General features: G+C 68.0%; 425 protein-coding genes and 6 pseudogenes (2 of these 431 cut by a window edge). 208 read left to right on the top strand and 223 right to left on the bottom strand.

Annotation, left to right across the window (positions count from 1 at the left end; genetic code table 11):
- On the bottom strand, window positions 1–400 hold the 5' portion of the coding sequence (locus NKI68_RS20930) for a halocyanin domain-containing protein (protein ID WP_254546684.1). The gene continues 116 nt to the left of window position 1, outside the view; 400 of the gene's 516 nt are visible here — the first part of the coding sequence; the start codon lies at window positions 398–400; the stop codon falls past the left edge of the window.
- Window positions 401–854: 454 nt separating this feature from the next.
- Between NKI68_RS20930 and NKI68_RS20925 the strand changes: the two genes are divergently transcribed.
- Window positions 855–1,019 carry a hypothetical protein gene (locus tag NKI68_RS20925; protein ID WP_254546683.1) on the top strand — a complete coding sequence of 55 codons (165 nt, stop codon included), beginning with the start codon at window positions 855–857 and terminating at the stop codon, window positions 1,017–1,019.
- 231 nt (window positions 1,020–1,250) lie between these two features.
- The gene (locus NKI68_RS20920) at window positions 1,251–2,621 is read left to right on the top strand and encodes a hypothetical protein (RefSeq protein WP_254546682.1); all 1,371 of its coding nucleotides are present in this window, start codon (window positions 1,251–1,253) and stop codon (window positions 2,619–2,621) included.
- A gap of 444 nt (window positions 2,622–3,065) precedes the next feature.
- Here the strand turns inward: NKI68_RS20920 and NKI68_RS20915 are convergent, their stop codons facing one another.
- Window positions 3,066–4,295, bottom strand: coding sequence for a tyrosine-type recombinase/integrase (locus NKI68_RS20915; RefSeq protein WP_254546681.1), 1,230 nt, complete (start codon window positions 4,293–4,295; stop codon window positions 3,066–3,068).
- A gap of 502 nt (window positions 4,296–4,797) precedes the next feature.
- Between NKI68_RS20915 and NKI68_RS20910 the strand changes: the two genes are divergently transcribed.
- Window positions 4,798–5,976, top strand: a complete 1,179-nt coding sequence (locus NKI68_RS20910; protein WP_254546680.1) for a M24 family metallopeptidase — start codon at window positions 4,798–4,800, stop codon at window positions 5,974–5,976.
- A gap of 42 nt (window positions 5,977–6,018) precedes the next feature.
- On the opposite strand, the gene NKI68_RS20905 is transcribed toward NKI68_RS20910, so the two are convergent.
- Complete coding sequence (locus NKI68_RS20905) at window positions 6,019–6,990, bottom strand: D-2-hydroxyacid dehydrogenase (RefSeq protein WP_254546679.1); 972 nt, start codon at window positions 6,988–6,990, stop codon at window positions 6,019–6,021.
- Between the two features lie 112 nt (window positions 6,991–7,102).
- On the opposite strand from NKI68_RS20905, the gene NKI68_RS20900 reads away from it, so the two are divergent.
- Together NKI68_RS20900 and ilvA are read left to right on the top strand one after the other, a co-directional pair.
- A complete protein-coding gene (locus NKI68_RS20900; protein WP_254546678.1) occupies window positions 7,103–8,383 on the top strand; it encodes an amidohydrolase in 1,281 nt (426 codons plus the stop codon).
- Complete coding sequence (gene ilvA / locus NKI68_RS20895) at window positions 8,380–9,660, top strand: threonine ammonia-lyase (RefSeq protein WP_254546677.1); 1,281 nt, start codon at window positions 8,380–8,382, stop codon at window positions 9,658–9,660. Before NKI68_RS20900 ends, ilvA begins: the two co-directional genes overlap by 4 nt.
- Here the strand turns inward: ilvA and NKI68_RS20890 are convergent.
- From NKI68_RS20890 to NKI68_RS20875, 4 genes are all read right to left on the bottom strand, one after another.
- Window positions 9,653–11,005, bottom strand: a complete 1,353-nt coding sequence (locus tag NKI68_RS20890) for an aminotransferase class III-fold pyridoxal phosphate-dependent enzyme (protein ID WP_254546676.1) — start codon at window positions 11,003–11,005, stop codon at window positions 9,653–9,655. The genes ilvA and NKI68_RS20890 overlap by 8 nt on opposite strands.
- An 88-nt stretch (window positions 11,006–11,093) precedes the next feature.
- Window positions 11,094–12,713: a BCCT family transporter gene (locus NKI68_RS20885; RefSeq protein ID WP_254546675.1), complete on the bottom strand. Its 1,620-nt coding sequence runs from the start codon at window positions 12,711–12,713 to the stop codon at window positions 11,094–11,096.
- Window positions 12,714–13,028: 315 nt separating this feature from the next.
- Window positions 13,029–13,415 (bottom strand): Rid family detoxifying hydrolase, encoded by a 387-nt coding sequence (locus NKI68_RS20880; RefSeq protein WP_254546674.1) that lies wholly within the window; start codon window positions 13,413–13,415, stop codon window positions 13,029–13,031.
- 72 nt (window positions 13,416–13,487) lie between these two features.
- Window positions 13,488–14,867: an aspartate aminotransferase family protein gene (locus NKI68_RS20875; protein WP_254546673.1), complete on the bottom strand. Its 1,380-nt coding sequence runs from the start codon at window positions 14,865–14,867 to the stop codon at window positions 13,488–13,490.
- Window positions 14,868–15,086: 219 nt separating this feature from the next.
- On the opposite strand from NKI68_RS20875, the gene NKI68_RS20870 reads away from it, so the two are divergent.
- Window positions 15,087–16,748, top strand: a complete 1,662-nt coding sequence (locus tag NKI68_RS20870) for an aldehyde ferredoxin oxidoreductase family protein (protein ID WP_254546672.1) — start codon at window positions 15,087–15,089, stop codon at window positions 16,746–16,748.
- A 46-nt stretch (window positions 16,749–16,794) separates the two neighbouring features.
- On the opposite strand, the gene NKI68_RS20865 is transcribed toward NKI68_RS20870, so the two are convergent.
- Together NKI68_RS20865 and NKI68_RS20860 are read right to left on the bottom strand one after the other, a co-directional pair.
- Window positions 16,795–17,592 carry an IclR family transcriptional regulator gene (locus tag NKI68_RS20865; RefSeq protein ID WP_254546671.1) on the bottom strand — a complete coding sequence of 266 codons (798 nt, stop codon included), beginning with the start codon at window positions 17,590–17,592 and terminating at the stop codon, window positions 16,795–16,797.
- 85 nt (window positions 17,593–17,677) lie between these two features.
- Window positions 17,678–18,859, bottom strand: a complete 1,182-nt coding sequence (locus tag NKI68_RS20860; RefSeq protein WP_254546670.1) for a M24 family metallopeptidase — start codon at window positions 18,857–18,859, stop codon at window positions 17,678–17,680.
- A 540-nt stretch (window positions 18,860–19,399) separates the two neighbouring features.
- Between NKI68_RS20860 and rdfA (NKI68_RS20855) the strand changes: the two genes are divergently transcribed.
- The 3 genes from rdfA (NKI68_RS20855) (at window position 19,400) to NKI68_RS20845 (ending at window position 22,729) form a co-directional block, all read left to right on the top strand.
- Complete coding sequence (gene rdfA / locus NKI68_RS20855; RefSeq protein WP_254546669.1) at window positions 19,400–20,014, top strand: rod-determining factor RdfA; 615 nt, start codon at window positions 19,400–19,402, stop codon at window positions 20,012–20,014.
- A gap of 131 nt (window positions 20,015–20,145) precedes the next feature.
- Window positions 20,146–22,092: an archaea-specific SMC-related protein gene (locus NKI68_RS20850; protein WP_254546668.1), complete on the top strand. Its 1,947-nt coding sequence runs from the start codon at window positions 20,146–20,148 to the stop codon at window positions 22,090–22,092.
- Between the two features lie 166 nt (window positions 22,093–22,258).
- Entirely contained in the window at window positions 22,259–22,729 is a 471-nt protein-coding gene (locus NKI68_RS20845) for a helix-turn-helix domain-containing protein (RefSeq protein ID WP_254546667.1), read from the top strand.
- 560 nt (window positions 22,730–23,289) lie between these two features.
- Here the strand turns inward: NKI68_RS20845 and NKI68_RS20840 are convergent.
- Window positions 23,290–24,393: a TrmB family transcriptional regulator gene (locus NKI68_RS20840; protein ID WP_254546666.1), complete on the bottom strand. Its 1,104-nt coding sequence runs from the start codon at window positions 24,391–24,393 to the stop codon at window positions 23,290–23,292.
- Between the two features lie 155 nt (window positions 24,394–24,548).
- On the opposite strand from NKI68_RS20840, the gene NKI68_RS20835 reads away from it, so the two are divergent.
- From NKI68_RS20835 to NKI68_RS20800, 8 genes are all read left to right on the top strand, one after another.
- The gene (locus NKI68_RS20835) at window positions 24,549–25,934 is read left to right on the top strand and encodes an ABC transporter substrate-binding protein (RefSeq protein WP_254546665.1); all 1,386 of its coding nucleotides are present in this window, start codon (window positions 24,549–24,551) and stop codon (window positions 25,932–25,934) included.
- A gap of 35 nt (window positions 25,935–25,969) precedes the next feature.
- The gene (locus tag NKI68_RS20830) at window positions 25,970–26,878 is read left to right on the top strand and encodes a carbohydrate ABC transporter permease (protein WP_254546664.1); all 909 of its coding nucleotides are present in this window, start codon (window positions 25,970–25,972) and stop codon (window positions 26,876–26,878) included.
- Window positions 26,879–26,881: 3 nt separating this feature from the next.
- Window positions 26,882–27,781, top strand: coding sequence for a carbohydrate ABC transporter permease (locus NKI68_RS20825; protein ID WP_254546663.1), 900 nt, complete (start codon window positions 26,882–26,884; stop codon window positions 27,779–27,781).
- A gap of 1 nt (window position 27,782) precedes the next feature.
- Complete coding sequence (locus tag NKI68_RS20820; RefSeq protein WP_303657490.1) at window positions 27,783–28,910, top strand: ABC transporter ATP-binding protein; 1,128 nt, start codon at window positions 27,783–27,785, stop codon at window positions 28,908–28,910.
- 64 nt (window positions 28,911–28,974) lie between these two features.
- Window positions 28,975–30,126 carry an ABC transporter ATP-binding protein gene (locus NKI68_RS20815; RefSeq protein ID WP_254546662.1) on the top strand — a complete coding sequence of 384 codons (1,152 nt, stop codon included), beginning with the start codon at window positions 28,975–28,977 and terminating at the stop codon, window positions 30,124–30,126.
- A 15-nt stretch (window positions 30,127–30,141) separates the two neighbouring features.
- Complete coding sequence (locus NKI68_RS20810; protein WP_254546661.1) at window positions 30,142–31,479, top strand: glucoamylase; 1,338 nt, start codon at window positions 30,142–30,144, stop codon at window positions 31,477–31,479.
- Complete coding sequence (locus NKI68_RS20805; protein ID WP_254546660.1) at window positions 31,476–32,300, top strand: sugar phosphate isomerase/epimerase family protein; 825 nt, start codon at window positions 31,476–31,478, stop codon at window positions 32,298–32,300. Before NKI68_RS20810 ends, NKI68_RS20805 begins: the two co-directional genes overlap by 4 nt.
- Window positions 32,297–33,319 (top strand): NAD(P)-dependent oxidoreductase, encoded by a 1,023-nt coding sequence (locus tag NKI68_RS20800; protein ID WP_254546659.1) that lies wholly within the window; start codon window positions 32,297–32,299, stop codon window positions 33,317–33,319. The genes NKI68_RS20805 and NKI68_RS20800 overlap by 4 nt, the downstream gene beginning before the upstream one ends.
- An 81-nt stretch (window positions 33,320–33,400) precedes the next feature.
- On the opposite strand, the gene NKI68_RS20795 is transcribed toward NKI68_RS20800, so the two are convergent.
- Both NKI68_RS20795 and NKI68_RS20790 read right to left on the bottom strand, forming a co-directional pair.
- Window positions 33,401–34,927, bottom strand: coding sequence for a class I adenylate-forming enzyme family protein (locus tag NKI68_RS20795; protein ID WP_254546658.1), 1,527 nt, complete (start codon window positions 34,925–34,927; stop codon window positions 33,401–33,403).
- A gap of 159 nt (window positions 34,928–35,086) precedes the next feature.
- Entirely contained in the window at window positions 35,087–35,872 is a 786-nt protein-coding gene (locus NKI68_RS20790; protein WP_254546657.1) for an IclR family transcriptional regulator, read from the bottom strand.
- A gap of 418 nt (window positions 35,873–36,290) precedes the next feature.
- Here NKI68_RS20790 and NKI68_RS20785 point away from each other — a divergent pair, with 418 nt between their 5' ends.
- Window positions 36,291–37,424 carry a hypothetical protein gene (locus NKI68_RS20785; protein WP_254546656.1) on the top strand — a complete coding sequence of 378 codons (1,134 nt, stop codon included), beginning with the start codon at window positions 36,291–36,293 and terminating at the stop codon, window positions 37,422–37,424.
- Window positions 37,424–39,178, top strand: coding sequence for a GMC family oxidoreductase N-terminal domain-containing protein (locus NKI68_RS20780; RefSeq protein ID WP_254546655.1), 1,755 nt, complete (start codon window positions 37,424–37,426; stop codon window positions 39,176–39,178). Before NKI68_RS20785 ends, NKI68_RS20780 begins: the two co-directional genes overlap by 1 nt.
- 114 nt (window positions 39,179–39,292) lie before the next feature.
- On the opposite strand, the gene NKI68_RS20775 is transcribed toward NKI68_RS20780, so the two are convergent.
- Entirely contained in the window at window positions 39,293–41,224 is a 1,932-nt protein-coding gene (locus NKI68_RS20775) for a glycogen debranching N-terminal domain-containing protein (protein WP_254546654.1), read from the bottom strand.
- A 109-nt stretch (window positions 41,225–41,333) separates the two neighbouring features.
- Between NKI68_RS20775 and NKI68_RS20770 the strand changes: the two genes are divergently transcribed.
- The 3 genes from NKI68_RS20770 to NKI68_RS20760 are packed head-to-tail and all read left to right on the top strand — an operon-like array spanning window position 41,334 to window position 44,528.
- Window positions 41,334–42,662 (top strand): ABC transporter substrate-binding protein, encoded by a 1,329-nt coding sequence (locus NKI68_RS20770; RefSeq protein WP_254546653.1) that lies wholly within the window; start codon window positions 41,334–41,336, stop codon window positions 42,660–42,662.
- 10 nt (window positions 42,663–42,672) lie between these two features.
- Window positions 42,673–43,662 carry a carbohydrate ABC transporter permease gene (locus NKI68_RS20765; protein ID WP_254546652.1) on the top strand — a complete coding sequence of 330 codons (990 nt, stop codon included), beginning with the start codon at window positions 42,673–42,675 and terminating at the stop codon, window positions 43,660–43,662.
- Window positions 43,662–44,528, top strand: coding sequence for a carbohydrate ABC transporter permease (locus NKI68_RS20760; RefSeq protein ID WP_254546651.1), 867 nt, complete (start codon window positions 43,662–43,664; stop codon window positions 44,526–44,528). Before NKI68_RS20765 ends, NKI68_RS20760 begins: the two co-directional genes overlap by 1 nt.
- Before the next feature lie 45 nt (window positions 44,529–44,573).
- Here the strand turns inward: NKI68_RS20760 and NKI68_RS20755 are convergent, their stop codons facing one another.
- Together NKI68_RS20755 and NKI68_RS20750 are read right to left on the bottom strand one after the other, a co-directional pair.
- Window positions 44,574–45,641 (bottom strand): TrmB family transcriptional regulator, encoded by a 1,068-nt coding sequence (locus tag NKI68_RS20755; protein ID WP_254546650.1) that lies wholly within the window; start codon window positions 45,639–45,641, stop codon window positions 44,574–44,576.
- Window positions 45,642–45,678: 37 nt separating this feature from the next.
- Window positions 45,679–46,824 (bottom strand): ABC transporter ATP-binding protein, encoded by a 1,146-nt coding sequence (locus tag NKI68_RS20750; RefSeq protein ID WP_254546649.1) that lies wholly within the window; start codon window positions 46,822–46,824, stop codon window positions 45,679–45,681.
- 702 nt (window positions 46,825–47,526) lie between these two features.
- On the opposite strand from NKI68_RS20750, the gene NKI68_RS20745 reads away from it, so the two are divergent.
- Both NKI68_RS20745 and NKI68_RS20740 read left to right on the top strand, forming a co-directional pair.
- Window positions 47,527–48,207 (top strand): nucleotidyltransferase domain-containing protein, encoded by a 681-nt coding sequence (locus NKI68_RS20745; protein ID WP_254547079.1) that lies wholly within the window; start codon window positions 47,527–47,529, stop codon window positions 48,205–48,207.
- Window positions 48,200–48,697 carry a DUF8154 family protein gene (locus NKI68_RS20740; protein WP_254547078.1) on the top strand — a complete coding sequence of 166 codons (498 nt, stop codon included), beginning with the start codon at window positions 48,200–48,202 and terminating at the stop codon, window positions 48,695–48,697. The genes NKI68_RS20745 and NKI68_RS20740 overlap by 8 nt, the downstream gene beginning before the upstream one ends.
- A gap of 87 nt (window positions 48,698–48,784) precedes the next feature.
- On the opposite strand, the gene NKI68_RS20735 is transcribed toward NKI68_RS20740, so the two are convergent.
- Both NKI68_RS20735 and NKI68_RS20730 read right to left on the bottom strand, forming a co-directional pair.
- Window positions 48,785–49,234: a hypothetical protein gene (locus tag NKI68_RS20735; RefSeq protein ID WP_254546648.1), complete on the bottom strand. Its 450-nt coding sequence runs from the start codon at window positions 49,232–49,234 to the stop codon at window positions 48,785–48,787.
- Window positions 49,231–49,923, bottom strand: coding sequence for a YesL family protein (locus tag NKI68_RS20730; RefSeq protein ID WP_254546647.1), 693 nt, complete (start codon window positions 49,921–49,923; stop codon window positions 49,231–49,233). Before NKI68_RS20730 ends, NKI68_RS20735 begins: the two co-directional genes overlap by 4 nt.
- A 152-nt stretch (window positions 49,924–50,075) precedes the next feature.
- Here NKI68_RS20730 and trpB point away from each other — a divergent pair, with 152 nt between their 5' ends.
- The 5 genes from trpB to NKI68_RS20705 all read left to right on the top strand — a co-directional run bounded on the left by trpB (window position 50,076) and on the right by NKI68_RS20705 (window position 60,484).
- Complete coding sequence (gene trpB / locus NKI68_RS20725; protein WP_254546646.1) at window positions 50,076–51,227, top strand: tryptophan synthase subunit beta; 1,152 nt, start codon at window positions 50,076–50,078, stop codon at window positions 51,225–51,227.
- 252 nt (window positions 51,228–51,479) lie between these two features.
- Window positions 51,480–51,785 (top strand): PadR family transcriptional regulator, encoded by a 306-nt coding sequence (locus NKI68_RS20720; RefSeq protein WP_254546645.1) that lies wholly within the window; start codon window positions 51,480–51,482, stop codon window positions 51,783–51,785.
- Between the two features lie 1,060 nt (window positions 51,786–52,845).
- On the top strand, window positions 52,846–53,304 hold the full coding sequence (locus NKI68_RS20715; protein WP_254546644.1) for a ferritin-like domain-containing protein: 459 nt from the start codon (window positions 52,846–52,848) through the stop codon (window positions 53,302–53,304).
- A gap of 455 nt (window positions 53,305–53,759) precedes the next feature.
- A complete protein-coding gene (locus NKI68_RS20710; protein ID WP_254546643.1) occupies window positions 53,760–54,989 on the top strand; it encodes a polysaccharide deacetylase family protein in 1,230 nt (409 codons plus the stop codon).
- 389 nt (window positions 54,990–55,378) lie between these two features.
- Window positions 55,379–60,484, top strand: coding sequence for a multicopper oxidase domain-containing protein (locus tag NKI68_RS20705; protein WP_254546642.1), 5,106 nt, complete (start codon window positions 55,379–55,381; stop codon window positions 60,482–60,484).
- A gap of 102 nt (window positions 60,485–60,586) precedes the next feature.
- On the opposite strand, the gene NKI68_RS20700 is transcribed toward NKI68_RS20705, so the two are convergent.
- From NKI68_RS20700 to NKI68_RS20690, 3 genes are all read right to left on the bottom strand, one after another.
- The gene (locus NKI68_RS20700) at window positions 60,587–60,907 is read right to left on the bottom strand and encodes a winged helix-turn-helix domain-containing protein (RefSeq protein ID WP_254546641.1); all 321 of its coding nucleotides are present in this window, start codon (window positions 60,905–60,907) and stop codon (window positions 60,587–60,589) included.
- Window positions 60,908–60,912: 5 nt separating this feature from the next.
- Complete coding sequence (locus NKI68_RS20695) at window positions 60,913–61,308, bottom strand: hypothetical protein (RefSeq protein ID WP_254546640.1); 396 nt, start codon at window positions 61,306–61,308, stop codon at window positions 60,913–60,915.
- 170 nt (window positions 61,309–61,478) lie between these two features.
- A complete protein-coding gene (locus NKI68_RS20690) occupies window positions 61,479–61,625 on the bottom strand; it encodes a YheV family putative metal-binding protein (RefSeq protein ID WP_254546639.1) in 147 nt (48 codons plus the stop codon).
- A gap of 119 nt (window positions 61,626–61,744) precedes the next feature.
- On the opposite strand from NKI68_RS20690, the gene NKI68_RS20685 reads away from it, so the two are divergent.
- On the top strand, window positions 61,745–63,220 hold the full coding sequence (locus NKI68_RS20685) for a metallopeptidase TldD-related protein (RefSeq protein WP_254546638.1): 1,476 nt from the start codon (window positions 61,745–61,747) through the stop codon (window positions 63,218–63,220).
- A 4-nt stretch (window positions 63,221–63,224) separates the two neighbouring features.
- Here the strand turns inward: NKI68_RS20685 and NKI68_RS20680 are convergent, their stop codons facing one another.
- Window positions 63,225–64,574, bottom strand: a complete 1,350-nt coding sequence (locus NKI68_RS20680; protein ID WP_254546637.1) for an ABC transporter ATP-binding protein — start codon at window positions 64,572–64,574, stop codon at window positions 63,225–63,227.
- A 1-nt stretch (window position 64,575) separates the two neighbouring features.
- Window positions 64,576–65,622 (bottom strand): ABC transporter ATP-binding protein, encoded by a 1,047-nt coding sequence (locus NKI68_RS20675; RefSeq protein WP_254546636.1) that lies wholly within the window; start codon window positions 65,620–65,622, stop codon window positions 64,576–64,578.
- Between the two features lie 263 nt (window positions 65,623–65,885).
- Here NKI68_RS20675 and NKI68_RS20670 point away from each other — a divergent pair, with 263 nt between their 5' ends.
- A complete protein-coding gene (locus NKI68_RS20670; RefSeq protein ID WP_254546635.1) occupies window positions 65,886–67,163 on the top strand; it encodes an RNA-guided endonuclease TnpB family protein in 1,278 nt (425 codons plus the stop codon).
- A 14-nt stretch (window positions 67,164–67,177) separates the two neighbouring features.
- Here the strand turns inward: NKI68_RS20670 and NKI68_RS20665 are convergent, their stop codons facing one another.
- The 5 genes from NKI68_RS20665 to NKI68_RS20645 form a co-directional block, all read right to left on the bottom strand.
- Window positions 67,178–68,224 carry an ABC transporter permease gene (locus tag NKI68_RS20665; protein WP_254546634.1) on the bottom strand — a complete coding sequence of 349 codons (1,047 nt, stop codon included), beginning with the start codon at window positions 68,222–68,224 and terminating at the stop codon, window positions 67,178–67,180.
- A gap of 2 nt (window positions 68,225–68,226) precedes the next feature.
- Window positions 68,227–69,204, bottom strand: a complete 978-nt coding sequence (locus NKI68_RS20660) for an ABC transporter permease (RefSeq protein ID WP_254546633.1) — start codon at window positions 69,202–69,204, stop codon at window positions 68,227–68,229.
- Window positions 69,205–69,245: 41 nt separating this feature from the next.
- A complete protein-coding gene (locus NKI68_RS20655) occupies window positions 69,246–70,871 on the bottom strand; it encodes an ABC transporter substrate-binding protein (RefSeq protein WP_254546632.1) in 1,626 nt (541 codons plus the stop codon).
- A gap of 201 nt (window positions 70,872–71,072) precedes the next feature.
- Entirely contained in the window at window positions 71,073–71,282 is a 210-nt protein-coding gene (locus tag NKI68_RS20650) for a hypothetical protein (RefSeq protein ID WP_254546631.1), read from the bottom strand.
- Between the two features lie 7 nt (window positions 71,283–71,289).
- The gene (locus tag NKI68_RS20645; protein WP_254546630.1) at window positions 71,290–72,660 is read right to left on the bottom strand and encodes a M28 family peptidase; all 1,371 of its coding nucleotides are present in this window, start codon (window positions 72,658–72,660) and stop codon (window positions 71,290–71,292) included.
- 332 nt (window positions 72,661–72,992) lie between these two features.
- Here NKI68_RS20645 and NKI68_RS20640 point away from each other — a divergent pair, with 332 nt between their 5' ends.
- Window positions 72,993–73,286 carry a hypothetical protein gene (locus tag NKI68_RS20640; RefSeq protein WP_254546629.1) on the top strand — a complete coding sequence of 98 codons (294 nt, stop codon included), beginning with the start codon at window positions 72,993–72,995 and terminating at the stop codon, window positions 73,284–73,286.
- A gap of 58 nt (window positions 73,287–73,344) precedes the next feature.
- Here NKI68_RS20640 and NKI68_RS20635 read toward each other — a convergent pair whose 3' ends face one another.
- Together NKI68_RS20635 and NKI68_RS20630 are read right to left on the bottom strand one after the other, a co-directional pair.
- The gene (locus tag NKI68_RS20635; RefSeq protein WP_254546628.1) at window positions 73,345–73,758 is read right to left on the bottom strand and encodes a universal stress protein; all 414 of its coding nucleotides are present in this window, start codon (window positions 73,756–73,758) and stop codon (window positions 73,345–73,347) included.
- Window positions 73,759–73,899: 141 nt separating this feature from the next.
- Window positions 73,900–74,209: pseudogene (locus NKI68_RS20630) on the bottom strand (transposase domain-containing protein); the annotation flags it as partial.
- 242 nt (window positions 74,210–74,451) lie between these two features.
- On the opposite strand from NKI68_RS20630, the pseudogene NKI68_RS20625 reads away from it, so the two are divergent.
- The 4 genes and pseudogenes from NKI68_RS20625 to NKI68_RS20610 all read left to right on the top strand — a co-directional run.
- A pseudogene (locus tag NKI68_RS20625) lies at window positions 74,452–74,580 on the top strand (IS1595 family transposase); the annotation flags it as partial.
- 270 nt (window positions 74,581–74,850) lie between these two features.
- On the top strand, window positions 74,851–75,735 hold the full coding sequence (locus NKI68_RS20620; protein ID WP_254545389.1) for an IS1595 family transposase: 885 nt from the start codon (window positions 74,851–74,853) through the stop codon (window positions 75,733–75,735).
- A 19-nt stretch (window positions 75,736–75,754) separates the two neighbouring features.
- Window positions 75,755–76,549, top strand: a complete 795-nt coding sequence (locus NKI68_RS20615) for a hypothetical protein (protein ID WP_254546627.1) — start codon at window positions 75,755–75,757, stop codon at window positions 76,547–76,549.
- A gap of 307 nt (window positions 76,550–76,856) precedes the next feature.
- Window positions 76,857–77,032 (top strand): annotated as a pseudogene (locus NKI68_RS20610) (IS5/IS1182 family transposase); the annotation flags it as partial.
- Here NKI68_RS20610 and NKI68_RS20605 read toward each other — a convergent pair.
- Together NKI68_RS20605 and NKI68_RS20600 are read right to left on the bottom strand one after the other, a co-directional pair.
- A pseudogene (locus tag NKI68_RS20605) lies at window positions 77,030–77,703 on the bottom strand (IS6 family transposase). The pseudogenes NKI68_RS20610 and NKI68_RS20605 sit on opposite strands and share 3 nt — an antisense overlap.
- A 206-nt stretch (window positions 77,704–77,909) precedes the next feature.
- A complete protein-coding gene (locus NKI68_RS20600) occupies window positions 77,910–78,833 on the bottom strand; it encodes a hypothetical protein (RefSeq protein ID WP_254546626.1) in 924 nt (307 codons plus the stop codon).
- Window positions 78,834–79,031: 198 nt separating this feature from the next.
- Between NKI68_RS20600 and NKI68_RS20595 the strand changes: the two genes are divergently transcribed.
- Window positions 79,032–80,195 (top strand): glycosyltransferase family 4 protein, encoded by a 1,164-nt coding sequence (locus NKI68_RS20595; protein WP_254546625.1) that lies wholly within the window; start codon window positions 79,032–79,034, stop codon window positions 80,193–80,195.
- Between the two features lie 358 nt (window positions 80,196–80,553).
- Here the strand turns inward: NKI68_RS20595 and NKI68_RS20590 are convergent, their stop codons facing one another.
- Window positions 80,554–81,894 (bottom strand): hypothetical protein, encoded by a 1,341-nt coding sequence (locus tag NKI68_RS20590; protein WP_254546624.1) that lies wholly within the window; start codon window positions 81,892–81,894, stop codon window positions 80,554–80,556.
- Window positions 81,895–82,431: 537 nt separating this feature from the next.
- Window positions 82,432–84,003 (bottom strand): flippase, encoded by a 1,572-nt coding sequence (locus tag NKI68_RS20585; RefSeq protein ID WP_254546623.1) that lies wholly within the window; start codon window positions 84,001–84,003, stop codon window positions 82,432–82,434.
- A gap of 229 nt (window positions 84,004–84,232) precedes the next feature.
- On the opposite strand from NKI68_RS20585, the gene NKI68_RS20580 reads away from it, so the two are divergent.
- From NKI68_RS20580 to NKI68_RS20545, 8 genes are all read left to right on the top strand, one after another.
- Window positions 84,233–85,396: a glycosyltransferase family 4 protein gene (locus NKI68_RS20580; RefSeq protein ID WP_254546622.1), complete on the top strand. Its 1,164-nt coding sequence runs from the start codon at window positions 84,233–84,235 to the stop codon at window positions 85,394–85,396.
- Window positions 85,397–85,485: 89 nt separating this feature from the next.
- The gene (locus tag NKI68_RS20575; protein ID WP_254546621.1) at window positions 85,486–86,403 is read left to right on the top strand and encodes an NAD-dependent epimerase/dehydratase family protein; all 918 of its coding nucleotides are present in this window, start codon (window positions 85,486–85,488) and stop codon (window positions 86,401–86,403) included.
- A complete protein-coding gene (locus NKI68_RS20570) occupies window positions 86,390–87,673 on the top strand; it encodes a nucleotide sugar dehydrogenase (RefSeq protein ID WP_254546620.1) in 1,284 nt (427 codons plus the stop codon). Before NKI68_RS20575 ends, NKI68_RS20570 begins: the two co-directional genes overlap by 14 nt.
- The gene (locus NKI68_RS20565; protein ID WP_254546619.1) at window positions 87,670–88,935 is read left to right on the top strand and encodes a glycosyltransferase family 4 protein; all 1,266 of its coding nucleotides are present in this window, start codon (window positions 87,670–87,672) and stop codon (window positions 88,933–88,935) included. The genes NKI68_RS20570 and NKI68_RS20565 overlap by 4 nt, the downstream gene beginning before the upstream one ends.
- Before the next feature lie 309 nt (window positions 88,936–89,244).
- Window positions 89,245–90,501: an RNA-guided endonuclease InsQ/TnpB family protein gene (locus tag NKI68_RS20560; protein ID WP_254546618.1), complete on the top strand. Its 1,257-nt coding sequence runs from the start codon at window positions 89,245–89,247 to the stop codon at window positions 90,499–90,501.
- A gap of 150 nt (window positions 90,502–90,651) precedes the next feature.
- Window positions 90,652–91,011 (top strand): DUF2243 domain-containing protein, encoded by a 360-nt coding sequence (locus NKI68_RS20555; protein ID WP_368410987.1) that lies wholly within the window; start codon window positions 90,652–90,654, stop codon window positions 91,009–91,011.
- A complete protein-coding gene (locus NKI68_RS20550; protein ID WP_254546617.1) occupies window positions 91,008–91,184 on the top strand; it encodes a hypothetical protein in 177 nt (58 codons plus the stop codon). The genes NKI68_RS20555 and NKI68_RS20550 overlap by 4 nt, the downstream gene beginning before the upstream one ends.
- A gap of 202 nt (window positions 91,185–91,386) precedes the next feature.
- Complete coding sequence (locus NKI68_RS20545) at window positions 91,387–91,536, top strand: DUF7503 family protein (protein WP_254546616.1); 150 nt, start codon at window positions 91,387–91,389, stop codon at window positions 91,534–91,536.
- 29 nt (window positions 91,537–91,565) lie between these two features.
- Here NKI68_RS20545 and NKI68_RS20540 read toward each other — a convergent pair whose 3' ends face one another.
- The 7 genes from NKI68_RS20540 to dhaK form a co-directional block, all read right to left on the bottom strand.
- Window positions 91,566–93,695: a caspase family protein gene (locus NKI68_RS20540; RefSeq protein ID WP_254546615.1), complete on the bottom strand. Its 2,130-nt coding sequence runs from the start codon at window positions 93,693–93,695 to the stop codon at window positions 91,566–91,568.
- Between the two features lie 12 nt (window positions 93,696–93,707).
- On the bottom strand, window positions 93,708–94,436 hold the full coding sequence (locus NKI68_RS20535) for a DUF7504 family protein (protein ID WP_254546614.1): 729 nt from the start codon (window positions 94,434–94,436) through the stop codon (window positions 93,708–93,710).
- 536 nt (window positions 94,437–94,972) lie between these two features.
- Window positions 94,973–95,788, bottom strand: coding sequence for an SDR family NAD(P)-dependent oxidoreductase (locus NKI68_RS20530; protein ID WP_254546613.1), 816 nt, complete (start codon window positions 95,786–95,788; stop codon window positions 94,973–94,975).
- 104 nt (window positions 95,789–95,892) lie between these two features.
- Window positions 95,893–96,543 carry an HAD family hydrolase gene (locus NKI68_RS20525; RefSeq protein ID WP_254546612.1) on the bottom strand — a complete coding sequence of 217 codons (651 nt, stop codon included), beginning with the start codon at window positions 96,541–96,543 and terminating at the stop codon, window positions 95,893–95,895.
- 335 nt (window positions 96,544–96,878) lie between these two features.
- Window positions 96,879–97,256 (bottom strand): dihydroxyacetone kinase phosphoryl donor subunit DhaM, encoded by a 378-nt coding sequence (gene dhaM / locus NKI68_RS20520; protein ID WP_254546611.1) that lies wholly within the window; start codon window positions 97,254–97,256, stop codon window positions 96,879–96,881.
- Window positions 97,257–97,961, bottom strand: a complete 705-nt coding sequence (gene dhaL, locus NKI68_RS20515; protein WP_254546610.1) for a dihydroxyacetone kinase subunit DhaL — start codon at window positions 97,959–97,961, stop codon at window positions 97,257–97,259. It abuts the gene before it with no gap.
- A 52-nt stretch (window positions 97,962–98,013) separates the two neighbouring features.
- Window positions 98,014–99,000, bottom strand: coding sequence for a dihydroxyacetone kinase subunit DhaK (gene dhaK, locus NKI68_RS20510; RefSeq protein WP_254546609.1), 987 nt, complete (start codon window positions 98,998–99,000; stop codon window positions 98,014–98,016).
- 207 nt (window positions 99,001–99,207) lie between these two features.
- Here dhaK and NKI68_RS20505 point away from each other — a divergent pair, with 207 nt between their 5' ends.
- Window positions 99,208–100,107, top strand: a complete 900-nt coding sequence (locus tag NKI68_RS20505) for a hypothetical protein (protein ID WP_254546608.1) — start codon at window positions 99,208–99,210, stop codon at window positions 100,105–100,107.
- Window positions 100,108–100,142: 35 nt separating this feature from the next.
- On the opposite strand, the gene NKI68_RS20500 is transcribed toward NKI68_RS20505, so the two are convergent.
- The 15 genes from NKI68_RS20500 to NKI68_RS20430 form a co-directional block, all read right to left on the bottom strand.
- Complete coding sequence (locus tag NKI68_RS20500; protein ID WP_254546607.1) at window positions 100,143–102,557, bottom strand: amino acid permease; 2,415 nt, start codon at window positions 102,555–102,557, stop codon at window positions 100,143–100,145.
- 174 nt (window positions 102,558–102,731) lie between these two features.
- The gene (locus NKI68_RS20495; RefSeq protein ID WP_254546606.1) at window positions 102,732–102,908 is read right to left on the bottom strand and encodes a hypothetical protein; all 177 of its coding nucleotides are present in this window, start codon (window positions 102,906–102,908) and stop codon (window positions 102,732–102,734) included.
- Window positions 102,909–103,035: 127 nt separating this feature from the next.
- Window positions 103,036–104,349: an AI-2E family transporter gene (locus tag NKI68_RS20490; RefSeq protein ID WP_254546605.1), complete on the bottom strand. Its 1,314-nt coding sequence runs from the start codon at window positions 104,347–104,349 to the stop codon at window positions 103,036–103,038.
- 206 nt (window positions 104,350–104,555) lie between these two features.
- Window positions 104,556–105,641, bottom strand: a complete 1,086-nt coding sequence (locus NKI68_RS20485; RefSeq protein ID WP_254547077.1) for a pyridoxal phosphate-dependent aminotransferase — start codon at window positions 105,639–105,641, stop codon at window positions 104,556–104,558.
- Window positions 105,642–105,801: 160 nt separating this feature from the next.
- On the bottom strand, window positions 105,802–106,632 hold the full coding sequence (locus tag NKI68_RS20480) for an ABC transporter permease (RefSeq protein ID WP_254546604.1): 831 nt from the start codon (window positions 106,630–106,632) through the stop codon (window positions 105,802–105,804).
- Entirely contained in the window at window positions 106,629–107,549 is a 921-nt protein-coding gene (locus tag NKI68_RS20475; RefSeq protein WP_254546603.1) for an ABC transporter permease, read from the bottom strand. Before NKI68_RS20475 ends, NKI68_RS20480 begins: the two co-directional genes overlap by 4 nt.
- Entirely contained in the window at window positions 107,549–108,622 is a 1,074-nt protein-coding gene (locus tag NKI68_RS20470; RefSeq protein WP_254546602.1) for an ABC transporter ATP-binding protein, read from the bottom strand. Before NKI68_RS20470 ends, NKI68_RS20475 begins: the two co-directional genes overlap by 1 nt.
- Before the next feature lie 6 nt (window positions 108,623–108,628).
- Entirely contained in the window at window positions 108,629–109,738 is a 1,110-nt protein-coding gene (locus tag NKI68_RS20465; protein WP_254546601.1) for an ABC transporter substrate-binding protein, read from the bottom strand.
- Between the two features lie 125 nt (window positions 109,739–109,863).
- A complete protein-coding gene (locus NKI68_RS20460; protein WP_254546600.1) occupies window positions 109,864–111,243 on the bottom strand; it encodes an FAD-binding oxidoreductase in 1,380 nt (459 codons plus the stop codon).
- Between the two features lie 143 nt (window positions 111,244–111,386).
- A complete protein-coding gene (locus tag NKI68_RS20455) occupies window positions 111,387–111,782 on the bottom strand; it encodes an acyl-CoA thioesterase (protein WP_254546599.1) in 396 nt (131 codons plus the stop codon).
- Window positions 111,783–112,073: 291 nt separating this feature from the next.
- On the bottom strand, window positions 112,074–112,412 hold the full coding sequence (locus NKI68_RS20450; protein WP_254546598.1) for a glycerol dehydratase reactivase beta/small subunit family protein: 339 nt from the start codon (window positions 112,410–112,412) through the stop codon (window positions 112,074–112,076).
- Complete coding sequence (locus NKI68_RS20445) at window positions 112,409–114,289, bottom strand: diol dehydratase reactivase subunit alpha (protein ID WP_254546597.1); 1,881 nt, start codon at window positions 114,287–114,289, stop codon at window positions 112,409–112,411. Before NKI68_RS20445 ends, NKI68_RS20450 begins: the two co-directional genes overlap by 4 nt.
- A gap of 61 nt (window positions 114,290–114,350) precedes the next feature.
- Window positions 114,351–114,764, bottom strand: a complete 414-nt coding sequence (locus tag NKI68_RS20440) for a diol dehydratase small subunit (RefSeq protein ID WP_254546596.1) — start codon at window positions 114,762–114,764, stop codon at window positions 114,351–114,353.
- Window positions 114,761–115,348 (bottom strand): propanediol/glycerol family dehydratase medium subunit, encoded by a 588-nt coding sequence (locus tag NKI68_RS20435; RefSeq protein ID WP_254546595.1) that lies wholly within the window; start codon window positions 115,346–115,348, stop codon window positions 114,761–114,763. The genes NKI68_RS20440 and NKI68_RS20435 overlap by 4 nt, the downstream gene beginning before the upstream one ends.
- Before the next feature lies 1 nt (window position 115,349).
- On the bottom strand, window positions 115,350–117,068 hold the full coding sequence (locus NKI68_RS20430) for a propanediol/glycerol family dehydratase large subunit (protein WP_254546594.1): 1,719 nt from the start codon (window positions 117,066–117,068) through the stop codon (window positions 115,350–115,352).
- Between the two features lie 297 nt (window positions 117,069–117,365).
- On the opposite strand from NKI68_RS20430, the gene NKI68_RS20425 reads away from it, so the two are divergent.
- Entirely contained in the window at window positions 117,366–117,764 is a 399-nt protein-coding gene (locus NKI68_RS20425) for a GlcG/HbpS family heme-binding protein (RefSeq protein ID WP_254546593.1), read from the top strand.
- Window positions 117,765–117,796: 32 nt separating this feature from the next.
- On the opposite strand, the gene NKI68_RS20420 is transcribed toward NKI68_RS20425, so the two are convergent.
- From NKI68_RS20420 to NKI68_RS20405, 4 genes are all read right to left on the bottom strand, one after another.
- Window positions 117,797–118,840 (bottom strand): Cdc6/Cdc18 family protein, encoded by a 1,044-nt coding sequence (locus tag NKI68_RS20420; RefSeq protein WP_254546592.1) that lies wholly within the window; start codon window positions 118,838–118,840, stop codon window positions 117,797–117,799.
- 669 nt (window positions 118,841–119,509) lie between these two features.
- Window positions 119,510–120,241 (bottom strand): YqcI/YcgG family protein, encoded by a 732-nt coding sequence (locus NKI68_RS20415; RefSeq protein WP_254546591.1) that lies wholly within the window; start codon window positions 120,239–120,241, stop codon window positions 119,510–119,512.
- 108 nt (window positions 120,242–120,349) lie between these two features.
- Window positions 120,350–121,006 carry a DUF1989 domain-containing protein gene (locus NKI68_RS20410; protein WP_254546590.1) on the bottom strand — a complete coding sequence of 219 codons (657 nt, stop codon included), beginning with the start codon at window positions 121,004–121,006 and terminating at the stop codon, window positions 120,350–120,352.
- A 61-nt stretch (window positions 121,007–121,067) separates the two neighbouring features.
- Window positions 121,068–122,918 (bottom strand): asparagine synthase-related protein, encoded by a 1,851-nt coding sequence (locus NKI68_RS20405; protein ID WP_254546589.1) that lies wholly within the window; start codon window positions 122,916–122,918, stop codon window positions 121,068–121,070.
- 604 nt (window positions 122,919–123,522) lie between these two features.
- On the opposite strand from NKI68_RS20405, the gene NKI68_RS20400 reads away from it, so the two are divergent.
- Entirely contained in the window at window positions 123,523–124,587 is a 1,065-nt protein-coding gene (locus tag NKI68_RS20400) for a GNAT family N-acetyltransferase (RefSeq protein ID WP_254546588.1), read from the top strand.
- Between the two features lie 197 nt (window positions 124,588–124,784).
- On the opposite strand, the gene NKI68_RS20395 is transcribed toward NKI68_RS20400, so the two are convergent.
- On the bottom strand, window positions 124,785–125,078 hold the full coding sequence (locus NKI68_RS20395) for a PadR family transcriptional regulator (RefSeq protein ID WP_254547076.1): 294 nt from the start codon (window positions 125,076–125,078) through the stop codon (window positions 124,785–124,787).
- 558 nt (window positions 125,079–125,636) lie between these two features.
- Between NKI68_RS20395 and NKI68_RS20390 the strand changes: the two genes are divergently transcribed.
- The 4 genes from NKI68_RS20390 (at window position 125,637) to gfo6 (ending at window position 129,468) form a co-directional block, all read left to right on the top strand.
- Entirely contained in the window at window positions 125,637–126,857 is a 1,221-nt protein-coding gene (locus NKI68_RS20390) for an MFS transporter (protein ID WP_254546587.1), read from the top strand.
- Between the two features lie 117 nt (window positions 126,858–126,974).
- Window positions 126,975–127,424 carry a GNAT family N-acetyltransferase gene (locus NKI68_RS20385; protein ID WP_254546586.1) on the top strand — a complete coding sequence of 150 codons (450 nt, stop codon included), beginning with the start codon at window positions 126,975–126,977 and terminating at the stop codon, window positions 127,422–127,424.
- 187 nt (window positions 127,425–127,611) lie between these two features.
- Window positions 127,612–128,331, top strand: a complete 720-nt coding sequence (locus tag NKI68_RS20380) for a haloacid dehalogenase type II (protein ID WP_254546585.1) — start codon at window positions 127,612–127,614, stop codon at window positions 128,329–128,331.
- 60 nt (window positions 128,332–128,391) lie between these two features.
- On the top strand, window positions 128,392–129,468 hold the full coding sequence (gene gfo6 / locus NKI68_RS20375; protein WP_254546584.1) for a D-xylose 1-dehydrogenase Gfo6: 1,077 nt from the start codon (window positions 128,392–128,394) through the stop codon (window positions 129,466–129,468).
- 242 nt (window positions 129,469–129,710) lie between these two features.
- On the opposite strand, the gene NKI68_RS20370 is transcribed toward gfo6, so the two are convergent.
- On the bottom strand, window positions 129,711–130,850 hold the full coding sequence (locus tag NKI68_RS20370) for a cupin domain-containing protein (protein WP_254546583.1): 1,140 nt from the start codon (window positions 130,848–130,850) through the stop codon (window positions 129,711–129,713).
- A gap of 730 nt (window positions 130,851–131,580) precedes the next feature.
- Between NKI68_RS20370 and NKI68_RS20365 the strand changes: the two genes are divergently transcribed.
- Window positions 131,581–131,727, top strand: coding sequence for a DUF7563 family protein (locus NKI68_RS20365; RefSeq protein ID WP_254546582.1), 147 nt, complete (start codon window positions 131,581–131,583; stop codon window positions 131,725–131,727).
- A gap of 83 nt (window positions 131,728–131,810) precedes the next feature.
- A complete protein-coding gene (locus NKI68_RS20360) occupies window positions 131,811–132,014 on the top strand; it encodes a hypothetical protein (RefSeq protein ID WP_254546581.1) in 204 nt (67 codons plus the stop codon).
- A gap of 132 nt (window positions 132,015–132,146) precedes the next feature.
- Here the strand turns inward: NKI68_RS20360 and NKI68_RS20355 are convergent, their stop codons facing one another.
- The 3 genes from NKI68_RS20355 to NKI68_RS20345 all read right to left on the bottom strand — a co-directional run bounded on the left by NKI68_RS20355 (window position 132,147) and on the right by NKI68_RS20345 (window position 134,204).
- Window positions 132,147–132,473, bottom strand: a complete 327-nt coding sequence (locus NKI68_RS20355) for a DUF7130 family rubredoxin-like protein (RefSeq protein ID WP_254546580.1) — start codon at window positions 132,471–132,473, stop codon at window positions 132,147–132,149.
- 157 nt (window positions 132,474–132,630) lie between these two features.
- Window positions 132,631–133,218: a hypothetical protein gene (locus NKI68_RS20350; protein ID WP_254546579.1), complete on the bottom strand. Its 588-nt coding sequence runs from the start codon at window positions 133,216–133,218 to the stop codon at window positions 132,631–132,633.
- Window positions 133,219–133,391: 173 nt separating this feature from the next.
- Window positions 133,392–134,204, bottom strand: coding sequence for a mycofactocin-coupled SDR family oxidoreductase (locus tag NKI68_RS20345; protein WP_254546578.1), 813 nt, complete (start codon window positions 134,202–134,204; stop codon window positions 133,392–133,394).
- A gap of 313 nt (window positions 134,205–134,517) precedes the next feature.
- On the opposite strand from NKI68_RS20345, the gene NKI68_RS20340 reads away from it, so the two are divergent.
- Complete coding sequence (locus NKI68_RS20340; RefSeq protein WP_254546577.1) at window positions 134,518–136,053, top strand: FAD-dependent oxidoreductase; 1,536 nt, start codon at window positions 134,518–134,520, stop codon at window positions 136,051–136,053.
- Between the two features lie 73 nt (window positions 136,054–136,126).
- On the opposite strand, the gene NKI68_RS23995 is transcribed toward NKI68_RS20340, so the two are convergent.
- Window positions 136,127–136,417, bottom strand: a complete 291-nt coding sequence (locus NKI68_RS23995; RefSeq protein WP_438267816.1) for a hypothetical protein — start codon at window positions 136,415–136,417, stop codon at window positions 136,127–136,129.
- Between NKI68_RS23995 and NKI68_RS20330 the strand changes: the two genes are divergently transcribed.
- Window positions 136,411–136,770 carry a hypothetical protein gene (locus NKI68_RS20330; protein WP_254546575.1) on the top strand — a complete coding sequence of 120 codons (360 nt, stop codon included), beginning with the start codon at window positions 136,411–136,413 and terminating at the stop codon, window positions 136,768–136,770. The genes NKI68_RS23995 and NKI68_RS20330 overlap by 7 nt on opposite strands.
- 82 nt (window positions 136,771–136,852) lie before the next feature.
- On the opposite strand, the gene NKI68_RS20325 is transcribed toward NKI68_RS20330, so the two are convergent.
- Window positions 136,853–138,376: a sulfatase-like hydrolase/transferase gene (locus tag NKI68_RS20325; protein WP_254546574.1), complete on the bottom strand. Its 1,524-nt coding sequence runs from the start codon at window positions 138,374–138,376 to the stop codon at window positions 136,853–136,855.
- Entirely contained in the window at window positions 138,373–139,299 is a 927-nt protein-coding gene (locus tag NKI68_RS20320) for a glycosyltransferase family 2 protein (RefSeq protein ID WP_254546573.1), read from the bottom strand. Before NKI68_RS20320 ends, NKI68_RS20325 begins: the two co-directional genes overlap by 4 nt.
- Window positions 139,300–139,435: 136 nt before the next feature.
- Here NKI68_RS20320 and NKI68_RS20315 point away from each other — a divergent pair, with 136 nt between their 5' ends.
- Window positions 139,436–140,572: a glycosyltransferase family 4 protein gene (locus tag NKI68_RS20315; protein WP_254546572.1), complete on the top strand. Its 1,137-nt coding sequence runs from the start codon at window positions 139,436–139,438 to the stop codon at window positions 140,570–140,572.
- An 87-nt stretch (window positions 140,573–140,659) separates the two neighbouring features.
- Complete coding sequence (locus NKI68_RS20310) at window positions 140,660–140,941, top strand: hypothetical protein (protein WP_254546571.1); 282 nt, start codon at window positions 140,660–140,662, stop codon at window positions 140,939–140,941.
- Between the two features lie 61 nt (window positions 140,942–141,002).
- Here NKI68_RS20310 and NKI68_RS20305 read toward each other — a convergent pair whose 3' ends face one another.
- The 4 genes from NKI68_RS20305 to NKI68_RS20290 form a co-directional block, all read right to left on the bottom strand.
- The gene (locus tag NKI68_RS20305; protein WP_254546570.1) at window positions 141,003–142,328 is read right to left on the bottom strand and encodes a glycosyltransferase; all 1,326 of its coding nucleotides are present in this window, start codon (window positions 142,326–142,328) and stop codon (window positions 141,003–141,005) included.
- A gap of 11 nt (window positions 142,329–142,339) precedes the next feature.
- Window positions 142,340–142,480 carry a rubrerythrin-like domain-containing protein gene (locus NKI68_RS20300; protein ID WP_254546569.1) on the bottom strand — a complete coding sequence of 47 codons (141 nt, stop codon included), beginning with the start codon at window positions 142,478–142,480 and terminating at the stop codon, window positions 142,340–142,342.
- 122 nt (window positions 142,481–142,602) lie between these two features.
- A complete protein-coding gene (locus NKI68_RS20295) occupies window positions 142,603–142,827 on the bottom strand; it encodes a hypothetical protein (protein ID WP_254546568.1) in 225 nt (74 codons plus the stop codon).
- 231 nt (window positions 142,828–143,058) lie between these two features.
- Window positions 143,059–144,723, bottom strand: a complete 1,665-nt coding sequence (locus tag NKI68_RS20290) for an NADH-quinone oxidoreductase subunit D (protein ID WP_254546567.1) — start codon at window positions 144,721–144,723, stop codon at window positions 143,059–143,061.
- A gap of 240 nt (window positions 144,724–144,963) precedes the next feature.
- Here NKI68_RS20290 and NKI68_RS20285 point away from each other — a divergent pair, with 240 nt between their 5' ends.
- From NKI68_RS20285 to NKI68_RS20270, 4 genes are read left to right on the top strand one after another with little or no spacing between them, the layout of a single operon-like run.
- Window positions 144,964–145,200: a hypothetical protein gene (locus tag NKI68_RS20285; protein WP_254546566.1), complete on the top strand. Its 237-nt coding sequence runs from the start codon at window positions 144,964–144,966 to the stop codon at window positions 145,198–145,200.
- 38 nt (window positions 145,201–145,238) lie between these two features.
- Entirely contained in the window at window positions 145,239–145,559 is a 321-nt protein-coding gene (locus NKI68_RS20280) for a hypothetical protein (RefSeq protein WP_254546565.1), read from the top strand.
- Between the two features lie 13 nt (window positions 145,560–145,572).
- Window positions 145,573–147,105: a sulfatase-like hydrolase/transferase gene (locus NKI68_RS20275; RefSeq protein ID WP_254546564.1), complete on the top strand. Its 1,533-nt coding sequence runs from the start codon at window positions 145,573–145,575 to the stop codon at window positions 147,103–147,105.
- Window positions 147,105–148,385 carry a glycosyltransferase family 4 protein gene (locus NKI68_RS20270; protein ID WP_254546563.1) on the top strand — a complete coding sequence of 427 codons (1,281 nt, stop codon included), beginning with the start codon at window positions 147,105–147,107 and terminating at the stop codon, window positions 148,383–148,385. The genes NKI68_RS20275 and NKI68_RS20270 overlap by 1 nt, the downstream gene beginning before the upstream one ends.
- Here NKI68_RS20270 and NKI68_RS20265 read toward each other — a convergent pair.
- On the bottom strand, window positions 148,363–149,214 hold the full coding sequence (locus NKI68_RS20265; protein ID WP_254546562.1) for an SDR family oxidoreductase: 852 nt from the start codon (window positions 149,212–149,214) through the stop codon (window positions 148,363–148,365). The genes NKI68_RS20270 and NKI68_RS20265 overlap by 23 nt on opposite strands.
- A 162-nt stretch (window positions 149,215–149,376) precedes the next feature.
- Between NKI68_RS20265 and NKI68_RS20260 the strand changes: the two genes are divergently transcribed.
- The 3 genes from NKI68_RS20260 (at window position 149,377) to NKI68_RS20250 (ending at window position 151,112) form a co-directional block, all read left to right on the top strand.
- A complete protein-coding gene (locus NKI68_RS20260) occupies window positions 149,377–149,904 on the top strand; it encodes a hypothetical protein (protein ID WP_254546561.1) in 528 nt (175 codons plus the stop codon).
- 84 nt (window positions 149,905–149,988) lie between these two features.
- Window positions 149,989–150,648: a helix-turn-helix domain-containing protein gene (locus NKI68_RS20255; protein ID WP_254546560.1), complete on the top strand. Its 660-nt coding sequence runs from the start codon at window positions 149,989–149,991 to the stop codon at window positions 150,646–150,648.
- Between the two features lie 146 nt (window positions 150,649–150,794).
- On the top strand, window positions 150,795–151,112 hold the full coding sequence (locus NKI68_RS20250; RefSeq protein ID WP_254546559.1) for a DUF7553 family protein: 318 nt from the start codon (window positions 150,795–150,797) through the stop codon (window positions 151,110–151,112).
- A 64-nt stretch (window positions 151,113–151,176) separates the two neighbouring features.
- On the opposite strand, the gene NKI68_RS23860 is transcribed toward NKI68_RS20250, so the two are convergent.
- From NKI68_RS23860 to NKI68_RS20220, 6 genes are all read right to left on the bottom strand, one after another.
- A complete protein-coding gene (locus NKI68_RS23860) occupies window positions 151,177–151,548 on the bottom strand; it encodes a KTSC domain-containing protein (protein ID WP_368410981.1) in 372 nt (123 codons plus the stop codon).
- 183 nt (window positions 151,549–151,731) lie between these two features.
- Complete coding sequence (locus tag NKI68_RS20240; RefSeq protein ID WP_254546558.1) at window positions 151,732–151,953, bottom strand: hypothetical protein; 222 nt, start codon at window positions 151,951–151,953, stop codon at window positions 151,732–151,734.
- 198 nt (window positions 151,954–152,151) lie between these two features.
- On the bottom strand, window positions 152,152–152,580 hold the full coding sequence (locus NKI68_RS20235; protein ID WP_254546557.1) for a CBS domain-containing protein: 429 nt from the start codon (window positions 152,578–152,580) through the stop codon (window positions 152,152–152,154).
- 75 nt (window positions 152,581–152,655) lie between these two features.
- Window positions 152,656–153,036 (bottom strand): hypothetical protein, encoded by a 381-nt coding sequence (locus NKI68_RS20230; protein WP_254546556.1) that lies wholly within the window; start codon window positions 153,034–153,036, stop codon window positions 152,656–152,658.
- 119 nt (window positions 153,037–153,155) lie between these two features.
- Window positions 153,156–153,713: a uracil-DNA glycosylase gene (locus NKI68_RS20225; RefSeq protein WP_254546555.1), complete on the bottom strand. Its 558-nt coding sequence runs from the start codon at window positions 153,711–153,713 to the stop codon at window positions 153,156–153,158.
- A gap of 89 nt (window positions 153,714–153,802) precedes the next feature.
- Window positions 153,803–154,627, bottom strand: coding sequence for a hypothetical protein (locus NKI68_RS20220; RefSeq protein WP_254546554.1), 825 nt, complete (start codon window positions 154,625–154,627; stop codon window positions 153,803–153,805).
- Between the two features lie 115 nt (window positions 154,628–154,742).
- Between NKI68_RS20220 and NKI68_RS20215 the strand changes: the two genes are divergently transcribed.
- Complete coding sequence (locus NKI68_RS20215; protein WP_254546553.1) at window positions 154,743–155,324, top strand: DUF7553 family protein; 582 nt, start codon at window positions 154,743–154,745, stop codon at window positions 155,322–155,324.
- Between the two features lie 87 nt (window positions 155,325–155,411).
- Here the strand turns inward: NKI68_RS20215 and rdfA (NKI68_RS20210) are convergent, their stop codons facing one another.
- Window positions 155,412–156,044: a rod-determining factor RdfA gene (rdfA, locus tag NKI68_RS20210; RefSeq protein ID WP_254546552.1), complete on the bottom strand. Its 633-nt coding sequence runs from the start codon at window positions 156,042–156,044 to the stop codon at window positions 155,412–155,414.
- Window positions 156,045–156,352: 308 nt separating this feature from the next.
- On the opposite strand from rdfA (NKI68_RS20210), the gene NKI68_RS20205 reads away from it, so the two are divergent.
- Together NKI68_RS20205 and NKI68_RS20200 are read left to right on the top strand one after the other, a co-directional pair.
- Window positions 156,353–157,363 carry a glycosyltransferase family 2 protein gene (locus NKI68_RS20205; protein WP_254546551.1) on the top strand — a complete coding sequence of 337 codons (1,011 nt, stop codon included), beginning with the start codon at window positions 156,353–156,355 and terminating at the stop codon, window positions 157,361–157,363.
- 193 nt (window positions 157,364–157,556) lie between these two features.
- Window positions 157,557–158,321 carry a mechanosensitive ion channel family protein gene (locus NKI68_RS20200; protein WP_254546550.1) on the top strand — a complete coding sequence of 255 codons (765 nt, stop codon included), beginning with the start codon at window positions 157,557–157,559 and terminating at the stop codon, window positions 158,319–158,321.
- Window positions 158,322–158,689: 368 nt separating this feature from the next.
- Here NKI68_RS20200 and NKI68_RS20195 read toward each other — a convergent pair whose 3' ends face one another.
- Window positions 158,690–159,769, bottom strand: coding sequence for a DUF8593 domain-containing protein (locus NKI68_RS20195; RefSeq protein ID WP_254546549.1), 1,080 nt, complete (start codon window positions 159,767–159,769; stop codon window positions 158,690–158,692).
- A 328-nt stretch (window positions 159,770–160,097) separates the two neighbouring features.
- Between NKI68_RS20195 and NKI68_RS20190 the strand changes: the two genes are divergently transcribed.
- Both NKI68_RS20190 and NKI68_RS20185 read left to right on the top strand, forming a co-directional pair.
- Window positions 160,098–161,342, top strand: a complete 1,245-nt coding sequence (locus NKI68_RS20190) for an inositol-3-phosphate synthase (protein WP_254546548.1) — start codon at window positions 160,098–160,100, stop codon at window positions 161,340–161,342.
- A gap of 9 nt (window positions 161,343–161,351) precedes the next feature.
- Window positions 161,352–162,563: a glycosyltransferase family 4 protein gene (locus tag NKI68_RS20185; protein ID WP_254546547.1), complete on the top strand. Its 1,212-nt coding sequence runs from the start codon at window positions 161,352–161,354 to the stop codon at window positions 162,561–162,563.
- Window positions 162,564–162,615: 52 nt separating this feature from the next.
- Here NKI68_RS20185 and NKI68_RS20180 read toward each other — a convergent pair whose 3' ends face one another.
- The 5 genes from NKI68_RS20180 to NKI68_RS20160 form a co-directional block, all read right to left on the bottom strand.
- Window positions 162,616–163,707 (bottom strand): Gfo/Idh/MocA family protein, encoded by a 1,092-nt coding sequence (locus NKI68_RS20180; protein ID WP_254546546.1) that lies wholly within the window; start codon window positions 163,705–163,707, stop codon window positions 162,616–162,618.
- A gap of 67 nt (window positions 163,708–163,774) precedes the next feature.
- Entirely contained in the window at window positions 163,775–165,202 is a 1,428-nt protein-coding gene (locus NKI68_RS20175) for a hypothetical protein (RefSeq protein ID WP_254546545.1), read from the bottom strand.
- A gap of 3 nt (window positions 165,203–165,205) precedes the next feature.
- Window positions 165,206–166,408 carry a glycosyltransferase family 4 protein gene (locus NKI68_RS20170; protein WP_254546544.1) on the bottom strand — a complete coding sequence of 401 codons (1,203 nt, stop codon included), beginning with the start codon at window positions 166,406–166,408 and terminating at the stop codon, window positions 165,206–165,208.
- 169 nt (window positions 166,409–166,577) lie between these two features.
- A complete protein-coding gene (locus NKI68_RS20165; RefSeq protein ID WP_254546543.1) occupies window positions 166,578–166,964 on the bottom strand; it encodes a DUF6684 family protein in 387 nt (128 codons plus the stop codon).
- Between the two features lie 255 nt (window positions 166,965–167,219).
- Window positions 167,220–168,452, bottom strand: a complete 1,233-nt coding sequence (locus tag NKI68_RS20160; RefSeq protein ID WP_254546542.1) for a glycosyltransferase family 4 protein — start codon at window positions 168,450–168,452, stop codon at window positions 167,220–167,222.
- A gap of 329 nt (window positions 168,453–168,781) precedes the next feature.
- Here NKI68_RS20160 and NKI68_RS20155 point away from each other — a divergent pair, with 329 nt between their 5' ends.
- Complete coding sequence (locus NKI68_RS20155; RefSeq protein WP_254546541.1) at window positions 168,782–168,925, top strand: hypothetical protein; 144 nt, start codon at window positions 168,782–168,784, stop codon at window positions 168,923–168,925.
- A 9-nt stretch (window positions 168,926–168,934) separates the two neighbouring features.
- Here NKI68_RS20155 and NKI68_RS20150 read toward each other — a convergent pair whose 3' ends face one another.
- The 4 genes from NKI68_RS20150 to NKI68_RS20135 form a co-directional block, all read right to left on the bottom strand.
- Window positions 168,935–169,411, bottom strand: coding sequence for a DUF7970 domain-containing protein (locus NKI68_RS20150; RefSeq protein WP_254546540.1), 477 nt, complete (start codon window positions 169,409–169,411; stop codon window positions 168,935–168,937).
- Complete coding sequence (locus NKI68_RS20145; protein WP_254546539.1) at window positions 169,408–170,292, bottom strand: ParA family protein; 885 nt, start codon at window positions 170,290–170,292, stop codon at window positions 169,408–169,410. The genes NKI68_RS20150 and NKI68_RS20145 overlap by 4 nt, the downstream gene beginning before the upstream one ends.
- A 276-nt stretch (window positions 170,293–170,568) precedes the next feature.
- Window positions 170,569–172,188: an ABC transporter substrate-binding protein gene (locus NKI68_RS20140; protein WP_254546538.1), complete on the bottom strand. Its 1,620-nt coding sequence runs from the start codon at window positions 172,186–172,188 to the stop codon at window positions 170,569–170,571.
- Entirely contained in the window at window positions 172,185–173,501 is a 1,317-nt protein-coding gene (locus NKI68_RS20135; protein WP_254546537.1) for an APC family permease, read from the bottom strand. Before NKI68_RS20135 ends, NKI68_RS20140 begins: the two co-directional genes overlap by 4 nt.
- A gap of 252 nt (window positions 173,502–173,753) precedes the next feature.
- On the opposite strand from NKI68_RS20135, the gene NKI68_RS20130 reads away from it, so the two are divergent.
- Window positions 173,754–174,467 (top strand): helix-turn-helix domain-containing protein, encoded by a 714-nt coding sequence (locus tag NKI68_RS20130; RefSeq protein ID WP_254546536.1) that lies wholly within the window; start codon window positions 173,754–173,756, stop codon window positions 174,465–174,467.
- 155 nt (window positions 174,468–174,622) lie between these two features.
- Here the strand turns inward: NKI68_RS20130 and NKI68_RS20125 are convergent, their stop codons facing one another.
- From NKI68_RS20125 to NKI68_RS20110, 4 genes are all read right to left on the bottom strand, one after another.
- Entirely contained in the window at window positions 174,623–175,294 is a 672-nt protein-coding gene (locus tag NKI68_RS20125; RefSeq protein ID WP_254546535.1) for a helix-turn-helix domain-containing protein, read from the bottom strand.
- Between the two features lie 98 nt (window positions 175,295–175,392).
- On the bottom strand, window positions 175,393–176,505 hold the full coding sequence (locus NKI68_RS20120) for a DUF7972 family membrane protein (protein ID WP_254546534.1): 1,113 nt from the start codon (window positions 176,503–176,505) through the stop codon (window positions 175,393–175,395).
- Window positions 176,506–176,632: 127 nt separating this feature from the next.
- Window positions 176,633–177,034 carry a DUF2267 domain-containing protein gene (locus tag NKI68_RS20115; RefSeq protein WP_254546533.1) on the bottom strand — a complete coding sequence of 134 codons (402 nt, stop codon included), beginning with the start codon at window positions 177,032–177,034 and terminating at the stop codon, window positions 176,633–176,635.
- Window positions 177,035–177,107: 73 nt separating this feature from the next.
- Entirely contained in the window at window positions 177,108–178,082 is a 975-nt protein-coding gene (locus tag NKI68_RS20110) for an alpha/beta fold hydrolase (protein ID WP_254546532.1), read from the bottom strand.
- Between the two features lie 272 nt (window positions 178,083–178,354).
- Between NKI68_RS20110 and NKI68_RS20105 the strand changes: the two genes are divergently transcribed.
- Complete coding sequence (locus tag NKI68_RS20105; RefSeq protein ID WP_254546531.1) at window positions 178,355–179,311, top strand: TIGR03557 family F420-dependent LLM class oxidoreductase; 957 nt, start codon at window positions 178,355–178,357, stop codon at window positions 179,309–179,311.
- Window positions 179,312–179,335: 24 nt separating this feature from the next.
- On the opposite strand, the gene NKI68_RS20100 is transcribed toward NKI68_RS20105, so the two are convergent.
- Entirely contained in the window at window positions 179,336–179,908 is a 573-nt protein-coding gene (locus NKI68_RS20100; protein ID WP_254546530.1) for a class I SAM-dependent methyltransferase, read from the bottom strand.
- Window positions 179,905–180,153, bottom strand: a complete 249-nt coding sequence (locus NKI68_RS20095; protein ID WP_254546529.1) for a hypothetical protein — start codon at window positions 180,151–180,153, stop codon at window positions 179,905–179,907. Before NKI68_RS20095 ends, NKI68_RS20100 begins: the two co-directional genes overlap by 4 nt.
- A gap of 111 nt (window positions 180,154–180,264) precedes the next feature.
- Between NKI68_RS20095 and NKI68_RS20090 the strand changes: the two genes are divergently transcribed.
- The 3 genes from NKI68_RS20090 to NKI68_RS20080 all read left to right on the top strand — a co-directional run bounded on the left by NKI68_RS20090 (window position 180,265) and on the right by NKI68_RS20080 (window position 182,525).
- Window positions 180,265–180,981 carry a helix-turn-helix domain-containing protein gene (locus tag NKI68_RS20090; RefSeq protein ID WP_254546528.1) on the top strand — a complete coding sequence of 239 codons (717 nt, stop codon included), beginning with the start codon at window positions 180,265–180,267 and terminating at the stop codon, window positions 180,979–180,981.
- Between the two features lie 22 nt (window positions 180,982–181,003).
- Window positions 181,004–181,384 carry an erythromycin esterase family protein gene (locus NKI68_RS23990; RefSeq protein ID WP_438267822.1) on the top strand — a complete coding sequence of 127 codons (381 nt, stop codon included), beginning with the start codon at window positions 181,004–181,006 and terminating at the stop codon, window positions 181,382–181,384.
- A 445-nt stretch (window positions 181,385–181,829) separates the two neighbouring features.
- A complete protein-coding gene (locus NKI68_RS20080; protein ID WP_254546527.1) occupies window positions 181,830–182,525 on the top strand; it encodes a CHRD domain-containing protein in 696 nt (231 codons plus the stop codon).
- A 147-nt stretch (window positions 182,526–182,672) separates the two neighbouring features.
- Here the strand turns inward: NKI68_RS20080 and NKI68_RS20075 are convergent, their stop codons facing one another.
- The 4 genes from NKI68_RS20075 to NKI68_RS20060 form a co-directional block, all read right to left on the bottom strand.
- Window positions 182,673–187,838, bottom strand: coding sequence for a multicopper oxidase domain-containing protein (locus NKI68_RS20075; protein WP_303657489.1), 5,166 nt, complete (start codon window positions 187,836–187,838; stop codon window positions 182,673–182,675).
- A 443-nt stretch (window positions 187,839–188,281) separates the two neighbouring features.
- Complete coding sequence (locus tag NKI68_RS20070; protein WP_254546526.1) at window positions 188,282–188,683, bottom strand: DUF302 domain-containing protein; 402 nt, start codon at window positions 188,681–188,683, stop codon at window positions 188,282–188,284.
- Window positions 188,684–188,828: 145 nt separating this feature from the next.
- Window positions 188,829–190,154, bottom strand: a complete 1,326-nt coding sequence (locus NKI68_RS20065; protein ID WP_254546525.1) for a permease — start codon at window positions 190,152–190,154, stop codon at window positions 188,829–188,831.
- Between the two features lie 288 nt (window positions 190,155–190,442).
- Window positions 190,443–191,003, bottom strand: coding sequence for an FAD-dependent oxidoreductase (locus NKI68_RS20060; protein ID WP_254546524.1), 561 nt, complete (start codon window positions 191,001–191,003; stop codon window positions 190,443–190,445).
- A gap of 32 nt (window positions 191,004–191,035) precedes the next feature.
- Here NKI68_RS20060 and rdfA (NKI68_RS23855) point away from each other — a divergent pair, with 32 nt between their 5' ends.
- Complete coding sequence (rdfA, locus tag NKI68_RS23855) at window positions 191,036–191,509, top strand: rod-determining factor RdfA (protein WP_368410980.1); 474 nt, start codon at window positions 191,036–191,038, stop codon at window positions 191,507–191,509.
- Between the two features lie 38 nt (window positions 191,510–191,547).
- Here rdfA (NKI68_RS23855) and NKI68_RS20050 read toward each other — a convergent pair whose 3' ends face one another.
- Complete coding sequence (locus NKI68_RS20050; RefSeq protein ID WP_254546522.1) at window positions 191,548–192,435, bottom strand: succinate dehydrogenase/fumarate reductase iron-sulfur subunit; 888 nt, start codon at window positions 192,433–192,435, stop codon at window positions 191,548–191,550.
- A gap of 177 nt (window positions 192,436–192,612) precedes the next feature.
- On the opposite strand from NKI68_RS20050, the gene NKI68_RS20045 reads away from it, so the two are divergent.
- Complete coding sequence (locus tag NKI68_RS20045) at window positions 192,613–194,550, top strand: archaea-specific SMC-related protein (RefSeq protein WP_254546521.1); 1,938 nt, start codon at window positions 192,613–192,615, stop codon at window positions 194,548–194,550.
- A gap of 426 nt (window positions 194,551–194,976) precedes the next feature.
- On the opposite strand, the gene NKI68_RS20040 is transcribed toward NKI68_RS20045, so the two are convergent.
- The 4 genes from NKI68_RS20040 to NKI68_RS20025 are packed head-to-tail and all read right to left on the bottom strand — an operon-like array spanning window position 194,977 to window position 200,651.
- A complete protein-coding gene (locus NKI68_RS20040) occupies window positions 194,977–197,133 on the bottom strand; it encodes a dipeptide ABC transporter ATP-binding protein (RefSeq protein ID WP_254546520.1) in 2,157 nt (718 codons plus the stop codon).
- Window positions 197,130–198,032, bottom strand: coding sequence for an ABC transporter permease (locus tag NKI68_RS20035; RefSeq protein ID WP_254546519.1), 903 nt, complete (start codon window positions 198,030–198,032; stop codon window positions 197,130–197,132). Before NKI68_RS20035 ends, NKI68_RS20040 begins: the two co-directional genes overlap by 4 nt.
- A complete protein-coding gene (locus NKI68_RS20030; RefSeq protein WP_254546518.1) occupies window positions 198,032–198,991 on the bottom strand; it encodes an ABC transporter permease in 960 nt (319 codons plus the stop codon). The genes NKI68_RS20035 and NKI68_RS20030 overlap by 1 nt, the downstream gene beginning before the upstream one ends.
- Before the next feature lie 13 nt (window positions 198,992–199,004).
- A complete protein-coding gene (locus NKI68_RS20025; RefSeq protein WP_254546517.1) occupies window positions 199,005–200,651 on the bottom strand; it encodes an ABC transporter substrate-binding protein in 1,647 nt (548 codons plus the stop codon).
- A gap of 177 nt (window positions 200,652–200,828) precedes the next feature.
- Here NKI68_RS20025 and NKI68_RS20020 point away from each other — a divergent pair, with 177 nt between their 5' ends.
- The 4 genes from NKI68_RS20020 to NKI68_RS20005 all read left to right on the top strand — a co-directional run bounded on the left by NKI68_RS20020 (window position 200,829) and on the right by NKI68_RS20005 (window position 204,920).
- Window positions 200,829–202,076: a Zn-dependent hydrolase gene (locus NKI68_RS20020; protein WP_254546516.1), complete on the top strand. Its 1,248-nt coding sequence runs from the start codon at window positions 200,829–200,831 to the stop codon at window positions 202,074–202,076.
- A 395-nt stretch (window positions 202,077–202,471) separates the two neighbouring features.
- Window positions 202,472–203,287, top strand: a complete 816-nt coding sequence (locus NKI68_RS20015) for an IclR family transcriptional regulator (protein WP_254546515.1) — start codon at window positions 202,472–202,474, stop codon at window positions 203,285–203,287.
- Window positions 203,288–203,384: 97 nt separating this feature from the next.
- Window positions 203,385–204,020, top strand: a complete 636-nt coding sequence (rdfA, locus tag NKI68_RS20010; RefSeq protein WP_254547066.1) for a rod-determining factor RdfA — start codon at window positions 203,385–203,387, stop codon at window positions 204,018–204,020.
- A gap of 450 nt (window positions 204,021–204,470) precedes the next feature.
- Window positions 204,471–204,920, top strand: coding sequence for a pyridoxamine 5'-phosphate oxidase family protein (locus NKI68_RS20005; protein ID WP_254547065.1), 450 nt, complete (start codon window positions 204,471–204,473; stop codon window positions 204,918–204,920).
- Window positions 204,921–204,969: 49 nt separating this feature from the next.
- Here the strand turns inward: NKI68_RS20005 and NKI68_RS20000 are convergent, their stop codons facing one another.
- The gene (locus tag NKI68_RS20000; protein WP_254547064.1) at window positions 204,970–205,179 is read right to left on the bottom strand and encodes a hypothetical protein; all 210 of its coding nucleotides are present in this window, start codon (window positions 205,177–205,179) and stop codon (window positions 204,970–204,972) included.
- A 46-nt stretch (window positions 205,180–205,225) separates the two neighbouring features.
- Window positions 205,226–205,531 (bottom strand): DUF8075 family protein, encoded by a 306-nt coding sequence (locus NKI68_RS19995; protein WP_254547063.1) that lies wholly within the window; start codon window positions 205,529–205,531, stop codon window positions 205,226–205,228.
- A gap of 153 nt (window positions 205,532–205,684) precedes the next feature.
- Between NKI68_RS19995 and NKI68_RS19990 the strand changes: the two genes are divergently transcribed.
- Entirely contained in the window at window positions 205,685–206,287 is a 603-nt protein-coding gene (locus NKI68_RS19990) for a sulfite oxidase-like oxidoreductase (protein ID WP_254547062.1), read from the top strand.
- Window positions 206,288–206,335: 48 nt separating this feature from the next.
- On the opposite strand, the gene NKI68_RS19985 is transcribed toward NKI68_RS19990, so the two are convergent.
- On the bottom strand, window positions 206,336–207,313 hold the full coding sequence (locus tag NKI68_RS19985) for an aldo/keto reductase (RefSeq protein ID WP_254547061.1): 978 nt from the start codon (window positions 207,311–207,313) through the stop codon (window positions 206,336–206,338).
- A 272-nt stretch (window positions 207,314–207,585) separates the two neighbouring features.
- Between NKI68_RS19985 and NKI68_RS19980 the strand changes: the two genes are divergently transcribed.
- From NKI68_RS19980 to NKI68_RS23645, 4 genes are all read left to right on the top strand, one after another.
- Window positions 207,586–207,864 (top strand): hypothetical protein, encoded by a 279-nt coding sequence (locus tag NKI68_RS19980; RefSeq protein ID WP_254547060.1) that lies wholly within the window; start codon window positions 207,586–207,588, stop codon window positions 207,862–207,864.
- A 296-nt stretch (window positions 207,865–208,160) separates the two neighbouring features.
- On the top strand, window positions 208,161–209,903 hold the full coding sequence (locus NKI68_RS19975) for an alkaline phosphatase D family protein (RefSeq protein ID WP_254547059.1): 1,743 nt from the start codon (window positions 208,161–208,163) through the stop codon (window positions 209,901–209,903).
- A gap of 64 nt (window positions 209,904–209,967) precedes the next feature.
- Window positions 209,968–210,342, top strand: a complete 375-nt coding sequence (locus tag NKI68_RS19970) for a methylglyoxal synthase (RefSeq protein WP_254547058.1) — start codon at window positions 209,968–209,970, stop codon at window positions 210,340–210,342.
- Between the two features lie 155 nt (window positions 210,343–210,497).
- A complete protein-coding gene (locus NKI68_RS23645; protein ID WP_256562714.1) occupies window positions 210,498–210,626 on the top strand; it encodes a hypothetical protein in 129 nt (42 codons plus the stop codon).
- A 38-nt stretch (window positions 210,627–210,664) separates the two neighbouring features.
- Here the strand turns inward: NKI68_RS23645 and NKI68_RS19965 are convergent, their stop codons facing one another.
- A complete protein-coding gene (locus tag NKI68_RS19965) occupies window positions 210,665–211,387 on the bottom strand; it encodes a helix-turn-helix domain-containing protein (RefSeq protein WP_254547057.1) in 723 nt (240 codons plus the stop codon).
- Window positions 211,388–211,531: 144 nt separating this feature from the next.
- Between NKI68_RS19965 and NKI68_RS19960 the strand changes: the two genes are divergently transcribed.
- From NKI68_RS19960 to NKI68_RS19950, 3 genes are all read left to right on the top strand, one after another.
- Window positions 211,532–212,578: a transcription initiation factor IIB gene (locus NKI68_RS19960; protein WP_438267820.1), complete on the top strand. Its 1,047-nt coding sequence runs from the start codon at window positions 211,532–211,534 to the stop codon at window positions 212,576–212,578.
- 3 nt (window positions 212,579–212,581) lie between these two features.
- Window positions 212,582–212,974, top strand: coding sequence for a hypothetical protein (locus NKI68_RS19955; protein ID WP_254547056.1), 393 nt, complete (start codon window positions 212,582–212,584; stop codon window positions 212,972–212,974).
- 101 nt (window positions 212,975–213,075) lie between these two features.
- Window positions 213,076–214,131 (top strand): Gfo/Idh/MocA family protein, encoded by a 1,056-nt coding sequence (locus tag NKI68_RS19950; RefSeq protein ID WP_254547055.1) that lies wholly within the window; start codon window positions 213,076–213,078, stop codon window positions 214,129–214,131.
- A gap of 824 nt (window positions 214,132–214,955) precedes the next feature.
- Here NKI68_RS19950 and NKI68_RS19945 read toward each other — a convergent pair.
- From NKI68_RS19945 to NKI68_RS19920, 6 genes are all read right to left on the bottom strand, one after another.
- Window positions 214,956–215,459, bottom strand: a complete 504-nt coding sequence (locus NKI68_RS19945) for a LeuD/DmdB family oxidoreductase small subunit (protein ID WP_254547054.1) — start codon at window positions 215,457–215,459, stop codon at window positions 214,956–214,958.
- On the bottom strand, window positions 215,456–216,784 hold the full coding sequence (locus tag NKI68_RS19940; protein WP_254547053.1) for a 3-isopropylmalate dehydratase large subunit: 1,329 nt from the start codon (window positions 216,782–216,784) through the stop codon (window positions 215,456–215,458). Before NKI68_RS19940 ends, NKI68_RS19945 begins: the two co-directional genes overlap by 4 nt.
- Window positions 216,785–216,920: 136 nt before the next feature.
- On the bottom strand, window positions 216,921–217,874 hold the full coding sequence (locus NKI68_RS19935; protein WP_254547052.1) for a hydroxymethylglutaryl-CoA lyase: 954 nt from the start codon (window positions 217,872–217,874) through the stop codon (window positions 216,921–216,923).
- The gene (locus NKI68_RS19930; protein WP_254547051.1) at window positions 217,871–219,082 is read right to left on the bottom strand and encodes a CaiB/BaiF CoA transferase family protein; all 1,212 of its coding nucleotides are present in this window, start codon (window positions 219,080–219,082) and stop codon (window positions 217,871–217,873) included. Before NKI68_RS19930 ends, NKI68_RS19935 begins: the two co-directional genes overlap by 4 nt.
- Window positions 219,083–219,299: 217 nt before the next feature.
- Window positions 219,300–219,962: an MBL fold metallo-hydrolase gene (locus NKI68_RS19925; protein WP_254547050.1), complete on the bottom strand. Its 663-nt coding sequence runs from the start codon at window positions 219,960–219,962 to the stop codon at window positions 219,300–219,302.
- 55 nt (window positions 219,963–220,017) lie between these two features.
- Entirely contained in the window at window positions 220,018–221,244 is a 1,227-nt protein-coding gene (locus NKI68_RS19920; RefSeq protein WP_254547049.1) for a CaiB/BaiF CoA transferase family protein, read from the bottom strand.
- 194 nt (window positions 221,245–221,438) lie between these two features.
- Between NKI68_RS19920 and NKI68_RS19915 the strand changes: the two genes are divergently transcribed.
- Together NKI68_RS19915 and NKI68_RS19910 are read left to right on the top strand one after the other, a co-directional pair.
- The gene (locus NKI68_RS19915; RefSeq protein ID WP_254547048.1) at window positions 221,439–221,846 is read left to right on the top strand and encodes a universal stress protein; all 408 of its coding nucleotides are present in this window, start codon (window positions 221,439–221,441) and stop codon (window positions 221,844–221,846) included.
- A 98-nt stretch (window positions 221,847–221,944) separates the two neighbouring features.
- Window positions 221,945–223,306, top strand: a complete 1,362-nt coding sequence (locus tag NKI68_RS19910) for an MmgE/PrpD family protein (protein ID WP_254547047.1) — start codon at window positions 221,945–221,947, stop codon at window positions 223,304–223,306.
- A gap of 15 nt (window positions 223,307–223,321) precedes the next feature.
- On the opposite strand, the gene NKI68_RS19905 is transcribed toward NKI68_RS19910, so the two are convergent.
- Genes NKI68_RS19905 through NKI68_RS19890 form a run of 4 tightly spaced genes read right to left on the bottom strand, consistent with a single transcriptional unit; the run spans window position 223,322 to window position 227,417 of the window.
- On the bottom strand, window positions 223,322–224,089 hold the full coding sequence (locus NKI68_RS19905; protein WP_254547046.1) for an SDR family NAD(P)-dependent oxidoreductase: 768 nt from the start codon (window positions 224,087–224,089) through the stop codon (window positions 223,322–223,324).
- 1 nt (window position 224,090) lies between these two features.
- Window positions 224,091–225,149: a branched-chain amino acid ABC transporter permease gene (locus NKI68_RS19900; protein ID WP_254547045.1), complete on the bottom strand. Its 1,059-nt coding sequence runs from the start codon at window positions 225,147–225,149 to the stop codon at window positions 224,091–224,093.
- 1 nt (window position 225,150) lies between these two features.
- Window positions 225,151–226,083, bottom strand: coding sequence for a branched-chain amino acid ABC transporter permease (locus NKI68_RS19895; protein ID WP_254547044.1), 933 nt, complete (start codon window positions 226,081–226,083; stop codon window positions 225,151–225,153).
- 47 nt (window positions 226,084–226,130) lie between these two features.
- Window positions 226,131–227,417, bottom strand: coding sequence for an ABC transporter substrate-binding protein (locus tag NKI68_RS19890; RefSeq protein WP_254547043.1), 1,287 nt, complete (start codon window positions 227,415–227,417; stop codon window positions 226,131–226,133).
- A 214-nt stretch (window positions 227,418–227,631) separates the two neighbouring features.
- Here NKI68_RS19890 and NKI68_RS19885 point away from each other — a divergent pair, with 214 nt between their 5' ends.
- Window positions 227,632–228,966 carry an MmgE/PrpD family protein gene (locus NKI68_RS19885; protein ID WP_254547042.1) on the top strand — a complete coding sequence of 445 codons (1,335 nt, stop codon included), beginning with the start codon at window positions 227,632–227,634 and terminating at the stop codon, window positions 228,964–228,966.
- A 56-nt stretch (window positions 228,967–229,022) separates the two neighbouring features.
- Here NKI68_RS19885 and NKI68_RS19880 read toward each other — a convergent pair whose 3' ends face one another.
- Window positions 229,023–229,772, bottom strand: a complete 750-nt coding sequence (locus tag NKI68_RS19880) for an ABC transporter ATP-binding protein (protein ID WP_254547041.1) — start codon at window positions 229,770–229,772, stop codon at window positions 229,023–229,025.
- Window positions 229,769–230,518 carry an ABC transporter ATP-binding protein gene (locus NKI68_RS19875; protein ID WP_254547040.1) on the bottom strand — a complete coding sequence of 250 codons (750 nt, stop codon included), beginning with the start codon at window positions 230,516–230,518 and terminating at the stop codon, window positions 229,769–229,771. The genes NKI68_RS19880 and NKI68_RS19875 overlap by 4 nt, the downstream gene beginning before the upstream one ends.
- Before the next feature lie 107 nt (window positions 230,519–230,625).
- Between NKI68_RS19875 and NKI68_RS19870 the strand changes: the two are divergent.
- From NKI68_RS19870 to NKI68_RS19860, 3 genes and pseudogenes are all read left to right on the top strand, one after another.
- Window positions 230,626–230,892: pseudogene (locus NKI68_RS19870) on the top strand (LLM class flavin-dependent oxidoreductase); the annotation flags it as partial.
- A gap of 140 nt (window positions 230,893–231,032) precedes the next feature.
- Window positions 231,033–231,809, top strand: a complete 777-nt coding sequence (locus tag NKI68_RS19865; protein ID WP_254547039.1) for an SDR family oxidoreductase — start codon at window positions 231,033–231,035, stop codon at window positions 231,807–231,809.
- A 62-nt stretch (window positions 231,810–231,871) separates the two neighbouring features.
- Window positions 231,872–232,774, top strand: coding sequence for an isocitrate lyase/PEP mutase family protein (locus NKI68_RS19860; RefSeq protein ID WP_254547038.1), 903 nt, complete (start codon window positions 231,872–231,874; stop codon window positions 232,772–232,774).
- 24 nt (window positions 232,775–232,798) lie between these two features.
- Here the strand turns inward: NKI68_RS19860 and NKI68_RS19855 are convergent, their stop codons facing one another.
- The 10 genes from NKI68_RS19855 to NKI68_RS19810 all read right to left on the bottom strand — a co-directional run bounded on the left by NKI68_RS19855 (window position 232,799) and on the right by NKI68_RS19810 (window position 243,094).
- A complete protein-coding gene (locus NKI68_RS19855) occupies window positions 232,799–233,290 on the bottom strand; it encodes a 3-isopropylmalate dehydratase small subunit (protein WP_254547037.1) in 492 nt (163 codons plus the stop codon).
- Window positions 233,290–234,546, bottom strand: a complete 1,257-nt coding sequence (locus tag NKI68_RS19850; protein WP_254547036.1) for a 3-isopropylmalate dehydratase large subunit — start codon at window positions 234,544–234,546, stop codon at window positions 233,290–233,292. The genes NKI68_RS19855 and NKI68_RS19850 overlap by 1 nt, the downstream gene beginning before the upstream one ends.
- Before the next feature lie 94 nt (window positions 234,547–234,640).
- Window positions 234,641–235,774 carry an acyl-CoA dehydrogenase family protein gene (locus NKI68_RS19845; RefSeq protein ID WP_254547035.1) on the bottom strand — a complete coding sequence of 378 codons (1,134 nt, stop codon included), beginning with the start codon at window positions 235,772–235,774 and terminating at the stop codon, window positions 234,641–234,643.
- A 51-nt stretch (window positions 235,775–235,825) separates the two neighbouring features.
- Entirely contained in the window at window positions 235,826–237,877 is a 2,052-nt protein-coding gene (locus NKI68_RS19840) for an acetate--CoA ligase family protein (protein ID WP_254547034.1), read from the bottom strand.
- Entirely contained in the window at window positions 237,874–238,542 is a 669-nt protein-coding gene (locus tag NKI68_RS19835) for an isochorismatase family protein (RefSeq protein WP_254547033.1), read from the bottom strand. The genes NKI68_RS19840 and NKI68_RS19835 overlap by 4 nt, the downstream gene beginning before the upstream one ends.
- A 64-nt stretch (window positions 238,543–238,606) precedes the next feature.
- A complete protein-coding gene (locus NKI68_RS19830; RefSeq protein ID WP_254547032.1) occupies window positions 238,607–240,001 on the bottom strand; it encodes a dihydroorotase in 1,395 nt (464 codons plus the stop codon).
- Window positions 240,002–240,058: 57 nt separating this feature from the next.
- Window positions 240,059–240,370, bottom strand: coding sequence for a DUF4387 domain-containing protein (locus NKI68_RS19825; protein ID WP_254547031.1), 312 nt, complete (start codon window positions 240,368–240,370; stop codon window positions 240,059–240,061).
- Window positions 240,367–241,743, bottom strand: a complete 1,377-nt coding sequence (locus NKI68_RS19820; RefSeq protein ID WP_254547030.1) for an acyclic terpene utilization AtuA family protein — start codon at window positions 241,741–241,743, stop codon at window positions 240,367–240,369. The genes NKI68_RS19825 and NKI68_RS19820 overlap by 4 nt, the downstream gene beginning before the upstream one ends.
- The gene (locus tag NKI68_RS19815) at window positions 241,740–242,723 is read right to left on the bottom strand and encodes an LLM class flavin-dependent oxidoreductase (RefSeq protein ID WP_254547029.1); all 984 of its coding nucleotides are present in this window, start codon (window positions 242,721–242,723) and stop codon (window positions 241,740–241,742) included. Before NKI68_RS19815 ends, NKI68_RS19820 begins: the two co-directional genes overlap by 4 nt.
- Window positions 242,720–243,094, bottom strand: a complete 375-nt coding sequence (locus NKI68_RS19810) for a nuclear transport factor 2 family protein (RefSeq protein ID WP_254547028.1) — start codon at window positions 243,092–243,094, stop codon at window positions 242,720–242,722. The genes NKI68_RS19815 and NKI68_RS19810 overlap by 4 nt, the downstream gene beginning before the upstream one ends.
- Before the next feature lie 119 nt (window positions 243,095–243,213).
- Between NKI68_RS19810 and NKI68_RS19805 the strand changes: the two genes are divergently transcribed.
- The 5 genes from NKI68_RS19805 to NKI68_RS19785 are packed head-to-tail and all read left to right on the top strand — an operon-like array spanning window position 243,214 to window position 248,601.
- Complete coding sequence (locus tag NKI68_RS19805) at window positions 243,214–244,413, top strand: CaiB/BaiF CoA transferase family protein (protein ID WP_254547027.1); 1,200 nt, start codon at window positions 243,214–243,216, stop codon at window positions 244,411–244,413.
- Window positions 244,406–245,266, top strand: a complete 861-nt coding sequence (locus NKI68_RS19800; protein ID WP_254547026.1) for an HpcH/HpaI aldolase/citrate lyase family protein — start codon at window positions 244,406–244,408, stop codon at window positions 245,264–245,266. The genes NKI68_RS19805 and NKI68_RS19800 overlap by 8 nt, the downstream gene beginning before the upstream one ends.
- 60 nt (window positions 245,267–245,326) lie before the next feature.
- Window positions 245,327–245,983 carry an isochorismatase family protein gene (locus NKI68_RS19795; RefSeq protein WP_254547025.1) on the top strand — a complete coding sequence of 219 codons (657 nt, stop codon included), beginning with the start codon at window positions 245,327–245,329 and terminating at the stop codon, window positions 245,981–245,983.
- Window positions 245,980–247,344: a dihydroorotase gene (locus tag NKI68_RS19790; protein ID WP_254547024.1), complete on the top strand. Its 1,365-nt coding sequence runs from the start codon at window positions 245,980–245,982 to the stop codon at window positions 247,342–247,344. The genes NKI68_RS19795 and NKI68_RS19790 overlap by 4 nt, the downstream gene beginning before the upstream one ends.
- A 45-nt stretch (window positions 247,345–247,389) precedes the next feature.
- On the top strand, window positions 247,390–248,601 hold the full coding sequence (locus NKI68_RS19785) for an MFS transporter (RefSeq protein ID WP_254547023.1): 1,212 nt from the start codon (window positions 247,390–247,392) through the stop codon (window positions 248,599–248,601).
- Between the two features lie 21 nt (window positions 248,602–248,622).
- Here NKI68_RS19785 and NKI68_RS19780 read toward each other — a convergent pair whose 3' ends face one another.
- Window positions 248,623–250,056 (bottom strand): FAD-dependent oxidoreductase, encoded by a 1,434-nt coding sequence (locus NKI68_RS19780; RefSeq protein ID WP_254547022.1) that lies wholly within the window; start codon window positions 250,054–250,056, stop codon window positions 248,623–248,625.
- 188 nt (window positions 250,057–250,244) lie between these two features.
- Between NKI68_RS19780 and NKI68_RS19775 the strand changes: the two genes are divergently transcribed.
- From NKI68_RS19775 to cysK, 9 genes are all read left to right on the top strand, one after another.
- A complete protein-coding gene (locus NKI68_RS19775; protein ID WP_254547021.1) occupies window positions 250,245–250,916 on the top strand; it encodes an isochorismatase family protein in 672 nt (223 codons plus the stop codon).
- On the top strand, window positions 250,913–252,313 hold the full coding sequence (locus NKI68_RS19770) for a dihydroorotase (protein WP_254547020.1): 1,401 nt from the start codon (window positions 250,913–250,915) through the stop codon (window positions 252,311–252,313). Before NKI68_RS19775 ends, NKI68_RS19770 begins: the two co-directional genes overlap by 4 nt.
- A 391-nt stretch (window positions 252,314–252,704) precedes the next feature.
- Window positions 252,705–253,490, top strand: coding sequence for an IclR family transcriptional regulator (locus tag NKI68_RS19765; protein WP_254547019.1), 786 nt, complete (start codon window positions 252,705–252,707; stop codon window positions 253,488–253,490).
- Window positions 253,491–253,578: 88 nt separating this feature from the next.
- The gene (locus NKI68_RS19760; protein ID WP_254547018.1) at window positions 253,579–254,433 is read left to right on the top strand and encodes a DUF3891 family protein; all 855 of its coding nucleotides are present in this window, start codon (window positions 253,579–253,581) and stop codon (window positions 254,431–254,433) included.
- 170 nt (window positions 254,434–254,603) lie between these two features.
- Window positions 254,604–255,392 carry an inositol monophosphatase family protein gene (locus tag NKI68_RS19755; protein ID WP_254547017.1) on the top strand — a complete coding sequence of 263 codons (789 nt, stop codon included), beginning with the start codon at window positions 254,604–254,606 and terminating at the stop codon, window positions 255,390–255,392.
- An 819-nt stretch (window positions 255,393–256,211) separates the two neighbouring features.
- Window positions 256,212–256,556 carry a four-helix bundle copper-binding protein gene (locus NKI68_RS19750; protein WP_254547016.1) on the top strand — a complete coding sequence of 115 codons (345 nt, stop codon included), beginning with the start codon at window positions 256,212–256,214 and terminating at the stop codon, window positions 256,554–256,556.
- 265 nt (window positions 256,557–256,821) lie between these two features.
- The gene (locus NKI68_RS19745; protein ID WP_254547015.1) at window positions 256,822–257,211 is read left to right on the top strand and encodes a cupin domain-containing protein; all 390 of its coding nucleotides are present in this window, start codon (window positions 256,822–256,824) and stop codon (window positions 257,209–257,211) included.
- A gap of 4 nt (window positions 257,212–257,215) precedes the next feature.
- Window positions 257,216–257,611: a cupin domain-containing protein gene (locus NKI68_RS19740; RefSeq protein ID WP_368410985.1), complete on the top strand. Its 396-nt coding sequence runs from the start codon at window positions 257,216–257,218 to the stop codon at window positions 257,609–257,611.
- Between the two features lie 89 nt (window positions 257,612–257,700).
- A complete protein-coding gene (gene cysK, locus NKI68_RS19735; protein ID WP_254547014.1) occupies window positions 257,701–258,675 on the top strand; it encodes a cysteine synthase A in 975 nt (324 codons plus the stop codon).
- A 6-nt stretch (window positions 258,676–258,681) separates the two neighbouring features.
- Here the strand turns inward: cysK and NKI68_RS19730 are convergent, their stop codons facing one another.
- Window positions 258,682–259,323: a helix-turn-helix domain-containing protein gene (locus tag NKI68_RS19730; RefSeq protein ID WP_254547013.1), complete on the bottom strand. Its 642-nt coding sequence runs from the start codon at window positions 259,321–259,323 to the stop codon at window positions 258,682–258,684.
- 168 nt (window positions 259,324–259,491) lie between these two features.
- Here NKI68_RS19730 and NKI68_RS19725 point away from each other — a divergent pair, with 168 nt between their 5' ends.
- A complete protein-coding gene (locus tag NKI68_RS19725; protein ID WP_254547012.1) occupies window positions 259,492–260,700 on the top strand; it encodes an acyl-CoA dehydrogenase family protein in 1,209 nt (402 codons plus the stop codon).
- A 39-nt stretch (window positions 260,701–260,739) separates the two neighbouring features.
- On the opposite strand, the gene NKI68_RS19720 is transcribed toward NKI68_RS19725, so the two are convergent.
- The 6 genes from NKI68_RS19720 to nirK form a co-directional block, all read right to left on the bottom strand.
- A complete protein-coding gene (locus tag NKI68_RS19720) occupies window positions 260,740–263,034 on the bottom strand; it encodes a nitric-oxide reductase large subunit (protein ID WP_254547011.1) in 2,295 nt (764 codons plus the stop codon).
- A gap of 196 nt (window positions 263,035–263,230) precedes the next feature.
- Window positions 263,231–263,509, bottom strand: a complete 279-nt coding sequence (locus tag NKI68_RS19715; protein ID WP_254547010.1) for a DUF7521 family protein — start codon at window positions 263,507–263,509, stop codon at window positions 263,231–263,233.
- On the bottom strand, window positions 263,506–263,880 hold the full coding sequence (locus NKI68_RS19710) for a winged helix-turn-helix domain-containing protein (RefSeq protein WP_254547009.1): 375 nt from the start codon (window positions 263,878–263,880) through the stop codon (window positions 263,506–263,508). Before NKI68_RS19710 ends, NKI68_RS19715 begins: the two co-directional genes overlap by 4 nt.
- 60 nt (window positions 263,881–263,940) lie before the next feature.
- Window positions 263,941–264,597, bottom strand: coding sequence for a helix-turn-helix domain-containing protein (locus tag NKI68_RS19705; protein WP_254547008.1), 657 nt, complete (start codon window positions 264,595–264,597; stop codon window positions 263,941–263,943).
- A 97-nt stretch (window positions 264,598–264,694) separates the two neighbouring features.
- Window positions 264,695–264,958, bottom strand: a complete 264-nt coding sequence (locus NKI68_RS19700; RefSeq protein ID WP_254547007.1) for a DUF2249 domain-containing protein — start codon at window positions 264,956–264,958, stop codon at window positions 264,695–264,697.
- 153 nt (window positions 264,959–265,111) lie between these two features.
- Window positions 265,112–266,188 carry a copper-containing nitrite reductase gene (gene nirK, locus NKI68_RS19695; protein WP_254547006.1) on the bottom strand — a complete coding sequence of 359 codons (1,077 nt, stop codon included), beginning with the start codon at window positions 266,186–266,188 and terminating at the stop codon, window positions 265,112–265,114.
- 131 nt (window positions 266,189–266,319) lie between these two features.
- Between nirK and NKI68_RS19690 the strand changes: the two genes are divergently transcribed.
- Window positions 266,320–267,021 carry a halocyanin domain-containing protein gene (locus NKI68_RS19690; protein WP_254547005.1) on the top strand — a complete coding sequence of 234 codons (702 nt, stop codon included), beginning with the start codon at window positions 266,320–266,322 and terminating at the stop codon, window positions 267,019–267,021.
- Window positions 267,022–267,060: 39 nt separating this feature from the next.
- Here the strand turns inward: NKI68_RS19690 and NKI68_RS19685 are convergent, their stop codons facing one another.
- From NKI68_RS19685 to NKI68_RS19670, 4 genes are all read right to left on the bottom strand, one after another.
- Complete coding sequence (locus tag NKI68_RS19685) at window positions 267,061–268,842, bottom strand: cbb3-type cytochrome c oxidase subunit I (protein WP_254547004.1); 1,782 nt, start codon at window positions 268,840–268,842, stop codon at window positions 267,061–267,063.
- A 75-nt stretch (window positions 268,843–268,917) separates the two neighbouring features.
- Window positions 268,918–270,129: a hypothetical protein gene (locus NKI68_RS19680; RefSeq protein WP_254547003.1), complete on the bottom strand. Its 1,212-nt coding sequence runs from the start codon at window positions 270,127–270,129 to the stop codon at window positions 268,918–268,920.
- Window positions 270,130–270,225: 96 nt separating this feature from the next.
- Window positions 270,226–270,855, bottom strand: a complete 630-nt coding sequence (locus NKI68_RS19675; RefSeq protein WP_254547002.1) for a DUF7998 family protein — start codon at window positions 270,853–270,855, stop codon at window positions 270,226–270,228.
- Window positions 270,856–271,012: 157 nt separating this feature from the next.
- Entirely contained in the window at window positions 271,013–271,255 is a 243-nt protein-coding gene (locus NKI68_RS19670; RefSeq protein ID WP_254547001.1) for a DUF2249 domain-containing protein, read from the bottom strand.
- 203 nt (window positions 271,256–271,458) lie between these two features.
- On the opposite strand from NKI68_RS19670, the gene NKI68_RS19665 reads away from it, so the two are divergent.
- The 3 genes from NKI68_RS19665 to NKI68_RS19655 all read left to right on the top strand — a co-directional run bounded on the left by NKI68_RS19665 (window position 271,459) and on the right by NKI68_RS19655 (window position 274,453).
- Window positions 271,459–271,758, top strand: a complete 300-nt coding sequence (locus NKI68_RS19665; RefSeq protein ID WP_254547000.1) for an Htur_1727 family rSAM-partnered candidate RiPP — start codon at window positions 271,459–271,461, stop codon at window positions 271,756–271,758.
- Window positions 271,755–272,960, top strand: coding sequence for a TIGR04347 family pseudo-SAM/SPASM protein (locus tag NKI68_RS19660; RefSeq protein WP_254546999.1), 1,206 nt, complete (start codon window positions 271,755–271,757; stop codon window positions 272,958–272,960). Before NKI68_RS19665 ends, NKI68_RS19660 begins: the two co-directional genes overlap by 4 nt.
- 188 nt (window positions 272,961–273,148) lie before the next feature.
- Complete coding sequence (locus NKI68_RS19655) at window positions 273,149–274,453, top strand: O-acetylhomoserine aminocarboxypropyltransferase/cysteine synthase family protein (RefSeq protein ID WP_254546998.1); 1,305 nt, start codon at window positions 273,149–273,151, stop codon at window positions 274,451–274,453.
- A 22-nt stretch (window positions 274,454–274,475) separates the two neighbouring features.
- Here NKI68_RS19655 and NKI68_RS19650 read toward each other — a convergent pair whose 3' ends face one another.
- The 4 genes from NKI68_RS19650 to NKI68_RS19635 all read right to left on the bottom strand — a co-directional run bounded on the left by NKI68_RS19650 (window position 274,476) and on the right by NKI68_RS19635 (window position 276,822).
- Window positions 274,476–274,985, bottom strand: coding sequence for a hypothetical protein (locus tag NKI68_RS19650; protein ID WP_254546997.1), 510 nt, complete (start codon window positions 274,983–274,985; stop codon window positions 274,476–274,478).
- Between the two features lie 10 nt (window positions 274,986–274,995).
- Window positions 274,996–276,174, bottom strand: coding sequence for a TIGR04053 family radical SAM/SPASM domain-containing protein (locus NKI68_RS19645; RefSeq protein ID WP_254546996.1), 1,179 nt, complete (start codon window positions 276,172–276,174; stop codon window positions 274,996–274,998).
- A 9-nt stretch (window positions 276,175–276,183) separates the two neighbouring features.
- The gene (locus NKI68_RS19640; protein ID WP_254546995.1) at window positions 276,184–276,486 is read right to left on the bottom strand and encodes a CGCGG family putative rSAM-modified RiPP protein; all 303 of its coding nucleotides are present in this window, start codon (window positions 276,484–276,486) and stop codon (window positions 276,184–276,186) included.
- Window positions 276,487–276,567: 81 nt separating this feature from the next.
- Window positions 276,568–276,822, bottom strand: coding sequence for a DUF2249 domain-containing protein (locus NKI68_RS19635; protein WP_254546994.1), 255 nt, complete (start codon window positions 276,820–276,822; stop codon window positions 276,568–276,570).
- 361 nt (window positions 276,823–277,183) lie between these two features.
- Here NKI68_RS19635 and NKI68_RS19630 point away from each other — a divergent pair, with 361 nt between their 5' ends.
- The 5 genes from NKI68_RS19630 to NKI68_RS19610 all read left to right on the top strand — a co-directional run bounded on the left by NKI68_RS19630 (window position 277,184) and on the right by NKI68_RS19610 (window position 281,452).
- Complete coding sequence (locus NKI68_RS19630; protein ID WP_254546993.1) at window positions 277,184–277,561, top strand: winged helix-turn-helix domain-containing protein; 378 nt, start codon at window positions 277,184–277,186, stop codon at window positions 277,559–277,561.
- A 62-nt stretch (window positions 277,562–277,623) separates the two neighbouring features.
- Entirely contained in the window at window positions 277,624–277,779 is a 156-nt protein-coding gene (locus tag NKI68_RS19625) for a hypothetical protein (protein WP_254546992.1), read from the top strand.
- A 50-nt stretch (window positions 277,780–277,829) separates the two neighbouring features.
- A complete protein-coding gene (locus NKI68_RS19620; protein WP_254546991.1) occupies window positions 277,830–278,975 on the top strand; it encodes a multicopper oxidase domain-containing protein in 1,146 nt (381 codons plus the stop codon).
- Window positions 278,976–278,980: 5 nt separating this feature from the next.
- Window positions 278,981–280,210, top strand: coding sequence for a halocyanin domain-containing protein (locus NKI68_RS19615; RefSeq protein ID WP_254546990.1), 1,230 nt, complete (start codon window positions 278,981–278,983; stop codon window positions 280,208–280,210).
- A 219-nt stretch (window positions 280,211–280,429) separates the two neighbouring features.
- Window positions 280,430–281,452, top strand: a complete 1,023-nt coding sequence (locus tag NKI68_RS19610) for a lysylphosphatidylglycerol synthase transmembrane domain-containing protein (RefSeq protein ID WP_254546989.1) — start codon at window positions 280,430–280,432, stop codon at window positions 281,450–281,452.
- Between the two features lie 187 nt (window positions 281,453–281,639).
- Here the strand turns inward: NKI68_RS19610 and NKI68_RS19605 are convergent, their stop codons facing one another.
- Window positions 281,640–282,734 carry a pyridoxal-phosphate-dependent aminotransferase family protein gene (locus NKI68_RS19605; protein ID WP_254546988.1) on the bottom strand — a complete coding sequence of 365 codons (1,095 nt, stop codon included), beginning with the start codon at window positions 282,732–282,734 and terminating at the stop codon, window positions 281,640–281,642.
- A gap of 1,605 nt (window positions 282,735–284,339) precedes the next feature.
- On the opposite strand from NKI68_RS19605, the gene NKI68_RS19600 reads away from it, so the two are divergent.
- Window positions 284,340–285,602 carry a Cdc6/Cdc18 family protein gene (locus tag NKI68_RS19600; RefSeq protein ID WP_254546987.1) on the top strand — a complete coding sequence of 421 codons (1,263 nt, stop codon included), beginning with the start codon at window positions 284,340–284,342 and terminating at the stop codon, window positions 285,600–285,602.
- Window positions 285,603–285,861: 259 nt separating this feature from the next.
- Here the strand turns inward: NKI68_RS19600 and NKI68_RS19595 are convergent, their stop codons facing one another.
- From NKI68_RS19595 to NKI68_RS19585, 3 genes are read right to left on the bottom strand one after another with little or no spacing between them, the layout of a single operon-like run.
- Window positions 285,862–286,551, bottom strand: coding sequence for a DsrE/DsrF/DrsH-like family protein (locus tag NKI68_RS19595; RefSeq protein ID WP_254546986.1), 690 nt, complete (start codon window positions 286,549–286,551; stop codon window positions 285,862–285,864).
- Window positions 286,552–286,553: 2 nt separating this feature from the next.
- On the bottom strand, window positions 286,554–286,937 hold the full coding sequence (locus NKI68_RS19590; RefSeq protein WP_254546985.1) for a DsrE family protein: 384 nt from the start codon (window positions 286,935–286,937) through the stop codon (window positions 286,554–286,556).
- A gap of 6 nt (window positions 286,938–286,943) precedes the next feature.
- Entirely contained in the window at window positions 286,944–287,186 is a 243-nt protein-coding gene (locus NKI68_RS19585) for a sulfurtransferase TusA family protein (RefSeq protein ID WP_254546984.1), read from the bottom strand.
- Window positions 287,187–287,390: 204 nt separating this feature from the next.
- Between NKI68_RS19585 and NKI68_RS19580 the strand changes: the two genes are divergently transcribed.
- The 5 genes from NKI68_RS19580 (at window position 287,391) to NKI68_RS19560 (ending at window position 290,815) form a co-directional block, all read left to right on the top strand.
- On the top strand, window positions 287,391–288,572 hold the full coding sequence (locus NKI68_RS19580) for an MBL fold metallo-hydrolase (RefSeq protein ID WP_254546983.1): 1,182 nt from the start codon (window positions 287,391–287,393) through the stop codon (window positions 288,570–288,572).
- 1 nt (window position 288,573) lies between these two features.
- Window positions 288,574–289,098, top strand: a complete 525-nt coding sequence (locus NKI68_RS19575; RefSeq protein WP_254546982.1) for a YeeE/YedE family protein — start codon at window positions 288,574–288,576, stop codon at window positions 289,096–289,098.
- Complete coding sequence (locus NKI68_RS19570) at window positions 289,095–289,574, top strand: DUF6691 family protein (protein ID WP_254546981.1); 480 nt, start codon at window positions 289,095–289,097, stop codon at window positions 289,572–289,574. Before NKI68_RS19575 ends, NKI68_RS19570 begins: the two co-directional genes overlap by 4 nt.
- 81 nt (window positions 289,575–289,655) lie before the next feature.
- Window positions 289,656–289,802, top strand: a complete 147-nt coding sequence (locus tag NKI68_RS19565; protein ID WP_254546980.1) for a DUF7512 family protein — start codon at window positions 289,656–289,658, stop codon at window positions 289,800–289,802.
- Window positions 289,803–289,819: 17 nt separating this feature from the next.
- Window positions 289,820–290,815, top strand: coding sequence for a sulfite exporter TauE/SafE family protein (locus NKI68_RS19560; RefSeq protein WP_254546979.1), 996 nt, complete (start codon window positions 289,820–289,822; stop codon window positions 290,813–290,815).
- Window positions 290,816–290,913: 98 nt separating this feature from the next.
- On the opposite strand, the gene NKI68_RS19555 is transcribed toward NKI68_RS19560, so the two are convergent.
- Window positions 290,914–291,915, bottom strand: coding sequence for a potassium channel family protein (locus NKI68_RS19555; RefSeq protein ID WP_254546978.1), 1,002 nt, complete (start codon window positions 291,913–291,915; stop codon window positions 290,914–290,916).
- 831 nt (window positions 291,916–292,746) lie between these two features.
- Here NKI68_RS19555 and NKI68_RS19550 point away from each other — a divergent pair.
- A complete protein-coding gene (locus tag NKI68_RS19550) occupies window positions 292,747–293,490 on the top strand; it encodes a DUF4396 domain-containing protein (RefSeq protein WP_254546977.1) in 744 nt (247 codons plus the stop codon).
- 3 nt (window positions 293,491–293,493) lie between these two features.
- On the opposite strand, the gene NKI68_RS19545 is transcribed toward NKI68_RS19550, so the two are convergent.
- Complete coding sequence (locus NKI68_RS19545; RefSeq protein WP_254546976.1) at window positions 293,494–296,151, bottom strand: heavy metal translocating P-type ATPase; 2,658 nt, start codon at window positions 296,149–296,151, stop codon at window positions 293,494–293,496.
- Between the two features lie 363 nt (window positions 296,152–296,514).
- Here NKI68_RS19545 and NKI68_RS19540 point away from each other — a divergent pair, with 363 nt between their 5' ends.
- From NKI68_RS19540 to NKI68_RS19520, 5 genes are all read left to right on the top strand, one after another.
- Window positions 296,515–296,712 carry a heavy-metal-associated domain-containing protein gene (locus NKI68_RS19540; protein ID WP_254546975.1) on the top strand — a complete coding sequence of 66 codons (198 nt, stop codon included), beginning with the start codon at window positions 296,515–296,517 and terminating at the stop codon, window positions 296,710–296,712.
- A gap of 58 nt (window positions 296,713–296,770) precedes the next feature.
- A complete protein-coding gene (locus NKI68_RS19535) occupies window positions 296,771–297,748 on the top strand; it encodes a sulfite exporter TauE/SafE family protein (RefSeq protein ID WP_254546974.1) in 978 nt (325 codons plus the stop codon).
- Window positions 297,749–297,875: 127 nt separating this feature from the next.
- Window positions 297,876–298,475: a rod-determining factor RdfA gene (gene rdfA, locus NKI68_RS19530; RefSeq protein WP_254546973.1), complete on the top strand. Its 600-nt coding sequence runs from the start codon at window positions 297,876–297,878 to the stop codon at window positions 298,473–298,475.
- Window positions 298,476–298,550: 75 nt separating this feature from the next.
- Entirely contained in the window at window positions 298,551–298,859 is a 309-nt protein-coding gene (locus tag NKI68_RS19525) for a hypothetical protein (protein WP_254546972.1), read from the top strand.
- Window positions 298,856–299,152, top strand: a complete 297-nt coding sequence (locus tag NKI68_RS19520; RefSeq protein WP_254546971.1) for a hypothetical protein — start codon at window positions 298,856–298,858, stop codon at window positions 299,150–299,152. Before NKI68_RS19525 ends, NKI68_RS19520 begins: the two co-directional genes overlap by 4 nt.
- A 261-nt stretch (window positions 299,153–299,413) precedes the next feature.
- Here NKI68_RS19520 and NKI68_RS19515 read toward each other — a convergent pair whose 3' ends face one another.
- Window positions 299,414–300,784 carry a multicopper oxidase family protein gene (locus tag NKI68_RS19515; RefSeq protein ID WP_368410986.1) on the bottom strand — a complete coding sequence of 457 codons (1,371 nt, stop codon included), beginning with the start codon at window positions 300,782–300,784 and terminating at the stop codon, window positions 299,414–299,416.
- Between the two features lie 636 nt (window positions 300,785–301,420).
- Between NKI68_RS19515 and NKI68_RS19510 the strand changes: the two genes are divergently transcribed.
- Window positions 301,421–302,059: a MaoC/PaaZ C-terminal domain-containing protein gene (locus NKI68_RS19510; RefSeq protein WP_254546970.1), complete on the top strand. Its 639-nt coding sequence runs from the start codon at window positions 301,421–301,423 to the stop codon at window positions 302,057–302,059.
- A 215-nt stretch (window positions 302,060–302,274) separates the two neighbouring features.
- Here the strand turns inward: NKI68_RS19510 and NKI68_RS19505 are convergent, their stop codons facing one another.
- The gene (locus tag NKI68_RS19505) at window positions 302,275–304,002 is read right to left on the bottom strand and encodes a SulP family inorganic anion transporter (protein WP_254546969.1); all 1,728 of its coding nucleotides are present in this window, start codon (window positions 304,000–304,002) and stop codon (window positions 302,275–302,277) included.
- Window positions 304,003–304,436: 434 nt separating this feature from the next.
- Between NKI68_RS19505 and NKI68_RS19500 the strand changes: the two genes are divergently transcribed.
- Entirely contained in the window at window positions 304,437–304,904 is a 468-nt protein-coding gene (locus tag NKI68_RS19500) for a hypothetical protein (protein ID WP_254546968.1), read from the top strand.
- A 73-nt stretch (window positions 304,905–304,977) separates the two neighbouring features.
- Here the strand turns inward: NKI68_RS19500 and NKI68_RS19495 are convergent, their stop codons facing one another.
- The 5 genes from NKI68_RS19495 to NKI68_RS19480 all read right to left on the bottom strand — a co-directional run bounded on the left by NKI68_RS19495 (window position 304,978) and on the right by NKI68_RS19480 (window position 307,968).
- Window positions 304,978–305,472: a CBS domain-containing protein gene (locus NKI68_RS19495; RefSeq protein WP_254546967.1), complete on the bottom strand. Its 495-nt coding sequence runs from the start codon at window positions 305,470–305,472 to the stop codon at window positions 304,978–304,980.
- A 130-nt stretch (window positions 305,473–305,602) separates the two neighbouring features.
- Window positions 305,603–306,133, bottom strand: a complete 531-nt coding sequence (locus tag NKI68_RS23985; protein WP_438267819.1) for a Rossmann-fold NAD(P)-binding domain-containing protein — start codon at window positions 306,131–306,133, stop codon at window positions 305,603–305,605.
- 21 nt (window positions 306,134–306,154) lie between these two features.
- The gene (locus NKI68_RS23980) at window positions 306,155–306,526 is read right to left on the bottom strand and encodes an NAD(P)H-binding protein (protein ID WP_438267818.1); all 372 of its coding nucleotides are present in this window, start codon (window positions 306,524–306,526) and stop codon (window positions 306,155–306,157) included.
- Between the two features lie 132 nt (window positions 306,527–306,658).
- Window positions 306,659–307,240, bottom strand: a complete 582-nt coding sequence (locus NKI68_RS19485) for a DUF2238 domain-containing protein (RefSeq protein ID WP_254546966.1) — start codon at window positions 307,238–307,240, stop codon at window positions 306,659–306,661.
- Between the two features lie 194 nt (window positions 307,241–307,434).
- Window positions 307,435–307,968 (bottom strand): SPW repeat domain-containing protein, encoded by a 534-nt coding sequence (locus tag NKI68_RS19480; RefSeq protein WP_254546965.1) that lies wholly within the window; start codon window positions 307,966–307,968, stop codon window positions 307,435–307,437.
- 142 nt (window positions 307,969–308,110) lie between these two features.
- Here NKI68_RS19480 and nucS point away from each other — a divergent pair, with 142 nt between their 5' ends.
- Together nucS and NKI68_RS19470 are read left to right on the top strand one after the other, a co-directional pair.
- Window positions 308,111–308,875 (top strand): endonuclease NucS, encoded by a 765-nt coding sequence (gene nucS / locus NKI68_RS19475; RefSeq protein ID WP_254547070.1) that lies wholly within the window; start codon window positions 308,111–308,113, stop codon window positions 308,873–308,875.
- A gap of 342 nt (window positions 308,876–309,217) precedes the next feature.
- Window positions 309,218–309,580: a lamin tail domain-containing protein gene (locus NKI68_RS19470; RefSeq protein WP_254546964.1), complete on the top strand. Its 363-nt coding sequence runs from the start codon at window positions 309,218–309,220 to the stop codon at window positions 309,578–309,580.
- Between the two features lie 169 nt (window positions 309,581–309,749).
- On the opposite strand, the gene NKI68_RS19465 is transcribed toward NKI68_RS19470, so the two are convergent.
- Together NKI68_RS19465 and NKI68_RS19460 are read right to left on the bottom strand one after the other, a co-directional pair.
- Complete coding sequence (locus tag NKI68_RS19465) at window positions 309,750–310,769, bottom strand: DMT family transporter (protein ID WP_254546963.1); 1,020 nt, start codon at window positions 310,767–310,769, stop codon at window positions 309,750–309,752.
- An 836-nt stretch (window positions 310,770–311,605) separates the two neighbouring features.
- Window positions 311,606–311,890, bottom strand: a complete 285-nt coding sequence (locus tag NKI68_RS19460) for a hypothetical protein (RefSeq protein WP_254546962.1) — start codon at window positions 311,888–311,890, stop codon at window positions 311,606–311,608.
- A gap of 486 nt (window positions 311,891–312,376) precedes the next feature.
- Between NKI68_RS19460 and NKI68_RS19455 the strand changes: the two genes are divergently transcribed.
- Window positions 312,377–312,793 (top strand): hypothetical protein, encoded by a 417-nt coding sequence (locus NKI68_RS19455; protein ID WP_254546961.1) that lies wholly within the window; start codon window positions 312,377–312,379, stop codon window positions 312,791–312,793.
- A gap of 489 nt (window positions 312,794–313,282) precedes the next feature.
- Here NKI68_RS19455 and NKI68_RS19450 read toward each other — a convergent pair whose 3' ends face one another.
- The gene (locus tag NKI68_RS19450) at window positions 313,283–313,486 is read right to left on the bottom strand and encodes a hypothetical protein (RefSeq protein ID WP_254546960.1); all 204 of its coding nucleotides are present in this window, start codon (window positions 313,484–313,486) and stop codon (window positions 313,283–313,285) included.
- Between the two features lie 115 nt (window positions 313,487–313,601).
- On the opposite strand from NKI68_RS19450, the gene NKI68_RS19445 reads away from it, so the two are divergent.
- The gene (locus NKI68_RS19445) at window positions 313,602–314,186 is read left to right on the top strand and encodes a flavodoxin domain-containing protein (protein ID WP_254546959.1); all 585 of its coding nucleotides are present in this window, start codon (window positions 313,602–313,604) and stop codon (window positions 314,184–314,186) included.
- Window positions 314,187–314,281: 95 nt separating this feature from the next.
- On the opposite strand, the gene NKI68_RS19440 is transcribed toward NKI68_RS19445, so the two are convergent.
- Together NKI68_RS19440 and NKI68_RS19435 are read right to left on the bottom strand one after the other, a co-directional pair.
- On the bottom strand, window positions 314,282–314,701 hold the full coding sequence (locus NKI68_RS19440) for a hypothetical protein (protein WP_254546958.1): 420 nt from the start codon (window positions 314,699–314,701) through the stop codon (window positions 314,282–314,284).
- A gap of 173 nt (window positions 314,702–314,874) precedes the next feature.
- A complete protein-coding gene (locus tag NKI68_RS19435; RefSeq protein ID WP_254546957.1) occupies window positions 314,875–315,261 on the bottom strand; it encodes a hypothetical protein in 387 nt (128 codons plus the stop codon).
- Between the two features lie 108 nt (window positions 315,262–315,369).
- On the opposite strand from NKI68_RS19435, the gene NKI68_RS19430 reads away from it, so the two are divergent.
- The 3 genes from NKI68_RS19430 (at window position 315,370) to NKI68_RS19420 (ending at window position 319,137) form a co-directional block, all read left to right on the top strand.
- Window positions 315,370–316,383 carry a DUF7544 domain-containing protein gene (locus NKI68_RS19430; RefSeq protein WP_254546956.1) on the top strand — a complete coding sequence of 338 codons (1,014 nt, stop codon included), beginning with the start codon at window positions 315,370–315,372 and terminating at the stop codon, window positions 316,381–316,383.
- 1,090 nt (window positions 316,384–317,473) lie between these two features.
- Complete coding sequence (locus NKI68_RS19425) at window positions 317,474–318,763, top strand: ArgE/DapE family deacylase (RefSeq protein WP_254546955.1); 1,290 nt, start codon at window positions 317,474–317,476, stop codon at window positions 318,761–318,763.
- 167 nt (window positions 318,764–318,930) lie between these two features.
- Window positions 318,931–319,137, top strand: coding sequence for a PIN domain-containing protein (locus tag NKI68_RS19420; protein WP_254546954.1), 207 nt, complete (start codon window positions 318,931–318,933; stop codon window positions 319,135–319,137).
- Window positions 319,138–319,447: 310 nt separating this feature from the next.
- Here the strand turns inward: NKI68_RS19420 and NKI68_RS19415 are convergent, their stop codons facing one another.
- Complete coding sequence (locus NKI68_RS19415) at window positions 319,448–320,044, bottom strand: DUF8170 family protein (RefSeq protein ID WP_254546953.1); 597 nt, start codon at window positions 320,042–320,044, stop codon at window positions 319,448–319,450.
- Window positions 320,045–320,165: 121 nt separating this feature from the next.
- On the opposite strand from NKI68_RS19415, the gene NKI68_RS19410 reads away from it, so the two are divergent.
- The 4 genes from NKI68_RS19410 (at window position 320,166) to NKI68_RS19395 (ending at window position 321,719) form a co-directional block, all read left to right on the top strand.
- A complete protein-coding gene (locus NKI68_RS19410; protein ID WP_254546952.1) occupies window positions 320,166–320,576 on the top strand; it encodes a helix-turn-helix domain-containing protein in 411 nt (136 codons plus the stop codon).
- Window positions 320,577–320,718: 142 nt separating this feature from the next.
- The gene (locus tag NKI68_RS19405; RefSeq protein ID WP_254546951.1) at window positions 320,719–321,066 is read left to right on the top strand and encodes a hypothetical protein; all 348 of its coding nucleotides are present in this window, start codon (window positions 320,719–320,721) and stop codon (window positions 321,064–321,066) included.
- Between the two features lie 38 nt (window positions 321,067–321,104).
- Window positions 321,105–321,350, top strand: a complete 246-nt coding sequence (locus NKI68_RS19400) for a hypothetical protein (RefSeq protein ID WP_254546950.1) — start codon at window positions 321,105–321,107, stop codon at window positions 321,348–321,350.
- A 153-nt stretch (window positions 321,351–321,503) separates the two neighbouring features.
- Window positions 321,504–321,719, top strand: coding sequence for a hypothetical protein (locus NKI68_RS19395; protein WP_254546949.1), 216 nt, complete (start codon window positions 321,504–321,506; stop codon window positions 321,717–321,719).
- A gap of 25 nt (window positions 321,720–321,744) precedes the next feature.
- Here NKI68_RS19395 and NKI68_RS19390 read toward each other — a convergent pair whose 3' ends face one another.
- The 7 genes from NKI68_RS19390 to NKI68_RS19360 all read right to left on the bottom strand — a co-directional run bounded on the left by NKI68_RS19390 (window position 321,745) and on the right by NKI68_RS19360 (window position 329,375).
- The gene (locus NKI68_RS19390) at window positions 321,745–322,005 is read right to left on the bottom strand and encodes a hypothetical protein (protein ID WP_254546948.1); all 261 of its coding nucleotides are present in this window, start codon (window positions 322,003–322,005) and stop codon (window positions 321,745–321,747) included.
- 44 nt (window positions 322,006–322,049) lie between these two features.
- Entirely contained in the window at window positions 322,050–323,534 is a 1,485-nt protein-coding gene (locus NKI68_RS19385; RefSeq protein WP_254546947.1) for an ABC transporter ATP-binding protein, read from the bottom strand.
- Window positions 323,504–324,673 (bottom strand): ABC transporter ATP-binding protein, encoded by a 1,170-nt coding sequence (locus tag NKI68_RS19380; protein ID WP_254546946.1) that lies wholly within the window; start codon window positions 324,671–324,673, stop codon window positions 323,504–323,506. Before NKI68_RS19380 ends, NKI68_RS19385 begins: the two co-directional genes overlap by 31 nt.
- A complete protein-coding gene (locus tag NKI68_RS19375; RefSeq protein WP_254546945.1) occupies window positions 324,670–325,623 on the bottom strand; it encodes an ABC transporter permease in 954 nt (317 codons plus the stop codon). Before NKI68_RS19375 ends, NKI68_RS19380 begins: the two co-directional genes overlap by 4 nt.
- Complete coding sequence (locus tag NKI68_RS19370; protein ID WP_254546944.1) at window positions 325,623–326,612, bottom strand: ABC transporter permease; 990 nt, start codon at window positions 326,610–326,612, stop codon at window positions 325,623–325,625. Before NKI68_RS19370 ends, NKI68_RS19375 begins: the two co-directional genes overlap by 1 nt.
- Before the next feature lie 268 nt (window positions 326,613–326,880).
- Window positions 326,881–328,890, bottom strand: coding sequence for an ABC transporter substrate-binding protein (locus NKI68_RS19365; protein ID WP_254546943.1), 2,010 nt, complete (start codon window positions 328,888–328,890; stop codon window positions 326,881–326,883).
- A 212-nt stretch (window positions 328,891–329,102) separates the two neighbouring features.
- Window positions 329,103–329,375, bottom strand: coding sequence for a hypothetical protein (locus NKI68_RS19360; protein WP_254546942.1), 273 nt, complete (start codon window positions 329,373–329,375; stop codon window positions 329,103–329,105).
- Window positions 329,376–329,591: 216 nt separating this feature from the next.
- Between NKI68_RS19360 and NKI68_RS19355 the strand changes: the two genes are divergently transcribed.
- The 6 genes from NKI68_RS19355 to NKI68_RS19335 all read left to right on the top strand — a co-directional run bounded on the left by NKI68_RS19355 (window position 329,592) and on the right by NKI68_RS19335 (window position 336,679).
- Window positions 329,592–331,394 carry a M3 family oligoendopeptidase gene (locus NKI68_RS19355; protein WP_254546941.1) on the top strand — a complete coding sequence of 601 codons (1,803 nt, stop codon included), beginning with the start codon at window positions 329,592–329,594 and terminating at the stop codon, window positions 331,392–331,394.
- A gap of 114 nt (window positions 331,395–331,508) precedes the next feature.
- Window positions 331,509–332,957, top strand: a complete 1,449-nt coding sequence (locus tag NKI68_RS19350; protein ID WP_254546940.1) for an RtcB family protein — start codon at window positions 331,509–331,511, stop codon at window positions 332,955–332,957.
- A 158-nt stretch (window positions 332,958–333,115) separates the two neighbouring features.
- Window positions 333,116–334,570, top strand: coding sequence for an APC family permease (locus NKI68_RS19345; RefSeq protein ID WP_254546939.1), 1,455 nt, complete (start codon window positions 333,116–333,118; stop codon window positions 334,568–334,570).
- Window positions 334,567–334,698: a hypothetical protein gene (locus tag NKI68_RS23640; protein ID WP_256562709.1), complete on the top strand. Its 132-nt coding sequence runs from the start codon at window positions 334,567–334,569 to the stop codon at window positions 334,696–334,698. The genes NKI68_RS19345 and NKI68_RS23640 overlap by 4 nt, the downstream gene beginning before the upstream one ends.
- A 29-nt stretch (window positions 334,699–334,727) precedes the next feature.
- Window positions 334,728–334,922 carry an HVO_2922 family protein gene (locus NKI68_RS19340; protein WP_254546938.1) on the top strand — a complete coding sequence of 65 codons (195 nt, stop codon included), beginning with the start codon at window positions 334,728–334,730 and terminating at the stop codon, window positions 334,920–334,922.
- A gap of 386 nt (window positions 334,923–335,308) precedes the next feature.
- Window positions 335,309–336,679: a calcium:cation antiporter family protein gene (locus tag NKI68_RS19335; RefSeq protein WP_254547069.1), complete on the top strand. Its 1,371-nt coding sequence runs from the start codon at window positions 335,309–335,311 to the stop codon at window positions 336,677–336,679.
- 135 nt (window positions 336,680–336,814) lie between these two features.
- Here the strand turns inward: NKI68_RS19335 and NKI68_RS19330 are convergent, their stop codons facing one another.
- Together NKI68_RS19330 and NKI68_RS19325 are read right to left on the bottom strand one after the other, a co-directional pair.
- Complete coding sequence (locus NKI68_RS19330; protein ID WP_254546937.1) at window positions 336,815–337,402, bottom strand: VIT1/CCC1 transporter family protein; 588 nt, start codon at window positions 337,400–337,402, stop codon at window positions 336,815–336,817.
- Window positions 337,402–337,689, bottom strand: coding sequence for a DUF211 domain-containing protein (locus NKI68_RS19325; protein WP_254546936.1), 288 nt, complete (start codon window positions 337,687–337,689; stop codon window positions 337,402–337,404). The genes NKI68_RS19330 and NKI68_RS19325 overlap by 1 nt, the downstream gene beginning before the upstream one ends.
- A gap of 210 nt (window positions 337,690–337,899) precedes the next feature.
- Between NKI68_RS19325 and NKI68_RS19320 the strand changes: the two genes are divergently transcribed.
- Together NKI68_RS19320 and NKI68_RS19315 are read left to right on the top strand one after the other, a co-directional pair.
- Window positions 337,900–339,189: an outer membrane protein assembly factor BamB family protein gene (locus NKI68_RS19320; protein WP_254546935.1), complete on the top strand. Its 1,290-nt coding sequence runs from the start codon at window positions 337,900–337,902 to the stop codon at window positions 339,187–339,189.
- A gap of 290 nt (window positions 339,190–339,479) precedes the next feature.
- Window positions 339,480–339,863, top strand: coding sequence for a hypothetical protein (locus tag NKI68_RS19315; RefSeq protein WP_254546934.1), 384 nt, complete (start codon window positions 339,480–339,482; stop codon window positions 339,861–339,863).
- A 99-nt stretch (window positions 339,864–339,962) separates the two neighbouring features.
- On the opposite strand, the gene NKI68_RS19310 is transcribed toward NKI68_RS19315, so the two are convergent.
- Together NKI68_RS19310 and NKI68_RS19305 are read right to left on the bottom strand one after the other, a co-directional pair.
- Window positions 339,963–340,358: a DUF7475 family protein gene (locus NKI68_RS19310; protein WP_254546933.1), complete on the bottom strand. Its 396-nt coding sequence runs from the start codon at window positions 340,356–340,358 to the stop codon at window positions 339,963–339,965.
- 297 nt (window positions 340,359–340,655) lie between these two features.
- Entirely contained in the window at window positions 340,656–340,874 is a 219-nt protein-coding gene (locus NKI68_RS19305) for a hypothetical protein (protein WP_254546932.1), read from the bottom strand.
- Between the two features lie 256 nt (window positions 340,875–341,130).
- Here NKI68_RS19305 and NKI68_RS19300 point away from each other — a divergent pair, with 256 nt between their 5' ends.
- The 3 genes from NKI68_RS19300 to NKI68_RS19290 all read left to right on the top strand — a co-directional run bounded on the left by NKI68_RS19300 (window position 341,131) and on the right by NKI68_RS19290 (window position 344,237).
- Entirely contained in the window at window positions 341,131–341,337 is a 207-nt protein-coding gene (locus tag NKI68_RS19300) for a homing endonuclease associated repeat-containing protein (RefSeq protein ID WP_254546931.1), read from the top strand.
- Between the two features lie 498 nt (window positions 341,338–341,835).
- On the top strand, window positions 341,836–343,977 hold the full coding sequence (locus NKI68_RS19295) for a beta-glucosidase (protein WP_254546930.1): 2,142 nt from the start codon (window positions 341,836–341,838) through the stop codon (window positions 343,975–343,977).
- A 104-nt stretch (window positions 343,978–344,081) separates the two neighbouring features.
- Window positions 344,082–344,237, top strand: coding sequence for a hypothetical protein (locus tag NKI68_RS19290; protein WP_254546929.1), 156 nt, complete (start codon window positions 344,082–344,084; stop codon window positions 344,235–344,237).
- A 148-nt stretch (window positions 344,238–344,385) separates the two neighbouring features.
- Here NKI68_RS19290 and NKI68_RS19285 read toward each other — a convergent pair whose 3' ends face one another.
- The 5 genes from NKI68_RS19285 to NKI68_RS19265 form a co-directional block, all read right to left on the bottom strand.
- On the bottom strand, window positions 344,386–345,537 hold the full coding sequence (locus NKI68_RS19285; protein ID WP_254546928.1) for an ABC transporter ATP-binding protein: 1,152 nt from the start codon (window positions 345,535–345,537) through the stop codon (window positions 344,386–344,388).
- Complete coding sequence (locus NKI68_RS19280; RefSeq protein WP_254546927.1) at window positions 345,537–346,688, bottom strand: ABC transporter ATP-binding protein; 1,152 nt, start codon at window positions 346,686–346,688, stop codon at window positions 345,537–345,539. The genes NKI68_RS19285 and NKI68_RS19280 overlap by 1 nt, the downstream gene beginning before the upstream one ends.
- Entirely contained in the window at window positions 346,685–347,602 is a 918-nt protein-coding gene (locus NKI68_RS19275) for an ABC transporter permease (protein ID WP_254546926.1), read from the bottom strand. The genes NKI68_RS19280 and NKI68_RS19275 overlap by 4 nt, the downstream gene beginning before the upstream one ends.
- Window positions 347,603–348,559, bottom strand: coding sequence for an ABC transporter permease (locus NKI68_RS19270; RefSeq protein WP_254546925.1), 957 nt, complete (start codon window positions 348,557–348,559; stop codon window positions 347,603–347,605).
- A gap of 66 nt (window positions 348,560–348,625) precedes the next feature.
- Complete coding sequence (locus NKI68_RS19265) at window positions 348,626–350,356, bottom strand: ABC transporter substrate-binding protein (RefSeq protein ID WP_254546924.1); 1,731 nt, start codon at window positions 350,354–350,356, stop codon at window positions 348,626–348,628.
- A 103-nt stretch (window positions 350,357–350,459) separates the two neighbouring features.
- Here NKI68_RS19265 and NKI68_RS19260 point away from each other — a divergent pair, with 103 nt between their 5' ends.
- Together NKI68_RS19260 and NKI68_RS19255 are read left to right on the top strand one after the other, a co-directional pair.
- Complete coding sequence (locus NKI68_RS19260; RefSeq protein ID WP_254546923.1) at window positions 350,460–351,161, top strand: helix-turn-helix domain-containing protein; 702 nt, start codon at window positions 350,460–350,462, stop codon at window positions 351,159–351,161.
- A gap of 195 nt (window positions 351,162–351,356) precedes the next feature.
- Window positions 351,357–352,847 carry an amidase gene (locus NKI68_RS19255; protein WP_254546922.1) on the top strand — a complete coding sequence of 497 codons (1,491 nt, stop codon included), beginning with the start codon at window positions 351,357–351,359 and terminating at the stop codon, window positions 352,845–352,847.
- Window positions 352,848–352,906: 59 nt separating this feature from the next.
- Here the strand turns inward: NKI68_RS19255 and NKI68_RS19250 are convergent, their stop codons facing one another.
- Together NKI68_RS19250 and NKI68_RS19245 are read right to left on the bottom strand one after the other, a co-directional pair.
- Window positions 352,907–354,235: an aspartate aminotransferase family protein gene (locus NKI68_RS19250; protein WP_254546921.1), complete on the bottom strand. Its 1,329-nt coding sequence runs from the start codon at window positions 354,233–354,235 to the stop codon at window positions 352,907–352,909.
- Between the two features lie 124 nt (window positions 354,236–354,359).
- Window positions 354,360–355,721 carry an acetyl-CoA carboxylase biotin carboxylase subunit gene (locus NKI68_RS19245; RefSeq protein WP_254546920.1) on the bottom strand — a complete coding sequence of 454 codons (1,362 nt, stop codon included), beginning with the start codon at window positions 355,719–355,721 and terminating at the stop codon, window positions 354,360–354,362.
- Between the two features lie 257 nt (window positions 355,722–355,978).
- Here NKI68_RS19245 and NKI68_RS19240 point away from each other — a divergent pair, with 257 nt between their 5' ends.
- The 5 genes from NKI68_RS19240 (at window position 355,979) to NKI68_RS19220 (ending at window position 361,300) form a co-directional block, all read left to right on the top strand.
- On the top strand, window positions 355,979–356,884 hold the full coding sequence (locus NKI68_RS19240; protein ID WP_254546919.1) for a 5-oxoprolinase subunit B family protein: 906 nt from the start codon (window positions 355,979–355,981) through the stop codon (window positions 356,882–356,884).
- The gene (locus tag NKI68_RS19235; protein ID WP_254546918.1) at window positions 356,881–357,852 is read left to right on the top strand and encodes a 5-oxoprolinase subunit C family protein; all 972 of its coding nucleotides are present in this window, start codon (window positions 356,881–356,883) and stop codon (window positions 357,850–357,852) included. Before NKI68_RS19240 ends, NKI68_RS19235 begins: the two co-directional genes overlap by 4 nt.
- A gap of 146 nt (window positions 357,853–357,998) precedes the next feature.
- Window positions 357,999–358,247: an acetyl-CoA carboxylase gene (locus NKI68_RS19230; RefSeq protein WP_254546917.1), complete on the top strand. Its 249-nt coding sequence runs from the start codon at window positions 357,999–358,001 to the stop codon at window positions 358,245–358,247.
- Window positions 358,248–358,395: 148 nt separating this feature from the next.
- On the top strand, window positions 358,396–359,160 hold the full coding sequence (locus NKI68_RS19225; RefSeq protein WP_254546916.1) for a LamB/YcsF family protein: 765 nt from the start codon (window positions 358,396–358,398) through the stop codon (window positions 359,158–359,160).
- 1,360 nt (window positions 359,161–360,520) lie between these two features.
- A complete protein-coding gene (locus NKI68_RS19220; RefSeq protein ID WP_254546915.1) occupies window positions 360,521–361,300 on the top strand; it encodes an SDR family NAD(P)-dependent oxidoreductase in 780 nt (259 codons plus the stop codon).
- A 69-nt stretch (window positions 361,301–361,369) separates the two neighbouring features.
- Here the strand turns inward: NKI68_RS19220 and NKI68_RS19215 are convergent, their stop codons facing one another.
- From NKI68_RS19215 to NKI68_RS19185, 7 genes are read right to left on the bottom strand one after another with little or no spacing between them, the layout of a single operon-like run.
- The gene (locus NKI68_RS19215) at window positions 361,370–362,170 is read right to left on the bottom strand and encodes a class I fructose-bisphosphate aldolase (RefSeq protein ID WP_254546914.1); all 801 of its coding nucleotides are present in this window, start codon (window positions 362,168–362,170) and stop codon (window positions 361,370–361,372) included.
- Window positions 362,167–363,198 (bottom strand): alcohol dehydrogenase catalytic domain-containing protein, encoded by a 1,032-nt coding sequence (locus NKI68_RS19210; RefSeq protein WP_254546913.1) that lies wholly within the window; start codon window positions 363,196–363,198, stop codon window positions 362,167–362,169. The genes NKI68_RS19215 and NKI68_RS19210 overlap by 4 nt, the downstream gene beginning before the upstream one ends.
- Window positions 363,199–363,200: 2 nt before the next feature.
- Window positions 363,201–364,358, bottom strand: coding sequence for an ABC transporter ATP-binding protein (locus NKI68_RS19205; protein ID WP_254546912.1), 1,158 nt, complete (start codon window positions 364,356–364,358; stop codon window positions 363,201–363,203).
- Between the two features lie 2 nt (window positions 364,359–364,360).
- The gene (locus NKI68_RS19200; RefSeq protein ID WP_254546911.1) at window positions 364,361–365,644 is read right to left on the bottom strand and encodes a carbohydrate kinase family protein; all 1,284 of its coding nucleotides are present in this window, start codon (window positions 365,642–365,644) and stop codon (window positions 364,361–364,363) included.
- A gap of 1 nt (window position 365,645) precedes the next feature.
- Window positions 365,646–366,518 carry a carbohydrate ABC transporter permease gene (locus NKI68_RS19195; protein WP_254546910.1) on the bottom strand — a complete coding sequence of 291 codons (873 nt, stop codon included), beginning with the start codon at window positions 366,516–366,518 and terminating at the stop codon, window positions 365,646–365,648.
- Window positions 366,511–367,452: a carbohydrate ABC transporter permease gene (locus tag NKI68_RS19190; protein WP_254546909.1), complete on the bottom strand. Its 942-nt coding sequence runs from the start codon at window positions 367,450–367,452 to the stop codon at window positions 366,511–366,513. The genes NKI68_RS19195 and NKI68_RS19190 overlap by 8 nt, the downstream gene beginning before the upstream one ends.
- A gap of 24 nt (window positions 367,453–367,476) precedes the next feature.
- Window positions 367,477–368,913 carry an extracellular solute-binding protein gene (locus NKI68_RS19185; protein WP_254546908.1) on the bottom strand — a complete coding sequence of 479 codons (1,437 nt, stop codon included), beginning with the start codon at window positions 368,911–368,913 and terminating at the stop codon, window positions 367,477–367,479.
- 228 nt (window positions 368,914–369,141) lie between these two features.
- Here NKI68_RS19185 and NKI68_RS19180 point away from each other — a divergent pair, with 228 nt between their 5' ends.
- Window positions 369,142–370,167 carry an NAD(P)-dependent alcohol dehydrogenase gene (locus NKI68_RS19180; RefSeq protein ID WP_254546907.1) on the top strand — a complete coding sequence of 342 codons (1,026 nt, stop codon included), beginning with the start codon at window positions 369,142–369,144 and terminating at the stop codon, window positions 370,165–370,167.
- Window positions 370,168–370,211: 44 nt separating this feature from the next.
- Here NKI68_RS19180 and dgoD read toward each other — a convergent pair whose 3' ends face one another.
- Window positions 370,212–371,363 carry a galactonate dehydratase gene (gene dgoD / locus NKI68_RS19175; RefSeq protein ID WP_254546906.1) on the bottom strand — a complete coding sequence of 384 codons (1,152 nt, stop codon included), beginning with the start codon at window positions 371,361–371,363 and terminating at the stop codon, window positions 370,212–370,214.
- 224 nt (window positions 371,364–371,587) lie between these two features.
- On the opposite strand from dgoD, the gene NKI68_RS19170 reads away from it, so the two are divergent.
- The gene (locus NKI68_RS19170) at window positions 371,588–372,352 is read left to right on the top strand and encodes an IclR family transcriptional regulator (RefSeq protein ID WP_254546905.1); all 765 of its coding nucleotides are present in this window, start codon (window positions 371,588–371,590) and stop codon (window positions 372,350–372,352) included.
- A gap of 315 nt (window positions 372,353–372,667) precedes the next feature.
- Here NKI68_RS19170 and NKI68_RS19165 read toward each other — a convergent pair.
- A pseudogene (locus NKI68_RS19165) lies at window positions 372,668–373,573 on the bottom strand (IS630 family transposase).
- 130 nt (window positions 373,574–373,703) lie between these two features.
- Here NKI68_RS19165 and NKI68_RS19160 point away from each other — a divergent pair.
- Together NKI68_RS19160 and NKI68_RS19155 are read left to right on the top strand one after the other, a co-directional pair.
- Window positions 373,704–374,078 (top strand): hypothetical protein, encoded by a 375-nt coding sequence (locus tag NKI68_RS19160; protein ID WP_254546904.1) that lies wholly within the window; start codon window positions 373,704–373,706, stop codon window positions 374,076–374,078.
- Window positions 374,079–374,300: 222 nt separating this feature from the next.
- Window positions 374,301–375,599, top strand: coding sequence for an amidase (locus NKI68_RS19155; protein ID WP_254546903.1), 1,299 nt, complete (start codon window positions 374,301–374,303; stop codon window positions 375,597–375,599).
- 1,503 nt (window positions 375,600–377,102) lie between these two features.
- Here the strand turns inward: NKI68_RS19155 and NKI68_RS19150 are convergent.
- The 6 genes from NKI68_RS19150 to NKI68_RS19125 all read right to left on the bottom strand — a co-directional run bounded on the left by NKI68_RS19150 (window position 377,103) and on the right by NKI68_RS19125 (window position 383,680).
- A complete protein-coding gene (locus tag NKI68_RS19150) occupies window positions 377,103–377,873 on the bottom strand; it encodes an IclR family transcriptional regulator (RefSeq protein WP_254546902.1) in 771 nt (256 codons plus the stop codon).
- A gap of 175 nt (window positions 377,874–378,048) precedes the next feature.
- On the bottom strand, window positions 378,049–378,912 hold the full coding sequence (locus NKI68_RS19145; RefSeq protein WP_254546901.1) for a fumarylacetoacetate hydrolase family protein: 864 nt from the start codon (window positions 378,910–378,912) through the stop codon (window positions 378,049–378,051).
- 112 nt (window positions 378,913–379,024) lie between these two features.
- Window positions 379,025–380,194, bottom strand: a complete 1,170-nt coding sequence (locus tag NKI68_RS19140) for a mandelate racemase/muconate lactonizing enzyme family protein (RefSeq protein WP_254546900.1) — start codon at window positions 380,192–380,194, stop codon at window positions 379,025–379,027.
- Between the two features lie 141 nt (window positions 380,195–380,335).
- Entirely contained in the window at window positions 380,336–381,511 is a 1,176-nt protein-coding gene (locus tag NKI68_RS19135) for a mandelate racemase family protein (protein WP_254546899.1), read from the bottom strand.
- Window positions 381,512–381,598: 87 nt separating this feature from the next.
- Window positions 381,599–382,603, bottom strand: a complete 1,005-nt coding sequence (gene pdxA / locus NKI68_RS19130; protein ID WP_254546898.1) for a 4-hydroxythreonine-4-phosphate dehydrogenase PdxA — start codon at window positions 382,601–382,603, stop codon at window positions 381,599–381,601.
- Between the two features lie 72 nt (window positions 382,604–382,675).
- Entirely contained in the window at window positions 382,676–383,680 is a 1,005-nt protein-coding gene (locus tag NKI68_RS19125; protein WP_254546897.1) for a C-terminal binding protein, read from the bottom strand.
- Window positions 383,681–383,809: 129 nt separating this feature from the next.
- Between NKI68_RS19125 and NKI68_RS19120 the strand changes: the two genes are divergently transcribed.
- Complete coding sequence (locus NKI68_RS19120; RefSeq protein WP_254546896.1) at window positions 383,810–385,477, top strand: thiamine pyrophosphate-binding protein; 1,668 nt, start codon at window positions 383,810–383,812, stop codon at window positions 385,475–385,477.
- Here NKI68_RS19120 and NKI68_RS19115 read toward each other — a convergent pair.
- Window positions 385,474–386,226, bottom strand: a complete 753-nt coding sequence (locus NKI68_RS19115; RefSeq protein WP_254546895.1) for an SDR family oxidoreductase — start codon at window positions 386,224–386,226, stop codon at window positions 385,474–385,476. The genes NKI68_RS19120 and NKI68_RS19115 overlap by 4 nt on opposite strands.
- 53 nt (window positions 386,227–386,279) lie before the next feature.
- Window positions 386,280–387,200 (bottom strand): dihydrodipicolinate synthase family protein, encoded by a 921-nt coding sequence (locus NKI68_RS19110; protein ID WP_254546894.1) that lies wholly within the window; start codon window positions 387,198–387,200, stop codon window positions 386,280–386,282.
- Window positions 387,201–387,365: 165 nt separating this feature from the next.
- Here NKI68_RS19110 and NKI68_RS19105 point away from each other — a divergent pair, with 165 nt between their 5' ends.
- Window positions 387,366–388,148, top strand: coding sequence for an HpcH/HpaI aldolase family protein (locus tag NKI68_RS19105; RefSeq protein WP_254546893.1), 783 nt, complete (start codon window positions 387,366–387,368; stop codon window positions 388,146–388,148).
- Window positions 388,149–388,200: 52 nt separating this feature from the next.
- Here NKI68_RS19105 and NKI68_RS19100 read toward each other — a convergent pair whose 3' ends face one another.
- The gene (locus tag NKI68_RS19100) at window positions 388,201–389,469 is read right to left on the bottom strand and encodes an MFS transporter (RefSeq protein ID WP_254546892.1); all 1,269 of its coding nucleotides are present in this window, start codon (window positions 389,467–389,469) and stop codon (window positions 388,201–388,203) included.
- A gap of 156 nt (window positions 389,470–389,625) precedes the next feature.
- On the opposite strand from NKI68_RS19100, the gene NKI68_RS19095 reads away from it, so the two are divergent.
- From NKI68_RS19095 to NKI68_RS19080, 4 genes are all read left to right on the top strand, one after another.
- Window positions 389,626–390,792 carry an MFS transporter gene (locus NKI68_RS19095; protein WP_254546891.1) on the top strand — a complete coding sequence of 389 codons (1,167 nt, stop codon included), beginning with the start codon at window positions 389,626–389,628 and terminating at the stop codon, window positions 390,790–390,792.
- 109 nt (window positions 390,793–390,901) lie between these two features.
- Complete coding sequence (locus tag NKI68_RS19090; RefSeq protein ID WP_254546890.1) at window positions 390,902–391,210, top strand: hypothetical protein; 309 nt, start codon at window positions 390,902–390,904, stop codon at window positions 391,208–391,210.
- A gap of 57 nt (window positions 391,211–391,267) precedes the next feature.
- Window positions 391,268–392,347: an amidohydrolase family protein gene (locus NKI68_RS19085; RefSeq protein WP_254546889.1), complete on the top strand. Its 1,080-nt coding sequence runs from the start codon at window positions 391,268–391,270 to the stop codon at window positions 392,345–392,347.
- 2 nt (window positions 392,348–392,349) lie between these two features.
- Window positions 392,350–392,715, top strand: coding sequence for a Rieske (2Fe-2S) protein (locus tag NKI68_RS19080; RefSeq protein WP_254546888.1), 366 nt, complete (start codon window positions 392,350–392,352; stop codon window positions 392,713–392,715).
- 41 nt (window positions 392,716–392,756) lie between these two features.
- Here NKI68_RS19080 and NKI68_RS19075 read toward each other — a convergent pair whose 3' ends face one another.
- Window positions 392,757–393,632, bottom strand: a complete 876-nt coding sequence (locus NKI68_RS19075) for an SMP-30/gluconolactonase/LRE family protein (RefSeq protein ID WP_254546887.1) — start codon at window positions 393,630–393,632, stop codon at window positions 392,757–392,759.
- A gap of 124 nt (window positions 393,633–393,756) precedes the next feature.
- Window positions 393,757–394,692 (bottom strand): 3-hydroxyacyl-CoA dehydrogenase family protein, encoded by a 936-nt coding sequence (locus NKI68_RS19070; protein WP_254546886.1) that lies wholly within the window; start codon window positions 394,690–394,692, stop codon window positions 393,757–393,759.
- A gap of 113 nt (window positions 394,693–394,805) precedes the next feature.
- Here NKI68_RS19070 and NKI68_RS19065 point away from each other — a divergent pair, with 113 nt between their 5' ends.
- Window positions 394,806–396,026, top strand: a complete 1,221-nt coding sequence (locus NKI68_RS19065) for an MFS transporter (RefSeq protein WP_254546885.1) — start codon at window positions 394,806–394,808, stop codon at window positions 396,024–396,026.
- Here NKI68_RS19065 and NKI68_RS19060 read toward each other — a convergent pair.
- The 5 genes from NKI68_RS19060 to NKI68_RS19040 are packed head-to-tail and all read right to left on the bottom strand — an operon-like array spanning window position 396,023 to window position 402,332.
- Window positions 396,023–397,126 carry an Ldh family oxidoreductase gene (locus tag NKI68_RS19060; RefSeq protein ID WP_254546884.1) on the bottom strand — a complete coding sequence of 368 codons (1,104 nt, stop codon included), beginning with the start codon at window positions 397,124–397,126 and terminating at the stop codon, window positions 396,023–396,025. The two genes, NKI68_RS19065 and NKI68_RS19060, sit on opposite strands and share 4 nt — an antisense overlap.
- 34 nt (window positions 397,127–397,160) lie before the next feature.
- Complete coding sequence (locus NKI68_RS19055) at window positions 397,161–398,654, bottom strand: amidase (protein WP_254546883.1); 1,494 nt, start codon at window positions 398,652–398,654, stop codon at window positions 397,161–397,163.
- 39 nt (window positions 398,655–398,693) lie between these two features.
- A complete protein-coding gene (locus NKI68_RS19050) occupies window positions 398,694–400,091 on the bottom strand; it encodes an FAD-binding oxidoreductase (RefSeq protein ID WP_254546882.1) in 1,398 nt (465 codons plus the stop codon).
- Between the two features lie 59 nt (window positions 400,092–400,150).
- Window positions 400,151–401,374 carry an enolase C-terminal domain-like protein gene (locus NKI68_RS19045; protein ID WP_254546881.1) on the bottom strand — a complete coding sequence of 408 codons (1,224 nt, stop codon included), beginning with the start codon at window positions 401,372–401,374 and terminating at the stop codon, window positions 400,151–400,153.
- A 43-nt stretch (window positions 401,375–401,417) separates the two neighbouring features.
- On the bottom strand, window positions 401,418–402,332 hold the full coding sequence (locus NKI68_RS19040) for a dihydrodipicolinate synthase family protein (protein WP_254546880.1): 915 nt from the start codon (window positions 402,330–402,332) through the stop codon (window positions 401,418–401,420).
- A 152-nt stretch (window positions 402,333–402,484) separates the two neighbouring features.
- Between NKI68_RS19040 and NKI68_RS19035 the strand changes: the two genes are divergently transcribed.
- The 4 genes from NKI68_RS19035 to NKI68_RS19020 all read left to right on the top strand — a co-directional run bounded on the left by NKI68_RS19035 (window position 402,485) and on the right by NKI68_RS19020 (window position 407,107).
- Window positions 402,485–403,261, top strand: a complete 777-nt coding sequence (locus NKI68_RS19035) for an HpcH/HpaI aldolase family protein (RefSeq protein WP_254546879.1) — start codon at window positions 402,485–402,487, stop codon at window positions 403,259–403,261.
- A gap of 61 nt (window positions 403,262–403,322) precedes the next feature.
- Complete coding sequence (locus NKI68_RS19030; protein ID WP_254546878.1) at window positions 403,323–404,762, top strand: amidase; 1,440 nt, start codon at window positions 403,323–403,325, stop codon at window positions 404,760–404,762.
- A 37-nt stretch (window positions 404,763–404,799) separates the two neighbouring features.
- The gene (locus tag NKI68_RS19025; RefSeq protein WP_254546877.1) at window positions 404,800–405,888 is read left to right on the top strand and encodes a mandelate racemase/muconate lactonizing enzyme family protein; all 1,089 of its coding nucleotides are present in this window, start codon (window positions 404,800–404,802) and stop codon (window positions 405,886–405,888) included.
- A gap of 46 nt (window positions 405,889–405,934) precedes the next feature.
- Window positions 405,935–407,107 carry an enolase C-terminal domain-like protein gene (locus tag NKI68_RS19020; RefSeq protein ID WP_254546876.1) on the top strand — a complete coding sequence of 391 codons (1,173 nt, stop codon included), beginning with the start codon at window positions 405,935–405,937 and terminating at the stop codon, window positions 407,105–407,107.
- Here NKI68_RS19020 and NKI68_RS19015 read toward each other — a convergent pair.
- Window positions 407,104–408,306 carry an MFS transporter gene (locus NKI68_RS19015; RefSeq protein WP_368410984.1) on the bottom strand — a complete coding sequence of 401 codons (1,203 nt, stop codon included), beginning with the start codon at window positions 408,304–408,306 and terminating at the stop codon, window positions 407,104–407,106. The genes NKI68_RS19020 and NKI68_RS19015 overlap by 4 nt on opposite strands.
- 97 nt (window positions 408,307–408,403) lie before the next feature.
- Here NKI68_RS19015 and NKI68_RS19010 point away from each other — a divergent pair, with 97 nt between their 5' ends.
- From NKI68_RS19010 to NKI68_RS19000, 3 genes are read left to right on the top strand one after another with little or no spacing between them, the layout of a single operon-like run.
- Entirely contained in the window at window positions 408,404–409,534 is a 1,131-nt protein-coding gene (locus tag NKI68_RS19010; protein WP_254546875.1) for a thiamine pyrophosphate-dependent dehydrogenase E1 component subunit alpha, read from the top strand.
- The gene (locus NKI68_RS19005; RefSeq protein WP_254546874.1) at window positions 409,531–410,544 is read left to right on the top strand and encodes an alpha-ketoacid dehydrogenase subunit beta; all 1,014 of its coding nucleotides are present in this window, start codon (window positions 409,531–409,533) and stop codon (window positions 410,542–410,544) included. The genes NKI68_RS19010 and NKI68_RS19005 overlap by 4 nt, the downstream gene beginning before the upstream one ends.
- 54 nt (window positions 410,545–410,598) lie before the next feature.
- On the top strand, window positions 410,599–411,948 hold the full coding sequence (locus tag NKI68_RS19000; protein ID WP_254546873.1) for a dihydrolipoamide acetyltransferase family protein: 1,350 nt from the start codon (window positions 410,599–410,601) through the stop codon (window positions 411,946–411,948).
- Window positions 411,949–412,133: 185 nt separating this feature from the next.
- Here NKI68_RS19000 and NKI68_RS18995 read toward each other — a convergent pair whose 3' ends face one another.
- Complete coding sequence (locus NKI68_RS18995) at window positions 412,134–412,271, bottom strand: hypothetical protein (RefSeq protein WP_254546872.1); 138 nt, start codon at window positions 412,269–412,271, stop codon at window positions 412,134–412,136.
- A 53-nt stretch (window positions 412,272–412,324) separates the two neighbouring features.
- Between NKI68_RS18995 and NKI68_RS18990 the strand changes: the two genes are divergently transcribed.
- From NKI68_RS18990 to NKI68_RS18980, 3 genes are all read left to right on the top strand, one after another.
- Complete coding sequence (locus tag NKI68_RS18990; protein ID WP_254546871.1) at window positions 412,325–413,596, top strand: RNA-guided endonuclease InsQ/TnpB family protein; 1,272 nt, start codon at window positions 412,325–412,327, stop codon at window positions 413,594–413,596.
- A 101-nt stretch (window positions 413,597–413,697) separates the two neighbouring features.
- Window positions 413,698–414,960 carry a mandelate racemase/muconate lactonizing enzyme family protein gene (locus NKI68_RS18985; protein WP_254546870.1) on the top strand — a complete coding sequence of 421 codons (1,263 nt, stop codon included), beginning with the start codon at window positions 413,698–413,700 and terminating at the stop codon, window positions 414,958–414,960.
- Window positions 414,961–415,051: 91 nt separating this feature from the next.
- Window positions 415,052–415,321 (top strand): hypothetical protein, encoded by a 270-nt coding sequence (locus tag NKI68_RS18980; protein WP_254546869.1) that lies wholly within the window; start codon window positions 415,052–415,054, stop codon window positions 415,319–415,321.
- Window positions 415,322–415,457: 136 nt separating this feature from the next.
- Here NKI68_RS18980 and NKI68_RS18975 read toward each other — a convergent pair whose 3' ends face one another.
- Entirely contained in the window at window positions 415,458–416,624 is a 1,167-nt protein-coding gene (locus tag NKI68_RS18975) for an enolase C-terminal domain-like protein (RefSeq protein ID WP_254546868.1), read from the bottom strand.
- Between the two features lie 107 nt (window positions 416,625–416,731).
- Between NKI68_RS18975 and NKI68_RS18970 the strand changes: the two genes are divergently transcribed.
- The 3 genes from NKI68_RS18970 to NKI68_RS18960 all read left to right on the top strand — a co-directional run bounded on the left by NKI68_RS18970 (window position 416,732) and on the right by NKI68_RS18960 (window position 420,264).
- A complete protein-coding gene (locus tag NKI68_RS18970) occupies window positions 416,732–417,490 on the top strand; it encodes an HAD-IIA family hydrolase (protein ID WP_254546867.1) in 759 nt (252 codons plus the stop codon).
- Window positions 417,491–417,556: 66 nt separating this feature from the next.
- Complete coding sequence (locus tag NKI68_RS18965; protein ID WP_254546866.1) at window positions 417,557–418,066, top strand: LUD domain-containing protein; 510 nt, start codon at window positions 417,557–417,559, stop codon at window positions 418,064–418,066.
- The gene (locus tag NKI68_RS18960; RefSeq protein ID WP_254546865.1) at window positions 418,063–420,264 is read left to right on the top strand and encodes an LUD domain-containing protein; all 2,202 of its coding nucleotides are present in this window, start codon (window positions 418,063–418,065) and stop codon (window positions 420,262–420,264) included. Before NKI68_RS18965 ends, NKI68_RS18960 begins: the two co-directional genes overlap by 4 nt.
- Here NKI68_RS18960 and NKI68_RS18955 read toward each other — a convergent pair.
- Both NKI68_RS18955 and NKI68_RS18950 read right to left on the bottom strand, forming a co-directional pair.
- The gene (locus NKI68_RS18955; protein ID WP_254546864.1) at window positions 420,261–420,536 is read right to left on the bottom strand and encodes a MoaD/ThiS family protein; all 276 of its coding nucleotides are present in this window, start codon (window positions 420,534–420,536) and stop codon (window positions 420,261–420,263) included. The genes NKI68_RS18960 and NKI68_RS18955 overlap by 4 nt on opposite strands.
- A 43-nt stretch (window positions 420,537–420,579) precedes the next feature.
- A complete protein-coding gene (locus tag NKI68_RS18950; RefSeq protein WP_254546863.1) occupies window positions 420,580–421,353 on the bottom strand; it encodes an HpcH/HpaI aldolase family protein in 774 nt (257 codons plus the stop codon).
- Window positions 421,354–421,514: 161 nt separating this feature from the next.
- Here NKI68_RS18950 and NKI68_RS18945 point away from each other — a divergent pair, with 161 nt between their 5' ends.
- Window positions 421,515–421,802 (top strand): ubiquitin-like small modifier protein 1, encoded by a 288-nt coding sequence (locus tag NKI68_RS18945; protein WP_254546862.1) that lies wholly within the window; start codon window positions 421,515–421,517, stop codon window positions 421,800–421,802.
- Between the two features lie 25 nt (window positions 421,803–421,827).
- On the opposite strand, the gene NKI68_RS18940 is transcribed toward NKI68_RS18945, so the two are convergent.
- On the bottom strand, window positions 421,828–423,501 hold the full coding sequence (locus tag NKI68_RS18940) for an aldehyde ferredoxin oxidoreductase family protein (RefSeq protein ID WP_254546861.1): 1,674 nt from the start codon (window positions 423,499–423,501) through the stop codon (window positions 421,828–421,830).
- Between the two features lie 166 nt (window positions 423,502–423,667).
- On the opposite strand from NKI68_RS18940, the gene NKI68_RS18935 reads away from it, so the two are divergent.
- From NKI68_RS18935 to NKI68_RS18915, 5 genes are all read left to right on the top strand, one after another.
- Window positions 423,668–424,834 carry a mandelate racemase/muconate lactonizing enzyme family protein gene (locus tag NKI68_RS18935; RefSeq protein WP_254546860.1) on the top strand — a complete coding sequence of 389 codons (1,167 nt, stop codon included), beginning with the start codon at window positions 423,668–423,670 and terminating at the stop codon, window positions 424,832–424,834.
- A gap of 153 nt (window positions 424,835–424,987) precedes the next feature.
- Window positions 424,988–426,208 carry a mandelate racemase/muconate lactonizing enzyme family protein gene (locus NKI68_RS18930; RefSeq protein ID WP_254546859.1) on the top strand — a complete coding sequence of 407 codons (1,221 nt, stop codon included), beginning with the start codon at window positions 424,988–424,990 and terminating at the stop codon, window positions 426,206–426,208.
- Between the two features lie 226 nt (window positions 426,209–426,434).
- Window positions 426,435–427,859: a cyclase family protein gene (locus NKI68_RS18925; protein ID WP_254546858.1), complete on the top strand. Its 1,425-nt coding sequence runs from the start codon at window positions 426,435–426,437 to the stop codon at window positions 427,857–427,859.
- A 205-nt stretch (window positions 427,860–428,064) separates the two neighbouring features.
- Window positions 428,065–428,970, top strand: a complete 906-nt coding sequence (locus tag NKI68_RS18920) for a dihydrodipicolinate synthase family protein (protein WP_254546857.1) — start codon at window positions 428,065–428,067, stop codon at window positions 428,968–428,970.
- 98 nt (window positions 428,971–429,068) lie between these two features.
- Window positions 429,069–430,256, top strand: a complete 1,188-nt coding sequence (locus NKI68_RS18915; protein WP_256562707.1) for a threonine synthase — start codon at window positions 429,069–429,071, stop codon at window positions 430,254–430,256.
- 40 nt (window positions 430,257–430,296) lie between these two features.
- Here NKI68_RS18915 and NKI68_RS18910 read toward each other — a convergent pair whose 3' ends face one another.
- The gene (locus NKI68_RS18910; RefSeq protein ID WP_254546855.1) at window positions 430,297–431,262 is read right to left on the bottom strand and encodes a mannonate dehydratase; all 966 of its coding nucleotides are present in this window, start codon (window positions 431,260–431,262) and stop codon (window positions 430,297–430,299) included.
- A 126-nt stretch (window positions 431,263–431,388) separates the two neighbouring features.
- On the bottom strand, window positions 431,389–432,669 hold the full coding sequence (locus NKI68_RS18905; RefSeq protein ID WP_254546854.1) for a four-carbon acid sugar kinase family protein: 1,281 nt from the start codon (window positions 432,667–432,669) through the stop codon (window positions 431,389–431,391).
- 91 nt (window positions 432,670–432,760) lie between these two features.
- Here NKI68_RS18905 and NKI68_RS18900 point away from each other — a divergent pair, with 91 nt between their 5' ends.
- The 10 genes from NKI68_RS18900 to NKI68_RS18855 all read left to right on the top strand — a co-directional run bounded on the left by NKI68_RS18900 (window position 432,761) and on the right by NKI68_RS18855 (window position 443,563).
- Window positions 432,761–433,957: a UxaA family hydrolase gene (locus NKI68_RS18900; protein ID WP_254546853.1), complete on the top strand. Its 1,197-nt coding sequence runs from the start codon at window positions 432,761–432,763 to the stop codon at window positions 433,955–433,957.
- Window positions 433,954–434,271: a UxaA family hydrolase gene (locus tag NKI68_RS18895; protein ID WP_254546852.1), complete on the top strand. Its 318-nt coding sequence runs from the start codon at window positions 433,954–433,956 to the stop codon at window positions 434,269–434,271. The genes NKI68_RS18900 and NKI68_RS18895 overlap by 4 nt, the downstream gene beginning before the upstream one ends.
- Window positions 434,268–435,401 carry a UxaA family hydrolase gene (locus NKI68_RS18890; protein ID WP_254546851.1) on the top strand — a complete coding sequence of 378 codons (1,134 nt, stop codon included), beginning with the start codon at window positions 434,268–434,270 and terminating at the stop codon, window positions 435,399–435,401. The genes NKI68_RS18895 and NKI68_RS18890 overlap by 4 nt, the downstream gene beginning before the upstream one ends.
- A 62-nt stretch (window positions 435,402–435,463) precedes the next feature.
- The gene (locus tag NKI68_RS18885; RefSeq protein WP_254546850.1) at window positions 435,464–436,558 is read left to right on the top strand and encodes a Gfo/Idh/MocA family protein; all 1,095 of its coding nucleotides are present in this window, start codon (window positions 435,464–435,466) and stop codon (window positions 436,556–436,558) included.
- A gap of 99 nt (window positions 436,559–436,657) precedes the next feature.
- Window positions 436,658–437,386, top strand: coding sequence for a fumarylacetoacetate hydrolase family protein (locus NKI68_RS18880; RefSeq protein WP_254546849.1), 729 nt, complete (start codon window positions 436,658–436,660; stop codon window positions 437,384–437,386).
- A 173-nt stretch (window positions 437,387–437,559) separates the two neighbouring features.
- On the top strand, window positions 437,560–438,672 hold the full coding sequence (locus NKI68_RS18875) for an MFS transporter (protein WP_254546848.1): 1,113 nt from the start codon (window positions 437,560–437,562) through the stop codon (window positions 438,670–438,672).
- Window positions 438,673–438,803: 131 nt separating this feature from the next.
- The gene (locus tag NKI68_RS18870; RefSeq protein WP_254546847.1) at window positions 438,804–440,378 is read left to right on the top strand and encodes an ABC transporter substrate-binding protein; all 1,575 of its coding nucleotides are present in this window, start codon (window positions 438,804–438,806) and stop codon (window positions 440,376–440,378) included.
- A 31-nt stretch (window positions 440,379–440,409) separates the two neighbouring features.
- Window positions 440,410–441,354: a carbohydrate ABC transporter permease gene (locus NKI68_RS18865; RefSeq protein ID WP_254546846.1), complete on the top strand. Its 945-nt coding sequence runs from the start codon at window positions 440,410–440,412 to the stop codon at window positions 441,352–441,354.
- A 39-nt stretch (window positions 441,355–441,393) separates the two neighbouring features.
- Window positions 441,394–442,266, top strand: coding sequence for a carbohydrate ABC transporter permease (locus NKI68_RS18860; RefSeq protein WP_254546845.1), 873 nt, complete (start codon window positions 441,394–441,396; stop codon window positions 442,264–442,266).
- Window positions 442,267–442,351: 85 nt separating this feature from the next.
- Window positions 442,352–443,563: an ABC transporter ATP-binding protein gene (locus tag NKI68_RS18855; RefSeq protein WP_254546844.1), complete on the top strand. Its 1,212-nt coding sequence runs from the start codon at window positions 442,352–442,354 to the stop codon at window positions 443,561–443,563.
- Window positions 443,564–443,609: 46 nt separating this feature from the next.
- Here NKI68_RS18855 and NKI68_RS18850 read toward each other — a convergent pair whose 3' ends face one another.
- The 3 genes from NKI68_RS18850 to NKI68_RS18840 form a co-directional block, all read right to left on the bottom strand.
- Window positions 443,610–444,689 carry a mandelate racemase/muconate lactonizing enzyme family protein gene (locus NKI68_RS18850; protein ID WP_254546843.1) on the bottom strand — a complete coding sequence of 360 codons (1,080 nt, stop codon included), beginning with the start codon at window positions 444,687–444,689 and terminating at the stop codon, window positions 443,610–443,612.
- A gap of 39 nt (window positions 444,690–444,728) precedes the next feature.
- Window positions 444,729–445,862: a mandelate racemase/muconate lactonizing enzyme family protein gene (locus NKI68_RS18845; protein ID WP_254546842.1), complete on the bottom strand. Its 1,134-nt coding sequence runs from the start codon at window positions 445,860–445,862 to the stop codon at window positions 444,729–444,731.
- A gap of 115 nt (window positions 445,863–445,977) precedes the next feature.
- On the bottom strand, window positions 445,978–446,763 hold the full coding sequence (locus NKI68_RS18840; RefSeq protein WP_254546841.1) for an SDR family NAD(P)-dependent oxidoreductase: 786 nt from the start codon (window positions 446,761–446,763) through the stop codon (window positions 445,978–445,980).
- A gap of 99 nt (window positions 446,764–446,862) precedes the next feature.
- Between NKI68_RS18840 and NKI68_RS18835 the strand changes: the two genes are divergently transcribed.
- Together NKI68_RS18835 and NKI68_RS18830 are read left to right on the top strand one after the other, a co-directional pair.
- Window positions 446,863–447,204, top strand: a complete 342-nt coding sequence (locus tag NKI68_RS18835) for a cupin domain-containing protein (protein ID WP_254546840.1) — start codon at window positions 446,863–446,865, stop codon at window positions 447,202–447,204.
- Between the two features lie 46 nt (window positions 447,205–447,250).
- Complete coding sequence (locus NKI68_RS18830) at window positions 447,251–447,910, top strand: RraA family protein (protein WP_254546839.1); 660 nt, start codon at window positions 447,251–447,253, stop codon at window positions 447,908–447,910.
- A 9-nt stretch (window positions 447,911–447,919) separates the two neighbouring features.
- Here the strand turns inward: NKI68_RS18830 and NKI68_RS18825 are convergent, their stop codons facing one another.
- Window positions 447,920–448,696, bottom strand: a complete 777-nt coding sequence (locus NKI68_RS18825) for an SDR family NAD(P)-dependent oxidoreductase (RefSeq protein WP_254546838.1) — start codon at window positions 448,694–448,696, stop codon at window positions 447,920–447,922.
- Window positions 448,697–448,773: 77 nt separating this feature from the next.
- Between NKI68_RS18825 and NKI68_RS18820 the strand changes: the two genes are divergently transcribed.
- Together NKI68_RS18820 and ilvC are read left to right on the top strand one after the other, a co-directional pair.
- On the top strand, window positions 448,774–449,868 hold the full coding sequence (locus NKI68_RS18820) for a mandelate racemase/muconate lactonizing enzyme family protein (RefSeq protein WP_254546837.1): 1,095 nt from the start codon (window positions 448,774–448,776) through the stop codon (window positions 449,866–449,868).
- 56 nt (window positions 449,869–449,924) lie between these two features.
- The gene (gene ilvC, locus NKI68_RS18815; protein WP_254546836.1) at window positions 449,925–450,920 is read left to right on the top strand and encodes a ketol-acid reductoisomerase; all 996 of its coding nucleotides are present in this window, start codon (window positions 449,925–449,927) and stop codon (window positions 450,918–450,920) included.
- Window positions 450,921–451,022: 102 nt separating this feature from the next.
- Here the strand turns inward: ilvC and NKI68_RS18810 are convergent, their stop codons facing one another.
- The 3 genes from NKI68_RS18810 to NKI68_RS18800 all read right to left on the bottom strand — a co-directional run bounded on the left by NKI68_RS18810 (window position 451,023) and on the right by NKI68_RS18800 (window position 454,002).
- Window positions 451,023–451,400 carry a cupin domain-containing protein gene (locus NKI68_RS18810; protein ID WP_254546835.1) on the bottom strand — a complete coding sequence of 126 codons (378 nt, stop codon included), beginning with the start codon at window positions 451,398–451,400 and terminating at the stop codon, window positions 451,023–451,025.
- Between the two features lie 332 nt (window positions 451,401–451,732).
- Window positions 451,733–453,001 carry a phosphopyruvate hydratase gene (gene eno / locus NKI68_RS18805; protein ID WP_254546834.1) on the bottom strand — a complete coding sequence of 423 codons (1,269 nt, stop codon included), beginning with the start codon at window positions 452,999–453,001 and terminating at the stop codon, window positions 451,733–451,735.
- A complete protein-coding gene (locus NKI68_RS18800) occupies window positions 452,998–454,002 on the bottom strand; it encodes a phosphotransferase family protein (RefSeq protein ID WP_254546833.1) in 1,005 nt (334 codons plus the stop codon). Before NKI68_RS18800 ends, eno begins: the two co-directional genes overlap by 4 nt.
- A 137-nt stretch (window positions 454,003–454,139) precedes the next feature.
- Between NKI68_RS18800 and NKI68_RS18795 the strand changes: the two genes are divergently transcribed.
- A protein-coding gene (locus tag NKI68_RS18795) for a TCP-1/cpn60 chaperonin family protein (protein ID WP_254546832.1) crosses the window boundary here: on the top strand, window positions 454,140–455,132 show its 5' portion. It continues 699 nt past the right edge of the window; only the first 993 of its 1,692 coding nucleotides appear in the window; its start codon is at window positions 454,140–454,142; its stop codon lies beyond the right edge, outside the window.

The following is a 455,132-nucleotide window of genomic DNA, read 5'->3' as shown; positions in this document are numbered from 1 at the left end:
GATCGGCGTTCGGCGGGCTGCCCGTGCCCGCACCGCCGACGACGAGCGCCCCCTTCATCCCCATCGCCTCGTGGGGGACGCAGGCGTATTTGACGATCCCCCGGCGCTCGACCGTCCGTTCGAACGTGTGGCCGGCCTCGTCGGTCATCTCGCTCTCGAAGTCCCCGTTCTCGGCGGCGACGTTGTGTGCGCCCCCCTTCCCGGACCACTCCCACACGACAGTCGTTCCGGGATCGATCCGGACCGCCGGCGGATCGAACGCGAAGTGCCCCCCGTTTCCCTTCGCCCCGACGGTGATCCTCACCTCCTCTCGGCCGGTTCCGTCGACGGTGCCGTCGTAGTTCCCGGTGTTTTCGAACCAGCCCCCGTACTCCGGTTCGCCGGATGACTGCGCCGCCACGGGGGACGCGGCACTCGCAGCTAGCCCTACTGTCACGCCGCCAGCGGCCCCTCGCAGAACCGCTCGCCGGGTGACGGTCGGATCGGCGGGTGACGGCGACGCGGTCGTGGGGGTAGCGGTGGATCGAGGTGTACCCTCGACGCTCTCGTTCTGTTTTCCGTCCATGGTACGCGCAGGTATAGGAGGAGTGAGAGATAGCGGTGTGCGTCGGTTCCTATCGATCGAGAACGCGGGCGAACGCGTTCGGCGTCGATCGTATGTACGGCCGATCGACGCCGTCGAAGGCCGACCTTCGGAGGCGGATGTGCGCTCGCCCCACGAGCGCCAGTGACGACACCTCCCCCGGCGAGGACGCGAGACGAGTCCGAAGGTGTTCGCCCGGCTTCTACGCGGCTGGGAATCATCGTGGCGTATCGTGTCGACGGCACGCCACGCATCACGTGAGGGAAACACGATGACCGTAGCCGACCTCGAACGGGAGATGTTCGACGCACCGCTGGAGCCGGGAGAGCGAGCGCTCGGCGGCCTCGTCCTGGCCGTCGGCGTGGCCGGGCACGTCCTGCTCGGCGTCACCGCTGCCCTGTTCCTCTACGTACTGCTCCTGACGCTCGGAGCGTGAAGGACCTCGGGGGCGAGTAGTTCGAGGCGTCTTCGGCGTCTCGTCATCACGGAACTCCTCGATTTCCGTACGACCCCGAGGCGCTCGCCTCGCTCACCTGTAGACGGCCGTCACCGCCACGCGGCCGTCGGACGCGACTCCAGCGATCGATACGGATGGACACGACCGCTACGACCCGCGTACGAACACGTTCGGGGGTAGCGGCAGGGGCACCGGCGACGTGTACCGCGTATGAGCGTCGTTCCAGGAACCCTCGAAACCGATCGGCAGCCGCCGATGACGGTTCCGCTCCGTCACTTCGTCGTCGGCATCGGGTTTCTCCTTCTGGGTACACTCGTCGGTCTCGGCGTCGTCTTCGGCGTCGCTCCGGGGCGCGTCACCCTCGTGCACGTCCACCTCCTCCTCGCCGGCTGGATCTGCATCACGATCATGGGAGCGATGACGCAGTTCGTCCCCGTCTGGTCGGGCGTCCGACTCCACTCCCGGCGGCTCTCGACCGTCCAGTTGTGGCTGGTCGCCGGCGGCTTGCTCGGGTTCGCCGTCAGCCTCCTCGCGGGTCGGTTCACCTGGCTCCCGATATTCGGCGGCGCGATGCTGCTCGGCTTCTGGACGTTCGTGTACAACGTCGGCCGAACTCTCCTGACGCTCCCGTCCTACGACGTCACGGAACGCCACTTCGCGCTCGCGCTGGGGTTCTTCCTCCTCCTGACCACCCTGGGGTTCCTCCTCGCGGTCGATCTCGTCCGCCCCGTCTTCGCGCCGCTCTCCGTGGCTCGCGCGCGCGTCGTCCAGACACACGCGACGCTCGCCGTGTTCGGTGCGGTCGTCACGACGATCCTGGGCGCGCTCTACCAGCTCGGAACGATGTTCACCCAGACCGAACTGCACGGGATCGATCTCCCGTTACGCCGACTCGAGGAGGTTGGATACCCCCTCGGCGTTCTCCTCCTCGCGAGCGCCCGGCTGACCGACTCGGTGCTGCTCGGGCGTCTCGGCGGCGCGCTCGTCGTCGTCGCGCTCCTCGGATTCAGCGCGATACTCGGCCGTCGCCTCTACGAAACGCGGGTCGACCGGACGCCGATGCTCTCCCGGTACGCCGTGGTGGTACCCGCGCTTGCGCTGTGGGCGGTCCTCACCCTCCCGTCGTGGATCGAAAACCCGCTCGCTCGAGAGGCGACGTTCGGCGCACCGGGGACGGTCCACCTGCTCGTCCTCGGGGTCGTCGGCTTCGTCGTCCTCGGGACGCTCTATCACGTCGTCCCGTTCATCGTCTGGGTGCACCGCTACAGCAACCTGCTGGGGTACGAGGCGGTACCGATGATCGACGACCTCTACGACGGGCGCGTCGCTGCCGTCGACTTCGCGTTCTTCGTCACCGGAACGACCCTCCTCGTCGCCGGCGACCTCTCTCTCCTCCCGTCACCGGGTCCGGCGATCGGCGGCGCGTGTGTCCTGGTCGGTGCGGTCCTCTTTCTCGCGAACGTCCTGTGGGTCGTTCGCGAGCACAGCCCCCACTCCCTCGCCGGCGTCCTCTTCGGTACGTTCGCGACGGATCCGGATCGGTCGTCCGGAGACGGGGACGAATCGACCGGCGGTCAGTAACGCCGGAATCGAGATCGGAGAACGCCGATACGTACACAAACCCTTCGAAGATTCATAAATCGTAGATACATTCACGTCCCAGGTTTAGACCTCGATAGCGTTCGGTGCGAGGAAACAGAACGACGCTCCGAGACCCTCACCTCGCACCGCCAGAGATGTCGAACTCTCGGGCGTACGTAGCGCACCGTACACCCGCAGTCCCGCTCGCGGGCAATGATCGGCCCGCGAACGGGACCGTTCGTCACGTTCCTGGGGCGACGAGCGCCCGACTCCGCCGTGACGCGACGCCGATCGAACAAACTCGACGACGTTTACTCAAAATAGTGGATATTTTCCGATATTTTTTGACGTTCGGTCGGTCATTTCGACGAACGCGGAGAGAGGCGTCGCCGTGCTCGAGGGGAGCGCGCGCGAGCGGGGACGGCGATCCGTCGTCGACCGGCGTCAGACCGCGGAGCGACCGTCACCGAGTACGCCGGTCAACGCGTCCTGCATGGCGTCCCGCCGGTGTTTCCTGCGTTCGGCCTCGGAGAGGTAGTTGTCGAGCACGACCCCCGGGTCGGAACTCCCCTGATCGGCGGCGATCGGCGCGTAGCGATCGACGAGTCGCCGGACGGCGTCGCCGTAGAGCGAGTACCAGAACCGACGGCCCATCTTCGGCGTCGGCGTCTCGCCGGCGACGGTCACGTCGGCCCGCTCTGCGAGCGCGGCGAAGCGGCCGCGAACGGTGTCCGTCACGACGTGGCCGCCCGCCGCCGTTGCGGAGGGGAACAGGTATCCCCGCGCCCCCTCGTCGAGCGACGCGACGCGCCGTCGCAGTTCACCGACGCCGACGAGGAGCGCGACCGTCCCCGGACCGTTCTTCCGCTCGCCGTCGCCGAACGCGATGTACGGTCGCCCCTCGGACGGGTCGAGCACGAGCTGGTCGACGCGAAGCGCGCACAGCTCCGAGGGGCGAAGCCCCCACCCCGCGAGACCGACGACGAGCAGACGCTCCTCGAGCGTCTCGCACGCCCCGTACAACGCCCGAACGTCGTCCGCCGAGAGCGCGGGGTTGTCCCACTCCGGGCGATCCCAGCCGAAGCGGTTCTCCATGCGCTCGAGCGGGTTGTAGACGGCGCGACCGGCGTCGACGAGGTAGTCGTAGAACCGCCGGACGTCCTCGAGGTACTTGAACTTCGAGGCGGTCGTCCCGAGGACCTCGTGGAGCACGTCGAAGACGGCGAGCGCCCGGTCGATCTCGTCGGGCCGGTCGCGCTCCTCCAGCAACGCGCCGAGGAGGTTCGACGTCCCGTGGACGTCCGCGTAGAGTCGGACGTACTTCTTCAACCGGGACCGAATCGGCAGGACGGTCGTCCGGGGGTGGCCGCGCCGGTCGCGCAGCTCGTCGACGTAGCCGTCGAGCGTCCGCCGAGTCGGATCGTGATCGATACCCCAGTAGTCTTCGTCCCCCTCGCGTCCCACGTCGAGGCGATCGTAGAACTCCCCCGGCGTGAGCCCGTGATCGCGCCGGAGGGCCTTGATGAACCCCGAGAAGCCGTGCTCGACCATCCACGCGTACGGCGGGCGGTCGCGTTCCGGATCGCGGTCGTCCGCCTCCATCGCCGGCGCGACCTCGGTCCAGTAGAACCGTTCGAGGTCGTCGAGATCCCGGGTGGTCCAGCGATAGGTCATGCGGTCCTCGGAAACGCAGGAGGCGATCGGGTGGTGGTGCGAGTCGCGCCGAACGGGTGAAGGCGGTTCGCCGCGTCCCGACCCGGTGCTGAGAGTGGCATGAACGTCAGGTAGACCGAACGAGTCGGCGTACTTAGTAGTTTGCTTGTTCGGTTGTCTGCGCGAGACAACCGAACAAGCCAATTTTCCGCGGAATAGCACCGCCCACACGTAAATCATATGTTGCTATATAGAATTCCGATCGCCGGGGCCCGTTCGACGAACCGAGTCGGGAGAGTCGTCCGTTTCCGATCGACGGGAGGTGAGAGATTCCGGACGCACCTCGGGCGATGCGCCCTCGCGGGCCGACACCGAGGGGAAGCATCCCACTGATCCGAGCGGCCCGAGGGTCAGACCGTCCGAGACGGGGGTAGCGCCGTCGACGAAGTCCCGCGTTCGTCGGTTCCGAGGTACACGAAACGCTTTTACGAGGTCTCCACGAATCGGTTCACCGGACGTTACCATGTCCCGAGCACCCTTCGACAGCGAGGAGTACGAGCGGCGGATCGCCCGGACGAGAGAGCGGATGGCCGAGGCGGACCTGGACGCGATCGTGGTGAGCGACCCAGCGAACATGAACTACCTCACCGGATACGACGGCTGGTCGTTCTACGTCCACCAGGGCGTCGTCGTCACCCGGAACCGCGACGAACCCGTCTGGATCGGCCGGGAGATGGACGCCAACGGCGCGCGGGCGACGACCCGCCTCGACGAGGAGAGCATCGTCGCGTACAGCGACGACCACGTCCACTCGCCGCACGACCTCCACCCGATGGACGCCTTCGCGACGGTGCTCTCTGATCTCGGCGTGGACGACGGCCGGATCGGACTGGAGATGGACGCGTACTACTTCACCGCGAAGTCGTACACGCGCCTGCGGGAGAACCTGCCGGAGGCGTCGTTCGAGGACGCGACGCTGCTGGTCAACTGGGTGCGCGTGAAGAAATCGGAGCGGGAACTCGAGTACATGCGTCAGGCCGCCCGGATCTCCGAGAACGCGATGCGGGCAGGCCTCGACGCCGTCGAGGAGGGGGTCCCCGAGTACGAGGTCGCCGAGGCCATCTACTCGGCGCTCGTCGACGGGACCGACGAGTACGGCGGCGACTACCCCGCCATCGTCCCGCTCATGCCGTCGGGCGATCACACCGGCACGCCGCACCTGACCTGGACCGACCGCCCGTTCGAGGACGGCGATCCGGTCATCGTCGAACTGTCGGGGTGTCGCCACCGGTATCACTCGCCGCTCGCCCGGACTGCGTTCGTCGGCGATCCCCCGGCGGAGATCGAGGAGACCGCCGAGGTCGTCGTCGAGGGGATGGAGGCGGCGCTGGACGCGGTCGAACCCGGGGTCACCTGCGAGGCGGTCGAGCGCGCCTGGCGGGACACCGTGGCGAAGTACGGCATCGAGAAGGGCGACCGCATCGGCTACTCCATGGGGCTGGGGTACCCGCCGGACTGGGGCGAGCACACCGCGAGCCTCCGCCCCGGCGACGAGACGGTCCTGGAGGAGAACATGACGTTCCACACCATCCCGGGGCTGTGGTTCGACGACTTCGGGGTGGAGCTGAGCGAGACGTTCCGCGTCACGTCGAACGGTGCCGAACCGCTCGCCGACTTCCCCCGGCGGTTGTTCAGCGTCTGACCGCCCCGGGGCTCCCCACGGGTACCGAGGTATCGACGGCCGTCAGCGCGATCCCGGGTCGAGCACCAGATTTTCCAGTTCCGCCCCCGCGTCGAGTCGCTCGACGTTCCGCGCGACGATGTCGGCGAGGCGCTCCCAGTGTCTCGGCGTGTGTCCCCCCGTGTGCGGCGTGACGAGGCAGTTCCCGAGGGTCCAGAGCGGGTGATCCCCGGGGAGCGGTTCGGGGTCGGTCACGTCGAGGGCGGCCCCCCGGATCGCGTTCGAGCGGAGCGCGGCCACGAGCGCGTCGGTGTCGACGATGCCCCCGCGGGCGACGTTGACGAGCACCGCGTCGGGCCGCATCGTCGCGAACTCGGCCTCGCCGATCAGTCCCCGCGTCGCGTCGGTGAGCGGGCAGGCGAGCACGACGTACTCGCTACGCGAGAGTGCGTCGTGGATCGCGTCGTCGTCGAACCCCACGACCTCGTCGGTCGGACCGCCCTTCGAGGGGGTGTAACGGACGCCGATCGTCTCCACCTCGAACCCCCGGAGGCGCTGTACGAGCGCCCGGCCGATCGATCCCAGCCCGACGACCGTGACCGTGCTGCCCGTGAGTTCGCCCGACTGGAAGTGCCGCCACTCCGCGCGCTCCTTGCGACGCCACCCCTCGTGGAGTCGGCGGGCGAACACGAGCATGTTACCGATGGCCTGCTCCGCGATGCCCGGGGCGTGGATGCCGCCGGCGTTGGTGACGGCCACCCCGCGTTCGGCGAGGGCGTCCATCGGGACGTGGTCGGTGCCGGCGAACGTGCAGGCGAACAGTTCGAGGCGCTCGGCGCGGTCGAGCAGGTCGTCGTCGACGGTGATGCCCGTGACGACCCGCGCGCTCGAGACGAGTTCGCGCTCCCGGTTCGGCGTCCGGGCGAGCGCGACCGCCCGGTCGGGAAGGCGCGCTCGCAGTTCCTCAGCGTACGATTCCATCGACAGCCCTTCCGTCCCCTCGCGGAGGACGACGATTTCGGGGTTCTCGGTCATGTGACAGTCTCGCGGTAGTCGGACGATGGCGAGTTCGAACCTTAGTCCTTTGCGTGTTCGGCGGCGGGCGGAGCGGCCACAGTTAAGTGGGCGGTACGTGATAGTGACACGCATGGCAGAGTCGATACGCGGGCGACTGAGCGACCTGCGACGCGACCTCCACCGGTACCCCGAGCCCGGCTGGTGCGAGTTCTACACGACCGCCCGACTGGTCGAGGAGCTAGAGGGGATCGGCGTCGACGAGATCGCCGTCGGCGCGGAGGCGTACGACCCCGACGACCGGATGGCCGTCCCGGCGGCGGACGAACTCGACGAGTGGTTCGACCGCGCGCGGGACCGGGGGGCCGATCCCGCGCTCCTCGAACGGATGGCCGGCGGAAACACCGGTGTCGTGGCCGTCCTCGACCGGGGCGAGGGGCCGACGGTCGGCCTCCGGGTCGACATCGACGGGCTCTACGTCGAGGAGGCGGCCGACGAGGGCCACGTCCCGACCGCCGAGGGGTTCCGCTCGGAGACCGGCGAGACGATGCACGCCTGCGGCCACGACGCCCACATGACCTGGGGGCTCGCCGCGATCGAGGCGATACGGGAGCGGGACTTCGGCGGACGGCTCGTGGTGTTCTTCCAGCCCGCCGAGGAGGTGTCGGGCGGGGGTCACCCGATGGCCGAGAGCGAGTACGCCGCCGACCTCGACTACCTGTTCGCCGTCCACGTCGGTCTCGACCACCCGACCGGCGAGGTCGTCGCCGGCATCGAGCGCCCGCTGGCGATGTGTCACGTCGACGTGACGATCCGCGGCACGTCCGCCCACGCCGGGAAGGCCCCCAACGAGGGCGACAACGCGATCCAGGCGCTCGGCACCGCCATCCAGAACGCCTACGGCATCCCCCGCCACGCGGACGGGATGACGCGCGTCAACGTCGGGCGGGTCGAGGGCGGTACCGCGAGCAACGTCGTCGCCGACCGCGTCGAGGCCGTCGCCGAGGCGCGCGGCGAGACGACGGCGCTGATGGAGTACGCGAAGGATCGCCTCCGTCGGACGTTCGAGACCGCCGCGGAGATGCACGGCTGTGCGGCCGACGTGGAGGTCGTGAGCGAGAGCCCGCGCGCCGACAGCGACCCCGAACTCGTCGAGGTCGTGGCCGACGTCGCCCGCGGCGTGGACGGCGTGGACGCGGTCGTCCCGACCGCGGACTTCGGCGCGAGCGAGGACGCAACCTTCCTCATGCGGCGCGTCCAGGAGGCGGGCGGGCTGGCCGCCTACCTCGTCGTCGGCACCGACCACCCCACGAGCCACCACACGCCGACGTTCGACGTGGACGAGCGCAGCCTGGAGACGGGCCTCGACGTGCTCGTCGGATCGATCCTCGCCGCCGCGGAGGACGGACCGTGAGCCCGTCGTCGGGCTCCGACGGCGCGATCCCGGCGGCGGACGAGGTCGTCACGCTCGCCGACGTCGAAGACGCCCGCGACCGCCTCGCGGACGTCGTCCACCGGACGCCCGTCGACGGGTCGACCACGTTCGCGGAGCGCAGCGGCGCGGCCGAGGTCTGGCTCAAGCTGGAGAACACACAGCGCACCGGCTCGTTCAAGATCCGCGGCGCGTACAACGCGATGGCCCGGCTCCCCCCGGCGGTTCGGGAGCGCGGGGTCGTCACCGCCAGCGCCGGCAACCACGCGCAGGGCGTCGCGCTCGCCGGTCGGCTGCTCGGCGTCGACGCCACCGTCGTCGTCCCCGAGGTGACGCCCGCGGCGAAGATCGAGGCCACGCGGGGCTACGGCGCGAGCGTCGTCGTCGAGGGGGCGGACTACGAGCGGTCCTACGAGCGCGCGCTCGACCTCGCGGAGGGGGAGGACCTGGCGTTCGTCCACCCGTTCGACGACGGGGACGTCATCGCCGGGCAGGGGACGGTCGGCCTCGAACTCGGGGAGCAGGTCCCGGGGCTCGATACCGTCCTCGTCTCGATCGGCGGCGGCGGGTTGATCTCCGGGATCGCGACGGCCCTGAAGGCGCGCGACCCCGACGTGCGCGTCGTCGGCGTCCAGCCCGAGGGGGCCGCCCACGCGAAGCCGTCGCTCGACCGCGGCGAGATCCACGTGCGCTCCGAGGTCGACACCGTCGCCGAGGGGATCGCGGACGCCCGGCTGCTGGAGCGGACGTTCGCCGTGATCCGCGAGCGCGTCGACGACGTCGTGGCGGTGCGCGACGCCGACCTCGCGGTCGCCACGGCCATGCTCGCCGAGCGGGCGAAGACGGTCGCGGAGGCGGCCGGCGCTGCACCGGTCGCCGCGCTCCTCTCGGGCGCGGTCGACGTCGAGGGCGAGCGGGTCGCCGCCGTCGTCTCCGGCGGGAACGCGAACCTCACCGACCACGCCGAACTCGCTCGAATGGGCCTCGCGGAACTCGGTCGCTACGCCGAGGCGCGCCTCGAACTCGCGGGGTGGCCGACCGTCCTCGGCGACGTGACCCGGACGGTCGAGGACCGCGGCGCGGAACTCGACGCCCTCGAACGCGCTCGACCGGGCGCGGGCGACGACCCCAACCGCACGCCGGTCCGGATCGGCGTCGAGGGGAGCGGCCCCGCCCACCTCGGGGACGTGCTCGACGCGCTCGACGACCTCGACGGGTGCGCCGTCGTCGGGCACGGTTCGGACGGCGATCTCAGGTAGCGGGCGTCGCCGCGACCGCCGCCATCGCCTCGCGGAGGATGCCGACGCCCATCTCGATCTCGCGTTCGGTCGCGTCGAGCGGCGGGAGCAGGCGGACCGTCTTCTTCCCGCACCCGAGGGTGAGCAACCCGCGGGCGAGCGCCGCCTCGACGACGGCGTCGCGGCGCTCGGGCGTGTCGAACTCGACGGCGAGCATCAGCCCCAGCCCGCGCACGTCGACGACGCCGTCGGGCGCGCCGTCGCGGAGGAGTTCGGTCGCCTGTCGGCCCCGCTCGGTCGCGTTGTCGAGGAGGTCGTGCTCCTCGATGGCCTCGAGCGTGAGCGCCCCCTGCATCGAGGCGAGGAGGTCGCCGCCGCCGAACGTCGACCCGAGGCGGTTCTTCTCCGAGGGGAATATCTCGGCGCGCGAGATCGTCGCGCCCACGCGCAGCCCCTTGGCGCTGGCGATGACGTCGGGTTCCATCGGGTAGTGGTCGGCGGCCCACATCTCGCCGGTGCGGCCGACGCCCGACTGGATCTCGTCGACGATCAACGGGATGTCGTACGCCGCGCAGACGTCGCCGACCTCGGCCGCGAACTCCCGGTTCGGAAAGCGGTAGCCGCCCACGCCCTGGATCGGTTCGAGGATCACGAACGCGACCTCCTCGGGGTTGACGTGGCCGCCCTCCGGCGCGAACGTGTCGCGGAACAGCGATCCGCCGCCGCGGGCGAACCCGCACTCGCAGGTGTCGGCGTCCGCGCAGTCGCAGAACGGGAGCGTCCTGACGCCGGCGATCTCCGGGTAGTGGCGCGTGTACACCTCCTTCGAGTTGGTGAGAGAGAGGGTGCCGAGGGTGCGGCCGTGGAAGCTCCCCTCGAACGCGAAGGCGTACTTGGCCGCGGGTCTGTGGTCGTGGGCGATCTTCGTCGCGTTCTCGACGGCCTCCGCGCCGGAGTTAGAGAGGAAGACGGTGTCCATCCCGTAGTGGTCCGAGACCTCGACCAGCCGCTCCATCAGGTGGCTGGAGCCGGGGAACGCCGCCGTCTCCGGGTCCGCCCCCGCGCCGAAGTACATGTCCTGCCCGGCGATCTTCATCGGCTCGACGAGGTCGAACTCACGCAGTCTAGAGAGGATCTTCTCGTTGTTGTAGCCGAGCGGCGCGGCACCGATGTGACACGTGAAGTCCAGCAAGACGTTACCGTCGACGTCGGTGACGAACGGCCCGTCCGCCTCGGCGGTGACGTCCCAGACGAACTCGTGTGAGTACTCGCTCGGGGCGGCGTGCTCCGCGTGGAACTCGATCCACTTCCGCGCGTTCGGTCCCGGTAACGCGCCCGTGTCGGGCGCTGCGCTGTGCCGGTCCATGGCGAAGGAATGGAGACACCGTCAATTAAACCTTGGTGTCGGGTACGTGTCTATATCTGACGGACGCTCGATCGTCCGTCGAGCGCCCTCAGTCGTCGTCGGCCGAGCGAGTGGGGCTCACCTGCGTCTCGCCCCTGCTCGTCGACCCGATGAGCGTCGTCCGATCCTGAAGCAGGACGCTCCCGTACTCCTCCCGGAAGGTCTTGACGAGGCCGAGCACCGCGACGAGACAGACGACCGCGAACGGCGCGCCGGTGATGATCGCCGCGGACTGGAGCGCGCGGACGCCGCCGATGACCATCAGGATCGACGCGACCGCCCCCTGGAGCACCGCCCAGAAGACGCGGTTGATCGAGGAGGGGTGCTCCTCCCCGCCGGTCGTCATCATCGAGACCGCGAGCGTCGAGGAGTCGGCCGACGTGACGAAGAACGTCGTCACGAGGATCAGGAAGACGAACAGGAGGGCGTTCCCGACGACCGGGAGCGATCCGAAGAGGACGTAGCCCGAGACCGCCTCGCCGTACTCCGTGACGGGGCCGAGGACGTTCGCGGCTCCGGTGTTCTGCATGATGACGGCCGACCCGCCGACGATCACGAACCACGGGATCGTCGCCATCGAGGTCGCGCCGATGCCGGCGAACGCGACCTCGCGGACGCTCCGGCCGCGCGAGATGCGGGCGATGAACAGGCCGGCGAACGGCGACCACGCGAGCGGCCAGAGCCAGTAGAAGACCGTCCAGGCGTTCGCCCACTCGCCGCCGCCGGTGAAGTGGGTGAACAGGCTCATCTCGAAGAAGTCGCCGACGAACCCGCCCATCGCCTGCGTCCCGAGTTCGAGGATCCGGACCGTGGGACCGAAGAGCAGCGTGGCACCCATCAGCAGGAGGAACACGACCATGTTGAAGTTCGAGAGCCGCCGGATCCCGCGGTCGACGCCCAGGACCAGCGAGACGGTGAAGATGACCGTCATCCCGGTGATGACGAGGATCGTTCCGACGTCGCCGAGCCGGATGCCCCACTGGAACTGGAGCCCGGTGATGAACTGGCTCCCGATGAAGCCGAGCGACGTCGCGACGCCGCCGATCGTCGCGAACACCGCGAGCACGTCGACGACCTTCCCGAGCCAGCCGTCGACGTTCTCCGCGCCGACGATCGGCGTCAGCACCGCCGAGACGCGGAGCGGGGCGTCGTAGTTGTAGACGTAGTACCCGATCCCCAGTCCCATGACGGTGAAGCAGGACCACTGGGTGAGACTCCAGTGGAACAGGGTGTACTGGACCGCGATCGGCATCGCCGCCGCCGTCTTCGCCTGCGCGTCGTACAGCGGCGGGACCGTCGAGTAGTGAAACAGCGCCTCGGCCGGGCCCCAGAAGACGATCCCCGCCGCCAGCCCGGCGGAGTACATCATCGCGAAGTACGACAGGTAGCTGTACTCCGGATCCTCCTCTCCCAGCCGCAGGTTCCCCCAGGGGCCGAAGATGAGAAACCCGAGAAAGAGCACGAACCCGAGCATGACGACGAGGAAGAACCAGTTGAACTGCGCCAGGATCCACACCCGGAGGCCGTCGACGAGCCTGTACGCCGTGTCGGGACTCAGCGCGAAGGCGGCGACGAACAGGAGCGTGATCGCCGCCCCGAAGCCGAACACCGTCGGCTCGATCTCGTCGACGAACTCCGCGACGGGTCCGTCCCCGTCGGAGAGGCTCACGGGCGATCACCCCGCCCCCGGCGCGGGGCGGCCGAACGGATCGACCCGTCCGGACGGCTCCGTCCGCCGTCTGCCCCCCGTGATCGGCTCGCGCGCTGTACCCCCGTCCGTCCGCCTGCGTCGTGATTCGTGTGAGTCATGGACGTACCCTCCGTTACCGTGTCGTTCGGTGCCGTACGTCACGTGCATCGCGAATGAGATGGATAAAGGTTACGGTGAACGGCGTCACGGTCCCGAAGACCGTTCGCTGCTCCGGACGGTCGAGGTCGACGGTCGAGGTCGATGAGCGAGAGGTGACGATCGGGGCGCTCGACGTCAGCCGAGGTGGGCGACGGCGTCCATCTCGACGCGGACGTCGCCGGGCAGTCGCGACACCTCGACGCACGCCCTGGCGGGCGGGTCGCCCGGGAACGCCGCGCCGTAGGCCTCGTTGACGCGGTCGTAGTCGTCCAGGTCGGTGAGATAGACCGTCACCGTGACCACGTCCGCCAGGCCGTCGCCGCCCGCCTCGGAGACGACGGCGGCGACGTTGTCGAGCACCCGCTCGGTCTGGCTCCGAACGTCGCCCTCGACGTCCTCGCCCGTCTCCGGATCGACGGGTCCGAAGCCGGAGACGTACAGCGCGTCGCCGGCTCTGACCCCCTGCGAGTACGGGTTGTCGTTGCGCGGTGCCTCGTCGGTGGTGATTCGCTTCGTCGGCATGTGTTCGGGTGGTTCGGTTGGACGGTTTCAGTTGGATGGTTTCAGTCGGTGCGAGGGGTAGGACCGGCCCGTTCAGACCCGCCGTGTCCCCGCGGTGACGGACTCCACGGCGTCGACCACGACGTCCATCGCTGTCTCGGCCAGGTCCTCCGTGAGCACGAGCGGCGGGAGCAGGCGGAGGACGTTCCCGTGCCGTCCCGCCTTCCAGACGAGGACGCCGCGCTCGAAGCAGTAGTCCTGGACGGCGTCGGCCGCGTCGTCGTCCGGAGCGCCGTCGGCGTCGACGAACTCCGCGCCGACGAACAGGCCCCGCCCGCGCACGTCGACGACGCGCGGGTTGCCGTCGGCGGCCTCTTCGAGGCGCGTCCGGAGGTACGACCCGACCTCGCGGGCGTGCGCCAGCAGGTCGTGCTCGCGGACGTACTCGATCGCGCGGGTGCCGGCGCGCATCGCGACGACGTGGCCGCGGTAGGTGCCGGCGTGGTCGCCGGAACCCCACGTGTCCAGGTCCTCGCGGTAGATCGTCGCCGAGAGGGGGAAGCCGGTCCCGCCCAGCGCCTTCGCGGACGTCATCACGTCGGGCGTGACGCCGTCCCACTCGCAGGCCCACCACTGGCCGGAGCGACCGAGGCCGCTCTGGATCTCGTCGAACACGAGCGGGACGCCGTTGTCGTCCGCGAGGTCGCGCAGCCCCCGGAGGAACCCCTCGGGGGGGACGACGACGCCGCCCTCGCCCTGGATGGGCTCGACGAAGATGCCGGCCGGGTTCGCGAGGCCTCCGTACGGGTCCTCGAGGATGGCCTGCACCTCCTCGAGCGAGTGATCGACCGCCTCCTGGGGGTCCTTGTCCATCTCGATCGAGTTCGGGTAGGGGGCGTGAACCACGTCCGAGAGCAGGGGCGCGTAGCGCCCCTTGAACCCCTTATTGCCGGTGAGGCTCATCGCGCCGCTGGTCGCGCCGTGGTACGCGCCGCGGAAGGCGATGAGACCGGTCCCGCCCGTGTTGTGCTTGGCGAGCTTGATCGACGCCTCGACGGCGTCGCTCCCGGTCGGCCCGCCGAAGACGACCCGGTTGTTCCCCCGGAGGTCGCCGGGGGCGATCCCGTCGAGCGCCTCGATGAGTTCGAGGCGCGCCTCGGTCGGGAAGTCGACCGTGTGGACGAGCTTGTCCGCCTGTTCGTGGACCGCCTCCAGCACGTAGGGGTTCGCGTGGCCGACGTTGAGCACGCCGATGCCGGCGAACATGTCGATGAACGTGTTGCCGTCGACGTCGCGGACCGTCGCGCCCCTCCCCTCCTCGAACGCGATCGGGAGGTCCTCGGGGTACGCGACCGCGCTGCTGTCGATCCGCCGCTGTTTCTCCAGTAGCGCACGGGACTTCGGACCAGGAACCGCGTCCACGCTCGGCGCGTCGTCGTAGTGGAGTTCGTCTATCGGTGGGCCTGCGGCCATGTCCGAGAGCATGAGAAACAGTCGTAAATAGTTTGTCCACGACTCCCGCGGCGGATGGACGCAGGGGCCACACCCGTCGACGCGGGGATGGCGAACCGCGGTCCGTCCCGCGGGTGCGCGAACCGCAGTCGTGAACCGCAGTCGTGAACCGCAGTCGTGAACCGCGATCGGCGCGTGAACCGCAACCGATTTGACGGTTCGCGGACGACGCTCACGCCAATGCTACACACGCAAGGTCGACTGCTCACGGTGGACGTGGGGGCGCGGGAGACGCGGACCGAGGCGATAGACGACGTGCTCGAGTCGTACGTCGGCGGCCGGGGCGTCGCGACGAGGCTCGCCCACGACCGCATCCCGTTCGACGCCGATCCCTTCGGCCCGGAGAACCGCCTCTACTTCGCGACGGGGCCGATGCAGGCGTCGAACATGAGTTTCACGGGGCGGACGAACTGCACCGCAGTCTCGCCGCTGACCGACGGCCTGCTCTCGTCGAACGCCGGCGGGTTCCTCTCGCGGAACTTCGCTGACACCGGGTACGCGGCGGTCGAACTCGTCGGCGCGAGCGACGACCTCGTCGTCGTCCACGTCACCGACGAGGGCGTCGAGTTCGAACCGGTACCCGACCTCGAAGGCGCGACCGTCCCCGAGACCCTCTCCTACCTCGACGCCGAGCACGGTATCGGCGCGGATCAGACGGCCGTCGTCGGTCCGGCCGGCGAGAACCGCGTCCGCTTCGCCTCGATCATGACCAGCGGGGAGCGGGCGTTCGGTCGCGGCGGCCTCGGTGCCGTCCTCGGCGCGAAGAACGTGAAGGCGCTCACCTTCGGCGGCGACTCCGCGCCCGAGATCGAGATCCCGGCGACGCAGATGGAGATCCACCGCGAGGCCGCTACCGACGACCACATCATGAAGCGCCAGGGGACGGTCGCGGTGATGGACCTCGCGAACGAGGTGAACGGTCTACCCTCCTACTACTTCTCCGAACAGCAGTTCGCGGGCGTCGAGGGCATCAACGGCGACGCCGTCGAGGAGAAGAAGTACAAGAAGGGGACGTGTTCGGCCTGCGCGTTCGCGTGCAAGCTTCCGACGCGCGACGAGGCGGCGGGCGTCGAGACCGAGGGCCCGGAGTTCGAGGTCGCGATGGCGTTCGGGTCGAACGCCGGCGTCGACGACGTCGTCGAGGTGATGCGGTCGAACGAACTCTGCGATCGGTACGGGCTCGACGCCATCTCGGCGGGAAACACCATCGCCGCGTACCTCGCGAGCGAGGACGAGTTCGGTAACGCGGACCTGATACACGACCTCGTCGGGAAGATCGCCCGCCGCGAGGGGGTCGGCGACGCGCTCGCCGAGGGGATCGCCCGCGTCCACGACGACCTCGGCGTGGAGAACTGGACCGTGAAGGGACTCGACTTCGCCGCCCACGAGGGGCGCGTCCTCCACGGCCAGGCGCTCTCCTACGCGGTGGCGAACCGGGGGGCGGACCACATGTACGCGGTCTTCTACGCCCAGGAGTACCCGCTCGTCGACGAGTCGGACGCCATGGACCCGGTCGGACTGGAGGGAAAGCCCCGGCGACTGATCGAGAAGGAGAACCTGATGGCGCTCAACGACAGCGGGATCGTCTGTAAGTTCTCCCGGGACTACATGACTCCCGAGCGCTACGAGGCGCTGTTCGGCGCGGACTTCGAGGACCTCCTCGCGGTCGGGAGTCGGGTCGTCACGCTCGAGCGCCACTTCAACAACGAGCGCGGGTTCGATCGCGCGGACGACGTCCTCCCCTACGGGATCGAGGGGCTCGACGCGGCGATCGACGAGTACTACGACATCCGGGGGTGGACGGAGGCGGGCGTGGTCCCGGAGGAGGCCGTGCCGGCCTGATCGACTGATCGACTGATCGACTGATCGACTGATCGACCGAGGTGGCTCACGCCCCCTCGTCGGTCGCCGACGGCGCTCGGTACATCTCCCTGATCTCGCGCTCGAACGACTCGACCGCCCGTTCGAGCAGTTCGACCTGCACCGCCTTCGTCTCCTCGTCGACCGCGTAGGCCGGCCCGCTGAGGTTGAGCGAGCCGTACACCTCCCCGCGGGGCGACGTCACGGCCTTCCCGACGGCCCACAGCCCGCCGATGGCCTCCTCCCGGTTCTCTGCGTACCCCTGTTCCCGGACCCGCTCCAGTTCGGCGAACAGCTCGGCCCGCGTCGTGATCGAGTGCTCGGTCGCGGCCGGCAGGCCCCAGCGGTCGACGATCTCCCGGACGCGCTCCTCGTCGTACTGGGCGACGATCGCCTTCCCGGACGCGGTGGTGTGGACGTGGAATGGGCTCCCGTCGATCAGGAACCGCGGGGAGTTAGCGAAGTCGAGGTTGCCGTACAGCGAGACGACGCGGCCGTGCTCCTCGACGGTGAAGTCGGCGTCCAGGGTCGACTCCGCGGCGAGCCGCGAGACGGCCTCCTCGGCGATGCGGTAGTACTCCTTTCGCGTCCGCACGTAGTCGCCGAGGTGACAGAACTTCGCGCCGAGGTGGTAGCGGTTGTCCTCGTTGACGACGTAGCCGTACGCGGCGAGCGTGGTGAGGTGGCTGTGGACGGTGCTCTTCGCCAGCCCGGAGACCTCCGCGAGTTCGGCCAGGCTGGCACCTTCGAGTTCGAGGATGTGGTCCACTAGCTGGAGCGAGATGGCGGTCGTCCTGAGCCCCGGCGACGGGTCGGTTGCTACCATGCGCCGTATTCGGTTGGCCGACCCTAAAGTAGTATCTCCGAGGCGGCCAGGGCGTCGTCGACCTCGCGCGGCGTTCCCGACCTCACTACTTCACGATGAGTTCGCGCGGGAAGTCGGCGAACGTCTCCGCGCCGTCGCCGGTGACGCGGAACGACTCGCTGATCTCGATGCCGTAGTCGTCGAACCAGACGCCGGGGATCAGGTGGAACACCATGTTCTCCTCCAGGACCGTCTCGTCGCCGGGGCGGATGTTCGCCGTCCGTTCGATCCACGTCGGCGGGTAGCCGATGCCCGTGGAGTAGCCGATGCGCGACTCCTTCTCGACGCGCGTCCCCTCGATCCGCTCGCGCCAGGCCCGCTCGACCGCCTCGCAGGTGACCCCCGGTTCGACCGCGTCCAGCGCCGCCTCCAACCCCTCGACGATGACCGCCGCGGCCTCCCGGGCCTCCGCCGGCGGTTCCCCGAGGAACATCGTGCGCGCGAGCGGCGAGTGGTAGCGGTTCACGACGCCAGCGAGTTCGAGGATGACCGGTTCGCCCGCCTCGTACGCCTCGTCGGTCCACGTGAGGTGCGGCGATCCCGTGCCCCGACCCGAGGGCATGAGCGGGACGATGGCGGGGTAGTCGCCGCCGGTCTCCGCCGTCCCCGAGAGGAGCGCGTCGTACACGGCACCCGCGGCCTCGGACTGTCTGACGCCGACGTCGATGGCCTCGACGCCGACCCGCATCGCCCGCTCGGCGATCTTCCCGGCGTGGCGGTGGTAGTCGACCTCCCGGTCGCTCTTGACGAGGCGGACGCCGTTCACGAGCCCGGTCGCGTCGCGCAGGGTCGCCTCGGGGAGCGCCCGATGGAGCGCGCGGTACGCCCGCGCCGAGAGGTAGTACGCGTCCATCTCGACGCCGACGGTCGTCCCGGCGTCGCCCCGGTCGCGCAGGAGGTCCGCGACGAACTCCATGGGGTGGCGTTCGGCGTCGACGTAGTCGTCCGTGTAGAGGAGGACGTTCTCGTCGTCGAGCCACGTCGTCTCCGTCGCACACCGGTAGTCCTGCTCGCGCCACACGCCGACCGGCTGTGCCGACTCCGCCGTGACGATCAGGATCTGGGGGGTGTAGAAGGAGTAGGCGTCGTACCCCGAGAGGTAGTAGACGTTCGCCGGATCGGTGAGGAGGAGGACGTCGAGGCCGCGTTCTCCCATGCGCAGCTGCGTCTCTCGGAGTCGCTCCCGGTACTCCGCGTCGTCGAACGGTCGCCTGACTAGCTGACCCATACCACTCCCCTCTCGGACGGCCCCCATAAATCCTCCCCGCCCCGCCGGGGTCTGGCCCGGTCGTGCTCCGCGGACGCTCGCCGAGGGCGGCGACTCCCCTCACCGCTTAACGGTTCGCGAGAGCCGGACGGTTATACCATACCTTCACGATTAATCATAGTCGTCGGGGCGGTTCGGCCCCGACGACCCGGATCCTCCTCCTCTCCGGGAGGGCGGAAGAGGGAGGACGTGCGGTTGCGCGTGGTAACCGTTCGGCTGTCCGGAACGGCGTCGTACTGCGGCGTCGTTCATCCCCCGTCTCGACGGTCGACGCTCTCGTTCTCGAACCGTCGGAGACCTCTATTCCGGAAGGCCGAACGGTTAAATGGCGAGTCGATCCCTTCCGCCCCGGCGAACCCGCGTTCTCGGGGCTCGCCGATCCGATCGCGGGCGAGACGAGATAACAGGGATATATTTGTTAGGACCGCGGCGGTCGTCCGAAGGATCGTCGGCGCGGCGCGAGAGCCGAACGGTTTTATCCCATGAACGCGAACGTATCGTATGTCAAATTCAGGAACGAACGCTTCGGGGCTTCGACCGAAGGTCAAACGGACCATCGAGAAGTACGGCCTCGACGGCGTCGGTGCCGAACTCGAGGTCCGGTGGACGCGGGTGGACGACCGGTGGAGCCTCCGGGATCTCGCCGCGTGGTTCAACAAGCGGGCGCTGGAGGCCGCGCTGGCGGACGCCGGGATGGACACCGTCGACGAGGAACTCGACAACCTCTATCGGCTCCTGACCGACGACGAGGTGAGTTCCGCCTCGCGCATCCAGATCGAGCGACGACTGGAGCGCGCCGGGATCGATCCCGAGGAGCTACAGCGGGACTTCGTGTCGTATCAGGCGATCCGGACGTACCTGCTTAAGTATCGCGAGGCGGAGCGCGTCAAAGACGAGCGCAGCCAGCGCGAGAAGGTCAGACAGCGACTCGAAAAGCTCGCCGGGCGAACGTCCACGGTCACAGAGAGCCAGTTGGAACAGCTCCGGTCCGCCGAACAGCTGAATCTCGGCTCGTTTCGGACGATGGTCGACATCCGCATCTACTGCGAGGACTGCAACACGCAGTACACGGTGAACGAGTTGCTCGCGGCGGGGGGGTGTAACTGCGGGGAGTGAGTCTCGGGACGATCCGCATCCGTCCGTCTCCGCCCGGAACGCGCGCTGAGCGTACGCTGGCCGGCCTCGATCGCCGTGAGGGGTTACCCCCTTTCGGTGCACTTAAGTACGTCTCGGCAGTCACGGTACCCATGGAGCAACAGACCGAGGCCGCTGTCGACCTCGATGTTCGAAACATAGGAGGTATCGAAGCGACGTCGGTGTCGCTGACACCGGGCGTGAGCGTTCTCTCGGGGCGAAACGCGACGAATCGAACGTCGCTCCTTCAGGCGATCATGGCCGCGTGCGGCAGCGATCGCGCGTCGCTCAAGGGCGACGCGGAGGAGGGATCGGTCGAGCTGACGATGGGCGACGAGACGTACACGAGACAGCTCTCGCGGACCGGTAGTTCGCTCAGCTTCAGCGGGGACCCGTATCTCGACGACGCCGACGTCGCGGACCTCTTCGCGTTCCTGCTCGAATCCAACGAGGCGCGGCTGGCCGTCGCGCGGCAGGACGACCTGCGCGACATCATCATGCGACCGGTCGACACGGACCAGTTGCAGGCCGAGATCGAGCAACTCGAGGCTGAGAAGCGTCAGCTGTCGCAGGAACTCGACGAACTCGAGGGGCTCGACGAGCGCCTGCCGGAACTCGAGGAGGAGCGGACGCGTCTCGAACAGCGCCTCGAGGACAAGCGCGAGGAACTCGAGGAAACGCAGGCGGAACTCGAGGCGGCGGACCAGGACGTCGAGGAGACGCGAGAGGAGAAATCGGAACTCGAGGCGAAGTTCGACGAGCTTCGGGACACGCGCTCGCGGCTCGAGGACGTCCGCTACGACATCGACACGCAGCAGGAGCGCCTGAAGTCCCTGCGAGCGGACAGGGACGACGCGGAGAGCGATCTCGAGGACCTCTCTGAGACCCCCGCGGGCGACGTGGCCGACATCGAATCCGAGATCCGCACGCTCCGGGAGCGAAAGCAGCGTCTGGAGGCGGACATCAGCGACCTCCAGAACATCATCCAGTTCAACCAGGACCTGCTGGAGGAGGCGAACAGCGAGGTGTTCGAGGCGCTGAACGCCGACGACGGATCGACCGACGGGGCGGTGACGGATCAGCTCCTCGCGGACGAGACGGTCACGTGCTGGACGTGCGGCTCGGAGGTCGACGCCGACCAGATCGAGGGGACGGTCGATCGCCTCCGCGAACTGTCTCAGCGCAAGGTGGGGGACGTCAGGGACGTCGAGTCGGAACTGGACGACCTCACGTCCGAGAAGCGGACGCTCGAGCGCGAGCGACAGCGCCGCGAGCAACTGGAGCGCACGGTCGACAGGCTGGAGTCCGACATCGAGGAGACCGAAGCGCGGATCGAGGAGTTGGAGGCCAAGCGCGACGAGCTACACGAGGAGATCGAGTCCCTCGAGACCGCGGTCGACGAACTCGAGAGCACCGACTACAGCGAGGTGCTCGACCTGCACAAACAGGTGAACCAGCTCGAGTTCGAGATCGACCGCATCGAGAGCGACATCGACGACATCGACGACGAGACCGAGTCGATCGAGGGGCGACTCGACGAGCGCGAACAGATCGAGGCCCAGCGCGAGGAGATCCAGCACGAACTCACGGACCTCCGCACGCGGATCGAGACGATCGAGGAGGGGGCGATCGACGAGTTCAACGACCACATGGAGACGGTGCTCGACATCCTCGAGTACTCGAACCTCGAACGCGTCTGGATCGAGCGGACCGAACGGGACGTCCGCGAGGGCAGGCGAAAGGTGACCAAGGCGTCGTTCGACCTGCACGTTATCCGGGCGTCCGAGTCGGGTGCGGCCTACGAGGACACGATCGACCACCTGAGCGAGTCCGAGCGCGAGGTGACGGGCCTCATCTTCGCGCTGGCGGGCTACCTGGTCCACGAGGTGTACGAGACCTGCCCGTTCATGCTGCTCGACTCCCTCGAGGCGATCGACTCCGACCGCATCGCCACGCTCGTCGAGTACTTCGCCGACTACGCGGACTACCTGGTCGTCGCGCTCCTCGAGGAGGACGCCGCCGCGCTCGACGGCGACTACCACCGCGTGACCGAGATCTGAGGGATTAACACCCGTAGCGCTGTTATCGAATCCCGTAACGGTGGATCCCGGGCGGCCGACGTCGAAACCCGTCCAGGGCCCGGAGATTCGTACGTTATCGAACAATCTGGAAAGTACAGTGATACTAAGGGTTAGAACTATCTTCCCGTACTCACACGTGAAGTGTATGGACCACCTCGACGACGTTTCGACGGCGGCCCTTCGCCAGGCGCTCGACGAACTCGACGACAGTCGCCCGGCTCGCCGGTTGTTCGCGGCGATCGCCTACAAGCACGGCGTCACGCAGACGGAACTCGCCGAGTGGTTCGACGTCGAACGGCGGACGATCTACAGCTGGCTGACGCGGCTGGAGGCCGACGCCGAGTCGCTGGATCGCGTCGTGTACGACGCTCACCGCTCCGGCAGACCGCGCAAGCTCACCGACGACCAGTGTCGCGAGTTGCGACGGACGCTCCGCGAATCGCCGGAGGCCGCCGGCTACGACGCGCCGGCGTGGACGCCGGCGCTCGTTCGCGACCACGTCCGGGACCGGTTCGACGTGGACTACTCGATCCCGAGTTGCCGACGCCTGATGAAGGAGGCGGGGCTCCGATACCGCCGGACGAAACGCGGCGACACCCGGTGGATGCCGCCGTAATCATCGTCCGTGCGGGTCTCGTTCGGACGAGCGCAGAATTCCGCACGCTGGACGGGAGCGTAGGGGACGCGGATCCACACCTCGACGGAATGTCGGGTTGATAAGAGAACGTACATTATCGGTGGCGATCGCCACCCGAACCACGTGAATCCTCGACGTTCGACGGGACCTGGTACGTAAGACGTGTTCGACGTAAACGTCGGTGGACAGGTTCCGATGGCGATCCCAAATAGCGAGCAGTTACTTCTATGCGGCACCGATCGAACATCTCGATGAGCGAGGGCGGTGATCGGATAGCGTTCCGGCTCGACATCCTCCCCGCCCTCACGGGCGAGAAAGCTCACCCATAGTCTTCCGTAAACGCACTCGCGAAGGCGGGGACGCGTTAGCGTGACGCGACGGAACCCTTCGCCGATCGGGGGGGTGTCGAGGTGCCGGTGTCACCTGTAAAAAGGATGTCGGCGACCCCCGGGGTCGACGGGCGGTGCAGGTGGCCGTCCGACGCGATCCGGGAGACGTCGTTCGACGGCGGCCCGAAGCGGGACAGTCCGACTCGTCCGTCAGGTCGCCTCTCGGTCGTCGGGGAACTCGATGGACTCGACGATCACCCGCTGGGCCTCGACGTCTTCGAGGATCGCTCCCCAGCCGCCGATCCCGTACTCCTCGCCGTCGGCTTCGAGAACGAGCGTGGCCTGACCGGCCAGGCTGGACAGCGTCGGCGGTGCCGTCGGGTCGTCGTCCGGCGCGGTCGCGTAGAGGGCGTCGACGATCTCGCCCCGTCGGTCGAAGGGTTCGCGCCGTCGGACCTCCGTGCCCCGAACGCGAGCGGTGACGTGAGCGCCGTCGGCCAACAGGGGGGCGACGTCGCGGATGCACTCGCGGATGTCGACGTACTCGGCCGGGAGACCGTCGTCGCGCGTCGTGTAGAGGATCGGCCACGATTCCCAGAGCGCCGCCTGGAAGTACCAGTGGAAGATGTACGTCAGCGTCTCGTCCTCGAAGACGACGCCGTACTGACCGACGGGACGCACGTGCGGCGCGAAGCAGGTGACGCTCCGATCGACGAGCGCGACGAACGGGGCGGGCAGGTGGCGGTGTCGCGCCTCCGTGACCGCCCCCCGGAGCGCCTCGTCGCCCGGCGGCTCGGTCGGCCGCTCCGGCGACGTGTTGAACGAGACCATGACGAACAGACCGTCGCGCATGGCGTCGCACAGCGCGGGGCGCAGCCGTTCGAACTGCTCGGGCGTGACGGAGAGCTGGACGCGGTTCTCGGCCTCGCGGATCGCCGACTCCGCCCGCTCGAAGGCCGTCTCGGTTCGCTTGAGGACGCTGATGCGGTGTCCCCCGACGCTCGCGCGCTGCCATCGATCCCTGATCTCCTCGGCGGTGTCGTCGAGCACCCGTGCCCGCTCTCGGAGTTCCTCGAAGATCTCGGTCGGCTCGCGAGCGCGTGCCCGCAGCGTGTCCTGTTCGTACGTCTCGACGTAGCCCCGCTCCTCGAGGTCGCGGAGGGTGTCGTAGATACGCGACCGGGGCACGTCGGCTTCCTCGGCGAGCGTCGTCGCCGCGGCCGTCCCCAGTTCCAGGAGCGCGACGTACGCCCTGATCTGGTACTTCGACAGCCCCGCCTCCCTCAACCCGTCGTACAGCTCGTCCTCGTTCATTCGCTTCGAATCCTCCAGGTGCTACGGCCTGGCTCGGCCCGATCCGCCCCCGCTCGAACCCTCCGACGACCGTCGACACTCGTGTTCACAGCAGTACCAACTAACAGAGCAACATTTATATACCTTTACTCTGAACGTGGATGCGAACCTCTGACATGACCCGGGAATCCACGACTCCGGCGGTATCGCGGCGGACCGTCCTCGAGGGGATCGGCGGTGCGGCCGCCGTCACCGCGCTGGCGGGGTGTCTGGACGGCATCTACGGCGGCGGTGGGGGAGGAACGAACGACGGATCGGGATCCGGAAACGGAAACGGGAGCGGAAGCGGCGGGACCTCCCGGATCACGTTCTGGACGACGCAGGTCGAGAACGACCGAAAGCAGGTCATCAGGGAGTTGATCCGGAGCTACGAGTCGGGCCACCCGACGAACGTCGAGATGATCGCGGTGAAGGAGGACGACCTGCCGACGCGCATCGCCTCCGCCCGCGCGTCGGGCACCCTCCCGGCGATCGCGGAGTTCGGCCTCTCGCCCATGCAGAAGCTGGGGAGCGGCGGACTCCTCTCGAAGCAGGCGGCCGCGGACGTGATCGGTGCCGTCGGTGAGGACACGTTCTATCAGGGTGCGCTCGATCTGACAAGAGCGCCCGACGGCGGCCACTACGCGGTGCCGATGCACGGCTGGGTGGAGGGCTTCTGGTACCGAAAGAGCGTGCTTGAGGAGCACGGCCTGGATGGGCCGACGACCTGGGACGACCTGTTGAACGCCGCGAAGACGCTCCACAGACCGGACGAGAACCAGTTCGGGACCGTCGTGGGGACGAAGAAGACGTCGTTCGCCCGGCAGTGTTTCACCCCGTTCGCCCGCTCGAACGGCGCGCGGGTGTTCGACGAGGCGGGCGAGATCGTCTTCGACAGCCGGGAGATGATCGAGGCCCTCAAGTTCTACGGGAAGCTGGCGCAGTACACGCCACCGGGTAAGGACACGTGGAAGACGGCGAACCACACCTACCTCAACGGACAGTGTCACCTCATCGAGTACTCGACGTACATCATGGGTGACGTCGCCGGGAAGGGGACCGAGATGGTCGAGGACACCGGATTCTCGCCCTACGTCGAGCGGAAGCGCAGGAGTTCCTTCGGCCAGATCGTCGCGCTCAACCTCTTCAGCTCCGCGTCGAAGGAAGCGCTCGACGCCGCGAAGACGTACGCCGAGTTCCTCCTGACCGGGAAGCAGTACGTCAAGTGGCTCCACATGGCACCGGGGGGGATGAACCCGGTGCTCAAGCCGACGGCCCGGAGCGAGGCGTTCAAGGACAACGAGACGCTGAAGGCGTGGGGTGCGACCGTTGAGGACGTCTCGGACGCGTTCGAGAACATCGAACGGTTCGGCTACGTCGAGGGGAAAGCGTTCCCCGAACTCGGAAAGATCACGAACGAGTACCTCATCGCCGAGGCGGTTTCCCGCGTCGCCGGGGGCGAAGACGCGGCGACGGTCGCGAGAGAACAGGCGGAGGAGATGCGTCGGGTGGTGGGGCAGTAGCTCCCTCGTGGAGCGCGTCAGCGAACGAGACATCCATGGCTACACAGACACGGACCAAGACGGGCCTGCTGTCGGGCGACTACACGATCGAGCAGAAGGAGGCCATCCTCGGATACCTGCTGGTCGCGCCGGCGGTCCTCCTCGTCGGGGCGGTCATCCTGTACCCGGTCGCGTACAACGTCTACCTGAGCTTCACGCAGGTGCCGATCTCGCCCGAGCAGTCGCCGACCTGGGTGGGATTGCGCCACTACCGGACGCTCCTGTCGAGCGGCGCGTTCTGGGACGCGCTGACGAACACGATCGTGTTCACGTTCTTCAGCGACACGCTCGCCACCGCGGGCGGACTCGGCGCCGCGCTGCTGTTCAACCGACGGTTTCGCGGTCGGCGGATCGCCCGGGGGCTGATGTTGCTCCCCTACGTCGCGCCGCTGATCGCGGTCGCGTACATCTGGCAGTGGTTGCTGGATCCGCTGTACGGACTCGTCCCGTACGTCCTGGGCGACCTGCTCGGCCTCGGGATCGGTCAGCTCGACGTGCTCAACAACGCCGGAACGGCGCTGTGGGCGGTCGTCGCCTTCGACGCCTGGCGGTACTTCCCGTTCGCCTTCCTGATGATCATCGCGCGTCTGCAGGCGATCCCAGCGGACATGTACGAGGCGGCGAAGATCGACGGCGCGAGTCGGTTCGCGCAGTTCAAGGACATCACGCTCCCCGAACTCAAGTACGTCCTCGGGACGGTGTTCCTCCTGCGGTGGATCTGGAACTTCAACAAGTTCGCCGACATCTGGCTCCTGACGCGCCAGGTCCAGACGCTGCCGATCTACGCCTACCAGACGGCGTTCGCGAACTACAACCAGGGGCAGGCGGCCGCCATCGCGATGGTGCTGTTCCTCGCGCTCATGGGCTTCGTCCTGCTCTACGTCACCTGGATTCTGGAGTGGTAACCCATGCTGAAGACGATACTCACTACGACGGTCGACGGGTTCAGGGCCGCATTCGGACGCGGGCGGATCGAGACGAGCCCCCTGGAGCGGGCGGTGTTCCTCCTCGCGGTCGGCACCGTCCTGCTCGTCTCGCTGTTCCCGTTCTACTGGATGGTCGTGACGAGTTTCATGCCGGAGAGCGCGATCTACTCGCTCCCGCCGACGCTCGTCCCAACGGAGTTCACGCTCGACCACTACGAGAGCGTGTTCAGCCCCGAGACGTTCCCCTTCGTCACCTACTTCAAGAACAGCCTCATCATCTCGCTGCTCACGGGCGGGCTGTCGGTGCTCGTGGCCACGTTCGGCGCGTACAGCTTCGCCCGCCTCGAGTACCGCGGCCGGGGGCTGTTCTCGCGGGGCGTGCTCCTCGTGTACATGTTCTCGGGCATCCTGCTCGTCGTCCCGCTGTTCCAGATCGTCGTCTGGCTGGGGCTGGTCGACAAACCGTCGAGCCTCGTGATCACGTACCTCGTCCAGACGCTTCCCGTCTCGCTGTACATGCTCGGGAACTACTTCCGCAGCGTGCCCCCGGAGATCGAGGAGGCGGCGATCATGGACGGCTACTCCCGGATCGAGGTCGTCTTCCGGATCACGCTCCCGCTCTCCGCCCCGGCGATCGTGGCCGTGTTCATCTACACGTTCATGATCGCCTGGAACGAGTACCTCTTCGCCAGCATCTTCCTGCGCACGCAGAGCAACTTCACGCTGCCGATCGGTCTCGACGCCCTCTCCTCGGGGTTCCACCAGGTGTGGGGGCAGATCATGGCCGCGTCGCTGATGACCAGCATCCCGATCGTCGTCATGTTCGTCTACTTAGAGAAGTACATGGTCGAGGGACTGACCTTCGGGTCGGTGGAGGGGTAGCGTGGCGGTAGAGACCCACCGGGAGGCGGCGGTCGAATCGGACGAGGACGACGCGGGCATCGTCCTCGACGGCCTCCGGAAGGAGTACGGTGAGCTGGTCGCCGTCGACGGGCTCACACTCGAGGTCGAGTCGGGCGAGTTCCTCGTCCTGCTCGGGCCCTCGGGTTGCGGGAAGTCGACCACGCTCCGGATGATCGCGGGGCTGGAGACGCCGACCGACGGGACGATCGAACTCGGCGGCGAGGACGTCACGCGGACGCTCCCGCAGAAGCGCGACCTCTCGATGGTGTTCCAGAGCTACGCGCTCTACCCCCACAAGACCGTCCGGGAGAACCTCGCGTTCCCGCTGGGGAAGATGGATCTCTCCGCCGAGGAGCGCGAGCGGAAGATCGCGGACGTCGCCGACCTCCTCGAGATCGCCGACCTCCTCGAGAAGAAGCCCGGTCAGCTGTCGGGCGGGCAGCGCCAGCGCGTCGCCGTCGGCCGGACGATCGTCCGCGAACCGACGGCGTTCCTGATGGACGAACCGTTGTCGAACCTCGACGCGAAACTCCGCGTCCAGACCCGGTTCGAGATACGCGAACTCCAGCAACGCCTCGGGACGACGACCGTCTACGTCACCCACGACCAGGAGGAGGCGATGAGCGTCGCCGACCGCATCGCGGTGATGGCCGACGGCGAACTCCAGCAGGTCGGCACGCCGAAGGAGGTCTACGAGCGGCCCGTCAACGAGTTCGTCGCCGGCTTCATCGGGAATCCACCGATGAACTTCTTCGAGATCGACGCCGACGAGGGGGCGCGCGCGTTCCCCGACGACCCCGTCGAACTCGGCGCGTCGGTCCCGGCGGCCGCGGTGACCCTCGGCGTGCGCCCGGAGCACGTCCACCTCGTGAGCGACCGAGACGGTGAGGGGGCGACAGAGGACCGCTGCGAACCGTTCGCGTGCACCGTCGAGGTGATCGAACCGCTCGGCAACGCCTACGAACTCGGGCTGACGCGGGGGGGCGAACCCTTCGTCGCTCGGCTCCGCGAGCTACCGGCGTCGGTGGCACCGGGGGCGACGGTCGAGGTCGCCTTCGACGCCGGCGAACTCCACGCGTTCGACGCGAGCGGGGAGGCGATCCGATGAGCGAGCGCCGGCGGCCGGTGGCGGAACCGCGAACCGAGAGCGGTCGGCGACGGAGGTGTACGTGATGGCGACGCTCGAACTGAACGACGTGACGAAGATCTACGACGACGCACAGGGCCGGGAGACCGCGGTCGACTCCCTCGATCTCCGCGTCGACGACGGGGAGTTCGTCGTCCTCGTCGGTCCCTCGGGTTGCGGGAAGTCCACCACTCTGCGGATGCTCGCGGGACTCGAGACGGTGACGGCCGGGACGATCGAGATCGACGGACGGGAGGTGCAGGACCTCGCGCCGAGCGAGCGCTCGATCGCGATGGTCTTCCAGAGCTACGCGCTCTACACGAAGATGACCGCCCGGGAGAACATGGCCTACGGCTTGAAACACTCGACCGACCTGAGCGCGCGGGAGCGCGAACGGAAGGTCGAGGAGATCGCCGACCTGCTCGACATCGTCGACCTGCTCGACGACGTGCCGGCCGAGATGAGCGGGGGACAGAAACAACGGGTCGCGCTCGGACGGGCGATCGTCCGCGATCCGTCGGTATTCCTGCTCGACGAGCCGCTCAGCAACCTCGACGCGAAGCTCCGCTCGCGCATGCGGACGGAACTCCAGCGGATACAGGCCGACCTCGGCGTGACCACCGTCTACGTGACCCACGACCAGACGGAGGCCATGACGATGGCCGACCGGATCGCCGTGATGAACGACGGCGAACTCCAGCAGGTCGATCCGCCGGAGACGGCGTACGACCACCCGACGAACGAGTTCGTCGCGACGTTCCTCGGCAGTCCGGCGATGAACACGTTCGACGCGACCGTCGCGGCGGCCGACGACGAACTCGCCTTCCGGTGCGACGGGACGGCGTTCGCGACGATCCCGTCCGACGCGGCTCCCATCGACGACGGCGCACCCGTCCGGGTCGGCCTTCGGCCCGAGGACCTCCACCTCCACGACGCACCTCGCGAGGGACGGTTCGAGGCGACGGTCGTGGTCTCTGAGTACCAGGGGAACGACAACTTCGTCCACCTCTCGGCGGACGACCTGACGCTCACGGCGCGGGTTCCGCCGTCGGTGTATCCGACGCCGGGCGAGAGGGTCGGCGTCTCCGTCGACCCCGCGGACGTGTACCTCTTCGATCCCGATTCCGGTGCGGCACTGAAGACGCGTGGGCTCGACGCCCGGTCCATCGAGCGCCGACCCGTATCGACACCCGAATAACCGATGTTCCACTCCATGTCAGACTATCCGTTACGCCAGCATTCGAGCGACAGCGAACAGCTCTCGAACCGCCTCCTCGACCCCGAACACCACCTCGACGTGGTGGACGAACTGGTCCACGCGACCGACCCCGCCGGCGCGGTGCCGCTCGCCAGCTTCCCCGACAACCGCTACCCCTACGCCTACCCGCGGGACGTCGCGTGCATCACCCGGGCGTGGGTCGCGGCGATCGAGGCGGGCATCCGTCCGGACGCGTGTCGCGAGCGCGTCGTCGACGCCGCTCGATTCCACCTCGCCGTCCAGGGCGAGGACGGGTCCTGGCAGCAGCGGTACGGGCTGGACGGGTCCGACCGCGGCATCTACGTCCAGGAGGACAACACCGGCCATGGGTTGCGCGTCCTCGCCCACGCGGTCCGCGCGCTCGACGCGACCGACGGGATCGACGGGATCGACGGGGCGTTCGAGTCGAACGTCACGGACGCGATCGACCGCGCCGTCTCGCACGTCCGCGACGAACTGTACGACCCGAACGCCCACCTCGTCGAGAGCACGACGAGCATCCACGAGGGGCGCATCGAGTCGGGCTACACCCTCTGGGTGAACTGCACCTACGTCGCCGCGCTGCGGCAGGCTCGGGCGGCGCTCGACGCGCTGCCCGCGGAGACGCGGGCCGTCGAGGAGGCGGTCGACGAGTTCCGGACGCTCCTCGAAGGCGGCGTTCGGCGGGCGTTCACGAGCCACCCGCAGGTCCCGAGGCGGTACTCGCCGACGGGCGACGTCGACGTGCGTCCGGACGTCACCCTCCTCGCACCCTACTACTACGACCTGGGCGACCTGTTCGGCGACGCCCTCGACGCGGCCGTCGAACGCGCGACGACCGCGCTCGAGGATCCCGTCCTCGGCGGCCTCCAGCGGTTCCTCGGGTTCCACGGCGATTACGAGGTCCAGCAACACGGCGGCAACGGGCCGTGGATGCAGTACACGGCGTGGCACGCGCAGTACCGATACGACCGCGGCGAGCGCGCGGTCGGGGACGACGTGCTCCGCGCGATCGCCCGCCACGCGGACGAGGACGGCCACGTTCCCGAGCACCTCACGACGCGCCGGCGCTTCGAGGCCTTCATGCAGGACGAGTGGCATACGCGCCAGGATTTCGAGAAGGAGTTCGACGAGGCGGTGCTGCGCGACGTCCCCTTCGACCTCATCGTCGAGGAACTCGGCCACATGCGAGACGCGTACCGCGACCTCGCCTCGCAACTGGAGGAACGAGCAGTGGTGCGCTTCGCCCTCCCGCTCGCGTGGAGTCACGCAGAGTTCCTGACGGCGCTCGTCCGCCGCTCGTCCGCGCCATGACGTTCGGAATGAACGGGGTTGGCTTCCCGACGGACGACTTCGCGGACGCGTGCGCGGTGCTCGCGTCCGCGGGGTACGACGGCGTCGAACCGAACTACGCGGCGGACGGCCCGATCGCGACCGAGGAGGGCCGTCGGGCGATGCGGCGCGCGGCCGAGTCGAACGGGCTCTCGGTCCCGGCGGTGTCGACCACCCTCCACTGGGAGTACCCGCTCTCCAGTGCCGACGAGGAGACGCGGCGGCGCGGTCTCGCGATCGGTGAGGGGATGATCGACGCCGCCGCCGCGCTCGGTGCCGACGCGGTGCTGATCGTCCCGGCGGTCGTAGAGCCGTCCGCGTCCTACGGGCGGTGCTACGAGCGGGCGCTCGACGCGGTGCGCGACCTCGCCCGGTACGGCGGCGATCGGGGCGTCGGGATCGCGGTCGAGAACGTCCAGAACGGTTTTCTCTACTCGCCCGCCGAACTCGCGCGGTTCGTCGAGCGGGCGGGCGAGGCGGGGCCGGTGTCCGTCTACTTCGACGTCGGTAACGGCCTCCGGTGGGGGCTACCCGACCGGTGGATACGGGAGCTGGGCGCGCTGATCTCCAGGGTGCACGTCAAGGACTGGCTCACCGAGGCGCACCGTCCGACCTACCCCCTCCAGGGCGACGTCGACTGGCGGAGCGTCGTCGACGCGCTCGACGGGATCGGATACGACGGGTGGATCACCGCCGAGGTCCCGCCGTACCGTTCGTCGCCGCGTCGGATGCCGGCGCAAGTGCTGGAGAACCTCCGCCATCTATTCGAGGACGCGTCGCCGAACGGGGTCCACACGCCATGACCCGACACGTCGTCGTCGATCCGCTGTTCGAGGACGTCTGGCCGCGAGCGGCCGACCACCTGCATCGCGTCTGGAGTCGGGACGGCCCCGTCGAGTTCGTCCGCCTGGAGGGGAGACGGGAGACCCCGCTCGCGGAGGCGATCGCCGACCCAGGGGACGTCACGCAACTCGTCTCGCTCGGCGTCAGGGTCGAGGACCAGCGCCTGTCCGCCTTCGTCGACCTGCGGGAGGCGTTCGTGATGACGACCTCGATGTACGCCGTCGACGAGGCGGTGGCCGCCGCGCTCCGCGACCGCGACGTGACCGTCCACGACCACACCGACGAGGGGTTCTGGGGGGAGTCCGTCGCCGAGTTCGGCCTCGGGCTGACGATCAACGCCCTCCGGCGACTCCCGCAGAAGTACCGCGCGATGGCCGAGAGCCACGACCCGTGGGACCTCGACCTACTCGACGGCGACCTCCCCGGGGCTCGCGGACACCAGTTCGCGGACGACCCCGCGTTCGTCAACGGGACGATCGCTGACAAGCGCGTTCGCGTCGCCGGGGTCGGAAACATCGGGAGCCGCTACGCCGCCGCCGCCGACTTCCTCGGGGCCGACGTCGCCGCCTACGACCCCTACGCCGACGAACCGTGTTTCCACCGGGCGGGCGCGCGCCGCGTCCACGACCTGTCCGCGCTCGTCGAGGACGCGGAGGTCTTCGCGCCGACCGTGCCGCTGACCGACGCGACGCGGGGGCTGATCACCGCCGATCACGTCCAGTCTCTCCCTGAGGGGGCGCTCGTGGTGCTCGTCACGCGCGCGGGGATCTGCGATATGGCGGCCGTCCGCGAGCGCGTCCTCGCCGACGAGATCGCGCTGGCCGCGGACGTCTGGGACGAGGAACCGCTCCCCCTGGACGATCCACTGCTGAACCGGCACAACGTCGTCCACACGCCGCACATCGCGGGTCGAACCGACGACGCGAACCGGCGCTGGGCGGAGCACCTCGCCGCTCACTTCTCGCCGGAGGGTGGCTGACCGGGCGGGCGATCGGGGAGCCGTAGACGGCGTCCGGGACGATCGTCGTGCTGACCGCCGACGAACCGGACGCCGTCCGGATCAGCGCGAGTTCGCCGCGCCGAACGCCTCGCGCAACGCCACGCGGTCGACCTTTCCGGTGGCGGTCGTCGGGATCTCGTCGACGAACTCGACGCGCCGCGGTACCTCGTGGGCTTCGAGGCGTTCCTCGCACGCCTCCCGCACCCGTTCGGCCGCGAGGTCGCGGTCGCCGGGGGCGAGGTCGTCGACGGGGCGGACGATGGCCGTGACGACCGCCCCGCGGACGTCGTCGCGGGCGTCGATCACCGCCGCGCCGGCGACGACGTCGAGGTCGTAGAGGACGTCCTCGATCTCGCGGGGGAAGACGTTCCCGCAGCCGGTGGTGAACATGTCCTCGCGGCGGTCCACGACGTAGAGGAAGCCCTCGTCGTCGAGATAGCCGACGTCGCCTGAGCGGAGCCACCGGCGGCCGCGCCGCTCGACGAACGCCTCGCGGTCGTGCCGGGAGCGCTCGTAGCCGGGCGTGACGGTGTCGCCGCGCCACGTCAACTCGCCGCGCTCGCCCCGATCCACCTCGCGGCCCGTCTCGAAGTCCTCGACGCGGACCTCGACGACCTCCCTGGCCGGCGGGCCGACGCTCCCCGGTTTCCGGGCGTCGCCCGGGCGGTTGAACGCCGCGAGCGGCGTCGTCTCGGTCATGCCGTAGCCCTCCAGGACGGGACAGCCGAGCGCGGCCTCGGCGTCGTCGATCCGGGCCGTCGGCATGGGGGCACCGCCGACGCAGACGATCTCGAGCGCGGACGTGTCGTAGCGGTCGACGGCGTCGTGATCGACGAGGTCGAGGAGCATGCCGGGGGTGAGGAACGTGCAGGTGACGCCGTGGTCCTCGATCGCGGCGAGCGCGGCCTCGGGATCCCACGAAGGGAGCAGGCGGTTTTCGGCCTCCGCGACGAGCAGCGGCGTCGTCGTGACGTTCAGCCCGGTGACGTGGAAACACTGGCAGGCCGTGAGGCCGACGGCGTCGCGCGTCAGGTCGAAGTACGTCACGATGCCGAGCGCGTTCGCCACGAGGTTGCCGTGCGTGTGTCGGACCCCCTTGGGACGGCCGGTCGTCCCGCTGGTGTAGACGACCGCCGCGAGTTCGTCGCTCCGGCGCGGTTCGACCGCGAACCCCCCGTTCGCGTCGTCGAGCAGCTCGCGGAAGTCGTGGCCGGCGCTCCCGTCGACGGTGACGGCCGTCTCGACGTCCGCGGCGACGTCCGCGAACGCCGCGTCGGTGACGAGGACGGAGACGTCGCTCGTGTCGAGCGCGTACCGGATCTGCCGGGCGTCGAACTCGGTGTTGATCGGGACGGGTACCGCGCCCAGTCTCATCGCGCCGAGGTGGGCGGTCAGGAAGGGGACGCCGTTCCGCAGGCAGACGGCGACGCGGTCGTCGGCTTCGACGCCGAGCGACGCCAGCGCGTCGGCCGCGGCGGCCGTCCGCGCCGAGAGTTCGGCGTGCGTCAGCAACTCCGTCTCGTCGCCCACGGCGGGCTTCATCGCCGCGTTCCGCGCCGCGAGGTCGACGAAGTTCGCGAAATTCATGCGACGCGCTACGGACTCTAGCGGTATCTCACTTTCCTCCGGGGCGACGTGTCGAGGATCGGCAACCTCACGAACGCGCGACGGCGGGAACCGATCGCGGCTCGACGCGCCGACGGGCGGCGTCCCACATCGTCGAACGGCGGTCGCACGCGGCGTCGACTAGTCGGAGTAGTCGGAGTCGGCGAAGACGATGTCGGCGCGGACGGTGTCGGCCATCTCCGCGACGGTCGAGGTGAGTTCGCCGGCGGCGATGCCGGGCTGGATCTCGGCCGTGGGACCGTAGGCGGCGAGGGCACCGTGCACCCGCTCCCCGGTGACGATGGGCGCGGCGACGCCGACCATGCCCTCGATGAGTTCGCCCCAGTCGACCGCGTAGCCGCGCCGACGGACGGCCTCGAGTTCCTCGCGGAGCGCGTCCACGTCGGTCACGGTGCGATTCGTTCGCGCCGGCAGGCCGTGGCGCTCCGCGATCTCGTCGACGCGCTCGTCGGGGAGGTGTGCGAGGATCGCCTTCCCGGGTGCGTTCGAGTGCAGGTGTTCGTGGGTCGGATAGACGTGTCGAGCCGTCGGCGGGAGGTCCCCGTACTCCCAGCGTGTCGCGAGCAGGATGGCCCCCATTCCGTTCTCCTCGACGACGAGCAATGCGTGTGCGTCCGTCCGCTCCTGGAGGCGGTTGACCGCCTCGCGACCGTGGACGAACACCTCGCGGCTGTTGCGCGACTCCCGGCCGAGCCGCAGGTACTCGACGCCGAGCCGATATCGCCCCCCGTCCTCGACCAGGTAGCCGAGCCGTTCGAGCGTCCGGAGGTGGTTGTGGACGGTGCTCTTGGGCAGGTCGAGCGCCGCCGCGAGTTCCGTCACGCCGGCCCGCCCGCGTTCGCGGATCGCGTCGACCACCCGGTAGGAGCGTTTCACCGAGTTGATCGGGACCGCCGGGTCGTCCATGGCCCGCCCCTCGAGGAGCGATCACTTAGCTCTGTTCCACGATGTGGGAAACGCCCCCGGTTTCCCCCGTGACCACGGGGCGGTATTTTCCCCATTAGTCAGTTTAGTGATACTGGTGTCTCCCACAATAATAACAGTTAATTGTTAATACTCCCCGGCGGTACGTACGCACATTCGATAACCCGAATGAGCCAATAGACTCGCGTTTCAGGACCTGAAACGTCAATATAGGTTTCGAGACGATTCCCGGATACGCCCCTCTCGACACACTCGGTACGGGCCGATTGACGGTGTATCGTAGGATCAATAGACAGTATTTTTACCATTTTTGCGACTGACTTAAATACCCGCGTATGGCCAGCAACGTCGTTAAGTCCCGAATGCCGATAATACCACGCGCAGCACGATAGCAACAATCATGGAAGAACGCGACACACCATCGATGACGCGGCGAGGCGTGATGAAGGGCGTCGGCGGCATCGCCGCGTTGTCGATGTCGAACGCGACCATCGCGGATGCACAGGCGGCGATAACGGACTCGCTCCCGAGCGACCCACACACGGCCGACACGTATCGATCGATCGTCGACGCGATCGTCCCCCGAACGCCCCAGCTGGAGGAGGAACTCGGACCGGAGCACGTCCCCGGCGGACTCGACGTCGAACTGGAGAAGTTCCTCATCTGGGACTTCAACCACTTCCAGGAGGTCCGCTCCGAGATGATCACCGAGAAGGCCGGCGGAGCGTCGGGTCCGGAGATGCCGCGAGGGATGTTCGAGGTCACCCTCGACGCGACCGGACTCGGCTCTGACCTCGACGCGGTGCTCGACCTCGCCGGGCTCGACCTCCTCGACCTCGTCGACCTCGGCCTCGACGGGGACGCGCTGGAGGAGCACCTCACGTTCGGCCCCGTCGAGCGGTTCGAGGTCGCCTTCGCGGACCTCGACACCGCCGCCGAGGGGCCGGCCGCGTTCGAGGTGACCGTCGAGACCGGGGACGAACGGTACCACCGGGTGCTCCAGAACTACCCGTACGCGCCCGTGTTCACCCTCGTGTTCGACGTCGTCGCCGCGGAGTTCATCGCCCGCGGGGAGAACGAGGACGCCGTCTCGCGGGGGAACGAGCGGTTCCCCGCCGGCGGAACGTTCGTCCAGCTCTCCCGGGAGGACCGGCTGCGGTGCCTCTGGACGATCGTCGAGGGAGGTACCGTCGACCGACTGGACGAACTCCTGTCGCCGTTCCTGCCCCAGCTCGGCATCCTGAAGTTCGTCGTGATGGCGGTCAACGGGCTCCACGGCTTCGGCTACTACACGGAGTGGTCGGGCTACGGCGGGACGAAGACGGACACGCCCAACGACCGGCGGCTGATCACGCCGGCCGGCGAGGTACAGAGCCGGAAGCAGAGCGGGTACCCCGGTCCGGCCCCCGGGTACGCCGCCGACTGGCGGCACGCCGTTCCGGGCGGGTTCGAGGACCCGCCGGCGGAGGAGTTGACCCTTCCGGACGACCTGACCGGCGACGACGTGCTCGACGGGATCGGAGGTGACACCTGATGGAGGATCCCGACGTCGTCATCGTCGGCGCGGGTGCCGACGGGCCGGCCGCCGCCGCGCGTCTGGCCCGCGAACACGGCCTGGACGTGCTCGTGCTCGAGGCGGGGCCGTGGCACGGCAACTCGAAGTGGCCGAAACCGCACGCCGACGCCGGCGGCACCGTGAGCACGGACCCGGACGACCTCGACGGGAAGCTGATGGACGAGCAGTTCACCCACCGCGAGGCCGACGCCAACGACCCCACGTGGGGGTACCTCCGCGTCGGGCCCGCCGACCACTCGCGGGCCCCCTGGTTCCGGAACCTCCACCAGAACGCGTTCATCTGGCAGGTGTCCGCCGTCGGCGGCACCTCGGTCCACTACTTCGGGAACCACCCCCGCGCGTACCCCTACGCCGTCGACGAACAGCCCCACTGGCCCATCTCCTACGAGGAACTCGTCCCGTACTACCAGCTCAACGAGGAGGTGACGAGCAGCCAGCAGGCACCCATCACGGCCAAGGAGGAGGTGTTCATCGAGGGCGCGAAGAACGCCGGGTACGACCGCATCGACACGAAGAACGTCACCGAGACGGGGTGGCGGCCCCAGATCAACTCCGTCGAGGTGCCGGGGCGGGAGACGTCGAACGGACAGCCGCTCGACTCGGAGTACGACGGCTCGTTCAGCTACGACGACGGCTTCCGCGGCGACACCCTCGTCGGCGACCACTTCCAGGGTTCCTCAACGCCGGTCGACGCCCCGGTCCGCGACAAGGCGCGCAAGTCGAGCAACGTGGGCTGGGTGCCGCGGGCGCTCGACGCCACCGCGGACCCCGAGATGGGGAACGTGGCGCTGCGGCCGAACACGTTCGTCACGAACGTCAACACGGTCGAGGGGGCGGGCGCGCTCGAGGCCACCGGCGTCGACTACCGCGACACGTGGTCGGGGAAGACCGGCACCATCGAGGCCGACGCGGTCGTCCTCGCCGCGGGCTGCATCGAGTCGCCCCGGCTGTGGCTCAACTCTGGCCTGCCGGACGACGGCTGGGTCGGCAAGGGCCTCACCACCCACTGGTTCGACTGGGTCGTCGGCGTCTACTCCGACGAGACGATCGCGGAGATCAACCCGGAGGCGCGGCACATGGACCCGTACGTCGGACAGAACTCCGCCGTCCGGTTCGACAAGCCCGGCGTCGGCGGGATGGAGGACATCGGGATGTCGCCCGGGCTGGTCTCCTACGCCGACTACCTGTTCACGCGGGCGGGCTACAGCTTCGACGTCGAGGTCGATCCGGACGAGCCGTGGGACACCCGTGGCTACGTCGTCGGCGAGGAACTCAAGCGCCGGATGTCGAACTACCGGCAGACGAAGGCGCTCCTGATACTCACCGACGACCTGCCCCGCCAGGACAACGGCGTCTCGCTCGACGGCACCTTCTCCGACGAGCACGGGGCGGTCCCGAAGGTCAGGTGGGAACCGCACCCGGACGACGACGCGAAGCGCGACGAACTCGCCCGCATCGCGGCGCGCATCCACCGGGCGGCCGGCGCGGAGCACGTCCACCGGTGCGACTGGCCGCCGCTCCTGTTGCACATGCAGTCCTCGATGGGAATGGGCCGCGTCCTCGATTCGAACGCGGAGGCCTACAACGTCGATCGGCTGTTCGTCGCCGATCACTCCGCGCTGGCGAACGGCGTCGGCGGACCGAACCCGACGAACAGCGGGCAGGCGCTCGCGCTACGGACCGCGGACCGGATCGCCAGCCTCTACTTCTGACGCTCCCCCGATCCCGGGGGCACGATTTCCGGTCCCCGATCTCCGACGAACGTCGGTCGCACGGCGGCGCGAGACGAGACGAGACGAGACGAGACGAGACGAACCGGCGAGCGTTCACCCGTCGGGGGCGACCGACCCCGACCACAGGTCCTCGCCCTCGACGGCCCGGAGGCAGGCGATCGGCGCGCCCGCGGCCCAGGCCTGCGGTTCGCAGGCCGACCCGTAGGGGAGCGGGACGGACGTCGCCTCGCGATCGAATCCGGCGAACAGCTCCGGGAGCCGGTCGTTCCCGCGGGCGATCGCGGCGTCGATCAGCGCCCGGGAGACGGTCGCCGCCGCGTCCCGCCGGCCGTACCGGGCCATCCCGAGCGCGACGAGCGAGGTGTCGTGGGGCCACACGCTGCCGAGGTGGTAGCTCTCCGGGTTGTACGCGCGGTGGGCGCTGGAGATCGTCCGGATCCCCCACCCGGAGAACATGTCGTCCCCGAGGAGGCGGTCGACGACGGCGTCCGCCCGCTCCTCGGGGACGAGTCCGCTCCAGAGGCAGTGGCCCGGGTTCGACGCGACGGTCTCGATCGGGTCGCCGTTCCCGTCGAGGGCGATCGCGTAGAAGGACTCCCCGTGGAGCCAGAACGCGTCGTCGAAGGCGGCCGCGAGGTCCGCCGCCTCGGCGTCGAGTCGCCGGGCCCGCTCCGCGTCGCCGACGACCTGGCGCGCGAGGTCCGCCGCGCGGCGCTTCGCGTCGTAGTAGTACCCCTGTACCTCGGCGGCGGCGAGCGGACCGTCGGGGTGTCGCCCGTCCGGGTGGGTGATCCCGTCGCCGCTGTCCTTCCACGCCTGGTGGACCAGCCCGCCGCCCGCGCGGTCGGTCGGGTACTCGAGGAAGCCGTCGCCGTCGCGGTCGCCGTACTCGTCGCACCACCGGAGGGCGCGCTCGACGTGCTCCCACAGCTCCGTCGCGAACGCCGCGTCCCCCGTCAGCCGCCACGTCTCGTGGACGAGCGTGACGAACAGCGCCGTCGCGTCGATCGACCCGTAGTAGGGGGAGTGCGGGACGGTCCCGCGGAGCGCCGCCTCCCCGTGGCGGACCTCGTGCATGATCTTCCCCGGCTCCGCCTCCCGGAACTCGTCGACCGACGTCGCCTGCCGCGCCGCGAGGTAGCGACACGTCCCCTTCGCCAGGTCCGTCGTCAGGGGAAGCGCCTGGTAGGCCGCGATGAGCGAATCGCGACCGAAGGCGGTCGCGAACCACGGGACGCCGGCGGCGACGGTCGGTCCGTGGTCCGTCTCGAGGCGGAGCGTCGCCAGGTTCTCCCGGCTCTCCGCGAGGACGCGGTCCCAGCCGGACCGCGTCAGTTCGGTCGTCGTCCGATCCCAGTCGCGCTCGCGCTCGCGGACCGCGCCGCGAGCGGCGTCGAACGCCCGGACGGGATCGACGGCCGACGCGTCCGGTTCGACCGCGAGCGTGACGACGGTCTCAGCCCGCGCGTCGAGGTCGAGGTCGAGATCGAGCGTGACGTCGCCCCGGTGGGGGGCCCGCCGCGCGTCGCTGAACGTCCCGCGCGTGGCCGTGACCGTCGTCTCCCAGCCCCGGGACAGGTCGTCGGGGTCGTACCGGAACGTGACGCCGTCTGCGCGGATCTCGACGTCTACCGGCCGAGAGCGCGTCGCCGCGTGGCCGCGCACCTCGAAGAGATCCCTGAACGCAGTCCCGAGCGACAGCGAGAGCGTCTCCGAGCGCGCGTTCGTCGCGAGGTTCCTCACGCGGAGTCGCTCGTAGAGCCCGTCGGAGACGAGTTGCCGGCGACGGACGTACAGCGACCGCGCGCCGCCGGAGAGCGCGGTCGCGAGGTGGACCGTCCGCTCGCTCGGGCGCGGCGCGCCTATCTCGAGGGATTCGAGCGTCCTCCCGTCCACGTCCAGGTCGTACCGATCGAGGTGCTGGGTGTCCCGGTGGTAGAACCCGTCGTGTTCGCGCGTCGACCGTCCGTCGGTGTCCGTGACGAGGTAGGTGCTCCCATCCACGACGGCGCTGTCCGTCTTCATCGTCCCCGACTGTCGAAGTCGAGGGTATAAAATCTGACCCTACTTACTACTGGAGTAGTTTAGTATCCCTAACGTTTATTACTCTATAGTTAATCATTCCCGGTCGTACATGAGAAGAGATAGCACGCGAGGTGCGTACACGCGGCGGCGGTTCGTCCAGGCGGTCACCGCGGCGGGCGCGACGACCGCCCTCGCGGGGTGTATCGGCGGTGGCGGCTCCGGCGACGGCTCCGGGAACGGAAACGGAGACGGAAACGGGAACGGTTCGGGCGACGGTTCCGCGAGCCTGACGCTGTCCGGGTGGGCCGCGAACAACGCCGAGGCGAAGCTCGTGCGGAGCCTGGTCTCCGAATTCGAGAAGAACCACGGGGGGATCGCAGTCGACTACAACGCCATCCAGGCGAAGTACAAACAGAAACTGAAGACGCAGCTCGGTGCCGGCAACGCGCCCGACGTCTTCTACGTCGACGCGAAGTACTTCGGCTCGTTCGCGTCCTCGGGCGTACTCCTCAACCTCGACCAGTACGTCGCCGACAGTTCGGCGTTCGATCCCGAGAACTTCTTCGAACCCCTCATCGACGCGTTTCGGTTCGACGGGGCGCTCTACGGCGTCCCGAAGGACTTCTCGACGCTCCAGTTGGTGTACAACGAGGAGCTGTTCGAGCAGGTCGGGGCGAAGCCCCCGAAGGACTGGTCCGAGTTCAGGTCCGTCCTGCGGAAGCTCAAGGAGGGGACCGACGTGACGTACCCGCTCGCGGGGATGCCGACGGCGCGCGCCTTCTGGGCGATGCTCTGGCAGAACGGCGGGCAGGTCCTGAACGCGGACGGATCGAAGGTCGTCATCGCCTCCGAGGCGAACGTCGAGACGCTCGAGTTCCTCGGCGGCCTCGCGGCGGACGACCTGTTCGGCAACCCGAGCGAGTTCGGCGTCGACTGGCCGGGGGCCGCCTACGGGGCCGAAAAGGCAGCGGCGACGATCATCGGCCCGTGGATCTTCCCCTACCTGGAGGACGGAAAGCAGAAGCTGAACGAGGTCACGGGGTGCGCCCACCTGCCGATCCCGAGCGGCGGCCGGAAGGCGACCGCGGCCTACACCGTCTCGTACAGCGCGTCGGCGAACACGGAGGCCCCGAAGGCGGCGTGGAAGCTCATCCACAACCTCACCGACAAGGACGGCGCGAAGCGCTGGGCGAAGAAGGGACTCGCGCTGCCGGCGCGCAAGGACCTCCAGACCATCGAGTACTACGACTCCCATCCGCGCCGCAAGACGATGCTCGAGGCGGGCGAGTGGTCCCATCCCGTCGCGTTCGGCCCGCACAGCGAGGAGATCATCAACAGGGTGAACCCCGAACTCGAGGCCGTGATGCTCGGAAAGAAGTCCGCGCGCGAGGCGCTCGAGACCGCACAGCAGAAGCTCAACTCGGAGGTATTCGGGTAACCCCGAACGGATGGCGACAGACAGCCAACGGGGCGACGGCACGTTTCAGGAGGCGGTACAGGAGGCGACCCTCCGCGAGCGTCTGGGCTACCGGAGCGAGCAGGACAACCTGATCGGCTACCTGTTCGTCCTCCCGAACCTGGTCGTGTTCTCCCTCTTCCTCCTCGGACCGGTCCTGTACGCCCTCTACATCTCGTTTCAGAACTGGAACATCCTCGTCGGTGCGGGGACGTTCGTCGGCCTGCAGAACTACGTGCAGGTGCTCACCCCCCTGCCGTGGGCGAACAACTGGAAGCCGCTTCGGGTCCCGACGGCGAACACCTTCTGGTGGTCGCTGAAGACGACGGCGATCTACGCCATCGGAACCGTCCCCCTCCAGATCTACGGCGGACTCGCGGTGGCGCTGATGCTCGACAAGCGCGTCCGCATGAAGAAGGCCTACCGGGCGGCCTACTTCATGCCCGTGATGCTGTCCGGCGCGGCGAGCGCCGTCATCTGGCGGTGGGTCCTGTCCGCCGACGGCATCCTCAACGCGCTGCTGCCGACGTTCCTCGAGCACAACTGGGCGGGGACCCCCACGTACGCCCTCGGCGGCGTCATGCTGATGGCGATCTGGGGCGGCATCGGATCGAACATGATCTTCTTCCTCGCCGGGTTACAGAACATCCCCGAGGAGCTGTACGAGGCCGCCCGCATCGACGGGGCGAGCGCGTGGCACCGCTTCCGACACGTCACGTGGCCGAGCCTCGGGAACACGAACTTCTTCGTCATCGTCATGGCGATCATCTCGGCGTTCCAGGTGTTCGGGATCGCGCTCGTGTTCTCGAAGGGCGGGCCGTACTACGCGACGACGACGATCGTCCTGCTCATCTACGAGCGGGCCTTCCAGGAGGGGGAGATGGGCGCCGCCGCGGCCATGGCGTTCGTCCTCTTCCTGATCATCTTCGTGTTCAGCTACTACCAGTACCGCCACCGGGATCAGCAGGAGGTCGACTACTGATGGCCCGCTCGAGCTACGAGTACCCCGGCTACGACCGGTCGGGGGCCGGGTACTGGTCGAAGACGGCGCTGCTGTACGGGGCGGTGACCGCGGGCGCGCTCTGGATGACGCTGCCGTTCTGGTGGGCGCTGTCGACGTCGATCTCCGTTGACCCCTCCGCGGCGACGGTCGCGTTCGTCCCGAACGGCGTGACGCTCGACCACTTCGTCACCCTCTGGGAACGCGACGACGTGCTGATCGGCCGCTGGTTCGTCAACACGGTGATCTTCGCCGGCGCGGTCACGGCGTTCAACCTCACGTTCGACAGCCTCGCCGGCTACGCCCTCGCGAAGATCGACTTCTGGGGGCGCGAGAAGCTCTTTCTCGGGTTCGTCTCGACGATGATGATCCCGGGGATGGTGACGCTGATCCCGGTCTACCTCATCCTCACGAAACTCGGGTGGATCAACACGTACCAGGGGCTCGTCGCGCCGCTCATCGCGAACCCCTTCGGGATCTTCCTGCTCCGACAGCACTTCAAGAGCCTCCCCAGCGCGCTGGGGGACGCGGCGAAGATCGACGGCTGCAACGAGCTACAGACGTTCTACAAGGTGTATCTCCCGCTGGCGAAGCCGGCGCTCGCGACCCTCGGCATCTTCACGTTCATGGGGGCGTGGAAGAACTTCCAGTGGCCGCTCATCATCGCGACCGATCAGAACATGTACACGCTCCCGATCGCCCTCTTCGCGGTGCGCAACCAGTACTTCGCGAAGTGGGGGCTGATGATGGCCGCGACCGTCGTGATCGTCGCACCCGTCATCGTCGCGTTCCTCGCCGCGCAGAACTACTTCATCCGGGGCATGTCGCTGAGCGGCATGAAGGGGTAGGGTGACGACCCCCCGGGGACGCGGTTCGAGGCGCGGGCGATTCGATCAGTCGATCGCCTCGACGACGAACCGCCGTCCCTCGATCTCCTCGAACAGGGCCCCCCATCCGCCGACCTCGTACGTGCCGTCGTCCGTCTCGAGCCAGATCGTCGCCCGCTCGACGAACGTGGCGAGCAGCGGCTCGCTCATGTCGCCCCCGGCGTACTCGACGTCGACGACGCGCCCGGTGAGTTCGAGGTCCGTCTCACTGCCGCGCTCCTTGCCGAGCACCGTGACGACGACCTCGTTCGCGTCCGAAAACCGATCGATGTCGCGGATGCACTCCCTGATCGACGTGTACGTCCGGGGGAGGGTCTCGTCGCGGGCCGAGTAGACGGGGGTCCAGTACCACCACAGCGCCGTCGCGAAGTACCAGTCGAAGAGCCGCGAGAAGGAGTAGTCGTTGACGAGGAGGCTGTACTCGTGTGTCGGGTGTAGCGGTTTCTCGGGGGCGAAACAGACGTGCATCCGATCGACGAGGACGAGCAGCGGCGTCGGCAGGTCCCGGTATCGTACCTCGGTCGCGACGCCGTCGAAGTCGAGATCCTCGACGGCGCGCTCCCCGCTCGTGTCCGGCGTGAGCGCGAGCTTGACGGTCACGTCGCGCTCGTACGCCGTCGCCAGTGCCTCCTCGAGCGCCTCGAACTCTTCCGGCGTCACCGCCAGTTTGACCTCGTCCTCCGCGCGCTCGATCGACTCGCGCGCGCGGTCGAGGATCGACGACAGCGGCTTCAACACGCTCACCCGGTGGTTCTCGATCGTCGGGCGCTCCCACCGCTCCCGGATCTCGGCCGCCGCCTCGGTCACCGTCTCGGCGTAGGACGTGAGGTCGTCCAGTATGCGGTTCGGTTCGTGCGCGCGGGCGTGCAGACTCCCCTGCTGGTACGTCTCGACGAACCCCTTCCGCTGGAGGTTCCGGAGGACGTCGTAGATCCGCGCCTGTGGCACCCCACACGTGTCCGATATCTCCGTCGCCGGGGCGCTCCCTAACTCCAGGACGGCGATGTACGCGTCCGCCTCGTACTGCGTGAGTCCCGTCCCCTCCAGCGTCTCACGGAGCGTTTCGGTATCCATGTCGAGGTTCGAGGGGGCGGCGCGTTTCAGCCTTTTCCTACAGCTTGACCCCGTCGGGGAGCGATTGGCCCTCGCGAGAGCGGGTGAAGATCGCCTCGCCGTCGTCGGCGAAGGCGTGGATCTGGTCGTGCGGGAAGCGAAAGCGGAGGGTGTCGCCGTGCTCGATGGTGAGGTCGCCGGGAACGGCGGCGGTCATCTCCGTCCCGTCCACGTCGAAGTGGAGGATGCTCTCGCGGCCCATCGGCTCGACGACGTCCACGGTCGCCGGCACGGTGTCCGACCCGTCCGTCGTCGCGAGCTGGACGTCCTCCGGACGGATCCCGAGCGTGATACGCCCCTCGCCGCCGGTGACAGCGCGTATCTCGCGGCGCTGTTCGTCGGTGAACTCGTAGGACAGGTCCTCGCCGAGTCCGCGCCCCGTCTCCGGGTCGAACTCGAGACGCAGGAAGTTCATCGAGGGCGAGCCGATGAAGCCGGCGACGAACTCGTTGGCCGGCTCGTAGTAGCACTCGAGGGGCGTTCCGAGCTGCTGGAGTTCGCCGTCGTTCATCACGGCGATGCGGTCGCCCATCGTCATCGCCTCCGTCTGGTCGTGGGTCACGTAGACGGTCGCCACGTCGAGCTGGTCGTGCAGCTGCTGGAGTTCGGCGCGCATGTCCGTCCGGAGCTTGGCGTCGAGGTTCGACAGCGGCTCGTCCATCAGGAACACCGTCGGCTCGCGGACGATGGCGCGGCCGAGCGCGACGCGCTGTTTCTGCCCGCCGGAGAGCGCCTTGGGCCGTCGGTCCAGCAACTCCTCGATGTCGAGCATCGACGCCGCCCGCTCGACGCGCCGGGAGATCTCCTCGCCGGAGAGCGAGGTCGTCATCTCGAGGCCGAACGCGATGTTCTCGCGGGCCGTCTTGTGCGGGTAGAGCGCGTAGTTCTGGAACACCATCGCGATGTCCCGATCCTTCGGTTTCTCGTCGTTGATCACCTCCCCGCCGATCCGGATCTCGCCGTCGGTCACCGTCTCCAGCCCGGCGAGGAGACGGAGGGTCGTCGACTTTCCACACCCCGAGGGACCGACCAGCACGAGGAACTCGCCGTCCCGGATCGCGACGTTCAGGTCCTCGATCGCGACGACGTCGCCGTCCTCGGAGTCGAAGACCTTCGTCACGTGATCGTACTCTGCGATTGCCATTCTCTGCCACGAACCTACGGCCCCACGTACAAATGTGTTACTACTGGAGTAGTGTGTTGGCTGAACGGGACGGAGCGTCGCTCCTCGTGGGGGCGCGTCGAGGCGCGGCGCAGTCGCTCGCGTGCCGCCTCGCGGTGTTCGTCGCGCTCTTTGAACGTGATTTTGAGTGTATTGTCCGCAACAGTAGCTCGAATCCACCGTGAATTGGTTCCGAGGAGCGGTGTGACGTCCTCGCCCGCCGTTCACGGCGGGGCGTCCCATGACAGTAGGAACCCGGTTGCCCCAGTTCGGTTTCAGGACTGGCACTCCCGGCGTCTACAAGATCTTCGGTCTTGTGCGGCCCACGGGACCCGAAGGATCGCGAGACGTCGGCAGAGCGAGTTTCGACCCTCGACTGGGGGTGTCCTGTGGCACCGCCACACGTGCTCCCATTCGCGATCGAGTCATCACCGCGTATGAATGTGCGGTATGTGGTACGGTTGAAGGGATGGAGACGTCGCTACAGGTCTGTGCGTTCATCGACGACTGCGCGGCCTGCAGTGCCGTCAACGTCCGGTTCAGTGCAATCGGGATTGCTGAATCGATCTGTTCGGACTCGTTAACCCCCGCCGTGTCGCTGTAATCGACTGCCTCGTTCTCGTTTTGACTGCGGCCATCAGCACTTATTTATACCTCGTTGCACAAAATCAGACAGTGTCTGAAATAGCGGAACAGCGGATAACTGTCTGCATCGACGTCAATTCGGATGCCGATACCGGCACGTTCCGGATTGAAGCGGCCGACGACATCCTCCGCTTGCTGGCCGACGCTCACGAGACCGAATTTACGATTTCCGAACTCGTCGACGCGACGGAGGTCGCTCGCTCGACGGTCTGGCGGGCCGTCGATTTGCTCGACAGTATCGGTGCCGTTCGCATCCGCGAGACGCCACAGCGCAACTACGTCTCCATCGACCCACGTCGGTTGCACAAAGACGACCCGATACTCGCCATCGAGCAACCGGAGTTTCACGGGCCAGTACGGGCGTTTATCGACCGAGTTCGCGAAACCATTGCCGATACTGACGATGTAGCTGAGGTTCTCGGGATCGTCGTCTTTGGGAGCGTTGCCCGCGGCGAAGCCGACCGTCAGAGTGATATCGACCTGTTCGTCGTCGTCGACGGCAACCGAACGAGCGCACGGCGGGCCGTCACAGACGTCATCGCCGAGCTCAGCGAGCGACGGTTCGACGGGGACCGGTTCGATTTCGAGCCGTACGTCGAGTCCAAAGAAAGCACGCAGCGGGCCGGGGAGAAGCTTCGTGAAATCTTCGTAGAGGGGATTACGGTGTACGGCGATGACCGTCTTCAATCGATTCGCAAGGCGGCGTTCACCAATGAGTAGTGCCCGAATCGAGCAGTACATCGACGACGTACAGGCGGCGTTCGACCGCCGTCCTATCGATATCGAGTCCGGCCTCGACGTCGACGATGCTGCCCTGCTTCAGCTCCGGAAGGCGTGTCGATTACTTGCCGGTGCCGCGTCGCTCCACGATGCAGGCTACTACACCCTCGTCATCGAGGCGTCGTTCGTCGCTATCGAACGAACAGTCGAGTTCCGGCTGCTGGAGCGGGGGACGATGCAGCCGGACGACTTGCCCGGCACGCATCCCGGCGTATACTGGGAAGCAGCCGCGACCGGTATTTTCGCCGAATCGACCGCCGAGGATCTCGCGGACCTCTGGCGTGACCACCGGGCGAAGACGTACTATCAGGACGGCCTCGCCGCCGCGGACCGCGCCGAGAAGATGTATATGCTTGCGAGAGAAGTTCACGCCTTCATCGTCGGTCGCTCCGCGCAGGGCCACGAGTGTCCCTGTGACTCGAGCAACTGACGTCCCCTCAAAGGCGACGATCACGATCGAGGAGATCAACGACGACCGGTACGACTGGCAGTGGCGGGATGGCGGAGGAAAAGAGGATCACAGCCCCACCAGCCAGGGGGCGAACTCCGGGACGATGTAGAGGAACCACTGGACCGTCCAGGAGACGCCGAGCCAGAGGAGCCCCCAGGGTGCCGAGATGCCGACCGGCCGAACCGGCCACGCCGCCCCCTCGTGGGTCATCCGCCGCGGGTACACGTAGTCCGCGAGGAAGTGGAGGCCCATCCCGAGCGCGAGGAAGTTCGTCGCCGTCAGGAGCGCGGGAACCGCAGAGAACGCCTCAAGTCGGCGTCCGAGGACGTAGACGAGCGCCGGCGGGAGGAACGTGTGGAGGGCCCAGGACCGGTGGGTCGACTCGGTTCGCGCGTCGAGTTCCGGGAGCAGCGCGCCGAGGAGAAGCGGGAGGGCGACGGTCGGATGGTAGCCGAGCGCGACGGCGAGGAAGGCGACCGGGACGGTGCTCGCGACGTGGATCTCGTAGCGGGTCACGACGGATCCCCCCGGTACGCCAGGACGACGCGGCGTGCCCCCTCGCCGCTCGTCTCCTCGAACGAGACGACCTCGAGGAGGCCGAGCAGTCCCGGGAGGAGGAGGACGACCGCGACCTGGAGGGCGACGCAGAGGGCGATGAGGACGGACGCGAAGACGAGGACGAGGACGGAGAAGGAGGGCGTCTCGAGCAGGTGGTAGGCGGCGTCGTGGAGCGCGGCGCGCATCGCCGGTCGCCGGTCTGCTGGCGCTCGAACGAGCAGCGAGGCGGTCCGGAGGCAGAGCGCGGCGGCGATCACGGTCGCGTAGAGTCCGACGACGGCCCCGAGCAGGAACGACGCGTCCCGCGCCGCGAGCGCGATCGTCGAGTAGATCCCCGTCACGACGACGACCGCGAGCAGCAGGACGCTGAGCGGCAGGCCGCGACGGACGTTAGCGCGGAACGTCTCGAGGAAGTGGACGACCCTGTCGCGCTCGCTCACCCCGCCGCCCTCGAGTTCGCCCGAGACGACGTCCGTGAGCGTCTCGACGAGCGCGATCGTCGCGGCACCGATCGTCACGAGGGGCAGGGAGACGAGCGAGAAGAGCACGCTGAGGACCACGATCGAGACGAGATCGGAGTAGACCGCCCGTCCGAACGCCGCCAGCGCCGCCGCGGGATCCAGTCGCTCGACTTCGTCGCGGGCCATTCGGTTCGTGTCCGCGGTTCGTGTCGACAAAAGCACACCGATGTCGCCGGTCCGGCGGGGTCGGCGACGGGGAGTTCCCCGACGCCCGCCGTCCGACCGTCGGTATCGACGAGTACGTAAGGCGTATCACTCGAGCCTCGAAGGGGTACCACATGTCCGAAGGCGACTTCGACGGCTACGGGGGACGCCACGTCCCCGAACCGCTCCGGGAACCGCTCGACCGACTCGCGACCGCGTACGACGACGTCGGGACCGGCGAGGAGTTCCAGGCCGAATTCCGCGCGCTCCTCGAGGAGTTCGCCGGCAGGCCGACGCCGCTCTACCACGCGCGCAACCTCAGCGAACGCTACGGGGCGGAGTTCTACCTGAAGCGGGAGGACCTGCTCCACGGCGGGGCGCACAAGATTAACAACTGCCTCGGGCAGGGACTGCTCGCGAAGCGCGCCGGGAAGGACCGCCTCATCGCCGAGACGGGCGCGGGCCAGCACGGCACCGCGACCGCGATGGTCGGGGCGCTGCTCGGCCTGGACACGGAGATCTACATGGGGGAAAAGGACGTGGAGCGCCAGAAGATGAACGTGTTCCGGATGCGCCTCATGGGGGCGACGGTCAATTCGGTCACCCGGGGCGATGCGGGTCTCGCGGACGCCGTGGACGCCGCGCTCGAGGACTTCGCGGGGAACGTCGAGGACACCCACTACCTCGTCGGGAGCGTCGTCGGGCCGGACCCGTTTCCCCGGATGGTCCGCGACTTCCAGAGCGTGATCGGCGAGGAGGCGCGCGAACAGTTCCGCGAGCGGACCGGCGGCCTCCCCGACGCGGCGGTCGCGTGCGTCGGCGGCGGGTCGAACGCCATCGGTCTGTTCCACGCGTTCCGCGACGACAGCGTCGCGTTCTACGGGGCCGAGGGCGGCGGCGAGGGCGCGGACTCGAAGCGTCACGCCGCCCCGCTCGCGAGCGGCCGGGACGACGTGATCCACGGGATGCGCACGCGCGTCATCGACGACGACGTCGAGGTGCACTCGGTCTCCGCGGGCCTCGACTACCCCGGCGTCGGTCCCGAGCACGCGATGTTCCGCGCCGTCGGCCGGTGTGAGTACGCCGCGGTCACCGACGACGAGGCCCTCGCGGCCTTCCGGGAGCTGAGCGAGACGGAGGGGATCATCCCGGCGCTCGAATCCAGCCACGCCGTGGCGCGGGCCATCCGACTGGCCGAGACGGGCGAGCACGACGCGATCCTCGTGAACCTCTCCGGTCGCGGGGACAAGGACATGGAGACGGCCGCGGCCCGGTTCGACCTCTGAGCGCCCCTCCGGGCTCGAGGACCGCCACCGGCGTCCACAGGACGAACGTACTATCGTTCGTATAGTTATGTCTCCGTGATACGAATATCGTCTCACTACCAGTATTTAGCGACGCGGATCGGACGAGTCACCACGAGGCCGAGAACGTAGTCTGTTCGGAACTGTTGTATCGCGCAACCGTCAGTGGAACAGTCACTGATGTTTCACGAGAGACGGACTAACAATACTCCATCACTTCGAAGGGCCGACGTGATGACACTCTTCGACCTCACCGGGTTCCAGCGGGACCTGCTGTACGTGATCGCGGGGTTGGATCGACCGTCCGGTCAGCAGATCAAACAGGAACTGGAGGCGGCGACCGGCCGCGAGATCACGCACGGACGGCTCTATCCCAACCTCGACACGCTCGTCAACCGATCGTACGTCGACAAGGGGGAGATCGACCGCCGAACGAACTACTACGAACTCTCCGGGGAGGGACACGAGGCCCTGACCGCCCGACAGGACTGGGAGGACAACTACCTCCCCTTCGAGAGTTCGGCGTCCTCGGCCGCCTGAGACGCGCGGCTGACCGAGAGGACGCGTTCGACGATCGTGGCAAGGTGGCGGGATCGCTCGTCCGCGATACAGCCGGAAAATCGTCGGTCGCCGCGGGAGCGCACCAGGTCCCCACCTGTGGCCCGTCGACCGGAAGCCGTGCGCCCCAAATCGGTCCTCGACGGGCACCCTTGTAGTTAGTAGTTATCAACAGAAAGGTAAGTAACGATCATAATTCCGTAAGGGTGGCATAATTAATTGTGGCCGGTCCGGTCGGCGGACCCTTCGGCGTACCGCCCGAGGATCGAAGACAGCGGGAGCACGCACAGAGAGCGGCGACTCTCGGATACTCACCCGACTCGTCGATCCGTACGTTCCCCTCACGTACTCGTCCCCCGGGCCGTCCCTCCACCTCGGATCGCGTCCAACGCGTTAATTCCAAATATAACTCTTCGAAAGTATACGGGTAGTCGGGTTCTACTTTTGTTAATCGATGCTGTACGTATCATCGGGTCCCGGACGGATCGAACGATCCGTCCGCGGATTCCGCTCGGCGTTCCCCACGATGCCGGGTATCATCCCCACCTGTGTCCGTTTTTTCGGGGCGCTCGACGACGAGCGACGCTTCCCCCGCGAGCGTGCCTCCCAGTCACGTCCAGCGACCCATCGACGACGCGTCGACGGCCGAGAGTACCGGCGATCTCTCACCGCCCACCGTCGAGTTAACCACTGCATATGCCGCGACGTAGACGGCGGACCGTCGGCTGCACCACCCGGCGCTCACACGAGTTCGACGGCCGCCGCTACGTCGAGTGCGGCGGCGAGCGCGTGATCGACGGATCGCGACGCGGCGGTTCGACTTCGATCGACCGTCGAGGGACGGAGCGAGGTATTATGAGTCAGTTATACTAATCAGTGTAAACGTTCAGTTCACCCCGCGACGCGTCTCCCTCGCCCTACCGTCACCCATCGATACGCAGTTACCCGCCCGGACGGCGTCCGGTGATCGAACCACCCGCGTGAAAACCCGGTAGCGCACGCCAGCCGGGACACTATTACGCCGGCGGTCCTACCGACTGACATGACCGGCGAAGAGGTGACCGAGCTACTCCGGAAAGCGTACACGGACGAACTCGAGACGGTGATGAACTACCTGACGAACTCCATCGTGCTCGACGGGGTCCGCGCGGAGGAGATCAAGGACTCCCTGCAAGCGGACATCCAGGAGGAACTCTCGCACGCGCAGATGATCGGCGAGCGGTTGAAGCAACTCGACGAGCGCCTGCCCGGATCGGAGAGCTTCGAAGCCCGCCAGCACAGCCTCCAGCCCCCGGAGGACACGACGAACGTCATCGGCGTGATCGAGGGCGTCCTCGACGCCGAGGAGGACGCCATCGAGACGTACCGGTCGCTCGTCTCGGCCGCCCGCGAGGACGACGATCCGGTGACCGAGGACCTGGCCGTCACGATCCTCACCGACGAGGAGGCCCACCGCACCGAGTTCAGGGGCTACCGGAAGGAGTACATCTCCGAGGAGTAACGGCGACCGTCGCCCCGCCGACCGCCCGGAGGAGCGTCGGCTCCGCGTTCGACGCCCCCGTCACCTTCGGTGCCGTCCGATGAGGAGTTCGTCGTCCGCGGTCGTGGATTCTCGCCACTTTTTTATCTCTCAATAATTCTGGAATATACCCGGAACGGTGCGCTCGATATGGCACCCGCTCCGGGGGAGTCCCTGGTCGTCGATCCGGTCGACCGCTCGAGGGCGGGCGGTTCCTCGTCCCCTCGTTCCGCGCCGGTTCGGCAGGACGGCGACCGCTCGCCCGGACAGTTCTCGAAGTAGTACGTTATTTATACAATAGATATAAATCTGAATTATAGATGACGGACGATCCTCGAAGTGCGACACGTCGTGCGTTCCTGGCGTCGGGCGCGATCGCGATCGGAGCGGGGTGCAGCGCGCCATCCGCTACGGAATCGCCGCCGTCGGGGGCCCCCGTGCGGCGACGGAACGAGACGGCGACGCCGCGGAGACGCAACGGGGAGCGGGACGACGCGAAGCCGCTTCCGGAGCCGGGTCCCGGCCCCCGCGGCGTCAGCCCGGAGTACCTCGGGCGGTTCGTCGCCGGCGGTCGACTCGTCGACGACATGCGCGACCTCTCGCGCTGGTCCGGGGAGGAGGTCGCCGCCGACGATCGGATCTACTTCGACGGGCCGCGGTCGCTACGCTACGAGGCCCGGGGTCGCGTCGCCCTGACCGGCGACTACAGTGACGACCCGATCGACCTCTCGGACGCGACGCTCTCGTTCGCGGCGTACTTCCACGAACCGGACGACGTCGAGCCGACGCTCTACGTGACCGCGCTCGCGCCGGACCGCGACAACTGGATCCGGTTCGAACATCCGTATCTCGGGCTGAAGAACGCCGGGTGGCAGCGGTTCGACGTCGCGCCGACGCGGACGAAGGGATCGCCGGATCTCTCGGACGTCCGGGCGCTGGTCCTCTCGATGAACCCCGGCGACCGCCTCGTGCGCTTCTGGCTCGACGACGTCCGCGCGCACCCCCGGCCCGATCGCGGGAAGCTGATCTTCCGGTTCGACGACACCCACGAGCACCACTACACGGAGTACTTCCCCGTACTCCGGGAGTACGGCTATCCGGCCATCGAGGCGGTCGTCCTGAACCACGTCGGCCGGCCGTCGCGGCTCTCGGGGCTCCAGCTCCGCGAGCTGTCGAACGCCGGGTGGGATCTCTGCTACCACACGACGGCCCACCAGAACGTGACCGAACTCTCCGCCGACGAACTGGCGGCCGACGTCGCCGAGATGGACATGTTCTTCCGGAAGATCGCCGGCGAGCGAGCCGACGTCATGGTCTACCCGTACGGTGCCTACGACGGGCGGTCGATGGACGCGCTCGCCGAGCACTTCGACCTCGCCTTCGGCGGCGGCGCGCCGACGAACTACGCGCTTACCAACCCGATGTGCGTCGGGTCGAAGGGCGTCGACGGCGACCTCGCCGGCGCGAAGGAACTGGTCGACCTCGCCGCCGAGTATCGATCGCTCTCGGTGCCCCTCTTTCACCACTTCGACCCGGCGGCGTTCGAGGAACTGGTCGAGCACGTCCGCCGGCGGGAGCGGGCCGGCGAGATCGACGTGCTCACCGCGACCGACCTCCGGGAGTACCTCGGGTCGCTCGATCGGTGGGGGCGCGCTCGTGACTCGTGAGTAAGCGCGGTATAACCGCCGCGACGACGACGGTTAGCGTCGGCGTACGAGCCCGCCGAGGGGGATCGCTCCCGGTCGGCGTCGGGACCGATCGACGAGCCACCGAGCGCGAACGCCGCGTCGTCCGTTCGCTCTCCCGAGCGTTCCCGGGTACGTGACGGTGGGCGACCCTCCACTGTCACGTTAACCGGAGACTAGTACCGCGGTGGAGATCCGTCGGCGGGGGCGATTCTCGCGTTCTCGTCGGTACGACATTCGTTACATAGAGAACGAGTAATATTCATCGAGTTGTCTAATTCGAGAACCGCTGTATTAGTGGTTAACAGGACGTTCAGACGCTTATTTCGCTCCGTAACTAACACACGTTCCCTCGTGTGTTTGTCCGTTCCATGACTGAGAAGCGGACGAACCAGAGCGACACCGACGACGGCGACGCGACGCGGACCGACGGCGGGGGCGGCTTCGAGGCCACCCGTCGATCGTTCCTGGCGGGTGGCGGCGCGCTCGCGTCGGGGATGGCCCTCGGCGGCGGCGCGTTCGGCGTCCTCGACGGCGACGAGAGACACGTCCCCGACGAACCGAAGAAGGACGGAAAGGTCCGGAAGTTCACGGTCCACGCCATCGAGGTAGACATTCCGTACAACCAGTTCGGCCTCCACCAGCCCCGAGGCGTCATGTACGTCCTCGACGAGGACCTGGAGGCCGCGCGCAAGGCGTCGGGGACGTTCCCGAACGACGCGTTCGAGGCGGTCGACGGCGACGAACAACGCCTCGACTTCTACTCGGGCTCCGACGCCAAGGAGCAGTGCGAGGACACCGCCCACATCGACATCGACGGCCACAAACACCACCAGCACCCGAAGGGAGCCGACCACGACCACCACCACCCCGACGGGACCGATCAGCACCACCGCCACCGAAAGGACGGCGGGCACGACCACGAGCGGGGCAGCCACCACCACGGCGGCGACGACCACCCCGCCGGCGATCCGCACGACGACGGGATCGACACGTCGGTGCTTCGCCCGCTCGTCATCCGCGCCAACGAGGGCGACATCGTCGAGATCGAGTTCATCAATCACCTCGATCGACGGGCGTCGATGCATCAAGTCGGGTTGCCCTACGACGTGAAGGAGTCAGACGGCGCGAACGTCGGGTACAATCCGGACACGACGGTCGCGCCGGGCGAGTCGATCACCTACCGCTGGTTCGCCGCCCACCAGGGCGGCCACTTCTTCTACGACCTCGCGAATCCGGCGTACGACAGCGCCGAACAGCCCCCCGAGGAGGTCAACCTCCTGTCGAAGAGCCTGTTCGGGACGATGATGGTCGAGCCCGCGGGCGCGACCTGGACCGACCCGTTCACCGGCGGGGAACTCAGAAGCGGCGTCCAGGCCGACATCCACGACCCCGAGATGCTGGGGACGAGCTACCGCGAGATCGTCGTCCACTACCACACACCCGAGGGGCTGAAGCCGGATCTCACCTATCCGAACTCCGACGAACCGCAGAACGTCCACGCGATCAACTACCGTGCCGACCCGACGGCACAGCGGGCCGATCCCGACCGCGCCGAGGAACTCGGCGTCGAACCCGACGCCCTGGAGGAGTTCTTCTACAACTCGTGGCTGAACGGCGATCCGGGCGGCGGGGACAACACCTACCCCGTCTACAAGGGCGACCCGATCAAGTTCGTCGCGGTCGGGGCCTCTATCGAGGAGAATCACGTCCACCACCTCCACGCCCACCGCTGGAAGACGATCCCGAACCGGTCCGACTCGGACACGATCGACTCCCAGACGGTCGGGCTGGGCGCGTCGTTCCCCGTCTACTTCGTCGTGGCCCACGGCGAGGCGCAGGGATCGGAAGCCTCCGGTCCCAGCGAGACGGTGCGACCGGAGATGACGTTCGAGGAGGCGTTCGAGATCGGTGCCGGCGGCGCACACGGCACCGCCGGCGACGTCCTCTTCCACTGCCACCTGTTCCCCCACTACGGCGAGGGGATGTGGGGGAGTCTGCGTATCTTCGACAAGGAGCAGTGCGGCCTTCAGCCGTTGCCGAACACGACCATCGCGGACGACCCGGTGCCCGACGAGGTGCCGTTCCCGCGGGGTATCCTGCCCGAAGACTCGCCGATCCCCGGCTTTCCGGACTTCATCCCGAACGAGGTCGGCAGTCCGCCGCCGGAATCGCCCGGGGCGACCGGGCCGAACCCGCCGGAAACGGGTCGCCAGCCCACGCCCGAGGAGGAGGAGGCACTGGGCGAGATCGTCCCCGGCGCGCCGTACGTCGACCCGTGCGATCCCTGGCTCGACAACACGGAGTTCGGCGGCCCGCCCGCCGGCAAGGACGCGCCCGTCAAGGAGTACACGATCGTCGCGTTGCCGGCGGACATCGTCTACAACGACAACGGCGACCACGATCCCGACGGGATCGTCTACGCGCTCGAGGAGGACGCCGAAGCCATTCGAAACGGCGAGATGAACCCCGAGCCGCTGTTCATCCGCGCGAACGTCGGCGACTGCGTCGAACTCACCCTCAAGAACGAGACCGAGCGCGCGATGTCGATCCACCCCCACTTCGTGAGTTACGACCTGCTGGGGTCGGACTCGCTCGCCAACGGCTACAACTACGAGCAGTACACGGAACCCGGCGAGCAGCGGGCCTACCGATGGTACGCGGACGAGGAGGGGCCGATCTACTTCCACGACCACATCTTCGGCATCGACGACGTGATGCACGGCGAGTTCTGCGCGCTCATCGTCGAGCCCCAGGGCTCTGAGTACCTCGATCCGTACTCGGGTGAGCCCATCCGAAGCGGTTCGCAGGCGATCATCAAGACGCCGGAGGGCAAGAACGACTTCCGGGAGTTCGCGCTCCACCTCCACGACTTCGCCCAGCTCGTGAAGCGCAACGGCGAGTTCGTCAACCCCGACGTCCAGCACAACGAGAACGCGGGGACGATGGCGATCAACTACCGGAACGCGCCGCTCTACCAGCGCAACGATCCGGACGCGGCGTACGCCTACAGCTCCGCGGTCCACGGCGACCCGCCGACGCCGCTGCTCGAAGCCTACTCGAACGACCCGATCCGCATCCGGGTGATCCAGGGTGCGTGGGAGGAACAGCACAACTTCCTGCTCCACGGGCGTCCCTTCGAGAGCGAAGGATTGGACATCCAGGACGCGGTCTCGGAGCACATCGGGACGTCTGAGCAGTTCACGTTCCTGATCGATCCGGACGAGGAGAGCGGACAGGACTTCGAACGGATGGACAACCCGTTCGGCCTGCCCGTCCGGGACCACCTCTACGGGACGGGCATCATCGACGACCGCTGGACGGGGATGTGGGGGATCCACCGCGTCTTCGACGCCGAGACCCCCCACCTCGCACCGCTCCCCGATCGGGGCCCGCCGAAGGGGAAGAAGATCACGAAGAGGGACCTCGAGCGGATGGGCCACTTCGCGCCCTTCCTCGGCCTCGAGCGCCTCGAGCGCCTCGGCCGGGACGCGCTCCTGCTGTACGACGAGGACGACAACCGCTGTTTCCCGCCGGACAAGGACGCCCGCCAGAACAGGAACGTCGGCGAGGTGCCGCCGCAAGCGCCCGACCCAGGCGATCCCTGCCCGGACGACGCGCCGGTACGACAGATAGACGTCACGGCGTTCCGGACGGAGATCGAGTTCAACGAGTACGGCGATCACGACCCGTTCGGGATCGTCTACGCGCTCGACGAACACGTCGAGGACGTCAAGTGCGGCGATCGACCCGCCGAGCCCCTCGCGATCCGGGCGAACCGCGGCGACTGCGTCGAGATCAACCTCACGAACGGGCTACCCGGGGACGTCGAGGACGTCGAGGACGTCGAGGACGAACTGCGGGACCTCCTCGACGACCTGCTCGGGGACGTCGACGTACGACACGACGAACTCCGAAAGAAACTCGAGGCGGCGATCGAGGACGGGCTGACCCGCTCGGAGGTCGGGCGGATCGTCGAGGAGTTCCTCGACGACCTCGACGACGACCTCGTCGAGCGGATCAAGGCGCTGGTTCGCGACCTCCTCGAGCGACTACGGGATCCGGACGACGGCGTCGAGGACCACGCGCACCCGAAGATGCGCGTCTCCCAGCCGTGGGACGCCTCCGATCGGATCTCGCTCCACCCGACGCGGATCACCTACGACGTGACCGCCTCAGACGGCGCGACCGTCGGATTCAACTTCGATCAGACGGTCGCGCCCGGCGAGACCATCACCTATCGGTGGTACGCAGAGGAGGTGCCCAGCAACGTGGCGCTCTGGGACGAGGCGGACGTCCGGAGCCACCGCCACCACGGCGCGTTCGGTACCCTCATCGTCGAACCGAGGAACGCGACGTGGCTCGATCCGAACACCGCGGAACCCCTGCTCGCCGGTAGCGAGGCGATGATCGCGACCCCCAACGGGACCGACACGCGGGAGTTCACCCTCTCGTTCAGCGACGGGCGGTACATCGTCAACGAGAACGACCCGGACGACTGTGTGGTACCGGTGAACCTGGACGATCCCGAGCAGGATCCGAACGCGCCGTGCAACCAGATCGGTGACCCCGAGGATCAGGGGTACGTCGCGATCAACAACCGCGCGGAGCCGTTCATCCGGCGCTTCCAGACCGGCCCGGACGACCAGCACCTCGTCTTCGACTCGGAGACGCACGGCGATCCCGCGACGCCGATCCCGGAGGCGCTGCTCGGCGATCCGATCAAGTTCCTGGTCCAGAAGAGTTCCGACAAGTCCCGCGGGATGACGTTCCACCTCGCGAGCCACCAGTGGCGGCGGTTCCGCGGAATACCCGAGTCGCCCATCATCGGGGCGGACGACCGCTTCGAGGTCGGAAAGGCGGAGGACCTCGACCTGGTCAGCGACGCGGGCGGCCTCGCGGAGAGCACCGGGGACTTCCTCTACGCCGAACTCAAGGAGCGCCGCCGCCTCGAGGCCGGCTTCTGGGGCATCTTCCGCGTGCGGGAGGACCCCGGCGACTTCGAGACCCCGATGCAACCGCTACCGGCGATGGCGAAGAAGATGGGGCTGACGCCGGACGAACGCCCCGGCTGGAACGTCCTCCGAACCGACCTGACCGGCTCGGGACGCGAGGATCTCGTCGTCGGCGTGCCCCGTAGCGACCTCGCGGGGGTGGACGCGGGGGCGGTCTACGTCTTCGAGAACGGTGCCGATCGGAACGTCACGGACCTCTCGACGGCCGACGGCGTCTTCGTCGGCGAGCCGGGCGAGCGCGCCGGCATCTCCCTCGCTACCGACGAGTCGTCCGAGGGCGAGGGTGCGCTGGCGGCTCTCGTCGTGGAGACGGAGGGCGATACGACCTACACGGTGCCCGCCGGGGGGGAACTGCGCGAGGCGCTGGCCGACGTGCCGTGGGGGCGACTCGCCACCACGCTCACCGGCGCGACCAACACCTCCATCGACGTGGTCGCCGGACTCCGAGACGTGAGCGCGTAGCCTACCCGCTCGCGCGGCGCGGACGAGCGCACCCGACGCCGGCGTTCCGCCGGACGGTCCGCTCGCTCGCCGGGGTCGGTGGCCGTCGACGCGGGCCGAGGATCACCCGTCCGACCGATCCAGTTCGTTCGCGTCGAGGTCGCCGCGGAGGTACCGGTCGCCGAGCGGCGTGAGTTCGCACGGCCCGTAGCCGTCGAACGCGATCAACCCGTGGGCCGCGAGGCGTTCGCACCGCCGCTCGACGTCCGTCCGTCGATAGACGGTGCCGGTGCCGCGGGCCGCCATCCCGTCGCGGAGCGCCCGCGGCGTCGCCGGACCGTCGGCCCGCAACAGTTCGAGGATGCGGTCGTCGGCCTTCCCCATCCACTCGGCGTGCCTCCGCATCCCGTCCGCGGACGCGTCGCGCAGGTCGCGTGCGGCCATCCCGGTCACACCCGATTCGCTCGCCGCGTCGCTTCCGGTCGCGAGCGCTCGCGACTCCCCTCGATCGTCGCGACGTGTCCGTCACAGAGGCGGGGCGTCGACTCGCGCCCCTCCATCGCGACCCGACAGACCGTATCGCCCCCGCGATCCTCCGTGTAGGGCAGCCAGAGCGGCAGGGCGTAGAACCCGTCCCGGTCGCAGAGCGCGCACCCCTCGACCCGCCCCCAGTCGCCACGGGCGAGGCTCCTCCCGAAGTCGCGCCGCTCACACCGGACGCAGAACCCGCCGACGACCTCGTCGGTCACGACGTCCAGCACGGCCCGGTTGAACCCCGCGTCCCGCCCGCACGCGATGCACCTCGCCGCACGCCACCGCTCGTCCCGAGATTCGCTTCCCTCCATGACAATCGTGAAACGATGAATTTACCGTAACACGATAGCTCTTACCATTCGTCGTCCGGAAGTCAACGGATTCGGCCCGCCGAGAAGTGTCGATTCGCCGTCACGGACGGCGGCGACGGTCGCGTCGTGATCGGTCCGGGAGTCCGCGCGTCGAGGAGGATGCGACGACGTCAGTCTGTGAGTTCTCGCTCGGCGAGCGTCTCGAAGTCTCGCCATCCGCACTCCGCGCACTCGCGGCGCTCCTCTCCAGTCGCCTCGATCAGCACGACGACGCGTGGTTCCGAACAGTCCGGGCAGATGTGCCGCTTACGTCCCATGTCTACGCGGTGGGACTGGCCCGATCGGGATAAGTGCGGTGGCCGGAGGCGATCGACCGCGGCGTCGAGCGCACCACTATCGCGACGTTGAAGGTCCCCCCGTCACATCTCGTGGCAGAATGCCCACGGATCGCGACGAGACGCTGGCGGCGATGGAGGTGCTCACGGCGTACCTCGAGGACCGGGACGAGGTCGCCTACGCCGAGGTCGGCGGCGTCGTTCAGTACAAGACGGACGCGGTGGTCACCCGTGAGGGGACGCGCAACGCCACCGCGTTCACGGAGACCGGGGTGTGGTGTCGCGTGTTCGCGAACGGCGCCGCCGACTACCGGTACACCACGGCGCTCGACGAGGAGAGCCTGCGCGACGAGGCCGACCGGGCGATCCGGTCCGCGGCGCAACTCGCGCAGACGCGGCCCGCCCGCGTCGACACGGAGACGCTCCACCGCGCGGTGCACGGCGGGTGGGGGACGACCCCGCGACTGACCGACCTCGAACCGGAGGCGAAGGTCGACCGACTCCGGTCCGCGCTCGACGCCTCGCGCGTCGACGGGGTCGACCGCGTCCGCGTCACCTACGCGGACGCGAGCGTCGATCACGCGATCACGACGACGACCGGGAGCGCCGTTCGGACGACGTTCGAGCGCGCGTCGACCGACCTCGTGGTCGACGCGCCGGCGTGTCCGACCGTCCGTCGCTTCGCGGGAACCCTGCGCGGGACGGCGATCTTCGACGAGTTCGAGTCGCTCGCGGCCGAGGCGTTCGCCCGTGTAGACGACCTCCGCGACCGATCGGCGGACGCGCTCGCGGAGGAGCGCGAGGCCGACGTCGTCCTGAGCCCGCGGGCGACCGCCCAGCTCGTCCACCACCTCTCGCACGCGCTCGAGGCCGACGCCGGCTACCTCGGCCTGCCGAACCACGCGGTCGGGGACGAGGTCGCCGGGGGCGGCCTCGCCGTCGAGGACGCGATCCGCGCCGGCTCGTGGGGCGCGATGGCGTACGACGCCGAGGCCCGACCGACCGAGCCGGTCGCGCTCGTCAGGGACGGCGCGGTCGCGTCGCTGCTACACGACACCGAAAGCGCGGCGGATCACGACGCGTTCCCGGCCGGGACGGCGGTCCCGAGCCTCGGGTTCGACGCGCCGCCGCGGATCCACGCCCGACACCTCGACGTCGAGGCGGGGACGGCCTCGGAGACCGACCTGCTCGCGGGCGCGACGGCGTACGTCGAGCGGTTCGACCCGCCGCGCTACCGCGACGACCTCGAAGCGCGCAAGCGAAGCGGGTGGATGCCGCCGAGCGTCCTCTACGCACGGGACCTGCGGGAGACGGCGGCGGAATCGGACCGGCCCGACCGGGGGCGCGTCGACTGGCCGATCGCGGAGGGCTATCGCGTCGAGGGCGGCGAGCGGACGAGTCGTCTCGACGGCGCGCACCTCGCGTCGGATCCGGCGACGCTCCGCGGGATCTCGATGCTCGGAAGCGTCCGCGAGACGACGACCGGCGTCTGTGACAAACACCGCTCGCGGCTTCCCTACGCGGTCACGGCACCCGCCGTTCGGCTGACGGCGGTGCTCGCGCCGGACGACGGGTAGCGGGTCAGTCGTCGGCCGACGCGTCGGCGTTCCCCGCCCGACCGCCCTCGCCGGCGGGGGTGTCGGACCCCGCCGGATCGGCCACGGCCTCGCCCTCGTAGCGGTGGCACGCCACCTCGCGCGCGTCGGCGACGTCGGCCTTCGTCTCGAGCGGCGGCACGGCCGTCGCGCAGGGGCTCCGCTCCTCGAACGCGCCGGTCAGGCGTTCCTCCGCGTCGTCCCACCGGTCGGCCGCCAGGAGCGAGATCGCCTCCTCGACGACGCGCCCGGCGTCCCCGGCGGGACCCCCCTCCGGGAAGCACCGCGCCGAGATCTCCGGTTCCGGGAGGAGCTCCCCGTCGGCGGACAGGTGATCGACGTCCCGCCGCTGGACGACGCGCATGAACCGCCGGACGCGCTCCCACTCCTCGGCCCCGAGGTCGTACTCCTCGGGGGCGATGAGCATCGGACACCGCGTCCGGAACCGACAGCCCGAGGGGATCTCGATGACGTCGCCGACCTCGCCCTCGAGTTCGACCCGCTCGCGGCCGGCGTCGGGATCGGGGACCGGAACCGCGTCCACCAGCGCCCGGGTGTAGGGGTGCTTCGGGTCCTCGATGATCCGATCGGTCGGGCCGATCTCCACGATCTTCCCCATGTACATGATCGCGATGCGATCGCACATGTGACGCAGCAGCGAGAGGTCGTGGCTGATGTAGACGACCGAGAGGTCGAACTCGTCGGTCATCCGCTCGAGCAGCGAGAGCACGCCCGCCCGGAGGCTCACGTCGAGCATCGAGACGGGTTCGTCGGCGACGATGAAGTCCGGATCGAGCACGAGCGCGCGGGCGATGGCGACGCGCTGGCGCTGGCCGCCGGACAGCTCGTGTGGGTACTGATCGAAGTACGCGTCCGCGGGTTTGAGTTCCGCGAACTCGAGCGCCCGCCGCACCCGGGCGGTCTGTGCGGGGAGGTCGTGGACGCGCAGCGGTTCGGCGACGATGTCGTACACCGTCATGCGCGGGTTCAGGCTCTCGAAGGGGTCCTGGAAGATCATCTGCGCGTTCCGCCTGAACGCGGCGAGCGCCTCGTCGTCCGCCTCGCCGAGGCGCGTGCCGCGGTAGGCGATGTCCCCGTCGGTCGGCTCGTGGAGCTTCACCAGCGACATGCCGGTGGTCGTCTTCCCGCAGCCGGACTCGCCGGCCAGTCCGAGCGTCTCACCGCGGTTGAGTTCGAACGAGACGCCGTCGACGGCGTGGACGACGCGCGCCTCCTCGCCGGTGACCGACCGCGCGAGGCTCGCGAGCCACCCCTCGCTCACCGAGAAGTGCTTCTTCAGGTTCTCGACGCGGACGATGGGCTCGTCGTCGCTCACGTCAGTCACCCCCCGCGGCCTCGGTCGCCGCCTCGGTCCCCTCCCACGTCTCCGGCCGGTCGGCGACGGGGCGGAACTCCGCGTCGATCTCCTCCGCGTAGTGGCAGTACGTCCGAAGCTCGCCCATCCGGTGGGCCGACGGCGCTTCGCTCCGGCACCGATCGGTGGCGAGCGGGCAGCGCGCGGCGAACCGACAGCCCGAGGGGGGATCGACGAGTTCCGGCGGGTAGCCGGCGATGCTCATCAGGTCCTGCTCGCGCTTCCTGATGTTCGGGAACGCCCGCTTGAGCCCGATCGTATAGGGGTGGTAGGGGGAGCCGAAGATCTCCTCGACGGGGCCCTCCTCGGCGATCTTCCCGGCGTACATCACGATGACGCGGTCGCACGTCTCGGCGACGACGCTCACGTCGTGGGTGATGACCAGCATCGAGGAGTTGATGCGGTCCTGGATCTCGCCGATGCGCTTCAAGATCTGGTCCTGCATGATGACGTCGAGGGCGGTCGTCGGCTCGTCCGCGAGGACCAGCGCGGGGTCGAGCGCGAGCGCCATGGCGATCATCGCCCGCTGGCGCATCCCGCCGGAGAACTGGTGGGGGTAGTCGTCGGCCCGGTCGGGGTCGAGCCCGACGAGTTCGAACATCTCGGTGACGATCCGCGTCGACTCGACCCGGCCCGTCCCCGGCCGGTGGGCCTCGATGGCCTCCACGATCTGCTCGCGGATGGTGTAGACCGGGTCGAGCGAGTTCATCGCGGACTGGGCGATCATCGAGATCTCCTCCCACTGGTACCGGCGTCGCTGCCGGCGGGAGAGTTCCGTGAGGTCCTCGCCCTTGAACCGGATCGAGCCCCCGTTGACGTAGCCGGCGTCGGGCAGGATGCCGATGATCGCCTTCGCGAGCGTCGTCTTCCCGCAGCCGGACTCGCCGACGATCCCGAGGTTCTCGCCCTCCTCGAGCGAGAAGCTCACGCCGTCGACCGCCTGCGCGGGACCGTCCTCGGTCTCGTAGTAGACTTCGAGGTCGTCGACGTCGAGTAGCGTACCTGTCATCTTGCGGTAGCGAGGAAATCCCGCCGTTTTCGGCGGGGAGGAATCGCGTTCGTGACGGCCACCCCTCGCCCTACAGTGGCCCCTCGGTGTCCAACGCTTTCGCGCCCTGTATGACGAGTCCTCGCCACGTCAGGCCGTGTGCGTCTTTCACTTCGCTCAGTCGTTCGTACTCTTCGTCGCTCACTTCGATGTTCAAGTTCGGCATCTCTACCAGAACTTAGTTTTTCGATAGTCTTAACTTGCATAGATTCGTTGATACTGTTGTGACAGTCACCGCCACGAAAACGCTCGAAGCCACGCTCGCGCCACCAACGGCGCACAAAGAGCACCGGCTTCAGCGGACCGTGGCGACGTACCGCCGTGCGCTCTCCGAAGCGTTCGAGAGCGGCGCGAACACGCAGACGGCGGTCAACGACGTCGTCACGCCGTACACGCTCACGTCCTACGCGAAGGACGCGCTCAAAAACTACGTCCCGCAACTCCGCCGGACGTACAACGCCTCCGAATTGGACGACGACCACCCCGTTCGCTTCACGAACCGAGGGTGGCGTCTCGACCACTCCGAGGAGCGCACGCACGAGTTCTGCTGGCGCGTCCCGCAGGCCGGACGTGGCAACGCCTTCTGGATTCCGCTCCGTATCAACCCCGCTCAGCGGGAGTTGTGGAGCGACCTGCTCGACGGCGACGTGTCGGTCGGAGAGTTCCGACTCCAAGAGTACCGCACGAGCTGGGTGCTTCACGTCACCGTCGAGTACGAGGTTGCAGAACCAGCGGAACCGGACGACCCGACGCCGGTCGGCTTCGATATCGGTGAATCGAAACTCCTGACGGGCTGTGCCCTGAAGGACGGTACTCCAACCCAACCGTACATTTACGACGGTGGACGGGCGCGACACCTCCGCAAAGAGATGTTCACGACCCTCCAGCGGCTTCAACGGCGAGACGCCGAGTGGCGAATTGACGAACGGTTCACGCACTACCAGAACGCCCTCACGGACATTGTCGAGAAGGCATCCCGTGAGGCCGTCGAATATGCTCGACAGTTCGAGAACCCCGTTATTGTGCTTGAAGACCTGTCGTACATCCGCGAGCGCCTTGACTACGGCAAGTGGATGAACCGCCGGCTTCACGCCTGGGCGTTCGCCCGGCTCACCGGACGCATCGAGGACAAAGCCCTCGACGCGGGGATTCCGGTGCGGTTCGTGAACCCGGCGTACACGTCCCAGACGTGTCACGCCTGCAACCGGCTCGGTCGGCGGAGCACACAGGCGGCGTTCGTCTGTCCACACGACGACTGTTGGGTGACGGAGTACCAAGCGGACATCAACGCGGCGGCGAAGGTCGCCAGTCGCCTCAACCCGTGGGGAGAGAGCCTGCCTTGGAAACCGGCAGACGATGACTCGCCTCGGGACGGGAGTGCTCGTGACAGCACCACAGGACACCGCGAGTCGAGTCGGAAATCCCGACAGATGACGCTCGGGGACTTCAGTTCTGAAACCTCCGACGACGAGGCTTCCCTTGTAGGAAGCCCCGCCTTTTAGGGCAGGTGAGGATGTCACTGAAGTTTAGGGTTGGTGATCTCCTCGTAGCCGCGGCCGATGAGGAAGCCGCTGATGACCACGAGCGCGATGCAGATGCCGGGCGGGACGAACCACCACCACTGGCCGAACGTCAGCGCGTTGTACGAGCGGGCGCTCTGGAGCATCGTCCCCCAGGACACCGTGTTGGGGTCGCCGAGACCGAGGAAGGAGACGCCCGCCTCGGTGATGATCGCCCACGCGATCGCGAAGGAGCCGTAGAGAAACGACATCGGGAGGACGTTCGGCGCGAGGTGTCGGGTGAGGATGTACCAGTCGCTCGCGCCCGCCACCTGGGCGGCCTTCACGAACGGCCGTTCGCGCAGCGAGAGCGCCTGCGACCGGATCACGCGCGCGGTCGCGCGCCACTGGAGGATGACGACCGCGGCGATGATGTTGAACAGGCTCGGGCCGAGGACCGCGACCAGGATGATCACGGTCGGCAGGAGCGGGAGGCCGTAGAGGAAGTCGACGAACCGCATCAGCGCGTCGTCGACGTAGCCGCCGTAGTAGCCGGCGATCAGCCCGACCATCGTCCCGATCCCGGCGGTGAAGACGGCCGCGAGCAGGCCGACGAGCAGCGCCGAGCGGGAGCCGGCGACCAGCTGGCTGAAGATGTCGTACCCCTGCTGGGTCGTGCCGAGCAGGTAGTCCGGATGCCCGCCCAGGAAGGCGGGTTCGAGCGACTTCGCGATGGTCAGACCGTCGGTGTACTGCCGTTCGAGCGGCGGGTAGGGGGCCAACGAGAACGGCTGGACGATCACGCCCCCCACGCCCGGGAGGGGGACGGGCACGACGATCGGCCGGGCGAAGATCGCCACGAGGATGAAGAACGCGAGCGTCAGCATCGACAGCTTGACCGACAGCTCGTCGGTCAGCAGCGACCAGTGTTCCGCGAGCGTCTCCCGCCAGAGCCGAAGCGTGCGTTGCCACTTGTCGATCTCGTCGGCGTCGGCCTCGTCCAGGTCGGCGAAGATCGAACTCCGCTGGGGGGCCGAGGCGTCGGTTGAGTGTTCAGAACTCATGGTCAGTCGTAGGTCACCCGCGGGTCGAGGTAGCCGTAGGCCAGATCCGCGAGGAAGTTCATGATGATGATCGTCGCCGCGAGGACCATGAACGTCCCCTGTGCCACCGGGTAGTCGCGCCGGAGCACGGCGTTGATCATCTCACGGCCGATGCCGGGCCAGCCGAACACCGTCTCGATGAGGACGCTCCCCGCGACCGCGTAGCCGAGGGCGATCGCCGCCGCGGTGACGATGGGGAGGAGGGCGTTGCGCGCCGCGTGGTTGAACATGACCTTCCGCTCGCTCAGCCCCTTGGCGCGACACACGTCGATGAAGTCCTCGCGGAGGACCTCGAGCATGCTGCTGCGCATGATGAGCAGCGGGTAGCCCATGTAGTAGTACGCGAGGACGAGCGCCGGTGCCGCCAGGTGCCTGAGGAAGTCGATCGAGAGGACCATCCCCCAGAAGCTCGTGTTCTCGTGGCCGAGGCTCGTCATGCCGCTCATGGGGATGAGGCCCATCTCCGCGCCGAAGATCCAGAGCACGAGCAACCCGACCCAGAACGCCGGAACGCTCCGCGCGAGGAGGGCGACGATCACCGTGCTCCGCTCGAACCGCGAACCGCGGTACCAACCGGCGAGCACGCCCAGGAGGATGCCGAGGACGTACGCGATGACGAACGCCGTGAGCATCAACACGAGCGTGTTGGGGAGGTACGTCGCGAGCACCGCCGAGACGGGCTGATTCGAGTGGAACGACTGACCGAAGTTGAGCGTCAGGGCGTTCCCCATGTACTTCACGTACTGGACGTAGAGCGGTTCGTTGAGGCCGTAGCTCGCGATGATCTGTCGTCTCGCCTCCGCGGTCATCTGCCCGGAGATGATGTACGACGTCGGATCGCCGGGCATCAACCGGAAGAGCAGGAACAGGACGCTCCCGACGGCCCAGAAGGTGACGGCCAGCTGCAGCACCCGTCTGACGAAGAATTGTGCTTTTCCCATGTGTGTGGTGTGTTAGTCGTCTGCCGTCGCCGGTCGCGCGATCACAGGTAGCCGGCGTCCTTCAGCTTCTTTTTCGCGGCTTCGAGGCTCTCCTCGTACGTCTTCACGTCGTCGGTGTGGAGGTCGCCGAACGCCTTCGACACGACGTTGGAGCCGACGTCGGGGTAGCCAAAGAGGATCTGCTCGACGATCTGCGTCCGCGGGATGCAGTTGACCGCCGCCTGTCGCACGGCGGTCTTCCCGAGCCCCTCCTTGCGGTTGTTGGCCGTGAAGTGCCAGAACGAGGTGCTCTGTGCCTTCGCGACGCCGATCTGGTCGAGCTTCTCGTTCTGCTTCAACTGCCGGCTGATGCCGCCGAACGGGATGTAGTTGAGGTCCCCGCCCTTCAGCAGTTCCCACTGCGTGGAGGTCTCGGGGATGATCCGCCAGAACCGCCTGTCGAAGTCGACGCCGACGAAGTGGTCGGGGTTCTTCTTCAGCCCCAGTTCGCTCCCCTTGTCCCAGTAGTCGAACACGAGCGGGCCGCTCCCGACGGGGTTAGAGATCGTCGCCTTCGCCGGGTTCGAGCGCGACTCCCACTTGTGCTTGGGGATGATCGGGATCTGGCTCCCGAGGATGGTGTTCACCGGGCCGAGGTTCTGTGCCAGCGTGAGCTGCACCGTCTTCTCGCCGGTGACCTCCGCGCCCTCGATGTACTGGTTCTGGAGCGTGTAGAGCGGGATCTCGTTGTCCTTGATGTAGTTGAACGAGAACGCCACGTCCTCCGCGGTGAGCGGCTCGCCGTCGTGCCACGTCGACTCGCGGACGGTGTACTCCATCGTGGTCTCGTCGACCCGCTTCCAGTCGGTCGCGAGCCCCAACTCGGGGTCCGGCTTCATGTTCTCGTCGAACTGGATGAGCCGGTCGTAGATGACGTTGAACTGGTAGTTGTGCTTGTTCTCGTCGTTGTGCCCGAGGACGTTCATCGTCGAGAGCGACTCGGGCCAGGTTCCGCGAAGCTCGTTGTTCTCGTTGTTCACCTTCAGGTTCACCATCGTGTAGTAGGAGTTGAACCCCGCGATGTGGTGTTTCCAGTTGGTGACCTGGTCCTTGTTGTGCGCCATGATGTCCGGCATCTGCGCGATGGGCATCGTGGGCACGTCCTCCATCAGCGTCTTCTGGATATCGTGGATGAGCCCCGTCCGCTTCGCGGTGTCTGCGGTCCGCAACTGGGCTTCGAGCTTCGGATCGAGGTCCTCGTTCGTGTATCCGGAGTAGTTCCCCTCGCCCTCGCCGGTGTTCCGGGAGTGGAAGTACTCGGGGAGGAGGATCCCCGGGTCGATGGTGAAGAACGTCCACCACGTCGCGAACCCGTAGTCGTGCTGCTGGGTGACCGTGCTGTACAGCGACCCCCACTCCATCACCTTCACGTCGACGTCGAACCCCGCCTTGTTCATCGTGTCGGCGATGAGGTTGATCGCGTCGTGGCGCTCCGGCGAGTAGCTCTGGGGGTTGTTGATGTACGTGTACTTCGGGAGGCTGCTCTTCCCGTCGCCGCCCGAACCGTTGCCCTTCGGTTCGGTCGTGCTGCAGCCGGCCAGCGCCGTCAGTCCGACCAGCCCGCTCGCTCCCCCGACCCGGGCGAGGAACTCGCGACGGCTTCGGGGGGTGGTGTTAGATTGAGTCATACGCACCAACCTCAGATCCGGTGCATATGAATATTTCGTTAGCTGGACCGCCACGTCCGTCGGAATCACAGTACTGTAAATACGTCATGTACCGGCTACGTCACGTCCCGGCACGGAGTCGACGACCCACGGTCCGCCGCCGCACGTGTCACCGTCCCGTTCGCCGCTCAGGTCACCGTCTCGTTCGCCGCCCTGGACGCGTCACCGCCGCTCCCGTCGCGCCGCCTGCCCGATCTCGGCGACCTTCTGTCGGTACTCCCAGAGGCCGGCGACCGCGAGGAGGGCCGCGAGCCCGACCGCCGCGACTGGGCGTCCCGTCGCGAGGAGGTATCCTCCGGCGAGCACGGCCGCGACGAGCGACGCGCCCAGCGCGAGGCGGGCGCGTCGCCGGAGTCGGGCGACGTCGACCATCCGGCGGTCAGGCCTCCCAGGGCCAGTCGGCCTGCTCCTCCGCCCAGGGCCAGGTGCCGGTCCGTCGCAGTCCCTCCTCGAACCCCTGCTCGACGGCCGTCTCGCGGACCGCCTCGGAGGGGACGTGCTCGAACTCCCGGTCGGCCGAGGCCAGTTCCTTCACGCCGCTGGCACAGAGGATCGCGAGGTCCCGCAGGTCGCGGACGTCGAGTTTGTCGAGCGTGTCGCCGTGGGTGTGGCCCCACCCCCGGCTGTTGTCGGACGAGAGGGATCGCCCCTGCGCGCCGGGGACGCCCCGCTGGACGAACGGCCAGTGGTCGCTGTGGGGTCGGAGCCGCTCGCCGATCGAGATCGGTACCCCGTACTCGTCGCTCACCTCCTCGAAGACCTCCCCGATCCCGTCGAACCCGTGGGGGTGCACGTCGAGGCTCCGCGAGTAGCCCGCGCCGTCGACGTTGAGGACGCACTTCACCGTCGAGAGGTCGCGGGTGTGCGTCCAGTAGTACGACCCGTACAGCCCCGTCTCCTCCGCGCCGAAGGTGACGAACCGGACGCGCGTGTCGAGGTCGTCCTCGACGGCCCGGAGGAGCCGCGCGACCTCGACGACGAGCGCGCAGCCGAAGCCGTTGTCGTTCGCGCCGGTTCCCACGTCGTGCGCGTCGACGTGGGCGGTGAACAGCACCTCGCGGTCGGTATCGGGGCCGACCACCGCCTCGACGTTCCGCGTCGTCGCCGGTTCGTTGCGGCAGTCCACGGTGAGGACCGCCCGCTCGGGGCCGTCGGCGCAGTACCGGACGAGTCGCTTCCCGAGTTCGCGGCTGATGCCCACCGCCGGGATCGCGGCCGGGCCGTTCCGCTCGCCGACGTCGCCGGTCGGCGGGAGATTCCCCTCCAGGTGGTTGTAGAACAGGAAGCCGCTCGCCCCCGCCTCGACGGCGTACCCGTACTTCTCACAGCGGTGGACCCAGCGGTCGTGGCTCTCGGGCGTGAGGCTCGAGGCCATCACGATCTTCCCCTCGAGGTCGACGCCCTCGAAGTCCGCCGCGAGTCCGTAGCCCACGTCGACGATCTCGCCGGCGACCTCGCCCGCGGGGGTGCCCGGGAGGGCGACGATCTCGTGGGACCGGCCGAATCGCTGCTCGCGCTCCGGCAGTTCGAGGGAGCTGCGGCCGCGCCACCACCCGGGGATGGGGAACTCCGTCACCGTCACGTCGCGGAGGCCGTCCTCGCGGAACTGCCGTTCGATCCGCTCTGCGGCCCGTCGCTCACCCTCCTGTCCGGGCATCCGGTTGTTCAGGTCGACGAGGTCTTCGAGGAGCGTCCAGCCGGCCGTGCTCACGTACCCGGCACCGATAACGTCGTGGGGGAGTCGAGTCACGGCTGACACTGACTGTCACCGTAGATGGTCTTTTTGGTTGGCGATCCGTGAGACGGGACGGGGGCGAGGACGCGATCGGCGGGGCCACGAGTGGCGGGGACGCGTCGACGGACGCGACCGACGGACGCGATCGGCGGTCGAGGACGTGACCGGATGGCCGCGGAACCGACCCGCGAACCGGTCGGGTTTCGAGGGAGTGTCAGACGCCCGCCGGACGGACGCCTGACGGACGCTTATGGGGGAGCGCGGCGCGGTGGTCCTATGGTCACTCATCGAGGTCGGATCGTCGCGGGAAAGGTGAACGGGGGTGTGCCCCGTCGGGCGACGCGGACATGAACGAGCGACCGATCGAGATCGACATCCTCGTCGCGGACGGGACGACCGAGACGCCGTCGGTTCAGTCGGGCACGCGCGTCGACGTCTCGGTGAACGGCGACATGTACCCGACCGCAAAGCTCGAGGACGGGCGCTACGTGGCGTGGTGGTTCGACACGGAGGCACCGGATCCCGAGTCGGACGTGAACTCAGAGTGGGTGGCCGCCCCCACCCGGTACCTGGCGGCGGCCACGGTCGGCGAACTGTGGAACGACCCCGCGGCGTTCTACTCGCTCGTCGAGTCGGCCTGAGGGGCCGCGGCTCGGCGGGGGATCCAGCGGGGAGAGGTTCGACGGGGCGGGCGGTCGTCTACACCGTCATGACGGGCCGTTCGGCGTGCTGCACGACCCGGTTCGCGACGCTCCCGATCTTCGTCCGGTGCGACCGGCCCTGATACCCCATGACGATGAGGTCCGCGCCGATCGCGTCCGCGTAGCCGACGATTTCGCTGTCGGGGGTCCCGTGACAGCACCGCGTCGTGGCTTCGACGCCGCGGTTGTCGGCCCGTGCGGCCACCCCCTCCACCAGGTCGTGGCCCTCGTCCTCGAGTTCGTCGATGACGATCTCGGCGCTGCTCAGGGCGGGTTCCCCGTAGCGATCGACGTCCACGACGAAGATCACGTGCAGGCTCGCGCCGTCCCGCTCGGCGAGGTGCAACGCGTGTTCGACCGCTCGGTTCGCTCCGTCGCTACCGTCCGTCGGGACGAGGATCGTCTCGTACATCGCTCTTCACCGCGTACTAGGACGGCGTGGGGAGGGAATAGGTCGTCGGGAAACGTCGGGTTTGGGTACTTTCGCGGTAGGATATGGTGAACGGCACTGTCCAGTTCTGCATCTCCCCAATCGTGTCTTTCCGTTGGAAGCTTAGTGCGGTCTCTGACGGTTGTAGTAATGCATGAACTGCTGAAGCCATTCGCAGGCACTCGACCGACTGCCACCCACGAGTTATTGAAGCGGTCAACACCCATTTTGGGCGTGTGAAACCACTTTTCGATGAGGTTTCGCTCGGTATAGTTGATCCGGCCACTCATCCTACTTGAGCAATGGCAGTCCGGTATCTGAATAGATCGATGAGAAACTCAGCCTCGGAGAGATCATATTTCTCCGTGAGTCGATGGAGAAACACAGCCGCCGGATCAGTACCGTGACGCCCAAACAACACGACATCGAGGATCTACTTCGTCTCGGTATCTCGCTGTGTAGAATCACTAGACGGCGTCGGGGCGAGTCGCTAAATCAAAGGAGTTGAAGCTTCCGTGAGTTAGCAGATTGTTGGTCGGAGAGAGCTAGCGCTGTGAAAGCGTAGCGAGCAAGGGTGATGCTGACGTATCACTCGACTATGTTCCCAGTTGAAGTCTTTTGCTCAGTGACGAGCACCGCGAACCTGCTGGGGGAGGTTCGCGGGCGCGACAGTAGCTCTCGCCGCACTGGGGCGTCTCAAAAGACGATCTCATGCCCTATCTCAGAGTCATCCAGCTTCGCCGGCGAATCTTACGTAGCTCAAGTCAAGAAGCTCTCAAAGAAGTCGTTCGAACTGTGCTCTGACTCACCAACAATGTGCTTCCCATGAGCGTTACAGTTTTATACCCTGTATTGTAATATCTTCCCATGTATGGATTAAAGCAATTAAAAACAGCGGTCAAAAAACCCGATTTAGCTGCTCAAGAACTCAATAGTCTCTATCACCGGCGTCTCGGTTTTCGAGATCACTATTACAAAGGAGTACGCTCTTGCGTAGGAGATTGTTGATACTGCAGAGCGGTCGCTGCGGAGTCGAAGAGGACAAGGGCACCGCGTCAGCGGTGCCCGACACGAATGATTCCGCTAGATGTGTTTGGGTCGGAATCGGTCGCAGCGGACCTGTTGGCGCAGGTTCGCTGGCGTGACGGTGTTACCTGTCCTCGCTGCCGTTCTGACCGAACGGTCAGAAACGGCAGCTACAGAGAGTTTCAGCGGTATCTCTGTAAGAATTGTGACCGCACGTTCAACGACAAGACGGGCACAATCTTTGCTCACTCGAAGATCGCGCTCCGCCGGTGGTTGTTCTCGATCTACGCGTTTCTCCGGTTTAACACCAGTCTCCGCCAACTACAGTGCGAAATCGAGGTAACACACAAGACGATGCACCGGCGCATCGAGCGCTTCGCCAGAGCGCTCGATGCGCCTTCCCTCGATCTCGTTGGTCCGGTTGAAATCGACGAAGTGTACGTCAACGCGGGGAAGAAAGGCCGCGAGCGCGACCAGGAGTCGCGCTCGCGTGGCCTGTCCACGCGCGGGCGAGGTTCGTACGATGGCGACAAGCCACCCGTGTTCATAATCGCTGATCGCGGGACCGGACAGCGGTACGTGATTCCAGCGAAAGCCGCCGACGAATCGACGATTCGACTCCTCCTTGCTGACCGCAAAGAGGAGTCGCTCACGGTCTATACCGACGGCTTTCGAGCGTACGAACCGCTCGAAGACGACGACGCATTCGACCGCGAATACGTCGTCCACGGCGACGGCGAATACGCCGATGAGGAAGTTCACGTCAACACCTGCGAGAGCCACGCGTCGCTGACGCGACGGTGGCTCTCGCCCCATCGAGGCGTCTCGAAAGACAAGTTGACGCAGTATCTCAGAGCGTTCCAACTACGTCGGGAACTGTTTCGGAAACCCGGTCGAGACGCTCTCAAACACGCTGTTCGAGCGACGCTGTGAAATCAACAATGTGCTACGGATGAGCGAAGGAGTAAATGTCTTTGATGAAGATTGGGATAACCTAGTAATTCTTGACGCGTGCCGATACAGTTCATTCCGAGATCACGCTGATCTCCCTGGCACTCTCGAAAAGAGAATGTCGAAAGGGGCGGCCACAATGGAGTTTATTACCGCGAATTTTAAAGGCCGGAAGGAAAACGACACGGTATACGTGTCGGCAAACCAGTGGTATCCAAGGCTAAGAGATGAAATTGATGCCGAAATCTACAAATTCCTCGCAACGGAACGTGATGCCCATGAGGGGCTAACCACCAAACCCGAGACTGTGACTGAGGAGGCATTAAACGCGGCTACGGAGTTCCCAAATAAACGGTTGATTGTCCATTATATGCAGCCGCATACGCCGTTCTTGGGACCCACTGGTAAGAAATTTAAAAGGGCAATCGGAGCCAACGAGCTTGTGCGATATAATAACGTGTCCACTGACGATTTCAAAAAGGCCTACCACGAGAATCTGAATCTGGTGTTGGAGGAGGTGGAAAAAATACTCTCAGAACTATGCGGTAAAACAGTAGTAACGGCAGATCATGGCGAGCTTCTTGGCGGCCGCCAATCACCAATCCCAGTCCGGAGCTTCGGACACTACCAAGGGATCTACCTTAAAGAACTCTTGGAGGTCCCATGGCATATCTACCAGAATGGCGAGCGAAAGTCAATCCAGCCCGGGACGCCTCAGAGAGACGATGCCTCTTTCGATAGAGATGAACTAAACCAACATCTCCAGGCGTTGGGATACCGAAGTGATCGTTATTAGGCACACACTTAGCACCTATTTCAAGATGGATTTGGTGAAACCAACTGAGGTCGGCCTCGACGCGGCGCGGTAGGTCGAGGAGCATCCGGGGGAGATCTCGCGGCGCTCGATGTTCCCTTTCTGCGAGTTGCCAGCACCGGAGCCATAGCGGGCGCGCTGCTGGCCGTCAAAGGGAACGCTCTTGTGAAGGACATTGTTAGTGAATTAGAGAACAGTTCGAAGGGTCTCTTTCAGGGCTTCTCATCTAGGTTACGTGGCTCTGTTGAAATCCTCAGAGGGATACAGGTTCGGCCGGTAATATGATCGAATGCAGACCCTCCCGAAGTCGCGGTTACTCCGGTTTGTGGAACAGGCGTTTCACTTGGCCCGACGAGCTGTCGCCCACTACTCTTCGAAATTCTCGAAACGGCAGTACACACTTCACCAGCACATCATCTTACTTTGTCTCAAGGTACGGAGAATACGACGTACCGGCACTGTCTAGTTTAGCACCTCCTCGATCGGGGTTCGTCCGTCGAGCGATTGGTGCGGTCTGAGATGGTTGTAGTAATGTGTGAACAGCACAAGGCATTGGCGGACGCTCCGCCGACTGCCCACCCACGAGTTGTGGAAGCGGTCAACGCGCATTTTGAGGGTGTGAAACCACGTTTCGATGCGGTTCCGGTCGGTGTCGTCGACCTGACCGCTCAGTCCAAGTCGTGAGAGGGCAGTCCGATAGCCGAACTGGTCAACGAGAAACACGGTGTCCGAGAGATCGTGTTTCTCGGCGAGGCCGGACAGAAATGCAGCTGCCGGATCGGTGCCGTGCCGTCCAAACAACGCCACGTCTAGAATCAACTTTGTGTCGAGGTCTATTGTAGCGTACAACCAAGACCACTCACCGTTGATTTTGACAGCGGTCTTGTCGACCGCGACCCGCGACGGTCTCACCGTCGGCGGGTCAGGAACGCTGTCAGAAATTCGATGCACCGAGTTCCAAACCACTCCGTGCGAGCGTCCAACGGCTAAGTCAGCGAGGATCGACGTTATTTCTCTGAGCGAACACCCGGTCGCGTGGAGCCGGACGGCGACCGCCCTGACGCAACCGCCGTCCGCTCACGCTCCCACGCTTCTTCTACATCCGCCCCATAGCACTCGCTGAGCAGGTCGAGCATCTTGGTCGATCGACTCAACGACCTGCTCGCTTCTCAAACTGGCTTAACTAGACAGTGCCACAGAGCCTAACGAGATAATCTGTGAATCGGGAAAGACGAGAGGGCATACTACTCGGATCTGTTGCTAATAGTGGTTAGTCTACCGGTATGAGCCGTTGTCATCTGTGTCTAAACAGGGTCGTCATGACACTACTCTAGCAGTACATTTATAAGTAACCGAGATCCTCAAGATGCCCTCTGACTGTATCGTCGTTGGCTGCTGGATTCCTCTCTTTACTTGGTCGGTCAGAGATGATCTCTTTTCGCGGACCATCGTTGATTATTAACCAAGGGACCTTAGTCAGAGTAGTAGTGTGAATACCCGGTGGATGACCCCACTCGCGGATTGGTAACGGAAATGACCGTTCACCGACCATATTTCCATGGTCAGATGTGATGACTGTTTTCCCTTCTAAGTCATCTTTTAGACCAGCTACGGACTGTAGTACCCGATTCAAATTTTGGGTATATAAGTCCCAAACAACCTCTCTGGATACCTCAAGGTCCCCTGTGAAGATCTCGTTCCAGAAAGCCCGTTTCTCCCCTTCTTCATGAAGTTGCTGTTTATCAAAATCTACTGACTCGTCTAAAAAAGGATAGTGAGGTTGAATATAGTGTATGATGAGACGTTTATTTGGATACTGTTCTGTAGCTTTCTTTGCATATTTAGTAGTCGTCTCGGGGAGTACGGTATTACAAGCGTCGTCCCAACCATCATCCATCCACACGTTTACAACTGCATGGAATTGTCCCGAAATTCGCTCTCGGTGATGGTAAAATTGAGGATTTGCAGTCACATACACGGTATCAAGCAACGATTTCCCATTAATGTTGGATTGGAGGAATTCAAATGTTGAGGACCCGGCGGAAAACCGACTCTCCAATCGCCCTTGAAGTTCGTTTTGTCGCTCAAACATATCATAACGACAGGCGTCGAGGATGACGAGGTTGTCCCAGTCTTCGTCAAATATATCAACCCGGTCTCGATCTAACCCGGTTTTAGACGATAATGTGTAGTACTGCCTATTCAAATAGCGAAAGATGAGTTGAGGTGTAGTAATTGCCCTGCGTAGATTTGATGCGGGACTCATTAATATAGACGTAAGATAGAGCCAGTAATATATTTTTCTGAATCTTCTTTAATGTAGGGACAACAAATACATAAGAAATATATCATTTAAGATCGTGGTTAGTGATAGCACATAAACACCTAGTAAGAAGGGATTATCTAGCGCTAAACCGCGATCGCAAAAGAAAGGGATATATCTTGTTAGTAGTTAGTATACAATATGAAAATACTTGCATTTAGCGTACGCAGGCCTTGGGAGTTCATTGTACCTCTTGAGACGCTTGAATGCGAAGCCGAAATAATAACCCCTAACTCATCGGACGGAATAATTGGGAAGTATTCATCAATCATCCGACAAGGGAGAGAGGAGCTCGGAAATGCGGAATACGACGTTATTCTTGTAAACGGCCCAGATCTATTAGGTTGTTGTGTGATGCTATTATCGATATTATATCGAGTCCCCCTAGTCGTTAGACTCGGGGGGAATCCCTGGGAAGGTCGTCGAGACCGGATCCAAGGATTAAAAAAAGAAGATAATCAATGGCGAAAGATATGTGTTCACTATCTACAGATGTTTCTAGACCGGATAGCACTATGGTACGCAAATGGCTACATGGTAGTGGCAGCGTCATTGAAAGATGATATTGTAGAAAGAACAGGGATTGATCCGAGGTGTGTCGCTGTTGTCCATTACCCCCCTAAAATTATTGAGATGGATGACTCCCGTAATTATGAATCTGAATCCCCGCTTCCGAAGGATAAACAGGTGGTCTTGACCGTCACTAATCTCAATTATCACGGTAAGTTCCAGGGAGTCTGTAGGATCATACGGGATATAGAGCATATCTTAAAAAAACGCGATGACGTTATATACGTGATCGCAGGCAATGGACCGTACCTAGAAGACTTAATGGAGTTCATCGAAGAGAACGTATCTGAGTCTGGAATAAGAAATCGAATCCACATTCTAGGATATGTAGATAATATCACTGCATTCTATAACAAAGCAGATATTATGGCATATATATCGTTTATTGATGCCTACCCAAACGTGATTCTAGAAGCTCAGATGGCTGAACTTCCGGTGGTCGCAAACGCAGATCATGGAATCGTTGAGCAGATAGAAGACACAGAAACAGGGATGTTAATTGACCCTTCCGATGAAAATGAATTTCGAGAAACTCTTGAATATCTACTAGATAATCCAGAAGAACGTTATCGATTGGGGAGGAATGCCCGGCAAGCGGTAAAACGGAACAACGATCCGGAGATCATAGGAAAATGTATGCGGAAGTCACTTAAATCGATTTGTGAATCCACGAACTTGAGCACAGAAAGGAGAATATTAGGGAAGGTGCTATCATTACTGAGATTGCTCCATTGAAAGAATGAGAACAGCCCAGGGACTCAATGAATCCGACGATGGCCATTCAATAAAATCCGGTCTGTTTTTCAAAGAATATAGCCTGATCGAAGTGGTTACAACACTCACCGTCAGAATTGGAAGGAAGAATCACCCACTCCTTGGTCGGCAGGTATGATCGTTCGCCTCCCAATTCACTGATCTCGCGGCCGTACCGTATTTTCAATAGAGCAACTAAAATAGGTTAACAGTATAGAGCAGCATCCTTCATCACGATAGATCAGAAGGGTAGTTCTGAAAACAGATGGTTTAGATGATAGAATAATAGTAATAATAATAGCGATGGGAAGTGACAATTATATCAGATCAACCCTTTGTTTCATGCTGTGTCTCGTTGTGTGACTCTCCAGACAGACGCCCGTTTAAGACCAGATGTATAGATGCGATCAGCGGCCGAATCATTGCGCAATTTTCGAAGGTCGTGAACGGTATACCAAGTTAGTGCTGGCCACTGTTCGCGATACGATGATTTATAGTATTCGAGATCATATTCTTTCGTGAAAATGTAAAAATCATCCTTATGAAGGTTAGCTACTGTTTGGTTATTTTGGTAACCTAAATGAGACGGAAGCTGAAGTGCTGCTTTTTCCTCTTGGAACCGCCATTGCTTTGGGGCATCATGTGTCCCACGTACGAAGAGAGTCATCTTTCGCGACATGCTGAGGCTTAGCACTGGATCGTTATTTGTATGAGTAAGGATCCAGTTGACGGACTTCACTTCTGTTTCTGTTAAATGATTGCCATTGGGATAGACGCCTGCTGCACCAACAACCCCTGCAAGAACAATATTCGCTGCGAGTAAAATGGAACAGATGGTATTTAGAGTTCTCTGATGGCGAGAGGGGAATAGATAGTTTCCAAGGCGGGTGAGCGCAGCCATAGCACCGCCGATAAGAACTGCCGAAAAGAGGAAGAAGTAGCGAGCAGCCCGTATAGGATTTCCGAGAATTCCTAATGCAACGACTCCGAGACAGAATACTAACCCAAAGAACCACTGAACTTCGACATGAAGGTATCGTCCTGTAACGTCAGGGTGACGCCAGAGCAAGAAAGTCACAATGAAAGCCGCGAAAATTGAAATAAACATGTACAGTACAACGTCACCGTACAGAGTAAACCCACGTAAAAAGAAGTGGAAAGGTGATAGGGCAAAAGCGGCACTGTTTCCATTCCCTCCGGACAATGATGAAACTCCCACTATCCATCCCGCGACTAATACTGTTATTCGATTAAATCCAATGTACCAGTAGATCAGTAGTGCTCCAATAGATACCATTACCACCCCAGGTTTGATAGTGATGGTCGGCGACGTACGTTTCCACGTTTCATCGAACAACATACCGATCCAGGGCACAGCAGCGGAAACCGCGATGTAACAAAGAGCAAGAATAGCTGTCATTGGATGAAAGAAGACAATCGCAAACAGGAGTAACAGCATCACTATTCGCCATCGATATGATTTATAGTGGACCGATAGGAAAAAGAGTGGTAATAAATAAAAAGAATGGATTGAAGGGTGGAGAGAGGTATGGAACTGTCCGAGGATGAGAGGAAGCGTTGTTGCACCAGCCAACATTCCAACTTGACCAGTGAACTGCTGTCGACCGTAGAGGTAGATAGAAACAACATACAAACTGAATAATACGAATTGGATAACCATGGGGGTTGTCCTAAACGGAACGCCGAAGAGTGTAAGTATAGAACTCAAGAGATGGAGAATGGGATACCAATTGGATGGAGAGAGAGTCCCCGTTTCAACGGTAGTCCGTATAAATGCGAGGTGAGCAAGAATGTCGTAGCTGCCACGACCGAAGACGACGTACTCCCGGAACAGAGGAAGAGTGAACAAAACAAGATATAATCCCAAAACAAGAGTAATACTCGCAAACCAGCGTCGAGAAGCGTCTTTCCACCCAGCGTAGAGAGAACTACTAATCCCTCCCGCAAGTGCAAGAGCAAATATTAGCCAGAGCCACAGAGGGTAAGCGGAATATATCGATGGTTCAAACGAGTTTGCAGGGGGTTCAATGGAGATTAAGAGAGTTGCTACTGCGCCTATAATAGTTGAGATCTTTAATGCTCGCCATCCCCAGTTAGTCATCTTAGCAGGTATTGTTTACTCACGGAAGCAGTTATAAAGGTGTTGTTTGATGCATTCGTTTATGATAATAATTTATAAATGTACTTCGAAGAAGTGTTACCTTGGGCCCATAATTGAATCAATAGAGGATTGAATGATTTTTAACACACTAGGCGGTAGAGTATCTTCTAGGGAATGAATAGGAACGCGCTTAGTGAGTATCCGTAACTCTTCAGGATCAATTGCTCGTGTCCGTAGCGCCAAGAGCGAGTAAATGATGAACCCGATAGGCGGCACAACAAATAATGGGAGGAGATTTCCAGGTAGGAGCCTTACAAGGCCAAAAATCGGCACTGCAGCTATAATTGCGGTTGTTAGGACTCGTGGAAGTCGTAGATCGGCGACAGGATTAAAGCCAAGATAATAAGCGCTTAAAATATGAAATAAGAACATAGATCCATACCCGATGCTTGTAGCAATAGCAGCACCGACTGCGCCATACTGCGGAATAAGGATTACATTGAGTAATACGTTGAGTAAAGCAGCAGTGCCGGTGGCCAATAATACAGGTCGAAGATCACCATGTCCCTGTCCAGTGGCAAATATAGGACGTGCTACGGCGAATCCTAATGCTCCAGGGAGCAAGAACAAAAGCGTATCTGCCGCACGGATAAACTCAGAACCGAAGTATAAAGTAATAACCTGTTCTGCTAACGCTGCTACTCCAATGACCAGAAGTAGAGTGAAAACGAGTGTAAAGCGGACGGCTTTTGAGGATAATTTAGATATACTTTCAGACTCATTATTGCTCCAAAGTTGAGAAGTAGAGTGCAGGAGGACGATCTGGACTGCCATCGGGACGAGCCATAAGAACTCTGCTACAACGAGTGCAGCTCGATATGATCCGGTAGCGGCGTCTCCGGCGATCAGCCCGAGTAGAATAATATCGATATTGTATAATGATGCATTCAGTAGTTTAAGCGCTACCGTTGAGACATTATATGAAAGTAACGTCCGACATGGAAATGACGACGGGATGGGCCTAATTATTGACGACAGTTTAATTTCGCGATTTAAGAGGGTAAGTGCACACCCGACAACAACGATGAGTGCGATTACTTGACCTATAAGAGCTCCTACAACTCCCCAGCCCAGCCATATAAGTACGATAGCACTTATCCCGAAAAGAATCCGTTGAACGATAAAGAGTGGTTCCGAATAGGACTCAAGATCAAGGCCCATGAGAGCACTACGTGACAATCTAAACACGGCCTGTAAGGGTACGAGCAGTGCGAGAAAGTAGAAATAAAGTGTGTAACTGCTCTTATTTTCCCCCATCAACAATCTAATCAAATCGAATGTAGAAATAAGAATGAATAAAATAGAGATTGCAAATCCGATCAGCAAAACAGTACGGGTATATATGCTAAATACATGATTACGCCAGTTCTCCCATGATCGCTGTTCTGCAATAAATTTGCGTGTACTATCGAACGTGCCGGCCGAAGCCACAACGGCTGACAAGGACATTACAGAGAGTACAAACGCGTACTCCCCATACGCAGAGACACCAAGTAGTCTAACTAGAATAGGAGTCGTTGCGATAACAACGAGCTGTGCGCCCAGATTTGATCCAAATACTACGAGCACTCGATCGACAAGGTCCCTCCCCATTGATTCGAGTTGCACCTGCGATTAACATAAGCTTCAGGTATTGACGAGAGAGGTTCGAGAATAGTTAGATATTATCATAGTATGTCGTAGAATTATTTTTGTCGGATCCCCCGTATTCGAGGCCGGACATTCTGAACGAACGGAAATAGGTTCCACGGTGGCGGTCAGGATGCGACTTTACAGACGATGTAGAAAGAAAATTAAAGCCAGATTTGATCCTCTATGAATAGGAAACGTATCTAAAATGCGCGTGCTAAACAGTCTACCCGATCCCCGCGTGGGCGGGCCGCAACTGCGTTCGCTGTCGGTGGCAGAGCGACTCCGCTCGCGGGGAGTCGAGACGGTGTTCGCGCTCCCCGAGGGCGAGGACGCGTTCGCCGAGATGGCGGCCGACGAGGGGTTCACGGTCCGTCGGCCGGGGTTGGCCCGGATGCGGCCGCCGCGGCAGGTGGCCGCGAACGGTCGGTATCTGCTCACGTTACCGCTGGCCGTCGAACGACTCCGGCGGGTCGTCCGCGAGGAGGACGTCGACGTCGTCCACGCCAACATGCCGATCAACTTCCAGGCGGCGCTGGCGGCCGCCTCGTCCCCGGCGGGGCTGGTCTGGCACTTCAACGACACCTCCCTCGCCAGGCCCGTCGCGCGGGCCGCGGCGTTGACGGCCGAGCGGATCGCCGACGAGATCGTCGTCGCGGCGGACGCCGTCACCGGGTACTACTTCCCGGGGGGGACGGACGCGCGGACGCTGTACGCGCCGGTGGACACCGATCGGTTCGACCCCGACGCGGTAGCGGCCGACCGCGAGGCGTTCGCCGCCGAACTCGGGGTCGACCCCGACCGACCGATCGTCGGCACGGTCGGCAACCTCAACCCGGTCAAGGGCCACGAGCACCTGCTCCGGGCCGTCGATCGGGTGACCGATCGGTACGGCCCGGTGACGACGGCGATCGTCGGCGGCGCGCCCGACACGCGCGCGGAGTACGTGGACGGACTGGAGACGCTTCGGGCCGATCTCGGTCTCGAGGAGTCGGTACACTTCCTGGGTCGCCGCTCGGACGTCCCCGAACTGCTGTCGCTGTTCGACGTGTTCGCGCTGCCGTCGGTGGCGGAGGCGTGTCCGATGGCGGTGCTCGAGGCGATGGCGATGGAACGGCCGATCGTCGCGACGCGGGTCGGCGGCGTCCCCGAACAGCTCGACGACGGCGTTCACGGGCGGATCGTCCCCCCCGCCGACCCGGAGGCGCTGGCCGACGCGATCGCGGAGACGCTCTCGGACCCCGACCTCGCGCGACGGCGCGGCGAACGCGCGCGGGAACGCGCGCGGGAGGAGTTCTCGCTCGATCGGTGCGTCGATCGACACGTCGCCGCGTACGAAGCCGCGGCTCGCGGCCGCGTTACAAAACGTTAAGAACTCTATTCGAATAACCATAATTTTACTTAAAAACATATGGCTTTTTCCATAGATTAATTACGAGGCAACTGTACCACGCGATTGTAATGTCTCAGGTGCTGATTACGGGTGGACTAGGCGCTATCGGAGCGCCGTTGACCGAGGAACTCGAGGCTCGCGGCCACGACGTGTGGGTCGCCGACCTGCCGTGGAGCGAGCGCGAGCGGTACTACCGCTGCGACGTGAGCGAGTACCGCCAGCTCGAATCGGTGTTCGAGGATCGGGACTTCGACTACGTCTACCACCTCGCCGCCGAGTTCGGCCGGAAGAACGGCGAGGACTTCTACGAGACGATGTGGAAGTCGAACGCCATCGGGACGAAGAACATGCTCAGGCTCCAGCGCGAGCACGACTTCCGCCTGGTGTTCTCCTCGAGTAGCGAGGTGTACGGCGACTACGACGACGTCATGGTCGAGGACGTGCCGCGTCGGGTCGGCCCGCGACAGCTCAACGACTACGCCATCTCGAAGTGGGTGAACGAACAGCAGATCCTGAACGCGACGGACCGATACGGCACCGAGACCGTCCGAGTACGGTTCTTCAACACGTACGGGCCGGGAGAGTACTACAGCGAGTACCGGAGCGTCGTCGCGAAGTTCTGCTACCGCGCGCTCCACGACCTGCCCTACCACGTCTACGACGATCACCACCGCTCGTTCACCTACATCGACGACACGATCGTGACGCTCGCGAACGTCGTCGACAACTTCGAGCCGGGGGAGGTGTACAACATCGGCGGCGAGCGGTACCGCAACATCAAGGAGCTGTCCGACATCGTCCTCGACTACCTCGACAAGGACGACGACCTCGTCGAGTACCGGGGGACCGAGGAGCACAACACGCTGAACAAGCGGGCCAGCGTCGAGAAGGCGAAGCGCGATCTCGGCCACGAACAGCGGGTCACCCTCGAGGAGGGCGTCCCCGAGACGATCGAGTGGATGCGCGAGGTCTATGACGTCGAGTAGCGACGCGGTGAGCGGCACCGACGCGGGACGCCTCGACCCCGTCGACGAGATCGTCGTGGTCGGGACCGGGTTCGTCGGGCTGCCGCTCGCGTTGCTCCTCGCCGAGCGCGGCAAGCGCGTCGTCGGCGTCGACATCGACGAGAACCTGGTGGACGCGATCAACGACGGGACGCTCAACCTCGACGAACGCCGCCTCCAGGCGTTGCTCGACAGCGAGCAGGTGAACGAGAACCTGATCGCGCGGACCACGCCGACCGACGGCGACGCGTTCGTGATCTCGGTGCCGACGCCGCTCGCGGAGAAGACGAAGAGCCCCGAGCTGGCTCACGTCCGGGGTGCCGTCGAGTCGATCCTGCCGTACCTCGAGTCGGGCGACCTCATCAACGTCGAGTCGACCATCCCGCCGCTGACGTGCGAACAGGTCGTCGTCCCGCTGCTCGAGGACGCGGGCTTCGCGGTCGGCGAGGACGTTCAACTGGCGCACTCGCCCGAGCGAATCCTCCCCGGGAACGTGTTCGACGAGATCGTGCACAACGACCGCGTCATCGGCGGCGTCGACGACGCGAGCCGCCGCCGAGCGGCGATGATCTACGAGCCGTTCCTCGAGGGCGAGATCTACTACACCGACCTCCTCTCCGCCGAGCTGTGCAAGCTCCTCGAGAACACGTATCGGGACATCAACATCGCGATCGCGAACGAGTTCGCGCTCATCGGGGACGCCCTCGACGTGAACATGAAGGACGTGATCGACCTCGCGAACCACCACCCGCGCGTCGACATCCTCACGCCCGGCATCGGCGTCGGCGGCCACTGCCTCCCCGTCGATCCGTGGTTCCTCAACGAAGCCACCCCGGAGTACGCGGACCTCATCACGACCGCCCGCCGGATCAACGAGCGGATGCCCGAGGTCACCGCGAAGAAGGTGCGCCGCGCCGTCGCGGACCTCTCTGACCCGCGGATCCTGGCGCTCGGCGCGACGTACAAACCCGACACGTACGACCTCCGGAACAGCGCGGCGATCACGGTCGTCGAGGACCTCACCGCCGACGGATACGACGTCGTCCACTACGATCGGTACGCCGAGGAGGTAACGTACGACGACCTCCCGTCGTTGATCGAGCGCGAGTCCCCCGACGTCGTGCTCCAGCTCGTCCCGCACGGCGAGTCGGTCGCGGAACTCGACGAGCTGCGGCCGTCGCTCGAAGCCGAGGGGATCCGCGTGCTCCAGTTCGGCACCGGAAACCCGGTCGATCCCGAACCCGGGTCATGACCGGCCGAGGGGACGACGATCCGATCCGGGTGCTCGCGATCTCGCAGCTGTTCCCCCCGGAGTCGATGGGCGGTGCCCACAGGTGGCACAAGCTGGCTCAGCACCTCCCCGACGGGTTCGAGTGTCACGTGCTCGCGCCGCCGCCGATCGTGCCGCTGGGCACGTTCGAGCGGAGCAACCGACCGTGGCAACGCGAGACCGTCGACGGGGTCTCGGTCACCCGCCTGTGGACCTACCAGCCCGCCGGCGACGACGACTGGGCCGGGATCGGCCGCATCCTCAACTACGTCGTGTTCGCGCTCCTCGCCTCCGTGTACGTGCTGGCGACGTGGTGGCGCTACGACTGCGTCGTCACCTTCATCGGCCCGCACTCGACGCTCGTCCCCGGATTCGTCGCGAAGGCGCTCGGACGCGCCTGGATCGTCGACGTGGACGACCTGTGGATCGACAACGCGGTCGATCTCGGGTTCATCGAGCACGGCTCTGCGGTCCACCGGGCGGTCGAGGCGCTCGAACGTCGGGCGTTCGAACTGGCGGATCACGTCGTCGTCCTCACGCCGACGATGGCCGAGCAGTACGCCGCGAAGCACGACGCGCCCGTCGAGGAGTTCACCCCGGTCCCGTACGGGATCGACCTCGACGAGTTCGCCCCGGCGACGGCGGACGGGGGCGACGCTCCCGACGACCGACCCGTCGTCTACACGGGCAAGTTCGGCCAGGCCCAGGCGTTCGAACCGTTCTTCCGCGGGTTCGCCAGGCTCGACGGCGACCGCGAGCTTCGCGTCGTCGGGTTCGGCGACCGCCGGGACGAACTCGAGGCCCTCGCGCGCGACCTCGGGATCGAGGACCGCGTGACGTTCGACGGCCCCGTCCCGCGCGAGGAGATCCCGTCGATCCTCCGATCGGCGGCGCTGAGCTGGGTGCCCCTCAAGACCGAGTACAGCCTCGACTACGCGCGCCCCACCAAACTCCTCGAGACGATGGCCGTCGGCACGCCCTACGTGGCGAGCCGGGTGACCGAGATCGGGGTCGTGACCGATCGCTCCGGTGGCGGCGTCGCGGTCGACAACGACCCGGACGCGATCGCCGACGCGATGCGCGACGTGCTCGCGGACGACGACGAGCGCGCCGAGATGGGTCGACGCGGCGCGGCGTTCGTCAGGGAACACCACCGCTGGCCGGCGCTCGGTGCCCGCGTCGGCGAGGTGATCGCCGACGCGACCGACGGCCGTTCGCGGAGCGCCGTCGCCCGGTCCCGGTGACCGCTGCCTTGCAAAGGTGCGCACAACGATCTAGTACCCCCGACGAGTCGTCAGACGTAGACCTCCATGAGCGACCGACCCGCCGCCGGATCCCCGGCACCCGACGGAGAGAGTACCGCGAGAGCGATCGTCGCCGCGGGCGTCCTGGGATTCGGATTCAGCATTTTTCGAGGTGGAGCCTCCGGACTCAAGGAGCGAACGTAGTGAGCAAGTAGGCCGGAGAGGAAACCGACATGGTACAACACAACCGGCACACTACGACCAACCGACTCCCGAACGTTTAAGAACCGTTGGTTCTCCATCTGAAATATGGAGGTCCGGCGTACCGCACCCGTCAAACTCGTCGTTCCAGACGAGCGACGCGACGACCTCCACGAATCCGCCCGGCAATTCCTTCACTGCGCCAACCGTGCCGCCGAGTTCTGTTGGTCCGACGACTCCTACACCGAGTGCGTCACGGCCAACACGACCGCACGAAACGCTCTCTACGACGAACTACGCGACGAAACCGACCTCACCGCGAACCTTGTTCAAGAAGCCATCCGACGCGCCGTCCAAGCCGTCAAAGGATGCGTCGAACGGTGGAAGAACGGAAAGCGAGTGAGCCAACCGGAGTTCACGTCGTGGAGTATGCTCTACGACAAGCGGAGCGCAACGTTCTACCGGAACAAAGTCTCGCTCTCGACTGTTAACGGTCGCGTCGAGTGTGACTTTAAACTTCCCTCGAACAGCCCAACGCCATACGAGCAGTACGTGCTGTCCGAGGAGTTCGATTTCCGTGCAAGCACGCTCCAGTACGACGCAGTGGACGACGAGTTCTACTTCCACATTACCACGCGGAAGTACGACTCCGAAGGAGACGGTGGTGACGACGCAGAGATTTCGGCAGATACTGAACACCAAACAGTCCTCGGTATCGACCTCGGCGTCAACAGTCTCGCCGTCGCTTCGACCGGCACGTTCTGGCAGGGAGACGACTACGACCATTGGTGTCGCGAGTTCGAGAAGCGACGTGGAGAGATGCAACAGCGCGGAACACAAGCCGCGCACAACGCTCTGCTTCACCTCGGCAAACGCGAAGAAGCATGGCGGAAACAGTACATCTACACCGTCGCCAACGAACTCGTTTCGGAAGCCGTCGAACACGACTGCGACGTACTCGTGTTCGAGGATTTGACCAACATTCGAGAGCGGCTTCCACACGCAAAGTGGCACCACGTCTGGGCGTTTCGACGCCTATTCGAGTATGTCTCCTACAAGGCCCCAGAACGCGGTGTCTCCGTGGAACAAGTCGAACCGAACCATACGTCCCAACGCTGTTCTCGGACGGACTGTGGGTTCACGCACGAGGACAACCGCCACGGGGAACACTTCTGTTGCCAGAAGTGCGGGTACGAGGTCAACGCGGACTACAACGCCGCGAAGAACATCGGGACGCGGTACGTTCGAAAGCGAACCCATAAACTCCGCTCCTCGCCCAAGTCGGGGAGCGGAGACGCACAAGTAGACGTGCGTGTGAATGGTGGGACGTTGAACGGCAAGAGTCACCAGCCAATTGGCTGGTGACTCTTGCCGGGAGTCCACATCAAAGCCACCGAAAGACACAACGCGTCTTTCGAGGCCTCGACGGAACAGAGTTCCGTCGGTGGTCCCACCCTCAACGAACCGAGGCGCGGAGCGCCGAGGGAGTAGGGTGGGGTAGTTTACCTCCACCACCTGGTCTCCGGGATCTACCCGACGTCGACCGTGGACGGACTTCGAACGAACCTCCTCGCCGACGGCCTCTTCTCCGTCGCGATGCTCGTCGTGGCGGGGATCGGCGGCGGGCTCCTCTGGCGGGCGGAGCGCCGAACCGCCGCCCCGCTCCCGATGCGACCGATCGCCGGCGCGGCGGTGATCGGCCTGGGCGTCTTCGACCTGTTCGACGTAGTCGTCAACCACACGCTGCTGGGCCTGCACCACGCGACGGACGGTCCCGGGTACTACGACCCCCACTGGGCGGTGATCAGCCTGCTCATCGTCGCGGCCGGGGCGTACGTCTACCGAACCGGACGGTCGGAGGGCGAGTCCGGGTGACCGCGCCGGCGATCGACCCGGGCGTCCTGCACGCGAGCGGCTCCCCTCTCCCGGGGGAGTTACATTGGCTCCTGTTGATCGCGGCGGTCGTCGCCGTCTGGGCGTTGATCTGGATCGGCGTCGTAGTGGCGGACACGATCCTCGCGCGGGCGCTCGAACGGCGGACTCGATGACCGCTCGTCCGCTCGAAATCGGCGACGACCAGCGCCCGGAACGCGACGTTCGAGGGGCGCGACGACAAACGAACCGGCCGTTTCGAACTGTTTAACAACGCTTAACCGCTGGTGCCAGAACGCACAAGTGAGTAAAATTAAACTCTAAAACTTATAATTAAATAAGATAATTTTAATGAGATAGTGTCGAATAGAAATGTGTATGTCCGAGATGGACACCAGCGGCTCGACGATCGCAACGTACCTGGCCGACCACCCCAAGATGACCGGCGTCCTGTTCACGACGCTCGTGCTCCTCGCGCAGGCGCAGTCCGTCCTCGCCGCGGCGGGGAGTTCGAACACTGGCCCGTAAAGTTACCTGAGAAATCGAAGTCACGCGCCTCATTCTGCGTCTAATTCGAACCCGTCCGCCAGAAGCCGATCGCTCCACCGGAGCGCGTCTCCGTACCGCACCGGGAAGCGTTCGAGCGTGAGGAACTCCTCGAGTTGCGACCTCGTGACGGTGAACTCCGCGATCCGACCGGAGTTCAGGTACCGCCGTTCGTTGTTCCCGACGTACGGCGTGTAGAGGGTCCCGAGGGGGACCCTCGGTGTCGGATAGCCCCTGATACACACGTCGTATCGACCGTCCGCCCGTCGATCCAGATCGGCCATGATCGGCGTCCCGCCCGCGCTGTCGGTCAGCGCGAGTTGCGCGTCCCCGACGGCACCGTACTGCTGGCCGGTGACGGTGGCCGTGCTGACGATGTCGAGCGCGCCGGCGAGGGAGAACCCGGCGTTGAGCAGGCGGGCGAGGGTCCGTCCGACCCGCGTGGCCGGGTCGTTCGCCACCCTCGAGGCCGTCACGACGCCGGCGATCGAGCCGGCGTGCACGAGTCGCATCCCCTGCTCGTAGGAGTTGCAGGCGTTCAGGACGAACGCGCGCGTCTCGACCGCGTCCAGCGTCCCCGCATCGAGGTAGCCGTCGGAACACTGCATCCCCCGCTCGTCGACGTGGCCGACGTAGTGGACGAAGTCCAGCCCGCTCGCGAACAGGGCCGCAAGTTCGTCGCGCGTGAGGTCCTCGTAGAGTGCCACGTCGAACTCGACGAACTCGCGGAGGCCGTAGTAGTCGCTGACGTCGTTCTCGGCGCGCATCTCCGGGGAGTTCGAGACGACGGCGACCTCGATGCTCCCGCTCGGTTTCGCCGCCAGCCGCCGCTTGCAGGCGTCGATGGTCGGCTTCGAGGCGGTCACCGGATACCCGTCGCCGATCCAGGTGTGCTCGATCGTCTCCGACGGCGGCGGGACGACGATCCGATCGGCCGCGGCGTCCTCGCCCTGCCGCGTCCGGGGGACCCGCCCGGCGTCGCGCACCAGCACCGACGCGGGATCGGTTCGACGACTCTCCGTGCGGAAGAAGTCGGCGATGGCCGCCGGAACCTCGGCCTCGGACGGACTGCGAACGGGCGGACACCGAACGAGCGCGAGATCGGCCGCGAGGATCGGGAGGAACGCGACGTGCTCGGCGGTCGGTGCGACGTCCGCCGTCTGCTTCCACGTCGGGAGTTCGTCGGCCAGCGCCTCGAACGGGACGTCGAGGTACGCCGCGGTCCGATCGGCCAACGGCCGGTCGTAGAGGTCGGCGAAGTCGAGATCGAGTCGCCGTTCGAGGCGGGCGCGGACGTCCAGTTCGACCGGATAGTACCCCTCGGTGCGCGTGACGCAGTCGAGCAGGAAAACCTGCCGGAGCGTCCGGTGGACGGCCGTCTCGTAGTCGACCTCGGCCTCGAGATCGTAGGCGGAGCCGTCGAGCAACAGTCTGGGGGTCTCCCCCGGCCGCACCTCCGCGTCGAGGTAGTACGCGAGCGACGACGCCGGGAAGACGTACTCGAACGTCGGCGGGAGTTCGAGCGTCGTCGTGTACTCCCGATCGAGGAGCGCCGACGGCCCGTCGAGGCGGTCGCCGAGTTCGACGAACGGCGGGTGGCCCCGGAGCGAGGGCCACGACCGCTCCGGCGACGTCGTCTTCAGCGCCGATCCGAGCGTCGACAGCGCCCGCATCACGTCGACCGGATCCGCCGTCGTCGTGACCGTCGCCGCGGGGTGCTCGTGCCGCGAGCGCACGCCGAGGCGGACGTGTCCCCCGTCACCGACCGCGATGACTCGCTCGCCGCCGTCGGCCCCGACGACCAGCCGACCCTCGACGTGGAGGTACGTCACGACGCTCAGCGAGTGGATCTCGACGGTGTAGCTGCCGTACTCGATCGCGGCCCGTCCCCTGTTGGCCACCTCGGCGACGATCGTCGCGTCCGCGTCCCTGACGATCACGTTCACGAGGTGGGGGACGCGAACCTCCGTCGCGTCGAGCCGAACGGCCGCATCGATCGGAAAGGCGAACCGATCGGCCGAACATGGCTCGAGGGTGGGCACCGTCGGGAGGGCGAGTCGCGTCTGTACGCCCTGTACGTCGTCGACGATACACACACCTGGGGGATCATCCGTCCCGACGATCCGTAGCGCGTCCTTCATCCAACGTTCGCCTCAGAGCCGCATCCACGTGGTCTGCTCGTCGATCGCCGGGAGGTACCACCGGCACTCCGGGGGGAGCGGTTCGTGGACCCGGAGGTCGATTCGGGCGTCGAAGTAGGGCAGGAGCGCACGAACGCGGGCGTCGTCGTGCGAAAGCGGAACGTGGACGTGGAGCATCCCGCCGTCCTCGTGGACGGGGGCGGCGACCGTTCGGACGAACCGGACCACCTCCTCGACGCCGTCCGCGTCGAGGTACGGTTCGAGGGAGGTCACGCCGACACGGAGGACGCCCGGCGATAGGTGATCGCGGTCGGCGACCTCGTCGACGGCACCCGCGAGCGCGGTACCCAGCGCGTCGAGTTCGTCGAGCGAACCGCCGCTCCCGCCGCTGGGGTGGTACTCGGACACGGCGCGGGCGACGTCGACCACCCCGCTCGTGTCGCTCGCCCGAACGGGACCGGCCCGCGAGACGACGACGGCGTGACGGTCCGATGGCGGTTCGGCCGGGAGGTACGCGTCCGGATCGAGCGCCGTGGTACCCGTGTGCCCCAGGATCCGCCGTCGGTACATCTCCGTCGATCCGAAGAGTTGGCGGGTCATCTTCGCGCGGATCTCCGCCGCTACGGTACCACAGACGAGCACCGAACAGCCCTCGCGCTTGAGTCGTTCGAGCGTCCTGGCGAACGACGCTTCGGGCCGCTCGAACGACTCGACGTCGGACTGTTCGTCGGGCGCGGGCATCCTTACGTGAATATGTGGCACAGGACTACATAAACGATTTGTAGCCCATCTCGCCAGGTTGATCGTTAATAAAGGCTGAATGATACGATCCGTCGCGAGTCGACGCGGATGGGGACGGAATCGCCGCGACGGCGTGCGGTCACCCTCGGTGTACCGTCGATCGAACTCCGGCGGAGAGGACGATCCGGTGCACCGCTCTCGGGCCGGCCGACCGCGACCGAAGCGCGCGTTACTCTCACGGAGTAAGGTCGATCATACGCCGTCGCGGCCGGGGACCCTCGGCCGTCGGGTAGCGTCTCCCCCTCTCGACTGTCATATCACATAACACATGTGACGGCTAACTAAACTCTCGGGGGTCGGAGGGGAGATGGTGGTGGGCACCACCACAACCACCTGTGGCCGTTTTCGCGGTGATCCGAGAGGCGAGACAGCTCTGTCACATTACCTACTGTACGAGACGTATCTCGAGCGGAGGCGATACCCCGTCGACGCGCCGACGATTCGCGGACGTGGTCGTCGTTTCGCCGGGTCGCGACTCAGATCACGTTCTGGAGGATCCCCCCGTCGACCGCGAGCGCCTGACCGGTCACGTTCCGGTTCGTCGCGTAGAAGACGGCGAGTCGACCCATGTCCTCGGGGGTCTGGTCGCGCCCGAGCGGGATGACGCGCTCCACCGTCTCCTCGTAGGACTCCTCGAGCGTCGGCGTCAGCACCCGCTCCCACATCGGCGTGTCGACGATCCCCGGACAGATGGCGTTCACCGTCACGTTGTCGGGCGCGAGTTCGAGCGCGAGCGACTTCGTCAGCCCGAGGACGGCGTGCTTCGAGGCGCAGTAGTGCCCGAGGCCCGCCGCCCCGATGCTCCCCGCGATGGAGGCGGTGTTGACGATGCTCCCGGCGGACTCCCGCAGGTGCGGGATCGCCGCCCGCGAGGGGAGAAACACCCCTTTCACGTTCACGTCCATCACGGAGTCCCACTCCTCCTCCGCCATCTCCTCGACCGGGGCGACGGTGATGATCCCCGCGTTGTTGACGAGGACGTCGAGCCGACCGAACTCGGAGACGGTCTCCTCGACCATCGCCCGGACCTGGTCGTCCTTCGTCACGTCGCACTCGACGACGTGCGCGCGCCGTCCCCGCTCCTCCACGCGGTCGGCCACCTCCTGCGCCCGCGTCGCGCCGCCGACCTCGCGCGAGGACTGCTGGTTGTACTCCGTCTCCAGGGCGTTCACGTCCGCGACGACCACGTCGCTCCCGGCCCCCGCGAGTTCGAGCGCGATCCCCTCGCCGATCTGTCCGCCCGCGCCCGTCACGATCGATACCGCACCCTCGAGTGAACTCTCCTCCGCCATGGTTCGAGGGAAGTACGACGCCTCCCGTCATAATACATGTTCACAAGGTACGTACTCGTTCGCCCGCCGCGGACCTCGACTACCCCCCGTGGCCGCCGGGTCCGTCAGCCGACCAGATCGAGGAGCGTCCCGCGGAGTTCCGCGGGGTCGGCGGCGATCGCGTCGGTTCCGGGCGTGGGGGCCGCGTCGCCGCCGCGGCGGAAGCGAACAACCGTCGCGTCCGCCCGCGCCGCCGCCCTGACGCCGTTCTCGGAGTCCTCGATCACGACGCAGTCGTCCGGGGCGACCCCGAGCGCGTCGGCCGCGCGCTCGTAGATCCCCGGGGCGGGCTTCCCCGGCCCGTCCAGGTGTTCCGCGCTCACGACGACGTCGAGGGGGTCGAGGTCGAAGCGTCCGACGACCGTTCGGATCCACGCCTCGGGTGCCGAGGAGACGACGCCGACGGCGAGGCCCCGCTCCCGGAGTGCGTCGAGGAGGTCGGGGACGCCCGGCGTGAGCGACACCGCCTCGCCGTAGACGGCGTCCGCGGCGGTCTCGAACCGGCGTTCGAAGCGCTCGGGACCGCCGGGGAGACCGTAGGCCTCGTCGATCTCGGCGAGGCTCTCGCGGTAGTTGCGCCCGGTCACCTCCGCCAGGGTCGGCTCCCCCTCCTCGACGCGGGCGAACACCTCCTCGCGCCACACCCGGTTCCAGTGGTCCTCGGAGTCGACGAGCACCCCGTCCATGTCGAACAGGACCGCGCGAAATCGGCTCACGCCTACACCTGCGGTTCGGTCCGCCATGCCAGTTCCGGCCTCGGCGTCGGTGGTCGAGGGGTCCGCGCGCTGATGCGCGAGGAGTGGGAACTGCTCGACGCCTACGGGGAGTAGCGCCGTCGAAGGGCGGAGGTCGGCCGCGTTCGACGTCGTCCGCGGTACCCGGCGTACCGACCGCATACCGTCACGCTGAAGTACGCGGTCTCGAATCTCGAATACGCGAGCGGTCGAGGGCGAGCGGGTACCCCATGGGATCGCCCTCGACGCTCCCCACCTGTGACTCGACGCCCCGAGCGTCGGCTACGTGTACGACGGAACGGCCATCGGATCAGCGTTCAGAGCTTTGCGACGTCGCCTGCCGCCTCCGCGGCCTCGCGCACGGACTCGAGGGTCGCCTTCGGCGAACCGGCCTCGACGGCGCAGTTGACCGCCCCCTCGAGCACCGGCGCGTCCGCGATGATCGCCTCGCCGTCGTAGGATTCGATGGCGATCTCGGCGTTCATCACCGCGCTCCCGAGATCGACGAGCACGACGACGGCGTCGTCGTCGAGGCCGTCGAGCGCCTCGCCGATCGCGGGCGCGCTGGTCCCGATGCCGCCGTCGGGGTCGCCCCCCACCCCAGCGATGGCGACGTCGCCGGCCATCTCCGCCGCCACCTCGACGATCCCCTCCGCCGCGCGTCGGCTGTGGGAGACGACGAGCACGCCGACCATCTACTCGCCCTCCCCGTCGTCGGGCGTCGATGGGGAACTGGCGTCCCGCTCGCCCTCCCCGTTCAGGTACTCTTCCGCGGTCGCGTGGATCTCCTCTAAGATGAAGAGCGTGCTCGTCGCGCCGGGGTCCTGGTGGCCGACCGACCGCCAGCCGAGGTAGGACGCCCGGCCCTTGGTCGCCCGGATCGGGAGCGTGAAGTCCACGCCGCGCTCGGCGGCGTCGACGGCCTTCGCGAGCGCGGCAAGCGGCGGCAGGTCGTCCTGCTCGATCGACTTCTTGTAGGTGTGGACCGCCGGCGTGATCGCGTCGACCATCGTCTTCGCGCCCACCTCGGCTCCGCCTCGATCCCGCACCTTCTCGAGGAACGCCTCCCCGAACGCGACGGTGGACGCGGCGGTGACCCCCTCCTCGAGTTCCCCGCTGGCGTGCATGAACGACCCGCCGTACAGCGGGCCCGCCGCGCCGCCGACCTCCGAGACGAGCGTCATGCCGACGGTCTTCACGAGGTCCTCCGCGCTCGCGTCGTCCGCCTCGACGACCGCCTCCCGCGCGGCCCCGAAGCCGCGGCTCACGTTCGTCCCGTGGTCGGCGTCGCCGATCGCCGAGTCGAGTTCGGTCAGGTACGCCTTCTCGTCGGCGAGTCGGTCGGCGATCCGATCGACGGCGGCGACGATCGCCTCGCGTTCCCGCGCAACGTCGGTCATGCCTCCCCGGTCGCCGCGAACTCAGGTAAGCGTTCCCCCTCGAACCGCGGGTTCAGACCGTCAGCGCCGGCGTGTCGGCCTCGTGGGCGAGCAGTTCCTTCAGCTCGTCGTCGAGGTCGAGGACCGTGATCGAACAGCCCCGCATGTCGAGGGACGTCATGTAGTCGCCGACCCAGGCGTCCCACGTCTCCAGGCCGCGCTCCCCGAGCAGCTCCTGTAACCGTCGGTTGACGATGTAGAGTTCCGACAGCGGCGTGCCGCCCATCCCGTTGACGATGGTGGCGACCTCGCCCTCCGGATCGACGTCGTCGAGGACGGCGGTCGCCAGCCGGTCCGCGATCTCGTCGGCCGACATCATCTCTACCCGCTCGACGCCCGGCTCGCCGTGGATGCCGATGCCGATCTCGATTTCGTCCTCGCCGAGGTCGAAGGTGGGGCTCCCCTTCTCGGGGGTCACGCAGGACGTGAGCGCCGTCCCCATGGTCCCGACGTTGTCGACGACCTTCTGGGCGGCCCGCCGGACCTCCTCGAGATCCCCGCCGCGGTCGGCCATCGCCCCCGCCACCTTGTGGACGAAGATCGTCCCGCAGACGCCCCGCCGGCCGGAGGTGTACGTCGAGTCCTCGACGGCGACGTCGTCGTTCACGACCACCTGGGCCACCTCGACGTCCTCCATCTCGGCCATCTCGCCGGCCGTCTCGAAGTTCATCACGTCGCCCTCGTAGTTCTTGATCACCAGGAGGACGCCCGCGCCCGCGTCGCAGGCCGTGACCATCTCCTGGACCTCGTTCGCGGTCGGGGAGGTGAACACCTCGCCGGCCGCCGCACCGTCGAGCATCCCCGGCCCGAGGTACCCGGCGTGGGTCGGCTCGTGGCCGCTCCCGCCGCCGCTCACGACCGCCACCTTCCCCTCGGGGATCTCCCGCCGGACCAGCACCTTCGTGTCCGGGAGCCTGCGTATCTCCTCCGGGTGGGCGGCGACCATCCCGTCGAGCATCTCGTCCACGTAGTCCGCCGGGTCGTTGATCAGCTTCTTCATACCCCGAAGGATCGACCGTCGCGGGGATATACGTTTGCACGTCGGTCCCAAACGTCGTGGGGACCCTCTGCCGTCCGAGAGTGAGAATCCCCGTCGATCGACGGCGACGGACGACCGGAATCGGGGCGCTCGTACGTACGCCTGCGCTCGCAGGTCGAGCGCCCTTTACGCCCGAGGAGTAATCGGGCGCGTGACGATCACACGAGAATGCCGGACGAGGAGGGCACCGGTCGTCCTCCTCGAATCGATCGCCGGACAGGTCGGCCACCCGCGTGGGGCGTCGCGACGGAGCCGACGATGATGCGCGCGCTCGTTTCCCCCGCCCTCGGCTCCGCCACTGCCCGCGTCCTCGCGACCGTCGGAATCGATGACCGAGTGGCCGTGCTCGTGCCGATTCTCGCCGTCGGACTGGCGCTCGTCCACCTGTTCGCCGGGAAGCTGCGCTTCCTCGAGGTCATCCCCCGGAGCCGCTGGCTGTCGATGGCCGGCGGCGCGTCGGTCGCCTACGTGTTCGTCCACGTTCTGCCCGAGGTCAGCGAGGGGGCGGAGACGGTCGAGCGGAGCGGGATCGTCATCGCCACGTTCTCAGAGCGCCACGTGTACCTGATCGCGCTCCTGGGGTTCGTCCTCTTCTACGGACTGGAGCGGATGGCGAAGCGGTCCCAGTCCGACAGGTCGCTCGAGGACGGCGAGCGGACGCCGAGCGCGGGCGTGTTCTGGATCCACATCGGCTCCTTCGCCGTCTACAGCGGTCTGATCGGGTATCTGCTGCTCCACCGGGAGTCGCCGGGGACCGCGAGCCTCCTGTTTTTCGCCGCCGCGATGGGGCTTCACTTCGTCGTGAACGACTTCGGACTGCGCGAGCATCACAGGCGGACGTACGATCGGGTCGGCCGCTGGATACTGGGCGCCGCGGTCGTGATCGGGGCGGCGATCGGATACGCGATCGAAATAGACGAGGCGGCCGTCGCCGTCCTGTTTTCCTTCCTCGCCGGCGGCGTCGTGCTCAACGTGATCAAGGAGGAACTGCCCGAGGAACGCGAGAGCAGGTTCTGGGCGTTCGCCCTCGGCGGGCTCGTCTATACCGCCCTCCTCCTGGCCGTTTAACTCCGGAACCGCTACGACGGTGGGCGGACACCGCCCTACCCGATCCACCGGGCGAGGCGGGAACGGAGGTCGACGTCGCGCTTGGTCATGATCGTCGTGACGTTCGCGCGACGGCCGAACTCCTCCGGGAGCGCCCCGAAGACGAACTGCTGGAGGAGCCCCTCGCGGGTCGCACCGATGACGGTGACGTCGTAGTCCTCCGACGCGTCGAGCAGTTCGTCGACTACGTCCGTCCCCTCGAGCACCGCCGTGTTCACCCGCTCGGGGTCCGTCCTGTCGAAGCGGGCCGCCGCCTCGTCGAGCATCTCTTCGACCTCCGCGCGTTCGGATCCGGACGCGTCCGGATCGACGACGTAGACGACGTCGACCCGTGCGCCCTCGGAGGCGGCGATCGAGTCGGCGAGGTCGGCGGCCAGTTCCGCGTGCGGGCCGCCCGCGGTCGGGACGAGGATCGCCTCGGCACTACCCGCCTCGGGTCCGATCTTCTCGACGAACACGTCGGCGTCGGCCTCCGTCACCACCCTGTCGACGTTGCTCCCGAGGACGATGTCGCGCCGCTGGGTGGCGCGCTGTCCCTTCCACCCCATGAGGACCGCGTCGCTCCCGTACTGGTCGACGGTGTTGACGATCGCGTCGGCGACGTCGTGGCCGATCCGGATCGTCCCGCTCACGGGAACGTCGGCGTCCTCGGCGACCGCCATCGCCCGCTCGATGACCTCGCGCTCGCCGTCGATGAACGCCCGGCCCTCCGAGATCGGGGTCTGGTGCGGGACCGTGACGACGCTGGTGACGAGGATCTCGCCGCCCGTGTCCTTCGCCCAGTCGATCGCCGTCCGCATCAACTGCGTGGCGTTCTCGGGGTTCGCGACCGGGACGACGATCTGCTTCCCCGCGGCCTCCGGGTGCCGCTCGGTGACCACGGTCGGGGTCTCCTCCTCGAGCTTCTCGGCTTCCTTCTGCTTCGAGTAGCCGTAGTAGATGACGAGACCGAGGCCCATCCAGACGATCGTCGTGACCAGGGCGATCAAGCCGTGGTTACTCTCGCCGATGCCGATCGCCTCCAGCCCGAGCGTGTAGATGAGAAACGGCGTGAGCAGGATCTGGAGGACGATGCCGATCAGCGGCGGCCACGGCATGAACGGCACCGTGTACGTCCGCGGCAGGTCGGGGTGCGTCTGGCGCATCCGGATGACCGTCCAGTTGACCTGTACGAACAGCAGGATGAACATGATGTCCGCCGCGGCGGCGACGCTCTCGATCGGCAGCGCGATCGCCATCACCGCGATGAGCACCGCCGACAGGAGGATCGCCCAGTGGGGCGTGCGCTTGCCGGGGTGGATCCGGTCGAAGAACGCCGGGAGCGCCCGGTCGCGACCCATGGCGAACGAGACGCGGCTGGAGGAGTAGACCGTCGCGTTGAGCGCGCTCATCGTCGCCGCCAGCCCGGCGAACAGGAGCAGCGGGACGCCGTAGGGGACGAACTGCCCGGCCGCCTCGATGATGCCGAGTTCACCGAGCTGGCCGAGCAGCTCCCACGTGTACACCTGTCCCTGTCCGTCCAGACCGGCCTGTCGAACCAGGTCCTGGGTCACCTCGATGCCGCCGATCGAGGCGAACGCGACGAGGACGTAGATCGGGACGACGACGATCATCGAGTAGAAGACCGCCTTGGGGATGTTCGTCCCGGGGTCGACGACCTCCTCGCCGGACTGGACGATGATCTCGTAGCCCTCGAAGGCGATGTAGGTGAAGCCCATTGCGCCGACGATGCCGAACAGGCCGTTCGGCGCGAACGTGGGGCTGTTCAGGAACTTCCCGGTCCAGTTCGGGCTGTTGAGGGTCGCCATGATACCGAAGGCGACGAACACGCCGAGGACGACGACCTTGATCGCCGTGACGACGATACCCGCGGTGCCCGTCTCCTCCGCGCCCCGGTAGTTGATGTAGGCGAAGAGCGAGATCATCAGCACCGCGAACAGCTTCTCGAGCATGTGGCCCGTGACGATGCCGAGGAGCATGACCTCGTCCGGCGTCGGGAGGAGCCCCGCGTAGTGGATCAACTCGAGCAGGAAGGCCCCGAACGTGACGGCGTAGAGCGAGCAGGCGACCGCGTGGGCGAACCAGCTCATCCACCCCGCGTAGAACCCGTTCGGGTCGACGAGCGCCTCTTTGACCCAGAGGTACCCGCCGCCCGCCTCGGGGAACGCCGCGCCGAGTTCGGCGTACGACACGGCGGTGAACGTTGCGACGAAGCCGTTCAACAGGAACGCGAGCGTGAGCGCCGGGCCCGCAAGCCCCGCGGCGAAACCGGTCAGCGCGAACACGCCGGCACCGATCATCGCCCCGACGCCGATGAAGGTGACGTCGGCCAGACTCATGTCGCGGGAGAGGTCCGTCTCCACCTCTCCGCCTTCCGCCTCGCCGGCGGATTCCGCGGTTGATTCTGCCATCTCGGTGCGCTACTCGACAGCCAACCGTAAATCCTTGCCCGGCACACGATTCGACGGCGCGACACGCGTCGCTAGCGCGACGGTCGGTTCCGACCTCTCCGTCGCGCACGCCAACGCCGTCGCCATCGGGACGCGAGTGCTCCTCGCGTCCGCCGGCCCGCTGACGCGCCGGCGTCAGCCGACGAGTCGGAGGACGACGTCCGCGATCACCCGTTTCGCTCCCCCGAGTTCCCGCACCACCTCGCCGTCGAAGTACGTGATCGTCCCGTCGGAGTGACGGGTCACGGTCGACGAGCGGAGGGAGGGTCGCCGTTCGGAGCCCAGTCCGGCCTCGGGTCGCCGCTGAGACATCATCGCGCCGTTAGTTCCGAAGGAGCGTCATTCTTTTGCTTGTGACAATCAGGATTGTAGTCTCGAACCCGGGCGACGCCACGTCGAGGCGGGGCGACGCGACGAGCGACGAGCGGAAGAGACGCCGCTACGAGCGCTCGTCGACCGCGTCGTCTCCCCCTTCGATCGTTCCCTCGTCGGCCGTCTCGTCGTCGGTCGGGCCTCCTCCGTCCTCGACCCTTCCTCCGTCGACCGCGTCGACCGTTTCCCCCGTAGCGTCGTCCCCGTCGGCCGCGCGGCTCGACGTCGACGGGTCCTCGACGCCGCCGTCGGCGTCGGGGATCGGATCGCGACCGTCGGCCGAGGGGTCGACCGGCTCGCCGTGGACGAGTTCGGGGAGGACGATCCGGGCGAGGTGGACCGCGACCACGAGCACGAGCGGGCCGAGGAAGAGACCGTACCAGCCGAAGATGAGCGGGCCGAGGATGTACGCGAACAGGACCAACCCGACGTGGAGGTTCCGCCCGGAGATGTACGGCCTGAGGAGCAGTTCGGTCGCCCCGTCGACGACCGCGAGGCTCACGACGAGGAACGCGATCGGGTACCAGAGCGACGCGGGGTCGGTGAGCAGCGAGAGCCCGAACAGGTAGAGGGCGACCGGCACGTAGACGATCTTCATCCCGACTACCGGGACGAGGCTCGCCGCGCCGGTGAGCAGCCCGAGGAGCGTCGGCGCGGGGATCGAGAGCGCCGGGGGCGCGACCGCGTCGAGCGCGTTGTAGGAGACGGCGGCGACCACCGCCACGACGAACGCGTTCAGGATGTTCCCGAAGTAGACCGTCTTGAGGTCGCGGTCGACCGCGGTGCCGAACGCGACGAGCGCAGGGTCGTCGCGGGCGAGCGATGAGCGGACCCACCCGGCGAGCTTGAAGTCGTCACGGAGCAGGTAGAACCCGACCGCGAGCGCGATGAACAGCTGGACCAGCCCGGCGGCGAAGACGCCGAGGTAGCCGCCGGCCGTCCCGACCACCTGCTGTACGGTGTCCGCGTCCCCGAACTGCCGGAGCTGCTGTGGGTTCTCCAGCAGCGACGCGAGCAGCTCCTGAGGGTTCCTGAGGGCGGCTTCGCCGACGTACGGCCGGAGCGGACGCAGGTACGTCCCGAGGTCGGCGACGGCGAGGCCGCTCAGCTCACGAACGCCGACGAGGACCGTGTAGCCGATCAGCAGGAGGATCGGGAGCGCGATCAGCGCGAGCGCGAGGCCGGCCCTGAGCGACCGCGAGGGGATCCGGTCGCCGAGGCGCTCGTAGATGGGCCGCGTCGCGTAGTAGATGAACAGCCCGAGGACGAACGCCCCGACGTACTCGTAGATCGCGTAGAGGAGGACGCCGCCGACCGCGAGCACGATCGCCCACCACGCGAACCCCGAGCGATCGCCGACGAACTCCGACTCGAATCGCATGCGCGACGCTACGATCCGACGCCGTAAGTATACTGCCGACCGTCCACCCGCGCCGAAGGTTCGTCCGTTCCGATCGTCCGGCAGTCGGGAGTCCCACGGCCGTGAGACGGGCGCGCGACGTGATCGGGCCCTTCCTCGAACCGGCCGCGTGCGGCGGGTACGTCGGCCGGGGGACCGCTACCGCGGACGGCTCGGATCCGACCGACTCACCAGAAGCGGTGTTCCTCGAGGCGGGAGAGCGCCTCCTCGATCGTCCCCTCGTTGCGCGAGAAGGTAAAGCGCACCCAGTCGGGACCCTCGTCGGTGTAGAAGCTGCTCCCGGGGACGACCGCGACGCCCGCCTCGCGGATGAGCCGCAGGGTGAAGTCGGTGTCCGCCTCGTCGGTGGGGTAGCGCGTGAGCATGTAGTACGCGCCGTCGGGTTTCACCGGGTCGAGACCGACGTCGCGGAGGCCGTCGTACAGCAGGTCGCGGCGGCGCTCGTAGGAGTCCGCGAGGTCGGCGTAGTAGGACTCGGGGAGCGAGAGCGCCTCGACGCCTGCCCGCTGGAAGGGCGTCGGCGCGCAGATGCTGGTGTAGTCGTGGAACTTCCGGAGTTCGGCGGCGAGCGGTTCGGGCGCGAGGACGAAGCCGACGCGCCAGCCCGTCACGGAGAACGTCTTCGACATCCCGGTGCAGACGACCGTCCGGTCCGCGAGGTCGCCGACCTCGACGGGGCTCAGGTAGTCGTCGACGTAGACGATGTGCTCGTAGATCTCGTCGGTGACGACGACGAGGTCCTCCTCGCTGGCCACCTCCGCGACGAGTTCGAGTTCGTCGGGCGTGAACACCTTCCCCGTCGGGTTCTGCGGGTGGTTCAGCACGAGCAGTTCCGCGTCCGCCGCGGCCTCCCACAGGGCGTCGGCCTCGACCTCGAGGCCGTCGGTGATGTCGATCGGGACGGGCCGGCCCTCCGCGAACTGCACGCCGGGGATGTAGCTCTCGTAGGTCGGTTCGAAGTAGATGACGCCGTCGCCCGGGTCGCACAGCGAGAGGAGCGTCGACATGATCCCCTCGCTCGTCCCGCAAGTCACGGTCACCTCGGTCGTCGGGTCGTACTCGACCCCCTTCCACTCGGCGTAGCGCGCCGCGATCGCCTCGCGGAGTTCGGGGAGCCCCCACGTGATCGTGTACTGGCTCGACGAGTCGACGGCCTCCTTCGCCGCGCGCTTCACCGACGGCGGCGTCTCGTCCTCGTCGGGGATCCCCTGCGAGAGGTTGATCGCGCCGTGGGCGTGCGCCTCGCGGGTCATCTCGCGGATGACCGACTCGCGCATCCCGCTGACCCGACGGCTCCCCATCGGCCGGGAGAATACGTCGTTCGGTGACATACCGCTTCCTGAACGCCGGGGGAACATTAAGTTGCCCTTGTGACGGTACGGAGACGCGACAGGTGGGCGCGACGGCGGCCGTTCACCGGCGCGCGATCAGCTCCACGCGGGTGAGCGAGACGGCGACGAGCACGAGCGTCACGGCGACGCCGAGGAAGACGACGCTGATGACGTTCACCTCCGGGGTGACGTTGTAGCGGATCTGGTTCCAGATGTAGACCGGGAGGGTCGTCGTCGTGGTGTCCTTCACGAAGTAGGTGAAGACGAACTCGTTGAACGAGAGCGTGAACGCGAGCAGGCCGCCCGCGACGATCCCCGGGAAGACGTTGGGGAGCGTCACCTGGAGGAACGTCTGGAGTTCGTCCGCGCCCAGGTCCTTCGACGCCTCCTCCAGTCGGCGGTCGAACGTCAGGAACGTCGGAATGATGACGAGCGCCGCGAAGGGAATCGTCCTGACGACGTGCGCGACGACGACCGCCGGGTAGCCGGAGACGGCGACGATCGGGCGGACGACGCCGAAGAACAGCACCAGCGCAACGGCCGTGACGACGAGCGGGACGACCACGGGGAGCGTGGCGAGCAACTGGAGCAGCCCCCGACCGGGGAACTCGAACCGGTCGACCGCGTACGCGAGCAGGGTCGCGAGCGTCACCGTGAGGAGCGTCGCCGGGACGCTCACCGTGAGCGTCGTCACGATGGCGTCGAGCGCGGCGTCGTTCCGGAGGAACGCCTCGTACCACTTCAGCGTGAGTCGTTCCGGCGGGAACGAGAGGACGCCCCCTTCCGCGAACGACATGAGCACGAGGACGGCGATCGGTACCCACAGGAAGGCGAACACGAGCGCCGTCACGACGCGCGCCATCGACGCGCCGCGGCGGTGGACGAACCGCTCGACGCTCGCGACGACGCTCACGCCCGCTCACCCCCGTCGAAGAGGTCGCCGCCGACGCGCGCGCCCGCGACGAGCAACGCGACGACGACGGCCGAGATGACGATCCCGATGGCCGCGCCGAACGGCCAGTTGAACGCCTCCTTGAACTGGTTCTCGATGATCATCCCGATCATCACGTTGTTCGTCCCGCCGAGCAGGCGGGGCGTGATGAACGACCCGAACGTGGGGATGAAGACGAGGATCACCCCCGTCACGACCCCGTTGATCGTCGTCGGGAGCGTCACGGTGACGAACGCTTTGATCGGTCCCGCACCGAGGTCCTTCGCGGCCTCGACGAGGTCGGGATCCATGTTCGCCAGCGACGCGTAGAACGGGAGCACCGCGAGCGGGAGCCAGACGTAGACGAACCCGACCATCACCGCGGGCTGGCTGTAGAGGAACCCCGCGGGCTGGTCGAGCACGCCGAGGAGGACGAGCGTCGAGTCGAGCACCCCGCCGCGCTGGAGGATGTTGATCCAGGCGTACATCCGGATGATGTAACTCGTCCAGAACGGCAGGATGACGAGCAGCAACAGCAGCGTCGTCCGCCGCGAGAACCGGACGATGCTGTAGGCGAGCGCGTACCCGACGACCGTCACGACGGCCGTCACCTGGACCGTGATGAGGAACGTCCGCCACACCACCGTGAGGTACGTGGAGGAGGTGAGAAACGCGACGTAGTTCTCGACGGTGAACGGGCCGTCGATCGTCCCCTGACGGAACGAGATGAGGAGCATCACCAGCAGAGGGAGCACGAAGAAGACGGTGAGCACGGCGTACGGGATCCCCGCGATCGCGCCCACCTTCAGCCGCGGTCGCTCGCGGAAGAAGGCCACGAGGCCGCGGAGACGCTCGCGTCCCGTTCCGGTCGCCTCGGTCGTCGTCGTCGCGTCGGCCATCAGGCTCCCCCCTCGGCCGCGAAGAGGTGGACGTCGCGTTCGTCCCACGCGAGCGTCACCGCCTCGCCCACCTCGAAGTCGCCGCCGCGGACGTCCGCGGTGAGCGGCCCCCACGCGTCGGTGTCGACCGTGTAGACGACGTCGCTCCCCCGATAACTCCGGTTTCTGACGACGCCCGGGGTGACGAACGCGCCGGACGCGCCGTTCCCGAGGCGGACGTGGTGGGGGCGGACGCAGACGTTCACCGCGTCGCCCGCGGAGACGCCGTCGGCGACGGTTCTCGCGACGGAGACGTCGCCGCCGTCGGTCGCGAGCGTCACGCGGTCGTCGGCGACGGCGGACACGGTCGCGGGAACGGTGTTGACATCACCGATGAAGTCGGCGACGAACTGCGAGTTCGGCGTCTCGTACAGCGCCTCGACGCTCCCGATCTGCTCGACGACGCCGTCGTCGAGGACGACGAGGCGATCCGAGACGGACAGCGCGACCTCCTGGTCGTGGGTGACGTAGAGGAAGGTGATCCCCGTCTCCGACTGAATGCGCTGTAGCTCCGACTGCATGTGCTGGCGGAGCTTCCGGTCGAGCGACGACAGCGGCTCGTCGAACAGGATGAGCGCCGGTTCGTTGACAAGCGCCCGGGCGAGCGCGACCCGCTGTTGCTCCCCGCCGGAGAGTTCGTCGGGCGTCCGCGGCCCGTAACCGTCGAGGCGGACCATCGCGAGCATCTCCTCGGTGCGCGACTCGCGCTCGGCCGGTGAGACGCCCTTCTGTTTCAGCCCGTACTGGACGTTCTCGGCGACCGTGAGGTGGGGAAAGAGCGCGAGGTTCTGAAACACCATGTTGAGGTCGCGCTCGAAGGGGGGCGTACCGACCAGTTCCTCCCCCGCGAGGTCGATGGAGCCGGCGGTCGGCTCCTCGAACCCCGCGATCATCCGGAGGATCGTGGACTTGCCGCTCCCGGACGGGCCGAGGATCGAGACGAACTCCCCGTCCTCGACCTCGAAGGTGGCGTCGTCGACGGCCGTGAGGTCGCCGAAGCGTTTCGTGAGCCCCGAGACGTTGAGCAGCGCCATCCGGGATCAGGCCGCCTTGACGGCCGTCCAGATCTCGTCGTACTTCGAACGCACGTCGTCGGAGAGCGTCTCCTGAAAGACGAGGTTCCAGTCGTCCGACCAGGTCGTGAACTTCAGGTCCCGCTCGGAGAGCTGATCGGAGATGTCGACGGCGGGTTTGTACCCCATCGTCTCGAACAGCTTCGCCGCCACCGCCGGCTGGCTGGCCCAGTCGGTGAACAGGAGGCTGGCGATCGGGTTGGGCGCGCTCTTCGGGATGACGAACAGGTCGCTCGTGTACATCGCGCCCTCCTTCGGCGCGGTGTAGTGAACCGGCGCGCCCTCCTTGAAGCGGGCCGTGTACGTCCGGCCCATGGTGAGCGGCCCGGCGACGACGTCCTCGTTCACGAACAGTTGCTGCGCCTGCTCGTAGTCGCCCCAGTAGGTCTTGAGCAGCGGCTTCTGCTGTTTCAGCACCTCCTCGATCTCCGCGTAGTCCTTCGGCCGGATGGGGTCTTGCCCGGTGTAGAGCGCCGCGATCTGACAGGAGACGGTGGAGTTGTCCCACATCACGATCTTCCCCCGGTGTTCGTCGCTCCACAGGACGTCCCACGACGACGGCGCGGCGTCGAAGTAGTCGGTGTTGTACGTCAGCGGGTAGAGCACCAGGCTCTCCGGGACCCCGTACGTCTTCCCGTCCTTCTGGTAGGACGAGACCTCTTTGATACGATCGGTGATGTTCCCCCACGCCGGCATGAGGTCGACCGGGATCTCGTGCAGGAAGTCGTTCTCGATCGACCGCTCGACCCAGTTGGTCGTCCCGGCGATGTTGTCGATCCCGGCACCGCCGGACTGCAACTTGGAGTACCACTGATTCGGCGAGGAGTACCCGCTCGTGGTCACCGAGACGCCGTGTTCCTTCTCGAACGCCCCCTTCGCCCACGAGGCCCAGTCGTCGTACCAGTTCCACACGATCAGTTCCTCGTTGTACTCCGTGGGCGGCCACTCGCCGACGTCCGTCGGCACTCGCTGACTCCCGCCGCCACCGCCGCCCAGGCATCCCGCGAGGGCGGCCGCGCTCGAAAGGCCGGTCGCCCGCAACAACCGCCGCCGACTGAGCGAGGTTCTCTCTGACATAGCAGCAAGTACATCTAGGGGTACTTAGCAGTGTCTGTTGCCGCAGAACGTGGTCACTGCGGGACCATCAGGCGGCGATCACGTACGTCTCGTAATGACACTGTCAGGATGACGCCCACGGACCGTCAGTCGTCCGGGAAGATCTTCCCGGGGTTGAGCGTGCCGTTGGGGTCGAGGGCGTCCTTGATCGCCCGCATCGCGGCCACCCCCGCGTCCCCGTGTTCGAGTCGGAGGAACTGGCGCTTCCCCTGGCCGATGCCGTGCTCGCCCGTGGCGGTGCCCCCGAGTTCGATCGCGCGCTCGACGATGGCGTCGTAGATCGCGTGACCGGCCGCGACCTGCCCGTCGTCCCCCGGATCAACGAGGACGTCGAAGTGGACGTTGCCGTCGCCGGCGTGACCGAACGTGGGGATGGGGACGTCGTGCTCGTCGGCGAGCGCGTGGATGACGCCGACGAGGTCGGGGTAGGCGGTGATCGGGACGGCCACGTCGCCGGCGTGTATGGACTCCCGATCCGGGTAGTAGGCGCGCGTCGCGTCCGCGAGTTCGCGCCGCGCCGCCCAGATGTCGTCCGCCGCTCGCTCGTCTCCGATCTCGATCTCGACCGGGTCGTACTCCTCGAGCACGCGCCGGCAGAACGCGACTTCCTCCCCGATCCCGTGGTTCGCGTGGAACTCGAGGAAGACGGTCGGGCGGGCGGGGAGGTCCGCGTCGATGTAGGCGTTCGCCATCCGCGCGCTCAGGGCGTCGATGAGTTCGAGCGCGGCGACGTCGACGCCCGACCGGATCACGTCGGCGACGGCCGCGGTCGCGTCGTCGAGGTCCCCGAACACGGCGCGCCCGGCGCGGATCTGGTCGGGTCGGCCGGCGAGTTCCAGCGTCGCTCGCGTGACGACTCCGAGGGTCCCCTCGCTGCCGACGATCAGGTCGCGGAGGTCGTACCCGGAGGAACTCTTCTTCGCCCTCGTGCCGGGGGTGATCACCGATCCGTCCGCGAGGACGACCTCGAGTTCGCGCACCCAGTCGCCGACCTTGCCGTACTTGACGGTCTGCTTGCCGCTCGCGTTCGTCGCGATCATCCCCCCGATCGTCGCCACGTCGCCGGACGTCGGCAGCGGCGGGAAGAAGAGCCCCGCGGAGGCGACCGCCTCGTCGACCCGTCCGCCGAGCACGCCCGGCTCCACGTCGACCTGTCGGTCGCTCGGGCGGACGTCGAGCACCGAGTCCATCCGCGTCAGGTCGAGGCTGACGCCGCCCCGCGCGGGGACGGCGTTGCCCTCGATCCCCGTCCCGGCGGCGAAGGGGGTGACCGGGACGCCGCGTTCGTTCGCCGCCGCGAGCACGGCGGCGACCTCCTCGGTCGACTCCGGCCAGGCGACGACGTCCGGCGGGGACGCGTCGCGTTCGGCGGTCCCCCAGTCGCGGGCGTGGCGGTCGCGGTCGGTCGCCGCCGTCGAGAGCTGATCGTCCGCGAGCACGTCCTCGAGGAACGATACGTCGGGCATAGGACGAGATCGCCCCGCGATCTGAAAAGCGTTATCGAGTACCGCTCTCTGCGCGTCGCATCGCTCGCCGGTCGCGAGATCGCGCTGGCCGGTGGCGTCGACCGCCGGTGGCGGGATTCGTGACGGGCGTACGGCGGACAGTATCACTCCTCTCGCGCCGCGATGCGCTCCCGCCAGGCCGCCGGCAGGGGGCGGGACCGCTCCGTCTCGCGGTCGTAGGCCACCTGGACGGTCTCTGCGGTCGCCGCCAGGTCCCCGTCGGCGTACACCTCGTAGGTCATCGTGACGCTCGACTCGCCCAGCCGCGACACCTCGACGTCGACGCGGACGGCGTCGCCGAGGTCGATCGGGTGGCGGTACTCGATCTCCTGGCGGGCGATGACCGTGTCCACCCGATCGAGCCGTTCGTCGAGGACGTCGCGAAAGAACGCCGCCCGAGCCTGTTCGAGGTAGGTCGCGTAGACCGCGCTGTTGACGTGGTCCATCGCGTCGATGTCGCGAAATCGCACCTGGATCGTCGTCGAGTACGGATCGGCCATACGACGGGCACGGCCACCGGGGGCGTAAAGCTACGTCTCGCGCGCTGGTCGACGCGGTCGGCGCAGTGATCCGTCGTTCGACCGCCCGCTCGTACCGAAAGTGCGTACGGACGAACCACGGCGACTAGTGCAACTGAAGAGCGTTTGTGTAAAGTTATACTAATTAATCCAACTGAGTAGTAACACTGCTCAGTGATACTGATTGGTGGTACTAACGTGGAACACGACGTAGCGTCACTGTGCAGTACGCGTTCCCATCCGGAGGGGAGACGGATCGACCGCCAGCGGTCGCTAGAGCCGAAGCGGGAGCCGTTTCGCGAGTCGTCCGGCGTTCGTCCCGACCCGCCGGGCGTCGGCGGGCGACGGTCGATCGACGGCGAGCAGCGGCTCGGCGGACGGCAGCCGTTCGTGGTGGAGGACGATCCGTTCGGGGGAGAGCGCGACGCCGATCTCGAGGCGGGACTCGCCCGCGGCGTCGAACGCGGCCGCGACCGGGTCGTCGAACGCCGCCTCGGCGGCTCGAACCGGCACCGACTCCTCCTCCAGCCCGTGCGCGACCTGCCGGGAGAGCGCCTCGCAGTCGGACGCGGTCACGAGGCGGACCGCGGGCGGGGCGTCCGCGTCGGTCATCGGGCGTCGCCCTCCGCGGGACCCCCGAACCCGGCGTCGAGGTCGACGTACTCGCCGCCGTCGATGTGCGAGAGCGCGAGGCCGGTCGCGACGGCGTTGCGCGGGCCCTGTCCGCCGCGGACGTTCCCCCGACCGCAGACGATCCCGTACTCGGCGAGCGCGTCGGAGATCATCTCCGGGATCTCGAAGTCGAGCGCGGACCGCCCGACCATCACGACGAACGGGAGGTGCCGGACGTTTCGCGTCGGCGTGATGAGTTCGAGCGCGCGGCGGGCGTTCTCGACGAACACCTTCGACTTCGCCTCGCGGCGCACCTCCCGGATCGTCCGGAGGTCGTGGTCGGCGACGATCGGGTCCATCGAGCCGTCGTCGCGCAGGAGGACCACCCGACCGAACAGCTCCGGGGGGACCGGTTCGTCGAGGAACTCGACCGAACCGCTCTCGTGCTGGACGCTGTAGAGGGTCTGGACCGTCGCGAGCGGGTTGACCTTGATCGCCTCCGCGAGTTCGCGGTCGTCGAGTCCGAGTTCGGAGTCGATGAGCATCGTGACCATGTCCCCCGCCCCCGCGAGGTGGATCGAGTCGACGGTCTGGTCCTCGTTCATGTAGGCGGCGTCGGTCGACCCGCCGCCGATGTCGAGGATGGCGAGCGGGAAGTCGGTCCCGGGGGTCGTCAGGGCACCGAGGACGGCCATGGTCGCCTCGACGCCCTGGATTCGGACCTCGACGTCCAGGCGCTCCTCGAGCGCGTCGGCGATCTGCCGGAGGGGCAGCCGACTCGTCTTCACCATCGAGGCGACGCCGACGGCGCTCTCGAGCGTGAACTCGTCGGCGACCGCCCCCTTCACCTCGGTCGGGACGAGCGTGTCCACGGCCAGCAGGTCGCGGATCCGGATCTCCGTGGGATCCTGGTCGGTGATCTCCGCCATCTCGGCGCGGGCGCGGTTCAGCATCCCGCCGACGTTCGTCCCGGACTCGCCGGTGACGTCCATGATCGGCCACGCCCGCCCGACGGCGTCCATGATCGCGCCGGCACCGTCCTCCGTGTCGACGGCGTCGGTGTTCCCGTTCCGGTCGGTGATCCGGATCGTCCCCGCCGGGATGCTCCGCTCCTCCACGTCTCCCCGCGGCGTCTTGATCACGACGGCGGACTTGTTCCCGACGAGCGCCCGCGCGACCGGGATGACCTTCCGGGTCTCCTCCGGCGAGAGGTCGAACAGGGTGGCGATGCCGTAGGGGTTCGACAGCTCCTGGACGGTGCGCCCCTCGGGGGCTACCTCGACCGCGGCCGGCTGTCCTCGGGGGACGTCCTCGAGCCGCGAGACCTCGTCGACGATCGGGATCTCCCGGTCGAGGCGGTTGGCGACGAGGACGCCGTCGTCCCGCTCGAGGATCGCCCCCTCGACGTCGAACCCCGCCGCCCACCACTCGTTGATCCGCGACGCGGCGATCGCGAAGTCGACGGAGCCGGGGACGGCGAGGATCACGTCTGACCCCCCATCGACCGAGTCGAACGGCGCGTCGACGTCGAGGACCGTCCCCCGCCCGATCCCGACGCCGCCCGGGGTCGACGGGTCGTGGCCGATCATCGTCGACTCCGTGACGACGGTCTCCGTGATCGTCTCCATCGCCACGTCCCCGATGACGGGTGCCGCCTCGTTGAGCAGCAGGAGATCGAGGTCCGAGAGCGCGATCCCCGCGCGGTCTGCCGCCCCGCGGAGCGCGTTCACGATCCCCGGGACGTTCTCCGTCGTTCCCTTCAGCCCGGTCGTCCGAAAGAGGCTGGTCGCGACGAACTCCCAGCGGTCGTCCGCCCGCCGGAGGACCGCCACCTCCGTACTAGAGTTGCCGATGTCGATGCCTGCGATGTAGTGCATGAGTTGTGTATCACCGGACGCGACGTACCGGGGGCGACCGTGCCGCCCTCGCGTGTCGCGCTCAGAACAGGCCGCGCTTCTCGTAGATGTCGACGGCCTCGCGGACGTGGGCCGCGTTGATCGTCGCGCCGTACTCGCTCTCGAGTTCCTCTGCGATCGCGAGCAACTCGTCCTTTTCGGCCCCGCTCGGGCGGAGCGCGTTGTAGATCTCGAGGATCCGGGCGTCCGGCACCGTCGAGAGTTCGGCGGCCCGCCGGAAGTTCCGCGCGACCTGCGGGCGGCCGCTCGCCTCGGCGATCTGCGCCTGTTTCTCCAGCGTCTCCGGCGTGATCCGGATGTCGTCGCCCTCGACGCTGCCGTCCGCGACGGCGTCGAGCGTGATCTCAGAGAGCGTGACGCCCTCGGGCGTGGCGACGTCGTCGGGCGTCTCCGCGAGCGGGTACGTGAGGTCGTGGTCGTCGTTTGCGTCGGTCATCGGTCCCCCTCCGTGGTGAATTCGACCGCGAGTTCGGTCGGCCGTCGGTCCGGGTCGAGCGACTGCATCTCCTTTATGTGCAGGACGGCGGCGAGCGCCTGGTACTTCGGCCGCGCCATCTCGTCGTTCTCGACGGTCACCGGCGCGGGGGACTCCCCCTTCGCGTACCGGGCGGCGTTCCGGCCGATCGCCCGGAACTTCTCCTCGTCGAGCAGCGGTGCCTGCGGGAACAGTTCGAGGTTGTTCAGCGGCACCAGGTCCGCCTGGTGGATGAGCGTCGTCCCGCGCGACTGGACGCCGATCGCGATCCCTGAGCCGCTGAGCTTCGCGCCGCGGTTTCCGATCTGCCCGAGGTCGGCCGTGTCGGAGAAGCGGACGACGCGGGCGGTGACGCCCTCCTCCTCGATGCCGGCCATCGCCTCGCGGAGGACGTCGGCGTGTGAGATGCCGACCATCGTCTCCGTCTGCTCGACGCCGAACTGGGGACTCACCGCGACGACCACCTCGTCCGCCGCCTGCCCCTTCTCGGCCGGGCCGACCTCGGTGAGGGCGAGCCGGGTCGTCCGTGGTGCGTGCGTACTCATGTCAGACCTCCTCGGGGTCGAACGCCTGGCGGATGTCCTTGATCTCCTCCCAGCGCTCCTCGGAGAGGCGGTAGCCCGTTCCCGGTCCCTCGTAGTCGTTCGCGTCGTTGACCGCGCTGACGACGGCGAACGACTCGTCGATGACCGCGGCGGTCTGGAGGTAGTCGCCGGAGACGCGCTGTTTGAGCATGTTCAGCAGGTTCTCGGCCATCTCCTCGAAGCCGTTCTCCGCGAGGATCGTGACGATGTCCGCGCCGGTCACCTCGCCCTCCATCAGTTCGCCCGCGGCCTTGAGGTCCTCCGCCTGGTTGCGGTCGGGCATCTCCGCGGAGCCGTCGGCGTAGGTCGCCGCCTCGACCTCCTCGTCGGTGACCGGCGGGAAGCCGAGTTCGCGGAAGACGACCTGGAGCGCCCGCGCCGCCCTGTTGCGCGCGGCGATCACGTCCTCCTCGTCGACGGGCTTCAGCCCGCCGTCCACGGCGAGGTCCCGCTGGATGACGTTGTAGTCGTCGAAGTCGTAGGAGTCGAAGTTCGACCCCGCGAACATGTTGTCGTAGTTCGGGACGGCGCTGAACCCCGAGAAGATGAAGTCGGTACCCGCGAGCAACTGCGGGAGCGTGCGGGCCATCTGTCGCTTGTGGGAGTGCGAGAACGTCTGGTCGTTCCCGGAGGCGACCTCCAGGTCGACCATCGTCGTGATGAGGTTCTCCGCGAGGACGCCACGGATGCCCCCAGGAACGGAGGAGGGGATGGCGATGCAGCTGATGCCGCCGTTCTGGAGCCCCTGCACCCCGCAGCCCTTGGTCACGAGGACGCAGCGCGTCTCCAGGTAGAGCATCGACTTCCCCTCCGCCTGGCCCATGTTGACCTCGGAGCCGGAGCCGGAGGTGAAGCGCATCTTGAGGCCGCGCGAGGCGTAGCCCGACGCCAGGAACGCCTTCGACCAGGGCGTGTCGTCGCCGTCCTTGAACACGGACTCCGTCCCGTAGACCGAGACCGTCTCGGCGTAGGCGGTGAGGCCCTTCATCCCCAGCTCTAGCTCGGTCGCCTCCTCGACGGCGCACTGCGTGAGGACGCCCCCGCGGCCCGCCTGCGCGCCGACCGTCTGGGCGAGGGCGTTGAACGGGGCGTAGCGGGCGACGCCGACCGTCGTCTCGATCTCGTCGAACCCCCGGAGCGTCGCCTCCGCGGCGTCGGCCGCGATCTGGACGGGGTGGTCCTTCACGCTCGTCACGTGCGCCTGGTTGCCGGGCGTCCGGCGCGTCCGCATCTTCGTGAGCGCCATCATCAGCTCGAGCGTGTTGAGGTGGCTCACCACGTCGGTGAGCTTCGCCGGCGTCATCGCCGTCGTGTACTCGACGATCTCCGTCCGCGGGACGTTGATGTCGACGAGCCGGCGGGCGAACTCGAGGGAGTCGATCGCCATCGCCTCCTCGGCCCGCTCGGCGTCGAGGGCGTAGTCGGCGATGAAGTAGTCGAGGAAGTCGAACTCCTCGCGAGGGGTCCCGTCCATCTCGACGACCGTCCCGTCCTCGACGGTCACGCTCGGCTCGGGGTCGTTCGGCCCGTCCGTCGCGACGAGGCCCACCTCGGGCCACTCCCGCGCGAACCCGTCCTGGTTGACGGGACGCTCGTCGAGCAACTCGAACCGTCGCGACCGCCGCGGTCCCGCCGGCTGTTCTGTTCCCGCTCCGTCGGGACGAAGCTGATCGTCGGGCATGTGTGATATGGTATCGAGTGTGGAAGCATAGTTCTTTCCAGCGGATAGACAAGTTCGATTGGGTAACCCAAACCGCGTTTGTTACTCCTCGGTAAACTCACACGGCTCCGTGAACGTCCGTCGGGATCGCACGGCGGCGAGAGTGCCGCCTACTGTCCGATCGACTTCAGTCGGAGTGTGCGCTCCGTCCCGGCGCGACCGACGCTCCCGCCCCGGAGAGAAGTGACGGTAACTCGATGATTACGTAATAGTATAAGTCGGGCGATGCCTTCGGAGTGGGGTACGGAGAATGCCATGATGAACCTATCCACGGCGACCGCGGCCATCGACGCCGCGGTCGACAAGGCGGAGGAGATCGAGGTACCGATGTGCGTCGCCGTCGTCGACGACGGCGGGAACCTGGTCGCGTTCCGGCGGATGGACGACGCACTCCTCGCGAGCGTCGACATCGCACAGGACAAGGCGTACTCGGCGCTCAGCCTGCAGATGCCGACCGCGGATCTCGCGGAGGTGGCCCGGCCCGGCGAGTCGCTGTTCGGGATCCACACGACGAACGACGGCCGGATCGTCGTCTTCGGCGGCGGCGTCCCGCTCCGGTCCGACGGGGAACTCGTCGGGGCGATCGGCGTGAGCGGCGGGAGCGTCGAGGAGGACGTGACGGTCGCGGAGGCCGGGGTCGACGCGTTCGACTCGTAGACCGCGAGGCGGGAACGCTCCGTCCGACCCGCTCACGTCCGGCCCGACGAGCGGTCGGTCACCTCGCGGTCCGCCCCCGCGGCGTCCGCCCGCTCTCGCGCCCGGCGGACGTGGTGTTCCTCGACGCGGTCCGCCCCCGCGGCGTCCGCGACCTCGCCCGCCACCCGGAGCGTGTCGAGCGCGCGGCGGGCGTCGCCGTGCTCCCGGGCGGCGAACGCGGCGCAGAGCGGGATGACGCCGTCGGTCACGCGACCGTCACGGAACGCGGCCGACGCGCGGACGCGGAGGATGTCGCGGAGTTGCAGGCCGTCGTAGGGCGGGAAGACGATCTCCGCGTCGCCGAGGCTCGATCGCACGCGCGGATCGAGCGCGTCGGTGAACGTCAGGTCGTTCGAGATCCCGACCACGGAGACGTGCGACCGCTCGAGGTCGGCGTTGACCCTGAGGAGTTTGTAGAGCGCGTCGCCGGCGTCCCGTCGGACGAGTTTGTCGACCTCGTCGAGGACGACGACGACCCCACGGTCGAGCGCGTCGACGGCCCGGACGAACGCCCGGTAGACCCGCCCCGTCGGCCAGCCCGACACCGGGACCGGTCGGTCCCCCTCGCGCTCGCCGTCGGCGGTGGCGATCCGGTTCGTCAGGCTGGCGAACACCCGATACTGGGTGTCGGTCACCTCCCCGTTCACGTACTCGACGCGGCAGGGAACGGCCGTCGTGCCGGCGGCCCGGATCAGCTCCTGGGTGACGTACTTCACGCAGACGGTCTTTCCCGTCCCGGTCTTCCCGTAGATCTGGACGTTCGACGGCGCGTCACCCCGCAGCGTCGCGCCGAGGTGCTCGGCCAACTGCGCGATCTGTCCCTCTCGATGGGGGAGCAGGTCGGGCGTGTGCGACGGTCGGAGGAGTTCCTTGTCCTCGAACACCGTCTCGCGATCGAGCAGCGACTCGAACAGCTCTCCGGCGGACTCCCGATCGACCGGGGTCCCCGGCCCATCGGCGCGATCGCGGGACGCTCCCCGATCGGTAGTCCGGCGACGGTCGGCTGCTCGATCTCGGTGTCGGCCGTTGTCTGTCATGGGTCACCACCCGTGCGGCCCGTTCCGATCCGTCCGCCGAGAGCCGCGGCTGTCCGTCGGCCGTCCCCGCGAGGACGTTCACTACGTGACGACGTAACGCACTGGCGGGCGACCGACGGCATCGCCGTTCTCGTTCGGAGGCGCGTTCGCACGCGGATCGGGAGACGCGCTGTCGGTACTACGGTTCCACACCGGCAACGATCATAAACCCCTGTCAGACTCGCGATCGAGAACCGTAAGACAGATGTGCGGAGAAAGAGGGGACGGTGGCGTCGTCGGGGGTGACGACCCGTCAGACACGCCGCAGTCGTGCGGTTCCGCGTTCGACCCCGCTTCCGTGTTGCGATTCGCCGCGCACCGACGTCGCGTCACCCGGTCGTTCCCGACGCGCGGCGATCGGGCGAGCGCCGACCGCCGTGGCGGTACCCACGGCGACGGTGCGGATCCGCTTCCGGAGGCGAGCGTCACGAACCGTTCGCGCCGGTCGCTGGCGCTCGACCCGACGACCGACGGGGCTCCGTGCTCGCGGAGCGATCGACCGGTTTCGTGGCGGCCGGCGGCGAGTAGGGCTCCGACGGCGCGGCCTCTCGCCGGCGGTTAGTGATGCGTTTACTGCGGTACCGCGGGTCGGCCGGCCCGATCGTCCGTCGCGTCGCCGGACCGTTCGGATCAGTCGTCCGCGGGTTGCTCCTCGGCCGCGCCGGGGAAGAGATCCGACAGGGGGAACCGGTCGGTCGTCTCGTCGTTCGACTCCGGCAGGAAGTACTGCTTCCACTCGGAACTCTCGGGATCGGTGTAGTCGCCGATGTCCGGGTGCGGGTCGACGTCGTCGTACGCGCGCAACCGGGAGCGGACCGCCTTCCTCGCGAGCTGGCCCCGGATCGTCTCCGCGCCCAGCCCCTCGAAGACCGATCGCGGCTGGATCGTTATCTCCAGACCGTGGGGCGTGTGACGGCTCCTCCGCTCGTCGTAGAACGGCGCGCGGGCGACCATGAACAGCGGCCTGCCGTCGAAGCAGAACGTCCACTCGGGGTGCGTCGGGTCCTGGGGGATCGACGACGGCCACGGTTCCGCGTCGTGTTCCGCGAGGTACGCGAGGACGTCCCAGAACGTCGACTCGTACCACTCCGCCGACCGTTCACCGTCCGGCGGTTCGAAGAAGACGACGAGCGACGTGATGTCCCCGATCGAATCGACCTCGGCGAGGTACTCGCGAAGCCCCTCCGCGACGGCCTCGCGCCCCGCGTCGGAGGTCGGATCGGGAGCGAAGAGGTACCGGAGATCGCCGTTCTTGTGGGCGTCGACGGCGAAGTAACACGGGAACGGCGACTCGGTATCGACCATCGTGTCGTGAAAGTCGAGGTATCGCGTCGCCTTCCACTCCGCCAGGTCCCCCGCCACGATTCCGTCCTCGACCGCATCTCTCTGGAGCAAGGTGGATCACCAACGGCCGTTACGGCGGCTGCCAGGCGCTTAATTACAATTCGGTTAATCGGTGGTAATTGTGGCCTAAACCCCCCGTGTCGACTCGTGCGGCCCGTCGAGCACCGACGCGACGTGCACCTCGGTACCGTCGGGGACGCGGAGGTCGATCGGCGTGAGCGTCGTTCCGCTCGCGATCCCCTTCGCGGAGCAGGCGGAGACCGCGACCGTCGCGTCCCGCTCGGCGCGGAACGTGACCGCGTCGCCGGCGTTCGCGGGGCTCTCCCGGACGTCGAAGTAGACCTGGTCGGTGATCGTCGACTGCTGGAAGACGTTCATCGTGTCCGGGACCGGCCTGTCGCCGAGACCGACCTCGGCCATCGCCAGCGCGAGGTTCTCGCGACAGCCGCCGGGTTCGTTCTGGACGCCGCCCTCGATCGGCCGGTCGGTGAGCATCCACTCCGTGCACGGGCCGAACAGTACGTCGTGGATCCCGCAGTCGTCGCGGGTGATCGTCAGGATCGGCTCGCCGGCGGTCGTGTAGAGGTGATCGCCCTCGGAGATCCGTATCTTTCCGTTGAGGTCGCGCGTGTAGGACTGCGAGAAGGCCTCGCTCGGATCCGACCGGCTGAACGCGACGAGGTCGGCGACCTGCCGTGGCTCGGGGGTGACGACGTCGAACGTCTCGCCGCCGTCGACGTGGAACGCGCCCCCGCTCTGTTTCGGGATTCGGTGAGTCTTCACGCGCTCCGTTTCATCGCTACGCGGGTTAAACCTTCAGGGGGAAGTCGGGAATCGATGGCCGTCAGATGCGGGGCGCGGGCCGAGCGCCCTCGACGGCGCGTCGGACCGCGGGCATCGCGAGGAAGGTGACGAGCGAGTAGAGTTCGTTTCGGCGGTTCTCGCCGTCCATGTGCGCCGCGTACGAGCGTTCGACGCCGTCCGCGTCGAGGAACGGAACCGCGCGGATCAGGTCCGCGTGCTCGTCGATGGCGTCGCGGACGAAGTCGTGCGACCGGATCAGTTCGGCGTGGTTCGGCCAGGGACCGCGCGTCTGGTGGGGAGCGGGCGAACGCAGGACGCCCCGGTCTTCGAGGACGCGCATCGCGAGTTCGCCGGCGTACTGCACGGCGAACGGCGCGGAGAGGGGCGTCATCCGCTCGGCGTGGGGGATCCTCGCCACGCCCGGGTCGAGCCGCCGCAGCGCGCGACCGATCAGGTTCCGGCGAAGCCGCACGCTGTGGGGGATCGTGAGGTGGAGGTCGATCAGCCGCGTGTCGAGGAACGGGTTGTGGAAGGGGAGGATCTGATCGAGCGTCTGCTGGAAGAAGACGGGCGCGTTCGCGTGGGGGTAGTAGGACCCGAACTGGACGAGGTCACGGAGCGACCCGTACTCGACGCCGAACGAACGGATCCCCGCGTCCGTTACGCTGAGGTTCCGTCGCAACAGCGTCCCGCTGTCGTCGGCCGGTGCGTAGTACGCCGGCGTGGGACGTCGCTCGCGCTCGACGTACGCCTCGACGGTGGGCGTCGGCTCGACGAAGGGCAGCGAGAGCGTCCCCAGCGGGCCGAGCCGTCGCGACCGATACGGCAGGTGGTGGCCCGAGAAGAGCGTGTCCGACATGTGGCCGGTGACGAGCGCGTCGACCTCCTCCCTGAGCTGCTCGGCGAAGCCGACCGCGTGCCCCTCGTGGAACGTCCCGACGCAGTTAGAGAGCGCGGCGTTCCCCTCCAGCAGGTCCGGGTAGTACTCGGAGTCGCGCAGGAGGAGCCTGAAGGGAGCGCCCGCGCGCTCCGCGACCCGTTCTGCGATCCGCGCCTCCCGGTTCCGCCAGCCATTGAGGTGATAGGTAGTCGGCGTCCGGTCCATCGCGGCGAGCACGACCCGCGAATCGCCGCCGCCGCTCAGGAACAGGCCGTAGTCGGCGTCGTCGGCCGTCCGCTCGTCGATCGCCCGCGACAGCAGGGTCGCGAGTCGGTTCGCGAAGTACGACGCCGGCCGATCGACGGGGCGGTACGTCGGCGTCCAGTAGCGCTCGCGGCGGACCTCGAGGTCGTCCAGATCGATCGTCAGCCTCGAGCCGGGGTGGAGGCGCTCGATCCCCTCGAACGGCGTCCTGGTCCCCATCGTGAGCTGGTGCGTGAAGTACATCCCGAGGGCGTCGGCGTCGAACGACGGGGTCCAGTCCGGGTGCGTGGTGAGGCTCTGCATCGAGGTAGAGAGGAGGAACGTCCCCCCGACGCGCGCGTAGTAGAACGGCATCGTTCCGAGGCGATCCGTCGCGACCGTGACCGTCCCCGCCTCGTCGTTCCGGACGACGACCGCGAAGCGCCCGTTGAGCCACCTGACGAACGCGGTTCCGTACGTCGCATACAGTTCGGCGCAGTACTCGCTCAACGCCTCGGTGTCGCTCTCCGAGCGGGGGACGTACCCGTTCGGGTGATCGAACCCGGCGACGTCGCCCCACGCCCAGACGTACCCGTCGTCCGTCTCCGCCGGGAGACCGCCCGTATCCGTCGTGTGGTAGACGCTCGCCGCCCCCACGTCCCCGTCGAGGATCCGTCCCGTCGACTCCGTCCCGAACACTTCCAGTTGCGAGGAGAGATCGTCGACGAACGCCGGGTCGTCGCCGAGACTCGCGCACACTCCGACCATAGAGACCGCTGTTATCGTCGTCCCATTAGTAGTTCATAAATAAACGATACACTCACCGGATAAACTCTATCTCCCAGCGGTGACAGTGTCGGGGCGTCGGGATAAGTCGCCGTTAACTCGCCGCGGTCGCGGCCGGCGGTCGAGTCAGCGTCGACCGCAGTTTCCCACCCGTCGACACCCCCGGCGCGCGAACGTCCCCGCGAACCGCCCGGCGACGTCCGACGACGTGCGCGCGTCGAACGTCGGGCGCGTCTCGCCGGGCGCGACGACGACGACCAGTACCGATCAATCCGCGTCGTCTCCGGGGTAACGGCGCGGTTAACTGCACTAACGTGCTCGTAACAAAATCGGCCTACGGTCATACACGAATCAGTGTCATGGAGAACGAAGTTACGAACGGTCGTGACCCGACCGGGCCGCGCGACGACGCCGAGACGCCGAACGCGTCGTCCCGGCCGTCGCTCGAACGAGGCCCCGCCGCCCTCCGTGGCGTACCGATCGAGACCGAGGACCGCCGACCGTCGAATCGGAGGTCGAGGCGGTCTTCGGCCGACCGAGCGGATCGACTCGCCCCGGGAGACCACCCGCAACCCCACTGAGACGAATGACCGAGCTAGACGTAACCACCTACAGCAGCATCGAGTCCGTGAACGAGAACCAGTGGAACCACCTGGTCGAGCACTCGAATCACGGGACGGTGTTCCAGCGCTACGAGTGGCTGGAGATAGTCGAACGGACGTTCGATCACCGACCGTGTCACGTCGTCGTCTCGAAGAAGGAGAACCCGGTCGCGCTCCTCCCCGCGTTCGTGCGCGACTTCGACGCGCCGATCGACGCGGCCACCCCCGTCACCGAGACGCTGGGGCTCAAGGAGGCGGTCTCGACGCGGCCGGGCTACGGCGGCCCGATCGTCCAGTCGAACGAGGGAGAGTGTCTCGACCTCCTGCTCGACGAACTCGAGTCGGCCTGCGGTCGGAACGTCCTCTATCACCTCATCAGGACGAACGACCTCAACTACCTCCGGTACGGAAAACACCTCCAGAAGCGCGGGTACGAGCCGATCACGCTCAATTGTCGGTTCGTCATCGACCTGGAGCAGAGCTGGGAGCAGATCCGCGACAACATGGACAAGGAACGCCGGAAGGCGCTGCGGGACGCCCACGAGAACGAGTACCACGTCGACTCGACGCCGCTCGGCGAGGCGGACCTCGACCGGACGTACGAGGCGTACGAGAGTAACATGGACCGCATCGACGGGTTCGTGTTCCCGCGGTCGTTCTTCGACCTGCTCGCCGAGCGGATGGGCGACCGCGTTCAGGTGTTCACCGCGGTCGTCGACGGGAGCGAGGTCGGTCGCTACCTCCACTTCCTCGACGACGAGCGCTCCGCGGTCCACCACTACTTCACCGCGATCCCCGACGCCTCGAAGTTCGAGTACTACCCCTCCGAACTCCTCCACGAACGCGCGATCAAGTGGGCGAAGGAGCAGGGGTACGACCACTACGACTTCGGCGGGACAGGAACCGACTATTCCGACAGCATCTTCCGGTTCAAACAGAAGTACGGCGGGGACCTCGTGCCGACGCTGCAGTGGCAGAAGGGCCTCTCGAAGCCCGGGTGGAGCCTCTACAAGTTCGGCCGGTCGATGTTCATGAAGCGCGCCTACTGAGGCGACGAGAGCCGCGACCGGCGGTCGGCGTCACGGCTCTCCGGGACGCACGATAGACACGACAGAATCGGGACGCCGGACGGTAGATCCGCCGGCGGGATCCGGCGAGAACCTGCCGTCACCATATCCTCGTGGAGCGACGCGGTTCGCCGGGGGCTAGAGGTCGAACCGCTCCGGCCGCCCCCGGCGGAGGGGGTTCACTCGTCCGACGACAACCCCGTCGGGAGGTACGTCCCCTCCCACTCGATCCGCGCCTTCAGCGCCTCGCGTCCCTCGTCGGTGAGCGCGTAGTAGTTCGTTCGCCGGTCGATCTCCCCCCGCTCGACGTATCCCGCGTTGACCAGCGTGTCCAGACTCGGGTAGAGCCGCCCGTGGGTGATCTCCCGACCCGTGGACGCCTCGAGTTCGTCCTTGAGTTGCTGGCCCGACGGCCTGTCGTGCCCGGCGATGACGTACAGCAGGTCCCGCTGGAATCCCGTCAGTTCGAACAGCGTCATTGTCACGGTATTCACGACGCCTCGTTATTGTTAACGTGTGCTTCGACTCGATACATGGATTGTTAATCTTGCTAAAACAACTAAATAATATAAATTCACCGGATTGAGGATGTTGTGGCGCGCGTCGGTCGGTGCACGCCCGTCGGCGCGACGACGGCGGGAGTCGCGTCCGTCCGAGCGAGGTCGTTATTCGTCCGTCGCTCTGGCGTGCGATACGTACCCATCCCGTCGTCGTCGCGATCTCCGTATCCGAACGGGCGGAACGGAGAGGTGTCGCTCTCTCGATCGTTTCTGCTCCCCGATCGAGGGGATCGACGGCGGCTCGGTCGGATATATAGCGAACGGTCGAAAATTCTGAACAGATATCGACGGATGTTCTTGTTCACGTCCTGAATTGATACAATCTTCAGAGATCTCAAACGTTATTGTGGTGGTCGGTGACGATCCGACTCCGATGATCCGGGGACGAGCAACAGAAGCGGGTAGCATCGGCGCTCTCGACACGACCACAGCGCGGACTCGTCCGGCGGCGAGTCGAGGCGGGTGGCGAGCGTGGTGATACGACGCCTCGCGGACGCCCTGTGGCCGTGGCGATACCGCGCGGGCGTCCTCACGCTCTGTACCGCGGTGTACTTCGGCGTTCGACTGAGCACCGCGCTGGTGAGCGCGCTGAGCCCGCAGATCGTCGCCGCGCTCGGGATGTCGCTCGGGGCGTTCGGGTTCGCGATCACCGGGATCCGGGTCACGGCCGCGGCGTTACAGCTCCCGAGCGGGATACTGAGCGACCGCTACGGAGAACGGCGGGTGATCCTCGCCGCCGTCGTCGTCGCCGGGACGGGAACCGTCCTGCTCGCGCTCGCGCCGTCCCACGGCGCGTTCCTGGCGGTCGCGATACTGCTCGGCGTCGGCGGCGGACTCTACTACAGTCCCTCGACGGCACTGCTCGACAGCCTCTACGACCGGACCGGCCGCGCGATCGGCGTCTTTCGAACCGGCGGCCAGGTCGCGGGGATCGTGGCACCGCTGCTGGTCGTCGGGTTCGGCGTCCGCCACGGGTGGCGAAGCGCGCTCTTGCTCGCGGGGATCCCCCTGGTCCCGATAGCGGTCGGCCTCCTGTTTCTGGTACGCTCGGCAGAGCCGCTCCCGCCCACCGCCTCGCCCGCCCGTCGGATCGGGACGCGGCGGGTGCGGTCGATCCTGGCGCGACCGCCGATCGCGACCTCGGTCGTGCTCGCGTGTCTCGTCCAGTTCGTCGACGTCGCCTCCTTCGCGCTGCTGCCGGCGGGCCTCCAGGGGTACCACGACCTCCCGCCGGGAGCGGCGACGGCCGTCTACGGTGGGTACTTCGTCGCCGGCGCGCTCGGCCAGCCCGTCACCGGGTGGCTGGCCGATCGGTACGGCAACGGACCGACGCTCGTCGCGACCCTGCTCGCGGGGATCGTCGGTTTCGGCCTGTTGAGCTACCGGCTCGCGGCGACGGCCGTCGTCGGCGCGGTCTGTCTGGCGGGGTTCTCGCGGACGTGGGCCACCCCCGTGCAGTCGCGGATCCTCGATCACCTCTCGGCCGACGAGCGGGGGACGGGGTTCGGTCTCGTCCGGACGGTCTACCTCCTCGTCGGCGCGCTCGGGAGCGCGGTCGTCGGGACGATCGCGACCGCCGCCGGCTGGCGGGTCGTGTTCGGCGCGCTCGCGGGACTCCTCGCGACGTGCCTCGCGTTCCACGTCCTCGCGATCGCCCCCGACGATTCCCCCGTCGGGGGGCGAGCGGGTTGAAACGCTCGCCGGGTCGCCGACCTCGGCCACCGACCCGACGTGCGGACCGATATGGTTCCGCTTAACCGAACGAAACGACGCCATAGCTATTATTTCATCTTGCAAGAAGAGAACATAATGCGCATCATCGAGGCGACCGAGGCCGACGCGCTGTACATCGAGGCGCTCCTCGAAGCGAACGGGTATCCGACGACCGGGATCCGGGAGTATCGCCCGGTCTTCTGCATCGGCGTCGACGAGGGCGACTACGTCGGCGTCGGCGGATACGAGCGGTACGGGCGGGACGCGCTCTTCCGTCCGATCGTCGTCGAGGAGGCGGTCCGGGGCAAGGGGTATCGCCGGGGGATCTGCACGGAGCTGTTCAGGCGGGTCGAGCGGGCGGGCGCGACCGCGGTGTACCTCCGAACGCGCGACCCCGAGTACTTCTCGCGGATCGGCTTCGACGACTGCGACCCGGCGACGGTCCCCCGCGCGATCCGGGAGACGTCGACGTTCTCCGACGACTCGATGGCGTCGGTTCGGTGCATGCGGCGGACGCTCCCCGCCGATCCCCGTCCGGCGGAATAGGGATCCGTTCGTCACCGTCGGGTCGAGGCGACGCCGCGTTAACCGCGGAGTAACCGCCCGGCGAGCGTCGCGAGCGACCGAAGAGTGAATACCCTGTGCCACCGCGAGTCGGTATGGACGACGCGGACGAGAGCGGCGCGACCTCGGAGAGAGGCGGAACGCACGCGACCGAGCGCGGGGGGAGCCGATGACGGTACCGGACGCGGACGCCCTCCTCTTCGACGTCTTCGGGACGGTGGTGGACTGGCGCAGCGGGGTCATCCGCGACGGCGAGCGACTCGGCGAGGAGCACGACCTCGACGTTGACTGGGCCGCGTTCGCCGACGCCTGGCGCGAGGCGTATCAGCCCTCGATGGACCGCGTGCGGCGCGGCGAGATCCCCTGGCGGAACCTCGACGCCCTCCACCGCGATTCGCTGGAGACGCTCCTCGACCGCTTGGGCGTGGACGGCCTCGCGGAGGACGAGGTGGACTACCTCACCCGCGTCTGGCACCGCCTCGATCCGTGGCCGGACGCCGTCCCCGGTCTCAGGCGGCTTCGGACGCGGTACCTCATCGCGCCGCTCTCCAACGGCCACGTGCGGCTGCTCGCGAACATGGCGAAGCGCGCCGGGATACCGTGGGACCTGATCCTCTCGGCCGAACTCGCCGGGCGCTACAAGCCCGACGAGGAGGCGTACCTGACCGCCGTGGATCTGCTGGATCTCCCCCCGGAGCGGGTCGTGATGGTGGCCGCCCACGAGACCGACCTCGACGCCGGCCGCGAGGCGGGCCTCCGAACCGCGTACGTCCACCGCCCGCTGGAGTGGGGTCCGCACCGAGCCGACGACGTCGACCGACCGGACGACGGGGAGTACGACGTCGTCGCCGACGACGTCGAGGATCTCGCGGGGAAGCTCGGGACCTAGCGTCACGACGCCCGGCGCGGACTGTGGCGTTTTATTGAAGCCCTTCCCGTAGTGGGCGGTATGGACCTCGAAGCGGCCGTAGAGAACTACGCGGAGCGCGACTGGCGGACGGGAGTGGAGGGGACCGTTCGGTTCGCCCTCGTCGGGATCGGCTGGTGGACGACGGACGTGGCGATCCCGGCGATCGAGTCGACGGAGCTGTGCCGGACGACCACCCTCGTGAGCAGCTCCGCCGAGAAGGGGCGGCGGGTCGCGGCGGAACACGACGTGGACCACGCGATCACGTACGACGAGTTCCACGACGGCGCGGCCGCCGACGCATACGACGCGATCTACGTCGCGACGCCGAACGCCTACCACCTCGAGTACGCCGAGACGGCCGCCGAACTCGGCAAGGCGGTGCTGTGCGAGAAGCCCATGGAGGCGACCGTCGAGCGCGCCGAACGGCTGGTCGAGACGTGCGAGGAGCACGACGTACCGCTGATGGTCGCCTACCGGATGCAGACCGACCCGTCGGTCCGTCGCGCCCGCCGCCTGATCGAGGACGGCGTCCTCGGCGAACCGGTCCAGGTGTACGGGAACAACTCCCAGCCGCTGCTGGAGATGATCCCCGATCCCGACCAGTGGCGGCTCGACCCGGAGCTGTCCGGATACGGGACGTCGGTCATGGACCTGGGCATCTACCCGATCAACACGGCGCGGTACCTCCTCGACCGCGACCCGGTGGCCGTCCAGGCGTGGCTCACGTCGTCGCACGAGGCGTTCTCGGACGTGCCCGACGAGCGCTCGTCGATGCTGCTCCGCTTCGAGGGCGACGTGCACGCGGTCAGCACCTCGAGCCAGCGCGCACAGCGGGACTCCCAGCTCAAGGTCACCGGGACGGAGGGCCAGATCGACCTCCGACCCGCGTTCGGCGGGCAGTGCACGCTCACCGTCACGCGAGGGGACGTGACGGTCGAGTTGTCGGACGAGTCGATGGACGCGGAGCGGGAGATGGAACTGGAGTTCGACTACTTCGCCGACCGGGTCCTCGGCGGGGACCCGATCGGCCCCGACGGGCGTCACGGACTGACCGACATGCGCGTGATCGAGGCGATCCACGAGGCGGACCGGACCGGGGGCGTCGTCGAACCGTAGCGCGGTCAGACGCCCGATCGGGGAGCCGTCCGACCCCGGTCGGACGCGTCGACGCCCGGTAGAGACTAGCCACGCGTCCGACGGCGGGGTATTCGTATTGCCAGTACGCTCGTGCGAGCGCGGACGAACGACTACGACGATGCTCGGAGAACTCGTCGCGATCGTCGGGTACGCGCTCGTCGGTGCGATCGTCTGTCGGCGGATCAGGGGGAACTAACCCGCCCGGCGGCGAGGGCGAGGGCTCAGGCGCTCAGCGTGACCTCGACCGTCCCGTCCGCCGGGACCTCGGTGACGCGCTCGACCATATCGCCGCTCCGGATCGTGAGGGTGACCTCCTCGTCGGGAGGACCGGCGTGGTATCCGACCTCCGCGGTGACCTTCTGGGGTCGCCCGTAGACGTCGTCGGAGTTCGTGCTCACTCGCAGCACGCCGTCGCTCGTCCCGTAGTACGCGGTCGAGTGGAGGACCGGGTCCCCCGACTGCGTGCCGGGGCCGGTCGCCGAGATCTCGACCGGGCCGGGCAGTCGAGCGTCGTCGCCGCCACCGCCGCGCGTCCAGACCATCTGCAGTTCGGTGTCGTCGAGTCGCTGCTCGGCGACGACGTTCCCGTTCTCGAGGAACTGGACGGTCTTCGGCGAGAGGTACTCCATCGAGACGACCTCGACGCGCTCGGCTCCCGCCGGGATCCGGAAGGTCTCCCCCGGCTCGACCACGTGTCGCTCCCCGTCGACCGTGACGAGCGGCCCGGTCCCCTGCGCGCCGCCCTTGACGCGGACCGCGTACGCGCCGCCCCGATCCGCGTCGGAGCCGTCGCCGGGGCGCTGGTCGGTCGCGCCGCCCGAACTGAGGACGACGCGACCGTCGACCTTCACCAGGGCCGTCCCGGACACCTGGAGCTGTTTCAGGTCGCCCGTGAATCGGTACGAGTCGTACCCGTCCGTGACCCGCCCCTCCAGCGTCCGGCCGTCCGCGCTCAGCTGGTCGTTCCCCGTCCCACCGCGGACGGGCTCCAGCCGTCCGGAGACGGTGACGCTGTACTCGGCGGTCGACGAACTCTGCCCGTCGACGACGAGCGTGTGCCAGTCCTTCGGCTCCGAGGGCGTCGGCGTCTCCGCCGGCGTCTCGGTCCGATTACCGCCCGCCGTCTCGTTGGGCGTCGAGCGATTGACGGGGGCCGACGGCGCGTCGGTCGCGTTCCCCGACGTGTCGTTCGACGGCGTCGCGCCGACGACGCCGGTCGACCCGTTGGAGGCGTTCGTACCGTTCGTTCCGTTCGTGCCGGTGGCGTCCCCCTCACCGCCCATAAGCGGCGGGAGACCCCACACGACGAACGCGGAGACGGCGATCAGGATGACGATCGTGGCACCGCCGACTACGGCCATCGTGCCGTAGTCGGAGAGTGCCCCCGACGAGTCGTTACGGGCGCGAGAGGACCGGGATGGTTTTCGAGATGGCATTGTCGGTTACAACCATGGTCGCAAACATGGAATTTACGAATTGAATGAGGATACCGGGACATGAACTTTGTGCAAAGCAGCCCGTTTTCGTTACATTCATCTAATTTTGAAGTTCGTTCGAGGACTAGTGTTCCGTCGGGCACGGTAGACTCCACCCCGAAGACGGATTTCTCGGCGTTCATATCACTTTCTACACTATATCAGATATTTTTAGGTTCCGAGAGACGGTGCTATCGTGAGGTGGCGGACGCCGGTCGCGATCGCGGGGGCGACGTCGGCCGACGCGCCGCACTGCCGTCGTGGTCGTGTATACCCACCGTTCACGGCCAGTCACACCGTTTCCGCCCGGCGAAACCGAACGCGTCGATCGCCGATGTCGACGGCGACGTTCGAGTGACCGGCACGTATTCAGATCGTCGTGAATAGCCAGGTTTTCGTCTATTCGGCAGTAATGAAGGGCATCCACTAATTACTCGCGCCTCTACCGGGGCGGTACGTCCCGAAAGGTCACCCCGCTCGCCCCGACGGGCGACGCGGCGGCTCGTTACCCCGAGACGACGGTACTCGTTCGGTACGGCGAATCGTTCGAGCGCCGATGGAAACGCCGAGCGAGTGCAAGCACGGAACGTATGCGACGACCGCCCCAGGTGGGTACATGCCTCAGTGTGAGAACTGCGATTCGTTCGTATCGAGGCGGTACGTCAGGGTGTTCGCGCCCGGCGACGCGCGGAACCCGCGCGTCTGTCCGAACTGCGAGACGAAGGTCCGTGTCGGGGCCGACACGCGCGAGAAGCGCCAGTGAACGCCCCGGACGAACGGTCCCCCGAGGACGGACGAACGGCAGACTCGGATCCGGTAACTGACCGATCAGACGAGGACGCACGAATGTACCGAGGAAACGACGGAACGGATCGCACGGAGCGGACGAGCGGAGCGGAGGACGGCGTCGGAAAATCGTCGCGTCGTTCGTCCGACCCGAACGATGGTATCGTGCTCGACTACGCGACGGTCCGCGCCGGAATGCGCGAGGTCAACCGGCGGATCTCGGTGGCGGACGAGATCGACTCGGTGACCGCGATGTACGGCTGACCGCCCGCGGAGACCGGTCGCTCTTCCTCGGCGGTCCCGACAGATCGCCTCGCACCGACTGCAGTACGTCAGTTACGTAGCGACCGCACGGAAGCGGGCGGTCGAAGCGGTACGCAGTTACGGCAGTCCGTCTCAGTCCTCGGTCCAGTACATCAGGTCCTCCTTCGGCGCGCCGCAGTTCGGGCACTCCTCGGGGAGTCCGTCGTCTATCTCACCCATCTCCCCGCACTCCGTACAGCGCCAGACGAGTTCCGCCTCGCCGAACTCGTGCCCCGAGCGGGCGTGTTCGACCGTGAGCGCCTCCACGCCCTCCCGGACGGTGACGAACACGCCCCCCTCCTCGATGCTTCGAACCTCCCCGACCGGCGTTCCGCTCTCCGTGTAGAGCGTCTGGCCGAAGGAGAGCTGGGTTACCTCGTCTTCGTCCTCCTCGGGCGGCGTCTCTCCGAATCCACTCATAGCCCGATCCTTCGTTCCGTCGGATTATCAACCCCGGTGTTTCGACAGGCAGGGTTCGGCGCGGTTTCACGGACCTCGACGACCGGCGACTCGCGAGCGACGGATCCGCGGCCGTGGCGCGGCGGGGTCGACCGCCCGACGCCGACCTCGACGGCCGTCAGTCGGTCGCCTCCTGCTCCGGTGACTCGGCGTCCGCCTCGTCGTCGTCCGCTTCGCCTCCTTCGTCGGGTTCGCGCTCGTCGACGCCGCCCGAGGCCTCCCCCTCGACGTGCTCGGATCGGTCGCGTCCGGCGCGCCGGTCGGCCCGATCGTCGCCGGTCGCCCCCGGGCGATCCCCTCGGTCGCCGTCCTCGCCGTCCGGTCCCGTCGAGCCGGCGATTCGCTCGCGCGCGTCCGTCGCCGCCGATCGGAGTCGCTCCCGCCGCCCGAGCGCGAGGGCGACGAGGCCGACGACCAGCATCGACTTGAGCAGGAGTCCGCCCTTCCCGGACCGGCGGTCGTGCTCTCCCGACGCCGACCGACGCCGGCCGCGCGCGTTCTTCGACCGCTTCCGCGATTCCGCGCGATCGGCCGCCGCGCGCCGGTCGGCCTCCTCGATCCCCTCGACGACCGCGTCCTTTATCGCCTCCTTCACCACCTCGCGCATCGCGATCCGTGCCCACTTCCCGACGGGGAGGCCGCCCGCACGCCCTCCCGCGCCGCTCAGCAGCGTCCCCCGGGTCGCGTCTTCGGTACGTGACGACATCGTGTCACCGAACGACAAGGTGGTTCAAGAGAGTTGGGTCTGCGATCTCACGGTCGGTGCGCCGCGTGCGCCGTGTGTGTCGCGTGCATCGGCACGGCCAGTTCGGTCGGCTCGGCTCGCACGTCGGGCCGGCGTTCCAACGAGGCGGGGCCGTGGTCCGCTCGGGATCCCGTTCAGAGGGCGGTCGCGCCCGCCGCCACCGGGATCGCGGTGCCGGTGACGAAGCGGGCGTCGTCGCTCGACAGCCACATGAACGCCGCGCTGACGTCCTCCGGTTGGAGGATGTCCGAGAAGAGGTTGTCCGGTCCCGACTGTTCGGCGATGGCGGCGATCTCGTCGTCGATCGTCTCGACGATGCCGCTGGTCATCTCCGTGTCCACGGCGGTCGGACAGACGGCGTTGACCGTGACGTCGTGCGGGGCGAGTTCCACCGCGAGCGTCTTGGTCAGCCCGACGACGCCGTGTTTCGCGGCCGTGTAGTGGCCGAGGCCCGGCGAGGCGGCGAGACCGGCCGTAGAGGAGGTGTTGACGATGCGTCCCCCCTCGCCGCGTTCGACCATGTGTCGCCCGACGTGCTTCGCGGTGAGCCACATCCCCTTCAGGTTCACGTCGAGCGTGTAGTCCCAGGTCCGCTCGTCGAGGTCGAGCAGGCCGGAGACGGGTGCCACGCCGGCGTTGTTCGCGAGGATGTCGATCCGGCCGAACGCGTCGAGGGCCTCCCCGACCGCGCGTTCGACCGCCGCCTCGTCCGAGACGTCCACCTTCACGCCGATCGCGTCCTGCCCCCGCTCCTCGACGAGGCCGACCGTCTCCTCCAGTTGCTCGCGGCCCGACAGCTCGTACGTCGAGTCCTCGTCCGTCTCGCAGACGTCGGTGACGACCACGTCCGCGCCGTTCTCGGCGTAGCGGAGGGCGTGTGAGCGACCCTGCCCCCTCGCCGCACCGGTGACGAACGCTACCCTCCCCTCGAAATCGTACTCGGCCATACACCACGGCTACCGCCACCGCCGACCTGATCCTTCGACCTGCATATGTCGACCCGGCGGCTCACGCCCCGTCGCCCCACCTCACCTCACCCCACCTCACCTCACCTCACCACCGCCCTCGATCCGACCGCACTCGGCCCTGACGACTCTCGACCCCGACCGCGCTCGACCCCGGCCGCACCTCACCACCCTCGTCGCGGACTCCGTCGCCGCGCTCGCTGTTCCGCCGTCGGATTCGCCAGCCGAACACGTATCCGGCGGTCGGGTCAATCACGATCACCTCACCGGGGGCGCAGGCCTCGGGTCGATACGCATGAGTGATGACGAATCCGCCGGAGACGGTACCGCACCGACGCCGACCGAATCGGTCTGGATCGACACGACGCCCGAGACGTCGTACGATCCGCTCTCCGCCGATCGGCGCGTCGACGTCGCCGTCGTCGGCGGCGGGATCACCGGGCTGACCGCGGCGGCCGAACTCGCCGACGCCGGCGAGGAGGTGGCCGTCGTCGAGTCGGGCCACGTCGTCGAGGGGGTCACCGGGCGGACGACGGCGAAGGTCACGGCCCAGCACGGGCTGATCTACGACCGGCTCAGGTCCACGGTCGGCGACGGGCTGGCCCGCCAGTACGCCGAGGCGAACCAGCGGGCCATCGAGCATATCGCCGAGACGGTCGAACGGCGGGAGATCGAGTGCGACTTCGGGCGGACGCCGGCGTACACGTACACTGACTCGCCCGACCGGCGCGACGCGATCGCCGCCGAGGTCGACGCCGCGACGGCGCTCGGCCTCCCGGCGAGTTTCGTCGAGGACACGCCGCTGCCGTTCGACGTGGAGGCCGCGATCCGGGTCGACGACCAGGCGCGGTTCCACCCCCGGGAGTACCTGCTCGCGCTCGCGGCGTCGATCGACGAGGCGGGGAGCCACGTCTTCGAGCGGACGAAGGCCCTGGAGATCGAGCGCGGTCGGCTCAACCGCGTCGTGACCGACCGCGGGACGGTGGCGGCGGAGACGGTCGTCGTCGCGACGCACTTTCCGATCCTCGATCGGCGGCTGTTCTTCGCGCGGCTCTACCCCGAACGGTCCTACGTGCTGGCGGTGCGGGCGAGCGACGTCCCGACGGAGGGGCTGTACTACAAGCCGGGCGAGCCGATGCGGTCGCTCCGCACGCACGTCGCGGGCCAGGAGGACCTCGTCCTCGTCGGGGGCGAGGCGCACAAGACGGGACACGGAGACGCCCCGGAGCGCTACGAGCGCCTCGAACGTTACGCCCGGAAGCGGTTCGACGTCGAGGAGATCCCCTACCGCTGGTCGACGCAGGACTACTCGACGCCCGACCGGATCCCGTTCGTCGGTCGCGCCGGCCCGACGAGCGACGGGATCCTCGTCGGGACCGGGTTCGGCGGCTGGGGGATGACCAACGGCACCGCCGCGGGGAGGCTCCTGGCCGACATGGCGCTCGGCCGACCGAACCCCTACCGGACGGTGTACGACCCGACGCGGTTCTCCTTCTCCGCGGTCCGCACCGCACTGAAGGAGAACGCGCACGTGGCGAAGGAGTTCGTCACGGGGTGGACCGACGGGTTGCGCGCCGACGCGGCGACGCCGGCCCCCGGCGAGGCCCGGGTGGTCCGTCACGACGGACGGCCGGTCGGCCAGTACCGCGACGAGGGGGGCGAACTCCACACCGTCTCCGCCGTCTGCACCCACATGGACTGCATCGTCGACTGGAACGACGCGGAGAAGACCTGGGACTGCCCCTGTCACGGCTCCCGCTTCGATCCCGACGGGAGCGTCCTGGACGGGCCGGCCGTCGAGGACCTCCCGAGACGATCGCCCCGGGACTGACCGCCGCGGTGGACCGCCGAACGGAGCCGCCGAGACGGCGATATCGCTGTAACGGCGACTGTAGGTACCTCGATCAGCCGTCCGAGCGGGGCGTCGCACCCTTCTCCGATGCCTGGACGTCGCCGACGCGGAACCAGCGTACGCCGTAGGGCTCGAGTTCGAGTTCGACCGTTTTCCCGTCGACGTCGTACCCGCGCTTCTCGAGGAGGTTCACGAGGCGAAGCGGTCCCTCCACGTCGAGGTGTATCGAGACGGTCCGGCGCTCGCCGCCGAAAGTCGTGGAGCGCGACGCACGTTCCGGGCCACCCTGAATGAGAAAGCAACGTGCTGAGGAGGCTAGACGTCCTGTCTTTCGATATGGCACTCGTCGATACGATCATCGTGTTCCTGATCGGCCTGATCGTCGGCGCGGCCGGCATCTACGTCGGCGCGCGCGTCATCACCGGCGCGGCGGACTTCACCTACGCCGTCATTACGGCGCTCGTCGCGTCCGCCGTCTGGGCGATCGTCGCCTTCCTGTTCGGCTGGGTCCCGCTGCTCGGTCCGCTGCTCGCGCTCGTCGCGTACCTCGGCGTCATCAACTGGCGGTACCCCGGCGGCTGGCTGAGCGCCGCCGGCATCGCGCTCATCGCGTGGCTGGCGTCGCTGATTATCGTCTACGTGCTCGCGCTCCTGGGCGTCGTCGCGCCCGACGCGGCCGGCGTCGTCGGGGCCTGAGGACGTCTCCCCGCGTCGACTTCTCTTCCTCCGACGACCGACGATAGTCGATAGCGAACGCCGGCCTGACGGACGGCCCGGGTCACCGATACCCGAGGCGGTCGAGTCGGCGTTCGAGGTCGGAGGAGAGTTCGCCGTCGGTCCGTCCGGGTCGGGTCCGGTTCTCGCCCGGCCACGACGGGAGGGCGTCGCGGAGCCGTCGCCCGATCGCCTCCGGCGGCGGGCGGTGAACCGCCCCCGGGAGTTCGATCGTCGTGTCCACGTCGTCCCCGCGCGAGACGAGGCGCTTCCACGTCTGCTCCCCACCCCGCACGTACGCGGCCTTCTTCTCGTAGCCGTAGCGGACCCCCTCGACGAGGACCACCCGCTCGTCCGGGATCGATCGGCCGAGCGGGACGGCGTCGGGGGCGTCGGGGAGATCGACGCCGACGACCTCGGCGATCGTCGGCGCGGCGTCGAGGAGCGACGTGAGCCGCTCCCTCTCGTTTCCACACCCGTCGGCGTCGGCGCGCGCGACGCCGAGACCCGCCGTCCGAACCGGGACGCGGACGACCGCCTCGTAGGGAGCGCCGCCGTGACCGACGCAGTGGGCGGGGCGCGGATCGGCGAAGTGCTCGGCGTGGAACGCCGCGCGCTCCCAGAACCCCTCGCCGTGGTCGCCGACGACCGCGAGGGCGACGTCTCCGCCCGCGAGGTCGCTCACGCGGTTGTGGTGGGCGCTCAGGCGGTTGTCGACGTACTCCACCGCCGCGTCGTAGAGCCGGCGACGGTGTCGTCGGAACCGCTCGACCGTCGGCGTGGGCTCGACGACGTCCTCGTGCCGCCAGCCGCGTATTCCGGGGAGGTCGGCCACCCCGTGGGCCTCCCAGTAGCCCGCCGGCGGATCGACCGGCTCGTGACAGTCGGCGAGGTGGAGGTACGAGAACGTCCGCTCCTCGCGGTGGTCGGCCAGCCACGCGGCGTGATCTGCGAGGAGTCGCGCCGCGGGGGCGTCCTCGTAGAGCGCGTGCGTCTCGAACCGCCCGCGGAGGGCGAGAAAGGGCACGACGAACCCGAACGCCCCGTAGGTCCGGTAGCCGGCACCCGCGAGCGCGTCCGACAGGAGCGGCTCGTCGTCGGGGATCGGCTCGGGAAGGCCGGTGACGTCCTCGACGGAGTCGGCGAACGAGTCCGAGCGACGCATCGCCCCGTGGTCGTGCGGGTACCGACCGCTCATGAGCGAGGCGATCGCGGGGAACGTCCACGTCGAGGTCGAGATCGCGTCGCCGCCGGAGAGCCCGGAGAGGAACGGAGTGCCGTCCCCGTCGAGGGCGTCCGCCCGGAGCGCGTCCACGACGACGCAGACCACGTGCTGCGGGGCGTCGGGAGCCGGCTCGCGCTCGGGGCGCTCCCTGGCGGCGAACCGCCGATCCGCCCGGCGCTCGCGCCGGCGGTTCCCCAGGGCGGTCCAGATCCCCGCCGCGCGGTCGATCGCCCCGTCCGGGACGACCTTCACCCCGTCCGGGACGACGTCGCGGAGTTCCCCGCCGGCGAGTCGGACGCCCGCCGTCGCCCGCGAGAGCGCCGCCGACGTGCGCCCCGGCCACGGGCCGAATTCCGGCCTCACGGCGCGATCCCCAGCCGATCGGCGGCGTCGATCCCGGGGCGGCCGAACACCGAGGCGACCGCCGTCGCGGCGTACCGCCCCCGCCGTTCGGGCGTGTGGTAGGCCGCCCGCGCGAACTCGACGGGCGCGCTCGGCGACCACGCCGACTCCTCGAGGTGCTTGTTCCCCGCGCGGTAGTGGGTCTGTCGGACCGCCGTCCGCCGGACCTCGTCGGGGTACCGATCGTAGAGGTCGGCGTAGCGGCGGACGAGGTACCGCCGTCCGTCGACGTGCGCCCACGAGGAGGAGAGCGTCCCGTCGGGCTTACCGCGTTCGACCAGCGGTCGGTCGACGTAGTCGAACCGCGTCCGCCGCGCGAGTTCGATCTTCATCCCCGAGTCGTCGGCCCCGTGGCGGTGCTCGAACGGGAGGAGGTCGTCGACCACCGCCCGATCGACGAGCATCGTCGACGGGACGCAGGGGAACGTCCGGAGCCGGAGCGCGTGTTCGAGCACGTCGCCGCGGACGTCCGGGATCGGATCGACGACGCCCCACTCCTCGTCGCGCAGGCCGGAGTAGACGACGCCGACCGCCTCGTCGGCCTCGAGCAGGGGGAGCTGCGCCTCGAACTTGCCCGGGAGGAGGCGGTCGTCGTCGTCGAGAAACTGGACGTACTCGCCGGTCGCGCGTTCCGCGCCGAGGCTCCGGGCGGCGTGCGGACCCTCGTCGCGCGCCTGGGCGACGTACTCGATCTCCCCTCCGTCACCTTCCCCGGTCCCGTCGAACGCCTCGACGACCGGGCGCGCGTGGGCCTCGCCCGACCCGTCGACGACGATCACCTCGACCGGCGCTCGCTGGGCGAGCGCGCCGTCGATCGCCTCACGGAGCCGGTCGTTGCGGTAGTACGTCGGAACGACGACCGAGACGGTGGGTCGGTTCGCCATCGCGTTCCGTTGGGGGGCCGGCCGCATCTCCGTCACGTCTGCATTTGCGCGCCCTGCGAGGGCAGACCCGTCGCTTAACCCGTCCGCCGACGCACCGTCGGCGAGGATCGCCACGCGGCGATCCGTCGATCAGACCATGGCACGGATAGCAGTCGCGCACGTCGACCTGACGGCGAAGGGGGGCGGCGAGGCGGTGTGCATGAACGTCCTCGAGGCCCTCTCGAACCACGACGTGACGCTGTTCACCGTGACCCGCCCCGACTTCGACGAGTTGAACGAGTACTACCGGACCGACGTGGCGGACGTCGCCGTCCGCCGACCGCGCCGCTCGAAGCGAGTACTCGACGCGCTCGAGGACGCGACCGGCGTCACGCTGTACAACCTCCGGAACGCCCTCCTCAACCGGTTCGTCGCCCGTCACGCGGGGCGGTTCGACGCCACCGTCGGCACGGACAACGAGCTGAGCGTCCCCGGCCCGCTCGTCCAGTACGTCCACACGCCCCGGTTCGCGCGGCTCGTCGTCTCGAAGCGCGTCGGCGAGGACAGCTTCGTCGACCACGCCTACGACCGCCTCTCCTACCGAGTGGGCGGGTACGACGCCGAGACCATCAGGGGGAGTCGCCTCCTCACCAACTCCTCGTGGATGGCGGACGTCGTGCAGGACGCCTACGGCGCGCGCCCCGAGGTGGTCCACCCGCCGGTCGACACGCACGGGTTCGACCCGCGCCCGTGGGAGGAGCGCGAGGAGGGGTTCGTGACGATCGGTCGGCTCGCCCCCTACAAGAACCTGGAGGACGTCATCGCCGTCGTCGACGGGGTGCGCGAGCGGGGCCACGACGTGCACCTCCACCTCGTCGGCCCGGCGTACGACGAGGGGTACCGCGAGCGCCTCGCCTCCCTCGCCGCCGACCGGCCGCACGTCTCGATCGAGGGGGAACTCCCGCGCGAACGGCTCGTCGAACTCGTGTGCACGCACCGCTACGGGCTCCACGCGAAGCGCCACGAGCACTTCGGGATGGCCGTCGCCGAACTCGTCGCCGGCGGCGCGCTCCCGTTCGTCCCCGACAACGGCGGACAGCGCGACATCGTCGACCGGCGGGCGCACCTCACCTACCACACCGTCGAGGACGCGATCGAGACGATCGACCGCGTCCTCTCCTCGCCGGACCTCCGGGCGGACCTCCGTCCGGACCCGGCGTCCGTGGAGCGACGCTTCGGCCGCGAGCGGTTCCGGCGCGAGGTGCGCGAGGTGCTCGACGACGCGCTCTCGTAGCGTTCGACGCGAGCGGAACGCGGAGCGCCGATCGCCCTTGCGATCGCCTGCGGACCCTTTTCCGTCCTGGCGCACCCACGGGGAGACATGGCCGACACGCCATCCGTCGAGGAGGTCGAGAAGGGAGACGACTACTACCACGTTCGGTTCCGCGACCCCGACGAGTTCGACACGATCCGAACGCCGGACTGGGCGGAGAACGCCGCCGGCTCCGTCGTCGAGGGGAGCGAGGTCCGCACCGGTCACGAGAAGGAGGGCGGCGACGACGACTGGGAGATCCAGAGCGTCCTCGTTCCGGTCGACGAGGTCGACGGCGAGGACGAGGCGAAGGACCGGGCGCAGGAGATCGCCGAGAAGATCGAGTCCTGAGCGGGACGGTCGGATCCCGGGCGCGGCCGTCGGCGAGCGCGTCGGCGTCGCCCGACGCGCCTCAGCCGTCCGCCAGACAGTCCGCGTAGACCGTCAGGAGGTCGTCGGCGTGATCGGCGAGTCGCTTCGGTTCGCGTACGCCGGCACGGAGGCGTTCGACGCGGCCGGGATCGGCGACGAGCGGGGCCAGCGCGTCGGCGAGCGCGTCCGCGTCGCCGACGGCGAACGTCACCCCGTCGACGCCGTCGGTGACGAGTTCCGCCATCCCGCCCACGTCGGCGGTGACGACCGGCACGCCCGACGCGTGGGCCTCCTGGATCACGAGCGGGCTGTTCTCGTACCAGACCGACGGGAGGACGAAGACGTCCACCGCCCGGTAGGGCGCGGCCGGATCGTCGTACCAGCCGTGGAAGGACACGTCGTCGCCGGCGGCGGCGGCCAGCCGCGCGTGGTAGTCGTCGCCCTCCGGGTCGAACCGGCCGAACACCTCGAGCGTCGCGTCCCCCGTCAGCCGGGAGAACGCCGCCAGCAGGAGGTGGACCCCCTTCTCGGGCGCGATACGTCCGGCGTACCCGATCCGCACCGGGGGTCCGTCGAAGCCGGTGTCCGCGAAGCGGTCGACGGGAATACCGTTGCGCCGCCGTACGACGTGCGCCGGCGGGACGCCGAAGGCGACGAAGCGCTCGCGCAGGAACGCCGACGGCGAGATCAGTCGATCGACCGCCTCGATCGACCGGCCCAGGGCGCGCTGGCGCGCGGCCACGGCGTCGGCGTAGAACTCGCGGGGGGCGTCCCCGGAACCGTCGCGCCGGGAGGACGGGGACGACTCGCCGACGGGGAGCGCGCCGCCGTCCGCCCGTCTCTCGCCCGGATCCGCCGACTCGTCCGCCGAGTCGATCCGCGAGAACGGCCGATCCGCGAGGTAACAGTCCGTGCACTTCGCCGTCGATTCGGGACCCACGCATCGCGACCCGTCGGGTCGGTAGAGCTGTTCGCGGTGACAGAGCGTCCAGAAGTCGTGCAGCGTCAGGAGGCACGTGACGCCGCGCGCGGCGCACAGCGACGGGATCGTCGCCGAGAGCCCCTTGAGGTGCTGCAGGTGGACCACGTCGGGGTCGACCGCCGCGAGGAGGTCGTCGAAGCGGGCGTCCACGTCCGGGGCGACCGGACCGAGCGGCACGCCGCGGTCGTCCTGAACGCCGGGGGCGTCGCGTTCCGGGAGGTCGTACACGTCGACCCCGTCGAGGTCGGCCCCGGCCCCTCGGGGGGTGGCGACGCCGACCTCGTGGCCCCGCGCGGCGAACGCCTCGGCGAGGCGTTCGGTGTAGAGTTCGGAGCCGCCGTAGGTGTCCGGCGGGAGGGCCTGGACCGCCTGCAGTATTCGCATTTCCGTCACCGTCAGTCGGTGTACTGCAGCCGCCAGCGGTCCAGCGTCTCGTTGACGAGGTCGCCGCCACAGTGCGGGCAGTCGCCCGGACGCCGGGTCGCCGTCACGTGGTGATCGCACGCGAGACACCGGTAGGTAAACTCCCGTTTCATACCGTTCGGTGGCGCGCCTCGCGGCTGTACCCTCACCCTGCAAATGCGGCCGCCTTATCCGTGTTCGACGCGGACGGCGACCCGATCGGAGCCGGGACTCGAAAAGAAGCGGTGTGGCGTCCTCACATCATCCGCCGCATCCGATCCATCCGGTCCGACATGTTCGACTGTTTGTAGTAGCTCGCGAAGGCCAGGATGGTCGGCGGCCACAGACCGACGAACAGGCCGCCTGCCTTGTTCCCGCGCAGGTAGAACTGGTACCACGCGAACAGGACCGACGCGGCCGCCGCGAGCAGCGCGGGGTCCGTGCTGGCCTCCTCCGCCATCCTCATCTCCTCTTCGGCCATCTGGCTCGATCGGCCAGATTGTTGCTGGAATAGGTCCATCGCACCTCCGACTACTCGTGTCACTTCCTAAAGTATTTGGTCAGCCGCGTCGAGAGAGATCGGGCGGAGTATATCGTCGACCGGATTGAGACCGACGAGGGGGACAGATGGCCCGGCGGGAATCTTCGCGTCCGGTACCGGACGGCGGTGCGACGTTCGTCCGAGCCCGGGGCGGACGGTGGGAGCACCCGCCTACCGATCGACGCTCCCGAGGACGATGTCGAGGCTGCCGAGCGAGGCGATCAGGTCGGGGATGTACTCCCCCACGGCCATCTCCGGGAGGGCGGAGAGGTTGTGGAAACAGGGGCTTCGGATCTTGAAGCGGGCGGGGCTGTTGGTCCCGTCCGACCGGATGTAGACGCCGAGTTCGCCCTTCGCGATCTCGACGGCGCGGTAGATCTCCCGGTCGGTGTCGGGTTTGAGGGTGCGGGGGACGTTGCTCTGGATCTCGCGATCGTCTTCCGGCCAGTCCTCGAGCAGGTCGAGACACTGTTCGACGATCTTCGCGGACTCTTCGACCTCGCGGAGGCGGACGAGGACGCGCGCGAAGTTGTCACAGCCGTCTTCGACGACGACGTTCCAGTCGAGGTCGGGGTAGTACCCGTAGGGGTCGTCCCGCCGCAGGTCGTAGTCGACGCCGGATCCGCGCGCGACCGGCCCCGTACAGCCGTAGTCCTTCGCCACGTCCGGTTCGAGGACGCCGGTGTCGACGGTTCGTATCTGGAAGATCTCGTTGTTCGTCAGGAGGTCGAAGTACTCCTCCATATTCGGGGGGATCCGGTCGAGGAAGTCGCGGGTCTTGTCGACGAATTCCTCACGGGGTTCCGGCAGGTCCCAGCAGACCCCGCCGAGGCGGAAGTAGTAGAACATCATCCGCTGGCCGGTGAGGTCCTCGAGGATGCTCTGGACGAGTTCGCGGTCGCGGAACGCGTACTGGAAGATGGCGGTGAAGTCGCCGTAGACGTCGAGCGCGAACGTCCCCACCGCGAGGAAGTGCCCCAGCATGCGGGCGAGTTCGGTCGACATCGTCCGGAGGACCTGCGCGTACTCCGGCACCTCGATCTCCGCGAGGTCCTCGATGGCGCGGGCGACGGCCCACTCGTTCGGGAGGTTCGCCGTGTAGTCCCAGCGGTCCGAGTACGGGATGATCTGGTGGCGGTAGGTGCCCTGCTGGCACATCTGTTCCTCACAGCGGTGGAGGTAGCCGATGTCGGGATCGACGTCGGCGACCTGTTCGCCGTCGAGCGTCGTCTTCAGGTGCAACACCCCGTGGGTCGCCGGGTGGTGCGGGCCGACGTTGAGAAAGAGCGTGTCGGGGTCCCCCGTTCGCGTCTCCGACTGGAGCAGGTTGGCGTGCTCGCGGAGGGCGACGATCTGGGGCTGCTCGATGTCGTAGTCGAGTCGAAGGGGATGACCCTGCCAGGTCTCCGGGAGCAGGATCCGCCGGAGATCGGGGTGGCCCTCGTACTCGATACCGAGGAGGTCGTAGGCCTCCCGCTCGTGCCAGTTGGCCGTCTCGTAGACGGGTACCGCCGTCTCGCTCGCGGGGTCGTCCGTCGGCACCGGCACCACCACGCTCACCTCCTGGGTCGGGTCGGCGAACTTCTTCAGGTGGTAGATGCTCTCGAAGCGATCCTCGTACTCCTGGGCGGTGAGACACGACAGGTGGTCGAAGCCGGCCTCGTCGCGGAGCGCGAACAGCACCGCCTGTACCTCGTCCGGTCTGACGACGAACGCCTCCGCGTTGACGTGCGATTCGCGGCCGACGACGCGGTCGCCGAGGAGTTCCTCGAGGTCGTCGTGATCGACGCCGCTGGCCCGCTCGCCGTCGTCCTCGGTGGTTCGTTCGTAACTCATGATGGACGTGCTCCGGAGCCGCCGTCGGCGCGTTGGGGGGACGACGCGGGGGGCCGACTGACGTCGTCCCCGGTGCGCGGTCCGTGACGGATCCGGCCGTACGGTCCGTGACGAGACGGGGGCTAATGAATGGTCGGGCGACGATCGTCGGGAGAGGAGGCCTCCCCTCTCCCGATCCGTCGCCCGGGCCGACTTCCACCGACCGCGGACTGTTACAGGCGTATCACTGTAACGGGACGGGTGACGACCGGGGAGTGTGACGGCGAAGAAAGCGCGGCAGCGACGCCGGCAATGGCGGCGATGGCGGCGATGGCAGCGACGGCGGCGATGGCGGCGATGGCGGCGGTGAGGACGAGCACGACCGGCGACGACGGTCGGGCGACGGGCGGTGGACGGCGGTGGACGGGCGGTGGACGGCGGGCGCTCACCGTCGGGAGGTCGTCCTTCGAAACGGTACAGTCAGGTACCCTTACGTAGCGACTAAGGCCGACTCGCCAGAACAACGAACGCGAACGATGAGTGACGACGAGCACGCGGAAGGCGGATCGACCGAGCGCACCGCGACGACCGAGCGCGCGCTGGTGCGGGACGTGATCGAGGAGTACGACGGGTACCCCGCCCACCGTCGCGGGTCGGAGGGACAGGGCGACCGGGGACTGCTGTGCATCGGCTTTCGGGACGGGGGGTCCACGATCGGCGACGACGACGTGAAGGAACTGTCGTGGAACGAGTTCTTCGAGGAGTTCGACGGGAAGGGGCTCGCGCTCGTCTACCCCGAGTCGCTGGCCGAGGACGAGCGGGACGACCTCCACCTGGTGTCCCGGGAGAACCTGTGACGGCGGTGTTCGGATGACCGGGCCCACCGGTTCGACGGGGGGCGCGGACGCGCCGGCAGACGGGTCGCGACCCAACGTCCTCCTCCTCGTGGTCGACGCGTGCCGGGCCGACTACACGTCGCCCTACGCGCCCGGCGTGGACTGGACGCCGGCGTTCGAGGCGCTGGGTCGGGAGGGGACGGTCTTCGAGCGCGCCGTGAGCGCCGCCCCGTGGACGCTCCCGAGCGTGACGAGCGTCCTGACGGGCGACTACCCGCACGAGCACGGCGCGACCTCGCGGGGCTTCGCGATGCGGGGGGAGCGAACCGTCGTCCACCAGCTCGCGGCGGCGGGCTACCGCTGCGTCCACCTCTCCCCGACGACCTGGATCGGCGACTGGCTCCCGCAGGGGCGAGGGTTCGACCGGGTCGAGGAGTTCACCGGGCCCCAGCACCGCCGCTTCGACGGCGGGCGCGACGTCCGCGACCTCACCGAGGGCGTCTCGCGGGGGATCGAGTGGTACGCGACCGCGATCCGGCGGTCGCTGTCGTCCTCGTCGCCGCTCCGGAGCCTGGCGAACGCCGCCGCGTTCAAGGTCTCGGAGGCGACGGGCGACGTCTGGGCCGACGACGTGCGCGCGAGCGAACGAGCCGCCACCGTCGCCGACGACTGCTTCGCCTCGTTCGCGGACGACGACCGCCCGTTCTTCGCCTACGTCCACCTGATGGACCCCCACCTGCCGTTCTACGTTCCGCCCGAGTTCGCCTCCGACGTCCGGCCGCCGGGGTGCGCGACCGACGAGGAGGAACGCGAGTACGTCCGGGTGCTGATGGACGACCTCTGGGAGATACGGCTGGGGGAGCGCACGCTCACGGAGGCGGAGATCCGATTCCTCCGGGCGCGATACGCCGACGAGGTCGCCTACGCCGACTCGGTCGTCGGGCGCGTCCTGGAGAGCCTCGACCGACACGGCCACGCCGAGGAGACGCTGGTCGTCCTCACGGGCGACCACGGCGAGCACCTCGGCGAGGCGGTCGCCGGGCGGACGCTCCTCGACCACCAGACGTCGGTTCGGCTCCCGCTGCTCCGCGTGCCGCTCGTGCTCCGCTATCCCGGCGAGTTCGACGGCGACGACCGGGACGACCTCGTCCAGACGAACTACGTCGCCGACACCGTCCGCGCGCTCGCCGAACTCGAGTACCGCCCGTCGCGGTCGCTGCTCGATCGCGACGCGGCGTATACGCGCGACGCCGCGCTCGCGGAGTACGCCGGCGTCGTCGCCTCCCACCCCCCCGATCACCTCCCGACGGACCGCCTGTTGCGCCCGCGCGCGACGGCCATCGCCGGCGAGTGGAAGCTCGATAGGGTGGGCGGCGAGCGGCGCGCGGCGAGGATCGACTGGGCGGCGAACCGCGAGGTCGCCGTCGACGAGGGGAACCTCCCCCAGGCGATCCGCGAGACGCTGGCGGCGACGCTCGACGACGCCGTCCCGCCGCGGCGGGAGTCGGCCGACGGGTCGATCCCGAGCGACGTCGAGCGGCGGCTGGAGGACCTCGGGTACCGCTGATGCGCGTCCTCGTCCTCTCGGACGGCTACCCGCCGTGGGACCGCGGCGGCGCGCAGACCATCGCCGCGCAACTCGCGAGGGGGTACGCGCGACGGGGACACGACGTGTCCGCGCTCGCGACGGTGGCGGACCGCGACGACGTCGGTCGAAGCGCGAGGGAGGGCGTGACGGTGTACCGGACGTACAGCCCCCACCCCGATCGGCTTCTCCCCTACCTGACCGTCCACAACCCGTTCGCGGTCGGACCGTGTCGCCGCCTCCTCGACCGCCTCGCGCCGGACGTCGTGCACGCCCACAACGTCCACTGGCTGTCGAATGGGTGCCTTCGAGCGGCCGCGCGGCGGTCGATCCCGGTCGTCAAGACGTTCCACGACGCTGGCACCGTCTCCTACGGCGAACTGACGCACTTCGTCGAGGACGTCCCGGTCGGCGAGGGGCGGATCTCGGCCGCGGCCTACCGGGTCGACCCCTGGTACCAGTTGAAGCGCCAGCGGCTCGGGTACTTCCCGCTTCGCAACCGCCGAAACCGCCGCTGTATGGACCGGTGCGTCGACGTCGGCGTCGCCGTCAGCCGCGAACTCCGCCGGGCGCTCCGCGCCAACGGCGTCCCCTGCGACGAGGTGATCCACAACGGCGTCGACGTCGAGCCGTTCGACCGGGAGACGGGGGACGCCGAAGCGTTCCGCGGGAGGCACGACCTCGGCTCGTCGCCGGTGGTGCTGTTCGGCGGCCGGACGGGGTACAACAAGGGCGGTCGCCACCTCGCGGCGGCGTTCGCCCGCCTCGACCTCGACGACCCGCCCGCGCTCCTCGTGACCGGCGACTCCGCGTACGTCGACCGGATGCGGGAGGTCGCGGAGGCGGCGGGCGACCGCATCGTCTCGACGGGCTGGCTCGCGCGCGAGGGGCTTCGAACCGCCTTCGACGCGGCGACCGTCGTCGCCACCCCGTCGGTCCACCTCGATCCGTTCCCGACGGTCAACCTGGAGGCGTTCGCGGGTGCCACGCCGGTCGTCACGACGCGGTTCGGCGGGGCGCGGGAACTCGTCGAGCACGAGCGCGACGGACTCGTGGTCGATCCGCGCGACGTGGACCGCCTCGCGGCCGCGCTCTCCCGCCTGCTCGACGACCCCGACCTCGCGGCGGCCTACGGCGCGGCCGGCCGACGGAAGGTGGAACGGTCGTTCACGGTCGAGGGGCAGGTCGACGCCTACCTCGACGTGTTCCGGGAACTCGTCGACGGGCCGACGGGCCGTCCTACCCGCGGTCGACGAACTTGAAGAAGCGGCTCGTCTCGCCCTCGTTCGTCGTCTCCTGGTAAACCATCGCCAGGTCGTTCTCCTCGAACGTCTCGAAGAACTCGTCCCAGGAGATCGGTTCGAGCGACTCGTCCTGCCCGTCCGCTCCCTCCTCGAAGTCGAACCGGAGGACGCCGGGGTCGCCGTCGCCGCCGGTCCCCTCGACGCTCGCGGGCCGGGCGTCTCGCTCCTCGGCCCACTCCCTGATCGTGTCGTGGTCCGTCGTCTGCGTGCTCTCGCCGGATCGATCGTCGGACATCGTCGCCGCTAGCGCCAACCGCGGCTTAGTGTTGCTGCCGGCGATCGCGGGGCGCGTATGACCGGTGCCCGAACGGGCCGTTCGCCGGCGCGCTCGCTCTACCGGGATCCGCCGTCCCCAGTCGAGGAGCAGCCACGCGAACAGCGCGAGCACCGACGCCGCCGCGGTGCCGACGGCGGCGACGAGCGCGCGGTGGGTCGTCGCCCACAGCGTGCGACTCGTCCCCCGCGCCCGGTCGTCGAACCGGCCGTGCGCTCCGAAGTCGGCCTCGACCGGCTCGAACAGGTTGTCGGGGCGGTCCGCGTCCGACGGCTCGTCGGTCATCTGCGCGTCCCAGGCGTCGTGGGCGAGCATCCGATCCAGTCGACGGGGGAACAGGCGGTTGGCGACGATCGACTCGACGGTCGACCGCCCGACCCACAGTTCGTCGCGGTCGTGGTCGACCGCCCACGTGACCGCCCGGGCGGCCACCTCCGGCTGGTAGATCGGCGGGACCGGCTGTGGCCGCCGCGAGGGGTGATTCCGGACCTGTTCGAACTGCGGCGTGTTCATGTCTTTCACCGGTCTGCTCTCCGAGCGGCGTCCGCCCCCACGTCCGGGACTGTCGTACAAAAGTGCGTGCGACGGTCCGGACGTAACCGAACGACATCGCGTCGTCCCGGCAAAGACTTATCGACGTCTGCGTCGAAGCCCGTTTTCGGGTGTACCGAAGCCATGATTTTACGCAGGACGCTGACCGGCGAATCGGACGCGGGACCTCGGGAGCGGTTCAGGCGGTCGGTCACCGCACTCCTCGAGGGGCGACGTGTTCGGGGACTCGTGATCGGGATGGTCGCGGGCGGGATCGCGACGGCGGTCATGTCGTGTTTCAGGGTGCCGATCTCGCGCTCGCCGCCGCCGCCCGCCTGGTTCTGGGCGAAGTACGTCGCCGGCGGCGAGCCCGGCGATCACCTCGTTCCCGCGGGCGTCCTCCACCTGGCGTACGGAATCGGCGGCGGGGCCCTGTTCGGGGCGCTCGTCGCCGCCCGGGAGGGCGAACCGGAGAGCGTGAGCGAGAGGCGAGCCACGCTGCTCGGTCTGCTCTACGGACTGTTGCTGTCGGCGTTCGGCGTCTCGGTCCTCATGGAGCGCGTGCTCGACCTGAACCTCGAACCCGACGAACGGTTCGTCTTTCACGTGGGCCACGTCGTCTACGGGCTCACGCTCGGTACGTGGTTCGGCGCGAACGCCGGTGAACGGTAGTTCCGCGAGAACGACGGAATAAATTCACATCGAAAGGGAAAAACTTATATATCGATGGCGGTCGTCCTCCCCGAAGAGGTTCCAATGAGCATCGCCACATTCCGCATACCGGCAGGAGACCTGGCACTCGAGCGAACGTTCGAAGCGATCTCGGACTTCCGGTTCGAGATGGCGCAAGTCGTGGCGGCCGAACCCGGGGCGGCGATGTCGTTCGTTCGGGTGTGGGGACCGAGTCGGGAGGAGGTCGAGGCGGCGTTCGACCTCGATCCGAGCGTGGAGACGTTCACCGCCGTCTCGCAGCGAGGCGAGAGCTGGCTCTACGAGGTCGAGTGGGGGAGCGTCCGCCTGTGCGTCCTCAGGGAGATCCTCTTCGAGGGCGACGCGATGATCCTGTCGATCAAGGGGCGGAACCGCAAGTGGGTCGTCCAGTTGCTGGTGCTCGATCGGAGCACCCTCTCGCGGATCGTCGACAACGCCTGGGAGCACGACTTCTCGATCGACGTGACGCGCATCACGGAACTGGACGCGGAGTCCGCGAGCCCGGGGGAACTTACCGAGGAGCAGTACGTGACGCTGATGACGGCGGTCGAGAAGGGCTACTTCGAGATCCCCCGGCGCACGACGATGGAGGAACTCGCCGACGAACTCGGCATCACCCACCAGGCGCTCTCCGAGCGGTTCCGCCGCGGCCACCAGACCCTGATCGAGACGGCGCTCGAGGGGCGACCGCCCGGCTTCGAGTGATCGAGCGGCCCGGATCGCTCGACCCCCGGTGCGTCGGACCGGTACCGTCAGCCGGACGCCGCGGAAGCAGTCACCGTCGCGCGCGATGACTCTCTCCGAGAGAGACGGCCGACAGCGTATTCCGCGCGTCGCCCGTACCGCCCGACATGTCCGATCGACCGACCCGCATCCGCGAGGAGCTACAGCGCGCCAGCGACGCCGCGGACGAGGACAGGGAGATCAGAGAGCAGTTGCGCTCGATCGACGAGGGGCTGATGGAACTCGTCGACGGCGACAAGACGACGGACGAACCGCCGCACCCGGACCGCCTCGCCGAACTCGAGGAGAAGCTCGCCGGCCTCAGCGAACGCGCCGACGGGGAGACGAGCCGACACGTCCGAACCGCGGCGACACTGCTCGACGAGTACCGGGAGGAGCGGGCGGAGCGAGAGTCGGGGGAGTCGGGGGGTTCGAGCGGGTCGTGACGATCGCCGTTCACGTCCTGTCGGCCCGATCGTCTCAACCCGCCGATCGGGCTCCGATCGCGGCCTACGCGATCCGCAGGTAGTGGTACGTCCCGCGGACGTTGTCGTGGAAGTACCGACCCTTCGAGCTGGCGCTCGACAGCCCCTCGTAGACCGCCCTCGGCACGTCGAGATAGCGGTAGATCCGGCCCCCCTCGAACTCGACCTCGAGCGCCAGCGCGTCGTCGTCGTACCCGACGCTCTCGATGCTGCTCGAGGAGACCGGGTGCCGCCACCGCCGCACGCACCGGAGACTGCCGTAGGGGACGTACCCGACCAGTTCGTCCGCCCCGTCGTACAGGCGGACGCCGTGCTCGGTCTCCTCGATCGCGGCGCACTCGATCGACTCCCCGCCGACGGTGATCGCCTTCATGCTCGCCCGTACGGCGTGCGTCACCCTCAATGCTCGGTCGAAGCGTCGTCCGATCCCCCGAGATCGCGGACGGTCGTCAGCGCGTGACACTCCCTTTGATCGGAGTTCACGACCGGTACGGAAACAACGTCGTTACAGAGATATCCCTGTAACAGAACGGATGGGACGACAGTCCGCACCGATCCGTCCTGCCTCGACCCGCCCGCGTCACCGCCTGGCCCAGCTCGAAACCGACACCCCGGGGTCGGTCGTCCCCGGCGGACAGACGCTCCTCCCGACCCGCCGGCTGTCCGTGGAGACGTGCTGGAAGGTCAGCTCCGTCGGCGGCGGCGTGCAATTCGCCTCGACGGTGACCGAGACCAGCCCGACGAGCGCGTACGCCAGCAGGTAGACGACGGGGAGTTCCCACGCGAGCCACCACGTCTCCATCGTGTAGAGGAACGACAGCCCGACACGAGGAGCGCGCCGGCGATGCCCCGTCCCCGGTCCCGGAGTTCGTCTCCGATCGTGTCACCCATCGTACGTGGTTGACACGGTGAGCGGTAAAGGCGTTCTGCCGACGGCGCTCCGCGACGACCGGGGCGGACGAACGGAAACGCTCGTCGGCCTCGTCGCCGTCGAGATCCGTCAGTCGGGCGAGTAGCCGGGCGACTGGGCCTCGATGACGTTCGCGACGAACGTGAGTTCCTCGCCGATCGTCGCCACGACGTCGTCCAGGGTGACGATGCCCGTCAGTTTGCCCTCGTCGTCGACGAGGGGGGCGCGACGGACGCGCGACTCGCCGAACTGCTTTATCGCGTCGTACCCCTCGGCGTCCGCGTCGATGGTGAACACCTCGTCGCCGATGAGGTCGCCTGCGGTACAGGAGTCGGGTTCCTCGCCGCGTCCGATCGCGAGCGCGACGTCGCGATCCGTCACGACGCCGACCGGTCTGTCGTCCTCCGTGATCACCACGTCGCCGGTTCCCTCCGACTCCATCGTCTTCGCGAGGTCCATCACCGTGGCGTCCGTCCCCGCCGTGACGACGTCCTGGGTCGCGAGCTTGCTGATGGGCATGACGACGCATGCTCGGTTCGCGACGGCAGTGAACGTGCCCCTTGCATTTGTCAGGGCTCGGCGCGCGCCGGCCGCTCACGCGCGGTCGAACTTACGCCCGAGCGAGTCCCGCACGGTCAGGTCCCGGAGCACGGCGTCGATGTCAGACGGCCCGTCCTCGGCGCGTTCGAGCGCGGCGTCGAGTTGCTCCATGCAGGCGACCAGCGCGGCCGCGGCCGCCTGCCAGGTGGTGAGGCTACAGACGAACTTGCTGCTCGGCGTCGCGGTACCGCCGAAGTCGCAACTCATCACCCAGACGTGCTGTCCGGGGTCCTCTGCGACCTGGGAGCCGAGTTCCACCTTCCGGATCTGTACGGCCAGCGAGCGCTCCGAGTGGACGAACTCGAAGAGGCCGTTCTCCACGCGACCGGGGGTCCAGTCGGGGGGGAGATCGTACTGTTCGAAGGGCGAGTGCATGGGTTCACCGAACAGGTTCGGCGGCTCGGTATGAAGGTGTTCTGCTTGAATTCCCCCGGTCCCCGTCTCGCGCGCGCCGGCGACGGCGTCGAGCGTGCCCCGACGAGCGCGACGGGACGTCAGTCGAGGCCCACCTCGGACGCGACCGTCCGGAGGTCCTCGACGAGCACCGGGTACTTGCTCCGGTCGTAGAGCGTCGCCGCGGGGTGATAGACGGGGACGACGACCCGTCCGTCGCGCTCGACGGGCCGCCCGTGGAGGTCGGAGATACCCTCCCCGACCGACAGGAGTTCGCGGGTGGCGAAGTTCCCCAGCGGGGCGACGACGGCGGGATCGACGCGCTCGATCTCGGCCTCCAGCACCGGCCACCACGCGTCGATCTCGGCGCGCCGCGGGTCGCGGTTGTTCGGCGGGCGGACCTTCACCAGGTTGGTGATGTAGAGCGACCCCCGGTCGAGGCCGACCGTCTCGAGGGCGGCGTCGAGGCGCTCGCCCGCGTTCCCGACGAACGGTTCGCCCCGCTCGACCTCGCGCGCGCCGGGGGCCTCCCCGAGGAGCATCACCTCGGCGTCGAGCGGCCCCGTCGCGGGGACGAACCGCTCGCGGTCCAGGAACTCGTCGGGCACGGTCGAGAGGGCGTCCTCGAACGCCGATTCGAAGCTCTGATCGGTCGTCATCGTTACCCGGGGCTTGGCACCGGGCTCCGAAAAGTGATGCGCCCGGGGCGACGTCGGAGCGCACCCGCCGCGGCGGACGCGGCCGACAGTCACGGGCCCCCGTCGGACCCATCGACGCCAGGTTCCCCGTCCAGCGAGTACCGCCACGCGTCCTCCCCGACCCGATCGACGCCCGGGATCTCGGCGAGGCGGTCCTCGATCGACGCGAGAGCCTGGGAGCCGAGCGCCGATTCGAGGTCGTCCGCCGTCGCGCGCCCCCGCTCGAAGAGGAGCGCGAAGGCATGCGAGAGCGCGTCGGCCTGCGCGTCGCTCCGCGCCAGGTTCGCGATGGCGTGCTTCGCGCTCCCGTACCGCTCGCCGTCGTCGGTCCCGAGCACCCGTCGGCCGTCAGCGGTGCCGTCGGCCGGCTCGGCCCCCTCGTAGCGCCACCGGTCCCCGTCGTCCGGCGGCACCACGCCGGGCAGCGCGGCCAGCCGATCGCGGACGAGTTCGCGCCACCAGTCGCCGTGATCGTCCCACCCCGCCGGGGCCTCGGCGTACACGGCGTCGATTACCTCGCTCGACGTCGCCTCGCGCCACTCCCGGAGGAACGTGACGGCCCGCTCGACCGCGTCCTCGGCGTCGGGCGGGAGGTCGAACGCCGCGATCTCGCGCGCGACGCGGCCCGGGACGTCCCCCGTCTCGCCGGTCGGGTCGTCGCCGCGCGCCCGGAGCGCGCGCCGGCCGCTCGGCGCGATGGCGTACGCCTCGCCGACCTCGTACGCGAGTCCGTCGTCCGCGAGGCGGGAGAGTCGGTCGTCGATCGCGTCCGCGGGGAGACCGCTGTCGGCGGCGAGACGCGCCACGGTGCGAGCGCCCGCCGCGAGTCGCCCGAGGATCGCGAGGTCGTCGTCCGTGAGGTCGGTCGTCACCACGCCGGGTGGTACTCGTCGGGGCGTGTTGAACCCTGCCCCTGCGTCCGACGCCGTCGGCCGGGGGGGGTCTCCGAAACGTCCATAACACGGCCGGTTGAACGACTCGCCGGAGATCATGGCCGCGCTACCACACGTCATCGACGTCAGGGACGACCTCGAACGCGCCCGCGAGGCGAGCGACGAGGACCTGGGGGCTGAACTCGACGCCGTCGAGGAACGCCTCGAATCCTACGCCGACGGTGCCCACCCGGATCGCGAGGGACTTCTCGACGACATCGACAACGAACTGCTCCGACTCGAAGCGTTGACGAGCGGGACCGCGGCGGAGCGCATCAGCGCCGCCCGGAATCGTATCGGGCTCTTTCGCGACTCGCTCTCGCGAGCCGCCGACGGCGTCTCCGTGCTCGAGACGAAAACCAGGCCCGCCGACGCGGGCGCGTCGTTCGACGGGGAGGACGCGGCCGACGGGGAGAGGGAGTTCTGGCTGACGCTGGTCAACTCCGGGGGACCGCGGAGCGTCGCCGTCGAACTGGTGTTCTACGACGAGGACGACGACGAAACGGGTCGCGTCTCGGGCGGGGACGTGTCGATCGACTCCGACGAGCAGAAGACGGTCACCGTGGTCACCCGCGTCCCGGACGGGGCGGCGTACTACGTCGCCCGCGTCGCGGACGTAGACGAACTGACGGAGCCGTGACTGGCGATCGGGGGCACCCCGCGTCCGACTCCGACGCCGACTCGTGACGTGACGTGACGCGACTGGTGGCGTGCGAGACGCGGTCCGTTACGGTCCACCGTCACAGCCGCACCCGCCCCGCTGGAGCAGTTCGCGGGGGGAGTACTGGGCGGTACACTCCTCGCAGACGATCCGGATGTCGTTGTAGACGTCGAAGTCGCCGACGGAGACGAGTTCGCCGTCCCGGAGTCGCCGGACGATCTCCTCGACGACGATCGTCGTTCGGTTCTGCAACCCCTCGATCCGCTTCACGTCCCGTCGGATCCGATCGCCGGGAGCCGCCTCCCCGCGCTCGTACTCCGCCTCGAGACAGTTCTTCAGGTGGCGATAGATCGTCTGGTGGGTGACGAAGTCGTCCCGAACGCGTTCGGCCGACGCCCCCTCGCGCTCCAGGCGACGCTCCGCTTCCACGCGACTACCGGGGCTCGCCCCCTCGTCGGTGAGCAATCGATACAGGTTTTCCACGTCTCCATCGAGCGGATCGAGACCGGTCTCCCGCATGGTCGATTCGAGTACCGCCCGGTTGAAGTAGTCGGCCAGCTCGCGGAGGCTGTATCCGTCTCCGTCGGCCGTCCACAGGTCCTCGAGTTCGTACGTGATGCGTCCCAGGTCGTACCGCTCTGCGACGCCGCCCACCTTACAGTCGCAATCGACGGTGTGCCCTCCGTCAGCCGTGGCCATCCGACAATGGTCCATGCGTATGCGACTACCCGGTCGTCGTTTGTTAAGCTTGTGCCTCGCGTTCCCCCTCGATGACGGAGAATACCGTCGAGGTACCCCGGAGTAGTCGGGAAAATCGCGGATTCACCGAGATCCCCGAAACGCCGGCGCGTCGAGGATCCGACGTCGGACCGTGCCCCGCGATCCGACGCGCCTCGATCCCCCCGACCACCACCGTTATGCGCCGACGGATCGATGGGGGCCCCACGAGGCGGGAGCGGAACGTCGCGCCGACGGCGAGTCGCTCCCGCCCGACGCGAGGTGCGACCGTGAACCGAAACCAGGATCCGAGCGACGGGAGGGAGGCGCTCTGCGGGACCGACGCCGGCCTCCGTCGCTCGACCGACCGAGAGGCACCGATCCGCCCCGACGAACCGACCGTGAGCGTCGTCCTCCCGACGTACGACCGGGCGTCGGTGCTCGGCGGGGCCGTAGAGAGCGTGTTCGAGCAGACGCACGCTCCGCTCGAACTGATCGTCGTCGACGGCGGTTCGACCGACGGCACCGTCGACGTACTCGACGCGATCGACGACGACCGCCTCCGCGTCCTCCGGCGCGAGGCCCCCGACGGGCCGAGCGCGTCGCGCAACGCCGGTATCCGAGCCGCCGCCGGCGACCTCGTGGCGTTCGTCGACGACGACGACCGCTGGCGGCCGGAGAAGCTCCGACGACAGGTGGACGCGCTCGCCAGGGAGGACGCGAGCGCGTCGCTCACCCGGGTGACGAAGGCCGACGGCGAGCCGCGAACGCGGACGGGCGTCTCGGGGGACGTCTACGAGGCGATCCGCCGCCTCGACCTCCCCACGTACACGTCGACGCTGGTGGCGCGGCGCTCGGCGCTCGGCGAGGTGGGCGGGTTCGACGAGTCGCTGGGGTGCTTCGAGGACTGGGAGCTGTGTCTGCGCCTCGCCCGCGAACGGGCGTTCGCGTTCGTGGACGAACCCCTCGTCGTGAAGGGGACCGGTCAAGGGAACATCTCCGCCGAGCCGGACCGCCTCGCGAGGGCGTTCGATCGGCTGGATCGCCGCTACGATCTCCCGCGCACCGCGCGGGCCCGGTTCCTCGCCGACGTGGGGATGACCCACTGCGAGGCCGGTCGGATCGACGAGGGGATACCGCACCTGATCCGATCGCTTCGTCTGGATCCGACGCGGGCGAAGGTGGCGATCGCGCTCGCCCTCGCGCTGGCGGCGTCGGTCGCCGGAACCGCGACGCCGTTCACCGGGGGGATGGATCGCGTCTACGGGATCGAGCGGTCGCTCGGTCGGTGGAGGGCGTAGCTCGACCCCGGTTCTCGACCCGCGTCGATCTCCCCACACGACACCGGGATCGACCGTTTCAGGGCTCGATCGCGGCGATCGCTCCTCGATGCTTACACCTGCAGGCAACGGACGTTAACTCATATCGCCCCACGGATGTCCTGGGGAGGTCGGGAACGACCCGTTCGTACTCCCCAGACCAGAGGAGACAACCATGACTGGAACGCTCACCGTTGGAAGTACCGTGTTACAACTAGGCATCCCCGATTTCCTCCAGCAGACGATCTCGCAGCTCGTCGCGTTCATCCCGCGGCTAGTCGGCGCGATCATCATCCTGCTGATCGGGTGGATCATCGGTCGCGTCCTCGCGGCCGTCGTTCGGACGATCGTCGATCACGCGGAACTCGATCGACGCGTGCTCGCCACGCCGCTGGGGCGGGTGATGGGCGGAAACGAACAGGCGGTCTCGCGGTCGTTCGGGAAGATAGCGGCGTACTACATCTACTTCCTGGCGATCCTGGCCGCGGCCGACGCGCTGGCGATCCCGCTCCTGTCCCAGTGGATCCAGCGGGCGGCGGCGTACCTGCCGGCGTTCATCGCCGGGCTGCTGGTGATCATCGTCGGGTTCGTCGTCGCTGACTTCGTCGGCAACGCGATCACCCGGAGCGAGGCTGGGCGACAGTCGCGCTACGCGTCGGTGTTCGCCACCGGCGTGCGGCTGTTCCTGTACTTCACGGTGATCACGATCGGGCTTGACACGATGGGCATCGCGACGCAGTTGCTCTACGTCCTGGCCCGCGCGGTCGCCTACGGCCTGGGCGCGGCGCTCGCCATCGGACTGGGCCTCGCCATCGGTCTCGGCGGTCGAGGCTACGTCAGCGAGAACATCGGCCGATGGGCGGGGAGCGCCAGACAGAAGTCGTCGCAGATGGCCGGCTCCAGTAGCCAGTCGAGCATCTCGGGCAGCGACGACGACTGAATCGAACCGCGGGGACGAATCCGACCTGCGGCCACCGTCGTCGGGGGGCCGTCCCTCGAACGACGGCGCTGTGACTTCTTTTGGACCGTCGACGCACCGTCGACGTGACACGGACCAGCGACTGCGCCGTGGTCAAGACGGCTCGGTCACGGCGGCGACGAACGCACCGTCAGGTAGGGGCAGTCGCGGGCTCGGTCATCCGGAATCGTACGCAGGACGATAACTTCCAGCGCGACGAGCCCCCTCCGACGGACCGAGGTGAGCGGGAGGTCGAGTTAGGAGCTATCCGACTGAACCAGTCGGCGTTACGACTCGTCCGGGGTCGACGGAGTCACAAAAGAGGTGCGTGTTCGGCCGGAGATCGCGGCTTACCGCTCGGAGTGGAAGACTTTGACCTTGTCGCCGGTGACTTCCTCGATTCGACTGTTGTCGAGGGCGAAGGTGTCGTCGTCCCCCTCGTGATCGCTGCTCATACCGAGCGTCGCCTTGATCTTGTCGGTCATGCTCGGGTGCGGGTCGACGTAGCCGGTGCCGTTCTCCACGTCGACGATCATGCCGATCTTCTCGCCGGACGTATCGACGACCTCCTTGCCCACGTCACCCTCGCCGAGGGTCGCCTCGCCCATCGCGGCGTCGGATTCGCCCATCGTCGACTCGTCTCTGGCGGTCGTCGTCTCGGTCTCGGTCTCGGTCGACTCCGCGTCTGTCACGGCGGTCGTCCCGGACACCGAGTCGGCTACCGCGCCGGAGCGCCCCCCGAGATCCTCGCCTTCGACGATCTCGCTCTCGATGACCTCCACGTCGATCTCCTCCTCGTCGATCTCCTGGATCTCCGCGATCTCGGCGGTCGCGATCCGCCGTCGAGCGACGTCACGCTCGATCGTCTTGCGCTCGGTGAACTCCGTCTCGATGACGTCGTCCTTCAGGAACTCGGCGGCGATGAGTTCGTCGTCGAGCATCTCCAGCACCGACTCGGCGCGGATGAAGTCACCGACCTCCTCGTCGAGGTCCTCTATGTCGACCTCGCCGCTCTCGACGACCGTCTCCTCCTCGATGTCCTCGGTGACGATCTCGCTCTCGACGAGCATCCGTTCGACGATCTCCTCGGTCACGACGAGCGCCTCGTCGATCTCGAAGGCGATGTACGTTCCCTGTTCGACGCCCGCGCCGGTCATCGACTCCAGCCCGAGCGATCCTTCCTCGGCCGTCCGGACCTCCGAGGGGTCGACGCTTCCCGTCTCGTCGTCGACGATCGTGATGCCGACTATCTCCTGGCTGACGATCTCCGTGTCGATCGGCGTCCGCTCCACGATCTCGGTGTCGACGATCTCGGAGTGGACCGTCGCTCGCGCCGAGATCGTCTCCGTTCGTTCGATGTCTTCGGCCTCATCGAGTTCCTCTTCGGCCGATCTCTGCTCCTCGTCGGGTGTAGAACGATCGTCTGGCATGGGTCCTCGTTGCATAAGTGGGCAGTCATCCGTTTATCCGCACACCCTGCATTTGCGGGAATACCTCGGATTTCAACGAGGGGATTCTGTCGAACCGACCGCTCGATGGAGGCGACGCCCGAGTCGAGCGGCGGAGTACGCAAGCAGAGTGCACACTTGCTCGGCAGTGATACCCAACGCCACGCTGACACGTCGGTAGCCGGGTGCCGTACCGACGGATACGGCGACCGCACCGACCCACCACTATGATCGGTATCACGACGTACTTCGACGCCGGTAACGACCTTCGACAGCCCCAGCAGCGTCGCGCGCGCGCCGAGGGGGAGCGATGAGCGCGGGAGCCGAGACGGGCGTCTGGTTCGTCGGGGCGCGGGGAAACATCGCGACGACCGCGATGCTGGGCGCGCGCGCCGTCGCCCGCGGACTGACCTCGACGACCGGGCTGGTGACCGAACGCGAGCCGTGTTCGCGGCTCACCCTCGTCGACGTCGACTCGCTCGCGTTCGGCGGGCACGACGTTCGGTCCGGGAGCGTCCCGGACGCCGCCAGGCGGCTCGCCGAGCGGAGCGGCATCGCCGATCGGGACGTGATCGAGGCCGTCGAGGACGACCTCGCCGCCGTGGACGACGACGTCCGACGCGGGACGACGCTCAACTGCGGTGCCGTCTCGGACCTCGCCGACCAGCGGCCGCTCGAGGCGGACCGGACGGTGGAGGAGGTAGTCGAGCGGCTTCGCGAGGATCTGCGCGGCTTCCGGCACCATCACGGCCTCGAACGGGTCGTCGTCGTCAACGTCGCCTCGTCGGAGCCGATGCCGTCCGACCCGGAGCGGTACGACACGCTCTCGGCGTTCGAACGGGCCGTGGCGGCGGACGACCGCGACCTCCCCGCCAGCACCCTCTACGCGTACGCGGCGCTCGTGGAGGGCTGTCCCTACGCCAACTTCACCCCGGGGATCGGGAGCGCCGTCGGCGGCCTGCGCGAACTCGCCGAGGAGGAGGGCGTCCCCCACATGGGCAACGACGGCAAGACGGGCGAGTCGCTCGTGAAGTCGGCGCTCGCGCCCATGTTCGCCGGGCGCAACCTCCGCGTCCGCTCGTGGGAGGGCCACAACATCCTCGGCAACACCGACGGCCTCGTCCTCGAGGACGAGGAGAACGAGGCGGGAAAGCTCGCGAGCAAGGGCGGCATCCTCGACGGGATCCTCCCAGACATCGACCACAACCGGGTTCGAATCGACTACACGCCGGCGCTCGACGACTGGAAGACCGCGTGGGACGACGTCCGCTTCGAGGGCTTTCTCGACACGCGGATGAAGATGCAGTTCACGTGGGAGGGGTCCGACTCGGCGCTCGCCGCCCCGCTGGTCCTCGACCTCGTCCGCCTCCTCACGCACGCCGACGTCCACGGGGAGGGCGGGGTACAGCCGCACCTCGCGTCGTTCTTCAAAGCACCGCTTACCGTGGACGAGCACGCGCTCACGCGGCAGTTCGACCTCCTGTACGACTACGTCGACCGCCACGCCGCGACCGTCCTCCCCGAGCGTCCCTCCGGCGTGTCGATCGACGACTGACCGACGCCCATGAGTCGCGTCCTCCTCCTCGCCCGCGAACTGCCCCACCCGCCGAACGCCGGCGACCGCATCGTCACCCACGGGTTCGTCCGCGCGCTCGCGGCGCGCGGACACGACGTGCACGTGCTCGCCTACCGCCGCGACGGCGACGAGTCCGACGCGGCCGCGCTGCGCGAGCCCTGCGCGTCGGTGCGGCGCATCCCGTCGGCGGACTCGCCGCTGCCGCCGACCGCCCGGAAACTCGCGAACTACGCGCGGGGGCGCTCCGACGTGATGGCGATGTTCGACTCGCGGGCGTTCCGCGTCGTCGCGGCGCAGCGCGTCCGCGAGGTCGACCCGGACGTCGTCCTCGCCCAGCACCCCTACATCGGCCAGGTCGTCCGCGACGAGCGGGTGGCGCGCGCGATCGACGAGACCGGCGCGCGGGTCGTCACGAACGCGCACGTCGTCGAGTACGCCGCCCACCGGCGCTTCCGCGAGTGCACCGACGACCCGTCGACGCGCGCGGAACTCGCGCTCGAGATACCGCTCCTCCGGCGGAGCGAGCTGGCCGTCTACGAGGCGTCCGATCGGACGCTCGTGCTCGGGGAGCGGGACCGCGAGCGACTCGACGCACTCGACGCACTCGACGTGCGCGTCCAGCGCGTCGCGCTCGACGCGGACGCCTACCGACCGGCCGACCCCGCCGCTGCGGTCCCCGACCGCCTGCTCTTCTTCGGGTCCTACAACTGGTTCCCGAACCGGGACGGGATCGCGTGGTTCGTCGAGGAGATCCTCCCGACCGTCAGGCGGGCGCGGCCGGACGTCGAACTGCTCGTCGCCGGACGCGGCGCTCCGGAGTCGATCCGGAACCTCGGCGACCGCCCGAACGTCCGGTTCGTCGGCGAAGTGGAGGACCTCGCGCCGCTGGTGCGGAGCGCGAGCGCCGTGGTCGCGCCGCTCCGCGTCGGCGGCGGCGTCCGCATCAAGGTGCTCGAGTCGATGGCCTGGGGGGTCCCCGTCGTCACCACCCCGAGCGGCTTCGAGGGGGTCGAGGCGACGCCCGGCGAGGACCTGCTCGTCCCCGATTCGGCGGAAGGGTTCGCGGACGCGACGGTCCGCCTGCTCGAGGACGGCCGCCTCCGCGAACGGATCGCCCGCAACGCCCGCGGGACGATCCGCAAGCGCTACTCGACCGACGCCGTCGCCGACCGACTGGAGGAGAACCTGGGGCTCCGGTAGCCCGGTATCCCGGTACCGTGGGGAGAACTCGTCGAGCGCCGGCCGCGGCGCGCTACCGTTCGCGCTCGGTCGCCGCCTCGCGCACCCGTTCGACGAGCGCGAGCGTCCACCGGCTCTCCTCGATGCCGCGGGGCGGAGCCTCCCCGGCTTCGAGGGCGCGAGCCGTCCGGTCGAACAGGTAGTAGTGACCGTCGGGGCTCTCCGAGAGGTGAACGTCGAGGTCCTCCTCGACGCGCTCGCGGGTGTACTTGCGGACGTTCCGCGCGCCGGCCTCGACGGCGTCGCGCGCGCACTCGACGTTCCGTCGGAACCGTTCGTTCCAGAAGTGGTAGGGACCGGCCTCGGCGTCGCGGGCGTCGATCGTCATCGAGGGGAAGTCGACCGCGATCGAGCCGTCCGCGCCGAGGACGCGGACCGAGGTGCCGCGCGAGGAACCGGCGAGGAACGTGACCGAGCAGAGTTCGTCGTTCCGCCCGACGTACTGCAACTGGACGCCGTCGTACGCGATCCCGTGGTCGTACTCGTCGGTCGAGCGGGTCAGCACGTCGACCGCCGACTCGTCGCGCGGCGGGCCGCCGAGCGCGAGGGTGAGGTAGAGCGGGTGGGGCATCCCCTCCTCGAGCGAGCCGCCGGGGAGGTCGAGCACCCAGGAACCGCGATAGGTCTCGTCCGGTCGTCCCTCGCCCGTGACGGTGGTCTGGACCGCGCGGACGGGGCCGATCTCGCCGTCGGCCACGCGGCGGCGGACCTCGCGCATCACGGGGTAGTAGAGCCAGTTGTGGACGACCGAGACGGGGACGCCGCACGCCTCCGCGAGGTCGGCGAGTTCCTCGAGTTCCGCGCGGGAGGTCGTCGCGGGCTTCTGCACCGTCGCCGGGACGCCGCGCTCGACCGCCAGCCGCGCGAGGTCGAAGTGCGTCTGCACCGGCGTGGCGACGTGGACCCAGTCCAGCGATTCCTCCTCGAGCATCGAACCGGCGTCGTCGTAGGCGCGCGCGCCGTACTCCGACGCCGCCTCCCTCGCCCGCTCGACGTCGGTGTCGCAGATCGCGACGAGCGTCGTTCGCGGGTTGCGCGAGAGCGCGGGGAAGTGGTTGTTCTCGGCGACGATGCCCGCGCCGACGACTCCGGTTCGGAGGGTCATGTCGACGGAGGTACCGCGGCCCGTCGCAAAAGAGTTCGGCGCGCGAACCGAAGGTCGGCGGGAACCGCTACGTCGGCCGGAAGACCGGCGTCCCGGGGTTGCCCGCGTCGGCGTATCCGAGCGAGCGGAGCGCGTAGACGAGGTCGACGAACGCGTGATCCGGAGCGGCGGTGAGCGGCCGTCCGTCCTCGGTGTAATCGGCGGTCCACTCGACGAGGGCGTCCAGCGGGACGGCACCCTCCACGTCGGAGAGGAGGCGGGCGACGACCTCCAGCGCGGGCGGCGACGCGGCCTCGTGGGCGCGGCGCTTGCGCTCGACGCGGCGGCGGAGGTCGTCGTAGGTCCGGTCGCCGACCGCCGCGGGACTCCGCTCGCGGGCGACGTACTCCACCAGCCGTCGGTTGGCCGCGACCGCCTCCTCCCACCCCTCGACCGCCGTGACCGCGAGGTCGGCGAGGCCGTCGAGGGGGGCGACGAGCGGATGGTCGTCCGGGACGCACTCGTCGATCCACGGCTCGTCGCGCAGCAGGAGCACCTGTCCGCTCGCCGCCTGCTCGAAGGGCGTGCGCGCCATCGTCTCGTACTCGCTGGCGCAGACGGCGAGGTCACCCTCGCGCAGCGCCCGCTCGTAGGTCGCGCGGTCGGCGTTCGGGTACGCCGTGACCCACTCGGGGGCGCTGGCGGCCGGGGGGATCGCCTCCATGCTCGTCAGCACCGTCTCGACGCCGTACCGCTCGTGGAGGCGGCCGCCGACCGCGAGCAGCCGATCGACGTTCTTCTTCGACCACATCGACCCCGCGAGGTGGAGAGTGCGCGGCTCGCTCGCGTACGTCTCCTCGAACGCGTCGACGTCGATGGGGCTACCGATCGACAGGGCGTCCGCGTCCGCGCGGTCGACGACCTCGGGGCGGAGGAACTCGCGGGCGTGCTCCCGGAACTGCCGCCGGTCGACGTCGGCGGTGAACCACCGACCGTCGGCGAAGGCCACCGCGCAGCACTCCATGTGCATCTGGAAGTCGTTGCGGTACGAGCAGTACCGGTACTTGAAGGGGACCTGCAGGTCGTGGACGTTGGCGATCACGTCGAAGGGGCGGACCGACGCGGCCCAGTGGTCGACGCGTTCGAGCAGCCACTTGTAGAGGAGGAAGCGACCGCTCCTGAGCTGGTCGACGACCGCGTCGAGGTAGGCGTCGACCTCGAAGATCCCTTCCCGCACGGCCTCCAGCTGCGCCGTGGTGTAGCCGGTGTCCGTGAGCAGGTCGCGGTCCGGGCCCCGCCCCAGCGGCTCGGCCTCGAGGAGCGTCACGCGCTCCCGGTCGGCGAGCACGTCCGCCCGCTCGTAGGCGGCGTCGGCCCGCGGCGGGAGCAGCCAGTAGACGTGGAGCGACGGGTCGCGATCGAGCCACCGGCCGACCCACGCGACGGCGTCCCGGAGCGTCCCGCAGGCGGTGGCGTCGCGCGGGCGATACACCTCCGGGACGACGAGCACGCGCATCGGTCAGTCGCCCGTCGAGGGATCCCGAACCGGGCGAGGGGCGGGGGTGGACGCGCGTTCGTCGCCGGAGACGACCGCGTCGTCGACCGCCCTTCGGACGGCTTCCTTGAACCGCTCGCGGCCGAACCGCCGCTCGATCTCCTCGGGACCGACCCGGAGGTCGCGCTGCAGGTCCGGATCCGAGAGGACGCGGTCGATCGTCTCGATCGCATCGTCGACGGAGTCGTACAGCAGCCGCTCGTCGTCGCGGACGACGACGTGCTGTCCGCCGTCGGAGGGGACGAAGGGGAGCGTCCCCCCTGCGGCGAGTTCGGCGACGGCCATCCCGAAGTGCTCGTAGCGCTTGCCGTGGATGCCGAACCGGTGCGTGCAGACGCGCTCGACCAGCTCCTCGCGGGGGATCTCGCCCTCGAGTTCCACGTACTCGCGGTCGTCGGCCAGCGCCGCCACCTCCTCGCGGTACTCCTCGTCGACCGTCGGGCCGATGACGTGCAGGTCGACGTCGTGGCCGCGATCGCGCAGGCCGTCGACGATCTCGATCATCTCGACGACCCGCTTGCTCCGCTCGATGCGGCCGATCGTCACGAAGCCGCGTTCGCGCGCCTCCCACGGGCGCGGGTCGAAGTCGGACGTGTCGATCGGCGGGTAGAGCACGTCCGGGCGCGTCCCGTAGGCGTCCTCCACGACGTCGGCCGTCCACGGCGAGTTGGCGAACAGCGTGTTCGAGTGGATGTCCTGCCGGGTGACGCCGGCGATCCACGTACAGAGGCGCTCGTAGGGCGAGTCGTCCTCGACTGTCGGGTGGAAGATGTGCTCGCGGTCGTCGAGGCTCACCGTCCAGTCGAAGGGGAAGTGAACGTACTGGATCGAGTCCGCCTCCAGTCCGAGTTCGTTGATGGTGCTGACGAGCAGGTCGAACTCGTCCGCGTGGCGGCGGGCGTACCGTCCCAGGAGCGCGTTCTGGAGGACGTAGTACTTCAGCCCGAACCACTCGTTGATCATCGGAGCGAGCCACCCCGCCTGACGGACCGTCACGTCGTCGACGGCCGTGTTGAAGTAGTCGTTCAGTTCGTCGAAGTCGGGATCGGTCAGCGTCAGCAGCGTCACGTCGTAGTCGTCCTGTAGCGCCTCGAGGACGCTCATCGCGACCGCCTCGCCGCCGCCCTTCGCCATCAGGTCCATGTGGACCACGCCGATGTGTCTCATGCTGTCGGCCGTTGGGAGGCGGTACCGCTAACGGTCCTGCTTGTGTTTGCCAGGTACCGTCCCGCCGACCCCGTCGCCGTCGTGCATCACCGTCGCCCCTACCGCCGGACGACGCTCCGATGACGGACGGCGGCCCCGACCGATCGGACGGCGACGGAGGCGACCTCCGTCACCGACTCTCGCTCGTCTGCTCCTCGCCCGTCTGCTCCTCGCCCGTCTGCTCCTCGCCCGGTCCCTCCTCCGACCCGGTTCCGAACTCCGTCTCCGCCTCCGGTCGCTCCTCCGGCGTGGCCGCCCCCGCGGAGGACTCCTCCATCCCCTCCTCGTCGCGGGCGATCGCCTTCGCCGAGACGTAGGTCAGCAGCGCCAGAAGCAGGAGCGGGAAGATAGTGAGGAAGTGGCTCATGAGGTACATGAAGAGGTTAGGCGGCCACGGCGTGTACACGGCGAACAGGACGACGAAGAACAGCAGGATGGCGATGGGGATCAGGTTGACCGAGACGTCGAGCAGTTGCTCCTTGTCGAGGTCCGCGTCGATGGGGACGAGTCGGCTCATCGTTCGACAGTGGCGACACGCGACCGATAGGGCTTCTGCCGGCAGTGTCAGGTCCCGGTCTGCCCCCCTCGAGCGACGGTCCCGCGTATCGGCCCGCGGCGTCGGCCTGAGGGCGCGCACGCACGGCGGACGTCGCCCGTAAAAGGTGGCGTACTTGCGATGCGTCGCCCTCTGGTGACTCGGGTCGGCGACCGACCGCGACGCCGTCGCACCGCCGAGCGCCGGATCGGACGCGGTCACCGATCGGCCGGCGGCCTACCCGACGAGCGACTCGTACTCCGCTTCGAGCGCGGCCACGGTTCGCTCCCACGTGAACCGCTCTTCGGTGCGCCGGCGGCAGGCGCGCCCGGCGTCGGCGCGCACGTCGGGCGGGAGCGCGGCCCACTCGACCATCGCCGTCGCGAGGCCGTCGACGGTCGGCGCGGGGACGAGGAGGTCGGCGGGGACGGCCGACTCGTTCGAGTAGTCGGCCAGGATCTCGACGGTCCCGCCGACCGCGGTCCCGACCGCGGGGGTCCCGCTCGCGAGCGCCTCCAGAGTGGCGAGGCCGAACCCCTCGAGCCGGCGCGTCGGGAGGACGAACACGTCGGCGCTCGCGTAGACCGCGGGGAGGTCCGCGTCGGGGACGTAGCCGAGGAACGTCGTGGCGTCCCCGACGCCGAGGCGCGCCGCCGACCGCTCGAGTTCCTCGCGGAGGGGACCGTCGCCAGCGACGTACAGCGAGGCGTCCGGGTGCCGGTCGCGGACCCGCGCGAAGGCCTCGAGCAGCAGGTCGTGGCCCATCCGCGGCGAGAGCCGCCGGACGGTGAGAAAGGAGACGCCGTCGCCGTCGCCGTCCATCGCCTCGAACGACCCGGCGTCCGGCGAGTAGCGGTCGGTGTCGACGCCCCCCGGGACGACGGTCGGCGACGCGTCCGCGCCGTACACCCGCCGGAGTTCGTCGGCCATGAAGTCGCTGAGCGTGACGACGCCGTCGCAGGCGGCGAGCACGCGCGCCTCGACCGCCCGCCGGATGCGGGCGTTGAGTCGCCGTCGACACGGCGCGAGCGCCGACTCGTGATCCGCCCGGATGCGGTACTCGGTCGGCCAGGGGCTGTGGAACGTACACGTCCGGGGGACGCCCCCGTCGGTGACGAGGTGGGCGAGGAGCGACGTCACCGGCCCCTGGAAGCTCAGGAGGTCGACCTCGGCGCTCCCCGGCCCCCTCGACGCGCCGAGGGCGTCGACGGCGTCCGCGACGGACGCGAGCGCGTCGGGAAGCCGAGCGGCGATCGAGGGGGCCGTCTCGCCCGCGATCGTCACGTCGTACCGGTACACGTCGATCCCCTCGATGCGATCCCGGCGGGGGACGTCGCCCCGGCGGCGCGTGAGGACCGAGACGCGGTGTCCGCGGTCGACGAGTCGCCGGGCCGTCTCGTAGACGTACCGTCCCGTCCCGCCGGAGCCGGGGTCCGGATACAGGTCGTGAGCCGTGATGAGGACGTGCATGGTGTGCGTGATCGCAACCGCGCTGGGTTCGCCTGCGCGACGCACCTTCCGAGGGAACGGACAAAAGCGCACGGCCGGCGGACGCGCGGCGACGGAGCGGCGAGACGGCGGCGGAGCGGCGGGACGGTGGCGAGACGGCGGCGGGGGCGACGAGCGCACGTCGGCGAGGCGACGACCTCGGTCCCCCGACGCCGTGCCGTTACATCGATATCGACGTAACGATCCGGGTGACCGACGGGAACGCGGCGGATACCCTCACGGCGGGGCGACCGTCACGGGCGTCGGGTACACTCCTTCGGTTTAAGCCCGAGAGGTGCCACGATGCAGACATGGAGATACCGAGCCTGACCACCGTCAGCGGAATGTACACGTACTACCTCGCGCTCATCGTCCTCCTGGCGTTCGTCTTCGGCGTCTACATCCTCGCGGGGTACTTCGGCCTCGTTCCGGGACCGTCGCGGGTCTTCCCGTAGGCCACGCGATCACTCCAGGTAGTCGTACCCCCACGACCGGAGGGTCGCGGCGACCTCCTCGGGGTGGTCCATCGCGACGAGGTAGGCGGCCTCCCGGAGGTCGAGCTTCGAGACCTCCTTCCCGAGGAGGCGCTCGACCTCGGACCGGAGTTCCCGCTCGCCGCGCGCCGTGTCGTCCCGGAGGAAGAACTGGTGGACGTTGTCGCGGTCGCTCTTCACGGAACTCCGGCGGAGGACCCACGGGATGTCGAGTTCCGCCACGGTGGGCGATCCGTCGGTCCCCGGCGATGCCGCCGGTGCCGTCTCCGATTCGGGCCGGTCGTCCGAAGACGGTATCGTCGTGGACGGTTTATCGACGGGCGACGCGGTCGACGGTTCGCTCGACTCGTCCGGTTCCGCCCCCTCCCTCCCGTCCGCCCCTTCGGCGTTCGGCCGTTCGGCGTCCGCGTCGTCCGCGAACGGGTCGTCACCCGCGCCGGGCTTCATGCGTCGACCTCGGCGCGCGGCTGCTCGGGGGCGTTCAGCCCGACCTGCGCGACCAGGTGCTCGGCGAGCGTCTCGAACTGCGAGAGCGTCTCGAGTTCGTAGTCGCGCTTGCGCTTACGGTGTCGCTCGACGTAGGTGAACGCCGAGCACTGCCGTCGCCAGCAGCCCTCCATGAGCGACGTGCGGTCGCGGACGACGACCGGCACGTCGAAGCCGAGCTCCTCGAGTTCCGCGAGGTAGGACTCCTGATCGGAGGTCCCCTTCACCCCGTTCGGGATCGCCGCGAGCACGCCGATGTTGATCCCGAGTTCCGCCTCGAGACCGTCGACGAGGTCCTGCAACCCGGCGACCGACTGTTCGCCCTTCCCGGAGAGTTCGAGCGGGATGACCAGGTTTCGCGTCGCGAAGAGCGCGTTGTAGAGGTGCGGGCCGGCCGTCGCGGGCGGGTCGACGACGAGCACGTCGTACCGCGACGGCACGTCCGCCTCCCGGATCACGCGGAGGAGCTGCTCGTGCATCGGGTAGACGTAGTCGGGGTCGGGGTGGGTGTCCTCCTCGAGGTCGGCCGTCTTCATGAGCAGTTCCGTGAGCCGCTCGAGCATGTTGTGCGAGGGCACCACGTCCACGCCGTGTTCGGTTTCGCGGACGAGGTCCGCGAACGGACCCTGCGGCCGCCCGATCATGTGTCGGACGAGGTTGTCGGCACCGCCGGTCGCCCGCTCGTCGTCGACGTCGAGGAGGTAGCTGAGGCTCCCGTCCTGCGGGTCCATGTCCACGACGAGCACGTCGTACCCCGCCCGCGCGTGGGCGACCGCGCAGTTCGCCGAGATGGTCGTCTTCCCGACGCCGCCCGCCTCGGAGTAGGTCGTGTACGTGAGCATCTACCCGACGTCATCGACCGTACGATAATAAAGACTAGTCAGACGAGTCTGTCTAAATAAGTCGTAGCACTGAACATCGACACTATCTGGTGGCACTGAATATTAATACTAAATAGTGTTACTGAATAGTTATACTATCTCGTTAACCACCCGACGACGCCAGGGCGTTCCGAGCGCGCGTCGGGGCGTTGGCGAGCGCGTCCCGCGAGGCGTCGCCGGCGATCGAGCGTCCGGTGCGTTCCGGCGAGTCGGACGCGACGGTCCGTCGGTCCGAAGTCACTCGCGCAGCGAGACCGACCCGTTCGGGCCGACGAACCGGGGGTTGAACTGGGAGAGTGGATGCGGCTCGAACCCCTTCACGCGGTCCTTGACGCCGAAACTGTTCGCCAGGGTGTACGCCGGGAGGTGGACGCGGTCCTCGAGCAGGGTCGTGATCGCGTCCTCGTACGACCGCGCGCGCTCGCGTCGGTCGTCGGTCTTTCGCGCGGCGTCGATCCGCCGCATCACCCGCTCGTTGCTGTAGTACGTCCCGTTCGTGAGCCCCTCCATGTCGCGGTGAAAGAGCGGGTAGAGGAACGTATCCGGGTCGGGATAGCCCGGCCACGAGCCGACGTACATCGCGTAGTCGTCGGCGTTGCCGGACAGCACCTTCTCGCGGAATGTCCTCCAGGGGTAGGTCTTCACGCGCGCCTTCCGGAACCCGAGTTCGCGGAGCCCGTGGACGATCGTCTCGGCGAGTTTCTCGCGCATCTTGTCGCCCGAACTCTTCGTCGCCGGCACGGCGACGTTGGGACTCCAGGAGCCGACGCCCGCCTCCTCGAGCAGGACGCGCGCCTTCTCGTGGTTCTTCCGGTGGGGGATCGCCCGCCACTCCTCGAGCGGCATGTCCCACGCCCGGGCGAGTTGCCGGGGGAGCGGGCTGTACTGCCGACGACCGGCCCGCCCGACGACGTGCTTCGCGAACTCGTCCATCGAGAACAGGTAGTCCACGGCCTCCCGGACCTTCGGCCGCGACGTCGGTTCGTCGCTGCAGTTGAACGCGACGAAGTGGGAGTGGTAGCTGTCCGTCGAGACGACCCGCGTGTTCGGCATCCCCTCCGTCACCCGCCAGAGCTTCGGGTGGACGCGCTCGACGATATCGTTCTGGTTCGTCCGCAGGCTCATCGACCGCGCGAGACCGGCGTGGTTCGGGACCACCTTCACCGTCTCGATCGCGGGTTGCACCGGCCCCCAGTAGTCCTCCCACGCCGAGAACACGACGTACTTCCCCGGCTTGAAGATCTCCGGCCGGTACGGTCCGGACCCGACGGGGTCCTCCGTGCCGAAGGTCTCGGGGCTCCCCCGGCGCACCGACTTCGGAACGACGCCCCGCGTCAGCACGCGCTCGAACGCCGGGTACGGGTACTTCAGGGTGAACTCGACGGTCCGCTCGTCGGGCGTCGCGATCCCCTCGATCATCGACACCTGCCAGACGTTCGGCGAGCGGACCGCCTCGTAGGTCGCCGGTTCGAAGGAGTACCTGACGTCCTCGGCGGTCACGCGGCTGCCGTCCTGGAACGTCGCCCCCTCGACCAGTTCGACCGTGTACGTCTTCCCGTCGTCGCCGACCGCGGGCTTCGACGCCGCGAGGACGGGCACGAGGTTTAGGTCGTAGTCGTACGTGTACAGCCCCTCGAACACCATCGACGCCGCCCCGGCCGACCAGGGGTCGTCGACGACGATCGGGTCCAGTTCGAGCGGCGCGAGGACCTGCGCGTACCGCATGGTCGTCCCCGAGTCGGTGCCCCCGAGGACGCTCGTACAGCCCGCGAGGGTCGCGGTTCCGGCGACGCCGCCGAGCGTTCGCAGGGCGTCGCGTCGACTGATCTCCGTGGGAGGTAGTCGTTCGTTCGTCACGAATCGTCACCCCGCAGGTCGGGGATCGCGTCCTTGATCGGCTCGCCCTTGAAGTACACCAGTTCCATACCGACGACGAAGACGCTGATGAGGATCACCAGGTAAAGCGTCCCCGGATTGCGGATGTAGAGATCGTACAGCAGGAGCGGGAAGAACAGCGCGGACCCCAGCACGCCGATCACGGGGATCGGCACGACGAGGTCGTCGATCTCCGAGCGCTCCCTGAACGCGAGGTAGCTCATCCCGCCGAAGACGGCGATGAACGCCAGCGACGAGAACGACGTGATGCTCGACAGGCTCCCGTAGACCGCGAAGGCGGCGGAGAGCGCCCCGAGGACGACCACGAGCGTCGACGGGATCCCCCCGTCGGTGCCCGTGTTGAACCGGTCGGGGAGGAGGCCGCGGTTGATGAGGTCGCGGGAGAACTGCGCGCCGCTGAACAGCGTCGCGTTCACGGCGCTCGCGGTCGAGAACAGCGCCGACAGCCCGATGATGAACGCGCCGATCCGACCCATAAACGGGAGCGCCGCGTACAGCAGCGACACCTCCGGCGAGACGGCGATGACCGACAGTTCGAGGACGCTGACGGTCGTGAACGCGACCAGGATGTACAGCACCGTGGCCGCCGGGATCGAGACGTAGATGGCCTTCCGGATGGTCTCGACCGGGTCCTCGAACTGGGACTGGTCGTACATCAGCAGCTGCCACCCCTGAAAGGCGACGAACGACATGGCGGCCGCCATCAGGGGGCTCACGCCGGTGACCTCGGAGAACCCGAACGTCAACATCTCGCCCGAGAACGCGTACCAGACCCCCCACACGCCGAAGATCCCGATGACCGCGACCTTGAAGAACGTGAGGACGTCCTCGGCCTTGCCGGTCTCGGAGACGCCGACGAGGTTGAGGCCGACGAACGCCGCGATGAGGAGCACCGAGACGGTGTTCGGGACGGGGATCCCCATGAAGTGCAGGCGGCCGATCAGCTCCGAGAAGAACGAGGCGAACGCGTAGGCGTACAGCGCCATCGACCCGATGTAGCCGAACAGCAGCGTCCAGCCGGTCATGCCCGCGATCGTCGACTGGTCCACGATGTCCTCCAGGTACGTCGGCGCGCCGCCCCGGTGCTCGGTCAGCTCGTTCAACTTGACGTAGCTGTAGCCGGCGCACATCGCGACCGATCCGGCGACGAGAAACGCCACCCAGGCGGCCTTCCCGGCGATGGCGACCACGATACCGAAGGCGGAGTAGATGCCGCCCCCGATCATCCCGCCGAGGGCCATCGCGATCGCCTCCTTCAGCTTCAACTCACCCATGTCTCACCATTGCGTCCGTGTACGCGAGGGATCGTGAGGGGGCTGTGGCAGGGATATTCAAGTCGTTTTTACCGACTGTACTCGTTATTACGATGGCGTTCTGTCCCGAAGGTAGAACGGAACAGCGACGGTCGCGCGTCCGGGTTCCGTCGGGCGTCTGGAGGCCACCGAGCGGTTCGACGCGGCGAACGACGACGGCCGCCAGCGCCGCGGGGCAGAGGGTATATCCGATTCGGCGGGGTGAGTACGGGCATGAGTACGATCGCCGAAGTTCGGCTGCCGTCGGAGGAGTTCGCGCTCGCCCGGACGCTGCGGTCGGTCCCGGACGTGGAGTTCGAGACCGTCCGGCTGGTCGCCCACGACGCCGACCGGGTGCTCCCCCTCCTCTGGGCGCAGACGACCGACTTCGACGACCTGGAGGAGGCGCTGAGCGTCGATCCCTCCGTCGACAACGTCCAGTTGCTCGCCGACCTCGCGGAGGAGCGACTCTACCGGATGGACTGGGTGGCGAACATCAGGGCGGTCATCCACGCGCTGGTGGAGCAGGACGGGACCGTGTTGAGCGCGTCGGGACGAGCCGACGGCTGGCACCTGCGGATCCTGTTCCCCCAGCGCGAGGCCCTGTCCGCGACGTACGACTACTGCACGGCGGAGGGGCTCACCTTCGATGTCGAGGCGGTATCCGACCTGAACGAGGGGCGGGGGAGCCAGTTCGGACTCACCGAGCGCCAGCACCGGGCGCTCCTGACCGCCTACACCCACGGGTACTACGACATCCCGCAGAACAGCACGCTGGAGGACCTGGCGGACGCCCTGGGGATCAGTTCGCAGGCGGTCTCACAGCGACTGCACCGCGGGTACAGGAACCTCGTCGAGAACGCGCTCGTCATCGGGCACGCGACGGACGTCGAGCCCGGGAGGTCGGACGCCAACGCCGCCGAACGGGACGGCGAAGGGGCGTCGTAGCGGCCGTCAGATCTCCACCGTCCGCTCCGGCGACGCGGTCGCACCCGTCCGTCGGTCGGACGCGTGCGGGCGAGAGCCGGGGCGGACGGCGAGTGGGCGCGAGGAACGAAACCGGAGGGAGAAGGAGAGGAGAGACGGGAGAGACATCGGCCGGGTCAGCGACTGCCCTCGGCTTCGGGCTGGTCGCCGATGCGGAGCGAGTGTCGGATGAGCGCCCGATTGCCGCGGCGCAACCGCTCTGAGAGCGCCTGGTGGGAGAGACCGATCTCCTCGGCGAGGTCGTTCAGCTCGACCCGCTTCGGGACGTCGTAGTAACCGCGCTCGCAGGCCAGGGTGAGCGCCCGGTACTGCTCGTCGGTGAGACCGTAGAGCGTCGCGGGTTCCCCGCCCATGTCCTGGATCGACCGCACCTCGAACGAGAGATCGTTCTCCTGACAGAAATCGTTCGTCTTCGAGAGCGACTCGCGGGTCGGATACATGATCCTGAACTCCCAGCACTGACCGGCGCTCCGCGCGTCCATGACCGTCGCCCGCGAGTTCGTGACCATGTGGATCACGAGTTGCACCTGGTCGACCCAGTCCATCTGATAGAGGCTCTCGCTGTCGAAGTCGGCCAGCAGCGCCAGGTTGTCGACGCTCGGGTCCTCCTCGATGGCTTCCCGCATCGTCTCGTGGTCCGCCCCCCGGGCCCACATGAGCGGCATCACGATGTCCTCGCCGGTCTCGACGATCTGTTCGGTCTCGAACTCGACCTCGGGAAGCGCCGAGAGCGTGCTGTAGAGGGCGAACTCCTCCGCCGGTATCGACGCGCTGACGATTGTCGCCATGGGTAGTGGGTGGACCCACTGGCTCAGCGCGTATAACGCTCACGCGTTCCCCCTCGACGATCGGCGCGCCTCGACGGCGGCGACGGCGAGGCGAGCGGTCACCGTCCGCTCCCGCCGGCGTCGTTCCCGCCGCCGTCGTTCCCGCCGCCGTCGTTCCCGCCGTCGTCGCCCCCGTCGGACCCGTCGTCGCGGCCGGCGACGAACGGGCCGACGAACAGCGTGGACTGAGAGAGCGTCGCGAGGCGGGCGGCGTAGGCGATCAGGACGGCGAACGGCGCGAGCGCGACCGTGATCGCCGCGCTGACGAACCACAGACGGTTCTCGACGCCGAGCATCTCGCCCGGGAACACGTCGGGGGCGTAGAGCAGGGTCGCATAGAGGGTGAGCAGCAGCGACGGCGGCCCGACGTACAGGAGCGCCCGCGAGAAGTTGATGAACTCAGAACGGAGGTAGATCGTCTTCAGGTAGGCGCGCGCGGTGGCGAACAGTTCGAGCCGATCGACCATCTCCTCGATCGCCTCCCGTTCGGCGGCCGAGAGGTCGTCGCCGTGTTCCTTCCCGATCCGTCGCGCTCGCCGGATCTTCTCCGACACGTCGAAGCGCATGACCGCGGGGACGACCTCGAACTTCCCGAACCGCGCGCCCTCAAGGTCGCCCGTCACGTCCTCGGCGTCGCTCTCGACGTCGTCCGCGTACTGCCGGAGGTCGCGGCGGACCTCGCCGTCGCGACGGACGCGCTCCGGAAGCGCCGCCGCCTGCTCGGCGACCGCCGCCAGGAGCCCGTGGAGGAATCGCCCGGGCGACGACGACGCGACGGCCGAGTCGATGACGTGCTCCGCGTGCCTCCGGAGCGACATGGTGTCCTCGATCTGATCGCGCTGGGAACTCACGGGACCGAGTTCCGGCGAGAGGACGAGCTGGTTGATCGAGAGAACGATCGTCACGAGCGAGACGATCGCCTTGAGCAACTCGACGAGCACCGACGACGGCGAGACGCCGTCGACCAGGAAGTCGCGAACCGACGCGGGACCCAGCGCACCGACGAGCACGGTGAGCGCGAAGACCGCGGCCGTCAGGACGCCCGAGACGACCCACCGGTTCGCGGTGAGCAGGACCCACTGCTTCGCCCGCACTACCCACCCCTGGACCGGCCCGTAGTCGGGCGACTTGTACACCGCGTCGCTGATCTCGGGTTCGGACTCTGCGTCCATAGGTCTCGGTCCTCTCGATTCGATCGCTGCGCGATTCGACGCCCGCGGGACGTCCCGCCGCGAGTGGGGAAAACGGCCGCCTCCCCGGTCGATCGACCGACGGACCTCGCCGCCGATCGGACCGTCGCTACCTCGCGTCGGCGTCGACCAGTTCGAACAGGTCGTCGAAGTCCTCCGGAAGCTGGTCGCGGACCTGCTCGAGTTCCCCCGGCGGGACGGCCTCGCTCACCACGTCCAGTATCGCCTGGGCGTGGTATGCGGCGTCCGCCCTGTCGTTCGGGTCGGTCATGTTCTCGCGCTCCCAGACGCGGTCGACGAACTCGTCGTAGTCGAACCGCTGACCCGACTCCGCCTCCAGGAGGTATCGGTCGATCTCCATCGGGAGCGGCCCGGCGAGGTCCTCGGCCTCGCCCGCCTGGAGGCGCTCGCCGAGCGTCGTGAGCGTCGCCCGGATCGCGCGGACGGACTCCCCGGTCCCCGGTAGCTCGAGCCGATTCTGAACCTGTCCGGTGAACTCGTCGAAGTTCATTCGGGATCCCGTCTCCGGGTAAACGGTAGACCTACATAAGGGACACCCCGGCGAGTCCTTGCTCGGCCCGCCATCAGGAGCGCGCCTCGAGCCAGTCACAGACCCGCGGCCACCCCGAGACGTGCGCCTCGGGAGCGACCGACAGCCCCACGTGCCCCGTCGGGAACTCGACGACGTCGGTGTCGTCGCTCGGGACGACGTCGAGAAACGGGAGGCTCGCGTCCAGCGGGACGAACGCGTCGTCCCGCCCGACGATCAGCAGGACGGGCGCGTCGATCTCGTCCGGTCGGACGGGTTCGCCGAACACCGTCAGTTCGCCCTCGATCAGCGCGTTCCGTTCGAGCAGTTCTTCGACGAACCCCCGGTAGGTCGCGCCGGCCAGGTCGGGACCGTCGAACGCCCACTTCGCCCGCCGCGCGTAGTGCTCGACGTACCGCTCGTCCTCGACGTGCTCCCAGAGGTGGAGCGGGTTCGTAACGGCGTACTCGACCGGCTTGCGTAGCGAGAAGGCGGCGTCGAGCAGGGGCGCGGGTACGTTTCCGAATACGTCGACGAGGCGTTCGGGATCGTGCCGCCCCGCGATCTCACCGAAGTCGAACATCCCCCCCTCGGCGTCGAAGTCGAGCGGCGGACCCAGCAACGACAGCGTCCGAACGTCCTCCGGGTGCAGCGCGGCGTACGCGGCGACCAGCGGCGCGCCCGTCGAGTACCCGAGGAGGTGGACCGCGTCGCTCCCCGAGCGATCGCGGGCGGCGTCGACGCAGTTCGCGAGGTAGCGGCCGACGTAGTCGTCGAGGGTCAGCGAGGCGTCCAGTCGCGACGGAAAGCCCCAGTCGATCAGGTAGACCTCGAAGCCGCGTTCGAGGAACCGCCGGACAACGCTCCGCTCGGGTTCCAGATCGAGGATCGCCGGTGTGTTGATGAACGCATAGGCGATCACGATCGGGACGTCGTGCCGCCGCGTCTCGGGCCGGTAGCGACGGAGGGCGAGTTTGTTCTCCTCGTAGACGACGTCGTACGGCGTCGGCTCCACGTCGACTGCCGCCACCCGGCGCGCGCGATCGGGAAGGAGGACCAACCTGACCGCCGGCTCGAGGATGCACTCCCGTACTCGGCGTCTCAGGGGCGACTGAAGGTGCGTCATGGGACAGTCGGGTCGTATCGAGGTCGGTCGGTCGCGCGCTTGAACCTTCCGCGGGGGGCCGGGCGAACCGCGGGGGTCGCGCCCCGACGGCCATTCACACGCCAGCAGTAGACTTACCCGTCGATCGAGGGAACCACCGAGGAACGGTCGGCGCGGACCGCCGACGGTACCCAACCATGACCGAGATCGGCTACACCCTTTCGAGCGAGGAGCACGGCCCGAACGACCTCGTGGAGCACGCGGGGCGGGCGGAGGAGGCGGGGTTCGACTTCCTCTCTATCTCCGATCACTACCACCCGTGGGTCAGCGCGCAGGGGCACTCGCCGTTCGTCTGGGGGACGCTCGGCGGCGTCGCCCACGCGACCGAGGAGGTCGACGTCGGCGTCGGCGTCTCGGCCCCGATCATGCGCATGCACCCGGCGATCTACGCGCAGGCGGCGGCAACGGCCGCCGCGATGTTCGAGGATCGGGAGTTCTTCTTCGGCGTCGGGACCGGCGAGAACCTGAACGAGCACGTCCTCGGCGACCACTGGCCCGAGCACGCGGTCAGGATGGAGATGCTCGAGGAGGCGGTCGAGGTCATCCGGAAGCTCTGGACCGGCGAGCAGGTCAGCCACCGCGGGCCGCACTACACCGTCGAAAACGCGCGGCTGTTCACGCTCCCCGAGGAGCCGCCGAAGATCTGCGTGTCGGCGGTGGGCGAGCGGGCCGCGCGGACGGCCGCCGAGTTCGGCGACGGCTTCTGGGCGGTCGGACCCCAGGAGACCGTCCAGACGTGGGAGGAGGAGGGCGGCGAGGGACCGCGGTTCTGTCAGCTCTCCGCGTGCGTGGCCGAGACCGAGGAGGCGGCCGTCGAGACGGTGCACGAGCGGTGGCCGAACACGGCGTTGCCGGGGGAGCTGAGCCAGATCCTCCCCACGACGGCCCACTTCGAGCAGGCGACGTCGATGGTCACCGAGGAGGACATCGCGGAGGGGAGCACCATCACCGGTCCCGACGTGCAGCCGCACATCGACAGCATCCAGGGGGCGATCGACGCCGGCTACGATCACGTCTACGTCCACCAGGTCGGCGACGACCAGGAGGCCCTCTTCGACCTGTACGAGGAGGAGGTCCTCCCGTCGTTCTCGTAGCGGACCGAGGTAAGGTACCCCCCGTCACTTCGTCGCCAGCGCGCGCACGTCGCCGTCCCGCTCCTCTATCCGGATCTCACCGAAGCCCGCCTCCGAGAGCAGCGGCCGGAGTTCGTCCGTCGACTGGCCCGCGACCGGCGTGAACGCGAGCGCGAGCCGTCCGCCCGGCTTCAGGACGCGGTGTAGTTCCCGGAGGCCCGCCGCCGCGTCGGGCCACGTCTGCATCGAGTTGATGGAGAACGCCCCGTCGAAGGCGGCGTCCGCGAACGGCAGATCGTCGGCGGAGCCGTATCGGAGGTCGACGCGGCCGTCCTCGACGGCCGCCGCGTTCCGCGCGCGCGCCTGCTCGACCATCACCTCGGAGTAGTCGACGCCGGCGACGAACCCCTCGGGGACGGCCGCCGCCGCGAGCCGGACGCCGAGCCCCGGCCCGAATCCCACCTCGACGACGCGATCGGTCGGCCGAAGATCGAGCCCCGAGATGACCCACTCGGTGACTTCACCCTTCCCCCGGGCCAGGATCCGTCCGCCGAGCCGCCCCAGGAGGCCGCGCGGGCGACCGAAGGTCCGCCACAGGAGCCGATCGATCACGCTCACGCTCGCCCCTCCCGGGACCACGACTGACGCCCCGAACTCGACCCCTCCGCCGGCGTGCGGCGGCGTTCCGCGCGGAACGCGCCGTACCGGTACCCCGCGTACCACACCGGGACGCCGAACGCGAGGAACGCGACGAGGGTGATCCGCACGGCGTACCATGGTGCCGGACTCGCGAGGAACGCGGCGACGAACAGGCCGTAGACGAGGGCCAGCACGAGCGCCGTCCCCCGAGCGTCGAATCGCATGGGATGGGGATGGGCGGGACGGCGCATGAGATCACTGCCGGAGGACTCCGGCTCATTTATATTGCCAGGTGTCCTCCCCTCGCCTCAGCTGACCGGGCCTCGAGAGGGACGATGACAGACGAACCGAACCACGGGCGCGGACGGGCCGAGGGTCGCGGCGGGGACAGCCAGCCGCGCGACGCGACGAGGTACGCGACCGTCGCGCTCGACCTGGAGCGGACGGGGCTCCCCCCGGAAACGGGGACCGAACTTCCGGCGGGGGTTCGACGCGACCGGATCGACCGCTTCAACGTGGTCGACGACGAGACGATCGTGATGCTCTCGCACCTCCGGGGTGACCTCGACCGGGCGAGGCGGGCGCTCGCGGACGCGCCGAACGTGATCGCCTGGGACGTCGTCGGGCTGGAGACGGGGTACGCGTACGTCCACTGCGAACTGGGAGAGCCCGTCGGGAGCCTCCTCTCGGCGCTGTCGGCGTCGGAGGTCGTCCTCGACGTGCCGATCGAGTTCGCGGCCGACGGCCGGGTCCACGCGACGCTCGTCGGCGACGCCGAGTCGCTGGAGCGCGCACTGGACGCCGTCGCCGACGTCGTCGACGTGCGCCTCCTCGAGACGGGCGAGTACCGCCCCGGGGCACGGGAACTCGCCTCACTGCTGACCGACCGCCAGTACCGGGTGCTCTCGATCGCCGTCGATCGGGGGTACTACGAGGTTCCGCGGCGCGCCACGCTCGCCGAGGTGGCCGAGGCGGCCGGACTGAGCCAGTCGACGGTCGGCGAGCACCTCCAGAAGGCGGAAGCGCGGGTTCTGTCGCGAATCGTCCGGTGAGCGTCCCGATCGCTTCCGACTCCTGCTCTCCGACGACCTCGCGGCGGGTACCCCGCTCGCCGACGAGCGCGGCCACCGGGCGATCGGCGTCGTCTACCACCCGAACCGCGAGGCGGCGAACTACGTGCCGACCGTGCTCCCGGAGCGGTACGACGCGTTCGTCCACGCCGACGAGACGCGCGCTCCACCCGCTTCGCCTCCACGCGACGCGCGAGACGGTACCCGAACTCTACCCGACGGGGCTCTGATCGTCTCCCCCGTCTCCCGCCGGACAGTCTCTCGAGCCGTTCGATCGGCACCGCCGCCGCGAACGCCAGATCGGTACGCCGTAGAAACAGTCACAATTACCAGAAAGTTCATTACGCGTCCGACGAAGGCACAGTTCGTCGGCGGCGAACGATAGCACGTGACGCCGCCGACGACCCGACGACGGGCACGTCGGCCGGTCTCCCCCACGCGGTCCGTAGCGTATCGCTGGGTTCCCGATAGTCTCGTCCCGGCCGACCCCTGCTACTGTCTTCGGTACCTACCTCGTCGCACGTCCGACCCCGTGCCTCGCCTGCGATCGGGCGGTACCGCCCCAACGCCAGTTCCGATGAATCACTCGACGGACAGGACCGTCAGGAACGTGTGACGTCGCCTGGGAGGACTCCGGTTACCGTCTCGTTACGCCCGGTAGCGTCGAGCGGTCGGTCGATCCCGAGGTCGGGAAATTCGCCCACGACGAGGCGGTTAACGGATCGATACGGTGGATGTACCGGTACCCGCACAGTCATTCTGTCACGCCGATTACCGTATAACAATTTAGTCACTCGTCGGAGCGTACGACTCGTCGGAGGAGAAATACAATGGACACGTCTAGACGAACCGTACTCAAACTCGTCGGTGCCGGAACGGTCGCCGGCGCGGGGCTGGGTACGCAATCGATCGGTGCGACCGAGGGATCGGACGACGAGAAAGAACACGAGAAGAAGGAACACGGGAGGAAAGGACACGCCAAGCGAGGGCCGGTGTTCAGCGCGGGGACGCTCACGGGGGACGAGGAGGTCCCGCCGGTCGAGACGAAGGGGAAGGGCGCTGCGGTCTTCCAGGTCGCGAAACACGGCGGTCTCCACATCCACTACGCGCTCCTCGTCGCGAACGTGAAGGACGTGACGCAGGCGCACATCCACCTCGGCGAGCGCGGCGAGAACGGCCCCGTCGTCGCCTTCCTCTTCGGGAAGGAGGACGAGGAGGGCGAGTTCGTCGCGCCGCTCGAACAGGGCGTCACGGAGAACGGCCTCCTCGCAAAGGGTTCGATCAGGGCGGACGATCTGGTCGGCCCGCTCGCCGGGAAGCCGCTCCGCGCGCTGATCGAGGCCATGGCCGACGGCGGGGCCTACGTGAACGTTCACACGGAAGAGCACCCGGCGGGGGAGGTCCGAGGGCAGATCCGCGCCGTCGAGGAGGTGGAAGTCGAACTCGAGGAGGAGGTCTGCGTCGAGGCGGACCCCAAACTCACCGTCGAGAAGACGGTCGAACTCGAGGTAGAGGAGGACTGCTGACAGCGGTATCGGAAGCCGCTCCCGTTCTTTTCGAGAGAGGAGTACGCACAGCGGCGCGAACGCGCTCTAACGCGTCGGGGTGGACTCACCCGCCGCTCACGTCGCGAGGACGGGGAGAGCGCGGGCCGGCGCGCCGCGACCGCCCGGCTACAGGTTCCCCAGGTCCATCGTCCCGCGCCGGAGTTCCGTGACGGGGACGGTGTGCTTCCCGCTCTCGCTCATGACGACGACGGAGCGACCCCCGTCGCCGTTCCTGACGATGTCCACGGCCTGTCCGGCCTGCTCGCCGTGGGTCGCCCCGAGGAACTGCACGTCGGCGTCGAGGAGATCCGTGATCGGCCCGTGCGGGCCGACGAACAGGTAGGCGGCACCCGCGTTAACGCCGTTGATGTCGCTCGACGGTACGCCGATCAGGGTGTCCCGCGTCCCGTCGCCGGCCAGATCGCCGTGCGCGACTTCCCAGCCGGGGCGCTCGGTCAGCGGCACGTCGGCAGTCTTGTCCGGCAGTGGTTGCATCAGCCGCTGGAAGTCGTCGAGGCTGTCGCGGACGCGGAAGATACCCCACGCGCCGGCTTCGAGCCGACGGCGCTCCTTCAGCTCCTGGTAGACGAAGTCGCCGGTGCTCTCGGCCAGCCCGCCGGCCCCGCCGAACGGTTCGATCCGGTCGGCCTTGCCGACCGTGAACCGGTCGTCCACGCCGATGTCCTCGGACGCTTCGACGTTCCTGAAGCGGTTCCACTGGTGGGCCGCGAGGTGGAACGAGAGCCCGCGCGCCTTGTCGGCGGTCTTGTGGACGCGGAAGACGACCGGGTCGCCGAGCAGCGCCCGCGGGAGCGGCGTCGCAGGGTCGCCGTGGATCTCGGAGTCGTACACCTGCCACGGGTCGGGGTCCTCGTCGAACCGCCGGATGAACGGCTCACACCGGTAGTTGACACCGAGGTACCCCTGATCCTCGGTGTCGTCCGGGATCTGGTTGCACGGGTCCGGCTCCTCGCCCTCGCCCGTCTCCCCCTCGGCGTCCGGTCCGGGCGGGACGACGCACGGCGCGTCCGGGTCCTCGTTGACGATGTACTGCGCGTCGGCGAACGCGAGCGCGTACTCGCGGAAGTCCTCGCCGTCCGGGTCCTTCACCATCGCGGACTGACTCAGCCCCTGGATGAGGGGTTCGGCGGTGCTCGAATCCGCGAACGCCACGTCCTCGGGCTCGATGATGATCCGGCCGTACGCGCCGTGGTGGCGGTTGCTCCGGATGTCCGCGTTGTCCCAGAGGACGCTCGTGCCGATCGGCTCGTCGGCGAGCCACCGGTAGGTGATGGTCTCGCCGGGCGGGATCGTCTGGTCCCAGTTGAACCCGATCGTCGCGCCGTCGGACCCCAGCACGTTGTAGGTGAGGCGCGTGGGGTGCAGCGAGATCCGCTCGGAGCGGTTCCAGGGGCGCTCGATGCGCATCTTCGGGTGGGCGTGGTCGTTGTTCAGCCCGTCGCCCTCGAACCGCTCCAGCAACTCCCTGACCTTCGCCTCGATCCGGTCGATCAGGTCGTCGGAGAGCGCGTCGCTGAACCGCTCGACGATCTCGTCGCACTCCTCGGGCGACGCCCCGCGCTCGATGGACGTAGCGAGCGCGTCTCGCAGGTCCTCGGGGTGCAGGTCCACGTCGTCGAGCAGGTCCTCGAGGAACGCGAGCAGGTCCTCCTCCAGGTCCTCCTCGTCGATCGCCGCCGGCAGGCGGTTGGTGAGGTTGACCTGGATGCAGTCGCCCTCGTTTGCCCAGAGCGTAAGCGGCGTCGGCCTGCGCCGACCGGCCTCGATGTCCTCGACGTGCCTGTCCATCGCGAACACGATCCCGAGCGGGTCCTGGTCGCCGTGATCGTTGTACTCGATCGTGGTCCGGAAGGCGGTGACGTCGAACACCCGATCCGGGGCCTGCTCCGGACACGGATCGCCGGGACGCGGCGCGATCGGCGGCGGGCTCTCGGGGATGCTCCGGTTGTGGCGCTCGTCCTTGTCCGGCGGGAACGCCCGGTCGTCGTCCTCGTCGTAGCGGAGCTTCGCCTCGTGGCCGATCGTCGCGCGGTCGTCGAACGCGGCCGGGTGGCCCAGTTCCTTCAGCTCCTTGCGGGTGATCTTCCCCTTCGGTGCCCCGCGGTCCGGTAGCGGGTGGAGGTGCGGGACCTTCGCGCCGAAGACGCGGTGGATCCCCCACATCCCCGTCCAGAGGTCGTCGACGACCGTCGACCCGTAGAGGTAATCGCGGATGGGGAGCCCGGCCGGGTTCTCGGTCAGCGTCTCCAGCCCGGGTTCCTCCTGTTCGGGTTGCAGGTCCATGGTGAACGCCTCGGACGTCCCGATGACCTGCGACACCGCGTCCTGCGGGTCGAGCCCCTCCGGCTCGAACTTGCGACCGTAGATCGTGAAGTTGTGCTGCTCCTCGTAGGCGGCGTGTAACAACCGGAACCTGACGGGGTCGTTCTCGTAGGCTTCGAGGGTGGGCGTCGCCGGATCGCCGTGAACGAACGAGCTGTGGACGTAGGCGGGATCGCCCTCGTCGCGGATGAAGTACGGCTCGTTCCGGTAGTTGATCGCCATCGTCCCGGCGTTCTCGTTGTGCTCCCGGTCGTTGTTGATGAACTCCCCGTCGCGGTCGACGAGCTGCGCGAAGTCCTGGTACAGGAGCGCGAACTCGCGGAAGTCCTCGCCGTTCGGGTTCTGGATGATGGCCTGCGTTCCGCTCCAGATGGGCTCGCCCGTGTGCGGGTCGAGCCACTCCGACTCCGGCGGCTCGATGATGAGCTGGGCGAACGTTCCGTTCATGACGTTCTCGACGCCCGTGATGTGGTCGTGGAAGAAGATCGTCCCCTCCTCGTCCGGGAACCACCGGAGCGGCAGTTCCTGTTCCGGGAGCGACTGCTGGTTGTAGTTGAACCCGCTGGCGAGCGAGTCCGATCCGAGCACGTCGTAGGAGACGAAGTGGATGTGGTTCGACTTCCCGCCGGACTTGTCCGGTTTGCCGACGGTCGGCACGGGGATCACGTCCTCCTCGATCTCGTTTTTGAGGGTGATCTCGACGCAGTCGCCGACGTTCGCGCGGATCACCAGGGGTTCGGGGTTCATGTCGCCGCACTTCACGGCCTCGACGTCCTCCTCGAGGACGAACACCCGCCCCTCGGGGTCGTGGTGTCCGGCGTCGTTGTAGACGACGTCCGCTCGCAGCGCGACGATGGTGTACTCGCGCTTCTGCCCCTCGATCGCCACGTCCGGGCCGTCGTAGCCGGGAACGTCGATCTCGGGATCGCACGGGTCGGTGTACGGCGCGCCCGGGATGATCTCTCCCTTCCGGGTCAGCGCCTTTCGCTCCGCCGGGGTGGGGTCGCGGAACTCCTCGAGACCGGCGGCCCCGTACGGCGGAAACGGCGGACCGATGCCGAACTCGCCGGGGATGAAGTCCGGATACCCGGGGATGTCGGAGTCCTTCGGGATGGGCGGCTCGTTGGTCGGGAGCGTCTTCAGCCCCTTCTGTTCCTTGTCCAGCACGCGCAGCATGCCCCACATCCCCTCGCCGTAGTGGGGGAAGAGATGACAGTGGAACAGGATGTCTCCGGCGTTGCCGTGGGCACCTCCGGCCCCGACCTGGAACGCCTCGGCGTACGTCATGTCCGGGCGGACCGTCTGGAAGTCGTCGATGGCCGCCCGGGGCGTTCCGAACGCGGGGACCAGCGACTGGTCGTACACGGCACCGAGTCCGATCGTCTGCGAGTCGATCGTGTCGGAGTCGTCGTCCGGCGGCACCTCCTTCCAGCGGTGGTTGTGGAGGTGGTGGACGTGGTTCTCCTCGACCGACGCGCCGACGGAGATGGTCCTGACCGGATCGCCGACGTACATCGGGTAGACCTGATCGCCGCCGCCGGGGTCGCCGTGGATCCACGAGCTGTAGAACTCGGATGAATCACAGGCCGGGCAGTTGTCCGGATCGATCCGGTTCCCGGTCGGATCGGCCCGGTAGTTGATCGCGTGGACCATCTGCGGTTCGTCGCTGTCGGGCCAGGTGAGTTGCCCGCCGTCAGAGGTCACGATGCCCTCCGGCGTGTGGTAGTGCAGGACGACCTCGCGGTAGCTGACGCCCGGAACGAAGCCGTTGTCGATCGCCTCCTGGGACAGGTCCTCCGGAACGTGGATGTCCGCCTGGACGCTGACCGGGTCCTCCTCGCCCGTGTACGGGTCCGTGTAGGTCGTCCCCTGGGGGTAGACGACCGCCGTCCCGAACAGGCCGCGCGAGAGCAGGTTCGCCACCTGCGGCGGCTCCTCGGCGCTGTCGTACACCTGGTTCGCCCCGTCGAGGAAGAAGTGACCGCCGAACTGCGCCGCGTGCCAGCGGTAGGTGATCGACTCGCCCGGCGGGACGGTCGTGTTCGGGTTGAACCCGACGTCCATCCCGTCGTTGAGTTCGACGTCGTAGGGGAGGGCGGTCTGGTGCATCGAGGCGTGGCGGTCGAGGTGGTTCACGAACTCGATCTCGATGATGTCGCCCTGGTTCGCGCGGAGCACGAGCGGCTGGAGGACGCGCGTCTCCACGTCATCCTTCTTTCGCTTCTTTCGCTTCTTCTCCCCGTGGTGATGCGTTCCGCGGTGTTTCTTCCCCCCGTGCCCGTGTTTCTTCCCCTGATCGTCCTTCTCGTGGTGGTGGTGCTTCCCCCGGCGTTCCCGGTGGTGATCGTCGCCGTGGGGGTGGTCGTGGTGGCGGTGATCCCCGTGCTGGTGGTCGTGGTGGGCCCGCTCATCGTGGTGACCGTCACCGTGGTGGTCCTCACCGTGTGCGTGACGGTGGTCGGGATCCTCGCCGTGCTGGTGGTCGTGGTGGGCCTTTCCGTGGTGACCCTTCCCGTGGTGCGGACACCAGTCGTGGTGACCGCGGTGGCCGCCTTCGATCTCCGGGAGGTCGTCGCAGAACGGCGAGTCCTCCAGGACGACGTTGTTCCCGCACGGGACCTCGCCGGAGGCCGCGCACGCCTCCGCGAGGTTCTCCTCGAGGACGTACACCGCCGCGTTCGGCTGGTGCAGTCCGTAGCGGTTGTAGACGAGGTCGACCTCCACGGCGTGGACCGTGAAGTGGCGGACCTCGCCGCCGTCGTCCGGTTCGTCGGGGACCGTCCCCTGATTGTCGCCGTCGAGGAGGTTCGCACCCCCCATGCCCGCGCCCCCGAGGAGGGCGGCCGAGCCGACCACGCCGCTCCCCTTCAGGAAGGTTCGCCGCGACGCCGTACTCATCTCCGGCTCCGGGATGTCGTTCGATGCGTCCGTGTCTGTTGAATCGCTCATGAATTCGTCCGATAGCGTTGTGTTTCCTTCGTGTGCGTCCGGTACTTCGTCAAATCAAATTCACCTGAGTATTACGCGGTCACGAGGGTCCATTCTAGGTGGTTATCTATAGTTAGTTACAGTAACTGAAATCTGCAGAAATCGGTCGGAACGTTATGAAACACGTATCGGAGTGACGATCATCGTCCCCGCACCGTCGAAGAGCGGTTAATTACGGTCCTGCCGCTAAATATCTCGTCGTTAACAGTACCGAAAACGGCATAATACGACGATATTTTGAAATGGTTCCCCGAAACAGTCACATTCCAGATAGATATGCGGAGGCGTGATACTACCACGAAGCCGTACTACACGCGTTCGAGAGAGAGCTGAGAGCGTGAAGGGCCGTCGGCGGGGACGGTGATTCGCCGTCGAGGAGGACGGGAGGACCGACCGCGATCCGCTCAGTCGCCGGCGGCGACGGCGTCGAGCACGCGCTGGAAGCGCTCGTCGACGTCGTCCGCGATGGAGTCGAGCGCGGGGTTCTCGACGACCGAGAGCATCGCGCCCGGATCGACCGCGCTCACCACGACCTCGCCCGATCCGTCCTCGCGGACGACGACGTTGCACGGTAGCAACGCCCCGAGGTCGGGTTCGGCGTCCAGTCCCTCGCGCGCGAGCGCGGGGTTGCACGCCCCGAGGATCCGGTAGCGCGGGTAGCCCTCGAGACCGAGTTTCTCCTCGAACGCCGCCCGCACGTCGATGTCCGAGAGGACGCCGAAGCCCTCCTCCGAGAGCGCCGCCTCGGTTCGCGAGACGACCCGATCGAACTCGTCGTCCACCCGCCGTTGCATTCGGTAGCTCATACGCGACGTTGGTCGTCGATTCACATAAATGGGTCGTCTGCACAATATTCTCGTTCGATCCGACGGGTCGGCGGCGGGTCCGAGCGTCGAAGGGCCGGAGTCGGAGGATCGGCCCGTCGGAGGGGCGGACGACCCGGAACCGATCTCAGTCCGCGGAGGTCGCCATCGATCCCTCCCCGCTCCCGACCGACTCGCGTCGGTGGAGCCAGTAGAGAAACAGGAAGAACGCCGTCGCGAGGACGTTCAGGACGAGCTTGTAGTTGAGTTCGATCTTCACCTCCGCGATCTCTGCGGTGGACGGATCGGGGACGAGCCCCAGCGCGAGAAACAGGAAGTGGACGAGCACCCCCGTCACGACCGCCGCGACGAAGATCATCGCAGAGAGGACGGCGGCGAACGTCGTCCCGTAGTACTCCCGGTAGGCCTCGACGATGGGCGGGACGATGAGGTCGGCGTAGATGTAGCTCAGCACCGACCCGAACGGCAGCCCGCGCGTCCAGAGGACGGTCCCGAACGGGACGTTGCCCACCGAGCAGACGAACGTCGCGACACCGATGACCGCGCCGAGCGCGGCCGTCCAGAGGACGAACACCGGCGCGCCCGACTCGCCGCCGGCGAAGAGGCTCGTCCACACGGACTCGGGGATGAACCCGGCGATGAGGCCGGCGAAGACGAAGCCGATGGCGATCTCGTCCCAGAGCATCCCCCACTCCTTCCACTGCTTGTCGGCGAGGGCCTTCCACCCCGAGAGCGACGTTGCCTGCTCGCGAACAGTCGTGTTGGCCTCCTCGGGATCGAAACCGTCCTTACAGGCTCGCGAACAGAAGTAGTAGGTCCGCCCGTCGTGTTCGGTGGCGTAGTCGGTCTCCTCCGGGTTCACCTCCATCCCGCAGACGGGGTCCCGCGCGGTCGGCTCCTCGTCGTCCATCGCGTTGCGCCGCGCCCGCTCGACGAGTTCGTCGGGAACGAGGTAGACGAACCCGAGCGCCATCAGCGCGATGAGCACGAGCCCTCCGACGAAGTCCGCCAGCAGGAACTGCCAGCCGAGCAGGATCCAGATGATCACCCCGATCTCGATGACGAGGTTCGTCGAGGCGAACATGAACGCGCCGACGGTGGCCGCCGCGGAACCGCCCTTCTTGAACAGGTTCTTCGCCGTCGCGATGGCGCTGTAGGAGCACGACGAGGAGACGAACCCGAAGAACGTCGCCGCGCCGATCTCGCGGGGACCGTGGCCCTCGAGGTAGTCGGCGATCCGGTCCTTCGAGACCCACGCCTCGACGCCGCCGGCGATGGCGAACCCGAGGACCAGCGCCCACCACGTGATCCACGCCATCGCGAGCGTCGTCGTCACGAACTGTCCGGTGCTCTCGACGAGGAACGCATCCAGGGGCTTCGGCGTCGTCAACGCGCCGACGCCGACCGTCGCGAGCGCGAGCAGCGACAGGAGCCCGTATGCCCAGCGGTCCATGTGTACCGGTACGTACACGCGCCCGATTTACTCCCGTTGCGGTTACGAGAACTAAACCGCCGGGGGCGCGCGGATCCGGCGATCACCGCCGCGATCGTTCCGGTGTCGGACGAAGCGCGGCGGCCCTGCCATCGTCGAGCGTCGGTCCGCGGTCGGACGGCGCGGTCGACGCCGGATCGTGAAGTCGGGTCCGGTCGAGACGCTGGATTCGAAAGTCGACGCCGAACCGAGCGCCGTTCGGACGGCTCGCCGCGTCGATCGCCGTCGTGAACGGACGGGGGTCGACCGCTACAGCTCCGGCACGTCGGCGGGCGTGTCGAAGTCGTGGAAGTGCTCGCCCTTCTCCTTGCTCAGGATGTCGAGGGCCGCCGCGCCGCCGTCGCCGGCCGAGATGACGGCCTGCCACTCCTGGTCGCGGATGAGCGCGCCCGTCGCGTAGACGTTCTCGACGCTCGTCTCCATGCTGAGGTTCACGGCGACCGTGTCGCCGTCCGTGTCGCAGCCGAGGCGCTCCGCGAACTCCCGGTCGGTGCCCGTCGCGAGCACGAGGTAGCGCGCGTCGTGTTCGCCGTCGTCGGTCGTCACGCGGAAGCCGTCGTCGGTGGATTCGACGCCGGTCACCTCCTCGCCCGCCCGGAGGTCTGCGCCGCGGTCCGCGACCTGTCCGCGCGCGACCGCCATGAACTCGTCGCCCGCGATGCTACGGATCCCGAGGTAGTTGAACAGGTGCGCCTTGTGCATCCAGGTCTCGTCGGTGTCGAAGACGACGGTGTCCAGTCCGTTCTTCGCGGTGAACAGCGCCGCGCTCAGCCCGGCGGGACCGCCGCCGACGATTGCTACGTCGACCATGGTCGACGGTTCGGCCGGAGGGAGGATAAGGATTGGCACGGCGGAAGTTCACGCCTGGAGGCGGCGCTCTCGACGGCCGGCGTACCCCGATCCGACCGGACGGTCGCGGAGACGTATCGGCTGCTGTCCGACGACGACGTGACCGGGGCGAACGCGGACGGGCCGAGTCGAGACTCGAACGCGCGGACGTCGACGTCGAGGCGCTCCGGCGCGACTTCGTGACCCACCGGGCGGTCCACTCCCACCTGCGGAAGGTCCGGGGGGCGTCCGCCCCGACGACGAGCGACGACGAGCGACTGCGGAAGGACCGCGACCGCCTCGAACGGCTCCGCAACCGGACGGTCGCGGCGACCGAGGAGACCGTCGACCGGCTCAGCCGAACGGACCGCCTCGGGATCGACTCGTTCTCCGTGTTCGTCGCCGTCCAGGTCGTCTGCGAGGACTGCGGGACGCGGTACGAGGCGAGCGACCTGCTGCGGGCCGGCGGGTGCGACCGTCGGTCGTGAGCAGCGGGCGACGGGGAGAGCCGACCGAACCGCTTCGACTACCAGAACTTGAGATCGTTCTTCACCGCCTCGCGCTTCATCTCCTGGATGTGCTTCGTGAGCGGGATGTCCTTCGGGCAGACCTCCGTGCAGGAGAACTGCGTCTGACACCGCCACACTCCGTGCGGTTCGTCCAGGATGGCAAGCCGCCTGCGCCGCGCGTCGCTCCCCTCGCGTTCGTCCATGTAGAACCGGTACCCCATGTTGATCGGGGCGGGACCGAGAAACCGGTCGTCGCCGGCGTAGATGTTACACGAGGAGGTACACGCGGCGCACCAGATGCAGCGCGTGGCCGCCCTGATCGCCTCGCGGTTCTCGCGCGACTGTCGCTGTTCCTCCAGGGGGTCGCTCGGGAGCGAGTCGGGCTGGAAGAACGGCTCGACCGCGTCCATCTGATCGTAGAAGTGTCCCATCTCGACGACGAGGTCCTTCAGGACCTCCTGGTGGGGGAGGGGTTCGACCACGATCGGCTCCTCGAGGTCGGCGATCTGCGTCCGACAGGCGAGACGCTGACGCCCGTTTACGAAGACCGCGTCGCTCCCGCACACCGCCTGTCGACAGGAGTGGCGAACGGTCAGGCTGGGGTCGAACCGGTCGCGCGCGTAGATGAGCGCGTCGAGCACCGTGAGTCCCTTCCTCTCGGGGACGTGAAAGTGATCGAAGCGGGGCTCTCGCTTCCCTTCGACCTCGGGGTCGTACCGGAACACCTTGAGGTGGACCGTCCCCTCCTCGCTCGCTCGGGCGCGCTCTCCCCCCTCCCGGGACCGACGGCGCGCCGCCTTCTCCGCGAGCCGCCGTTCCTGCTGCTGCGGCCCCGTCTCGGCGGGGCGGGACGAGCGCTCCCGTCGTTCCCGTGATTCCCCCGGCGCGGACGCTTGCTCGCTCATGTCGGTACCCGAGCGGAAGCGACGCGTGGTAATACGTGTCGCCCCGTTCGGCGGGCGGGACACTCCGTCTCGGGAGAGGGAGGGGCCCGACGGCGGACGGCGATCGCCCCGTCCGCCCCGGGGAGGCCGTCGAATCGTTCGAAAAGGGATATACCTGCGGCACCCGTTCCCACGCGTATGAACTCGCCACAGGCCGTCGCCGAGGAGGTGACGGTCGACGTCCGTAACGTCGGTGGGATCACCGAGACGGACGTGACGTTCTATCCGGGCGTGACGGTACTCCGCGGGCGGAACGCGACGAACCGAACGTCGCTCCTGCAGGCGCTCATGGCGGGGCTGGGGAGCGACGACGTCTCGCTCAAGGGCGACGCGGACGAGGGGATGGTCGAGCTGACGGTCGGCGGCGAGACGTACCGCCGGACGCTCCGGCGCGAGGGGTCCGCAGTCGCGTTCGACGGGGAGGCGTACCTCGACGACCCGACGACCGCGGAGCTGTTCGCGTTCCTGCTCGAATCCAACGAGGCGCGCCGCACCGTCGCCCGCGGGGACGACCTCCACGACCTCATCATGCGGCCGGTCGACACCGAGGAGATCGAGGCGGAGATCGGCCGGCTCGAAGCGGAGAAACGCCGCATCGACGAGGAACTCGACGCCATCGAGTCGCTCGAGGACGAACTCGGAGACCGCGAGGTGGAGCGCGAGGAGCTAAAACGCCGCATCGAGGCGAAGCGCGACGCGCTCGCGGAGAAGGAGGCGGAGATCGAGGCCGCGGACGCCGACATCACGCAGTCCCGCGAGGAGCAGTCGGCGCTCGAGGAGACCCTCGGAGAGCTCAGCGAGGCGCGGTCCGCCCTCGAGACCGTCAGGTTCGACAGCGACTCGGAGCGGGAGAGCATCGACGCGCTCGAGGCGGAGCGCGACGAACTCGAGGCGGAACTCGCGGACCTCCCGGACGAACTCGACGGGACGGACGAACTCGAGAGCCGGCAGGAACAGCTCAGGGCGCGCCAGCGCTCGCTCGAGGGGACCATCAACGAACTCCAGAGCATCATCCAGTTCAACCGCGAGATGATCGAGGGGACCGCGACGGACGTCACGGAGGCGCTCGCGGACGACGAGGGGGCCGTGACCGACCGGTTGCTCGACGGCGACACGACGGTGTGCTGGACCTGCGGGACGGAAGTCGACGTCGACCAGGTCGAGACGACCGTCGACCGCCTGCAGTCGCTCCGCAAGGAGCGGCTGAACGAGCGCAACGCGGTCCGGAGCGAACTGCGGGAGGTCAAGGAGGAACTCGACGGGCTGGAGGCGCGCCGCGGTCGCCGCGACCGCCTCGAGACGCGCCTGAACCGCATCGAGGACGAACTCGACCGGCGGCGCGACCGCCTCGAGACGCTGGCGGAACGCCGCGAGGAACAGGAGGCGCGCATCGAGGACCTCGAAGCGGCCGTCGAGAAACGGGAGAACGAGGACTACTCGACCGTCCTCGACCTCCACCGCGAGGCGAACGAACTGGAGTTCGAGATCGGGCAACTGGAGTCCGACCTGGCGGAGACGACCGACCGCATCGAGACGCTCGAATCCCGCCTCGACGACCGCGACCGCCTCGAACGCGAGCGCGACTCGGTCAGCGAGGAGCTGACCGACCTCCGCACGCGGATCGAGACCCTCGAGACGCGCGCGGTCGAGCAGTTCAACGAGCACATGGCGACGGTGCTCGACCTGCTCGAGTACGCGAACCTCGACCGCATCTGGCTCGAACGCACCGAACGGACCGTTCGCGAGGGACGGCGGACGGTCGAGTCGACCGGGTTCGAGCTACACGTCGTCCGAACGACCGAGTCCGGAACCGCCTACGAGGACACGGTCGAGCACCTGAGCGAGTCCGAGCGCGAGGTGACCGGACTGGTGTTCGCGCTGGCGGGCTACCTGGTCCACGAGGTGTACGAGACCTGTCCGTTCATGCTGCTCGACTCCCTCGAGGCGATCGACGCGGATCGGATCGCCCGACTCGTCGATCACTTCCGGTCGCAGGCGGGGTTCCTCGTCGTCGCGCTGCTCCCCGAGGACGCCCAGGCGCTCGACGACGACTATCGGCGGATCGACGAGATCTGACCGCGGGCTACCGCCGGCACTGTTCTACAGAAGTAATTGCTCGAATTCTCTCCGCACAGGTCGTCGGTTCGAACGGGGACCGGAACCCCGGCCTCCCGGGGCGCGGAATCGACGGCGGTGATCCGGAGTCCGACCCCGAACCCCGCGTGCCGCGGCTCACCCGTTGGGGCCGCCGGCGCGCGCCGCCCGTTCTGCCAGGTCACCGACGCCGCACTCTCTCGAACCCCCGAAACCCCCGTTTCGGGTCGAATCGCTCCGACGCTCCCGCACGAGACGCCCGCCACGGAGGCGCTGGTTCCGTCACGTCGCTCGCGGCGACCGTTCGACCGTCGTGGTGGCGATATTCGACGATATGCGAGTAAATAGTTCTACATCAATTGATCCGTCGACGGTCGGCGGCGACACGGGCGGTGAGGGGGCCGCCGGTCAGTCGGAGTCCGCCGTCCGCGGTTCGCCCCGCCCGGCGGGCGCGATGAACGACTCGCGCTCGCTCATCTCCTCGGCGGAGAGGTGACAGGCGATCCGGTGGGCGTCGTCGTCCGCGCCCTCGAGCGCGGGCTCGTCGCGCTCGCAGACGTCCCCGATCTTCCGCGGACAGCGCGTCTGGAACGGACAGCCGGAGGGCGGATCGATGGGACTCGGCACGCTCCCCTCGAGGAGGATGCGGTCGACCTCCCGCGTCGGGTCCGCGTGGGGGACCGCGGAGAGGAGGCTCTCGGTGTAGGGGTGAAACGGCGGCGAGAACACCTGCTCGATGCTCCCGATCTCCGCGATCTTCCCGAGGTACATCACCGCGACGCGGTCGCAGATGTGCCGGACGACCCCGATGTTGTGCGAGATGAACAGGTAGGAGATCCCCTCCTCGGCCTGGATCTCGTCGAGGAGGTTGAGGATCTGCGCCTGGACGGACACGTCGAGCGCGCTCACCGGTTCGTCGCAGACGATGAGCCGGGGTTCGACGGCGAGCGCGTGCGCGATGGCGACGCGCTGCTGCTGGCCGCCGGAGAACTCGTGGGGGTACTTGCTCGCCGCACCGGCCGACAGGCCGACGCGTTCGAGGAGGTCGCCCACCCGCGCTCGCTTCTCGTCGCCGGTCGCGATGCCGTGTCTCTCCATCGCCCGCCCGACGATCTGCCCGACGGTCTTCCGGGGATTGAGCGAGCTGTGCGGGTCCTGGAAGATCATCTGCATCTCCCGGCGGAGGCTCCGCACCTCGGAGCCGCCCAGCTCGTGGAGCGGCCGGCCGTCGAAGTAGACCTCCCCGTCGGTCGGTTCGAGCAGCCGCAGGGCCGTCCGCGCGACCGTGGACTTCCCGCAACCCGACTCGCCGACGAGGCCGACCGTCTCGCCGGGGTAGATGTCGAAGCTGATGCCGTCGACCGCCTTCACGTACCGCCGTTCGAGCGTCGGCAGCCCGCCGCCCGACCGCGTCAGCCGGACGTTCCCGAGGACCCCGTCGCCGGCGCTGAAGTGCTTCTTCAGCCCGCGGACCTCGAACAGCGGCTCGCCGCTCCGGTCGACGGTCCGCCGACCCGCGCCCCGCTCCGGTGACTGTCGCTCGGAGAGGTCGAGGTCGGCGGCGTGGACGCACGCGACCCGCGCGTTCGAGCCGGGGACCGCGTCGAGATGCGGGTCACCGCCCGATCGACACGCCTCGGTCGCGTACCGACACCGCGGCGCGAAGTTACAGCCGTCCGGCAGGTCGCCGAGGTCGGGCATCGCCCCCGCCAGCGTCGGCAGTTCGTCGTAGGCGGTGTCGACCTCGGGGATCGAGTCGATGAGCGCCCGCGTGTAGGGGTGTTTCGGGGCCTCGAACAGCTCGTCGAGGGGGGCCGTCTCCACGAGGTTCCCCGCGTACATCACGCCGACGTGGTCGCACGTCTGGGCGACGACGCCCAGGTTGTGCGTGATCATCAGCACCCCCATCCCCTTCTCCTCCTGGAGTTCGTTCAGCAGGTCGAGGATCTTCGCCTGCGTGGTCACGTCGAGGGCGGTCGTCGGCTCGTCCGCGATGATGAGATCCGGCTTGCAGGAGAGCCCGATGGCGAGCAGGACGCGCTGGCGCATCCCGCCGGAGAACTCGTGGGGGTAGTCCTCGATGCGCGTCTCCGGGTCGGGGATGCCCACCTCGCGCATCGCCTCGACGGCGCGCTCGTAGGCCGCCTCCTCCGACAGCCCCTGGTGGTGTTCGATGGTCTCGGTGATCTGCGTGCCGACCGTCAGCACCGGGTTGAGCGAGGTCATCGGGTCCTGGGGGATGAGCGCGATCCGGTTGCCCCGGATCGTCCGCATCTCCGCCTCGGAGCGTTCGAGGAGGTCCTCGCCGTCGAAGATCACCCGCCCGCCGGTGATCTCGCCCGGCGAGTCGACGAGCTGGAGGATCGACCGCGCGGTCACGCTCTTTCCGGCACCGGACTCGCCGACCAGTCCCATCGTCTCGCCGCGGTCGAGCGCGAACGAGACGTCGTTCGACGCGACGATGCGGCCGTGGGGCGTGAGGAACTCCGTGCGGAGGTCACGGACGTCGAGCAGCGGCGACGCGCCGCTCCCCGCGCCCGTCGCGTGGGGGGTCTCGGCGCTCATTCGATCGCCTCCACCTTCGGGTCGAGGACGTCGCGGAGGCCGTCCCCGAGCATGTTGAACCCGATGACGGTGACGCCGATGGCGACGGCCGGGAAGAGCAACATCCAGGGGGCGCTCTCCATGAAGCCGCGCCCGGTGTCGATCATCAGTCCCCACGAGGGCGTCGGCGGCTGCGCGCCGAGGCCGAGAAACGACAGGCTGGCCTCGGCGAGGATGGCGAACGAGACGTTGAGCGACCCCTGGACGAGCAGCGGGGCCGAGCAGTTCGGGAGCACCTCGCCGAAGACGATCCGCGAGTCCGTCTCGCCCCGGCAGATCGCCGCCTCGACGTACGCCTCGTTGCGCTCGGCGAGCGCCGCGCTCCGGGTGACGCGGGCGATGTACGGCGTGTAGACGAACCCGAGCGCGAGGATCACGTTGTTGAGTTCGGGACCGAGCACGACCATCAACGTGAGCGCCAGCAACACCGGCGGGAAGGCCATCGCCGCGTCCATGATCCGCATCAGGAGTTCGTCGACGAGGCCGCCGGCGTACCCGGCGACCACGCCGATCACGGCCCCGACGACGAGGGCACCGGAGATGGCACCGAAGCCCACGTACAGGGAGATGCGGCTCCCCATGACGACGCGGCTGAAGACGTCGCGGCCGAGGTCGTCGGTGCCGAAGGGGTGAGCGAGCGACGGGGCCTCGCTGCGCGCCTCGATGTCGGTCTCCTCGATCGGGTAGGGGGCGATGACCGGCGCGAAGACGGCGACGAGGAGCAGCGACGCCACGATGGTCAGTCCGACCATCGCCTTCGTGTTGTTCCGGAACTTGCGGGCGAACCGCGCCCACCGCTCGCGCTGTGACGCGGTGGGCGTCAGCCGCGCCCGCACCGTCTCGCCGGATTCGGCGGACATCAGTCGTCACCTCCGTACCGGATCCGCGGGTCGAAGTAGGCGTACAGCAGGTCGGCGGTGAAGTTCGAGAGCATGTATATGACCGCGACGACGATGATGCACCCCTGGATCAGGGGGATGTCGCGGCTCTGGATGGCCGTCAGCGTCAGCCGGCCGATGCCGGGCCAGAAGAACACCTCCTCGAGGACGACCACGCCGCCGAACGCGTAGCTGAACTGGAACGCGACGACGGTGATGACCGGGATGATGGCGTTCTTCAGCGCGTGGCGGAGGACGATGACCCGCTGGGTCATCCCCTTCGCGCGGGCGAGCTTGACGTACTCCTCGCTCAGCACCTCCAGCATCGACGACCGCGTCATCCGCATGATGTACGCGGTGAGCGCGAACCCCATCGCGGAGGCCGGGAGCACGAGGTGCGTCAGCGCCCCGATCGGATCCGCCGTCGGGGAGACGTAGCTCCCCGTCGGGAACAGGTCGAGCCAGACGGCGAACACCAGGATGAAGACGAGCCCCCAGAGGAAGATGGGCATCGAGATGCCGACGAAGGCGAACAGCGAGGCGGCGACGTCCGGGGGTTCGTTCTGGCGGACCGCGGAGTAGACCCCGAGCGGGATCGACAGGACCACCGCGATGAGCGTCGCGGCGAACGCGAGCAGCAGCGATCGGGGGAGCTTCTCCGCGATGAGTTGCGCCACGGGCGCGTCGAACCGGAGCGACGTCCCCATGTTCCCCTGGAGGAGGCCGACGACCCAGTCGACGTACTGGAGGTAGAGCGGCTGGTCGAGCCCCATCTGCGCCTTCAGCGCCGCGACGGACTCCGGCGTCGCGTTCGGTCCGAGGATGAGCAGTGCCACGTTTCCGGGCAGGACGTTGGTGACGCCGAACGCGATGACCGTCACGAAGAACAGCGTCACGGCCATGAACCCGACCCGACGGATCACGTAATTGTACATCGACATGTATGATGTGGCGTCAGCGGTCCAGCCAGTTGTTCCGGAAGCGCAACGTCGAGCCGTCGGGCGCGCCGATGTCGCCCTTGTACGCCGTCGTCGCGCCGTAGAGGTTCGCCTGCCACCACAGGAACAGGTGGCCCGCCCGCTCCCGGTGGAGGATCTCCGTCGCCCGGTGGTAGAGGGCCGCGCGCTCCTTCTCGTCGTACAGGTGGCGGGCCTTCTCGACCAGTCCGTTGTACTCCTCGTTCGTCCACCCGGTGAAGAAGAACGCTCCCTTCGGGTGGAGGAACTTGTAGAAGGAGACGTCCGGGTACCACAGCGCCAGGTACGAACTCGTCGTCGCCTGGAAGTTCCGCTTCGAGTAAACGTCAGAGAGCCAGGAACTCCAGGTGATCTTCTGGATCTGGAGGTCGATGCCCACGTCCGAGGCCATGTCGGCGATCACCTTCGCGCCCTGGACCTGCGTCGGGTAGGACTGCGGGATCTTGAACGTCGCCGAGTAGCCGTCGGGCATCCCCGCCTTCTCGAGGTGCGCCCTGGCCTTCTCGAGGTCGCGGGGGCGCGGTTTCACGTCCGGGTTGACCCAGGGACTGTCGGGGGCGGCTGGCGTCGCCGTCGTCCGGCCGGTGCCATAGAGCGCCGCCTGGGCGATCTTCTCCTTGTCGAGCGCGAAGTCGAGCGCGAGGCGGGCGTGCTTGTCGTCGAACGGCTTCTCGGCGCAGTTCATCCCGAGGTAGACCAGCGACTTGGGGAACTGCTTCTCGAAGCGGGTGCCCGGCGCGTTCTTGACCGTCTCGACGTCCTTCGGCGCGATGCCGTTGATGAAGTCGTACTCGCCGGCCTGGAACGACTGGAGGCGGACGCTCGGGTCCTTGATCTCGCTCTTGACGATCTTCTCGATGAACGGCCCGTCGTCGCCGCCGCCGTCCCAGTAGTCGTCGAACTTCGTCATCGTGAACGACGTCTCGATCTCCCGGCCCGCGAACTGGTAGGGACCGGTACCGACGGGGTCGCTGATCTTCCCCTTCTTCGCGTCCTCGGCGGGCATGATCGCCAGCTCCGCCGTCGCCATCTTCGCGATGAACGGCGCGAACGGCTCGGTGAGCTGGACCTCGAAGGTGTACTCGTCGGGCGTCCGCATCCCCTCGACGAAGTCGAAGAACCCGGTGGCGAGGTACTCGCCGTTCGCGACCCGCTCGTAGCTCGCGAGGACGTCCTCGGCGGTCATCTCCTTCCCGTTGTGGAACGTCACGCCCTCCTGGAGCGCCATCGTCAGGACCGTGTTGTCCTCGGACTTCTCGAGAGACTTCGCGAGGTGGGGCTTCAGCGAGTAGTCGTTCTGCAACTGGACGAGTTCCTCGTAGATGTTCTCGAGGACGCGCTTCGACGCCGCCGCGCTGTCGAGGTGGGGGTCGAGCCCCTGGACGGGCACGGCACCGCCCCACTGGAGGGTGCCGCCCGACGTGGGCGTTCCGGACGATCCCGAACCGTTCCCGTCGCCGCCACCGCCACTACCATCGCCACCGCCGCCGGTGCAACCCGCGAGCGCGACCGGGACGGTCGCCGCCGCCGTACCGAGGAACGCTCGCCGGCCGAATCCACCGCCGTCGCGCTCAGAGGCGCGGCGACGGCTGTGAGCACCACTGTCTTTGCCACTCTCTTCCATAGACAACAGCATTCAACCCGCCCGGTATAACTGTTGTGGTTATCGTATCGTCTCCGCCGATAGACGGTCGTCAGAGACGACCCATCAGAGACGACCCGTCCGACGCGGACACCTGTCTCTCTACCGCCACGTTTGCAAACAGTAATGTGACGGCCCCGAAATGCGGCAGGTACGACCATGCGAGTCAACGAGGATCGACTCCGCAGCGACATCGAGTCGAACGCGGAGTTCGGAGCCGTGCCGTGCAGGGAAGGCCGTGGGAGAACGGTGCTCACGGGGACCGAGGCGGATCGACGGGCGCGAGAGTTCCTCTGTGAACGCCTCCGGGACGCCGGACTCGACACCCGCATCGACGAGGTCGGGAACGTCGTCGGCCGGTGGACGCCGGAGAGCGCCGACCCGGACGCGGCCCCGGTCGCCGCGGGGAGCCACCTCGACTCCGTCCCGGAGGGCGGCATCTTCGACGGCCCGCTCGGCGTGTACGCGGCGCTCGAGAGCGTCCGGACGATGCAGGACGCGGGGGTGGAACCGTCGCGCCCCGTCGAGGTCGTCTGCTTCACCGAGGAGGAGGGCCAGCGCTTCGGCGGCGGGCTCGTCGGCTCCGGGGTCGCCGCCGGCGAGCTGTCGGTCGAGGAGGCGCTCGGGATCGAGGACGGGGACGGTATCCCGCTCGGCGACGCGCTCGCCGACATCGGCTTCCGCGGCGAGGGGCGCGTCGACGCCGCCGACTGGGACGCGTGGATCGAACTCCACGTCGAGCAGGCGGAACGGCTCGAACGCGCGGACGTCCCGGCGGGCGTCGTGACGACGATCGTGGGCCTGACGCGGTGCGCCGTGGAGGTCGTCGGCGAGGCCGACCACGCCGGCTCGACCCCCATGGACGATCGGTCCGACGCGCTCGCCGCCGCGAGCGAGTTCGTCCTCGACGTCGAGCGGGCGACGAACGAGCGCCGATCGGTGTCGGAGACCGCGGTCGGGACCGTCGGCAAGCTGGACGTCTCGCCGAACGCGCCGAACGTCGTCCCGGGTCGGGCCTCGCTGAGCATCGACGTGCGCGACGTCGACTACGAGTCGATCGATCACGTCGTCGGGCGCGCTCGGGACAGCCTGGCGCGGATCGAGCGCGAGCGACCGGTCGAGACGACCCTCGAACGCCCCTGGGACCGCAGGCCCGTCGCGATGGACGATCGGCCTCGCGCGGCGCTCCACGCCGCGGGCGAGGCCGCGGACGTTCCGACGCTCGACCTCCACTCGGGGGCGGCCCACGACACGATGCACGTCGCGCAGGTGACCGACGCCGCCCTCCTCTTTGCCCCCTCCAGGGACGGCATCTCGCACAACCCGCGGGAGTGGACCGACTGGAGCGACTGCGCCGCCGCGACCCGCGTCCTCGCCGGCGCGCTCGCCGATCTGGCGAGCGAGTAGCCGGGCGATCGTTTTCACTCGCTCCGCGATACGAGGCTTCGCCGCGGACAGCGGACGCGCCGAGTCGACCGGCGAGCCGGCAGCGACCGGGAGACGTGCCAGCGACGCGCTCCGGGAGTGGGGGGGGGGACGTGGGACGACCACCGCGAGGCGGTCATCGTCTACGGGTCGCCGGGCGGAACGGCATCGCGAAGCGAGAGTTCTCGAAATGAGAACGTACGGCTCGGCTCGTCCCCAGTCGTTCTCGACGCCGCCTCCCGTCGTTGAGAGCGATTCCGTCGCCGCTCGGGGCGGTCGCGACGGGCGAAAAGCGCCCTACTGCGAGCGAGAGTATCGAAATGGACGGTGTGTACCAAATACGAACAGCTATCACGGTGGAGGCGTTCGACTCGCGCATGACAGACCAACCCACGACCGCCTCGCCCCGGACCCTGAAGACGGTGGCTCGCGCCTTCGACGTCGTTCGGGCGCTCGAGGAACTCGACGGCGCTGGCGTGACCGAACTGGCCGAGCACCTCGACCTCTCGAAGAGCGTCGTGTACAACTACCTCACCACGCTCCGCGACGAGAAGTTCGTCGTCAAGGAGGGCGACACCTACTCGCTGTCGCTCCAGTTCCTCCTCGTGGGCGAGTACGTCCGCAACCAGAACGTGCTCTACCGCATCGGGAAGGGGGAAGTCGAGGAGCTGGCGGAGAAGACCGGCGAGTACGCGCACCTCTCGACGGAGCAGCACGGACTCAGCGTCAACCTCTACAAGGTGAGCGGGGAGAAGGCGGTCGGGAGCGACTACCAGACGAGCAAGCTACAGCGGGCGGACTACCTCCACTTCTCCGCGACGGGGAAGGCCATCCTCGCGCACCTCCCGCGCGAGCGCGTGAACTGGATCGTCGACACGTACGGGCTCCCCCGAAAGACCGAGGAGACGATCACCGACCGCGACGCGCTGTTCGCGGAACTCGAACACGTTCGGGAGCGCGGCTACGCCCTCAACGACGAGGAGGAGATAAAGGGGTTGCAGGCCGTCGGCGCGCCCGTCAGGAACCGGCACGGCCGGGTGCTCGGCTCCGTCAGCGTCTCGGGGCCGGTCAAGCGGATGAACGACCCCGACTACCACCGGACGGTCGTCGAGAGCGTCGTCAACGCCGCGAACGTCATCGAGGTGAACGTCAACATGGAGGACTCGGACCTGGATTTCCCGACGTTCGCCTGACCGACGGGCGGACGCGCCCGGACACCCCGTTCTCGACGGACGAACGTCCTCGCGGGAGACCGGAAGGACTTCGACCGGCGGTGGCCTACGACGGCCCATGCCGGACGGATCGACCGAGGAGACCGAGGGCGGCGGGGAGACGAACTACGGGGACAAGGTACGGCGCGTGAGCGAGAAGTACGGCCTCGGGGACGTCGAGGCCGAACTCCTAACGCGCCGGACCGGCGACGGCGTGGAGCGCCACAGCCTCAGGGAACTCGCGGCGTACGTCAACCGCCGTCTCCTCGACGCGGCGTTGAAGCGCGCCGGCGAGAACCCGCTCGACGGCGAGGTGTCGAACCTGTATCGCCTGCTGACGAGCGACGAGGTGACCGAGGGGACGCGGACGCAGGCGATCAACCGGTTGACCCGGCGCGGGGTCGACGCCGAGGCGCTGCGGGACGACTTCGTCTCCTACCAGACGGTGAATCGCTACCTGGACGGCGTCGCGCCGGCACCGCGAGCGCCGCCGGCAAACGGTACCGATCACGGCGAACGCATCTCGAAGCTCCAGGCCCGACTGGAGGCCGTCACGGGATCCTCGCTCGACCAGCTCCGCCGCGGCGACGACTTCGCGCTGGGACCGTACGACGTGCTCGTCGACGTGACGGTCACGTGCCGCGAGTGCGGGCTCACGACGAGCGTCCACGCACTGCTCGACCGCGGGGGGTGCGATTGCCGGCCGGACGCGTAGATCGACGCACGCGCTCGCGCGGCGGGACGTCGTGTAACAGCACTATGGGTGTTACAGCAGGGACGTGTCGAGCCCGCTGACGAGACGGCCCGGAATCGAACCCCGACTACGAGATACGACTAAACGTACACTATCTTCCCTATTTTGCTTCGTATCTTTCTCTAATTGTTTTATAAACTTCAATCGCGTTTTTACCCCCGCTATAGTCGCTATTTTCCCCAGTATACTTGTGTAACAATCATTTATTGCCCCTATTAGGCCATTTTTTGACTCTATCATCCGAAGATACCCCCCATTTATAATTTGATTATTTTCTATTTTCTCAGGGTGGTCCGCGCGGGACTGGGCGTCGGCGCGACGGGCCGGTCGGCGATCCGGAGATTCGGCGGAGCCCGGAACTCAGTCGGGCGTGATCGAGCTTTTTTGTCCGGGCGCGTCCTGTCGTCCGGTATGCAGGGTCTTCGCTGGGTTCAGATGACCGGGGGAGAACTGGACGAGTTCCTCGGACGGGGAGGCACCGGCGTCCTCTCGTTCGCGACGGCCGAGGACGAACCGCCGTTCTCGCTGCCGGTGTCGTACGGCTACTACGCGGACGCGGGGACCTTCTACTACCGGCTGGCCTTCCCGCCGTCCGGCGGGAAGGAGGACGTCATCGACAGACCCGCCTCGTTCGTCGCGCACGGCCGGACCGACGAGGGGTGGCGGAGCGCCGTCGCGACCGGCACGCTGGAGGAGGTGACGAACGCACCGCACGAGTCGGTCGCCGTCCAGGGGATGTGGGCGGTCCAGATCCCGAGGGTGGACATCTTCGACCGCCCGCCCGAGGACATCACGTTCCGGCAGTTCCGCCTCGTCCCCGACACGCTGACCGGACGGAAGGAAGTCGAGTCCGAGCCCTGAACGGTGCCCCGGCGGTCCGACCGGCGTCGGTCCGATAGCGCGCGCCGCGTCAGTGCGCGACGGCGTCGTGGCCCGCGATGGCGTCGAGCAGGTGCTTCAGCAGGCCGCCGAGACACCCGAGGGTGAAGACGAGCATGGCGACGGCCGCGCCCTCGAGCGGAACGACCCCGACCATCCACACGGCGAGCGATGCGACGGCGCCGATCGCCCCGACGCCGAAGAGCAGGAATCCAACGTCCTCGGTGAGTGCCTCGAACATCGTCACCAACTCCGTCGAGGCGTCATATATCCGTTCTGTTCCTGACCTAGCGCCCGCCGTCGGCGGGGTCGCCCCGGCCACCCCGATCGCTCCGGTCGGCGTGATCGCCCTGATCGGCGTGGTCGGCGTGGTCCGCACAGAGGACGTCACCGGTGTCCGTATCGAAGACGAACGGATCGCCCGGCCTGATGCGCTTCCCGTCGACGCCGCAGCCGTCGGCGTGGTCGAGGAAGTACTTCCCGTCCTCGCGGCCCGCGTCGAGCCGCCCCGCCTGGACCGCGAACCGCACGAGGCCCTCGCCGATCTGCGTCCGCTCCGCCGAATCCGCGGTTTCGAACCTGAGGCGTGGCATGGTACGAACCGTAGTTTGCACCCGAGTCGGGTAAAACGTGACTCCGCATCGACGCGTGGGGGAGAGTCGGATCGCGCGACGCGTCGCGATCCGGGTCGGTCACCGGCTGAGGCGCATCCGTACCTCTATGCCCGTCACGACCGACCGCTTCGCATGGCCGCGAAGGACGCGACCGCGATCCACGAGGAGTTCGGCGGCGACCGTCTCCCGCCGGGGCAACGACGCACCGATCGCTTCCCGGTCCTCTCGAAGTCGGGAACGCCGTCGTGGGACGTGGAGACCTGGCGGTTCACGGTCACCGGTGCGGTGGAGGACGACCTCGACCTCTCGTGGTCGGCGTTCCTCGACCTCCCCGCGGAGACGCAACGACAGGACTTCCACTGCGTCACCGGGTGGAGCCGGTTCGACAACGAGTTCACCGGCGTCACGTTCCCCACGATCGCCGACGAGGCGGGCGTGACGGACGACGCCGTCCACGTCCTGTTTCGATCGATGGACGGCTACTCGACGGACCTCCCCCTGTCGGAGTGCATGCGCGAGGAGGTGCTGTTCGCGTGGGAACTCGACGGGCAACCGCTCCCGTCGGACCACGGCGGGCCGCTCCGCGTCGTCACGCCGCACAGATACGCCTACAAGGGCGCGAAGTGGGTGACGGGCGTCGAGTTCCTCACGGAGCCGAGGCGGGGCTACTGGGAACAGCGGGGGTACTCCGCGTCGGCGAACCCGTGGAACGAGGAGCGCTACGACACCTGGTAGCCGGCCGGCCGGCGTTCGTCGGGGACGGCGACGCGCGAGCGATCGACCTCAGGTGTCGCCGATCTCGGGGTTCCAGACGGGCGTGATCGGCTCCTCGAGGCGAGCGAGGTCGTCGTCCGTGAGGTCCACGTCGAGCGCTCCGAGGTCGTCTTCGAGGTGCTCGATCGTCCGCGGGCCGACGATCGGCGCGTCGACGACCTCCTTGTGGAGCAACCAGGCGAGGCTCACCTGCGTCGGCGAGGCGTCCTCGCGGCGCGCGATCTCGCGTACCGCGTCGAGGACGGCCCAGTTCTCGTCGGTGAACCGCTTCCCCATGAACTCGTCGTGCGCCGCGCGACCGTGGTCGGGGCCGTCCTCGCGGTCGTACTTCCCGCTGAGGAACCCCCCCGCCAGCGGCGACCACGGGACGACGCCGACGTCCTGATCGCGACAGAGCGGCAGGACGTTCGCCTCCTCGTGGCGGTCGACGAGGTTGTACTCGGCCTGCATCGAGACGAACCGCTCGTAACCCTCCAGCTCGCTGACGTGGAGCGCCTTCATGAACTGCCAGGCGGCCATCGTGCTCGCGCCCACGTACCGCACCTTGCCGGTCTCGACCAGGTGGTCGAGCGCCGAGAGCGTCTCCTCGATCGGCGTGTGCTCGTCCCACCGGTGGATCTGGTAGAGGTCGACGTAGTCCACCCCCAGGCGATCCAGGCTCGCGTCGATCTGATCGAGGACGTGCTTCCGTGAGAGGCCGCGACCGTTCGGTCCCTCGCGCATGGGACCGTACACCTTCGTCGCGATCACCAGTTCGTCGCGATCGTACCCCTCGATGGCCTCGCCGAGGATCTCCTCGCTCTCGCCGTGCGAGTAGACGTTCGCGGTGTCGAAGAAGTTGATACCGGCGTCGAGGGCGCGCTCGATGACGGCGACGCCCTCCTCGCGGTCGTGGACCATCCACGGCTGTTCGGTACCGAAGTTCATGCAGCCGAGACACAGCCGCGACACCTCCAGCCCGGTGTCGCCCAGTCGCGTGTACTCCATGGTGACCCGTTCGTAGACCAGTCAGTAAGCGTCTTCGGCCGTGGCGGATATCGACGCGGTCGGTGAGAAACGAACCGCGCCCGACGACTCGACGGTACAGTACCGAACTGTGACACTCTTCGACTCCGATCCGTAACGACGCGTATAACGCCCGAATGGACCCGTTACGTCACCGCTCGAGGAGCGCAGTTCCCCGATGAGCCACCGTATGTATCGATTTGTCGATGAGACAATCTCACCCGTTTATCAGTGTCAGCGACCTGACCTAGTCCATGTCGTCAGATCTCGACGTCCCGGGTAATTCGTCCGGGCGATCCGAACCGCGCGACGCCCCCGGCCGACGCGACGCCCCCGACCGCCGAGGCGTGCGGCGCTCGATCCGGCGCGCGGACGACGAGCATCGGTTCGAGGCGCTCCTCCGAGCGCTCCGGAACGTCCGCCGGAGCGCGGCGCGGCGCACGTTCGCCGAGGGACGGATCGTCGGGACCGACCAGGGAGTCATGTTCGTCGAGGACGAACCCCCCGCCGCTCGAGTCGGATCCGACAGGTAGTCGCGAGGCGAACGACGAGCGCCGTGATCGAGCCGACAGGAGTGTGGACAGTCGACGTCGCGCGACGCCTCGAACGACGGCCCCACCAGAACGGCGCTCCGTACTGAAAGGTACGCCCGGGTACGTCTCCCGACCTCATAGATTATTCCTTCAAGTAGCATACTAATTTATAGATAGATCTTATACAAATTTTTGAAAATAGTAGAAATATAAGCGGCTATCCGTTCGATCGACCGACCGGCACCCGTCTCATGACGAGAGACGAACGTCAGACATCGGGAATCAGCCGGCGAGACGTGCTGAAATCGGCGGGTGCGGCGACCGTGGGCGGGCTATCGATCTCGCTCTTCGGAGCCGATCTGGTTCAGGGAATCCGACCGCAGTCCGTTCAGGAGAGCGACGTCACGTGGTCCGCGGGAGGGCCGTCCGAGGACGTCTTCCCGCTCTCGGTCGCGAGCGGCGGACCGACGCCGTCCGGCGCGATCCTGTGGTCGAAACTCGCCGCGGACGCCTACGTCGAGGGCGAACCGGCGTACGTCCAGGTGGGAACGAGCCGCGGGTTCTCCGACGTGGTGTACGAGGGACGGATCGAGGCCGAACACGTCAAACCGGAGCACGACCACGTGGTCAAGGTCGACCTCGACGGGAAGCTACCCACAGACCGACACCTCTTCTACCGGTTCCACTACGACGGCGTGACGAGCCAGGTGGGACGGTGTCGAACCCTCCCGAACCCCGAGGCGACCCCCGATCGGGTCAGCCTCGCGGTCGTGACCTGTCAGTCCTACCAGGACGGGTACTACCCCGCGTACGACTACGTCGCCGACGAGGACGTGGACTACCTCGTCCACCTGGGCGATCAGATCTACGAGTACGCCGGGGAGTCCGAGTTCGAGGGACGGTCGGTGGAACTCCCGAGCGGTCACGACGTCGCCTGGGGACTGGAGGACTTCCGCCACCTCTGGAGCACCTACCGGGGGGACCGGTTCTTCCAGCGCGCGCTCGAACGCCACACGTTCATCCCGACGTGGGACGACCACGAGATCGTCAACAACCGCTACTGGGACTACGAGAACGACCGCCCGTGGTCGAAGGACCACCCCAGGAACGACGACCCCGAGTTCATGCACCGGCTGTTCGTCGAGGGGATCAAGGCCTGGTGGGAGTACAACCCCGCTCGCGTCACGTACAGGGCCGACGAGGAGAACCTCCTCGATCGCTTCCACATGTGGCGGAGCGTGCGGTTCGGGAACCTCCTCGAACTCCCGGTGACCGACGAACGGCTGTTCCGATCGATGCCGCCGGGGGGCGACGCCGCCGGCCAGCGCCAGTGGGGAATCCCGCCGAACGCGCCCGAGCGCGACGACGGCGACCGCACCATGCTCGGCTTCGAACAGCGCGAGTGGTTCCTCGACGCGCTCCGCGAGACGGACGCCACCTGGAAGGTGTGGCCGAACGAGGTCGCCGTCTCCCCGCTGCTCATGTCGTTCGGCGACGACCAGCAGCTCGCGCGCAACTACGACGCCTGGGACGGCTACGAGCACGAACGCGACGAGATCCTGGGGCAGGTCACGCACTTCGGGATCGACAACTTCCTCGCGCTCACCGGCGACATGCACACGTCCCTCGTGGCGTACCTGATGAACGGTTACGAGGACGCGCAGAACCGGACGCCGGTTCCGCCGGCTGAGGAACTGGCCGGCGTCGAGCTGATGACGCCCGCCATCTCGAGCGACTCCGGCACCTCCGACTTCTGGGGGACCGACGGCACGAGCGTCGAGGCCGACTCGCCCCAGCCCACGAACGAGGAGATGACCGAGACGATCCTCGAGGAGAACCCCCACGTCGAGTTCTTCGACGCGAAGTACAACGGCTACTCGACGCTCGAACTCACCCCGGAGGCGGCCACCTGGACCACCTACGCCGTCGACGACACGGTCGATCGCTCGGGGGCGGCCCGAACGGTGCTCCGGACGTACCGCATTCCCGAGGGTCGCGTCGAACTGACCGAACTAGAAGCGAACGACGAACTCCGCTGACGGCGCGGCATCGACGGCGGCCGACGGGGTACACGCTCATGTCGGCGGCCGCCGTAGGACCGCCATGCCACGCATCGCGCTCATCGCGCACGACGAGAAGAAGCCGGAGCTGATCGAGTTCGTCGACGAGCACGTCGACGTCTTCCGCGAGTGCGAGGTGATCGCCACCGGGACGACCGGAAAGCGCCTCGAGCAGGAGACGGACCTCACCGTCGAGCGCATGGCCTCCGGCCCGATCGGGGGCGACCTGATGATCGGTGCGGAGGTCGCGAAGGACGCCCTCGACGGGATCATCTTCCTCCGCGATCCGCTCCGCGCCCAGCCCCACGAACCGGACATCACGGCGCTGCTCCGGATCTGCGACGTCCACGAGACGCCGCTCGCGACGAACCTCGGGAGCGCGCGACCCCTGGTCGAGGAACTCGAACGCGGGCTCTGACGGGCCGGGTGCGGACCCCGGTGAGGGGCCCTGGTCGGTCCGTCTCGATAGCGCTCCGGACGGATCGTCGAGACGCTATACCGAACGGTTCGGGACGACCGAACGCTATAGACCACATAGAAACGCACATCGTTCGCGGTCGGTGACGATCACGCGTGCACGAGATACCGTTTCCGCGAGACGACGGGGACGAGGCGCGGACGGCCGACGACCGACCGCCGCACGATTCCGCGGACTCGACGGCGACCGGGTACCCCCCGGTGATCGCCGAGTTCCTCCGCTGACGAGGACCTGCCAGGGTCAGTGAAGGTCCGAAAACGCGTCAGGGTTGCAAGCACTCGGAGACGAAGTTGTTCGCGAGCCACGACTCGGCGCGCTGGAGGCGGTACTGGAACGTGGAGTGGGGGATCTCGACGCGCTCCGCCACCTCGCCGAGGCTCGACTCGCGCGGCGTGGCGTAGTAGCCGTGTTCGACCGCCGCCTCGAGCGCCTCGCGCTGCTCGTAGGGGAGGTCCGCGATGGAGATGGCCTCGTCCCCCCAGTGCGTCGGCGATCGGAGGTGCGAGAGGGTGACCGCGACGCCGTCGGGGTACGCGTCCTGCAGCGCGTCGAAGAGTCGGCCGACGTTGACGTCCCGCCGGACGAGCACGCGCCAGGTGTAGTTTCCCCCCCGTCGGACGGACTCGTAGAGGACGCCGTCGCCGAGGTGGTCCGCGGCGAGCGACGGGAGCGACGGACAGCGGTCGATGTCGGTCCGATAGCTGTAGTAGGTACAGGTGGTCGCGTCCCGGGTGAGCACCTCATACTCCCGGTGGGACGCGCAGTCGCCCGGGGGACACTCGTTGCACCGTTCGGGGTCGAGCGCGCAGGCCTCGATCGCGTCGATCGCCTCGGTGGGGCCGGTCACCCGATCGACGCGCCACATCGAGTCGTCGCTGACGACGCACGCGATCGACTTCGCCATCGCGCCTGGATGGTCGATGAACAGGTCGGCGAGCGGGTCGACGCCCGCGGGGTACTCGACGGCGAACGCGTACTCCTTCATACAGACGGCATTCGGCTACCACCAAATAGCGCTTTCGAGCGCGGTGCACGGTCGGTGGCACTGAAACGGTTCGTCGCGGGGCGAATCGACCCCTCGAAGTCGGCGAGTGTAGACATTCATAATGATCCATCATTGTATTTGGCTATGACCGAATCAAGCTATAGGGTCCGTCGGCGCTCACCTACCGAAGGAAACCGACGTCGGAGAACGGTTCCGGCGGTGATACGTGTGCACTCGATACGACAGATCAATCGGACGGGCGGGAGGGAGCGGGAGTCGACGGTCACCGACGGCGTCGAGACGTGTCCGGAGTGCGGCGGGGCCCTCGTCGGCGACGATCGGGGCGAACTCGCCTGCGCGGAGTGCGGACTCGTCGTCGAGGAGGAGGGCATCGACCGCGGCCCCGAGTGGCGCGCGTACGACGCGGCCGAGCGCGACCGGAAGTCTCGCGTCGGCGCGCCAACCACGACGATGATGCACGACAGGGGGCTGTCGACCAACATCGACTGGCAGGACAAGGACGCCTCCGGCAACTCGCTCTCCTCGCGCCAGCGGGCGAAGATGCAGCGACTACGAACGTGGGACGAGCGCTTCCGCACGCGCGACTCGAAGGAGCGCAACCTCAAGCAGGCGCTCGGCGAGATCGACCGCATGGCCAGCGCCCTCGGCCTCCCCGAGAACGTCCGGGAAACCGCCAGCGTCGTCTACCGCCGCGCGCTCGACGAGGGGCTACTGCTGGGGCGCTCCATCGAGGGGATGTCGACGGCGGCCCTGTACGCCGCCGGGAGACTCGGCGGGGTCCCCCGATCGACCAGCGAGGTCGCGGCGGTCAGCCGCGTCGAGAAACTGGAGTTCGAGCGCACCTACCGGTATCTCGTCCGCGAACTCGAACTGGGCGTGCCGCCGGCGAACCCGACCGACTACCTCCCGCGGGTGGCGTCGGACCTCGACGTGTCGAACGCGACCGAGCGGACCGCCAGACGCATCCTCGACGCCGGGACGCGCGAGGGGGTCCACGTCGGGAAGTCCCCCGTCGGCCTCGCGGCGGCGGCGATCTACGCCGCCGGCCTCCTCACCGACGCCGAACTCACCCAGTCGGACGTCACGGCGGTCACCGACGTGAGCGCGGTGACGATCCGCAACCGCTACCGGGAACTCCTCACGGCGGCCCGCGAGCAGGGGGTGGCGTGAGCCATGGGACGCGGGTCCGGCGTCCGGTGTTACCGCTGCGGGATCGAGTACGCCTACGTCGGTTCCGAGGCTCACCCCGGGCGGTGCCCCGAGTGCGGCTCGCGGGCGGTATCGCCCGCCGGTCGCGTCGTCCTCCGGCGGCACGACCTCGAAGCCGCACGACGAGCGGGCGGCGAGGCGGTCGTCTACGCGAGCGACGCGAGCGGCCGCGACTACCGCTACGCGCTCTCGCTGCTCGACGCGACGACCGCCGTCGTGGCGTCGATCCGCATCGAGGAGGAATCGGTCGCCCGCCCGGACGGCGGCTGGCCCGCCGAACTCGTCCCGGAACCCGTCCGCCGCGTGCTGCGCGAGAACGGCATCAGCCTCGTCGGCACGCTCGAATCGGCCGATTGACCGTCGATCGCTCCCGCCTTCCGCCGCCCGGTTCCGGGTGCGTGTCAATTTTTCTCGTGACAATGGACGTTTTATGACCGCCCCGACCGTACGGCCGAGCGATGAGCGGGCACGACGATTCATCGGAACGGCTTCGCGTCGGCGTCATCGGGGCCGGATACATCGGACAGAGCGTCGGTCGGGAGTTCCACCGACACACGGGGGCGACGGTCGCGGCGGTCGCCGACCCGTCGCGGTCGGCGCGCGAGGAGGCGGCGAACCTCTTTCACCTCCCGTCGGACGCGCAGTACGCCGACTACGAGGCGATGTTCGAGGGGACGACTCTCGACGCGGTGCTGATCGGGACGCCGCACACCCTCCACTACGAGCAGATCGTCGCGGCGCTCGATCGCGGGCTGCACGTCCTCTGTGACAAACCGATCACGACCGACCTCGACGAGGCGCGAGACGTCCAGGATCGGGTCGCGAACACGGACCAGGTCGTGATGATCGGGTATCAGCGCCACATCAACCCGGCGTTCATCGCGGCGCGCGAGCGATGGCAGGGCGACCTCACGCCGACGTGGATCACCGCCGAGATCTGCGAGGGGTGGGTGGGAACCCGCGAGGGGACGTGGCGGCTCGATCCCGACCTCAGCGGCGGCGGGTTCCTCTACGACACCGGAAGCCACCTGCTCGACGCCATCCTCTGGACGACGGGGCTGACGCCGGAGCGCGTCTCCGCGCAGATGACCTACGTAGACGACGAGCGGCGGGTCGACGACTGGGCGACCGTCACGATCGACTTCGAGGAGGGTACCCGCGCCACGGTGTCGACCTACGCCCGGGCCCCCGCGGTGCGAGAGCACATCCACGTCTGGGACGAGGAGGGGGCGACGTACCTCGACGGCCGCGAGTGGGACCCCCGCGAACTCACCGAGATCGACGACGAGAGCGGCGAGCGACGGCCATACTTCAACCGGGGGCTGCACGAGAACAAGGCGGGCGCGTTCGTCCAGTCGATCCGCACCGGCACCGAGCCGCCGGCGACGATCCGGGACGGACTGCGCGTCACGGCCGTCACCGAGGCCGCCTACGAGTCGGCTCGACGGGGGGAACCCGTCGAACTCGACCCGCGGAACGTCCGGCAGACCGAACTGACCGAGCAGACCGAGTAGCGCTCGACGACCGCCGCGGGATCGTACCGGCGACGAGTGATCCGACCGTCGGGAGACGCGAGCGTCGGGGAGCGGGAAGCGGGAAGCGAGAAACGACGCTCACGGCAGCGCCACGGTCCGCATTAATAGAATTTTACCGACCATATAGTACTCGTTTAATCGTGTGATCCCGAACTACCGACGCCGTCCGCCGGCGCGGCGACGGTAGCTCGAAACGAGGGGCCGCGAACCGACGTGTCAGAGCGGGGCGCGTTCGCCGGTTCACGGGGGAGAGGAGAGCGGCGGGAGCGATTCGAGATGGAGCGGACGGGCCGACGCGCCGATCCCCGAAGACGGCACTCCGACCCCGATCGCGCGAGTGCGCCGACGTCTGCGGATTCCGGTGGCCTCCGTTCGACCCGCGACGACGACCGCCCTCGAGTGCAACCACCGTATAACGAAATCACCGTACGTCGTACGGGAACCGTCGGTGACTCGCCGAACGCAGGCCGGCCACCGACGCTCACGGGTGCATCCCCACGTTGCATTCCTTTTCGGCGCACTCGACGGGACCGCCCTACTCGGCGTGACGATCGACCCGGGGAGACGAAGGGACGGGCCGCCTACCGCGTTTCGATAATAAATAGATATGAGTTTTATTACCCACGTGGGACCAGTCGCAGCCGTCGAACGATACTGACGATTCATCACTTATCCGCGCCTGATCTCGATCTTTCCAATGGATAGCCCCGGAAGAAGACCATCGTTCTACCTGCCCATCGCTATATAGATAGTAATAAACTATATTTTAGTTTCGTTTGGCCGAGACGGCCGCGCGCCGGACGTCAGTCTTCTGATAGCTTCGACTTGGTGTACGGGACGAGCCCGCCCCGCTCGACGAGGTCCTGCAAGAACGGGGGGAGGGGCTCGGCGTCGTACGTCTCGTCGGCGGTGTGGTTGACGACCGTTCCGTCGTCGAGGTGCACGCTGATCTCGTCGCCGTCGGCGATGCGATCCGCGTCGGGGCAGATGAGCACCGCCAGGCCGAGGTTGATCGCGTTGCGGAAGAAGATGCGCGCGAACGACCGCGCGACGACGCCCGCGACGCCCGCCCCGACGAGCGACAGCGGGGCGTGTTCGCGCGAGGAGCCGCTCCCGAAGTTGTGGCCCCCGACGACGAACTCGCCGCGCTCGACCGACTCCGAGAACTCCGGACGGAGGTCGTTGAACGGGTGCTGTCCGAGGTCGTCCGGGTCGCTGGAGACGATGAAGCGCGAGGGGATGATCTGGTCGGTGTCCACGTCGTCGCCGAAGACCCACGCGCGGGCGGGGGTGCTCGGATCGGTCACGACGACACCCCCTCCCGGTCCGCGACGCGATAGTCGTCGTACCGCCTCGTCTCTACGGCCCTCGGGTCGGTGATCTCGCCGTAGAGCGCGGACGCGGCGACCGTGGCCGGGCTGGCGAGGTACACCGACGACTCCATCGACCCCTCGCGGCCGGGGAAGTTGCGGTTGGCCGTGGCCAGGCAGACGTCGCCGTCGCCGAGGACGCCCGAGTGCGTCCCGAAGCAGGGACCGCAGCCGGCGGTCTGGAAGATGGCTCCCGCGTCGATCAGCGTCTCCAGCACCCCGCTCTCCAGGGCCTTCCGGTAGACCGCCTTCGACGCGGGGACGACGACCATCCGGACGTCCGGGTGGAGCCGTTCGCCCTCCAGCACGTCGGCGACGAGCCTGATGTCCTCGTAGCGCCCGTTCGTGCAGGTGCCGACGAACAGCTGATCGATCTCGGTCCCCTCGACGGCCGTCACCGGGACGGCGTTCTCGGGGTTCGACGGCTTCGACACCTGGGGGTCGATCTCGCTCCCCTCGTAGGTGAACCGGGCGTCGTACTCGGCGTCGTCGTCGGGCGCGAGGCTCGTGTCCACGTCCGCCGCGCGGACGTCCCCGTTCCCCGCCGCGAGGAACCTCGCCACGCGCTCGTCGGGTTCGACGAGGCCCGCCTTGCCGCCCATCTCGATGGTCATGTTCGAGAGGACGATCCGCTCGTGGATCGGGAGGCCCCGGATCGCCTCGCCGCCGAACTCCACGGCGTCGTACGTCGCGCCGGCGAAGCCGACGTCGCCGATGAACTTGAGGATCAGGTCCTTCGCGTAGACGCCGTCCGGGAGGTCGCCGGCCACCTCGAAGCGCTTCGTCTCGGGGACGCGGAACCAGAGTTCGCCCGTCGCGAACGCCGTGCCGAGGTCGGTCGAGCCGACGCCCGTCCCGAACGCGCCGACGCCGCCGAAGGTCGTCGAGTGGGAGTCCGCGCCGACGACGAGGTCGCCCGGCGCGACGAAGCCGTCCTCTATCAGCACCTGGTGGCAGATGCCATCCCCCACGTCGTACTGGACGGCACCGAACTCCGCGGCGAAGCCGCGCACCGAGTTGTGGTTGTTCGCCGCCTGCACGCCGTCCGCGGGCGCGTGGTGGTCGATCGTCAGTACGGTCCGCTCGGGGGCGAAGAGTTCGGCGTCGTCGCCCGTCACCTCGCGGAAGGTCTGGAAGGCGAGCGGGCCGGTCACGTCGTGGGCCATCATCACGTCGACGGCCGCCTCGACGTAGTCGCCGGCGCGGGCGTCAGTCCCCGACTTCTCCGCGAGGATCTTCTCTGCTAGGGTCTTTCCGGTCATGGGTCGCTGGTCACTGGTCGTAGGGTGTCGACGCCCCCACGTCGGGGACGTCGGTCGGACGGTCGGCTGTCGATACTATCTACGCGGTCGTATCGACCGGGGCGGCCGATACGCGTCCGTTCGCGCTGGGGGGACATCAGTCGTCTCCCTCCCCTGCGGCGACCGCGTCGAGGACGCCCTCGACGGTGCCCCCGGCGAGGACGTGGCTCGCGGTGGACAGCTCCAGTCGGTCGCGCACGTCGCGCGCGACGTCGGTCACGCGCTCCAGGTCGGCGTTCGCGTCGACGCCCATCGCGGCGAGCATGTGGACGAGGTCCTCGGTCGGCGTGTTGCCGACGCCGCTCATCCCGCCGGGGAGGACGACGCCGCCGCCGAGGCCGCACACCGACGCGTCGAAGCGCGAGACGCCGCTCTCCATCGCCGCGAGCGTGTTCGCGAGGCTCATCCCGTTCGTGTCGTGGAGGTGCAACCCCGCGTCGAGGTCGGGGTGGCGCTCGAAGACGGCCTCGAAGGTCTCCGCGACCTGGACGGGGTTCGCGAGGCCCATCGTCGTCGCCAGCGTCACCTCGTCGACGCCCGCCGCGACGACGCGGTCGACCACGTCGAGGGTCCGATCGCGGGGGACCCGTCCCTCGTAGGGGCAGTAGAAGCTCGTCCCCATCCCCGCCTCGACCTCGACGTCGTGGTCCGCGGCGAGATCGCAGATCGCCTCGATCTCTCCCAGAATCTCCTCGACGGTCATGTTCTGGTTCTTCCGGCTGTACGTCTCGCTCACCGTGACGAGCGCGTTCACCTTGTCCACCTCGGCGTCGATCGCGCGCTCCATCCCGACCCGGTTCGGCACGAGCGCCCGGTAGGTCACGCCGTCGCGGCGCTCGATCCGCGCCGCGACCTCGTCGGCGTCCCGAAGCGTCGGCACCGCCTTCGGGTGGGTGAACGACGTGATCTCGATCTCGTCCACGCCGGTCGCGCTCAGCCGGTCGACGATCTCGACCTTCTCGTCGGTCGGGACGAACTCGTTGAGGCGCTGAAACCCGTCGCGGGGCAGCATCTCGACGACGGTCACGGAGTCGGGGAGGCGGAGGCTCATACGACCCCGTCCTCCTCGAGTTCCGCGCGTAGCGCCTCGTCGTAGCCGAGCAGGTCGCCGTACACCGCGTCGTTGTGCTCGCCCAGGTCCGCGCCGAGGTGGCGGACCTCGCCCGGCGTCTCGGAGAACTTCGGGACGACGCTCTGGACGACCGCCTCCCCGAGGTCGGGGTCGTCGACCGTCACGGTCGCCTCCCTCGCCCGGTAGTGCTCGTCGTGCAGGATGTCCTCGACGTTGTAGATCGGCGCGAGCGTCGCGTCCGCGGCGTCGAACGCGGCGAGCACCTCCTCTCGGGTGTGCTCGTCCATCCACTCCTGTACGATCGCGTCGAGTTCCTCGACGTTCTCGACGCGGCGCTCGTTGGTCGAAAAGCGCGGGTCGTCCTTGAGGTCGGGACGACCGATGGCGTCGAAGGTGCGCATGGCGAGGGGCTGTGCGCTCGCGGAGATGGCGACCCAGCGGTCGTCGCTCGTCCGGTAGACGTTCCGCGGCGCGGAGGAGGTAGAGCGGTTGCCCGAGCGCGCCTCGACCTCCCCGAGCTGCTGGTAGCGCAGCGGCTGGGGGCCGAGGACGTTGAAGATCGGTTCGATGAGGCTCACGTCGATACACTGGCCGCTCCCGCCGTTCACCTCTCGGTCGTACAGCGCGAACATCACGGAGAAGGTGGCGTAGAGCGCCGCGATGGAGTCCGCGAGGCCCGTCGGCGGGAGCAGCGGCTCGCGGTCCGGGAAGCCGTTGAGGTAGGCGAAGCCGCTCATCGCCTCAGCGAGCGTACCGAACCCCGGCTTCTCCGCGTAGGGGCCGTCCTGCCCGAACCCCGACATCCGGAGCATCACCAGGCCGGGGGCGACCTCGCGGAGCCGCCCGTAACCGAGGTTCCACCGCTCGAACGTGCCGGGGCGGAAGTTCTCGATCAGCACGTCCGCCTCGCTCACGAGGTCCTCGAACACGGCCTGCCCGCGCTCGGCGCTCAGGTCGAGCGTGACCGACCGCTTGTTCCGCGAGAGGTACTTGTGCCAGAGGCCGATCCCCCCCTTCTGCGGGCCGAAGCTCCGGATGTGATCGCCGAACTCGGGATGTTCGACCTTGATCACCGTCGCGCCGAAGTCCGCCAGCAGGCGGCCCACCGTCGGCCCGGAGATCATCGACCCCGCCTCGACGGCCGTCAGGCCGCGGAGCGGTCCACCGTCGTGATTTGCTTCGTTCATGATAGACACTGTCGGTACTCGCCCGTGCCGGTCGGCCGAGAGCCCATGACAGACACCGGCGACGATGCTACGGGTTCGCGTCGGACACCTATAAACCCCGCTGACATCGCGGATACACGTAGCCCGCCGGACGCGGACGACGAGACCGAAGGAGGGTGTCGCCGTCGAGGGAGAGTCCAGCCGTCGGCCGCCTCGGACCGACGTCGGTGAACCGACCTCAGAACAGTACCGCGTCCATCCCGCGCGCCCGGACGTCCTCGACGAACGCCTCGGCGTCCGTCTCGATGGCCTCGAACGTGTCGTAGTGGACCGGGAGGACGAGCGACGCCCCGACCGCGGCCGCGAGGTCGGCCGCCTCGCGGCGATCCATCGTGTAGGTTCCACCGATCGGCGGGAGGACGACGGCCGCCGAGAGTTCGCGGTGGACGGGGAGGAAGTCCGTGTCGCTCGGGACGAGGATCGTCGCGCCGTCGAAGTCGAACAGGAGACCGATACCCTCCCCCTCGGCGTGGTACGGGACGCCCGGTTCCCGGACGTGCTCGCCCTCCGGATCGTTGTACGCCGGCACTGCCCGGGCGGTGACGCCCTCGACGGTAAACTCCTCGTCGGCCGCGAGTGACCGGACGTCGCGATCGAGGTCGGTCGCGTCCACCCCCTCGTAGACGACGACCGTCGTCTCGGGGGTGGAGACGGCCTCGATGCCGTCGGGATCGTAGTGGTCGTAGTCGTCGTGCGTGACGAAGACGAGGTCGGCGTCAGCCGGCCGACCGTCGACGACGTCGCTCCACGGGTCGACGTACGCGAAGAGATCGTCGGACTGGATGCGGACGGTGGCGTGGCCCGGTCGCGTGAACGTCAGGCCGTCGTACTCGGGGGGCACGACGAACAGTACGCCCCACCGCGACATAAAACGATGCGATGGGCGGTGGCGGGGGTCAGACGACGCCGTCGGCCTCCAGCCGCTCGATCTCGGCTTCGCTGTAGCCGTACTCCGCCAGCACCTCGGCGGTGTGTTCGCCCAGGAGCGGCGGTGCGCGTCGGATCGTCGCCGGGGTGCTGGAGAAGTGCATCGGGCTCCCCGGCATCTCCACGACGCCCGCGGTCGGGTGCTCGATCGACTGTCGCATCCCTCGTGCGCGGACCTGCTCGTGGTCGAACACCTGTTCGAGGTCCTGAACGGGGGTCGCGGGGACGCCAGCTTCGTCGAGCCGATCGACGAGTTCGTCGGTCGTGTACTCGCCCAGTTCGTCGTCGAGCAGCGCGTCGAGCGTCTCGCGGTTCTCGACCCGCTTCGCGTTGACGGCGAACCGGTCGTCGTCGACGAGGTCCTCCCGATCGATGGCCCGGCAGAACCGGGGCCACATGTGTTCCGAGGAGACGGCCACGACCACGTAGCCGTCGCGCGTGAGGAACGCCTGGTACGGAGCGATGGTCGGGTGTTTGCTCCCCATCCGACCCGGCGGCTCGCCCGTGGCGAAGTAGTTCGAGGCCATGTACGTCATCCACGCCACCTGGCCGTCGAAGAGGCTGACGTCGATCTTCTGTCCACCGGCCGACCCGAACTCCCGGGCGAACAGCGCCGCCAGGATGGCCTGCGTGCAGTACATCCCGGCACCGATGTCGGCGATGGCAACCCCGACGCGGACGGGAGGTCCGTCCTCGACGCCGGTGATGCTCATCATCCCGGCCTCGCCCTGCACGACGATGTCGTAAGCCGGGCGGTCGCGGGCCGGACCCCACTCGCCGTAGCCGGACAGCGAGCAGTAGACGAGTTCGGGGTTCGCCGCGCGGAGGTCTTCGTAGCCAAGCCCCCACGACTCCATCGTCCCCACGCGGAAGTTCTCGACGAGGACGTCCGCGTTCCGCGCGAGGTCGCGAAAGACCGTCTGCCCCGCCTCGCCGGCGAGGTCGAGCGTGACGGAGCGCTTGTTCCGGTTGACGCTGAGGTAGTAGGCGCTTTCCCCGCTGTCGCCGTAGGTCGGCGGGTGCCACCCGCGGGTCTGGTCGCCCTCGCCCGGTCGCTCGATCTTGACGACGTCCGCGCCGAGGTCTCCGAGTTGCATCGTGCAGAACGGCCCGGCGAGCACCCGCGACGCGTCGAGCACGGTGATCCCGTCGAGCGGGCCGCGGTCACCGCTGGGCCGCTCGGCTTCACCGACCATCTCACACCCCTCCAGGGGCGGGGGGTTCGGTCGAATCGTGCAGGGAGACGGCGTCGCCGTCCCGGTTCCACGGGTCGTTGTCGACGGGCATACCCATGGGTCGGCCGTCGGTGACATAACGGTATGGTCCCGTCCCCGAACGACCGCGCGGCAACAGTCACGGATATTACTTGTCGCCCCCACTGTTCGGTGACATGGCTACCCGACAGATACTGCTCGCCGTCGCCGACGACGAGAACCGCGCCCGGACGCAGGCCCGCGCCGTCACGGGTCTCTTCGACCCGGACGACGCGAGCGTCGTCCTCCACCACACCTTCACCGACAACCCCGAGGGGGCGTACGTCGACCAGGTCGCGTCGGTCCGCCGCGCGCGCGAGGTCCTCGACGACGCCGGGTTCGACGTGACGCTCACCGAGTCGAGCGGCGATCCCGCCGCCGAGATACTCGACCTCGCCGCGGACCTCGACGCGGACCTCGTCTGCGTCGGATCGCGTCGGCGCTCGCCGACGGGCAAGGCCGTCTTCGGCAGCACCACCCAGCAGGTCCTGCTGGACGCCGATCGACCCGTGCTCGCCGTCCCCGACGTGTCCTTTCGGGCCTGAGGCCTCCGGGGGCGTACCGCCTCCGCGCACGGACGGCTCTCCACGCCCCCGGTGACGATCGGGCGAAAGGTTATACCTCCTGGCAGGAACTCCCACGCATGGCTAGCCCAGCGGACAGAGCGTGGATAGCGGACACGACGGCGTTTCTCGCCGAACCGGTTCCCGACGAGGTGCTCGATCACGGGGTACGGGTGGTCGCGGACGTACTCTCCGCGGCGGTGGCGGGCTCCGCCGCGGGGGCGAACGATCGGGTCGCAGCCGGGATGACGCTACCGCCCGGCGAGGTGTCGGTCGTCGGCACCGACCGGACGACCGATCCGGGGAGCGCCGCCCTGCTGAACGGGGCGGCGGCCATCACCCCCGAGATCGAGGAGGGCCACAACACCGGCGGCCACGTCGGAGCGGGCGTCGTTATCGGCGGGTTCGCGCTCGCGGAGGCGTACGACGCTGACGGCGATGCGCTCGTCGAGGGGGTCGTGAAAGCCTACGAGCTGTGTACGCGCATCGAAAACGCGATATTCCTGATGAAAGACCGGATGAACGAGGCGTTGCCCTGGCTCCTCCGCGACCCGCACTCGACGTGGACGACGATCGGCCCGGCCGTCGCGGGGGCCATCGCGATGGGAGCGGACGACGAGACCGTCGGGGAGGCCTTCCGACTCGGTGCGAACCTCGCGGTCGTCTCGATGCACGATCCGTACCGCGAGGGCGCACCCGCCCGCAACTACACGGCGGGGTTCTCCGCGCAGGCCGGCGTGAACGCGGCACTCGCCGCGGCCGCCGGGCTGGAGGGGTCACGAGCCGCGATGCGAGCGGTGTACGATCCGCTCCGCGAGATGAAGGGGGAGGCGTTCGACCGGTCGTTCGCCGATCTCGGCGAGCACTGGACCGTCGCGGAGAACTACTACAAGTTCACGCCGTCGTGCCGATACACCCACGCCCCGCTCGGCGCGCTCGAAGCTATCGCTGACGAGGTGGACGCGGACGAGGTCGAGTCGATCGACGTCTACGCCTATCGGAACGCGTGCGACCTCGACTACGCCGACTACACGACGATGACGAGCGGGAAGTTCTCCATCCCCTACGTCCTCGCGCGGTATCTCGCGTCGGGCGATCTCTGGTTCGACGACTTCGAGGACGCGGCACTGGCCGACCCGGACGTGCGAGCACTCGCCCGGCGGGTCCACCTCCACCACGACCTCGGCTACGAGGAGACGTTCCCGGAACGCTGGAGCGCGCGGGTGGAGGTGACACACACCGACGGCACCACGGTCGAGGCCGAGTGCATCGACGCCCCGGGCGACCACCGGAACTTCCCCGGCGAGGACGCGCTGGTGGCGAAGTTCGAGCGCGTGCTCGCGTGGCGACTCGGCGACGAGCGGGCGAGGACGGCGCTCGGCGAACTGCTCGACGTGCGGGACGTGACGGCCCGGGACGTCGGAACGGCGCTGCGGACGTGATAGCGCCCCGCCGTCTCACTGTATCGTGTAGCCGCCGTCGACGACGAAACACTGTCCGGTGACGAACCGCGCGTACTCGGAGGCGAGGAACGCCGTCACCGCGCCGACGTCCTCCGGCCGGCCGAGATACGGAAGCGGCGTCTGCGACTCGAAGAACGCCCGGCGGTCGTCGTCCGCGAGCGCGTCTCTCGTCAGCTCGGTTCGAACGACGCCGGGACAGACGGCGTTGACGAGCACCGGGACGGTCGCGTAATCGAGCGCGAGCGAGCGGGTGAGCGAGACGACGCCGCCCTTCGAGGCGAGGTACGCGGGTTTGCGTCGCTGGGCGACGAACGCCAACTGGGAGGCGACGTTGACGACGCGAGGGGCGTCGCTCTCTCTCAGGTGGGGCATCGCGTGGTGAACGCCGTTGTAGACCCCGGTGAGGTTCACGTCGAGCACCCGGTCCCACTCCTCCGGCGTTGTCTCCTCGACGGTCCCGTCGTGCGAGATGCCGGCGTTGTTCACGAGGACGTCGAGCCCGCCCCACGTCGAGACGGTCGCCTCGACGAGCGCCGCCACGCTGTCGTAGTCGGCGACGTCGGTCTCCACGAACTCGGCGTCACCGCCCTCCTCCACGACGCGTTCGACGGTCGTCCGCTCGGCCCCGGAGGGCGGCGTGTCGTGTCGGTCCGCGACGACGACCCGCGCGCCGGCCTCGGCCAGGGACACCGCGATACCCCGACCGATCCCGGCGCTCGCCCCCGTGACGATCGCGGTTCGGTCGGTGAGATCGATCCGCATCTCAATCGCGTCGCTCGCGAATGCGCTCGCGTAGCGAGATGAGTCCGTTCGGGAGGACCAGCGCGACGAGCACGAGCGCGACGCCGTACACGACGTCGTCGAGCCCGACGATCTGGTCGACGTTCGCGCGGAAGAACTCCGCCAGCGGGAAGACGAAGAACGCGCCGACGATCGCACCCGGGACGGTCCCGAGTCCACCGACGACCGCGGGGAGGAGTATCTCGACGTTCTTCGAGAGCCCGAAGACCGTCGACGGCCGGATGATCTCGAAGTACATGCTCCAGAACGCACCGGCCCAGGCGGTGAAGAACGCGGAGACGCTGATGGCGAGCATCTTGTATCGGAACGTCGGGATGCCGACGCTGGCCGCGGCGTTCTCGTTCTCTCGGATGGCGAACAGGTAGAGCCCCAGTTGCGACTCCTTCAGCGCGTACGCCACCACTGTCACGACGACGAGGAACGCGAAGATGACGTAGTAGTACGGCAGGTCGCTCTGGAACTGGAAGGCGAGGAGGCCGTACTCCGCGCCGTACTCGCGGGGGAACGGCCGATAGTAGCCGATAGCGCCGCCCAGTTCGCTCGTGTTCCGCACGACGACGCCGAGCAGCATGGCGATGGCGAACGTCGCCAGCGCGAAGTAGTGGCCCTTCAGGTCGTACCGGAAGTTCAGAAAGCCCACGAGCAGCGCGACGAGGACGGCGATGCCGCCGCCGACGAGCATTCCGATCCAGGGGTTGATGCCGAAGTCGATGGCGAGCTTCTGGGTGGCGTACGCGCCGACGCCGAAGAACGCCGCGTGGCCGAACGAGAAGTAACCCGTGAACCCGGAGACGATGTTCCACGCCTGACTCGAGTAGGCGAACACGAGGGTGAGGATGAGGACCTTCAGCGTGAGGACGGATCCGAGGCTGATCCCCGCGACTCCGACGTCGAGGAGGTACGGGAGGGCGGCGAGCAGACCGAACCCGAGCGCGCCCTTCACGTAGGGGCCGTACCCCGACTCGTCGATGCGCGCGGCCAGGTCGCCGATCCCCGTCTGGGTTGAGGTGCTGTCCGCCATCTCAGACCTCCCTCTCCCCGAAGAGACCGGTCGGTTTCAGGTACAGCAGGAGGATGAACAGCAGGAAGATGACGATCTCGTTGGTCGTTCCGGGGAGGTAGAACCCGCCGAACACCTGTATGAACCCGACGATGAGTCCACCCACGAACGCGCCGGGGAGCGAGCCGAGTCCGCCGAGGACGACGATGACGAACGCCTTGACCAGGTAGCTCTCGCCGATGAACGGGTCGAACGGCGAGAAGATGACGATGGCCGCGCCGGCCAGCCCGGCCATCGCGCTCCCGAGACCGACCGTCAGATGGTCGACGTTGGGGACGTCGATGCCGACGTACCACGCTCCCTCGCGGTTGTCCGCCGTCGCGCGGATGGCGGTCCCGAGTTCGGTTCGCTGGAGGAACAGCCACAACGCCCCCATCGCGACGACGGCGATGACCAGCGCGTACGCCTGTCCCTTCGGTATCTGTGCCCCGCCCAGTTGGTAGCGGCCCAGGTCGAGCACGATCGATCGCGGGTCCGGCGAGAACTGGATCTGGATGAGCGCGAGGAGGATGAACGAGAGACCGAGCGTGACGATGAACTGGTTCTCCTCCGGGGCTTCGATGATCGGCTCGATCGTTGCGACGCTGATGACGACCCCGAGCGCGAACAGCGCGACGACGGCTACCGGCAGCGCGAACAGTGGGTTCACGCCGAACGTCGTGTGGACGAAGAAGACGACGTACATCCCGGTGACGATGAGCATCCCGTGGGCGAAGTTGACGACGTCCATCACGCCGAAGATCATCGTCAGGCCCAGCGCGGCCAGCGCGAACACGCCGCCGAGCAACAGCGCGAAGACGGTGAGTTGCAACAGGACCGGGTCGAGTTCGACGACGTCGCCGGCGAACTCGCTGACGGCACTGACGACGTCGTCGATGATGAGCGGGAGTACCATGTGACGGTGTAGGTGAATGGGTTCTTAAAGGTTGTTCTCGGTCGCGGTCACAGTTTCGGTGCCGTCTGCGCGTACTTCTCGGGCCAGACCAGTTGGGCGTCCAGGTTCTGCACCTGGAGCATCGGCGAGAGCGCGTTCTTGTTCTCACCGTTTTCCTTGAACTCGATGGGCCCCATGGCCGCGGGGTGGTCCTCCACGGTGATGCGCTTCAGCGCCTCGTTGATGTCGTCGGGATCGACCGAACCCGCCTCCTCGAGGGCGGCCTGGGCGACCTTGACCATCGAGTAGGTCATGACCGTGTGGGTGACGCCGAGGGGCTTTCCGTACTCCCGACGGTAGTCGGCGAAGATCTTGTCCGTCTCCTCCTTGTTGTAATCGAACTCGTAGTTGTTCCCGAAGCCGCCGTTGGCGAACTTCCCGATCTGGGCGATGACGTCGTCGTCGGTGAACGTCGGCGTCGAGGTGCCCGTGAGCAGGGGCGGCCGGTAGTCGACGTTCTGCAACGACTGCATCATCCGGATACCGCCACCGCCGTAGCCGACGAAGATGAACGCGTCCGCGTTGGCCTGCTTCACGCGGGTCGCCTCCGTGTCCATCGACTCCTGTCCGAAGGTGTACGCGGACTCCTCGACGAGTTCGACTCCGTTCTCCGGGAGGTCCGTGGCGAGCGTCTCACGGATCGACTGCCCGAACGCGTTGTCGAGGTAGACGAGCGAGGCCGTCTTCATCGGGACCCCGCTCGCCGCCGTGATCTCGGGCATGAACCGGGCGTAGTCGCCAGCCATACCGCTCGCGGGCGTCTGAATGCGGTAGGCGTAGTTCAGGCCACGACCCTGCAGGATACTGTTCGCGACCGAGACGTCGATGACGTGCGGGATGCCCGCCCGCTCCGCGACCTGGGTCGCGGCGAGCGTGACCGGCGAGGAGAAACAGCCCGTGAGGATGTGTGCACCGTCCTCCTCGATGAGTTGCTGTTCGACCGGGGCACCCTCTTCCTGCGAGCCCTTGTTGTCCCGACTGACGAATTTCAACGTCGCGCCGTCGAGCGCCTCGATGCCACCGGCCTCGTTGACGTGCATCGCGGCGAGTTTCCCCGCGTTCGTCATCGCCTGACCGGAGCGCCCGAGGAACCCGCTCAGTGGGTGGTTCGCCCCGATGACGACCTCTTCGACCGCACCCCCGTTCGACGAACCGGTGTTCGTACCGCCGTTCCCGCTGTCGTTCCCGCCACCGTCGCCGCCGGTGCAGCCGGCCAATCCCGCTGCGACACCGACACCGACGGCTTTCAGGTAGTTCCGGCGACTCCGGAGAGGAGTCTTGCTATCGTTGATCATGCAAACCGTCGTAGAGTGTTGAATCTATTCATATATATAAGTTCGCACACGATCGATGACAGAAGCCGCCGAACGGGGGAGATTCGGCGGCCCGATCGACGTCGGACACCTCCCTCGGTGACTGGCGGACGGTACCACGGACAACACCTAAGCCCACCCCCGGTCCATCTCCGTCGGAACATGTCGACTACTTCTCTCACCCACGGCGAGGAAGATGACTGATTACGAACGCGCGGCCGCCACGTTCGCGTCCGAACTCGACGCCCGGGACGTCCCGGCCGACGTGCTCGACCACGTCGGTCTCGTCCTGGCCGACACCCTCGGCGCGATGATCGGCGGTTCGACCGATCCCGACACCGCCGCTCTGGCCGACTGGTTCGCCGAGGAGACGCCCGGCCCGGCGACGGTCCTCGGGACGTCTCATCGACTCGAACCCCGCTTCGCCGCGCTCGTCAACGGTACCGGCGGAACCGTGCTCGAACTCGACGAGGGGCACAAGTACGCGGCGGGCCACCCGGCCATCCACGTCCTGCCCGCGGTGCTCGCGGTCGCGGAGACGCGAACCGTGGAGAGCGAGGAGTTCCTGGCGGCGACCGTCGCCGGTTACGAGGTCGGCACTCGCGTCGCTCGGGCCTGTTACCCGCTGGCAGAGGGGTACCATCCCCACGGCGTCTGGGGCGCGGTCGGGGCGGCCGCGGGCGTCGCTCGAGTGCGCGGATGTGACCCCGACACGACCCTCCAGGCGATGCGTATCGCGGGCAACAGCGCCCAGCACACGCTGATGACCGCCGCCACGGAGGGGGCGACCGTCCGAAACAGCTACGCCGGGAAGGCGAACCTCGACGGCCTCGTCGCCGTGGACCTCGCGATCGCCGGCTTCACCGGCGTCGAGGAGGGGATTGCCAACCACCTCGCCGTACCCGCCGGTGGGAGGTTCGACGCGACCGAACTCTCGGCCGATCTGGGCGAGCGGTGGGACGTTCTCGGTGGGTACTTCAAGCGACACGCGGCCTGCCGGTACACGCACCCGACGCTCGACGCGCTCGACGCCCTGCAGGCGGCCGAACCGTTCGAGGTCGACGCCGTCGAGTCGGTGCTCGTAGAGACGTACCCTACCGCGGCGGGATTGACGCCAACCCGCCCGAAGAACGCGCTACAGGCGAAGTTCTCCGTCCCGTACGCGGTCGCGACGCGCCTGCTCCGCGGTTCGTCCGGGAAGGGGGCGTTCGCCGACGAGTCGCTCTCCGCGGAGGCGTTCGCGCTCGCCGAGCGGGTGGCGGTGGTCGTCGCCGACGACGTCGCCGCGCGACTCCCCGACGCTCGCGGCAGCCGGGTCACGATTCGACTCGACGACGGCCGGGAACTCGTCGAGGAGGTCGAACACGCCCGCGGCGGGGCCGAGCGGCCGTGGTCGGAGGGGGAACTCCGCGAGAAGTTCGACGAACTCGTCGCCCCGCTGCTCGGTACGAGCGCGGCGTCGACGCTGTGGGAGTTGGCACGGGGCGGGGACGCGAACCCGAAACGGCTCTGCGCCGCCGCCCGGCGCTGAAGCGGAGCGCGACGCGACGCGACGAGACGCGACGAGATGAAACGAGACGAGACGACCTACCCGAGGCCGAGGTAGAGTTCGATGAGTTCGTCCTCCTCGCTCAGGTCCTCCGGCGGGCCGTCGAACTGCGTCTCCCCCTGCGCGAGGATGTAGACGTGGTCGGCGATGCGGAGCGCCGCGCGGACGTTCTGCTCGACGAGGAGTATCTGTGCCCCGTGGTCGACGAGCGTCCTGACCTGGTCGATGACGTCGTCGACGAGCGACGGCGCGAGTCCCGCGCTCGGTTCGTCGAGCAGGTAGACGTCGGAGTCGGAGACCATCGCTCGGCCGAAACTGAGCATCATCTGCTGGCCCCCGGAGAGCGACTTCGCCCTGTTCGAGAGCTTGTCCTCGAGCGCGGGGAACGCGGTCAGCGCCGCCCGGATCCGTTCCTCGACGACCGACTTGTCGGCGACGGTGTAGCCGCCCATCCGGAGGTTCTCGCGGACGGTGAGGTTCGGGAACAGCCCGCCGTCCTGCGGGAGCGTGATGATGCCGCTCGAGACCACCTCGTTCGCGTCGTAGTCGGTGATGTCGGTCGAACCGTACCGGACGGAGCCCGACCAGACGGGGACGATACCGTTCAGCGTCTTGATGAGCGTCGACTTCCCGGAGCCGTTCGGCCCGAAGATGCAGGTGACCCCGTCGTGGCTCCGCACGGAGACGCCGTGGAGGATCTCCGAACTCCCGTAGCCGGTGACGACGTCCTCGGCGACGAGTCGATCCCGCCCGTCACGATCGACCCGCTCGGATTCGCTCGCGGTCATGAGAGGAGGTCCTCTGCGGTCTCGCCGGCGGCGTCGGTTCCCAGATATGCCTCGCGGACGCGGGCGTCCGCGGTCACCTCCTCGAAGTCACCTTCGGCGATGACCTGTCCCTGATCGAAGACGGTGACCGAGTCGGCGAATCGCTGGATGAGCGACATGTCGTGCTCGACGATGACGAACGTGGTGCCGCGTTCGTTCATCACCTCCAGCCGGTCGAGGATGCGGTCCTGGAGCGCGGGGTTGACCCCGGCGGTCGGCTCGTCGAGGAGGATGCACTTCGGGTCGAGCATCAGCACCCGCGCCAGTTCGAGCAACTTCTGCTGACCGCCGCTCATCTCCGACGCCTCGTTGTCGCTGATGTGCTCGATCTCGAGGAACTCGAGGATCTCGTCGGCGCGCCGTCGTTTCTCCTCGGAGACGCGCAGGCCGGCCGTGTGGACGGCGAGGAGGTTCTCGCGGACGGTGAGGTCCTCGAACGGGGAGACGATCTGGAACGTCCGTGCGAGCCCTCGCTGGGCGATTCGGTGGGGCTTCCACCCACTGACGTCGGTCCCGTCGAAGACGACGGTCCCCCCGTCGGACCGATAGAACCCGGTCAGGGTGTTGAAGAAGGTGGACTTCCCGCTCCCGTTGGGACCGATAATCCCTCGAACCTCACCGTCGGCCACCGAGAGCGTGATGCCGTCGTTCGCGACGAGCGCACCGAACGTCTTGGTGAGCCCATCGATTTCGAGGAGTGAAACCATCTGACGTGATACTGTCCCCTCCGACATATAAACCTTGTTTCGCTCAACCGTACCGTCCCGGGGGAACGGTTTTGCCCACGGCGGAGAAACGAGCGGTCGTGAGTCCTGTGAACAGAGAACGTATCGCCCTCCCCGTCGGGCTACTGGACGACCTGGATCTCGTGCGGCGGGCGGAGGCGTACGGCTACGAGAGCGCCTGGACCGGCGAGCGCCGGGGGAAGACGGCGTTCGGGAAGCTCGAACGTCGGGCGGCGGCGACCGACCGCATCGAACTCGCGACGGGTATCGTGAACGTGTTTTCGCGGACGCCGGCGAGGCTGGCGCAGGCTACCGCCGACGCGCTCTCGGACAGGTTCGTCGAGTCCGTCGGCGTCGTCGGTACCGCTGCCGAGGTACGCGCCGGGATCGACGAACGCCGGGATGCGGGGCTCGGTCTCCCCATCGTTCGCGCTCCGATGACCGCCGACGGGACGGAGCGACGGCGCACGATGGCCGCGCTCGCCCCGGAGGCGGTATGACGGGGGACCTCGACGGCCGCGTCGCGGTCGTCACGGGCGGCGCGAGCGGGATCGGCCGCGAGATCTGCCTCGCGTTCGCCCGCGAGGGCGCGAGCGGGATCGTCGTCGCGGACCGCCAGCGCGATCCCCGCGAGGGGGGGACGCCGACCGACGACCGACTCGTCGACGAGACCGACGCCGACGCCACCTTCGTCGAGTGCGACGTCACCGACCCGGGGGCGCTGGAGGCGGCGGTCGGCGCCGCCGACGCGTTCGGCGGCGTGGACGTGATGGTGAACAACGCGGGCGTCTTCGTGCTGGCCGACTTCCTCGACACCACCGAAGCCGAGTTCGACCGCGCGATGGACGTGAACGCCAAGGGGGTGTTCTTCGGCGCGCAGGCCGCCGCCCGCCGAATGCGCGAACGGGGGAGCGGGAGCATCGTCAACCTCTCCAGCACGGCCGGGCTGTACGGCGTCGGCGACTACGTCGCCTACTGCGCCTCGAAGGGAGCCGTCAGACTGATGACGTACGCGATGGCCGACGCGCTCGGGCCGTACGGCGTCCGCGCGAACGCCGTCCACCCCGGCGTCGTCGAGTCGGAGATGACCCGATCCGATTCGAAGGTCCTCGGGACCGCACGCGGCGACGCGTTCGAGGAGCGCATCCCGCTTCGACGGTTCGGTCACCCCGCGGACGTCGCCGAGGCCGCCGTCTACCTCGCGAGCGACCGGGCCGACTACGTCACCGGACTGTCGCTCGTCGTCGACGGCGGCGTCCACAGCACGAGCTAGGGAACTATCCGAGCCGCGAGACGTTCCACAGCCGCTTTATGCTCACACGACGCAGCGCAGACATGCGACTTCGCGAGCGCATCGCGGCGGACGAACTGTTGACGATTCACGGCGCGTGGGACGCCCTCACCGCTCGTATGGCCGCGCAGGCCGGAGCCGAGGCCGTCTACATGTCCGGTTCCTGCGTCTCCTCGTCGGTGCACGGCGGCCCGGACGTCGGACTGACGACGATGACCGAGATGGCACGTCGCGCCCGCCAGATGGCCGACGCCATCGACGTCCCGCTCGTCGCGGACGGCGACACCGGCTACGGGAGCGCACTGAACGTCCGCCGAACCGTCCGCGAGTACGAACGAGCGGGCGTCGCCGCCATCCAACTGGAAGATCAGCGATTCCCGAAGAAGTGCGGGCACTTCGAGGGGAAGCGAGTCGTCGACGCGCCGGAGTTCGCCGCGAAGGTCGAGGCCGCGACCGAAGCCAGAGAGAGCGACGAGTTCCTCGTCATCGCCCGCACCGACGCGCTCGCCACCCACGGCATCGCCGAGGCCATCAGTCGAGCGCGACTGTACCGCGAAGCCGGCGCGGACGTACTGTTCGTGGAAGCGCCCACGGACGAGGACCAGATGCGGACGATCACGTCGGCGGTCGAGGGACCGCACCTCGCGAACATGGCCGCGAAGGGCAAGACGCCACCGCTCTCGGTCGAGGAACTCGCGGCCGTCGGGTACGACGTCGCGATCTACCCGTCCGACGCGTTCAAGGCCGCGCTACGCACCATCCGAACCGTCTACGAGACCGTCGTCGCGGAGGGGAGTCGGACGTCGGTGCTCGACGAGATGGTCGAGTGGGACGAGCGCGACGACATCACGCGCCTCGACGAGTGGACGGCACTCGAGGAGCGGGCGGACGAACGAGAGCGGGCGTACGCGGCGCGCTACGCCGACCTCGACGCTGACCTCGATTGATCCCGCTCCCGCCGTCTGCGTCGATTAGCCCCTCCTCCGCCGTCTGAGCGCCACCAGCCCGCCCGCCTCGAGGATCTCGAGCAGGTCGGGAGGGAGCGGGTCGAACGTGAACGTCTCACCGGTCGTCACGTCCTCGACGTCGCCCGTGGCGACGTCGACGCGGAGGACGTCACCGTCCGAGACGCGATCCGCGATGCCCGGCACGGTCGCGATGGGCAGCCCCACGTTGATGGCGTTCCGGTAGAAGATACGCGCGAACGACTCGGCGACGACCGCTCCGACGCCGGCGTTTCGGAGCGCGACCGGCGCGGACTCGCGCGAGGAGCCGAGCCCGAAGTTCTCGCCCGCGACGATGACGTCACCCCGCTCGACACGGTCGGCGAAGGTGGGATCGTAACCCCGGAGCGCGTACTGGCCGAGTTCCTCGTCGGGGACGGTCGTGAGGTACTCTCCGGGGATGATCTGGTCGGTGTCCACGTCGTCCGGAAGCCGGTGGACGCGACCGGTCCGCTCCATCACCGCACCTCCCGCGGGTCGGTTATCTCGCCGTAGATGGCGGTCGCGGCGGCCGTCTCCGGACTCCCGAGGTAGATCTCTCCCGGCCCCATCCGTCCGGGGAAGTTGCGGTTCATCGTCCCGAGGCAGACGTCCCCCTCCCCGAGGATGCCGCCGTGGGCCCCGAAACACGGCCCGCATCCGGGCGGCGAGATCATCCCCCCCGCCTCGACGACGGCGTTCGACAACCCCTCCTCGTTCAGTCGGAGGAGCGCGCGCTTGCTCCCGGGGACGACGACGAGGTCCGTCCCGGCGGCGACCCGCTCGCCCTCGAGGAGGCGAGCGAACGCCGCGAGGTCCTCGTACGAGCTGTTGTTACAGCTGCCGACGAACACCTGGTCGACGGGCGTCCCGGCACTCTCCGCGACGGTGCCGACGTTGTCGACCTGCGACGGTCTCGCCAGGAGCGGCTCGACCGCGGCCGCGTCGAGGCGGATCTCCGCGGCGTACCGGGCGTCCGGAGCGGGACGGACCGGCTCGTAGTCGGTTCGAGCGCGGCCCTCGACGTACGCCTCGGTGACGTCGTCCGGCGGCACCATGCCCGTGACGGCCCCGAGTTCGACCGCGAGGTTCGAGAGCGTCCGACGCTCGTGCATCGCCAGCGCTTCGATCCCCTCCCCGTGGTACTCGATGGCGTCGTAGATCGCTCCCTTCGCCGTCACTCGCCTCATTATCGCGAGCCCGAGATCCTTGGCGCTCGTCCCCTCGGGGAGGGCGTTCTCGACGACGAGTTTCCTCGTCTCGGGGACGCGCAACCACAGCCGCCCCGATCCGAGCACCTCCCCGCAGTCGGTGTGGCCGATTCCGGTGGCGTACGCGCCGTACGCGCCGTGACTGGTGGTGTGGGAGTCGGCACCGAGGACGAGCGCCCCCGGCACGGAGAACCCCTCTTCGGCCAGCACGTTGTGACAGATGCCGGAGCCAGCGGGGTAGAAGTGTTCGACTCCCTGCTCGCGGATCCAGTCTTCGACCTCGTTCATGTGGTCGGTGATGAGATCGCTCGACGAGGGGACGTGGTGGTCGAAGACGACGACGACGGCCTCGGGGCGGGCGATCCGATCGTACCCGAGTTCCGCCATCCGTCCCTTCACCGGGTACGCCGAGAGGTCGTGAGCGAGCACCCAGTCGGGTTCGACGGTGACGTGTTCGCCGGGCGACACCGACGTCGCGTCCGTGTGCGACGCCAGTATTCGCTGCGCCATGGTACCGCCGTTCATGATGACGCGTCCCTCCTGGAAGCAGGGAGGTACGACCGTTTCTCGAACCCACCCCTTCCCCTCGACGGAACGGCTACGGGTGTTCTCGACCCCGTCATGGGTCGTAGCCCTCCTCGAGGAGGAGACCGGCGATGCCGTTACGATGGATCTCGACGGTTCCGCCGGCGATCTTCCACCCGCGGATCTTCCGGTACATGTACTCGACGGGATGGCCCTTCGCGTAGCCGTTCGCGCCGTGAACCTGGAGCGCCTCGGTCAGCACGCGTTCGCCCACCTCGTTCGCGTACACCTTGGCGATGCTCGTCTGGGCTCTCGTCGCGAGGCCGTCGTCCGTGTCGGCCGTCGCGGCCGCGTACAGCACCGCGAGCCGGGCGGTCTCTATCTGTATCGCCATGTCCGCGAGCTTGTGCTGGATGGCCTGGAACTCGGCGATCGGTCGGCCGAACTGCTCCCGATCCGTCGCGTACTCGATGGTGCGCTCGAAGGCGTTTCGCGCCATCGAGACGCAGATCATCGCGTTGTGACACCGTTCGACGTTGAACGTCTTCAGCAGCGTCACGAACGCGTCCTCACCGCGGACGAGGACCTGCTCGTCGGGGAGGCGACAGTCGTCGAACACGAGTTCCGACTGGGTCTCGCCGCCCATGTTGGTGTAGCGCTCGCCCTCTTCGAATCCGGGGGCGTCGCGGTCGACCACGACGGCACCGATGCCCTCCGGGAACCGAACGTAGACGAGGAACGCGTCGGCGACGTCGGCCTGTGTGACCCACAGCTTTCGACCGTTCAGCACGACCTCGTCGCCGTCGTCGGTGGCGGCGGTGGTCATCTCCCCCGCGGCACTCCCGGCCTCCGCCTCGCTGATGGCGATGCTCATCACCGACTCCCCCGCGCAGACGGGGGGGAGGTACGTCTCGCGGAGGTAGTCGCTGCCGAGGACGTCCACGGCGCGGGGCGCGCCCATCGACGACTTCGAGACGACGTGTGCCGAGTCCGGACAGACCCGGCCGATCTCCTCCTGTACTAACAGCACCTCCAGCGGGGTCAGTCCACCGCCGCCGTGTTCCTCGGAGAGGGCGATTCCCAGAAGTCCCGCGTCCGCGAGTTTGGCGGCGTTCTCCCAGGGGTACGCCCCCTCCCAGGTGAAGGCGTCGGTCGCCAGCTCCCGCTCGGCGAGATTCCGCGCCGTGCGCTTCAACAGCCGTTGCGTCTCGGTGAACCCGAACTGCATCGTGTACGTCACCACCCCACACGCACTTAGCGGTAGCGACGACGACGCCGGTCACTCGACGAGCACGTCGACGGCCAGCGCGCCGTCGGACGTGACCACGACGGGGTTGCACTCGACGGTCGAACAGTCGTACCGGCCGTAGAACGTAGAGAGGCCGGCGACCAGTTCCGAGAACGCCGCCGCGTCGCCGGACTGGCCACGGTACCCGTCGAACAGGCGGTCGAGCGGCGTCTCCGCGACCATCGCTCGAGCCATCGACGGATCGACCGGGAGCGCTCGACAGGCGACGTCGTCGAACAGTTCGACGAAGACGCCGCCCGCGCCGACGGTCGCGATCGGGCCGAAATCGTCGTCCTCCCGGATCCCGACGAGCGCCTCGACGCCCTCGACCTGTCGCTGACACACGATCGGGGGAGACCCCGGGGATCCCGCCAGCGCGCGGAACGCCTCCCCGACCGCGTCGGCGTCGGTCAGATCGGTGTAGACGCCTCCCTCCTCGGTCTTGTGCGCGACCGCGAGCGGGTCGAGCTTCAGAACGACCGGGAACCCGATCGTCTCGGCGGCGGCGATCGCGTCCTCGACGGTCTCGACCCGCTCGGTCGGGACGAAGGGGACGCCACACGCGGAGAGCGCCGATCGGAGCGCCGGCCACTCGGTCGGGATCGGTTCGCACTCGGGAGCGGTGACGGCGGGAGGGTCGCTCCCGACGAGTCGCTCGCGGGCCGCCGCGAGCCGGAACAGCTTGTCCACGACCGCGACTGCGCGGACCGGATCCTCGAACACGAGGACGCCACCGGCTTCGAGCGCCTCCCGTCGCTCGTCGCGCGGGGGGCTCCCGGTAAACACGCAGACGACGGGCCGGTTCGTGCGCTCCCGGAGGGCGAGCAACCTCTCGGTGAACGTCTCAGCCATCCCCCGTCCGGAGTTTCCGAACTGGACGAGCACGGGGCCGACCGCGGGGTCGTCGGCCACCGTCCCGATGCAGCGTTCGAACACCGAACGGTCGCTCATCGCGGCCGCGGTGACGTCGAGGGGGTTCGTCGCCGATCCGTAGGCGGGGATCTCGGCGTCGACGGCCGCGACGGTCTCGTCGCTCAGGGAGGCGAGGGGGACCCCCAGCCGATCGCAGGTGTCGGCGACGAGGACGGCCGCACCTCCGGAGATGCTGACGACGCCCAGCGATTCCGCGGGCGTCGGAAGCGCCCCGTCGGGGGTGCGGACGAGAGCCGTGACGGTGTCCAGAAACTCGTCGACGCTCCGGACCCGAAGGACGCCGGCCTGTCCGAAGACGGCGTCGTACACCGCGTCCCCGGTCGCGACGCTGCCGGTGTGGGACGCCGCCGCCGCGCTCCCGCGCTCCGACGCACCGACGCGCATCGCGACGATGCTGGTCCCGGCTTCGGCCGCCCTCCGGCCGACGTCGAGCAACCGGCGTCCCTCGACCAGCGATTCGACGTAACTGACGACGACGGCCGTGTCGGGATCGTCGACCAGAGACGAGAGGACCTCGAGCGTGTCCACGTCGGCCTCGTTCCCGGTCGATAGCCAGACGCTCGTTCCGATCCCCCGGTCCTGCGTGAGCTGGAACAGCGCACCGCCGAACGCGCCGCTCTGCGTGACGAACCCGACCGGCCCCGGTTGGAGGTCGTCACGTCGCAGTATCGAGGAGAACGACGCGGCGACGCGGTCCGGCAGGTTGAGGAACCCCTCCGAGTTCGGTCCGACGAGTCGGACCCCGGACTCCCGGGCGGCGGTCAGCAGGTCGGCCTGTCGCTCGTCGTTCCCGCTCTCCGCGAAGCCGGAGGCGATGACAACGGCGAACGGGACCCCCCGATCGCCGCACTCCCGGACCACGTCGGCGGCGTGGGGAGCCGGGACGAGCACCAGCGCAAGATCGACGGGGGCAGGGACGTCCGCCACGCTCGCGTAGCACGGCTGGCCGTCGATCGTCGTCCGATGGGGGTTGACGAGGTACACCTCGCCGGGGTACCCGTGGCGTGCGAGAAATCGGTGGGGGCGGCCGGACAGCTTCTCGGGGTCGGCGGACGCGCCGACGACCGCGATGGACGCCGGTTCGAACAGCGCCGAGAGGTCGTCCGTCATCGGTCCCCGTCGAGGGCGGCCAGCAGCTCGCGTATCTCCTCGGTCGGTCGGACGTCGGCGTACTTCATCCACATGTCCAGGAGGTTGACGCGGTGTGAGAGGTCGATCCGGTCGAAGACGCACTCCTGGGGGAGCAACACCTTGAACCCGAACTGCTGGGCGTCGACGACGGTCGCGCGGAGACAGCCGCTGGTCGTGTTGCCGACGACGACCAGGGTGTCGACGCCCGCCCGGACGAGTCGGGCGACGAGGTCGGTGCCGAAGAACGCGCTCGCGTAGCGCTTCTCGATCACCTGCTCGCCCTCTCGCGGGGTCAGCGCGTCGACGAACTGGACCTCGGGATCGTCGGGGTCGTACGCCGGCGGGACGACGCGGGCGTGCGTCACCGGTATCCCCCGCTCGCGGGCGAACTCGACGAACAGGACGATGTGTTCGAGCGCCCGATGGGCGACCTCGCCCATCGCGATGCGCGACTCCTCGACGGCCTCGACGATCGGAACGTCCGCGCCGACGGTGACGCGTTGCATGTCGATGACGAGCACCATCGGGGACGTTCCGACGCCGCGCGTGTCCCAGTTCGACGCACCGCGAGTGTCGTAGCCGGCCGCCTCGATGACCTCGCGGTCGCGGTCGGACAGCAGGGTCTCCCAGGGTCTCTCGGTCATACGTGCGTACACCTCTCGTGGGTCGTACGTTACCGTTGCGGTCGGTCCGACGGGGGCGAGCGGGTCAGCGGGCGAGGAACTCGCGTCCGCCCTTCTCGACCAGCAGTTCGCCGTCCGCGACGGCGAGTTCGCCGCCGACGATCGTGTGCGTCGGCAGGCCCCGCACGTCGCGACCGTGGACCGACGACCACCGCGGCTCGCGGGTGTGGAAGAAGTCGTCGTCGATAGTCGCGGTCGCGTCCGTGTCGACGACCACGAGGTCGGCGTCCGACCCGGGGGCGATCACCCCCTTCCGCGGGTAGAGCCCGAATCGCTTCGCGTTGTTCGTGGCGCAGACCTCGACCAGCCGTTCCATCGTGATCCGGTTCCTGTTGTATCCCTCGGTGAGCATCATCGGCAGGAGGAACTCCATCCCCGGCTGGATGCCCGGCGGGGCCTCCCAGAGGTGCGGCCCGTGCTGTCCCCGTCCCAGTTCGTGCTGCTCCTTGCTCGTCGCGATGTGGTCGGTACCGACGTTGTCGATGACGCCGCGGCGGAGCGCGGCCCACAGCGCCTCCTGATGCCGTGGGGTTCGTAGCGGGGGCGACACCTTCCCCCAGACGCCGAGGTCGTCCTCGACGGTGTTGGCGAGGAACGTCACGAGCGTCTCGCCGGTGACCTGGACGCCCCGCCGCTGCCAGCGCTCGACCGCCTCGACGCCCTGCGCGCTGGAGACGTGGACGACGTAGGAGTCGGCGTCGGTGAACCGGGTGAGGTGACCGATCTGATCGATCTGCATCGCCTCCGCCTCGGGGGGAGAGGCGTCGGCCCACGCCCGGAGATCGTGACGGCCGGAGTCGCGGGCCGCCCGCTCACACTCCCTCTGGAGTTCGGCGTTCTCCGCGTGGAACATCCCGACCGCCCCCGGGATCTCGGCCACCTGAGAGAGGACGCGCTCGACCCGGTCGGCCTCGCAGGGCTCGATGTCTATGTCCGTGTATTTGTACATGTTGAAGAACATCTTGAACGACTTCACGCCGGCCGCGGCGAGGGCGGGGACCTCGTCGATGTGGTGTTCGTGGCTCATCACCATGTGGTAGCCGAAGTCGACGTAGGAGTTCGCTTCGCCGACGTCGCGGAAGAAGTCGAGGTCGGGAACGTAGTGACCTTCCTGCTCGACGAAGTTGAGCAGACAGGTGACGCCGCCGTGAACGGCCCCCCGCGTCTCCGTTTCGAAGTCCACCTCGAGCTGATCGGGGTAGCCCGCGTCGCGACGACCGAGGTGGACGTGCGGATCCACCAGCCCCGGGATACAGACGTTCCCCTCCGCGTCGACCTCCACCTCGCCGGCCGGCAGCGTCGCATCGCCCCCGACTCCGACGACGACCCCATCGTCGCAGGCGACCCCGCCACGGATCGTCCCGGACGGCGTTACCACCCGAGCGTTACGCACGACGAGATCTACGGTACTCGTTGGCATAGAGGACTATGCGCGGTACCTGTTCAAAAGGCTACGGGTGTCCCGATAGACGGCTGACTACTCGATCGGGACCTCGACGTCCAGCAACGGGGCGTGTTGCTGTGCGCCGTAGAGGTCGGGATCGCCGGGGCTGCCGGCGATGTGGGCGCGGGGGAACGTGGCCTTGAACGCGAGACCGGGCTCGTAGACGAAAAACCGGACGTCGTCGACCGGGAGCCCGTACCGGTCCGCGACCGTCGCCGCCGAGAGGACGCCCGAGTCCCGCACCGCCTCGAACGTCCGTCGATCTCGGAACATCACGTCGACGGTGACGTAGTGGATGCCGGCGTTCTTGCTGCGGACCACGTCCGCGAGGGCACCGAGTCTCACGCGGATCCCCCCACGCGCTCGACCTCGATACGGACGGGGTCGAGCGGATCAGCGACTCGCAGGCGGTGCCAGACGGAGAACTCGTACGCCGGGCCGACGGGGGCGTGTGCCGGCGACGTCGGGAACGCGGCGTTGCCGGCCGTCGTCCGTCGTCCGGGGAAGTCGCTCACGAACAGCGCGTACGTGAACTCCTCGAGCAGGTCGTCGACCGTCCCCGCGTCCGGCGCGACGGCCTCGACGAACAGGCCGACCTCGTGGCCCGCGTCGGGGGTCGGCTCGCGGCCGCCCATCACCCCGTCGCGGCCGTACACCCGGACGTCGATGGAGAACGCGTGGGTCGCCAGCCCGAGTCGCGACGCCTTCTCGTCGACGGCCGTTCGAGCGGCGGTCAGCAGGGCGTCCAGCTCCGCGACGGCGGTCGGATCGCGGATGCCGGCGGTCGCTACGCCCCGGTGGCCCACCTCCCGCGCTCCCTCTAGCTTCACCGTGTAGTCGTCGGCCCGCTGGAACCTCGAACCGGTGACGCGGACGGTTCGGTCGTCGACCGCGTCGTACGTCGCGTCTCCCGTGTGGAGGACGCCCCGCGGCTCGACGAACCGGGTCGGGTCGGCCGTCTCGTACAGCAGGTGGGACGCGACCGTGAGCGGGTCGGTCCGCTTCGCGGGGTTCGTCGGCGTGACGGTGAACGCGTCGTCGGTGAGCGTCCCGAGGACGCAGTCGCCGCCCCGCGGCGTTGCGATGAGTCCCCCGCACTCGATGGTCTTCGCGAGGTGCGTCGCCAGCCCCTCGTGAAGCCCCTCCCGGACGGCCATCGCCTTGTAGATGGCGACGTCCGAGCACCGGCCCGCCACGACGACGTCCGCACCTCGGTCGAGCGCCTCGACGAACACCTCGGGGCCGGCCATCGCCACGACCCGCTCGGCCGCCTCGACGGTCGCCACGTCCAGCGGCGGCGACTCGTCGAGCGGTTCGGTGCGTCCCGACTCGATCGCCGCGACCAGGTCGCCGATCGACTGCTCGCAGTAGACGATCCCCAGATCGAACGCGAGCCCCTCCGCGGCGGCGATCTCGCGGACGAGGGCGGCGGTCCAGTCGACGTGTACGTCCGCCCCGGCGGTCGCCGCGGACCCGACGAGGAGGGGGACGTCGGCGTCGAGACACCGCGTGAGGAGCGTCCGGTAGACCTGTTTCACGGCCCGGCGCGAGGAGTGCATATTCTCGCCGGAGCCGAGGAAGTAGGGGCCGCCGTCGGTCGAACCGGCGTCGACGCCCACGAAGTGCGGATCGCGGTCGAGACCGGCGTCCAGCGACGCCGTCGGGAACCCGTTGCCGTGCATCAGCCCGTTGAGCGAGAGACACCTGAGTTCGGTCATGCGCCCTCCGGTGCGAACGTCTCCAGCACCCGTTCCTCGAGGGCGCGACTCGCGCCCGACGGGGCCCGGACGATGGGGAGGTCGACGCCCGCCACGCGGAGGCGGTCGATCCGGTCGCGACACTCGTCGGGCGTCCCGGCGACGGCCAGGGCGTCGACGAGGGCGTCGCTGATCCGCCGCGCCCCCTCGGCCGTCGATCCGGCGGCCTTCACGCTCGCCACCTCGTCGGCGAACCCGGCCGCCTCGGCCGGCCGATCGTAGTAGCCGGGGAGGTCGCGCAGGTAGTAGGCGACGTGTTCGGCGGCCCGACGACGCGCCGCCTCGCGGTCGTCGTCGGGGACGGTGAGTACGTACATCGCGACGTCGATGTCGTCCGGATCCCGCCCGGCGCGTTCAGCGCCGGTCTCTAGCCATCCCATCGCCTCCTCGAACTGAGACGTCGGGTAGAGGTTCGGCAGCCAGCCGTCGGCGACCTGTCCGGTGAGGCGGACGTTCGCGGGGCCGAGCGCCGCGTTGTAGATCGGGATCTCCCGACGCACCGGCTCGAACGCCCCCCAGAACCGCGGCCGCGACGGCGAAAAAAACACACCCTCGAACGGCTCACCGTCACCGCGGAGGTACCACCGAACGAGTTCGACGTACTCGTGGAGGCGGTCGAGCGGCCGGTCGAAGGGGACGCCGTGGAAGTCTTCCACGACTCCCGGGTGGGCGACCCCGAGGCCCAGAATCGCCCGGCCCTCGGAGTGCGCGTCCAGCGTCGCCGCCGCCTGCGCCAGCCCGGCCGGCGTCCGCGAAAACACGTTCACGATACCCGTCGCGAGCCCGATCCGATCGGTCGCGGTCGCCCAGCGTTCGAGCTTCCCGAACGCCGTCTTCCCCTGGCCCTCCGCGGCCCAGACGCTCTCGTAGCCGTACGCCTCCGCCCGCCGCACGAGATCCAGGTCGTCGGTGAGCGAGAACAGGACGCCGGTTCGGGTCATACGACCCCGTCGACGGCCAGGTCGTTCCAGATGTCGACGCGCCGGATTCGACCGTCCTCGACCTCGTAGACGTCGACGTAGCGGACGCCGGAGAACTCCTCGCCGTCGCCGTCGACGCCGTAGAGCGTACCGATGCTCACGACCTCGGTGTCGGTCTCGATCCAGCGGTCGAACCGCTTGGCCGCCCAGTCGTACCGGGGGGCGAGGTGCTCGAGCAGCGCGTCGGCCGCGTCCGGCCCGTCGAAACGCGCGCCGGGGACCGTGATCACGGCGTCGGCGGCGAACAGTTCACCGACCGTCTCGCGGCGGTCGTCCTCCATGCGGGCGAAGAACTCCTCCGCGACCTCCCTCGGGGTGTGTACGGGTGACATACGGCGGTGTCGGTCGGTCGGGCGACGGCAAAAGTGTTGTCACGGGAGGCGGGCGTGGCGAGGGGGAGAGTGTGCGCAGCGGCGAACGCTTTATCTCACCGGCCGAGAAACCGTCGTCGATGGCTACCAAGCCGCTTGCGGACGTCACGGTGATAGACTGCGCGACGCTCATCGCCGGCCCGATGGCCGCGACGTTCATGGCCGACTTCGGCGCGGACGTCATCAAGGTCGAACACCCCGAGTACGGCGACTCCATCCGGAACTTCGGCCGGGAGGGGCAGGAACTCTCGTGGAAGTGGCTGGGGCGGAACAAGCGGAGCGTCGGCCTCGATCTGAGCGACCCCGACGGTGCCGAAGCGTTCGAGAGGCTCGTCGCCTCCGCCGACGTCCTCGTCGAGGGGTTCCGCCCGGGGACGATGGAGCGCTGGGGGCTCGGCTGGGAGGCGCTCAGCGAGGTCAACCCCGGCCTCGTCATGGTCCGCACGAGCGGATTCGGGCAGACCGGTCCCTATCGAGAACGCCCGGGGTTCGGCACCCTCGCGGAGGCGATGTCGGGGTTCGCCGAGGTAACGGGGTTCCCCGACAAACCCCCGACGCTGCCCTCGCTCGGACTCGCTGACGCGGTCGCCGCCTGTTACTCGACGTGGGCCGCGATGTTCGCGCTCTACCACCGGGACGTCAACGACGGCGGGGGGCAGTGTATCGACACGAGCCTCGTCGAACCGCTGTTCTCCATCATGGGGCGGCTGACGGTCGACTACGGCGTGAACGGGACGGTGAAGACCCGGACTGGCAACCGAAGCGCCTACTCCGCGCCCCGGAACACCTATCGGACGAGGGACGGCCGCTGGGTCGCCATCTCGGGGAGCGCCGAGACCGTCGCCGGGCGCATCCTCCGGGCGGTGGGCGGCGACGACCTCGCCGAGGACCCTCGATTCGCCACGGCGTCCGGGCGACTCGAACACGGCGACGAACTCGACGCGATCATCGCCGAGTGGATGGCGGAGCGCGATCGCGAGGAGGTGCTCCGGGTGTTCGAGGAACACGAGGCGGCCATCGGCCCGGTCTACGACACGGCGGACATCTTCGAGGACGCCTACTTCTGGGAGCGCGGGGCGCTCGAACGCGTCCCCGACGACGACTACCCGAACCTCGTGCTGCCGGGGGTCGTCCCGAAGCTGTCGGAGACCCCCGGCGGGATCGAACACGCGGGGCGGGCGCTCGGAGCCGACACGATGGCGGTGTTGACCGACCGGGCGGGCCTCTCGGAGGCGGACGTGGAGGAACTCGCGTCCCGGGGGGTGGTTCGGCTTGGTTGACCGCCTCCGTCGGTCATTCCTCTACACGCCGGCCGACGCGCCCGACATGATGGAGAAGGCCGCGAACGCCGACTCCGACGCGATCACGTTCGACCTGGAAGACGCCGTTCGCCCCGAGGACAGGCCGGCGGCTCGCGAGAACCTTCGGGCGATACTCGCCGCCGTCGACTTCGGGACGACCGAGATCGCGACCCGGATAAACGCCGTCGGGACCGACGATTGGCGCGCCGATCTCGAGACCGCCGTCGAGGCGGGAGTCGACACGGTGACGGTACCGTCGGTAGAGACGCCGGAGGCGGTCGTGCAGGTCGTCTCGGCGGTACGACGGCTGACCGACGAGCCGCCCGAACTGATCCTCCTGCTCGAATCGCCCGAGGGCGTCTTCGACGGGCGGGCCATCGCGGCGGTCGCCGGTCGACACCGGGAGGTGACGGCCCTCTCCTTCGGCGTCGGGGACTACGCACGTGCGACCGGCGGCGAACCGACGTCCGACCGGATCCGCGAGTTCCTGAACCACCGCATCGTCGGGTTCGCGGCCATCGGCGGCCTCCAGCCGATCTCGTCGGTGTTCCCCGACGTGAACGACACCGACCGACTGCGGGTGGTGGCGGAACGCGCAGTCGAACTCGGATTCGTCGGACAGTCCGTCATCCACCCGGATCAGGTCGCCGCCGTCAACGAGGTGTTCACGCCCGACGACGCGGCGGTCGACGCGGCGCGAGCGCACGTCGCGGCGTACGAGGCGTCCGACCGCGGCGCGTTCGTCCACGACGGCGTCTTCCTGGACGAGGCGATCGTGGAGCGCTATCGACGACTCGTCGCCCGCGCCGAGGCGCTCGGAGCCCGCTCGTGACAGCGCCACGGGAGATATCCTTATTACCGCCTCCCCGGAACTGTCGTGTGACCGATTCCCATGTGCGAGCGAGACCCCGTCCTCGCCGCGAGCGACCGTGAGGTACTCGCCGCGACGACCGAGAAACCGCTGCCGGGGCTCACCCCCCGGCGCAGTCCGGGCGAGAGCCCGATGGTACTGGCGATCGACCTCCAGCGACACTTGTTCGGCCGGGACGTCCCCATCCCCGAGGCCGTCGAGGAGTACCGGACGGCGATGGGCGAGGTCGCGTACCGGGCGCTCGATCACGTCCTCCCGCTGCTCTCGGTCGCCCGCGAGTGCGGCGTACCGATCGCCTACACGCGCGTGATTCCGGGAGCCAGGAGCGGGCTCACCGCCCGCGACGTCCGGATCGTCGACGAGGCGACGCCGCACGAGGGCGATCTCGTGCTCGACAAGTCGTACTCCAGCGCCTTCTACGGGACCGACCTCGTCTCGCGGCTGGTCCGACGCGGCGTGGACACCGTCGTCGTCCTCGGCTGTTCGGCGAGCGGTTGCGTCCGATCGACGGCGCTCGACGCCGCGGAGTTAGGATTCGCCGTCCTCACGCCACGCGAGTGCGTCTTCGACCGGGTGCAGGCGTCCACCGCCGTCGCGCTGGTCGACATCGACGAGCGGTACGGACAGGTGTGGTCGACCGCGGACGTGCAGGCCTACTTCCGGGAGGTGGCGGCGTGAGCCACGACCTGGTGGTGTGCAACGGGACGGTGGTGACGCCCGATCAGGGTACGCTCCGCGCGGACGTCGCCGCCGACGACGGCGTCGTCTCGGCGATCGCCCGCCCCAACTCGCTGACCGGCGAGCACGTCGTCGACGCCACCGGCAACCACGTCCTCCCCGGAGCCATCGACCCGCACGTTCACTACGGCCTGTACCGGGACTACGCGCTCGACCACGAGACGGAGACCCGCGGAGACCTCGTCGGGGGCGTGACGACCGTCGGGAACATCTTCCGCCGGCCGGGGTCCTACCCCGAGATCATGGCCGACTACGTCGAGCGGAGCGAGGCGAACAGTTACCACGACTACTTCTACACGCTCGGTATCCTCTCGCACGACCACGTCGAGGAGATCCCCTACATCGTGAACGAACTGGGCATCACCTCGTTCAAGTGGTACGCCCTCTACAAGTTCATGACGCGGGAGAAGTTCGGCCTCGACGACTACCTGCTGGACGACGTCGGCGACGGGATGATTCAGGCGCTCGCCGCGCAGGACGTGCCGACGACGCTCGGCTACCACGCGGAGAACGCCGAGATCACGCGGTCGTTGCTGGATCCCGGCGACCCGGACGCCGACTACCACGCCCTGCGCGAACGGTACCCCGGGTACGCGGAGACCCAGAGCATGGTCGCGGGTGCAGCGCTCGCGAAGTGCCACGACTACGACGAGAACTTCTACGCCGTCCACATCTCCTCGGGACGCACCGCCGACGAACTCGCCGCCCTCAGAGCCGCCGGCTACCGTCTCTGGGGCGAAACCTGCCCCCACTACCTCGTCTACACGGCCGACGAGTGTGACGCCCGGATGAAGGTGACGCCCCCGATGCGCGGGGCGGAGGATCGCGAAACGCTGTGGGCGCGGCTCGCCGACGGCACCATCGACTGCGTCGGCACCGATCACGTCTGTAACACGCTCGACGAGAAACTGGGCGACGACATCTGGGAGACGAAGCTCGCGTTCTCGGGCACGCAGACGATGTTACCGCTGGTGCTGTCGGAGGGGGTGAACGCGGGGCGACTATCGCTGGAGCGAGCGGTCGAGGTGACGAGTACGAACGCGGCGAAGGCCTGGAACCTCTACCCCAAGAAGGGAGCGATCCGCGTGGGGAGCGACGCCGACCTCGTCGTCGTCGACCTCGACGACACCAGGACCGTCACCCCCGACCTCCTGCAGAGCGGTGCGGACTACTCGATCTACGAGGGGATGGAGGTGACGGGGTGGCCGACGCACACGGTCGTTCGCGGGCGGGTCGCCTTCGAAGACGGCGAGGTCGTCGGCGAACCGGGCGACGGCACCCACGTCGACCGACCCGTCTGACGTGGTCCGAATCGTCACGCCGACCGTCGGGGGTGAGGGGACCCCGTGGTAGACGACGTTCACGGCTCCGTTCGGGAGGTCGTGAGCCAGCTACGCGGCGAGGGCCGCGGGTGGCTGTTTCTCGCCGTCACCCTCGGGTGGTTGCTCTCCATCGGGACGCGGCTCGTCTTCCCGGCGTTGCTCCCCCGGATACGGGTCGGACTCGGGCTCGATCTCACGGGGGCCGGCCTGGTGCTCACCGCGCTGTGGATCGCCTACGCCGTCTCGCAGTTTCCCGGCGGTCTGCTCGGCGATCGCGTCGGCGAGCGGGCGACGCTGGCGGCGAGCACGGTCGTCTCGACGGTCGGGGTCGCGATCGCCGCGCTGGCCCCCGACGTCGGCTCGTTCGTCGCCGGAACGGTCGTCTTCGGCGTCGGTACCGGCCTCTACTCGACGACCCGGATGACCATCATGTCGGACGTGTACCCCCGCGTCACGGCGACCGCCATCGGCCTCAGTCAAGCGGCGGGCAACGTGGGGACCGCGGTGCTCCCGGTCGTCGCCGGCCTCCTGGCCGCCACGGCTCTCGGCTGGCGCGGCGGACTCGGCGTCATCGCCCTCCCGTTCGCGGCCACCGCCGTCGGCCTGTGGTTGACGGTCCCCCAGCGCACTCATCCGGTAGTTTCGGCGGACGACGGACGCTCGATTCGGACGGCGCTGGCGGGCGTCCTCCGACCCGTCCCGCTGCTCGTCGCCGGGATGATGTTCACGATGTCGCTCGTGTACCAGGGGTTCACGAGCTTCTATCCCACGTATCTCGTCACCGCCAAGCAGCTCCCCGACGGCACCGCGGCCGCGCTCTACGGGCTCTTCTTCGCCACGGGCGTGGTCGTCCAGCCGCTCGCGGGTGCGGCCAGCGACCGCCTCGGAACGAAGACGACGCTGCTCGCCGCCACCCTCGTCACCATCGGGGCGCTCGCCCTGCTCCCGGTGTTCGACGACGCCGTCGCGCTGGCGGGGGTTACCGTTCTGCTCGGCGTTCAACTCGGGTTCTGGCCGGTCGCCAACGCCCACGCCATCGCCGTCCTGCCCGACACGGTGCAGGGAAGCGGGTTCGGCCTGATACGAACGGCCTACCTCGTGCTCGCGGCCGGGGGACCGGTGCTCGTGGGATCGCTCGCGGACGCGGGGCTGTTCGACGAGGCGTTTCTCCTCCTGGCCGGGGTCGCGACCGTCGCGCTGCTGCTCGGGACGCGGCTGCCGAACGAGGTGCGGTGATCACGACCGATTCCGTGCGACCTATTCCGTGAGCGATTCGCGGGCGTGGATCCCCGCCAGTCGACCGAGTCCGAGCGCGGCCGTCAGGCCGTTCCCCGAGAGGTACCCGCCGGCCCCGTGACCGCTGACGCCGCAGGCGACGCCACCCCCGGCGTAGAGGTTTCCGACCGTCGTCCCGTCCTCGCGGAGGACGCGGGCGTGCTCGTCGACGACCAGACCGCCCTGGGTGTGGAACAGCGCGCCCGTCACCCGGGTTCCGTAGAACGGCGGGGAGAGCGTGTGGACGCCGTCGGTGCGACCGACTTCGTCCGGTTCGCCGGCCTCGACCGCCGCGTTGTACGCCTCGACCGACGCCTCGGTCGGCTCGGCGGCACAACCGAGGCGGGCACAGAGGTCCGCGACGGTGTCGGCCTCGGCGTACGCGCCGAGCTTCACCGCCTCGTCGAAGTCGTCGAACTGGCCCCGGAGCCGCTCGAAGATGCGCTCGTCGAAGATCTCGTAGGCGACGCCGCCCGGCTGGCGGAGCACGTCGACGGCGAACTCGGAGTAGCCGGCCGACTCGTCGCCGAACCGCTCGCCGTCCTCGTTGACGAGGATCCCGCCGTTCATCACGACGGCGTACGTCGAGAGCGCCCCGGTGTCCCGCGCGACCGTCGCGTGACCCTGGTAGGCGTCCATGTAGGCGAGTTCGCCGCCGAGGTCGGCTCCGAACCGGATGCCGTCGCCCGTGTTGCCGTCCGCTCCGAAGTAGAGCGCGTCGTCGATCTCCTCCTCGCAGTACTCGCGGATCATCCGTCGGTTGCCGCCGAACCCGTCGGTCGCGAGGACGACCTTCCTCGCGCGAATGACCTCCTCGCGGCGGTCGCCCGCGACGACACCGACGACGACGCCGTCCTCCGCGACGAGCCTGGTGACGGGGGCGTTCGTGAGGAGTTCCACGTTGGGGCGAGCCCGCAGGAGGTCGACGAGTTCCGCGACGAGGTTCGCGCCGTTGTTCCCCTCGGGAGCGTGCATCCGGAACTCCGAGTGTTTCGGGTACTTGAAGTCGTCCACGAGGTGGAGGGTGACACCCCAGTCGACGAGCCAGTGAACGAGGTTCGCGCTCTCGCGGGCGAGGTGGAGGACCATCCCCTCGTCGGCCTGGTGGCCGTTCTTCTCCATGATGTCGCGAGCCATGTCCTCGGGCGTCTCCTCGATCCCCTTCTCCCGCTGGAGTCGCGTCCCGGCCGCGGGGACCATCCCCGTCGAGAGCGCGGTGTTCCCGCCGGGCTCGGGGGCCTTCTCCAGTACGGTCACCGTGAGGTCGGGGTCCTCGCAGGCCGCGAGCGCCGCGACGAGCCCCGTGCCCCCCGCGCCCGCGACGAGCACGTCCGTCTCCACGTCCCACTCGACCGCCGAGGCGGGGACGACCTCCTCCCTGTCGTCGTCGATAGTCGGCTGTTCGGCCTCGCTCATGTATCTCCCGCCGCGTTCGGGGATTGTAAACGTATCGTACACCTCCCGCTACCCGGCCGAGCGTTCGGCGTCTCGTCCCCTCCCATCCCGTCTCGTCCCATCACCTCCCGTCACCTCCCGTCCCCGGGGACGAGCGGGTACGAAATTTTATACCGCCTGCCGTCCGAACTCGATTGTGATTATCACCCATGACTGAGCGAATCTGGGAGGACCTGTTGACCGAACGGGACAGGCAGGTCATCACGAAGGCCGGCTACGACAAGGAAGGGGCGTCATCGTGGGAATCGCGTGGGCTCGGCGAGAACCCGATGGTGCTCGTCATCGACATGCAACGGCTCATCGTCGGGGAGGACGTTCCCATCCTCGAGGCCGTCGAGGAGTACCGGACGGCGATGGGCGAGGTCGCGTGGCGGGCCATCGATCACATGGAGCCGTTCCTCGGGTTCGCCCGCGGAAACGACATCCCGATCACCTACACGCGGGTCGTCCCGTCGAGCTACGACGACCCCGACCATCCGGACCTCGAGATCGTCGAACCCATCGCGCCGCGGGAGGGCGACGCGGTGATCGAGAAGTCCTACGCGAGCGCGTTCTACGGGACGGACCTACTCTCGCGGCTCATTCGTTCGGACGTCGACACCGTGGTCATCGTCGGCAACTCGACGTCCGGCTGCGTCCGCGCGACCGCGGTCGACGCGCAGTCGAACGGGTTCAACGTGGTCCTCCCGCAGGAGTGCGTCTTCGACCGCATCGAGGCGTCGCACCGGATCGGGCTGCTCGACCTCTGGATGAAGTACGCCGAGGTACTCGAGGTCGACGAGGTGAAGTCCTACCTCGACGAGATGGGGGCGCTCGAATGAGTCACGATCTCGTGGTGCGCAACGGGACGGTGGTGACGCCCGATCAGGGTACGCTCCGCGCGGACGTCGCCGCCGACGACGGCGTCGTCTCGGCGATCGCCCGCCCCAACTCGCTGACCGGCGACCGCGTCGTCGACGCCACCGGTAACCACGTCCTCCCCGGAGCCATCGACCCCCACACCCACCACGGCATCTACCGCGGTCTCGAAGCGGACGCCGAGAGCGAATCCCGCTCGGACCTCGTCGGGGGCGTGACGACCATCGGGAACTACTTCCGCCGGCCGGGGGCCTACGCCGACATCATGGACGGGTACTTCGCCGAGGCCGAGGCGAACTACTACCACGACTACTTCTTCTCGCTCGGACTGCTCTCGTTCGAGCACGTCGAGGAGATCCCCTACATCGTGAACGAACTGGGCATCACCTCGTTCAAGTGGTACATGAACTACAAGTACGCCGCCGCCGACAAGTTCGGCGTCGACTGCGACATGCTCGACGACTTCGGCGACGCCTTCGTAAGGACGCTCGCCGCGCAGGACGTGCCGACGACGCTCGGCTATCACTCCGAAAACGTCGAGATCACGAACGCGCTCGCGGGGGGGAACGTCTACGTCACCTCCGAGTCCGGCGACGCCGAGGTCGACGCCGACGAGGGATACGAGGTGATGGTAGAGGAGTTCCCCGGGTACGCGGAGACCCAGAGCATGGTCGCGGGCGCGGCGCTCGCGAAGTGCCACGACTACGACGAGAACTTCTACGCCGTCCACATCTCCTCGGGACGCACCGCCGACGAACTCGCCGCCCTCAGAGCCGCCGGCTACCGTCTCTGGGGCGAAACCTGCCCCCACTACCTCACCCTGACGACCGAGGAGTGCGACGAGCGAATGAAGGTCAACCCACCGGTTCGCGGAGGAGACGACCAGGAGACCCTGTGGAAGCGACTCGCCGACGGCACCATCGACTGTATCGGCACCGACCATTGCGCGAACCTGACCGAGACCAAACTCGGCGACGGCATCCGCGACAGCGCGCTCGGCTTCCCGTCCAGTTCGACCATGTTGCCGTTGATCCTGTCGGAGGGGGTGAACGCGGGCCGCCTGTCGCTCGAGCGGGCGGTCGAGGTGACGAGTACGAACGCGGCGAAGGCCTGGAACCTCTACCCCAAGAAGGGAGCGATCCGCGTGGGGAGCGACGCCGACCTCGTCGTCGTCGACCTCGACGACACCAGGACCGTCACCCCGGAACTTCTCCAGGGTGCCGCCGATTACTCGATCTACGAGGGGAGAGAGATGACGGGGTGGCCGACGCACACGATCGTTCGCGGACGGGTCGCCTTCGAAGACGGCGAGATCGTCGGCGAACCGGGCGACGGCACCCACCTCGACCGACCGATCTGACCGCCGGTACGAACCGTCAGTCGGTTTTCGTTCTCCCGGAGTCACCGGACGCAGGGACCGATCGGCCGCTGCATCGGTCCCCGATACACGGTCAGACGCGAGTTCCCGGCCGGTAGGTCCGTATTTCCGTCGAGATGTCGACGTTCCGCCCTCGGGGATTTTAAGTACGTACCGGTGGTTCACGGCGGCCCGTGCGTTCAGTTCACCTCGAAAGTGGCGGTTATATCGTGTTATCATTACTCACACCGGAGTAAATCCCTCAGCACGGGACGAGCGTTGTAGAACTACTAACCCTTTCGCGCGACGTTTCAGGCCCCGAAACGCCGTTTAGCTGATTTCGAGCCGTTCTCCCCTGCGGAACACTAAAGGCGGCGGGGGTCCATGCTCCGGCATGGACCCCACGAACACCAGCGGCAGGGTGAAATCCGCCGAGACCCTGCTCACCGTCGTCGAAGGCGTTCGGGAACTCGACGGCGCGCGGGTGACCGAACTCGCCGATCACCTGGGTATCGGGAAGAGTACCGTCCACCGCCACCTCTCGACGCTCGAAGCCAACGAGTACGTCGTGAAGGAAGGCGACGAGTACCACCTCGGACTCCGGTTCCTCGGGATCGGCGAGTACACTCGCGAACGCAACCCCGTCTACGGGATGGCGCGTCCCATCGTCGACCAGCTCGCCGAACAGACGGAAGAACGTGCGCTGTTCATGACCGAGGAGCACGGTCGAGCGGTATATCTCTACCGTGGCCTCGGTGCCCACGCCGTCAGGACGAACTCCACGACGGGCACTCGACGGTACCTCCACACGATCGCGGGCGGGAAGGTCATCCTCGCGCACCTCCCCGACGAGCGGGTCGACGCCATCATCGACCGCTGGGGGCTACCCGCGGTGACCCCGACCACGATCACGGATCGGGACGAACTCGCGGACGAACTCGAACGGGTCCGCGAGCGCGGCGTCGCGTTCAATCGCGAGGAGTGCATCGACGGGCTGAAAGCGGTCGCCGCGCCCGTCCTCGATCCCAACGGTGGCGTCGTCGGGGCGCTCAGCGTCTCCGGGCCGGCCCACCGGATGAAGGGGAGCTGGCTGGAGGAGGAGATCCCCGATCTGTTACTCGGCTCCGCGAACGAACTCGAGATCAACCTCAAGTACTCGACGAGTCCGGTGCGACAGTAGCAGGGGATCGACGATCCAGTACCGACGAAAGAACCAAGCGTCCCCCCGACGATCCGGGAGGTATGACGGCAAACGCGGGTGTCGGTGGATGTTAGTCGCGAATCGGGAGGACGGCTACCGGATCGTCACGCAGAACGAACACGCGGCGATGGCCGGTCGCTTCGCCGACCACTGGGGGAACGAACGCTTCGACGCACCGAACCCGACCGCGGCGATGCGTGCGGCCGGATACACACACGACAACGGCTGGTGGACGTGGGATCTCTACCCGCATCTGGGAACCGACGGCGCGCCGATCAACCTCTTCGAGGTGCCGGCCGCGAAGTGGGAACAGTTCTACGAGGTGGGTATCGAGAACGCGGTGACGATGGACCCGTACGTCGGACTGCTGGTCTCGATGCACGGCTCGGGGGTCCGCCGTCGTCGCTACGGCACGGCACCCTCGATGCCCGACCGAAGCGAGGAGTACGCGGCGTTCATCGCCCGCGAGGAGTCCCGACAGCGGCGGCTCGCGGGGGATCTCCGCGGCTCCGATCGGTACGGAGCGTTCGTCACCGACGGGGCAGTCGAGATGCTCGATACGCTCCACGAGACGGGGGGCTACGGCGGTGACAACGCGCTGTGGCGAGGGTACTGTCTGCTCCAGTTCTGGGACCGACTCGCGCTCCACTGCTGTCTCCCTGCGAGACTCGAGTCGGCGACCCTCGGTCCGGTACCGGTCTCTTCCGACGACGGGACCACCGACGTCGACGTCGCGCCCGAAGATGGAACCACCGCCGCGCTCGACCCGTACCCGTTCGACGTCGACCCGCTCGTCGTGTCCGTCCGCGAGCGGACGATCCCCGAGCGCGAGTTCGTCGACGAGACCGACCTCCGCAGTGCGTTCTACGAGGCCGACCTCCGGACGACCGCGTTCACGCTGTGCGCTCGAGACGACGATTGACCCGGCGGTCTTCGCCCCTCGTGAGAGGCCGAGCGAGCCCCCGTCGAATCGCGACCTCGCTCGCGCCGACAGACCGCACCCGCCGGAGTCCGTAACAAGAGTAATATCGTTATCCACCCGTCCGTCGCTCGTGGCGGACGTATTTACGCCCGCCCCTCGAACGGTGGCGTATGCCCTCGAGAGAGACGATCGCGATCGACGCCGCGTGCGACGCCGCCGACTACGCGCAGCGCCACTTCCGGACGGCGCTCGCCGTCGAGCGGAAGTCGGGCAAGACCGACCTCGTCACCGACGTCGACCGCATGACCCAGCGACGCGTCATGTCGACGGTCGAGGAGTACTTCCCCGACGACGGGATCGTCGGCGAGGAGGGGGACGAACGCGGGAGCGTCCCGGAGAGGGGGGTCGCGTGGATCGTCGATCCGATCGACGGGACGGGGAACTTCGTCCGGGGGATCCCCCAGTGGGTGACGAGCGTGGCGGTCGTGCGCGACGGGGAGCCGACGAGTTCGGTGAACGTCGCGCCGGCGCTCGGCGAGCGCTACCGGGCGACGGCGGACGGCGCGACGCGCAACGGGCAGCGCATCGCGGTCAGCCGACGGAGCGACCCCGAGACGTTCCTCGTGGGGGCGACGCTCAGGTGGGCGGCGGCCGACAGCGCCGCCGTCGGAGCGCTGGCGCGCGCGGTCGTCGACCGGTTCGGCGAACTCCGGCGGTTCGGCTCCGCCCAGTTGACCCTCTCGCTCGTGGCGAGCGGCGCGCTCGACGCCGCCGTAGCCTTCTCCCCGCGACCGAACGCCTGGGACACCGTCGCCGGGGCGCACCTCGTCGAACGTGCCGGTGGGACGGTGACCGACCTCGACGGGGACCGCTTTACGCCCGACGGCAGGGGGATCGTCGCCTCGAACGGAACCGCACACGACGAGGTCCGGTCGGCCATCAGCGAGGCAGTGGAGTAGCACGTTACTCGTCGCCCCGGCGAAGGACCGAGGAGGGCGGAGTATTTTGGATAAAATGATAAAATTTTATCTTAAATTGGTGGAATTAAAGGTGCATGGTTCACAGGTGAATTCGAAAAATGATAGAATAGATGGCCAATTACGAATTACATCGTGCATATGCCCCGTATAAATGCGGTTATCCGATGTCTCTAACGCCTTCCGCCTCGAAAAATCCAGCTCCATTATCGTAGATAATAATTGACTGTTCGTACGCTATTCGTAGCGTGGTGCGTACGCCCGATCCATCGTGAGGGGTCACCGGACTCGTCTGCGTCCTCGCTCGGGTAGGGCGGCAGTGCCGGGCAGTCGCTCGTCCGGGACCCCGTCGTTCGGCGGCGAGGCGCTGTTCGGCGGCGGGGCGCTCGTCGAGCGAGCGCTGATCGAAGGGGGAGTGTGCGGGGCGGCGGTACCTCGCCGCCGTCCCCTCGGCCACCTGCGATGCAGGCGTCCGACGTGCCAGTCGTGTTCGTGACCACACTCTGCGGGCCAGGGACGTCGAACGACGGACCCGAGCCCACATCGGCCTGTGCCGGTGTCCGGCATATGTTTTCTGGGGCGGAGAGGGGCCCGGGACCGTCGATCCGTCCTTTGTAATCCAAAGTGACGCCGCCCGCCCCCGCGTTCCCTATCACCGTGGGACCAGCGTATGCAAGGAGTTTGTCGGGGAGCGTTCCGGCGTGCCCGGGCGTCGCTAACAGTCGAAGCTTCTACCGCCGTTCGGTCGCGGTTCGTTAGCGAAAAGCCGCTTGAGGCAGGGGCGCGTCGGTTCGAGACGCGATGGCGCTAGAGCAACTTCCCGTCGACGATCGAGCCGCAGACTGCATCGACAACTGTTTCGAGGCCGCGCAGGCCTGCGAGTGGTGCGCGGACGAGTGCGCCGGCGAGGGCGAGGGGATGGCGAGGTGCCTGCGTCTCTGTCGGGACGTCGCCGACGTGGCGACCACCCACGCCCGCTTCATGGCGCGCAGTTCCAACTACAGCCCGGAACTCGCGGAGGTCTGTGCCGGCGCGTGCGAGGAGTGCGCCGAGGAGTGCGAACGCCACGACGCAGAGCACTGCCAGGTCTGTGCCGACGTGCTCCGCCGGTGCGCGGAGAGCTGTCGGGACATGATGACCGCCTGAGGGGCTCGCCGCCCGCTCGACTCGAGAGCGCATCGGATGCCCCTCCGAACGACCGTTCGGGAGGGGACGTCCGTCCCACGGTTTTCTCGGCGCGCGGACTGGAGGACGTGACGCGGCGGGGAGGACGTGACGCGGTGGAGCGGAGCGAACGTCTTCGGCACAAACTACACGCGGTCACCGCGCATCCTCCGCTCGTATGCACGTGGAGCTATCGACGGCGGAAGGAGTGACCGGAACCGGCCGACCCCGCGGGTGGCGGTGAGCGATGGTCAGCACGAGCTTCGACGCCGAACGGGGGTACGACGAGGACCGATTCGCCGCGAGGACGGTCTTCGAGAGCGACCGGATGAAGGTCGTCCTGGGCTACTTCGAGCCCGGCCAGTTCATCCCGGTCCACGCGCCGGCCAGCGACGTCGCCGTCGTCGTCCGGTCCGGGAGCGGCGTGGTCCGCGAGGGGAGCGACGAGCACGCGGTGGGTCCGGACGACGTGGTCGTCGTCGAGGCGGGCACGGAGCGCGGGATCCGCGCCGACGAGGGCGATGGACTGGAAGCGGCGCTGGTGACCGCCCCGCCCCCGACCGACGCGGAGCACGACCCCGTCCGCGAGGGCATTCGACGCGGCGAGTTCGACCCGCTCGCGGCGGGGGAGGAGTGATCCGATGACGGAACGCGACGACGGAACGCGGAGCGGCGATCGCGCGGGGACCGACGACGGATCGAGGGGCGGCGACGGTTCGCGGGCGTCGAACCCGATCTCGGTCGAGCGACTCGACGCCCTCGCGGGGAGGCCGCACGCGAACGTCTTCCCCGGCGAGGAGCCGACGACGATCCGGCTGACGCTCGCGGCGGGCGAGCGCGTCGAACCCCACCGGCACCCGGACCGACAGGTCGTGCTCTTCGTCGTGGAGGGCGAACTCGAGTTGCGCGTCGGCGACGAGAGCGAGGGACTCGAAGCGGGCGACGTCGCCCGCTTCGACGGCGACCGGGACATCTCGCCGCGCGCGGTGACCGACAGCGTGGCGCTCGTCGTGCTCGCGCCCCGCGCCGACGGGTGACCGACGCGGCCGGCGCGCCGCCCGCCGGCTTGAACCCCCCCGATACCGGGGGACGGGCGTCAAGGGCACTCCCGCCGTCGGGACGGTCGATGAAGATCGCAGACGACGTCACCGAGGTGATCGGTCGGACGCCGCTCGTTCGACTCGACTCCTTCGACGAGAACCTCGTGGGGAAGGTCGAGTCGTTCAACCCGGCGGGGTCCGTCAAGGACCGCATCGGCGTCGCGATGATCGAGCGCGCCGAGGAGGAGGGACTGCTCGGCGACGGGACCGCGATCGTAGAGCCCACGAGCGGAAACACGGGCATCGGTCTCGCGTTCACTGCGGCCGCGAAGGGGTACGAGCTGATCCTCACGATGCCCGATTCGATGAGCGAGGAGCGCCGACGGCTCCTGCGCGCGCTCGGGGCGACGCTCGTCCTCACGCCCGGCGAGGACGGGATGGCCGGCGCGATCGAACGGGCCGAGGCCATCGCCGACGAGCGGGGGGACGCGTTCGTTCCGCAGCAGTTCGCGAACCTCGCCAACCCGTGGATCCACCGGATGACGACCGGTCCGGAGATCTGGAGCGACACGGACGGACGGGTCGACGTTCTCGTCGCCGGCGTGGGCACCGGCGGCACCATCACCGGGATCTCCGAGTACGTCAAGGAGGAACTGGGCGACGACGAGTTCCGGTCCGTGGCCGTCGAACCCGCCGAGTCGCCGGTGCTCTCCGGCGGGGAGCCGGGGAGCCACGGGATACAGGGGATCGGCGCGGGCTTCGTGCCCGACGTACTCCGGCGGGAACTGATCGACGAGGTCGTCGCCGTGGAGCGCGAGGACGCGATCACGGCGGCGCGAAAGCTCGCCTACGACGAGGGGATCCTGGCGGGGATCTCCTCCGGCGCGGCCGTCGAGGCCGCGCTGCGGGTCGCACGACGGCCCGAGAACCGGGAGAAGCTGATCGTCGTCGTCCTCCCGGACACCGGCGAGCGCTACCTCTCGACGGACCTGTACCCCGCCGAGTCGGGCGAGGCGGTCGTCACCGCGGCAGAACGCGGTCGGCCGAACGCCGGCGACTGACCGGCCTCACGCCGTCAGCAGGGCGTCGAGGACCTTCCGCTGGGCGGCGGCGAGGTGCTCCGCGAACGTCGACGGGGAGATGTCGAGTAGCGCCGCGACCTCGCTCGCGTTCGCCCCCTTCGGGTGCTCGAAGTAGCCCGCGTCGTAGGCGGTCTGTAACACCTCGCGCTGGCGGTCGGTCAGTCGGCTTCGGTCCACGAAGACGAGGTCGTCGCCGGACCGCTCGTCCGGACGCACGAGCTTTCGGAGGCGGATGCCCGAGAAGCGCTCCCGGAGCGCGGTCACGATCGCGCGCACCGTCTCTACGTCCGGGGCGTGAAACGAGACGTAGAGCGTCCCCGCCCGCGCGCGGATCGCGGCGACCGGGTACCCGAACGCCTCGACGTTCTCGCAGACGCACCCCCGGTCGTGACCGCGCCGGAACCGATAGACGGTCCGTCCGCTGTACGCGGCGACTTCGGTCAGGTCGTCGCGGGACGGCGACGCGTCGCCGTCGAGCGTGAACTCCTCGGCGATACGCCCGGTCGCGTCGGTTATCGAGGAGCGCGAGACGGACGCGACGGGCGCGTTCGTCTCGGCTGAGACGCTGGCGACGGGGCAGTCCCCCGGCGCGCTGACCGCGACTTCGACCCGGAGTCCGGACGACATGTACCGACGGTGGCGAGCGAGCGGGATACGCCCTCTCCCGAACACCTTCGCCAGCGCGCCCGACTACGGCGGGACGCCCGACGGGTTCGGAGGGGTTCTGCAACGGTATCAACCCCCACGATACCGGGGGGCGGCGCTGATGGGTTCCGACCGCGCACGTACCGGGAGATGGAGTACGACGACTCCCCGACCGCGGCGGAACTGGCCGATCGAGCGCGTGCCTTCGTGGACGAGGTCGTCCTCCCCGTCGAGCGCGAACGGAACGACGTGGAGGCCGTCTCCCGAAGCGAACTGGCCGACCTGCGCGAGGCGGCGCGCGACTACGGCGTCTACTGCCCGCAGATCGGCGAGGAGTGGGGCGGCATGGGGGTGTCGCTCCGGGACGCGCTCCCCGCGTTCGAGCAGGCGGGGCGGAGCCTGCTCGGACCCCCGGCCATGCGCGTCGACGCGCCCGACGAGGGGAACATGCACCTGCTCGAACTGCTCGGCACGGAGGCGCAGAAGGACCGCTGGCTGCGACCCCTGGTCGACGGCGACCTCGTCTCGGGGTTCTCGATGACCGAACCGCTCCCCGGTGCCGGGTCCGACCCGAAGATGATCCGGACCAGGGCGGAGCGGGACGGCGACGAGTGGGTGATCGACGGCCACAAGTGGTGGACGACCAACGGGGTGGAGGCTGACCTCCTCCTCGTGTTCGCGCGCACCGATCCGGACGCCCACCCCTACGGCGGGTGCTCGATCCTGCTCGTCCCGGCCGACGCGCCGGGCGTTCACGTCGAGCGGGACATCCCGCACCTCGGGCGGGGGACGAGCCACGCGGAGATACGGTACGACGGCGTTCGCGTCCCCCGGGAGAACCTCCTCGGGCCGGAGAACGAGGGGTTCAGGGGCGTCCAGCTCCGCCTCGGCCCGGCGCGGTTGACCCACTGCATGCGCTTCTCGGGGATGGCCGAGCGGGCGCTCGCGGTCGCGAAGGCCTACCTGCACGAGCGGCGGGCCTTCGGCGAGCCGCTGGCCGAGAAACAGGGGTTGCGGTTCGAGATCGCCGACGCGGAGACGCGGCTGCACGCGGCGCGGACGACGATCCGCCACGCCGCCGACCGACTCGCCGCGGGCGAGGAGGCCAGAGTCGAGGTCGCGATGAGCAAGGTGTTCACCGCGAGCGTCGCACAGGACGCGATCGATACCGCCGTCCAGCTGTGCGGGGGCAACGGCATCGCCCGCGACCTCCCGCTGGCGGACTTCTACGAGACGGTTCGCATGTTCCGGATCGTCGACGGGGCCGACGAGGTCCACAGGCGGACGATCGCGCGCGCGGCGTTCGAGGAGCACCGCCCCGAGGAGGTGGCGGGCGTCGCCCGGTTCGACGATCGGTGAGGTCGGTCGTCCGGTTCGACGACCGGTGCGGTCGTCCGGTCAGTCGTCCTCGGCCATCACCCGGGCTGAGATCGACCCGGACGCCGGCGACTCCTCCGGCGTCGACACCGGCCGGATCGCGAAGCGCTTTCTGACCATGTCGTAGGCGAACACGAGCGTGCCGACGATGATCATCGTGTCGCCGGGGAGCCGCGCCCAGAACAGCAGTTGCACGAGGTCGCCGTTGTAGAAGGCGAGGCTGCGGGCGGCGGCGTAGTTCCCCGTGAACGCCGTCTCCAGCTGGAGGAACCCGACCGGGAGGACGGAGACGAACACCATCACGGCGAGCCCGACGTTCCAGAGCCAGAACGCCCATCGGAGGCGGCGTTCGACCCACTCGCCGGGGCGCACCGAGAGCCGGAGGAGGTACGTCGCCATCCCGAGCGCGAGGAAGCCGAACGCGCCGAACATCGCGGCGTGGGCGTGCGCGACCGTGAGGTACGTGCCGTGCTCGTAGTAGTTGACGAGCGGGAGGTTGATGAAGAACCCGAGGACGCCGGCACCGACGAAGTTCCAGACGCCGCTCGCGATGATGAACATGAACGGCAGCGTGTACGGGAACGTCTCGTCGCTGGTCGCCAGCGCGCGGTACTGCCCCATCGCCTCGAACAGGATGAGCACGAGCGGGATGAGTTCGAGCGTCGAGAAGACGCTCCCGAACGGGATCCAGACGTCGGGCTGGCCGATCCACCAGTAGTGGTGGGCGGCCCCGATCACGCCCGACCCCATCACGAACAGCGCCTGGAAGATGACCGCCTTCTCGGCGGACTGCTTCCGGAGCAGTCCCATGCTCACGAGGGTGACGCCGACGACGGCGACGATGAAGAACTCGAAGGCACCCTCGACCCACATGTGGACGACCCACCAGCGCCAGAACTCCGTCATCACGATGTTCGTCTGCGGCGTGTAGAGCATCCCGGCGGTGAACAGCAGGCCGATCGACCCGCCGGCGTAGATGATCATGTGCGCGAGCCCGTAGCTCGGCTCGCGGTCGAGCAGCGGCCTGAACCCGCGCGCGATGAGGACGGTCCAGAGACCGAAGCCGACGAGCAGGCCGAACTGCCAGAGCCGGCCGACCTCGAGGTACTCGAGGCCCTCGTTCCCGACGATCCACCAGAGCGGTCCCTCGATGTACCCCTGCGCGCCGAGCCAGATACCGACCAGCCCGCCGACCGCCGCCACGAGCAGCGCGCCGAGCAGGACGTTGACGTACGTCCGCTGTCGGGGCGGCTCGTATCCGGTGAGCAGCGGCGGGAGGAAGAGCCCCGCCGCCAGCCAGAGGGTCGCGATCCAGAGGATGCCGAGGTCGAGGTGGAACGTCTTCGCCATCGCGAACGGCATCACCTGGAGGATCTTCACCCCGAACACCTCCTCGATCCCGAAGAACGCGTGGCGCTCGACGTAGTAGTGGGCGAGGAGCCCGCCGAGGAGCACCTGGAGCGTGAACAGCGCCGCCGCGACCGGCAGGAACCGCGTCACCGCGCGCTGACTCGGGAGGAGGTGCAGGTCGTCGGGGTGTGGGATCTCGATGCCCGTCGTCTTCGGTGCCGGGAGTTCGACCGACTTGTAGAGCCAGACGCCGATCCCCGCGCCCGCGACGAGCAGGATCATGCTGACGACGCTCCACGTCATCGTCGCGCCCGTCGGGACGTTCCCGGCGACCGGGGCGTACGGCCAGTCGTTCGTGTAGCTGTGGTCACTCCCTGGGCGGTCCGTGTGGGAGATCCAGGCGGTCCAGAGCGCGAAGTCGGCGAACCGGCGCGCCTCCTCCGCCGAGCCGATCATCCCCTCGGGGACGCCGCGCTCGGCGCTCCCCTCGTGGTAGCGCTCGACGTACACCTCGCGGACCTGCTCGTGGGCGAACACCTCCGCGGCGGAGTACTGAATCCGCTGGCCGGACTGCGATCCGTCGAGGTCGGTGCGGACGAAGCTGTCGACCGCCGCCTGCTCGCTCGCCGCCAGCGCGTCGTACGCCGAGTCGTACCGCTGCTGGGCGTAGTACTCGCGCATGAACTGCACCTTCAGGTCGAGCGCGTCGGCGGTGTAGTCGACGCCGTAGTAGGCCCCGTTACCGAGTATCGACCCGTGGTTCATCAGGCCGTTCGACTGGAACGTCACCTTCCCGGCCTGTACCTGGGCCTTCGTGACGACCGTCTCGCCGTCCGGCCCGACGACCTCCTGCGGGATCGGCGGCGCCTGCTGGTAGGAGTAGAGCGCCCCCGCACCCATCACCACGAGATTGAACACGAAGACCACGGCGAGGATCTTCGCGAGCGTGCGTCGTCTCACTTTCATACCAGCTGTACGATGGGGTTCTATTAGGATCTAGCCTGCCCTAATTCCGAGTTGCCGAGAACGGAACCGAACACGTTCGGCGGAGCGACGACACCGGGGGTCGGTCCGCCGGCGGTGACGGCGTAGAGAGTGGATCGGCGTCGCTCGGAGAGTCGAGTCGGACGGGTCGAACGGGACCGAGGGGCGCGACGCTGGATCACTCGGCGTACAGCGAGTAGAGGACGAGTCCGAACCCGACGACGGTGAAGGCGCTCTCGACGAGGAGCGCGAGGTTCGCGTCGAGCGGGAGGAGCTGATCGACGACGCCGGCGAGCAGCGCGCCGATCGTGACGATGCCGAACCCGAGCGCGAGCGCCCGGAGCGCGGGGGCGTCCGTCCGGCGATACGCCCGGTAGGAGTAGAACGTGATCGTGCCGCCGAGCGCGAGCGTGAGCGTCTTGAAGACCGTGACGAGCGTGGTGACGTGCGGGCTCACAGTTCCCTCCTGACTTCGTCCCAGAGTTCCGAGAGGCGTTCGTCCGGCGTCCACGCCCGGCGGTTGATCTCCGCGTCGAGGGTGCGGTCGTCGGTGAGGGTGATCCGGACCTCGTCGAAGGCCACGCCGTACCGGGTCGAGTGGTGTCCCTTCGGATTGATCGAGACGCGCTCGTCGAGGAGGGCGACGTCGGTGAGGAGATCGAGCTTCCGGTAGGTCGTCGACCGGGGGATGTCGCAGGCGTCGGCGAGTTCGCTGGCGGTCATGGGTTCGCGCAGTTGTTCGACGATCGCCCGGCAGTCGGGATCGTCGAGCGCGTCGAGGACGGCCTGGAGCCGCGGCGCGTCGACGGTGAGTGGATCGCGATTCATCGCTCGCTGGGGGGGAGTGAGGGGAGTCATGTGCTGGTCGAACATCGCGCTGAACGGGCGTTATCCCGACCGCGCCTCCGGGGCGCGGTCGGCTACGTCCTCGACGAACTCCTTTACGATCTTCTCCTCCGCACGGTGCAGGGTCTCGCTGCAGGTGGACTTCGCGATGCCCAGCGTCGCGGCGAGTTCCGTCAACGTCGTCCGGCGGGGCGTGTCGTAGTAGCCCCGTTCGACGGCGGCGCTGACGAGCCGGAGCTGCCGGTGCGTGAGGACCTGTTCCGGTTCGAACCGCTGGTGGACCTCGTTGACGGTGAACGGGATACCGAACCGTTCGAGCTGGGTGCCGAGCGTGGAGAGCCGCCGCTGGGGAGCCGTGATCTCCCAGTCGGCCCGTCCGTCCTCGATGGTGAACGGCATCTCGAGCGGGACGCCCGAGTCCTGCATCGGGAGCAGGAGCAGCGGCATCGTCGTCTCGAACTGGATCAGTACCCCGTCGCCTCGACGTCCCAGCACGTCGAGTTCGGTGACCGACTCGCTGGCGGCGATCTCGCGGAGGACCGCGTCGAGGTCGGGGGCCGAGACCTCGGCGAGACCGACGCCCGCGTCGTCGTCGGCCAGCGCGGCGAGAATACGGATCCGCGCGTCGGGGTGGGCGCGCGTGACGTCGCCCACCCACACCCCCTCCGGCAGCGTCAACGTGAGATTGGCTCGCGGCATCGTCGTTCGATCGAAGCTAGCCGCCGGGGCCCCCAGTCACTGACCCCGAACATGTTCACCGGGAGCGGTCCCGACCGCGATCGGGTCGCGGCCCGGTCTATGGCCGCCAGACGACCGTGACGACGCACCCGTCGCCGTCGACCGTCTCGTAGCGGTAGCCGCGCTCGTCGAGCCGCGGATACAGGTGCTGGGGTGCCCGATCGTTCAGCTGGACCAGCACCGTCGCCTCGTCGAGGTCGGCGAGCCGTTCGAGCGTGGTCTGGAGCGGCTTCGGCGGCGGGAGGTCCCGCGCGTCGAGCAGTTCCCGCGGGCGATCCGTCGGCGCTCCCACCTTCGAGACGTAGTCGGTCTCCGCGCACATAAGCGTCCGCTCGTCGCCCGTAGGTACGAGTACTTCGGCGAACGTGTTCGCGTCGGCCGCGGTCGCGACGCGCCAGAGAGCGCGCCGGGAACGCGGCGGCTCGATCGAGGGCGACGAAGGGGGGACGAGTCGGGACGCCGGGACGCGACGCCGTCAGTTCGGGTTCGGGTCGAACAACTCGGGGGCCTCTTCGCCCTCCGCCCGGATGACCGCCAGCGCGCCCTTGCGCGCGACGCGGCTCAGCGCGTGATCGACGAGCTTGTAGTCGCCGGGGACCGGGAACGTCGAGGTCACCACCGTCGCGCTCCTCGGGAGGACGGGCGTCGTCTGGACGTACCGCTGAGGGTCGCTCGCGAGCGCGCCCTGCTGGTACACCTCGTCCCAGACGCTGCCGATGGCGTGGAAGTTGCTGGGGAGGTTCGGCCCGCCGACGACGAAGAAGACCCGGACGGTCTCGCCGGTCTTCACGGTCATCTCGGCGTACTTGTCCGGCGTGATCGCGTACTTCTCGCCGTTGATCAGCACGTAGGTCGGCGTCTCCGCGGCCATCGACGCGTAGTCGAACTCGTGGTGGCCCTTCTCGCCGGCCTTCCCCTTCGTGTAGAGTTCGTGCTGGCCGAGGTAGAACTCGTGGTCGACCTCGGGGAGGCCCTCCTCGGGTTCGACGAGGATGAGCCCGAACATCCCGCTGGAGATGTGGTAGTCGAGGTTCGCCACCGCGCAGTGGTAGATGAACGCGCCGGGGTAGGTCACCTTGAACCGGAGTCGTTTCTCCTCGCCCGGGGCGACGGTCGTCGCGCCGGCACCGCCGCCGGGCCCGCGGCAGGCGTGGAAGTCCACGTTGTGGGGCATCGTGTTGTCCGGGTGGTTGCGGATCGTGAGGTCGACCGTGTCGCCCACGCGCGTCCGGATCATCGGCCCCGGTATCCGACCGTCGAACGTCATGTACTGGAACGTGACGCCCGGTTCCACCTCCGCGACCATCTCGCGCGTCTCGAACTCCGCCTTCACGACCGCCGGCGACGTCCGCGTGATCGGTTTCGGGAGGTCCCGGGGATCCGCGGCGACCCGCTTCACGTCGACCGACTTCGCCGGCGAGATCCCCTTCTCCGCCGGCGTCTCGGTCACCGACAGGTCGCTCGGTCGTTCGGTGGAGCACCCGGCCAGCGCCGCGGCACCGGCGAGACCCACCGCCTGTAGCATCCGTCGTCGCGTCGTCGATTGTGACATGTCGATCACTCTCCTCTACGGATAGATATCGGGGGAGAGCGGCCATATAGCGTGTACTCGGTTCTCAGCCGGTGGGAATTCCCCTCGAAACTATGCCTCGCTATCCCGTCATATCAGTCGAGGGATCTCACATGCCCACCACTTCGACTTCGGCACGGATCGATCGACGGGCCTTCCTCGCGGGAGCCGGGGCGACCGTCGCCGCCGGCGCGATCGGATCGACGGGATCGGTTCGGGCGCAGTCCGGGAGCGACGACCTGGCGTCCTGGTTCGAGGACACCGACAACTACGACGGCGTCGTCGACGAGCGGGGAGAGGACCGCGTCACGGTGAAAGTCGGCGCGGAGGGCAACGGCGGGCCGTTCGCGTTCGAACCGGCCGCGATCCACGTCGATTCGGGGACGACGGTCGTCTGGGAGTGGACCGGCGAGGGCGGCGCGCACAACGTCGCCGCGGCCGACGGGAGCTACGAGAGCGACCTGCTGAGCAGCGAGGGCGCGACGTACGCGCTCACGTTCGACGGCGAGGGCGTGAGCCGGTACGCCTGCGTCCCGCACGAGGCGATGGGGATGAAGGGTGCGGTCGTCGTCGGGAGCGCGAGCGCCGGCGGGGCGGCGGTGTCGCCAGAGGTCGCGATGTTCGGGGGGAGCGTCCTCGCGGCGGTCCTCTCGCCGCTCGCGTTCGGGCTGTTCCTCTTCCTGCGAGGGCGCGGCGGCGCGCGGGGCGAGGACGACGCCCCGAGAAACGAGTCGGTGACTCCGAGGAGCGAGTCGGTGCGCGCCGGCGTACCGGGAGCGGCCCCGGCGGACGACGACTCGACGACGATCCGCTGACCGGCGGCGAACCCGCCGAGCGACGACGTCGGCGAACGTTCAGTCGCCGCCCGCCCGATTCGCGTCGGCCGCGTCGTCCGCATCGCCCCCGTCGGGGATCGCCGTCGTCACCCGCCGATCGAACCACGTCCACTCGTTGGTCGCCAGGCCGCTTCCCTCGAGGTCCCACGGGTCGCCGTCCTCGACCGTCGGTCCCTCGAGCCAGGACTGGACGACGTTCCAGACGAAGACGATCTGACCGAGCGCCAGGACGAACACGCCGAGGGTCGCGACCTGGTGGAGGACGGCGAAGTAGTCCTGGGGGCCGACCGACAGGACGTAGCTCGCGTACCGGCGCGGCATCCCGCCGTAGCCGAGCAGCAGCATCGGGAAGAAGGTCACGTTCGTCCCGACCATGCTGAGCCAGAAGTGCCACTTCGCCAGCGTGCGCTGGTACCACCGCCCGGTGAACAGCGGGAACCAGTAGTAGACCGCGGCGAAGACCGCGAACGCGATCCCGCCCATGATGACGTAGTGGAAGTGGGCGACGACGTGGTAGGTGTCGTGGAGCACGAGGTCGACGGGGATGGCGGCCTCGAACACGCCCGTCACGCCGCCGACGATGAAGTTGGCGACGAACCCCACGCAGAACAGCATCGGCGCGGTGAGGCGGACGCGCCCGTTCCACATCGTCGCGATCCAGTTGAACACCTTCACGGCGCTCGGGATGGCGATGGCGATGGAGACGGCCATGAACGAGGCCCGCACCCGGGGATCCATCCCGGTCGCGAACATGTGGTGCGCCCAGACGCCGAAGCTGAGCACGCCGAGCGCGAGCGTCGAGTAGACGACGAACTTGAACCCGAAGAGCTTCCGACCGGAGAACTTCGGCAGGATGTAGCTGACGAGTCCCATCGGCGGGAGCACGAGGATGTACACCTCGGGGTGGCCGAAGAACCAGAACAGGTGTTGCCAGAGGAGCGGGCCGCCGCCGTCGAGCGCGAAGAAGGTCGTTCCGAAGTTCCGGTCGAACAGCAGCATGACGAGCGCCGCCCCGAGCAGCGGGAAGGCGAAGATGATCTGCGCGGACTGGACGAGGACGGTCCACGAGAACAGGTCGAGGTTGGCCCAGGTGACCCCCTCGTCGCGCTCGGTGAAGATGGTGGCGACGAAGTTGATCGCCCCCATGGTCGCCGAGACCCCCGTGAGGTGCAACCCCAGCAGCATCAGATCGACGCCGGGGTTGGGCTGTTCGATCGACAGCGGCGTGTACATCGTCCAGGCGGTCTGGGCACCCTCGACGCCGACGTGTAGCGGTTCGAGGATGAGGCCGCCCCAGATGAGGAGCGCTCCCGGCGGGAGCAGCCAGAAGGCGATGGCGTTGATCCGCGGGAACGCCATGTCGTCCGCCCCGATCACGAGCGGGATCACGTAGTTCGAGATGGCGGCGAGCACGGGCGTCCCGAACAGGAACAGCATCGTGACCCCGTGGGTCGTCATGAGCGCGTTGTACAGCCCCGGTTCGACGAGGTCGGAGGGGGGCGTCGTCAGTTCCATCCGCATCACCGTGACCGCGACTCCGCCCCAGGCGAAGGCGAGCAGCGCGAACGCGCCGTACATGAGCCCGACGTCACGGTGATCGACCGTGGTGAGCCAGCGGGTGAGACCGCCCGGCTTCGACGCGTGTCCGGCGTCGTGTCCGTGTCCGGGGTCCCGCCGCGTCCCGCCGCCGGTCGGCGTATACGACCGCCAGTTCTCGACTCTCGCCACCCACCACGCGACGCCCAGCAGGAGCGCCGCCATCAGGACCGTCAGCGCGATCTGAGCCGTAACGACCACCATACGGGAGGCTCACGACCGAGGGGAGATGGTACTTGTCGCGTACATGTTCGATCGCGACGGCGACGCCGCACCCGATCACCGACGACCCGACCGCGCGGCGAGCGTCGACCGCCGCTCGCGAAGCAGTCCGGCGACGAGGTACGCGTACAGTCCGGCCCCGACGGCCGCGATCGGTTCGCCGACCGCCGTCGCCGGCGGCGCGCCGCCGACCGCGCCGAGGACCCCGAGGAGGAGCCCGCCGCCGAGACAGACGATCGACGCGAGCGCGGTTCGGTCGTTCGCGCCGGGGAACGAGCCGACCCCGGGCGGGTAGAACTGGTACGTGACGCCCACGATCGTGAGGCCGAGAAACCCCAGGAGCGCGAGCCGGAGGTGAGCGAGGACGAGCGCCGGAGCGATCGGCCCGAGGAAGGCGAACGAGAGACCGACGACCGCGGCGAGCGCGCCGCTCAGCGCGCCGGCGAAGGCGGCGTAGAGGCCGACCCGCCGTCGCGACGAGCGGGACCACAGGACCGCGTAGGCGGTCGCGAATCCGATCAGGGCGGTCGCTTCGAGGAGCGCCGCGACGCGGAACGGCGGGCCGCCGCCGAGGGTGGCGGCCAGGAGGACCGGGCCGACCGCCCCCGCCGGGAGGACGAGCGCGACGAGCGGTCGCGGCGGCGACGCGACCAGGAAGCGCGGGAGGAGCCGAAACCCGACCGCGAAGACGAGCATCGCGCCCGTCCCGGCGGCGAGCAGGTGCGACGCCCGCGGGAGGAACCCGCCGAACGGCGACGGGAGGGCGGCGTGGGCGGCAAGCGTCGCGTACGTACCCAGCGCGAGGTACGCCAGCGCCACCGGGACGAACGCGTTCGCGGCCCGGTCGACCGGCCGCCGGTCGGCGTTCGCGTCCCCCGTCCCCGTCTCCCGGCCGGTGAGGTTACCGCGGACGGTCCAGAGGAGCGCCCCGAGGAAGACGCCGACACCGAGCGCCCAGGCGAGTGCACCGAGCGCCCCGATCGAGGGGGACCCGCCGATCGAACCGACCGCGAGGCCGACGGTGCCCGCGACGGCGAACGGGAGGTGCAGGGCCGGCGCGCGCGGGAACGCGAGTCGGCGATCGAAGTAGGACGGAACGAGCGAGTACGCCTTGCCGAAGACGGCGTGCAGGACGAACCCGTAGAGCCCGAGGGCGACCTCGGTCCGCCGGGGGACCCCGACGAGGACGCCGACCTGCCAGGCGAGCAGGAACCCCGCACTGACGAGGACGAACCTGCCGGACCACCGCGAGACGGTCGCGGCGCTCATCGGGACGGGCGTGAGGTCCGTCGCCCGGGTCGGTTCGGACGTGGGGGCGGTCGTCCGACTCGGTTCGGGAGCGTCGGTCCCGAGGTCGAGCCGACGTCAGAACGGCGCATCCCCTCCTCGGTCCGCCCCCGATCGCGGTTCGTCGCGGGGGGTGCGAGGGGCGTGAGAAGCGCCGGGGGCGTGAGAAGCGCCGGGGGCGTGAGAAGCGCCGGGGGAGTCGTCCGCCGCCCCCTCGACGGACCCCGTCTCGGCGTACGCCGCCTCGAGCCGTTCGAGTTCCTCGTTGATCTCCCCGGCCCGGTGGTGCATCTCGTGGACGCGCACCCGGACGAGGTCGTACTCGTGTCGGTCTGACAGGCCGTTCCAGGCGCGGAACGAACCGATCGCGAGGGTGTGGCTCTGGGGACAGAACGGCGTCGTCGGCGTGAACTCCGCCCGGAGCACGGTCCGGTCGTCGGCCTCCTCTGCGTAGCGGTAGCCGGCGCTGGGGTGCCGGCGGTCGAGGTTGAGCCGGGCGAGGTTGTACCCGAACGTCATGTCGTAGACGCCGCGTTCCTCGAACAGGTCGCGAGTGAGCGCGTGGAACGCCACGTGCGCCCCGTCGGTCAGCACGTCGTGCCCCGCGAGGAACGCGCCGGGGGCCGGGACGTGGTCCGGGACGAACTCGTCGTACGCGTCGAACGGGTCGTCGTCGGCCCGCGAGAACGGGGAGGGGAATCCGGCCATGGTCGAGTCGGGCTACGCCGCCCGACCCGCTATACCTCGTCCCGAACGTGTTCGCGCGGCCGCGACGACGACGGCGACGGCGTCCGAGCCATCGACGGCGGACGCGGCGGCGGACGCGCGACGGTGGACGCGCGACGGCGGACGCGGCGCGCGGGCGTCAGGGCGACTGCGTCGACTTCTTCGGGAAGCGGGCGACGAACTCCGTCGGGGCGGTCCGCTCGACCCGGTAGTTCTCGGCGTCGAACGCCGGTACCTCGGCCTGCATCTGGTAGAACAGCGGCTTCGGGTCGTGGTCGTTCACGATCTCGAGCGTCTCTCCGGCGTCCATCTCCTCGAACAGGTCGAAGATCTTCGGGTGTCGCTCCGCCGGGGGGATCTCCCGGACGTCTAGTCGTGGCATGCAGGGGAGGGTACCGAAGGGAGGGCCATCCCCCTTCTCCCGAATTTGTTCGGTCCGACGGGTTCGCGTTCCGGGAGGTGAACGCTTTCGGGGGGTGGTCGCTTCCGGGAGGCGCGCGACCGTCACGTCGCACCGTCGCGCCGGAGCGTCGGCCGAACATCATCGGGGGAAGGGTGTTCCGGCCGTCGGCCGCATCGTCGTCTATGGTGGAACGACCGGAACGGTACCGCGTCGGCGCGCGGCCGCGCGGTGCCGTCGAGGACGCGTGGGAGGTGTTCGTCCGGGAGCGCGAGTCGGACCCGCTGCGCCACGTGGGGAGCGTGAGCGCGCCGACGGCCCGGATCGCCTACGAGCAGGCGACCAGACTGTTCGCCTGGTACGCGACGGACGTCTGGCTCTGTCCGGCCGAGGCCGTTCGACGGTACTCGACGCACGCGCTCGACGAACGGGCCGAGCCGGCGGGCCCGGACGCCGGCGACGAGAAGCGGACGTATGAGGCATGATCTCGATCAGCAAGCTCCTGTGCGGACTGGACGCCGAGGGCGACGGGCTCCGGTACGACGCCGCCGACGAGTCGGCGAAGCCCCAGATCACGGAGCGGAAGCAGCGACGGCCGGTCGTCGTCTGGAACACGACGAGGCGGTGTAACCTCTACTGCACGCACTGTTACGCGGCCGCCGACACCGAGACCGCGCCCGGCGAACTCAGCACGGAGGAGGGGAAACGGCTGCTCTCCGACCTCGCCGACTACGGCGTTCCGGTCGTGCTCTTCTCGGGCGGCGAACCGCTCGTCCGGGACGACCTCGCCGAACTCGTCGCCTACGCCGACGAGCGCGGGATCCGGCCGGTCCTCTCGACGAACGGGACGCTCGTCACCCCCGAGCGGGCGCGGCGGTTGCGCGACGCCGGACTCCGGTACGCCGGCGTCTCGGTCGACGGCCTCCCCGAGCGGAACGACGCGTTTCGGGGCGCGGAGGGGGCGTTCGACGCCGCCGTCCGCGGCATCAGGGCGTGCCTCGACGCCGGCTTGAAGACCGGCCTCCGCTACACGATCACGGAACGGAACGCCGCCGACCTGCCCGGCGTCGTCGAACTGCTCCACGAGGAGGGCGTCGACCGCTTCTGTTTCTACCACCTCGACTACGGCGGCCGCGGAGCGGACGTCGTGGACATCGACCTCTCGCCGTCGGAGCGGCGCGCCGCCGTGAAGCGGCTCTGCGACCTGACCCGCGACTACCACGACCGGGGCGAGGAGATCGAGACGCTGCTGGTCGGCAACTACGCCGACGCGGCCTACCTCGTCGAGTACGCGCGGCGGTACCTGGGGGACGTCGCGGCCGAGCGGGCGTACGACTACCTCGAGCGGAACGGCGGCGATCCGACGGGCGAGCGCGTCGCCGACGTCGACTACCAGGGGAACGTCCACCTCACGCAGTTCTGGCAGGGATACAGCCTCGGCAACGTCCGCGACCGGCCGTTCGGCGCGATCTGGGAGGACGAGACGAACCCGCTGCTCCGCCGCCTGCGCGAGCGCGAGCGCCACCTGACCGGACGGTGTTCGCGGTGTCGATACCGGGGAATCTGCCGCGGCGCGTCGCGGCTCCGCGCGCTCGCCGTCCACGGCGATCCCTTCGCGCCGGACCCGCAGTGCTACCTCGCAGCGGAGGAGATCGCGCCGGCCGAATCGGGCGCGAGCGCGGACTGATTCGATCGCCTCACCGCCCGATCGCCCCGACGCCGAACGCCCCTCGACGCCGAGCGACTGAGGCTGACAGTGTGACGCGGAGCGATCGAGTGCCGACGGTCGTCCGCCGACGATCGACGGTGTACTTCATGACCCGCGATACGGTGGGTGCCGTTTCATGACTCGTCAGCATATTCGATGAACTACACATGACCGACGAGCATACGGCGGGGTTCGCCACGCGGAGCGTTCACGCCGGGCAGGAGCCCGATCCGACGACGAACGCCAGGGCACCGCCCATCTACCAGACGACCTCGTACGTGTTCGACGACGCCGAGCACGCCGCCTCGCTGTTCGCGCTCGAGGAGGCCGGCAACATCTACAGCCGCCTGACGAACCCGACGAACGCGACGCTCGAGGCGCGGCTGGCGTCGCTCGAAGGCGGCGTGGACGCGGTGGCGACCGCGAGCGGCATGGCCGCCCTCGACCTGGCGACGTTCGTCCTCGCCGAGAGCGGCGACAACGTCGTGACCGCCTCCTCGCTCTACGGCGGCACGTACACCTACCTGACGCACACCGCGTCGCGGCGCGGGATCGAGGCGCGGTTCGTCGACACGCTCGACGTCGACGCCTACGCCGAGGCGATCGACGAGGACACCGCCTACGTCCACCTCGAGACCATCGGCAACCCGGCGCTAGACACGCCCGACATCGAGGCGATCGCGTCGGTCGCCCACGAGGCGGGCGTCCCGCTGCTCGTGGACAACACGTTCGCCACGCCGTACCTCTGCAACCCGATCGAGCACGGCGCGGACCTCGTCTGGCACTCGACGACGAAGTGGATCCACGGCTCGGGCACGACGATCGGCGGCGTCCTCGTCGACGGCGGCACCTTCCCCTGGGAGGACGGCGACTACCCCCAACTCACCGCGGACAACCCGGCGTACCACGGGGTGAACTTCCGTGAGCGCTTCGGCGACGCCGCGTTCGCGTACGCGGCGCGGGCGCGAGGGCTCCGCGACCTCGGCAACCAGCAGTCACCCTTCGACGCCTGGGTGACCCTCCAGAAGCTCGAGACGCTCCCGCTGCGGATGGAGCGCCACTCGGAGAACGCGCTGGCGGTCGCCGAGTGGCTGGACGATCGCGAGGCGGTCGCGTGGGTGGCCTACCCCGGCCTGGAGAGCCACCCGACCCACGACGACGCCCAACGGTACCTCGACGGCGGGTACGGCGGCATGGTCGCGTTCGGTCTGGAGGGCGGCTTCGACGCGGGGCGACGCCTCACCGAGGCGGTGGAACTCGCGAGCCTGCTCGCGAACGTCGGCGACGCGAAGACGCTCGTCGTCCACCCGGCGAGCACGACCCACCAGCAACTCACCGAGCGCGAGCGGCGCGCAAGCGGCGTGACGCCCGATCTCGTCCGGCTCTCGGTCGGCCTGGAGGACGTCGAGGACGTCGTCGCCGACCTCGACCGCGCGATCGACGCCGCGGTCGGGGGGAGGCGGGCCGACTGACCCGTTCTGCCTCGGGCGACAGTCACCCGCCGTCGTCCAAGCGATCGGGGCCCAGGAACAGTTCGACGGCGCGCCGGAGGGTCAGATCGCGGGGGGCCTCGTCCGCCCCCGCTCCCGCCGGCGTCTCGTCGCCCGATCCCCCCGCCCTCGCGTCGAGCGACCCGCCGTCGTCTCCCGCCACGGGCGGGCTCCCCGCCCCCGCGGCGCGGCCGAGCGGTACCGCCACCAGCTCCGCGACGAGCGCGTCCGCGAGGTCAGCGAGGACGGCCCGCCGCTCGTCGGTGAGTTCGCCGCGGTCGTCGAGCCGTGCCAGCGCCCGGTCGAGTTCGCGGCGCTCGATCGACGCCGCCTCGCCGAGGACGCGGGAGGCGGACGCGACGGGCGCGTTCGATGCGTCCGACGCGTTCGATGCATCTGGTTCGTCCGATGCGTCCGACACGTCCGATGCGGTCGATGTATCCGAGGCGTCCGTCGGTTTCTCCGAAACCGGACGGGCGTCGCCGTGTCGGCCCTCCGCGGATTCAGCGTTCACGGTCGCGCCGTCACCCCTGCTGGGTCGCCGGGAGCGGCCCGTCGTATCCGTCGGGGACGTAGGCACAGAGCGGGTCGCTCTCCAGCGGATCGTCCGTGTACGCGTACGCGCGAGAACGACTCCCGCCGCAGACGTACCGGTACGGACACGCCCCGCACTTCCCGCGGAGCGCGCCGCGGTCGCGGAGCGACCGGAACAGCTCCGAGTGACGATACGGCTCGACGATCCCCTCGTCGCGGACGTTCCCCGCCGAGCGCGGGAGGAACCCGGAGGGGTAGACCTCGCCCGTGTGGCTCACGAAGGCGAACCCGTCGCCGGCGGTGATGCCCGCCCGGCGACCGATCCCGTCGGCCGGCCGCCCGGGTCGCCCCTCCCCGTCGCGCCCCGTCGGATCGCGCTTCGTTCCGTCACGCGCCGTCGGGTCGCCTCCCGCCGCGTCGCCCCCCGCCGCGGCGCGCTCCGCCCCGCTCCGCTCGATCGCCACGCGCCGGTAGTGGGGTGCTTCCGTCGTCTTCACGCCGAACGGGGACGTCTCGCTCACCGCACAGAGCCACTCCATGACGCGCTCGGCCGCCTCGGGGGAGATCGGTTCGAGGACGCTCCCCCTGCCGACGGGGACGAGGAAGAACACCGACCAGAGGACGGCGTCGAGGTCGGCGACGAGGTCGCGGATCGCGGGGAGTTCGTCGACGGTCTCCGCGCAGACCGTCGTGTTGATCTGGAGGGGGAGGCCGGCCGCCCGGGCGTTCCGGGCGGCCCGGACGGTCTGGTCGAAGCTCCCCCGCTCCCGACGGAACTCGTCGTGGCTCGTCGCCGTTCCGCCGTCGACGCTGAGCGCCATCCGGCGAAGGCCGGCGTCGGCGAGCGCCTCGATCCGCTCGCCGGTGAGCGACGTCGTGCCGCTCGGCGTGAGCGTCATCCGCAGTCCGACGTCGGTCCCGTAGTCGACGAGTTCGACGGTGTCGTCGCGGGCGAGCGGGTCGCCGCCGGAGAGGACGACGAGCTGGCTGTCGCCGAACCGGCGGGCGTCGTCGAGGAGTCGCTTCCCCTCGCTCGTCGTGAGTTCGTCCGGGTGGCGGTGCGGCCGGGCGTCCGCCCGACAGTGCTTGCAGGCGAGGGCGCACGCCTGCGTGAGTTCCCAGATGAGGACGAACGGTCGTCGTGACGTGTCGATGGTTCGCGGATTCATGGACGGGGATCAGACGTGGACGCGCGTCACGTGCCCGCCGCAGCCGCACTGTTCGACGTACTCCCACTCGACGGACGCGTCGAACGCGTCCCGGAGCGCCGGAAAGAGGAACGCCGAGGGGTGGCCGTGATTCCCGTGCGTGACGAGGTTCACGTGGTTGCCCGGGGCCGTGTGCTCGACCGCGTCGATGGCCTGCGCGACGACGAGATCGCGGTCGTCCGCGTGCCGCGGCTTCTCCAGGTTCGCCGACCACGAATTGTCGTGTACGCGGTCCGTGATCGGTTCGACGTCGTCGTGGGACACTCCCGTCATGTCCTCCGATTCGGGCCTATCGACCGAAAGCGGAGTGCCGAACGTGTTCGGCGACGCGGGCAGTGGCCCCCTCGATCGCGGTCACTCGTGGGTGATCGAGACGCGCCACTCCTCGTCCGCGACTCGCGTCGTCTCGTACTCGAACCCCCGTCGCCGCAGGACGCCGTACAGCGGTTCCGGTTCGAAACTGTTGACGAGGACGAGCGTGTCGTCCTCCCCGAGCGCGTCGAGCGCCGCCATGATGTCGCCGAACGGCTCGCCGTCGATCGCCCTGGCGTCGAGTTCTCGAACCCGATCGCCGTCTCGAACACCGTCGTCCGCCGTCTCCCTGGTCATACGCCGCGTTCGTGGACGCGGGGGATGGCCGTTCCGCCGATCATGTTCGAGCCCGTGCGACGACGAAACCGCGACGCGATCGACCGAACCTGTTCGGAGATACGTACTGGACGGACGGCCCGCGAGTATCTGACGGAGAACGATGCCACGAGCAAGCCTCGCGCTCGCGACCGGGGACGAGGGCGGTCGCGAGCGACGGATCCACCGGCCGGCGACCCCGGTGAACCCGGCGAATCCAGCGACCCCGGTGACCCCGGCGCGGTCACCTCGGTGACCGCGATCGACGGGCGCGTTCGGACGACCGCGATCGATAGACGAACGACGCCGGGGACGCCGCGTTCCCGTCTCTCGATCCCCAGCCATGGCAAGTGATCCCCGCGCCGACGACGCGCCGCGGTTTCAAGACGTACTGGACGCGCTCGACGATCCCGACTGCCGGGCGATCGTCGAACAACTGCGCGAACCCATGACCGCGAGCGAACTCGCCGAGGCGTCCGGGGTTCCGCTGTCGACGACCTACCGGAAGCTCGATCTCCTCACCGACGCCGCCCTCCTCGACGAACGCCTAGAGATCAGACCGAACGGCCGTCACCGGGCGCGGTACGTCGTGGCCTTCGACGAGGTCCGGATCACCCTCACCGACGACCGCACCCTCGACGCGGAGATCAAACGGCGCACGCGGACGCCGGACGAACGCCTCTCGGAACTCTGGGCCGAAGTCCGGAAGGAGACGCAGTGACGTCCGCCACGAGATCGCCCACCGTCGGATGGATCCGAGCACGGACGCAGGGGAGGAAAGGAATGGTGGGGGACAGGAGGAGAAGGGAGAGTGGAGAGAAGAGGAGGAAGAGAAGGGAGAGGAGAGGAGAGGAGGAGAAAGGAGAGGAGAGGAGAGAAGAGAAGAGAGGGTCGAATACAAAAAGAGCGAACATGTTCGAGTCGATTCCAAGGGTCTGAGAATCAGATAGCCCCGTTTTGAGGGTGGTCCCCATATGTTGAGGTGTACTATGACCGACAACGTCGGAGCCCCCGGAAACGGTCTCTCGCGCCGCCAGTTCCTCGCCGCGACGGGTAGCGCGGGACTGTTCGCCACCGCCGGCTGTACGACGGCCGTCTCGCCGGTCGCGGAGCAGGTGGAACTGAACGGTGCGGCGAAGCTCCAGTCCGACCTCCCGACGACCGGCCGTCCGGAGGTCGTCGACCTCGACGAGCGGGGCCACGAAGTGACGATCAAATCGGTGATGGCTAGTCACCACGTCCACCCGCTTAAGACCATGGGCGGCCCCATCTCGCTCCCGGTCGTCTGGGCGTTCCAGGCGGACGACGGGACGCCGAGCGTCCCCGGGCCCATCCTGCGGACGACCGAGGGGAGCGAGCTGAAGATCACGCTCGACAACACGGGGATGCAGGTGCCCCACACGCTGCACTTCCACGGCGTCCGCAAGACGTGGAAGAACGACGGCGTCCCCACGACGACCGGGATCACCGTCATGCCGGGCGAGAAGCACACCTACACCATCCCCGCGAACGTCCCCGGCACGCACCTCTACCACTGCCACTACCAGACGCCGATGCACATGGAGATGGGGATGTACGGCATCCTCCGGGTCGACCCGAAGGGGTACGAACCGGCCGACAAGGAGTACTTCATGACGGTCAAGGAGTGGGACACCCGCCTCTCGCGCCAGCACGGCGGCGAGGACGTCCAGTACGACCTCACCAACCGCCGCGCCGACGCGTTCACGATCAACGGGAAGTCGGCCCCCGCGACGCTCCACCCCGAGACGGGATCGCCGATCATCGTCGAGTCCGGCGACACGGTCCGACTCCACTGGGTCAACGCCGGGTTCATGAGCCACCCGCTTCACACCCACAACCACCGCTTCCGCGTGGTCGAGAAGGACGGTAGTCCGATGCCCGAGCCGCTCCAGTACAAGCAGGACGTGCTGAACGTCGCCCCGGCCGAGCGCTACACCGTCGAGTTCGAGGCGGACGCCGACCCCGGCATCTACCTCATGCACTGTCACAAGGTCGATCACGTGCGCAACGGCTCGTCGTACCCCGGCGGAATGCTCACCAGGATCGTCTACAAGGAGGCGATGAACACCGACATCTTCCGGCAGCTCATGGACTACGCCGGGTACGAGGGGTGACGGCGATGAGAGGGGAGACAGCGACGAGAGGAGAGACAGCGACGAGAGGAGAGACGGCGGTGAGCGAGGAGACGGTGGTGAGAGACGAGACGGCGATGAGCGAGGAGATGCGGATGAGCGAGGAGACGTCGGGAGGGGAGACGACGATGAGCGAAGTGACGGCGACGGGTGAGGAGGCGACGATGAGAGACGCGACGGCGTCGCCGACCCGGCGGCGGTTCCTCGCGACCACCGCGGGCGTCGCGCTCGGGGCGGGCCTGCTCGCGCGGCCGGCCGCCGCGCAGGGCGGTGGAGGAGTCGACCTCGCCGCCTGGTTCGAGAACACCGACGGCGTGGGCGAAGTCGTCGACGCGCGCGGCAAGTCGACCGTGGAGATCGCCGTCGGCGCGAAGGGCAACGGCGGCGCGTTCGCGTTCGACCCCGCCGCGGTGCGCGTTGACCCCGGCACGACCGTCGTCTGGAAGTGGACCGGCCAGGGCGGCACGCACAACGTCGCCGCGGAGAACGGCGCGTTCACGTCCGACTACTACGCCGAGGCGGGCAAGACCTACGAGTACACGCCGAAGAAAACGGGCGTCGTCCCGTACGCCTGCGTCCCGCACAAGGCGATGGGGATGAAGGGAGCGCTCGTCGTCGGCGACGCGCAGGTCTCGCTGGACGGTGCCGGCGAGGGCGGAGCCGGAAACGGAACCGCCGGCGGAGACGGTGCCGCGAGCGACGGGGAGGGGTCGGGCGAGGGCAAGGGCGAGGGCGACCCCGCGAGGACCTTCGGCGGCTGGCTCGAGAACACCGACAACTACGACGGCGTCGTCGACAAGCGAGGTGAGAACCGCGTCACGGTCAAAGTCGGCGCGAAGGGCAACGGCGGTGAATTCGCGTTCGAGCCCGCGGCAGTCCACGTCGACCCCGGAACGACGGTCGTCTGGAAGTGGGTCGGCGACGCGGGCGCGTACGACGTCGTCGACGAGACCCTCGGGTACCACAGCGAGCGCGTCGCCGGGCCGGGCCACCGGTTCGCGATGCGGTTCGGCGGCGGCGGCGTCAGCACCTACGAGTGCGAGACGTACGGCGACCGCGGGATGCGCGGAGTCGTCGTCATCGGGGACCCGAACGACCGCGTCATCTCCGACGCGGGCAAGGCGGCGCTCGGCGGCGGCGCGCTCGCGTTCGTCGCACCGTTGCTATACGGACTCCGACTCCACGCGAAGAACACGACCGGCCCGGATCACGACTGACGACCGGTCCGGACGCGACGGCCGACCGGTCCGAGTCGCGACTGTCGACCGATTCGGAGGGCGACCGACGAACGGTACGGACGCGACTGACGAACAGTCCGGAACGCGACGGCCGACCTGAATCGCGGCCGAGCGGGTCGATCGGCGACGGAGTCGCAGTGACTCGGTTTCGACCGACGTCCCACACGTACATCCGTTCGCTCGTCGTACCGGGAACTAGTGAAACTGGAAACGAAGCCGTCGATGATCGCGGTCGGGTTCGCGGGCGGGGCTATCGTCTTCGGGATCGTGCTGTGGGTCGTCGGCATCGACGGGGTCGTCCGGGCGCTCCGGGACGCCGACCCGGCGATCCTCGCCGCCGTCTTCCTCGTGGCGACGTTCTGGTTGCTGACGTGGGCGCTGTCGCTGCGGACGGTGCTCGACGTACTCGGCGTCTCGCTGCGCCCCTCGACGGTCGTTCCCGTGTACGCCGCCGCGATCTTCGCCAACAACGTCACGCCGTTCGGGCAGGCCGGCGGCGAGCCGGTGAGCGCGTGGTTCATCTCCGAGGCGACCGAAACCCGATACGAGACCGGGCTCGTCGCCATCGCCAGCGTCGACGCGCTCCACTTCGTCCCCTCGATCTTCCTCGGCCTCGTCGGTCTCGGCTACTACGCCGTCACGATCACGTTCGGCCGCCAGCTCGAGGTCGTCGGCACGGCCGTCGGCGCGCTCGCCCTGGCGATTCCCGCCCTCGCCTACGCGGGCTGGACCCGCCGCTACGCGCTCGAGGAGCGGACCGTCGCCGTGGTGGTCCCGGCGGTCCGCACCGTCGCGAGCGCGCTCCCCGGGACCGACGCGCCCACCGAGCGATCCGTCCGCGAGCGCATCGAGGAGTTCTACGCGGGCATCGAACGGGTCGCCGCCGACCGTCGCGGGCTGGGGTTCGCGCTCGGCTACTCCGCCGCCGGCTGGTTCGCGCTCGCCGTCTCGCTGTGGCTGTCGCTGTTCGCGCTCGGGTACGCCGTCCCCTTCGCGGCCACCCTCGTCGCCATTCCCGTCGGCGACCTCGCGGCGTTCGCTCCGCTCCCCGGCGGCCTGGGCGGTGTCGAAGCGCTGCTCGTCGGCGTGCTCGTCGTCCTCCCGGGGACGCCGGGTGCGGAGGTGATCGGGGCGGCGGTCCTCATCCACCGGGCGGCCGTCTACCTCCTCCCGACGATCGGCGGCGGTGGATCCGCCGCCGTCATCACCGCTCGTCGATGAATCGACGTCCTTGACGAGATGAATCGACGTCCCGGGTGACGGGACACCGCATCTGGACCTGATGAGCCCGCGTCCCGGGCGGATGGGATGTCCCGTCGATCCTCGCCCGGCCCATCGATCCTCGCTCGGATCGGACGGTTCAGGATCCGAACCGGGTGCGGTTCAGGACACCCGATCCGGGCGCGGTTCAGGATCCGACGACGGCCTCGAGCGCGTCCATCGTTCGCTCGACGCGCTCGCGGTCCGCGTTGTACCCCATGTGCCCGACGCGGACGACGTCGTCGGCCAGGTCGCCGAGACCGGTCGCGACGACGACGTCGTGTTCCCGTTCGAGTCGCCCCTGGATCTCGACCGCGCGCCCGTCCACCGCGAACGCGGTCACGGTCGGCGAGCAGGCGCTCTCCGACGGCGGGAACGGTTCGAGACCGATCTCCCGTCCGCGCGCCCGACACAGCTCGGCGACGTCCTCGTGGCGCTCGAACACCCGCTCGCGCCCCTCCTCGAGGAATCGATCGAGGGAGGCTTCGAGCGCGTAGAGGTTCGACACCAGGTGCGTGTAGGGGAGGAGGACCGCCTCGTCTCCCTCCAGGTCGATACCCCGCCAGGGTTCGAGGCTCGTGTAGAAGGTGTGCTGTTCGGTCGCGTCGATCTCGTCCCACGCTCGGTCGCTTACGGAGAGCGTCGTCAGCCCGGGGGGCGAACTGAGGCACTTCTGGGAGGCACCCAGGCACACGTCGATCCGGTCGACGGAGACGGCCGTCCCCGCGAGCGAGGAGACCGCGTCGACGACGGTGAGCACGCCCGCGTCCCGTAACAGGCCGAGGACCTCCGCGAGGTCGTTCAGCACGCCCGTCGGCGTCTCGCAGTGGACCATCGTCGCGGCGGCGAAGTCGCGTTCCTCGACCAGGGACGCGACCGCCTCGACCTCGAACGCCGTACCGGACGGGACGCGGTGTAGTACCGGCTCGCCCCCGTGCATCTCGACGAAGTCGGCGAATCCCTCGCCGTACAGGCCGTTCGCCAGACAGAGCACCTCCTCCCCGGGAGCGATCAGCGACGCGACGCTCGCCTCGAGACCGAGGATCCCTTCGCCGCCGAGGACGAGGACCTCGTCGTCCGTCCCGTAGACCGCCGCCAGCTTTTCGAGGATCGATCGGTACTGCGCCGTGAACCCCACTTCGACGTCGGGGTTACTGATCGGTCGACTCATCGCCTCCCGGACGTCGGGGGGCAACGCGGTCGGCCCGGGAGTCATCAGCAGTCGTCCCTCCTCGTGGATCATGCCGGATGCTTGCACGCTCCGCTATTAAAGGGAGACGGAACGGGAGCGGCAGGAGACGGAACGGAAGCGGGAGAGACGGAACCGGGCCACCGGACCCGTCGTTTCGAAACGGTTCGGTACCCCCGATACCGAGTGAAAAGAGGCGGTTCGACCCCTCGATACCGACTGTATTCGTTGACAGGTACACGGGCGGTCGCGAAGGTTCGTCGGAAACGCTTCGTTACCGGGGAACGCGAGGATTCGATCGGACGGGAGTGGAGAGACCCCCACCCCTCACACCGAGTGAAAGCGTGAACGGAAAGGGGGGAGGAGAAGGTGAGGAGGAGAAGGAGGGACGGGGACCCCCACCCCTCGCACCGAGTGAAAGCACGGAATTGGGGGGTGGGGTAGGGACCGAGGTAGAGGTAGAGGTAGAGGTAGAGGTAGAGGTAGAGGTAGAGGTAGAGGTAGAGGTGGATTCTCGCTCCCACACCCCCCACAACGAGTGAAAGATCGGGACCGTACTGAGTGAAAGATTGAAACGGTCCCCCACCCCTCGCACCGAGTGAAAGCGCCGGACGGGTGTCGCCGATTTGCGTGGCTACGCGGCACGGGGTACGGGGCATGGGGTACGGGGTACGGGGTACGGGACACGATCGACGGTCATCACGGCAGTGACCGATACGATCAGAGTGCTGGCGTCGTGAAGCCGACTGGTTACCGCCACGTCGTACCCACCTCACACACCCCTCACAACGAGTGAATCCGATCCTCCCGTCGTGGCTGTCGAGTGGCAGCGCGTTAGGATGGCGGTAGGTGAGGATGGCGGTAGGTGAGGATGGCAGTAGGTGAGGATGGCAGTAGGTGGAGAGCTTAGTACGCGAACGAGTCCTCGAGAGACGGATCGTCTATCCTCTCCCCCCTCGTAACGAGTGAAACCACGCTACTGCACGCTGTCTGACGGAGGGCAGACACCCCTCGTAACGAGTGAAAGACCGGTGAACCCGTACCGTCCCGACCTCGACAGCTGTCGAGAAATCCTGTCTTGTCCGTTCTTCTTCTCTTTCCTTTCTTCCCCCTCCTTTCTCCCCTCTTCCTCCTCCTTCTCCTCTCCTCTACTAGCTCTAGTTCTAGTGCTAAAGCTAGTACTAGCTAGAAAGTATAGAATATATCTTTCGCTATCGGCAATTTCAGCATCCGCCTATAGAGGTGTAGTCTGTCGGTTTACCGTCACCGTTCGACCTATCCCCACCGCTCTTTATATCAAACTCACTGCTCCCATGACCACCGTCACGACCCCCCACCCACCTCCTCCCCCCTTTCACTCGGTATGAGGGGTGGGTGTGCAACCCCGACCAAACCAACACATTCATGCCAGTTGAGACCACTGTCGGTCAACGATCCAGTGCGACGAGTCCGACAGACGGATCGAGTGACGAACGACGGCGGAGCGATCGACCGACGGTTCGATCCGTTCAGTCGGTTCACTCGGTCCCTCCGGGGTGTGTGGTCGGGACCCGGTCAGACGGCGTCCGATAGCACGAAGATGGGCTCTACTCCGTGATCACCGTATACACTCGGTATCGGGTCGGTAGGCTTAATACGTTTCTTCGTGAGTACCCGGTCATGACAGAGGACCCGTCGCAGTCGTCCGATGGGGACGCGGCCCCGGATGCCGACCGGATCGACCCGGATCCCGTGTCGGACGACGACCTGTTCAGCACCGGCGACATCTTCGCCCGGCGGGAACTCCTCCGCGTCGGGCACGTCCCCGACCGCGACCGTATCGTCGGTCGGGACAACGAGATGCAGCAGGTCGGGAACGCGCTCGGGCCCGCGACGCACGGCGACCCGCCCCGCAATCTCGTGATCTTCGGGAAGACCGGGACGGGCAAGTCGCTCGTCTCTCGACACATCTGCCGGCGCGCCAGGGGTCGGGCGGAGGTCAACGACGTGGACCTCCTCCACGCGTACGTCGATTGTTCCGACGCCGACACCGAGACCCGGGTCGTCCGCGACATGACGTTCCAGGTCCGCGACGAGATCGACCCCGACCGGGAGATCCCGATCGCGGGGATCGGAGCCTCGGAGTACTACCGATACCTCTGGAACCTCCTCGACGAGATCGACGTCTTCGTCGTGATCCTCGACGAGATCGACAAACTCCGCGACGATCAGGTCCTGATGCAACTGTCACGCGCGGAGGAGTCGGGCAAGACCAACACCTTCGTCGGGGTGATCTCGATCAGCAACAAGATCGAGTACCGGGAACGCCTGAACGAGCGCATCAACTCCAGCCTGCAGGATCGCGAACTCACCTTCCATCCCTACGACGCGGAGCAGCTTCGGAACATCCTCGAGAACCGTCGCGACGCCTTCCACGACGGCGTCCTGAGCAAGGACGTGATCCCGCGGACGGCCGCCCTCGCCGCCCGGGAACACGGCGACGCCCGCAAGGCGATCGACATCCTGTTCGAGGCCGGAGCGCTCGCGGAAGCGAACGGGGATCAGGGGGTGACGTCCGCTCACGTGGACGACGCCCAGCAGCGGACCGAGGTCAAACGGTTCCAGGACCTCGTCTCCGGTTCGACCCCGCACGTGAAGTACGCGCTGCGGGCGCTCGCGTTGCTGACCGCACAGAGCGACGAGAGCGAGACCAAGATGTTCTCGACGAGCGAGATCTACAGCCTGTACGAACGGCTGGCGGAACGCGACGACACCAAGCCGCTCTCGCACGATCGGGTCTACCGACTGCTGAAGGAACAGTCGTTTCTCGGGATCACGGAGTCGCACCTCACCGGCGGCGGGAAGGGTCAGGGATCGTATCTCGCTCACCGCCTGATGAAGGAACCGGAGATCGTCCTCGAAGCGCTCGGATCGGGACCGTAGCCGACTCGAGGAATCCGGCCGTAATGAGCTCCCTGAACACGCGCACCAAATATATGCTATGTAGCTATGGTTCGAAGCTATACTCTATATCTATACTGGTTAGTTACACTGAATGGTGACACTGACTAGTGTTATTCACTCTCCGGATAACGCTGAGGGCGCGGCTTCGACGGTTCGACCTAACTGCCTCGGCTGGACGCCCGGGATCTCTCCACGCTCCGGGAGATCGCCGACCGTCAGTCCTCCGGAATCGTCCTCATCAGACGAGCAGTTGAACGTCCGCGTCGGCCATGTCCTGGATCGCCGTGGCGGCACCGACGCCGGTGGTGACGCCGTCGTAGAAGTCGTCCTCGTCGTAGCCCATCAGGTCGATCGTCATCTGGCAGGCCTGGAACTCGACGCCCATCTCCAGTGAGGTCTCGAGGAGTTCCTCGACGCTGGCGGTGTCGTTGTCCCTGATCCGCTGTTCCATCATCTTCGTCGTCACGCGGTCCATCCCGGGGAGCGCGCCGATCGCGTTCGGCACCGGCACGTTGGGGTTGCCGACCGAACTCAACTTGAGTTCCTTCGAGCGCTCCTCGTGGAGGATGTCGAGCCCCCAGAAGGTGTGGAACACCGTCACATCCCACCCGAAGGCGGCGGCCGTACTCGCGAGGATGAGCGGGGGGTAGGCCATGTCGAGCGTGCCCTTCGTCGCGACGATCGACAGCTTCCGCCCCCCGCCGTCGTCCTCGGCGCGGAGGTCGGCGAGTTCCGACTCGAGGTCCTCGATGCGGGCCTCCAGCGCGGCCACGGAATCGGGCGTCGCGTCGGCGTCGGACGGCGTATCGGCGTCGGACCGTGCGTCGGCGTCTGGTGTCACGTCAGCGTTGGACGCCGCGTCAGTACCGGACGCCGCGTCGGTACTGGACGCCTCGTCGGCCGACCTCGGTGGCGTGTCCGAACTCATGGTCAGAAGGTGAACACCTGATCCGCGTCGTCCACTTCTTCGAGGAACGTCGCCGCGCCGGCGAACCTGGTCGTGACCGACTCGTCCATCGCGTCCTGCTCCCACCGGAGCATGTCGAGCGTCGTCGTACAGGCGACCGTCGAGACGAGATCGCCGCCGTCGGCGACGAACGCGTCGAGCAGGTCGTAGGGGTTCGGCATCCCCGCGTCGAGCAGCGCCTCGATCTCGGAGACGTCTCGATCGCCCTCGAGGAGGTGGGTCAACCCGTCGAAGGTGAAGTAGACGAGCACCTCCGTCTCGGAGGCGAGCGCGGTGTGCCCGAGGTTCATCGCCATCGCGAGGCGCTTCGGGCTGTCGTCGGAGACGACGATTCCGATCTTGTCCATGGTGGGTCACTCCGTCTTGCGGACGTAGTGGCTGTACACCTCGTCGCCCTCCCGCTGGTCGAGGAGTTCGACGCCGTCGGTGCTCTCCGCCCAGCCCGCGATGTCGCTCACGCTCCCCGGGTCCGTCGCGAGGACCTCGAGGACATCGTCCGCGGCGAGCTGGTCGACGGCCTGTTTGGTCTTCACGACCGGCATCGGGCAGTTCTGCCCCTTCACGTCGAGCGTCTCGGTGACTTCGTACGCTGTCATGGTATTGGACTCACCATACAATATCGAGGCCGCCGTGAAAAGCGTGTCGGTAGTAAATCACGGCCCGAACACGACTGAGATAGCGACGAGCGATTTATCGCGGTCACAGGCGCGAATGGCCGGAAGACGCAGATACAGTATTGCACAAAAATAGAATTTCTATACAAAGCCTTATTGGGGAGCAGCCGATAGACGGACGTGACGATGACCGAACGGGACCACTCAGATGCCGACGAACCGGTCGCATCGATCGCGCCGGAGGAGTTGAAGGAGCGTATCGACGACGGCGAGGAGGTGTTCGTCCTCGACACGCGCTCGGAGGACGACTTCGAGGAGTGGCGCATCGACGGCGAGAGCGTCGAGGTCGTGAACTACCCCTACTACGAACTGATCGACGGGATCCCCGAGGACTTGCTCGAAGCGCTCCCGGACGACCGGGAGATCACGGTGCTCTGCGCGAAGGGGGGTGCCAGCGAGATGGTCGCCGAGCACCTCGAATCGGAGGGCTACGACGTCGACCACCTCGAACGCGGGATGAAGGGCTGGGCGCGCGTCTACGAGTACGCGGAACTCGACGTCGACGTCGACGCCACTGTCGCTCAGTATCGGCGGCCGTCGAGCGGCTGTCTGGCGTACCTCGTCGTCTCCGACGGGGAAGCCGCCGTCGTCGATCCGCTCCGCGCGTTCACCGAGGAGTACGTCCAGGACGTGCGAACCCTCGGTGCCGAACTCCGGTACGCGCTCGATACGCACGTCCACGCGGATCACGTCTCCGGGATCCGCGCCCTCGCGGAGACGACCGACGCGACGGCGGTCCTGCCCGAACCCGCCGCCGACCGCGGCGCGACCTACGACGTCCACTACGAGACGGTCGCGGACGGCGACGTCCTCAGCGTCGGGGGCGTCGAGATCGAGGTCGTCCACACGCCCGGGCACACGACCGGCATGACCGCGTACGGGGTCGGGAACGTCCTGTTTACCGGCGACGGGCTCTTCACCGAGAGCGTCGCTCGCCCGGATCTCGAAGACCCCGAGGCGGCGAGGGATGCGGCGCGGACGCTCTATGAGAGTCTCCAGGGAAAGGTCCTGACGCGACCCGACGACACGGTCGTCGCGCCGGCGCACTTCAGCGACGCCGCGACTTCCGCCCCCGACGGTACGCACACGGCCGAACTCGGCGATCTGACCGAGCGGATGGACGCGCTCTCGATGGACGAAGACGAGTTCGTCGATTTCGTCGTCTCCGACGTGCCTCCGCGTCCCGCCAACTACGAGGAGATCATCGCGACGAACCTCGGACGGCGATCCCCCGACGACGAGACGGCGTTCGAACTCGAACTCGGCCCGAACAACTGCGCGGCCAGCGAGGGAGCGCTGACGAACTGAGATGGTCGCCCTCACGCTCTCGAGCGCGATCGACGCCTCGATCACGCCCTCGGTCGCGCTCGCCGAGTTCTTCCCGCGGGGGATCCTGCCGTATCTCCTCGGTGGGGTGCTCGTCGGGCTCGGGGCCGCGGTCGTCTACCTCGGGACGGGGATCATCGCCGGGGCGAGTTCGTTCCTCGAGTCGACGCTGTCGTACGTCTCGGACGTCCCGCGGTTCAACCGGTTCACGTACGTCCGGTCGCGCGGCTGGCGGCTCGTGTTCACCGCGGGGATCGTCAGCGGCGCGGCGATCTGGGGGCTCGTGTCGAACCCGGGCATCTGGACGACCGACGTCCAGTGGTGGCGGCTGCTGGGCGGCGGGATCCTCGTCGGCGTCGGCACGCGCCTCGGCAAGGGCTGCACCTCGGGCCACGGGGTCTGCGGGGTCGGCTCGCTGTCGAACACGTCGCTGGTGAACGTCGCGACGTTCCTCGCCGTCGCCATCGGAACCGCCCAACTCGTCCAGGCGCTGGGGGTGACGCCGTGAGCGCCGAGCGACGCAGTCCGCTGTTCCTGCCCGCGATCTACGTCGGGGGGCTGATCTTCGGCTTCGGCCTCGCGATCAGCGGGATGGCCCGTCCCGAAATCGTGCTGGACTTCCTCCAGTTCGAGGACTTCGGCCTCCTGTTCGTCATGGGCGGCGCGGCGGTCGTCACCGGGATCACCTTCGCCGTCGCGACGCGGTCTCTCGACCGAGCGCCGCTGACCGGACGCGAATACACGCGTCGGCTCAAGGAGTTCGACCGCAACGTCGTCGTCGGCGGTACCGTCTTCGGCGTCGGCTGGGGCGTCTCCGGCATCTGTCCGGGTGCCGCGTACGCCAGCGTCGGCATCGGTAACTACCCCATCCTCTGGGCGATCGCCGGGATGTTCCTCGGTGCCTACGCCCAGGGATACGCGCGCTCGCTCGGCACGGACAGCACCGAATCGGCCGGCGACGCGTCTCTCGATCGACCCACATGATCCGACGCTATCCGACAGTACATCCAGGGAACGAGAACCGTGCACCGACGACTCGATCGGACGACACCGGTGGTGTGTGAGATGTTCGGCCTCGAACCCTCGACTGCCGCACACGCGGCGGCGACGGTGGGCCTCGTCTTGGCGGAGGCCATCGCGCTATACGTCGGCTACGGTGCGCTGAGTAGCGTCGCCGGTTCGACGGTCCTCGAGCGGATCGGGGGTGACTGACGTTGGAGATCCTCGGGATGAGTCCCCTGCTGGTCGGCGCGTTCGTCGGGTTCGGTCTGCTCATCGGAACCCTGTTCGGATTCTTCGGGATGGGCGGTTCGTTTCTCGTCACGCCCGCGTTGCTCGTGATGGGGTATCCGTCGACGGTCGCGGTCGGCAGTGGACTCGCGTTCGTCTTCGGGACGTCCGTCATCGGCGCGCTCCGCCACCGCGATCACGGTCAGGTCGACTACAAACTCGCGGCCATCATGACGGTGGCCATGACCCTCGGTATCGAGGGGGGAAAGCGCGTCGTCTTCTCCCTCGAAGCGACCGGGACGGCCGATCTCGTCATCAGCGTCGCGTACGTCGGTCTCCTCGCCGCGGTCGGTCTGTTCACGCTCCGCGACGCGTGGGGGTCCGACGACGCGGACGACGCGGACGGGAACGACCTCGCCCGTCGCGTGCAGTCCGTCGACGTCCCGCCGATGGTGACGCTCCGCGGCGGCGTCCGCGTCTCCGCGACCGTCGTCTTCGCGATCGGGCTCACGATCGGCGTACTGTCCGGCTTCCTCGGCGTCGGCGGTGGGTTCCTCCTGATGCCCGCGATGGTGTACGGCCTCGGCGTCCCCGCCGCGATCGCCGTGGGGACGGACATCCTTCAGATAACGCTCTCCGGTGCCTTCGGCGCGTTCGTCTACGCGCAGGCCGGCGCGGTGGCGCTCCCCGTCGTCGGTGCGCTGCTCGTGGGGAGCGCCCTCGGCGCGCGCGTCGGTGCGGGCGCGACCAGACACGTCGACGAGGACGAGATCAAGGGCTACTTCGCCGCGATGCTGCTCGCCGGGAGTCTCGCCGTCGCCGCGAAGAAACTCGGAACCGCGTACGGTATCGACGCGCTCGACACGGTGAGCGTCGTCCTCATCTTCGGCGCGGCGGTCCTCGTGAGCGGCGCGGTCGTCCTCGCCGCCGTCTGTGGACTCCGCGGAAACCGAACGGGGACGTGGTGCCGACTCGTCACGCGGAGTCGAACGTAGCGTTGCACTGCGCGAGCGAAACGCTTGGCGTCTCAGCGATGGACGACCATCCCAACGAACTCCTGGGGGACGTCGAGTCGCTCGAACTCGGGCCGAACTCACCCGTTCTCCCGGGACGGCCACCGCCGTGCATCGGTCTCGACCAGCCCGAGCAGCTGTCGCCGTCGCTCGTCCAGCGCATCGAGCGACCGGGCGAACTCGTCGTCGGAAACCGTCGGGACGCCCGCTTCGCGGAGAGAGTCGAGGGTCGGCGCGGGCGGGGTCCGGGAAGCGGGCGTGATGAACGCCTCGTGGAGCGTCGCCAGGTAGTTCCGGACGCTCGATCGCGCGTTTCTGACGAGTATCTCGTCGGGTCGATTTCGTTCGGGAACGCCGAAACGGAGGAGCGTCAACGCCTCGTCGAGGATCGTGACGCTGAGCGCCGGGGCCTGGTCGCGCTGGGCGCTGAAGAAGTAGTGGAGGATCGGGTAGGCCTTGTGATTCGCCGTGAGCGCGTTGAGCTGTGCCGTGAACGTGTTCAGCGGGAGGTCGAGCCCCCGGAACGCCTCGCCGTTCCAGCTCGTTCGAACGATCGCGTCGCTCCGCGTGCCGAGGCCGCTCACGCCGCTCGCGAACGAGCGCTTCTGGGTGACGGCGTCGAGGACCGAGAGGACGTAGGTGACGCTGAGCGTGACGAAGAGCATCCCGCTCGCCGTGACGAGGACGGTGACGATCTGCCAGACGCCGTCCCGCGGCGCGAAATCGCCGTTCCCCAGGGTGAAGACCGAGTAGCCGACGAAGTAGAACCGTTCGGCCCACGAGACCGGTCCCCCCTCGCGGGTGTCGACGAGAACGCCCTCCGCGCCCGCGAAGACGAGCGTCCAGCCGGCCCAGAGAAGCGCGAGCCACGTCGCCAGTCCGAAGACGAGGATCAACGGGCCCGAGAGACTGAGCACACGGGGGCGCTGCTTCCCGATCCGTTTGAGCGCCCGCCAGACCGACGGCATCGATCGGGACGTCAGCGGACCGGCACCACCCTCCACCCAGAGCGTCGTCCACAGGAGGTCCCCGACGCCGACGGTGAGGAGGAGGACGCCGAGGACGGAGTACGCGACGCTCACGTCAGTTCCTCCCCGAAAGCGGGTCGACGGGGGGGTCCGCCGCGTTCGGTGACCGTCCGGGAGTAACGAGACCGTCGGGATCTACCGTGTTCCGGGCTCTCCTCGCAATTCTCGTCGGGGGGACGGGGCCCCCGGCTGGTTCTCCTACTCCCCTCGGACGTACCGTCTCCGAACTGGAACGAAGCGCCATCACGCTAGCGCGGTGGCTCTCCAGGTAGAAAGTTCTCCGTGTCCCACCGCGTTCACGCCCGCGAGAGCGCGCCAGCGGTAGCGCAAACGTCACGCTCCGCTGGTGGGCGTGGTAGCGAGCACCGTCCGGTGGCGGGCTATCCCCGCCTCGACGTGTTGGTGATCCGATCTGGACGGTGCGCGGGAGGGTGTCGGCCTACCGCTGGCTCTCCCCCGACCTCCGCTGCTCCCCGAAGACGTTGGTGATCGCTGTGGTCGGAGCGTCCGGGGCGTCGGAACCGTACTGTGTAATCGACAGTAGCCGGGAACTCACCCTCCACCTTCTCCCACACTCTCCAAACACTTAGTAATTTCTGGAATAGTACGTGTATTCTACAGAATCTACGTGATTGTACGCTATCTGCCGATGTACGGGGCACAGTACGAATCGGATTTTCGATATGTGTGGCGAACGGACCTCGAGACCGGGAGGGACGCCAGCGGTTCGCGTCCCACTTTGGAACGTTAACCACAACCGCATAGAGTCTGGCCCTCGAACGGACGCACGTGATGGAGCACCGACTCGAGGACGTGATCGCGTTCAGCGGGACCGTGAGCATCGCTCCCCCTGACGCAGGGTTCGACGACGTGATCGGGTAGACGATGGCGCTTCAATCCCTCGTCGAGCGGATCGAACACGCGTTCGCACCGATACGGCACGTGCTGAAACCGATCCTGTCGGATCCGTCGACGATGGCCGTCTGGGCGCTCCTCGTCGGCGCATCCGTCGGCGTCCTCTGGTGGGACGTCCGGAAGCGCAACCGGGCGCTTCCGTCGCTGATGAAGGGCGTCTGGACGCTGGTCGTCCTCTACTCCGGCCCGTTCGGGCTGGCGGTCTACCGGTACGCCGGGCGCACCCAGATCGACCGCGACTCGCTGTGGCGGCGCGGCTTCCGCTCGACGGCCCACTGCTACTCGGGCTGTGGCGCGGGCGAGATCGTGGGGTTCGCGGTGCTCGCCGGCCTGCTGGCGCTAGAGAGCACCGTCCTCACGGCCCTCGGGACGTTCGCGCTCGCGTACCTCTTCGGCTACGCGCTCACCGTCGGCCCGCTGATGCAGGAGGGCGTCGGGTTCGGTCGGGCGGTGCTCGACGCCCTCTACAGCGAGACGCCGAGCATCACCGTCATGGAGGTCACCGCCATCGGGACGGACCTGCTACTCGCCAGCCAGGCGAAGATGACCGACCCGCTGTTCTGGGGCGCGCTCGCCCTCTCGCTGTCGGTCGGGTTCGTCTTCGCCTTCCCGATCAACGCCGCCCTGGTCTACTTCGGCGTCAAGGAGGGGATGAAGAATCCCGCCGAGATGGGAGGGGATCGCCACGGCGGACGGGAACGGGCCACGGACTAGCGACTATCGGCGCAGTCGGCCGAGCAGTTCGTAGTCGTGGTCGGGGGTGTACCGGCGGAACAGCAGGCTGTTCGATAGCACCGAGACGCTGGAGAACGCCATCGCGGCGGCCGCCAGCACCGGCTGGAGCAGGCCGAGCGACGCGAGCGGGATCATCGCGGTGTTGTACCCGAGCGCCCAGACGAGGTTCTGCTTGATCTTCGCCAGCGTCGCATCCGAGATACGGATCGCCTTCACCACGTCGAGCGGGTCGTCGCGCATGAGGGTCACGTCCGCCGCCTCGATGGCGACGTCGGTGCCCGAGCCAATGGCAGTCCCGACGTAGGCGACCGCCAGCGCCGGTGCGTCGTTGACGCCGTCGCCGACCATCATGGCCTTCCGACCCTCCGACTGGACGGCCTCCACCGCGTCCGCCTTGTCCTCGGGGAGGACCTCCGCGCGGACGTTCTCCGGGTCGATACCCACTCGCTCGGCCACCGCGCGGGCGGTCCGTTCGTTGTCGCCCGTGATCATCATCACGTCGACGCCGCGTTCCTGTAGCTGGCTCACAGCGTCTCTTGCGCTCTCTTTGATCGTATCGGCGTCAGCGACCACGCCGACGAGTTCCCCCTCGCAGGCGACGAGCATGGCTGTCTTCCCCTCGTTCTCGAGGCGCTCCATCGTATCGGCAGCTGGCGACAGGTCGATTCCGTTGTCCCGGAGCAGCTTCCGATTCCCGACCAGCACCTCGCTTTCACCGATGGTCGCTTTGATGCCGTGGCCGGGGACGTTCTCGAAGTCGTCGGGGTCGGTCACGGCGAGACCGCGCTCTCTGGCTCCGTCGACGATGGCCCGCGCGAGCGGGTGTTCGCTCCCGCTCTCGGCCGTGGCTGCGAGCCGCAACACGTCGTCCTCGCTGAGGCGGTCCTGTGCGGTTAGCTGGCCCCCATCGGTAGCGGGATCCCCGCCGTCGGATCGACGATCCGACGAGGATCGCGAACCGTCGGTTCGCTCACCACCGTCCGCGACCGGCCTGCCGTCGCCATTGAACACGACGACGTCGGTCAGTTCCATCTCGCCCTTCGTCAGGGTCCCGGTCTTGTCGAAGACGACCGTGTCGGCGTCCTTCGCGCGCTCGAGGACGTCACCACCCTTGAACAGCACGCCGTTCCGGGCACCGATGGTCGTCCCGACCATCGTCGCGGCGGGGGTCGCCAGCCCGAGCGCACAGGGGCAGGCGATCAACACGGCCGACGCGAAGACGACGACCGAGAACTCGAACACCGAAACCGTCCCGCCGGCGACCGCGGGTCCGCCGGCGACGAGCCCCCACAGCGGGAGCCACTCGACGACCCCGGCGAGCGTCTCGGGGAAGAGGAACCAGACGACGCCCCAGAACAGGGCGTTGGCGATGACCGCGGGGACGAAGTACGCCGAGATGCGGTCGGCGAGGTTCTGGATGTCGGGCTGGCGGGACTGGGCCTCCTTTACCGTCCGGACGATCTGCTGGAGGGCCGTGTCCTCGCCGACCTGCGTCGCCTCGACGACGAGCACGCCGTTCTCGTTGATGGTCGAGCCGACGACCTCGTCGCCCTCGCCCTTCTCGACGGGGACCGATTCGCCCGTGACCATCGACTCGTCGACGGCCGACTGGCCCTCGACGACGACGCCGTCGGTGGGGATCTTCTCTCCGGGGCGGATCTTCATTCGGGTGCCGACCGTCACGTCCTCGACCGGCACCTCGCGCTCGGTGCCGTCCTCGTCGACGACGGTCGCCGTGTCGGCCTCCATCTCGAGCAGCTTGCGGAGGGCGTCGCTCGCCTGGCCCTTCGAGCGCGCTTCGAGGTAGTTACCGAGCGTGATGAACACGAGGATCAACGCGGCGGTGTCGAAGTACATACCGCCGGCGACGGCTCCGAGGAGCACCGCGACGCTGTAGAGGTACGCCGTGGACGAACCCAGCGCGATGAGCACGTCCATGTTGGCGCTCTTGTTCCGCACGAGCGCCGTGTAGGAGTTCTTGTAGAACTGCCAGCCGAGGACCGCCTGCACCGGCGTCGCGAGCAGGAACTCGATCCAGCCGAACTCGACCCCGAAGACGGTCTCGGGGAGGACCCCACCGCCGAGCAGGAACTTCTCGACGAGGAAGAAGACGAGCGGCGCGGAGAGTACCGCGCCGAACACCGTCAGCCGGAACTGTCTGCGAATCTCCGCCTTTCGAGCGGCGTCTCGACGTTCCTGGTCGGACTCTTCGCTCCCCTCGTCGCGAACGGGCGTGTAGCCCGCGTCTTCGATCGCGTCGTAGAGCGCGGCGCGCGAGACGTCGGCGGGGTTGTACTCGACCTGCGCCTCGTCGGTGGCGACGTTCACCGTCGCGCCGATGACGCCGGGGACCCGCTCCAGCGCCGTCTCGTTCGTCGCCGCGCAGTTCGCGCAGGTCATGTCCGAGATGCCGATTCCGACCGTCGCACGCTCGGCGTGATAGCCGGCGTCGTCGATCGCCCGGTAGATCTCGGCGAGCGATACCGCCTCGGGATCGTACTCGACGGTCCCCTCGTCGGTGGCGAAGTTGATGGCCGCCTCCGAGACGCCGTCGAGCGAACGCAGGGCATCAGTAATCGTCTGCGAACAGTTCGCACAACTCATGCCCTGGATCTCGAGTTGCGTCGTCCTGAACGTCATTGTCCTAGATATGGGGTCCGCGTTGATGCGGTTTGTCCTTTGGATACGTTCCTTAATCGGGCGATATAGATTCGACTCGAAGCCGAACATCGGTGTGTGGTTAATTTATTGGCGTCGTTGCGTCGTTCAACGCCCCCGACGACCGGATCGCGCGCCGTTCACGCGTCTGAGACGACCGGACACCGGACCGATCTCCGGTCGGTCGAGCGTATCGCGGAGCCGGCGCGTCGCGCTTCTCGACGGTGCGGGTGACGGCTCGTTCGTACGCGCCGACCCGGCTTCGGGTTTCGAAGTTCGAGCGCACGAACGCCGAAATATCGTAACAGGAAGCGGGAAAAGTCGTCCCCACGAAAGAAAACACGCATGTCCGTAACCATCACCGTCGAGGGAATGAGCTGTAGCGGGTGTGAACAGACGGTCGAAGACGCCCTGCGGGACGTCGACGGCGTCACGGACGTCACGGTCGATCGAACGACCGACTCCGCGACGGTCGCGGGGGACGCCGACGCCGACGCGCTCGTGAGAGCGGTGGACGAGGCGGGCTACGAGGCGAGTACGTAATCGGCCTCGACCGTTAACCCCTCACCCGTCCTACCGAGGCCGTCGTCCGGAAGCCATCATGTCACTCGTCGAGCCAACCGTCGTCCTGATCGTCTCGTTCGTCGCGTTCGGTCTACTCGTCGGTATCCTGTTCGGGTTCTTCGGGATGGGCGGGAGTTTCTTCGTCACGCCGGCGCTGTTGGTGCTCGGCCACTCCGCTACCACGGCGGTCGGGACCGGGCTGGCGTTCGTGTTCGGGACGTCGCTCGTCGCGGCGGTCACCCACCGCGATCTCGGGCAGATCGACTACCGGATCGGCGCGCTGTTCGTTCTCGGTATGTCCCTCGGGATCGAGGTCGGACGGCGGACGTTGCAACGACTCAGCGCGCTGGGCGTGGCGGACGTCCTCGTCAGTTCGATCTACGTTCTCCTCCTGGCCGGGGTCGGCTACTACATGCTCTCCGATTACCTGCACGGCGGGGCCGCGCGTTACGACCCTGCGAGGTCGGGACTCACCCGGTTCGTCAGGGACGCCACACCGCCTCCCACGATCACCGTCTCCGGCGGAGCCACCGTCTCGGTGTGGGTCGTACTCGCGGTCGCCTTCGGGATCGGCTGTCTCGCCGGCGGGCTCGGTGTCGGCGGTGGCTTCCTCGTGCTCCCCACGCTCGTCTACGGCTTCGGGATGGCGGAGACGGTCGCCGTCGGGACGGACGTCTTTCAGATCGCCAGTTCGAGCGCGTTCGGGACGCTCCAGTACGCCAGACAGGGGTCCATCCACGTCTCGATGGTCGCGTACCTCCTGGCGGGCGGGATTCCAGGCGCACGGATCGGTGCACGCCTGACGGGGACCGTGGACGAACGGGTCGTCAAGGGGTACTTCGGCGTCGTCCTGCTGCTCGGGAGCGTGGCCGTCGCGAGTAAAGTGGTCAGTCACGCGTACGGTGTCGAACTCCTCCACGACCTTAGCGTCGTCCTCCTCTTCGGGTCGGCGTTCGTCGTCAGCGTGCTCGTCCTCTGGCAGGGGTTCGTGAGTCGAGAACGCCCGACCGAGTGAGGGCTCGGAGAGCGCGCTTCGACGACGGAACCGGTCCGTCACATTCGGCGTGTCTCCGGGAGCGCGGCGTCGGTCGCGCGAACCGATGAGAATATCGGTCCCGCGCTCGTCGGATGCATCGGGCGATATGTGCAAGGTCGAGCGAATCATCGAAAAACACGGCCTCTCCGATCTCGACGAGGAGCTTCGACGCCGACACCGCGGCGGTGCGAGCCTCAGAGACCTCGAAGCGTTCGTCAACCGGCGCGTGCTCGACCGGGTCCTGCTGGAAACCGGGGTGGCGCTAATCGGCGACACCGAGAGCATCTATCGCGTCCTCGACGGGGACGACGCGTCCGCCGGCCAACGGGCGGAGATCCGCTCGCAACTCGAACGCGCCGGTCCCCCCGCGAGCGAGGTCGAGGACGATTTCGTCTCCCACCAGACGGTCAAGCGCCATCTGCAGAACTGCCTCGGCGTCGAGACGAAACGGCGATCACGGATCACGCTCGACGACGCCGAGGGGACGGTCGAGTGGGCGCAGTCGCGAAACGTGTCCGTGATCGAGAACACGATCGAACGATTGCACAACGCGGGCCTCATCGAGGCCGATCACGTCGACGTGACGCAGTCGGTCTGGGTGACCTGCGACCGGACGGGAGAGACGTTCCGCCTGCGGGACTTTCTGCGGCGCGGTGGTTGCGACTGCACCGATTCGGACGGCGACGGCGGCGCGACCGGCGGCTGACGATCGGCTGATCGGTTCGCGAGGGCACCGGGAGGTACCAGCACCGATATGTGGTAACGGGTTCTCCGGGTACGTATGGTCTCGGATCAACTGGCCGCGATTGCCACGGCGGTCTCCCTGCTCGTCGGCGTCGTCGCGATCGGGCTGTCGTCGCTGGCGTACGTTCGGTTCCGACACACGAGTTACCGGCGCATGCTACTCCCTCTGATTGCCGTCACGTCGCTCTTCACGGTCGCACACGCGCTCTCGCTCGCGTGGCCCGACCACCCCCTCGTCGTCGACCTCCTCGAACCGCTCGCGTTCACCGGACTCGTCGTCGGGGTCCTTCGCCTCGTCCAGCTCCACCCCCGGATCAGCGACGCCGTGAGGGGTGAGCGACCGTGATCGTCGAGGCCTTCGCGCTCTACGAGGCGATGCTCGGGATCGTGGCGACCGCGGGGACCCTGTACCTGCTGTACTCGGGGGACTTCGTCGTCGTCCACCGACGGTTCCTGGAGATCGTCGCCGCGGGAACTGGCGTCGCCGTCCTCGGTCAGTTGGCGTTTCTGCTCTACTGGCCGCCGGGCGTCCAGTTCGCCCACCTCGTGCTCCTCCTCTCGCTCACGCTCGCACTCTATTCGCTCGTCACTGGCTATCCCACGCGAGAGAAACCCTGGTTCGCCACGCTGTTTTCCTGACCGTCTCTTCACCGGCTACGGCGATCCCGGGAGGGTGATCGGGGCGGAGATCGGCGTAGAACGTCACCATCTCGCTCGCTCTCGGTCGAGTAGCGGGACGACCGGGGCCGCGTTTCACAGGCCCGACTCGCGACGGCCTACACGGGAAACGACGGGTGATCGTTACAGGAGCACTACTGTAACAGCTCTCCTGCCGTCCGCGTACGTCGACCCGTGAACCGTTGTTACAGTAGCTCTCCTGTAACGGATTCTCCCGTGACCTCACCTGTACTCGAAGACCCGGGCCATTCCCGCTTCGAGGTGATAGAGGTTGTGACAGTGAAACAGCCAGTCTCCGGGGTTGTCGGCGACGAAATCGAACGTCACGGTTCCCATGCGAGCGGGAACCACGACGGTATCCTTGAGTGCGTCGCCGACGCGGAAGAAGTGTCCGTGTAAGTGCATGGGGTGGAGCATGGGACTCCGGTTCGTCAGTCGAACGCGAACGTGTTCACCCTCGCTGATCGGGAGTGGGTCGGCGCGGGGATAGGCCTGTCCGTCGATCAGCCACGCGCCCGACCCCATCATGTTCCCCGAGAGGCTCAGATCGAACGTTCGATCGGGAGATCCGCTGAACCGATCCAGCGACCGTGTCGATCGGAGGTCCTCGTAGCCGAGCACCGTCCCTGGGCGCTCGGGTGGAACGGGGGGTCCATCGGCGGTATCGTACCGGAGGATACCACGGGCCGGCCGCTCTGTTCCGTCGATGGCGACCGCCTGGATCTCCCAGGTTCCGGGGTCGTCCGCCGTCACGATAGCGTCGTACCGCTCCCCGGAACCGAACTCGAACGCGTCGACGGTCACCGGCTCGACGGGTTGACCGTCGGCGTGCGTGATCGAGAGCGGATGACCGCCGATGCGTACCCCGAACGTCGTCGCGCTACTCGCGTTGACGAACCGAAGCCGGACGCGCTCGCTCTCGCGAACGTCGAAGATCGGCGGCGCTGACGGTCGCCTCCCGTTGAGGAGCAATCCGGTATACTCCGGCCGATCCGGGTCGTTCATCCCCCCGTGACCTCCCATCCCCCCACCGCCGGGCGTCGGTCGCGGGGCGTCGGGGAGATAATCGTCCAGCATGAGCGTGTACTCCCGGTCGTAGTCGACGTGTGGCTCCCGTTCCTCGACGATGAGTGGGCCGTAGAGTCCGCGATCGGGCTGTAGCCCCACGTGGCTGTGATAGAAGTACGTCCCCGATACCGGGACCTGGTATTCGTACTCGAACGACCGATCCGGTTCGATCGCGGGCTGCGTTACGTCGGGCACGCCGTCCATCGGATTCGGGAGCGGAATGCCGTGCCAGTGGACGGTCGTGCCCTCCGATAGCCCGTTGGTCACCGTGACGCGCAACCGCTCCCCTTCGAGAGCGCGGAGTTCGGGACCGGGAAACTGATCGTTGTACAGCCACGTTCGATACGCCCCGCCTCCTCCGACGTCGGCGGTACCGGGGGTAGTACGGAGCCGATATTCTCGATCCGGTCTCCCAGGTGGTGCGTTCGGCGCGCTCCCGTCGTCGTATCCAGGCCCTGCGCGTGGCTGTAGCGACGTACAGCCGGCGAGCGTGCCAACTACCCCTCCCCCGGCGATCCGAAGCACCTGCCGGCGAGTGACCGGGGGGACTATTACGGGCACCTTCGATCGAGTTCGCCGTGGTTCGTGGGATCGATTCCCGGACGCGCCGCGGTTTCCCGGGCCGTAACGGTCTCGGACAGTGGTTTCGTGTGCTGCTCGAAGCTGTACGTCATCCTGTCTACTAGGTGGACACAGTCGGCAATAAGGTTCGCTCACGTCTCACGAGTAATTCATCGACGTTCGTCAGTACTCATCGGGGAGTATCGCGCGACGACTCGGCTCTCGTCGGAAAATTTCGACGAGTCACGCACGCCCTCTACGTCCCTTCGATGACTACTATCGTGTCCTGCCCGTACGTACACAGGATGTCACGGCCCTCACGACTCTCCGCGACGCTGTCGAGCAGCGACCCGGTCCAGTCGACTCGTCCCTGATACCGAGCGGTGGCCGCCGTCGGTACGCCAGGGGCGATCTCCCGTGGTACCAGAGACGGGGAGGGGGCGCGCTCTTCGGTCCCCGAGCCGAATCTCGGCGGGGACGCTCCTCCCCGTCCTGGTCCCGATTCGCGTGAACGGGAGTGTCAGGGAACGTCGTCTCTCTGACGAGCAGCACTAGGACTTCATAGCGCACCGGCTCGTCGGACGAAAGGGGGAGGTGACGATGACGATCGATCCCGTCTGCGGCATGGAAGTGATAGCATCAAATACAGAAGAGACCGCCGAGTACGAGGGGGTGACCTACCGCTTCTGTTCTACGGACTGCCACGACCTGTTCGTAACCGCGCCGGCGGAGTACGTCGAGACACCGCACCCTCACCTCACCGAGGTTCTCGGCGTGGCCGTCCCTCGCCTTCCGTACGGACGGGCGAAGGGGGAGTTCGACGTCGAGATTCGAGAGCCGGGAACGCTGGGCGTCGGCGATCGCGTCGCGTTCACGAAAGCCATCACCGACGACGACGTACGGAAGTTCGCCGAGGCGACGAGCGACACGAACGCGGTGCACCTCAACGACGCCTTCGCCGAGAAGACACGGTTCGGGCGACGCATCGTTCACGGAACGCTCGTGTCCGGGATGATCAGCGCCGCGCTAGCGTGCTTCCCCGGCCTCTCGATCTACCTGTCGCAGAACGTCGAGTTCAGTCGTCCCGTCGACGTCGGGGAGACGTTGACGGCGCGCTGTGAGATCGTCGAAGCACTCGAGAACGACCGGTATCGACTCACGACGCGGGTCGAGAACGAGGCCGAGGAAATCGTCGTCCACGGCACGGCGACGGTACTGATCGACGAACTCCCGGAGTGACGGAGGGGAACAGACCACAACGGGCATGAGCGTGAAGACCCTACCACTCTGATCCGATCGTGGAACGACGGCACAGAGTCGTACCACGACACCGCCAAGATAGCAGTGTTCCCCGGAATTCATCGAGTCGAACATCGGTGTCGACTCCCCACGCCACCTCCTGTCCACCGGCGCGGCGTCCTCCTCGTTAGCGTGGTCTGTCGAATCCTAGGGGCTTATCGCGCCTCCTCCTCCGCTAGTCGCGCCGTCGCGGTCATCAGTGCGTTCTGCGTCGAAGCGCCGAGTACGGACTCCTTCTCGAAAACGTGCCCCGGACCGAGAACCTGGATCAATCCCACACGGCCGAGTTCGTCGATCAATTCGGCACTCACGCCGGAGAGGACGATGTCGTTACCCGCGCTACGCAGATTCTCGATGTACTGTTCGAGCCAATTGACGAACGTGTTACTGAGTTCGTCCCGTCCCCGGAGTCTCAGCACTACGATCGCGTGTTCAGCGCTGTCAGCGGCCGGAAGGTGATCTGCGAGCGTGTATACGCTCGCAAAATAGAGGCTACTCCGTGGATAAAAGATCGTGACCTGGTTAGACGGGAGCGTGTCTGGAAACGGTCCTGCTTCGAAGTGGCACGGACCTCTCGGGATCAGCCGTTCTAACTCGACATCGGTCGCCGACGTGTAGACGTACAGAAGTAAGGAGAGGGCCACACCGGCGAAGACCGCGAGTTCGAGCGAGATCCAGACGCCGATGACGAAGGTCGCGAACATCGCGATACTGGCCGTCTTCGACACCGTCCACGAGCGAACGGCGTCCCCCCACTCGTTTACGATGATCTCGAGGCCGATCACGATCAAGAGTCCTGCCAGGCTCGCCATCGGGATTAGCTCCACGAGCGGACCGGCGAACAGAACGATGATCGCGAGGACGACTCCGGAGTACACCCCGGCCCAACGCGTCTCTGCTCCGCTACTGACGTTTATCCCCGTACGTGAGAACGAACCGCCCCCCGGAAGTGCTTGAAAGAGTCCCCCGACGATGTTCGCGATCCCGTGTGCGCTGAAGTTACGCGACTGATCGGTCCGTTCCCTCTCCGGGTCCGAAAACGCGGCGCTGATTCCCGCACTCTCGATCAGCGCGATGATCGCCACTGCCAGTGCTCCGGTGACGATCGATGGAGCCAATTGCGCGTCGGGAACCACGGGCGTGGGGAGTCGATTTGGAACCGCTGCGACGTCACCGACGACCCGGATCGATGTACTGTCGAACGCCGCGACGACCGACGCTGCGAGGACGATCGCCACCACTTCGGCGTATCGACCCCACGATGACCGTTTGAGTAGCAGGATGACGATGATCGTCCCCAACCCGACCGTCGATGTCGCGACGTTCCATCCGTCTACATTCTGGAGGAGCGTGATCGTTCGAACGAGGACGACACCATCGATCGTATTCGCGTAGCCGACGAGCGTCTCGAGCTGTCCGAGAACGAGTAATGCGGCAGTGGCGATAATGAAGCCAGTCATCACCTCGTCGTTGACGTAGCGGATCAGGCCACCGAGATTCAGAATACCGAGGAGCAATTGGATCCCTCCGACGAGCAGCGTCAGCGTGAACAGGGCCGGGAGCTGTTCGGGCCCGCCGAGGGTACCGAGGGAGTCTGCGACCACGAGTGCGATCGCGTTAGTCAGAGTGATGATCATGAACCGAGAACTCGCAGTCAGTGCCCCGACGAGTGCCGTCACGATCCCCGTGTACAACCCGTAGATGGGGTCGACACCGGCGATCAGGGCGTATCCCATCGCCTCGGGAACGCTAACGAGCGCGACAGCGACTCCCGCCGGGAGGTCCGACCGCAGGCTCGACCGAGTCGGTAGCGATACCCTGAGTTGGGTCGCGCGACGTTCGATCTCCTCCTTCTCGACGTATGGCGTTCGCACGTGTCTCACCGGGCACCACGACCACCCAGGTAGCACCTTCCGAGTGAACAATTCACGCCCGGTAACGGCGACCCAGGGCTCTTACGGAGAGCCGTGGCACCCCCTTTCCTCCAGTCAGTATACTGCTGTCGACGATATTACGTTACTGGTAATCGCTGGTGCACGGTAGCTGTCGGGAGTAACTATTCCCCCGTGCCACGTTGTAACGCCACGAGTGTCGATGAGAGCGGAGCGGAATACTCCCAAAAGCAGATACGGTCGAGCGACCAGTTCACCCTGACCGAGTGGACATTCTCAAAGCAAAATAAGTAGGAGGTGCATAGTAGAAACCGAACAACGAAAGATTTTTTCCAGAAGTAATACTGGGATCAGTTATGTTAGCCAGTACGTCCAGACGTCAGTTCGTGACTGCCAGTTTTATCGTACTCGCAGTCGCGCTGCTGATGACTGGCGGTGTCGCAGCTGACGGCGACGCACACGCGTCCGACGAGGCGTCGGGCCACGTCGGCGTGACGACGCTCGCGGGGATCGTCGCGCTCGTCGCGATTCCCGTCGCGCCGGCGTACTGGTACTCGTGGCGGGAGAACCGCGTCGAATCGACCGATCGACTCGACGGCCTCGCGGTCGGTCTCGCCACCCTCACGGCGATCGTCCACCTCTATCTCTTCTTCGCTCACGGCGAAACCGTGATGCTCCTCGCGGGTGGCGGGTTCGTCGGGGCGATCGTCCTCTTCCTGCTGGGGGCGAATCGGCGGCTCCTCTACCTTACAGGGATACCGTACACGGCCGTACAACTGCTGCTGTGGATCAACGCCGGATTTCCGCACGCGACGGGTATCGGGCTCGTGGATAAGCTGGCACAGACGGCGCTCGTCGGACTCCTCGGCTACCTGTACGTCGCCGACGAGTAGCGCCCGGTAGTCGACGTTCCTATTTCGATTCGAGCGACCGCGGCCCGTGGAGAGGCGGGCGGGAACCGTCCGCTCACTTCGCCGGCGACTCCGCGTGGACGACGTCCGAAAGACTGTCGAGTTGCGCGGCCACGTGTGCGCTCTCGCCCGCCAGGTGGACGACGAGGTCGTCGAACGTCACGATCCCCACGAGATCCCCGTCCTCGACGACTGGAACTCGGCGCACGCTCGCCTGGTTCATATGGTGGAGCAACCGGGGGATCCGGGCGTCAGACTCGATAGTGAGAGGATCTCCGGTCATGAGGTCACCGGCGGTGAGTTCCGAACCGGAGCCACCCTCGGCCAGGACGTTGGTACCGTGTTCGTCGGTGAGGAGGTGGACGACCAGGTCGCGGTCGGTGACGATGCCGACGAGTTCGTCACCCTTCGTGACCAAAACGTCGCCCACGTTGGCCTCGACCATCGTTCGCGCGACTTCGCCGATCGTCGCATCGTCGGGGACGCACACCACGTCTTTCCGCGCGATCCGCCCCACGCGAAGATCGGTGTCGGAGCGTTCTCGAGACATCGCGCTCCGACGTACGCCGGGGAGATCGAAAAGCGTGGTGCCCCCAGCGTTACCGCCGGGCGCTATGATTCGTCGTACTCGGCTGCTGTCGAGGAGGACAGACAGTTCACCCGACGTGAACTCCGCTCGATCAGCCCGGCCCCCTGATCACTCGTTCAGGCCTGTTCGACGTGTCGCTCAGATACGTCGGGAGCGCCAGCAGGTCCGATTCGTCGAACCCGAAGGCGTCCACGTCGTTGTGCTCGGCGACGTTCGTCATCTCCAGCGCCCGCGCCTGATCGACGCCGAGCGGGAGGGAGGGGATCGGATCCGCCGCGTACAGCGCGATCTTCGCTACCCGCATCGGCACCGAGAGGACCCTGGTCGATCTCCCGTCAGCCCGGTAGAGCATCCGGGTGACGTCGCCGAACGTCAGCACCTCGGGCCCGCCAAGGTCGTACACCTGACCGACGTGCCGGTCCCGTTCGACGGCGTCCGCAGTCATCGCGGCCACGTCCTCGACCCAGATCGGCTGGAAGGTCGGGTGCGTGCCGCCGTCCGGGAGGACCGTCACGTACGGCGTCGTGTACTCCCGTACGAACGCGAGCGTCTCGCTTCCCTCCCCGAAGATGAACGACGGGCGCAGGATCACCCAGTCGAGATCCGAGTACCGAACGACCACGTCGCCGATACCCTGGGTCCGTCAGTAGGCGATGGGGCTGTGTGCGTCCGCCCCCAGCGAACTCATCTCGACGTACCGATCGACCCCGTGTTCGGAGGCGGCGTGGGCGGCGTTCATCGCGCCGCCGATACAGACGGTGTCGTGGAACGTCCCCGGACGGGGCTGGTGGAGCGGCGGGAGGGCGGTGAGATTCACGGCGGCGTCCCTCCCCTCGAAGGCCCCCTCGATCGACCCGTAGTCCGTCACGTCGCCGGTGGTCGTCTCGACCTCGTCGGGAAGGACCGCCGGATCGGGCGACCGCGACAGGGAGGTGACGGCGTGCCCCCGATCGACCAGTTCGGCACAGAGGTGACGACCGACGAAGCCGTCGCCACCGGTGACCAGTACGTCCATGTCACGGACGTGCGTCAGGACCGTCAGTAAAGGTTGAGCATGCACGTTGAGCGTCGTCCCTCATCGTTAGGTGTCGAACGGCGATTCGGCCATCGCTACCGGTCGCCGGCGGCAGTTCGCGCTCGGGCAGTATTAGTCGCGTCCCCCAGTGAGGTTGTCGAGGATGCGGTCGCCGAACGCGAGGACGAGCGAGGCACCGAGGAGGTCGAAGATGAGGTCGAGTACGGTGTCGGTCCGTCCGTAGGAGACGAGAAACGGTTCGAGACCGAGACGGTCGGCGGCGGCGTGGACGGCGTACTCCATGAGTTCCCAGAGGAGCCCGACGCAGACGACGACGGCGACGACGCGCGGCCGGGGCTCGCGCCCGCGCCGCCGGGCGGCCGCGTGGACGATCCCGGCGAGAAGGGTCGCGGAGTGGGCGTGCGTGAGGTGGTCCCACCACCAGACGTCGTCGTACGGGCCGAGCATCCCGACGGCGTGCGTGAGCGTCGCGATCTCCGCGTACACGCGCTGCCACGGCCGGAATTCGACGTCGTACTCGCGTTCGAGGACGTCCGGGAGGTACGTGAACGCGAGCGCGAGGGCGGCGTTCACGACCGCACCCGCGTTCCGCCGGCGGAGACCGACGAGGAACACGGCGACGATCCCGTATCTGATACCGCGCTCGGCCTCCCGCGCGACCGACGTCGGCGCGGTCTCCGTTACGGGCGTCATCTACCGGTTCGAACGGTGCCGGCCGGGAAATAGGTTACTCCGGGTCGGCGGTTCGACCCCGTTCGCGAACGCGGGCCGAAAGCACAACCGGCGCACTCCCGTAGGCCGACGGCGATGGGAGATCACACCGAAACTACCCGGGGATACGTCATCGACGGCGGGTACTGCTGCCCGAGCGCGACAGGTACGCGAACTCACCTGATGTGCTGGTTCCAGATGCCATACTGATAGGCTATCGTGCCGCGAGGGATACTGACCAGCGCGAGGAGGACGCCGACGGCGACGCCGTTCCACGTCGCGATCGCCGGGGCTCCCTGGAGTACCCACGGTGCCGCGGCGACCCACGCGCCGAGGGGGACGTTCGCGAGGCGAACCGTCCGGGCGGGTTCGCCCATCGCGACGACGGAGAACGTGACGACGAGGGCACCGACGAGGTAGCTGCTGTCCGCGGCCGCGCCGGCGGTGCCGAAGACGGCGGGCGACGCCATCAGCCAGAGGCCGAGGCCCGTCGCGACGAGGAGATTCCACGGAACGGAGACGCCCCAGAACATCGACCGGACCGACCCGGGGTCCGTTCGCGTCTCGCCGTCGACGCCGGCCGCCGCCGCGGGAAACGTCCCGCCCATCCAGAAGGCGCGCCACAGCGATTCCCCCCGTCGGGTTCGTCGGTGGAGGAACTGCCCCATCGCGACGACCTCGTCGACGGTGAGCGCGATCATGAGGAGCATGGCGACGGCCGAGAGGAGACACAGCGTGCACCACGACCCGACGGCCAGCGGCCTCGTGTAACGGGAAGGGGAGACCGGACGCACCTCGGTGCCAAGCGAGTATCCTATATCGCTCCGGCGTCTGTATCGCGTGACGCTCTCCATGACCGTGACCTCGCTCTCAGCGCCCGACCCCTCGCGGGCCCACGCCCTCGTGACGGAGGGCCTGACGACCGACGCGGTCGTGACGATCGTCGGCCGGTGTGAGGTCGACTACGAGGGGCGGACGACCAGCTATCTCGGTCCCGGCGACCGGCTCGTGATCCTGAAGCCCGACGGGACGCTGCTCGTCCACCGGCCTGAACAGCGCGATCCCGTCAACTGGCAGCCGCCCGGCTGCGCCCACGACGCCCACCTCACCGACGGCCGCCTCCACGTCCGCAGCATTCGAGGCACCCCGCCGGAGCGGGTGGACATCGCCTTCGACGCGGTGTATCAGGTGTCGGTGCTCGAACTGACCGACGAGCACGACCTCGAACTGGTCGGCAGCGAGGAGGACCTCCGCCAGCGCATCCTCCGGAACCCGTCGCTCGTCGAGGAGGGCTTCTCGCCGCGGGCGACCGAGCGCGCGACCGCGGCCGGCGCGGTCGACATCTACGGCGAGGACCGTTCGGGGACGCCCGTGATCGTCGAGTTGAAGCGTCGACGGGTCGGACCCGACGCGGTCGGTCAACTCGCGCGGTACGTCGACGCGGCCGAGCGCGAGCGCGCGGACGAACACGTTCGCGGGATACTCGTCGCCCCGTCGGTCACGGAGCGGGCCGAGCGCCTGCTCGACGAACGGGGACTGGAGTTCGTCGCGCTGGAACCCGAGGGCGCGCTCTCGAAGCGGACGACGCTCGACGCGTTCCGAGACGAGATCGACTGATCCCGTATACCGAGATCGAAAGACGTCGGAAGCGTTAGAAATAACAACTCAAATAGGTGGGTGCCTGCACGGCACCTCTCGCGTGTAACTATGACGCCGGTCGCAGAGCGGTGTCCGAAGCCGTTCGACGCGATCGTGGAATCGAACGATGGGCATCGATACGACGATGGGACTCCCGAGCCACCAGGGTCCGATCTGTTCGTCGAAGAGGGTCAGTACCAACTGCACCAGATATCGGGTAAGCAATATTAATCGCTTTGTACCGCCAGTTCCGAGACCCCCGGCGGCCGGACCTAACGCTCTATACGCCTCGCGGTCCTACCGGATGAACGGTGACGGATGATGGACGAGCCGAACGAGATCCACCACAGCGACCTCGTCATCGACGAGATCCGGGAGAAACCCTCCGGTCGAGACGAACGTCATCTCGAGGGGGAGTACATCACGTTCAAGAACGACGGGACGACCCGACTCGACGTCTCGGACTGGTCGGTCGAGGACGAGGCGGGGAACGCGTTCCGCTTCCCGGAAGGCAGCGAGTTAGAGCCCGGCGAACGGGTCACGCTCCACAGCGGGAGCGGGCGGGACACCGGATCGGATCTCTACTGGGGATCGGATCGACCGGTGTGGCGAAACGCCGGCGACACCGTCCTCGTCCGGGACGCTGACGGCGTGGTTCGAATCCGGGAGTCGTACAACGAATAGCCCCGGGGATGGGAGTCGCTCCGACGCGTCGGAGCGACCGAGGACAGTTCTCCGGGATACTGGTCGGAGCCGAGGCGAATCGGTTCCCGCAGAACTCCCCCGATTCCGGTGGAGCGGTTTTCCCGCAAAATCCGCCCGGATCAGTTCGACATCGCCGATGATGATGCCCTCACCCCCGCGGTGCGTGTTCACAGAGGTGGTCCTCGTCCCGTTGTGACGCTCTCGACCGGTTTCGAAGCTGCCGCAGTTCGTCTCGGATGGTGTCACGCTCGATCAGGGCGAAACCGGCGACGATGACCGCGAAGCCGAGTGCGGTCCGGGGTGGGACCGTCTCCCCGAGGATCGCGCCACCGGCGAGGGTCGCCACGAGCGGCACGGTGTAGCTGATCAGGTTCGCCCGAACGGGCCCGGCCCGGTCGATGAGGCCGTAGTACGCGGGGAAGGCGAGCGCCGTCGCGGGTAGCCCTACCCAGAGAATCGCCGCGACTGCCTGGAGCGTAGGGGTCACGTCGGTCGGGGAGTCGCCGGCCAGGAGACTGAGCGTGTGGACGAGTCCGGCGGCCACCACCAGCGCCCAGGCCGTCATGCTCAGCCCCGGAATCGCGCGATCGACCCGGCGCAGCAGGACGCTCCCGAGCGCCGCCGCGGTCGCGGCACCGCCGATCAGCGTGATCCCGACGACGGTTCGCTCGTCGCCCGCCGAGAGCGAACTCAATCCGACGATGATCGCCACGCCGAACAGGCCGAGCACGATCCCGACCATCCCGACGGGATCGAATCGCGTCCCGGGCAGCAGTGCCAGTGCGAACAGCGGCGCGAGGACGGGAACGAGACTGAACACGACCGCGGCGGTGCCGCTGGTGACGTACTGCTGGCCGACGAACAGTAGCGCGGCGTTCAGTCCCGAGAGGAACACCCCGGCGACCACGACCGCCGTCAGGTCACCGCGAGTACGAGGGAGCCAGTAGTCCCTCCGCCGGGCGACGTACGCCAACAGCACCGCCGCGCCGATGTCGTACCGAAAGCCCGCAAACAGCAGCGGCGGAACGTCGGCCAGGCCGGCTTTGATGCCGACGAAGGCGGTGCCGAACGTCAACGAGGCGACGACGAACAGGGCGACCGACTGTCTCGCGGAGCCGGAGCCGTGTCCCGGTCGCGTGTCCGCCTCGCTACCGACGGACTCCGTCACCGCGAACCGTCCGGTGTCGCGTGCGATGGCCGGACGTTCTCTGCCGTTCTCTGTAACGATACGGAAACCATCGGTCGGAGTAGTTCTTCTGTCGGCATGCGGCTTTCGACCGTCCGGGGACCATCCGCCGCCGTGGGGAGCGGAACGGTTCGTACCTCCGTCACGTCGGATGGGGGAACGTAGTCGTCACCGTCGGCAGAGCGTGCGCCTAGGACGCCGACGCTGATGTTCGCCGCGATGCGGACAGTGCTGGCGAGGGAACGCGTGCCTCACGTACCGGGCAGTGTGCGACGATCCCCTGTCGCTGATCGACGAGCGATGCCACGCGGAACTGTGGCCGCGTGTACGCGAGCGGTTTCCGATCGATCGGACGACCGCTCATCCACCAGCGGTGAGCGGGAGTGAGCACACGAAACGACGGAACTGATCGTCGTCCATATGTACCGGGAGGAGATAGTACAATAACGAAAACACACCTGTTATCCGAAATCTGTCCATCCATCGAACTCCAGTGAATCCGGAGTCAACGTTTCGTTTGCCCCGCGGTGTGAGGTCTGAGGAATGTACGAACCGGAGGTGAGCGGCTCTCCATGCGTCTTCTGCCACACGAGACCGAGGGCGAGGTCCGTTCTTCGACGTGGGCCGTTCGAGGGGATGAACATCCGTACAGTCCATCGAACGGACGGGACAGACCGGGGGAGTCCGTTCCGAACATTCCTGAATTCGGAAATCCGGAGGTGTGCGACACGGTCCAGACCATCGTCACCAGTAAGGTGGTGAGCGTCGAAGCGCCCTAAACGCTCACGACCTCTGTCACTGTCGACTGACTGTTTCGTTCACCGGCAGATCGACGCGGAGCGTTCCCCGGGTGTCGGAACTGACCGCCACGTCGACGAGTTCCTGCTGCTCAGCGGTGGTACGGCTCCACCCGGACCGGGCTTGGTGTAACTCGCGAGGGTGTCGGTGGTGAACGCCTCGCAGTCGTTCGCGTCGTACCTGACGACGGCGGTACCGTTCTCGACGGTGAACGCCTTGACGTCGACGCAGGCGGTCGTCTCGGGGTTCTGCATCGACGGGGAACCGACGAGACGCCGAGCGATCGGCTGTGTAAGGAGTTTCATACTGGTAGCGGACGGAAACTAAGTAGCAGATAGTCTATGAGTATCGTTTGACATTATCCGCGTAATCGGAGATTGCTCTCTCGTTCGCTTCTAGACGAACGCGCGTGAAGACATTCGACGTTCGTCGATCGTGACCGAGATGGCACGGAGAGAGTCCGAGGGTCGTTCCTGTTCGCTATCGTAGTATCGCGACGCGAGGTGCCGATTTAATCGCCCTCAACGCGCACCGGCTCCCGAGAAACCGTTCGAAACGAGCGTACGACGCTGAATCGAGATATAGTAAAAATACTCTAATCTATTCCCGTCGTTCTCGATCGTGGGATGGTTCACTCCCGTGTCAGGCCATCGGTCGTGCAGTGGCCGGTGACCCTACGCCCGTCGTGGTGTTTTGCGTACCGGATAACATGTCGGTACGTATAACAAATGTGGCCCCGGGCGATCACCCCGACGTCGGCGTCAGCGAGGCGTCGATGGAGAACGAATAACATGTTCGGAAAGAACTCTCGACGGCTGATGATCCTCGCCGTGGTCGCCATGATCGCGATCTCGGGCGTGGGCATGGTCGCGGCGGAGCACGAAAAGAAGAACGAGGACAACAAGATCAAGCAGTGGCAGGACAACTATCAGAAACAGTTCGCCGCTCAGTTCGGTGAGGACAACGAGATCCACCAGGATCAGGACAACTACCAGAAGCAGTTCGCGGCCCAGTACGGCGAGGACAACAAGATCAAGCAGTGGCAGGACAACGACCAGACGCAGGTCGCGCTCCAGGGCGGCGAGGACAACGAGATCCACCAGGATCAGAACAACTACCAGGAGCAGAAGGCCGTCCAGTACGGTGAGGACAACGAGATCAAGCAGTCGCAGTCGTCCAGCCAGACCCAGGTCGCCGTCCAGGGCTGACGCGATCCTACCATCCACCGACGCGACTTTTTTCGAACTGCCGACGGTCCCTCTACCGCTCGCGAGCCGCGAGGGACTACTTCGGGGGTCTGTCCGTACCGATAGGTGGGTGCTTTCCGCCTGGCGATCCGTCGAACGGGGGTGGATGAGGTTCGTCGCGGTGCCCCCGATCATCGTGCAGGCCGCCGGGTTCCTGGAGATGCGCGGCGACATCTCCGGATCCCCGTCGTCGAGGATCACCTCGGGGTTGTATCTCGAGCAGGTGAAGCCCGGTGACTGTCTCCGGCGTATCGCTACTGCCGGGCGGGCCACCCGGTGCGACGGCGGTCCTACTCGCCCTCGGGACGGCGGGCGCGACCGGTCTGGTCGTCGGCGCGATCCGCGGCGTCGTACTGGTGCAGTTTGTACGGTCGTATCGATGACTGCTGTGCCGGTGTACCGGTCATCGTCTCCTCACTCCACCCGACCCACTGCGGTGGTATCGTCCCGTTACGCTGACCGCGTCGTCCCCTCGGGCCGGCCGAGTCGGAGGAGCGTTCGCGCGACCAGAATATACCAGGCCCACACTACGACGACGGAGCCGACCGAGAGGAGGAGACCGACCCGTGGCACGTAGAAGCCGAGCGCGATCACGTCCCCGTCGAGGGTGCGGTCGCCCTGGAGGTTCGCGCCGACACCGTGTTCGACATCCACCAGTCCCGTGAAGACCGCCGAACGCCGAGATCGTCACTCCGGGGGTCTGGCACTCTCGATCGACTCGGCACGGGTTTTATCGACCTCGGGACCCAACCTCGACTGGCGATTCCACATGGTGTCATTCCTCGTACTCTACGGGACCGGTGAGGGACAGACCGCGAAGGTCGCGGGTCGCATCGTCGACGTGCTCGCGGCGCGCGGGCACGACGCCGCGGCGGTGGACGCCGGCGAGAGACCGCCGGACCTCTCCGTCGACGACTTCGACGCGGTCCTCGTCGGCGCGTCGATCCACCGCGGCAAGCATCAGTCGGCGGTTCGCGAGTTCGTCACGTCGAACCGCGACGCGCTGGCGGCGAAGCCGACGGCCTTCTTCCAGGTGTCGCTGTCGTCCGCGGACGAGCGGGGCGAAGAACAGGCGGCGGGCTACGTCGAGGCGTTCGTCGAGGACACCGGCTGGCACCCCGACCGGATCGGCCTCTTCGGCGGCGCGCTGCGCTACTCGCAGTACGGCTTCCTCAAGCGGTTGGTGATGAAGCAGATCGCCAAGCGGGCGCTGCCCGACGCGGACACGTCCCACGACGCCGAGTTCACCGACTGGGACGAGGTCGAGGCGTTCGCCGCGGACGTCGCCGCGTTCGTCGAGGGGCGACTCGGCGTCGCGCCGCCCGCCTCCCGTGATTCGGAAGAGAACGAGTGACCGCCGCCCTCGCGGTAGCTCGTCCCACTTCCGGAGTTTTCGACCTGCTGATGCCTCTCCGGGTGCCGCGTGGTGAGTGGTGAGCGCTGTCGCCGTCAGCCAGCGTGCGGGAGCCAATCGGTTACGACGGCCCATAGCACGACGAGATCGAGGGCCATCGGCAGCACCTTCGTGGCCCCGAAGAATCCCGCCATCAGCACGAGCGACAGGATGGCCCCTCCCCCAGCCAGCACCCGCCACCATCCGAACGGAACCCGGATTCCCACTACCGCCAGGGCCGCGAGGAAAAAGAGCACCGCCGCGAGTATGGCGAGGAAGATACCGGCGAGCGGGGAACCGGAAGCCACCGTGACCTGGCCCAGTAGCCCGCTGTCGCCGCCGCTCCAGGGCCAGACCCACCGCAACAGGCCCCCGAACTCTCGTTGGGCCTCCCTGTCCAGGGGCACGAGGTACGACGCCGCGAAGTGGGCCTGTAACACCAGAAGTCCCGCGAAGAGCCATCTACTCAGCGTCACACTCCCTATCTATCGTCACAGCCGTATAACACTTACCGGCGCGGGCGCAGCGCCGAGGCGCTCGGGCTACTCGCACGCGAGCGCCCGGACGCGATAACCGGATCGAACAAGGCCTCTCAGGTCGTATCACCGTCCGTGGTAGTTTCGACGAGGCTGTCTTTGAACGAGCGTTCCTACGCCCATCCGTGTGCGAACCCCAGGACCACCATCGACGATCCGACGACGAAGTAGACGGCTTCTGTCCACGTCCACGACGGCTGGTTGAGAAGCAGGACCTCGACGACGATCCAGCCCATCAGGAGCGCGCCGGCCACGACCGAGACCATCGCGCCGGCGTCCGTACTGCGCAGCACGCCGAACGCGGCGACGGCCGCACTCCCGCCGACCACCGCCGCCAGGAGCGCGCCGGGGATCAGGAAGCTCTGGAACGGCGTTCCGATCAGCCAGTCGTCCGGGAGGGGATCGAGTCCGGTCGCCATGGCGATTCCGCCGCCGATCGCCGTCACTGCGACGAACGTATCGAGGACGAACAACGCGATTCGGACACCAGTCCACCTCATCACGACTCTCCCATCCTTTTCCTCCTCTTGTGATGTAACGTTTATCGCTCAAGACGTGAGCGGATCCGCGGACGCGGTTTTATGTAGATTGAAATACAAGTACTGGCTATGGCGCTCTACGCGCTCGAGGATCTCGACGACGCATTCGACGCGACGAGAGCGTTCCTCTGGCCGATCGACCGCTCGCGCTGGATCAGGCTCGCGCTCGTCGTGTTCTTCGTCGGTGGACCGATAGGGAACCTGAACCTCTTCCAGTACAACGTACCGGCCGATCGGGGTCCGTCGCCGGGCGGGCTCCCGACGCCACCGGAGATCGGTCCCCGCCTCTGGCTCGTCCTCGGGACGATCGTCGCGGCCGCGCTCGTCCTCGGCCTCCTGTTTCTCCTCGTGGGCTCGATCATGGAGTTCGTCCTCGTCGAATCGCTCCGTCGCGAAGAGGTCGCGGTCCGCCGGTACTGGGGTCGACGCTGGCGTCAGGGCGTTCGGCTGTTCGGGTTTCGGCTCGTCATCGGGCTCCTCGTCTTCGGCGGCGTCGCGGTTCTCGCCGCGCTCTTTCTCCTCCCGGCCGTCGTCGAGGTCGGTCCCGGGACGGGCGCACCCGGAGACGTTCCGGTGATCGCCTTCCTCCTGCTCCTCCCCGTCGTCGCCGTCCTCGCGATCGTGATCGGTCTGATCGACGGGTTTACCACGATGTTCGTCGTTCCGATCATGATCCTCGAAGGCCGCGGCGTGCTCGACGGCTGGCGACGGCTCTGGCCGACGATCACCGCCCGTCCGTGGCAGTATCTCGCGTACGCCGTCGCCGGCTTCGTCCTCACGATCGTGGGCGGGCTCCTCGTCGCGATCGCGGTCGGCGTCGCCGCGCTCGTCCTCCTGATCCCGTTCGGGCTCCTCGGGGCGATCGGCTTCTTCCTGTCGACGGCGGTCCCACCGGTCGGTCTCGGCGTCCTCGCCGTCGTCGCACTGTCGTTCGGTCTCTCAGTGCTCGCCATCACCGCACTCGTTCAGGTGCCCGTGGTGACGTACCTCCGCTACTACGCGCTGCTCGTACTCGGCGACGTCGACGACGACCTCGATCTGATCTCCGATCGCCGCGCCGCGGTGCGCGCCGACGAGGTCTAGGTGATACCTCAGTGTTACGTTTGCCGGGAACTCGACGAACTGGAGTCGCACTCCCGCTCGCACTGCGGTCTCCCCGTGGGCCGAAGCCGTCTTCGATCCCCGAGTCGGCGATACCGAGGCCGTGAGCCATCCGAATCCGCGTAAACGGGAAACCGAGTCTGGAACTGGCCGTGTATCGACGATCGTCCCCGCGTCCGTATCAGTCCCACGCCTCGATCCTCCGACGTTCGCGACACCCCACGCTGACCGGCTATCTCGTCGCGGTGCAGCGGGCGCGTTTTCATCGCTAATCGGTACATCTTCACAGTAGCGGTATAACTACTTACTCGCTTAACGTGGCCAAACAGACGCGGTATCTCGCGACGTCTCCATCGACGGCGGGACGTTCAGGGTCTCCGACGTCGTACCGCTCACGGCCCCTCGAATTCGGGTGTCGGTGTACGCGACGTGGTACGGTCCCTCCCCCAGCGAACGCCGGAGGCGCGAAGCGGGGTGATCTCCCGGCCCGCGGTTCGCTCGTACGTTCCTCGAGAGGCGTGCGATCCCGACGGTCGGACCGGGTAGTACGACGCTCCGCCACCGCGTCCGGCGGTAGAACGCGACGACAGGCGTGCGTCTGGTTTGCGAACCGGGTGTCGAGTCGGTAGAGTAGAACACCCTAGACCCAACGCCCGCGGAGGCCGGACCGCTGCGCCCGTCCGTGCGGCGGGTGCGCGTCCTGTCGCGGACATCGGGCGGTCCGACGCGCTGGCCCGGGTCGATACGACCGGCGAACACGACCGCTCGCCGATGAGGACGGCCGACGGTACGCGCACAGTACTACAGCGAGGAGACGGCAGACTGGAGACGATCCGTCCGTCGCAGCGCCCTCACCGCGACCCACCCGGTCGACGCTATCCCCTCGACGTCGTCTCGCATCCGTTACCGCCCGTGTTCGCGGTTAGATCGGTGAGTGGTAATCCAAAAACGAGAAATCACTATTGATGATAGTTGTGGGTGCATTTCTCGATACTAACGCGATGACGATCTCCCCCCGTGAGACGTCACGGGGGCCTGCTCACTTTTGTACCCCCGAACGAACATCGAACGGATGACGTACGAAGACAGGATGACCGACGCGATCGAATCGACCGAGGACGAACTGATCGACCTCGTCACCAGGCTGGTCGAGGCGAGGACCGTCACCGGTTCCGAGAGATCCGGACAGGACGTCGTCGTCGACTACCTGGAGTCGATGGGGCTCGACCCCGACGTCTGGAAGCCGTCGCCGGAGGAGTTCTCGGACCACCCGGGATACTTCGAGACGTCCTCCTCCGAGCGACGAGGGTACGACGACCGCCCGAACGTGGTCGCTCGCGTCGCGGGCGGCGACGGTCGGACGCTCGCCATCGGCGGCCACATCGACGTGGTCGACGTCACCGAGAGCGAGTGGGAACGCGACCCGTGGACCGTCACCCGGGAGGGAGAGACGCTGTACGGCCGTGGCGTCGCCGACATGAAGGGCGGCCTCGCGGCCTGTCTCGTCGCGATGAGGGCGCTCGACGAAGCCGGTGTCGAACTCGGCGGCGACCTCGTCTTCCAGAGCGTCATCGAGGAGGAGGACGGCGGCGTCGGCGGGACGCTCTCGGTGCTCGAACGCGGCTACGTCCCCGACGCCGCGGTGATCGCGGAGCCGTTTCGCCTCCCCAACGTCGGCGTCGCGAGCGCCGGGGTCATGTACTTCCGCGTCCGGGTCCCCGGGAAGAGCGTCCACGCGGCCTGGGGACACCAGGGCGTCAACGCGATCGGAAACGCCGCGACGGTGTACGAGGCGCTCGAGGCGCTCGACGCCGAGCGAAAGGCCCGCATCGACTTCCCGCCGGCCTACCAGGGTGAGCCCGACCTCGAGGGGAACGTGACGAACATCAACGTCGGCACGATCGAAGCCGGCGACTGGCCGTCGACGCTCCCGAGCGAGGCGGTCATGCACGGACGCGTCGGCTGGCCGCCGGGCGAAACCCGGGCCGAAGTACGGGCACAGATCGAAGCGGCGGTCGCGGAGGCCGCGGCCGACGACGAGTGGATGCGCGATCACCCGCCGGAGGTCGAGTGGTTCGGCTGGGACGCCTCGCCCCACCAGATCTCTCCGGACGCGGAGATCGCGGCGCTCTCCGCTCGGGTCGCCGAGGAGGTGTGCGGTCGCCCCGGATCGTTCGTCGGTGGGAACGCCGCGCTCGACGAGCGTTTCTACGCGCTCTACTACGACGTCGACGCCGTCTCGGTCGGACCGAGGGGTGCGAACCTCCACGGCGCAGACGAACACACGACCGTGACGTCGCTCGTGGAGACCGCGACGACGATCGCGCGCATCGCCATCGAGTACTGCGGCGTCGACGACTAGCCGACGGCAGATCGCAGTCGACGGGCGTCGGTCCCACCGCCCGGTCGTACGCGACGCTCCCCGCCGCTCCGTCGCGGTCATCGGGCATCGGTGGCCGAGCGGGAGTACCGCCGGATTCGGGAGGGGGTTCGACACGGTGTGTCCAGTGCGCTCGAAGCGTCGCCGTGATGGACGAGACGTACGGCCGCGACGTCGCGGCGACCGAGGGAATCACGACTCGGGGAACGGCCTATCCCGTCCTGTCGATCGCCACGCGGGGGCGGTCAGCGCCGCCGACGCGCGCGGCGCTCGACGCGATGGTCGAGGCGGACTGGTACTGCGCACTCGACGTCTACGCGAGGGTCGTGAGGAAACTCGACTCGATCGCGGACTGACGCACGCCGCGAGCGAAACCGGCGCTGTCGGTCGTCTCCACGTCGATCGGCGATCTGACGTCTCGCTCGTGGACGAGAACGCGCTCCGCCGGACGCCCCCGAACGTCCGGAGCGCTGCGTCAGGGACGCGCCGAGCGAGGCACCGTACGTGAGCGTACCCGACTCGACTCGTCTCTCATCGAACCGACTAGCCGCGCTCGGGCGGGACGTTCGACCGCCGTTTTAATAACTGACAGGTTCATCCCGAGAAACGCCCGCAGCGGTGTACACGCTGTCGGTATCGAGGGTGTCGAGTCACTCGACGGGCGACTCACCGTTCGAGCGCCCGGGGGAGTCCGTCGGTACAGTCGACGAGGTCGTCTTCGGTCACCCACTTGCAGAGGCGCCCAGCGTTCGCGAGCATATCGAAAATCGACGTCTGCATGCCGCTGTACGGGTGCTCGGGATCGACATCCGTATCGAGATCGTCCGGAGCGAGCGCGTCGTAGTCGCGCTCGAAGACGTACGTCTTCGTGAAGTACTCCTCGAGAGCGGTGAAGTAGCCCTGTTCGACGAGGAATCCGCCGCGAGCGTGCTCGGCGACGCCCACGATGAGGTCCGTGTAATCCGCCAGTACGCGGAACTTGACGTAGGTGTTCGTCCACTCGCTCCGTACGTCGACCATCAGAAACGCGTACGTGTTCGCCCGGCGGTTGAGGCGATCTTTCACGAGTTGGAGGCGTCGAATCTCGGATTTTCCGTAACTCCCAAGGACGAAACAGGCGCGCTCAGTCGTGAAGATCGGAGCGAGTTCGGCGACACTGCGTTTGAGTGCCTCGTATTCCTCCGGCGTGAGCGATTGATCGTGGAGGTACTCGTCGGCCCTCTCGGCGAGTTCCTCTACGGTGACTGCGGGCTCTTCGTCCATCGCCCGAGCCGACTCCGCAACGAACCGTCAAGGTTACGGACCGCATCGGAAAGCGTTTCGCTTTCTAATGATTCGCCCATGAGCAAAACGCTTTTGAACGAAGTAGTCGTATCAGTGCGTAATGAGCGCCTCCGACCACTCCCCGGCCGACCTCGCCCGTGAGCGCGAACGCCTGCACCTCGTCACTCAGGAGACGCGATTCTCGTTGATACAGGACATCCTGGGTCATCCCGCGCAGTTACCGACGCTGAAGGAACTCGACTACGTGAATCCGAGCAAGAGTCGGACGACGATCCGTCAGCACCTCCAGCGCCTCGTCGACGCGGGCATCGTCGAGGAAGCCGTGCTTCCACGCGACCGGCGACGCAACGACCTCCCGTACACGTTCTACGGGCTGAGCGAGGAGGGACGCCGGTTCCTCGAGGCCCACAAGCTGCTGCGCGCGGAGGAGACCCTGCGCGCTATTTATGCGAAGGTGGAGAAGACGGACGCCGTTCGACGGTACGAGGACGCCCCGCGGCCCGATCGCTGACTCGTCGGGGTGCCTCGACACCTCGCGATCGTGAACGACGCGACGCGTCTCGCGACGACCGTCGGCCGGTTCCTCGAAACGTCTCGGCGTCCGCAGAGCGTCGAGTGAGTGGCTTTTTGCCGTCGGCGTCCGTCTTCCCGTCGTGGTATCGAAGCGCACGCTGGCGTTCGCGAGTTCCCTCTGTCTGCTCCTCGGCGCGCTGCTGGTCGGCGACGCGCTCCACGGGGCGGTCGTCACGGCCGAGTACGCGATCACGTCCCCCGCCGCGGTGTTCCGGTTGCTCTTCGGCGTCGCCGGCATCGCGCTCGGCCGTCGATGGCGCGTCTCTCCCGAGGACAGGCTGGGCGGTTCTCGGAACACCGATCGCACCGAAGCGGAGACGGGAGAGCGGGAGGCGACCGGGACGTTCGACCCGGAGCGCTCCCCGCTCGACGAGGCGAGCGTGCGGCGGCTGGCCGAGCGGGAGCGGGATCGTGGGGACGGCGGGTGATCCTCAGGTTTTACAACAGTACGGTTCGACGATGATATATGGCAACACGACAGCGGATCCCGGCCGAGACGAGGGGGGCCCTCGGCTTCGCGTCGCTCGCGCTCGGCGTCCTCGGCGTCGTCGTCGGGTACATCTTCACGATGCTGGGGGTCACCCTGTACTTCGATCTGAACCCGACGGTGTCGCTCACCGACGCGGGGTCGCTCGTGGTCGTCGCCGCGGGTCTCGGCGCGCTGGTGGTGGGGTATCTCGGCTGGCGGGGGTTCATGCGGTTCGCGTACTGACCGCGGAGCGGCGGAGCGAGGGCGGCGACCGCTGCCCCGGCCAGTACCGTCCCGCGAGGGGACGGCGCGTTCGCACGACCCGGCGCGCCGTCGGACCGGACCGGCGCTCGCGCCACCGCGGACGTTTAACCGCACGACGCCCGTACACCCCTCATGGGTGACCTCCGCGACCGGACGTATCGCGTTCTCCGTGACCGGACCAATCGACTCCTGCTCTCGGTCGCGACGGCGTACGCGCTCTTCGCGTACAGCATCGTGAGTTTCTCGCTCGCGCCGGGAGACGACGTCACCCGTCTCCAGTTCGCGCTGCTCGCCGGCGCAGGCGGGCTGTTATTCTACTCACTCGTTCGAGCCGAGACGGTCCGGTAGTTCCCGACCGGGCGGTCGAGGAGGGTCACGCCCGCCTGCGGACGGCCATCGCCGCGAACGCGACGACGATCACGCCCGCGAGGACGAGGCCGAACGCGGGGACGACGCCGGCGTAGGGGTAGAGCCCCGCCCAGTGCCCGCCGTACGCGAGCGCGATGGCCCCCGGCACCGAGAGGAGAAACAGCAGCGACGAGAGGTAACTCGCGAGCGTCGGGTCGTCGCCGTGGCGGGCGTACGTACCGCGCTCGCGAGCCGATCGCTCCGGCCGGGGGGTATCTCTCGACACGACTCGTCCTCGCCCGGTATCGATAAAAAACCGACGGCGGTGGATCAGTCGACTGACCCGGCGGCGCTCCCCGACGGGTCGGCGTCGGTTTCGTCGGTTTCGTCGGTTTCGTAGCGGTGGCAGGCGGCGATCTGGCCGTCGGCCGACCGGAGTTCGGGGTGCCTCCGCTCGCACACCGACGTGACGTGTCCGTCGAGGGCCGCCTCTGCTCGCCGGTACTCGCCCGCGAGGACCGCCTCGGCGGCGTCCTCGAGCGCCGACCGCACCGACGGGGGCAGATCGAGCGCCGCGGGATCGACCCGCCCGTCGCCGCCCCGCTCGCCGGCGATGGCGTGTTCCTCGGGGAGGTCGAGCGCGAGTTCGCGGGCGAGCAGCGCCCCGACCGGATCGCGATCGGTCGTCCCGCCGCCCTCGTTGAGTTCCGCGTCCACGTCGCGCGCGGTCACGCGGAGCTTGAACTGGAACGCCCGCCGGAAGGCGTCCTGACTGCCCGTCCAGTCGTCGGGGGGGATCACGTGCGCGCACCGGGGGTGGAAGCGACACCCGACCGGCGGATCGCGCGGGCTCGGCACCTCGCCGGTGACGTTCGCGCGGGTGCGCTCCGCGTCCGGCGTCGCCTCCGGGACCGCGTCGAACAGCGCCTGGGTGTAGGGATGTTTCGGGTCCTCCACCACCGACTCGGTCGGGCCCTGCTCTACGATCTCGCCGAGGTACATGATCGCGGTCCGATCGCACATGTACCGAATGAGCGAGAGGTCGTGGCTGACGAAGACGTAGGTGAGGCCGTACTCGTCCTGGAGGCGCTTCATCAGGTTCAACACGCCGGCCCGGATCGACACGTCGAGCATCGAGACGGGTTCGTCGCAGACGACGAAGTCCGGATCCACGACGAGCGCGCGGGCGATGGCGACGCGCTGGCGTTCGCCGCCGGAGAGGTTGCGCGGGAAGGAGTCGAGGTAGGCCTCGGCCGGCGCGAGCCCGACGTCGTTCAGGACCTCCTCGACGCGCTCCCGCCGCTCCCGATGCGAGTCGCCCACGTCGTTGATCCGGAGCGGTTCCAGGACCGCGTCGAGCACCGTCATCCGCGGGTTGAGGCTCTCGAAGGGGTCCTGGAAGATCATCTGGACGCGCCGTCTGAACGAGCGCTCGTCCTCCCCCGAGAGGGTCGCGAGGTCCCGACCGTCGAAGGTGATCGTCCCGTCGGTCGGGGCGTGCAGGCGGACGAGCAGCTTCACGAGCGTCGTCTTCCCGCACCCCGACTCGCCGGCGATCCCCAGGACGTCGCCCCGCTCGATGGTGAAGCTCACGTCGTCGACCGCCCGGACGGGTTCCGGCTCGCGTCCGAGGAGCCGATCCACGACGCCGCGGCTCGTCCCGAAGTGCTTCGTCAACCCGTCGACCTCGACCAGCGGCCGCTCGTCGCGGCTCCGGCCGCGATCCGCGCGGTCGGGGTCGTCCGCGCGGTCGGACGGTGGCGTTCGGTTCGACTCTCGGTCCGTCAGCGGCTCTCGTCGGTTAGTGCTCGCCATGTCTCCTCGTCGCTCGCTCGCGCTCGAATCGCGTCGAGTTCGTTCACGCGGTAACACGCGGTGCGATGCGTCCGATCGTCCGCCGTCCCGTCGGGGCGGCCGCCCCCGGTCCCGGCCCCGCCCCCGGCCTCCTCCACGTCGTACGACGGCGGGTGTGCCGTCTCGCACTCCTCGACCGCGAACGGACACCGGTCGATAAATTGACACTGTTGGGGCGGTTCGCGGAGCGTCGGCGGGGTGCCCGGGATCGAGACGAGGCGTTTCTGGCGGCCCGAGACGGTCGGGAACGCGTTCTTCAGCCCGAGCGTGTAGGGGTTCGCCGGTTCGGCGATGACCTCGCGCGTCGTCCCGCTCTCCATGATCTTCCCGCCGTACATCACCGCCAGCCGGTCACAGACGTCGGACATGACGCTGATGTCGTGGCTCACGACGAGGATCGAGAGGTCGAACTCCGCCTGGAGCGCGTCGAGTTCGTCGAGCAGGCGGTCCTGGACGATCACGTCGAGCCCCGTCGTCGGCTCGTCGGCGATGAGCAGGTCGGGGTCGCACGCGATCGCCATCGCGATCACCGCGCGCTGTTTCATCCCGCCGGAGTACTGGTGGGCGTAGTCGTCGGCGCGGTCGGGGTCGATGCCGACGCGTTCGAGCAGGTCGCGCGCGCGCTCGTCGGCCGCCGACTGGCTCGTCCCCGGCTCGTGGCGGTGGATCGCCTCGGTGATCTGGTCGCCGACCCGGTAGACGGGGTTGAGCGCGTTCATCGCGCTCTGGGGGACGAGCGCGACGTTGCGCCAGCGGAGGTCGCGCATCAGTTCGTCCGACAGCGCCGCGAGGTTCACCATCCCGTCCTCGCGGACCGGGTACCGGTCGTCCTCGACGACCTCCGGCCGCGGCGAGCCGTCCGGGCCCTCCCACGCCGGCGGGACGGCGTCGAACCAGACCTCGCCGCTCGCGATCCGCCCGTTGCGGTCGAGCAACTGGAGGATCGCCATGCCCAGGGTCGTCTTCCCGCTCCCGGACTCCCCGACGAGGCCGAACGTCTCGCCGTGATCGACGCTGAAGCTCACGCCGTCGACCGCGTGGACCGTTCCCTCGCCCGTGTCGTACCGGACGTCGAGGTCGTGTACGTCGAGCAGCGTCATGGTTCTCGTTGCGGATTGGTCACGTCTTCCATGGAGAAGCCGATGAAGTAGAACGCCGCCGCGACGAAGGCGATCGCGAGCCCCGGCGGGATGAGCCACCACCACGCCGAGAAGATCTGACCGGCCTTTCTGACGTTCAGGAGCATGATGCCCCAGGAGTTGCTGGTGAAGTCCGCCAACCCGAGGTACGCGAGGGCCGCCTGCGTGAGGATCGCGTAGGCGGCGTCCTGCGCGAGGAAGACGAACGCGAGCGGCCACACGTTCGGCAGGATGTGTCGGAACACCACCCGGAGGTCGCTCGCGCCCGAGACGACGGCCGATTCGACGTAGGCGCGCTCCTTGAGCGAGAGGGTCTCCCCCCGGATCACGATGCAGTTGTTGAGCCAGGACGTGATGGCGATCCCGAGGATGATGTTCGTCGTCGTGATCCCGCGGAGCGCCACGAGGACGATCAGAAACGGCAGGAACGGCAGGCCGTACATCACGTCGACGACCCGCTGGATCGCCTCGTCGATCCAGGTGTCGCCGTAGTACCCGCTGATCAACCCCAGCGGGACGCCCACCAGACTCGACAGGATGCCCGCGGCGAACCCGATGTAGAGGGCGTTTCGCGCCGAGTAGACGAGGAGCGTGAGGATGCCCTGGCCGGTCGAGTTCGTCCCGAGCGGCGCGAAGAACGGATCGCCGAACGCCGGCGGGTGCGGCAACGTCGCGATCTGTTCCGGCGTCATCCGGCCGCTCGTCCCGACGTAGGCCGCCCAGTCGGGCGAGTGCGGCGCGAACACGCTCGGGAACAGCGCCCAGAGGCAGTAGACGGCGAGGATGAACAGCCCCGCGAGGCCCATCCAGTGTTCAGTGTAGCGATCCCAGCCGCGGCGGAACCGCTCGATGCGCGGCCGCCACCGACTCCGTACCGATTCGAACCGTGTCGTCTCGCGTTCAGTCGCCATTATCGTTTCTCCCCGAATTTGATCCGCGGATCGAGGTACGTGTACAGAATGTCGGTTATCAGCCGCGCGCCGACTACGAGTATCGCCAGCATGAAGAACGCCGCCTGGGTCACCGGGTAGTCGCGGGCGAGCACGGACTTGACGATGAGCTGACCCATCCCCGGCCACGAGAACACGTTCTCGATGATCACCGCGCCGTCGATCAGGAACGCGAGCGCGATGACCGCGCCGGTCGTGACCGGGATGAGCGCGTTCCGGGCGGCGTGCTTTATCATGACGGTCCGCTCGCTCAGCCCCTTCGCGCGAGCGAGGAACACGTACTCCTCGTCGACGACGTTGTTCATCGACGGCCGCATGATGAGCATCGCGCCGACCCAGCCCACGACCGCGACGCTGAACAGCGGCAGGGCGATGTGTTTCAGCACGTCCGCCATGACCGTGACCGGCGTCCAGTCGAACGTCTGGAACTGCGTCACCATGTACGAACTCGGGAGCCATCCGAGTTCGTAGTTGAACAGCCAGATCAGCAACCACGCGATCCAGAACGACGGGATCGAGTAGACGAACAGGCTCGTACCGAAGACGGCCTTGTCCCGAGTGGTGCCGCGCCACCACCCGAGGTACATCCCGACCAGCGGCCCGACGGTGTAGGCGACGACGAACGCGGCACCGAAGAGGATCAGCGTCCGTGGCATCCGCCGGGCGATCAGGTTCCAGACCGGTTCGTTGAACGTCGTCGACCGGCCGAAGCTCCCGGTCTGGTAGTTGACCATGAACCGGACGTACTGCTGCCAGAGCGGGTCGTTGAGCCCCCACCGCTCCTTGAGGGCCATGATCTGTTCCGGCGTCGTCTGCGGCGAGACCATGCTCGAGACGAACGACCCCGGCATGCTCCGCACGAGGACGAACAGCAGCGTCATGATGACCAGGAGGGTCAGGTACGACACGACGAGTCGCTTCGCGAGGTAGCGGGCGCTGATCCGGCTCATGGTCGCATCGATCCTCGCACGCTCGTCGCCGACCGTCCCGGTCGGGGTCGATCGCTCGCTCCGTTCGCGTGTCTCGTCGTTCGTTCGTGCGGTTCGGCCTCCGGCGGTTCGGCCTCCGTTCGTGCGGTGACGTCGGCGGGCGGCGCGTGGTGTACGGACGCGTTCGTTCGTGCTTGTTCGGCGTACATTCGGCGTGTCGGTTGTCGGCGTTCGACCGTGTCGGCTCGTGCCAGCGATCGTTGCGGGGGTATCGCGACCCCTCGGTCCGCTATCCCTGCTTCCGGTACACCTGTTTCATCTCCTGGGCGAAGTTGTACGCTCCGGGGTCGGTGATGCCGGTGATGAACCCGCCGTACTTCTTCCCGTCGACCGGGAACAGGATGTTGTCGTAGTCGGTGACCATCGTGGGGAAGTCGAGGTAGAGCTTCTCGACGGCCTTCCTGACCAGCTCGTTCCGTTTCTCGTCGTCCATGGTCGTGCGGGCCTGCGAGATGAGGTCGTCGGCACCGGCGTTGTCGGGCAGTCCGTAGCCCATCGGGTTGTTGAGCAGCGTGCTCGTGTTCTTCTTCTTGCCGGTGTCCGTCTTCGAGTGGTCGTCGGCGTTGTCGCTGTGCATGAGGTTGTACAGCGAACTGACGCCGAGCGGCGAGAGGCTGTTCCATCCCATCGTGAAGATGTCGAAGTCCTCCTTTCCGTAGACCTTCGTCAGTTGGGTGTTGAACTCGAGCACCTGCGTCTGGACCGGGATGCCGATCCGCTTCAGCACGCGCACGTACCGCTTGAACATCTCCGCCTCCTGGGGCGACTCCTTCGGCGGGTCGATGTACATCTTCATCGGACGGCCCAGGTGCTGCGTGATCGTCTTGCCGTTGACCCGGAGTTCCTCGTCGGTGTCCGCGTTCTGGAGGACGCTCGACTCGACCGGCCCGAACGTGTAGTCGTGCTTTGCCTCCGTCTGGGACGCCTCGACGCCCGTGATGCTGCCGGGGTACTCGACGCCGGCGTAGGTGCCGGCGGTGCCGTCGATGACCTTTCCCTCCTTCAGGAACGTCCGCATCCCTTCGATGTCCGGCTCCGCGGACTGCTCCCCCTTCGAGCGGTAGCTGAACGCCTGCGTGGCGTCCGCCTTGAGGAGCGACGCGTCGCTCCCCGACTCCGGGCGTACCTTCGCGTAGCCCGGGGGCATGACGAAGTCGCCCTCGATGGCGTAGCCGCGCTGGAGGTTCGTTATCCAGTAGTAGTCGTCGAAGGCGAACCCGAGCACCTGTCGGAAGGTCGCGTCGTCGAGCGGCGTCCGTCGGAGGTTGTACGAGTGGTGGCTGTACCCCGAGTCGGGCCCCGTGACCATCGTGAGCCGCTCGTTCTTCTCGACCTTCTTCACGGTCGACTGCGTCTTCTTCTGCAACCCGAGGTACATGGCGTCGATCTCGCCCCGGAAGAACGCCTGCCGTCGGGCCGACTGGCTGCCGTACACCTTGAACCGGAGCGAGTCGAGGAACGGACCGCCCGCGATGAGGAAGTCGTTCTGCTCGATCCACGGGAGGCTACTGAGTTCGTAGTCGTCCCGGAACGTGATCTCGACCGCGGTGCTCGGGTTGTACGTCGTGACCTTCCCCGGGCCGAGCCCGATCGGTCCGCCGTGCTTGGTCGGGCTGTAGGTCTGGTAGTCCCCGACGTTGCTCCAGACGTGCTTCGGCAGGATCGGTAGCTGTAACTGGTTGATCTGGTAGGTCCCGATCGGGCGCTCGAGCTTCATGTGGACGTCCCACTCGCTCCCCGAGGCCTTCTCGACCGACTCGATCGGCCTGACGGTCGAGATGTACCGGCCGGGCTTCTGCTCCATCATGAAGTTGTACGTAAAGACGACGTCGTCGACGGTCAGTTTCTTCCCGTCGCTCCACGTCAACCCCTCTCGAACGTTGAAGAAGACGTCGGGCTTCGCGTTCTTCCCGGTGGTGTTCTTCGCCGTCCACTTCGTGTAGACGCTCGGCTTCACCTCGTAGGTCTCGGGGACGAGGGCCGTCCCGAACTCGTTGACGAAGTCGAGGATCGCGAACGAGTACGACGACGAGGTGGCGAGCGTGTTCAACCCCTTCGGCTGCGTGGTAAGGCCGACGGTGAACGTGCCGCCCTCGGGTATCGGGTCCGGGGGTTGTTCGAGCAGTTTCGCCTCGCTCGACATGAGCCCGCCGGCGCTCTGGAGGTCCTGGTCCGCGTCGTTCCCCCCGTCGTCGCTCTCGTTCCCGCCGCCGTCGCTGGAACAGCCGGCGAGACCCATTGCTACGGCGCTCGCACCACCTGCTTTTAAAAGAGATCTGCGCTTCATCAACCATTCAGAACGTTGGTTGTTCTTCATTGGTATGATAATGTATATCTATCATCGATACTTAAAACTGGGGTTTACGAACATGTCCGTTTCACCCACAGACGGGATGACCGACGGTACACCGACGCCTGGCGATGGCGCGTCAAGCCCGCCGGTACCGTCCGTCAGGCCGGCGGCTTCCGGCCGGCGGCGCGGTACCCGAAGTACACCGCGCCCGCCGCGGCCATCGCCGTCATCGACAGGTAGAGTTCCGGGGTCAACGCCCCCGTTCTGGTCTGCGTCCACGCGACGCTCAGCAGCGACCAGGCCGTCGCGGCCAGGAACCCGACGGCCAGCAGCCACGAACCGACGACGCCGCGCCCGAACCGCGGGGCGACGACGCCACAGGTGAGGCAGATCCCGGCGAACACGGCGAACACGGCGCGCGTCGAGAGCATTACCGCCTCCCCGGTGGCTATCGGAATAAACGGTGCCGTTTCGGTTCCGGGTGAGACGCCGTCGCACACCTCCGGTAACCCTTTCCGTCGGGGCCGAGGAGTACCGCCAACCACGGCCGATCGATGACCCGCTAACGCTCTTCCTCGACCGGTGTCCGCCCGCGCCGGTCGGTACGCCGCCGTCCGAACGACGACCACCCCGAGTCACCGCTACGCATGAGTCTACCGCCGCGAGACGAGATCGACCCGAAGCACCGATTCGACCTGACCCGCATCTTCGCGACGCCCGACGACTGGACGACCGCACGCGAAACCCTCGACGATCGACTCGACCGCCTGCGATCGCTGGCCGACGAACCGCCTACGCGACCGGACGAACTCCGCGCGCTGCTCGATCTGACCGAGGAGTGCTACCGGCGAAAGCAACGGCTCGGCCTGTACGCCAGGCTCGCCGCGAACGTAAACACGTCCTCGGCGGCGGCGGCGACCCGCGAACGCGACTTCCGCGAACTCGAGGCCGCGTTCGAACCGGTCGCCGCCGCGGTCCGCCGCCGACTCGGCGCGCTCGACGCCGCCGCGTTCGACGACCTGCTCGCGTCTCTCGACGGCGACCGCTACTACGCCCGGAACCTCCGCGCGCAGGCTGCCCGGACGCGCGAGCCGGCCGTCGAGGAGGCGATCGCGGCGCACGCGGAGGCCCGGAGCGCACCGACCCGCGTGCTACGGGCCGTCACGACGGAGGACGTCGACCCCCCGACCGTCGAGCGACCGGACGGCGAGCGGGTCGACGTCCGCGTCGGCGACTACGTGACGGAACTCTCCCACCCGGACCGCGGCTATCGACGGGCCGTCTACGAGGCGTACCACGGTGAGATGGAGCGATTCGAGGCGACGCTGACGCGGGCGGTGGCGGAGAAGCTCTCGGCCGCGGCCACCGAAGCCGATCTCCGCGGCTACGACTCGATCCGCGACCGCGACCTCCGGGGGGCGTATCCCGACGCCGGGCTGGAGCCGGCGGTCCCCGAGGCAGTCCACGACACGCTCGTCGACGGGGTTCGGGACGCTCTCGGTCCGTATCACCGGGCGCAGCGATCGCGCCGGGAGCGGCTGGGCCTCGACGCGCTCCGCCCGTGGGACCGCCGCGTCCCCACCGCCGACGCTCCCGCTCCGACCCTCGACTACGGGGACGCGACCGGCCTGATCCTCGAGTCGCTCGACCCGCTCGGCGAGGAGTACGTCGACCGCACACGCGAGTTCCTCGCCGAACGGCGGGTCGACGTCTTCCCGACGCGGGACAAGCGGACGGACATCCCGGCGTACTGTCCCTCCTCGGCGGCGGACGGCGCGTTCGTGCTCGCCAACTTCCGCGAGGACGTGCGGACGACCTTCTACGTCGCCCACGAACTCGGGCACGCGCTCGACGTCGCCTACCGTCGGGAGGGACCGACCCGGTACGCGACGGCCCCGACGGCGGTGTGCGAGGTCCCGTCGATCCTCCACGAACTCCTGCTCGCCGAGCGGTGTCTCGACGCGGGCGGCGCGCTCGCGTCGCACGCCCGTGACCGACTGGTCGAGTGTCTCGCCGGGAACCTCTACCGGAACGCGCGCAGCGCCGCGTTCAAGCACGCGCTCGCGACGACCGTCGAGGCGGGCGAGGAACTCTCCCCGACGGTCGCCCGGGAAGCGTACGCCGACCTCCTCGCGGAGTTCGACCCGATCGTCGAGTACGAGGACGGAGACCGCGGCGGACGCGAGTGGCTCGGCATGGGGATGCGTCTCCCCTACAGCAGCTACCAGTACGTCCTCGGTGCGACCGGCGCGCTCGTCGTCCGCGATCGACTTCGCGAGGGAAGCCTCTCCCCCGCCGACTATCGTCGGTTCCTCCGCACCGCGGGGCGAACGCCACCGGTGGCGTCGTTCGAGTCGCTCGGGATCGACGTGCGGTCGGCCACCCCGTACGAGCGCGCGGCCGCCGCGTTCGACGGCTATCTCGATCGAGCAGGCCGCGTACGCGAGTAACCCACGTGACGGTCGAGAACCGCCGACCGGGCGTCAGCGGCGTGCCAGCTAGTGACGCGGCACCGGCAGGTTCATTCCGACGATCACGAACCCCAGTAATACGGTGATACGTCGATGACGATCGAATTGGCTGGCGCGTACACGAACGCCCGTGTCCTGGTAGACGACGAGTCGCTCGTCGAGGAGAACTGTCTCGCGCAGATTCAGGAACTCATCGACCACCCGGCGTTCACCGAGCCCGTTCGGGTGATGCCGGACACGCACTGGGGGGCGGGCGCACCGATCGGTTTCACGATGCCGCTCCCCGATCGCGTCGTTCCGAACGTCGTCGGCGTGGACGTCGGGTGTGGCATGGCCGCGGCGAACCTCGGGGACGAACTCCCGCTCTCCGACGGCGACCGCGAACGCCGGGTCCGGGAGGCGGTCCCGATGGGGCGTTCGGTCCACGACTACGACAGTGCGGTCCACCTCGTCGACGAATTCCCGTTCGAGCGCGCGAACGAGACGTTCGAACGGTTCGACGACGCGTTCGAATCTCGGCACGGTGAGCCGATCGACCCCGTCGAGTTCGAGTTCGACGGGTACGACGGTGCGTACTTCACGCGACTCTGCCGGCGCGTCCTCGCGGGCCAGCGTCAGGGTATCGGTCACGTCATCGCGAGCGCCGGGACGCTGGGAGGCGGGAACCACTTCGTCGAGTTCGCGAGGGCTCGAGCGTCGGGCGAGTACTGGCTCGTCGTCCACAGCGGGTCGCGCTACCTCGGGAAGGCCGTCGCGGAGCACTGGCAATCGAGGGCGACCGACTACCGAAGCGCCGATCGGATTCGAGACGCCATTCCCCCGGCGTTGGATCGGTACGTCAAGTTCGACCTCGAGACCGTGAGCGACGTCGATCTCTTCCAGTGGGTCACCGGCGGCAAGGGTGAATCCCACGTCCGGAAGGAACGTGTCCGCGAGGAGTTCGACGGCGACGAGATCGAGAGCGTGTTCCGGCGGCTCTCGAATCTCGAACCGGATCGCGGGACTCGGAATACCGACCTCGACTGGCTCGAGGGGCGCGAGGCCCACGGCTACTACGTCGACATGCTGTTCGCCCAGCAGTACGCCCGGTGGAACCGGACGCTGATGATCGACGCGATCTGCGACGCGCTCGACGTCACGCCCGTCGAACGGTTCCAGTCGATCCACAACTACATCGACTTCCGCGACCTCACCGTCCGGAAGGGCGCGACGCCGGCGCGCGAGGGGCAACGGCTCGTCGTGCCGTTCAACATGGCCGACGGGTCGGTACTCGCCACCGGGAAGGGCAACGACGACTATCACCGGACCGCGCCGCACGGTGCGGGTCGCGCCATGGGTCGGCGAGACGCGCACGAGAACCTCTCGCTCGACGCGTTCGAGGCGTCGATGGAGGGAGTGTACTCGGAGTCGGTCGTTGAGGAGGTGCTCGACGAGGCTCCGATGGCGTACAAACCCGCCGACCGGATCGCCGCCGCGCTCGAACCGACGGCCGAGGTCGACGATCGCCTGGACGCCGTTCACAACCTGAAGGCGCTCGACTGACGGGACGGCACTCGACGGGCGCTCGCGACGCTTGCGACCGCCATCCGGTAGAGCAACCGCCACCGAATTCCCGGGGCCCGCGTCACGACATAATATGTGAGGATGTGTACCAAATACTTATATAAATAACGCTGGAATCAACGCGTCGGGTTCTACAAATGGCAATCGATACCGGGGAACGTCGGCTGGTTCGTCAACTCGGCTGGGTACACGGCGTCACGATCATGGCGGGCATGATGATCGGTGCCGGCATCTTCGTCGTCACCGGTACGGCGGCCGGCATCATGGGGCCTGCGGTGCCGCTCGGGTTCCTGGCCGTCGTCCCGCTGATCATCGCGACCGCGCTCATCTACTCGATCTACATGAGCGGACCGTTGGGCGAGCACGCGGGCGGCGCGTACGTCCACATCTCGCGGACGTGGAACTCCCTGTTCGCCGGCTACATCGTGATGTGGATGAAGTGGATCGCGTACGCCGGTTCCATCGCCGCCATCGGCCTCGACCTGGGTGCTGTCCTGCACTCGTTCGAGGTCCTCTCCGGTCTCTCGGCGCAGACGTGGACGCTCGCGGCGATCACCCTGCTCTTCGCGATCAACCTGCTCGGCGTCGACATCTACGGGAACGCACAGGCCCTGTTGACGATCCCTCTCGTCGGCATCCTCCTCCTCCTGGTCGTCCCCGGTCTGTTCGTCGTTGACGGCGGGAACTTCACCCCGCTGTTCCCGCAGGAACTCTACGGCGGCGGCTACGTCGATCCGGTGCTGGCCGGCGTCGCGGTGTTGCTGTTCTCGTACGTCGGGTTCGAGGCGCTGGCACAGGCCGGTGAAGAGATGAAAGCTCCCCAGCAAACGCTCCCGAAGTTGTTCGTGTACACCTCACTCGGCGTCGGGATCCTCTACATGCTCGTCACGTTCGTCGTGATCGGCGTCGTCGGCTGGCAGGCCGCGGCCTCCGCCGAAGCTCCGCTGACGGCGGCCGCCCGGGCGTACTTCCCGGCCGGCACGGCCACGATCGTCGCGTTCGCCAGCGTTCTGGCGTACGTGACGACGATGAACACGTGCTATCTCGTACCGAGCCGCCTGCTCTACGCCTTCGGGAAGGACAACGTCGTTCCGAGCACGCTCGCCCACGTCAACGACCGGTTCCGCACGCCGGACGTCTCGCTGCTCATCACTTACGTCGTCAGCGTCGTGTTCGTGCTGACGGCCACGTTCCAGTTCGCGATACTGATCACCCTGGCGTCGGTGACGCTCGTCTACCTCACCCACTCGCTCTCCGGGATGGTGCTGCCGTGGCTTCGCCCCGAACTGTACGAGCGGTCACAGTTCCGGCTGTCGCCGGTGGCGTGCGCCATCGTCGGCGGCGTGAGCGCCGTCACGATGGCCGTACTCGGGTGGCAAACGCTCTCGGTGAACGGGATCGCGCCGGCGGTCGGGATGGTCCTGCGTGGAAACGTCGTCGACGGTCTCACGTCGAATCCGGCGCTCATGCTCTTCGTGTGGGGTCTCGCTGGCGCGGCAATCTTCTTCGGTCACCGAGCGTACCTCCGCGCGACGGGTACCGAGATCGAAGACGAACGGTCCATGCGACGGCTCTACGACTCCGCTGAGTGACGAACGTCGGCGGCTCCGCCGCCGCACTCGACGGACGGACCGACCGACCGGTCGCCTGCTTCGCCGACGGGTCGGAGACGAGCGACCGCGCCGTCGCCCCCGTCGCTCGCGAACGGGGTAGCTATTAGTGCGCGGGACCGCAGTCGTCCCGTAGGCCATGTCGACTAATTCGACGTTCGAGGTATTTCGAGATGCTGCGGGCGAGTGGCGGTGGCGTCTCGTCGCCTCCAACGGGAACGTGATCGCGGACAGCGGCGAGGGATACCGATCGAAACAGGGGGTCGAGCGGGGGATCGAGAGCGTCAAGCGGACCGCGGCCGAGGCACCGGTGGAGATCGTGGACGAGGACTGACACCGTCGGACGTCCTCTCGCCGTCGGCTCTCCCTCGACGGTCGGTGAGCCAGCGGCGATCGTTCACCGATATCCCGCTCTCGTCGTCGAATCCGGCCGTCTCGAGGGCCGTGCGGGCCGGGCCTCGGGTAGGCCGGAAAAAGAACGATTCTGGAGCCTCGACGGCCACAGGCCACGAATTCAGGCGAGACAGCGACATCTTGTGGGTTATACGTGGCGGAATCGTGGTTCGGGTCGAACCGAGGCACACCGATGAGCGTTACACCCCCTGACACGACTTCGTCGCCGTTCGGACGGACCAGACTCGATCGCGGCCCCCGATCACCGCGTGTAGATCGTCTGCGGTTCGAGGGGCCGCGATGAGTACGCTCGATCGCGCCGGCTCGCTGGCGGACCGTCTCCGCCACCCGCTCGTCGCGATCGCCGCGGCGCTCCTCCTGACCGTCCCGTTCGTCGCCCTGTTCGTCACCCACGGCTGGCACCTCGACCCGGCGTCGACCGCGGAGAGTCCGCACGCGAACGTCACCCCGATCGCCGCGGTGTTCGTCGGCGGGCTCGCCATCCTCGGCTCGGCGTTCCTGCTGGCGTGGGGCGCGGAGACCGCCGAGAAGGACGTCCCGACCGCGTTCGCCATCGCGGTCCTGGCGGTGCTCGCCGTCGCCCCGGAGTACGCCGTCGACGCGCTCTACGCGTGGCAGGCCGGGGCCGACCCCGGACCGAGCGAGGCGGCCAACCTCGCGATCGCCAACATGACCGGGGCGAACCGCATCCTCATCGGGATCGGCTGGTCGGCCATCGCGCTCTTCACGATCTATCGGGCGAAACGCTCCGGCGACCCGGCCGTCCGCCGCCGCTCCGGGTTCCTGAACGACGCGGTCGAGATCGACCGCGACATCTCCCTCGAGATCGCTCTCCTCCTCGTTGCGACGGCGTACGCGTTCTTCGTCCCGCTCGGGGGTGGCATCGGTATCGTCGACACCGTCGTCCTCGTCGGTCTCTACGCCTTCTACATCGCCGTCGTCGTGCGCGGCGACGTCGAGGAGGACGGAGCGCACGTCGGCGTCCCGGCGTACCTCCAGTCGCTCTCGAAGGGGCCACGGATCGCCAGCGTGATCCTGCTGTTCGCGTACTCCGGTCTGATCATCTTCGAGGCGGTCCACCCGTTCGCGCTGGGTCTCGAGGAACTCGGGACCGCCCTCGGCGTGCCGCCGTTCTTCATGATCCAGTGGATCGCGCCGCTGGCGAGCGAGAGCCCCGAGTTGATCGTCGTCGCCTACCTCGTGAACAAGGCCCGCTCGACCGCCGGCTTCAACGCGCTCATCTCCTCGAAGCTCAACCAGTGGACGCTCCTCGTCGGCACCCTCGCCGTCGTCTATAGCATCGCCGCCGGCCACGTCGGTACGCTCCAGTTCGATCAGAAACAGGCGGCGGAGATCTGGATCACCGCCGCACAGAGCCTGTTCGCCATCGCCGTCCTGTCCAACTTCGAGATCAGCGCCCGCGAGGCCATCACGCTGCTCGTCCTGTTCGTCTCGCAGGTCGTCATCGAGTTCGCCGTGATCCGGGTCGTCTCCGAGCCCGCGGCCACCCAGCTCAGCATCGACGTCCTCTACGCCTACACCGGCATCTACCTGCTCCTGGGTGCGTGGCTGTTCGTCCGCCGTCGCGAGGAGGTCCGGCGGCTCGTCGGCCGGACCGCCTCGACCGCCAGGGACGCACTGGGCGACGGGAGCGACCGGCCGGAGTACGCCGATTAGCCGACACGCACGAGACGAGACGAACGCGCGGGACGTGCGAACGATCGGCCACGACGCTCGACGCGCGTGACGGGGCCGGAGGGACCCTCTATCGAGCGATCGCGGGGGGACTCCACCGCGAACGACGGGTGGGCGTCACCCGGGGAGAAAGACGCTGATGATCGCGACGACGATGCCGGCGAGCCCCATCCGGATCCCGGCGACGTACCAGCGCTGGCGGGAGATCGACGCCATGTACGCGCCGAAGGCGAACAGCACGCCGACGGCGACGGCGACCGAGAGGAGCGTCGCCTGGAACAGCGAGAGCGCCGCGCCCTCGAACAGGAACGGCACGAGCGGCAACACGAGCCCGAAGAGCGGCCCGAGCCCGCTCATAAGGGCGTTCACGACCTGATCGCTGGTCTTCTCGCGCTCGATCTGCGTCTCGCTCAGGTCGGTGAGCATCGCGTCTTCGATGTCGTGGAGTTCGGCCCGCATCTCGGCGCGTTCGATCTCCCAGACGCTCCAGACGCCGGAGGTCGTGAGGCCGACGGCACCGCCGAGGCCGATCTTGATGACGGTGAGCCCGTCGGGGACCCCCGAGAGGTACGCGCCGACGGTGACCCCGACGCCGGTGAGCGCGCCGTCGAACCCGTTCGAGACGAAGTACCGCCTCGCGATCGGTCCGATCCCGTCGAGGCCCGCTCGCTCGAGGAACGACTCCGGGTCGGATTTCGCCCCCATCAGTCCTGGGGCGTCGGAGCGTTCTCGACGAGGTACTCCCCGCAGACGACCTGATCGACCGAGTGGATCGTCCCGCCGGCGTCCTCGATGATCGCCTCGACGTCGTCGTAGTCGATCGCCTCTCCCTCGACGGTGAACTTCACGTTCTGGACCTCCTTGTCGATCTCGATGAGCGTCGCGTTGACGCCGGCGACGCTCTCGACCGCCGCGATCTGCTGGGCGAAGGCGAGCGTCGACGGTTCGTGGGGTTTCAGGACGTCGATCACCAGGCGGCGTGTCGAAACCATAGGTTACCGTAGCGCTTCTCGTCGCAAAGTAGTTCTGATACCGCCGTTCGGCGAGGCGCGTCCGTCGAAACTCGATCCCCGACCGACGGATACCACTCGAAATCCCCGACGGAACGCTTCCGGTGGACCGACGTGTTCTCTACGCGTGGAGGCTTCAGCCGTCGTTTGTGCCTCCAGAAGACGTATGCGCTCCCTCTCACGACGGTCAGTATGGTCTCGCTGACGCGTCGGGGACTCCTCCGTCGGACTGCGGTCGCCGCCGGCCTCACGAGCGCGAGCGGGTGCGCCACGCTGAACGCACCCGGCCCCGCCAACGGGGAGTCGGTTCCGAGGCGATTCACGAACGCCGACTACGCGGCGAGTTACGGGACGGCCGGCCGATGGCCGATGGAGGGCCACGACGGCGGGAGGACCGGGCGAGCGGGTTCGGCCGTCCCGCTCGGCGACGTCGGCGTCGCGTGGCTCCGCCGCCCCGGTACGGATCCGCACGGCGCGACGGCCCCCGTCGTCGGTTCCGAGCGCGTCTACGTCGGCTACAACGAATCACCTGACGACGCGGACTATCGAGCCTACCTCGCCGGATTCGACGCCGAAACCGGGGAACGGCAACTGGACGTTCGCCTCGGCGCGGGTCGGGTCGTCGGCCACGCCCTCGCCGGCGACACCCTGCTCGCGGTGACCCGCCCCCCCGGCTACGACCGAGCGACGGTGACCGCCCTCGCGCGCGCCGACGGGTCGTCCCGGTGGACGGAGACGATACCGGACGTGACCGGGCCGCCGGCCGTCGTCGACGGAACGTGCTATCTGGCGACCCGTGACGGCGACGACGCCGTCTACGCGCTCGACCTCGACGGCACGCGACGGTGGCGAACCCCGATCGACGGGGCGTGTTACACGGCGACCTGCGCCGACGCCGACGCCGTCTACGTCGGATTGACCGACGGTCGAGTCGTGGCGCTCGAAGCGACGACCGGTAAACGGCGTTGGGTCGAACGGATCGCCACGCCCGACGAGTGTTGCCCGGACATCCAGGGGACGCCGACGGTGGTCGACGGGCGACTGTACGTGCCCGGAATCCGGCGAGAACTCGTCGCCGTCGACGTGACCGACGGGACCGTCGACTGGCGGACCACCGTCGTCGACGACGACTACGGGAACCCCGTCCCGTCGCCGGCCGTCACGGAGGACGCAGTCTACGTGAACACGTATCACGGCGGTCTCGTCGCACTCGCGGTGTCCGACGGATCGGTTCGCTGGCGCTCGTCGTACCGCGGCGATCTCCGGCCCCCCGCTGTCGGCGATGACGTCGTCGTCGTTCCCCGACACGATTCGGTCGTCGCCTACGACGGTGCCGATCGCCGCGCGTGGACCGTCGACGTCGCGGTGCCGGACGTCGGGATGGCGGGGTACATCATGCGCACGCGGGTGGCGCTGGCTCACGGGATGTGCTACGTTGGCATCGCCGACGGCCGCGTCTACGCGGTCGGAGCCCGCGAGTGACGGAGGTGGTCCAGGACCGTCGACCCCTGTTCGGGATAACGCGTCGGGTCAGAATCGGACACTGCGTCCGAACGTTCCTCTCGCCCCGTAGCACGCAGACGGTGCTCCCGGTCGCGAACGACGCGAGGAACGAGGGAATCGCCCCCGACGAGGAGTCGAACTAGCCGAGCGACGTCCCGCCCTAGGAGGTAACTCCGTACGCGGGCCTGACCGAAACGGGCGGTCTCCGTCTCTGCACCGCAGAGACGGAGAGCGCGTTAAGCACGTCGGGTGCCTACCCTCTCCGTGACATGCTCCGTACGATACTCACGGCGATCGGCGTCGTCGAACTCCTCTCGCCGGAGGCGCTCATCGACACCGCCGAGCGCGTCGCGCTCGAGGACCCGAACGACTGCGAACTGAGACCGTGGGTCGTTCCGGGGGCACGGGTAGAGGGACTCCTCGTCCTCGCTCTCGTGTGGCGGAGCGACGCCTCCTACGCCGCGCTCAAGCGGTTCCTCGGCGTCGTCGGACTCCTCGCCCTGGCGTTCCCACGCGCCTACGTCGACTACGGGGCGAGGCTGGCGTACGCCGACGCCACCGAGTGCGAGTGGAGACCGTGGGTGTACCCTGGCACTCGCCTCGTCGGGCTGACGTACGTGCTCGTTGCGCTCGACGAACGCGGGCGGGACTGATCGCGGGATGATCTCGAGACTGCGCCCACTCGTACGATCGCACGTACCGGCGACGTGATCGGCGTTGACGTCCCTCGTTCCGGGACGGCTAGTCGCCGTCTAGTCGCCGTCCCGGTCGTCGTCCCAGATCGTGCTGACGGCCTCGATGAGGTCGATCTCGAGTTCGATCAGGAGGAGCGCCACGAGGAGACCGATGAGGAGCGCCTGGACGGTCTTGTCGAACACGCCCAGCGCGAAGCTCTGCATCCCCGAGAGCACCCAGAGGACGATCTGCACCCCCAGGTACGGAATCCCCAGCACGTACAGGAGCCGACGGGGGAACGTGGTGAACAACAGACCGACTGCGACGAAGAATCCCAGTCCAGCCAGCAGGAACGGCACGAACCCGGTTCGAGCGAACAGATACAGGTGAACGAGGCCGGTCACCACTGCCAGGAACGCTCCCAACCGCTCGAGCGGACCGAGCGGTGTGCGGTTCGGTCGGACGCCTGCCACGTACTGCCTGGGACGTGCGAGAATCCCCACGACTGATCACCGGTGGAACTCGGCGCTCTACGAACAAAAACTCGCGTTCGCCCCGCCGCACGCGCCTGACCGGTCGTGCTCGACGCGAGGATCGGCGAACCGACGGAATCCGTCGGTTCGAGAGCGACGTCACCGCCGTGCGTACCCGTCTCGTCTCGTCTCGTCTCGTCTCGTCTCGTCTCGTCTCGTCTCGTCTCGTCTCGTCTCGTCTCGTCTCGTCTCGTCTCGTCTCGTCTCGTCTCGTCCTCGCCCCTCGATCCGTGCGGGCTACTCGGGGAGTCGGTATCGACCGTGCTCCTTCACGAGTCGACCGGTGTCGACCGCCTCGGTGACCGCCCTCTCCACCTCGACTGCGGGACGGTTGGTCTCCCGGGCGAGTCGGTCGATGAGGGTGTACTCGGCCACGCTCTGCCGGGAACTCGACGACGTGTGGTAGGCGACGAGCGTCACGAGGCGATCGCAGAGGGCCGCACGCGTCGCGGTCATACCCGCGAGACGGCTCCACCCCTGATAGCGGTACGGCCGGCCAGTACCGGCCACTGACGGAGCGCACTTCACACCCCGTTCCCGCTTCAGCTTCGGCGGCACCCGTGCCCGCAGTACCCGCGGTGTCCGCGGTAACCGTCTCGTCGCGTCCTCTCCGCGCGGAGAGTGTCTCCGACGAGTTTATCTCTCGATTCTATCTGTTCATTACATATAGCCGCCACGTATTTCTATCGTGCCGCAAGTATGGAACGTAGTGATGGCCCTGACGACGCTCGACCTGTTCATCGACCTCAAGCGCCTCGAAGACGAACTCGGCCGGCTCCCGCGCGCCAACGACGTGGTGCGCGACGGTGCCCACAGCGTCAACACCTACTACAAGCGCTTTAACGGGAACTGGCGGTACGTCGAGACGGCCTATCGGGAGTGGCGCGACACTGGTCGGTTGCCCGCTGACGCCCGGTAAGCCGCCGCCGTCCCCGACCGTACGCTGTCCCGTTACCCGTCTCCTCGATCCCTTCGACCGTAATTCCCCTCGCCCGCCGCTCTCGGTACCCATCTTCGATGGGAGAGGTAGTCTGTACGGTGGGTTGGTGCGTTCCGGAGCGCGTTACCATCGACTTCGACGACCGGTGAGCGACGGAAGTAATCGCTCGCCTTCGGGCGCGGCGAGCGAGAGCGGCGTCGGCTGATCGAAGCGGCGTTACGGACCACGGAGGCCCCGTACGTGGCGGCGTGTCGACTGCAACACAGGCCGTCAACGGGGGTCGATTCGGGCCCACGACTCGGTCGATAGATCGACGGTTCGACGGTAGCCCGTGATTCGATGTCCTCGCTTTCCCCGGAGATCGGTTTCTCGCGCCAGATGACCCTCCCGGCCCGCTTCGTTTTCTCCCTCTCCGAGCGGTAACTACCGCCCACAAACTGGGGTAACCTCTAACCCCCGGCCGCTCGATCGAAACGTATGGCGGACACGATCGATCGGGTCGGTCGGTTGGTGAGTGCCCTGACGCGCGAGGAGAAACTCCGGCTCGTTCGCGGTGCGCCGGACCCCGAGGGAACCGCGACGGGGTACGTCCCCGGCGTCGAACGCCTCGGCGTCCCCGAGTACCGGCTGGTCGACGGTCCGCTCGGCGTACGCGCCGAAGGCGAGCGTGCGACGGCGTTCCCGGCCTCGCTGGCGCTGGCGGCGACGTTCGAGCCGGAACTCGCCCGAAGGCAGGGTGCGGCGCTGGCGCGCGAGGCGAAGGCGCGCGGTCAGGACGCGCTGCTCGCCCCGGGGGTGAACCTCGTTCGAGTGCCCCAGTGCGGGCGGAACTTCGAGTACTTCTCCGAGGATCCCCTCCTGGCTGCGCGCTTCGCCGCGGGCGTCGTCGAGGGGATCCAGGGTGAGGACGTGATCGCGACCGCGAAGCACTACGTCGCCAACAACCAGGAGCGGAACCGCACGGACGTGAACGCCGCGGTGGACGAGCGGACGCTGCGCGAGCGCTACCTTCCGGCGTTCCGGGCGGCCGTCGAGGCGGGCGTCGGATCGGTGATGACGGCCTACAATCGCGTGAACGGCACCCACATGAGCGACCATCGGTACCTGGTGCGGGACGTGCTCAAGGGGGAGTGGGGCTTCGAGGGGTACGTCGTCTCGGACTGGTACGGGCTGGAGAGCACCGTCGGCGCGGCGAACGCCGGGCTCGACCTGGAGATGCCCGGCGTTCCGGTGACGGAACTCCACGGACCGGCGGACGGGGACGGGCCGACCGAAGCCGAGGAGGACGCGGACGTCGCGTCGCTGGACGGGATCCCGGACGGGACGCGGGCCGGCTTCTTCGGGGAGCCGCTCGCCGACGCCATCGACGACGGGGCGGTTCCCGCGGACCGACTCGACGACATGGTGCGGCGGATCCTCGGCCAGCTAGCTCGCGTCGGCCTGCTCGATGGCCGGCGCGACGACGGAGCGATCGACACGCCCGAGCACCGCGATCTCGCGGAGCGGATCGCCGTTCGGGGGACCGTGCTGCTGGAGAACGACGGCGTCCTCCCGCTCGAGGACGGGGCGAACGTGGCCGTGATCGGCCCGAACGTACACGAGCCGACGCTGGGCGGCGGCGGGTCCTCGGAGACGACGCCGTTCTCCGCGGTCAGTCCGCGGGAGGGGATGTCGTCGCGGGCGGCGGGCGAGGTGACCGTCGCCCGGGGCGTTCGCGAAATCGAAGACGTCTCGCTGTTCGATCGGCTCCCCTTCGTCGAACGGAAGTCCCCGGAGGACGAGGGCGTCGAGGAGCACGCGTCCGACCCCTCGATCGAGGAGGCGGTCGCGGCGGCCGAGTCGGCCGACGTCGCCGTGGTGTTCGTGCGCGACGCGACCACGGAGGCGAGAGACCGCGACGACCTCCGCCTCCCCGGCGAACAGGACGCGCTGATCGAGTCCGTCGCCGCGGCCGCCGAACGCACCGTCGTCGTCGTCAACTCCGGCGGCCCCGTCGAGGTGCCCTGGCGTGAGGACGTCGAGGCGCTGCTGGAGGCGTGGTATCCCGGGCAGGCTCACGGCGACGCGATCGCCGCCGTGCTGTACGGCGACCGCGATCCCGGGGGCCGACTCCCGGTCACCTTCGCCCGCGAGGAGGACTATCCGGCGACGGAGGAGACGCGATATCCCGGCGTCGACGGCGAGGCGACGTACGCCGAGGGTCTCTTCGTCGGCTACCGCCACTTCGACGCCGCGGGACGCGAACCGACCTATCCGTTCGGGCACGGACATTCCTACGCGGACTTCCGGTACGGGGACGCTACGGCGACCGATCGCGCCACGGTTCGCGTCGCCGTCGAGAACCTCGCGGAGCGAACGGGCCGCGAGGTCGTACAGGCGTACGTCCGGCCGCCGGCCGCCCCCGACGGCATCGCGCGACCGGTTCGGGAACTCGCCGGGGTCGCGACGATCGAACTGCCCGCCGGAGCGACTCGAACGGTCGACGTCGAACTCGACGAGCGCGCGTTCGCCCGCTACGATCCGGAACGCGGGTGGGTGACCGACGCCGGGCGGTACGTCGTCGAAGTGGGCCGCTCCTCGCGAGACGTTCGGACGACGGTCGGCGTCGACAGGGACTAGACGCCACGAAGCGAGAGATTCGTCCGAACGAGAGCGGGGCGTCGCAGGAGGCGACGGACGTGTGGAGGACAGTAACTATCACGGATGCGATCCTACCGTCGACTATGACCACGGTCGACACGATCACGTCACGCTGTCTGCGGTGTGGGTTCGAAGCGCCGGCCGGCGATAGCACGTGGGGGCGCGTCGAGGTTCCGCCGCTGGGGACGATGACGCAGTGTCCCGAGTGCGGCAGTACGAACGTCATCGGTCGACGCTAACCGACGGTGTCCGCGCGCGCGGGAACCCTGGTCCGCGTACGCGTCACGAGTGGCCTCAGTGCAGGTACTTCGTCGTCCGTTCACGATCCTACGGCGGTCCGAGAGGGGGAATGTAGGTCGGCGTCGTGGAATTTCGGTCCGGCGTCGCCTACGTGTCCGTACCCTCTCCCCTGTTCGGGGAATACGGATCCTGCCGACGGCGCTCCCCCGGAGGTCTAGTCACCCAGTGGCACGCGGCTCGATGGTCCCTCGCACCGGTCGACGAATCGCTGAGAGCTTCGCTTGAACGGCGGTCCTCCGAACCGCTCGGAGTGCCCACGACCATCGGCTCTGGTTCGGTCGCCTCGCAGTCCCCGTCGATGTACTCCGGACAACGCGTGTGAAACGGACACCCCGAGGGCACATCGATCGGACTCGGCGGGTTCCCCTCGAGGATCGTCTTTCGCCTCGAGCCGTCTCCCTCGACGCTCGGAATGGCGCTCAACAGCGCCTTAGTGTACGGATGGACAGGCTTCTCGAAGATTTCGTCGGTCGGTCCCGACTCGACGATCTTTCCGAGATACATCACCGCGACTCGATCGCTCACGTGCTTGACGACGCTGAGATCGTGGGCGATGAACAGATACGAGAGCCCGTACTCCCGTTGGAGCCGTTTCATCAGGTTGATGATCTGCGCCTGGACGCTCACGTCGAGCGCCGAAACCGGTTCGTCGGCGACGATGAGTTTCGGTTCGACCGCCAGAGCCCGCGCAATGCCGATACGCTGACGCTGTCCCCCGGAGAATTCGTGAGGGTAGCGGTCGCGGTAACTCGGATCGAGACCCACCTCCTCGAACAGTTCGTCGACGCGCTCTTCCAGCGCCTCGCCGGTCGCGATGTCGTGTACCTCGAGGGGTTTGGCGACGATCTCGCCGACCGTTTTCCGGGGGTTGAGTGACGAGAGCGGGTCCTGGAAGATCACTTGGACGTCCTTCCGGAGCGCCTTCAATCGGTTCCCTGAGGCGGTCGTGATGTCCCCACCGTCGAATCTGATGGTCCCTGCGGTCGGCTCGTACAGCCGCGCGAGCGTGCGACCGAGCGTACTCTTCCCGCAACCGCTCTCGCCGACGACACCGATCGTCTCGTTCCGATCGAGCGAGAGCGATACGCCATCGACGGCGTGGACCCACTTCTCCTCGCCGAACGTGCGATCGAGAATGCCCTGTTCGACCGCGAAGTGTTTTTTCAGGTTCTCGACGTCGAGTAACGGCTCGTGGGCCGACGCGTCGGACGGACCCGTCGATTTCGAATTACCGCTCATCAATCTTCACCCCCGAGTTCTGCGGATGCCTCTGACAGGGCACCGTTTGATTCCGCGTCCCGTTTCTTGGGTGGTGCGGTTCGCTGTTCGTCGATCGATACGACCTCACCGTCTTCGAGTTCGACGCTGTCATCGTACAGGTGACACCATACCGTGTGATCCGTGTTGCTCCCTTCGTGCCCGATCAGCGGTCGCTCGCACAGCTCGAACGCCCGATCGCACCGCTCGCGGAAGGGACAGCCCGGTTTCTTGTTTACCAGGCTCGGAACGTTCCCCTCGATCGTGTCGAGCCACTCTCGTTCGTCGGTCACCTTCGGAATACTCCGAAGCAGTCCCCGGGTGTAGGGGTGGCGCGGGTGCTCGAACAGCGCATCCGTCGCGGCCGTTTCCATCAACTCTCCGGCGTACATCACAGCCACCCGATCACACGTCTCGCGTACGACGGCGAGGTCGTGTGTGATGAGGACGACGGAGACGCCGAACTCGTCGCGGAGGTCGAGCAACTCGTTGAGGATCTGTGCCTCGATGGTTACATCGAGGGCGGTCGTCGGCTCGTCCGCGATGATCAGCGACGGATCGCCGGCGAGCGCCTGGGCGATCATCACGCGCTGTTTCATGCCGCCCGAGAGCTGATGGGGGTACTCCCCGGCACGCGTCTCGGGATCCGGAATCCCGACGATCTCGAGCAGTTCGACCGCTCGTCGCCACGACGGACTTTCCGAACGCGTCCCTCCGAGATACTTCCGTCTCATCTCGCTCCAGAATCCGACAGACTCACCCAGGTCGCCGTGATGGCGGGCGACCTCGGCGATCTGCTCGCCGATGGTCATCACGGGATTGAGGCTACTCATGGGATCCTGAAACACCATGCTGATCTCGCCCCCGCGGATCCGCTGGAACTCGCGCTCCGTCTTCTCCAGCAGGTTCTCGCCGCGATATCGGATCGTGTCCGCCTCGACGACGCCCGGCGCATCGACGAGTCCGAGTAACGACAGCGCGGCGACGCTCTTTCCGCTCCCGGATTCGCCGACGATCCCGAAGACTTCACCGGGTTCGACCGCGAAGCTGATACCGTCGACCGCACTTACTGTTCCCCCTTCGGTCTCGAAGCGAGTCCGAAGGTTCTCCACTTCGAGCAGCGGTTCGCTCATGCGTCCGCCTCCTTGACGTCGAACGCGTCGCGAAGCGCGTCACCGAAGAGATTGATGCCGAGCACCGTCACCATAATCGCGATACCGGGGATGATCGAGATCCACCACGCTTGCGTGATGAAGCCGCGCCCCTGTCCGAGGAGCGCACCCCACGTCGGCGTGGTGGGCTTGACACCCAGCCCGAGGAACGAGAGGGTGCTTTCAGCGAGAATCGCCCGGGCGGTGAACACCGTGAACTGGACGATCAGGGGCGCGACCGTGTTCGGGAAAACCTCGCCGAAGATGATCTCCACGTCCCCCAGGCCGATGCTCTGGGCCGCGAGTGTGTACTCCTCCTCACGGATCGACAACACCTCGCCGCGCGCGAGTCGGGCGAAGTCGTCGATGTAGGCGAACCCGACCGCGACGAGGACGTTCCAGAAGCCCTGACCGAAGATGGCGACCAGCATGATGGCGATCAACAGCCACGGGAACGCCCACATGACGTCGACCGCCCGCATCAGCACGTCGTCGATCCACCCACCGTAGTAGCCAGCGACCATCCCGATCACGATGCCGACGACGGCGCCGAACAGCACCGCTCCTAACCCGACGGCGAGGCTGATTCGCGCACCGTACATCAGCCGCGAGAGCAGATCACGGCCGTACGAGTCCGTACCGAGCGGATGTGCGCTCGCGAGATCCGGTGGCGTGAGAAGCCCGTACTTCTGGGCCATCGGATCGTAGGGCGCGAGTTCGGGCGCGAACACCGCCGCCAGCACGAACAGGACCACGATGACGAAGCCGATCTGCGCGCGCAGGTCCCGTTCCAGCGTTCGGGTGAACCGTTCGAGTAGGTCGGTTCGAATGCCGAACACGCGACCCCTGTCCGGGTCGTAACCGAGCGTGCGTTGGACGCGCTCTTTCGTCGACATTCAGTCACCCCCGTACCGGATCTTCGGGTTGATCGCCGTGTAGAGGATGTCGACGACGAGGTTCATGAACACGAACACGAACGAGATGAGGATGACTGCCCCCTGGATCACGGGGAAGTCGCGACGCTCGATCGACCGGATCAACAGCCGCCCGAGCCCCTGAATGCCGAAGACGATCTCGACCGCGACGACGCCGCCCAACAGCACGCCGAGCAGGATGCCGGCGATCGTCACGATGGGGATGAGCGCGTTCTGGAGGCCGTGCTTGAACAGAACGAGCCGTCCGTTCAGTCCTTTGGCTCGCGCCGTCCGTATGTAGTCCTCGTTGAGAACCTCGAGCATCGACGAACGCGTCATTCGCATCAGGATACCGCCATAGGGGAGCCCCACGGCCAGGGCGGGCAGGATGACGTGCTGGAACCAGGGGACCACGCCCTCGCTGATTGAGACGTATCCGAACGCGGGAAGCAGGTTGACGTAATCGGCGAAGACGAGCAGGAGCACGATCCCGATCCAGAAACCGGGCATACTGATGCCGAGGAAGGCGATCACCGTCGCGACGTAATCTTCGAACTGGTAGCGATGGACGGCGCTCACGATTCCTGCGGGAAGCGCGATGAGGAACGCGATCAGGATGCCGACGAGGGCGATGCTCAGCGTCGGCTCGGCCACGCCCAGTAGTCGGTCCGCAACCGGCTGGTTCGAGAAGATCGAGGTCCCCAGATCGCCGGTTAGAATCCGGCCCATCCACCGCAGGTACTGGACGTACAGGGGCTGGTTCAACCCCATTTCCTGTCGCAGGGCACGGATCGCCTCCGCGTTCGCGTCACCGCCGAGCAGTACTCGCGCCGGGTCGCCCGGGATCGCCCGTACGGCGAAGAACACGATCGTCGCCACGACGTAGATGACGGCGAACGCGTGGGCGATTCGCTTTCCGACGTAGCGTTTCATTCCCATGTGATACCTCCGTGGCGCACAGCGGGTTCGGTTTGTGTGGTGGGAGCAGTCATCTTCTTACTGCGGTCACCGTTCTACGTACGCCCGGTGGAAGTTACTCAGGCCGATCTGGTTCCCGACGTCCCTCAGTTTCGTGCTTCCTCCTTTAGGAGTCAGCGGGAAGGTCGTCATCGCGAACGGGGCCTCTTTGAGGAAGATCTGTTCGGCCTGCCGGACGATCTTCAGGCGTTCTTCCGGTTTCGGCGTCACGAACGACTGCTCGAGTAGTTTATCGAATTCGGCGTTCGAGAATAGGTTCTTCTGCCAGGCACCGGCGGAGCTGTCCTCCTCCGGCGTCTTCAACTGCTTCCACCACGACATCCACGGATCGATGTCGCCGCCACCGCCGTACACTGCCGTCATATGGTTGTACAGGTAGATGTTGTCCCAGTAGGACGACTCCTGCTGGACGTCGAGTTCGATCTCGATGCCGACCTCGCTCAGGTGTTGTTTCACGACGGTCATCATCCGCTTGTCGGCGGGCGTACCGAGCAACCGGGCAGTAAAGCGCGGCTTCCCGGTGTAGCCCGCCTCGTCAAGCAGTTTCTTCGCGCCTTCAGGGTCGTGGACCTGCGCGTTCTCGGGCTTTTCCTGGTAGTATATCCCCATCGCGGGGTTGAAGAGTGAGTGGGCCGGCGTCGCGTAGCCGAAGTAAGCCTTCTTCACGAGGTCCTTGCGATCGATCGCCTTCGCGATCGCCTGACGAACCCTCCTATCAGTCGTCGGGATCTCCTTGCCCGTCCAGTAGTCTGTCGGTTCCTCGTTGCCGCTCGCCAACGCTTGCTTGTCTTTCCACTCCTCCGATGCCGGATCGTTACACAGTAGGGCGATGGCGGACCACTCACCCGCCGCCGTCCCGGTGACGGTGATCGAATCGAGTTTCTTCGAGAGGCGCGCGTTCTGCGGGGGTACCTCGTCCGTGTATTGGATCTCGTCGGTCTTGAGCGCCGTCCACATCGTGCTCGGTTCGGGAATGAGGTTGATCCTTATCTCGTCGAGGTACGGGAGCGCGTTCCCTTCGTCGTCTCTCTCCCAGTATTCCTCGAACTTGACTAGCTGAAGGAACTCCCCCGTCTCGCGTTTTTCGACCTTAAACGGACCGCTGCCGACCGGGTAGCGCTTGTAGCGCTCCGGATCCTTCTCGACGGCGGTCTTGTTGACGACGGTACCCGCCCGTCCGGGACCGCGCGTGAGAAACGTGATGAACGGTGCCGTCGGCTGTTCGAGGTTGATCCGGAGCGTCGTGGGATCCGGCGCTTCGACGCTCTCGACGGAAGCGACCTTCCCGACGTGGGGCGAGTCGTCGAGCCCCATCAGCCGTTCGATCGACCACTTGATCGCACCTGCGTCGAGCGTATCGCCGTTGTGGAACGTCACCCCCTCGCGGATGGTGAACTCGTAGGTCTGATCGTCGGGGAGCGTCCAGTCGGACGCCAGATCACCGACGATCTCGCCCTTCGCGTTTACCTTCACGATCCCGGAGAAGACGTTCGAGAAGATGGTGATCTGATGCCAGAGATCGACGTAGTGCGGGTCGAGGAGTTCGACCTCGTCGATCGCCCAGCCCGCTTCGATCGTTCCGCCGGCGCTCGCCTTCGCTGCCTGATCGGGATTGTTTCCACTCCCGCTCTGGTCACCTCCAGCACACCCGGCGAGGCTCGCGACGCCGCCGAGCATCCCGGCTGCTCCAAAGAGTTTGAGCGTCGTCCGTCGATCGACCTTCCGCCCTTCGAGATCGGATCTGTCAACCTCTGTCATGGTTCCGGTACCCGTTATAATTGGGTTTGGAAAAGGTTACGGCCAAATATACCGGGCTCAGGAAATGTTCATATAGGTCTGTGAGAATGGGTGTCACGACACCATGTGGGAAGCGTTACTCGCGATACGACACAACGGCTGTCCGGTTTCGGATACAAGTGCGCGTAATCCGGACGTTCACCTCCAGAACCTCGCGCGCTCACAGGTCTCAGATGGGCACGCAAAGCGCCTCCTGTGTCTGCGGGGGCAGCCAGACCACATCGATCGGTTCGCGGTCGAGTTTCGCGATCACGACATCGTCGAAAAGTTCGAGCGAGTCTCGGAGGGTGACAGTCGAGGCGAGTACTTCTCGTGTGAGATAACCTACGAGGACGAGAATCCGAGTCTTCTCCAGATTGTCAACACGAGCGGGTGCTACCAGCACAGCACGATCAGCGTCAAGAACGGCGTCGAAAACTGGATCGTTTACACAGAGGAGAAGAGTCGGATCCACGAACTCATCTCCACGATCGAAACCCTCGACAACGATATCGAACTCTACCGGAGCACGAACATCGGCAAACTCAACAGCGACACGGCAATGGAGTTCACTGCGCTTCTCTCGAATCTCACGTCCCGCCAGCAGACCGCCTTCGAAACCGCGCTCTCTCTCGGCTACTACGAAAACGAGTCGGATACGACGATGGAGGACATCGCCGACGTCCTCGAGCTCCACCCGTCCACGGCGTGGGAGCACGTCAAGAAGGCGGAGAACAAGCTGTTCACCGAGATCGGCCAGCGACTGTTCACCCCTACGGACGACTGACCCGGTCCGGCGTTTGTCGACTCGGCTGCCGCCACTACAACCGTCGTCCCGCCCGCCTCGCACCCTCGTCCGGTGACGTGACCGACCTCCGACTCCTCGATAGCTTTCGTCTCGGTGTGACTACTATCTGACCGCTGGACGCCCGTTTATTCGTAACGAACGATTATGCTATCTGGAGGCGTGGACACGGGTACGATGGTCGAAATCGAAGAAGCCACCGTCGATCAACTCCACCGAGCGTTCGAGTCCGGTGACCTCACGAGCCGAGCGCTCGTCGAGCACTACCTCGAGAGGATCGAGGCCTACGACCGTAGCGGGCCCGAACTGAACTCCATCATCGAGGTCAACGACGCCGCGGTCGATCGCGCGGACGAACTCGACGAGACGTTCGCCAGGGACGGGGCGTTCGTGGGTCCGCTCCACGGGATCCCCGTCCTCGTGAAGGACGCGCTCGAGACGGCGGACATGCCCACGACGTTCGGGTCGGCGACCTTCGCGGAGTACGTGGCCGAGGAGGACGCGGACGCGGTCCGACGCCTGCGCGACGCCGGGGCGATCGTCCTCGCGAAGACCAACCTGCCGGACTGGGCCACGTCGTGGTTCGGTTTCTCCTCGGCGATCGGGCGAACGAAGAACCCGTACGACCTCGCCCGCGACCCGGGCGGATCGAGCAGCGGGACGGGAGCCGCCGTCGCCGCGAACCTCGGGGCGGTCGGGATCGGGACGGACTGCGGCGGGTCGATCAGAGTGCCCGCGTCGTTCGACAACCTCGTCGGGTTCCGGGTGACGCCCGGGCTGATCAGCCGCTCGGGGGTGAACCCGCTCGTTTCGCACCAGGACACCGCCGGCCCGATGACCCGAACGGTCAGAGAGACCGCTCAACTATTGGATGTCCTCGTCGGGTACGATGAGAACGACGCCCTCACCGCCGAGACCGAACTCGCGACGGTCCACGGTTCGTACGTGGACCACCTCAGGGCGGACGCGCTGCGCGGTTCGCGGATCGGGGTCCTCCGCGACGGGTTCGGCGACGAGGACGACCCCGCCGCCGCGCCGGTCACGCGCGTCGTCGACGAGGCGATCGTGACCATGCGTAACTCCGGTGCCGAACTCGTCGATCCCGTCGAGATCCCGAACCTGTCCGGCTATCTCGAGGACACGATGCTGTACGTCCTCCAGTCGAAGCGGGACATCGACCAGTTCCTCGAAGAGATCGACGGGCCGGTCGACTCGGTCGACGAACTGTACGAGAACGGCGACTACCACGAACTCCTCGACCTGTTCGTCGCGTTCGCGGAGGAAGGCCCGGACGACCTGGAGGACCACCTCGAGTACTGGAAGCGACTCGACGCCCAGCGGGCGTTCCAGCTCGAGATCCTGAACGTCTTCGCCGCGCACGACCTCGACGCGATCGTGTATCCGGACGTCCAGGTCGTTCCCCCCACGGAGGACGAGATTCGCGAGGAGAAGTACGCGACGATGACGTTCCCCACGAACACGATCATCGCCTCGCAGTCGCTGTGCTGTGCGATGTCGGTACCAGCAGGGTTCACCGACGACGGTCTCCCCGTCGGGATGGAGATCCTGGGCAAGCCGTTCGACGAGGCCCGGCTCGTCGAACTGGGGTACTCGTTCGAGCAGACGGCGGACCGTCGACGGCCCCCCGAGACCGCTCCACCGCTCTGAGCGGGTTTCCCCTGCCAACGACGACGGCGCTTCCCGGTCCGCGTCCGCGTTCGGGGTCGCTACCTCTCCGTCTCGAGGGCGTCACGGAGCGATTCGACCGCCCGTTCGAGCTGTTCCCGGGTGATGGACAACGGGGGCTGAATCCGGATCACGTTGCCGTAGAACCCGCCGACGCCGACGATGACGCCGTCCTCTCGGAGGCGCTCCGTCAGTCGCTTTGCGAGTTTCGGTGCGGGCTTCGGTGCGACCCCCACCGGACCCGACTCGTCCGGCGTGACGATCTCGAGGCCCCACATCAGCCCGCGACCGCGGACGTCGCCGACGACTTCGAACGCGTCGTCGAGTGTGGCGAACTCGTCTTCGAGCCACGCACCCTGCTCCCGGGCGTTGTCGACGAGACCGTCCTCCAACGCCTCGATCGTGGCGAGCGACGCCGCGCACGCCACCGGGTTTCCGCCGAACGTCGAGAAGTGATCGCCGGGGTCGAACGCGTCCGCGATCTCCGCGGTGGCGGTGAACGCGCCGAGCGGGAGTCCGTTGGCGATGCCCTTCGCCTGCGCCATGACGTCGGGGACGACGTCGAACTGCGTGCAGGCGAACATCGACCCCGTTCGTCCGTACCCGGACTGCACCTCGTCGAGGATCAGGAGGGCGTCGTGATCGCGCGCGACGTCCTTCACCCGGGGGAGGTACCCCTCCGGCGGGACGATTATCCCGCCCTCGCCCATGATCGGCTCGACGACGATCGCGGCGACGTCGTCGCTCGTGTGGGTTTCGATGACCCGTTCGAGTTCGTTCGCCGCCAGTTCGCCGAACTCCCGTGGGGATCGGTCGCCGTAGGGTGACCGGTACTGGTACGGCGCGGGGGCGTGCGAGACGTCGTTGATCGTCGGTGCCATGTGACGCTTGTACCCCCTGTTGCCGGTGAGCGCGAGGCTCCCGAGGGTGCGTCCGTGGAAGGCCATCTCCAGCGAGACGATCTCCTTGCTCCCGGTGTACTTCCGGGCGAGTTTGATCGCCCCCTCGACGGCCTCCGTGCCGGAGTTACAGAAGAAGGTCTTCTTGAGGTCCCCGGGCGTGATCCGGGCCAGTTCCTCGGCGAGGTCCGCGACCGGCTCGTTGGGATGGACGTACGAACAGCCGTGTACGAACTCCTCGAGCTGGTTCCGTGCGGCCTCGATCACGTCCGGGTCGTTGTGTCCCGCGTTCGTCACCGAGATCCCCGAGAAGAGGTCGAGGTACTCGTTGCCCTCGAAGTCCTCGACGGTGCATCCCTCCGCCCGCTTCAGCGGAACGTTGAGCGACTTCCAGACGGGCATCACGTACTCGTCGTAGCGCGATACCACCTCGTCGTTCGACGTCGCCGAATCCGTCTCGCGATCGGTCATGGCCTCCTGTATAGGGGCGCGATCGGGTAACGATGCCGGTGGCTCGACCGTCGTCTGACGCCGCGCCACCGGCGATCCGCCCGGACCGCTCGGCGACGAACGGCCGCCTCCCGGCGGGTACCGTTCACTCGAAACCGTCGAACTGCTCGTCGAGGTACTTCGTCGTGTGTTCGTTCTCGCGGAACCGGTCGTCATCGAGCACCGCGAGGTGAAACGGGATAGTCGTCGAGATGCCCTCGACGTCCGCCTCGCCCAGGGCGCGCCGGCTCCGGGCGAGCACCTCGTCGCGGTCCCCTCCGGAGACGACGTACTTTCCGACGAGCGAGTCGTAGAAGGGACTGACCGCGTCCCCCTGATCGACGCCGTCGTCGACGCGGACGCCCATCCCGGTCGGCCGCCGGTAGGTCTCCAGCGTCCCCGGCGTGGGCGCGAAGTCGTCGTACGGGTCCTCGGCGTTGATACGAAACTCCATGACTGCACCGCGGGGCTCGACGTCCTCCTGATCGAAGTCGAGTTCGTCGCCCGCGGCGATCCGAAGCTGCTGTTTGACGACGTCGATGCCCGTCGCGACCTCGGTGACCGGGTGTTCGACCTGGATGCGGGCGTTGACCTCGAGGAAGTAGAAGTCGCCAGCGCCGTTCCCGTCGGCCTCGTAGAGGAACTCGACGGTGCCGGCGTTGACGTATCCCGCCGCCGAGATACCCTGACTGGCGGCCGCACAGAGTTCCTCGCGCGTCTCGTCGTCGAGCGAGGGGGACGGCGTCTCCTCGATGAGCTTCTGCTGGCGGCGCTGCACCGAGCAGTCTCGCTCGTAGAGGTGTCTCGCGTTTCCGTGGGCGTCCGCGAGCACCTGCACCTCGATGTGCCGTGGGTTCTCGAGGTACTTCTCTACGTACACCGCCGGGTTGTCGAAGTACGCCTCCCCCTCGCGCCGCGCCGCCTCCAGTCGGTCTTCGACCTCGCGGTCGCGCTCGACGACCTTCAGCCCGCGACCGCCGCCGCCGCCGTCGGCTTTGATGGCGACCGGGTAGCCGTGTTCGTCGGCGAACGCCCGCACCTCGTCGGGCGAGTCGACGGTGTCGTCCGTCCCCGGGACGACCGGGACGCCCGCCCGCTTCATGATCGCCCGGGCCTTCGTCTTCTCGCCGAAGTCGGCCATCACGTCGGCGGGCGGGCCGATCCAGGCGACCTCGGACTCCTCGACGCGACGGGCGAACGACTCGCTCTCGGCGAGGAAGCCGTACCCGGGGTGGATCGCGTCGGCGTCCGTCTCGCGGGCGGCCTCGACGATGGCCGCCTGATCGAGGTAGCTCTTCCTGGCGACGGACGCACCGACGTGCCGGGCGACGTCGGCGTGGCGGACGTGCTTCGCCGTCTCGTCGGCGTCGCTGTAGACGGCGACCGTCTCGACTCCCAGCTCCTTTGCGGCCTGTATCACTCGTACCGCGATCTCCCCCCGGTTGGCGATGAGTACCCTGCCGAACATCGTTCGGAGAACGCGTCGCCGTTACTTAGCGACGGTGGTCGCGTGAGCGTTAGCGAGCGCGATCAGGGAGCGAGTGACGCGAGCGACCGTGGTCGCCCGCAGACGAAGCGGAAGCGAACGCGATCAGAGAGCGACCGAAGGGAGCGACCGTGATGTCGGCTATCGTCAGGACGGTGGAGGTGAGACAGGGGGCGGGCGGCCGCGTGCCGGCCACCGGCACCGTTAATATATCCCTTGGTGTCCCTTCGCACGGATCTATGAGCGAAGCGCGAATCGAGCGAACGGAACTGCCGGAGCCGCGGTACGAGTTCGGCGGCGACGACCACGTGTTCGTCGAACTCGACCGGGCGATGAGTTTCGACGCGAACTTTCGGGCGATGGCGATCACCCAGCAGATCGCCGAGCGCGACGTCGAGGGCGTGATCGAAATCTGCCCGGCGAACGCCTCCTACATGGTGCGGTTCGATCCGGACGTCGTCCACCCCGAGGCGATGGTCGACGAGTTGCGGGAGATCGCCGCCGGAACCGACATCTCGGAGTACTCCTGGGAGACGCGCGTCGTCGACGTCCCCGTGCTGTTTCGGGATCCGTGGACGCACGAGACGCTCATGGAGTTCCGCGATCGCCACCAGGACCCCGACGCGACGGACCTCGAGTACTCCGCCCGCATCAACGGCTTCGAGACGGCCGAGGCGTTCGTCGACGCGTTCGTCGGCTCGCCTCACATGGTCACGATGGTGGGGTTCGTCCCGGGGCTCCCCTGGTGCTTCCAGATGGTGCCGCGGAGCGAGCAGCTGGAGGTCCCCAAGTACGTGCAACCGCGGACCGCCACGCCGAGCCGGGCGGTGGGGTTCGGCGGCGCGTTCTCGGTCGTCTACCCGGTTCAGGGCGCTGGCGGCTATCAGCTGTACGGACGGACCCCGATCGAAGTGCTCGACGTCGACCAGCGGCTCCCGGACTTCCGCGATTCGATGGTGTTCCCGAACCCTGGCGACATCCTGAACTACCGACGGATCGACCGCGAGACGTACGACGCGATCCGCGAGGAGGTCGAGGAGGGCACCTACGAGTACGCCATCGAAGAGGTCGAGTTCACGCCGGAGGCGTTCTTCGAGGCCCCACACGAGTACAACGAGGAACTCACGGAGGTGCTCGCCCGATGATCGACGTCCTCGACGGCGGGATCTCGACGACCGTCCAGGACCTCGGCCGGTTCGGCCACTACCACATCGGGGTGCCCCCCTCGGGGGCGATGGATCGGTTCTCCCACGAGGTGGCGAACGCGCTCGTCGGCAACGAGCCCGACGCGGCGACCCTCGAGATGACCTACGCCGGGGCGGACCTCCGGTTCGACGAGGAGTGCGTCGTCGCCCTGGCGGGCGCGCCCATGCCTGCCCGGCTCGACGGCGAGGACGTCCCAATGCACGAGGCGGTGCGCGTCGACGCCGGACAGGAACTCGAGACGGAGTTCACCACGGAGGGCGCGCGAACGTACCTCGCCGTGAGCGGCGGCGTCGACGTCCCGGAGGTGATGGGGAGCCGTTCGACGTACACGCTGGTCGGCATCGGCGGCCACGAGGGGCGCACGCTGGAGGCGGGTGACGCCCTGTCCACCGGCGAGAACGGCGCGTCCCCAGACGCCGTCGTCGGCAACAGCGCCCCCGAGGCGCACCTCCGCGACTTCGGGAAGGGCGACGCGCTCCGGATCGTGGTCGGCCTCTGTGACTACCGGCTCACGGACGAGAGCAGGGAGGAGCTCTGCGACGTCGGTTGGACGGTGACCCCCGAGGCCGACCGGGTGGGATACCGCCTCGAGGGTCCCGAACTCGAGTTCGTCGAACGCGAACAGCCCTTCGGCGCGGGGACCGACCCCTCGAACGTCGTCGACGTCGGCTATCCGATCGGCTCCATCCAGCTCCCCCAGAAGCCGATCGTCCTGATGCGCGACGCCGTGACGGGCGGCGGCTACGCGACCGTCGGGACGGTGATCAGCGCGGACCGCGATCTGCTCGCCCAGCGGCGCACCCACGAGACCGTCCACTTCGAATCCGTGACCGTCGAGGAGGCCCTCGACGCTCGCCGGGCGAGACGCGAGGCCCTCGACGCGATCCGGGACGCGCTCGAACGGTGACGTCCCCGGCGCGGGATCTCCCACGTCCACTCCGTCAACTGCCCGCGAGGTCGAGGTAGACGAAACCGCCGTCGAGGGGGCGCGTCCCCCGTGAAATCCGGCGAACCGTCGGTAAGGGTAAGTAGTACGACACCCACGTGCGAGGTATGGCGACGGAATACCTGACGGCGTCGATGCCCGGCGTGTTCTATCGACGGCCGGGCCCGGACGATCCCTCGTTCGTCGAGGTCGGGGACGAGGTGAGCGAGGGCGACACAGTCGGGCTCGTCGGCGTGATGAAGAACTTCCACGAGATCACGGCCCCCCGCGACGGGACGGTGACCGACATCCTCGTCGAGAACGAGTCGGAGATCGAAGCCGGCCGGGAACTGATCGAACTGACGACCGACGACTGAGTTCCGATCGGGCGACCCTCCCGACGACCGGCGTACGACCCTCCCGGTTCCCGTCGGGACGACCGACGACGTCCGGATCACGACCACCGGACGGCGACTGCCTCCCCCGCCGCAGAAGATACAAGACGACCGCTACAGATCATCCCGTATGGTAGCGATAGACATCAACTGCGACATGGGGGAGAGTTTCGGGAACTACACCATGGGGCGGGACGAGGAGGTCATGCCCTACATCACCTCGGCGAACGTGGCGGGCGGCTTTCACGCGGGCGACCCGCACGTGATGCGCGAGACGGTCGCGCTCGCCGAGAGCCACGGCGTCGGCGTCGGCATCCACCCCGGCCTCCCGGACATGATGGGGTTCGGACGCCGAAAGATGGACGCGACGCCCGAGGAGGTGCGCGATTACGTCGTCTACCAGCTCGGGGCGCTCGCGGGGTTCGCCGAGTGGATGGGCGTCACCGTCCAGCACGTAAAGCCCCACGGCGCGATGTACTCGATGCTCTCGGAGAGCGACGACCACGCCCGGGCCGTCATCGAGGCGGTCCTCGAGGTCGACCCCGACCTGATCTACCTCGCCACCGACACGAACATTTACGAGACCGCCCGGGAGTACGACGACCTCGACGCGGTCTTCGAGGGGTACGTCGACCTCGAGTACCGTCCAGACCGGACCCTGATCGTCGAGCGGACGAAGGCGGCCCCCGATCCCGAACTGGTGGCCGATCGAGCCGTCAGTATCGCCCGACACGGGGAAGTCGAGGCGGCCGACGGGACGACGATCGAGGTCCCGGCGGAGAGCATCTGCATCCACGGCGATACGCCCAACGCCGTCGAGATACTCGAGACGATCCACGCGCGTTTCGAGGACGAGGCGATCGAACTGACGCGCCTCGACGAACTGGTCCGATAGCGCGGGAGTCCGCCACTCCCGCGCTCAGTTCTCGAAGGTCGCGGCGATGGCGTCGTCGAGGACCGCCAGCCCCCGTTCGAGGTCGTCCCGCCCCGCGATCAGCGGCGGCGAGAGGATGAGCTGGAACGCCGGCCGCCCGCCGCCGCCGGCGGTTAAAACCCCCGTCCGATACGGAGTCTCTCTGAGTAAAAAATAGATTGACCTATGACATCACTTGGGTGCTGAAGCAGGAGTGGAGGGGCGTCAGCAGGCGTGATATGCCGACGAGGCCCGCGACCGGGTTGTGAGTCAATGACCGGAAGCGGGCGGCACCTCGGCGAACCGTAGTCCATGGAGGGGGGACCAATTACTGATTCCCATCGGCCTACTGGAGACCGGGGACGGAGAGTATCAGTACCGTCCTGTCCTCGTCTGCCGACGCCTCCCGTTTTCCCCCTCTCGGCATCCGTTTTCTGGTCAGTGAAACACGGATTGCACGTAACACGCCACGTCTCTCCCTTGTTGATCTGTGGTCATGCCGATGCCAGCCGCAGTACGATTAGAAGTAATACCTCGCTTAGAGCCTGACCGGTCGAGCGACAGTCGTGTCTGGTTCGACGATCTAGACGGCACGCGAGCATCGGAATCGCGTCTTCGACGCGTTACTCGCGGGCCTAGCGTCTATCCTCGGGTCGATGGTGGAAGCATCACCTCGCTTTCCGTGGATACAGCTGGCCCAAATCGAGACCCCGAACCGCTGATGTTGACACGAACTGACGTACCATTATATGCTGCCGGGTTCCACGACCCTCGCGGCTGTTAGTGCACATACGGCCAGAGCCGTCCGTACGACAGTTTGACGCGGGATACTGAGTGATTATATACGCAGACGTGAACGATACAGATACACCGCCGGTCGACGACCATCGTACGTTTGTAGGAAACGACGGCGTGCGACTCACAGCTTTGAGATGAGCGGCGTTACTCCCCCACCGAATTCTCGGCGCTTGGGCGGCCCCGTCGTGCTCTATTTCCCGGCAATCGAGCAGTCGACACGCATAGAAACCTAGCCTGGAATCGTGTGGTCCCGGGCAACGCGCTAACCATCGCTACCGTACCAACTTCTCGTGTAGTGTTCCCATTTCTATCCCCTGCAACATATCGTTAGGACCCGACGCTATTGGAGCGGTACCACTTCAGATAACCGAGTAATTAATATTAGAACTATTCGATCACCTTCGAAGGTTCGACGGCGGAACGAGAAGCCAGACAGGTAACGCAAATGGAGCGACTCCGAGTCACCCACCGCGTAGAACCGGAGACCTGATACGCAGAACGTTTCACGCGGAATGTTTTTCAGGCATTAACGAGTTCAGGGCGTATGTCGATCGAGGACGCGTTTCGTCTCGACGGGGAGACTGCCATCGTCACCGGCGGAAATAGAGGGATCGGAAACGGAATTGCGCGCGCGCTCGCCGACGCGGGGGCCGACGTGGTCGTGGCGAATCGAGACCGCGACGCGAGTGAAGCGGCGGCCGCGGCCATCGCCCGAGAGACGGGCGCAGAGACAATTGCCATCCCCGTGGACGTCACCGACGAGGCGGCGGTCGAAGCGATGGTCGAGACAGCAGTCGAGACGTTCGGTGACGTCGACGTCCTCGTCAACAACGCGGGGATCACGATCAACACCCCCGCAGAGGAGATGACGCTCGACGAGTGGCACCGCGTCGTCGATATCAACCTTACGGGCGTCTTCTCGTGTTCGAAACACGTCGGCCGGAGGATGATCGCCGACGGCGGGGGATCGATCATCAACGTCTCCTCGATCTCGGCGTTCGTCGCCAACCACCCCCAGCCGCAGATCGGGTACAACGCATCGAAGGCGGGCGTCGAAGGGCTGAAGAACCAGTTGGCCTCCGAGTGGGCCACTCACGGCGTCCGCGTGAACAACATCAACCCAGGGTACGTCCGAACCGAACTCGTCGAGGAGGTGCTCGAAACCGACCCAGAGATGGCCGCGGAGTGGCGTCGGCAGATGCTGCTAGACGAGATGGCAAGACCGGAAGATATCGGTCCGCTTGCGGTCTACCTCGCGTCGGAGGCGTCGTGGTACGTGACCGGTGAGTCCATCTCGATCGACGGCGGGTACACCGTCCGCTAACCGAGTCGTCCTGAGAATCGTCCATCGAATCGCGGTTCCGGCCGATCGAGCTGAAAATACCGGGCCGAGTCAGCCCCAGGCCGACTCGACGGACGCTCCGCGGTGGACGACGTCGCGGAGGGCGGCGACCACCGCGGCCGGGTCCTCCGTCTGCCAGATGCTCCGGCCGACGATGAGTCCGCGAGCGCCGGCTGCCATCGCGCCCGCCACGTCGTCGAGGGTGGCGCGCACGGATCCGGAGGACGGGCCACCGAGGACCATCGTCGGGACCGGCGCGTCGCTAACGATCGGTTCGAAGCTGTCGACGTCGCCAGTGTAGGGAACTTTGAGTATATCCGCGCCGAGTTCCCAACCGATCCGGCACGCGTTGGCGACGTAGCGGGCGTCCGTCTCGAAGCGCGCAGGGATTTCCTTTCCCCACATGACAGTCTCGACGATATGGGGAACGCCTGTGCCGTCAAGTTCGTCCGCCAGCGCCGAGATGTAGTCGACGTTGCGCTCGAACGCGCGGCGGTCGTGGCGACCGAACGCGAGGACCGATTTCACCCCGACGGGATCGCACGCCAGCAGACGGTCGGTGTCGAACGCGGGCGTCTGGACCCACGGACCGACGTTCTCGCCCGGCTGACTCGACGGCGCGACGAAGTCGGCCGTCACTAGGACGTCCGCGTCGGAGGCGGTGAACGCGTCGGAGTACCGTCGTGCGAAGTGCGGACCGACGAGGACGCCGTCGGGCTCACCCTCGAGCACCGCCTCCAGCGTCGTGGCTGGATCCTCGAACTCTTCGACCGCACCCATCCCGATGCCGTGATCGAGGGCGACGACGACGGCGTTGCCCGACTCTGTGTCGAGTAAGTCGAACTCGCTCATTCGCACCGTCCCGGGATGACCAGCTTCTTCAGTCCCTCGGCGTTCGCCATCCGGTCGAATGCCGCCGGAATCTCGTCGAGTCCGATCTCCTCGGAGACGAGCGCCTCGGCGTCGATGCGTCCCTCGCGGAGAAGCGTCACCGCGCGCTCGAAGCTTTCCTGATTTAGCGCGTACGTGCCGCGCAGGTCGATCTCCTCGAAGTAGACGTCGAACGGGTTGATCTCCATCACTGCGTCCTGATCCGGGACGCCGAAGATGAGGGTGTTACCTCCCTTAGCGGTCATCTGGTGGGCCTGCTGGATCGTCGCCACCTTGCCGACGACCTCGATACCGGCGTCGACGAGGCCGATCTCCTCGCGGACCGCCTCGACGGGGTCGCGTTCGGTCGGGTCGATGACGACATCCGCCCCCAGTCGGCGCGCCAGTTCGCGCCGGTCGGGATCGAGTTCGGAGACGGCGATGGGAGCAGCACCGCGGTTCCGCAGCGTCTGCAGGAGCATGAGCCCGATCGGCCCCGCGCCGACGAGGGCGACGCTGTCGCCCTGTTCGACGCCGCTCCGGTCCGCACCGTGGACGCAGCACGCCAGCGGTTCGGCGAGCGCGGCCCGTTCGAACGGCAGGTCGCCGACGTCCTCGACGTTGGTCGCGGGTACGCGGACGTACTCGGCGAACGCACCATCGACGATGGTCTCGCCCGCACCGCCGATCGAGGTGTTGTTCTCGCAGAGGTGCGTGTCGCCGCGCTTGCACGCCGAGCAGGCGTTACACGGGACGACGGGGTTCATCGCGACGCGGTCGTCGACCTCGAATCTCTCGACGTCATCGCCGACGGCGGCGACGGTCCCCGCGCTCTCGTGGCCGAGGACGAGCGGCGTGGGTACCTCGAAGGAGCCGTGGTACATGTGGAAGTCCGTCATGCAGACGCCGGTCGCCCCGACCTCCACGAGCACCTCGTCAGCCTCCGGTTCCGGTCGTTCGCGATCCTGTACTTCGATCTTTCCGACGTCGGTGAGTGCTGCTGCGCGCATCGTCATAGTGCGACCGACTCCGTGTGGATGGCGTCGTCGCTCTCGCCCTGAGATTTGATCGTCGTTCCGGCTTCGTCGAACAGGTGCAACACGCTCGGTTCGAACGTGAACTCGAACGTCTCGCCCACTTCGGGTTCGTAGTCGGAGTCGACACGTGCGGTCCACTCCTCGCCAGCGAGTTCGACGTAGAGGAAGTTGTCGCTCCCCATCGGTTCGACGACTTCGACGTCGGCCCGCTGCACCCGCTCGTCACCCCGTCCGTCGGAGACGTGTACGACGTCCTCCGGTCGGACGCCGAGGTCGAGTCGCTGGCCAGTTTCGAGGTTCAACCGCGCCTCCATCTCGCGGAGAGGGTACGAGAGGACTTCTTCGCCGGCCGTCGAAACGAGGTACTGCCCGCCGTCTTTCTCCCGCACCTCGACGTCGAGGAAGTTCATGCTCGGAGAGCCGATGAAGCCCGCGACGAAGCGGTTCGCCGGGTGGTTGTACACCTCGTTGGGCGCGCCGACCTGTTGGAGGACGCCGTCGTCGAGGATAGCGATGCGGTCCCCCATCGTCATCGCCTCGGCCTGATCGTGCGTCACGTAGATCGACGTCACGCCGAGTTCCTGCTGGATGCGGGTTATCTCCGTCCGCATGTGGGTTCTGAGCTTCGCGTCGAGGTTCGACAGCGGTTCGTCGAAGAGGAACGCCTCCGGTTCGCGCACGATGGCGCGACCGAGGGCGACCCGCTGTTGCTGACCGCCGGAGAGTTCCTTCGGCCGGTCGTCGAGGAGCCCCTCGATACCCATCATCTCGGCGGCCTCCTCGACGCGAGACTCGATCCCCTCGTCCGACAGCTCCGTCGAGAGGCGCAGACCGAAACCCATGTTCTCTCGGACGGACATGTGGGGGTAGAGCGCGTAGTTCTGGAACACCATCGCGATGTCCCGCTCGCGCGGGTCGAGGTTGTTCACACGCCTGCTCCCGATCGTGATGTCTCCGCCCGTGACGGTCTCCAGTCCGGCGACCATCCGGAGCGTCGTCGATTTGCCGCAGCCGGACGGCCCGACGAGGACGAGGAACTCCCCGTCCGCGATGTCGAGGTTCAGGCCGTCGACGGCGACGATTTCCCCATCGTTGAACGTCTTCCGTACGTCGTTGAGTGCAATTCGTCCCATGATTAGTCGAACTTGTCTTCGTATGTGTCGACGAACGACCGTAACTGGTCGTACGTCGGTGGTTCGCCGTGTCGGACGAACCATCCCGAGAGCGCGTTACCCACGATGAGCGCCGCGCCGCCTTCGAGTTGGTTCTGTCGCGCGAGTAGCAGCCCCGCGTTGAAGTGATCCCCGGCGCTGGTCGTCAGCACCGGGCACTTCGTTCGCGGTACCGCCACGCGATAGGTCGATTCTCCATCAGCGAGCACTGATTCGACCGGCGAGTGCCCCACGAATCGAGTCACTCCGAGCGCCTCGCGGACCATCGCGGCCGTGCGACGGAACGAGCGCACGTCGGCGTCGACGCCGGTCAGCCTCGCCAGTGCGTCTGTCTCGCCGCGGTTGGCGCTGAAGGTGATCGGTGCTACGTCGTCGAGTCGACGGAGCGGTTCCAGTCCGGTCCGGAGCCGAGACGCAGAGAGCTGTCGGACGTCGGCCGGATCGACGAATACCCCGTTCGGCGGGTCCGAGAGTACGGGCCAGAGCTCCTCGCGGACGCCGTCGAGTATCGTCGGCAGCAGCGGCAAGTTGGCCCAGTAGCCGAGGCCGAGTATCTCGGCTCCGTCGACGGCGTCGGCGAGCGTCTCCAGTCCGACCGACGAGCGGATCGTCTCCCAGTCCAGCGTCGACTGGCTGCCGGTGTCCTGGAGCAGGATCTTCCCGTCGTCGAACTCAACGGCGTCGGTGATCGTCGGCTCGCCGAGGCTCAACGTGCGGTACTCGGCGAACTCCTCGCGGAACTCGTCTCGGATTGGCTCGCCGAACGTTCCGACGAGCGTCGGCTCGTAGCCGAGTCGCCCGAACGCCCGCGAGAGGTGCGCGACGTGGCCGCCACAGCGGGTACCCGTCTGCACCCACTCGTTCGAGAACGAGGTGTCCGAGGCCGCAGAGGTGCAGACGCGCTCGCCGAACGTCTCCAACCGATCGAGCCGGACGTAGCTGTCCGGGCTGTCCCGTTTGTCGACCATCTCCCTGACGTTGTCGACGAAGCCGTCGAAGCCGAAGGCCACTGGACCGCGGTCCGGTTCCGCCGGGAGCGCATCGCGACAGTCCGCCAGGTGGGTCGCCGTTTCGTCGTCCATGTCGTGTGTCTCCGTTCGCGCCTCTCGCTCTCGCAACCTCACTTCCCGCGCCTCGTACTCCTCCTGGGAAGCCTTCCACTCACCGACGGTCACCGCCTCGTCCCCGACGTCGAGTTCGGGGGGAGACGCGCACGTCGAACAGCGAGTGGCCTCTAGCTCGCTCATGTTACTGCTTCATCGCCCCCATCGTCAGCCCACTCACGAGGTAGTTCTTGACGATCATTCCGAACGCGACCATCGGCGCGAGGATGACGACGCCGATCGCCATCACCTGGCCCCAGAGGGTTCCGGTCTGCGTGATCAACTGCGCCGCCGCCACGGGGATCGTCTGGGTCTGGTTGTTCGTGAAGATGAGCGCGAACAGGAAGTCGTTCCACGAGAAGACGATCGATATGATCGCCGTCGCACCCATCCCCGGTAGTACGAGCGGCAGCGCGACTTTGCGGAACGCCTGCCAGCGCGTCGCACCGTCGATCCGGGCGGCATCCTCGAGTTCACGCGGAATCTCGTCGAAGAACGATCGCATCAGCCAGATGGCGAACGGGAGGTTGAACGTCGTGTACGCGATGATCAGGCCGACTCGCGTGTTCAAGAGGCCGACGTAGTTGTACACGAAGTACAGCGGCACGATGACGACCGCGATGGGTGCCATCCGCGTGCTGATAATCCAGAACGCCAGGTGTTTCTTGCCGCTGACGTCGATGCGCGAGAGCCCGTACCCACCAAGCGTTCCGAGCGAGACGGCGACGAACGCTGCCGACACCGAAACGATGGCGCTGTTGACGAGGTACTTCGTCAGCGGGTTCGCACCGAACAGAAGCGCTCGGTAGTACTTCAGCGTCGGGTCGAAGAAGAGCTTCGGCGGCATCTGGAACATGTTGGTCCGAAGCTTCAACGACGACAGCAGCATCCAGGCGATGGGGACGACCGTCCAGAGGACGAATAGCCCCAACGCGAGGTACGGGACGACCGTCCGCGTCCGCTGGCGGAGGCTCCGGCCGTCGCGCGCGTTGCCCCCGGGGAGATCGGCGTTACTCATCGTCGCCGGCACCTCCCATGACGGTCTCGACGAAGAATATCCCGAGCAGGATGGTCACGACGAGCATCCCGATGCCGAGCGCCGACCCGTAGCCGAGGTTGTAGAAGCGCAGCGACTGCTCGTAGACGAGAAAGCCGATGATCTTCGTGGAACTCGCCGGGCCGCCGCCGGTCGTGATGAATATCTTCGTGAAGTAGCGCATCAGGTCCATCGAGCGGAGGAGCAGTGCGATGGCGAGCGCGGGCTTCAGCATCGGGAGCGTGACGTACCGGAACTCCGTCCAGAACGTCGCGCCGTCGACGCGAGCCGCCTCGTACAGTTGCTGCGGAATCGATTTCAGTCCGGCCAGCACGATGAGGACGACGAGCGGTGTCCACTCCCACGTATCCATCACGATGACGGCGACGAGCGCGCTCGGCTGAGAGCCGAGGATGGGGGCGCTCGTAAACAGGCCGACCTGGTTGAGCAGCCACGTGTAGAGCCCGAACGACGGGTCCAACAGGAACTGCCAGAGCAGGCCGACCACGACGGGCGCGATCATCATCGGCATGATGATGACGCTCGTAAAGAGGTTCTCGCCCTTCGAGACGCGGTCGAGCAGCACCGCGACCGACGTTCCCAGGCCGATCTGCAGGGTGAGCGCGCCGCCGACGTACACGGCCGTCACCCGCCACGAGTGGGCGACGGTCGCGTTGAACATCTGGCGGTAGTTCTGGAGGCCGACGAACGTCGGTTCGTGATTCGGCAGGAAGTTGATCTCCATCACCGACATCCAGAGCAGCGCCACCAGCGGGACGATGCTGAGGACCGCGAGTACGAGGATGCTGGGTGTCAGCAGGAGTACCTCGAAGGAGACCGGGAGCCTGTCGAAGACGCCGGAGTCGGCGTCCGGCTCCTCGCCGACGTAGATCTCTGATTGCTGTTGCGTAGCCATGGCTTCGTGTGTTGCTCACGTGAGTCACTGCATGGTCTGCGACCAGCCCGAGTCGATGGCCTCCATGGCCTTCGTCGGGGACGTGTCGCCGTTTACCATCTTCGATACTTCGGTGTACAGGATCTTGTCGAGCTCGGGCCACTGCGGGATGTGCGGACGCAGGCCGACGTTCTCCGCCTTCCACGCCTGCTGAACGTCGGGGACCACGTTCGGATAGTTGCTCTTCTCGGTCGGTTTGCTCGCAGCCTGCTTCACCTCCTCCATCTGGTAGACCGATGTGCGCGTCGGCGTGCCGCCGGTCCGCTTGAGGATCTTCAACTGCGTCTCGGGCGACGTCGCCCAGACGATGAATTTCCAGGCGGCCTTCTTCTCCGCCGCGGAGGCGTACTTGTTGATACCGATGCCGGACCCACCGTAGATGTTCGAGGAGCGCTTGTCAGCCTGCGGCAGGAGCGACCACCCAACGTTTTCGGCAACCGAACTCTCGTCGGGGTTGGCGAACATGGCGTTGAACTCGTGCCACTCGGGGGCCATCGCGATCTTGCCCTGTGCGAACGCCTGGCCGACGCCGGACCACGTCCACGTCGTCGACCCCGGGTGGGCGATGTCGACGAGCTTGTCGTAGAACTTCGCGGCCTGGATGCCCTTTTCGGCGGAGAACTGAGGCTTCGCGCCCTCCTTCACCTTGTCGCTCGGCATCCCGTTGTATCCCTCGATGTCCTCCGCGCCGTGCGCCCAGAAGACGTTGTGGAAGTCACACTGCAGCGAGTCGTGCTGCTTGGCTTGGTGACCGGTACCGTAGGGCACCTCGTCGACGTTCTCGTTGATCCACTTCGCCATCTGGAAGTACTCCTCCCACGTACGCTCTTTGCCGGGCTCGAACGGGAAGCCGAGATCGCTCTCTGCCTGGGATTTGTACTTCTGGACGATATCGTCGCGATAGACCCACATCATCGTGGGGCAGTCATACGGGAACGCGCGGATGTTTCCGTCGCCGTACCGGCCGCAGGCGTCGACGTGGCTCTGGATGAAGTCGCCGACACCCTTAGGGACGTCCACGTAATCGTCGGATTCGGCGTAGACGTCAAGCGGCTGGAGGTGCGGGTAGTACTTCGCTCCGACCACGTACGGGTCGACGTAGAACGAGTGGTAGTTGCCGGACTTGCTGTTGAGGTCCGAGGCTACCTTCTCTGAATAGTTGTTGAACGGGACCAGCGTCATGTTGACCTCGATCCCCGTCTCCTCTTTGAACTGATCCGTGGTCTGTTTGATCGCAACGCTCGGCGGCGTCGACTCCGAGATGAAATTGATCTTCTTCGCCGGTTCGACGTCCTTCGGAGCCGTCGCGGTACCGCCACCGCCGTTTCCGCCGGCGCATCCTGCGAGGCCGGCGATACCGGCTGCGCCGCTGGCACGGAGGAAGTCTCTACGGTCGATGTGGAACCTCTGGTTATCTGTCATCGCCGATTACCACGATATTGAGTATCATAATGCCCCTTAATAAATCTTCCTCTCGACTAACTGTCTCGAAGGAGTCCCCCGAAACGCCTACAGATCGGGGGTTCGAGGGATCTACCAGCGTCGGCGGACCAGATCAGTCCCGACGGAGCGTGCGATCTCGACGACTCGCGGGAGTCCCCGGACGCACCACCACCAGAGTTTTAATCCAGTGGGCTGATGTGTGCGGCAATGCGTACCGCAGTATTGGTAGAACCTGGACAGTTCGAGGTACGAGACCGGGACAGACCGACGCCCGCGGCGGACGAGGTGCTGGTGTCGATCCGAGAGGTGGGGATCTGCGGTTCGGACGTACACTACTACGAACACGGCCGCATCGGCGACTACGTCGTCGAGGATCCGATCGTGTTGGGCCACGAGAGCGCCGGCGAGGTGGTCGCCACCGGTGACGCGGTGGTGGACCTCGAACCGGGTGACCGCGTCGCGCTCGAACCGGGCGTACCTTGCCGGCGGTGTGACCACTGCAAGCGCGGCGACTACCATCTTTGCGAGTCGGTCACGTTCATGGCGACGCCGCCGCACGACGGCGCGTTCGCCGAGTACGTTGCCTGGCCGGCCGACTTCGCGTACCGCCTCCCCGAGAGCGTCACCACTCGGGAGGGAGCGCTCTGCGAACCGCTCTCGGTCGGCATCCACGCCTGCCGTCGCGGCGACGTGGGGGTCGGCGACATGGTGCTCATCACCGGTGCCGGACCGATCGGACTGCTCACCATGGAGGCTGCCCGCGCCGCCGGCGCAACCGACATCCTGATGACGGACATCGTCGAGTCCAAACTCTCGTTCGCGGCCGAACGCGGGGCCGATCGAACCATCGACGTCACCGAGGAAGACGTCACCGCCGTGGTCGATGAGTATACCGAGGGCGTCGGTGCCGACGTCGTCGTCGAAGCCTCCGGCGCAAAATCCTCGATCCAGTCCACGCTCGACGGCGTCCGGCGCGGCGGTACAGTCGTCTTCGTCGGCCTCACCAGCGAGGCAGAGGTCCCACTCGACGTCCTTGACGTCATCGACAACGAACTCGACGTCTACGGATCGTTCCGGTACAAGAACACGTACGGCACGGCGGTCGACCTGCTGGCCGACGACGCGGTCGACGTTGAGGGACTCGTCGACTCCGAGTACTCGCTCGAAGACATCGAGGAGGCGTTCGGGCGTTCGATGGAGGCCAGTGTGGTGAAGACGATGATCTCCCTCTAAGTCCGTCGCCATCGACCGAAAAAGCCACCGTGCCGTAACCCCGCTCACCACTCGGCGACGCTACCGTCCTCGTGGTGCCAGACCGGATTCGTCCAGTTGACGTTCGTCTTCGCCTGTTCTCTGACGTACTCTTCGTCGAGTTCGATTCCGAGTCCGTCGCCCGTCGGCCGTTCGACGTACCCGTCCTCGAAGACGAACGTCTCGGAATCGTCGAGGTACCGCAGACCGATGCTGGACGACGGATCGTGGAGCGTGAGATCCTGTTCCTGTAGCACGGCGTTGTGCGTGCAGAAGTCGACCTGGAGGCTGGCCGCGAACGCGACGGGGCTCAGCGGACAGTGGGGAACTGCCACCGCGTCGAACGACTCCGCCAGCGACAGGATCTTCTTCATCTCGGTGATGCCGCCGGCGTGCGTGACGTCGGGTTGCACGACCGAGACGCCCCCGTCGAGCAGCAGGCGCTTGAAGTCGTAGCGTGAGTACAGTCGCTCCCCCGACGCCAGCGGTATCGACGTCTGTGCGGCGAGCTCCCCGTACATCTCCTCGTGCTCCGGGAGGAGCGGTTGGTCGACGAACGTCAGGTCGAACTGCTCCAGACGGCGGAGGAGTTGCGGGGCCATCGGCCGCGAGACCCGCCCGTGGAAGTCGACCCCGAGAAGGACGTCGTCACCGACGCGCTCTCGAATTTGCGCGATCCGCTCCGTGATCCGGTCCACCCCAGCGGCCGTTTCGAGCGGACGGAACTCGTCGGGGGTGTTTATCTTGAGGGCGCGGTAGCCGGCGTCGACGCTCCTCTCTGCCTCCTCGGCCATGTTTTCGGCGCTCTCGCCGCCGACCCACTGGTAGACCATCACCCGATCCCGAACGTGGCCACCCAGCAGTTCGTAGACCGGGCAGCCGTGGTGACGGCCCTTGATGTCCCACAGCGCCTGGTCGATGCCGGCGAGGGCGCTCATCAGCACCGGCCCCCCGCGGTAGTACCCCCCTTGATACAGCGTCCGCCAGTGGTACTCCGGTCGAAGCGGATCCGTCCCGATGAGATATCCCTCGACCAGTTCCGCGACCGCCGCCCTGATCGTCTCCAGCCGCCCCTGGATTATGGGTTCGCCCCACCCGACGAGTCCGTCGCTGGTCTCCAGCTTGAGCAGGAGCCACCGCGGTGGCACTGCGAACAGGTCGTAGTTCGTTATTTGCATTGGGAGGTTTAGGGGGACCACACCACTTCAATCTCGGTGGTGCGTGAGCCGCGGAATTCAGCTCTGCAGAACGCGGCGACGTTCGTCGGTTAATTTATAACCGCCAGGTGGGATCTCGGCCCGGGGACGGTTTGTGAATACCAACACTGAATGCGACGAACCGGGATTCGTTCTGCTTTCGAGAACAACGTATTAGTCACTTCGGACGCTACGCGAGCGTAGCCATGACCGACCGATCTCCGTACGCGGTTGAGACGACGACGACCTCTCTCGACATCCTCGAACGCCTGGTTGAGGCCGAGACGGCGGTCGGGGTCACGCGGTTAGCTTCGGATCTCGACCTCTCGAAGAGCGTCGTCCACAACCATCTTTCGACCCTGCGTTCACTCGGATACGTCGTGAAGCGGAGACAGAAGTACCGGCCATCGCTCCGAACGCTCATGCTGGGCGAACAGACGCGGGAGTCGATTCCGGTGTACGAGAAGGGCCGCACGAAGGTCGAAAACCTCGCCGACGCCACCGGCGAGATCGTCACTCTGTTCGTCCTGGAGGAGAATCGCGGTGTCCCGGTATGTCTCGCGCGCGGGACCGACGAGTGGACCCCGGCGTATCGAACCGGTGAACGCATGCCGCTCCACGTGAACGCCCCCGGGAAGGCCATCCTCTCGACGTTCCCCTCCGCACGGGTCGACGCGCTCCTCGATGAGGGTTCGCTAGCCGCACCGACCGAACAGACCGTCACCGATTCAGACGAGTTGAAGGCTGCGCTCAGAAAGATCCGCAACGACGGGATCGCGTTATGCAGAGAAGAACAGTTTCCGGGCATTGTCGGCGTGAGCGCTCCCATCAATGGCCTTGACGATGGACGGGCGGCGGCACTCGGCGTCGTCGGGCCGGTAGACCGACTTAACGGCCGGTACCTCGAAGAGGACCTGACCGGACAGGTCGTCAGCACTACGAAATCGATCGAATTAGCGCTGACAGCGTGACCGCCCTCGCCGGTCTTTCCACCATCTTGACTGAAAGGGGTCCGGCAGTGCAGGTCCGTAAGAGTCCTCTACGCTACCTGATTGAAACTATGCAGCTAGATACGAGATAGTAGTCAGCCTATGGAATCCGAAGGGAGGCCAAGCCCTCCTCTCAAAGAATAATAGATGTATATCTGTTACCCCCGGCCGTTTTCTCGTACTTCAGCGAGGATCGATGTTGTTTCCCTGAGCGAACAACCGGTCGCGTGGAGGCGGACGGCGAACGCCCTGACGGGCGTCTTGAGAGCCGTCTGCTCACGCTCCCTATAGTATCGATTAGAAATAGTTACTCACCCCTGGAATTGAGAGCTGGTCGAGAGCGGTGTCGATCGCTGTTGTAAGCTCGTCGAGCGAGTCAAAGAAGCGATTGCTGAGAGCCGCTTGCAGCTGTCTTTAGCATTCCTCGACAGGGTTCAGCTCCGGCGAATACGATGGTAACGTCACGAAGCGAGGTCGTCACGGGCCGCTAGGTCCGTGACGGCCGACGCCTGAAAATATGGCGCTCCATCCAACACGACGATCAAGTCATCTTTGAATTCGCCCAGTAAACACGTCCAGTCGCGTTGGTCTGAAAGTTCGACGGAGGGTCGCGTGCCGCGCGGAAACCACGCGGTACGCGGCTCGACTTGCACGGGTTTCTTGGTCTGATCGATACAGACTACGGTGGCGTCCATCTCCCGCCACTTTTTTTGAGCTCATCGTGGAACGCTTCTTGCTCGTCTTCGTCGGCTTCGGCGACTGACTGGCGCGGTTTCTGATAGCTCAATCCCGCTTCTTTCAGCAGTCGCCGATTACTTGGGATCGAATACTCGACGCCGTACGTTTCTTCGAGATACTCTTGGACGAGCGCCGGCGTCCACGCCGGCGCGTCGATCCCGACCTCTTCAGGTGGTTCGTGAACGATTGCTTCAAATTCTTCTTGCTGTGATTCTGAGAGTTTTCGTTTCCTCCTGGTTCGTTATCGTCAGAAACGGCTTGCTCACGCGACTCATCGGTGTCGAGTCGCTTGAGCCAGCTGTAGATCTTCCGCCGCTGAACGTCGTACCACTCGGCTAGCTCGGTCTGCGTTACACCGTTCCTGTACGCGATGGCTGCTAAGGGCCGTTGTGTCGGCTTCGTTCGGTCCACGTTGTCGAGAGCGTCTTGCAATTCCTCAACGGAGATCCCGTCGGGATGATTCACTATCTCTTGTAACAGTCTACGAGCAAAAAAGTTCTAACGGCTACTATAGTCGCGTAGCTCGCGGTACGATGGCCGACAGTCATCGTATCTCTCATCATAACTTAGTGCCGTCCAGACGATCACGAACCGCATGTTCTGGGACAACGACGCACGCGAGGATGGGTACGACTCCGGGGAGTCGGCCCCCTCCGAACGGTTCCTCGACGAGGCGTACGACGCCCTCGGGGAGGTATTTCGAGCGTCGATGGATCACGCCGCGACGATCGAGGACCGAATCCAGGCGAAACGAGAGGACGTCGAGCGACACGCTCGGGAGATCGAACGACTGAACGAGGAGATAGAGCAGTTGAAGGACGAGCACGACCGGTTGCACGACGTCCAGGCGCGACTCAAGGACGCGCAACGATCGGTCGGGGACGTCGAAGAGACGGACGGGGAGACGGGTGAAGAGACCGACGAAGACGGAGCATCGAAGGTAGCGGTCGAAAACGGGGCGGGCGAGTGAGTTGACGCGATCGGGGCTCACGGCCGTTCGAGCGACGACGAACGAACCCGCCGAGTTGAACCAGGGTCGCCGCCGATCCGGAGGACGTCGTTCGGAGACGATCGTACCCGAGTCGGCGGCTTCGAGTGTCGACATCTCTTTACGACCTATCGCCGATACCGTCAACGTGCACAGTGTTACCACCGATCGACCGCGGGCGAAGTGTTCCGGGGGTAGGTCGACGTGACGGGCCGGCAGGTGCCGCTCGGCGAACTCGCCGCTGATCTCCGGAGCGGTGAGCGTGACGTGACGGACCACGTCGCCGAACTGTACGAGAGGATCGACGCGCTCGAGTCCGACGTTCGGGCCTGGGTCGGCGGGCCGAAGCCGCGGGAGTGGGTCGAGGCGGAGGCGGCGGCCCTCGCGGAGCGATACCCGGAACCCGAGCACCGGCCGCCGCTGTACGGCGTTCCGGTCGGCGTGAAGGACATCTTCCACGTTGACGGGTTACCCACGCGGGCGGGGTCGGCCCTCCTGCCGGGCGAACTGGCCGGACGGCAGGCCGCGGTGGTGACGTCGCTCCGAGACGCTGGCGCGCTCGTCCTCGGCAAGACGGTGACTACCGAGTTCGCCCACTTCGAGCCGGGGCCGACCCGGAACCCTCACGACCCCGCGCACACGCCGGGCGGCTCGAGCAGCGGGTCGGCGGCCGCCGTCGCGGCGGGCACGTGTCCCCTCGCCATCGGCACGCAGACCATCGGATCGATCGTCAGGCCGGCGACGTTCTGCGGCGTCGTCGGCTACAAGCCGAGTCACGGCCGCATTCCGCTGGACGGCGTGATCCCCCTGGCCGCGTCCGTCGATCACGTCGGCCTGTTCACCCAGGACGTCGCCGGGATGGAACTCGCGGCCTCCGTCTGCGTCGACGACTGGGAGCCGTCGACGGGCGACGAGCGCCCCGTCCTCGGCGTTCCGGAGGGGGAGTACCTGGCGCAGGCGTCGGAGACGGGCATCGACCGCTTCGAGGGGCACGTCGACGCCCTCGAACGCGCTGGATTCGAGATTCGGCGGACGGTGGCGTTCGACGACATCGGGGCCGTCAACGACCGGCACGACGGCCTGGTGGCCGCGGAGGCAGCGATGGCGCACCACGAGTGGTTCGACGAGTATCCGGACCGGTACGCAGACAGCACGGCCGGGTTGATTCGCGAGGGCCGGACCGTGTCGGTCGAGACGCTCGCCGACGCCCGTCGCGGTCGCGTCCGGCTCCGAACGTCGCTGGCGGAGACGATGAGCGAACGCGGCATCGACGCGTGGCTCACCCCCGGCGCTCCCGGACCCGCCCCCGCCGGCATCGACAGCACCGGCGATCCCGTGATGAACCTCCCGTGGACGCACGCCGGACTGCCCGCGGTCGCGATTCCCGCTGGAGCCGTGGACGGACTGCCGGTCGGCGTGCAGTGCGTCGCGGGGTTCGGAGCCGACGAGCGCCTGCTCGCGTGGGCGGGACCGATCGCGAACGCCCTCGCCGACGCGGCCTGAGTCTCCGGTCGACGCGTCCTGCCCACATCCCTCGGCCTCTCGCAAAACGAACCGCCAGACCGGCGAGATAGAATTGGAAGTTATAACTTGTTTTCGAGAGCCGACGAGAGTACGATCGAACGGGACCGTAGCGGAGACGGCCGAGATCAGAGCGGACGACGCGGTCGACGATTTCGCGGGACCGACACGGCGGTCCCGTCGAGGCTCTGCGGCCGGAACGAGGACAGCGAGGCACGATAGTGTTGGTCAGCGTCAGAAGATCATGTACGACTGGACACGGACGACCCCTTCGCACTCCGGGCATCGGAGAACTCGAAGGCCGGGATATCTCTCGACCAGTTCGTCGGGGGGTCTCGGATCGACCGTTCGACAGTAAACCCACAGTTACCGCAGGAGCGTCGCCGCCCGGATCGGTGCTCGAGTACTCGCCGCGCTCTGGAGAACACGAACGTCGATTGACGCACGGTAACATATGTCTTTCCACGCTGGGATGGACGACGTCGAGGTAAGACCACGGTCGGAGAGTCGACGTCCCCCTCGCCGTAAGCGGCGGGGGTCCCTCCTCGAGCGGAGGGCGTTCGGCTGACGCGGCTCCCGTGAACAGCCGTCGTGTCGGCGCGTCGGCGCGTCACCGTGTCTGCGTGTCAGCGCGTCGGTGTTTCGTCTCCTCTATCTTCGCGGAGACTGGGTGGGTTCTCCCCCGGGAGGTCGTGTCGAGATAGTCCACGAGAGATGACGGTACGTTACGAGCAGAAAGTTCTGAAGATCATCGATCTGAATCGCGACCGAACAGCGTCGACGACGGTGTCGAGAGACCCTTCCAAACCGGCGTTCGGTCGTCGAGCGACCGATTCGGTCGTCGACGATGGGAGTACCGACCCGTTTCCGCACCCGTATCACATGGATACGATTGTTACGTCTACTCCGACCGCGCGAGCGATTTCGCGTCACTGGGGCCGGACGCGATCGGTCGTCGTCGGGACCCCACCGGACCAGCTAGCCGCTGAACGAACGTTCGTAGATGGCAAACGCCCGGTCGGACGGCCGTATCGAACGCGGTCGGCAGTGTAGGACGAGCGCCGGTCGCGCTTCGGTAGAGTTCGGGAGCGAATACGGTCTGATCGACTCGTGGTGAGATGCGAGCGGACCGTCGGACGAGCGTGATACGTCCGCGTATCGGTTCAGCGAGCGCTTCACGGCGGATTCAGGAGGGGAGTCGACCGTTCGCCCGCGCCGTCGTTCGCCCCCGGGAGTGTTCGAGAGGCGCGAACGAGACCGTCGGGGTTCCAGAGACGGGGGACGCCGCTCGGAGAACAGTGGGCGTCGGGTATCGGGGGATCGTCCGAACGGTCGGCGGTCGTTATTTAGCAACGCTAAACAACTGTTTTTTCCGAGGTGATATTCGCGTTCGGGAGGTGGTCGCAGTCAGGATTATCAAACGAGCGTCGTCCTTCAGCGTGGGTGTTACTATCGAGGGCGACGGAGGGTCGGAGACGCCGGGGGTCACCGGTAGGTGACGTTCAACTGGACGACGTTCGCCGCGTCCTTGAGCAGGGACGGGATCTCGCTCTCGAGGGGATCTCTCGCCATCCGTCTCGTCGGTGCCGAGACGCTCAGCGCTCCCTCGGCGTGGCCCTGATAGTTGCGTATCGGGACCGCGACGCACTGGAGGCCGGGGAGGCGCTCCTCGTCGTCGAACGCGACCCCGCGTTCCCGTATCTCCTCGAGGTGGTCGAAGAAGACCTCCCGGTCGGTGATCGTTCGCTCGGTCGTCGCCTCCAGGCCGCGGTGAGCGATGATCTCCTCGACCCTCTCTCTCGGCAGGTGGGCGAGAATGGCCTTTCCGAGGGCGGTGTTGTGAAGGTGGACGTGCGATCCCACGTGCGCGTCGACGTTCACCGCGTTTTCGCCGGTCGCCTGATAGAGATAGATGCCGAGGCCGTTCTCCTCGACGAGCAGGTTGACGAGTTCGCCGGTCTCTTCGGCTAACCGGTCCACTTCGGTCTTGGCGATCTCGTAGAGGGGTTGCCGCTGGCGGGCGTACATGCCGTGGTCCAGAAAGCGGAGGCCGACGTGGTACGTGTCCCCGTCTTTCGTCACGTACCCCAGCTCGAGGAGCGTGCGAAGGTGATTGTGAACGCTCCCCTTCGATTTGCCCAGGTGTTGGGCGAGTTCCGTCACTCGCGCCCCGTCGAGTTCCTGGAGCGAGTCGACGATCTCGAACGCCGTCCTCGTGCTCTTGATGGGGTTTTTCGCCTTGTTGCGTTGTGCCATGTGGAGAGTCATAGCGTGCCACCCTATTAAAAACAACCGTTCATCGTTGGCAAACGCGAGGGGGTGGGGAGGGAGCGCGCCGTTCCGTAGGCCCCTGATACCGTCGTCTAACCGTCTTCGGAACAGGACAGTGCCGTTCCCCCGATCGCGCTCCTCGAACGATTCAGAGCGGCCGTCAGAGTTCGACGACGTCGTTCTCGAGTGTCCCGATTCCCCCGATGTCTATCGAAACGCGGTCCCCCTCGGCCAGCGTGAACGACTCCTCGGGGACCAGCGACGTCCCGGTCAGGAGCACCGACAGTTCGGGTACCGCGTTGTAGCGCGTGTAGTACGACACGAGTTCCTCGCACGTGCGCACCATCTCGCCCGTCGACGTCGAATCGTCGTACATCACCTCCCCGTTCCGGGTGATGACCATCGACATCTCCAGGCCGTGGGGGTCGTCGATCTCGTCGGTCGAGACGACGCAGGGGCCGAGCGCACACGACCGGTCGTAGACCTTCGCCTGCGGCAGGTACAGCGGGTTCGCCCCCTCGATGGAGCGACTGCTCACGTCGTTGCCGACGGTGTAGCCGACGATCTCCCCCCGGTAGAGGACGACGCCCAGTTCCGGCTCCGGGACGTCCCACTCCGAGTCGCCCCGTATGCCGACGGCCTCGTTCGGCCCGACGACGCGGTCGGGCGTGGCCTTGAAGAACACCTCCGGTCGCTCGCCGCCGTAGACGTCGAGGTACATCTCCGGCATCGAACTCTCCTCCTCGCGCGCCCGCTCGCTGATGCCGTAGGTGACGCCGGCGGCCCACACCTCGTCCGGGACGACCGGCCGCGCGACGGTCGCGGTCGAGAGGTCCACGGCGGCGGCCGCGGCGACGTGCCGATCGGCGACCGCGTCGACCGTCGTCCCGTTGACGTTCGCCGCCCTCGCGAGGTCCCGGAACGAGGTGAGGTTCGCGTTCGCGCTCGCGAGGTCGTACGCCGTCCCGTCGACCGCCGCCACGAGACGTGACTGTGCGCCGTCCACTACCCGGTAGTACTGCATACGACCCACACACCCCGGGGGTTGAAAGCGTTTTTGCCGCTCGCGGCACGCTCGTCGCCCAACGACGCCGATCGCGGTTCGACGGCCGGCCGCGTCTGGAGCGACGGGGCAGTCACTCCAGCGAGCGGGTCTCCCAGTCCTCTTCCCAGAGATTGATCGTGTGGACCTTCTCGGGCGAGTACTCGTACTCGCGGACGGCGTCCATGTTCAGTTCGACGCCGAGGCCCGGGCCGTCGGGGACCCGCAGGCGGCCGTCCTCGATGGTGATGGGGTCGTGCAGCAGTTCGCCCTTCCAGTCGACGTCGTAGTCTTCGAACACCTCCTGGATCACGAAGCTCGGCGAACTCGTGTCGACGTGGGCGCACATCGCCGTCGCGACCGGCCCCTGCGGGTTGTGCGGGGCGAACCCGACGTGTTCGGCCTCGGCCATCGCGGCGATCTTCTTGCCTTCGGTGATGCCGCCCGCGTTCGCGAGATCCGGCTGGACGACGTCGACGTCCGTGTCGGCGAGCAGTTCGCGGAAGGCGAACTTCGACATCCCCCGCTCGCCCGTCGCGATGGGGACGCGGGACTTCTCTGCGACCTCCCGGAGGCCGTCGACGTTGTCCGGCGGGCACGGCTCCTCGAACCACGTCACGTCGAATTCGGCGAGCTTGTCGCTTATCTCGACGGCGACGCTGGGGGCGAACCGTCCGTGGCCCTCGACGAGCAGGTCGACGTCGGGACCGACGGCCTCGCGGACGGCGCGGACGCGGTCGACGGCGTCGTTGAACGCCGCGCGGTCCATCCGCTGCCAGGCGGCCCCGAACGGGTCGAACTTCATCGCGGTGTAGCCGTCGGCGACGACGCGTTCCGCGGCCGCGCCGAACTTCTCGGGGTCGCCGTGGGTGTCGGTGTACCAGCCGTTGGCGTACGCGCGCAGCCAGCGACCGTGGACCGAGCCGCCGAGGAGCTTGTAGAGCGGTTCGCCGTAGTGCTTACCCTTGATGTCCCAGCAGGCGGTGTCGACGGCGCTCACGACCGTCGTGTTGACGACGTTCCGCGAGTACCACTCGTCCCGATACATCCGCAGGGACAACTGCTCGGTGTCGAACGGGCTCTCGCCGACGAAGTAGTCGCGCATCTCGTCGATGGCGGTCGTCACCGTCTCGGGCTTGTCGTGGATCGTCGCCTCGGCGAGCCCCCGGAGGCCCGTGCTCGTCTCCACCGTGACGAACACCCACGGCTTCCACGGGTTCGCGACGATGTGCGTCTCTACGTCGGTGATGCGTAACTCCGACATGCGCGTGAGCGCACGCCGCTCTCTCTCTTAAAACGAGGGGTTCGCGGGCCCGACTCGCGGAGCACGGCCGGAAGCGCCCGGAAGCCCCGAGAGCGCCCGAAAGCGTACGGGGACCGCACCGTCCGGGCGACTCGGTCCGGGCTAGTCGTAGACGTGGACGCTCCCGGTCCTGTGCTCCTCGATGTAGTCCCAGTCGTAGGTGACGCCGAGACCGGGACCGTCCGGAACCGAGACGCACCCCTCCCCGTCGACGGAGTCGAGCCGGTCGGCGTAGCCGTCGGCGTACACCGGCGGCACCGGGTTCTCCGCCTCGGGGTGGACGAGGGCCATCTCGTAGTAGTTGGTGTTGCGGGTGGCGGCGATGCACTGGCGCTGGGCCGGCCCCGGCGCGTGAAACTCACAGTCCAGCCCGAACCCCTCCGCGACGCGAGCGATCTTCATCGCGCCGGTGATGCCGCCGTCGTACTCGGGGTCCGCCCGCACGAAGTCGGTCGCCTCGGCCGCCACGAAGTCGGTGTGCGGTTCGAGGCCGCGGACGTGTTCGGTCTGGAGGATGGGGGTGTCGAGGTGCTGTCTGAGTTTGCGGTGGGCGTGCTGGGAGATGCCGCCGTCGCGGTAGGGGTCCTCGTACCAGAAGAACCCCTGCTCGTCGAGCGCCCTGCCGAGCTTCAGCGCGTCGGCGAACGTCTCCAGTTCGCACGCGGGATCGTGCATGAGGTCCATCTCGTCGCCGACGCGCTCGCCGACCGCGCGGACGGCCTCGATCTCGCGGCCCAGGTCGCGGGACCCCTCACCGCCGCCCCACCCGTGGATCTTGTACGCGGGATACCCCATGTCGAGACACGTCTCGGCGAAGTCGGCGAACGCCGCCGGCGAGTCCAGCCCGCCGTTCTCGTCGCCGTGGAAGGTCGAGGCGTAGGCGGGGAACCGCTCGCGGTAGGTGCCGAGCAGGTCGTGGATGGGGGCGTCGTGGTACTTCCCCGCGAAGTCCCACAGCGCGATGTCGAGCGGGCCGATCCCCATCCGGTCGTACTTGCGGAGGGCGCGTTTCATCTCCGACCAGTGTTTCTCGCGGTGAAGGGGATTCTTCCCGATGAGGTAGTCCGCGATCATGTTCAGCTCGGCCATCCCCGGCGAGTTGCCGCCGACGTACTCGCCGGTCACCCCCGCGTCGGTGTGCACCCGCAGCCCGAACAGCTTGCGCTCCGTCGTCGCTCCGGGTCGATAGACGAGGTTGAACCCGTTCTCGTCGGTCCCGACGTCCTCGAGCGGGAACCCGAACTCGGTCGACTCGATTCGCGTGATGGTCGGTGCCATACGGATGAGTCCCGTCAGGCGAACGTAAACCCTCCGGGAGGGGTGCCGGTCGACGTCGTTCCGACGACGCGGTCGGGCGTCGGTGGTTCACTCGCGGGTAGCGGTGGCGCTCGCGGCCACGCGGCAGGCGTCGACCATGCTCACGGCCGAGGCGACGCCCTCGCCCGCGATGTCGAAGGCGGTTCCGTGGTCGACGCTCGTCCGGACGATGGGGAGCCCGATAGTCACGTTGACGCCGCTGACCGCGCCGTCGCCCCGGAACCCGAGCATCTTGACGGGGATGTGGCCCTGGTCGTGGTACATCGAGACGACGCAGTCGTATCGACCGGCGGCGGCCTGCACGTAGACGGTGTCCGGCGATTCCGGACCGTGAACGTCCAGGCCCCGATCGCGGGCCGCCCGGACCGCGGGCCGGATCTCCGCGTCGTCCTCGTCCCCGAGCAGGCCGCCGTCGCTGGCGTGGGGGTTCAGCCCGGCCACGGCGAGCGTCGGGTCGTCGATGCCGAGGCTCCGGAGCGCCTCGTCGGTCACCTCGATAGTCGAGAGCACCCGCTCGGTCGTCACCAGGTCGCAGGCCTCCCGGAGGGGGACGTGCGTGCTGACGTGGGTCACGCGGAGGTCCCCCTCGATGAGCATCATCGAGTAGTTCTCGGTGTCGGTGTAGTCGGCGAGCATCCCGGTGTGGCCGGCGTACTCGCTTCCCGCCATGCGCGTGGCCTGTTTGTTGATCGGGGCGGTGACGATGGCGTCGACGTCGCCCGACGTCGCCAGCTCGATGGCCCGCGCGACGTACTCGAGGCTCGCCTCGCCGTACTCCTCGCGCAGCGCGCCGTACTCGAGGTCGGCGACGTTGTCGAGGTCGAGCACGGTGATGGCGTCCGCGCTCGGTTCCACCGCGGCGACGTCGTCGACCGCTCGCACGTCCAGGTCGACGCCGCAGATGCCGACCGCCTCGCGGACCACGTCCGCGTCGCCGATCACGACGACGTCGGCGAACGAGACGACCTCGGGGTAGGCCTTCACGATGACCTCGCTCCCCACGCCCGCCGGGTCGCCCATCGTGATGCCGAGCAGGGGTCTGTCGTTCGTCATTCGTACGCCACCCTCGGGGAGTGGGCTGATTACTGTTGTGTTCGATCGTCGGGCGATTCGACCGACGACGAGCTACGTCGGGTCGTTCACCGCGTTCTTCGGTTCGCCGCCGAGGAGCACCCGGCGGACCTCCTCGGCACCCTTCCGACGCTTCTCGTCGCTCGCCTCTCGCGAGTACCAGGCGACGTGCGGCGTCAGAATCGCGTCGTCGCGGCCGCGCAGCGGCGACTCGAACGGCGGCGGCGGGTCGTCGAAGTGATCCGCCGGTTCGTCGGGGAACACGTCGAGTCCCGCCCCGCGGATCTCTCCCGCGTCGAGCGCCGCCGCGAGGTCCTCCTCGACGACGAGGCCGCCGCGGGCGACGTTGACGAACAGCGCCGACGGCTTCATCCGGGCGAAGGCGTCGGCGTCGAACGTCCCGCGGGTGTCGTCGGTCAGCGGGACGTGGACGGAGACGACGTCGGCAGCCTCGAGTACCTCCTCGAAGTCGCGCTTCTCGACTCCCCTGTCGGCCATCGCGTCGGCCTCGACGTACGGGTCGACCGCGACGACGTCCATGCCGAACCCCCGGGCCTTCTCGGCGACGAGACGGGCGATGGTGCCGAAGCCGACGAGCCCGAGCGTCCGCCCCCGGAGCCGGTAGACCTCCGCGGTCGTCGTCCGGCGGTTCCACCGCCCGGCCCGCGTCTCCTCGGCGTACCGCAGCAGGTCGCGCTCCAGCGCGAGGATCAGCATGAGCGTGTGATCGGACACCTCGTCCTCGCAGTAGCTCGGCACGTTGGCGACGTACGTCCCGTTTCGCGTCGACGCCTCGACGTCGATCTCGTCGACGCCGATGCCGCAGCGGACCACGATCCGACAGCGGTCGAGCGCGTCGAGTACCTCGGCGGTGTACGGCGCGCTCAGGAGGCGGTCGATCACGGCGTCGACGCCGGCGAGTCGCTCGCTCAACTCCGCCGAACTGCGGGCGTCGACCGGTCTGAGGGTCACGTCGAGGTCGGCGAACACCGCCTCCTCGATGGAGCGGTCGAACGCGCTCCCCGCCGTCAGCCCCACGGTGAACCCGGTGTCGCTCATGGCGCGTGACTTCCGTCGACTGGCGTATAAACCCCCGCGTTCGCGTCGCAGTTGCTCGGATAGCAAGTGATAATTGTCCGGGGGCGGCAGTCCCCGTATGACCCGACAGGCGGACGCGAGGCGGTTCGCGTGACCGACGAGAAGCGCGGCGGCGACTACGTCTACGAGGCGCTGGTCGACGCCGGCGTCGACCTCCTGGTCGGCATCCCCGGGACGCAGACGCTCCCGCTCGACCGGACCGTCGTCGAGCGGGACGAGATGACCTACGTGATGGCGCGCCACGAGACGGCCGTCCCCCACGTCGCGTGGGGGTACTACGAGTCCGGCGGCGGCGTCGCCGCGACGCTGACGGTCCCCGGCCCCGGCGACACCAACGCGATGCACGGCCTGAAGAACGCCCTCGAGGACTGCGTCCCGGTCCTGCACGTCTCCGCCGACGTCAACCCCGAGGACCGCGGGAGGGGTCCCATCCACGAGATCGAGGCGGACACGTTCGACAACGCGGTGAAGGAGAACGTCACCGTCGAGACGGCGCTCGAACTGCCCGCCGAACTGGCCCGCGGCGTCGCGACGGCGCTCGAGCCGCCGTACGGTCCCGTCCGTCTCGGCGTGCCCAGTCGGATCCTCGACGAGTCGTTCCGCGCCCCGGCCGCCGAGGTGTCGCCCGAACGGACGAGGTGGGACACCGACCCCGACGTCGACGCGGCGGTCCGCGCGCTCGCCGACGCCGAGCGCCCCGTCGTCTACGTCGGCGGCGGCGCGCGGCGCTCGCCGGGGGGACCCGAGGCGGTCCGCGCGCTCGCCGCGGACCTCGACGCACCCGTGATCGCCTCCTACAAGGGGAAGGGCGTCTTCCCGGAGGACGACCCCCGGTTCCTCGGCGTCACGGGGTCGCACGCGCCCGAGGGGGCGAGGCGCGTCCTCGACCGCGCGGACGTCGTGATCGCGCTCGGGACCGACTTCGACGGCGTGACGACCGCCGGCTGGTCGCTCCCCATGGGCGATCGGCTGATCCACGTGACGCTCGATTCCGCCGCCGTGGACGCCTCCTACGAGGCCGACGTGGTCGTCCTCGCGGACGTCGCCGACGCCGTCGCGACGATTCGGGCCGACCTCGACGGCGCGAACGGGTGGAACGGCGGCGACGTCGCCTCGGCGGTCCGCGAGGAGTACCGCGAGTCGCTCGCGGCGCGCGGTCTGTTCGAGGACGAAGCGCCCCTCAATACGCCGGGGGTGCTCGACGGCGTCCGCGAGTCGATCCCCCGCGACGCCGTGGTGACGGTCGACGTCGGCGGGTTCCGCCTGTGGGCGATGCAGGCGTTCCCGGCGTACGAACCCGACGCGTTCGTCGCGGCCGGGTCGTGGGCGGGGATGGGCGTCGGGCTGCCCGCCGCCGTCGGAGCCCGGTTCGCCAACCCCGACAGGCCGGTCGTCTGTCTCACCGGCGACGGCGGGCTCATGATGTGCGTCCACGAACTCCACACCGCGGCCGAGTACGACCTCGACGTGACCGTCGTCGTCTCGAACAACGCCGACTACGGCGTCATCAGCAAGTCGCCGAAGATAGAGCGATACACGGAGGGCCACCGGTTCACCTGGAAGTCGCCCGACTTCGCCGCCGTCGCCGAGGGCTTCGGGTGCCGGGGCACCCGCGTCGAGTCGCTCGACGGCCTCCGGGCCGCCCTCGCCGACGCCGTCGGCCGCGACGGGCCCGACCTGATAGACGTCCCCATCGAGACGGACGAACCGTCCGCGGCGCAGGCCGCCGACTACGAGTCGACGCTCGACCTCCCCTAGAAGTCCTCGAGTTTCCGGCGGCGGAACAGGTCGAGTTCGGCCACCGCGTTGGGCGGCTCCTGTCGGGCCGCGAAGGCGACCGCGTCGGCGACGTCCTCCGGTTCGTGCACCTCGCCCTCCGGGAGGCGGTCGCGGTTCGTCTCCTCGCGGAACTCCCTGCCGAACTCCGTGCGTACCTCGGAGGGGCTGACGAGCGAGACGGCGACGTCATCGCCGACGTGGCCCGCGAGCGAGAGGGCGAACCCGCGCGTCCACCACTTCGAGGCGGCGTAGACCGGCGCGCCCGGTCGGGGGTACTTCCCCGCGAAGCTGCCGACGAAGACGAGCACCCCGTTCGACGCCCTGAGGTGCGCCAGCGTCGCCCGCGCGACGAAGAACATCCCGTCGGTGTTGACGCGCATCACCCGCTCGAACTGCTCGATCGGTAGCTCGTCGACCGCCGTCCCGCGGCTGGTGCCGATCGCGGCGTTGTTGACGACGACGTTCAGGCCGCCGAACGCCTCGACGGTCCGTTCGACCGTCTCCTCGACGGCGTCGGGGTCGGTCACGTCCGTCGGCGCGACCAGCGTCTCGACGCCGTGTTCGTCCGCTATCTCGGCCGCGAGTTCGCGCAGTCGCTCCTCGCGGCGGGCCGCGACCGCGACGTTCGCGCCGTCGGCCGCAAGCGCGTGCGCCGTCGCCCGTCCGATGCCCGCGCTCGCCCCCGATACCAGTACCGCCTCGCCGTCGAGTGGTCGTTCTGACGTCACGTGCGGCCACTCGGCGAGGGGCGCAAAGAACGTTCGGTCGGTCGGCCGTATTATCAGACTTCAGATACGATTCGGTCGTAGTACGCCTCGGCGCGCTCGCGGTCCGCCTCGGAGAGGTCGACGAGCGGTTCGCGCACCGGACCGCCGTAGAGGCCGGCGAGTTCCTGGCCGTACTTGACCGCCGGGACGTTGTTCGCCGCCGCGACGTCGCTGTCGCCGCGGCCCGTCTCCTCGCGGAGGTCCTCGTAGGGACGGAGCAGGTCGCGCACGCGCCGCGCCTCCTCCCAGTCCTCGTCGCGGAGGGCGTCCTGCAGGGCGAGCACCTGCTCGGGGACGAAGTTCCCGATGCCCGTCGTGAAGGCCTCCGCGCCCTCGATGGCGAACGAGGGGGCGAACCGCTCTGCGATGCCGTTCGACCAGACGACGTCGCCCTCGACGTCGGAGACGGCCTGCGAGAACGCCTTGACGTCGTTGTCGGCGTACTTGACGGCGACGACGTTGTCGTACTCGGCCAGCGCCGCGAGGTGGTCGGCCGTCAGCTCGGGCCCGCGCTTGTAGAGGACGACCCCGAGGTCGGTCGCCTCGAGTATCCGCTCGTAGTAGCGGCGGATCCCCTCGTGGTGCACGTAGGTGTGGACCGGATGCATCACCATCACCGCGTCGACGCCCGCGGCCTCGTACCGCGACAGGAGGTGCAGCACCGACTTCGTGCTCCCGCCGAGGCCGCCGACGACCGTCGCGTCCCCGGCCGCCTCGACCGTCGTCGCCACCACCTCGGCGCGCTCGTCCATCGACAGCGAGTAGTACTCGCCCGTGTTCCCGCAGGGGATGACGACGCCCGCCCCCCGGTCGACCATCCACTCGACGTTCCTCGCCAGTTCGTCGTGCAGTACGTCCTCGCGGTCCTCGCTGAACGGCGTCGGGTTGGTGAACGCGACGCCCCGGAGACTGTCTTTGAGTTCCTCGTAGCCCATCGATATCGAGTACCACAGACGCGACCACGGTCAAAAAGGTTGCCGTCGCGGCCACCGAGCGTTCGTCGATTCGCCCCGTCGGCGGTCGCGGCCCGCAGGACGACGGGGGTGTGACGCGCCGCCCGGAGCATAGCTATTTGCCAGCGTGACCCGAGTAACGGGACGATGCAGGGCTACGACACGTTGCGGCGGCGACTGGCGGCGGGGAAAGCGTCCGTCGGCGCGGTCGCCCGGGTACCGACGCCGACGCTCGTCGAGGTGTACGGCGACGTGGGACTCGACTTCGTCCTCCTGGACTACGAGCACGCGGGCGGCCACAGCCCCACCGACAGCGCGACGATGGAGAACCTCGTCCGGGCCGCCGAACTGACCGGCATCGACCCCGTGGTCCGGCTTCCGGACCCCCACCCGCCGCTCGTCCGGAAGGTGCTCGAGACGGGCGTGCGGACGCTCCTGGTGCCCCGAATCGAGACGGCGGGGGAGGTCCGCGAGGCGGTGGCGGCGACGCGCTTCGCGTTCGACGGCGGGGTGGGCGACCGGGGGATCGCGGGCACCCGCGCAAACCGCTGGGGCGGGGCGTACGAGGGGTACCTCGAACGCGAGGACGCCGCCACCACGCTCGGCGTGATGCTGGAGACGGCGGCGGCCGTAGACGACCTCGACGACGTCCTCGCGGTCCCCGACCTCGGTTTCGTCTTCGTCGGTCACCGCGACCTGACGCACTCGCTCGGCCACGGCGAGGCCGTCGACGACGAGGAGGTGACGGAGACGGTCGCCGCGATACGCGACGCCTGCCTCGACGCCGGCGTCCCCGTCGGCAGGGTCGCAGCCGACGTCGACGACGCCCGGGCCGCGGTCGACGAGGGATACCGGATCGTCCTCGGCGGCTACGAGTTCGACGCCGTCCGACGGGTGTACGGCGACTGGGCGGCCGTCACCGACGAGTGACGCGGTCGATCGTACCGCCGTACCGGTCCCTCGCCGGTCAGGTCAGGTCAGGTCAGTCCTCGACGGGGACGTGACCCCGTCGCCGCGCCGTCGGGTAGCTCTCGACGAGGGAGCGGGCGACCAGCGCCGTGGCGGCGAACGCGAGCAGGCTCCCAGAGACGAAGGCCACCTCGTAACCGAACAGCGTCGCCAGACCGCCGACGACGACCGGCCCGACGACGCCGCCGAGGCCGCGGGCCGTCGAGTGCAACCCCATCAGTTCGGACCCGCGCTCTTCGGGTGAGACGTCGCCGATGAACGCGTAGGTGCCCGTCGTCTCCGAGGAGTAGGCCGCCGCGAGCACGAGAAACGAGGCGGCGACGACGACGGCGCGAACCGGCACCGACGCGGGCACGACGGCGGCGGTGACGATCAGCGCGTGGACGCCCGCGCCCGCCATCCCGTAGACGATCAGCGGCTTCCGCCCGGAGGCGTCGGCGACGTGGCCGAACAGGTACATGAAGAGCATCTGCGCGGCCGGGTTGATCGCCAGGAGCGTGCCCATCACGAACTCCGTGACGCCGATCTCGCCGACGAGGTAGATGGGGAGGAGGCTCGACGTCCCGAGGACGGTCATGTTCCGCAGGAGGACGGCCACGTAGAGCCACTTCAGTCCGTTGTTGGCGAGGTGGTCGCGGTCCGCCCTCGCCGGGAGGAGCCGCGTCCGCACCTCGGCGGTCAGTTCGGCGAGCGTCGGCGACCCCGCGTTCGGCGGCGTCGGATCGCGCACGAAGACCACGGCGACGGCGACGCTCGCGCTGACGGCGGCGACGACGAGGTAGAGCGTCCACGGTGCCACCAGTCCGAGGAGGACGCCGGCGAAGAACTGCGCCAGCGTGAAGCCGACGGCCTGCGTGCTGTTGAAGAAGCCGAGCGACTGGCCGCGCGCCTCCGCGCCGCCGCGATCGCTCACGATCGCGAGCATCACAGGCAGGAACCCGGCGGCGAAGACCGCGAACAGGCCGCGGAACGCGAGCAGTTCCCGGACGCCGTCGACGACGACGAGCGGCAGGACGGCGAGCGTCGAGAGGAGCGCCGTCCCCACGAGCACCGCGCGACGGCGGCCGGTCACGTCGGCGACGGCCCCCGCGACGGGCGAGAAGACCATCAGCCCGAACCAGTAGACGGTGAACACGAGGCTCACCGCGAGGGGCGTGCCGACCTGGCCGATGTAGACGGCCATCGCCGTCCCCATCAGGACGGCTCTGCCCTTGTTCGCCGCCGCGGCGACGCCGATGGCGAACCGCTGGATTCGTTCCCGTCGGTTCTCGTTCGCGGTCACGTCTCTCGTCTCACCCGATAGGGTGAGAGTCCGCGACGTGGCTACTAAAGACAACCGATCGGGGCACTCTACGAACCCCGCTCCGGGCGGCGGCGACTTGCGGCAATCCGGTTGTCGATAGATACACATTTGTCCCAGGCCGCCGGTGGCTCCCTCGTGAACTGGCGGTATCAGCACACGCTACTCGCGGCCGCGTTTCTCGCCTGTTTCAGCAACAACGCGTCCAGGCTCGTCATCAGCCCCGTCCTCCCGAACGTCATCGACGCGTTCGACCTCTCGAAGAGCGTCGTCGGCCTCGCGCTCACGGGTATGTGGGCCATCTACGCACTGTTGCAGTTCCCGAGCGGCGTCATCGCCGACCGCGTCGGCGACTACCGGGTCATCCTCGTCTCGCTCGTGCTGACGGGCCTCGGGAGTCTCTTCCTCGCGTTGTCGCCGTCGTTCTTCCTGTTCGGCGTCGCCGTACTCGCGCTCGGTGCGGGGGCCGGCCTCTACTTCGTGGTCGGAACGTCGATGCTCGTCAAGTCCTTCAGACGGCACGGTCAGGTCCTCGGCGTCCACTCGGCCGCCGGGCCGGCGGCGGGACTCGTCGCGCCCGCGGTCGCCGCCGCCGTCAGCGTCCGGTACGGGTGGCGTCCCGCGCTGCTCCTCGGGGCCGTCCTCTCGTTTCTCGGTGCCGCCGTCTTCCTTCGGCACGTCGAACCCGTCGACGGCACCGGGACGACGCGGGACGCGCCCGACGTCCTCGCCACGACCGTCGCCCTCCTGAAGCGACCGTCGGTCCTCTACATGACGTTCATCGGCGTCACCACCGCCTACACGTGGCAGTCGTTCACCACCTTCTTCCCGACGTTCCTCGTCGAGTACCGGGGGCTCACGCTCACGAACGCCAGCCTCGTCTTCGGCGTCGTCTTCCTGCTGTCGGCGGTGACACAGCCGGTCTACGGCCGACTCTCCGACCGGTTCGCCCGCGAGACGGTGCTCGCCCTCGTACTGTCGACGGCCGTCGTCGGCTTCGGCGTCGTCGTGGTCGCCGACCCGTCGCTCGTCGCCCTCGTCGGCGTCGGGCTGCTGGGGTTCGGCTTCGGCTGGGGTGGCGTCTTCCAGTCCCGGTTCATGGACCTCTTCTCGGACGCCCAGCGCGGCACGGCCTATGGCCTCGTGCGGACGATCTACATGTTCGTCGGGTCGCTCGGGAGCGCCGTCACCGGGATACTCGCCGACACGGCGGGCTGGGCGGCGGCCTACGGCGTCGTCGGCGCGGTCCTCGGCCTCGCGGTGGTCTGTATCGCCGCGAACCGCGCCCTCGACCTCGGTCTCTGATACTGTCTGCCGTACCGTCGTGACGCGACTCGCTACCCCCGGTGGCGAGATCCGCGACGGTACGGCAGACAGTATAAGCTACTTGAGGCGGGCGCACGTCCGTCCGGACATGGTCGACGGAAAGCCCGAGTGGTGGCGACGCAACGACCGCCTCCGCGCCGAGATGGAACTGCCGCCGTACGAACCGTCGCGGTTCCGCGACGGGACGTACGCCCACGAAGTCGTCGACCCGCTCGAAGCGACCCACGACTGCACCCTCCGGTTCGTCGGCTTCGGGGGCTACCCCGCGGACTGGGAGGTCCGCGCCGACGGCGAGACGCTCTTCACGATCGGCCGCCACCGCGACGACAACGGCAACACGGTCTACGAGGTCGACGCCGCGGAATTCCGCCGACGCGTGACGGCGGCGCTGGCGTGAGTCGTGCCTCCGGCGTCGGCAAAACTATTTGCCGCGCCACGAGGTACCATACCGACCATGTCAACGCAAACCGGGCGAAGTCCGCTCGCCGAGAACACGGTCGTCGACGTCGACGTCCACCTCCGCATCCCGCTGGAGGAACTCGCCGACTACTGCGACGAACCCTACCGGAGCACGATCAAGCGTCCGACGTACACGGCCGTCCACCGGAGCGGGTGGGATCGATACATGGGCGGCAACATCCAGAAGGAGTCGCTTCCGGACGCGGAGACGGTCTACCGGAAGGTCTGTGAGGGGTTCGACGTCGACTACCCGATCATCAACGCCTTCCCCGTCCTCGCGTCGGTCCCCGAGGACGACCGGGCGGTCAACATGATGCGGGCGTACAACGACTACCTCCTCGACAACTACCTCGACGAGTACGACAACTTCCGCGGGCTGCTGTCGGTGGCGACCCAGGACCCCGAGGCCGCAGCCGACGAGATCGACCGGATGTCGTCCGAGAAACGGATAGAGGGGGTCTACGTCCTCAACAGCGGCGCGCACCTCCCGCTCGGTCACCCGGACTTCGACGTGATGTACCGGGCCGCCGAGGACCACGGACTCCACGTCGCCTACCACGCGTCGGCCGGCGCGCCGTTCGCCCGCGACTTCCCGATCCAGGACAGCGCCATCAACCGGTTCATGGCGACGCACGTCCTCGCACACCCGTGGGCGCACATGCTGACCGTGACGAGCCTCCTCGTCAACGGGACGCCCGAGAAGTTCCCCGATCTCAACTTCAGCTTCCTCGAAGCGGGCCTGTCGTGGGTGCCGTACATGATGTTCCGGCTGAACAAGGAGTACGGGATGCGCCGCCGCGAAGCGCCGCTCCTCGAGCGGAGCCCCGAGGAGTACATCCGCGACCAGTTCTACTTCGCCAGCCAGCCGATCGGCGAGCCGAACGACCCCCGCCACCTCGAGCGGATACTCGACGTCGTCGGCACCGAGAACCTGATGCTCGCGACCGACTACCCCCACTGGGACTTCGATCACCCCGACGCGCTCGACAGGCACCTCCGGCAGTTCTACCCCGAGGAGACGCGCGCGGCCGTCCTCGCGGACAACGCCGTCGAAGCGTTCGACCTCTCCATCTGACCATGGGGGAGCACGTCGTCGTCAGCGCGTCGGAACTGTCGGAGGGCGACCGCGTCGTCGTCGAACTCGAGGGCCGGGAAGTCGCCGTCTTCAGGCTCGACGGCGACCTCCACGCCTACCTGAACTGGTGTGCCCACCAGGGCGGTCCCGTCTGCGAGGGGGCGCTCACCGGCACCTACGAGTCGTCGTACGACCGCGAGGGCAACGAGGTGTCGCTGTCGTGGTGCCGCGAGGGGGAGGTGCTGATGTGTCCGTGGCACGGCTGGGAGTACGACGCCCTCACGGGGGAGTGTTTCTCGAGGCGGTCGGTCGCGTTGCCGTCGTATCCGGTCGAGGAGGTCGGGGGGGACGTTGTGGTCACGCTCTGAGTACACCGCGCGGTTCGTCGTCCCCTCGCCGTCGGCGGACGCTACGGCGCGCCGAGGTACCCCCGACGGTCGGTCTCGGCGCGGTACAGACAGCCGTCGTAGCCGGTGAGGTAGAGCGTCCGCAGGTCGTCGCCGCCGAAACAGCAGTTCGTCGGGCGGGGGTCGGGGACGGGATGCGTCTCGAGCACCCGCCCCGAGGGCGTGAAGACGTAGAGCATCGGGCCGGGGCCGCCCTCCTCGTAGCCCGCCGTGGCGACGACGTTCCCCTCCTCGTCGAGGCACATCCCGTCGACGCCGCGGTGGGGGTAGAAGTCGTGCAACACCTCGTACGGGCCGAGATCGTCCCCCTCGATGGGGTACGCCCGGAGTTCGCGGGGGTTGCCCTCGCCGTACCGGCTCTGGGCGACGTACAGCGTCCCGTCGTCCGGGGAGACGAGCAGGCCGTTCGGGTTCGTCGTGTCGTACGTCGTCCGGGCGAGCGCCCAGTCGTCGGTCGGGTCGGCCCGGTAGACCGAGCGGTGGTCGAGGTCGAGGTCGTCGCCGTGGTCCACCCACGACGTGTCGTAGAAGGGGTCCGTGAACCAGAGCCGACCCGCGGCGTCGAACGCCAGGTCGTTGGTGCTGTTGAGTCGGCCGCCCTCGTACTCGTCTGCGACGACGGTGACGCCGCCGTCGGCCTCGTAGCGGACGACGCGACGACCGCCCATCTCGCAGGCGTAGAGGCCGCCGTCGGGGCCGAATTTCAGCCCGTTAGCGTTGTTCGTGCCGGTGCGATACGCCCCGCAGTCGCCCGTGGTCGCGTCGTACCGCATCACGCGGCTCGACGGCATGTCGGTGAACAGCACACCCTCACCGTCCCAGACCGGCCCCTCGGTCGTCCCGAAGGGCCCCGCGACCCGCTCGAATCGCCAGCTCATGCGGTCGTCGTCGCGGCCGCCGCTAATAAGTCGTCCCCCGCGAACGCCCGGGGCGCTCGCGGTACCGTCGTCGGGGACGAACCGACCGCACGAGGGCGACGACCCGTTCGAGGGACGCCGCCGCTCAGTCCCGCCGGTCGTCGAGGGCGCGCCCGAGCGCCGCCAGCCCCTCGTCGCGGCGGCGGGTCACCTCGCTCGCGGGGGCGTCGTACTCGAAGAATCCCGCGCCGTCCTCGATGCCGCCGCGACCCCGCTCGAGGTACTCGTCGAACAGGTCGCTCGGCTCGTCGGCGTTCGAGAGGTGCGGAAAGAGGTTGCCCGCGACGGTCCGATAGAGGTCGAGGCCGCCGACGTCTATCGTCTCGAACGGACCGATGACGGCGGTCCGACGGGCGTAGCCGTCGCGGACCGCCGCGTTGATGTCCTCGACGGAGGCGACGCCCTCCTCGGCGAGGTGCATGCACTCGCGGACGACGGCGTTCTGGACGCGGTTCCAGACGAACCCCGGCACGTCGCGCTCGACGACGACCGGGGTCCGGTCGACGTCCTCGAGGAACGCCGCCGTCCGGTCCATCGTCTCGTCGCTCGTCGCCTCGCCGCGGACCACCTCGACGGGCGTCAGGAGGTACGGCGGGTACCACCAGTGACAGCCGACGATCCGGTCGGCGGCCGCGTTGCCCGCGGCGATGTCGGTGACGGGGATGCCCGAGGTGTTGCTTGCGAGCACCGCGTCGGACGGCGCGGCGGCGGCCACCGACTCGAACACCTCCCGCTTGACGTCGAGGTCCTCCGGGACCGTCTCCAGGACGAACTCGGCGTCGCTCACGCCCGCGTCCCGGTCGAGCGTGAAGGAGACGCGGTCGAGCACCTCGTCCGGCGACGCCGGGGCGAGCCCCTCCTCGTCGTGGAACTCGACGACCTCGCGGATGCGTTCCTCGGCCTCGTCCAGGTTCGACCGCCGGTGGTCGACGAGCGTCACCTCCCGGCCGTGTAGCGCGAAGTGTACCGCGAACCCGTGTCCCATGTCGCCCGCGCCGATGACGGTTACCGTTCGCATCATGACGGTGTGTCGTGCTCGGCCACCCGTACTAAACGTTCCCCCGGGTGACGGCTCGCGGGAGGACTGCCGCTTCGAAAACCGTTAGTAACCGTCGCCGCCTCCGCCCGAGACGGATGCGTCCTCCCTCCCTCGACCGGCGGTGGCTTCTCGTGGCCGAACTGTTCGCCCTCTCGGCGCTGGCGAACGCCTACCTCATCGTCCCCGCGAGCGTCCTGCCGGTCGTGATGTCGAGGCTCGACGTCGGCGCGGCGGCGGCGAGCTGGGTCGTCAGCGTCGTCTTCGGCATCCAGATACTCGCGACGGTGCCCGTCGGCCTCGGTCTCGACCGCTACGACACGCGCCGGTTCGTCGCCGCGGCGACGCTCGCGCTCGTCGTCGCGGGGGTCTGGGGTGCGGCGAGCGCCGCGGCGGGCGCGTACTACCCGCTCGTCGCCTCGCGCGTCCTCGGCGGCCTGGCGAGCCTGGTCGTCTGGAACGCCGGGGTGTCGGTGCTGGCGCGCGCCTTCGACGACCGCCGTCGGGCGACGGCCGTCGGCGTCTTCACCGCGGGCGCGCCGACGGGGTTCGCGCTGGCGCAGTTCCTCGGCCCGCGGATCGCCGGCGCGTTCGGCTGGACGACGACGATCGGCGTCTTCGGCGTCCTCGCGGTCGTCCCGTTCGCGGCGTTCTGGCGGTCCTCGCGGGGGGTCGCCGTCGCCGGCGGATCGGCCACGTCCGGCCCCCGACTGGCCGACGCGAGCGAGGTGTTCGGCAACCGCGCGTTCTGGGCCGTCTCCGTCATGGGCGTCTCGACGTTCTCGCTGTACTCCTTCCTGAACAGCTGGCTGCCGACCTACCTGACGGACCACCTCGGGGCGACGCTCGCGACGAGCGGGCTCGCCGTCTCGCTGTTCCCCGCGATGGGGGTCGTCGCCCGCTCCGGCGGCGGAGTCCTCTCGGACCGCGTCTTCGGTAGCCGCCGTCGGCCCGTGACCGTGCTGTCGTTTCTGATCCCCGTCCCCGTCGTGGTCGCGCTGACCCGGACCTCCACCGTCGCCGTCGTCTTCGTCCTCGTCGTCCTCTCGGGGTTCTTCGTCCAGCTCGCGATCGGCCTGCTGTACACCTACGTTCGGGAACTCGCTCGACCCTCCGTGGCGACGACGGCGGTGGCGGCGCTCACCGGCGCGTCCTCGCTCGGCTCGTTCGCCGCGCCCATCACCGCGGGCGTCCTCATCGAGCGGACGGGCTCGTACCGTCCGGCGTTCCTGCTCGCGGCCCTCGTCGGTCTCGTCGGCCTCGGGATGGCCGCCGTCACGCCGGAACCCGCCGCGGCACGGTCGCCGACGGCCGACTAGGGCGAAAACGAGTCGGGGACCGCCGCCGCCGCGCCGGCCTCGCGGGCGGTGTCCGCGAGGAGGTCGAGCGTCTCCCGGTGGAAGGGGATACCCTCTGCGAGTCGCTCCAGTCGCGTCGCGTGTTCGGCCTCGCCGGGGAGCATCGCCCGGTCGCCCTTCGCCGTCGGCCCCATCGACACCGCGTCGGGGTAGTCGGCGCTCCGCAGCAGCTCGTCCAGCGCCTCGACGCGGGTGCGGTTGGCCGCCCGCGAGGAGTAGACGTCGGGGTCGACGAAGACGAACATCGCGCCGTTGTTGACGCGGCGGTCGGTCGGCTGTCCCGACACCCGCCCGTCGCCGACGACGCCGGCGAACAGCTCCACCATCATCGAGAGGCCGAACCCCTTGTACCCGGCGAGCACGCCGCCGAGCGGGAGCATCACCCCCCGACCGTCCTCGTACTCCCGCGGGTCGGTCACCGCCTCGCCCGCCGCGTCGATGATCCACCCGTCGGGGATGGGACGGTTCTCCACGGCCCGCTTCGTCACCTTCCCGTGGGCGACCTGGCTGGTGGCGATGTCGAGGACGACGGGGTGCTCGAGCGCGCCGAACGAGGGGACGCCGAAGGCGAGGGGGTTCGTCGCGAAGAGGCGGTCGGCGCTGCCCGGCGGCGTGACGAGCGGCGCGCCGCCGCCGGTGTTGACGAACGAGGCGAAACAGAACCCCGCGTCCGCCGCCCGCTCGGCCCACTCGCCGACGCGACCCAGGTGGGTCGCGTCGCGAACGCCGACGACGGCGACGCCGCTCCCCGAGGCGAGGTCGACGCCGACCTCGACCGCGCGTCGTCCCACCACCTGCCCGTACTGGAGGTTACCGTCGACCCGCGCCGCCGTCGGCGAGAGCCGCGCCACATCCGGCGTCGCCCCCGGGTCGATGTCGCCCGTCTCGATCATCTCGGCGTAGCTCGTTCCCATCCGGATGGAGCCGTGCGAGCCGTGGCCGGCGAGGTCCGCCTCGACGAGCGACGCCGCCACCTCGGCGGCCACGTCCTCGTCGGCACCGAGACCCGCCACGATCGCCCGCACGAACGCCTCCAGTTCCGCCGCGTCGATCCGCCTCATGGGTTACCCTCTCACGGGGCGGGTAGTTAAACCCTCAGTCGACGGGGGGCGTGGCCGACGCCGCGCGCTCGAACGCGTACGCGGCGTCGAGAACCAGCTTGTCGCCGTTCGTCGGCCCCACGAACTGGAGGCCGACCGGGAGGCCCTCCGCCTCCCCGCAGGGGACGCTCGCCGCGGGGTGACCCGTCAGGTTCGCCGGGTGGGTGTTCCAGTTGACCGGCGGCGTGACCCCGCGCTCGAACTCGCCGAGGCCGAGCGCCGTCGTCGGCGTCGACGGCGAGACGAGGAGGTCGACCTCCTCGAACGTCCGATCGAACGACGCCGTCAGGTCGGCCCGGAGGTTCTGCGCCCGGACGTAGTGGGTCCCGCCGTGTGAATCGAGGAGCGTCCCGCCCAGCGCGAGCATCTCCGTGGCGTGGTCGCCGAACTCCCGGCTCGTCGCGTCGCGCACGCGTCGGGCCGACGCCGCGAGCGACGGGTCGACCCGACCGCGCCGCCAGAGGCCGACGCCCGCGGTCGCGTACGTCGCCGCGAACTCGACGGGCGCGATGCCCCACCACGCCTCGCGGGAGCGTTCCAGTCCCGGGATCTCCACCTCGCGGACCGTCGCTCCGCGGTCGGCCAGCCGGTCGACGGCGTCGCGGACCGTCGCCTCGACGCCCTCGGCGACGTACGTCTCGAAGAAGCGCTCGCAGACGCCGAGCGTGAGGTCGCCGACGTCGACGCCGAGGTCCGCCGCGTAGTCTATCGTGGGCTCCCCCGGCGGGGCGTCGGCCAGCGCCGTCAGCCCGCGGGCCGCCGTCTCGACGTCGCGGGCGAGCGGCCCGACGTGGTCCATCGAGTACGCCATCGCCACGAAGCCGCGGCGCGGGACGAGGTCGTAGGTCGGCTTGTGACCGACGATGCCGCAGTAGCTCGCGGGGATGCGCACGCTCCCGCCCGTGTCCGAACCGAGCGCGAGGTCGACGTCTCCGGCGGCGACCGCGGCGGCGCTCCCGCTGGAGGAGCCGCCGGTCACGCGGTCGGCGTCGACCGGGTTCGTCGTCGGGCCGAAGGCGCTCGTCTCCGAGGTGGGGCCGAACGCGAGTTCGTCCATGTTCGTCGCGCCGACGATCCGACCGCCGGCGTCGAGGAGGCGCTCGACGACCTCCGCGTGGGCGTCGGCGACGACGCCCTCGAACGCCCGCGACCCGCAGGTCAGTTCGACGCCGCGGACGGCCACGTTGTTCTTGACGGCGACGTCGAGGCCGTCGAGGACGCCGGTCCCCCCGGGGCGGACGAGGTCGAACCGCCACAGCCACGCGTTGTGGGGATCGGTGCCCTCGTCCGGGCGGTAGGGGGTCGTCTCGAAGACGTCGCGGGCGGTGCGTCGGCGACCGACCGGGGCGACCTCGAGGTCGTCGTAGATCCCCGACAGCGCCGCGATCCGGTCGACCGCCGCCGCGCGCTCCCCGTCGCCGAGGTCGAGACCGATCCGCTCCGCCGCGGCCGCCACGTCCCGCTCCGTCGTATCGCCGAGCCGACTCATGTGGCGTACCTCGGCACTGGGGCAGTTAACTCCTCACCCTCACTCGGTCGCGTCCGGGATGACCTTCCCCGGGTTCATGATGCCGTTGGGGTCGACGATCTCCTTGATGTCGCGCATCAGCTCCAGGGCCGCGCCGTGTTCTCGTTCCATGAACTTCCGCTTCCCGATGCCGACGCCGTGTTCGCCCGTCGCCGTCCCGCCCATTTCGATGGCTCGCGTCACGATGCGGTCGTTCAGTTCGAACGCCCGCGACACCTCGTCTTCGTCGTCACGGTCGACGATCGGCGTGTAGTGGAGGTTACCGTCGCCCGCGTGGCCGACGGCCGGACAGAGCAGGTCGAGGTCGGCGCTCGCCTCGGCGACGGCCTCGACGACGTCAGGGTACCGCGAGATGGGGACCACGACGTCGCCGACGAGGACCGGCTCGAGGCCCTCGCGGTGGGTGCGGATGGCCGTGTACGCCTCGCGGCGCGCGCGCCAGACCTCGTCCATCTCGTCCCCGGCGGCGGCGTTCCACCCCGTCGCGCCGTTGTCCTCGCAGATGTCGCGGACGAACGCGACGTCCTCGTCGATCCCCCGGTTGTTGGCGTGGAGTTCGACGATCAGCGTCGGTGCGACCTCCAGCCCCAGGTCGGGGTCGTACTCGTCGAGTATCCCGACGGTCGGCGCGCTGAGGTACTCGATGGCACCCGGGCGGACGCCGAAGCGGATGACCTCGGAGACGGCGCTGCTCGCGTCGCGCTCGGTCGAGAACGTCACGAGCGCCGCCCGACGGTGTTCGGGGATACCCTCGACGGCGAGCGTCGCCTCGGTGACGACGCCGAGCGTCCCCTCGCTGCCGACGAAGAGGTCCTTGAGGCTGTAGCCCGCGGAGGTCTTCACGACGTCGCGGCCGCACTCGACGATTCGACCGTCGGGGAGGACGACCTCGAGTCGGCGGACGTGGTCGCGCGTCTCGCCGTAGCGGACGGCGTTGAACCCGCTCGCGTTGTTGGCGATCATGCCGCCGATCGTGGCGACGTCGCCGCTCGAGATGCCCGGCGGGAAGCGCAGGCCCTCGCGGGCCAGCGTCTCGTTCAGGTCGTCGTAGACGACGCCGGGGCCGACGACGACCTGGAGGTCCTCGGCGCGGACCGACACCTCGTCCATCCCGTAGACGTCGAGCACGACGCCGCCCTCGACGGGGATGGGGTTGCCTTCGAGGCTCGACCCGCCCGACCACGGGGTGACGGGGACGCCGCGCTCGTTCGCCGCCGCGAGGACGCGGGACACCTCCGCGGCGTCGGCGGGCCAGACCACCGCGTCCGGCGTTCGCGGGTCGTGCGGCCCGGCGTCGACGGCGTACTGCTCGCGGCGGCTCTCCTCGAAGCTCACCCGACCCTCGTCGACGACGTCGGCCAGGAAGCGACAGTCGTAGCCGGTCTCGGTTTCGCTCATGCCGTGAGATACGAGCACGCCCGGTTAAGCGTTGTCACGGATCGACGGCGGCCGCGCGGCTACCAGCGCGGTTTGTTCGGCAGCCAGTCCGAGCGGCCGACGTCGGCCATCGCGTCGGCGTACTCGGCCGCCATCGACGACACCGACGAGTACGCCAGCGGATCGCCCTCCTCGTACCGCTCGTGGAGGCGCTGGAGTTCCCCCTCGTCGAGTTCGACGCCGAGACCGGGACCCTCCGGTTCGATGCACCCGTCCTCGAACGAGAGCGGGTCGGTCACCACGTCGTCCGCCATCCACGGGTAGTGCGAGTCGCAGGCGTAGCGGAGGGCGGGCATCGCGGCGGCGACGTGCGCCATCGCGGCCATGCTCACCCCGAGGTGGGAGTTCGAGTGCATCCCGATCCCGAGGTCGAACGTCCCCGCGACATCGTCGAGGCGGACGTTGCCGCGCATTCCGCCCCAGTAGTGGTGGTCGCTCAGGACGACGTCGACGGCGTCCAGTTCGACCGCGGGCGCGATGTGGTCGAACTCGGTGACGAACATGTTGGTCGCCACCGGGTAGTCGACGCGGCGCTTGAGCCGGGCGTGGGCGTTCATCGACGGCACGGGGTCCTCGAGGAACTGGAGGTTCAGGTCTAGCTCTCTGAGGCGCGTCGCCAGGCGCACCGCCGTCTCGACGCTCCACGTCCCGTTCGGATCGATGCGGAGGGGCGTGTCGCGACCGAACTCCTCGGCGAGCAGTTCGAGCGTCCGCACCTCCTCGTCGGGGGGGAGGACGCCGCCCTTCACCTTCAGCGTCTCGAACCCCCCGAGGTCGACGAACTGGCGGGCCTCCTCGACCATCGCCTCCGCCGAGAGCACCTCCCCCGGCGCGACGGCGGCGGCGTCCGGATCCGAGTCCGCGTACTTGTAGAAGAGGTAGCCCGAGAACGCCACCTCGTCGCGGACGCGACCGCCGAGGACGTTGTACGCGGGTTCGTCGTGGGCCCTGCCGAGCAGGTCGACGAGAGCGGTGTCGATCGCGCCGTAGACCATCGGGTCCTGCAGGCGGAGTTCGAGCGGGCGGACCTCGTAGGGGTCGCGCCCCTCCACCAGATCGACGGCCCCCTCGAGGGCGTCGACGACCCGCTCGTCGCCGTACGTCTCGCCGACGCCGACCTCGCCGTCCCTCGTCGTCACGCGGACGATCGTCCGCGCGGCGAGTTCGCTGTGCGCCCCCCACGAGTTCCGGAGCGGCGGTTCCCGGTGGGCGACCGGGATCACCTCCATCTCGGCTATCTCCATGGTCGGCCTCGCCGGCGAGCGTCGGGATAAAGATACCGGTGTGCTATCCCTTCACGGAGGACTCGTGGACGCCCCGGGCGCGCATGGTCTCGACGGCGGCGGCGATTCGCCTCCGGTCCGCGCCCGACGACTCGACGATGGGGTTTCGCGGACGACCGGGGTTCCGACCGAGGATCTCGATGGCCGCCTTCACGCCGCCGGGGTAGTTGCCCTCGCGGTCCCACACCGCGGCCCTAGCCAGCGGGAGCGTGGCCTCGTGGATGGTTCGCGCCCGGTCGACGTCGCCGACCTGGACGGCCTCCCAGAGGTCGACGCTCACCCGGGGGTAGATGGAGGTGACGCCGCCGATGGTCCCCTCCGCGCCGAGGACGTACGAGGGAAAGAGCAGGTCGTCGAGGGCCGTCAGGACCGTCAGGTCGTCGCCGACGGTGGTGAGCATGTTCGCCAGGCCGTGCATGTCGCCGCCGCTCTGCTTGATGCCGTACAGTTCGGGTACTTCCTCGGCGATTCGGGCGGCCAGTTCGGCCGTCACGTCGACTTTCTCGATGACGTCGTAGATGAGGATGGGCAGCCCGGCGGCGTCCCCCACGGCCGCGAAGTAGTCGACGAGACCGTCGTCGGTGGGCCGCTCGTAGTGCGGCGGCGTCGCCATGACGGCGTCCGCGCCGACGTCCCGGGCGCGTTCGGCCTTCGCGGTCGCCTCGCGGGCGCTCGTCGCGATGACGCCCGCGACGACGGGGACCTCGCCGTCCGCCTCCTCGGTCGCTATGCTGTACACCGCTTCGTGTTCGTCGACCGAGAGGGCGTTGCCCTCGCCGGTGCTGCCGGCGACGGAGACGCCGTTGACGCCCGCGTCGAGGTGGTACCGTATCTCCTCGCGCAGGGCGTCGGCGTCGACCGCGCCCGTCTCGTCGAACGGCGTTACGATCGGTGGAACGACTCCGCGTATCTCGGTCATGGTGATCGCTCGGACGGATCCGGAACGCTCCCACGTCCGACCCGACACGTGTTAAGTGTATGCCTGACACTGTCTGACGCATCGTCGTGACGCGCTCGCCGTCGGGTGAGCGACCCAAAGGGCTTTGCCGTCGGTTCGTGAGTGGGACGGGCATGAACGGTGAGAACGAGGTTCGGAGTCGACTGGAGTCCGGCGAGATCGTCCTCGGCGCGCGCGCCGAGACCGCGTCGCCGGTCCTCGTCGAGGTGTACGGACAGTTAGGGTACGACTTCGTCTGGCTCGATCTCGAGCACGCGGGGCCGAGCCCCTACGACGGCACCGCCTTCGACGCGCTCGTCAGGGCGGCCGAGATCGCCGACGTCGAACTCCTGGTTCGCGTCCCGCACGCGGAGTCGCCGCTCGTCCACAAGGTGCTCGATACGGGCGTCACGACGCTCCTGGTCCCGCAGGTGGAGTCGGCCGACCAGGTCGAGCGTGCCGTCCGGGCGGCCCGGTTCGAGTTCGACGGCGAGCCCGGAAACCGCGGGTGGGGCGGCGGCCGTCCGACGAAGTGGGGCGCGGACGCGGAGGGCTTCACCGAACGGCAGGACGGACAGGTGCTCGTCGGCGCGATGATAGAGCGTCGCTCGGCCGTCGAGAGCGTCGAGGAGATCCTCTCGGTGGCGCACCTGGGCTTCGTCTTCATCGGCGCGAACGACCTCTCCATCTCGATGGGCCACCCCCGGGAGACCGACCACCCCGAGGTCGCGGCGGCCATCGAGCGCGTGGAATCGGCCTGCCTCGACGCGGGCGTGCCGTTCGGCGCGCCGAGACACGACACCGAGGCGGCGGCGGCGGCCATCGACGACGGGTACACCGTCCTCCGCGTCGGCGACGAGGTCGGCGCGGTCAGGGAGGTGCTGGGCGACCGGATCGACGCGCTGCGGTGAGCGGCCCCGCGCGCAGGGCTGGCCGGGCTAGCTTTTTCACCTCGCTGGTCCACCGGAGGGTATGTCAGACCTGTGGTACGCGTCGGCGGTCGAGCTGGCGAGACGGATCCGGGACGGGTCGCTGTCACCCGTCGAGGTGGTGGAGGCGCACATAGACCGCATCGCGGACCGCGACGGCGAGGTCAACGCCTACGTCACCGTCACCGAGGAGCGAGCGCGCGAGGCCGCCAGGGCGGCCGAACGCGCCGTCGAAGCGGGCGACGACCTCGGCCCGCTCCACGGCGTCCCCGTCGCGATCAAGGACCTGGACGGGATCGCGGGCGTCCGGACGACGTTCGGGTCGCGCCTGTTCGAGGACAACGTCGCCGAGGAGAACGAACCGTTCGTGGATCGACTGCTCGACGCCGGGGCCGTCGTCGTCGGAAAGACGAACACGCCCGAGTTCGGGCTCGGCTGTACGACGGACAACCTCGTCGCCGGACCGACGTCGACGCCGTTCGCGCCCGGGCTGAACGCCGGCGGCTCCTCCGGCGGCGCGGGGGCGGCCCTGGCCGCCGGGATGGCCCCGCTGGCGCAGGGGTCGGACACGGGCGGGTCCATCCGGACGCCCGCGGCGTTCTGCGGCGTCTACGGCCTGAAGCCGTCGTTCGGGCGCGTCCCCCGCGTGAGCCGTCCGGACGCCTTCGAGGCGGGGACGCCGTTCTCGCACGTCGGGCCGATGGCGCGCACCGTCGAGGACGCCGCGCTCATGCTCGACGTGATGGCGGGCCAGCACCCGGCGGACCCCTTCTCGCTCCCCGACGACCCCGGCGACTACCTCGCCGCGACCGAGCGCGGCGTCGACGGCCGCTCGATAGCCTACAGCCCCGACCTCGGGGGCTACCCCGTCGAACCGACCGTCGAGGAGGTCGTCGAGGACGCCGCCGACGCCTTCGAGGACGCCGGCGCGTCCGTCGAGCGCGTCGATCCGGACCTCGGGGTCGATCAGGACGCGATCCTGAACGCCTTCTACACGTTCGCGAAAGTCCGCTGGGAGGGCCTCTTCGACGGGCTGGAACGGCAGGGCCTCGACCCCTACGGCGAGGACCGCGACCTGCTCCGCCCGGTCACCGTCGAGACGATCCTCGAGAGCGACGGGGTGACGACCCGCGAGTACGCCGCCGCGCAACGGGTCCGAACGCGGGTCTACGACGGGATCCGGGCCCTCCTCGCGGCGTACGACCTGCTCCTCACGCCCACCGCGGCCGTGCCGCCGTTCCCGCACGGCGAGCACCCGACGAGCGTGAACGGCGTCGAGGTCGAGCCGCTACGCGGGTGGCTCCTCACCCAGCCGTTCAACTTCTCCGGGCACCCCGTCGCGTCGGTCCCCGCCGGACTGACCGACGACGGGCTCCCCGTCGGGATGCAGGTGGTCGGGCAGCGCCACGCCGACGACGACGTCCTGGCGGCGAGCGCGGCGTTCGAGCGCGTCAGACCGTGGGCCGACACCTACCCCCGATGAGCGTCGACCGCGACCGCGATCGAGGGGGGCGACGACCGTGGAGATAACCGACGTTCGCGTCGACGCGCTCCGCGCGCCGCTTGAGTCGGAACTCGGCGACGCGCGGGCGTCGGTCACGGAGCGCTACTGGGTCGTCGTCGAACTCGACACCGACGCGGGCCTGACGGGCACCGGGTGGATCAGCACCTGGCGGGTCCCCGACCTGCTGGCGCGCTACGCGCGGGAGTTCTCGGACCTGCTGGTCGGCGCTGACCCCTTCGCCACCGAGGAATTACGCGCGGCGATGCGCGAGCGGACGCTCTACTACCCGGGCGAACTCGGGTTCTCTGCGCACCCCCGCTCTGCCATCGACGTCGCCTGCTGGGACGTCAAGGCACAGCGGGCGGGCGTCCCGCTCTACCGGTTGCTCGGCGGCGAGGACCGGGAGGTCCCCGCCTACTGCTCGCGCCTCGACGCCGGCGACGACCTGGAGACGCTCGTCGAGCGACACGCGGAGCAGGCGGACCGCGGGTTCACGGCGTTCAAGACGAAGGTCGGCGCGCGGTCGCTCGAGGCGGACCTCGACCGCGTCGACGCGCTCCGGGAGGCGCTCGGTCCCGACGTCGAGATCCTCGTCGACGCCAACCAGGCGTGGACCGTCGCGGAGGCCCGGCGGGCGGTCGCGGCGCTCGCCGAACGGGACGTCGGCTGGGTCGAGGAACCCGTCTCGGAGTTCGACGTCGACGGCTACCGCCGGGTCGCGGCGGCGGCGACGGTCCCCGTCGCGTCCGGCGAGATGTTCTACCGCCCGGAGCGACTGCGCTACCTGCTCGACGCCGACGCCGTCGACGTCGCCCAGCCGGACCTGATCCGCGGCGGCGGCGTCACGGGACTCCGGGCGGTCGCCAGCCTCGCCGAGAGCCGCGGCGTCGCGTTCGCGCCGCACGTCAACTACGCCGTCAGCGCCCACCTCGTCAGCGCCGCCCCGAACGGCCTGTACGCCGAGTACATCCCCGAGTACGACGCCTCGCCGCTTCTCGCCTCGGGACCGACCGTCCGCGACGGCCGCGTCGTCCTCCCGGCGGAACCAGGCCACGGCTGTCGGATCGACCCCGACGCCCGCGAGGCCCACAGAATCGACGGGTGAGCGCCGCCACCGCAACTCCCTTACCCCCGCCGAGAGTGCCCCTCGCATGGCACCGACGGTCACACGGATCGAGACGACCGAGTTCACCTACCCGCTGGAGAACGTCACCACGAACCCCCACGGGTTCGACGCCGTCTACGAACCCGGGCGGACGCGGGAGATGGTCACCTACGGGATCCGCGTCCACACCGACGCGGGGGTGACCGGCGAGTACGTCGGCGGCAACTCCCCCGCGTTCGCGCAGGTGAACCTGGTCGCGGACTACCTCGTCGGGAAGAACCCGCTCCACCGCGAGAAACACTGGTCGGAGATGAAACGCGCCCTCCGCAAGTACGACCGGATGGGCATCGGTCCGCTCGACATCGCGCTGTGGGATTTCGCGGGGAAGTACCACGACGCCCCCATCCACGACCTGCTCGGCACCTACCGCCGGCGGTTTCCGGTCTACGTCTCGACCTACTTCGGGAGCGAGGCGGGCGGGCTGGACTCGCCGGACGCGTACGCCGACTTCGCCGAGACGTGTCTCGACCGCGGCGTCGGGGCGTTCAAGATACACCCGATCGGTGGGCTCGACGACAGGGACGTCGACCGCGAGGTGGCGATCGTCCGCGCGGTCGGCGAGCGCGTCGGCGACGAGATGGACCTCATGCTCGACCCCGTCGGCGAGTACCACACGTTCGCCGACGCGTTGACGGTGGGGAAGGCCTGCGACGAACAGGGGTTCCTCTGGTACGAGGACCCGCTCCGGGGGGCCACTCGATCGCAACACGCCAGCCGGAAGCTCCGCCAGCGACTGGAGACGCCGCTCCTGATGACCGAGCTGGTGCGGGGACTGGAGCCCCACGCGGACTTCCTGGCGACCGAGGCGACCGACTTCGCCCGCGCCGACCCCGAGTGGGACGGCGGCGTCACCGGCGCGACGAAGATCGCCCGCGTCGCCGAGGGGTTCGGACTCGACGTGGAGTACCACCTCGCCGGACCCGTCCAGCGGCAGCTGATGGCGGCGACCCGCAACGCCAACTACTACGAACTCGGGCTCGTCGGCCCGGACTTCGGGACGCCCCACGTCGAGTCGCCGGTCTACCTCGACGGCTACACGGACGCCGTGGACGAGGTCGACGACGGACACGTGTCGGTCCAGACCGGGCCGGGCCTCGGCGTCACCTACGACTGGGACTACGTCGAGGAGAACGCGCTCGGCGGGCGCGTCTACGACTAGCGACGGGCGAGGAGGAACCCCACCCCCGCGCCGAACAGCGCGACTGCGGCGAGGACGGCGAACAGCGTCGCCCGGTCGGCGTAGGTGAGTATCGCGCCGGCGACCGCCGCGCCGACCGCGCCGACGCCGAACGTGCCGATGTACATGAAGCCGTAGGACAGTCCGCGGAGCCCCGGATCGGAGTGTTCGGCCACGGTCGCCTGCAAGAGGGGCTGTTCGCCGAACAGCACCACGGAGAGCGCCGCGCTCACCGCGAGAAGCGCGAGCAGACCGGCGTTCGCGGCGGGGACGAACAGCAGCGCGAGGACGGCGAGGGCGACCAGATCGAGCGCCAGTACCCGCTCTACGTCGCCGCGATCGGTGAGCCGCCCGCCGGCGTACTGGCCGACCAGACCGACCATCAGTACACCGGCGTAGACGTAGCGCGACCCGGCGACGTCCGCGCCGGTGAGCGACACCGTCGGGACGGAGTCCGCGAGCAGGCTGGGGAGGAAGGTCAGTATCCCGCGGTAGAACAGGCCGTCGACGGCGACGACGAGGAAGACGAGCGCGAAGCCGCCGGCGAACAGTCGCACCGAGTGCTCGCGGAACGTCCCGAGATCCGTCGGCGGGGCGTGCCCACCGTCGGCCTGCACGGCGGCGGTCTCGTCGACGTCGACGCGGAGGCCGAGGGCCGCGGCGACGAGCGCCGGAACCGCCAGGATCGCGACCGCCGTCCGCCAGTCGACGGCGACGAGGAGCAGCGCCATCGCGAAGGGACCGACGGCGATGCCGAGGTTGCCGGCCATGCCGTGGTAGGCGAAGCCGGTGCCCCGCTCCTCGACGCCGGTACTGATGAGCGACAGTCCCGCGGGATGGTAGACGCTGGCGGCCAGCCCCCAGCAGACGAGCGCGAGCGCGACGAACGGCAGCGTGGGCGCGACGCTCAACAGGAGGAAGGACGCCCCCATGCCGACGAGACAGGCGACGATGAGCGGCCGTCGACCGAGGGCGTCCGCGAGGACGCCGCCCGGCAGCGCGCCGAGTCCGAAGAGCACGTAGCCGGCCCCGGCGACGAGGCCGACGGTCGCCGCGGTCGCGTCGAACTCCGCCATCCACAGGGGGAGCAGGAGCGGCACCGAGAGTTCGTAGGTGTGGACCATCGCGTGGCCGAGCATCGTCAGCGAGAGCACCGCGCGGTCGTTGGTCTCCAGTCGCATTCGGATCACTTCGACCAGGGGGCGTACCCCCTAAAAACTCGGCGTCGTCGTCGCCCGTACCCAAAAATTTTCAACGGTACGCTCCGTCTCGCCTACCATGTCCTACTGGACGGAGGTTCGCCCGCGGGAGGACTTCTACCGAGTGCTCGACCCGGACGGCAGCCCGATTCGCGATCCGCCCGACGTCGACGAGGGGACGCTCCGACGGATGTACTGGGCGTTCGTCCGGAGTCGCGCCTTCGACGAGAAGGCCCTCCGGTTGCAGAGACGGGGCGAGATAAGCATCCACGCCGCGTCGGTGGGCGAGGAGGCCGTCCCCATCGGGACCGCGGCGGCGCTCGAACCGGGCGACTGGTGTTTCCCCACCTACCGACAGACCGCCGCGATGGTCTACTGGGACGCTTCGCTCGCGAAGGCGTTCGCCGGCCTCATGGGTACGGAACCGGAGACGACGGCCGAACACCTCGATGAGGAGGGGGAACCGGCGGTGAACTTCTCGCCGCCGTACGTCCCGCTGACGGTGAACGTGACCAACGCCGTCGGGTCGGCGATGGCCGACCGGTTCAACGACCGGGACACTGTGACGATGTCGTACGTCGGCGACGGGTCGACGAGCGAGGGCGACTTCCACGAGGCGCTGAACTTCGCGGGCGTCTTCGAGGCCCCCGCCGTGACGATCTGTCACAACAACCAGTGGGCCATCTCCGTGCCGACCCACCGCCAGACCGCCGCGGAGACGTTCGCCCAGAAGGCCGAGGCCCACGGCGTCCCCCACGACCGCGTCGACGGCAACGACGTCCTCGCGGTGTACGAGAAGACGCGCGAGGCGGTCGATCGCGCGCGGGGCGGGGAGGGACCGACGCTCCTCGAGTGCGTCACCTACCGGATGGTCGACCACAACACCGCCGACGAGGACAGCGTCTACCGCGACGAGACCGAACTGGAGCGGTGGGCCGAACTCGACCCGGTCGACCGGTTCGAGGCGTACCTCCGGGCGGAGGGGGTACTGGACGACGAGGCCGCCTCCCGCGTCGCCGAAGAGGCCGAGGCGGCCGTCGACGAGGCCGTCGCCGCCGCGCGAGCGGTGCCCGAGTCGGACCCCCAGCGGATGTTCGACCACCACCTCCACGGCGAGTCGTGGACCGAACGCCACCAGCGCGCCGAACTGCGGCGCGAACTGGCGGGGGAGAACCCCTTCGTCGACTTCGACGGGGAGGGGTTCGAATGAGCCGCGGCGACGCGGCCGCCGACGTCGCGAGCGACACCGAGTCGTGGAACGTCGTCGAGGCCGTCCGCGAGACGCTGGGACAGGAGATGCGCAGAGACGACTCGGTCCGCCTGCTCGGCTACGACATGGGGCCCATCGGCGGCGTCTACCGCGCCACCGAGGGCCTGTACGAGGAGTTCGGCGCGGACCGCGTCATAGACACGCCCCTGTCGGAGGGCGGCATCCTCGGCACCGCCGTCGGGATGGCCGTGCGGGGCGAGCGCGTGGTGCCCGAGATCCAGTTCATGGGCTTCTTCTACCCCGCGTTCGGCCAGTTCATGTACTCGCTGGTCAAACTCCACGAGCGCTCCGGCGGCGGCCTGGAGTTGCCGATGACGGTCCGCGTCCCCTACGGGGGCGGCATCAAGTCGAGCGAGTACCACTCTGAGTCCACCGAGACGTACTTCGCGCACACGCCGGGCGTCAGGGTGGTCTGTCCGAGCACCCCCGCCCAGACCAAGGGGCTGCTCGCGGCGAGCATCCGGCACCCGGACCCCGTGATGTTCCTCGAGCCCAAGAAGATCTACCGGGGCGAGCGCGAGGCGGTCCCGACCGACGAGTACGTCCTGCCGATCGACGAGGCGCGAGTCGTCCGCGAGGGCGAGGACGTGACGGTCCTGACGTGGGGCGCGATGCTCCGGCACGCCGAGACGGCGGCCGACCGCGTCGACGCCGACGTCGAGATCATCGACCTCGTGTCGCTGTCGCCGCTGGACGTCGAGACGGTGCTCGACTCGGTGAAGCGGACCGGCCGGTGTGTCGTCCTCCACGAGGCGCGGCGCACGCTCGGCCTCGGCGCGGAGCTATCGGCGCTGGTGAACGAGTACGCGCTCGATCACCTCCACGCGCCGATAAAGCGCGCGACCGGCTTCGACGTCCACTTCCCCGGCCACCAGACCGAAGACGCCTACCTGCCCGACGCCGAGCGGGCCGAACACGCCATCAAGGCGGTGATGTCCTATGAGTTCTGACCCCCACCCCGAACGAGCCGAACCGAGCCGACGAACGCCCGCCCGGAGGCGGCGATGACGCGGTACGAGTTCCCCCTCCCGGACCCCGGCGAGGGGCTGACCGAGGCCGAGATCGTCGAGTGGCACGTCGCCCCCGGCGACGACGTCGCCGAGGACGACCCCCTCGTCGACGTCGAGACGGACAAGGCGGTCGTCGAGATACCGGCCCCCTGCGACGGGACGCTCGACGCGCGGCGCGGGGACCCCGGCGAGGTCGTCGCCGTCGGCGAGGTCGTCGCCGTCTTCGAGACGGACGACCCCCCGCGGGAGCGACGGCGGGAGCGGAGCGCCGACGCCGCCGCGTCGGGCGACGTCGAGTCCGCCGCCGGAGCCGCCGCTGAACCCGCCGACGAGGTCGCGAAGTCGGCGGCCGGAGCCGAGGTCGCCGGTACCGACGGGACGGAGGGGACGGACGCGACCGACGGGACGACCGCGGTCGGCGGTGGGACCGTCGAGAGCGACGACGACGCTCGGGTGTTCGCGGCCCCGAGCACGCGGCGGTACGCCCGCGAGGTCGGCGTCGACCTCCCGACCGTCGAGGGGACCGGCCCCGGCGGGCGGGTGCTCCGCGCCGACGTCGAGGCCCACCGCGACGGCGAGACGCGCCGGGCGGCCGGGGGCGACGAGTCGCGGGACCCCGCGTCGACCGATGTCGGGACCGAGTCGTCCGGCGAGCGCGAGACGCGCCGTCCGCTGCGGGGGCTGCGGCGGGCCATCGCCGACAACATGGTCCGCTCGACCGCCGAGATACCGCACGTCACCTCGGGCTTCCGCGCCGACGCGGTCGAGTTCGTGACGCTCCGCGAGCGGCTGAACGAGAAGCACGACGCGCGTATCTCCTACACGGCAATGGTGCTCAAGGCCGTCGTTCCCGCGCTGAAGGCGTTCCCCCTCCTGAACGCGAGCATCGAGGGCGAGGAGATCGTCGAGAAGCGCCGCTACGACCTCGGCGTCGCCACCCACACCGAGGACGGCCTGCTCGTCCCCGTCGTCCGCGACGTCGACCAGAAGTCGCTCGTCGAGGTGGCCGAGGAACTCGACGCCCTCGCGGAGGGCGCGCGGGAGCGCTCCCTGGCACCCGAACAGCTCCGCGGGAGCACGTTCACGGTGACGAACGTGGGGAGCCACAGCGAGAACGGGACGTTCGGGACGCCGATCATCAACCACCCGGAGGCGGCCATCCTGGGCCTCGGGCGCATCCGCGAGGAGCCGGTCGCCGTCGACGGCGAGGTGGCGGTGCGCGAGCAACTCCACCTGTCGCTGTCGTACGACCACCGGCTCGTCGACGGCGTCACCGCCTCCGAGTTCGCCGATCACGTCATCGGGAGCATCGAGGACCCCGACCTGCTCCTGGCGCGACTCTGAGTCGGGCGGGACACGTTGCTCCTTCGGTCGGCCGTCCCCCCGGACGGCCACCGGCCCCCGAGGCGGCGAGCGTCCCCCTGCGACGGGCGGTCGGAGCGTATTTGTCCGTCGCTGACGTATAGCAATCGGAAGCCTCGCCCTTTAGGGCGGGGTCTAAGCGATAGGCACTGCCGAACAACCGCCGACTATTGCCTATCCGAGATCTCCAAATCTTCGGCGGCGTGGATTAACATCCCGCGCCACGTGAGGCCGCGTTGTTCTTTCACGGTAGATAGCCACTCGTATTGGTCATCATCAACCTTGATGTGTAGCGTTCGTCCCATACTCACCTACAGAACACATACACTTATGTACGTTCGGGTTGTACGAGATGTTGATGAAGCGGACCAACCAATTCGTTGTACGCCCCCGATCCGAACAGGACCGGGAGTTACTACACGAACTGTTGGACGCTTCTGCCAGCCTCTGGAACGAACTCACCTTCGAACGTCGCCAGAACTACTTCGACGGCGAAAGCGTCTGGGACACCGACGACTACCGCAAGCGGTACGTCGACATTCTCGGAAGCGCCACCGCCCAACAACTCATTCGGAAGAGTCGAGAAGCGTGGCGGTCATTCTTCTCGCTCAAAGAGAAGGGCGAACGCTGTTCTCCGCCCGGTTACTGGGGCAACGAGGAGGACGGTCGAACACTCCGCACGTACATTCGCAACGACCAGTACACGCTGGAGATGGGCGACCGCTCCCGCCTCGAACTCCCCGTCGGGAAGGAACTCAAAGAGAAGTACGGCCTCGGCTACACCGAGCGCCTTCGTCTCGAAGTCGCGGGCGTTCCGAAGTGGGACGGCAAACAAGGTCGGTTGGAACTGTACTACGACGAGTCTTCGAACCAATTCAGGGCCTTTCAACCAGTCACCGTGGACGATTCTCGACTGGATTCACCACTGGCGGACGAAACCGCCGCTCTGGATATCGGTGCAAGCAACATCGTCTCCTGTACAATCACGACCGGTCAGCAGTACCTCTACGAAGGACGCGACCTGTTCGACCGCTTCCGCGAAACGACGCGAGAAATCGCGCGGCTACAGTCGAAACTCCGCGAAGGCCGGTATTCGTCGAAGCAGATTCGGCGGCTGTACCGCCGACGGACGCGACGACGCGACCACGCCATGGACGCGCTCGCCCGGGATCTCTCCGAACGCCTGTACGAAGAAGGAGTTTCGACGATGTACGTCGGCGACCTCACCGACGTGTTGGAAACGCACTGGTCGGTACGAGCCAACGCCAAGACGCACAACTTCTGGGCATTCCGTGCGTTCATCAAGCGCCTCGCGTATACCGCCGAGGAATACGGCATCACGGTCGAAGTCCGGTCGGAAGCGTGGACCTCCCGGGAGTGTCCGAACTGTGGTTCGACCGACCGGACGACGCGCCACCGCGATACGCTCACGTGTCCGTGCGGCTTCGAGGGGCACGCGGACCTCACCGCAAGCGAGACGTTCCTGAGGCGGCACGAAACAGACGTACCACGGCCGATGGCACGGCCCGTGCGATTCGAGTGGGACGACCACGACTGGTCGGAGATACCACACTCTCACGAAAGTCCCAAAGAAGCGCGCACAGACCAGAGTACCCTACAACCGGCGTAGGGGAATGTCGCTCGCGGGGTGGTTCGGCATGAGCCGAGACCCCCAACGCGAGGAATCCCCGCCCCTTCAGGGCGGGGAGGATGTCAAGAGCGTCGAAGCGCATGCGAGAGTCCAAATACCGGCAGTTAGTGGCGGACATGATCGGCGGCGTCGGGTGGCGCGACCTCCGTGCCGACGGCCTCCGGCGCGCCCCCGACCGCGACGTCGAGATAACGGACGTGAGGTGCGTCGTCGTCGAGGGCAACTTCCCGTGGAACATCATCAGGGTGGAGACGGACGCGGGCGAGTACGGGCTCGGGGAAGCGTTCCCCGGTCCGGCAGGCGAGTACGTCGAGTTCCTGAAGCCGGGGCTGGTCGGACAGAACCCCCTCGACGTGGACCGCCTCGTCGAGCACATGACGCAGCTCGTCTCCGGGCTGGGCGGGTCGCTCGGCTACTCGCAGGCGGCGGTGAGCGGCATCGAGATCGCGCTGTGGGACGTCGCGGGCAAGGTCACCGGGCTTCCGATCTACCAGCTCCTCGGCGGGAAGTACCGCGACGCCGTCCGGATATACGCCGACTGCCACGCCGGCGAGAACCTCGCGGCGGCGACCGAGGCCGACCCGCGGGAGGTCTACGCGCCGGAGTCGTACGCCGCCGTCGCCCGCGAGGTGATCGACGAGGGGTTCGACGCCCTGAAGTTCGACCTCGACGTCAGGATAGCGGACGCCGACACCGCGACCCGCCGCCTCTCGAACGAGGCCATCCAGCACAAGATCGCCATCGTCGACGCCGTCCGCGAGGAGGTGGGCTCCGACCCGACGCTCGGCTTCGACCTCCACTGGAACTTCACCATCGAGACGGCGATCAAGATCGCCCGCGGCGTCGAGGAGTACGCCCTCGACTGGCTGGAGGACCCCGTCCCGCCGGAGAGCGTCGACGCCCACCGGAAGGTGACCGAGAGCACGAGCACGCCCATCCTCGCGGGCGAGAACCTCACCCGCGTCGAGGGGTTCCTGCCGTTCCTGACCGACCAGGCCGTCGACGTCGTCGCCCCGGACATCCAGAAGTGCGGCGGCCTCTCGGAGTTCCGCAAGATCGCGACGGTCGCCGACGCCTTCGACGTTCCCACCGCGCCGCACAACATCTCCAGTCCGGTCGGCACGCTCGCGGGCGTCCACGCCTGCGCCACCGTCCCGAACGCGTTCGCGCTGGAGTGGCACGCCCGCGAGGTCGCGTGGTGGGACGACCTCCACACGGGGTCGCCGCTCATCGAGAACGGCGAGATTCAGGTGCCGGAGGACCCCGGACTGGGACTCGAACTCGACTTCGACGTGCTCGAAGCGCACACGGCCCCCGGACAGGAGCCGCTCGAGCCGATCTGAGGCGGTCGGGACGGACGCCGACGCCGCCCACCGCCCGGACCCCTAGCTATTAGTGGCTCGGCTGACAGTAATTCCCCGAGGCGATCCGATCATGGACGATCACCCGATCCGCGAACGGGACGAGAGCGGGGGCGGGCCGACCCCCGCGCCCGAGGAGAGCTGGTTGCGAACCGCCACGGGGGCGTGGCCGGCCTGGCTGGTCGGCGTCGGCACCCTGCTCCTCGCCGGCTACTTCTTCTTCACCGAGGGCGTCTGGCCGAACACCGCAGAGACGTTCTACGCGCTGATCTTCGGCGTCGTCGCCGCGATCGCGCTCGGCTACGGCGGCTACCGGGTGCGCTCGCGGCGGTCGAGGCTCTGAGTCCGGGCGGCCCGGTAGCGAGGCGGCGAGGAGGGCTTCGCCGCCGAGGGCGGCCGCGGCGAGGGTTCCGATCGACCGGGGCTCGACGTGACGCCGGCGTTCGGCGTCCTCGGGGGATACCGGCGGGCCGCTCGCGCTAGGCGAGACCGCTCACGAGGGGTTCGTCGATTACCTCGTGGTTCGTCAGGCGCGCCTCGACGAAGTCCCAGTCGACCTCGACGCCGAGACCGGGACCGTCCGGGATCGGGACGGTGCCGTCGTCGTTCACCCGCTCGGGGGACTCGACGAACCCCTGTGCGCTCATCCACTCGATGCCCGCCGGGTGGAGGAGTCCGTGCTCGTAGTAGTTCGTGTTGCGGATGGCGCTCATACAGTGGAGGTGCGCCGGCCCGCCGACGTGGAGTTCGACGTCGCGGCCGAACGACTCGGCGACGGCGGCGATCTTCATCGCGCCGGTGATGCCGCCGTCGAGGTGGGCGTCGGCGCGGACGAGGTCGAGCGCCTCGCCGGCGAGGTGGTTCGCCCGGGTGAACGGCCCGCCGCGGACGTGTTCGACGCCGAGGACGGGCGTGTCGAGGTCGCGGGCGAGCTGGCGGTTCATCTCCGTGCTCTCGCCGCCGTCGGCCATCGGGTCCTCGTACCAGAAGAAGTCGAGTTCGTCGAGAACGCGCCCGACCCGGAGGGCGTCGGCGTAGGTGTCGTACTCGCTCGCGGGGTCGAGCATCAGGTCCATCTCGTCGCCGACGCGCTCGGCGACCGCGCGGCAGGCGGCGACGTCCCGATCGGGGTCGCCGAAGGCGTGCAGCTTGTAGGCCGGGTAGCCGGCGTCGAGACACGTCTCGGCGAAGTCGGCGTACGCCGCCGGCGAGTCCAGCCCGCCCTCGTCGTCGGCCATGAACGTCGAGGCGTACGCCGGCACCGGCTCGCTCGTCCCGCCGAGGAGTTCTGCGACCGACGCTCCGTAGTGGTTCCCCGCGAGGTCCCACAGCGCGACGTCGATCGGCCCCATCCCGACGTGGTCGAGGTGACGCAGCGCCTTCCAGAGGTCCTGCCAGACCTCCTCGCGTTCGAGCGGGTCGCGGTCGAGCAGGTCGGCCGACGCCATCCGGATCTGCGCCAGCATCGGCGGGACGAAGTAGAAGCCGCGGTAGTGGCCCTCGAGGCCGTCGGCGGTCCGTATCGTCAGCACGAATCCCGGCGGTTCGAGCGTCTCTCCCGGGGCGTACCCCTGGTGGCCGTGTCGGGTTCCCACGTCGTCGAGTTCGTAGGTGAACTCGTGGATCTCTAGCTCGCTGATTCGCATCGTCCTCCCCTCGGGGCGGTCGAACCTAAAAGTATGCCGGGAGTGTCCGTCGAACGACGCGAAACGAACGGGGGACTGAAGGTCGGCGGCGGCGAACCCATCGGTCGATGCTCGCAGAACGATACGACGCGTTCCTGTTCGACCTCGACGGCGTCGTCGTCGTCGGCGACCGCCCCGTGACGGGTGCCGTCGAGACGCTCGACCGCCTCCGCGACCGCGGGGTCCCGATCCGCTTCGTGACGAACAACTCCCGGTCGACCCGCGAGGCGATCTGCGGGCACCTCCGCGGACTCGGGATCGAGGCGCGCACGGCGGAGCTGTTCACCGCCGCCTCGGAGACGGCCGCCCACCTCGCCGACGCGGGGGCGGAGTCGGCGTACGTCCTGGGCGGCGACGGCCTGGCCGAGGAACTGCGCCGCCACGGCCTGGAGCCCGTCGACGGGGAAGCCGTCGCCGTCGACGCCGTCGCGGTGGGACTCGACCGGTCGGCGACGTACGACGACCTGGCGACGGCGACCCGCCTCGTCCGCGACGGCGCGGCGTTCGTCGCCGCCAACGACGACGCGACCTACCCGACCGAGGGGGGCGTCGCGCCCGGAACCGGCGCGCTGGTGGCCGCCCTGCGCACCGCCACGGGGCGGGAGCCGACCGTCGTCGGCAAACCCCGGTCGGCGCTGTTCGAGCGGGCGCTGTCGGGACTCGACGGCCGCGTCGTCATGGTGGGCGACTCGCGGACCGCCGACGTCGCGGGGGCGCGCGCTGCCGGCATCGAGAGCGTCCTCGTCACCGAACACGCCCGCGAGGAGGACGACGGCCCCGAGCCGGACGCGGTCGTCTCGACCCCCGCGGGACTGTTCGAGGAGTGACGCCGGGGGCGGCCCCGGCGTCCGGAACGGGCAAACGTTAACCGTATCGGCTCGGTGGATTCTGTCATGACCGCCCAGCCCCGAACGGAGTTCGAAGCCTCGTTGCAGCGACAGGGGTCCAGCTGGACCAGGACGACGACGGAGGGGTTCGCCGACGCGGTGGCCGACGCCGTCGTCGAACCGGCCGTCGCCACCGACCTCTCGGAGTGGGGACTCGACTTCGGCGACGCCCCCGTCACCGTCGACCCGACGCCGGCGGAACTACTCGAGGCGACGACGGGCGTCGCGGGCGTCACGACGGGCATCGCCTCCTACGGGACGCTCGCGATCCCCTCGGACGCGAAGGGGACCGAGCCGGTGAGCCTCTACCCCGAGCGGCACGTCGCCGTCGTCCGGGAGAGCGACGTCGTCGCCGACGTACAGGCGGGCCTCGACCGCGTGGCGGAGGAGTTCGACGCCGAACCCGGGAGCGTCGTCTTCGCGACGGGAGCGAGTTCCACCGGCGACATGGGCGCGCTGGTCTCGGGGGTCCACGGTCCGAAACAGGTCCACGTCGTCGTCGTGGAGGACCGATGAGCGCAGAGCGACGGCTCAAGGCGGAGCGGATCCGTCACCTCCTGGAGACCGAACGGGACGCCATCCGGGAGAACACCACCCACATGAACCGCCAGCGCTACGACGCCATCGAGCGGTTCGAGCGCTACGAGGCGAGCCGCGAGGCCGCCCGGGCCATAAAGGAGGACGCCATCGAGCGCCTCCCGGAGCTGATAGACCGGGTCAGAGAGAGCGTCGAGGCCAACGGCGGGACCGTCTACGTCGCCGAGGACGCGGCGGACGCCAACCGGTACATCACGGAGGTGACCGCCGAGAAGGGCGCGGAGACGCTCGTCAAGAGCAAGTCGATGACCTCCGAAGAACTGGAGGTAAACGAGGCGCTCGAGACCGCCGGCGTCGACGTCTACGAGACGGACCTCGGCGAGTTCGTCATACAGGTGGCCGGCGAGGCCCCCTCGCACCTCGTCGGACCGTCGCTCCACAAGTCGACGGCGGCCATCGCGGAGCTGTTCAACGCGCACTTCGAGCCCGACGAACCGCTCGAGACCGCCGAGGAGTTGACGAACTTCGCGCGGGACTACCTGCTCGAGTACATCGTCGAGGCGGACGTCGGGATGACCGGCGCGAACTTCGTGCTGGCCGACAGCGGCACCGTCGTGCTCGTGACGAACGAGGGCAACGCCCGGAAGAGCGCCGTCACGCCGGACACGCACGTCGCCGTCGCCGGCGTCGAGAAGATCCTCCCGTCCATCGACGACCTCGCGCCCTTCACGGAACTCATCGGACGGGCCGCGACGGGCCAGGAGTTCCCCCAGTACCTCACGATGCTCTCGCCGCCTGTCGACTCGCCGCCGCTCGACTTCGAGTCGGACGTTCCCCTGTCGGAGGCCGAGGGCGACCGCGACTTCCACCTCGTCCTCGTCGACAACGGCCGGATGGAGATGCGCGAGGACCCACAGCTCCGCGAGACGCTCTACTGCATCCGCTGTGGAGCCTGTGCGAACACGTGCGCGAACTTCCAGCACGTCGGCGGCCACGCCTTCGGCGGCGAGACGTACACGGGCGGCATCGCCACCGGCTGGGAGGCGGGTGTCCACGGCCTCGACAGCGCAGCGGAGTTCAACGACCTCTGTACGGGCTGTAGTCGCTGTGTCAACGCCTGCCCCGTCAAGATCGACATCCCGTGGATCAACACGGTCGTCCGCGACCGGATCAACCGCGGCGAGGACGCCGAACTCGACTGGCTGGTCGAGGGGCTCACCCCCGACGCCGAACCCGGCGGGATGGACCTCGGCAAGCGCTTCTTCGGCAACTTCGGGACCGTCGCCAGGCTCGGCAGCGCCACCGCGCCGCTCTCGAACTGGGTGGCGAACGCCGGCCCCGCGCGGGCGCTCGCGGAGCGCGTCCTCGGCATCGACCGCCGGCGCGACCTGCCGAGATTCGAGCGGCAGACGCTCCGCGCGTGGTTCGACGCCCGCGGGGGCGCTGCCGTCCCGGCGGGCGACGCCGACCGCGAGGCGGTGCTCTACGCCGACCCGTACACCGACCACGTGCAGGTCGACCGCGGGAAGGCCGCGGTGCGCGTGCTGGAGGCGCTCGGCGTCCACGTTCGGATCCCGGAGGTGCCGGAGAGCGGCCGCGCGCCGCTCTCTCAGGGGATGGTGGCGACGGCGGGCGAACGCGCGAGCGAGGTCTACCGCTCCCTCGTCGAACACGTCGACGCCGGCCGCGACGTCGTCGTTATCGAGCCGTCCGACCTCGCCATGTTTCGTCAGGAGTACGAGAAGTTCCTCCCGGAGGCGTCATTCGAACGCCTCGGCGAGGCCAGCTACGAGGTGATGGAGTACGTCTACGGCCTGCTGGGCGAGGGGGCCGACGCGGGGGAACTCGCCGACGGCCGCGGCGAGGCGGTCGCGTACCACAGCCACTGCCAGCAGCGGACGCTCGGCCTCGACGCCTACACCGAGGCGGTCCTCGACGACCTCGGATTCGACGTCGTGACGTCCTCCGTCGAGTGCTGCGGGATGGCGGGGTCGTTCGGCTACAAGTCCGAGTACTACGAACTCAGCATGGACGTCGGCGGGGACCTGCAATCCGAGTTCGCCGCCCACCCGGACCGGGAGATCGTCGCCAGCGGCACCTCCTGCATCGAGCAACTGGACGCGCTGTTCGACGACGGGACGCGCCACCCCGTCGAACTGCTGGATCCCGGCCGCTAGCCCTCCGGCATCGGCGGGTCCGACAGCGCCAGCGTGTCGCCGTCTTCGAGGCGCGTCCCGCTACCGTCCACGACGGAGACGTGCCGCCCGTTCCGCATCACCACCAGCGGGTGGGGGTCGTCGTGGAGGAGCCTGTCGAGCAGTCCGGGCGCGCGCTCGTCGAGTCGCGCGACGACCGTCCTGACCGTCGCGCCCTCCTCGACGGTCATCGAGTGGGACTTCCCGCCGACCGCCTCGCCGATCGCGCCGTAGCAGTTGACGTCTACCTGCACGCCCGAGCGTAGGGTGCGACGGGTAAAGAGCGTACGCCCGTCGCTATTCCCCGACGGCCTCCTCGAAGTGGCTCCTGGCCGCCTCGGCCCCCTCGGCCAGGTAGACCATGTCGGCACCGACCTGCATGAAGTCGACGCCGGCGTCGAGCCAGCGGTCGATGTCGTCGTGATCGAGCGCGAGCATCCCCACGGGAACGTCGGCCGCGTGCGCGGCGTCGACGACGGCCGCGACGGCCGCGGTGAAGTCGTCGTCGTCCCAGTCGCCGAACGCGCCGAGCGAGGCCGAGAGGTCGCCCTGGCCGATCTGGATCGCGTCGACGCCGTCGACGGCGGCGATCTCGGCGGCGTTCTCGACGCCGCGGGCGGTCTCGATCTGGACGATCGTGACGAGGGCGTCGTTCGCGTCCCTGAAGTACGCGCCGAACGAGCGGCCGTAGTCGGAGGCGCGGGCGGGAGCGGCCCCGCGGACGCCGTCCGGGGGGTACTGCATCGCGGCGACGACGGCCGCCGCCGCCTCGGCCGTCTCGACCATCGGGAACATCAGCCCCGCCGCGCCCGCGTCGAGCACGCGCTTCACGCGTCCGGGGTCGTGGTTCGGCACGCGCACGAGCGGAGCGGTGTCGCCATCGGCGGCGTCGACGGCGCGGATGACGTCCTCGAGTTCGGAGACGCTGGTCGAGGTGTGCTCGGTGTCGACGACCACGAAGTCGAAGCCCAACTGGGCGCTGATCTCGCCGACCGCCGGGTGACCGATGGAGATCCAGTTGCCGACGACGCGCTCGCCGTCGGTCAGTGCGCGGTGAAATCGCGGGTTCATGTCCGGCCGAACTCCGGGACGACGCAAAAGCGTTGCGTCACCCCGTGACGCGTCGAGCGGACCTGAGTCGGCGACGTGAGGGGGCAGGAGGGGACCGGAAGGGGCGGGACGGAACGGAACGAGACGGGAGGTTACATACTCCCGGCGTCGGTACGGTGGGTATGGAAGTCGAGATGACGCTGTTCGGTCCGATCCGCGAGGCCGCCGGCGAGAAGACGCTCGTCCGGACGCTCCCCGACGGCGCGACGGTGGGCGACCTCGCCGACGATCTCGCGGACGACTACCCGGCGCTTTCGGGGTGGCTGTTGAACGAGGACGGCGAGGTGGACGGCGGCGTCAACGTCACCGTCAACGGGACGAACGTCAGACAGCTCGACGGGGCGGCGACGACGCTGGGGGACGGCGACGTGCTCCGGGCGGCCCCACCGGTCGTCGGCGGGCGCGAGTGAGAGAGGGACCGACGGACGCGACGCCTCAGTCGTCCGCCCGGGCGTACTCCGAGACGGTGCCGTCGGGGACGGTGCCGTCGAGGTTCCACCCGCGGAGTTCGTAGTACTCGTCGAGCGCCGACTCGAAGTCGGGGAGGTCGTACGGGAGGACGTCGTCCGCGCGGTCCATCCCGCGCTTGTTGTTGAAGTGTCGCTCCATCTCGACGACGCGCGCTCCCATCGACTTCAGGTCCTCGTAGTCACAGCCCATGAGCGTCTCGTGGACCCCCTCGTCCACGTAGTCACCTTTGTCGCCGAACGCGCAGACGATGGCGCTGTCACGGAAGGCGCAGATGTCCTCGCGCTCCTTGACCACCTCGGCCTTGCCCTCGAGGCCCTCGGGGTCGATGACGCCGTCGTACTCGAGGCGGAGCGTCGTCGTGTACATGTGATCGCCGCCGCGGTTAGCGACGGCGTAGCTCAGCCCCTGTCCGTTGAGGACGCGGCCGTCGTGGGCGGCGAACTCCATACCCTTGACCGACCAGTTCTCGACGCCGAGTTCCTCGTGGGCGCGCGCGACGCCCTCGGCGAGCAGGTCGCCGACGCCCTCGCGGTAGGCGATGTTCTCGACCGTCTCGTGGACGAGTTCGGCGTTGCCGAACTCGTCCTCGGAGGCGAGGTAGGCCGCGACCGTGTCGCCACAGGAGATGGTGTCGAGACCCAGCTCGTCGCAGAGTTCGTTCGACTGCATCACGTCGACGACGTCGCCGACGCCGCAGTTGCTCCCGAACGACATGACCGTCTCGAACTCCGGTCCCTCGGTGACGAGGCCGCTGGCCTCGTCCTTCGTCGGGAGTTTGCAGGCGAACGCGCAGACCGAACACGCCCCCTTCTTGTACTTCTTGGACTCGACGGCGTCCCCGCCGATGTCCGCGACGTGCTCGAAGGACATCTCCGAGAAGTACCGCGTCGGCAGCGAGAAGTTGTCGTTGATGAACTCGGTGCCGGCGGTCGTCCCCTGTCGCTTCATCATGTCGTCCGCGGTGGCGGCCGTGCGGTGGATCTCCGACATCGTCTCCGCGTCGAGGTCGAGGTCGGGGCGGGAGTCGCCCTCGAAGGTGACCGCCTTGACGTTCTTCGAGCCGAGCACCGCCCCGAGGCCGCCCCGGCCGAACGCGCGGCTCTCGTAGGTCATCACGCAGCCGAACCTGACGAGGTTCTCGCCGGCGGGACCGATGCAGGCGATGTTCTCGGGTGCCAGGCCGTGCTCGGCGGCCATGTACTCGGTCACCTCGGACGTCCTGGCACCCTCGAGTCGAGGCACGGCCTCGAACTCGACGCCCTCGTCGGTGACGTGTACCGCGAGCAGCTCGTCGCTGGCACCCGTTATCTCGACGACGCTGTATCCCGTGTCGGCGAACTCCCGCGACATGTAGCCGCCGGCGTTCGTCGACAGCAGGCCGTTCGTCAGCGGCGAGAGGCCGGTCATGTTCATCCGACCCGTGAAGCTCATCTGGGAGACCTGATACGGTCCCGTCGCGAAGTAGACGCGGTTCTCCGGGCCGAACGGGTCCGCGTCGAACGGGATGCGGTCGTGTGCGAGTTTGGTCGCGATCCCCCGGCCGCCGACGAACTGCGAGAGTTCGTCGTCGATGTCCGTGGTCGACGCTTCCCGTTCGCCGACGTCGACGGTCAGAAGTGGTCCTTCGGCGTGTAGCATCTCGTGGGACTATGCGGTGTGGTCACGCATAAAAATAGGGGTGTGGAACGCGGTCGCGGGGGTCGTCGGGGAGAGAGCGATCGCTTCGTCCGTGACTCGACCTCGCTCGGTCCGCCGCGGGGTGTGGCGTGATACCTATATACGTGCCGCCCGCGTCGGCGGCGACATGCACGTCACGGACGTTCGCGCCGTCCCGCTGTCGGACCCGGTGCCGGAGGAGAAGCGCCACCGGACGGACCTGGGAACCAAGGTGAAGACCGACGCCACGCTGGTCTTCGTCGAGAGCGACGACGGCACCGTCGGCGTCGGCGCGTCGCTCGGGAACCCGCCGACGATCGCGAGCATCGTCGAACACGAACTCGCGCCGCTGTTGCTCGACGAGGACCCCCTCTACACGGAGCGGCTCTGGGAGAAGATGTACGACGGGTCGCGGTGGAAGCCGTCGCTGGAGCGGGGCTACTCCCAGCCCCGGGAGGACCGCCGCGGCGTGACGCTGGAGGCCATCTCGGGGCTCGACATCGCGCTGTGGGATCTGAAGGGGAAGCTCCTCGATCAGCCGGTCTACAAACTGCTCGGTGCCGTCAGGGACGACGTTCGGGGATACGCCAGCGGCGGGTGGGCCCCCGGCGACGAGGCCGAAGCGGAGATGCGCGGCTACGTCGAGAAGGGGTTCGACGCCGTGAAGATGCGCGTCGTGGGCGAGGACGACTTCGCCATCGACCGCACGGTGCGTCGCGTGGAGGCGGCGCGGCGCGGCGTCGGCGACGACGTCGACCTGATGGTCGACGCCCACGGCTGTCTGGACGTGTCGACGGCCGTTCGCCTGGCCGATGCGCTCGAACCGTACGACGTCTCGTGGTTCGAGGAACCCGTCTCGCCCGACGACCACGCCGGGCTGGCGGAGGTCCGCCGGTCGACCACCATCCCCATCGCCACGGGCGAACGGGAGTTCACCCGCTTCGACTTCCTGAGCCTCTTCGAGGAGCGCGCCCTCGACGTCGCCCAGCCCGACGTCTCCCGCGCCGGCGGGTTCACCGAGATACGGCGGATCGCGGCGATGGCCTCCGCCCGCGGCCTGCGCGTCGCACCCCACGCGTGGGGAAGCGGCGTCCTCTTCGCGGCCAGCGTCCACCTGGCGATGGCGCTGCCGAACTGCCACGTCCTGGAGGTGAGCCAGGGACACATGCCGCTGATGAACGAGATCTTCGAGGAGGAGTACGACGTCCGCGACGGGCGCGTCCACGCCCCCGGGCGGCCCGGACTCGGGTTCACGCTTCGGGAGGACTACCGCGAGCGGTTCGAGTACGTCGAGGGACCGGAATACGTCTTCTGATAGGGAGTATCGTAGCCGGCCGGAGGCACGGTGAGCCTCGGCTGGCCGCCGGGATCGATGCTCACGGAGGGCATCGATGGGGTACTACGATACTCCCTATGAAACCGCCGGTGTGGGTATATTTATGTGCCGTGCTCCGAGACAGCGAGTCACATGAGACTCGCGAACGTCACCGCACACACCCTCTCGTCGCCCATCGACCCCCCGCAGGACCGCCGCTACGCCGGCGGCGTTCGTCGCCTCCTCAAGCGCGACTTCGTCCTCGTCGTCGTCGAGACGGCGGACGGCGACGTCGGCGTCGCCCCCGGCGGTGCCTCCAGTTCCGCGATGCGGGAGTACTTCGAGGGGGCCTCCCAGGGCGACTTCGCGAGCGTTCTCGAGGAGGTCGTCGCGCCGCACGTGACCGACGACCCGATCGACGACCCCTCGGAGATACACGAACGTATCGCGGCCGCGGGCCTCCCCGAGATGCTCGAATCGCAGGCGATCTCCGTGATCGACGTCGCGTACCACGACCTCCTCGGCAAGCGTCGGGGCGCGCCGGTCTACGACCTGCTGGCCGACGGCGAGGTGACGACCCGGTTGCCGCTCTACGCCAGCGCCGGGATGTACATGCCGCCCGAGGGCTACGCGGAGCAGGCCGCGGCGATACGGGACCGGGGGTTCGGGGGGTACAAGTACCGCCCCGGACTGGGGTACGACGACGACCTTCGGACCATCCGGCTCGTCCGCGAGGCCGTCGGCGACGGGGTGGAGATAATGGTCGACGCCCACACGTGGTGGAAGATGGGCGACGCCTCCTACTCGTTCGACGAACTCGTGGGGCTGGTGACCGAGATGGAGGCGTACGACCCCTACTGGCTGGAGGAGCCGGTGCCGCCGGCCGACTACGACGCCTACCGCGAACTCGCCGCCGAGGTGGACGTCACGCTGGCCGGCGGCGAGAGCGAGGAGTCCCCCGAGGGCCTGATCGAACTCGCGGAGACGGGCGCGGTCGGCTTCCTCCAGGGCGACGTCCGCCACCACCGCGGGTTCACCGGGTGCTGGGAGGTGGTCGAACACTGCCGCGGGACGGACGTGACGTTCCTGCCGCACAACTTCGGGACGCACCTCGGCCTGGTGGCGAACGCCCACCTCGCGGCGGCGACGCCGCTCGACGGCTACCTGGAGTACCCCGTCTTCGGCGACGACGCGGCGGGGATGTACCCCTTCCCGCTGGCCGAGGACGTCCTCGTCGACGACCTCGCCGTCGACGACGGCTACCTCGAGCTCCCGGACGGGCCCGGCCTCGGCGTCGAGGTGGACTTCGACGTGATCGAGGAGTACCCGCACGTCGAGGGGCCCTGGACCGAGTTCCTCGACGCCGATCGGTAGCCCCCGCACGCCTCCTCCCCCGAACGGCGGTCGATCGAGCGGCGGCACCGACCGCGGAACGAGAACGGATGCCGGGGCGGGACAGGACGAACCACGCGGTCGACCGCCGTCCCCCTCGTTTTATTCACATTCCCCCCATCATCATGTATATTAATCTAGAAAACAATTAAACTCCCGTAAGGTACAGAGTATCGTGGTCGGTACGGACATCCGACCCGATCTACCGATGACCCGAAACGACTCGACATCAGACTCCGACGGAGAACTGCCGATCAGTCGACGCGGATTCGTTCGTGCGTGGGGCGTCGCCGGCGCGCTGGCGGCGGCCGGCGCGGGCGTCCCGGCGGCGGCCGCCGAGACCCCGGAACTGAACCGCATCTGGACGGGCGTGCTCTCGAACCTGCCCGACAACTGGGGGAGGTGGGGCGACGACGACCAGGTCGGCGCGCTCAACTACCTCGGCGAGGAGGAGGCGTTCGCGGGGCTACGGGCGGCGATGCGCGGCGGGCCGAACCTGGAGGTGTTCCCGCTCCAGTTGCCGTACACGGGGAAGACGATCGGCGAGGGACACCCTGTGGGTGACCCGGTGTTTCCGACGCGACAGCCGGCGCGTCGGGACAACGTCGTCGACGCCCGTCACTATCGAGAGGGAGGTGCCGAACCGCTCCCCGGCGGCATGAAGTTCGCCGACGACGCGTTCGTCACTCGGCTGTTCCTGCAGGGGTCGACCCAGTACGACGCGCTGTCGCACGTCTGGTACGACCGCGTCGTCGACGAGGACGGCACCCGAGAGCCGTTGCTCTACAACGGCTTTCCGGCCGAGACGACGGCGACGCGGACGGACTACGCCGAGGGGATACCGGGGCTCAGACCCGCGAACCCGCTCCGGGAACCGTTCTCGACGGACCTCCGGCTCGAACAGATCTCCGAGACGTGGGGCTCGAGCGCGGTCGACATCGCGAACGCCGCCGACGTGGGCAGCGTCGGTCGCGGCGTCCTCCTCGACGTCGGTCGCCACAAGAAGGACGAACCGCCGTACCGCCTCGACCCCGCGGAGTGCGTCACGCTCGACGACCTGACGGCGACCGCCGAGGCCCAGGGCGTGGAGCTTCGGAAGCGCGACATCCTCCTCGTCCGAACGGGGTCGGTCGAGCGCGCCCGCGACCCCGACGCCGAGCACGTCTGGGGGACGGGCGGGCCCGAGGACCTGAACGAACCCGGCCTCTGCTTCAGCCAGGACCTCGTCGAGTTCTTCGCCGACATGGAGATCCCCGTCGTCGGCGCGGACAACCTCGCCGTCGAAAAGCTGACCACACAGACGATAGACGTCCGGGAGGACCTCCACGAGGACGTCCGGAGCGAGGTCGACTTCGGCGGTCGGGAGCGGCTCGACGTCGTCAACCCGCTCCACCCGGCGCTCATCACCAACCTCGGGATGATCGTCTGCGAGATCCTCTACCTGCAGGACCTCGCGGCGGCCTGCGCCGCGGACGGCGTCTACGACTTCCTCTACGTGGCGGCCCCGCTCAACATCGAGGGCGGCGCGGGCGCGCCGGTGAACCCGGTCGTCGTCAAAGCGTCGAGGCCCGAGGCGGCGAACGGACGGTTCGGGGACGGAGACGGGGAGCGAGGGGGCGCGGCGGGCGACTGACGCCGACGGCGAGCCCCTCCGTGTCCCCACCGGGGCCCGCGGTTCTCGACGGGGGTTGTGCGGGACTGAACGGAACAACACTGACCCGCCTCGTCCGTCGTCGCTCGCCGCGGAGCGCGCTGGGCCCGTCGTCGCCGAGTCCGTCCCCGATCGCCGGGTCGCGTCTTGATAAAGTATAACTCGGTCGCGCGGAAGCGTTCACTCGATGACGAAACCCGACAATCGGCCGTTCGGAGGGGTCCTCTGCCCCCTCGTCACGCCGTTTCGCGACGGTGCGATCGCGTACGACGACCTCGAAGCGCTCGTCGAGCACGTGCTCGACGGCGGCGTCACCGGGCTCGTCCCGTGCGGGACGACCGGCGAGTTCGCCAGCCTCGGGGACGACGAGTACCGCGCCGTGATCGAGACGACGGTCGAGTGCGCCGACGGTGCGCCGGTGATGGCCGGTACCGCACACACCAGCGTCGAGGGCACGCTCGACCGCGTCTCGTTCGCCGCGGACGCGGGGGCGGACGCCGCGCTCGTCACGCTTCCGTACTTCCACACGGCCAACGATCCGGCGGGGAACGAGGCGTTCGTCTCCGCCGTGGCGGACGACGCGCCGCTCCCGATCTACCTCTACAACATCCCCGCCTGCACCGGCCAGGAGATCCCGCCGTCCGTCGTCGAAGCGGTCGCGGACCGCGACTCGATCGCGGGGCTGAAGGACTCGGGCGGCGACTTCAACTACTTCGGCGAACTGGTCCGCCGGACGCCCGACTCCTTCCAGCTGTTCCAGGGGTTCGACAGCCACCTCGTCCCCGCGCTCGTCTTCGGCGGGACCGGCGGCATCAACGCGCTGTCGAACGTCGTCCCGGAGGTGTTCGCCGCCGCGTACGAGGCGGCGACGGACGGCGACGTCGAGGCGGCCCGCAGGATTCACCGGAGGGCCATCGCGCCGCTGTTCCAGCAGTGTGTCGCACACGGCTTCGCCCCCGCGACGAAGGCGGGACTCCTCGCGCGTGACGTCATCTCGTCGGACGCGGTCCGTCCGCCGCTCGTCGAACTCGACGGGGACGCGACGGCCGACGTCGCGGCCTCGGTGGACGCCGCCCTCGCCGCGCGCGAGTGAGGGCGCTCGCGACGCGACGCACCCCGAACCGGGTCCGATCGCCCGCGAGAGCAAAGATATATCCGACCTCGTGGAGTGGCCACGCGGTACCGAGACACATGACGACGAACACTGCGGTAACACACGTGGCGTGTCGGTCCTGCGGCGAGCGGTACGACCTCGACACGACCGACTTCCCCTGCCGGGAGTGCGGCGGCATACTGGACTTTCGGTACGACTACGAGTCGGTGGCGATCGAGCGAACCGACTGGGAGGAGCGCCACGGATCGATGTGGAAGTACCGTGAACTCCTGCCCGTTCGGGACGGTGACGCGATCGTCTCGATGGGCGAGGGGGTGACCCCGCTGATCGACTGCCCGCAGTTGGCCGAGGAACTCGGCGTGGGGTCGCTCCTCGTGAAGGACGAGGGGCAGAACCCGACGAACACGTTCAAGGACCGGGGGCAGTCGGCGGCGATGTCGGGCGCGATAGAGCAGGGCGCGGAGGCGGTCGGCCTCCCGTCGGCGGGCAACGCCGGTCAGTCGGCCAGCGCCTACGCCGCCCGGGCGGGGCTGCCGTGTCACGTCTACCTCAACCACCAGGCGGGGAGCGTCAAGAAGGACCTCGTCGAGGCTCACGGCGCGACGCTCCACCTCTCCGACGGGAAGATATCCTCCGCGGGGGCCGCGTTCAACGAGGCTCGCGAGGAGGAGGGCCTGTACTCCGTGGCGACGTTCCAGACGCCCTACCGACACGAGGGGAAGAAGACGATGGGCTTCGAGCTGTTCGAGGCGCTCGACTGGACGTCGCCGGACCACGTCGTCTACCCGACCGGCGGCGGGGTCGGGCTCATCGGCATCTGGAAGGCGTATCGAGAACTCCTCGAACTCGGGTGGCTCGACGAGGAACGCCCGCCGCGACTGGACGTCGCCCAGGCCGAGGGCGTCGCGCCCGTCGTCCGGGCGATCGAAGCGGGCGAGGCCGAACACCGCCCGTGGGAGAACCCGGAGTCGATCGCCCGCGGCGTCGAGATCCCCGACCCCGGCGCGTCGGCGTGGATGCTCGAGGCGGTGTACGAGTCCGGCGGCACGGGCGTCGCGGTGTCGGACGACGCGGCCGTCGAGGCGGCGCTGACGATGGCCCGGCGCGACGGCGTCGAGATGTGCGTCACGGCCGCCGTCGCCCTCGCGGGGGCGATGGAGCTGGCCGACCGCGGCGTCTTCGACGAGGACGACGAGGTCGTCGTCATCAACACGGGTGCGGGGTGCAAGACCGCGAACGCGCTCGGCGAGGCGAGTCGGGCCTGACCCGGTCTCCGCGTCGCCGCAGGTAGTGCGGCCTCCCGGCCTACCGGCCGGCCTCGACCGCCTCGGCGAGACCACGCATGTAGCCGATGGCGAACAGTCGCCCGAGCGTGTGGTATCCGGGATTGCTGTTGTCCTCGCCGGCCATCGTCGGCACGTGATCGGGGCGCATCACGCCGTCGAACCCGACGTCGTCGTACGCTTCCATCGCCGCGAGCATGTCGGTCGGCCCGTCGTCGTGCCAGGTCTCGACGAACCGGTCCGCGTCGCCCTCGACGTCGCGGAAGTGGACGAAGTTGATGCGGTCGCCGAAGTGGCGGATCGTCTCCGGGACGTCGACGCCCATCGCCGCGAAGTTGCCCTGGCAGAACGTCAACCCGTTGTACTCGCTGTCGTAGGCGTCGAGGACGCGGTCGTAGGCGTCGACGCTCCGGACGATGCGCGTCATGCCCCGGACCGTCGGGCGCGGCGGGTCGTCGGGGTGGAGCGCGAGTTTGACGCCCGCCTCCTCCGCGACGGGGACGACCGCCTCGAGGAAGTACTCGAGAGCCTCCCAGAGGTCCTCCTCGGTCGCCCTGGCGGCGTCGACGTCGGGGCCGCCCCGCATCAGTTCGTGATCGAAGCCGGTGACGAGCGACCCGCCGCGGGACTCGACGTGCGCCTCGGGGCGCGCCCAGCGCACGCCGGCCATCCAGTCGTAGGCGACGACGGGAACGCCGACCTCGCCGCAGTCGCGCAGGAACCGCTGGAACACCTCGATGTCCTCGTCGCGGCCCTCCCGACCGAGGCGGACGCGGTCTGAGATCGGAACGCTCCCCTCCAGGACGGAGAAGGAGAGGCCGTCCCCCTCGAGCCAGTTTCGCAGCCCGAGCAGGTCGTCGTAGCTCCAGTGGGTCTTGCCGTCGCCGATCTCGAGCGGGTGGATGACGGCGTCGGTGACGCCCATCTGTTTCGCGAGTTCCCACCGCTCGTCCGGTTCCGGCGGGAGTATCAGTGCTGGGGTGAGCATCGGTGGCGGACGGTACAGGGGCCCCCTATAAACCGATTTCGCGACGCCTGCGGGCGACACGCGGCGACGGACTCGTTCGCTCGTCGAACGTTCGCTCGTCGAACCGCTCCGCGGGCGTCGATGCGTTCACCGCCGCCGGGGGACGTCCGCCGATCCGCGCAGCGCGGACAGGCAGGCGGCGATCGTCCCCGCCGACCCGAACGCGCCCGCCTTGGTGACGAGCGCCGTCCCGTCGGCGCGCCCGCCGCTCACCGTACCGAACGGGATCCCCGGCTCGACCTCGCGGCCCGTCAGGCGGACGCCCCGCCCGCCGAGGGCGTCCACGGTCTCGATCGCCACCGCGCCGCCGGTGACGAAGAGGCCGCCGGGCGGTCGGCGCGTCCACACGTCCGTCGCCGTCCTCGCCAGCGCCTCGGCGACGCGGTCGCGGACCTCCCGGTCGTCGACGCCCCGTTCCGCGCCGTAGTCGAGCGCCCGGTCGACGTCGCCGGCAGACAGGACGGAGGCGACGACCGCGATGCCCCTCGACGCCAACGATTCGGCGCATCGCTCGCCGGCCGCAACCGCGGCCGCCGCGGAGTCCTCGACCGCTCGCTCGAGGTCCAGCGGGACGAGGGACTCCCCCGACAGCGCGTTCACCTGTTCGAGGGTCGTCGGACTCGCGCTGCCGACGACCCCGAGCACCTCGCGGTCGCCCGCCGGATCGACGGGCGACGGGTTCGTCCCCGCGCCGGGCAGGTCGACCGCTCCGGCGAGGCCCGCGCTCCCGACGTAGACGGCCGACCGGGAGGAGTCGGCGACGCCGCGGGCGACGGCGTCGAGGTGGACGTCGTGGACGGCGTCGCAGACGACGACGCCGGGAGCGTCGATCGCGTCGAGCGCCTCGGCGATCGCGGACGCGCCGGCGGCGACCGTGTCGACCCCGAGGTGGCGTACCGGCGTCCCGCAGTCGGCGAGCAGTGTCGGCACGTGCGGCGACGACACCGGCTTGTCTGCGTCGCGGCCGGCGGCCGTCTCGGTGACGAGCGCTCCGTCGACGAGGTGGTACCCGCACGCCGTCGTCCGGCCGTTGGCCGGGAACGCGGGCGCGACGACGGCCAGGTCGGCGTCCGTCGCGCGCAGGGCGGCCTCGATCTCCGCCGCGAGGTTACCGCGCAGCGTCGAGTCGACCTTCTTGTAGACGACGTGGCCGCGCCGCGTCTCGAGCGCGGCCGAGACCGCCTCCCTCGCGTCCGTACGCGAGCGGTACCGCGAATCGGTGTTGACGACCAGCACGTCCGTCCCGTCGGGGTCGAACGCCTCGCGGACGGTGACCGTGGTCGCGTAGCCGCGCCGGGCGAACTCGTGGCCGGTGTCCATCGCTCCCGTCAGGTCGTCGGCGACGACTAGCCCCTGGTACGTCTGCATAGCGTCGGGTTCGAGGGTCGCGGACAAAAAACGCACTCACCCGTCCCGGTGAGCGAAAGGCTATTGTCCCCGCTTCCGAATATCAGCCCCGATGCCACCGACTTTCACCGGATTCAGGCGCGACGACGGGCGCGTCGGCGTCCGAAATCACGTCGCCGTGGTCCCGACGTCGGTCGCGGCGTCAGGCGTCGCCTCGCGCGTCGCGAGCGAGGCCGGCGCGTGGGCCCGCGCGACGCCGCACCAGATGGGCACCACGCAGCCCGCCGAGACGCGCGAACAGACCGAACGCGTCCTCGTCGGCGTCGGGCGCAACCCGAACGTCGGCGCGGCGCTCGTCGTCGAACTCGGTACCGAGGACGTCGACGCCGACGCGATCGCCGACCGCATCGCCGGTACCGGCAAGCCGGTCGAGACGCTCTCGATCCGCGAGTGCGGCGGCACGCGGGCCGCCCTCCGGGCGGGCGTCGAGACGGCCGCCGATCTCGAGGACGCCGTCGGTGACGCCCGCCGCGAGGAGGCCGACGCGAGCGAACTCGTCTTCGGCGTCGAGTGCGGCGGTAGCGACGCCACCAGCGGCATCGCGGCCAACCCCGCGGTCGGGAACGCCTGCGACCGCCTCGTCGAGGACGGCGGCACCGCCTGCTTCAGCGAGACGCCGGAGTTCATCGGCGCGGAGCACATCCTCGCCGACCGCGCGGCCGACGACGAGGTGCGAGAGCGACTGCTCGCGTTCGTCGAACGGCGCGAGAACCTCGCGAGGATGATGGGCGTCGACATCCGCGGCGCACAGCCCTCCCCGGGTAACCAGGAGGGGGGACTGACCACCATCGAGGAGAAGAGCCTCGGAGCCATCGCCAAGGGCGGCACGACGCCGGTCAACGGTATCGTCGGCTACGCCCACGACCTCCCGGTCGGCGGCGGGCTCGTCCTCATGGACACGCCCGGCTACGACGTCGAGAGCGTCGTCGGCAAGGTCGCCGGCGGCGCGCAGGTGATCGCGTTCACCACCGGCCGCGGCAGCACGACGGGCAACCCCATCGCGCCCGTCATCAAGGTCACCGGCAACCCGAAGACCTGGGCGAAGATGTCGAACAACATGGACGTCAACGCAAGCACCGTCATCGGCGGGGAGTCGCTCTCGGCCGTCGGCGAGCGGACGTACGAGAAACTGCTGTCCGTCGCCGACGGCGAGCCGACGGAGGCCGAGCGTCGCCGCCTCGAGGAGTTCGCCATCAACGAGATACAGCCGAACGAGATCGCCGAACTCGGGACGGGGGTCCGGCCGTGAAGGGCGAGGTCCTCGACGACGTCGCGCTGCTGATGACGACCGACGACGTCGTCGCCACCGCCATCGACGACCTCGAGGCGGGACGCGAAGTCGACGTCGGCGACCGGACGCTCGTCCTCGGAGAGGACGTCGAGTTCGGCCACAAGTTCGCGCTGGTCGACCTGGCGACGGGCGAGGACGTCGTCAAGTACGGCGAGGTGATCGGTCGCGCGAGCGAGCCCATCGCCGCGGGCGACTGGGTCCACGTCCACAACTGCGAGAGCACCCGGGGGCGGGGCGACCTCGAGATCGCCGAGGGGGGTGAGTCGGCGTGAGCGCCGAAAACGACCTCGAATCGGCCCCGGAGGCCGGGCAGTTCGAGGGGTTCGAGCGACCGGACGGGAGCGTCGGCGTGCGCAACGCCGTGCTCGTCCTGCCGTCGGTCATCTGCTCGCACGTGGTCGCCGACCGCATCGCCGACGCCGTCCCCGAGGCGGTCAGCACGCCCCACGGGCACGGCTGCGCCCAGATCGGTAGCGACAACGACCAGACGCGTCGGACGTTCCTCGGTCTCGGTTCGAACCCGAACGTCGCGGGAACCGTCGTCGTCGGCCTCGGCTGCGAGGTGCTCCAGTCCGAGGACGTGGCGGCCCGGCTCGCCGAGCGCGACGTCCCCGTGCGCGAACTCTCGATCCAGGGCGTCGGCGGCACCGACGAGTGCGTCGAGGAGGGCGTTCGGCACGTGCGCGACCTCCGCCGCGTCGCCCGCGAGACGGCCCGGACGAGGGCGCACCTCGGCGACCTCACCGTGGGCGTCGTCAGCAGCGACCTCGACGACTCGACGGTCGGGGAGGCCGACCCGCTGGTCGGCCGGCTCGTCGAGGCAGTCGTCGAGGCCGGCGGTCGCGTCGTCGTCGCCGGCAACGAGCGCCTGACCGCTCACCCGGACGCGGCGCGGGCGGCTGCCGCCACCGACGCCGTGGCCGACGCGATGGACGCGCTGTTCGCCCGCCACCGCGGCTACCCCGCGAAGGCGACCCGCGTCGCCGCCGAGGCGAGCGGGATGGCCTTCGAGGACGCCACTCGCTCGTGGGGCGGGCTGCCGGTCAACGAGGTCGTCGACTACGGCGATCGGGTCACCGTCGACTCCGGGGTGGCCGTCCTCGACGCGCCCTCGCGGTTCGAAGAGGCCGCCACGGGACTGGCGGCCGCCGGCGCGCAACTCGTCGTCCACGTCACCGCCGACGGCATCCCCGCGGGCCACCCCGTCGTCCCGGTGGTGAAGGTGTCCGGCGACGCGGCGACGGTCGACGCGCTCGCCGAGGACATCGACGTCGACGCTCGTCGCGTCGACGGCGCGACGTTCCGCGAGCGACTGCTCGCGGTGGCGGACGGGGCCCCGTCCCGCGCCGAGCGACACGGCCTGACGCAGTTCGCCATCACCCGCGTCGGCCCCTCCATGTAGCCGAGCCGGCGACACTCCCGGACGCCGAAACAGTCAAATCGCCGGCCGGTGCAGTTGACGGCATGACTTACCGAGCGGGTATCATCGGCGCGGGTGGCATCGCTGGCCTGGGCGTCCTCGGTCTCCACGACGAGGAGGACATCGGGAAGGAGAAGTTCCCCGAGAGCCACGCGGGCGGGTACGACGCGACCGACGGCATCGAACTGGTCGCCGTCGCCGACGTCGACGAGGAGAAACTGCACACCTTCGGGGAGGCGTGGGAGATCCCCCCAGAGCGGCGGTACGTCGGCCACGAGGCGATGCTGGAGACCGAGGACCTCGACGTCGTCTCGGTCTGTACGCCGTCGTTCCTCCACCACCGACACGTCGTCGACGCGGCGCGGTCGGCGGCGGCCCCCGACGTCGTCTGGTGTGAGAAACCCATCGCCTCCGGCGTGCGCGAGGCGAACGAGATGTGCGAGGTGTGTGAGGAGACGGACACCGAACTCGTCGTCAACCACTCGTTCCGCTTTACGGACAAACTCCAGCTCCTCCGCGATCACGTCCGGGACGGCCTGGTCGGCGAGGTGAAGGCCGTCACTGCGCAGTTCCGCCGCGAACTGCTCCGGAACTCGACGCACCTCGTCGACACGCTGATCTACCTGCTCGACGCCCGACCGGTCCGGGTCAGCGGCTACGTCAACGGGGAGAACGACGCCGTCACCGCGCTGGAGGGCGACCGCGAGGTCGACGACGCCGGCGGCGGCGGGTTCGTCGTCATGGACGACGGCACGTTCGTCTCCATCGACTGCACCGTCGCCCGCGACATCTCGTCGATGACGTTCCAGTTCGTCGGCACCGAGGGGAAACTCTACCTCAACAACGACGACGGCGAGTGGCGCTACTGGACGCTCGAGGACGGTACGCACGTCGAGGAGCCGATTCCGGGCATCGAGGACGCGTGGCGCTGGGACGAGGACTACCGCGGGTCGTTCGCCAACGCCGCCCAGCACGTCGTGGACCTGCTCGACGGTCTGGTCGAGAACCACTCGACCGGCGAGGAGGCGACCCGGTCGGCCGAGGTCATCGCGGGCTTCTACATCTCTCACCACACCGGCGGTCACGTCTCGGTGCCCTTCGACCGGCCGCTCCGGGACGTGACGATCACCTCGTGGTGACCGCGCTCGCGGTCGGGGGCTCCGCGGTCGGTGCTCGAACGCTCCGGCCTCATTCGCCCGTAGCGGAACGGTTTTGACGCCCCCCTCGACAGTGGAGGTATGCGTTACGCACGATTCCGCGACCCGGCGGGTGCCGTACGCCGGGGCGTCTGGACCGACGACGGCATCGAGTTCGGCGGCGACACCTACGACCCCGACGAGGTCGACATGCTCCCGCCCTGTGAACCGACGAAGGTCGTCTGCATCGGGCTGAACTACGCCGACCACGCGGCGGAGACGAACAGCGAAATCCCCGACCGACCGCTGCTCTTCCTGAAGGGACCGAACACCTACGCGGCCCACGGCGACACCGTCACGCTCCCGGCCGGCAAGGAACGCGTCGACTGGGAGGCCGAACTCGGCGTCGTCATCGGCGAGCAGTGTCGCAACGTCAGGGCGGAGGACGCGATGGACGTCGTCGAGGGGTTCACCTGCCTCGACGACATCTCGAACCGCGACGACCAGCGGATCGAGCAGAACTGGGTCCGCGGGAAGGCCTTCGACGGGGCCGCGCCGATGGGACCCGTCGTCGCCGACCCCGAACACGTCCCCGAGGACGCCCGCATCACCCTGCGGGTCAACGGCGAGACGAAGCAGGACTCCTCGCGCGATCAGCTCATCTTCTCGGTTCCGGAACTCATCGAGGAGATCACCGCCTACATGACCCTCGAGGCGGGCGACGTCGTCTCGACGGGGACGCCCGACGGCGTCGGCCCCCTGTCGGACGGCGACGAGGTCGAGGTCGAGATCGAGGGCGTCGGCGTCCTCCGGCACTCGGTCGCCCGGTAACCACGACCGGACGTTCGCTCTCCTCCCGGTTCCCGTTCGTCGTTCGCGCGAGCGATTCGCTCGTGACGGGAGGTGCGCCACTCGGTGGCGTGGTGCTTTTGTACGTCGCCGGAGTCGGCACGAACGTGTCCAGAGACCGTCGTCCGTGGATCGTGCTCGTGGGGTGTTTCTGTATGGCCGCCGGTTTCAACTGCTATCTCATCGCTCCGGCGAGCGTCATCCCGCTCCTCGTCGACGCCTTCGGTATCGACAAGCCGACCGCCGGGCTGAGCATCGGCGTCTTCTTTCTGAGCTGGGGCGTCGCGGGACTGCCCGGCGGGTGGCTCATGGATCGGCACGACAACCGTAGACTGGCGCTCGCCGGTACCGCCGTCTTCGTCGCCGCCAGCGTCGCCACCGCCTACGCGCCGACCTACGACGTCTTCCTCCTCGCCAGACTGGTCGGCGGGGCGACCGGGGCCTTCCTGTGGACGGCGAACGCGAACATCGTCAGCCGGGTGTTCCCCGAGTCGAAACTCGCCCTCGGAACCAGCCTGTTCGTCGCGGCCGGTCCCACGGGGCAGGCCATCGCTCAGTTCCTCGGCCCGGTGCTGGCCGAAACCGCAGGGTGGCGGTCGGTCTTTCTCGTCTATCCCGTGCTGGCCGTCGTCGGCGTGCCGGTGCTCTACGCGGCCGTCCCCGACCCGATTCGGAGCGACGAGCACGTCTCTCTCGCCCGGTTCGCGAGGACGCTCCGGAACCCGACGATCCTGGCCGTCTCGCTCGCGTCCGCCTGTTCGTTCGCGCTGTTCGTCTTCTTCAACTCGTGGATGCCGACGTACGCGACGGAGGTGCTCTCGATCGATCTCGCGGCCGCGGGCGCGGCGACGGCGCTCGTCCCCTTCGCCGGCGTCCTCGCCCGACCGGGGGGCGGCTGGCTCTCCGACCGAATCGACGGCCGGCGGCGTCCGGTCATCGTCTCTTCCTTCCTGCTCTCGCTGCCCGTCATCGTCGGCGTCACCCTCGCCTCCTCGGCGGTATGGTTCGCCGTCGTCATGGCGTTCGCAGGCGCGAGCGTCCAGTTGGCCATCGGCGTCTACTACGTCTACGCGAGCGAACTCGCCGCCCCCGGCACCCGCGGAACGTGTCTGGCGATGGTCACGTCCGTCTCGACGATGGGGGCGCTCGCTGCCCCCGTGGTCGGCGGATGGCTCATCGAAGGTATCTCGTGGACCGCCGGGTACGGGTTCGCCGCCCTCCTCGCCCTCGTCGGTATCGGGTTCACGGTCGCGGCTCCCGAGTCGTGACCGGACTGCCTCCATCGGCCCGGGGGGAAACGACACGTCGGGCGTAGTGTCGTCGCGCTCGGACGCTCCCGCGTAACGAACTTCGTTTTAGCAGCGAAAGTTATATATCGGTTGCCTAATTGGACTGAGGTATGCCATCTCGTGGCAATAGACATGTCGATCGTCGTGCTTTTCTGAAATACCTCGCCGCTAGCGGCTCGACCGCGGCCATCGCCGGCTGTATGGGCGGTGGCGGCTCGGGCGGCTCCGGCGGCGGTAATGGCTCGGGCGGCGCGAGCAGCGACTTCGCCAGCGAGGTCGGAAAGCTCGACTTCGGCTCGAACTGGAAGAAGCGACGGATGGCCACGCTGGAGGAGTGGCCCTACGAGAAGCGCAAGCAGATCCCGACCGACGGGAAGGGAGCGGCCGCGACTACCGCGAAGGCCTGGCTCGACTCCGAGTCCGTCAAGAGTTCGACCTGGACGCCCCCCGAGGGCTGGAAGGACACCGCCGCGAGCGAGGTGGACAAGATCCAGGTCCTCAACTACGGCGACATGCAGTTCGACCCGGCGACGGCCGCGCTCGACGCGATGTTCGAGGCAAAGACGGGGATCGCGGTCGAGCGCCTCCAGATCGTCGTCGACCAGGCCATCCCGAAGATGGCCGCGACGCTCTCCTCGAAGAAGGGCACGCCGCACCTGCTCCAGTCGACGACCGACACGTCGATGACGACGTACGCCCAGAACGGGTGGCTCGAACCGACCGACTTCCTGATGCCGAACGAGGAGATGTGGGAGCCCCTCATCCCGCTGGCCCGGAACACGTTCAACTGGAACGACCACCTCTGGGGCGCGCCGGGGAACAACGAGGGGATGCCCGTCCACGTTCGGGTCGACCTGCTGAAGGAGCAGGGCGTCTCACAGGGGGTCGTCGACAGGATCGCGGGGGGTAAGAGCACCTGGGACGACCTCGAGACGGTCATGAAGGCGTTCGAGGGGACGGACGTCTTCGGCTGGTCGTACCGCGGTTCCTCGCTGACCTACACCGAGCGCGACTTCCGCGTCCACTGGTACCAGACCGGCGGCCAGTACGTCCAGGACGACGGCACCGTGAAGGTGAACGGTCCGGGGGCCCAGCTCGCGCTGAGCAAGATGATCGAGTGGAAGGACAAGGGCTGGGTCCCGGACGGGGTCACCACCTACACGCAGGGCGACCTCGCGGACGGGTTCCTGGCCGGGCAGTTCGCGATGGTCCCGGTCGCGACCGACCTGTTCGCCGACGCCGCGGCCAAGTACAAACTCAACGAGCAGTACGTCCTGGCACCGCCGTTCAAGGGCACCGACGGACCGGCACCGGCGCGGCACACGTGGGGCGGCGGCCCCGTGCTGGCGACGAACAAGTTCGCGCCGACCCCCGAGAAGGTCGCCGGGGCGCTCCTGCAGGACGCCCGGTACTCGCTCGAGGCGGGCTGGTGGGAGTACGTCGTCGAGAGCAACATGGCGTACCCGAAGGCGGCGTTCGAACAGGCCACCCAGACGGACGCGGTGCCCTTCTCGAAGGTCCGCCAGCGGACGATGGAGGTCGCGAAGAACGAGGTGTTCCCGCAGCAGCGCGCCATCATGCAGCGCGTGAGCGAGGAACTCCAGGTCGCTCTCGCCGGGGACAAGTCCGCCAAGAAGGCCCTCGACGACGCCCAGAACTTCGTCGACACCGTGCTCGGCCGGTGACGCGCGGAGGACGACCCATCAATCCACCATAATGTCAACAGAAACTCACGTGGGCGGGTTGCGAACGGACACAGACACCGTGCGGGGACGGATCAGCAGGTTCGTCAACGATCACATCCTGCTGGTGCTGCTGGGCCCGGGGCTGCTGGTCATCGCGGCCATCTTCGTCTACCCCGTCGTCTGGATGTTCTACCAGTCGCTGTTTCTGACGGCGCCCGGGCTGCAGCCGCGGTTCGCCCCGCTGTACAACTACACGAAGATGTTCACGTCGCCCAGGTTCTGGGATTTCTTCAGCAACACCGTCTACTACTCGTTCGGCTCGCTGCTCGTCTCGTTCACGACGGGGATGGTCCTGGCGCTCGCGATCAACCACGTCCGAAAGAAGTGGCTCAGGAACAGCTACGCGACGATCATCCTCTTCTCGTGGGCGCTGCCGATCGCGGTCGTCGCGCTCATGTGGAAGTGGATCCTCGTGGGCGGGCCGTACGGGCTGTTGAACATGATCCTGCTCGATCTCGGGTTGATCGACGAGAGCATCGCGTGGCTCTCGAATAAGCGGCTGGCGCTGCCGATCGTGACCCTGGTGGACGCCTGGCTCCGCATGCCGTTCGCGATGGTCGTGTTCCTGGCCGGACTGCAGGCGATCCCCCAGCACATGTACGACGCGGCGCGGGTCGACGGCGCGACCACCTTCCAGCAGTTCCGCCACATCACGCTCCCGTACCTCCGCCCGTACATGGCCATCGTCGGGCTCATCAGCTGGATGTTCGCCTTCCGCGCGTTCGCGATCATCTTCCCGATGACCCACGGGGGCCCCGGCGTGCGGACGACGACGCTCGCGATCATGATCTACCGCGAGGGGATGGTCAAACTCGACTTCGGGTACGGGTCGGCGATCGCGGCGTTCCTCGTCATGGTCACCGTCGTCCTGGCGACGTTCTACGTGACCGTCGTCCTCAAGCGCATCGAAGAGTGAGAACATGAACGACTACGCACACACGACCGGAGCACGCACATGAGCGCCGACAGCTACGAACGCATCCCGTACAGCACACGACAGCGGTTCTGGGACTTCGTCGAGAGCCCGTTGATCGTCCACGCCGTGTTACTCATGGGCGTCGTCACGATCCTCGTTCCGATCACCTGGGAGTTCCTGACGTCGATCAACTCCGCGCAGGGCGTGTTCAACGCGTCGTACTTCCCGGACACCGTCACCTTCAACGCGTACCGCGAGGTGCTCATCCGCGAGGGCTACTGGAAGGCCGTCCGGAACAGCCTCATCATCTCCACGACCACGACGCTGATCGTGATGGTGCTCGCCGTCCCGGCGGGGTACGCCTTCAGCCGGTTTCGCTTCCCCTTCGACAACGTGATCTTCATCGGCGTGATCTTCTCGCGGCTGTTCCCGCCGATCGGGATCATCATCCCGTACTACCAGGGTCTGAGCGCGCTCGGCCTGCTGAACACCATCCCGGGGATCATCCTCGCGGAGGTGTACCTCTGGTTGCCCCTGATGATCTACATCATGCGGAACTTCTTCATCTCGATCCCCGAGGAGCTAGACGAGTCCGCGCTCGTGGACGGCTGCACGAAGTTCCAGGCGTTCACGAAGGTGGTCCTCCCGCTGTCGAAGCCCGGCGTGGCCGCCGTCGGAATCCTGACGTTCCTGTACTCCTGGCGCGAGTTCCTCTTCGCGTTCATGGCGTCCCAGGACCTCGCGTCGCGGCCGATCTCGGTCGCGGTGTACAGCTTCGTCGGCGAAGTGAACATCAACTGGGCGCAGTTGGCGGCGGCGTCGGTGGTGGCCATCCTGCCGACCATCTTCGTCGTGCTGTTCTTCCAGCAGTACATCGTCAGCGGCCTGACCTCGGGGGCGCTCAAGGAATGACCCGAAACCGGAACGCCACACCCGCGAGACGGCGCGACCGAACAGCGGAGCTAACCGTACTTTCGACCCACCACACGAATCCACGATGAGCGAATCAACGAAGACGACGGACCTCGAGGCGGGGAGCCCCCCGAGCGAGGAGTCCGTCGAGACTGTCAACGTCCGCATCGACGGGGTAACGAAGGTGTACGAGGAGAGCGGCGGCGGCGACGTCGTCGCCGTCGACGACGTCTCCATCGACATCTACGACGGCGAGTTCCTGGTGTTAGTCGGCCCGTCCGGCTGCGGGAAGACGACGACGTTGCGAACCGTCGCCGGGCTCGAGACCCCGACTGCGGGGCGGATCGTCATCCAGGACGAGGACGTCACCGGGTACGACCCGCGCGAACGGAACATCTCGATGGTGTTCCAGAACTACGCGCTCTACCCCCACAAGACGGTGCGGGGCAACATGGCGTTCCCGCTCGAGGTGCGAAACTACCCCCGAGACGAGATCGACCGCCGGGTCGACGAGACCGCCGAGTTACTCAGCATCTCCGAACTCCTCGATCGCAAGCCGGGGGCGCTCTCGGGCGGCCAACAGCAGCGGGTCGCGCTCGGCCGGGCGATCGTCCGCGAACCGGCCGTGTTCCTGATGGACGAACCGCTGTCGAACCTGGACGCCAAGCTGCGCGTGCAGATGCGGACCGAACTCAACGACCTGCACAAGCGGGTCGGCAAGACGACCATCTACGTCACGCACGACCAGGCGGAGGCGATGACGCTCGGCGACAGGGTCGCCGTGATGAACGACGGCGAACTCCAGCAGATCGCCCCGCCGCAGTACATGTACGACAACCCGGTGAACCAGTTCGTCGCCGGCTTCATCGGCGAACCGCCGATGAACTTCTTCGACGTGACGGTCCGGGAGGCGGGCGACGGGTACGTCGCCGAGAACGATGTCTTCGAGTTCAGACTTCCGGCTGACCTGTCGACGGCCGTCGACGAGTGGGACGGGCCGCGCGACGGGCTCACCCTCGGACTTCGCCCCGAGGACGTTCACGACGCCGACGTCGCCACCGACGTGGTCGGCGAGGGGAACACCTTCGACGCCTACGTCCGCCTCGTCGAGCCGATGGGGTCGGACAAGTTCCTGACGCTGACGCCGGCCGACGCGCCGGGCGACATCGAACGGGAGTTCTCCGCCCGCGTCGCGCCCGACAGCCGCATCGAGGAGGATCGGGTCGTCGCGCTCGTGGCGAACCTCGAGAAGGTCCACCTGTTCGACGACCGTACCGGCGAGAACATCGGTCTCTGAGCCGGCTCTCGCCCCCTCGGGGGGTCCGACGGTTCAGCCCGACGGTTCAGCCGTCCTTACGGTAGGCGTCGAGTCCCGTGAACCGAGTTCCGTGCCCCGGTTCGTCCGGCGGCGTGAACGCCCCGTCGTCCGGTTCGAGGGGCGTCTCCGTGACCCCGTCGAGCACCGTCGAGTGGTGTTCGACGTAGGGGACGTTGTCGAACGCCGTCGCCAGGTGGACGTGGATCGGTTCGACGTAGTGCGGCGAGACGGGGAGCCCCCAGACGCGCGCGGCGTCGGCGACGCCGATCCACGCGGTGACGCCGCCGACGCGGGTGACGTCCGGCTGGAGGACGTCCGCCGCCCCGGCCGCCATCGCCTGCTTGAACTGCGTCTCGTTGAACAGGTTCTCGCCGAGCGCGACCGGCACGTCGATCCGGTCGCGCAGGTCGGCGTGGCCGGCGAAGTCGCCCTTGTCGAGCGGTTCCTCCAGCCAGTCGAGCGGTACGTCGCCGAGATGTCTGGCGAACCGTCGCGCCTCTGGGACGGTGTACGCGCAGTTGGCGTCGACCATGAGGTCCATCTCGTCGGGCAACGCCTCGCGGACGCGGCGGACGCGCTCTGCGTCCTCGGCGTGGCCGCGGCCCACCTTCATCTTCATCCCGGCGAAGCCGCGCTCGGCGGCGGCGTGGGCGTTCTCGACCAGCCGGTCGGCGTCGTACTGGAGCCACCCGCCGTGAGTCTGGTAGGCGGGCACCTCGCTCCGGTCGCCGCCGACGAGTTCGTACAGCGGGGCGTCGAGGCGGCGACCGAGCGCGTCCCACAGCGCGATGTCGACGGCGGAGACGGCGAGTTCGGAGACGCCCTCCCGGCCGACGTACGTCGTCGCCGCCCGTAGCCGGTCGCGGGCGATCCGGGGAGCGGCCGGTCCGCCGACGAGGACCGGCGCGAGCGTCGTCTCGACGAACTCGCGGACCGCCGAGCCGCCCTCGCCGATGGTGTGGGTGAAGCCCATCCCCCGGCCGTCGTCGGTCTCCACCTCGACGACTATCAGTTCGAGTTCGTCGAACGACTGGGTGGCGTCGTCCAGCGACTCCTCGTTCGGTACGCCGTACAGGTCGACGTCGACGTCGGTTACGCGCGTCACGCCGACGGCTACGGGGAGTCCCGTTATCAAACTACGCGACTACGCGCGGTACCGCGCCAGCGCCTCGGCGTCGAGTTCGACGCCCAGTCCGGGGGCGTCCGGTATCGACACCCGACCGTCCTCCGCGGCGAAGGGCTCGACGGCGAGCGCCGAGCGGAGCGGGTTCGAGGATCGGTCGAACTCCAGCCACGGTCGGCCGTCGAGCGTGGCTATCAACTGGAGGCTCGCGCCGAGACAGACGGCCGTACCCCACACGTGCGGGACGAGCGGGACGCCGCGGTCGCGCGCCCGACGCGCGATGCGGCGGGCCGGCGTCAGGCCGCCGACGATGCAGACGTCGGGCTGGGCGACGTCGACGGCGTGCGCCTCGAACAGGCGGTCGAACTCGAACGGCGCGTGGCACTCTCCCCCCGCGACGGGAACGTCGAGCGTCTCTCGCAGATGGGCGTACCCCTCGACGTCCTCCGGCCGGACGGGCTCCTCGAACCACTCCACGTCGAGCGACTCGAGTTCGCGGCCCACGCGGCGGGCGTCCCGCCGGTCGTAGGCGTAGTTGGCGTCGACCATCACCGTCGTCTCCGGACCGACGGCCTCGCGGACGCGGCGGACGAGTTCGACGTCCTCCTCGGGACCGTAGCCGAGCAGTTCCAGCCCCACCTTCAGTTTGACGGCACCGAGTTCGTCGGCGTTGGCCCGCGCCTCCGCGACGATGCGATCGTACTGCCTCTCGATCCCGTCGACGGGCTTGAAGTAGTGGCCCGTGACGTAGGGGCGGACCGACTCGCGCCGTCGTCCGCCGAGCAGCGTCGCCGTCGACACGCCCTGTAGTTTGCCCGCGAGGTCCCACAGCGCGACGTCGACGCCACTTATCGCCGGCAACGGCACGATCGTCTGGTACGTCGCCCGCCCCACGTCGTAGAGGCGGTCGTAGAGGCGTTCGACGTCGAGGGGGTTCTCGCCGACGACGTGCGGGGCGAGCACGGACTCGACGGTCTCGACCGTCCCCTCGACGGGCCCCCAGCACTCGCCCCACCCGACGGTACCGTCGCTCGCCTCGACGCGGACGAGCGTCGCCGTCCGCTCCCGGACCCACGCCTGCGAGTAGCCGAACGGCTCGTCGACCGGAGCGCGCACGCCGACGGCCTCCACCGCGTCCACCGTCACCTCGGTCATGTGGACGATGCCCCCGGGGACGGTAATAGCTGTGTCCGTTTCCGCGTCGACCGGTATCGGGGAGCGACGTTTCGCGTTCGCCCGGTGGGCCCCCCGCTCGTGGCCGACGGACCCCTCACCGGCCCCGACTCCCCCACGCGAACGCCGTCCACCCGCCGTCGGCCGTGAGCACCTCGCCGGTCACGAAGTTGTCGCGCGAGGCGAGAAAGAGCGCGCAGTTGGCCATCTCGTCGGTCGTGCCGAACCGCCCGAGCGGCGTCCGGTTTCGGACGTCCGCCTCGGTGTAACCGGCCGACTCCATCGACTGGTCGGTGATGGCCGTGCGGATGTAACCCGGCGCGAGCGCGTTGACGTGGACGCCGTGCTCGGCCCACTCGACGGCGAGCGTCCGGGTGAGGTTGTCGACGCCGCCCTTCGCCGCGCAGTACGGCGAGCGGCCGTGGAGCCCCATCGACCCCATCATGCTTGAGACGTTGACGATCGCGCCGCCGTCACCCTGTTCGATCATCCGCCTGCCCGCCGCCCGCGACCCGTAGAAGACGCCCGAGAGGTCGACGTCGATCACCCGCCGCCAGTCCTCGGGGGCCATCTCCTCGGCGGGACCGACGATCGTCATCCCGGCGTTGTTCACCATCACGTCGAGTCGGCCGAACTCCTCGACCGTCGCGTCGACGAGCGCCGACACCGACTCCGGGTCGGTCACGTCGCACTCGACGGGGAGCGTCGACGCCCCCTCGACCTCGGCGGCGATCTCGTCCGCGGCCGCCTCCGCCCGCTCGCGGGACCGGGAGTTCGTGACCACGTCGGCCCCCTCCCGGGCCAGCGCCCGCGCGATGGCCTTGCCGATGCCCGTGCTCGATCCCGTGACGATGGCCGTCTCGCCCTCGAATCGTCCGTTCATGCGGGTGATGCTCACGGTCGCGCCTAATAGTCTCTGGCATCCCCCCGCGCTGGTCGCCGGCGACCGAAGCTTTAGGTCGGGTGACGGCGAGGGTCGGCCATGGACGTCGTACACAGCGGCGACCGCGCGGCCCCGGAAGTGCTCGACGGCGTCGAACTGGCGCAACTCGCCGCGGGCGAGCGGATGAGCGTCCAGCACTTCGACATCGGGCCGGGGGCGGTCGTCGGCGACCACAGCCACGAACACGAACAGGCGGGGTACCTCTTCAGCGGCGAACTCGTCTTCACCGTCGAGGGCGAGGAGTACCCCGTCGAGGCGGGGGACTCGTACGTGATCCCGGGCGAGGCGGTACACGCCGCGGAGAACCGCGGCGACGAACCCGCGGTCGGCGTCGAGATATTCAGCCCGCCGCGGCCCGTCCCCCCGTGGGCGGACGACTGACTGCTACCGACCGAAGCGTTATCTCCGCCGCCGGAGCAAGGTGAGCATGGCACCGAGTGACGGCGAACTCTGTGACCGGTACGCGCAGTTACATCCGGGTGCGGTGGCCGACAGCCTCGACGCGCTCGGCTACGAACGGCGGACGCTCGCGAGCGCCATCGATCCGTTGACCCGAGACACCCGGATGGCGGGGCTCGCCTTCCCCGTCCGGGGTCGTCCGGACGAGGGGGCCGACTACGACGAGAACATCGAACGCTTCCTCCGGATGCTCGGCGACGCCCCCGAACACGGCGTCGTCGCCTACGAGACGAACGACGAAGAGGCGGCCCACCTCGGCGAACTGTCGACGACGGCGCTCGCCGCCCGCGGGTGTCGCGGGGCGGTCGTCGACGGCGGCGTCCGCGACGTGCGGCGCATCCTCGAAGGGGGATTCCCCGTCTTCTCGCGCTACCGGACGCCGGCGGACGCGCCCCCGAGGTGGCGACTGGACGACTGGGACGTCCCGGCGCTCGTCGGCGGCGTCGAGGTACGCCCCGGGGACGTGCTGGTCGGCGACGTCGACGGCGTGGTCTGCGTGCCGGGTGACGTGGCGGAGACGGTACTGGAACGGGCGGAGGCCAAGGCCGGGACCGAAGACGACGTGCGCGAGGCCGTCCGCGGCGGGACGGCCCCGCTCGACGCCTACCGCGAGTTCGGCGCGTTCTAGGCGTCGAGTCTACTCGAACGCGCTGGCGGCGAACCCGCCGTCCACCGTGAGGATCTCGCCCGTCGTGTACGAGGCCGCGTCGCTGGCGAGGTAGACGGCCGCGCCGGCGATCTCCCGCGGGTCGGCCATCCGTCCCATCGGGGCGCGCTCTCGGATGCGCTCGTAGCGGTAGCTCCCCTCGGCGTAGGCGTCCGCCGTCTGCGGGGTCGCCACGTACCCCGGTCTGATGGCGTTGACGCGTATCTCGGGGGCCAGTTCCTTGGCGGCGGTGCGCGTGAACGCGTCGACGGCCCCCTTCGCCGTCGAGTAGGCGACGAGGTTCGCCATCGTCACGACCGACGAGAGCGAGGCGATGTTGACGATGCTTCCCTCGTCCATCCCGCGGGCGAAGGTCTGGCACGCGCGGAAGACGCCCGTCAGTTGCACGTCGAGGACGGACGCCCACTCCGCTTCGGTGACGTCGAGCACCCCTCGGCGGGCGATGGCGCTCGGGGAGTTCACCAGCACGTCGACGCCGCCGAACTCGTCGACGGTCGCCTCGTAGAGGGCTTCGAGCGAGTCGCGGTCGGTGACGTCGCAGGTGACGGCCACCGAGGGGGACCCGAGCGAGCGGAGTTCCTCGGTCGTCGCCTCGACGCTCGATTCGGTCCGGCTCGACGCGACCACGGCCGCACCGTCGGCGGCGAACGCCCGCGCGATGGCGCGGCCGATGCCGCTGGTGCCTCCGACGACGACCGCCGTCTTCCCCTCGACCGAGACGGGGACGTGCTCGAACTGGTTCGTCATGGTGACACACTCCGACGGGGTGGACTTAGCTATTCCTCCGGACGCAGGTTTATCTGAGAGACGGTCGCACGCTCCATATGGAGATAACGGACGTCGACACCTACACGCTCCACCGGCCGCTCGACCGGGTCGTGGGCGACTCGCGGCTCGAGATCACCGACCTGTACACCGTGGTCGTCGAACTGGAGACCGACGAGGGGTACACCGGGACGGGGTGGATGAACTCGCTCGGCTTCGCGCCCGACCTGATGGAGCGGTTCGTCGACTCGCAGTTCCGGGACGTAGTCGTCGGAGCCGACCCCTTCGCCACCGAGGAGTTGCGCAAGCGACTCCGCGCACGGACCGTCTACTACGGCGAACTCGGGCTGTCGGCGTGGCCCCGCTCGGCCATCGACGTCGCTTGCTGGGACATCAAGGCCAAGGCCGCGGACCAGCCCCTCTATCGACTGCTCGGGGGCGACGACGACCGCGTCCGCGCCTACGCCTCCAGCATGGACGCCCACCACGATCTGGACGACCTCGCCGACCTCCACGGCGGGTTCGCCGACGCGGGCTTCACCGCGTTCAAGACGAAGGTCGGCGACAAGTCGCCCGAGGAGGAGGCCCGCCGCGTCGCCGAGGTCCGCGAGGCGGTCGGTCCCGACGCCGACGTCTTCGTCGACGCCAACCAGGCGTGGACCGTCCCCGAGGCCATCGAGACGGTCGCGGCGATGGACGAACACGGCGTCGACTGGGTCGAGGAACCCATCTCGGAGTTCGACCTCGACGGCCACGCGCGGGTGGCGGCGGCGACGGGGCCCCCGCTGGCGACGGGGGAGATGTTGAACCGCCCCGAGCAGTTCGTCCGCCTCCTGGAGCGCGGCGGCATGGAGATCGCGCAGCCGGACCTGATCCGCGCCGGCGGCGTCTCCGGACAGACGCGCGTGGCGGATCTCGCCGCGACGTACAACGTCCCCCTGGCGACGCACTTCTACTACGTCGTCAGCGCGCACGTCGTCAGCGCCGCCGGGACGGGGTTCGTCGTCGAGTACATCCCGGAGTACGACACGGGACCGCTCCTCGACCCGACGCCGGTCGTCGAGGACGGGCACGTCCACCTCCCGGACCGCCCCGGACACGGCTACCGGATCGATCCCGACGCGAAGGACGATCACCTCGTCACCTTCGACTGACCGGGGGGGGAGGCGGACCAGTAACGTCATGATGCGTGCCAACGCATCGCTCATCGATGTCCGAGACGACAGTCTACTACGACGAGGACGCCGACCTGTCGACCCTCGACGGTCGGACGGTGGCGGTCATCGGCTACGGCAACCAGGGGCGGTCGCAGGCGCTGAACCTCCGCGACTCCGGCGTCAGCGTGGTCGTCGGCAACCGGTCGGACGACTACCGCGAGCGCGTCCGCGAGGACGGCTTCGAGGCCTACGCCATCGACGAGGCGGCCGCCGAGGGTGACGTCGTCGTCCTGCTCGTCCCCGACGAGGTCGCTCCCGAGGTGTACGAGGAGAAGGTCGAACCGCACCTCGCGGCTGGCGACACGCTCTCCTTCTCGCACGGCTACAACGTCACCTTCGACCTGATCCAGCCCCCGGACGACGTCGACGTCGTCCTCGTCGCCCCGCGGATGGGCGGCCCCTCGGTCCGCACGCTCTACGAGGCGGGAGAGAGCTTCCCGAGCATCCTCGCGGTGAACCAGGACGCGACGGGCGAGGCGACGGCGACGGCGCTGGCGCTCGCGAAGGGCATCGGGTCGACGTCCGCCGGCGTCGTCGAGGGGACGTTCGACATGGAGACCACGGTCGACCTGCTCTCGGAGCAGGCGCTGGTGCCGATGCTGATGGGCGCGATGCGGGCGAAGTTCGAGGTGGAGGTGGCCCACGGCATCCCCCCGGAGATCGCCATGTCCGAACTCTACCTCTCGAAGGAGATGGCGGAGATCTTCGAGCTGATGGCCGAGGAGGGATTCCTCGGCCAGTTGCCCTATCACTCGACGACCAGCCAGTACGGCCAGCTCTCCCGCGCCGAGAAGTTCGACCACGAGCCGCTCAAGGCGTTCGTCGAGGAGCGCCTGCGGGAGATCGACGACGGCACGTTCGTCCGGGAGTGGAGCGTCGAACAACGGCTCGACCGCCCCGGCCTCAAGCGGCTCTACAAGAAGCAACGCGAATCGGCGTTCATCCGGGCGGAGCGGGAGACGATGGCGAAGCTCTTCGGACGCGATTGAGAGGGGAGGACGGGACGGGCGAGCGGCGGTCGGCACCGCCGCCGTTTCGATGGAACACGGACACCCCGACGTCACGTCGACGTTCCGACGTGACGCCGCGGGCTAGACGTCCTCGGAGGCGGGCCGGCCGTCGTCGGTCGCCGGCGGCGCGCCGACGATGAGCCAGACGTGCTCTCCGTCGGTGTCGTTGAGCACCTGTCGGTCCGTCTCGGGCGGAACGCGGACCGCCGTCCCCTCCGGGACGTCGACGAGTTCGCCCCCGATCTTCATGCGACCCGGTCCCCGGAGGACGTAGTAGAGTTCCTCCTGTTCGGTCTGGCGGTGGTAGCTCATCGCGTCGCCGGGCGAGAGGTACCACACCTTCGGCCGCATCTCCGTGCAGCCGAGCCGTTCGACCAGGTCGACGTGGTCGGTCCCCGAACTCGCCGACGGCTTCCGTTCCACCTCGTCGACTCGCACCGCGGTGTATTCGTCCGACATCGCCCGGGGTTCGCCGCCGTCGGGTAAAAAGGTGCGTCGTCCGATCGCGGGACGCGCCGGCGGACGAGCGCGGCGTCGACGCACCGGCCCCGCTCGAGTGATTCCGCCGGCCAGCACGTTCGTACCGACCGTCGACACACCGGACGTCATTGACACCCTTGACACCTCCTGACGTCAGCACTCACCGACGTTGACACACCAGACACCTCCTGACACCTCGACGTTGACACCCCTGACGTCATCGACACCCCGACGTTGACACACCAGACACCCAGGTGTCAGGGGTGTCGAGAGTGTCCAGAATTTCGGATCGGGTACGACCGACAGTGCGACTACGGCGCGGGGTCCGCCGAGAGCGGCGCGTCGAGGGCGCGGTCGATCTCCAGCAGGCGGTTGTACTTCGCCAGTCGTTCCGACCGGGCGAGCGAGCCGATCTTTATCTGGCCGCCGTCGACGGCGACCGCGAGATCCGCGATGGTGGCGTCGCACGTCTCGCCCGAGCGCGCCGAGACGACCGTCGCGAAGCCGGCGTCGCGGGCCGCCTCGACGGCGTCGAGCGTCCGCGTCACCGTCCCGGCCTGATTGAGCTTGACGAGCGCCGCGTTCGCCGCGCCCGACGCGGCCGCCCGCCGGATCCGGGCGGCGTCCGTCGCGAGCAGGTCGTCGCCGAGCAACTGGACGCCCGAGAGGCGATCGGCGAGCCGCGCCCACCCCTCCCAGTCGTCGTCCGCCAGCGGGTCCTCGACCGAGACGACGGGGTAGCGCTCGGTCCACCCGGCGACGAGGTCGATCATCCCCTCGCGGTCCAGCGGCCGGTCGAGCGCGGACAGCGCGTACGACCCGTCGCGCTCGTCGTAAAAGTGCGTCGCCGCCACGTCGACGGCGAACGCCACGTCGTCTCGGCTCGGCTCGTGGCCCGCGTCGCGCACGCAGGACGCCAGCAACTCGAAGGCGTCGTCGACGTCGGCGAGCGGCGGGGCGTAGCCGCCCTCGTCGGCGACGAGCGGGCGCTCGCCGTCGGCCTCGATGCGCTCGCGGACCGCGTCGCGGACCGACCAGGCGGTCTCGAGCGCCTCCGGGTAGGTCTCCGCGCCCGTCGGTACGACGAGGAAGTCCTGTATCTCGATGCCGCCGCGGGCGTGGAGGCCGCCGCTCAGCACGTTCACCATCGGCCGCGGGATCGCCCCCGGGTCGCCGTCGGCGAGCGTCCGGTAGAGCGGTTCGTCCCGGGCGTCGGCGACGGCGTGGGCGACGCCGCCCGAGACGCCGAGAACCGCGTTACCGCCGAGGTTCGTGAGGTCCCCGGTACCGTCGCGCTCGACGAGTGCGGCGTCGATCGCCCGCTGATCGGTCGCGTCCATCCCGACGACGACCGGCGCGAGCGTCTCCCGGACGGCCTCGACCGCCGCCGTCACGCCCTTACCGCCGTACCGCTCGCCGCCGTCGCGGCGCTCTACGACCTCGTGAGCCCCCGTCGAGGCCCCCGCGGGAACGGTGAAGACGCCGCGACCCCCCTCGACGTCGACGGCGACGCGGACCGTCGGGTCGCCGCGGGAGTCGAGCACCTCCCAGGCGTCGACGCCGGTGACCGTCGCGCTCACGCACACGCCTCCCGGACCAGGTCGGCGAAGCCGTCCACCGTCTCGGCCTCCCCGCGGAGCCCGCGGGTGGCGACCTCGCGCAACCGCGCTCGCGTCGTCTCGTCGGCGTACTCGACGGGCGACTTGCCGTCGACCCGCGCGAGCATCAGCACCGAGAGTTCGGCGACCGTCTCCCGCTCGACGTCCCACTCGACGGCCGCCTCGTACCGCCGCCAGAACGCGAGCGCCGACCGGCGGAGCGCCGCGCGCGCGTCGGCGACGTGGATCGACTTGATGAACAGGTGGTTGAGCATGAACGCCGCGTCGAACGCCGGGTCGCCCCAGTGGGCCACCTCGAAGTCGAGCACCCACAGGTCGTCGGCGACGAGGACGTTCTTGGGGCTGTAGTCCCCGTGGACGAGCGTCCGGTCGGCAGCGAGGACCCGCTCTGCCTCCGCGAGGACGGGCTCTGCGAGGTCCGGGTGGCGGTCGGCCGTCGTCCGGTGGTACGGGTCGACGCGGAGCTGGTCGAACGGCGTCTTGTCGCGGAACGACGCCCGGACGTCGTCCGTCCCGGCCGCGAGCCGGTGGGCCGTCCCGAGGAACCGACCGAGCGACGCGGCCACCCCGGCGTCGACGCGGCCGGCCAGCAGGTCCCGCTTCCACATCGTCGCCTCGTCCGGCGCGCACGTGACGACGATGACGTGGTCCTCGCGGCTCTCGAACACCACCTCGGGGACGACCACGTCGTCGATGCCGGCCCGTTCGACGACGTCCGCGTACGCGCGGGCGGCGGCGGCCTCGTTGTGGACGCGAGAGACGTCCGCCGGCCAGTCGTCCGCGACGCGGAGGTTCGGGTGCGGTTGCTTCAGCACGTAGGACTCCGCTCCCGCGTCGACGCGGACGACGGCGTTCGAGACGCCGCCGCCGAGCGACGACGCCTCGGCGTCCCCGTCGACGACGCCGTGCCGACGGAGGTACGGCACGGCCGTCGACGCGTCGAGCGTGGCGGTCTCAGCCATCCGGTCTCACCTCGCCTCGCGTGGTTCGTTCGTCATCGTTCGACACAGAGGGGCGTCCGTCTTTATCCTTACCCGGCGGAGCAGGCTATCGTCGACACACGGGCAGGTTTATCAGGCGGACCTCCTATTCCTCCCGCATGGACGTCGGACGCGAGGACGGAGGCTACGACCGCGTCGACGCGGGGTCGTGGACCCTGCGCGACGAGGAGGCCCGGACGTTCGTCTCGGCGGGGACGCGAGCCGTCGCGTCGCTCGTCCGGTCGTCGTTCGGCCCGAACGGCATGACCAGCCAGATAGCGACCGAGGACCTCCAGGGGAGACCGGAGACGGTGTGGACGTCCGACGCCGGCGAGATACTCGACGCAATCGAGCGGGGCGGCGGGTTCGGCCACCCCGTGACCGCGCTGTTCGTGGACGCCGTCGACGCGATGCGGCGGGAACTCGGAGACGGGTCGACCACCGCCGTCCTCGTCGGCGACGCCCTCCTCGGCGAGGGGATCGACCTCGTCGAGCGGGGGCTCCACCCGGGGAACGTCGTCGTCGGGTACGCGATGGCCGCCGCTCGCGCGGGGGTCGTCCTCGACTCGCTCGCCCGCGAGATCGACCCGGAGGACACCGCACCCCTCGAACGCGTCGCCGCGACGTCGATGACCGGGGGGCTCGACGCGACCACCCGCGCGACGTACGCCTCCCGGGTGGCGGAGGCGGTTCGCGCGCTCGCCGGAAGCGGCGACGTCGACTGGGTCGACGCCGACGACGCGAAGGTACTCGCCGGCCCCGAGGCACCGGGCGGTCGCTACCGCGGCCTCGTCGTTCGCCGCTACCCCGGGCCGCTCGACGAGTCCGAGGAGTCGGTGCGGGAGTTCGACTGGTCGACGCTCGATCCGGTGACCGACGCGACGGTGGCGCTCGTCGACGAGGAGATCGACTTCGAGCGGACGGCGACGTCGTTCGGCGAGGGGGGCGACCCGGGCGTCGTCATCGAGTCGTTCGAGCAGTGGGACGCCTACACCGAGGGGCTGGACCGGCGCGTCGCGGCGGTCGCCGATCACCTCGCCGGGATGGGCGTCGACGTGCTCGTCTCCCAGGAGCGCCTCGGCGACCGGGAACGGACGGCGTTCGAGGCCCGC

It is taken from the genome of Halomarina pelagica, from assembly GCF_024228315.1.
Lineage (GTDB): Archaea > Halobacteriota > Halobacteria > Halobacteriales > Haloarculaceae > Halomarina > Halomarina pelagica.
Note: the sequence above shows the minus strand (reverse complement) of the source record. Positions and strands in the feature narration are given on the sequence as shown.

Coding starts and splice junctions, on each gene's coding strand:
- NKI68_RS19930 (WP_254547051.1), bottom strand. CDS start 219,082: ATGAACGAAGCAAATCACGACGGTGGACCGCTCCGCGGCCTGACGGCC.
- NKI68_RS20600 (WP_254546626.1), bottom strand. CDS start 78,833: ATGAGTCCCGCATCAAATCTACGCAGGGCAATTACTACACCTCAACTC.
- NKI68_RS19895 (WP_254547044.1), bottom strand. CDS start 226,083: ATGGTACTCCCGCTCATCATCGACGACGTCGTCAGTGCCGTCAGCGAG.
- NKI68_RS19355 (WP_254546941.1), top strand. CDS start 329,592: ATGAGTCTACCGCCGCGAGACGAGATCGACCCGAAGCACCGATTCGAC.
- NKI68_RS23980 (WP_438267818.1), bottom strand. CDS start 306,526: ATGGACGTACTGGTCACCGGTGGCGACGGCTTCGTCGGTCGTCACCTC.
- NKI68_RS19575 (WP_254546982.1), top strand. CDS start 288,574: ATGGTCGCCCTCACGCTCTCGAGCGCGATCGACGCCTCGATCACGCCC.
- NKI68_RS19835 (WP_254547033.1), bottom strand. CDS start 238,542: ATGACCGAGAGACCCTGGGAGACCCTGCTGTCCGACCGCGACCGCGAG.
- NKI68_RS18930 (WP_254546859.1), top strand. CDS start 424,988: ATGAGACTCGCGAACGTCACCGCACACACCCTCTCGTCGCCCATCGAC.
- NKI68_RS19055 (WP_254546883.1), bottom strand. CDS start 398,654: ATGAGTCGGCTCGGCGATACGACGGAGCGGGACGTGGCGGCCGCGGCG.
- NKI68_RS19720 (WP_254547011.1), bottom strand. CDS start 263,034: ATGAAAGTGAGACGACGCACGCTCGCGAAGATCCTCGCCGTGGTCTTC.
- NKI68_RS20440 (WP_254546596.1), bottom strand. CDS start 114,764: ATGACCGACGCAAACGACGACCACGACCTCACGTACCCGCTCGCGGAG.
- NKI68_RS19145 (WP_254546901.1), bottom strand. CDS start 378,912: ATGCAGTACTACCGGGTAGTGGACGGCGCACAGTCACGTCTCGTGGCG.
- NKI68_RS20455 (WP_254546599.1), bottom strand. CDS start 111,782: ATGGCCGATCCGTACTCGACGACGATCCAGGTGCGATTTCGCGACATC.
- NKI68_RS20445 (WP_254546597.1), bottom strand. CDS start 114,289: ATGCACTACATCGCAGGCATCGACATCGGCAACTCTAGTACGGAGGTG.
- NKI68_RS19015 (WP_368410984.1), bottom strand. CDS start 408,306: ATGCGACTGGAGACCAACGACCGCGCGGTGCTCTCGCTGACGATGCTC.
- NKI68_RS18985 (WP_254546870.1), top strand. CDS start 413,698: ATGCGAGAGTCCAAATACCGGCAGTTAGTGGCGGACATGATCGGCGGC.
- NKI68_RS20495 (WP_254546606.1), bottom strand. CDS start 102,908: ATGTCTCAGCGGCGACCCGAGGCCGGACTGGGCTCCGAACGGCGACCC.
- NKI68_RS20590 (WP_254546624.1), bottom strand. CDS start 81,894: ATGGTTATCCAATTCGTATTATTCAGTTTGTATGTTGTTTCTATCTAC.
- NKI68_RS19415 (WP_254546953.1), bottom strand. CDS start 320,044: ATGGACGAAGAGCCCGCAGTCACCGTAGAGGAACTCGCCGAGAGGGCC.
- NKI68_RS19605 (WP_254546988.1), bottom strand. CDS start 282,734: ATGATCCACGAGGAGGGACGACTGCTGATGACTCCCGGGCCGACCGCG.
- NKI68_RS19810 (WP_254547028.1), bottom strand. CDS start 243,094: ATGTCACCCGTACACACCCCGAGGGAGGTCGCGGAGGAGTTCTTCGCC.
- NKI68_RS20650 (WP_254546631.1), bottom strand. CDS start 71,282: ATGGTCGACGTCGCCCGACTCCGGCGACGCGCCCGCCTCGCGCTGGGC.
- NKI68_RS20430 (WP_254546594.1), bottom strand. CDS start 117,068: ATGCCCGACGATCAGCTTCGTCCCGACGGAGCGGGAACAGAACAGCCG.
- NKI68_RS20505 (WP_254546608.1), top strand. CDS start 99,208: ATGCCGGACGAGGAGGGCACCGGTCGTCCTCCTCGAATCGATCGCCGG.
- NKI68_RS20795 (WP_254546658.1), bottom strand. CDS start 34,927: ATGAATTTCGCGAACTTCGTCGACCTCGCGGCGCGGAACGCGGCGATG.
- NKI68_RS19705 (WP_254547008.1), bottom strand. CDS start 264,597: ATGCCGCGAGCCAATCTCACGTTGACGCTGCCGGAGGGGGTGTGGGTG.
- NKI68_RS20580 (WP_254546622.1), top strand. CDS start 84,233: ATGCGCGTGCTAAACAGTCTACCCGATCCCCGCGTGGGCGGGCCGCAA.
- NKI68_RS20000 (WP_254547064.1), bottom strand. CDS start 205,179: ATGTTCGAGGCACTCACCGAGGACGTTGGATTCCTGCTCTTCGGCGTC.
- NKI68_RS19180 (WP_254546907.1), top strand. CDS start 369,142: ATGCGTACCGCAGTATTGGTAGAACCTGGACAGTTCGAGGTACGAGAC.
- NKI68_RS20045 (WP_254546521.1), top strand. CDS start 192,613: ATGAACTCGCCACAGGCCGTCGCCGAGGAGGTGACGGTCGACGTCCGT.
- NKI68_RS20320 (WP_254546573.1), bottom strand. CDS start 139,299: ATGGCGAACCGACCCACCGTCTCGGTCGTCGTTCCGACGTACTACCGC.
- NKI68_RS19375 (WP_254546945.1), bottom strand. CDS start 325,623: ATGGCGACTGAACGCGAGACGACACGGTTCGAATCGGTACGGAGTCGG.
- NKI68_RS19985 (WP_254547061.1), bottom strand. CDS start 207,313: ATGGAGTACACGCGACTGGGCGACACCGGGCTGGAGGTGTCGCGGCTG.
- NKI68_RS19380 (WP_254546946.1), bottom strand. CDS start 324,673: ATGACGCTGCTCGACGTACACGACCTCGACGTCCGGTACGACACGGGC.
- NKI68_RS20025 (WP_254546517.1), bottom strand. CDS start 200,651: ATGGAAGAGAGTGGCAAAGACAGTGGTGCTCACAGCCGTCGCCGCGCC.
- NKI68_RS19215 (WP_254546914.1), bottom strand. CDS start 362,170: ATGAGCGAGTTCGACTTACTCGACACAGAGTCGGGCAACGCCGTCGTC.
- NKI68_RS19625 (WP_254546992.1), top strand. CDS start 277,624: ATGGTGGGGGACAGGAGGAGAAGGGAGAGTGGAGAGAAGAGGAGGAAG.
- NKI68_RS20450 (WP_254546598.1), bottom strand. CDS start 112,412: ATGACCGACGCGGACGCCCCGCCCGCGGTCCGCCTCGTGACCGCGTCC.
- NKI68_RS19090 (WP_254546890.1), top strand. CDS start 390,902: ATGGTCGACGGAAAGCCCGAGTGGTGGCGACGCAACGACCGCCTCCGC.
- NKI68_RS20360 (WP_254546581.1), top strand. CDS start 131,811: ATGTACCGAGGAAACGACGGAACGGATCGCACGGAGCGGACGAGCGGA.
- NKI68_RS19710 (WP_254547009.1), bottom strand. CDS start 263,880: ATGAATCGCGATCCACTCACCGTCGACGCGCCGCGGCTCCAGGCCGTC.
- NKI68_RS19965 (WP_254547057.1), bottom strand. CDS start 211,387: ATGAAGGAGTACGCGTTCGCCGTCGAGTACCCCGCGGGCGTCGACCCG.
- NKI68_RS19670 (WP_254547001.1), bottom strand. CDS start 271,255: ATGCCACGACTAGACGTCCGGGAGATCCCCCCGGCGGAGCGACACCCG.
- NKI68_RS19320 (WP_254546935.1), top strand. CDS start 337,900: ATGGTCTCGCTGACGCGTCGGGGACTCCTCCGTCGGACTGCGGTCGCC.
- NKI68_RS20400 (WP_254546588.1), top strand. CDS start 123,523: ATGACCGAGCTAGACGTAACCACCTACAGCAGCATCGAGTCCGTGAAC.
- NKI68_RS20305 (WP_254546570.1), bottom strand. CDS start 142,328: ATGCGAATACTGCAGGCGGTCCAGGCCCTCCCGCCGGACACCTACGGC.
- NKI68_RS18800 (WP_254546833.1), bottom strand. CDS start 454,002: ATGGCTGAGACCGCCACGCTCGACGCGTCGACGGCCGTGCCGTACCTC.
- NKI68_RS20065 (WP_254546525.1), bottom strand. CDS start 190,154: ATGGACCGCTGGGCATACGGGCTCCTGTCGCTGCTCGCGCTCGCGACG.
- NKI68_RS19395 (WP_254546949.1), top strand. CDS start 321,504: ATGGGTGACCTCCGCGACCGGACGTATCGCGTTCTCCGTGACCGGACC.
- trpB (WP_254546646.1), top strand. CDS start 50,076: ATGTCCGAAGGCGACTTCGACGGCTACGGGGGACGCCACGTCCCCGAA.
- NKI68_RS20130 (WP_254546536.1), top strand. CDS start 173,754: ATGAGTACGATCGCCGAAGTTCGGCTGCCGTCGGAGGAGTTCGCGCTC.
- NKI68_RS19815 (WP_254547029.1), bottom strand. CDS start 242,723: ATGACCCGAACCGGCGTCCTGTTCTCGCTCACCGACGACCTGGATCTC.
- NKI68_RS19315 (WP_254546934.1), top strand. CDS start 339,480: ATGCTCCGTACGATACTCACGGCGATCGGCGTCGTCGAACTCCTCTCG.
- NKI68_RS19250 (WP_254546921.1), bottom strand. CDS start 354,235: ATGACCGATCGCGAGACGGATTCGGCGACGTCGAACGACGAGGTGGTA.
- NKI68_RS20825 (WP_254546663.1), top strand. CDS start 26,882: ATGCTGAAGACGATACTCACTACGACGGTCGACGGGTTCAGGGCCGCA.
- NKI68_RS19110 (WP_254546894.1), bottom strand. CDS start 387,200: ATGGGCTACGAGGAACTCAAAGACAGTCTCCGGGGCGTCGCGTTCACC.
- NKI68_RS19060 (WP_254546884.1), bottom strand. CDS start 397,126: ATGAGGCGGATCGACGCGGCGGAACTGGAGGCGTTCGTGCGGGCGATC.
- NKI68_RS20290 (WP_254546567.1), bottom strand. CDS start 144,723: ATGAGTTACGAACGAACCACCGAGGACGACGGCGAGCGGGCCAGCGGC.
- NKI68_RS19880 (WP_254547041.1), bottom strand. CDS start 229,772: ATGACCGCGAGCGAATCCGAGCGGGTCGATCGTGACGGGCGGGATCGA.
- NKI68_RS19285 (WP_254546928.1), bottom strand. CDS start 345,537: ATGAGCGGTAATTCGAAATCGACGGGTCCGTCCGACGCGTCGGCCCAC.
- NKI68_RS20280 (WP_254546565.1), top strand. CDS start 145,239: ATGAGTGACGACGAGCACGCGGAAGGCGGATCGACCGAGCGCACCGCG.
- NKI68_RS20250 (WP_254546559.1), top strand. CDS start 150,795: ATGTCCGATCGACCGACCCGCATCCGCGAGGAGCTACAGCGCGCCAGC.
- NKI68_RS19140 (WP_254546900.1), bottom strand. CDS start 380,194: ATGTCGGAGTTACGCATCACCGACGTAGAGACGCACATCGTCGCGAAC.
- NKI68_RS19685 (WP_254547004.1), bottom strand. CDS start 268,842: ATGGTGGTCGTTACGGCTCAGATCGCGCTGACGGTCCTGATGGCGGCG.
- NKI68_RS20755 (WP_254546650.1), bottom strand. CDS start 45,641: ATGGATACCGAAACGCTCCGTGAGACGCTGGAGGGGACGGGACTCACG.
- NKI68_RS18880 (WP_254546849.1), top strand. CDS start 436,658: ATGCGTTACGCACGATTCCGCGACCCGGCGGGTGCCGTACGCCGGGGC.
- NKI68_RS19865 (WP_254547039.1), top strand. CDS start 231,033: ATGACGGGGGACCTCGACGGCCGCGTCGCGGTCGTCACGGGCGGCGCG.
- NKI68_RS19270 (WP_254546925.1), bottom strand. CDS start 348,559: ATGGGAATGAAACGCTACGTCGGAAAGCGAATCGCCCACGCGTTCGCC.
- NKI68_RS20845 (WP_254546667.1), top strand. CDS start 22,259: ATGGACCACCTCGACGACGTTTCGACGGCGGCCCTTCGCCAGGCGCTC.
- NKI68_RS18865 (WP_254546846.1), top strand. CDS start 440,410: ATGTCAACAGAAACTCACGTGGGCGGGTTGCGAACGGACACAGACACC.
- NKI68_RS19545 (WP_254546976.1), bottom strand. CDS start 296,151: ATGACGTTCAGGACGACGCAACTCGAGATCCAGGGCATGAGTTGTGCG.
- NKI68_RS19755 (WP_254547017.1), top strand. CDS start 254,604: ATGCCCTCGAGAGAGACGATCGCGATCGACGCCGCGTGCGACGCCGCC.
- NKI68_RS18885 (WP_254546850.1), top strand. CDS start 435,464: ATGACTTACCGAGCGGGTATCATCGGCGCGGGTGGCATCGCTGGCCTG.
- NKI68_RS20370 (WP_254546583.1), bottom strand. CDS start 130,850: ATGGCCGTAGTCGGCGGTGCCACGATCGTCATCCTGATCGCCGTCTCC.
- NKI68_RS20215 (WP_254546553.1), top strand. CDS start 154,743: ATGGCCGCGCTACCACACGTCATCGACGTCAGGGACGACCTCGAACGC.
- NKI68_RS20150 (WP_254546540.1), bottom strand. CDS start 169,411: ATGAAGCCCGGCGCGGGTGACGACCCGTTCGCGGACGACGCGGACGCC.
- NKI68_RS19420 (WP_254546954.1), top strand. CDS start 318,931: ATGGACGAGACGTACGGCCGCGACGTCGCGGCGACCGAGGGAATCACG.
- NKI68_RS19840 (WP_254547034.1), bottom strand. CDS start 237,877: ATGACGGACGACCTCTCGGCGCTGTTCGAACCGGCGTCCATCGCGGTC.
- NKI68_RS19540 (WP_254546975.1), top strand. CDS start 296,515: ATGTCCGTAACCATCACCGTCGAGGGAATGAGCTGTAGCGGGTGTGAA.
- NKI68_RS19205 (WP_254546912.1), bottom strand. CDS start 364,358: ATGGGACGAATTGCACTCAACGACGTACGGAAGACGTTCAACGATGGG.
- NKI68_RS20655 (WP_254546632.1), bottom strand. CDS start 70,871: ATGACTCAATCTAACACCACCCCCCGAAGCCGTCGCGAGTTCCTCGCC.
- NKI68_RS20270 (WP_254546563.1), top strand. CDS start 147,105: ATGCGCGTCCTCGTCCTCTCGGACGGCTACCCGCCGTGGGACCGCGGC.
- NKI68_RS20530 (WP_254546613.1), bottom strand. CDS start 95,788: ATGGCGGAGGAGAGTTCACTCGAGGGTGCGGTATCGATCGTGACGGGC.
- NKI68_RS19425 (WP_254546955.1), top strand. CDS start 317,474: ATGACGTACGAAGACAGGATGACCGACGCGATCGAATCGACCGAGGAC.
- NKI68_RS19300 (WP_254546931.1), top strand. CDS start 341,131: ATGGCCCTGACGACGCTCGACCTGTTCATCGACCTCAAGCGCCTCGAA.
- NKI68_RS19795 (WP_254547025.1), top strand. CDS start 245,327: ATGTGCGAGCGAGACCCCGTCCTCGCCGCGAGCGACCGTGAGGTACTC.
- NKI68_RS19230 (WP_254546917.1), top strand. CDS start 357,999: ATGGCGACGGAATACCTGACGGCGTCGATGCCCGGCGTGTTCTATCGA.
- NKI68_RS20925 (WP_254546683.1), top strand. CDS start 855: ATGACCGTAGCCGACCTCGAACGGGAGATGTTCGACGCACCGCTGGAG.
- NKI68_RS20160 (WP_254546542.1), bottom strand. CDS start 168,452: ATGCACGTCCTCATCACGGCTCACGACCTGTATCCGGACCCCGGCTCC.
- NKI68_RS19050 (WP_254546882.1), bottom strand. CDS start 400,091: ATGAGCGAAACCGAGACCGGCTACGACTGTCGCTTCCTGGCCGACGTC.
- NKI68_RS19290 (WP_254546929.1), top strand. CDS start 344,082: ATGACCACGGTCGACACGATCACGTCACGCTGTCTGCGGTGTGGGTTC.
- NKI68_RS20565 (WP_254546619.1), top strand. CDS start 87,670: ATGACCGGCCGAGGGGACGACGATCCGATCCGGGTGCTCGCGATCTCG.
- NKI68_RS19780 (WP_254547022.1), bottom strand. CDS start 250,056: ATGAGCGAGGCCGAACAGCCGACTATCGACGACGACAGGGAGGAGGTC.
- NKI68_RS20595 (WP_254546625.1), top strand. CDS start 79,032: ATGAAAATACTTGCATTTAGCGTACGCAGGCCTTGGGAGTTCATTGTA.
- NKI68_RS20310 (WP_254546571.1), top strand. CDS start 140,660: ATGGCCGACACGCCATCCGTCGAGGAGGTCGAGAAGGGAGACGACTAC.
- NKI68_RS20195 (WP_254546549.1), bottom strand. CDS start 159,769: ATGCCAGACGATCGTTCTACACCCGACGAGGAGCAGAGATCGGCCGAA.
- NKI68_RS19675 (WP_254547002.1), bottom strand. CDS start 270,855: ATGGCCGGATTCCCCTCCCCGTTCTCGCGGGCCGACGACGACCCGTTC.
- NKI68_RS19210 (WP_254546913.1), bottom strand. CDS start 363,198: ATGCGCGCAGCAGCACTCACCGACGTCGGAAAGATCGAAGTACAGGAT.
- NKI68_RS18905 (WP_254546854.1), bottom strand. CDS start 432,669: ATGCAGACGTACCAGGGGCTAGTCGTCGCCGACGACCTGACGGGAGCG.
- NKI68_RS20545 (WP_254546616.1), top strand. CDS start 91,387: ATGTCCGAGATGGACACCAGCGGCTCGACGATCGCAACGTACCTGGCC.
- NKI68_RS20275 (WP_254546564.1), top strand. CDS start 145,573: ATGACCGGGCCCACCGGTTCGACGGGGGGCGCGGACGCGCCGGCAGAC.
- NKI68_RS19940 (WP_254547053.1), bottom strand. CDS start 216,784: ATGACCGGAAAGACCCTAGCAGAGAAGATCCTCGCGGAGAAGTCGGGG.
- NKI68_RS20365 (WP_254546582.1), top strand. CDS start 131,581: ATGCCTCAGTGTGAGAACTGCGATTCGTTCGTATCGAGGCGGTACGTC.
- NKI68_RS20700 (WP_254546641.1), bottom strand. CDS start 60,907: ATGGCCGCACGCGACCTGCGCGACGCGTCCGCGGACGGGATGCGGAGG.
- NKI68_RS20900 (WP_254546678.1), top strand. CDS start 7,103: ATGGCAGAGTCGATACGCGGGCGACTGAGCGACCTGCGACGCGACCTC.
- NKI68_RS19855 (WP_254547037.1), bottom strand. CDS start 233,290: ATGGAGCGGACCGGTCGCGTCCACCGGCTTCCGGACGACGTGGACACC.
- NKI68_RS19385 (WP_254546947.1), bottom strand. CDS start 323,534: ATGGCGAGCACTAACCGACGAGAGCCGCTGACGGACCGAGAGTCGAAC.
- NKI68_RS19040 (WP_254546880.1), bottom strand. CDS start 402,332: ATGACCGAGATACGCGGAGTCGTTCCACCGATCGTAACGCCGTTCGAC.
- NKI68_RS20915 (WP_254546681.1), bottom strand. CDS start 4,295: ATGACCTATCGCTGGACCACCCGGGATCTCGACGACCTCGAACGGTTC.
- NKI68_RS20030 (WP_254546518.1), bottom strand. CDS start 198,991: ATGTCGATGTACAATTACGTGATCCGTCGGGTCGGGTTCATGGCCGTG.
- NKI68_RS19200 (WP_254546911.1), bottom strand. CDS start 365,644: ATGAGCGAGCTAGAGGCCACTCGCTGTTCGACGTGCGCGTCTCCCCCC.
- pdxA (WP_254546898.1), bottom strand. CDS start 382,603: ATGACGAACGACAGACCCCTGCTCGGCATCACGATGGGCGACCCGGCG.
- NKI68_RS20870 (WP_254546672.1), top strand. CDS start 15,087: ATGCTACACACGCAAGGTCGACTGCTCACGGTGGACGTGGGGGCGCGG.
- NKI68_RS19550 (WP_254546977.1), top strand. CDS start 292,747: ATGGCGCTTCAATCCCTCGTCGAGCGGATCGAACACGCGTTCGCACCG.
- NKI68_RS19565 (WP_254546980.1), top strand. CDS start 289,656: ATGTTCGGCCTCGAACCCTCGACTGCCGCACACGCGGCGGCGACGGTG.
- NKI68_RS19295 (WP_254546930.1), top strand. CDS start 341,836: ATGGCGGACACGATCGATCGGGTCGGTCGGTTGGTGAGTGCCCTGACG.
- NKI68_RS19020 (WP_254546876.1), top strand. CDS start 405,935: ATGGCACCGACGGTCACACGGATCGAGACGACCGAGTTCACCTACCCG.
- NKI68_RS19080 (WP_254546888.1), top strand. CDS start 392,350: ATGGGGGAGCACGTCGTCGTCAGCGCGTCGGAACTGTCGGAGGGCGAC.
- NKI68_RS19185 (WP_254546908.1), bottom strand. CDS start 368,913: ATGACAGATAACCAGAGGTTCCACATCGACCGTAGAGACTTCCTCCGT.
- NKI68_RS18940 (WP_254546861.1), bottom strand. CDS start 423,501: ATGCTACACGCCGAAGGACCACTTCTGACCGTCGACGTCGGCGAACGG.
- NKI68_RS19460 (WP_254546962.1), bottom strand. CDS start 311,890: ATGAAACTCCTTACACAGCCGATCGCTCGGCGTCTCGTCGGTTCCCCG.
- NKI68_RS20720 (WP_254546645.1), top strand. CDS start 51,480: ATGACACTCTTCGACCTCACCGGGTTCCAGCGGGACCTGCTGTACGTG.
- NKI68_RS18910 (WP_254546855.1), bottom strand. CDS start 431,262: ATGCTCACCCCAGCACTGATACTCCCGCCGGAACCGGACGAGCGGTGG.
- NKI68_RS19585 (WP_254546984.1), bottom strand. CDS start 287,186: ATGACAGCGTACGAAGTCACCGAGACGCTCGACGTGAAGGGGCAGAAC.
- NKI68_RS20040 (WP_254546520.1), bottom strand. CDS start 197,133: ATGAGCGCCGAGACCCCCCACGCGACGGGCGCGGGGAGCGGCGCGTCG.
- NKI68_RS20460 (WP_254546600.1), bottom strand. CDS start 111,243: ATGCCCGACGTATCGTTCCTCGAGGACGTGCTCGCGGACGATCAGCTC.
- nucS (WP_254547070.1), top strand. CDS start 308,111: ATGACCGTGACCTCGCTCTCAGCGCCCGACCCCTCGCGGGCCCACGCC.
- NKI68_RS20810 (WP_254546661.1), top strand. CDS start 30,142: ATGTCAGACTATCCGTTACGCCAGCATTCGAGCGACAGCGAACAGCTC.
- NKI68_RS20060 (WP_254546524.1), bottom strand. CDS start 191,003: ATGGTCGACGTAGCAATCGTCGGCGGCGGTCCCGCCGGGCTGAGCGCG.
- NKI68_RS19765 (WP_254547019.1), top strand. CDS start 252,705: ATGGACCCCACGAACACCAGCGGCAGGGTGAAATCCGCCGAGACCCTG.
- NKI68_RS20860 (WP_254546670.1), bottom strand. CDS start 18,859: ATGGGTCAGCTAGTCAGGCGACCGTTCGACGACGCGGAGTACCGGGAG.
- NKI68_RS19595 (WP_254546986.1), bottom strand. CDS start 286,551: ATGAGTTCGGACACGCCACCGAGGTCGGCCGACGAGGCGTCCAGTACC.
- NKI68_RS19535 (WP_254546974.1), top strand. CDS start 296,771: ATGTCACTCGTCGAGCCAACCGTCGTCCTGATCGTCTCGTTCGTCGCG.
- NKI68_RS20805 (WP_254546660.1), top strand. CDS start 31,476: ATGACGTTCGGAATGAACGGGGTTGGCTTCCCGACGGACGACTTCGCG.
- NKI68_RS20115 (WP_254546533.1), bottom strand. CDS start 177,034: ATGAACTTCGACGAGTTCACCGGACAGGTTCAGAATCGGCTCGAGCTA.
- NKI68_RS19245 (WP_254546920.1), bottom strand. CDS start 355,721: ATGTTCGGCAGGGTACTCATCGCCAACCGGGGGGAGATCGCGGTACGA.
- NKI68_RS20185 (WP_254546547.1), top strand. CDS start 161,352: ATGAGTCGCGTCCTCCTCCTCGCCCGCGAACTGCCCCACCCGCCGAAC.
- NKI68_RS20570 (WP_254546620.1), top strand. CDS start 86,390: ATGACGTCGAGTAGCGACGCGGTGAGCGGCACCGACGCGGGACGCCTC.
- NKI68_RS20355 (WP_254546580.1), bottom strand. CDS start 132,473: ATGAGTGGATTCGGAGAGACGCCGCCCGAGGAGGACGAAGACGAGGTA.
- NKI68_RS18980 (WP_254546869.1), top strand. CDS start 415,052: ATGGACGATCACCCGATCCGCGAACGGGACGAGAGCGGGGGCGGGCCG.
- gfo6 (WP_254546584.1), top strand. CDS start 128,392: ATGGACCTCGAAGCGGCCGTAGAGAACTACGCGGAGCGCGACTGGCGG.
- NKI68_RS19220 (WP_254546915.1), top strand. CDS start 360,521: ATGTCGATCGAGGACGCGTTTCGTCTCGACGGGGAGACTGCCATCGTC.
- NKI68_RS19730 (WP_254547013.1), bottom strand. CDS start 259,323: ATGTCGTCCGGACTCCGGGTCGAAGTCGCGGTCAGCGCGCCGGGGGAC.
- NKI68_RS18945 (WP_254546862.1), top strand. CDS start 421,515: ATGGAAGTCGAGATGACGCTGTTCGGTCCGATCCGCGAGGCCGCCGGC.
- NKI68_RS19950 (WP_254547055.1), top strand. CDS start 213,076: ATGAGCGGGCACGACGATTCATCGGAACGGCTTCGCGTCGGCGTCATC.
- NKI68_RS20080 (WP_254546527.1), top strand. CDS start 181,830: ATGGACACGTCTAGACGAACCGTACTCAAACTCGTCGGTGCCGGAACG.
- NKI68_RS20695 (WP_254546640.1), bottom strand. CDS start 61,308: ATGGAGGGAAGCGAATCTCGGGACGAGCGGTGGCGTGCGGCGAGGTGC.
- NKI68_RS19680 (WP_254547003.1), bottom strand. CDS start 270,129: ATGAGCGCCGCGACCGTCTCGCGGTGGTCCGGCAGGTTCGTCCTCGTC.
- NKI68_RS18970 (WP_254546867.1), top strand. CDS start 416,732: ATGCTCGCAGAACGATACGACGCGTTCCTGTTCGACCTCGACGGCGTC.
- NKI68_RS19365 (WP_254546943.1), bottom strand. CDS start 328,890: ATGGGTCTCGCCGGCTGTTCCAGCGACGGCGGCGGGAACGAGAGCGAC.
- NKI68_RS20765 (WP_254546652.1), top strand. CDS start 42,673: ATGGCGACAGACAGCCAACGGGGCGACGGCACGTTTCAGGAGGCGGTA.
- NKI68_RS20345 (WP_254546578.1), bottom strand. CDS start 134,204: ATGGCCGAGTACGATTTCGAGGGGAGGGTAGCGTTCGTCACCGGTGCG.
- NKI68_RS19740 (WP_368410985.1), top strand. CDS start 257,216: ATGACGGAACGCGACGACGGAACGCGGAGCGGCGATCGCGCGGGGACC.
- NKI68_RS20435 (WP_254546595.1), bottom strand. CDS start 115,348: ATGAGTACGCACGCACCACGGACGACCCGGCTCGCCCTCACCGAGGTC.
- NKI68_RS20475 (WP_254546603.1), bottom strand. CDS start 107,549: ATGGCCGACGCGACGACGACGACCGAGGCGACCGGAACGGGACGCGAG.
- NKI68_RS18965 (WP_254546866.1), top strand. CDS start 417,557: ATGACCGCCCAGCCCCGAACGGAGTTCGAAGCCTCGTTGCAGCGACAG.
- NKI68_RS20200 (WP_254546550.1), top strand. CDS start 157,557: ATGACTGGAACGCTCACCGTTGGAAGTACCGTGTTACAACTAGGCATC.
- NKI68_RS20425 (WP_254546593.1), top strand. CDS start 117,366: ATGAACCTATCCACGGCGACCGCGGCCATCGACGCCGCGGTCGACAAG.
- NKI68_RS18845 (WP_254546842.1), bottom strand. CDS start 445,862: ATGACCGAGGTGACGGTGGACGCGGTGGAGGCCGTCGGCGTGCGCGCT.
- NKI68_RS19105 (WP_254546893.1), top strand. CDS start 387,366: ATGCAGGGCTACGACACGTTGCGGCGGCGACTGGCGGCGGGGAAAGCG.
- NKI68_RS19990 (WP_254547062.1), top strand. CDS start 205,685: ATGGCCGCGAAGGACGCGACCGCGATCCACGAGGAGTTCGGCGGCGAC.
- NKI68_RS20560 (WP_254546618.1), top strand. CDS start 89,245: ATGGAGGTCCGGCGTACCGCACCCGTCAAACTCGTCGTTCCAGACGAG.
- NKI68_RS20020 (WP_254546516.1), top strand. CDS start 200,829: ATGCGAGTCAACGAGGATCGACTCCGCAGCGACATCGAGTCGAACGCG.
- rdfA (WP_254546669.1), top strand. CDS start 19,400: ATGTCAAATTCAGGAACGAACGCTTCGGGGCTTCGACCGAAGGTCAAA.
- NKI68_RS19410 (WP_254546952.1), top strand. CDS start 320,166: ATGAGCGCCTCCGACCACTCCCCGGCCGACCTCGCCCGTGAGCGCGAA.
- NKI68_RS20675 (WP_254546636.1), bottom strand. CDS start 65,622: ATGACAGGTACGCTACTCGACGTCGACGACCTCGAAGTCTACTACGAG.
- NKI68_RS20760 (WP_254546651.1), top strand. CDS start 43,662: ATGGCCCGCTCGAGCTACGAGTACCCCGGCTACGACCGGTCGGGGGCC.
- NKI68_RS19995 (WP_254547063.1), bottom strand. CDS start 205,531: ATGCCACGCCTCAGGTTCGAAACCGCGGATTCGGCGGAGCGGACGCAG.
- NKI68_RS19170 (WP_254546905.1), top strand. CDS start 371,588: ATGACCGACCGATCTCCGTACGCGGTTGAGACGACGACGACCTCTCTC.
- NKI68_RS19915 (WP_254547048.1), top strand. CDS start 221,439: ATGGCTACCCGACAGATACTGCTCGCCGTCGCCGACGACGAGAACCGC.
- NKI68_RS20740 (WP_254547078.1), top strand. CDS start 48,200: ATGAGTAGTGCCCGAATCGAGCAGTACATCGACGACGTACAGGCGGCG.
- NKI68_RS19955 (WP_254547056.1), top strand. CDS start 212,582: ATGGGACGCGGGTCCGGCGTCCGGTGTTACCGCTGCGGGATCGAGTAC.
- NKI68_RS20230 (WP_254546556.1), bottom strand. CDS start 153,036: ATGCACTCGCCCTTCGAACAGTACGATCTCCCCCCCGACTGGACCCCC.
- NKI68_RS19630 (WP_254546993.1), top strand. CDS start 277,184: ATGGCAAGTGATCCCCGCGCCGACGACGCGCCGCGGTTTCAAGACGTA.
- NKI68_RS19400 (WP_254546950.1), top strand. CDS start 321,105: ATGGCAACACGACAGCGGATCCCGGCCGAGACGAGGGGGGCCCTCGGC.
- NKI68_RS20615 (WP_254546627.1), top strand. CDS start 75,755: ATGAGCGAAGGAGTAAATGTCTTTGATGAAGATTGGGATAACCTAGTA.
- NKI68_RS19600 (WP_254546987.1), top strand. CDS start 284,340: ATGACAGAGGACCCGTCGCAGTCGTCCGATGGGGACGCGGCCCCGGAT.
- NKI68_RS20730 (WP_254546647.1), bottom strand. CDS start 49,923: ATGGCCCGCGACGAAGTCGAGCGACTGGATCCCGCGGCGGCGCTGGCG.
- ilvC (WP_254546836.1), top strand. CDS start 449,925: ATGTCCGAGACGACAGTCTACTACGACGAGGACGCCGACCTGTCGACC.
- NKI68_RS19275 (WP_254546926.1), bottom strand. CDS start 347,602: ATGTCGACGAAAGAGCGCGTCCAACGCACGCTCGGTTACGACCCGGAC.
- NKI68_RS19435 (WP_254546957.1), bottom strand. CDS start 315,261: ATGAGGTGGACTGGTGTCCGAATCGCGTTGTTCGTCCTCGATACGTTC.
- NKI68_RS20685 (WP_254546638.1), top strand. CDS start 61,745: ATGCCCACGGATCGCGACGAGACGCTGGCGGCGATGGAGGTGCTCACG.
- NKI68_RS19075 (WP_254546887.1), bottom strand. CDS start 393,632: ATGAGCTGGCGATTCGAGCGGGTCGCGGGGCCCTTCGGGACGACCGAG.
- NKI68_RS20540 (WP_254546615.1), bottom strand. CDS start 93,695: ATGAAGGACGCGCTACGGATCGTCGGGACGGATGATCCCCCAGGTGTG.
- NKI68_RS20125 (WP_254546535.1), bottom strand. CDS start 175,294: ATGGCGACAATCGTCAGCGCGTCGATACCGGCGGAGGAGTTCGCCCTC.
- NKI68_RS19345 (WP_254546939.1), top strand. CDS start 333,116: ATGGCAATCGATACCGGGGAACGTCGGCTGGTTCGTCAACTCGGCTGG.
- NKI68_RS19905 (WP_254547046.1), bottom strand. CDS start 224,089: ATGCGGATCGATCTCACCGACCGAACCGCGATCGTCACGGGGGCGAGC.
- NKI68_RS20340 (WP_254546577.1), top strand. CDS start 134,518: ATGAGTGATGACGAATCCGCCGGAGACGGTACCGCACCGACGCCGACC.
- NKI68_RS18840 (WP_254546841.1), bottom strand. CDS start 446,763: ATGAACGGACGATTCGAGGGCGAGACGGCCATCGTCACGGGATCGAGC.
- NKI68_RS19065 (WP_254546885.1), top strand. CDS start 394,806: ATGCGTCCTCCCTCCCTCGACCGGCGGTGGCTTCTCGTGGCCGAACTG.
- NKI68_RS19240 (WP_254546919.1), top strand. CDS start 355,979: ATGAGCGAAGCGCGAATCGAGCGAACGGAACTGCCGGAGCCGCGGTAC.
- NKI68_RS19350 (WP_254546940.1), top strand. CDS start 331,509: ATGACGATCGAATTGGCTGGCGCGTACACGAACGCCCGTGTCCTGGTA.
- NKI68_RS19820 (WP_254547030.1), bottom strand. CDS start 241,743: ATGACCGAACTCAGGTGTCTCTCGCTCAACGGGCTGATGCACGGCAAC.
- dhaK (WP_254546609.1), bottom strand. CDS start 99,000: ATGAAGAAGCTGATCAACGACCCGGCGGACTACGTGGACGAGATGCTC.
- NKI68_RS18920 (WP_254546857.1), top strand. CDS start 428,065: ATGACGAAACCCGACAATCGGCCGTTCGGAGGGGTCCTCTGCCCCCTC.
- NKI68_RS20715 (WP_254546644.1), top strand. CDS start 52,846: ATGACCGGCGAAGAGGTGACCGAGCTACTCCGGAAAGCGTACACGGAC.
- NKI68_RS20090 (WP_254546528.1), top strand. CDS start 180,265: ATGACAGACGAACCGAACCACGGGCGCGGACGGGCCGAGGGTCGCGGC.
- NKI68_RS20465 (WP_254546601.1), bottom strand. CDS start 109,738: ATGTCAGAGAGAACCTCGCTCAGTCGGCGGCGGTTGTTGCGGGCGACC.
- NKI68_RS20850 (WP_254546668.1), top strand. CDS start 20,146: ATGGAGCAACAGACCGAGGCCGCTGTCGACCTCGATGTTCGAAACATA.
- NKI68_RS20095 (WP_254546529.1), bottom strand. CDS start 180,153: ATGCGATTCGACGCTCGGGGGACGGCGCTCGTGCTGGCCCTCGTCTAC.
- NKI68_RS19445 (WP_254546959.1), top strand. CDS start 313,602: ATGGTGTCATTCCTCGTACTCTACGGGACCGGTGAGGGACAGACCGCG.
- NKI68_RS19920 (WP_254547049.1), bottom strand. CDS start 221,244: ATGGTCGGTGAAGCCGAGCGGCCCAGCGGTGACCGCGGCCCGCTCGAC.
- NKI68_RS19255 (WP_254546922.1), top strand. CDS start 351,357: ATGGTCGAAATCGAAGAAGCCACCGTCGATCAACTCCACCGAGCGTTC.
- NKI68_RS20535 (WP_254546614.1), bottom strand. CDS start 94,436: ATGCCCGCGCCCGACGAACAGTCCGACGTCGAGTCGTTCGAGCGGCCC.
- NKI68_RS19775 (WP_254547021.1), top strand. CDS start 250,245: ATGACTGAGCGAATCTGGGAGGACCTGTTGACCGAACGGGACAGGCAG.
- NKI68_RS19615 (WP_254546990.1), top strand. CDS start 278,981: ATGAGAGGGGAGACAGCGACGAGAGGAGAGACAGCGACGAGAGGAGAG.
- NKI68_RS19745 (WP_254547015.1), top strand. CDS start 256,822: ATGGTCAGCACGAGCTTCGACGCCGAACGGGGGTACGACGAGGACCGA.
- NKI68_RS19280 (WP_254546927.1), bottom strand. CDS start 346,688: ATGAGCGAACCGCTGCTCGAAGTGGAGAACCTTCGGACTCGCTTCGAG.
- NKI68_RS19035 (WP_254546879.1), top strand. CDS start 402,485: ATGAACGGTGAGAACGAGGTTCGGAGTCGACTGGAGTCCGGCGAGATC.
- NKI68_RS19635 (WP_254546994.1), bottom strand. CDS start 276,822: ATGACCAGGGAGACGGCGGACGACGGTGTTCGAGACGGCGATCGGGTT.
- NKI68_RS19875 (WP_254547040.1), bottom strand. CDS start 230,518: ATGGTTTCACTCCTCGAAATCGATGGGCTCACCAAGACGTTCGGTGCG.
- NKI68_RS20155 (WP_254546541.1), top strand. CDS start 168,782: ATGGAGATACCGAGCCTGACCACCGTCAGCGGAATGTACACGTACTAC.
- NKI68_RS20705 (WP_254546642.1), top strand. CDS start 55,379: ATGACTGAGAAGCGGACGAACCAGAGCGACACCGACGACGGCGACGCG.
- NKI68_RS19910 (WP_254547047.1), top strand. CDS start 221,945: ATGGCTAGCCCAGCGGACAGAGCGTGGATAGCGGACACGACGGCGTTT.
- NKI68_RS20190 (WP_254546548.1), top strand. CDS start 160,098: ATGAGCGCGGGAGCCGAGACGGGCGTCTGGTTCGTCGGGGCGCGGGGA.
- NKI68_RS19900 (WP_254547045.1), bottom strand. CDS start 225,149: ATGGCGGACAGCACCTCAACCCAGACGGGGATCGGCGACCTGGCCGCG.
- NKI68_RS18990 (WP_254546871.1), top strand. CDS start 412,325: ATGAAGCGGACCAACCAATTCGTTGTACGCCCCCGATCCGAACAGGAC.
- NKI68_RS18925 (WP_254546858.1), top strand. CDS start 426,435: ATGACCCGAAACGACTCGACATCAGACTCCGACGGAGAACTGCCGATC.
- NKI68_RS20405 (WP_254546589.1), bottom strand. CDS start 122,918: ATGGTCGGAGTGTGCGCGAGTCTCGGCGACGACCCGGCGTTCGTCGAC.
- NKI68_RS19085 (WP_254546889.1), top strand. CDS start 391,268: ATGTCAACGCAAACCGGGCGAAGTCCGCTCGCCGAGAACACGGTCGTC.
- NKI68_RS19330 (WP_254546937.1), bottom strand. CDS start 337,402: ATGGGGGCGAAATCCGACCCGGAGTCGTTCCTCGAGCGAGCGGGCCTC.
- NKI68_RS19690 (WP_254547005.1), top strand. CDS start 266,320: ATGCCCACCACTTCGACTTCGGCACGGATCGATCGACGGGCCTTCCTC.
- NKI68_RS19885 (WP_254547042.1), top strand. CDS start 227,632: ATGACTGATTACGAACGCGCGGCCGCCACGTTCGCGTCCGAACTCGAC.
- NKI68_RS18915 (WP_256562707.1), top strand. CDS start 429,069: ATGACGACGAACACTGCGGTAACACACGTGGCGTGTCGGTCCTGCGGC.
- NKI68_RS20260 (WP_254546561.1), top strand. CDS start 149,377: ATGATTTTACGCAGGACGCTGACCGGCGAATCGGACGCGGGACCTCGG.
- NKI68_RS19480 (WP_254546965.1), bottom strand. CDS start 307,968: ATGCTCCTCATGATCGCGCTCACCGTCGACGAGGTCGTCGCGATGGGG.
- NKI68_RS20350 (WP_254546579.1), bottom strand. CDS start 133,218: ATGTCGTCACGTACCGAAGACGCGACCCGGGGGACGCTGCTGAGCGGC.
- NKI68_RS19195 (WP_254546910.1), bottom strand. CDS start 366,518: ATGAGTAACGCCGATCTCCCCGGGGGCAACGCGCGCGACGGCCGGAGC.
- NKI68_RS19455 (WP_254546961.1), top strand. CDS start 312,377: ATGTTCGGAAAGAACTCTCGACGGCTGATGATCCTCGCCGTGGTCGCC.
- NKI68_RS19725 (WP_254547012.1), top strand. CDS start 259,492: ATGGAGTACGACGACTCCCCGACCGCGGCGGAACTGGCCGATCGAGCG.
- NKI68_RS20470 (WP_254546602.1), bottom strand. CDS start 108,622: ATGGCGCTGCTCAACGTCTCGGGGCTCACGAAACGCTTCGGCGACCTC.
- NKI68_RS20575 (WP_254546621.1), top strand. CDS start 85,486: ATGTCTCAGGTGCTGATTACGGGTGGACTAGGCGCTATCGGAGCGCCG.
- NKI68_RS19850 (WP_254547036.1), bottom strand. CDS start 234,546: ATGAACGGCGGTACCATGGCGCAGCGAATACTGGCGTCGCACACGGAC.
- NKI68_RS20665 (WP_254546634.1), bottom strand. CDS start 68,224: ATGAGTTCTGAACACTCAACCGACGCCTCGGCCCCCCAGCGGAGTTCG.
- NKI68_RS20750 (WP_254546649.1), bottom strand. CDS start 46,824: ATGGCAATCGCAGAGTACGATCACGTGACGAAGGTCTTCGACTCCGAG.
- NKI68_RS18810 (WP_254546835.1), bottom strand. CDS start 451,400: ATGTCGGACGAATACACCGCGGTGCGAGTCGACGAGGTGGAACGGAAG.
- NKI68_RS18835 (WP_254546840.1), top strand. CDS start 446,863: ATGGACGTCGTACACAGCGGCGACCGCGCGGCCCCGGAAGTGCTCGAC.
- NKI68_RS19010 (WP_254546875.1), top strand. CDS start 408,404: ATGTCCTACTGGACGGAGGTTCGCCCGCGGGAGGACTTCTACCGAGTG.
- NKI68_RS19860 (WP_254547038.1), top strand. CDS start 231,872: ATGCGACTTCGCGAGCGCATCGCGGCGGACGAACTGTTGACGATTCAC.
- NKI68_RS20235 (WP_254546557.1), bottom strand. CDS start 152,580: ATGCCCATCAGCAAGCTCGCGACCCAGGACGTCGTCACGGCGGGGACG.
- NKI68_RS20800 (WP_254546659.1), top strand. CDS start 32,297: ATGACCCGACACGTCGTCGTCGATCCGCTGTTCGAGGACGTCTGGCCG.
- NKI68_RS19260 (WP_254546923.1), top strand. CDS start 350,460: ATGTGGGAAGCGTTACTCGCGATACGACACAACGGCTGTCCGGTTTCG.
- NKI68_RS20175 (WP_254546545.1), bottom strand. CDS start 165,202: ATGCGCGTGCTCGTCGTCCCGGAGGTGTATCGCCCGCGCGACGCCACC.
- NKI68_RS18830 (WP_254546839.1), top strand. CDS start 447,251: ATGGCACCGAGTGACGGCGAACTCTGTGACCGGTACGCGCAGTTACAT.
- NKI68_RS19640 (WP_254546995.1), bottom strand. CDS start 276,486: ATGACGGGAGTGTCCCACGACGACGTCGAACCGATCACGGACCGCGTA.
- NKI68_RS20770 (WP_254546653.1), top strand. CDS start 41,334: ATGAGAAGAGATAGCACGCGAGGTGCGTACACGCGGCGGCGGTTCGTC.
- NKI68_RS18875 (WP_254546848.1), top strand. CDS start 437,560: ATGGCCGCCGGTTTCAACTGCTATCTCATCGCTCCGGCGAGCGTCATC.
- NKI68_RS19970 (WP_254547058.1), top strand. CDS start 209,968: ATGCCACGCATCGCGCTCATCGCGCACGACGAGAAGAAGCCGGAGCTG.
- NKI68_RS20180 (WP_254546546.1), bottom strand. CDS start 163,707: ATGACCCTCCGAACCGGAGTCGTCGGCGCGGGCATCGTCGCCGAGAAC.
- NKI68_RS19305 (WP_254546932.1), bottom strand. CDS start 340,874: ATGACCGCGACGCGTGCGGCCCTCTGCGATCGCCTCGTGACGCTCGTC.
- NKI68_RS19225 (WP_254546916.1), top strand. CDS start 358,396: ATGGTAGCGATAGACATCAACTGCGACATGGGGGAGAGTTTCGGGAAC.
- NKI68_RS19935 (WP_254547052.1), bottom strand. CDS start 217,874: ATGAGCCTCCGCCTCCCCGACTCCGTGACCGTCGTCGAGATGCTGCCC.
- NKI68_RS20835 (WP_254546665.1), top strand. CDS start 24,549: ATGACCCGGGAATCCACGACTCCGGCGGTATCGCGGCGGACCGTCCTC.
- NKI68_RS19655 (WP_254546998.1), top strand. CDS start 273,149: ATGACCGACGAGCATACGGCGGGGTTCGCCACGCGGAGCGTTCACGCC.
- dgoD (WP_254546906.1), bottom strand. CDS start 371,363: ATGCAAATAACGAACTACGACCTGTTCGCAGTGCCACCGCGGTGGCTC.
- NKI68_RS20635 (WP_254546628.1), bottom strand. CDS start 73,758: ATGTACGAGACGATCCTCGTCCCGACGGACGGTAGCGACGGAGCGAAC.
- NKI68_RS20490 (WP_254546605.1), bottom strand. CDS start 104,349: ATGCGATTCGAGTCGGAGTTCGTCGGCGATCGCTCGGGGTTCGCGTGG.
- NKI68_RS20485 (WP_254547077.1), bottom strand. CDS start 105,641: ATGACCCGCGAGGCGCACGCCCACGGCGCGATCAACCTCTCGCAGGGG.
- NKI68_RS20640 (WP_254546629.1), top strand. CDS start 72,993: ATGAACGAGCGACCGATCGAGATCGACATCCTCGTCGCGGACGGGACG.
- NKI68_RS19430 (WP_254546956.1), top strand. CDS start 315,370: ATGGCGCTCTACGCGCTCGAGGATCTCGACGACGCATTCGACGCGACG.
- NKI68_RS20500 (WP_254546607.1), bottom strand. CDS start 102,557: ATGGCAGAATCAACCGCGGAATCCGCCGGCGAGGCGGAAGGCGGAGAG.
- NKI68_RS20330 (WP_254546575.1), top strand. CDS start 136,411: ATGGCACTCGTCGATACGATCATCGTGTTCCTGATCGGCCTGATCGTC.
- NKI68_RS20315 (WP_254546572.1), top strand. CDS start 139,436: ATGGCACGGATAGCAGTCGCGCACGTCGACCTGACGGCGAAGGGGGGC.
- NKI68_RS20660 (WP_254546633.1), bottom strand. CDS start 69,204: ATGGGAAAAGCACAATTCTTCGTCAGACGGGTGCTGCAGCTGGCCGTC.
- NKI68_RS19265 (WP_254546924.1), bottom strand. CDS start 350,356: ATGACAGAGGTTGACAGATCCGATCTCGAAGGGCGGAAGGTCGATCGA.
- NKI68_RS19580 (WP_254546983.1), top strand. CDS start 287,391: ATGACCGAACGGGACCACTCAGATGCCGACGAACCGGTCGCATCGATC.
- NKI68_RS20300 (WP_254546569.1), bottom strand. CDS start 142,480: ATGAAACGGGAGTTTACCTACCGGTGTCTCGCGTGCGATCACCACGTG.
- rdfA (WP_254547066.1), top strand. CDS start 203,385: ATGCCGGACGGATCGACCGAGGAGACCGAGGGCGGCGGGGAGACGAAC.
- NKI68_RS20135 (WP_254546537.1), bottom strand. CDS start 173,501: ATGGGTGAGTTGAAGCTGAAGGAGGCGATCGCGATGGCCCTCGGCGGG.
- NKI68_RS18820 (WP_254546837.1), top strand. CDS start 448,774: ATGGAGATAACGGACGTCGACACCTACACGCTCCACCGGCCGCTCGAC.
- NKI68_RS18900 (WP_254546853.1), top strand. CDS start 432,761: ATGCCACCGACTTTCACCGGATTCAGGCGCGACGACGGGCGCGTCGGC.
- NKI68_RS20815 (WP_254546662.1), top strand. CDS start 28,975: ATGGCGACGCTCGAACTGAACGACGTGACGAAGATCTACGACGACGCA.
- NKI68_RS19360 (WP_254546942.1), bottom strand. CDS start 329,375: ATGCTCTCGACGCGCGCCGTGTTCGCCGTGTTCGCCGGGATCTGCCTC.
- NKI68_RS19645 (WP_254546996.1), bottom strand. CDS start 276,174: ATGAATCCGCGAACCATCGACACGTCACGACGACCGTTCGTCCTCATC.
- NKI68_RS20225 (WP_254546555.1), bottom strand. CDS start 153,713: ATGACGACCGATCAGAGCTTCGAATCGGCGTTCGAGGACGCCCTCTCG.
- NKI68_RS20830 (WP_254546664.1), top strand. CDS start 25,970: ATGGCTACACAGACACGGACCAAGACGGGCCTGCTGTCGGGCGACTAC.
- NKI68_RS20790 (WP_254546657.1), bottom strand. CDS start 35,872: ATGGACGACCCGGCGGTCCCGATCAACTCGGTGAAACGCTCCTACCGG.
- NKI68_RS19770 (WP_254547020.1), top strand. CDS start 250,913: ATGAGTCACGATCTCGTGGTGCGCAACGGGACGGTGGTGACGCCCGAT.
- NKI68_RS19325 (WP_254546936.1), bottom strand. CDS start 337,689: ATGGTTTCGACACGCCGCCTGGTGATCGACGTCCTGAAACCCCACGAA.
- NKI68_RS19960 (WP_438267820.1), top strand. CDS start 211,532: ATGACCGAATCAAGCTATAGGGTCCGTCGGCGCTCACCTACCGAAGGA.
- NKI68_RS19125 (WP_254546897.1), bottom strand. CDS start 383,680: ATGAGCGACACCGGGTTCACCGTGGGGCTGACGGCGGGGAGCGCGTTC.
- NKI68_RS19665 (WP_254547000.1), top strand. CDS start 271,459: ATGGTGGAACGACCGGAACGGTACCGCGTCGGCGCGCGGCCGCGCGGT.
- NKI68_RS20420 (WP_254546592.1), bottom strand. CDS start 118,840: ATGACAGACAACGGCCGACACCGAGATCGAGCAGCCGACCGTCGCCGG.
- NKI68_RS19980 (WP_254547060.1), top strand. CDS start 207,586: ATGTCGTCAGATCTCGACGTCCCGGGTAATTCGTCCGGGCGATCCGAA.
- NKI68_RS20890 (WP_254546676.1), bottom strand. CDS start 11,005: ATGGACCGGCACAGCGCAGCGCCCGACACGGGCGCGTTACCGGGACCG.
- NKI68_RS19660 (WP_254546999.1), top strand. CDS start 271,755: ATGATCTCGATCAGCAAGCTCCTGTGCGGACTGGACGCCGAGGGCGAC.
- NKI68_RS18960 (WP_254546865.1), top strand. CDS start 418,063: ATGAGCGCAGAGCGACGGCTCAAGGCGGAGCGGATCCGTCACCTCCTG.
- NKI68_RS18825 (WP_254546838.1), bottom strand. CDS start 448,696: ATGACGAACCAGTTCGAGCACGTCCCCGTCTCGGTCGAGGGGAAGACG.
- NKI68_RS20620 (WP_254545389.1), top strand. CDS start 74,851: ATGATTCCGCTAGATGTGTTTGGGTCGGAATCGGTCGCAGCGGACCTG.
- NKI68_RS19510 (WP_254546970.1), top strand. CDS start 301,421: ATGACGATCGATCCCGTCTGCGGCATGGAAGTGATAGCATCAAATACA.
- NKI68_RS19560 (WP_254546979.1), top strand. CDS start 289,820: ATGAGTCCCCTGCTGGTCGGCGCGTTCGTCGGGTTCGGTCTGCTCATC.
- NKI68_RS19000 (WP_254546873.1), top strand. CDS start 410,599: ATGACGCGGTACGAGTTCCCCCTCCCGGACCCCGGCGAGGGGCTGACC.
- NKI68_RS20005 (WP_254547065.1), top strand. CDS start 204,471: ATGCAGGGTCTTCGCTGGGTTCAGATGACCGGGGGAGAACTGGACGAG.
- NKI68_RS19135 (WP_254546899.1), bottom strand. CDS start 381,511: ATGGCACCGACCATCACGCGAATCGAGTCGACCGAGTTCGGGTTCCCG.
- NKI68_RS19845 (WP_254547035.1), bottom strand. CDS start 235,774: ATGCAGTTCGGGTTCACCGAGACGCAACGGCTGTTGAAGCGCACGGCG.
- NKI68_RS19620 (WP_254546991.1), top strand. CDS start 277,830: ATGACCGACAACGTCGGAGCCCCCGGAAACGGTCTCTCGCGCCGCCAG.
- NKI68_RS20170 (WP_254546544.1), bottom strand. CDS start 166,408: ATGAGACACATCGGCGTGGTCCACATGGACCTGATGGCGAAGGGCGGC.
- NKI68_RS20875 (WP_254546673.1), bottom strand. CDS start 14,867: ATGGCCGCAGGCCCACCGATAGACGAACTCCACTACGACGACGCGCCG.
- NKI68_RS19340 (WP_254546938.1), top strand. CDS start 334,728: ATGTCGACTAATTCGACGTTCGAGGTATTTCGAGATGCTGCGGGCGAG.
- NKI68_RS20255 (WP_254546560.1), top strand. CDS start 149,989: ATGAGCATCGCCACATTCCGCATACCGGCAGGAGACCTGGCACTCGAG.
- NKI68_RS20690 (WP_254546639.1), bottom strand. CDS start 61,625: ATGGGACGTAAGCGGCACATCTGCCCGGACTGTTCGGAACCACGCGTC.
- NKI68_RS19525 (WP_254546972.1), top strand. CDS start 298,551: ATGGTCTCGGATCAACTGGCCGCGATTGCCACGGCGGTCTCCCTGCTC.
- NKI68_RS20905 (WP_254546679.1), bottom strand. CDS start 6,990: ATGACCGAGAACCCCGAAATCGTCGTCCTCCGCGAGGGGACGGAAGGG.
- nirK (WP_254547006.1), bottom strand. CDS start 266,188: ATGTCACAATCGACGACGCGACGACGGATGCTACAGGCGGTGGGTCTC.
- NKI68_RS20120 (WP_254546534.1), bottom strand. CDS start 176,505: ATGGACGCAGAGTCCGAACCCGAGATCAGCGACGCGGTGTACAAGTCG.
- NKI68_RS20015 (WP_254546515.1), top strand. CDS start 202,472: ATGACAGACCAACCCACGACCGCCTCGCCCCGGACCCTGAAGACGGTG.
- NKI68_RS20840 (WP_254546666.1), bottom strand. CDS start 24,393: ATGAACGAGGACGAGCTGTACGACGGGTTGAGGGAGGCGGGGCTGTCG.
- NKI68_RS19760 (WP_254547018.1), top strand. CDS start 253,579: ATGTTAGTCGCGAATCGGGAGGACGGCTACCGGATCGTCACGCAGAAC.
- NKI68_RS19190 (WP_254546909.1), bottom strand. CDS start 367,452: ATGGCTACGCAACAGCAATCAGAGATCTACGTCGGCGAGGAGCCGGAC.
- NKI68_RS19495 (WP_254546967.1), bottom strand. CDS start 305,472: ATGTCTCGAGAACGCTCCGACACCGATCTTCGCGTGGGGCGGATCGCG.
- NKI68_RS20105 (WP_254546531.1), top strand. CDS start 178,355: ATGACCGAGATCGGCTACACCCTTTCGAGCGAGGAGCACGGCCCGAAC.
- NKI68_RS18950 (WP_254546863.1), bottom strand. CDS start 421,353: ATGAACCCGCGATTTCACCGCGCACTGACCGACGGCGAGCGCGTCGTC.
- NKI68_RS20865 (WP_254546671.1), bottom strand. CDS start 17,592: ATGGTAGCAACCGACCCGTCGCCGGGGCTCAGGACGACCGCCATCTCG.
- NKI68_RS19005 (WP_254546874.1), top strand. CDS start 409,531: ATGAGCCGCGGCGACGCGGCCGCCGACGTCGCGAGCGACACCGAGTCG.
- NKI68_RS20070 (WP_254546526.1), bottom strand. CDS start 188,683: ATGAGCTACCGAATGCAACGGCGGGTGGACGACGAGTTCGATCGGGTC.
- NKI68_RS18975 (WP_254546868.1), bottom strand. CDS start 416,624: ATGCGAATCAGCGAGCTAGAGATCCACGAGTTCACCTACGAACTCGAC.
- NKI68_RS20075 (WP_303657489.1), bottom strand. CDS start 187,838: ATGAGCGATTCAACAGACACGGACGCATCGAACGACATCCCGGAGCCG.
- NKI68_RS20920 (WP_254546682.1), top strand. CDS start 1,251: ATGAGCGTCGTTCCAGGAACCCTCGAAACCGATCGGCAGCCGCCGATG.
- NKI68_RS18855 (WP_254546844.1), top strand. CDS start 442,352: ATGAGCGAATCAACGAAGACGACGGACCTCGAGGCGGGGAGCCCCCCG.
- NKI68_RS19890 (WP_254547043.1), bottom strand. CDS start 227,417: ATGATCAACGATAGCAAGACTCCTCTCCGGAGTCGCCGGAACTACCTG.
- NKI68_RS20775 (WP_254546654.1), bottom strand. CDS start 41,224: ATGAAGACGGACAGCGCCGTCGTGGATGGGAGCACCTACCTCGTCACG.
- NKI68_RS20265 (WP_254546562.1), bottom strand. CDS start 149,214: ATGAACACGCCGCAGTTCGAACAGGTCCGGAATCACCCCTCGCGGCGG.
- rdfA (WP_254546973.1), top strand. CDS start 297,876: ATGTGCAAGGTCGAGCGAATCATCGAAAAACACGGCCTCTCCGATCTC.
- NKI68_RS19805 (WP_254547027.1), top strand. CDS start 243,214: ATGGCTACCAAGCCGCTTGCGGACGTCACGGTGATAGACTGCGCGACG.
- NKI68_RS19590 (WP_254546985.1), bottom strand. CDS start 286,937: ATGGACAAGATCGGAATCGTCGTCTCCGACGACAGCCCGAAGCGCCTC.
- NKI68_RS19500 (WP_254546968.1), top strand. CDS start 304,437: ATGACTGGCGGTGTCGCAGCTGACGGCGACGCACACGCGTCCGACGAG.
- NKI68_RS18870 (WP_254546847.1), top strand. CDS start 438,804: ATGCCATCTCGTGGCAATAGACATGTCGATCGTCGTGCTTTTCTGAAA.
- dhaL (WP_254546610.1), bottom strand. CDS start 97,961: ATGACCGACGTTGCGCGGGAACGCGAGGCGATCGTCGCCGCCGTCGAT.
- cysK (WP_254547014.1), top strand. CDS start 257,701: ATGAAGATCGCAGACGACGTCACCGAGGTGATCGGTCGGACGCCGCTC.
- NKI68_RS20910 (WP_254546680.1), top strand. CDS start 4,798: ATGTCCCGAGCACCCTTCGACAGCGAGGAGTACGAGCGGCGGATCGCC.
- NKI68_RS20165 (WP_254546543.1), bottom strand. CDS start 166,964: ATGAGCCGACTCGTCCCCATCGACGCGGACCTCGACAAGGAGCAACTG.
- NKI68_RS20240 (WP_254546558.1), bottom strand. CDS start 151,953: ATGGAGACGTGGTGGCTCGCGTGGGAACTCCCCGTCGTCTACCTGCTG.
- NKI68_RS18860 (WP_254546845.1), top strand. CDS start 441,394: ATGAGCGCCGACAGCTACGAACGCATCCCGTACAGCACACGACAGCGG.
- NKI68_RS19160 (WP_254546904.1), top strand. CDS start 373,704: ATGTTCTGGGACAACGACGCACGCGAGGATGGGTACGACTCCGGGGAG.
- NKI68_RS18935 (WP_254546860.1), top strand. CDS start 423,668: ATGCACGTCACGGACGTTCGCGCCGTCCCGCTGTCGGACCCGGTGCCG.
- rdfA (WP_254546552.1), bottom strand. CDS start 156,044: ATGGCCACGGCTGACGGAGGGCACACCGTCGATTGCGACTGTAAGGTG.
- NKI68_RS20050 (WP_254546522.1), bottom strand. CDS start 192,435: ATGAGCGAGCAAGCGTCCGCGCCGGGGGAATCACGGGAACGACGGGAG.
- NKI68_RS20145 (WP_254546539.1), bottom strand. CDS start 170,292: ATGCTCACGTACACGACCTACTCCGAGGCGGGCGGCGTCGGGAAGACG.
- NKI68_RS20295 (WP_254546568.1), bottom strand. CDS start 142,827: ATGGCCGAAGAGGAGATGAGGATGGCGGAGGAGGCCAGCACGGACCCC.
- NKI68_RS18995 (WP_254546872.1), bottom strand. CDS start 412,271: ATGGGACGAACGCTACACATCAAGGTTGATGATGACCAATACGAGTGG.
- NKI68_RS20880 (WP_254546674.1), bottom strand. CDS start 13,415: ATGCCGACGAAGCGAATCACCACCGACGAGGCACCGCGCAACGACAAC.
- NKI68_RS20385 (WP_254546586.1), top strand. CDS start 126,975: ATGCGCATCATCGAGGCGACCGAGGCCGACGCGCTGTACATCGAGGCG.
- NKI68_RS19235 (WP_254546918.1), top strand. CDS start 356,881: ATGATCGACGTCCTCGACGGCGGGATCTCGACGACCGTCCAGGACCTC.
- NKI68_RS19150 (WP_254546902.1), bottom strand. CDS start 377,873: ATGGCACAACGCAACAAGGCGAAAAACCCCATCAAGAGCACGAGGACG.
- NKI68_RS19470 (WP_254546964.1), top strand. CDS start 309,218: ATGGACGAGCCGAACGAGATCCACCACAGCGACCTCGTCATCGACGAG.
- NKI68_RS19830 (WP_254547032.1), bottom strand. CDS start 240,001: ATGCCAACGAGTACCGTAGATCTCGTCGTGCGTAACGCTCGGGTGGTA.
- NKI68_RS20035 (WP_254546519.1), bottom strand. CDS start 198,032: ATGTCCGCCGAATCCGGCGAGACGGTGCGGGCGCGGCTGACGCCCACC.
- NKI68_RS20780 (WP_254546655.1), top strand. CDS start 37,424: ATGGAGGATCCCGACGTCGTCATCGTCGGCGCGGGTGCCGACGGGCCG.
- NKI68_RS20785 (WP_254546656.1), top strand. CDS start 36,291: ATGGAAGAACGCGACACACCATCGATGACGCGGCGAGGCGTGATGAAG.
- dhaM (WP_254546611.1), bottom strand. CDS start 97,256: ATGGTCGGCGTGCTCGTCGTCTCCCACAGCCGACGCGCGGCGGAGGGG.
- NKI68_RS19750 (WP_254547016.1), top strand. CDS start 256,212: ATGGCGCTAGAGCAACTTCCCGTCGACGATCGAGCCGCAGACTGCATC.
- NKI68_RS19045 (WP_254546881.1), bottom strand. CDS start 401,374: ATGGAGATAGCCGAGATGGAGGTGATCCCGGTCGCCCACCGGGAACCG.
- NKI68_RS20380 (WP_254546585.1), top strand. CDS start 127,612: ATGACGGTACCGGACGCGGACGCCCTCCTCTTCGACGTCTTCGGGACG.
- NKI68_RS19030 (WP_254546878.1), top strand. CDS start 403,323: ATGTCAGACCTGTGGTACGCGTCGGCGGTCGAGCTGGCGAGACGGATC.
- NKI68_RS19370 (WP_254546944.1), bottom strand. CDS start 326,612: ATGAGCCGGATCAGCGCCCGCTACCTCGCGAAGCGACTCGTCGTGTCG.
- NKI68_RS19700 (WP_254547007.1), bottom strand. CDS start 264,958: ATGTGCGCGGAGACCGACTACGTCTCGAAGGTGGGAGCGCCGACGGAT.
- NKI68_RS19485 (WP_254546966.1), bottom strand. CDS start 307,240: ATGACGCCCGTAACGGAGACCGCGCCGACGTCGGTCGCGCGGGAGGCC.
- NKI68_RS19070 (WP_254546886.1), bottom strand. CDS start 394,692: ATGATGCGAACGGTAACCGTCATCGGCGCGGGCGACATGGGACACGGG.